Source organism: Gabonibacter massiliensis, assembly GCA_001487125.1.
GTDB lineage: Bacteria > Bacteroidota > Bacteroidia > Bacteroidales > Marinifilaceae > Gabonibacter > Gabonibacter massiliensis.
Window position 1 is genome coordinate 1 of the sequence record LN913012.1, and the last position, 461373, is coordinate 461373.

Annotated in this window: 362 protein-coding genes, 8 tRNA genes, 10 pseudogenes and 1 riboswitch (1 of these 381 only partly in view); of the genes and pseudogenes, 239 read left to right on the top strand and 141 right to left on the bottom strand. The window is 41.4% G+C overall.

What is annotated here, in order from left to right; translation table 11 throughout:
- Positions 1-359: pseudogene (locus tag BN3283_RS14610) on the top strand (Gldg family protein); the annotation flags it as partial.
- Between the two features lie 200 nt (positions 360-559).
- On the opposite strand, the gene crcB reads toward BN3283_RS14610, so the two are convergent.
- The gene (crcB, locus tag BN3283_RS14235) at positions 560-937 is read right to left on the bottom strand and encodes a fluoride efflux transporter CrcB (RefSeq protein ID WP_082667048.1); all 378 of its coding nucleotides are present in this window, start codon (positions 935-937) and stop codon (positions 560-562) included.
- A gap of 163 nt (positions 938-1100) precedes the next feature.
- On the opposite strand from crcB, the gene BN3283_RS02365 reads away from it, so the two are divergent.
- The 11 genes from BN3283_RS02365 to BN3283_RS02420 all read left to right on the top strand — a co-directional run bounded on the left by BN3283_RS02365 (position 1101) and on the right by BN3283_RS02420 (position 17458).
- A complete protein-coding gene (locus tag BN3283_RS02365) occupies positions 1101-3206 on the top strand; it encodes a M3 family metallopeptidase (protein ID WP_059025525.1) in 2106 nt (701 codons plus the stop codon).
- A gap of 64 nt (positions 3207-3270) precedes the next feature.
- Positions 3271-6384 (top strand): SusC/RagA family TonB-linked outer membrane protein, encoded by a 3114-nt coding sequence (locus tag BN3283_RS02370; RefSeq protein ID WP_082667049.1) that lies wholly within the window; start codon positions 3271-3273, stop codon positions 6382-6384.
- 4 nt (positions 6385-6388) lie between these two features.
- On the top strand, positions 6389-7999 hold the full coding sequence (locus tag BN3283_RS02375) for a SusD/RagB family nutrient-binding outer membrane lipoprotein (RefSeq protein ID WP_059025526.1): 1611 nt from the start codon (positions 6389-6391) through the stop codon (positions 7997-7999).
- A gap of 128 nt (positions 8000-8127) precedes the next feature.
- Entirely contained in the window at positions 8128-8610 is a 483-nt protein-coding gene (locus BN3283_RS02380; RefSeq protein ID WP_041502524.1) for a Dps family protein, read from the top strand.
- Between the two features lie 132 nt (positions 8611-8742).
- On the top strand, positions 8743-9801 hold the full coding sequence (gene mutY, locus BN3283_RS02385; RefSeq protein ID WP_059025527.1) for an A/G-specific adenine glycosylase: 1059 nt from the start codon (positions 8743-8745) through the stop codon (positions 9799-9801).
- A 470-nt stretch (positions 9802-10271) separates the two neighbouring features.
- Positions 10272-11192: an ABC transporter ATP-binding protein gene (locus BN3283_RS02395; protein ID WP_041502526.1), complete on the top strand. Its 921-nt coding sequence runs from the start codon at positions 10272-10274 to the stop codon at positions 11190-11192.
- 13 nt (positions 11193-11205) lie between these two features.
- Positions 11206-13503 (top strand): Gldg family protein, encoded by a 2298-nt coding sequence (locus BN3283_RS02400; RefSeq protein ID WP_041502527.1) that lies wholly within the window; start codon positions 11206-11208, stop codon positions 13501-13503.
- Positions 13504-13579: 76 nt separating this feature from the next.
- Positions 13580-14938 (top strand): MutS-related protein, encoded by a 1359-nt coding sequence (locus BN3283_RS02405; RefSeq protein ID WP_059025528.1) that lies wholly within the window; start codon positions 13580-13582, stop codon positions 14936-14938.
- Between the two features lie 2 nt (positions 14939-14940).
- Complete coding sequence (locus BN3283_RS02410) at positions 14941-16293, top strand: MutS-related protein (protein ID WP_041502529.1); 1353 nt, start codon at positions 14941-14943, stop codon at positions 16291-16293.
- Between the two features lie 110 nt (positions 16294-16403).
- Positions 16404-16784, top strand: a complete 381-nt coding sequence (locus BN3283_RS02415; RefSeq protein ID WP_059025529.1) for a hypothetical protein — start codon at positions 16404-16406, stop codon at positions 16782-16784.
- 146 nt (positions 16785-16930) lie between these two features.
- The gene (locus tag BN3283_RS02420) at positions 16931-17458 is read left to right on the top strand and encodes a hypothetical protein (protein WP_041502531.1); all 528 of its coding nucleotides are present in this window, start codon (positions 16931-16933) and stop codon (positions 17456-17458) included.
- Here BN3283_RS02420 and BN3283_RS02425 read toward each other — a convergent pair.
- Positions 17443-18849, bottom strand: a complete 1407-nt coding sequence (locus BN3283_RS02425; protein ID WP_059025530.1) for a CCA tRNA nucleotidyltransferase — start codon at positions 18847-18849, stop codon at positions 17443-17445. The genes BN3283_RS02420 and BN3283_RS02425 overlap by 16 nt on opposite strands.
- 155 nt (positions 18850-19004) lie before the next feature.
- On the opposite strand from BN3283_RS02425, the gene BN3283_RS02430 reads away from it, so the two are divergent.
- A complete protein-coding gene (locus tag BN3283_RS02430) occupies positions 19005-19646 on the top strand; it encodes an HAD family hydrolase (RefSeq protein ID WP_059025531.1) in 642 nt (213 codons plus the stop codon).
- Between the two features lie 160 nt (positions 19647-19806).
- Complete coding sequence (locus tag BN3283_RS02435) at positions 19807-20367, top strand: AAA family ATPase (RefSeq protein WP_059025532.1); 561 nt, start codon at positions 19807-19809, stop codon at positions 20365-20367.
- A gap of 48 nt (positions 20368-20415) precedes the next feature.
- Here the strand turns inward: BN3283_RS02435 and BN3283_RS02440 are convergent, their stop codons facing one another.
- From BN3283_RS02440 to era, 9 genes are all read right to left on the bottom strand, one after another.
- Positions 20416-20988 (bottom strand): electron transport complex protein RnfA, encoded by a 573-nt coding sequence (locus BN3283_RS02440; RefSeq protein ID WP_059025533.1) that lies wholly within the window; start codon positions 20986-20988, stop codon positions 20416-20418.
- A gap of 37 nt (positions 20989-21025) precedes the next feature.
- Entirely contained in the window at positions 21026-21613 is a 588-nt protein-coding gene (locus BN3283_RS02445; protein WP_041502536.1) for an RnfABCDGE type electron transport complex subunit E, read from the bottom strand.
- A 50-nt stretch (positions 21614-21663) separates the two neighbouring features.
- Positions 21664-22284 (bottom strand): RnfABCDGE type electron transport complex subunit G, encoded by a 621-nt coding sequence (locus tag BN3283_RS02450; RefSeq protein ID WP_041502537.1) that lies wholly within the window; start codon positions 22282-22284, stop codon positions 21664-21666.
- A 65-nt stretch (positions 22285-22349) separates the two neighbouring features.
- Positions 22350-23327 carry an RnfABCDGE type electron transport complex subunit D gene (locus tag BN3283_RS02455; protein ID WP_059025534.1) on the bottom strand — a complete coding sequence of 326 codons (978 nt, stop codon included), beginning with the start codon at positions 23325-23327 and terminating at the stop codon, positions 22350-22352.
- A 21-nt stretch (positions 23328-23348) separates the two neighbouring features.
- Positions 23349-24680, bottom strand: a complete 1332-nt coding sequence (gene rsxC, locus BN3283_RS02460; RefSeq protein WP_041502539.1) for an electron transport complex subunit RsxC — start codon at positions 24678-24680, stop codon at positions 23349-23351.
- 45 nt (positions 24681-24725) lie between these two features.
- Positions 24726-25595, bottom strand: a complete 870-nt coding sequence (locus tag BN3283_RS02465) for a Fe-S cluster domain-containing protein (protein ID WP_041502540.1) — start codon at positions 25593-25595, stop codon at positions 24726-24728.
- A gap of 65 nt (positions 25596-25660) precedes the next feature.
- On the bottom strand, positions 25661-26074 hold the full coding sequence (locus BN3283_RS02470; protein WP_041505580.1) for a SoxR reducing system RseC family protein: 414 nt from the start codon (positions 26072-26074) through the stop codon (positions 25661-25663).
- A gap of 145 nt (positions 26075-26219) precedes the next feature.
- A complete protein-coding gene (der, locus tag BN3283_RS02475; RefSeq protein ID WP_059025535.1) occupies positions 26220-27527 on the bottom strand; it encodes a ribosome biogenesis GTPase Der in 1308 nt (435 codons plus the stop codon).
- A 91-nt stretch (positions 27528-27618) separates the two neighbouring features.
- Complete coding sequence (era, locus tag BN3283_RS02480) at positions 27619-28503, bottom strand: GTPase Era (protein WP_059025536.1); 885 nt, start codon at positions 28501-28503, stop codon at positions 27619-27621.
- 128 nt (positions 28504-28631) lie between these two features.
- Here era and BN3283_RS02485 point away from each other — a divergent pair, with 128 nt between their 5' ends.
- Together BN3283_RS02485 and BN3283_RS02490 are read left to right on the top strand one after the other, a co-directional pair.
- The gene (locus BN3283_RS02485) at positions 28632-29084 is read left to right on the top strand and encodes a NanQ anomerase/TabA/YiaL family protein (RefSeq protein WP_041502544.1); all 453 of its coding nucleotides are present in this window, start codon (positions 28632-28634) and stop codon (positions 29082-29084) included.
- Between the two features lie 81 nt (positions 29085-29165).
- Positions 29166-30314, top strand: coding sequence for a serine hydrolase domain-containing protein (locus BN3283_RS02490; RefSeq protein WP_059025537.1), 1149 nt, complete (start codon positions 29166-29168; stop codon positions 30312-30314).
- A gap of 59 nt (positions 30315-30373) precedes the next feature.
- Here BN3283_RS02490 and BN3283_RS02495 read toward each other — a convergent pair whose 3' ends face one another.
- From BN3283_RS02495 to BN3283_RS02520, 6 genes are all read right to left on the bottom strand, one after another.
- On the bottom strand, positions 30374-30853 hold the full coding sequence (locus BN3283_RS02495; protein ID WP_059025538.1) for a DUF4890 domain-containing protein: 480 nt from the start codon (positions 30851-30853) through the stop codon (positions 30374-30376).
- A 203-nt stretch (positions 30854-31056) separates the two neighbouring features.
- Positions 31057-32544: a glycoside hydrolase family 10-like protein gene (locus BN3283_RS02500; RefSeq protein WP_082667050.1), complete on the bottom strand. Its 1488-nt coding sequence runs from the start codon at positions 32542-32544 to the stop codon at positions 31057-31059.
- A gap of 156 nt (positions 32545-32700) precedes the next feature.
- Positions 32701-34602, bottom strand: a complete 1902-nt coding sequence (locus BN3283_RS02505; RefSeq protein ID WP_059025539.1) for an O-antigen ligase family protein — start codon at positions 34600-34602, stop codon at positions 32701-32703.
- Positions 34583-35146, bottom strand: coding sequence for a peroxiredoxin family protein (locus BN3283_RS02510; RefSeq protein WP_041502549.1), 564 nt, complete (start codon positions 35144-35146; stop codon positions 34583-34585). The genes BN3283_RS02505 and BN3283_RS02510 overlap by 20 nt, the downstream gene beginning before the upstream one ends.
- Complete coding sequence (locus BN3283_RS02515) at positions 35133-36188, bottom strand: BF3164 family lipoprotein (protein ID WP_147625528.1); 1056 nt, start codon at positions 36186-36188, stop codon at positions 35133-35135. The genes BN3283_RS02510 and BN3283_RS02515 overlap by 14 nt, the downstream gene beginning before the upstream one ends.
- Before the next feature lie 28 nt (positions 36189-36216).
- Positions 36217-36513 (bottom strand): NVEALA domain-containing protein, encoded by a 297-nt coding sequence (locus BN3283_RS02520; protein ID WP_059025541.1) that lies wholly within the window; start codon positions 36511-36513, stop codon positions 36217-36219.
- Between the two features lie 109 nt (positions 36514-36622).
- Here BN3283_RS02520 and BN3283_RS02525 point away from each other — a divergent pair, with 109 nt between their 5' ends.
- Positions 36623-37990: a sensor histidine kinase gene (locus BN3283_RS02525; protein WP_059025542.1), complete on the top strand. Its 1368-nt coding sequence runs from the start codon at positions 36623-36625 to the stop codon at positions 37988-37990.
- A gap of 27 nt (positions 37991-38017) precedes the next feature.
- The gene (locus BN3283_RS02530; protein WP_041502552.1) at positions 38018-38716 is read left to right on the top strand and encodes a response regulator transcription factor; all 699 of its coding nucleotides are present in this window, start codon (positions 38018-38020) and stop codon (positions 38714-38716) included.
- Between the two features lie 18 nt (positions 38717-38734).
- On the opposite strand, the gene lepB (BN3283_RS02535) is transcribed toward BN3283_RS02530, so the two are convergent.
- Positions 38735-39589, bottom strand: a complete 855-nt coding sequence (gene lepB / locus BN3283_RS02535) for a signal peptidase I (RefSeq protein ID WP_041502553.1) — start codon at positions 39587-39589, stop codon at positions 38735-38737.
- 365 nt (positions 39590-39954) lie between these two features.
- On the opposite strand from lepB (BN3283_RS02535), the gene BN3283_RS02540 reads away from it, so the two are divergent.
- The 3 genes from BN3283_RS02540 (at position 39955) to BN3283_RS02550 (ending at position 41867) form a co-directional block, all read left to right on the top strand.
- Positions 39955-40644 (top strand): response regulator transcription factor, encoded by a 690-nt coding sequence (locus tag BN3283_RS02540; protein ID WP_041505577.1) that lies wholly within the window; start codon positions 39955-39957, stop codon positions 40642-40644.
- Between the two features lie 129 nt (positions 40645-40773).
- A complete protein-coding gene (locus BN3283_RS02545) occupies positions 40774-41478 on the top strand; it encodes an MBL fold metallo-hydrolase (protein ID WP_059025543.1) in 705 nt (234 codons plus the stop codon).
- Positions 41479-41489: 11 nt separating this feature from the next.
- A complete protein-coding gene (locus BN3283_RS02550; RefSeq protein ID WP_041502556.1) occupies positions 41490-41867 on the top strand; it encodes a VOC family protein in 378 nt (125 codons plus the stop codon).
- 147 nt (positions 41868-42014) lie between these two features.
- Here the strand turns inward: BN3283_RS02550 and BN3283_RS02555 are convergent, their stop codons facing one another.
- Positions 42015-43073 carry a class I fructose-bisphosphate aldolase gene (locus BN3283_RS02555; protein WP_041502557.1) on the bottom strand — a complete coding sequence of 353 codons (1059 nt, stop codon included), beginning with the start codon at positions 43071-43073 and terminating at the stop codon, positions 42015-42017.
- 136 nt (positions 43074-43209) lie between these two features.
- On the opposite strand from BN3283_RS02555, the gene BN3283_RS02560 reads away from it, so the two are divergent.
- From BN3283_RS02560 to BN3283_RS02570, 3 genes are all read left to right on the top strand, one after another.
- Positions 43210-44949 (top strand): thiamine pyrophosphate-dependent enzyme, encoded by a 1740-nt coding sequence (locus BN3283_RS02560; protein ID WP_041505575.1) that lies wholly within the window; start codon positions 43210-43212, stop codon positions 44947-44949.
- Positions 44950-45036: 87 nt separating this feature from the next.
- Entirely contained in the window at positions 45037-45930 is an 894-nt protein-coding gene (locus BN3283_RS02565; protein WP_041502558.1) for a DUF2156 domain-containing protein, read from the top strand.
- Between the two features lie 23 nt (positions 45931-45953).
- Positions 45954-47093: a GNAT family N-acetyltransferase gene (locus tag BN3283_RS02570; protein WP_059025544.1), complete on the top strand. Its 1140-nt coding sequence runs from the start codon at positions 45954-45956 to the stop codon at positions 47091-47093.
- Here the strand turns inward: BN3283_RS02570 and BN3283_RS02575 are convergent.
- Complete coding sequence (locus BN3283_RS02575; RefSeq protein WP_286137470.1) at positions 47090-47821, bottom strand: hypothetical protein; 732 nt, start codon at positions 47819-47821, stop codon at positions 47090-47092. The genes BN3283_RS02570 and BN3283_RS02575 overlap by 4 nt on opposite strands.
- 332 nt (positions 47822-48153) lie before the next feature.
- Between BN3283_RS02575 and feoB the strand changes: the two genes are divergently transcribed.
- Positions 48154-50616, top strand: coding sequence for a ferrous iron transport protein B (gene feoB, locus BN3283_RS02580; RefSeq protein WP_059025760.1), 2463 nt, complete (start codon positions 48154-48156; stop codon positions 50614-50616).
- Between the two features lie 44 nt (positions 50617-50660).
- Positions 50661-50801, top strand: a complete 141-nt coding sequence (locus BN3283_RS14240; RefSeq protein ID WP_082032877.1) for a FeoB-associated Cys-rich membrane protein — start codon at positions 50661-50663, stop codon at positions 50799-50801.
- 14 nt (positions 50802-50815) lie between these two features.
- Here the strand turns inward: BN3283_RS14240 and rpmH are convergent, their stop codons facing one another.
- On the bottom strand, positions 50816-50974 hold the full coding sequence (rpmH, locus tag BN3283_RS14245; RefSeq protein ID WP_082027580.1) for a 50S ribosomal protein L34: 159 nt from the start codon (positions 50972-50974) through the stop codon (positions 50816-50818).
- Positions 50975-51297: 323 nt separating this feature from the next.
- Between rpmH and BN3283_RS02585 the strand changes: the two genes are divergently transcribed.
- The 3 genes from BN3283_RS02585 to pdxT all read left to right on the top strand — a co-directional run bounded on the left by BN3283_RS02585 (position 51298) and on the right by pdxT (position 53962).
- Positions 51298-52167, top strand: coding sequence for a sigma-70 family RNA polymerase sigma factor (locus tag BN3283_RS02585; RefSeq protein ID WP_041502561.1), 870 nt, complete (start codon positions 51298-51300; stop codon positions 52165-52167).
- Positions 52168-52405: 238 nt separating this feature from the next.
- Positions 52406-53275: a pyridoxal 5'-phosphate synthase lyase subunit PdxS gene (pdxS, locus tag BN3283_RS02590; protein WP_041502562.1), complete on the top strand. Its 870-nt coding sequence runs from the start codon at positions 52406-52408 to the stop codon at positions 53273-53275.
- A gap of 114 nt (positions 53276-53389) precedes the next feature.
- A complete protein-coding gene (gene pdxT, locus BN3283_RS02595) occupies positions 53390-53962 on the top strand; it encodes a pyridoxal 5'-phosphate synthase glutaminase subunit PdxT (RefSeq protein WP_059025545.1) in 573 nt (190 codons plus the stop codon).
- A 57-nt stretch (positions 53963-54019) separates the two neighbouring features.
- Here pdxT and rfaE1 read toward each other — a convergent pair whose 3' ends face one another.
- The 3 genes from rfaE1 to BN3283_RS02610 form a co-directional block, all read right to left on the bottom strand.
- The gene (gene rfaE1 / locus BN3283_RS02600) at positions 54020-54967 is read right to left on the bottom strand and encodes a D-glycero-beta-D-manno-heptose-7-phosphate kinase (protein ID WP_059025546.1); all 948 of its coding nucleotides are present in this window, start codon (positions 54965-54967) and stop codon (positions 54020-54022) included.
- A gap of 56 nt (positions 54968-55023) precedes the next feature.
- A protein-coding gene (prfB, locus tag BN3283_RS02605; RefSeq protein WP_110688856.1) for a peptide chain release factor 2 occupies positions 55024-56137 on the bottom strand; the annotation gives its coding sequence in 2 pieces (ribosomal slippage) (positions 55024-56073 and positions 56075-56137; 1113 coding nt in all).
- An 86-nt stretch (positions 56138-56223) separates the two neighbouring features.
- Complete coding sequence (locus BN3283_RS02610; protein WP_286137475.1) at positions 56224-59370, bottom strand: glycosyltransferase family 117 protein; 3147 nt, start codon at positions 59368-59370, stop codon at positions 56224-56226.
- A 216-nt stretch (positions 59371-59586) separates the two neighbouring features.
- Between BN3283_RS02610 and BN3283_RS02615 the strand changes: the two genes are divergently transcribed.
- From BN3283_RS02615 to BN3283_RS02650, 8 genes are all read left to right on the top strand, one after another.
- Positions 59587-59657: transfer RNA gene (locus BN3283_RS02615), tRNA-Gln, on the top strand.
- Between the two features lie 68 nt (positions 59658-59725).
- Positions 59726-59809, top strand: a tRNA-Leu gene (locus BN3283_RS02620).
- Positions 59810-60173: 364 nt separating this feature from the next.
- Complete coding sequence (locus BN3283_RS02625; protein WP_059025548.1) at positions 60174-60692, top strand: RNA polymerase sigma factor; 519 nt, start codon at positions 60174-60176, stop codon at positions 60690-60692.
- A gap of 80 nt (positions 60693-60772) precedes the next feature.
- On the top strand, positions 60773-61825 hold the full coding sequence (locus BN3283_RS02630) for a FecR family protein (RefSeq protein WP_059025549.1): 1053 nt from the start codon (positions 60773-60775) through the stop codon (positions 61823-61825).
- Between the two features lie 218 nt (positions 61826-62043).
- Positions 62044-65421 (top strand): SusC/RagA family TonB-linked outer membrane protein, encoded by a 3378-nt coding sequence (locus tag BN3283_RS02635; protein ID WP_059025550.1) that lies wholly within the window; start codon positions 62044-62046, stop codon positions 65419-65421.
- 18 nt (positions 65422-65439) lie between these two features.
- A complete protein-coding gene (locus tag BN3283_RS02640) occupies positions 65440-66903 on the top strand; it encodes a RagB/SusD family nutrient uptake outer membrane protein (RefSeq protein WP_041502568.1) in 1464 nt (487 codons plus the stop codon).
- 12 nt (positions 66904-66915) lie between these two features.
- Positions 66916-67608, top strand: a complete 693-nt coding sequence (locus BN3283_RS02645) for a DUF4843 domain-containing protein (protein WP_059025551.1) — start codon at positions 66916-66918, stop codon at positions 67606-67608.
- An 18-nt stretch (positions 67609-67626) separates the two neighbouring features.
- The gene (locus tag BN3283_RS02650) at positions 67627-69126 is read left to right on the top strand and encodes a PKD-like family lipoprotein (protein ID WP_059025552.1); all 1500 of its coding nucleotides are present in this window, start codon (positions 67627-67629) and stop codon (positions 69124-69126) included.
- Positions 69127-69208: 82 nt separating this feature from the next.
- Here BN3283_RS02650 and BN3283_RS14615 read toward each other — a convergent pair whose 3' ends face one another.
- The gene (locus tag BN3283_RS14615) at positions 69209-69340 is read right to left on the bottom strand and encodes a hypothetical protein (RefSeq protein ID WP_286137477.1); all 132 of its coding nucleotides are present in this window, start codon (positions 69338-69340) and stop codon (positions 69209-69211) included.
- Positions 69340-69519 (bottom strand): annotated as a pseudogene (locus BN3283_RS14250) (DUF1848 family protein); the annotation flags it as partial. The pseudogene BN3283_RS14250 and the gene BN3283_RS14615, both read right to left, overlap by 1 nt.
- A gap of 241 nt (positions 69520-69760) precedes the next feature.
- Here BN3283_RS14250 and BN3283_RS02655 point away from each other — a divergent pair.
- On the top strand, positions 69761-70537 hold the full coding sequence (locus tag BN3283_RS02655; protein ID WP_147625529.1) for a hypothetical protein: 777 nt from the start codon (positions 69761-69763) through the stop codon (positions 70535-70537).
- Positions 70538-70559: 22 nt separating this feature from the next.
- Here the strand turns inward: BN3283_RS02655 and BN3283_RS02660 are convergent, their stop codons facing one another.
- A complete protein-coding gene (locus tag BN3283_RS02660; protein WP_059025554.1) occupies positions 70560-71525 on the bottom strand; it encodes a hypothetical protein in 966 nt (321 codons plus the stop codon).
- A 374-nt stretch (positions 71526-71899) separates the two neighbouring features.
- Between BN3283_RS02660 and BN3283_RS02665 the strand changes: the two genes are divergently transcribed.
- The 3 genes from BN3283_RS02665 to BN3283_RS02675 all read left to right on the top strand — a co-directional run bounded on the left by BN3283_RS02665 (position 71900) and on the right by BN3283_RS02675 (position 76867).
- Positions 71900-72286 (top strand): hypothetical protein, encoded by a 387-nt coding sequence (locus BN3283_RS02665; protein ID WP_059025555.1) that lies wholly within the window; start codon positions 71900-71902, stop codon positions 72284-72286.
- A 172-nt stretch (positions 72287-72458) separates the two neighbouring features.
- Entirely contained in the window at positions 72459-75806 is a 3348-nt protein-coding gene (locus BN3283_RS02670; protein ID WP_286137478.1) for a golvesin C-terminal-like domain-containing protein, read from the top strand.
- 206 nt (positions 75807-76012) lie between these two features.
- Positions 76013-76867, top strand: a complete 855-nt coding sequence (locus BN3283_RS02675) for a GNAT family N-acetyltransferase (RefSeq protein ID WP_059025557.1) — start codon at positions 76013-76015, stop codon at positions 76865-76867.
- A gap of 178 nt (positions 76868-77045) precedes the next feature.
- On the opposite strand, the pseudogene BN3283_RS02680 reads toward BN3283_RS02675, so the two are convergent.
- Positions 77046-77889, bottom strand: a pseudogene (locus BN3283_RS02680) (aldo/keto reductase); the annotation flags it as partial.
- Positions 77890-78574: 685 nt separating this feature from the next.
- Between BN3283_RS02680 and bla (BN3283_RS02685) the strand changes: the two are divergent.
- Positions 78575-79468, top strand: coding sequence for a class A beta-lactamase, subclass A2 (bla, locus tag BN3283_RS02685; RefSeq protein WP_059025558.1), 894 nt, complete (start codon positions 78575-78577; stop codon positions 79466-79468).
- Positions 79469-79546: 78 nt separating this feature from the next.
- Here bla (BN3283_RS02685) and BN3283_RS02690 read toward each other — a convergent pair whose 3' ends face one another.
- The 3 genes from BN3283_RS02690 to BN3283_RS02700 are packed head-to-tail and all read right to left on the bottom strand — an operon-like array spanning position 79547 to position 81664.
- Entirely contained in the window at positions 79547-79912 is a 366-nt protein-coding gene (locus BN3283_RS02690; RefSeq protein ID WP_059025559.1) for a GntR family transcriptional regulator, read from the bottom strand.
- Positions 79909-80808, bottom strand: coding sequence for a hypothetical protein (locus BN3283_RS02695; RefSeq protein WP_059025560.1), 900 nt, complete (start codon positions 80806-80808; stop codon positions 79909-79911). Before BN3283_RS02695 ends, BN3283_RS02690 begins: the two co-directional genes overlap by 4 nt.
- A gap of 13 nt (positions 80809-80821) precedes the next feature.
- On the bottom strand, positions 80822-81664 hold the full coding sequence (locus BN3283_RS02700) for an ABC transporter ATP-binding protein (RefSeq protein ID WP_082667053.1): 843 nt from the start codon (positions 81662-81664) through the stop codon (positions 80822-80824).
- Positions 81665-82076: 412 nt separating this feature from the next.
- Here BN3283_RS02700 and BN3283_RS02705 point away from each other — a divergent pair, with 412 nt between their 5' ends.
- Entirely contained in the window at positions 82077-82649 is a 573-nt protein-coding gene (locus BN3283_RS02705; protein WP_059025561.1) for a DNA-3-methyladenine glycosylase I, read from the top strand.
- A 287-nt stretch (positions 82650-82936) separates the two neighbouring features.
- The gene (locus tag BN3283_RS02710) at positions 82937-86038 is read left to right on the top strand and encodes a response regulator (RefSeq protein WP_059025562.1); all 3102 of its coding nucleotides are present in this window, start codon (positions 82937-82939) and stop codon (positions 86036-86038) included.
- Here BN3283_RS02710 and BN3283_RS14460 read toward each other — a convergent pair whose 3' ends face one another.
- The gene (locus tag BN3283_RS14460; RefSeq protein ID WP_147625530.1) at positions 86039-86257 is read right to left on the bottom strand and encodes a hypothetical protein; all 219 of its coding nucleotides are present in this window, start codon (positions 86255-86257) and stop codon (positions 86039-86041) included. It lies immediately after the preceding gene.
- A gap of 845 nt (positions 86258-87102) precedes the next feature.
- Between BN3283_RS14460 and BN3283_RS02715 the strand changes: the two genes are divergently transcribed.
- The 7 genes and pseudogenes from BN3283_RS02715 to BN3283_RS02740 all read left to right on the top strand — a co-directional run bounded on the left by BN3283_RS02715 (position 87103) and on the right by BN3283_RS02740 (position 93316).
- The gene (locus BN3283_RS02715; protein ID WP_059025563.1) at positions 87103-87672 is read left to right on the top strand and encodes a Crp/Fnr family transcriptional regulator; all 570 of its coding nucleotides are present in this window, start codon (positions 87103-87105) and stop codon (positions 87670-87672) included.
- A 122-nt stretch (positions 87673-87794) separates the two neighbouring features.
- A complete protein-coding gene (locus BN3283_RS02720) occupies positions 87795-88556 on the top strand; it encodes a class I SAM-dependent methyltransferase (protein WP_059025762.1) in 762 nt (253 codons plus the stop codon).
- Between the two features lie 15 nt (positions 88557-88571).
- Positions 88572-89003, top strand: a pseudogene (locus tag BN3283_RS14625) (GNAT family N-acetyltransferase); the annotation flags it as partial.
- 6 nt (positions 89004-89009) lie between these two features.
- On the top strand, positions 89010-89489 hold the full coding sequence (locus BN3283_RS14630; RefSeq protein WP_059025763.1) for a GNAT family N-acetyltransferase: 480 nt from the start codon (positions 89010-89012) through the stop codon (positions 89487-89489).
- Between the two features lie 13 nt (positions 89490-89502).
- Positions 89503-90390: a subclass B1 metallo-beta-lactamase gene (gene bla, locus BN3283_RS02730; RefSeq protein WP_059025564.1), complete on the top strand. Its 888-nt coding sequence runs from the start codon at positions 89503-89505 to the stop codon at positions 90388-90390.
- A gap of 111 nt (positions 90391-90501) precedes the next feature.
- A complete protein-coding gene (locus tag BN3283_RS02735; protein WP_052634417.1) occupies positions 90502-91023 on the top strand; it encodes a GNAT family N-acetyltransferase in 522 nt (173 codons plus the stop codon).
- A 4-nt stretch (positions 91024-91027) separates the two neighbouring features.
- Positions 91028-93316, top strand: coding sequence for an outer membrane beta-barrel family protein (locus tag BN3283_RS02740; protein WP_059025565.1), 2289 nt, complete (start codon positions 91028-91030; stop codon positions 93314-93316).
- A gap of 229 nt (positions 93317-93545) precedes the next feature.
- Here BN3283_RS02740 and BN3283_RS02745 read toward each other — a convergent pair whose 3' ends face one another.
- The gene (locus BN3283_RS02745; RefSeq protein ID WP_059025566.1) at positions 93546-93881 is read right to left on the bottom strand and encodes a toll/interleukin-1 receptor domain-containing protein; all 336 of its coding nucleotides are present in this window, start codon (positions 93879-93881) and stop codon (positions 93546-93548) included.
- 300 nt (positions 93882-94181) lie between these two features.
- Here BN3283_RS02745 and BN3283_RS02750 point away from each other — a divergent pair, with 300 nt between their 5' ends.
- Positions 94182-95120 (top strand): hypothetical protein, encoded by a 939-nt coding sequence (locus BN3283_RS02750; RefSeq protein ID WP_059025567.1) that lies wholly within the window; start codon positions 94182-94184, stop codon positions 95118-95120.
- 22 nt (positions 95121-95142) lie between these two features.
- Here the strand turns inward: BN3283_RS02750 and BN3283_RS02755 are convergent, their stop codons facing one another.
- From BN3283_RS02755 to BN3283_RS02790, 8 genes and pseudogenes are all read right to left on the bottom strand, one after another.
- On the bottom strand, positions 95143-96078 hold the full coding sequence (locus BN3283_RS02755) for a DUF5712 family protein (RefSeq protein WP_059025568.1): 936 nt from the start codon (positions 96076-96078) through the stop codon (positions 95143-95145).
- Between the two features lie 4 nt (positions 96079-96082).
- Positions 96083-96667, bottom strand: a pseudogene (locus BN3283_RS02760) (BfmA/BtgA family mobilization protein).
- Between the two features lie 254 nt (positions 96668-96921).
- Positions 96922-97272, bottom strand: a pseudogene (locus tag BN3283_RS02765) (helix-turn-helix domain-containing protein).
- A gap of 130 nt (positions 97273-97402) precedes the next feature.
- A complete protein-coding gene (locus tag BN3283_RS02770) occupies positions 97403-97813 on the bottom strand; it encodes an RteC domain-containing protein (protein ID WP_286137510.1) in 411 nt (136 codons plus the stop codon).
- Positions 97776-98015: a hypothetical protein gene (locus tag BN3283_RS02775; protein WP_059025570.1), complete on the bottom strand. Its 240-nt coding sequence runs from the start codon at positions 98013-98015 to the stop codon at positions 97776-97778. Before BN3283_RS02775 ends, BN3283_RS02770 begins: the two co-directional genes overlap by 38 nt.
- A gap of 11 nt (positions 98016-98026) precedes the next feature.
- Complete coding sequence (locus BN3283_RS02780; RefSeq protein WP_059025571.1) at positions 98027-98908, bottom strand: 23S rRNA (adenine(2030)-N(6))-methyltransferase RlmJ; 882 nt, start codon at positions 98906-98908, stop codon at positions 98027-98029.
- A 75-nt stretch (positions 98909-98983) separates the two neighbouring features.
- Positions 98984-99550: a Crp/Fnr family transcriptional regulator gene (locus BN3283_RS02785; RefSeq protein WP_059025572.1), complete on the bottom strand. Its 567-nt coding sequence runs from the start codon at positions 99548-99550 to the stop codon at positions 98984-98986.
- Between the two features lie 701 nt (positions 99551-100251).
- A tRNA-Ser gene (locus BN3283_RS02790) sits at positions 100252-100336 on the bottom strand.
- 166 nt (positions 100337-100502) lie between these two features.
- Here BN3283_RS02790 and BN3283_RS02795 point away from each other — a divergent pair.
- The 8 genes from BN3283_RS02795 to BN3283_RS02835 all read left to right on the top strand — a co-directional run bounded on the left by BN3283_RS02795 (position 100503) and on the right by BN3283_RS02835 (position 112330).
- Complete coding sequence (locus BN3283_RS02795; RefSeq protein WP_059025573.1) at positions 100503-101855, top strand: radical SAM/SPASM domain-containing protein; 1353 nt, start codon at positions 100503-100505, stop codon at positions 101853-101855.
- A 158-nt stretch (positions 101856-102013) separates the two neighbouring features.
- The gene (locus BN3283_RS02800; protein ID WP_059025574.1) at positions 102014-103366 is read left to right on the top strand and encodes a sigma-54-dependent transcriptional regulator; all 1353 of its coding nucleotides are present in this window, start codon (positions 102014-102016) and stop codon (positions 103364-103366) included.
- Positions 103367-103827: 461 nt separating this feature from the next.
- A complete protein-coding gene (gene kdpA / locus BN3283_RS02810) occupies positions 103828-105525 on the top strand; it encodes a potassium-transporting ATPase subunit KdpA (protein ID WP_059025575.1) in 1698 nt (565 codons plus the stop codon).
- A gap of 76 nt (positions 105526-105601) precedes the next feature.
- Positions 105602-107641 carry a potassium-transporting ATPase subunit KdpB gene (gene kdpB / locus BN3283_RS02815; protein ID WP_059025576.1) on the top strand — a complete coding sequence of 680 codons (2040 nt, stop codon included), beginning with the start codon at positions 105602-105604 and terminating at the stop codon, positions 107639-107641.
- Positions 107642-107721: 80 nt separating this feature from the next.
- Positions 107722-108291 carry a K(+)-transporting ATPase subunit C gene (locus tag BN3283_RS02820; RefSeq protein WP_041502636.1) on the top strand — a complete coding sequence of 190 codons (570 nt, stop codon included), beginning with the start codon at positions 107722-107724 and terminating at the stop codon, positions 108289-108291.
- A 238-nt stretch (positions 108292-108529) separates the two neighbouring features.
- Positions 108530-109267 (top strand): hypothetical protein, encoded by a 738-nt coding sequence (locus tag BN3283_RS02825; RefSeq protein WP_059025577.1) that lies wholly within the window; start codon positions 108530-108532, stop codon positions 109265-109267.
- A 213-nt stretch (positions 109268-109480) separates the two neighbouring features.
- Positions 109481-110602 (top strand): histidine kinase, encoded by a 1122-nt coding sequence (locus BN3283_RS02830; RefSeq protein ID WP_041502594.1) that lies wholly within the window; start codon positions 109481-109483, stop codon positions 110600-110602.
- Between the two features lie 12 nt (positions 110603-110614).
- Positions 110615-112330, top strand: a complete 1716-nt coding sequence (locus BN3283_RS02835) for a sensor histidine kinase (protein ID WP_059025578.1) — start codon at positions 110615-110617, stop codon at positions 112328-112330.
- Between the two features lie 42 nt (positions 112331-112372).
- On the opposite strand, the gene BN3283_RS02840 is transcribed toward BN3283_RS02835, so the two are convergent.
- From BN3283_RS02840 to BN3283_RS02850, 3 genes are all read right to left on the bottom strand, one after another.
- Positions 112373-114673 carry a TonB-dependent receptor gene (locus tag BN3283_RS02840; RefSeq protein ID WP_059025579.1) on the bottom strand — a complete coding sequence of 767 codons (2301 nt, stop codon included), beginning with the start codon at positions 114671-114673 and terminating at the stop codon, positions 112373-112375.
- A gap of 139 nt (positions 114674-114812) precedes the next feature.
- Positions 114813-115169 carry a DUF8478 family putative metalloprotein gene (locus BN3283_RS14820; protein WP_059025580.1) on the bottom strand — a complete coding sequence of 119 codons (357 nt, stop codon included), beginning with the start codon at positions 115167-115169 and terminating at the stop codon, positions 114813-114815.
- A gap of 125 nt (positions 115170-115294) precedes the next feature.
- Positions 115295-120733 (bottom strand): alpha-2-macroglobulin family protein, encoded by a 5439-nt coding sequence (locus BN3283_RS02850; protein ID WP_070807441.1) that lies wholly within the window; start codon positions 120731-120733, stop codon positions 115295-115297.
- A gap of 311 nt (positions 120734-121044) precedes the next feature.
- Here BN3283_RS02850 and BN3283_RS02855 point away from each other — a divergent pair, with 311 nt between their 5' ends.
- Both BN3283_RS02855 and BN3283_RS02860 read left to right on the top strand, forming a co-directional pair.
- On the top strand, positions 121045-122364 hold the full coding sequence (locus tag BN3283_RS02855; RefSeq protein ID WP_059025582.1) for a UDP-glucose dehydrogenase family protein: 1320 nt from the start codon (positions 121045-121047) through the stop codon (positions 122362-122364).
- Between the two features lie 66 nt (positions 122365-122430).
- On the top strand, positions 122431-123342 hold the full coding sequence (locus BN3283_RS02860) for a diacylglycerol/lipid kinase family protein (protein ID WP_059025583.1): 912 nt from the start codon (positions 122431-122433) through the stop codon (positions 123340-123342).
- Positions 123343-123387: 45 nt separating this feature from the next.
- Here BN3283_RS02860 and BN3283_RS02865 read toward each other — a convergent pair whose 3' ends face one another.
- Positions 123388-123873: an Lrp/AsnC family transcriptional regulator gene (locus BN3283_RS02865; protein ID WP_041502599.1), complete on the bottom strand. Its 486-nt coding sequence runs from the start codon at positions 123871-123873 to the stop codon at positions 123388-123390.
- An 11-nt stretch (positions 123874-123884) separates the two neighbouring features.
- Positions 123885-124508 carry a hypothetical protein gene (locus BN3283_RS02870; protein WP_041502600.1) on the bottom strand — a complete coding sequence of 208 codons (624 nt, stop codon included), beginning with the start codon at positions 124506-124508 and terminating at the stop codon, positions 123885-123887.
- Between the two features lie 129 nt (positions 124509-124637).
- Between BN3283_RS02870 and BN3283_RS02875 the strand changes: the two genes are divergently transcribed.
- A complete protein-coding gene (locus BN3283_RS02875) occupies positions 124638-126218 on the top strand; it encodes an alkaline phosphatase family protein (protein ID WP_059025584.1) in 1581 nt (526 codons plus the stop codon).
- A 33-nt stretch (positions 126219-126251) separates the two neighbouring features.
- On the opposite strand, the gene gldE is transcribed toward BN3283_RS02875, so the two are convergent.
- Complete coding sequence (gldE, locus tag BN3283_RS02880) at positions 126252-127568, bottom strand: gliding motility-associated protein GldE (RefSeq protein ID WP_059025585.1); 1317 nt, start codon at positions 127566-127568, stop codon at positions 126252-126254.
- Positions 127569-127697: 129 nt separating this feature from the next.
- Positions 127698-128117: a single-stranded DNA-binding protein gene (locus BN3283_RS02885; protein WP_286137511.1), complete on the bottom strand. Its 420-nt coding sequence runs from the start codon at positions 128115-128117 to the stop codon at positions 127698-127700.
- Positions 128118-128398: 281 nt separating this feature from the next.
- On the opposite strand from BN3283_RS02885, the gene BN3283_RS02890 reads away from it, so the two are divergent.
- The 4 genes from BN3283_RS02890 to BN3283_RS02905 all read left to right on the top strand — a co-directional run bounded on the left by BN3283_RS02890 (position 128399) and on the right by BN3283_RS02905 (position 134860).
- Positions 128399-128701 (top strand): HU family DNA-binding protein, encoded by a 303-nt coding sequence (locus BN3283_RS02890; RefSeq protein WP_449415972.1) that lies wholly within the window; start codon positions 128399-128401, stop codon positions 128699-128701.
- Positions 128702-128889: 188 nt separating this feature from the next.
- Positions 128890-130437 carry an Rne/Rng family ribonuclease gene (locus BN3283_RS02895; RefSeq protein ID WP_041502605.1) on the top strand — a complete coding sequence of 516 codons (1548 nt, stop codon included), beginning with the start codon at positions 128890-128892 and terminating at the stop codon, positions 130435-130437.
- 153 nt (positions 130438-130590) lie between these two features.
- Complete coding sequence (locus BN3283_RS02900; protein ID WP_059025764.1) at positions 130591-132606, top strand: protein-disulfide reductase DsbD family protein; 2016 nt, start codon at positions 130591-130593, stop codon at positions 132604-132606.
- Positions 132607-132733: 127 nt separating this feature from the next.
- Positions 132734-134860 (top strand): HRDC domain-containing protein, encoded by a 2127-nt coding sequence (locus BN3283_RS02905; protein ID WP_059025587.1) that lies wholly within the window; start codon positions 132734-132736, stop codon positions 134858-134860.
- Positions 134861-134905: 45 nt separating this feature from the next.
- Here the strand turns inward: BN3283_RS02905 and BN3283_RS02910 are convergent, their stop codons facing one another.
- Positions 134906-137722 carry a M16 family metallopeptidase gene (locus BN3283_RS02910; protein WP_041502608.1) on the bottom strand — a complete coding sequence of 939 codons (2817 nt, stop codon included), beginning with the start codon at positions 137720-137722 and terminating at the stop codon, positions 134906-134908.
- Positions 137723-137981: 259 nt separating this feature from the next.
- On the opposite strand from BN3283_RS02910, the gene BN3283_RS02915 reads away from it, so the two are divergent.
- From BN3283_RS02915 to BN3283_RS02960, 10 genes are all read left to right on the top strand, one after another.
- Positions 137982-139235 (top strand): mechanosensitive ion channel family protein, encoded by a 1254-nt coding sequence (locus BN3283_RS02915; protein WP_041502609.1) that lies wholly within the window; start codon positions 137982-137984, stop codon positions 139233-139235.
- A gap of 58 nt (positions 139236-139293) precedes the next feature.
- A complete protein-coding gene (locus BN3283_RS02920) occupies positions 139294-140154 on the top strand; it encodes a M23 family metallopeptidase (RefSeq protein WP_041502610.1) in 861 nt (286 codons plus the stop codon).
- Positions 140155-140206: 52 nt separating this feature from the next.
- On the top strand, positions 140207-141358 hold the full coding sequence (locus tag BN3283_RS02925) for a 1-deoxy-D-xylulose-5-phosphate reductoisomerase (RefSeq protein WP_059025765.1): 1152 nt from the start codon (positions 140207-140209) through the stop codon (positions 141356-141358).
- A gap of 80 nt (positions 141359-141438) precedes the next feature.
- Positions 141439-142773, top strand: a complete 1335-nt coding sequence (gene rseP, locus BN3283_RS02930) for an RIP metalloprotease RseP (protein ID WP_041502612.1) — start codon at positions 141439-141441, stop codon at positions 142771-142773.
- A gap of 11 nt (positions 142774-142784) precedes the next feature.
- Positions 142785-143153, top strand: a complete 369-nt coding sequence (locus tag BN3283_RS02935) for a carboxymuconolactone decarboxylase family protein (protein ID WP_059025588.1) — start codon at positions 142785-142787, stop codon at positions 143151-143153.
- 42 nt (positions 143154-143195) lie between these two features.
- Complete coding sequence (locus tag BN3283_RS02940) at positions 143196-144212, top strand: endonuclease/exonuclease/phosphatase family protein (protein WP_059025589.1); 1017 nt, start codon at positions 143196-143198, stop codon at positions 144210-144212.
- Between the two features lie 136 nt (positions 144213-144348).
- Positions 144349-145272, top strand: a complete 924-nt coding sequence (locus BN3283_RS02945) for a magnesium transporter CorA family protein (protein ID WP_041502614.1) — start codon at positions 144349-144351, stop codon at positions 145270-145272.
- A 184-nt stretch (positions 145273-145456) separates the two neighbouring features.
- On the top strand, positions 145457-146545 hold the full coding sequence (locus BN3283_RS02950; RefSeq protein WP_059025590.1) for an efflux RND transporter periplasmic adaptor subunit: 1089 nt from the start codon (positions 145457-145459) through the stop codon (positions 146543-146545).
- Between the two features lie 76 nt (positions 146546-146621).
- Positions 146622-149672 carry an efflux RND transporter permease subunit gene (locus tag BN3283_RS02955; protein ID WP_041502616.1) on the top strand — a complete coding sequence of 1017 codons (3051 nt, stop codon included), beginning with the start codon at positions 146622-146624 and terminating at the stop codon, positions 149670-149672.
- A gap of 23 nt (positions 149673-149695) precedes the next feature.
- Positions 149696-151018 carry a TolC family protein gene (locus tag BN3283_RS02960; RefSeq protein ID WP_059025591.1) on the top strand — a complete coding sequence of 441 codons (1323 nt, stop codon included), beginning with the start codon at positions 149696-149698 and terminating at the stop codon, positions 151016-151018.
- A gap of 100 nt (positions 151019-151118) precedes the next feature.
- Here BN3283_RS02960 and BN3283_RS02965 read toward each other — a convergent pair whose 3' ends face one another.
- The 4 genes from BN3283_RS02965 to BN3283_RS02980 all read right to left on the bottom strand — a co-directional run bounded on the left by BN3283_RS02965 (position 151119) and on the right by BN3283_RS02980 (position 157226).
- A complete protein-coding gene (locus BN3283_RS02965) occupies positions 151119-152315 on the bottom strand; it encodes an FprA family A-type flavoprotein (RefSeq protein ID WP_041502618.1) in 1197 nt (398 codons plus the stop codon).
- 121 nt (positions 152316-152436) lie between these two features.
- Positions 152437-153651 carry a C1 family peptidase gene (locus BN3283_RS02970; RefSeq protein WP_059025592.1) on the bottom strand — a complete coding sequence of 405 codons (1215 nt, stop codon included), beginning with the start codon at positions 153649-153651 and terminating at the stop codon, positions 152437-152439.
- Positions 153652-153786: 135 nt separating this feature from the next.
- On the bottom strand, positions 153787-154683 hold the full coding sequence (locus BN3283_RS02975) for a CPBP family intramembrane glutamic endopeptidase (RefSeq protein WP_059025593.1): 897 nt from the start codon (positions 154681-154683) through the stop codon (positions 153787-153789).
- Positions 154684-154703: 20 nt separating this feature from the next.
- Positions 154704-157226: an FtsK/SpoIIIE family DNA translocase gene (locus BN3283_RS02980; RefSeq protein ID WP_059025594.1), complete on the bottom strand. Its 2523-nt coding sequence runs from the start codon at positions 157224-157226 to the stop codon at positions 154704-154706.
- 271 nt (positions 157227-157497) lie between these two features.
- Here BN3283_RS02980 and BN3283_RS02985 point away from each other — a divergent pair, with 271 nt between their 5' ends.
- Complete coding sequence (locus BN3283_RS02985) at positions 157498-158967, top strand: Do family serine endopeptidase (protein WP_059025595.1); 1470 nt, start codon at positions 157498-157500, stop codon at positions 158965-158967.
- A 99-nt stretch (positions 158968-159066) separates the two neighbouring features.
- Positions 159067-159927: a sigma-70 family RNA polymerase sigma factor gene (locus BN3283_RS02990; RefSeq protein ID WP_041502623.1), complete on the top strand. Its 861-nt coding sequence runs from the start codon at positions 159067-159069 to the stop codon at positions 159925-159927.
- Between the two features lie 48 nt (positions 159928-159975).
- Here the strand turns inward: BN3283_RS02990 and BN3283_RS02995 are convergent, their stop codons facing one another.
- On the bottom strand, positions 159976-160485 hold the full coding sequence (locus tag BN3283_RS02995) for a sigma-70 family RNA polymerase sigma factor (protein WP_059025596.1): 510 nt from the start codon (positions 160483-160485) through the stop codon (positions 159976-159978).
- Positions 160486-161144: 659 nt separating this feature from the next.
- On the opposite strand from BN3283_RS02995, the gene BN3283_RS14470 reads away from it, so the two are divergent.
- The 16 genes from BN3283_RS14470 to BN3283_RS03070 all read left to right on the top strand — a co-directional run bounded on the left by BN3283_RS14470 (position 161145) and on the right by BN3283_RS03070 (position 186927).
- Positions 161145-161318 carry a carbohydrate-binding protein gene (locus BN3283_RS14470; RefSeq protein ID WP_154665522.1) on the top strand — a complete coding sequence of 58 codons (174 nt, stop codon included), beginning with the start codon at positions 161145-161147 and terminating at the stop codon, positions 161316-161318.
- A 63-nt stretch (positions 161319-161381) separates the two neighbouring features.
- Positions 161382-164675, top strand: a complete 3294-nt coding sequence (locus tag BN3283_RS03000; RefSeq protein ID WP_059025597.1) for a golvesin C-terminal-like domain-containing protein — start codon at positions 161382-161384, stop codon at positions 164673-164675.
- 107 nt (positions 164676-164782) lie between these two features.
- Positions 164783-165208, top strand: coding sequence for a carboxypeptidase-like regulatory domain-containing protein (locus BN3283_RS03005; protein ID WP_059025598.1), 426 nt, complete (start codon positions 164783-164785; stop codon positions 165206-165208).
- Between the two features lie 441 nt (positions 165209-165649).
- The gene (locus BN3283_RS03010) at positions 165650-166855 is read left to right on the top strand and encodes a FecR family protein (protein WP_059025599.1); all 1206 of its coding nucleotides are present in this window, start codon (positions 165650-165652) and stop codon (positions 166853-166855) included.
- A gap of 87 nt (positions 166856-166942) precedes the next feature.
- Positions 166943-170335, top strand: a complete 3393-nt coding sequence (locus tag BN3283_RS03015; RefSeq protein ID WP_052634361.1) for a SusC/RagA family TonB-linked outer membrane protein — start codon at positions 166943-166945, stop codon at positions 170333-170335.
- A gap of 11 nt (positions 170336-170346) precedes the next feature.
- Entirely contained in the window at positions 170347-171831 is a 1485-nt protein-coding gene (locus BN3283_RS03020) for a RagB/SusD family nutrient uptake outer membrane protein (protein WP_041502176.1), read from the top strand.
- Positions 171832-171855: 24 nt separating this feature from the next.
- The gene (locus tag BN3283_RS03025) at positions 171856-172698 is read left to right on the top strand and encodes a DUF4843 domain-containing protein (protein WP_041502175.1); all 843 of its coding nucleotides are present in this window, start codon (positions 171856-171858) and stop codon (positions 172696-172698) included.
- 24 nt (positions 172699-172722) lie between these two features.
- On the top strand, positions 172723-174327 hold the full coding sequence (locus BN3283_RS03030) for a PKD-like family lipoprotein (protein WP_059025600.1): 1605 nt from the start codon (positions 172723-172725) through the stop codon (positions 174325-174327).
- Positions 174328-174805: 478 nt separating this feature from the next.
- Positions 174806-175750 carry an ABC transporter ATP-binding protein gene (locus tag BN3283_RS03035; RefSeq protein WP_041502173.1) on the top strand — a complete coding sequence of 315 codons (945 nt, stop codon included), beginning with the start codon at positions 174806-174808 and terminating at the stop codon, positions 175748-175750.
- A complete protein-coding gene (locus BN3283_RS03040) occupies positions 175747-178035 on the top strand; it encodes a Gldg family protein (protein WP_041502172.1) in 2289 nt (762 codons plus the stop codon). Before BN3283_RS03035 ends, BN3283_RS03040 begins: the two co-directional genes overlap by 4 nt.
- Before the next feature lie 12 nt (positions 178036-178047).
- Positions 178048-180351 carry a Gldg family protein gene (locus BN3283_RS03045; protein ID WP_059025601.1) on the top strand — a complete coding sequence of 768 codons (2304 nt, stop codon included), beginning with the start codon at positions 178048-178050 and terminating at the stop codon, positions 180349-180351.
- A gap of 25 nt (positions 180352-180376) precedes the next feature.
- The gene (locus tag BN3283_RS03050) at positions 180377-180772 is read left to right on the top strand and encodes a carboxypeptidase-like regulatory domain-containing protein (RefSeq protein ID WP_041502170.1); all 396 of its coding nucleotides are present in this window, start codon (positions 180377-180379) and stop codon (positions 180770-180772) included.
- Positions 180773-181204: 432 nt separating this feature from the next.
- Positions 181205-181564: a hypothetical protein gene (locus BN3283_RS03055; protein WP_041502169.1), complete on the top strand. Its 360-nt coding sequence runs from the start codon at positions 181205-181207 to the stop codon at positions 181562-181564.
- Between the two features lie 89 nt (positions 181565-181653).
- Positions 181654-184992 carry a golvesin C-terminal-like domain-containing protein gene (locus BN3283_RS03060; RefSeq protein WP_059025602.1) on the top strand — a complete coding sequence of 1113 codons (3339 nt, stop codon included), beginning with the start codon at positions 181654-181656 and terminating at the stop codon, positions 184990-184992.
- Positions 184993-185239: 247 nt separating this feature from the next.
- Positions 185240-186574, top strand: coding sequence for an NADP-specific glutamate dehydrogenase (gdhA, locus tag BN3283_RS03065; protein WP_059025766.1), 1335 nt, complete (start codon positions 185240-185242; stop codon positions 186572-186574).
- A 140-nt stretch (positions 186575-186714) separates the two neighbouring features.
- The gene (locus BN3283_RS03070; RefSeq protein ID WP_059025603.1) at positions 186715-186927 is read left to right on the top strand and encodes a hypothetical protein; all 213 of its coding nucleotides are present in this window, start codon (positions 186715-186717) and stop codon (positions 186925-186927) included.
- Positions 186928-186930: 3 nt separating this feature from the next.
- Here BN3283_RS03070 and BN3283_RS03075 read toward each other — a convergent pair whose 3' ends face one another.
- The 8 genes from BN3283_RS03075 to mce form a co-directional block, all read right to left on the bottom strand.
- Positions 186931-187686 (bottom strand): TIGR02757 family protein, encoded by a 756-nt coding sequence (locus BN3283_RS03075; protein WP_059025604.1) that lies wholly within the window; start codon positions 187684-187686, stop codon positions 186931-186933.
- 120 nt (positions 187687-187806) lie between these two features.
- Positions 187807-188466, bottom strand: a complete 660-nt coding sequence (mnmC2, locus tag BN3283_RS03080) for a tRNA (5-methylaminomethyl-2-thiouridine)(34)-methyltransferase MnmC2 (RefSeq protein WP_041502165.1) — start codon at positions 188464-188466, stop codon at positions 187807-187809.
- Positions 188467-188469: 3 nt separating this feature from the next.
- A complete protein-coding gene (locus tag BN3283_RS03085; protein ID WP_041505387.1) occupies positions 188470-189498 on the bottom strand; it encodes a threonine aldolase family protein in 1029 nt (342 codons plus the stop codon).
- Positions 189499-189598: 100 nt separating this feature from the next.
- Entirely contained in the window at positions 189599-190864 is a 1266-nt protein-coding gene (locus BN3283_RS03090; RefSeq protein ID WP_041502163.1) for a sodium ion-translocating decarboxylase subunit beta, read from the bottom strand.
- A 20-nt stretch (positions 190865-190884) separates the two neighbouring features.
- The gene (locus BN3283_RS03095; protein WP_041502162.1) at positions 190885-191316 is read right to left on the bottom strand and encodes an acyl-CoA carboxylase biotin carboxyl carrier protein subunit; all 432 of its coding nucleotides are present in this window, start codon (positions 191314-191316) and stop codon (positions 190885-190887) included.
- Positions 191317-191328: 12 nt separating this feature from the next.
- Positions 191329-191676, bottom strand: a complete 348-nt coding sequence (locus BN3283_RS03100) for an OadG family transporter subunit (protein ID WP_041502161.1) — start codon at positions 191674-191676, stop codon at positions 191329-191331.
- Between the two features lie 5 nt (positions 191677-191681).
- On the bottom strand, positions 191682-193241 hold the full coding sequence (locus tag BN3283_RS03105) for an acyl-CoA carboxylase subunit beta (protein WP_059025605.1): 1560 nt from the start codon (positions 193239-193241) through the stop codon (positions 191682-191684).
- A gap of 37 nt (positions 193242-193278) precedes the next feature.
- The gene (gene mce / locus BN3283_RS03110; RefSeq protein WP_041502159.1) at positions 193279-193683 is read right to left on the bottom strand and encodes a methylmalonyl-CoA epimerase; all 405 of its coding nucleotides are present in this window, start codon (positions 193681-193683) and stop codon (positions 193279-193281) included.
- A gap of 266 nt (positions 193684-193949) precedes the next feature.
- On the opposite strand from mce, the gene BN3283_RS03115 reads away from it, so the two are divergent.
- From BN3283_RS03115 to BN3283_RS03145, 7 genes are all read left to right on the top strand, one after another.
- Positions 193950-194357, top strand: coding sequence for a hypothetical protein (locus tag BN3283_RS03115; RefSeq protein WP_041502158.1), 408 nt, complete (start codon positions 193950-193952; stop codon positions 194355-194357).
- A 197-nt stretch (positions 194358-194554) separates the two neighbouring features.
- A complete protein-coding gene (locus BN3283_RS03120; protein ID WP_059025606.1) occupies positions 194555-195946 on the top strand; it encodes an aminopeptidase P family protein in 1392 nt (463 codons plus the stop codon).
- A gap of 17 nt (positions 195947-195963) precedes the next feature.
- The gene (dnaN, locus tag BN3283_RS03125; RefSeq protein WP_059025607.1) at positions 195964-197088 is read left to right on the top strand and encodes a DNA polymerase III subunit beta; all 1125 of its coding nucleotides are present in this window, start codon (positions 195964-195966) and stop codon (positions 197086-197088) included.
- A 30-nt stretch (positions 197089-197118) separates the two neighbouring features.
- Positions 197119-197895, top strand: coding sequence for a 3'-5' exonuclease (locus BN3283_RS03130; protein WP_059025608.1), 777 nt, complete (start codon positions 197119-197121; stop codon positions 197893-197895).
- 244 nt (positions 197896-198139) lie between these two features.
- Positions 198140-199189, top strand: a complete 1050-nt coding sequence (locus tag BN3283_RS03135) for an efflux RND transporter periplasmic adaptor subunit (RefSeq protein WP_059025609.1) — start codon at positions 198140-198142, stop codon at positions 199187-199189.
- Between the two features lie 12 nt (positions 199190-199201).
- Entirely contained in the window at positions 199202-202237 is a 3036-nt protein-coding gene (locus BN3283_RS03140) for an efflux RND transporter permease subunit (RefSeq protein ID WP_041502153.1), read from the top strand.
- A gap of 68 nt (positions 202238-202305) precedes the next feature.
- A complete protein-coding gene (locus BN3283_RS03145) occupies positions 202306-203577 on the top strand; it encodes a TolC family protein (protein ID WP_041502152.1) in 1272 nt (423 codons plus the stop codon).
- A gap of 68 nt (positions 203578-203645) precedes the next feature.
- Here BN3283_RS03145 and BN3283_RS03150 read toward each other — a convergent pair whose 3' ends face one another.
- Positions 203646-204794: an alpha/beta hydrolase family protein gene (locus BN3283_RS03150; RefSeq protein ID WP_059025610.1), complete on the bottom strand. Its 1149-nt coding sequence runs from the start codon at positions 204792-204794 to the stop codon at positions 203646-203648.
- Between the two features lie 223 nt (positions 204795-205017).
- On the opposite strand from BN3283_RS03150, the gene argS reads away from it, so the two are divergent.
- From argS to BN3283_RS03180, 6 genes are read left to right on the top strand one after another with little or no spacing between them, the layout of a single operon-like run.
- Entirely contained in the window at positions 205018-206805 is a 1788-nt protein-coding gene (gene argS, locus BN3283_RS03155; protein ID WP_059025767.1) for an arginine--tRNA ligase, read from the top strand.
- An 11-nt stretch (positions 206806-206816) separates the two neighbouring features.
- On the top strand, positions 206817-207329 hold the full coding sequence (locus BN3283_RS03160) for a flavin reductase family protein (protein ID WP_059025611.1): 513 nt from the start codon (positions 206817-206819) through the stop codon (positions 207327-207329).
- 2 nt (positions 207330-207331) lie between these two features.
- Entirely contained in the window at positions 207332-208174 is an 843-nt protein-coding gene (locus BN3283_RS03165) for a histidinol-phosphatase (RefSeq protein ID WP_059025612.1), read from the top strand.
- Between the two features lie 11 nt (positions 208175-208185).
- Positions 208186-209202, top strand: a complete 1017-nt coding sequence (locus tag BN3283_RS03170; protein ID WP_059025613.1) for an FKBP-type peptidyl-prolyl cis-trans isomerase — start codon at positions 208186-208188, stop codon at positions 209200-209202.
- 36 nt (positions 209203-209238) lie between these two features.
- Complete coding sequence (locus BN3283_RS03175) at positions 209239-210201, top strand: FKBP-type peptidyl-prolyl cis-trans isomerase (RefSeq protein WP_041502147.1); 963 nt, start codon at positions 209239-209241, stop codon at positions 210199-210201.
- Between the two features lie 12 nt (positions 210202-210213).
- Positions 210214-210987, top strand: coding sequence for an inositol monophosphatase family protein (locus BN3283_RS03180; RefSeq protein ID WP_059025614.1), 774 nt, complete (start codon positions 210214-210216; stop codon positions 210985-210987).
- Between the two features lie 31 nt (positions 210988-211018).
- Here BN3283_RS03180 and BN3283_RS03185 read toward each other — a convergent pair whose 3' ends face one another.
- The 5 genes from BN3283_RS03185 to BN3283_RS03205 form a co-directional block, all read right to left on the bottom strand.
- Positions 211019-212341, bottom strand: coding sequence for a DEAD/DEAH box helicase (locus BN3283_RS03185; protein ID WP_059025615.1), 1323 nt, complete (start codon positions 212339-212341; stop codon positions 211019-211021).
- A 72-nt stretch (positions 212342-212413) separates the two neighbouring features.
- Positions 212414-213211: a patatin-like phospholipase family protein gene (locus BN3283_RS03190; protein WP_052634359.1), complete on the bottom strand. Its 798-nt coding sequence runs from the start codon at positions 213209-213211 to the stop codon at positions 212414-212416.
- 88 nt (positions 213212-213299) lie between these two features.
- Positions 213300-214304, bottom strand: coding sequence for a type I glyceraldehyde-3-phosphate dehydrogenase (gene gap, locus BN3283_RS03195; protein ID WP_059025616.1), 1005 nt, complete (start codon positions 214302-214304; stop codon positions 213300-213302).
- A 256-nt stretch (positions 214305-214560) separates the two neighbouring features.
- Positions 214561-215916, bottom strand: coding sequence for a tRNA lysidine(34) synthetase TilS (gene tilS, locus BN3283_RS03200; RefSeq protein WP_059025617.1), 1356 nt, complete (start codon positions 215914-215916; stop codon positions 214561-214563).
- 117 nt (positions 215917-216033) lie between these two features.
- Entirely contained in the window at positions 216034-217902 is a 1869-nt protein-coding gene (locus tag BN3283_RS03205) for a hypothetical protein (RefSeq protein ID WP_059025618.1), read from the bottom strand.
- A gap of 393 nt (positions 217903-218295) precedes the next feature.
- Between BN3283_RS03205 and ettA the strand changes: the two genes are divergently transcribed.
- Together ettA and BN3283_RS03215 are read left to right on the top strand one after the other, a co-directional pair.
- Positions 218296-219972: an energy-dependent translational throttle protein EttA gene (gene ettA / locus BN3283_RS03210; protein WP_059025619.1), complete on the top strand. Its 1677-nt coding sequence runs from the start codon at positions 218296-218298 to the stop codon at positions 219970-219972.
- Between the two features lie 38 nt (positions 219973-220010).
- Positions 220011-220787 (top strand): hypothetical protein, encoded by a 777-nt coding sequence (locus BN3283_RS03215; RefSeq protein ID WP_147625531.1) that lies wholly within the window; start codon positions 220011-220013, stop codon positions 220785-220787.
- Positions 220788-220830: 43 nt separating this feature from the next.
- Here the strand turns inward: BN3283_RS03215 and BN3283_RS03220 are convergent, their stop codons facing one another.
- A complete protein-coding gene (locus BN3283_RS03220) occupies positions 220831-223320 on the bottom strand; it encodes an AsmA-like C-terminal region-containing protein (protein WP_059025621.1) in 2490 nt (829 codons plus the stop codon).
- 54 nt (positions 223321-223374) lie between these two features.
- Positions 223375-223935 carry a ComEA family DNA-binding protein gene (locus BN3283_RS03225; RefSeq protein WP_041502139.1) on the bottom strand — a complete coding sequence of 187 codons (561 nt, stop codon included), beginning with the start codon at positions 223933-223935 and terminating at the stop codon, positions 223375-223377.
- A 211-nt stretch (positions 223936-224146) separates the two neighbouring features.
- Between BN3283_RS03225 and BN3283_RS03230 the strand changes: the two genes are divergently transcribed.
- Positions 224147-224219: transfer RNA gene (locus BN3283_RS03230), tRNA-Lys, on the top strand.
- A gap of 188 nt (positions 224220-224407) precedes the next feature.
- Here the strand turns inward: BN3283_RS03230 and BN3283_RS03240 are convergent.
- The gene (locus tag BN3283_RS03240; protein WP_059025623.1) at positions 224408-224983 is read right to left on the bottom strand and encodes a hypothetical protein; all 576 of its coding nucleotides are present in this window, start codon (positions 224981-224983) and stop codon (positions 224408-224410) included.
- 405 nt (positions 224984-225388) lie between these two features.
- Between BN3283_RS03240 and BN3283_RS03245 the strand changes: the two genes are divergently transcribed.
- The 8 genes from BN3283_RS03245 to BN3283_RS03280 all read left to right on the top strand — a co-directional run bounded on the left by BN3283_RS03245 (position 225389) and on the right by BN3283_RS03280 (position 236810).
- On the top strand, positions 225389-225967 hold the full coding sequence (locus BN3283_RS03245; RefSeq protein ID WP_059025624.1) for an RNA polymerase sigma-70 factor: 579 nt from the start codon (positions 225389-225391) through the stop codon (positions 225965-225967).
- 30 nt (positions 225968-225997) lie between these two features.
- Entirely contained in the window at positions 225998-227164 is a 1167-nt protein-coding gene (locus BN3283_RS03250) for a FecR family protein (protein ID WP_059025625.1), read from the top strand.
- 105 nt (positions 227165-227269) lie between these two features.
- Entirely contained in the window at positions 227270-230737 is a 3468-nt protein-coding gene (locus BN3283_RS03255; RefSeq protein WP_070807442.1) for a SusC/RagA family TonB-linked outer membrane protein, read from the top strand.
- A gap of 5 nt (positions 230738-230742) precedes the next feature.
- Entirely contained in the window at positions 230743-232323 is a 1581-nt protein-coding gene (locus BN3283_RS03260) for a RagB/SusD family nutrient uptake outer membrane protein (RefSeq protein WP_082667055.1), read from the top strand.
- A gap of 1 nt (position 232324) precedes the next feature.
- Positions 232325-232963: a hypothetical protein gene (locus tag BN3283_RS03265; protein WP_070807443.1), complete on the top strand. Its 639-nt coding sequence runs from the start codon at positions 232325-232327 to the stop codon at positions 232961-232963.
- Between the two features lie 21 nt (positions 232964-232984).
- On the top strand, positions 232985-233407 hold the full coding sequence (locus BN3283_RS03270) for a hypothetical protein (protein ID WP_286137485.1): 423 nt from the start codon (positions 232985-232987) through the stop codon (positions 233405-233407).
- A 5-nt stretch (positions 233408-233412) separates the two neighbouring features.
- The gene (locus BN3283_RS03275) at positions 233413-235119 is read left to right on the top strand and encodes a TldD/PmbA family protein (protein ID WP_059025628.1); all 1707 of its coding nucleotides are present in this window, start codon (positions 233413-233415) and stop codon (positions 235117-235119) included.
- Positions 235120-235139: 20 nt separating this feature from the next.
- The gene (locus tag BN3283_RS03280) at positions 235140-236810 is read left to right on the top strand and encodes a metallopeptidase TldD-related protein (protein WP_059025629.1); all 1671 of its coding nucleotides are present in this window, start codon (positions 235140-235142) and stop codon (positions 236808-236810) included.
- Between the two features lie 123 nt (positions 236811-236933).
- On the opposite strand, the gene BN3283_RS03285 is transcribed toward BN3283_RS03280, so the two are convergent.
- Positions 236934-237653 (bottom strand): head GIN domain-containing protein, encoded by a 720-nt coding sequence (locus BN3283_RS03285; protein WP_059025630.1) that lies wholly within the window; start codon positions 237651-237653, stop codon positions 236934-236936.
- A gap of 377 nt (positions 237654-238030) precedes the next feature.
- On the opposite strand from BN3283_RS03285, the gene BN3283_RS03290 reads away from it, so the two are divergent.
- The gene (locus tag BN3283_RS03290; protein WP_059025631.1) at positions 238031-240073 is read left to right on the top strand and encodes a heavy metal translocating P-type ATPase; all 2043 of its coding nucleotides are present in this window, start codon (positions 238031-238033) and stop codon (positions 240071-240073) included.
- Between the two features lie 115 nt (positions 240074-240188).
- On the opposite strand, the gene BN3283_RS03295 is transcribed toward BN3283_RS03290, so the two are convergent.
- The 5 genes from BN3283_RS03295 to pgl (BN3283_RS03315) form a co-directional block, all read right to left on the bottom strand.
- On the bottom strand, positions 240189-240893 hold the full coding sequence (locus tag BN3283_RS03295; protein ID WP_059025632.1) for a hypothetical protein: 705 nt from the start codon (positions 240891-240893) through the stop codon (positions 240189-240191).
- A gap of 554 nt (positions 240894-241447) precedes the next feature.
- The gene (locus BN3283_RS03300) at positions 241448-244711 is read right to left on the bottom strand and encodes a golvesin C-terminal-like domain-containing protein (RefSeq protein ID WP_059025633.1); all 3264 of its coding nucleotides are present in this window, start codon (positions 244709-244711) and stop codon (positions 241448-241450) included.
- Positions 244712-244874: 163 nt separating this feature from the next.
- Positions 244875-245285 (bottom strand): immunoglobulin domain-containing protein, encoded by a 411-nt coding sequence (locus BN3283_RS03305; RefSeq protein ID WP_082667057.1) that lies wholly within the window; start codon positions 245283-245285, stop codon positions 244875-244877.
- A 302-nt stretch (positions 245286-245587) separates the two neighbouring features.
- A complete protein-coding gene (mscL, locus tag BN3283_RS03310) occupies positions 245588-246016 on the bottom strand; it encodes a large-conductance mechanosensitive channel protein MscL (protein ID WP_041502130.1) in 429 nt (142 codons plus the stop codon).
- 154 nt (positions 246017-246170) lie between these two features.
- Entirely contained in the window at positions 246171-246866 is a 696-nt protein-coding gene (gene pgl / locus BN3283_RS03315) for a 6-phosphogluconolactonase (protein ID WP_059025635.1), read from the bottom strand.
- A 291-nt stretch (positions 246867-247157) separates the two neighbouring features.
- Between pgl (BN3283_RS03315) and BN3283_RS03320 the strand changes: the two genes are divergently transcribed.
- The 17 genes and pseudogenes from BN3283_RS03320 (at position 247158) to atpG (ending at position 261045) form a co-directional block, all read left to right on the top strand.
- Complete coding sequence (locus BN3283_RS03320) at positions 247158-247550, top strand: hypothetical protein (RefSeq protein WP_059025636.1); 393 nt, start codon at positions 247158-247160, stop codon at positions 247548-247550.
- Positions 247551-247613: 63 nt separating this feature from the next.
- Complete coding sequence (locus BN3283_RS03325; protein ID WP_059025637.1) at positions 247614-247919, top strand: hypothetical protein; 306 nt, start codon at positions 247614-247616, stop codon at positions 247917-247919.
- A gap of 18 nt (positions 247920-247937) precedes the next feature.
- Positions 247938-248738 (top strand): annotated as a pseudogene (locus BN3283_RS03330) (MotA/TolQ/ExbB proton channel family protein); the annotation flags it as partial.
- Between the two features lie 110 nt (positions 248739-248848).
- A complete protein-coding gene (locus tag BN3283_RS03335; RefSeq protein WP_059025638.1) occupies positions 248849-249451 on the top strand; it encodes an ExbD/TolR family protein in 603 nt (200 codons plus the stop codon).
- 21 nt (positions 249452-249472) lie between these two features.
- Positions 249473-250144 (top strand): ExbD/TolR family protein, encoded by a 672-nt coding sequence (locus tag BN3283_RS03340; RefSeq protein ID WP_041502125.1) that lies wholly within the window; start codon positions 249473-249475, stop codon positions 250142-250144.
- Between the two features lie 3 nt (positions 250145-250147).
- Positions 250148-250972, top strand: a complete 825-nt coding sequence (locus tag BN3283_RS03345) for an energy transducer TonB (RefSeq protein ID WP_059025639.1) — start codon at positions 250148-250150, stop codon at positions 250970-250972.
- Positions 250973-250975: 3 nt separating this feature from the next.
- Positions 250976-251920, top strand: a complete 945-nt coding sequence (locus BN3283_RS03350) for a PstS family phosphate ABC transporter substrate-binding protein (RefSeq protein ID WP_059025640.1) — start codon at positions 250976-250978, stop codon at positions 251918-251920.
- Positions 251921-251947: 27 nt separating this feature from the next.
- Positions 251948-253600 carry a tetratricopeptide repeat protein gene (locus tag BN3283_RS03355; RefSeq protein WP_059025641.1) on the top strand — a complete coding sequence of 551 codons (1653 nt, stop codon included), beginning with the start codon at positions 251948-251950 and terminating at the stop codon, positions 253598-253600.
- Between the two features lie 179 nt (positions 253601-253779).
- The gene (locus tag BN3283_RS03360; RefSeq protein ID WP_059025642.1) at positions 253780-254172 is read left to right on the top strand and encodes a hypothetical protein; all 393 of its coding nucleotides are present in this window, start codon (positions 253780-253782) and stop codon (positions 254170-254172) included.
- A gap of 127 nt (positions 254173-254299) precedes the next feature.
- A complete protein-coding gene (gene atpD / locus BN3283_RS03365) occupies positions 254300-255805 on the top strand; it encodes a F0F1 ATP synthase subunit beta (protein WP_041502120.1) in 1506 nt (501 codons plus the stop codon).
- Positions 255806-255831: 26 nt separating this feature from the next.
- Complete coding sequence (gene atpC / locus BN3283_RS03370) at positions 255832-256068, top strand: ATP synthase F1 subunit epsilon (protein ID WP_041502223.1); 237 nt, start codon at positions 255832-255834, stop codon at positions 256066-256068.
- Positions 256069-256072: 4 nt separating this feature from the next.
- Positions 256073-257188 carry a F0F1 ATP synthase subunit A gene (gene atpB / locus BN3283_RS03375; protein WP_082667059.1) on the top strand — a complete coding sequence of 372 codons (1116 nt, stop codon included), beginning with the start codon at positions 256073-256075 and terminating at the stop codon, positions 257186-257188.
- A gap of 81 nt (positions 257189-257269) precedes the next feature.
- The gene (gene atpE / locus BN3283_RS03380) at positions 257270-257524 is read left to right on the top strand and encodes an ATP synthase F0 subunit C (RefSeq protein ID WP_041502119.1); all 255 of its coding nucleotides are present in this window, start codon (positions 257270-257272) and stop codon (positions 257522-257524) included.
- Between the two features lie 10 nt (positions 257525-257534).
- Positions 257535-258032 (top strand): F0F1 ATP synthase subunit B, encoded by a 498-nt coding sequence (gene atpF, locus BN3283_RS03385; protein ID WP_041502118.1) that lies wholly within the window; start codon positions 257535-257537, stop codon positions 258030-258032.
- 5 nt (positions 258033-258037) lie between these two features.
- Positions 258038-258574 (top strand): F0F1 ATP synthase subunit delta, encoded by a 537-nt coding sequence (locus BN3283_RS03390; RefSeq protein ID WP_041502117.1) that lies wholly within the window; start codon positions 258038-258040, stop codon positions 258572-258574.
- A gap of 24 nt (positions 258575-258598) precedes the next feature.
- Complete coding sequence (gene atpA / locus BN3283_RS03395) at positions 258599-260176, top strand: F0F1 ATP synthase subunit alpha (RefSeq protein ID WP_059025643.1); 1578 nt, start codon at positions 258599-258601, stop codon at positions 260174-260176.
- 5 nt (positions 260177-260181) lie between these two features.
- Positions 260182-261045: an ATP synthase F1 subunit gamma gene (gene atpG / locus BN3283_RS03400; RefSeq protein WP_059025644.1), complete on the top strand. Its 864-nt coding sequence runs from the start codon at positions 260182-260184 to the stop codon at positions 261043-261045.
- Here the strand turns inward: atpG and pgl (BN3283_RS03405) are convergent.
- Together pgl (BN3283_RS03405) and BN3283_RS03410 are read right to left on the bottom strand one after the other, a co-directional pair.
- Positions 261013-261816, bottom strand: coding sequence for a 6-phosphogluconolactonase (gene pgl / locus BN3283_RS03405; RefSeq protein ID WP_059025645.1), 804 nt, complete (start codon positions 261814-261816; stop codon positions 261013-261015). The genes atpG and pgl (BN3283_RS03405) overlap by 33 nt on opposite strands.
- A 64-nt stretch (positions 261817-261880) precedes the next feature.
- Positions 261881-263041, bottom strand: coding sequence for a DUF6051 family protein (locus tag BN3283_RS03410; protein ID WP_059025646.1), 1161 nt, complete (start codon positions 263039-263041; stop codon positions 261881-261883).
- Between the two features lie 171 nt (positions 263042-263212).
- On the opposite strand from BN3283_RS03410, the gene BN3283_RS03415 reads away from it, so the two are divergent.
- A complete protein-coding gene (locus BN3283_RS03415; protein WP_286137490.1) occupies positions 263213-264061 on the top strand; it encodes a LytTR family transcriptional regulator DNA-binding domain-containing protein in 849 nt (282 codons plus the stop codon).
- Positions 264062-264133: 72 nt separating this feature from the next.
- Here the strand turns inward: BN3283_RS03415 and BN3283_RS03420 are convergent.
- Positions 264134-264207: transfer RNA gene (locus tag BN3283_RS03420), tRNA-Asp, on the bottom strand.
- Positions 264208-264224: 17 nt separating this feature from the next.
- Positions 264225-264298, bottom strand: a tRNA-Asp gene (locus BN3283_RS03425).
- 299 nt (positions 264299-264597) lie between these two features.
- Between BN3283_RS03425 and gcvH the strand changes: the two genes are divergently transcribed.
- Together gcvH and glmM are read left to right on the top strand one after the other, a co-directional pair.
- Positions 264598-264972, top strand: a complete 375-nt coding sequence (gene gcvH, locus BN3283_RS03430; protein WP_059025772.1) for a glycine cleavage system protein GcvH — start codon at positions 264598-264600, stop codon at positions 264970-264972.
- Between the two features lie 73 nt (positions 264973-265045).
- Positions 265046-266431: a phosphoglucosamine mutase gene (gene glmM, locus BN3283_RS03435; protein ID WP_059025647.1), complete on the top strand. Its 1386-nt coding sequence runs from the start codon at positions 265046-265048 to the stop codon at positions 266429-266431.
- A 28-nt stretch (positions 266432-266459) separates the two neighbouring features.
- On the opposite strand, the gene BN3283_RS03440 is transcribed toward glmM, so the two are convergent.
- Both BN3283_RS03440 and BN3283_RS03445 read right to left on the bottom strand, forming a co-directional pair.
- A complete protein-coding gene (locus BN3283_RS03440; RefSeq protein ID WP_059025648.1) occupies positions 266460-267638 on the bottom strand; it encodes a class I SAM-dependent rRNA methyltransferase in 1179 nt (392 codons plus the stop codon).
- Between the two features lie 118 nt (positions 267639-267756).
- Positions 267757-268002, bottom strand: a complete 246-nt coding sequence (locus BN3283_RS03445) for a DNA-binding protein (RefSeq protein ID WP_041502111.1) — start codon at positions 268000-268002, stop codon at positions 267757-267759.
- A gap of 420 nt (positions 268003-268422) precedes the next feature.
- Here BN3283_RS03445 and BN3283_RS03450 point away from each other — a divergent pair, with 420 nt between their 5' ends.
- Positions 268423-269727: a DEAD/DEAH box helicase gene (locus BN3283_RS03450; RefSeq protein WP_041502110.1), complete on the top strand. Its 1305-nt coding sequence runs from the start codon at positions 268423-268425 to the stop codon at positions 269725-269727.
- A 247-nt stretch (positions 269728-269974) separates the two neighbouring features.
- Entirely contained in the window at positions 269975-271354 is a 1380-nt protein-coding gene (tnaA, locus tag BN3283_RS03455; RefSeq protein ID WP_041502109.1) for a tryptophanase TnaA, read from the top strand.
- 111 nt (positions 271355-271465) lie between these two features.
- Here tnaA and BN3283_RS03460 read toward each other — a convergent pair whose 3' ends face one another.
- Positions 271466-272062, bottom strand: coding sequence for a DUF4251 domain-containing protein (locus BN3283_RS03460; protein WP_041502108.1), 597 nt, complete (start codon positions 272060-272062; stop codon positions 271466-271468).
- Between the two features lie 391 nt (positions 272063-272453).
- On the opposite strand from BN3283_RS03460, the gene BN3283_RS03465 reads away from it, so the two are divergent.
- From BN3283_RS03465 to BN3283_RS03490, 6 genes are all read left to right on the top strand, one after another.
- Entirely contained in the window at positions 272454-272807 is a 354-nt protein-coding gene (locus BN3283_RS03465) for an arsenate reductase family protein (RefSeq protein ID WP_059025649.1), read from the top strand.
- A gap of 1 nt (position 272808) precedes the next feature.
- Positions 272809-273219 (top strand): secondary thiamine-phosphate synthase enzyme YjbQ, encoded by a 411-nt coding sequence (locus BN3283_RS03470; protein ID WP_059025650.1) that lies wholly within the window; start codon positions 272809-272811, stop codon positions 273217-273219.
- 1429 nt (positions 273220-274648) lie between these two features.
- A complete protein-coding gene (locus BN3283_RS03475) occupies positions 274649-275254 on the top strand; it encodes a uracil-DNA glycosylase family protein (RefSeq protein WP_059025651.1) in 606 nt (201 codons plus the stop codon).
- A gap of 5 nt (positions 275255-275259) precedes the next feature.
- Entirely contained in the window at positions 275260-276417 is a 1158-nt protein-coding gene (gene pncB / locus BN3283_RS03480; RefSeq protein ID WP_059025652.1) for a nicotinate phosphoribosyltransferase, read from the top strand.
- A gap of 27 nt (positions 276418-276444) precedes the next feature.
- A complete protein-coding gene (locus BN3283_RS03485; protein WP_059025653.1) occupies positions 276445-277107 on the top strand; it encodes an HD domain-containing protein in 663 nt (220 codons plus the stop codon).
- 21 nt (positions 277108-277128) lie between these two features.
- Positions 277129-277680 carry a flavodoxin family protein gene (locus BN3283_RS03490; protein WP_059025654.1) on the top strand — a complete coding sequence of 184 codons (552 nt, stop codon included), beginning with the start codon at positions 277129-277131 and terminating at the stop codon, positions 277678-277680.
- Between the two features lie 2 nt (positions 277681-277682).
- Here BN3283_RS03490 and BN3283_RS03495 read toward each other — a convergent pair whose 3' ends face one another.
- Positions 277683-278222: a phosphatase PAP2 family protein gene (locus tag BN3283_RS03495; protein ID WP_059025655.1), complete on the bottom strand. Its 540-nt coding sequence runs from the start codon at positions 278220-278222 to the stop codon at positions 277683-277685.
- Between the two features lie 5 nt (positions 278223-278227).
- On the bottom strand, positions 278228-278608 hold the full coding sequence (locus BN3283_RS03500; protein ID WP_059025656.1) for a diacylglycerol kinase family protein: 381 nt from the start codon (positions 278606-278608) through the stop codon (positions 278228-278230).
- Positions 278609-278725: 117 nt separating this feature from the next.
- Between BN3283_RS03500 and BN3283_RS03505 the strand changes: the two genes are divergently transcribed.
- A tRNA-Thr gene (locus BN3283_RS03505) sits at positions 278726-278798 on the top strand.
- Positions 278799-278952: 154 nt separating this feature from the next.
- The gene (locus BN3283_RS03510) at positions 278953-280059 is read left to right on the top strand and encodes an SIR2 family protein (protein ID WP_286137491.1); all 1107 of its coding nucleotides are present in this window, start codon (positions 278953-278955) and stop codon (positions 280057-280059) included.
- Positions 280060-280372: 313 nt separating this feature from the next.
- On the opposite strand, the gene BN3283_RS03515 is transcribed toward BN3283_RS03510, so the two are convergent.
- Positions 280373-281584 carry an MFS transporter gene (locus BN3283_RS03515; protein WP_147625532.1) on the bottom strand — a complete coding sequence of 404 codons (1212 nt, stop codon included), beginning with the start codon at positions 281582-281584 and terminating at the stop codon, positions 280373-280375.
- Positions 281585-281777: 193 nt separating this feature from the next.
- On the opposite strand from BN3283_RS03515, the gene BN3283_RS03520 reads away from it, so the two are divergent.
- The 6 genes from BN3283_RS03520 to BN3283_RS03545 all read left to right on the top strand — a co-directional run bounded on the left by BN3283_RS03520 (position 281778) and on the right by BN3283_RS03545 (position 289092).
- Complete coding sequence (locus BN3283_RS03520) at positions 281778-283856, top strand: cation:proton antiporter (protein ID WP_059025659.1); 2079 nt, start codon at positions 281778-281780, stop codon at positions 283854-283856.
- Positions 283857-284107: 251 nt separating this feature from the next.
- On the top strand, positions 284108-284941 hold the full coding sequence (locus BN3283_RS03525) for a PepSY-like domain-containing protein (RefSeq protein WP_286137492.1): 834 nt from the start codon (positions 284108-284110) through the stop codon (positions 284939-284941).
- 165 nt (positions 284942-285106) lie between these two features.
- A complete protein-coding gene (locus tag BN3283_RS03530) occupies positions 285107-285886 on the top strand; it encodes a metallophosphoesterase (protein ID WP_059025661.1) in 780 nt (259 codons plus the stop codon).
- Positions 285887-285970: 84 nt separating this feature from the next.
- Positions 285971-286264, top strand: a complete 294-nt coding sequence (locus BN3283_RS03535) for an ArsR/SmtB family transcription factor (protein WP_041502097.1) — start codon at positions 285971-285973, stop codon at positions 286262-286264.
- A 66-nt stretch (positions 286265-286330) separates the two neighbouring features.
- Positions 286331-286633 (top strand): thioredoxin, encoded by a 303-nt coding sequence (gene trxA, locus BN3283_RS03540; RefSeq protein ID WP_059025662.1) that lies wholly within the window; start codon positions 286331-286333, stop codon positions 286631-286633.
- 26 nt (positions 286634-286659) lie between these two features.
- Positions 286660-289092 (top strand): FAD-dependent oxidoreductase, encoded by a 2433-nt coding sequence (locus tag BN3283_RS03545; RefSeq protein ID WP_059025663.1) that lies wholly within the window; start codon positions 286660-286662, stop codon positions 289090-289092.
- A 37-nt stretch (positions 289093-289129) separates the two neighbouring features.
- Here BN3283_RS03545 and BN3283_RS03550 read toward each other — a convergent pair whose 3' ends face one another.
- Complete coding sequence (locus tag BN3283_RS03550; RefSeq protein ID WP_059025664.1) at positions 289130-289990, bottom strand: PfkB family carbohydrate kinase; 861 nt, start codon at positions 289988-289990, stop codon at positions 289130-289132.
- A gap of 46 nt (positions 289991-290036) precedes the next feature.
- Between BN3283_RS03550 and BN3283_RS14635 the strand changes: the two genes are divergently transcribed.
- Complete coding sequence (locus tag BN3283_RS14635) at positions 290037-290228, top strand: hypothetical protein (protein WP_059025665.1); 192 nt, start codon at positions 290037-290039, stop codon at positions 290226-290228.
- A 1-nt stretch (position 290229) separates the two neighbouring features.
- On the opposite strand, the gene BN3283_RS03560 is transcribed toward BN3283_RS14635, so the two are convergent.
- Positions 290230-290745, bottom strand: coding sequence for a C40 family peptidase (locus BN3283_RS03560; protein WP_041502094.1), 516 nt, complete (start codon positions 290743-290745; stop codon positions 290230-290232).
- 102 nt (positions 290746-290847) lie between these two features.
- On the opposite strand from BN3283_RS03560, the gene BN3283_RS03565 reads away from it, so the two are divergent.
- From BN3283_RS03565 to BN3283_RS03580, 4 genes are all read left to right on the top strand, one after another.
- The gene (locus BN3283_RS03565) at positions 290848-291747 is read left to right on the top strand and encodes an NAD(P)-dependent oxidoreductase (protein ID WP_059025666.1); all 900 of its coding nucleotides are present in this window, start codon (positions 290848-290850) and stop codon (positions 291745-291747) included.
- A complete protein-coding gene (locus BN3283_RS03570) occupies positions 291748-292326 on the top strand; it encodes an acyl carrier protein phosphodiesterase (RefSeq protein ID WP_059025667.1) in 579 nt (192 codons plus the stop codon).
- Between the two features lie 76 nt (positions 292327-292402).
- Positions 292403-293248, top strand: coding sequence for a mechanosensitive ion channel family protein (locus BN3283_RS03575; RefSeq protein WP_052634336.1), 846 nt, complete (start codon positions 292403-292405; stop codon positions 293246-293248).
- A gap of 141 nt (positions 293249-293389) precedes the next feature.
- A complete protein-coding gene (locus BN3283_RS03580; RefSeq protein WP_059025668.1) occupies positions 293390-295021 on the top strand; it encodes a B12-binding domain-containing radical SAM protein in 1632 nt (543 codons plus the stop codon).
- Positions 295022-295023: 2 nt separating this feature from the next.
- On the opposite strand, the gene BN3283_RS03585 is transcribed toward BN3283_RS03580, so the two are convergent.
- Positions 295024-295638: an anthranilate synthase component II gene (locus BN3283_RS03585; RefSeq protein ID WP_052634334.1), complete on the bottom strand. Its 615-nt coding sequence runs from the start codon at positions 295636-295638 to the stop codon at positions 295024-295026.
- Between the two features lie 144 nt (positions 295639-295782).
- Here BN3283_RS03585 and BN3283_RS03590 point away from each other — a divergent pair, with 144 nt between their 5' ends.
- Genes BN3283_RS03590 through BN3283_RS03605 form a run of 4 tightly spaced genes read left to right on the top strand, consistent with a single transcriptional unit; the run spans position 295783 to position 299377 of the window.
- Positions 295783-297009, top strand: coding sequence for an MFS transporter (locus BN3283_RS03590; protein WP_041502091.1), 1227 nt, complete (start codon positions 295783-295785; stop codon positions 297007-297009).
- Positions 297009-297815 (top strand): lysophospholipid acyltransferase family protein, encoded by an 807-nt coding sequence (locus tag BN3283_RS03595; protein ID WP_059025669.1) that lies wholly within the window; start codon positions 297009-297011, stop codon positions 297813-297815. The genes BN3283_RS03590 and BN3283_RS03595 overlap by 1 nt, the downstream gene beginning before the upstream one ends.
- Complete coding sequence (locus BN3283_RS03600) at positions 297796-298767, top strand: aminodeoxychorismate synthase component I (protein ID WP_434059164.1); 972 nt, start codon at positions 297796-297798, stop codon at positions 298765-298767. The genes BN3283_RS03595 and BN3283_RS03600 overlap by 20 nt, the downstream gene beginning before the upstream one ends.
- Before the next feature lie 10 nt (positions 298768-298777).
- Positions 298778-299377, top strand: a complete 600-nt coding sequence (locus BN3283_RS03605) for an aminotransferase class IV (protein WP_059025670.1) — start codon at positions 298778-298780, stop codon at positions 299375-299377.
- Here the strand turns inward: BN3283_RS03605 and BN3283_RS03610 are convergent.
- From BN3283_RS03610 to BN3283_RS03630, 5 genes are all read right to left on the bottom strand, one after another.
- Complete coding sequence (locus BN3283_RS03610) at positions 299365-300054, bottom strand: hypothetical protein (protein WP_059025671.1); 690 nt, start codon at positions 300052-300054, stop codon at positions 299365-299367. The two genes, BN3283_RS03605 and BN3283_RS03610, sit on opposite strands and share 13 nt — an antisense overlap.
- A gap of 42 nt (positions 300055-300096) precedes the next feature.
- Positions 300097-301878, bottom strand: a complete 1782-nt coding sequence (locus BN3283_RS03615; RefSeq protein WP_059025672.1) for a MutS-related protein — start codon at positions 301876-301878, stop codon at positions 300097-300099.
- 48 nt (positions 301879-301926) lie between these two features.
- Positions 301927-302448, bottom strand: a complete 522-nt coding sequence (locus BN3283_RS03620) for an FUSC family protein (RefSeq protein WP_059025673.1) — start codon at positions 302446-302448, stop codon at positions 301927-301929.
- A 141-nt stretch (positions 302449-302589) separates the two neighbouring features.
- Positions 302590-303498, bottom strand: coding sequence for an RluA family pseudouridine synthase (locus tag BN3283_RS03625; RefSeq protein ID WP_041502084.1), 909 nt, complete (start codon positions 303496-303498; stop codon positions 302590-302592).
- Between the two features lie 87 nt (positions 303499-303585).
- Positions 303586-305430, bottom strand: a complete 1845-nt coding sequence (locus tag BN3283_RS03630) for a biotin/lipoyl-containing protein (protein WP_059025674.1) — start codon at positions 305428-305430, stop codon at positions 303586-303588.
- A 236-nt stretch (positions 305431-305666) separates the two neighbouring features.
- On the opposite strand from BN3283_RS03630, the gene coaD reads away from it, so the two are divergent.
- The gene (gene coaD / locus BN3283_RS03635; RefSeq protein WP_041502082.1) at positions 305667-306146 is read left to right on the top strand and encodes a pantetheine-phosphate adenylyltransferase; all 480 of its coding nucleotides are present in this window, start codon (positions 305667-305669) and stop codon (positions 306144-306146) included.
- Positions 306147-306232: 86 nt separating this feature from the next.
- Positions 306233-307072, top strand: coding sequence for a formamidopyrimidine-DNA glycosylase (locus BN3283_RS03640; protein WP_059025675.1), 840 nt, complete (start codon positions 306233-306235; stop codon positions 307070-307072).
- A 45-nt stretch (positions 307073-307117) separates the two neighbouring features.
- Here BN3283_RS03640 and glyA read toward each other — a convergent pair whose 3' ends face one another.
- Positions 307118-308398: a serine hydroxymethyltransferase gene (gene glyA / locus BN3283_RS03645; protein ID WP_041502081.1), complete on the bottom strand. Its 1281-nt coding sequence runs from the start codon at positions 308396-308398 to the stop codon at positions 307118-307120.
- Positions 308399-308556: 158 nt separating this feature from the next.
- Between glyA and BN3283_RS03650 the strand changes: the two genes are divergently transcribed.
- A complete protein-coding gene (locus BN3283_RS03650; RefSeq protein ID WP_059025676.1) occupies positions 308557-309039 on the top strand; it encodes a hypothetical protein in 483 nt (160 codons plus the stop codon).
- Positions 309040-309084: 45 nt separating this feature from the next.
- Positions 309085-309573: a hypothetical protein gene (locus BN3283_RS03655; RefSeq protein ID WP_059025677.1), complete on the top strand. Its 489-nt coding sequence runs from the start codon at positions 309085-309087 to the stop codon at positions 309571-309573.
- Positions 309574-309673: 100 nt separating this feature from the next.
- Here BN3283_RS03655 and nqrF read toward each other — a convergent pair whose 3' ends face one another.
- From nqrF to BN3283_RS03685, 6 genes are all read right to left on the bottom strand, one after another.
- Positions 309674-310942, bottom strand: coding sequence for an NADH:ubiquinone reductase (Na(+)-transporting) subunit F (gene nqrF / locus BN3283_RS03660; RefSeq protein ID WP_041502078.1), 1269 nt, complete (start codon positions 310940-310942; stop codon positions 309674-309676).
- Positions 310943-311039: 97 nt separating this feature from the next.
- On the bottom strand, positions 311040-311660 hold the full coding sequence (gene nqrE, locus BN3283_RS03665; protein WP_041502077.1) for an NADH:ubiquinone reductase (Na(+)-transporting) subunit E: 621 nt from the start codon (positions 311658-311660) through the stop codon (positions 311040-311042).
- Positions 311661-311684: 24 nt separating this feature from the next.
- Entirely contained in the window at positions 311685-312329 is a 645-nt protein-coding gene (locus tag BN3283_RS03670; RefSeq protein ID WP_041502076.1) for an NADH:ubiquinone reductase (Na(+)-transporting) subunit D, read from the bottom strand.
- 5 nt (positions 312330-312334) lie between these two features.
- Positions 312335-313018: an NADH:ubiquinone reductase (Na(+)-transporting) subunit C gene (nqrC, locus tag BN3283_RS03675; protein ID WP_041502075.1), complete on the bottom strand. Its 684-nt coding sequence runs from the start codon at positions 313016-313018 to the stop codon at positions 312335-312337.
- A gap of 22 nt (positions 313019-313040) precedes the next feature.
- Positions 313041-314195: an NADH:ubiquinone reductase (Na(+)-transporting) subunit B gene (locus BN3283_RS03680; RefSeq protein ID WP_041502074.1), complete on the bottom strand. Its 1155-nt coding sequence runs from the start codon at positions 314193-314195 to the stop codon at positions 313041-313043.
- A gap of 67 nt (positions 314196-314262) precedes the next feature.
- Positions 314263-315618, bottom strand: a complete 1356-nt coding sequence (locus tag BN3283_RS03685; protein ID WP_059025678.1) for a Na(+)-translocating NADH-quinone reductase subunit A — start codon at positions 315616-315618, stop codon at positions 314263-314265.
- 284 nt (positions 315619-315902) lie between these two features.
- Between BN3283_RS03685 and BN3283_RS03690 the strand changes: the two genes are divergently transcribed.
- Complete coding sequence (locus BN3283_RS03690) at positions 315903-316325, top strand: META domain-containing protein (RefSeq protein WP_041502072.1); 423 nt, start codon at positions 315903-315905, stop codon at positions 316323-316325.
- 69 nt (positions 316326-316394) lie between these two features.
- Here the strand turns inward: BN3283_RS03690 and BN3283_RS03695 are convergent, their stop codons facing one another.
- Complete coding sequence (locus BN3283_RS03695; RefSeq protein WP_059025679.1) at positions 316395-317669, bottom strand: bifunctional folylpolyglutamate synthase/dihydrofolate synthase; 1275 nt, start codon at positions 317667-317669, stop codon at positions 316395-316397.
- A gap of 263 nt (positions 317670-317932) precedes the next feature.
- Between BN3283_RS03695 and BN3283_RS03700 the strand changes: the two genes are divergently transcribed.
- Positions 317933-318568, top strand: coding sequence for a redox-sensing transcriptional repressor Rex (locus BN3283_RS03700; protein ID WP_041502070.1), 636 nt, complete (start codon positions 317933-317935; stop codon positions 318566-318568).
- A gap of 252 nt (positions 318569-318820) precedes the next feature.
- Here the strand turns inward: BN3283_RS03700 and BN3283_RS03705 are convergent, their stop codons facing one another.
- Positions 318821-319177 carry a hypothetical protein gene (locus tag BN3283_RS03705; RefSeq protein WP_059025680.1) on the bottom strand — a complete coding sequence of 119 codons (357 nt, stop codon included), beginning with the start codon at positions 319175-319177 and terminating at the stop codon, positions 318821-318823.
- A 61-nt stretch (positions 319178-319238) separates the two neighbouring features.
- A complete protein-coding gene (locus BN3283_RS03710) occupies positions 319239-322637 on the bottom strand; it encodes a hypothetical protein (RefSeq protein ID WP_059025681.1) in 3399 nt (1132 codons plus the stop codon).
- A 297-nt stretch (positions 322638-322934) separates the two neighbouring features.
- Here BN3283_RS03710 and thrS point away from each other — a divergent pair, with 297 nt between their 5' ends.
- From thrS to BN3283_RS03745, 7 genes and pseudogenes are all read left to right on the top strand, one after another.
- Complete coding sequence (gene thrS, locus BN3283_RS03715; protein WP_041502067.1) at positions 322935-324887, top strand: threonine--tRNA ligase; 1953 nt, start codon at positions 322935-322937, stop codon at positions 324885-324887.
- A 28-nt stretch (positions 324888-324915) separates the two neighbouring features.
- A pseudogene (infC, locus tag BN3283_RS03720) lies at positions 324916-325449 on the top strand (translation initiation factor IF-3); the annotation flags it as partial.
- Positions 325450-325508: 59 nt separating this feature from the next.
- The gene (gene rpmI, locus BN3283_RS03725) at positions 325509-325703 is read left to right on the top strand and encodes a 50S ribosomal protein L35 (RefSeq protein WP_041502066.1); all 195 of its coding nucleotides are present in this window, start codon (positions 325509-325511) and stop codon (positions 325701-325703) included.
- Positions 325704-325793: 90 nt separating this feature from the next.
- Complete coding sequence (rplT, locus tag BN3283_RS03730) at positions 325794-326147, top strand: 50S ribosomal protein L20 (protein ID WP_041502065.1); 354 nt, start codon at positions 325794-325796, stop codon at positions 326145-326147.
- Between the two features lie 144 nt (positions 326148-326291).
- Complete coding sequence (gene dapB, locus BN3283_RS03735) at positions 326292-327023, top strand: 4-hydroxy-tetrahydrodipicolinate reductase (protein ID WP_059025774.1); 732 nt, start codon at positions 326292-326294, stop codon at positions 327021-327023.
- A gap of 67 nt (positions 327024-327090) precedes the next feature.
- Positions 327091-328464: a signal peptidase I gene (gene lepB / locus BN3283_RS03740; protein ID WP_059025682.1), complete on the top strand. Its 1374-nt coding sequence runs from the start codon at positions 327091-327093 to the stop codon at positions 328462-328464.
- Between the two features lie 70 nt (positions 328465-328534).
- Positions 328535-329872, top strand: a complete 1338-nt coding sequence (locus BN3283_RS03745) for a PhoH family protein (protein WP_059025683.1) — start codon at positions 328535-328537, stop codon at positions 329870-329872.
- 76 nt (positions 329873-329948) lie between these two features.
- Here BN3283_RS03745 and BN3283_RS03750 read toward each other — a convergent pair whose 3' ends face one another.
- Positions 329949-331640 (bottom strand): tetratricopeptide repeat protein, encoded by a 1692-nt coding sequence (locus BN3283_RS03750; RefSeq protein ID WP_059025684.1) that lies wholly within the window; start codon positions 331638-331640, stop codon positions 329949-329951.
- 146 nt (positions 331641-331786) lie between these two features.
- Between BN3283_RS03750 and glsA the strand changes: the two genes are divergently transcribed.
- A complete protein-coding gene (gene glsA, locus BN3283_RS03755) occupies positions 331787-332602 on the top strand; it encodes a lyso-glycine lipid O-acyltransferase GlsA (protein WP_082667067.1) in 816 nt (271 codons plus the stop codon).
- 90 nt (positions 332603-332692) lie between these two features.
- A complete protein-coding gene (gene glsB / locus BN3283_RS03760) occupies positions 332693-333646 on the top strand; it encodes a glycine N(alpha)-acyltransferase GlsB (protein ID WP_059025686.1) in 954 nt (317 codons plus the stop codon).
- Here glsB and BN3283_RS03765 read toward each other — a convergent pair.
- The 6 genes from BN3283_RS03765 to rplU all read right to left on the bottom strand — a co-directional run bounded on the left by BN3283_RS03765 (position 333643) and on the right by rplU (position 337242).
- Positions 333643-334263 carry a LysE family translocator gene (locus BN3283_RS03765; protein ID WP_041505408.1) on the bottom strand — a complete coding sequence of 207 codons (621 nt, stop codon included), beginning with the start codon at positions 334261-334263 and terminating at the stop codon, positions 333643-333645. The genes glsB and BN3283_RS03765 overlap by 4 nt on opposite strands.
- A gap of 31 nt (positions 334264-334294) precedes the next feature.
- Positions 334295-334849: a crossover junction endodeoxyribonuclease RuvC gene (ruvC, locus tag BN3283_RS03770; RefSeq protein WP_059025687.1), complete on the bottom strand. Its 555-nt coding sequence runs from the start codon at positions 334847-334849 to the stop codon at positions 334295-334297.
- Position 334850: 1 nt separating this feature from the next.
- Complete coding sequence (locus BN3283_RS03775) at positions 334851-335153, bottom strand: DUF4286 family protein (protein ID WP_059025688.1); 303 nt, start codon at positions 335151-335153, stop codon at positions 334851-334853.
- A 74-nt stretch (positions 335154-335227) separates the two neighbouring features.
- Positions 335228-336502: a serine--tRNA ligase gene (serS, locus tag BN3283_RS03780; RefSeq protein WP_059025689.1), complete on the bottom strand. Its 1275-nt coding sequence runs from the start codon at positions 336500-336502 to the stop codon at positions 335228-335230.
- A gap of 134 nt (positions 336503-336636) precedes the next feature.
- Positions 336637-336897, bottom strand: coding sequence for a 50S ribosomal protein L27 (rpmA, locus tag BN3283_RS03785; RefSeq protein ID WP_041502055.1), 261 nt, complete (start codon positions 336895-336897; stop codon positions 336637-336639).
- Between the two features lie 33 nt (positions 336898-336930).
- Positions 336931-337242 (bottom strand): 50S ribosomal protein L21, encoded by a 312-nt coding sequence (gene rplU / locus BN3283_RS03790; RefSeq protein ID WP_041502054.1) that lies wholly within the window; start codon positions 337240-337242, stop codon positions 336931-336933.
- 302 nt (positions 337243-337544) lie between these two features.
- On the opposite strand from rplU, the gene BN3283_RS03795 reads away from it, so the two are divergent.
- The 23 genes from BN3283_RS03795 to BN3283_RS03905 all read left to right on the top strand — a co-directional run bounded on the left by BN3283_RS03795 (position 337545) and on the right by BN3283_RS03905 (position 379866).
- Complete coding sequence (locus BN3283_RS03795; RefSeq protein ID WP_059025690.1) at positions 337545-338093, top strand: 1-acyl-sn-glycerol-3-phosphate acyltransferase; 549 nt, start codon at positions 337545-337547, stop codon at positions 338091-338093.
- A 2-nt stretch (positions 338094-338095) separates the two neighbouring features.
- Positions 338096-338875: an amidohydrolase gene (locus tag BN3283_RS03800; protein ID WP_070807444.1), complete on the top strand. Its 780-nt coding sequence runs from the start codon at positions 338096-338098 to the stop codon at positions 338873-338875.
- Between the two features lie 89 nt (positions 338876-338964).
- Entirely contained in the window at positions 338965-341085 is a 2121-nt protein-coding gene (locus tag BN3283_RS03805; RefSeq protein ID WP_059025691.1) for a S9 family peptidase, read from the top strand.
- A 369-nt stretch (positions 341086-341454) separates the two neighbouring features.
- Positions 341455-342150 carry a tRNA (guanosine(37)-N1)-methyltransferase TrmD gene (gene trmD, locus BN3283_RS03810; RefSeq protein ID WP_059025692.1) on the top strand — a complete coding sequence of 232 codons (696 nt, stop codon included), beginning with the start codon at positions 341455-341457 and terminating at the stop codon, positions 342148-342150.
- Positions 342151-342405: 255 nt separating this feature from the next.
- Positions 342406-344307, top strand: a complete 1902-nt coding sequence (gene rpsA, locus BN3283_RS03815) for a 30S ribosomal protein S1 (protein ID WP_286137497.1) — start codon at positions 342406-342408, stop codon at positions 344305-344307.
- A 7-nt stretch (positions 344308-344314) separates the two neighbouring features.
- Positions 344315-345253, top strand: a complete 939-nt coding sequence (locus BN3283_RS03820) for a ribonuclease Z (RefSeq protein WP_059025693.1) — start codon at positions 344315-344317, stop codon at positions 345251-345253.
- 206 nt (positions 345254-345459) lie between these two features.
- Complete coding sequence (locus BN3283_RS03825; RefSeq protein ID WP_059025694.1) at positions 345460-346389, top strand: ABC transporter ATP-binding protein; 930 nt, start codon at positions 345460-345462, stop codon at positions 346387-346389.
- 11 nt (positions 346390-346400) lie between these two features.
- Positions 346401-348689: a Gldg family protein gene (locus BN3283_RS03830; protein WP_059025695.1), complete on the top strand. Its 2289-nt coding sequence runs from the start codon at positions 346401-346403 to the stop codon at positions 348687-348689.
- Between the two features lie 27 nt (positions 348690-348716).
- Positions 348717-351002 (top strand): Gldg family protein, encoded by a 2286-nt coding sequence (locus BN3283_RS03835; protein ID WP_059025696.1) that lies wholly within the window; start codon positions 348717-348719, stop codon positions 351000-351002.
- Between the two features lie 475 nt (positions 351003-351477).
- Entirely contained in the window at positions 351478-352032 is a 555-nt protein-coding gene (locus BN3283_RS03840; protein ID WP_059025697.1) for an RNA polymerase sigma-70 factor, read from the top strand.
- Positions 352033-352086: 54 nt separating this feature from the next.
- Positions 352087-353277 (top strand): FecR family protein, encoded by a 1191-nt coding sequence (locus tag BN3283_RS03845; RefSeq protein ID WP_041502044.1) that lies wholly within the window; start codon positions 352087-352089, stop codon positions 353275-353277.
- 249 nt (positions 353278-353526) lie between these two features.
- A complete protein-coding gene (locus BN3283_RS03850) occupies positions 353527-356883 on the top strand; it encodes a SusC/RagA family TonB-linked outer membrane protein (protein WP_059025698.1) in 3357 nt (1118 codons plus the stop codon).
- A gap of 24 nt (positions 356884-356907) precedes the next feature.
- Positions 356908-358389 carry a RagB/SusD family nutrient uptake outer membrane protein gene (locus BN3283_RS03855; RefSeq protein WP_059025699.1) on the top strand — a complete coding sequence of 494 codons (1482 nt, stop codon included), beginning with the start codon at positions 356908-356910 and terminating at the stop codon, positions 358387-358389.
- A gap of 29 nt (positions 358390-358418) precedes the next feature.
- Entirely contained in the window at positions 358419-359111 is a 693-nt protein-coding gene (locus BN3283_RS03860; RefSeq protein WP_286137501.1) for a DUF4843 domain-containing protein, read from the top strand.
- Between the two features lie 17 nt (positions 359112-359128).
- A complete protein-coding gene (locus BN3283_RS03865) occupies positions 359129-360769 on the top strand; it encodes a PKD-like family lipoprotein (RefSeq protein WP_059025701.1) in 1641 nt (546 codons plus the stop codon).
- A 123-nt stretch (positions 360770-360892) separates the two neighbouring features.
- Positions 360893-363523: a zinc-dependent metalloprotease gene (locus BN3283_RS03870; RefSeq protein WP_082667061.1), complete on the top strand. Its 2631-nt coding sequence runs from the start codon at positions 360893-360895 to the stop codon at positions 363521-363523.
- Between the two features lie 75 nt (positions 363524-363598).
- The gene (locus tag BN3283_RS03875; protein WP_059025702.1) at positions 363599-366244 is read left to right on the top strand and encodes a zinc-dependent metalloprotease; all 2646 of its coding nucleotides are present in this window, start codon (positions 363599-363601) and stop codon (positions 366242-366244) included.
- 32 nt (positions 366245-366276) lie between these two features.
- Positions 366277-368904: a zinc-dependent metalloprotease gene (locus BN3283_RS03880; RefSeq protein ID WP_059025703.1), complete on the top strand. Its 2628-nt coding sequence runs from the start codon at positions 366277-366279 to the stop codon at positions 368902-368904.
- 18 nt (positions 368905-368922) lie between these two features.
- Entirely contained in the window at positions 368923-371529 is a 2607-nt protein-coding gene (locus tag BN3283_RS03885; protein WP_059025704.1) for a zinc-dependent metalloprotease, read from the top strand.
- 32 nt (positions 371530-371561) lie between these two features.
- Positions 371562-374153: a zinc-dependent metalloprotease gene (locus tag BN3283_RS03890; RefSeq protein ID WP_082667062.1), complete on the top strand. Its 2592-nt coding sequence runs from the start codon at positions 371562-371564 to the stop codon at positions 374151-374153.
- A gap of 102 nt (positions 374154-374255) precedes the next feature.
- Positions 374256-375176 carry an ABC transporter ATP-binding protein gene (locus tag BN3283_RS03895; RefSeq protein WP_059025705.1) on the top strand — a complete coding sequence of 307 codons (921 nt, stop codon included), beginning with the start codon at positions 374256-374258 and terminating at the stop codon, positions 375174-375176.
- A gap of 6 nt (positions 375177-375182) precedes the next feature.
- Positions 375183-377468: a Gldg family protein gene (locus tag BN3283_RS03900; RefSeq protein WP_041505419.1), complete on the top strand. Its 2286-nt coding sequence runs from the start codon at positions 375183-375185 to the stop codon at positions 377466-377468.
- A gap of 112 nt (positions 377469-377580) precedes the next feature.
- Positions 377581-379866, top strand: a complete 2286-nt coding sequence (locus BN3283_RS03905; protein ID WP_059025706.1) for a Gldg family protein — start codon at positions 377581-377583, stop codon at positions 379864-379866.
- 150 nt (positions 379867-380016) lie between these two features.
- Here BN3283_RS03905 and thiH read toward each other — a convergent pair whose 3' ends face one another.
- The 5 genes from thiH to thiS are packed head-to-tail and all read right to left on the bottom strand — an operon-like array spanning position 380017 to position 385981.
- Positions 380017-381123 carry a 2-iminoacetate synthase ThiH gene (gene thiH / locus BN3283_RS03910; RefSeq protein WP_059025707.1) on the bottom strand — a complete coding sequence of 369 codons (1107 nt, stop codon included), beginning with the start codon at positions 381121-381123 and terminating at the stop codon, positions 380017-380019.
- 35 nt (positions 381124-381158) lie between these two features.
- On the bottom strand, positions 381159-381929 hold the full coding sequence (locus tag BN3283_RS03915) for a thiazole synthase (protein WP_059025708.1): 771 nt from the start codon (positions 381927-381929) through the stop codon (positions 381159-381161).
- A 4-nt stretch (positions 381930-381933) separates the two neighbouring features.
- Positions 381934-383919 (bottom strand): thiamine phosphate synthase, encoded by a 1986-nt coding sequence (locus BN3283_RS14260; RefSeq protein ID WP_082667063.1) that lies wholly within the window; start codon positions 383917-383919, stop codon positions 381934-381936.
- Positions 383920-383976: 57 nt separating this feature from the next.
- Positions 383977-385728, bottom strand: a complete 1752-nt coding sequence (gene thiC / locus BN3283_RS03925; RefSeq protein ID WP_147625533.1) for a phosphomethylpyrimidine synthase ThiC — start codon at positions 385726-385728, stop codon at positions 383977-383979.
- A 52-nt stretch (positions 385729-385780) separates the two neighbouring features.
- A complete protein-coding gene (gene thiS, locus BN3283_RS03930) occupies positions 385781-385981 on the bottom strand; it encodes a sulfur carrier protein ThiS (RefSeq protein ID WP_041502030.1) in 201 nt (66 codons plus the stop codon).
- Positions 385982-386043: 62 nt separating this feature from the next.
- Positions 386044-386179, bottom strand: a riboswitch (TPP riboswitch).
- 143 nt (positions 386180-386322) lie between these two features.
- Here thiS and BN3283_RS03935 point away from each other — a divergent pair.
- Positions 386323-386913: a lipocalin-like domain-containing protein gene (locus BN3283_RS03935; RefSeq protein ID WP_059025709.1), complete on the top strand. Its 591-nt coding sequence runs from the start codon at positions 386323-386325 to the stop codon at positions 386911-386913.
- A gap of 81 nt (positions 386914-386994) precedes the next feature.
- On the top strand, positions 386995-388173 hold the full coding sequence (locus BN3283_RS03940) for a DUF4468 domain-containing protein (RefSeq protein WP_059025710.1): 1179 nt from the start codon (positions 386995-386997) through the stop codon (positions 388171-388173).
- On the opposite strand, the gene BN3283_RS03945 is transcribed toward BN3283_RS03940, so the two are convergent.
- Positions 388174-389181, bottom strand: a complete 1008-nt coding sequence (locus BN3283_RS03945; RefSeq protein WP_041502027.1) for an AI-2E family transporter — start codon at positions 389179-389181, stop codon at positions 388174-388176.
- Positions 389182-389350: 169 nt separating this feature from the next.
- Between BN3283_RS03945 and htpG the strand changes: the two genes are divergently transcribed.
- The 7 genes from htpG to BN3283_RS03980 all read left to right on the top strand — a co-directional run bounded on the left by htpG (position 389351) and on the right by BN3283_RS03980 (position 398152).
- Positions 389351-391402, top strand: coding sequence for a molecular chaperone HtpG (htpG, locus tag BN3283_RS03950; RefSeq protein ID WP_041502026.1), 2052 nt, complete (start codon positions 389351-389353; stop codon positions 391400-391402).
- Positions 391403-391511: 109 nt separating this feature from the next.
- Positions 391512-392135 carry an HdeD family acid-resistance protein gene (locus tag BN3283_RS03955; RefSeq protein WP_059025711.1) on the top strand — a complete coding sequence of 208 codons (624 nt, stop codon included), beginning with the start codon at positions 391512-391514 and terminating at the stop codon, positions 392133-392135.
- Between the two features lie 65 nt (positions 392136-392200).
- The gene (upp, locus tag BN3283_RS03960; RefSeq protein WP_082027558.1) at positions 392201-392854 is read left to right on the top strand and encodes a uracil phosphoribosyltransferase; all 654 of its coding nucleotides are present in this window, start codon (positions 392201-392203) and stop codon (positions 392852-392854) included.
- Between the two features lie 74 nt (positions 392855-392928).
- Complete coding sequence (locus BN3283_RS03965) at positions 392929-393267, top strand: hypothetical protein (RefSeq protein WP_147625534.1); 339 nt, start codon at positions 392929-392931, stop codon at positions 393265-393267.
- A gap of 90 nt (positions 393268-393357) precedes the next feature.
- Positions 393358-396642, top strand: coding sequence for a preprotein translocase subunit SecA (gene secA, locus BN3283_RS03970; RefSeq protein ID WP_059025713.1), 3285 nt, complete (start codon positions 393358-393360; stop codon positions 396640-396642).
- 77 nt (positions 396643-396719) lie between these two features.
- Positions 396720-397640 carry a prolipoprotein diacylglyceryl transferase gene (gene lgt / locus BN3283_RS03975; protein ID WP_052634326.1) on the top strand — a complete coding sequence of 307 codons (921 nt, stop codon included), beginning with the start codon at positions 396720-396722 and terminating at the stop codon, positions 397638-397640.
- Positions 397641-397675: 35 nt separating this feature from the next.
- A complete protein-coding gene (locus BN3283_RS03980; RefSeq protein ID WP_059025714.1) occupies positions 397676-398152 on the top strand; it encodes a nucleoside deaminase in 477 nt (158 codons plus the stop codon).
- A 25-nt stretch (positions 398153-398177) separates the two neighbouring features.
- On the opposite strand, the gene BN3283_RS03985 is transcribed toward BN3283_RS03980, so the two are convergent.
- From BN3283_RS03985 to rsfS, 8 genes are all read right to left on the bottom strand, one after another.
- The gene (locus BN3283_RS03985) at positions 398178-398354 is read right to left on the bottom strand and encodes a (2Fe-2S)-binding protein (protein ID WP_059025715.1); all 177 of its coding nucleotides are present in this window, start codon (positions 398352-398354) and stop codon (positions 398178-398180) included.
- Positions 398355-398522: 168 nt separating this feature from the next.
- Positions 398523-399209 (bottom strand): RluA family pseudouridine synthase, encoded by a 687-nt coding sequence (locus tag BN3283_RS03990; protein ID WP_041502199.1) that lies wholly within the window; start codon positions 399207-399209, stop codon positions 398523-398525.
- A 25-nt stretch (positions 399210-399234) separates the two neighbouring features.
- The gene (gene panB / locus BN3283_RS03995; RefSeq protein ID WP_041502021.1) at positions 399235-400050 is read right to left on the bottom strand and encodes a 3-methyl-2-oxobutanoate hydroxymethyltransferase; all 816 of its coding nucleotides are present in this window, start codon (positions 400048-400050) and stop codon (positions 399235-399237) included.
- Positions 400051-400080: 30 nt separating this feature from the next.
- Positions 400081-400752: a phosphatidylserine decarboxylase family protein gene (locus BN3283_RS04000; protein ID WP_059025716.1), complete on the bottom strand. Its 672-nt coding sequence runs from the start codon at positions 400750-400752 to the stop codon at positions 400081-400083.
- A 79-nt stretch (positions 400753-400831) separates the two neighbouring features.
- Positions 400832-401641 carry a phosphatidate cytidylyltransferase gene (locus BN3283_RS04005; RefSeq protein WP_059025717.1) on the bottom strand — a complete coding sequence of 270 codons (810 nt, stop codon included), beginning with the start codon at positions 401639-401641 and terminating at the stop codon, positions 400832-400834.
- Positions 401634-401843, bottom strand: a complete 210-nt coding sequence (locus tag BN3283_RS04010; RefSeq protein ID WP_041502018.1) for a putative signal transducing protein — start codon at positions 401841-401843, stop codon at positions 401634-401636. Before BN3283_RS04010 ends, BN3283_RS04005 begins: the two co-directional genes overlap by 8 nt.
- 17 nt (positions 401844-401860) lie before the next feature.
- A complete protein-coding gene (ftsH, locus tag BN3283_RS04015) occupies positions 401861-403852 on the bottom strand; it encodes an ATP-dependent zinc metalloprotease FtsH (protein ID WP_041502017.1) in 1992 nt (663 codons plus the stop codon).
- Entirely contained in the window at positions 403836-404219 is a 384-nt protein-coding gene (rsfS, locus tag BN3283_RS04020; protein ID WP_059025718.1) for a ribosome silencing factor, read from the bottom strand. The genes ftsH and rsfS overlap by 17 nt, the downstream gene beginning before the upstream one ends.
- Before the next feature lie 326 nt (positions 404220-404545).
- Here rsfS and BN3283_RS04025 point away from each other — a divergent pair, with 326 nt between their 5' ends.
- Genes BN3283_RS04025 through miaA form a run of 5 tightly spaced genes read left to right on the top strand, consistent with a single transcriptional unit; the run spans position 404546 to position 407832 of the window.
- A complete protein-coding gene (locus BN3283_RS04025; RefSeq protein WP_059025719.1) occupies positions 404546-405637 on the top strand; it encodes a pyridoxal-phosphate-dependent aminotransferase family protein in 1092 nt (363 codons plus the stop codon).
- Between the two features lie 25 nt (positions 405638-405662).
- Complete coding sequence (locus tag BN3283_RS04030) at positions 405663-405953, top strand: DUF2752 domain-containing protein (protein ID WP_041502013.1); 291 nt, start codon at positions 405663-405665, stop codon at positions 405951-405953.
- A gap of 11 nt (positions 405954-405964) precedes the next feature.
- Positions 405965-406291, top strand: a complete 327-nt coding sequence (locus BN3283_RS04035; RefSeq protein ID WP_052634323.1) for a CCC motif membrane protein — start codon at positions 405965-405967, stop codon at positions 406289-406291.
- A gap of 17 nt (positions 406292-406308) precedes the next feature.
- A complete protein-coding gene (locus tag BN3283_RS04040) occupies positions 406309-406914 on the top strand; it encodes an IS1096 element passenger TnpR family protein (RefSeq protein ID WP_041502012.1) in 606 nt (201 codons plus the stop codon).
- A 12-nt stretch (positions 406915-406926) separates the two neighbouring features.
- Positions 406927-407832 (top strand): tRNA (adenosine(37)-N6)-dimethylallyltransferase MiaA, encoded by a 906-nt coding sequence (gene miaA, locus BN3283_RS04045; RefSeq protein ID WP_041502011.1) that lies wholly within the window; start codon positions 406927-406929, stop codon positions 407830-407832.
- A gap of 130 nt (positions 407833-407962) precedes the next feature.
- On the opposite strand, the gene BN3283_RS04050 is transcribed toward miaA, so the two are convergent.
- Positions 407963-408943 (bottom strand): DMT family transporter, encoded by a 981-nt coding sequence (locus BN3283_RS04050; RefSeq protein ID WP_059025720.1) that lies wholly within the window; start codon positions 408941-408943, stop codon positions 407963-407965.
- Between the two features lie 197 nt (positions 408944-409140).
- On the opposite strand from BN3283_RS04050, the gene BN3283_RS04055 reads away from it, so the two are divergent.
- Positions 409141-410508, top strand: coding sequence for an aldehyde dehydrogenase (locus BN3283_RS04055; protein ID WP_286137502.1), 1368 nt, complete (start codon positions 409141-409143; stop codon positions 410506-410508).
- Between the two features lie 51 nt (positions 410509-410559).
- Entirely contained in the window at positions 410560-410724 is a 165-nt protein-coding gene (rd, locus tag BN3283_RS14180) for a rubredoxin (RefSeq protein WP_070807446.1), read from the top strand.
- Between the two features lie 186 nt (positions 410725-410910).
- Here rd and BN3283_RS04060 read toward each other — a convergent pair whose 3' ends face one another.
- A complete protein-coding gene (locus BN3283_RS04060) occupies positions 410911-412521 on the bottom strand; it encodes a fumarate hydratase (RefSeq protein WP_059025722.1) in 1611 nt (536 codons plus the stop codon).
- A gap of 244 nt (positions 412522-412765) precedes the next feature.
- Between BN3283_RS04060 and BN3283_RS04065 the strand changes: the two genes are divergently transcribed.
- Together BN3283_RS04065 and BN3283_RS04070 are read left to right on the top strand one after the other, a co-directional pair.
- Positions 412766-414013: a M48 family metallopeptidase gene (locus tag BN3283_RS04065; protein ID WP_059025723.1), complete on the top strand. Its 1248-nt coding sequence runs from the start codon at positions 412766-412768 to the stop codon at positions 414011-414013.
- 48 nt (positions 414014-414061) lie between these two features.
- Entirely contained in the window at positions 414062-415294 is a 1233-nt protein-coding gene (locus BN3283_RS04070; RefSeq protein WP_059025724.1) for a competence/damage-inducible protein A, read from the top strand.
- 50 nt (positions 415295-415344) lie between these two features.
- On the opposite strand, the gene BN3283_RS04075 is transcribed toward BN3283_RS04070, so the two are convergent.
- Positions 415345-415887, bottom strand: coding sequence for a Crp/Fnr family transcriptional regulator (locus tag BN3283_RS04075; protein WP_059025725.1), 543 nt, complete (start codon positions 415885-415887; stop codon positions 415345-415347).
- A 109-nt stretch (positions 415888-415996) separates the two neighbouring features.
- On the opposite strand from BN3283_RS04075, the gene BN3283_RS04080 reads away from it, so the two are divergent.
- Positions 415997-416317: a DMT family transporter gene (locus tag BN3283_RS04080; RefSeq protein ID WP_041502005.1), complete on the top strand. Its 321-nt coding sequence runs from the start codon at positions 415997-415999 to the stop codon at positions 416315-416317.
- 110 nt (positions 416318-416427) lie between these two features.
- Here the strand turns inward: BN3283_RS04080 and tpx are convergent, their stop codons facing one another.
- Positions 416428-416928 (bottom strand): thiol peroxidase, encoded by a 501-nt coding sequence (gene tpx / locus BN3283_RS04085; RefSeq protein WP_059025726.1) that lies wholly within the window; start codon positions 416926-416928, stop codon positions 416428-416430.
- Positions 416929-417150: 222 nt separating this feature from the next.
- On the opposite strand from tpx, the gene BN3283_RS04090 reads away from it, so the two are divergent.
- Positions 417151-417224, top strand: a tRNA-Arg gene (locus BN3283_RS04090).
- A gap of 57 nt (positions 417225-417281) precedes the next feature.
- On the opposite strand, the gene BN3283_RS04095 is transcribed toward BN3283_RS04090, so the two are convergent.
- Positions 417282-417896, bottom strand: coding sequence for a flavodoxin family protein (locus BN3283_RS04095; RefSeq protein WP_041505425.1), 615 nt, complete (start codon positions 417894-417896; stop codon positions 417282-417284).
- Between the two features lie 382 nt (positions 417897-418278).
- On the opposite strand from BN3283_RS04095, the gene BN3283_RS04100 reads away from it, so the two are divergent.
- Entirely contained in the window at positions 418279-419625 is a 1347-nt protein-coding gene (locus tag BN3283_RS04100) for an MATE family efflux transporter (RefSeq protein WP_059025727.1), read from the top strand.
- 38 nt (positions 419626-419663) lie between these two features.
- On the opposite strand, the gene BN3283_RS04105 is transcribed toward BN3283_RS04100, so the two are convergent.
- Positions 419664-419894, bottom strand: a complete 231-nt coding sequence (locus BN3283_RS04105) for a hypothetical protein (RefSeq protein ID WP_041502001.1) — start codon at positions 419892-419894, stop codon at positions 419664-419666.
- A gap of 41 nt (positions 419895-419935) precedes the next feature.
- A complete protein-coding gene (locus BN3283_RS04110) occupies positions 419936-423082 on the bottom strand; it encodes a response regulator (protein WP_082667064.1) in 3147 nt (1048 codons plus the stop codon).
- A gap of 286 nt (positions 423083-423368) precedes the next feature.
- Here BN3283_RS04110 and BN3283_RS04115 point away from each other — a divergent pair, with 286 nt between their 5' ends.
- The 15 genes and pseudogenes from BN3283_RS04115 to BN3283_RS04185 all read left to right on the top strand — a co-directional run.
- Positions 423369-424568, top strand: a complete 1200-nt coding sequence (locus BN3283_RS04115; protein WP_059025728.1) for an MFS transporter — start codon at positions 423369-423371, stop codon at positions 424566-424568.
- A gap of 46 nt (positions 424569-424614) precedes the next feature.
- Complete coding sequence (locus BN3283_RS04120) at positions 424615-425394, top strand: DUF1573 domain-containing protein (RefSeq protein ID WP_059025729.1); 780 nt, start codon at positions 424615-424617, stop codon at positions 425392-425394.
- Positions 425395-425502: 108 nt separating this feature from the next.
- Positions 425503-426099: an RNA polymerase sigma factor gene (locus tag BN3283_RS04125; protein WP_059025730.1), complete on the top strand. Its 597-nt coding sequence runs from the start codon at positions 425503-425505 to the stop codon at positions 426097-426099.
- A gap of 88 nt (positions 426100-426187) precedes the next feature.
- Complete coding sequence (locus BN3283_RS04130) at positions 426188-427351, top strand: FecR family protein (protein ID WP_059025731.1); 1164 nt, start codon at positions 426188-426190, stop codon at positions 427349-427351.
- Between the two features lie 92 nt (positions 427352-427443).
- Positions 427444-430935: a SusC/RagA family TonB-linked outer membrane protein gene (locus BN3283_RS04135; protein ID WP_059025782.1), complete on the top strand. Its 3492-nt coding sequence runs from the start codon at positions 427444-427446 to the stop codon at positions 430933-430935.
- A gap of 3 nt (positions 430936-430938) precedes the next feature.
- Positions 430939-432684, top strand: coding sequence for a RagB/SusD family nutrient uptake outer membrane protein (locus BN3283_RS04140; RefSeq protein ID WP_059025732.1), 1746 nt, complete (start codon positions 430939-430941; stop codon positions 432682-432684).
- Positions 432685-432690: 6 nt separating this feature from the next.
- The gene (locus BN3283_RS04145) at positions 432691-433329 is read left to right on the top strand and encodes a hypothetical protein (protein ID WP_059025733.1); all 639 of its coding nucleotides are present in this window, start codon (positions 432691-432693) and stop codon (positions 433327-433329) included.
- Between the two features lie 24 nt (positions 433330-433353).
- Entirely contained in the window at positions 433354-433782 is a 429-nt protein-coding gene (locus tag BN3283_RS04150) for a hypothetical protein (RefSeq protein WP_059025734.1), read from the top strand.
- Positions 433783-433856: 74 nt separating this feature from the next.
- On the top strand, positions 433857-435128 hold the full coding sequence (locus BN3283_RS04155) for a thioredoxin family protein (protein ID WP_059025735.1): 1272 nt from the start codon (positions 433857-433859) through the stop codon (positions 435126-435128).
- Between the two features lie 301 nt (positions 435129-435429).
- Positions 435430-436656, top strand: a complete 1227-nt coding sequence (locus BN3283_RS04160) for a glycerophosphodiester phosphodiesterase family protein (RefSeq protein WP_147625535.1) — start codon at positions 435430-435432, stop codon at positions 436654-436656.
- 226 nt (positions 436657-436882) lie between these two features.
- Positions 436883-440281 (top strand): carbohydrate-binding protein, encoded by a 3399-nt coding sequence (locus tag BN3283_RS04165; RefSeq protein WP_147625536.1) that lies wholly within the window; start codon positions 436883-436885, stop codon positions 440279-440281.
- Positions 440282-440786: 505 nt separating this feature from the next.
- On the top strand, positions 440787-444206 hold the full coding sequence (locus BN3283_RS04170) for a golvesin C-terminal-like domain-containing protein (RefSeq protein ID WP_059025738.1): 3420 nt from the start codon (positions 440787-440789) through the stop codon (positions 444204-444206).
- A gap of 47 nt (positions 444207-444253) precedes the next feature.
- Positions 444254-447703 (top strand): golvesin C-terminal-like domain-containing protein, encoded by a 3450-nt coding sequence (locus BN3283_RS04175; protein ID WP_059025739.1) that lies wholly within the window; start codon positions 444254-444256, stop codon positions 447701-447703.
- A 168-nt stretch (positions 447704-447871) separates the two neighbouring features.
- Entirely contained in the window at positions 447872-449260 is a 1389-nt protein-coding gene (gene mnmE, locus BN3283_RS04180) for a tRNA uridine-5-carboxymethylaminomethyl(34) synthesis GTPase MnmE (protein ID WP_059025740.1), read from the top strand.
- A gap of 270 nt (positions 449261-449530) precedes the next feature.
- A pseudogene (locus tag BN3283_RS04185) lies at positions 449531-449755 on the top strand (helix-turn-helix domain-containing protein); the annotation flags it as partial.
- A gap of 5 nt (positions 449756-449760) precedes the next feature.
- On the opposite strand, the pseudogene BN3283_RS04190 reads toward BN3283_RS04185, so the two are convergent.
- The 8 genes and pseudogenes from BN3283_RS04190 to BN3283_RS04225 all read right to left on the bottom strand — a co-directional run.
- Positions 449761-450243 (bottom strand): annotated as a pseudogene (locus BN3283_RS04190) (virulence RhuM family protein); the annotation flags it as partial.
- Between the two features lie 65 nt (positions 450244-450308).
- A complete protein-coding gene (locus tag BN3283_RS04195; RefSeq protein WP_059025742.1) occupies positions 450309-451583 on the bottom strand; it encodes a DNA sulfur modification protein DndB in 1275 nt (424 codons plus the stop codon).
- A 3-nt stretch (positions 451584-451586) separates the two neighbouring features.
- Positions 451587-452117 carry a hypothetical protein gene (locus tag BN3283_RS04200; protein ID WP_059025743.1) on the bottom strand — a complete coding sequence of 177 codons (531 nt, stop codon included), beginning with the start codon at positions 452115-452117 and terminating at the stop codon, positions 451587-451589.
- A gap of 20 nt (positions 452118-452137) precedes the next feature.
- Positions 452138-453571 carry a BREX system Lon protease-like protein BrxL gene (gene brxL, locus BN3283_RS04205; protein ID WP_059025744.1) on the bottom strand — a complete coding sequence of 478 codons (1434 nt, stop codon included), beginning with the start codon at positions 453569-453571 and terminating at the stop codon, positions 452138-452140.
- A gap of 2 nt (positions 453572-453573) precedes the next feature.
- Entirely contained in the window at positions 453574-455994 is a 2421-nt protein-coding gene (pglZ, locus tag BN3283_RS04210; RefSeq protein ID WP_059025745.1) for a BREX-4 system phosphatase PglZ, read from the bottom strand.
- 5 nt (positions 455995-455999) lie between these two features.
- A complete protein-coding gene (locus BN3283_RS04215) occupies positions 456000-459443 on the bottom strand; it encodes a DUF6079 family protein (protein WP_147625537.1) in 3444 nt (1147 codons plus the stop codon).
- A gap of 6 nt (positions 459444-459449) precedes the next feature.
- Positions 459450-459899 (bottom strand): hypothetical protein, encoded by a 450-nt coding sequence (locus BN3283_RS04220; protein WP_059025747.1) that lies wholly within the window; start codon positions 459897-459899, stop codon positions 459450-459452.
- Positions 459899-461373: the 3' portion of a phosphoadenosine phosphosulfate reductase domain-containing protein gene (locus BN3283_RS04225; RefSeq protein ID WP_059025748.1), read on the bottom strand. 1039 nt of this gene lie beyond the right edge of the window; only the last 1475 of its 2514 coding nucleotides appear in the window; its start codon lies off the right edge, out of view; the stop codon is at positions 459899-459901. Before BN3283_RS04225 ends, BN3283_RS04220 begins: the two co-directional genes overlap by 1 nt.

The following is a 461373-nucleotide window of genomic DNA, read 5'->3' on the forward strand; positions in this document are numbered from 1 at the left end:
ACCCGTCGAGTGGGGAGATGCAGAAAACGTTCGTGACGGCCTTGGCTTTATCGCGGAAGATAGGGGGTAAGGAGCAACGCGTCATGATATTTGGCGATGCCGATTGTATCAGTAATGGCGAATTGAGTAGAGGAAGGAAAGATATCAGGGCTTCTAACTACTCGATTATACAAGGGGCCTTTTTCTGGTTATCGAACGAGGAAGTGCCTATCGATGTACGTCGTCCGACACCGCCGGATAATAAAGTTTACCCGAGCGAGACCGGTATGTACATCACGAAGATCATGTTTATGGGAGTATTTCCTCTCTTATTGCTGTTTATCGCGATATTCATATGGATTAGAAGAAGAGGGAGATAAAATGTATGACATGATGATTTAAAAATTCACCGTTCGTTTTAAATCCTGTGTTTGCAGGATTTAGACGTCGGTGTCTCTTAACGTTGATATTTTGTTGGAATTAGAATAAACCAGGGGAAATTCGTAGTGTGCATTATTGACAGAAATTAAATTCGAAGAAAGGGACCATTATCTCCAATGGTCCCTTTTAGTTTTTAAAATTACCTGAAAAGAGTTTGAATAAGATAATAACCTAACCAAGTGGCTAATAGGCCTAAGATGACACTAAGACCGATATTCAATGAAAACAACAAGTAGGCTTTTGCTGTTAATAATTTCAAATTGTCTGCCGAAAAGCTGGAAAAGGTAGTGAAACTCCCACAAAATCCAATAATTAGAAATAGACGATGATTTTGGGTGAGTAAATTGGAATGTGCTGATAAGCCAGTCAGCAAACCAATAATAAAACATCCGATTATGTTTACTGTAAATATTCCTAAAGGGAAAAGAGTAGGGACATTTTTTTGTATGATACCCGTTAACCAGTATCGGGAGACTCCCCCGAGCATAGAACCGATTGCGACAAAAAGTAAATTCATAAAAAATATTATTAAACTTTGCAGGGTAAAAATAGTGGAAATAAGGGAATTAGATATCTTTTAACGTTAAAAATGATATCAATTAACATTTTATTATTTTTAATCTGTATCTTTATCTCGTTTTATGGATAAGCTGCGAATACTATATTTAATTTACATATATATGAAAAGAACGGTAATTTTATTTTTGAGTGTGGTGACATTGATAACTTCTTGTAAAGAGGAAAAACGTCAAACTAATAATCCGTTGTTAAAGCCTTTTACAGCTCCTTTTCATACGCCTCCTTTTGACCAGATTAAATTATCCGATTATAAACCTGCTTTTGACGAGGGGATAAAACAGCATAAAAAAGAGATTGAAGTAATTGTCAATAATACGGAAGAACCGACTTTCGAGAATACGATAATGGCTTTGGATCGATCCGGAGAGTTATTGGATAGGGTGTCATCTATTTTCTTCAACTTATATGCAGCCGTTACGAGTGACGAAATGCAGGAAATCGCCATGGAAGTCAGTCCTATGGTAACGGCTCATAGCGATGAAATCAGTATGAATCCCCAATTGTTTGCCCGTATTAAGTCATTGTATGATAGAAAAGAGAGCTTGGGATTGGATTCGTTAGCACTTCGGACGTTGGAGTTGTATTATAATGATTTTGTTCGGGGTGGAGCGAATTTAAGTGCGGAGGATCAATCTAAACTGAAACAGGTGAATGCCGAATTGGCGAAACTCAGTTTACAATATGGAGATCGTTTGCTAAAAGAGACAAACGCGTTTGTTTTAGAGATTGACAAAGAAGAAGATTTGGCCGGACTGCCGGAGACGGCAATTATCGCCGCTGCCGCCGAGGCCAAAAAACGGGGTTTAGAGGGTAAGTGGGTATTTACCGTTCATAAACCAAGCCTGATTCCTTTTTTACAATATGCCAAGAATCGTCAATTACGCGAGAAATTGTACAAGGGATATTATATGCGTGGAGATAATAACAACGAGAATGACAACAAGGGAATTGTTGCCCAAATGGTCAATTTGCGGTTGGAAAAAGCGAAGTTGTTGGGTTTTGATACTTATGCCTCGTATGTGATTGATAAAAACATGGCCAAAACGCCTCAAAATGTGTATGATTTTATGGGCCGGGTATGGGGGCCTGCTTTAAAGGTTGCGAAACAGGAATTAGCCGAAATGCAGGCTATCGCCAATAAAGAGGGGATGAAAGAAAAGTTGGAGAGTTGGGATTGGTGGTATTATGCTGAAAAATTGCGGAAGCAGAGATACGATTTGGACGAATCCGAGATGAAACCTTATTTAAAGTTGGAAAATGTGCGTGACGGAATGTTTGAAGTCGCTCGTAAGTTATACGGGATTACTTTGGAAAAAAGGACGGACATACCGGTGTATTATCCGGATGTAGAGACTTATGAGGTAAAAGATGCAGACGGATCGCATTTAGCTATTCTTTATCTGGATTATTTTACTCGATCCAGCAAATCGGCAGGGGCTTGGATGACAGAATTCCGTCATTACACGAAAGTGGACGGAAAAGAAGAGTTCCCGCTGGTTTCTGTCGTTTATAATTTTTCTCCTGCGGTCGGTGATGAGCCGGTATTATTGAGTTGGGACGATACGGAAACCATGTTTCATGAATTCGGACATGCTCTTCACGGATTTTTTATCCGGGGGGATTATAAGCGGATAGCCGGCACCATACCTCACGATATGGTAGAGATGCCTTCCCAGATCATGGAGAATTGGGCTGGTGAACCTGAGGTATTGAAGATGTATGCCAGACATTATAAGACGGGTGAACCTATGCCTGATGCATTGATTCAAAAGATACAGGAGAGCGGTCATTTTAATCAGGGATTCGCTACGGTGGAATATGTAGCTGCGGCTTTATTGGATATGGATTGGTATTCTCAAACAACTTCGCGGGAGTACGATGTGAATGCCTTTGAAAAAGCTTCGATGGATAAGCATGGGTTGATAAAAGAGATTTTACCTCGTTACCGGACTACTTATTTCTCTCATATTTTCGATGGAGGGTATTCGGCCGGTTATTATGTCTATCTTTGGGCAGAAGTATTGGATGCGGATGCTTTCCAAGCTTTTAAAGATTCCGGAGATATATATAATCCGGAGTTGGCTGCACGTTTGAGAAAATATATTCTTTCCGAGGGAGGATACGATGATCCTATGAAACAATATATTAAGTTTCGTGGACAAACTCCGTCGGAAATTCCTCTGCTGAAGAAGAGAGGATTGGAATAAATGTGGGAAAAAGCCTCTGGAAGGGGAGAGGCCTGTTAAAATAAACTGAGAGGGTATTTGTGTGATGAAGTGTATTTATGCGTTATTTTTGTTTTTAACCGTATCTTCTTGTCTGTACGGTAAAACTAATTTTGGCCGTTTCGGTATACGGGAGAGAGATGCGGTGCCGGATTCCCTTCGATTGGCAACCAACATCATCCGGGTTAATGGTATTGTCGAGGATGAAAAAGGAGTTCCTATACCGGGAGCCCATATCGTTGAAAAAGGAACTTACCATGGGGTCGTCTCCGATAAAGAGGGACAATTTTCGCTTTCTGTTCCGGCTGACGGAGAGTTAGTTATTTCTTTTGTCGGTTATAAAACCTTGTTTATCCCTATTCAGGGGAAAGCTTTTTTAAGGGTTCATCTGGAGGAGGATATGGTCTTTTTGAAGGATGTGGTTGTTACGGCTTTAGGTATTGAAAAAAGTGGCGTTTCCTTGCCTTACTCTGTTACGCAAATCGGACAGGATGAATTGATAAGGATAAAAGATCCCAATTTATTCGTGGCCTTAATGGGAAAAGTTGCGGGATTGCAGATTCATAAAAGTGCTTCCGGTACAGGTGGATCGGTAAGAGTTTTACTTCGGGGAATTCGTTCCGTGGCCGGGAATAATCAACCTCTATTTGTGATTGACGGTATACCGATTTTAAATGAAAGTAGTGAACAGGCTTATACGGCTATCGGGGGAACGGCAGATGCCGGGAACCGGGATGGAGGAGACGGTATCTCTAACTTGAATCCGGAAGATATAGAAAGTATCAGTGTATTGAAAGGGGCCTCAGCTTCTGCTTTATATGGGACACAAGCTGCCAATGGGGTAATTTTGATTAAGACGAAAAAAGGATTGAGAGGAAAGCAAGAAGTGCAGTTCTCTTCAAGTATGATTTTTGAGAAGGCGATTAATTTACCCGAGTTTCAGAATCACTACGGGGTAAGTGACGGAATTGAGAGTTGGGGGGAGCGGGATAACTTGAAAAAGTACAATGCAGCAAAGGATTTTTTTAGGACAGGCATTTCAGCGATCCATTCTCTTTCATTTTCCACGGGAAATGAGATTATGCAGACCTATTTTTCTTACGCGAATACGGCAGTGAGAGGAATCGTTCCTCAGCATCGCTTTATGAAACATAATATCAATTTGAAAGAAACAGCTTCTTTTTTTGAAGGGCGATTGAAATTGGATGGTAATTTGAATCTAATGAGACAAAAAATGAAGAATCGTCCTACTCCGGGAGGCTTTTATATGAATCCTCTCGTGGGATTGTATCGTTTTCCGCGTGGGGAAGATATTTCAAAGTATAAAAAACATTTTGAGCTATTGGATGAAAAACGGAATCTGATGGTGCAGAATTGGCATAGCTCGGTGGAAGATTTCGAACAGAATCCTTATTGGGTGACAAATCGTATTTTAAGCGAAGACATTCGGAGCAGGGCCATTGTCTCTTTGACGGCGGATGTGAAAATAACGACAGATTTGTCTGTACAGGGAAGAGTCAGTATAGATGATGTTTCGGATAAGTTCAGACAGCGTTTTTATGCCTCAACCGCTCCGGCACTTGCGGGCGAAAATGGGCGTTATATAGATTATACTTACCAGCAAACGTTATTGTACGGGGATTTGCTGGCCACATACCGGCGGTTATTTGGAAAGTTTACGTTTCATATGACACTCGGAACCAGTATAAATAATAATACGATCAGCAGACTTCGGTATGATTCGAAAACGGCTTCTTTGAAATACGCTAATGTATTTACGGTTGCCAATATCAATATGAATACCTCTGCTTATATTGAGGAGCAGAATAGGGCGACCCGGCAGATGCAATCACTTTTTACAACGATTCAGATCGGATACGGTGATTTTCTGTTTTTGGATGTGTCGGCACGGAATGACTGGTCTTCTACATTGGCTTTTACCTCCCATGAATCGACAGGATTCTTTTATCCGTCATTAGGTATAGCATGGGCTTTGAATAAAACTTTAAATTTACCGAAATGGGTCGATTTGGCTAAATTACGTGTATCTTGGAGTCGGGTAGGTAACGATATACCATTATACATTACCAATCCGATGTCCTATGTGTTGGCCGGAGGTGGCGTACAATCTGCCGATGCGGCTCCCTTTGAGGAGATGAAGCCGGAGATGAATAATTCTATCGAATTAGGAACGGAATGGAGATGCTGGCTCGATCGTTTATATGTAGATTTTACTTATTATAGAACGAATACAAGGAATCAGTTTTTTAAATTGCCCGCACAGGATGGAGATGAATATGCTTATCGTTACGTGAATGCCGGAAATATTCAGAATGTCGGGGTTGAATTTTCCGTGGGAGGTATTCCTGTTATTTTCAAAGAGGGAAAATGGGAATCGAAGATCAATTTTGCCACGAATAAGAATAAGGTCTTACGCCTGCATGAGGAGCTTCCGGTATTTATATACGGTCCGCGTGGCTTCTCTTCCAGTTACGCGATGAAGTTAAGAGAGGGAGGATCATTTGGGGATATATACGGAAAAGCCTTTAAACGGGACGAACATGGAGAGATCGTTTACGAGGCGGAGGGAGAAAAAAGCGGTCTTCCCCAGATTGTGGGAGAAGGCAATACGGTGAAAGTGGGAAATGCTAATCCGAATTTTACTTTGAGTTGGAGTAATAATTTGAGGTATAGGGGGTTCTCTTTCCATCTTTTGTTGGACGGGCGCTTCGGTGGGGATGTCCTCTCGCAAACGCAGGCGGATCTGGACATGTTCGGGGTAACTAAAGCTACGGGAAAGGCAAGGGATAAAGGATTTGTCGAATTGGAGGGAAAACGTATTACGGACGTGGAAGGTTTTTATAAAGGTCTTGTCGGGGGACGTGCGGGAGTAACGGAGTATTATATTTACGATGCAACGAATATTCGTCTTCGGGAGTTGTCCATCGGTTACACGCTTCCCGACGGTTGGATGAAAAAAAGTGGTATTTTCAAGAGCGTACAAGTGAATTTTGTAGCTCGTAACCTGTGTTTCCTGTACAAAAAAGCTCCCTTTGATCCCGATTTGGTACTTTCCACGGGTAGTGATAATCAGGCTATTGAAGTATACGGGATGCCGACGACCCGAAATATCGGCTTTAATATCTATTTTACATTTTAATGAGATGAGGAAATATAGTTTCGTTTTTATTGCTTTTGTATGGGGATGGGTGGCTTGTACGGGTCATTTCAAATCCTTAAACACGGATAAAACCGGAATGACGGATGAGGAGATGGAAATAGATCTGAATCACCTGGGGATACCTTTGGGTATTATCCAGCAAGGTATTTATTTTAATTATGATTTCGGAAAAGGAAAGAACTGGCCATACCAGATCATGCAAAATCTGAGTGCAGATATGTTTAGCGGGTATATGCATGATTATAAGCCGTTGAACGGTGGGTCTCATAATTCGGATTATAATATGCAGGATGGTTGGAATGGTACATTCTGGGAGAATACCTACGCTTATGTAATGCCTCAGATTAAACGTTTGGAAGATCTGACTCGATTGGATTATCCGGCTTTTTTTGCCATAACTAAGATTCTGAAGGTGGAGGTGATGCATCGGGTGTCGGATTATTATGGTCCTATCATCTATTCTCAGTTCGGAAATTTGAGGGAGAGCTATGCCCCGGATAACCAGGAAGAGGCATACAGGATGTTTTTTGAGGATCTCGATGAAGCTGTGAATATATTGGATCAGGCTATAAAGGAAGGAGAAGATGCTTCTGCTTTTGCTAAATTCGATATTATAATGGACGGAACCTATGAGTCCTGGGTTAAATTTGCCAATTCTCTTCGTCTCCGTCTGGCTATACGTCTGGCAGTGGTAAATCCGGAAGAGGCAAGAAGAGAGTTTAGAAAAGGGATGGTTAACTCTTACGGTATTTTCACGACTTCACCTGAAAAGGCGGTAGTTTCAACCAAGAATGGTTACACTAATCCGCTTGGGGTGATTAATCAGGTATGGGGAGAAGCCTACATGAATGCCTCTATGGAGTCAATTTTAAATGGTTATGAAGATCCAAGAAGAGCCCATTTTTTTGAAGTTTGTCCGAATGATGTTCAGGGAGAAAACGGGAATATCATTTCTATAAAGGGAGAGTACCGGGGAATTCGGCAAGGAACTGTTTTTGCTCATACGCGGTATAGTGCGCTATCCAGGATATACGTGGAAGGGAGCAGTGAGGCTATTCTGATGACGGCCGCCGAGGTTTGGTTTTTGAGAGCTGAGGCTGCTTTGCGCGGTTGGACTTCAGAGGTTCCTGGGGATTGTTATCGGGAGGGGGTGCGTTGTTCTTTCAATCAATGGGGAGCTGCCGGGGTGGAGGCATATTTGCAGAGCGATCGGGTTGGGGCCGATTACGTGGATGTTTTTGAGCCTGTTAATAATATTAAAGCTCGTTGTTTGGTCTCTCCTCGGTGGGACGAGAGTGCTTCCAGGGAGGTGAAGTTAGAGAAAATCATTACTCAGAAATGGTTAGCTGTTTTTCCTGAAGGGTGTGAAGCTTGGGCGGAACAAAGGCGTACGGGTTATCCTCGTTTGTTTCCGGTACGGGTTAATAACAGTAAAGACGGTTGTATCGATACGGAATTGATGATCAGAAGACTAAACTTTCCGGCTTCCATGATCGATGTGGATCCTGAACAATATGAGAAATTGAAAAAAGCTTTACAGGGGGATGATACTCCGGGAACTCGTTTATGGTGGGATACCGGGAAAAACTTCTAATCTCGTTTTCTTTGCGTAGTTCCTTTTCCTTTTAAGGCTAATATTTCAGTTCGGCCCGAAACTTTCCTGAATTAACTTCGTTATAAATGAAGAAACAGAAGTTAATTAACCTTTTAAATAACATTACTATGGAAGGAAATATTGGTTTAGATGCGAAAATGATCAAATCAAGTAAGACCATTTTAAATAATTTACTTGCAGACCATTTTGTCTTATTAGCAAAAACATGGAATTTTCACTGGAATATGAAGGGGCCGAGTTTTAGATCCTATCATACTTTTCTCGAAGATCTTTACAATGGATTGATTGAAGATATCGACGCTATTGCGGAGAGAGTACGTGATTTGGATGAACGGCCGTTAGGATCTTTGAGGGGATGTTTAGAGCATAACCGCATAAAAGAGTACGATGAGCAGCAACCGCTTCCGGATGCCAAGCATATGTTGGCCCTGTTAAGAGATGATAATGCTGAAATCATTCGTCAGATTCGGACGGATCTTGAAACTATGGATAAAGAAGAATCCAAAGATTTCGGTACTTCGAATTTCTTGGAAGATATGATAGAGAAAAAAGAGAAGGTAGCTTGGATGATTCGGGCTCACTTGGAGTAAAATAGGTTTTTTTGTTATTAGTGGAAACGGGTACCTCACGGATTGAGGCATCCGTTTTTTTTATTGGATAGATGACGGAGGAAAGGATTTTAAATTTTTATCTTTGCCGGTATATTTTAGCTATTAGTGAGTATGAACGAGTGGTCGATAGGAGACGTAATAATCCCTTGGTATGAGCGGAATCGCCGGAATCTTCCTTGGCGGAATACAGATGATCCCTATTTGATATGGATATCGGAAGTTATTCTCCAGCAAACAAGGGTCGTACAAGGTCTGGATTATTTTATTCGGTTTGTGGAACGTTTTCCGAATGTCGTTTCTTTGGCCGAAGCGGAGGAAGATGAAGTGATGACCTATTGGCAAGGTTTGGGGTATTATAGTCGTGCCCGTAATTTACATCGGGCGGCTCGAGAAGTGGTTTCGCTGTATGGAGGAGAGTTCCCTCGGAGCTACAAGGAGGTGCTTTCATTGAAAGGAATCGGGGAGTATACGGCTGCCGCTATTTGTTCGTTTGCCTATCGTTTGCCGTATGCAGCGATAGACGGAAATGTGTACCGCGTATTATCCCGGTTGTTCGATATTGATATCCCGATAGATTCAGGACGGGGAAGGACCTATTTTGCGGAGCTTTCCCGGAGATTACTCGATCGTTTCCGTCCCGATCTTTATAATCAGGCTATGATGGAGTTTGGAGCTTTGCAGTGTATACCGAAATCTCCTGATTGCGAACATTGTCCGTTGAATACCCGTTGTATGGCAAGGGCAAAAGGCAAGGTAGAACAATTGCCTGTGAAAGTAGGGAAGGTACAGGTGAAACCCCGTTATTTTAATTATTTGCACGTTCATGACGAAACCCGTTTTTTATTGAAAAAAAGGGAGGATAAAGATATTTGGCGTAATCTGTACGAATTTCCTTTAATTGAATCGGATAAACCTTTGACTTTTCAGGAACTTCAACAGACTGAAGAGTGGAACCAATTACTGGATGGGGCAGATCGACCGGAAATACGGAGGGTATTTGAACCTCCCAAACATGTATTATCCCATCGGGTGGTTTATGCCGTTTTTTATGAAATAAAGGTCGGTCGTTTTTCTCCCGCTATGACAAAATTTATGCAGGTATCGAAGGAACGATCGGGGGATTATGCTTTTTCCCGGTTAATGCAATTGTATTGGGAAACCGGAAGATAATTTCATATGTTACCGGTATGGGGGGGTAATTGTAAATGTATTTTTTCTTGTTAAAAGAAACAAAATGTCGTTGGTTACCGGGATAATTTTGAATTTTCGAGTTATAAAAGTTATTTTTAAGAGGTATCGAGGGTTAATATCGGCTCATAAAAGTGTGAAATCTGTTAAAATATGGAATGAAATTAAACCGCTTCTTGTTAAAAAAATATTAATCCTTTTTTTGAGACGTGAAATCTTGTTCGAATAAAAACACCTTCCTTTGTTGATAAAGGGCTTTCGGGAGATGGAGAATCGATTGAATGTAAAAGTTAAGTTTTTTATAAAGTATTTTTTACCTGAAAAACATGGGTAAATAATGTCTATTTTTAGTGGTGAGAATTGTGTCATATTTTTAATGAAATGATGTAATTTTTAGACTAACTATGATACGACGTGTGTAACTAAGAATCTATAAAACTTAACAAAAATCTATGGAAGAATCAATCGTTAAAGTCGAAAATTTATCTCATCGCTATAGCGTTCAGTGGGCGATACGAGATATTAATTTTGAGATTACTAAAAATGGGATCTATGGATTGTTAGGCTCTAATGGTGCCGGCAAATCTACGACCATGAACATCATGTGTGGAGTGTTAAAGCAAACGGAGGGAAGTGTATTTATTAAAGGAATCGATTTACGGGAGCATCCGGTAGAAGCCAAACGGCATATCGGATTTTTGCCTCAAAAACCGCCCTTGCATATGGATTTGACAGTAGAAGAGTATCTGATCCATTGTGCTCGTTTACGCCATATTCCGGCTAAAGAGGTCTCTAAGGCGGTTATGGAGGTCATGGGCCGTTGTGGTATTACCCATTTTCAAAAACGATTGATCCGTAATTTGTCAGGAGGATATCAACAACGTTTGGGGATAGCGCAGGCTATCGTTCATAATCCGGATTTCGTGGTGTTTGATGAACCGACGAACGGGTTGGATCCGAACCAGATCGTTGAAATCCGTCATTTGATAAAAGAGATTGCTGAAGATCGTACGGTTGTGCTTTCGACCCATATCTTGCCGGAAGTGCAAGCAACATGCGATTACATTCGCATGATCGAACAGGGACGACTTGTTTTTGCCGGAACCGTAGATGAATTCGATAACTATATTATACCGAATACCTTGGTCGTTTCAATGGTAGCTATGCCTTCTGCTGAAGAATTACGCGGTATTCAAGGTGTATTGGGGGTAGAAGAGCTGGGCGGAACGAAATATCGCTTGCAATTTTCCGATGTACAGGAGGTCACGGAAAGAATAGTTGAAATGAGTGTTGCTCGCGGCTGGCGTTTGACCGAAATTTATTTAGAAAAGAGTTCATTAGATACGATTTTTGCAGAATTATCCAAAAAATAAAAAGAAATAGACAATGAAGACGATATATAATATAGCCAGAACTGAATTACAAACTTTATTTTTCTCACCGATTGCCTGGCTGATTCTTATAATTTTTACTTTTCAATCGAGTATGGCATTTGCCGATGTGATGGGAGGCATGGTGAGAAATCAAGCTTTAGGATACGGTTTAAGAGGTGTGACTTTGGGCGTATACGCTTCGCCTTGGGGTGGATTATTTCCTATCGTACAGCAATATCTTTATCTTTATATCCCTCTGTTGACCATGAGCTTAATGAGCCGGGAGCTGGGCAGCGGTTCTATAAAATTACTCTATTCTTCTCCGGTGACCAACATTCAGATCATTTTAGGAAAATACCTTTCCATGATGATTTATGCTTTGGTTTTGATCGGAGTGTTGATGGTTTATGTTCTTTTCACTGCTTTTACGGTTAAGATGTTGGATTTTCCGGCTATCCTTTCCGGATTGCTCGGACTCTATCTATTGATCTGCGCTTATGCGGCAGTCGGACTTTTCATGTCCAGTTTGACTTCTTATCAAGTGGTTGCCGCCATGGGTACTTTGGCTGTATTGGCCGTATTGAATTTCGTGGGAGGAATGTGGCAGGATATTGCTTTTGTCCGTGACATTACGTATTGGTTATCTATTTCCGGGCGTTGTGATGAATTTATTAGCGGTTTGATTTGCAGTGAGGATTTATTGTATTTTATCATCGTGATCGCCTTGTTCCTTTCGTTGGCGATTATTCGTTTGCAAGCTTGTCGTCAGAAAACGCCGTGGGCTGTCAGTATGGGAAAATACGTGGGGGTTGTCTGCATCGCTATGATTTTGGGGTATCTGACATCTCGTCCTACGTTGATGGCATTTTATGACGCAACCCGGACCAAGGTGAGAACCTTAACCGAGAACAGCCAGGATGTGGTAAAACGTTTGGAAGGCGGCTTGACTATTACGACTTACACGAATGCTTTAGAGGACGGAACGTTGTGGTACGCGACTCCTCGCTACGTGAATCAGGATTTGGAGCGGTTTAAGCAATATACCCGATTCAAACCGGAAATTAAAATGAAGTACGTATACTATTACGATACGGTAAATAATCCTGATTTGGAAAAACGTTATCCGGGGCTTTCGGATCGGGAGCGGATGGTGAAAATCTGTAATTCTTGGGGATTGGATTCCAATCTGTTTATCACCCCGGAACAGATTCGTCAACAGATTGACTTGTTCCCGGAAGGGAATAGATTTGTTCGCTTGATAGAACGGGAAAACGGACAAAAGACCTTCCTTCGGGTTTACGATGATATGATGCGTTTCCCGAGCGAATCTGAAATTACAGCAGCTTTAAAACGCTTGGTGATGAAATTGCCGAAAGTCGGCTTTTTGACCGGTCATGGAGAACGAGACAATAAACGTGAGGGGGATCGGGATTATAACCGCTTTGCTCAGGATAAACCTTTCCGCTATTCGTTGATCAATCAAGGATTTGATTTTTGTGACGTGGCCTTGGATAAGGAAATTCCGGAAGATGTATCTATCTTGGTTATCGCCGAGATGAGAAGCCCGATGACGGCAGAGGAAAAAGTGTATTTGGATAAGTATATTGCCAAAGGCGGAAACCTGTTGATTTTGGGAGAGCCGAAGCGTCGGGATGTCATGAATCCGTTGGTAGAACAGTTCGGTGTACAGTTTGTGCCGGGTACGTTAGTAAAACCGAGTGAGAACTTCCTTGCTGATTTTATAATCACGGATCCGACGAAGGAAGCGGGAGAACTCTCTTACGCCTTTGATATCATGCGCAGATACGAATATAAAGCGACCATGCCTAATGTTTCCGGATTGGAATACACGGAGGGAAAAGGGTTTACTATGACACCTTTGTTTAAAACGGATTCATTGGTATGGAACGAGTTACAAGTCACGAATTTTGTTGATGATACGGTAAAATATAATCCGGAAAAGGGAGAAGTTCAAAAATCGTACGTGACAGGTTTGGCTTTATCCCGGAAAGTTGGAGAAAAAGAACAAAAAATTATTATATTTGGAGATGCTGATTGTATCAGTAACGGAGAGATCAGTATCGGAAGGAAGAACGTGGATGCTTCAAACTATACGATTATTACAGGAGGTTTCTTCTGGATGTCGGATAATGAGGTGCCTATCGACGTGCGTCGTCCGACTATGCCGGATAACAAGGTATACCTGGGTGAGACAGGAATGTACGTTTCTAAGATCGGATTTATGGGTGTATTCCCGGGAATATTGGCTATATTTGCAATATTGATCTGGATTCGTAGAAGAGGAAGATAAAAAGATTACAGTGTATCCTGAATCGTCTTGACGATTCAGGATACTGACCTAAAATAAACGATGAAAAAAACAAATTATGAGTTTTACAATTGACAAGCAAACCCTGGATGACCTCAACATTTTTGGAAAACAGCACAGAGGGAATTCGATTTACAGTTTGTTCAACACCACTCGAACGAGAGGTGGGGCTTTGGTGTTGGAGGAAATGTTTCTTTATCCGCTGTCTGACGTGGATAAAATCAATAAAAGGAGTACGATCATCAAATATTTTCAGGAAAAGAACGTGGAATTTCCGTTTCGAAGCGAACTGTTCGATACGGTAGAGCACTACCTGAGCAATACGGATAGTCGTACGAAGATTGTGGCCGAGAACAATACTTTACAACGGAAATTCCGTAGCTATATGGGGACAGATACTGAATATGAATTATTGCATAAAGGTATTTTAGCCTCTGTTGAGATTATTAATTGCTTGCATGACTTTTTTATTCAGATCGATGCGATAAATGCTGTCGATTCTTATAAAGAAGAGGTGGAGGAGATGAATAAGATCATTCTTGATGAAGAATTTGCTTGGGCTTATAAAGAGAAGGGTTTGAAAAAAATAGCTTACGCGAAAACGGCCGATTACGACCATATTTTGCGTTATGCCGCCAGGGATAAAATGAAGAAGTTGCTCTATTACATCTATAATATGGATGTATATATTTCTATCGCTCAGGTGGCTATTAAGCGAGGTTTCGTTTTTGCGAAAGCTCTACCATCGGATCAAAATGTATTGAAAATTGACGGGATGTATCATCCTCAATTAAAAAATCCGACACCGAATACCCTGCATGTCGATCACAATAGTAATGTGATTTTCTTGACGGGAGCTAACATGGCCGGAAAGTCTACATTCATGAAGACTTTCGGCGTATGTATATTCTTAGCCCATATGGGATTCCCTATTCCGGCCGAAAGCATGGAATTTTCCGTCCAGAACGGAATGTATACGACGATCAATTTGCCGGATAATTTGAATATGGGATACAGCCATTTCTATGCGGAGGTTCTCCGGGTAAAAAAAGTGGCCGAAAGTGTGAGTCGTTCTCAGAACCTGATTGTTGTTTTCGACGAGCTGTTCCGCGGTACTAACGTGAAAGATGCTTATGATGCGACCGTTGCCGTAACGGAGGCTTTTGCGGCCAACCGGAACTGTACTTTTATTATTTCTACCCATATTATTGAGGCTGGAGAGACATTACGCGGGCTTTGCGACAATATTAATTTCGCTTATCTTCCCACGATTATGCAAGGAAGTATGCCGGTATACACCTATAAGTTAGCTTCAGGTATTACCAACGACCGGCATGGTATGATGATTATCAACAATGAACGTATCATTGAGATAATAAAGAGTAGAAAGAAAACCAACAACGCTAAATCTAATTGATCATGAGCTTTACCGTAGATAAACAGACTTTGGATGACCTTAACATGCTCGGTAAATATAAGAATAATTCTATATTTAACGTGTTTAATCATACTTGTACCCGGGGCGGGGGACAACTCTTGGAATACATGTTCCAAAACCCTTTAAGTGATGCTGAGGCTATCAATAAGCGGAGTAGTGTATTCCGTTATTTTCAGGAACAAAATGTAGAGTTTCCTATCGAAAACGAATTGTTTGATGTGGTTGACCATTACCTGAGTAATTTAGGACACGCGAATCCCATTGTGGCAGCCATGAATACCTGCCGTAGGAAATTATTGAATTATATAGGATCGGATAAGGAATTCGAAATGATATATAATGGAATCATCGCTTCCATCGAGTTTTTGAACCTGATAAACGATTTTAATCAGAAACTGGCTAAAGGGGGAGCTTCTTCTCCTTATTGGAAGACGATCGAAGAGATGGATGCTATTCTTCATGATAAAAAAATGGCTTGGGCGCTTAACGAACGGGGAGTGGCCCGTCTCTCTTTAGCGAAGGTGGCCAGATTCGATCATCTTTTGCGATATACTTGTCGAGAGAAAATCAAAAGGATGATGCAGATTATTTATGAATACGATGTGTATATCACGGTTTCCCGGATTGCCAGAGAGAAAAAATTCGTTTATGCGAAAGCCAATCAAATGGTAGAGGATAAAAACGATATAACGATAACGAAGGTATATCATCCTCAGTTGACGGGGGCTGTTGCCAATTCCGTGCATGTCGATCACGAGCACAATGTGATTTTCCTGACCGGTGCTAATATGGCCGGAAAATCTACATTCATGAAATCTTTCAGTATCGCTATTTATTTGGCCCATATGGGATTCCCCGTTGCGGCCGAACGTATGGAGTTTTCGGTTCAGGACGGTATGTATACTTCCATAAATGTAGCTGATAACTTGAATATGGGATATAGTCATTTCTATGCTGAGGTACTTCGTGTAAAGCATGTGGCAGAAGAGGTGAGTTTAGGTAAAAATCTGGTCATTATATTCGACGAGTTGTTTAAAGGAACCAACGTGAAGGATGCTTACGATGCTACTGTTGCCGTAACGGAAGCGTTTGCAGAGAATCGGAATTGTTCTTTTATTATATCAACCCACATTATAGAGGCCGGACAAACATTGCGGGAACATTGTTCTAACTTGAAATTTGTATTCTTCCCGACAATTATGAAGGGCTCTATTCCGACTTATACCTATACGTTACAAGAGGGTATTACCAATGACCGTCACGGTATGATGATTATCAATAATGAACATATTGTGGAAATTATAAAAGGTCGAGAGGTCGAACCGGCTAAATAAGTGAGCGTAAGTGAAAAAATTAGGCTGATATAAATATCAGCCTAATTTTTTTTTGTTTATTGTATGGAATATCGTAGCGATTTGCTAATTTTGTAATACGAAACATAACGATGAAGGCCTTTTTGAAATATAGTGTTTTACTGTTTGTAGTAATCATTTATCTGATTCAACAGATAGATTCTTCTACTCGTGTCGTTACGGCCGATAAGCAGGAAAAGATTGTTTCGAACGAAGAGGAGGCTTTTCATCAGTTGGCTTTTTTGACTGCTCTGAATGCGAATGCGGTACCTGTAAATTCGGTACATGAGGTGCTGACTTCTTTTCCGACTTTTCGTTATCTTCCCAAGAGTAATCTTTTTTGCGGGATAGAAGAACGTAAATGTGTGTTTCCTTCCTATTTTAAAAATGTCGAACATTTTTATAGAGATTCTTTTGCACTGAAGCAAGACGCGGGATATTATGTCTTTGCTTTACGTGAAATCATTGTATGATTCTGAACCCTGGAGGCATCTTGGTGCCTGTTAGAGTTTTCGTGATATGTATTTCTGCTTTCACGGAATGCTTGATAGAGTTATTGTGGCGGGATAATTGTGTTTAATTTCCCGGAAAAAAAGAGTCATTATTTAATGTTTATACTATGGAAAAGTTTGATTATATTGGAGATATTATATTGAAAGTCGATGAAGGTAAAATTGTAAAGAAAAAGAAATCACCGGTAAAACCTTTGGGCTTATTGTTGGTCGGAGCCGCTGTTTTGTATTTCGGTTCCACTCATATCAATGCCGCGGAAAATGACATCCTTTCTTCGGTGGCGATCATGATCGGTTTGGGGATCATCGGATGGGGGATCGTGGCTTTTCTCGTGAAAAAAGAGAATTATATTTATAGTCCGACAGGAAAAGTCTTGAAAAAACACAAGGTTTATCTGTCACCCAACCAGTCTTCCAGGTTATATCAGATTTTAGAGGAAGATAAGTTCGATGATTTGCAAGCGCTTAACCGTACCAATCAGTCTAATTTGAGTTTGGAAATTTTTAGTACGGACGATGATGAGTATGCTTTGCTACAAGCATTGGAATTTATTCCTTATAACGATGTGCCTACTTCCCCGGTAAAAATATGCTCGGGAACGAAAGCGAAACAGATAGCTTATTTTTTAAAATAAATTCCTAAATTCTCAGCCACTTTAAACATATACTCTCTGGCTTCTTGGGAATTGTTTCCAATAATGCCATCAAGGATCGCTTCTTTGATGGCATTCTTGATATCCCCGACCAGACGACAGGGTGGTAAATTGAAGGTGGCGATAATCTCTTCTCCGCTGATAGGGGGTTGAAAATTCCGGATGGCATCTTTTTCTTCCACCTCTTTCAGTTTTTGGCGAACGATCTGGAAATTGTCTAAAAAACGCCTTACCTTTTCTTCGTTTTTGGAGGTAATGTCCGCTTCTGCCAAACACATCAGGTCGTCGATGTCATCTCCCGCGTCGAATAGCAGGCGTCTGACAGCCGAATCTGTTACGATATCTTCGGAAAGGACAATGGGACGCATATGTAAGAAAACTAATTTTTGAACGTATTTCATCTTTTCATTCTGGGGTAATTTTAGTCGATTGAATATTTTGGCTACCATACGTTCTCCGATATGATTATGGCCATAGAATGTCCAGCCTTGTCCGGTAATAAATTTTTTAGTAACCGGTTTGGCTATATCATGCAATAGAGCGGCCCATCTTAGCCAAAGATTGTCCGAATTTCTGGCAACGGAATCCAAGACGGTCAGTGTATGATAAAAGTTGTCTTTGTGTCCGATTCCTTCGACGATTTCAACACCTTTTAATGCGGTCAATTCGGGAAAAAAAAGATTCAATAACCCGGCTTCCTCCAGTAGTCGAATTCCTACGGAGGGTTTAGGGGAAAGCATGATCTTGTTAAATTCGTCTATGATTCTTTCCTTTGAAACGATTTTTAATCGTTCGTTATTGGCTCTTATTCCCTCGAAAGTTTCCGGAGCGATAGAAAATCCTAACTGGGAGGCGAATCTCACGGCCCGCATCATTCGCAACGGATCATCGGAAAAGGTGATGAGCGGATCAAGGGGTGTCTTTATGGTCTGTTCTTTTATATGTTGTAGACCGCCGAAGGGATCAATCAATTCTCCGTAGTTAAAAGTATTCAGAGAGATGGCGAGTGCGTTGATCGTAAAATCACGGCGTTTCTGATCATCCTCGAGAGAACCTTGTTCTACAACGGGTTTTCGCGAATCAAAGTGGTAGGACTCTTTCCGGGCTCCGACAAACTCGATTTCTACGCCCTTATAGCGGAACATCGCGGTTCCAAAGTTTTTGAATATGGAGATGTGCAGGTTACCGAGTTGCCGTGCCGCTGTTTCGGCTAATTCAATGCCATTTCCTAACACAACAATATCGATATCTTTGGAGGGCCTTTGCAGGATCAGGTCCCGTACGTATCCGCCAATAACATATATTTCACATCCTTTTTGGGCTGCAATTTCCGATAGTAAGTGAAAAATAGGATGTTTCAAATGCTTCTGCATATTATTTCTATTGAATGATAGACTCTCTGGTAAAACGGCATACAAAAATAGGAAGTTATACGTTACCGACCAAAATTCTTTTCGGTTTGTTTCCGCTCGGGAGAAATTGTCCGTTCGGAGTTTTTTCCTATTTTTGAAATGTAATTGAAGGAGATATGAATAGAACAAGGAAATGGGCTGTGTTATTTGATTTGGATGGTGTCGTTTTAGATACGGAAAAGGCATACGATGGTTTTTGGGAGGAGGAGGGAAAGCGTTATCGGCCCGATATACAGGCTTTTCACCGAAAAGTCAAAGGCTTCACTCTGCAAAAGATCGTAGCGGAGTTTTTGGAAAATGATCCTCAAAAGGAGCAGTCGATTCTACGACGGCTGGACGCATTGGAGTCTCGTATGGACTATCCCTATATTCCGGGGGTATTGGATTTTATAGAAGATCTTAAAAGTCGGGGAGTCCCAATCGCTTTAGTGACCAGTTCCAATGAGAAAAAGATGGAATACGTGTATCATGCCCGTCCGGAGTTAGCCGCATATTTTCAAGTAAAGATTACTGCCGATAAGATTACTCGCTCTAAGCCCGATCCTGAATGTTATCTGTTGGGAGCTGAAGCGTTGGGAGTAAAACCGGAGTTTTGTTTCGTATTCGAAGATTCTTTTGCGGGCTTGGAAGCCGGGGAGAGGGCAGGAATGAAGGTAATAGGATTGGCAACGACAAACCCCCGGGAGGAAATGGAGAGACGGACTAACCGGGTCATATCCGATTTTGTAGGGTTTGCTTATGAAAAAATGATAGAGTGATTCTATGATTATTCGAATCGTTTGCTCCTCTGATCCCGGAATCCCTCTTGTTTTATAGTGTTAGCGGAAATAAATTCCGCGGGGGTAAAGAATTCCATCAATTATGTAAACGTTTTTTATTTATTTTAATCGTCGAATCTTTCAATCGCATAATAGAAGAATGTATAAACCTAATTTCTTTGTTGTAACGGGAGGTCCCGGTGCGGGAAAAACGACTGTCATGGAGGAACTCCGGCTCAGGGGAGCGGTTACTGTAGCGGAGAGCGGAAGGTGTATTATCCGTGAACAGCTTGCTTCCGGAGGAGATGCTTTGCCCTGGAGAAATACCCGAAAGTATTCGGAATTGATGTTACAATATGCAATTCGGGATTTTGAGAACCACAAGGAGGCGGAAGAGCTTTGTTTTTTCGATAGAGGAATCCCGGATGTATTGGGTTACAGTCGCTTAATAGGATTGAATGAGTGGGATGAATTGAGGAGTGCAGCCTCTTGTTATCGATACAATAAAAGGGTATTCTTATTTCCTCCGTGGAGAGAGATATATTGCACGGACGAGGAGCGAAAACAGGATTTTGAATTGGCGGTAGAAACCTGCGAGGAGATGAAACGAACTTATGGAGCGTTAGGATATACCGTTACGCCGGTTCCTTTATTGTCTGTTCGGGAGAGAGCGGATTATATGCTTGATTTTTTACGAAAAGAGAAGGAATGTGGTCGATAAAAATAGTCCGGAATTATTTCCGGACTATTTTTATCGTATGATTTCGAATTACACGATGCCGGAAAATCCCATAAAAGCCATGGCTAACAATCCGGCTGTCAGGATTGCTATAGCGGGTCCCTGCATCCCTTTGGGAATATTTACCAGCTCCAGCTGTTCCCGGATACCGGCGAATATGGTTAGGGCCAAACCGAAACCCAGAGCTGTCGAGGCGGCGAATACGACCGATTGCAGCAGGTTATAGTCTTTTTGAATAACCATGATGGCTACACCGAGAACGGCACAGTTTGTCGTAATTAAGGGTAGGAAGACCCCTAACGCCTGATAGAGTGCGGGACTTACTTTCTTCAGAATAATTTCTACCATTTGTACGAGGGCTGCAATGATCAGGATAAAGGTGATTGTTTGCATAAATCCGATCTGAAGCGGATCAAGTACTGTTTTTTGTACGATAAACGTAACTAATGTGGCCAAAATCATTACGAAAGTAACGGCTCCGGTCATGCCGAGTGCGGTAGGTACGCTTTTGGAAACCCCTAAAAAAGGACATATTCCCAGGAACTGGGCCAATACGATATTGTTAACGAATACTGCCGCAATAAATATAAATATATATTCCATTATAGTTTTAGATTTTAGGTTCTTATCATAATCATCTTCAATTCGTCTTCCTGATCCTGTTAATCAGAGCAATTAAATAGCCTAAAGCGATGAACGCTCCCGGGGCTAAGACGAAAATAAGCATTCCGTAGTGTTCACTATACAATGTTATGTTGAATAACTTACCGCTTCCTAAAATTTCTCGAATTCCCCCCAAGATGGTTAATGCCATAGCGAATCCCAGTCCAATGCCTAACCCGTCTAAAATGGAAGGAATGGCCTTGTTTTTTGAGGCAAAGGATTCGGCTCGTCCTAATACGATACAGTTCACTACGATCAGGGGAATAAATAATCCCAATGATTCATGAAGTCCCGGTGTGTAAGCAGCCATACACATGTCCACCACGGTAACGAATGCCGCTATGATCACGATGAAGCCCGGTATACGGATTTTATCGGGGATCAGGTTTGATACTAATGAGATCACAAGGTTTGACAGAGTCAACACAAATGCCGTAGCCAATCCCATTCCCAACCCGTTGACAGCCGATGTCGTTACTCCCAGCGTGGGACACATTCCGAGCAATAGAACGAAGGTCGGATTTTCTTTGAAGAAACCTTTGGTGAAATTTTGCCAATTGTTCATAGGTCCAGTTTAATTTTATATTGGCGACTGTATCGCAGTCGTTAAATTTGTTAATTCTCAGTTTTTATTTGTTGGGTTGCTCCCGATTGGGTATCCGCCCCGTTTAAAGCGGCTGCAGCCCGATTTATTGCATCCAAAAATGCCCGTGAAGAGATCGTGGCTGCCGTAATCGCATCCACGTCTCCACCGTCTTTAGTAACTTTTAATCCGGTTTTTCCCGGTTTTTTTCCTGTCACGTTTCCTTTCCCTCCCCGTGTAAACCAGCTATCCATCTTGGAACCTAATCCAGGTGTCTCTTTATGTTCGAGTACGGAATAATTGTGAATGGTTCCGTCCGGGTTAAAACCGACCATCAGCCATACTTTTCCGCTGAAACCGTTGTTGCTATACGTCTTTATGGCCGTGCCGACAAGCTCGCCCGCTTTTTTGGCCGGATAAAATATCAATTCGCCTCCGTCGGGAGTCTTTTCTGTCCATGCTTCAGCCATCGGGTCGTTGTCGAAAGCGGCTACGACATTCCGGATTGCTGTCACCTGTTTTTCCAATTTGGCTTTATCGATTAGCCCCGAAGTAAATTCGTTGACAAATCCAACGGCAGCCGACGAGATTAGGGTTATGGCGGATAAAACTAATACCATATTTTTAAAGGTTGACTCTAATTTCTTTCCCATAGTTTTAAAATTTATGATTTAGCGATTGGTTACGGTCATCGTAAATCCAAATCAGTAATCCTTCATTATGCAAATCTTACCGGTTTACAGTATCTGTTGATCAACGGGGTAAAACCGTTCATAATCAAAATGGCGAACGACATCCCTTCCGGATAGGCTCCGAAATTTCGGATGAGAACGGTCAATAATCCGATGCCTGCGCCATAAATAAACATTCCTTTATAGGACATGGGGGAGGTGACGTAATCTGTTGCCATAAAAATGGCTCCTAACATCATACCTCCGGTAAAGAGGTGGAATACCGGACCGGCAAACTGGTCCGGACTTGCTAAATGTAAAATACCCGAAAAAATAATGACGGTAGCAAAGATCGTTACGGGAATATGCCAAGTGATAATTCTGCGAATAAGCATATAGGCGAAGCCTAAAAGCAAGGCAAGTGCAGCTACTTCTCCGAGGCTACCTCCTATGTTTCCTAAAACTAAATCTTCATTTGAAAATCCGGCTGCAGATAAAGCATCGGAGATGGGCTGCCCGGTCTTAAAAGCTCCCTTGGCAATAGCTAACGGAGTTGCACCCGTTAAAGCATCCGTGGTGGAGAATCCGTGAGGAATAGGCCATGTCGTCATTTGAACCGGGAAAGAGATCAACAAAAATACCCGTCCCACGAGGGCGGGATTAAAAATGTTGTTTCCTAAACCACCGAAGCTCATTTTTCCGACTCCGATGGCGACCAAGGCGCCGATGATCACAATCCATACCGGAAGTGATGAAGGCAGGTTGAATGCTAACAAAACACCGGTGATAATAGCCGACCCGTCCCAAATGGTAGGCTGTTGTTTCAATATGTATTTTTGAATTAAATATTCAAAGACGAGGCAGGCTATCACGGAAGCCAGGGTTACGGTGATTGCTCCCAAGCCGAAAAATACGATGGCACAGATAAATGCCGGAATAAGGGCAATGAGTACGCCATACATGTTTTTTTCTATCGAATCCCTACTGTGTATGTGAGGTGAAGGAGATATGATTAAATTACTCATAAGTGAATTTTAATTTAAGATTTATGATTTACGTGATCGAATCATTTGGCCTGTTCTTGCCTTTCCCAGGCGTATAACATCCAAAAGAGGCCTGTTGGCTGGACAGGTAAAACTGCATGAGCCACATTCTATGCAGTCCATGATTTTTTCTGTTTCCAAATCCTCCGTTCTGTTTCGCTCACTTAGGGACATCAATAGATAAGGTTCTAATCCCATCGGACAGACACTAACGCATTTAGCACACCGGATGCAATTACGGGAAGATGTTCGGCTGGCTTCTTTTTGATTCAGCAGTAAGACACCGCTGGAACCTTTAGTGATAGGTAGGTCTGTTGTCGTCAGAGCTTTGCCCATCATAGGACCACCGCCGATAATTTTTCCCGTGTCTTCGGGAAGGCCTCCGGCAGCTTCGATCAATTTCGTGATCGGCGTGCCGATCCGGCATAGATAATTTCCCGGTTCTTTTAAAGACTTTCCGGTTACCGTAACAACTCTTTCAAACAGAGGTTTATGTTTCATTACAGCTTCATATACGGCGTATACAGTTCCCACGTTTTGTACGACAGCCCCGACGGCAATCGGAAGCGCTCCCGAAGGAACATGTTTACCCGTGGTAGCTTGGATCAATTGTTTTTCTCCACCTTGCGGGTATTTTATTTGCAACGGATATACTTCAATCCCTTTTACTTTACGGGCTTCTTGCCGGAGGAGCTGGATAGCGTCCGATTTGTTGTTTTCGACGCCTATGATTGCCTTTTGAACATGAAGGGCTTTCATCAACAATTCTATTCCGACGATCAGTTCGGCTCCGTGTTCCAGCATCAGTCGATGATCGGCTGTCAGGTACGGTTCGCATTCTACACCGTTAATAATTAAAACTTCTGCCGTATTTCCCGGTGGAGGTGATAATTTTACCTGAGTGGGGAATGTTGCTCCTCCCATTCCGACAACACCTGCACTTTGAATGGCCGATATGATCTCTTCTTTGGTAAATTCGTCCGGCCTTTTGTTTACTGCTTCACGTAATATTCCCTCTTCCCATTCGTCGCCTTCGACCTTTATAATAATGGCCGGTTTGGGGTATCCGCTACTATCTATTACCGGTTCTATGTTGGCGACAGTCCCGGAAACGGAACTGTGGATGTTAGCGGAAATAAATCCGGTAGCTTGGGCAATGAGTTGTCCGACTTTCACCTGATCGCCTTTTTTTACGACCGGGGTAGCGGGAGCTCCAATATGTTGTGAAAGCGGGATGATCACTTGTTCGGGGATTGGCAAAGTAATGATTTCCCCTTGTGATGATAATTTATTTTCGGGTGGATGTACACCTCCTAATTTAAATGTCTTCAACACGGTTTTCAATTTTAGGTTTTAGGATTCAGTAGATATATCTAAACTCTACGCTTCTTGATTCGTGGCGGTAGTCTCAGCAGGTTCGGTTATTTTCCGGGGTGGAAAATTCACTTCATGGATGGCCCCCGTGGGACAAACACTAACGCACTTCCGGCATAATTTGCATTTCCGGAAATCGATGTAAGCAAGATTGTTTTCTAACGTGATCGCTTCAAAAGGACACTCTTTCACGCATTTTCCACAACCGATACAAGCAACCGTACAAGCTTTACGGGCTATCCCGCCTTTATCTTTGTTCACGCAACACACGAATACCCTGCGGTCTTTCGGCCCCTTGTTTCGTAATTCAATAATGTTGCGGGGACAAGCTTTCACACAAGCTCCGCAGGCGACACATTTTTCATCTGAGACTACGGGCAATTCGTTGGCATCCATGTGGATGGCATCGAAGGGACAGGCTTTTACGCAATCGCCACATCCTAAACAACCGTACGTGCAATCCGTTTCTCCCCGATAGAGAGAGTGTTCTATGGCACAGGATGAGTAGCCGTCATACCGGCTTGTACGTTTCCGATTTTCACAAGTACCGTTACATCTCACAACGGCAATTTGCGGAGTTTGTGCACTTGCTTCCATGCCTAAGGCTGCGGCTACTTTTGCCATCGTTTCTGTACCCCCTACCGGACAAAAAAGTCCGTCCAAGGAGGTCGCTTTTACGGTCGCCTCGGCAAATCCCCTACATCCCGGTTTGCCACAACCTCCGCAATTTGCTCCCGGTAGTATACTTTCCACGATATCGATTCTGGGGTCCTCTTCGACTTTGAATTTTTGTGCGACCAGATAAAGGATTACAGCTGCTGCAATTCCGATGGCGCATAAAGAGATAATAGTGTAAATAATAGTAGTAGTAATCATAAGATTTTTCGTTTTGTCTCTTCTTTACAGTTATAGCGCTCGTAAAGTTATTAATTTTTTCATGTTTATTCTATTTTAACCTTGAATTTTATCTTTTGGGCAAACCGATTTCTAAAGAAGTATATGATTATAAAATAGATGGTAATTGTTAAAAGTGAATATAAGGCAGCCCAAGTTTCTTCTATCCCGGAGGAGACGAGTAGAGCTAAAATGGCGATCAGAACAACGGAAGGGAGAAAGTAGGCGAATAAAACGGAATATAAAGCGTTTCCGACACTTGCCATAACAATCACTTTATCTCCGACTTCTACGGGAGTATTGGGCTTTTCGGCCGTGATGTTTTTATGAGTCACTTCCGATAGCCCGCAAGCACCTTTGGCATGACAGGCGGCGCAGGCAGATTGACTTTGGATGGAAACCGTAATATGGGAATCGTTGATTGCAATGACGATTCCCTCGTGTGTGATCGTATCGGCCATTTTCTTCTTTTTAAACGCCCTAAAGATAATAATAATTTTAGTTCGGCGATTTAAAATTAAAGGATCGGGGCATTAAGGGAGGGGGAATTTTTTAATTTACAAATTGCCATTAAAAAAGTCAGAATATGTATTCTGACTTTTTAATCTATTTTTTGCGCATGAAAATTTGAATGGGTACTCCTGTAAATTTCCAATGCTCGCGAATTTTATTTTCCAAAAATCTTTTGTACGGGTCTTTCACGTATTGCGGAAGATTGCAGTAGAAAGCAAATGCGGGCGTAGCCGTCGGTAATTGCGTGATGTATTTTATACGAACGTATTTGCCTTTCATGCTCGGTGGAGGAAAGTTCTCAATCTCTTCTAACATCACGTTATTCAATTCCGATGTTTTTATTTTTTGAGAACGGTTTTTATACGTTTCAATTGCTGCCTCCAAAGCCTTTAATAAACGTTGTTTGGTCAATGCCGAGGTGAAAATAATTTGTACGTCATCGAAAGGGGCTATTTTCATTCTTAGCTCTTTTTCGAAGTTGATAAGGGTTTTGTTATCCTTTTCTATAAGGTCCCATTTGTTGACGAGAATGACTACTCCTTTCTGGTTTCGTTCGATCAAATGAAATATATTTAGATCTTGGGATTCCATGCCTCTGGTGGCGTCAATGAGTAGCATACAGATATCCGAATCCTCTATTGCTCTTACGGAACGCATGACGGAATAGAATTCAACATCTTCGTTCACTTTGGTTCTTTTTCGTAATCCGGCCGTATCGATCAATAGAAAATCATGCCCGAAACGATTGTAACGGGTGGCTAACGTATCTCTTGTCGTTCCGGCTACATCGGTTACGATATTGCGTTCTTCGCCTATTAAGGCGTTGATCGTGGAAGATTTTCCCACGTTCGGTCGTCCTACGATCGCAATCTTGGGAAGATGTTCCGTTTCTTCAATGGTATTATTGGAAAAGTGTGAAACCACTTTGTCCAACAAGTCTCCCGTACCTGAACCGCTGGCGGAAGAAATAGGAAATAACTCTTCCCCTATTCCCAGTTTATAGAATTCGTGAGCATCGTATAGGCGTTCTCCGTTATCTACTTTATTGACTACAAGGTAGATGGGTTTGTCCACTTTCCTTAAGAGTTTGGCGAAACTTTGATCCAAGTCGGTAATTCCCAGTTCCACATCACATACGAAAAGAATAACGTCCGCTTCATCTAAAGCCAGCATCACCTGTTTGTTAATCTCTTCTTCAAATATATCGGAACTGTTAGATACATAACCACCGGTATCGATAATGGAAAATTCTTTACCGGTCCAGTCGGATTTCCCGTAATTCCTGTCGCGGGTTACACCGCTCTCTTCATTTACAATGGCTTTTCTTTTTCCAATCAACCGATTGAAAAGAGTTGATTTTCCTACATTCGGTCGTCCTACGATTGCTACTATATTACTCATATATATTAATTGTACGTTTTAAATTGACGGTTGACGATTATGGTTTTCTCTGTTATAATCACTCAATCGTTCCATCGAATTACATTTGTTTTTAGGCTTGTTTGTACCCGAAATTCCTCAAATCTTTTTCTTTGTTTCTCCAATCTTTCAATACTTTTACATAAAGATTGAGGAATACTTTTTTGCCGAAAAAAGCTTCTATATCCAGACGGGCTTCCGTTCCTACTTTTTTTAGAGAGGCTCCCTGATGTCCGATGATTATTCCTTTTTGCGAATCGCGTTCCACGTGAATGACAGCCATGATATGGATTCTTTTCGCTTCTTCTTTAAACTCTTCCACGACGACCTCAACGGAATAAGGAACTTCTTTCTCATAATTTAAAAGGATCTTTTCCCGTATAATCTCCGTCACGAAAAAGCGGGCGGGCATATCGGTTAAATCTTCTTTATCGAAATAAGGCTCTCCGACGGGCAAGAGTTCCAGTATTCGTTTGTATAGATTATCCACATTGAAATTTTCCGTGGCCGAAAGCGGAAATATTTCAGCTTGCGGCAAAATTTGCTTCCATCTGTCGAATAAAACATCTAATTTATCCGCCGTGGTTAGGTCTATTTTATTAATAACCAGCAGAATGGGTGCTTTGCTTTGTTTCACCTTCTCAATAAAGTCCGCATTTTTTTCAAAATCTTCAACAACATCAGTAACATAAAGGATGATGTCTGCATCTATGATCGCCGATTTGGAAAAATCGAGCATGTACTCTTGCATTTTATAGCTGGGTTTGACAACCCCGGGCGTATCGGAAAATACGATTTGATAATCATCTCCGTTTACGATTCCTTTGATCCTATGTCTGGTTGTTTGTGATTTGGAGGTGATAATAGATAATTTTTCTCCGACCAACCGGTTCATTAAGGTTGATTTTCCTACGTTGGGATTACCCAAAATGTTGACGAAACCTGCTCTATGCTCCATTTATTTAATCATTTAATTGGGCACAAAGGTACGATAACTAATTGAAAGTTGGAAATCGGAAGTTGAAATTTCTTTCGGGACAAGAATGAAAACAATTTGTTATCTTTGTCCGGGATAAATGAAATGCAATGATTATAGATAAGCTTTTGAATAGTAGTCGTGTAGAAAATCTGAACCCGTATTTTAAAGCCGTGTTCGATTATATAAAAACACATGATATGACCGTTATGCCGTTGGGCCGTATCGATATAGCAGGAGAGGATGCTTACATAAAAGTGGATGAGGTGGATGGAAAGGAGGAGGAAGAGGCTTTTTTGGAACGTCACGAGTCTTACATCGATATACAACTTCCCTTGTTAGGCGAAGAAATTTATGGGTGGAAAGCTAAAGAAGATCTGCGTGACATAAAAAAGGCTTACGATGTTGAGGGTGATTTTATGTTTTATCAAGATAGACCTTCTTTCTATTTTCCTTTACAAGCCGGGGAGTTTGTAATTTTCTTCCCGGAAGATGCTCATGCCCCTTGTATAGGTAGTGGAAAGATAAAAAAGATAGTGGCTAAAATTAAAACGAAGGTATAATCGGATGATTTAGTGATTATGTGATTGCATTGGATTAATCTACAATCGTCGATCTACGATTTAAAATTGTCAATCTACAATATGAAACGAATATATAAGATTAGCATAGGAATAATAGTTATTTTGACCGTGGTTTATTTTTGTCTGCCCTATTATGCGCAACAGGCTTTGATTCATTGGTTTCCGGATATTGACGACCTGACTTTATTTGAGAAACATACCGTGGTGAAGTCGGATAGTTGTTGGGAGTGGACGACGGCTCATGATTATAACGACTATCAATTGGAGAAAGAGGATGATGTTTATTTGGATGAATATAAAACGGTTTCGTTTCTCGTCATTCAGAACGATAGTATCGTGTATGAGGAGTATAGGGATGGTTGGAACGATACGTTGACGTCTAATATTTTCTCTTCCACTAAAAGTATCGTGGGACTTTTAATCGGGGCTGCTTTGGACGAAGGAAAGATAGGAAGCCTGGATGATCCGGTTGCGAAATATATACCTGAATTCGGTAAGGATAAAAGGGAGAAAATTACAATTCGTAATTTATTGACCATGAGTGGAGGATTGAGTTGGGATGAATCGTATAGTTCCCTTTTTTCCGTTACGACTCACGGGTATTACGGAGACGATTTATATAAACTGGTCACCTGTTTGGAAGCGGTCGATGAACCTGGAAAGCAGTTTTCTTATCGTAGTGGCGATACCCAGATATTGGCTTTTGTCGTAGAAAAAGCAACGGGAAAGACCATTAGTGCATACGCGGAAGAAAAACTATGGAAACCGATGCAGGCTTGTAGAGACGCTTATTGGTTGTTGGATAAGAAGGGGGGGGATGAGAAGGCGTTTTGTTGTTTCCACGCTACAGCCCGGGAGATGGCTCGTTTTGCCCGCCTGATGATGCATAATGGAAATTGGAATGGGAAGCAATTGATTTCCGAGGCCTATATGCGGGAGGCAATTACTCCGGCTTCTTATTTGAAAGATGAATGGGGGAAAGATTCATTGGATTATTACGGTTTTCAGATTTGGATTATGAACTATAAGGGAATGCGTAACCCTTATTTCAGAGGAATGTTGGGTCAATATGTAATTGCCATTCCTGAAAAGAATGCCATTGTCGTTCGATTAGGGCATAAGAAGGATGAGCAACGCATAAGAGAGACGACGAAGGACGTTTACCGGTATATGGATATAGCTACGAAGATTTTGGATCGTCGGAAATAAAATATATGGGAGTGCGATTAGAATGAAACGGATGATCTTTTCGATCATCCGTTTTTATATTAGTTGCATTTACCGCAGCATTGTGATTCTTCCCCGCGTATCTCGGGTGTACCCTCTCTATTATTATTGCGCCTGTCCATCATCTCTTTGCGACGCTTCTCCATTTTTTCCAGGTTGGTTATATAAGTTTTATATTGCTCTTCGGTCAATATCTTTTTCAGGGATGCATTTTGTTCTTTTTCCACTTTTTGGTGGTAGAACATTAAAGAATCCTGGTTGTTCCGATATTTTTGGAAGATTTCACCTCTTTTTTTGAAATTGGCGGTTAATAATTCTGAAACTTGTTTTTCTTGTTTTTCATCTAATTTAAGTTCGCTTTTCAATTGAGCGACCATTCTTTGAATCATCTGTTCGGGATTCATCCTTTCTCTCGGGCCGCGTTGGTGTTGTCCGTGATGCTCTTCATGATGGTTTTGTGCTTCGATACTGAAACTAAAAAACATCAAAAGGGCGGAAATAACAAATGTTACTGTTTTCATACTTGTTCCGTTTTAAGTTAAACATTTATGTTTACTGAATATAAGACAATATTAAATGTAAAAAGTTTATTCTCGTATTTAGATACGTGATAATTTCCAACAAGCTATGATTACCGTGTTGTTACGAATATATACGGAAAAAGCAGGAACAGGTTGGTTCTTAGGTAAAATTAGACAGAAAAAAAGCCGTGGTAAAGATCCGTTTAATGTTTGAGCGTAATCTTTTTTCCTTTTGATTCGTTGTGGAAACGATCAACGGAAGTGATGACAAAACGGTATTTCATATCTTTCGCATTCATCGGTAGATAGCATTCGGTATAACGGGTGAAGGCCATGATCTTCGACGGATCGTCCAAATCTATTTTTTCTCCTCGTTTGAAGCGGTAGATCACGAAATATTGGGCATCTTGCGGATTCTCCCGTTCTCCTTTTACTTTCCATCTTAGCGTATAACCTTGTGCGTTTTTTTCAGCTTTCAGATTGCCTATTTTTTTAGGGCGATGATTGTACATATGCGTGTAGGCCGGGATAAGAGCCGGATAATGGTGATAATTTTGTTGCAAGCTATCGGCAATTCCGTTATTGTTCCATAGTATTTCGTTAGCTGGCCAGAAACAATGCCCTTTGACATGGGGTAGGGAGTGTTCGATTTCCATTTTGCGGGTTAGATCTCCGGCTTTCATAGAACGAGCCACGTCCTGACCGATATAGAGATGAACGTTGTGTGCATGCTTATCCCACCAGCGAGCTAACGTAATGTAATCGGCTGCCGGATGTCCTATTTCCCAATAGATTTGAGGAATATTGTAATCGATCCACTTCTTTTTAACCCAAAGGGTGATGTCAGCGTACAGGTTATCGTAGTTTTGCAGGCCATTTGTATTGCTTCCGCTACCGTCCGGCGTATTTTTTTTATTTCTGTAAATACCAAAAGGACTGATACCGAAACGTACCCAAGGTTTCGTAGAAGCGATGGTGTGTTTTAATGCTTGTATGAGCCTGTTTACGTTTTCCCTCCTCCAGTCATCTTTATTCTCCGGTGCATATCCTTTAGGAATTCCATAAGTTTGGAAACTGTTTTCATCTGGGAAAGGCAGACCGTTTACCGGATAGGGATAGAAATAATCATCCATATGAATGGCATCTATATCGTAGCGTTGTACGATGTCTTTTACTACCTCGCAGATGAATTTCCGGCACGCCGGTATGCCCGGATCGAAGAGAGTCTGTTTATTGTAGGTTACAAACCATTCCGGGTGTTGATGGTAGACGTGAGATTCCGCGAAAGTCGTGTTTCCCGATGTACTGGCCCGGAAAGGGTTTAACCAGGCATGGAATTCCATATTTCTTTTGTGACACTCTTTGATAAGAAAAGCTGTGGGGTCGAAAAAGGGCTCGGGTGCTTTACCTTGTACTCCTGTACAAAAACGACTCCATGGTTCCAACTCGGAAGGATACCAGGCATCTGCTTCCGGCCTTATTTGAAAAATGATAGCATTGAAACCGCATTTTTGAAGGAGATTGAGCTTCCGAATAAAGTCAGCTTTCATTTCATCGATACTCATTCGACTGTATTCGCTTTGGTGTACGGTTTGTATCCAGGCTCCCCGGAATTCTCGTTTGACTTGTGCGGAAACTCCCACGCAAATAGAAACGAGTGCGGTAAAAATCAGCAGACGAACGTATTTCATATAAGCGGTTTTTAGTATCAGATTTATCGCGAATATAGAGAATAATCACGACGATGCAAATCATCCCGAAAAAAGGAGAGAGGGAAAGAGCGCCCTCTGGCTGCTCTTTCCCTGAAATTCAAAGGTGTGTGTTGGTGTACGAGCAAGAATTGCTCATTACTGGTGTGAAACACCAGTTAAAAAAGAAGATTCTTGTATATTTTTTGCTAATTGTTTCATTTTAAACTTTATCTCCTTTGTTGCCGTGGAGTTTATTTTTACGTCCGCATTGATGACTTGCTGAGCTGTTTGGAATGCTTTTTCCGGCAACTCCATTTCCTGGTATAAATGGGCCAATAGAAAGAGCGGATACAACCTGTTTGGGACCAAATAGTGTGCCTTAAGAAAGTAGTATTCCGCCCGATGAAATTGTTTTTTGGCCTGGTAGTTTTTACCAATCAGGTTATAAATCATAGGATCGGCCATCCCTCGCGCAGCTTCCGATAAAATTCGGTTACCTTTATCCAAATGTCCTGTCTTTGATAACGCATCCCCGTATTCAAATAAAAAGTCGGGATAAACCTTTAAAATCGGATAGAGAGCCTCGTAAGATTCTGCTGCCGTGGCAAAAATTTTCATGTCGTAATATTTTTGAGCTTGCGCCCATTGGGCATAAGCCTGACGCGTCTGATACTTCGGATAGATAATTCCGATATTTACTCCTAAAAATAGAAGATAGATAAAGACGGGATGGAGCTTTCTGCGGGATGAAACCTGAACCTGTGACGTGTTACAGAGAGCGAGAAGGAGAGTAAAAAGTATTGCAAGTGCCAATGTGCTTAACGGATAAGAAAAAAACGACACAAAACCAAAGGCTGTAAAAGCAGCGATCGGGGCTACCGTATGCGGATTGTGCCGGATGTTACGCAGTCCGTACCATAACGTGGAACAGAGCAAAATTAAAAAGAGAACAATACCTATGATACCTCCTTCTACGGCAATCTGTAAAAATTCGTTAAACCCATATTCAGGAATGTCTGCAAGCCATTTTTCCCTTGGAGAGGAATTTCCCTGCATGAAATAATTTGCCTGAGCTTCCCCGTATGCGGCAGGAAAGTTTCCAATGCCGACACCGGTTAACGGGTGCTCTTTTAATGAAGAGAGTGATATCTTCCACACCAGTAACCGACCGTCGGCGGAATCTTTTTTTAACCTGTAGATTCCATAACAGGCAATAGAAAGCATCAGGATGAAACTTATGAATACGATTAGATAACCTTTGGGATGTTGTTTATGTAACTTTTGTAGTTTTTCTTTTATTTTGAAAAGGTAAAAGAGGACGATACATGAACCTGCCATGCCGGCAAGCCATGCGCTCCGGGCCATTGTGGCAGGGAGAATAGTTATGGTTCCGATAAGCGTGGAACCCGATAGGAAAAGTAAAAGAACAATGGTTGCTATTTCATTGTCCGCCTCCGTCTTTCCTTTTCTGCCTTTTTGTCGAACGATGGCTCCCAATTTTTGGATTAATTGAATTGTCCAATACAGGCTGAACGGCATGATAATAGCCAGAAAAGCCGCGTATGGCCCCGGATTATCGAAGGATCCGGTAAGGCCGAACCGAGAATTCTGACTGGGTAGGTAAGCGTATAATTGACAATATCCCCAAATGACCTCGATAAAAGCCAAAGCGATTAACGTAAAATGAAAGGTTATGTCGGTCGTTTTATTTAATTGGAAAAGAGCAAGAAAATAAAAGTAAGAAGTGATTACTAACAGGAGGGTTCCTGTTTTCATCACTTCGTGTGTGTTGGTTGAAAGATATATGCCTGTAATCACTACAGTCATCACAATCATATTTAAGTTGGTGATATGATTCCATGCAAAATAGAAAGATTTACGTAACGTGAGCATACAAGCGATTATTCCTGTGACCGGCAAAAAGGTGAAAAACCAGAATTGCTTGGCCACGGAAACACCATGAATGATTTTGGTATCAATGATCAGCACGGTAGCTGTCAATAGAAAGAAAATCATAAAAATGGCATATGTACTCCACTTATGAATCACTTTTATCATAAATTTCCATTTGTTTCTTATATAGTTTCCATAAAGACTTATTCTTTACCGGATTACCTACCAATATAACCTTACCTTCATTGTCCAATAAAAAAGATTGAAATTCAGGTTGTGCCGGTAAATTTTTGTTCGCTTTGGCAAATGAATTGTCATAATCGTAAAACAACGGGTAATTGAATTTATTCTTAACCGCAAAGGCAGAGATCTCATCGAAATTGGATGAATGGATCACAAATATAAAGTTGATCTCTTTGCTGTATTGTTTTACCTCTTCTATGAGCAAACGCCAGTCATACAGTCGCATATTGCATTCCGTACATCCGGTCGTATCAACAAAAGTAAGAACGTTATAGTCTTTATCTAATATTTCGCTCGCGGAGATCGTGGTATCTCTTCCTGCCACCTTAGGTTTCAGGGAAGAGGGAATGACGACGGTTTTCCCGTACCATTCCTGTACCACTTTCTTGTTCTGATCCTCTTTCGAATAACAACCGGAGAGGATCAGTGCGATTGAAATCAGTATAAACGATCTATTCCAATGCATACTTTACGAGTAAAGATTGGGGCGTATTGGTTAAACCGTATATGGCATGTTCCTCTTTATTGTAAGAGATACTGGTGAAGGGTACGGATAACTGATAGGTTTTCACGTGGTTCCCTTCCCAATCGAACACGATAATTTTTTCTCCGTAACCCACCAGGTTTTTAAAGTTACGATAACTTCTCCCGGAATATAAAGCGTATATGTAGTCATCCGAAACCTCTATATCACAAAATCCGAACAAATTGTCGATAGAGTACACGACAGGTTTGGTTTTTGCTAATGAGGTAGAGGCTTTGGGTGCATATAAATTCTGTTCGGAAATCCGGGTAATAGTCGAATTATCATGGATCGCACCGATATCAATGATGCCGCTTTGCATGTTCGCACACACGAATCTGGAACCGTCTGGTTTTAATTTGGTTACATTGCTGGCATATAACATACTTTTTAAAGAGTCGCTCATGTTTTCCTTGCCCGGTGTTTCCGGATAGCTTAAAAAGTAGCCGGAATGATTATCGAGGGTGAGGCAATAACGCCCTTCTAAAAATGTACCCGTGGATAACATAAGCGAACCTTTTTTGGCGACGCTCAAGTGTTTCGGAGTAGGAGAAAGCAATGTAAAGGTCGGGCCGAACCCGGGCTCATTCCGCTGGTTGATATCCAGTTCCACTAATTTGTCGTTTCCAAAATCATAAGCCGTTAAGATCCCGTCGGGAGCCATGTTCATGGTTAGGAAATAGAGTCCTTCCGCGGTTCCAGTGCCCGTCGGTAAAAAGGAGAATAACTTTGTTCCGTCTAATTTATAGATGGATAATTTATTCACTCCGTTTTGATTTAACACGATAAGCAAGGAGTCTTTTCGAATTACCTTGGTGGGGTTGAAGATCCCGATGGATTCCAAATCAATTATCCCCGTTGCTTTTTGCATGGAGACGTTTCCTTCTTCACTAAACAGAGGATTCTCCTTTTTTATTTCACGAATCTCGTTTGCACATCCCCAAACAAGAATCATCACCGATATGATATAACTAATCTTTTTCAAAATTCGATAATTAAATAATGAAACTGAATTAAGGTTCAGCCGCTAACCCCGGATAATAAACAACATTTCCTTTTCCGTCTGTAGTTAAGCATAATGTACCTACAGCTTTACAATGGCCAGTATTACCTCCTTCTCCGCTACCTAAAGCTTCAATGTTTTCCAGACATATATCTATTGATGCGTTGTCTTTTGATACAGACAGGTTAACGGAGATAAGTCCAATAAGTACTAAAATGACGGTAAAAATGAGAATTCTAATTTTCATAACTTTTTTTTTAATTTGATGAGACAAAATTAGGAGACTTAAATGAATAAAATGTTCCATATTTGTACCGATTTTGTGTTCTATATGTAGCTTTTCTTTTTAATGAAATATAGTAGGGGCAGGAAAATAAATTGTTACTTTTGATGTGGCTAAAAATAAATAATATTTTATGAACAAGCGTATTGAAATTACGTGGACGATTTCGATAATCGCAATGGTGTGTATTGTTGTTTTTCAGGTATTCTGGCTATATAACCTCTTTCAGTTTCAAAGGTCGGAATACGAGAGAGATGTAAATAAAATTTTGACAGAAGCTGTAGAACAGGGTAGTAATTTATTTGTAAATGATCAGATATTGTCTTCAAAATTGTCAGCGATTAGCGTTTCTCATGATAGAAAAGAAGTATGGATGGTTAGAGATGGAATGAGAGATACCATAAAATATAGTGTGGATGGCGATTATAATTATGTAACTTTAATCAACAGATGTTGTTATGATATCGTTAGCGTAAATTCTGCTGAAAATATAAGACGTTTGGATAGCATATGCACGGGGAATCTTCGGGAAAAGGGTATAGATGAGAAATATATTTTGGAGTTGATTGATATGGATGGGGGAGTGGTGTTGGAGACAACTGAAAATGAACATTCCCGTGTAAATAAGTATATCGAATCTTCAATATTGACATTGGGGCTAACCTGTAACCACGGATTGATCGCTTATTTTGATATTCCTTATAAATATTTCTTTGTCCAGATGGGCGGGGTTTTGTTTGCTTCTATTGTCATCATGCTGATTTTGACTTGGTGTTTTGTCTACCAGATCAGAACGATACTGATGCAGAAACAATTGAGCGAGATGCGTGAAGATTTTGTTTATAGTATGGTACATGAAATTAAAGGGCCGTTGGCGTTTGTGCTAAACGCGTTGAAAATGTTTCATATGTGGAATGTTGACGGTTTGTCGGATAATCAAAAGAAATTATTGGACGGTATTGGCATAAAGGTCAAATCATTATCCAACTTATCCGAGAAAATGTTGGTTTCCGGTAAGAACGGGAAGAGTTTGATGCTGATACCGGAGGAGTTGAACTTAAAAAACGAATTGGAGCAGATCGTGTATGAATATTCCATGGATCACCGTTCTCCGGATATTCATTTGGATTATGCTTGTGAGCGGGAAATAATCCGGGCAGACCGGGTACATTTTCCCAATGTAATTCGTAATCTGGTAGACAATGCCATAAAATATTCGTCGGACAAACCTGATATTACTATTCGTTGCAGATTGGTGAACGGAACTTTTGAGATTTCAGTTGCGGACAAGGGACGAGGTATTCCCAAAGAGTATTTGAATAAGATTTTCGAATCTTTCTATCGTATTCCTAATCCGAAAGGAAATGAGGTTCATGGTTTCGGCGTCGGGCTGAGTTACGTGAAGCAAGTGGTAAAATCTCACGGAGGTAAGGTGCTTGTTGAAAGTGAAGTCGGAAAAGGAAGTACGTTTACTATTGTTATGCCTGATATAGGGAAATAAATATAGTGTTGGTTAATTGATAAAAAAATGGTTAAGGTTTTATACGCGGAAGATGACGCTTTGTATGCGGACATGTGTCGGAATTATTTAAAAAATCTGGGATATGACGTGTATTACGCGAGTACAGGAACGGAGGCTTGGCGCCTATACCAGGAGGTGGGGCCGGATATCGTATTGTTGGATGTGATGATGCCGGAAATGAGCGGTTATGAGGTTGCTAAGTTGATACGGAAAAAGGATGAGCAAGTACCTATTTTGTTTGTGAGTTCTTTAACTTCTTCCCGGTCCGTTGTGGAGGGGTTGCAGTTGGGTGCGAACGATTACATTCGGAAAGAGTATTTGATAGATGAGGTAGGAGCCCGTATGCAGTCCATATTGCGCATATCCGGATTGAATCGTAAAAAAGAGGATTCTCTTATTTATATCAGTGAATACACCAAGCTCAATTATGTCGAGAGTGAACTGATTGTAAAAGGAGAAGTGATTCATCTAACTCCTTTGGAGTTGCGTTTGATTCGTTTCTTGGAAAAGCATGCGAATGAGGTCGTAAAGAAACAGGATGTGATGGAAGCCTGTTGGGGAAATGATTTTGTCGCAACGTCCCGTTATTTGGATAAGTTTATTTCGAGGATACGAAAACTTTTGGTTAATGATCCGACGCTGAAAATATCGACTACCTGGAGGGTGGGATATTGTTTGGTTAAGAAAGGAGAAGCCAACGGTTAGTTTCTGGCTTATCTGATTTTATCGGATAAGGTTAAGGGTTCGCTTCCAAGAGATTTGTCGGGTTTCCGGATCTTTAGAATAAAGAACGAGTACGGCTTTTCCGATGAGGAAGTCCTCCGGTATCAATCCGATATAACGGGAATCCCGAGAGTTAAAGATTTTGTCCCCTGCCATGAAATACCAGTTCTTTTGAAAAGTGTAGCGGGTAATGATGGAATCTTTCAGGTAAACTTTCCCGTGGCGGGTATGGAGGGAGGTATGGGTTTCATAATAGATGAGTCTGCGAAAAAGAGAGAGATTGACGGTATCTAAAAGAATGGTTTGCCCTGTAGCCGGAATAAACAGGGGACCAAAACAGCGCATGGTCCACGCGTAGGTCGTATCGAAGGGGAATGTATGGTATGTTCCAGGAAGGTACTCTCCCTGGTAATGGGAGAGAAGATACTGTTCTCGCAAGTTTCCGTATCCGGTTTGTCCGTTTACCGTGTATATCCCGTTGGATATGGAAAGTGTATCGCCGGGTAAGCCGATACAACGTTTCACATAAAAATGGGATAGGTCCATTTCCATTTGATCCGAAAAAAGGGGAGTGGGAAGATTAAAAACAACAATATCGTTCCGGCGAATGGATGAATATCCCGGAATACGAAAGGTTTCCGGAGTCTTTCCCGATTCGAATTTCAATTGTTTATAAAATCGAGCTCCTTTATAAAGTTTATTTACCATAATATAATCTCCCGGTTCGATAGCGGGAGTCATGGAATCGGTCGGGATCATGTAAAAATCCACGACAAAAAGGCGAAGTAAAAGCGTAATGAAAAAGGCAATAACGATCGCTTTCAAGTAGGGGGTAAAATGTTTTCTTCGTCTCATGTTTATGGATAAATAGAAATTTCAAATTTATAATAAATTTTGAATGGAATGAAAAAGGTGAGTTTTATTGTACTGAAAAGATAGTTATTTATGACTCTTTTCAAGAAAATAGACCTATTTTACATGTATGAGATGTGTAGCAAATTTGTAGTGAATATGTAGGATTTTTCGGTTCTTCAGTGGGTCATAAGACAGGGGAATGGTGAATCGTTGTCTGATATAAGAATTTGTCGGGTAAGGTTTTAAGGAAAGGGATTAGTTGGGGGAGGCTTGGAATGCCTGTTGGAGGAGGATGAAAAAAGTCTTTTAAAGGATGTATCTTTAAGCCGTTAAAGTGCTGAGTATGTACACGAACTAAGTAAATAATGGAAAGGGAAAGGATTAGTGTTTTATATGCCGAAGATGATGTTTTGTCGGCGATGTTGTGTAAAGATTTTTTAGAATTTCAGGGTTACAGGGTATTCTATGTCAGGGATGGTGAAATGGCCTGGCGACTTTACCGTAAAATCAATCCGGATGTGGTGCTTTTGGATATTATGATGCCTAAAAAGAACGGTTACGAGGTGGCCCGTTTGATTCGGGCCGAAAATCAGAATGTTCCGATATTGTTTATTAGTGCATTGGCAAGCTCTGTCGATGTGGTAACCGGATTGGATATTGGTGCCGACGATTATATTCGAAAAGAATTTTTGTTGGAAGAGGTAGATGCACGCATTCGTGCGGCATTGAGGCGTCAACAACGCTGGACAAAGAGCAGCCAAGTGTTTCGGATAGGAGAATATTGCTTGTTCAGTTACGTGGAGCAACATCTTGTCATTGCGAATGAAAAGATTCATTTAACGCCTATGGAAGCTAAAATCCTATATCTCTTGTGTGAACATATGAATGAAGTCGTATTGAAAGAAGACATGATCAAAGAGTTGTGGAAAAACGATTTTTCCGGGAATACTCGTTATTTGGATAAGTACATGATGAGTATCCGAAAGATTTTGGAAAAAGATCCCTCTGTTCGTATTACTACTATTCCCCGAAAAGGATATTGTTTGGTTTGGTAAATTTTTCGTGACTGTTTTTATTGACTTGTGTTTCCGGAACTTATTGCTTAGTTTGTCGTATTAATTGTCGAATGCGATTATAAAATAGGTATATTTGTCTACTTGTTTCGGGATTATAAATCATGAACGATGGAATTAATTTATATCGGACATAGCGGTTTTGCTGTTTTAGGGGAAGGATTTACGATTGTTATTGATTATTATCGGGATCCGGCAGATGTTCATTCATTTTTATTAACTCGTCCGGGGGCGTTTTATGTGCTCAGTTCTCATGTGCATGCGGATCATTTTAACCCGGAAGTGTTGAGTTGGAAAACGATACGTCCTGATATTCTTTACCTGTTTTCAAAAGATATTTTAGAAGCAAGAAGGGCCGCAGAACGAGAAGCTGTATTTTTGGAGAAGGGGGACGTGTATCAAGATGATTTGATACGGGTAAAGGCATTTGGTTCGACAGATGCCGGTATCTCTTTTTTGATAAACATGGCAGAGAAGCGTATTTTTCATGCGGGAGATTTGAATAATTGGCATTGGAAAGAGGAGTCTACGTTGGCGGAATCCAGGCAGGCGGAGGCTGATTTTAAAGCGGAATTGGAGGAGGTGGTGCTGGAAGCTTCTTCGGTCGATTTAGCGATGTTTCCGGTGGATCCGCGTTTAGGCAAGGAGTATATGTTGGGAGCGGAACAATTTGTAGACCGGATAAAAACGGATGTGTTTGTACCTATGCATTTTGATCAGGCTTATGGTCGTGCCGCTGCTTTCGGGACTTACGCGAAAGTACGGGGCATACGTTTTGTCGCCTGGACTAAAGAGGGTGAACGTATAGATTTTTAATATAAGGAATTATGGAAATAAAAGGTAGATTTGATCATTTTAATATAAACGTGTCGGATCTGGAACGGAGCATTCGTTTCTATGAACAGGCTCTTGGCTTGAAAGAAGCTCGTAGAAAAACGGCTAAGGATAATTCTTTTATTCTGGTTTATCTCACAGATGATAAAACCCGTTTTTTGTTGGAATTGACCTGGTTGAGAGACCGAAAAGAACCTTACGATCTGGGAGAAGGGGAGTTTCACCTTTGTTTGCGGGTGGAGGGAGACTATGAAGAGGTAAGGGCTTTTCATAAAAAATTAGGTTGTGTTTGTTATGAAAACACGGAAATGGGACTCTATTTTATCAGTGATCCGGACGGGTATTGGATCGAGATATTACCGATTTCATGATTCTGTGATTTAGTGATTCCGTGATTTAGTGATTAGGAGATTGGAGGATTCGTTGCGGATTACAGGGGTAATTGGGCTTGTAGATTGTGGACTATAAATTCACAATCCAGTAGTCTCTTAATCTACAATCCTCAATCTACAATTATTTCAGGCTATCGTGATGTTTTTGTTTAAATAGACGTCTTGAATCGCGTGTAATAATTTGACACCTTCACTCATGGGTTTCTGGAATGCTTTCCGGCCGCTGATGAGTCCCATTCCTCCTGCTCGTTTATTTACGACGGCCGTGATTACGGCCTCCTTTAAGTCGGATTCTCCTTTGGACTCCCCTCCGGAATTGATCAGACCGATACGACCCATATAACAATTGGCGACCTGGTAACGACAAAGATCAATCGGGTGCTTTGTCGTGAGTTGGGAATAGACTCTGGCATCGGTTTTACCGAAATTGAGAGCTGTGAATCCTCCGTTGTTGGCAGGAAGTTTTTGTTTGATGATGTCGGCTTCGATGGTCACGCCCAGGTGGTTCGCTTGTCCGGTCAAATCGGCTGAAAGATGGTAGTCCGTTCCTTCCTTTTTGAAATTGCTGTTTCGTAGATAGCACCACAGTACGGTTGCCATTCCCAGCTCATGCGCGTAAGCGAAGGCTTCGGCTATTTCGATCAATTGGCGATGGCTTTCGGGCGATCCGAAATAGATCGTGGCCCCTATGGCCGTGGCTCCCATGTTCCAGGCCTCTTTGACAGTTCCGAACAAAATTTGATCGTACGTGTTGGGATAGTTTAAAAATTCGTTGTGATTTATTTTTACGATAAAAGGAATTTTATGGGCGTATTTTCGAGCTACGCTTCCCAGGACTCCGAAAGTCGAGGCTACGGCATTGCAATGGCCTTCTATGGCTAATTTTATAATGTTTTCCGGATCGAAATAGAGCGGGTTGGGAGCAAAAGAGGCTCCCGCGGAGTGTTCTATTCCCTGGTCGACAGGAAGGATGGAAACATACCCCGTGTTTGCCAGACGTCCGTGTGAGAATATCGATTGCAGGCTATTTAATGTCTTTGGATTTCGGTCGGATGTTACCCATAAATCTTCAATTACGGAAGGTGAGGGTACGTGTATTAATGATTTTTCGATGGTCTTGCAAGTATGTTCTAAATAATACTCGCTCTGATCACCTAACAGATTACTTATTTCATTCGTGTTCATGGTGTTTATATTTTTTGATTTGTTTTTGTTGTTTAAACGTTGTTTTCCATTGAAAGGTTTTCTTGAAATATGTGAACATTCTTGGTGAAGAATACGTTTTATCGGGAAGAAAAATATGAATTTAAATTACAGAAGTATGTCAAAAAAAATCGCTGAACAATTAGTAGAAACGTTGGTTGAGGCGGGAGTACAAAGGATATATGCCGTTACGGGGGATAGTTTGAACGAGATCAATGATGCTGTCAGACGTAACGGAAAGATACAATGGATACAGGTAAGACATGAAGAAACAGGAGCCTATGCCGCGGGAGCGGAAGCTCAATTGAACGGGCAATTGGCTTGTTGTGCCGGAAGTAGCGGTCCCGGACACGTACATTTAATCAACGGGCTGTACGATGCCCATCGATCGGGAACTCCCGTGTTGGCTATTGCTTCGACTATGGCAACCTCGGAATTTGGGATGAAATATTTTCAGGAAACGGATACCATGAAATTATTTGAGGATTGCAGTTATTATAATCAGATTGCCGTGACAGCCGGACAATTTCCCAGAATGTTGCAATCTGCTATACAGACTGCAATATCCCGTAAAGGAGTGGCCGTTTTAGGGCTTCCCGGCGATCTTTCGGCCGCAGGGTCGGAAGTGGTGCTCTCTTCCGTTCGTTCTTTTCCCACTTTTTCGAAAGTTTTTCCCTCGGATAGTGAATTGGAACCTTTGGTGGCTTTGTTGAATACCTCTTCAAAAGTGACCATCTTTTGTGGTATGGGAGCAAAGGAGGCCCATGACGAAGTGGTTCGATTATCGAAATTGCTGCATGCTCCTGTTGCCTATACGTTTAAAAGCAAGATGGAAATACAATACGATAATCCCAATGAAGTCGGTATGACCGGGTTATTAGGTATGCCTTCCGGATACCATAGTATGCATGAAGCTGAAGTCTTGTTGTTGTTGGGAACTGATTTCCCGTATGCCGCTTTTATGCCTAAAAAAAATAAGATTGTACAAGTCGACATAGATCCTGTTCGTTTGGGACGTCGTGCCCAATTGACCATGGGATTTTGTGGGGATGTAAAGGATACGTTACAAGCTATATTACCTTTTATAACTCAAAAAGAGGATGATTCGTTTTTGAAAAAACAATTGGATAGGTATTCCGAAGTTAAGGAGGATTTGGCTGCTTATGTCAAAAATAAAGGAAATTTGAATGAAATTCATCCCGAATACGTGATGTCGGTGATCAATGAATTAGCCACCGAAAATGCCATATTTACAGTCGATACGGGAATGACTTGTGTTTGGGGGGCACGTTATTTGCAGGCAACAGGAGGGAGGAAGATGTTAGGTTCTTTTAATCACGGTTCGATGGCTAACGCTATGCCACAGGCTATCGGGGCTGCATTGGCTTATCCGGGGCGTCAGGTGTTGGCTTTGTGTGGGGATGGAGGACTTTCCATGTTATTGGGTGATTTGGCAACGATCGTCCAATATAAGTTACCCGTAAAAGTGGTCGTTTTTAATAACAGAGCACTGGGAATGGTGAAGTTAGAGATGGAAGTCGCGGGGTTACCGGATTGGCAGACGGATTTGTTGAATCCTGATTTTGCGACGGTGGCGAAGGCAATGGGGATGGCTGCGTATACCGTAGGAAATCCAGAAGAGGTTAAAGAGACATTCGAGCAGGCATTTCGGTTTGACGGACCGGCTTTGATTAACGTAATGACCGACCCTAATGCTTTGGCTATGCCGCCTAAAATAGAGATTGGACAGATGATAGGGTTTGCTCAATCCATGTACAAGTTGATGATAAACGGCAGGACAGAGGAAGTTTTTGATACGATTCAGTCCAATATTCATCACGTGAAGGGATTGTTGTGATAGAAAGTATGATATTTGGAATAAAAAGAAAATTGTATCGAAAAGCATATTATATTCGTGTTTGGAAATAGAATAGTAAATAGATTTATGATACAATTTAAGCCGATAAAAATAGAAGACAAAGAGGTAATTACCTCCTATTTATTACCTGATAACAACAGAGATTGTAATTTGTCGTTTGTAAATTTGTGCAGTTGGCAATTTTTGACCGACAGCTGTTTTGCTATCGTGGACGATTGTTTGGTGATACGCTTTACTCTCGACGAAGAGCGGGTTGTCTATCTGATGCCGGTAGGCAGAGGGGATATTAAAGCTGTAATAGGGCTATTGAAGGAACAGGCGAAGGTGGAAGGACATCCCTTACGAATACATGGTGTATTTCCTCGCATGGAGGAGTGGTTGAACAGGGAATTTCCGGGGCGCTTCGAGTATATATTGGACAGGGATTATTTTGATTATATCTATTGGAGAAAAGATTTGGCCGAGTTAAGAGGAAAAAATTTCCAGGCCAAACGAAATCATGTCAATAAATTCAAGCGGATGTATTCATACGAATATACTCCGTTAACTCCGGATTTAGTGCCGCATTGCTTGGAGTTGGAGGAAAAATGGTGCGAGGAGCATGATTGTGATGAATCCGAGAGCTTGGAAAATGAAAGGAAAGCCCTGAATTTTGCTTTACGTCATTTTGAAGAACTGGAACTCACGGGAGGAGCTCTTTGGGTGGATGGAGAGATTGTTGCTTTCACTTATGGCGTTCCGGTCACCCATGATACTTTTGCTGTTCACATAGAAAAAGCGGATACGCGGATTGAAGGTGCTTATAATATGATTAACCAGGAATTTGCATCCCATTTGCCGGAACAGTATATCTATTTGAACCGGGAAGAGGATTTGGGAATACCCGGGTTGCGGAAGGCAAAACTCTCTTACCGTCCGGTGATGTTGCTTGAAAAGGGGTTTGCCGAGTTAGTTAAATAGAAAGTAAAAACAAGGAGGAAGATATGCAGCAGGATTCGGAAAATATCGTCAATCGGAAATACCGGGAGGGGATGATCTCTTTGGCAAAAGATAAATTATCGAGGTTGGAGGTCATCCGCTTGTGGAAGGATTGTTTCGAGGATACGGAAGAATTTATTCAATTGTATTTTGAGAGGAAGTACAAGGGGGAAAATACGCTGCTGTATCGTATTGTGGAAGGTGAAGCTTTGGGCGCTTTGCAGATGTTGCCTTACCCTATGACTTACGCCGGTAGCTGTATAGATATTTCTTATATCTCGGGTGCATGTACGATAGCGAAAGCTCGGAACGAAGGAATTATGAAACGGCTTCTTTTGAGGGCTTTCGAGGAGATGGGAAAGCGAAATGTCGTGATGAGTACCTTAATTCCTCAAGAGGCATGGCTGTTTGATTATTATCGTCGTTTGGGATATGCTCCTGTTTTTGATTATACTTGGGGTATTTACGGGGAAGAGGCGGGAGTGTTGCCGGACAATATTGATTTTGAGTTCCCGGAAAAATTACTTGAAGGAGACACGGATCTGTACGATTATTTTGCTTCTCGCATGAGGGCTCGGGCTTGTTGCGTGCAACATACCAGGGAGGATTTTGAGTGTATACTCGAGGACCTCTGCCTGAGTGGAGGTGAATTGTTGGTTGCCCGGGATGCGATTCGTCGGATTGTGGGGATGGCTTTTGTTTTACAGGAGAAAGAACAGATCCGGGTGAATGATTGGTTTTACGACTCGGAGATAATAAAAAATGGTTTATTGGCAAAAATACGACAAATTTGGGGAGTGAAACGTATCGAATGTAAAGAGTTGCCTCATGGAAAACAGCAGGTACATTATGGGATGGCTCGGATTATAGATGTTCCTCAAATGCTTGAATTGTATGCTGTTTGTTATCCGGAGAAATCTTTCGTGGTAGAGGTGGCCGATGAACAGATTGCCCAGAACACAGGAATATATACCGTGAGAAAGGGAAGCTGCGAAGAAGGTTACGGGCTTCAGAATTTTGTTCCTATAAAAGTAGATGTGGCCGAATTGACCTCTCTTTTATTGGGATATCATCCGGACCGCATTGCTGGAGAAACTTCTGTTTTTGAACATCGTCGTCCTTATATGAGTTTAATGCTCGATTAGAGCGGTTGTGCCGGATTTTGTTTCTGTGCTTGCGTATCGAGAAAGTGATCAATCTCTTGGGGAGTTAATTTCTTCACGTTTGTGATGATTATATTCTCTTTTAGAAAATGCCCGTAAGTATTGCATTCATCAATGATGGATTCGAATATCTCTTTTAATTCGGCTTCTATCGGTAATAATAGAGTGAAGGTAATGTATTTGTCGAAAAATGCATATTCTTCTATTTTTCCTTGTGCTTTCGTAATGACCAATTCCGTCTCTTTTCTGGCAATGTCGTACTGGAATGATTTTAATAAAGTATTGTCATTGGCTAAATAGACGCAGAAATAGCGCAGGAGGGAACCTTGGCCTCCTAAGCCGGTGGACACGTATACGGTCGATTCATCCATTAATGTCGATTGAATTAACATCCGGGATTGTTGGAGAGCCACGGTGGCCCATTTTTTAAGCTTGGAATCCTGTTTCTGAAAAGTTTCAATAGTTCGATAAATGGCAATGTCGTCTATTGTGGCCAAAGCAATCAACATCTGTTGTTTTTCTTTTTCATCTACCGTTTCGTCAAATAGACGATCCGTTTTTTCTTGTGCCCGCTTGCATAAGCTTTTAAAACTCTTTTCGTTTTTAAGCAATTTTTCCAGCATTCCCATATAAGTATGTTGTATATCCACATCGATTTCCTCTTCTAAGATGTTTAGCTGGGAGCCTATTTTAGAAAGTAGGTCATTCATGCTGTTCCACTGTTTTTCCTCTTGATTCTCCATTACAACAATTGCTATTCTTTCGCAAAAGTAACGTATTTATATGAATAGTGAACGGCTTCTTGTCGATTTTATTTGTTTCCTTTCTATGATTTCTGGTTTAGGATGAGTTTTTTACCTGGAAAGAGATAACGAAAAAATATTATTCCGTTTCGATTATTGATAATCAGATTGTAAATTGTCAATATTACGGGGAGCCTGTAATTTTTATATTTATTTAGAAAGAATAAAAATAAAATAATTATCTTTGCCCGATTGGAAAGATGAGAGTTGGGGAGTGCGTACTATTTTTATATGTGACTATGTTGTTATCGGAATTAAAAACAGGAGAAAGTGCAGTTATTGTAAAAGTGAAAGGATATGGTGCTTTCCGGAAACGTTTAAACGAGATGGGGTTTATTCGGGGCAAAGTGGTTAAAGCGATAAAGAATGCTCCGCTGAATGACCCGATCGAATATTCTATTATGGGGTACAAAGTCTCTCTACGTAGGAAAGAGGCAGCCTTTATTGAGATCGTATCCATTGATGAAGCTGTAGATATCGTCGGCATATCCGGAGAGATAACGGAGGTCGAGGATGCGTTGGCAAAACATTGGACGGGTAGGGATAAAAATATTAATGTGGCTTTTGTCGGAAATCCCAACGCGGGAAAAACAACTTTGTACAACTATATCAGCGGTTCTTCCGAACATGTGGGAAATTATAGTGGGGTTACGGTAGAGGCTAAAGAGGCCAGCTTACGTTTTGAAGGATATCATTTTAATGTAGTTGATCTTCCCGGTACTTATTCTCTTTCTGCTTATTCCAACGAGGAGAAGTTTGTTCGTGAATACATTATGGATAAGGCTCCGGATGTAGTTATTAACGTGGTAGACGCTTCTAATCTGGAACGTAATCTTTATTTGTCGACTCAATTGATCGATATGGATGTAAAAAGCGTAATTGCTTTAAATATGTATGATGAATTGGAGCGTTCCGGGGCAATCTTTAATTACCGGGAGTTGGGAGAAATGATAGGAATGCCTATCGTTCCGACGGTGGGGGCGAAAGGACGGGGGATTAAGGAGTTGTTACGGGAAGTGATTGAGGTATACGAAGGGAGAAGTAAAACGGTACGTCATATTCATATCAATTACGGGGAAGAGATAGAGAAGGGAATTGTGGCTATTCGAACGGAGTTGGAACAGGAAAAGGATCTGATTTATAAAGCCTCTCCCCGTTTTATGGCGTTGATGCTGTTGGAAAGGGACGAGGAAGCTCTACAATTTGTGACCCGGGATGGGCCCAGGGAGTCTTTGCTGGGGATTATCCGGGAACAATCCGCTCGTATCGAGGCCGTGTACGGGGAAAATGTGGAGGCGGTCGTGACGGATGCCAAGTACGGTTTTATTTCCGGGGCTTTGAAAGAAACTTATAAGGAGAGCCCTGTCAATCGTCGGCGGAAGACCGAGTATATTGATGCGATTGTGACACATAAGCTGTTTGGTTTCCCGATTTTTCTATTATTTCTTTTTCTGACTTTCTTTGCCACGTTTAGTCTCGGGGAATACCCGATGTCGTGGATCGAGTCCGGAGTGGGGGCTTTAGGGGATTTTGTCGGAGACACGATGTCGCACGGTCCTTTGAAGGATTTGCTGATAGACGGAATTATCGGAGGTGTCGGAGGTGTAATTGTTTTTTTGCCGAATATATTGATTCTTTTCCTTTTCATTTCTTTTATGGAAGATACGGGATATATGGCCCGGGCGGCTTTTATCATGGATAAGCTCATGCACAAGATCGGATTGCATGGAAAAAGTTTTATCCCTTTGATTATGGGTTTCGGATGTAATGTACCGGCAATAATGGCTACGCGTACCTTGGAAAATAGAAATGACCGGATATTAACCATATTGATAAATCCGCTTATGTCTTGTAGCGCAAGATTACCGGTTTATATTCTGTTGGTCGGAGCATTTTTTGAGGAATATGCCGCTATTGTACTTTTCGGTATTTATCTTTTCGGCATAGTGATGGCGGTATTGATGGCCAAATTGTTTAAACGGTTGTTTTTTTATAAGGAAGAAGCTCCTTTTGTCATGGAGTTACCGCCTTACCGGATGCCGACCTTACGGACCACCTTGATTCACATGTGGAATAAAGGAGAGCAATATTTAAAAAAGATGGGGGGAATTATCATGTTCGCCTCTATTTTGATTTGGGCGTTGGGCTATTTTCCTATCGATAAAAAAATTCAGCAGGAATATGAAATCCAGAAGGCCGAAGTCGAGGCCGCGTATGATAGAAACGTGTTGGTAGAGGTAGGAGATGCGGAACGGTTGGAAAAAGAGAAGACAGCTAAACTGGAGAGTTTGCATCGTCAGGAGATTCGTGAGCGTCAGGAAAATTCGTATATCAGTCGGATGGGACGTGCCATGGAACCGATATGGTCTCCGTTAGGATTTGATTGGAAGGCCGGAGTAAGTTTGCTTACCGGTGTAGCGGCGAAAGAGGTTGTCGTGAGCACGATGGCTGTTCTATACCAAAGCGATGATAATACCTCGGCTTCCTCTTTAGAAGTAAAATTGAAGGAAGAGGGATTTACCACAATGGAAGCTATTATATTTATGGTTTTCGTTTTACTGTATTTGCCTTGTTTTGCCTCCTTGATAGCAATTGATAAGGAAATCGGTTATAAATGGGCTATTTTTGTGATGGGTTACACGATTGTGTTGGCTTGGGTGGTTTGTTTCGTGTTGAAACAGATGCTGGATCTATTTATGTAATGATGTAATTTTTTTACGTATAAAGAGATAAAATGAAATAAGGTATGCAACTGATATTTACGTATATTATTATTGCCGTGGCAATCTTTGCGTTGGGAAGAGGTATATATCGTTTGATAAAGAAAAGCAGAAAAGGCGAAGGGGGCTGTTGCGGATGTAGTAAACATAAAAAAAGCTGCTTGTAAAAGCAGCTTTTATATTAAGCTTTGTGTCTGTGTTCGTCAGATACAGTAAGTTTTTTTCTTCCTTTAGCTCTTCTTCGGGCTAATACAGCTCTACCGTTAGCGGTAGACATTCTTTCTCTGAAACCGTGTTTGTTTCTTCTTTTTCTGTTGGATGGTTGAAATGTCCGTTTCATTGCGAATTATCTTATGTTATTATTTTCTCACTTCGGACTGCAAAAGTAGCGAATTTTTTGATAGCTCCAAAGATTTCCAGTAAAATTTGAAATGTGCAAATGTAATAATTCAGCCCCATTTTAAGATATGAAGAAAAATGTATGTTCATCAATGGGAAGAATTAATGGAATCAGAAAATAGCATCCGTAGACCTGATAAAGATTTCCGATTGTTATAACAAAGTTGCCATTCCGCCGTATACCGTATAGATGGAGAAAAAAATAGACATATATTTTTTTATTAAAATTAGATTGTTAACTTTAAAGCAATAATCGATTGTGCTATGAGACAGTTAAAGATTAGTAAGCAGATTACGGGCCGAGAATCTTTTTCGATTGAGAAGTATTTGCAAGAGATCGGAAAGATAGAAATGCTTGCACCCGATGAAGAGGCTATGTTAGCCAAGAAAATTCGTTCAGGTGATAAAGAAGCTCGTGAAATTCTGGTGATGAGTAATTTGCGTTTCGTTGTCTCTGTGGCGAAGCAATACCAAAATCATGGATTGGCATTGGATGATTTGATAAATGAAGGAAACCTGGGCTTGATCAAAGCGGCAGAGTGTTTTGATGAGACTAAAGGTTTTAAATTTATCTCTTACGCTGTATGGTGGATCCGTCAATCTATATTGCAGGCTATCGCTGAAAATGCCAGATTAGTACGTTTGCCTCTTAATAAAATCAGTAGCATCAACAAGGTCAATCGCTATTTCTTTCGTTTGGAACAGGAGTATCAACGTGAACCGACGGTAGAAGAGATTGCTGCCCAGATGGATGTAGCCCCGGAAGAGGTGAGGGAAAGTTTCAAAATATCCGGCAAACCTATTTCCATGGATGCACCCCTCTCTTCGGAAAGTGATGCCGTGACCATGTATGATGTATTTGTTCCTGGTGATAATGTAATTCCGGAAGCCGAGCAGAAACTGAATGCCGATTCTTTAAAAACGGAGATAGACAGGTCTCTTGCCATTCTTCAAGATCGGGATGCCTTGATTATTCGGATGTATTATGGATTGGGAGGATTTCAATCCATGTCTTTAGAGGAGATCGGAAACCATCTCGGGCTTACGAGTGAGAGAGTACGGCAGATTAAATCAAAGGCCATCAAACGACTAAAAACGACCTGTAGGAACAAACGATTGAAAACCTTCCTGTAATGCATACGAGTATCTGAATTACAAGTGAATACTTTCTTATTTCATGCTGTTTTCTTATCTATTTGATAGTTACGGACCTTTTGTAGTTTGAGATTGATAATAAAATAAAGAGAAATTACTTTATTATAAACTAAAGTCCGTATATTTGCTCGCCATTATGAATCCTTTTTAAAGAAATATTGAAAGGGAAAACAAAGGCGATATGTAATTTTTTAGTAATTTATAAAACGCGTACCTTATGGGAAAGTATGAACTAAACAAGAACCTTGCACAGATGTTAAAAGGTGGGGTAATCATGGATGTTACCAATGTAGAACAGGCAAAGATTGCTGAAGCTGCCGGTGCATGTGCCGTGATGGCATTGGAAAGAGTGCCTTCGGATATTCGTAGAGATGGTGGTGTTGCCAGAATGTCGGATCCGCATATGATAAAAGCAATAAAGCAAGCCGTATCTATTCCTGTAATGGCAAAAGTAAGAATCGGACATTTCGTGGAAGCTCAAATATTAGAAGCTATCGGTATTGATTTCATTGACGAGAGTGAAGTGTTGACTCCTGCTGATGACTTATACCATGTGGATAAAACTGCTTTTAAAGTTCCGTTTGTATGCGGATGTCGTAATTTGGGAGAGGCTTTGAGACGTATAGGTGAGGGAGCGGCTATGATGCGTACCAAAGGAGAGGCTGGTACGGGTAATGTAGTGGAGGCTGTGAAACATATGCGTCAGTTGAACAATGATATAAAGATGGTACAAGGTGCGCCGGTAGAGGCTTTGATGTCTATCGCTAAAGAGTTGGGAGCACCGTACGATCTTGTGAAATATGTACATGAAAACGGGAAATTGCCTGTAGTAAATTTTGCAGCCGGTGGTATCGCTACTCCTGCTGATGCCGCTTTGATGATGCAATTGGGATGTGAAGGGGTATTTGTAGGTTCCGGTATTTTTAAATCGGGAGATCCTGCTAAACGGGCAAAGGCAATCGTGTTGGCTACTACGTATTATAACGATCCGGTTAAATTGGCCGAACTATCGGAGAATTTGGGTGAACCTATGTCTGGCTTGGAGATTAATACGTTGGAAAATAAATATGCCGATCGCGGCTGGTAAGTTGCAAGAATGGAAATGGAAAAGGATTTCGGGGAAACGAGTTTTCAGATCCCTGAAATTCTTCTTTGTTTCTGGCTGAATAGACACAATAGGGGAGGCTAAAAGTTAGGGAAGATGAAAAAAATTGGAATATTAGGGTTTCAGGGGGCTATCATAGAACATGAACAGCATATCCGAAAAATCGGACAAGAACCTGTAATTATAAAATACCCCGAACAATTGAATGAAATCGATGCCATTATATTACCGGGCGGGGAGAGTACGACAATGGGGAAAATATTGAATCGGACTGGTTTAATGGAGCCTTTACGGGAAAAAATAAAAGAGGGCTTGCCCACGTGGGGAACTTGTGCGGGAATGATATTGTTGGCTAAGGAGTTGGTTAACGATTCGGTTACTCATTTAGCTACTATGGATATCAGTGTACGACGTAATGCTTATGGTAGTCAAATCGATAGTTTTTCTACTAACACGATAATTCCTAAAGTCGGAAAGGAGGAGATCCCCTTGGTATTTATTCGGGCTCCTTATATTACGAAGGTCGGAAAAGGGGTTGAGATCCTTTGTGAAATAGACGGGCATATGGTGGCAGCTCAGGAAAAGAATATGTTGGTGACCTCTTTTCATCCGGAACTGACCGATCATTCGGAATTTCATAAGTATTTAGTATCTATGATTCAAGCGTAATAAAAAAGAGGTTATTCTTTATCGGATAACCTCTTTTTATTTATATTTAATTGTCGTTCAGCAACTTTTTCCAAGATGTTTGTTTAACTCTTCTTGTGTCACGGTTGCCGTACCCAATTTGGTAACTACGATCCCTGCGGCCACATTGGCAATATACATGGCTTCTTTTATATCTTTTCCTGCAGAGAGGGCTAAGGCAAGAGTGGCAACAACCGTGTCGCCCGCTCCACTGACATCGAAAACTTCCTGTGAATAAGTCGGGATATGAATGGTCTCTTGCCTGCTGATTAGACTCATGCCCTTTTCACTTCTTGTCACGAGTAGCGCGGAAAGGCCATAACGGGCAAGAATCGTTTTTCCGGCGATTTCGATCTCTCTGTCGTCGTTATTTATCGTTTTGCCTGTGATGTCACCCAATTCCTTTACATTGGGAGTTATCAAATCGGCCCCGGCGTATTTTTCCCACTCTTGTCCTTTGGGGTCTACGATCACATGAATGTGGTGTTCTTGTGCCGTTTGAATAAGAAAAGAACAGATCTCTTGAGAAATAAATCCTTTCCCGTAATCGGAGATAACCAGCAAGTGGACTTCTTTTATTAATTTTGAAATTAGTTCCTTTAGCTGATGGTATCCTCTTTCATTCAGTCGTAATTTTTGTTCGTAATCAATGCGGACAATTTGTTGGAGTCCTCCGATTACCCGGGCCTTGGCGATCGTGGGTTGTTCGGTTTTGATAAATGAAGTCCGGATATTTTTTTGTCTACCCATCCGTTCAATTTCTTTTCCGAAGAGATCATGTCCGATAGCACCGCAAAGAAAAGCATTTCCTCCCAAACTACTGATGTTGTTCGCCACATTGGAAGCTCCTCCTAAACGGGATTCTTCTGAGACAATGTTTACGATGGGAACCGGGGCTTCGGGGGAGATCCTCTCGACCTTCCCGAAATAGTATTTATCAAGCATAATATCCCCGACGATCAGTATGTTACATTTTGAAAAATCCACGATAATTCGATTTACGGTTATGGTTAAAATGGATGTTGTTTCAATTCTTCTATTTTTCAATTCTCCCCTCCAAACATCATCAGATAGGCTTTGATAAACTCACTGATATCTCCGTCCATGACTGCTTGTACGTTTGAAGTTTGATAATTGGTACGATGATCCTTGACCCGACGGTCGTCGAACACGTAACTTCGGATTTGAGATCCCCATTCTATTTTCTTTTTACTACTCTCTATTTTTTCTTGTGCGGCCATTCGTTTTTTCAATTCCATATCATACAACATGGAACGTAACAAACGCATCGCATTTTCTCTGTTGTCCAATTGAGAGCGAGTTTCCGTGTTCTCGATCAGGATCTCCTGGGTTTCTCCGGTATCCGGGTCTTTGTAGTTGTAACGCAATCGAACGCCCGTCTCCACTTTGTTGACATTCTGCCCACCGGCACCTCCCGAACGGAAGGTATCCCACGTGATGTCCGCCGGATTAATTGCGATTTCTATCGTGTTATCTACTAAAGGCGTGACAAAGACAGAGGCGAACGATGTCATTCGTTTACCCTGGGCATTGTAAGGTGAAACTCTAACTAAACGATGTACGCCATTCTCACTTTTTAGATAACCGTAGGCAAAGTCTCCCTCTACTTGCATGGTTACGGTTTTAATGCCGGCTTCATCGCCATCCTGCAAATTACTAATCGTAACTTTGTATTTGTTGTCTTCTGCCCAACGAATGTACATACGCATTAACATGGAAGCCCAATCCTGACTCTCCGTACCTCCGGCTCCGGAATTTATTTTCAAAACGGCTCCGAAATGGTCTTCCTCTTTTCTTAGCATATTGCGGAGTTCGATATCTTCGATGATCTTAACCGTCTCTTCGTATTGTTTATCTACCTCCTCTTCAGTCGCTTCCCCTTCCTTCGCAAAATCGTAAAGAACCGTCAAATCTTCTATGGAAGCTTTTGTTTTTTCATAACCCTCGATCCAAGATTTTAATTCCCGGACCCGCTTCATTAACGCTTCGGCTTCTTTCGGTTTTCCCCATAAGGCGGGGTCTTGTGTTCTTAATTCTTCTTCTGAGAGTTGTACCCTTTTCTGATCGATGTCAAAGATACCTCCTCAATGCTTCACCTCTTTCGGCCAGTGCTTTGATATGGTCAATCGTGATCATTGTTTATCGTTTATAGTTGATACAAAAATACTGCCCGAAAAGACGGCATCGATTGCCTTGTCTTTCCGGACAATATATATTTTTATTTAGTTATTTTCATTTACGGAATCCAAAGAAGGTTTTGGCCGTCGTTGAGGAACGGCGGGAGCAAACATATCTTCCGCTAAACGTTGGATTTCTTCCACGTACTCTCTTTGTCCCGCCCTCGTTGCCATATCCAGCAATACCTGAACGACCTGAATACTTCTTCTCTCGTCGTCTTGAACGGCGGCTCTTCGGGCTGGAGAAAGAGAAGAGATGTACCTAAGGTTTTGAATGTTATCTAACACTAAAGCCTTGGATAATTCGTTTCCTTTCTCTTCTTCTCCTGCCATATAATAAACAGAGATATAATTGATTAGGAAATTGTCGGCGGGGACCTGGTACAATGGAATCTCCTCCAAGGATTTATCCAATACTCTCACGGCTGCATTTACTTTTGCCGTATCCAGTACAATTTGGTTCGAATCACTCGATATTTGTGCTTCTTCCATCAGTTTGTCAGCCAGTCTTAAAAATGTATTTCGATACTTCATCACGGCAATCGTGTTGTCGTGGAAGTGGTCGATGTTCACTTTCGGATCTTTGATGTTTCCCCATACGAATTTATTCATTAAGTTGTCGTACAGAACCGTACTGTTCACTCGTCCGAAGTCATAAGAATAATCGTTTGTCTGGGTTTTGATGGGCACTACCCGGTAAGCTGCACCTTCCAGCTGGAAGTAGTCTTCAAATCCCAGATAGCTGTCTTTACCCATTCCTACTCCGAAATAGACCGGACGTTCCCAATTATTCGTGGCTAATATATCCAGTACCATTAATTGGGATTTATTCAACGAACTGGTGTTCGGGAGTTGAATTTCAACCCTGTCGACAATCTTGTCGGCATCTTCCGGACGAACGGTACCGTTGGCTAAAACTTTCTCTTTGTCCACCGGGATATAAACGTTCCGTGTAGGAATATAGTTTACGGCTTCTCCCGTGTATACGTTTATTTTAGCTTCCGGTTTGTCTATGCCTACAAAGGCCATGACATCCCTTAGGTCGAAGGGTTTTTGTATTTTGTCCATGAGAAGGACGAAATCCCTTACTCCGGCATGATATTGATCTTTCGTGAAAGAGATCGGAACTCCGGGAGTTTCGTAAGTTTTCCGCTTGATTTGGTCGATATACCAATCTCCGGCTAACAGACTCAGGTTAACAATACGCACGTCCCTCCGGAATCCTTCCACTTCCTGAGCATACCATAGCGGGAACGTATCGTTATCGCCGAAGGTAAACAAAATGGCATTAGGAGCGCATGTACTCAGGTAATTTTTAGCGTGAGCGATGGTAGCGTAACGTCCGCTTCGGTCGTGATCGTCCCAGTTCTCTGCCGCCATGTTTACCGGAACGGCAAAAAAGCAAACGAGTGTGGCCGCAATGGCTGCATTGCGGGAGTTCATCTTTCGTTGAAGCAAGTCCCATAGATAGAGTACTCCGAAACCGATCCAAATAGCAAAAGCATAGAACGATCCGGCGTAAGCATAGTCCCGTTCCCGCGGTTGTCCGGGGTATTGATTCAAGTAGAGAACGATGGCTATACCCGTGAAAAAGAAAAGCAACATGACCACCCAGAAATCTTTTTTTCCTTGTTTATTCTTTTGGTATTGGTAAAACATACCCAAAAGACCGAGAATAAAGGGCAAAAGATAATAGGTATTACGCGCTTTGTCGTTTTTCAACGAATCCGGCATCAGGCTTTGGTCTCCGACCAAAATATTGTCTATGAACGGAATACCGGTAATCCAGTTTCCGTAACGGAAATCCCCGTGCCCCTGGATGTCATTCTGGCGTCCGGAAAAATTCCACATGAAATAACGAAGGTACATATGTCCTAACTGATAACGGAACATGAATTTCAAATTGTTCCAGAAACTCGGTATTCGGACGGCTTTGTTGTCGACCATATAGGTAGGACCGGCTAATGGTCCGGACCACTGGGTATAGGCTCCTTCCGGTCGTGAAGCACTCCACATGCGCGGTAAAATGGTACAGAAGCGTTCATCGTATACCATTTCGGAGGAGTGGCCCACCACATCGTATTTTCCCGTGTGCTTATTCTGGTAATAAACGGCACTACCTTCTTTCATCTCTTTGGGCACGGCATTGAAATAAGGACCGTACAGTAGCGGTTCGTGTCCGTATTGATCACGGTTCAGATAAGATTGCAAGGCAAATACATTGTCCGGGCTGTTTTCATCGATAGGAGGATCGCTTACGGAACGGATAACAACCATCGCATAAGACGAATATCCGATCAACATGACGATCACACAAGTTAATGCCGTGTTGAATACGGTATGATTGTGTTTTAATGTATAATAGGTCCCGTAAGTCAATCCGGCAACCAATAATAGGGCATAAACGGCCACACCCGTGTTAAACGGTAATCCCATTCCGTTGACAAACAGGAGCTCGAACCATCCGGCTACGACGATAACTCCCGGGATAATTCCCCACATGATTACTCCTAATAATAGGATGGAAATCGCTGCCGATTTGATGATTCCGGCTCTTGTCGGTTCGTATTTTTTAAAATAGTAGATAAACACAATGGCCGGAATAACCAGTAAGTTTAACAAGTGCACGCCGATGGATAGTCCGATCATGTATGCTATGAAGACCAGCCAACGATTGGCATAGGGCTGAAACGCCACATTCTCCCATTTTAAAATTGCCCAGAACACAACGGCCGTAAATAAAGAGGAAAGAGCGTATACTTCTCCCTCGACGGCAGAGAACCAGAATGTATCCGTATAAGTGTAAGTCAAAGCTCCCACGAATGCTGCCCCCATAATACCAAGCATTTGTCCTAAAGTACACTCTTCCGACTTCCCGACAATCAACTTTTTGGCTAAATGTGAAATGGTCCAGAACAAAAATAGTATTGTAAATCCGGATGCCAGGGCCGACATGCTATTGATCATAATCGCCTGTGTTTCCGGACTCGGAGCAAAAATGGCAAATAACCTCGATATAATCATGAATAAAGGCGCTCCGGGAGGGTGACCTACCTGTAAACCGACAGAGGTCGTGATGAACTCCCCGCAGTCCCAAAGGCTGGCTGTCGGCTCTATCGTAAGCAAGTAAGTTATGCTGGCAATTAAGAACGCTACCCAACCGGTCACATTATTAATTACCTTATAACTCAATGTAGGGTGATTTTTAATTTTGCACATGCTTTTTTCGTGTTATGAATTTATTATTACGCGTTAATATTCAATCAGGTGACCAAAAATGTATCCATTTGGCAGCACGAAAATAACTATTTTGTTTGAATTTTTCCGCATTTTCTTTGTGGGAAATAGAAAAATGTTCTACATTTGCAGCGTCAAAAACGGAAAATAACGTTGCGATAAGAAAAAGATTGTCCAATTGTGTAACGGTAGCACAGCAGATTTTGGTTCTGTCAGTCCAGGTTCGAATCCTGGTTGGACAACATGAACGGAAGGCCTTGCAGCAGGTGAGTTGCAAGGTTTTTTTTCCTAAACGAGTTCTTCGTTTTATGCCCAGATGGTGGAATTGGTAGACACGCTAGTTTCAGGGACTAGTGGCCGTACGGCTGTGCAGGTTCGAGTCCTGTTCTGGGTACTAAATAGCCTGATAGACCATATGCTATCAGGCTATTTTTTTTTGATTTATCTATCCGGATTCCTCTTTTGTTTTATGTATTAAGCCAATAACGATCCCGTTCGACTGTAGGCAGAGGATACTCAAAACTTAATTTTCGGGGGAGTTTTTGTTCGTCTCAGAAGAAATTATACATTTGCTTAGTCTTGTGTTATGGATGGTGATAACTGAAAATAAAAGGGCGTTTAATTTAATTCAGAAGGTGAAAACTATTTTTTTAATTTAGATGTGAAGAATATCCTTGTGAGTGAGTTAATAGTTCCACGTCCGTGTATAAATTGAATTTTGATCAGGAACGATCAAAGAGAGAGTAATACCCAAACCGGTGGAAAAGGATCAAATATTAGTATTGGAAGAGCTGTTTAAACGTTATTTTAGTCACTTGGTGCTCTATTCCAGAAACTTGATAAAAAATTCCGAGTCTGCAGAGGATATCGTTCAGGATGTGTTTTTGCGTTTGTTTGAATCCGGACGTTTAGAACAGGCTTCTCCTTCTTTTTTATTTACATGTGTGAAAAATGCCTCCTTAAATTACCTTCACTCTTCTTTAAATAAACATATCCCGATATCTTTCGAGCAAAATCAAATATCCGATAAAGAAATTCAGGAAGAGATCAGTCACATGGAGCAATTGGAAGAGCTTGATAAGGCCATAGAGGCTTTACCGGACAAATGTAAGGATATATTTATCCGCGTTTATTTACAACAACAACGTTATGAGGATGTTGCCGTGCAATTAAATATATCTTATCATACGGTTAAAGCTCATATGTCTTCCGCTTTTAAGCATTTGCGCAAGCGATTGTTACTCCTATTTATTTTATTTCGAAATGTTAAATTTTAACGTGCTGCAAAAAAAGTTGAAAATAGACTAGGTAGATTTTAAACCTTACTTGTTCTTATTATAGAAAACCGGATCGAATTATGATGAATGAACAGAAAAATATAAACGAACAGCTTCTTCGAGATTGGGCCGAGATGAAAAAATTGCAAAGACCGGAATACTGGGCGAAAATGAATCGAAAAGTTCAGGAGGTTGTCCGACGAAGACGACGGATTCGTTTTATAACCTATGCAGCCCTATTTATACTGCCTGTATTGGGATGTTGCCTCTATTTTCTACACGTAGATTCGAATCGTGTTTCTAAAAATTCAATTCCGGCTTTAACGTCAATCTCTCCCGGAGAGAAAAAAGCGATCCTTTACACGTCTGACGGAACACCTGTCGTTCTCACTCAAGATACGCTTGATATAACGGAAAGTAACGGAACTCGCATTTTTACCCAAAATAACAATGGAATTGCTTATGTTTCCCAAGTGGGGGATAGTGTGGAGAAAATCTATAATACATTGGTGGTTCCCGTCCGGGGAGAATACGATGTTACGCTTTCTGACGGGACCCGGGTTTGGTTAAACTCTTCTTCTTCTTTAAAATATCCTGTATTTTTTTCCGATTCGATCCGGGAAGTATACTTAGATGGAGAGGCTTTTTTCGATGTTGCTGAAAATAAAGAAAAGCCTTTTATCGTAAAAACAAAAGATTATATGATCCGGGTATTGGGAACGGCTTTTAATATAATGGATTATAGCGAAGACAATTATTCCCATACCACGTTGGTTAGGGGGAAGATCGAAATGCGACATGAGGAGGTGCGGCGCATACTGATTCCCGGGGAGCAGGCTCTCGTGAAGGAGGGAAAGGTCTCGGTCAGAAAGGTCGATGTGAATTATTACGCGACATGGATGAAGGACCGTTTTTATTTTGACGGGGAGAGTTTGGAAAATATCATGAAGAAGTTATCCAGGTGGTATGGCGTAGGAGCGAAATTCCGAGATGAGAAAGCAAAGAGCTATCATTTTGTCGGAAGTGTGCCTAAGTATGGGAATATTAAAGACGTATGTAACGTGATAGAGCTAACGACTCATGTAAGATTTGAACTTGAAAATGATGAAATAATTGTGATAGCAAAAGAATGATACGCGTATAAAGTGCTGTTTTTGTATCCTGATATCAATCTGAAGCGGCACGTAAATGACTCAATAATTTTTAATCCAAATCATTTATTATCGGATGATAAATCCGGTAAGAGGGGAAGTTATGTGTTTATGTTTAACCGTTTAAAAGAATAGTATGTAAAAATTTTCACGTGTTAATTTTTAGAACTAATATCTAAAACATTGTCAAACTGTAATTTATGAAACAAAACGTTTACAACAAATTGCGATGGTATCTGTTATTTACATTTACCTTATGCTATATGCCGCTTGCTTTCGCGGGATCAGGAAAGCAGACTCCGGATAAAATTATCAGCGTTGACTTTAAGAATGAGACGCTTGTTAATGTGATTAAGGATTTGAAAAGCAAAACGGGATATGAATTCCTCTATAATCTGGAGCTTGTCGACAAGGCTCCCCGTATAACCGTAAAGGCGGATAATAAACCTTTTAAACAAGTACTTGAACTTTGTTTGGAGAAGACCGATTTTGCCTATCAATTTGTAGATAGTACCGTGGTCATCAAAGTGAAAGAAAAGAATAAGACTTTGATCGAACGGAAGATTACCGGAATTGTTATGGATGAGGCGGGAATCCCGTTGCCGGGTACCACTATTGTTATCAAAGGGACTCGGGTAGGGATCGCTGCGGATACGAAGGGAAAATTTGAATTGAAAATTCCCGATGTCAAAGAATTAGTGTTGGTTGTCAGCTTCTTGGGTTACGAGACGCGGGAGGTGAAGATTACCGATCAGAAAGAGATAAAAGTGATCCTGAACGAGAAAAAAGAAAATTTGCAGGACGTGGTGGTTACCGGTTATTCCAATGTTAAAAAGTCCAGTTTTACGGGAGCTTCGACCCGGGTGGAGAAAGATGATATATTAAAAGTATCTCCTACGAATGTAATCGACGTATTACAGGTATATGATCCCTCTCTACGTATCGTAAGGAATAACGAGATGGGGTCCGATCCCAACACGTTACCGGAGTTTTACGTGCGCGGTCGTTCGGGGATCGGTGTGAAAGAATTGGACAAGGGAGATGTTTCCCGAACTTCGCTGGAGAATAATCCGAATAACCCGGTTTTTATTTTAGACGGATATGAGGTCAAAATAGAGAAAATTTACGATCTGGACCCGAATCGGATACAGAGTATCAATATTTTGAAAGATGCGGCAGCCACGGCGATCTATGGATCAAGAGCGGCTAACGGTGTAATTGTTATCGAGTCGGTAGCGCCTAAACCGGGTGAGTTACAGGTATCCTATACTTTTACGGGAGCCATCACAACACCCGATCTGTCCGATTATAATTTAATGAATGCCCGGGAGAAGTTGGAGACGGAAGTTTTAGCCGGGTTATTTGAAGGGAAAGATGATAAAGAGCAGGCGGAAAAAAATGCCGAGTATCACGCCAAATTGAATAATATCATCAAGGGAGTGGATACGTATTGGCTCTCTTTGCCGTTGACCACTCAATTCAACCATAAGCACTCTCTTTACGTGGAAGGAGGAACTAACGAGATCCGTTACGGAATATCCCTTCGTTATAACGGTCAAAACGGAGTAATGAAAAAGTCGTATCGAAATACTTATGGCGGTGATTTTTATTTGGATTATCGTTTCAAAAAGATCCAGATACGAAACATGGTTACTTACGATAAGATGAGTTCCCGCGAATCTCCTTACGGCAGTTTTTCCGATTACACGAAGAAAAATCCTTACGACTATTATAAAAATGAAGATGGCAGTTATATGCAGACTACCCAGAGCTGGAATAGTTCCATCGGAACGTTGCAACGGTTGAATCCTATGTATGAAGCACATTTGCATAATTACGATAAGAGTAATTATAACGAATTGACGGATAATTTGAATATTAATTGGTACGTCATGGATCAGTTGCTTGTCAAAGGTCAGCTCAGTTTATCTCAATATTATAGTGAACACGAGAAGTTTACGGACCCGCTTTCCAGTACTTACATGTCTTACTCTTCTTCCGATTACGGGAAAAGAGGAGATCTGTACATAGATGATACGAAAACGACTAAGATGGACGGTAACGTGTTGATCAGCTATAATAATATGATCGGAAAACACAATATGAATTTTTCTGCCGGTGTTAATTTTATCGAGACTAAAACCAAAAGTGGATCGGAGCATTACCGGGGCTTCCCTTCCGGCCAGCTTCATTCGGTTAATTATGCGGCGGAAGAAGCGAATAAAAAGATGATTTCAGAAAGTCATACCCGCCTGTTCGGCGCCTTTATCTCGTTGAATTACACGTATGACGATATCTACCTTTTCGATCTTTCCGGAAGGCTCGACGGTTCTTCGGAGTTCGGAAACGATAACCGGACGGCTCCTTTTTGGTCCGGTGGATTCGGAATCAATTTCCACAATTACGATTTTTTGAAAGGGAACAGTATTTTCAGTCAATTGAAAGTCCGGGCTACCTACGGACAGACCGGAAAGGTTAATTTTGCTCCCTATGCTGCCAAGCATACCTATAAGACGATCAACGATAAATGGTATTCAACCGGATTCGGCGTATACATGAAATACATGGGTAACGAAAAACTCGGTTGGGAAACGACAAATACGTTGAATATCGGTGCCGATATCGGACTCTTGAACGATCGCATTAAGCTTGTAGGATCATGGTATAACAAAAAAACGGTTGATATGGTGAATTCCATTACAATTCCCGCTTCTTCCGGTTTTACGACCTATACCGATAATATGGGAGAGGTACAGAACAGGGGGATCGAGCTGGATCTTAAAGGGGATATCATTAACGAAAGGGACATATACCTTTCTGCTTTTGTCAATCTGGCACATAATAAAAATAAAATATTGAAGATTTCCAACTCGTTGAAAGAGTATAATGACCGGGTTGACGAATACTTTGATGAGTATAACAAGAATGCCAATACGGCTAAAGATGCCAAGTACGCCAAACCGTTTATGAAATACACGGAAGGAGGGTCGTTGACGTCCATCTGGGGGATGAAGTCTTTAGGTATAAATCCGGCCGACGGTAATGAGATTCTCGTGAACAGGGATGGGGCGGTGACCTACGATTGGAACTCTTCGGAACAGGTGATTATCGGGGATAGTGAACCGGATGTACAAGGAGCTTTCGGTATTAACGCCCGATATAAAGGTTTCACCTTATCGGCTACTTTCATGTATGAACTGGGAGGACAGGCTTATAACCAAACTCTTGTAGATAACGTGGAGAATGTGGATTTTCGCAATAACGCGGATAAACGCGTATTGACCGATCGTTGGAAGCAACCGGGTGATATTGCCAAGTTCAAAACGATAAAAGATGCGGATAAAAAGGTAACTCGCCCGACCTCTCGTTTCTGTCAAAATAACAATACATTGGACTTTAATTCGTTGACCATAGGATACGATTTTAATCCTGAATTGTTGAAAAAGATAGGATTCAGTATGCTACGTTTGCAATTTAATATGAAGGATATAGCTCATTTCTCCAGTATTAAGCGGGAACGGGGGCTTTCCTATCCTTTTGCCCGGACGTTTAATTTTACTTTGAATGCAAGTTTCTAATTTAATGATTAATAGGCCATGAAACGATATACTATTTTATATTTACTTACGATCCTTTTTTGGGCAAACTCTTGTAACAGTTGGCTCTCGTTGGATGCGGAAGACGAGATCGATTCGGATTATCTTTTGAGTGAGGCGCAAGGATTTCGAAATGCATTGAACGGGATTTATCTTAATCTGGCGGAGGGGAAACTTTACGGACGTGAACTTAGCTGGGGATTTCTGAGTGCTATTTCACAATATTACGATCCTATTATTTCTACCGAGTATAAGGCAGCAATGGAATATGATTATGAAAACGCCTCGGTCAATACTATTATCTCGGATATATGGTTAAATACGTATAACGCGATAGCCAACTGTAATAATATCATTGCCAATATCAATAATATAGAACCGGGTAAATTTGAATTGGGGGAAGAGGAGAGGGACTTAATTTTAGGCGAGGCTCTGGGGGTAAGGGCTATGCTTCATTTTGACATGCTCCGGTTATTTGCTCCCGCTCCGGCAACGAACCCTTCGGGGAATTACATTCCCTATTTCACGATTTATCCTTCGACGTCTGAACCTTATCTGACAATAGACGATTTTCTCGGGCATGTGATTGATGATTTGGTGAAAGCCCGGAGACTGGTTGCTCCCCACGACAGTTTGAATATGGATCTCGAGAGGCTTGCCGGGCGGCTTACCGGCAATTTGATGACGGATAAAGATATGTTTTTTCGGTTGAGAGGGACCCGCTTTAATTTGTATGCAGCCGATGCGCTATTGGCAAGGGTATACCTGTATGCAGGGGATAAGACGAATGCTTATAAGCATGCCCGTTACATATATGACTCCTATGTGCAGAAATATAATTATTACGACCATTTGAGGCTGACTCCGGCTAATGATATCACAAGTTCTATCCTGAAACGTTCCAGAAAATTGTATGACGGGATTATTTTAGGATTGTATAATTCAAAATTGTTGGATCTGTATGAGGAGTATTACAACAAACGAGGAGAGATGCCTTTGAAAAATGTAGAGGAGATGTTCGAGGGGAACGAAGACGACTATCGGTTGGTTTATTTGATCACACCTAATAACAAAGGGCATCAGGAAGCTTTGAAATACATGCGGGCGGACGAAAAAATAAATAACGTGAACAGTTACCAGGGACCGATTATTCCTTATATCCGATTGAGTGAGATCTATTATATCATGTGTGAATGTTTGGTGGATACGGATAAAAAGCAAGCCGTCGATTTGTTGAATGAGTTACGTTTGGCCCGGGGATGTAAGACGGATATTCCATATACCGTGACGGAGTCTACTTTTATGGATGAACTTGTGTATGATGCTCGAAAGGATTTTATAGGGGAAGGGCAGTTGTTTTTTATGTATAAACGTCTGAATCGTCCTGTTTTGGATGGTAAAAAACAGATTCAGATGGGGAACAAGTTTATACTTCCTTTACCGGATATCGAAACTATTCACTAAAACATAGACATTATGAGAAAATATATTTTTTATATCATCGGAATATTATTGATCGGAGCTTGCTCGAAGGATGAGATAGAGGCTTTTAATACTACTCGGCAATACCTTTTCTTTGAAAAGAGTTATGCGGATTCGATAACTTACTCTTTTTTCTATTATCCGGATTCAACCTCTTTGACTGTTCCCGTCGGAATTAAGTTGATAGGAAATACAACGAATTATGACCGGGAATTTAAGTTATCGGTAGACACGAAAAACAGTACGGTTGAAACCAAGCATTACTCTTTTCCGGAGAAATTTCTTCTCCGGGCAAATCGAGTTGTCGATACGGTGTATTTTAAAATCAATAATGCTCCTGATTTAAGGGAAAAGAGTGTACGACTCGTGTTGAGAATCGAAAAGAATGCTCTGTTTTCTCCCGGACAGTATGAGTACACGCAAAATATCATTCGCTTTAGTGACATTATCGCTCCACCGGAATGGTGGAGTCAGGAAATCGTAGACAGTTATCTTGGTGTCTATACCGAAAAGAAATTCCGGTTATTTATGAAAGTGACCGGGGTAGGGGATTTGAGTGATCTATCGTCTGACGATATATGGTACTTGTCCCGTTCATTCAAATACTATTTGCTGGAGATGGAGGAAGCCGGAACTCCTGTCGTCGATGAAGATGGGAATAACATGAGCGTACCTGTTATTGGTTAAATTTAAAAATGTTGATCTATGAAAATCAAATTTATGTTCTATTGGATTATAGGAGTTTTATTTCTACAATCCTGTTACGATGATAAGGGAAATTATGATTATAAAAATATCAACGAGGTGACGGTTAAGTTACCTAAGAAATATTTTCCCAACCTGATCATGGGGGATCCTATCGTGATAGAACCCGAGATAACGTTTAAAAATCCCAAGGATACCGCTTACTTTAAGTATGAATGGTATCTGGCATCGGAGCTGATTTCCACTTCTCGGAATTGTAATGCTTCCTGGCCTGAATTAGGAGAAACTTACGGTGAGTTTCGTGTTGTCGATACCCTGACGAATTGCCAATATATTGTTAATTTTAGTGTCGATCAGGTTACTCCTTACGAGACGGGGTGGATGGTGTTATATGACAGGAACGGGAAATCGGAGTATTGCTATATCCAAGAAAAAGGCGGAGTATACACCGATTATGTCGATTTTTATCAGAAGTTGAATGGAGAGGGGTTAGGTTCTACTCCCTTAAGAATGGTGGAACATTATACCACGAGTAGCGGTATTTCTGAAGTCCTCGTTATTCAGCGCGGAGGGTTGGGATGTGTAGAGATAGATGGAAGAAGTTTACTGAAAAAGGTGACAACCCAACAGGAATTTATCGGGGAGAGCTTGCCGGAAAATTTTGCTCCGGTGGATGCTTCTTATGCCGGATATATTAATTATATACTGAACGAAGACGGCCGGGTATTTAGCCGTAAAGCCAATCCTAACAGTTTGCATACCAATCGTTACAGTACTCTTCCTTTAGCGGATAACGGTAAAGAGTTGAAAATCGGAGCTTTGGTTTCCGTGGCAGAGTCGAGGGCCGAATTTACCGTTTTGTTTGATGAGACGAACAATCGACTTGTCGGTTCGCTTACGCGAAATAACAGTCTCGCGGGTAAACTAACGGATCTGTATTGTAAAAACTATCCGGAAGGAGCAATCCCACTGAATAATATCGGAGAATATAAAATGGTTTATACGGGAGCTTATTTGGAGGGCCAACAGTCTTGCGAGTTTGTCTCTATTTTTAAAGACCCTCAAAATCAATACAAGCTCCAGCAATATATGATCCAGTATATAGTGGGGGGAGGGCTCGAAGTTATGAAGATAGAGGAACCGAAAATCACGGGGAATGGATTATTTAACGAACAAAGTCTTTATTTTTTACTCAGGAGACGTCCTTATATTTTCTTTACAACCGGGGCTAATTCCGACCAACTTTATTATCTCGATCTGGCAACGAATAAGACCAATCTTTATAAAGATTTTGAAGGGGAACGAATTGTTTCTCTGTGTGCCGATAAGACATGCCAGCATTTAGGTGTTGCTCTTGAAAACGGTAGATTCGTTATTTTTGATGTGGCCGACCAGCTACTTGGCCGGGAAGTGAAAGTATTGCATAGTGTGGATAATTTAGGTAAGGTAGTCCATGCTATTTACAAGTATGGCAATTTAGCCAATTTTACTTATAATTGATTCTTTTAATGTTTGTATTTAGGTTTTAATAGAGTTGTCCGGAAAGTAAATTTCCGGACTCTTTTTTATACTAATAGCAACTTTATTGTTTATTGAAATAGAGATAGTCGATCCTTTGGAGGCTTTTTATTTTTCGCTCTTTGATCGTGTATGCTTCATCCGATATTCCGGTAAACAGGAGTGAGTTTTTCGAAAGGGCAAGTTTATCGGGCATGGAGCCGGATTTTTTGTCCGAAAGACGATACAATCTACTCCGGCGGGGTGCAGGTTTACCCTACTTATCATTTTAGGGTTATACGGATCGGGAACAAGTGCGTGTCTTTCTTTTATCCGGTTGAAAAACCAAGATGTATAAAAGGCTGATAGGTCCGTTCTGCGACTGGCACGAATGATCTACGGCGAAGTTGGTAAAAAAGAGAAGAACCTTAAAAAAGGCGGTTTACTTTGAATGTAAAAGATACAAAACGGAAAAGACGATTTTACGTTTAATGCGATTTTATATATAAAAAAATAAGGATTTTAATATAAAAAAGTGTCGTTTCGATGTATAACTTCTATATTTGTCAAACTTATCGGAAGTACGTATTTTAACATTGAAATGAAACTTGGTTGGCTGTTTTTAGAAGGTTTTATTATGAAACGGATTGGTTTGATAAATGTATTTTTAATGCTTTTGTTGGCGGGTTGTTTTTGGGGGTGTAGCGGAAATAAAGAAACGGAAGAGATTTATCCCATAAGATTCCCCGATCTTTTTTATGAAGTCCGGATGGGGATGAGAGAAAGTATTTCTTTTGTGGACGGTAGCGGAGATTATACGATCGATGTGGAAAATCCGCAATTACTGGATGCTTCTATCGGTTTAAATACGGATAATCTTTTAATTCAAGCGAAAAAAAAGGGTGAAACGATTCTATCTATAAGGGATAATGGAGCGGGAGAGACGGTAAAATTGAAAATAAAAGTAACGGATATTTATTTAGGGTTTGTGTTGGTTAAAAGTGATCTCCCGGTTTTTAAATCCGAGACGAATTTATTCCTTGTAAAGAATGATAAAAATGAATTTTATCTGTTTGATAAGGCAGAGAGTTTTAACGGACCTGCAGGGGAACCGGTCTTAAAAGGTAGTTATGAAATTACAGTGGAGAACAATGCGCCTTATTTAACGCTTACTTATAAAGACGAGACGGAAACGGCGGTCGTTCGCAAGTTTGGTTTGTCAGGAAGTGACGGGGGCGTTTTCGACGTGATGAATACCGTATTTGAATTAGGATGGGAAAAGTCTTTGGAGAAATCTTCCCGTAGTATCGGACCCCGGATTTATTTCTTGCATCTGACAGAAACGAGTACCTTTTACAAAGCCAGGGGAATGATGGACTACTCCATGCATATGCCTGAAGGTATTTTGGAATAAATTAGGAAAGCCCGTGAGGAATTTATTGTTTAAATGCCTTTAGCGGATACCTGATCACTTCATCCATGAAATTTTTTAATAGTTCCCGTTGTTCTTGCAACGGGAGCGTTTCGAATTCCTCGTGTTTTTTTGCCGATAGTTCGAACCAGTAGGAGTTACCCTCCTTGTAGGGAGAAGCGGCATAAATACCGTTTTCTTTTACCGATTCGGATAGGATATCGTAAACAGGTTTTCCCCACCCTTCATCTTTTGAGAATGAGATACAGATTAACGGTTTTTCCCTGTTGTAATAGACTCCGATCCAGGCCCAAGTCGGGGCGATCTTTTCGGTGGTATAATCTATCCTGAAATAAAGTCCCTGGACTCCATTCCTGTTCCCGTTTTTATCGGAATAAAGGTCTAATATAAAATCTTCTTCCGATCGGTTGATTAATTTATTCAATTCAACCATCAACTGGTATAGCGAATACATACCGTCTAATTTCATAGCTTTATTGAATTTTATTATGCCGCAAACATTCTGAAGATAGGAAGAGTAGCCGTTAATAAGTTTGAGGGAATCATCCTCCTGAATATATTTTATCTGTTCGGCCAGCTCATCGAAAAACATCTCCCATGTTTTGGTCATATACCCACTCATATATAACGAGTAATTGGTGATGTACCCGAGTCTCTCTTTACCCACATGATATGCTTTTTCATATTGGCCGAAATGATGATTCCGGTCTCCAATCTTAACCTCGATTAAGAAGGGTTTGTCGTCCCCTTTTATTCTGATTAAAAAATCGACCCGACTATCACCCTCGTCGTCATCCCTTGTCTCCCTCTCGAAGTATTCGATCAGGTCTGTCTCCAAATCGGGAAAAAAGAAATGAATGAAGATCCGTTTAAAATCCGGACAGGCATTACATAACGCCCACGTAATGTCCGACAAATCATTCTCTTTGTATCGCCTGGTCGCCAGATACTCGAAAAACAGCTTTAGCATTATTATTCTAAATTATTCCTTACACGTGAGGTTTGCACCCGAACAAATCTCGGAAATAATCTTGGGAATAACAAATGGAAATGATTGTAGATTGTAAATTAAGAGATGGTATAATTGATTTTTGATATGACTATTCTATTAGATATTGTACATTAATCGTCAATTAAAAATTCGTAAGTGGCCATAAAATTGCTGATTTTAAAAGTTGTTCTTAAAAAATTGCATTATTGTTGTTTTTATATATATTTGCTAAAATTAGCATTGTGATAATAAAAATTATTGTTGATTTTTTAAATAACAGAATAATTTTATGGATCAAATTAGGATTAAAATAAACTCCACAACTAATATTACTAACATTAAAATCTATCATTATGAAAAATAAAATTGTTCTAATAGTTATTAGTTTGTTTTTGTTGTGTTTTGGTGCTAAAGCGCAAGCTCCACTACCTCCTGATGCTACAGCTTCCCCAACAGCTTTTAGTTTATATGAAGGTGAAATGAAAGAAGTGGTAATTTGTTTTACTCCTGTTTCTGGTTTTTCTTTAAAGGATCTTATTTTTACGATAGAAGCGAATAATGAAGGTGTAGAAGTTACAGAAGGAATTTTTGATAATAATACAAAGCATTTGACTGTTAAAGGTCTAAAACCAGGAAGGTATGAAATAGTTGTTACAATTGTGGGATTCCAGCAAGATAAAAGGACTGGATGGTCTTTCTTTTTTACTATGGAATTAAAATTATCAGTAATTGTAATCTGATAATAAAAATAATCGGTTTCGTGGAGTTTCCGATTATTTAACTATTTTAATGCAATAGGAGAAAATGAAATTATATATATCGTTATAATTTATATCAAAACGTATAAATTGCAATTTTAAAGAATTTATTATTATGACATTCGCTAACCTTATAATAGTCTCCCGTTACCAGATGAAATTATTATTTCGTAATTGGATCGTGTGGTTTTTGTTTTTGATAGTACTTGGATTAATCTTGTTTTACCAAATTGATAACCAGCGTATTTTTGGCGAAACGAGGAATGATTTTTATTCGATGCTTTCTTCTTTAATTCCTGCGACCAACGCTTATTTTTTTAATCTATTACAGGTTTTGCCGTTTTTGTACCTTGCGGGAGATTATATTTACGGGAACCGCAAACTGGATACTCTTGCCGTTATCGATTCCCGGCCACAGGGTAACGCTTCTTGTACGGGTGGGATGAGTTTAGGTATAGTCATTGTTTTTTTGTTTTTCGGTGCGATAAGTTTGTTTTTGGGGATACTCGTTAATTTATTTGCCAGTAAACTGGCTTTTAACGGGTGGTATTCCTTGTTTTATCTTTTTACTTATGTATTGCCGACCACGATCTTTTTGACGGGTTTTTCTTTTTTCGTGGTCTATTTAACCCGTAACCGTCTTTTTTCTTTTATTCTCTTAATCGGGTACTTGTTGTTGACCGTCGTTCTCTTGCCGGATACATGCCAGGGCTTGTTTGATCCTTTTGCCCTTCATGTACCCAATATTTTTTCCGATATGGTCGGTTTCCCCGACCCGTGGGGTTATTTTTTGCACCGTTTTTGCTGGTTGCTGTGTGGTATAGGTTTTTTTAGCGCCGCAGTGGTGTTGTCCCGCCGTCTCCCGAATAGTACACGGGACGAGCGTTTATGGAAATTTATCTGCGTGATATGTTTTGTCCTTGGTGCCGGCAACGGTACGACTTTTTATTTAAGATATCAAGGTTCCGTAGAGGCTCGTCGTCTCTACCGTGATGTATACGTCCAGTACAATTCCTACCCCAAAGTTACCTTGCTCGATTTGGATATGGATTACGAGTCGCGTGGAAGTCGATTGTCGGTCGATTGTCGTTTACGGGTTCGGAATCAAAACAAGGAACGCGTGGAGAATCTTCTTCTTTACCTGAATCCTTCTTTAGAATTAGAATCGGCACGTGTAGACGGGAAGGATATCCCGTGGAAGCGAGATGAACAGGTGCTCCTGCTCTATAGCGGTTTGGCAGCGGGAGAGGTGTGTGAGGTGGAGATACGTTACAGGGGTAAGATCGATGAACGTATATGTTATGTGGACATCCCGGATAAAACGTTTTTCGATCTTTCGGACCGGGGAGATTTCACGTGTCGTTTCGGGAAGCGTTTCGCTTATTTGGGAGAGGATTACACTCTGCTCACCCCTGAATGCTTGTGGTACCCGGTATGTACTCCCCCGGTTAACCCGGGGAATGTATACGCTGTTGATAAACATTTTTTCAATTCGACGCTAAAGATAAGGGGCACGGGAGATAAGGCTGTTTTTTCACAAGGAGCGTCGTTCAAGGAAAGAGAGGTTACTTTATTCCGTTCGACAAAGCCTCTTGTCGGGTTATCGCTTGTAGTGGGTCGTTACACCGGCGATATGTTGCCGGTAGATTCGGTGCAGTACGGTTATTATGTTTACCCGGGACACGGTGATTACTTTAACGGTTTGGAGGTCGTATCGGATTCACTCCCGGGGGTGATTTCTTCTTTTTCGAAAGCGGGGCATGGAAAGCCTTACCCTTTCGATCGTTATCTTTTTGTGGAGACCCCGCTCTCGTTTTGTAGTTTCTATCGGGTCTCTCGGAACGGAAGCGGGTACGTGCAGCCGGAGATGTACTTTTTCCCTGAGCAGATGATCGGTATACCTCTCCCGAATTTTAAAGAAGAAATTGTCCGGATGGAGGAAGAGGATCGAGTAAACAGAAGAGGGGTACTTACACCATTCAGGTATGAAATGAGGGTATTAGAAAGAACCATTCGTCAAGTGATGTTCTATACTAAAATTGTTAAAGGACAACCTATTAATGTATTGAATAAGTTTGATGAAAACAAAATCCTTGTAAATAATTTATATGTGGATTTTCCACTTTATAATGACTACACGATTAGTTTTAACTCGAAGGAATATCCCGTACTTAATACCCTATTAAATCAAATGACCGATAAGGCTAATTTTGAGGAGTACTTGAGAACAGTGTATCCCCAAGCAAGTTCAGGAATAATTGATAACTCTCACGTGAGGTATTATCTTTCTAAAAATAGTTTTTCTGATGCTCTTTCGGATGCATCATTTCTCCCCGTATTGTTAAATGATTTGTTAAGAATAAAAGTCGATCAGCTTAAGGATATACTCTTGTTGTATTCTTCTTCAGAGGAGTTGAACAAGTTTTTGGTTGGTTTTGTTCAACAGTATACATTTAAACAAGTGGATTTTGAAACATTTAATACTGCCTATAAACAAGAGTTTGGCATTGACTGGATGGAATTTTTACCGCAATGGTATTCGGAGAATAGAGTTCCAGCGTATATCATAAGAGATTTTAAAATGGCGGAGATATTGGAATCTGGAATGACAGAAAATCTTACTGGTAAAAAACGTTATAAAGTGCAGGCAAGTATATATAACACGGGAGAGGTTGACGGTATTATTTCATTTAGTTTCTATACAGACAAGGGACCTCAACAGAAGAATTTTCTGGTAAAAAGGCATGAGGGGCAAAGGATCGAATGGATTGGGGAAGAGATAGGTTTTGGTGTAATTTTACTTACTAATATAGCCCGGAATAACCCGGGAACAAAGTATGCTCAAAAAGGTGTAACAACTAATGACACTACACAACGGATAGAGCAATTACCCTTTAGTTATTTTCAACCTCCGGCCAACGAGATTATTGTCAACGAGGATGACGAGGGCTTTCGAATCATTCAACCGAAATCTCGTTTGTTGCTCGGTCGTTTACTCGGTCAACGGGAAGAAGGATATATCACGATTAATGGTAGTTCTCCGTATACCGGAGAGCTTCCAGAGTGGACTTATTTTGCCGCACCTTCTTACGCTTACGGTGATATCACGGAGGGTTTTGTTTCCAAGAAGGCCGGTAGGGGAGATTTTAGCGTGGAGTGGCATGCTCGAATAGAAAAATCAGGAATGTATGAAATTTTTGTTTATATGACTCCCATCCCTTGTTTAACGTGTAAGCGCTATATATATAACTTGAGAAATTCAATTCCTACTAATACCATTCAGTTGTTTCAGTATTACACGGTCACGTGTGACGAGGGTGTGAAAGAGATTCCCTTGGACGTTAATATCGGTTGGAAAGCGGAAAAAGGGAAATGGATATCGTTGGGACATTTTAAATTGACGCCCGGAGAACACGTGATTACTTTAAGTGATAAATCCAACACCTCGGATTTTAATATCTATGCCGATGCCGTAAAATGGGTCTATATAGAAGATGAATAGCACATGGGGACGGGGGTAAAGTGCTATGTATTTTAATTTATGATTGAAGAAGAATAAAATGATATAGTAATGGAGCGTGATTAAAAAGTTTTGAATATGCACGGGGAAAGACGTTGTACCGGCGGACTTGCGTAAAATAGTTTTGCAAATGTAAAAAATTAAAGGTATTTTGAAGACGGTTTCAAAATATAATTAATTGTAATGCTATGGAAATAAAATCCCTCGGGAAAACGGACTTCGATATTGTGTTTGAGGCATTTAATCGGGCTTTTGCCGATTATGAGATTCAATTGAATAAAGAACAGCTTCAGATGATGTTGAAGAGGCGTGGTTTTGATCCTGAATTGTCTTTTGCCGCATTTGAGAAGGGTGGAATCGTGGCTTTTACGTTTAACGGCATCGGAAATTTCGGAGGGATGCCAACGGCTTACGATACGGGTACCGGGACATTAAAAGAGTATAGGGGAAAAGGGTTGGCTACGGAGGTCTTTAAATATTCTATCCCTTATTTGAAGGAAACAGGGATTAAGCAGTATTTGTTAGAAGTTTTGCAGCACAATACAAAGGCTGTTTCCGTTTATCGAAATCTCGGATTTGAGGTAATTCGTGAGTTCAATTATTTTATGGCCGAGAATGAGGAGGTTCGGAATACAATCAACCGTCCTTTTGTTGCCTGTATAATCAAACAAATTAATAATATCGGCGAATATGATTCGATTCCTGAATTTTGGGATTTTACCCCATCCTGGCAGAATAGTTTTGAATCCATCCAAAGAGCTGCCGAGGGGTTCGTTTGTTTGGGTGCATTTATTGAAGATAAGCTTGTCGGGTATTGTGTTTTTGAACCCGCTTCCGGAGATATTACCCAAATAGCGGTTGATAAACGATACAGAAGGAGAGGAATTGCTTCCGTGTTACTTCATGAAATGATTAAATCAAATCAAAATGATACAGTTAAAATCATAAATACGGATATTTTATCACCTTCGATCACCGATTTCCTAAAGGCGAGAAATATAGATATACAAGGAAAGCAATTTGAAATGATAAAACAGTTATAGCGTGATTTTATAGTAAAATTACAGTTTTATGTTTTTTTGACTGTTTGATTTTTATCCGATAAGTTTTGGAGAAAGAATGAAATGTTTTGAAAGAGTGCCGCTTTACTAACGGCACTTTTTCAATTTATAATATATTGATAGCTTGTTGTTTTTTCAGAGTCGTATTATTTTATTCATCTTAGAATGCACGTCCTTGTTTCAGATCCTCGACAAATTTATCGATACGTCGCAATTGTGCGGGGGTAGCGATATTTTGCGGACAATGGGTATTGCATTGATCGCAGCCGATACAATGGTTAGCCTGTCGCAGGTACGGAACAGAACGGTCGTAACCAATAAGAAATGCTCGGCGGGCTTTGCGATAGTTCGTATACCGTGACGAAGAGGGCATATTGCCTTCGTTGATGCATTTGTTGAAATGGAGTAAGATACCCGGAATATTCTACCGTAAGGACATGGCATACAGTATTTGCAATCGTTACAGGGAATGGTCGGGTAGCGGAGCAATTGTCGTGCCGTTTCTTCCAAAAATTCCTTTTCTTCAGAGGTCAGTTCTTCAAAGGGGGAGTAAGTGCTTAAGTTGTCCTGAAGGTGTTCCATATAGGCCATGCCGCTTAGTACGGTTAGAACATCCGGAAAAGAGCCGGCAAAGCGGAAAGCCCAGGATGCGACGCTCGATCCGGGACGTCGTTGTTTCAATTGGGCGGCAATATGGTCGTGTACATTAGAGAGACGTCTTCCCAAAAGCGGTTCCATGATTATGGCCGGAATACCCCGTTTCTCTAACTCTCCGTAAAGATATTCGGCATCCGTATTGCGGGTATTTACCTCTTTGGCATGTTCCAGTCCACATAGTTGAGCTAAATTTGTACGAAATCCCATTTGATTTTGCCGTGTCGAGAGAGTAGGTAATCGAATATGCGAATATCCCCGTGGTAAGAGAATCCGAGGTTCCGAATACGTCCGATTTCCCGTTCATCAAGTAAAAAATCCAATAGGCCGTTATCTAATGCTTTATTCTTGGCTCAATTCGCCAAAGAGTTATGGATATAATACTCTGAAACGGACAACGATTGGTATAGTAAACGACCAACTCTTTTAATCGGCACTTTCTCCACTTATTACACACTTTTTAAAAGAAGGAACAGAAGGAGCTATTTTAAGGCGAGAAGCGAAAAGCCGTTTGATCGTTTTTCAACGGTTTCTAAACCCTGTCTCGGGAACCATTCGGTATTGCTCATAAAGTGATATTTTTTTGTTTCGATAACTGTAACCAAACCATTTGTGCCTTGCTATTTGGCATCGTCGACGACAGTTTTTAATAAGGCTTTGGCATACCCTTTTCCTTTGTATATTCCTGTTATTCAAAAATAATTGATTATTAGATGGTTATGGTCTCTACGGGAGTCCATGCTTTTTGTGCGGGAACATATTCGATAAAAACTTTTGCTTTTTCATCCAATCTTTTTTAATTCGTAACCTTCGCTACATTGCTTGTCGGAGAAAACGCAACAGAGATGTTGTGTATCAATATTCTCTTTTGTCAGGGATGTATATTTTAGGTTTAGTTTTTATATTTTATAAAAATAGATAATTGTTGTTTGTGTGTTAATCAAGCTTTTTCGCTTGTCGATGGGCAATAGAATCTTTGTATATGATAAAAAATGATTGTAGTTTTGAGCATTGCTGAATAGATAAAATGATGATATGAAATTAAAAGGCTTATGGTTGGTTTTCAGTTTACTCGTGTTGCCGGTTATAGTAAAATCGGAACATGAAAATTTACAAAAGCAATTACGGGAAACGATCGCCGGAAAGAATGCTCAAGTCGGTATAGCCGTTATTCTTAACGGCAAAGATACGATCACTGTGAACAATGATTGTCAATATCCTATGATGAGTGTTTTTAAGTTGTACCAAGCCTTGGCTGTTGCAGATTATTGTCAAAAAGAGAAGTTGTCTTTCGAAACGTCTGTTTATATTCGACGATCCGATTTGAAATCGAATACATATAGTCCCCTTCGCGACAGATATCCTCAAGGTGAAATTTTTCTTCCGATTAAAGAGTTGCTGAAATATACCTTGCATTTAAGCGATAATAACGCGTGTGATATTCTTTTTGCTCGAACCGGTGGGACGGAGGCAACTGACAAGTATATACGAAGTTTGGGTATCCGGGATTTTTCCGTTGAATTTACGGAGGATGAAATGCATAAGGACATAAATACCTGTTATAGGAATTGGAGTACTCCTCTTGAAGCGGTTAAAGTCATGGAATTACTGCTTACTCGGCCGTTATTCGATAAAGATTATCAGGATTTTATTAAACAGGCGATGGTTACCTGTGAGACTGGAAAAGATCGCTTGCCTTTTCCGTTAGAGGGGACAGAAGCAATCATCGGTCATAAAACGGGAACAGGAGATCTCAATGATAAAGGCCAGATCATCGGAATAAATGATGTGGGTTTTGTATATCTGCCGAACGGGAAAAGATACACGATAGCCGTTTTTATAAAAGACTCCGCGGAAAATATGCAGGAATCTTCTCGAATCATAGCTGATATTTCTCGTGTCGTATATCAATATGTGAGCGAAATATAGACAATACTACCGGTAAGAGGTATTTCTCTTCCGGTAGCGGGAAGTTTTGTAAGGAGATGGTTCGCTTTATCTGGCATGTTAATTTTGAGCTATGTATTCTTTATACATTTTCTCTATCTCCTTTATTGAAATATCCAATGTCTTTATTTGTTTGAAAAATTCCGGTAATTCTTCGTGCAGGAATACATCCTTGCGAAGAGTCATAATCCGGTCTTTGGCCCCTGCCGATACGAAATAACCGATACCGCGTTTATTGTATATTATTTCTTGCCCCTGAAGGTAATCGTAAGTACGAACGACCGTGTTCGCGTTTACCTCCACGGTGGCAGCGTATTCCCTGACGGATGGAATACGCTGCTCTTCTTTATATTGTTCTTGCAGGATTTCGTCGCATATCCGGTCGGCTATCTGCAAGTATATGGATTTATTTTCTTTAAATCTCATAATAAATGAAATTTCGGTTTAATAATTTGTGAACGGGTAAAGAGTTTATAACTCAACCACCAGTTGAAAATAGTAAATAAACTAAAGAAAGTCACACCTGCTGTCAATATATTCTTCACTGTTGCCCAAGTGGCCTCTCCGGAATACAACAGGGCAGACGTGTTTTCGGGGTCCTGTCGTCCTATGGCGATTGATGCGATAAAGCCTAATAGAAACATTATACCCCAAAGGGTTCCCAATGTTTTTAAAAAAGGTTTTTTATACCAATAATTGCCGCCTAATATGAACAAGGAATGATGCCAGATAACCGAAGTCCAGATACAAGCCGAAACCAATCCCCAATTAGAAATTCCGCTTCCGTAAATAACGGAACTATTTTTACCACTCATACAAATCATATCTATAAACATAGAAAACATCTTAGGTAATACGGTCTGATGCAAAGTGGCAGGTACGTTGAATAAAGGAAGCAGAAGAAGACGGGTAATCTCAGCCAAGGATACGGTTAACAGGATAGCCACGAAAAGACCTACCGTAACGTATAAGAATCTTACAATAAACTTTTCAAACATAGTAGCCGGAAGCATAAGGAATGATATGCGTTTCTCTTTCGTTTTCATATTTTCCATAATATTGGCCGCGTAAATAAAAGATGCAATTCCTGCAATTATCATAAAGGCAATCATTCTGCTTAGACAAAAATGTTCTACCGCCCACTCGGGATTATCCAACCAACGCGGCTCGTTATTTGCCTTGATCATGGCAAATATTAACGTCAATGCAAATGCCGCGTAAAGACCGATTAATCGGTATACATTCGTTTTCCAGTTTTCAATGATCTCGCGTTTCATTACCATGACTATGCGCGATAAGCTAAAAAAGTTGTTCGCATCCATAATGTGCCTGTTTTTACTTGTTAAATATTGATTGCATTTTTTCCCTTTCTGTCAGCATAGCGTTGAATAATACTTCCAGATTCAAATTTGTTTCTTCATTTTCAAAATTCGGGAAGATTACGCTATTTCCTTGGATTGATGATTGAATATATAGTGCATTATCTGTCGGTTCATTTATCCCTTGATCTGCAAAATATAATTTATTACAGATGTTTTTTACCGATGTATTTAGTAATACGCTGGTACCGTCGATAATAATTACATGATCCAACAAGCTGTCGATATCTCTTACCTGATGGGTCGAGATAATTACCGATTTATCATCTGTCATGCCCGAAGCGATCACTTTACGGAACTGGCTCTTTGAGGGAATATCCAATCCATTGCTGGGTTCATCCATTAACAGCAGAGGGGTGTTGGTTGCCAATGCGAAACACATAAATGCTTTCTTCTTTTGTCCCATCGATAGTTCGCCCAAATGGATATCCTCATTCATATCGAAATCGCGAAGGCAGGCTCTTAGCTGTTCATGGCTGAAATTCGGATAAAACGGGGTGTTCAGTTTCAAATATTGTTTCAAGCTGACCGGTGGTAGTGTGAATTCTTCCGGTACAAGGAACATATCTTTTAATATTTGCGGATGGCGCATTGAAACATTCATTCCCTTGTAAAATATTTGTCCTGCTCGAGGACGAAGTAAGCCTGTCATTAAATAAAGCAAAGTCGATTTACCTGTACCGTTCTTCCCTAAAAGACCGTAAACTGAGCCTTTGCCTAATGTCAGCGAAAAGTCGTCAAAGATTTTTTGTTTTCTCTTTCCATAACTGAAAGATAAGTTTTTTACTTCGATCATCATGGTGGTTATAGATTAATTGGTTTATGTGTGTATTAGTTTAATAGTACACTGCAAATGTGTATAATTTATTTGATTAGACAAGCGGAAACCTTAATATTTAACTATAATTAACCAATATGTCGTGTTATGTTGTTGATTTTCAGTTAGTGTTTGATTTGCCAGATTCTAATTTCCCGAATAGCATTTTACGGTACAGAGGTGGACTGTTGATAAAGGTTTCCAAACGGTAAATCGGAAAGAGAGTTTGAAGAGTGACAGGTGATGCTTGATCTGCTTGCAATATAATGATAATAATCGGAATTGTTTATACGAATTGTGGATATGATTAAAATAAGTATTTTTGTGTTCAATCATGATAGCGAGCATCTTATAAAAAATACTTACATGTATTGAAATATAAAACGAAAAAATTATGCAGGATATCGTAAATGGCCGATGCGGTTGGTGTGGAACCGATGAATTATATGTTAAATATCACGATCTGGAGTGGGGAAAGTTAGTGACGGATGATAAGATCCTTTTTGAGTTTTTGGTATTGGAGAGTGCTCAGGCGGGCTTGAGCTGGATAACTGTTCTTAGGAAACGCGAAGGTTATCGTAAGGCTTTTCATGACTTTGATGTTGAGAAAGTTGCTCGAATGACCGATGAAGACGTTGACCGATTGATGCAATTCGATGGTATCGTGCGGAATCGGTTGAAAATCAAATCGGTCATTACGAATGCAAAACTGTTTATTGCCATTCAAAAGGAGTTTGGTAGTTTTTATACCTATACCCTTTCGTTTTTTCCGAACAGAGCGCCGATTGTAAATCATGTTCGGTCAATGAGTGAAATCCCGGCATCTTCTCCCGAATCCGATGCAATGAGTAAAGATATGAAAAAGAGAGGATTCAAATTTTTCGGGACGACAATTTGTTATGCTCATTTGCAGGCTTCTGGGTTTATTAACGATCACCTGACGGATTGCATTTGTCGAAAATCGTAAAAGTACCGTCTCGTTACGGAGTCTTTTCGAGGTATAGGCTCTATATTAATTGATCTGCCGGGAGTCGAAAGTAAGAATGTGCTGTAAATTTATGATATATATTGATTTGACGGTAGTCTTTGAACTCCTTATGAGGGTAGAGAGATAATTCGGAATTTTGTTCTATATATACATTTTGATCTTTAGTGTGACATGATTATTTTTGTCTTTCCGAAAATAGTGCATACAGTTATGGTGCCGTGCAAAATGAACTGCATGTATCGTGTAATAAAAAAGTAATCGAAATAATGAGAAAGAGGTTGTTTTTGTTTGTCGGGCATATTGTTTTCATATTTGTAAGTCTGAGTTTTTCTTCTTTCACTTCTCGAGCGGCCGATGTCAGGGAGCACCGCTTGCTTATCATCAACTCCTATAACGAGGCGGCTCCGTGGAGCCAGGAGTTGATCACCCCGATTGCGTTGTTAACCGCCCGGACGGATGGCGTACGTGCCGATATCATCCATATGAACGGTACGTTCATTCGTAATGCATCGATGTACCGCCAGGTGGAAAATGGTATATTTCAGCGTTTTGAGGATCAAAAACCGGACTACTTGGTACTGATCGGCAACATGTCCTTTACCTTAAGGGAACGTATCGTGAAGGAATGGGGCGATATTCCGATAGTGTTGATTTCCAAAACTAAAATATACGGGCCTCAGGAATTTTATATGACAGGCGAAACGTCCGATGTATCGGACGATATGCTTAAACCGTTGATCGACCTGCAAGGCAAATACAATTTCACAATGGTCGAAGTGCCCGATTTGTATAAGGGGACGATCGACATGATGGTGGGGATGCTACACGGAATGCGCAAGGTGGTGTTCCTGGCCGATGAATTCTACCTGAACCGCTACCTAAACGGGCTTATCCGCCGATATATAAAGGAAACCTATCCTGATTTGGAGTACGAATGGCTCGTGGGTAATGAGCGCAACAGTGATCTTATGCAACAATATTTGAACGACCAAGATCCTTCGGTCGGGCTGTTGCTCTCCACTTGGTTTTACGAACGTGTCAATGTGCACGGGTTTCCGATGCTGATCTCGGGTGATGCCCGGATGATCTCTGCCGCGAAACGTCCTGTTTTCGCCCTACGGAGCGCTTATCTGAGCAACGGTATCGACGGGGGGTATTTCCCCGATCCTCGGCGGACTCAGGCTGCCGTCATGCATGCCGTCAATCAAATGTTGGACGGCGTACCTATGCGTGCGGTTCCTTTCGCGTACGCAACAGAGGCATTCCCTATCGTCAATTATCCCAGGCTCGTTCAGGATGGGATCCCAGTAGACAGATGCCCCGAGAATACGGTGTATCTCGATAAACCCAAAACATTCTGGCAACAGTACAGTTGGTACATCATCGTGGGATTCGTCATTTTTACAGCAACGATCGTGATCGCTATCCTTAATGCGGTATTCCAGCGTAAGAAGATGGCTCTTTTCAGGAAACACGCCGAGCTGGTCGAGCGTATGCCCATCGCCTATACGCAGGCGACCGTGCGGTACGGTGCCGACAGCCATGTTGCCGACATCGATTGTCACTCGGGAAACGAGGCGTTCGCGTGTCTGATCCGGCAAAATGCCCTCCAGGACACTCCCGGCAAACTGTTTGCTCCCGAATATATCTCCAACTTGATCGAGACCGTATTAAGGAAAGGACTCCCCGTTACTTTTTCGCACTATTTCAAACAGACCGATACGTATTACGAGTTTCTGATGTACCAGTCTGAGCAGGGAAAGGAGCTGGATATCTTCGCCATCGACATTACGGCAAAAAGCAAAGCGACCAATGAGCTGAGGGAATTTGCGGAGAAACTGGACATCACTCTGAGCGTGGCGCATATCATTCCGTGGCGCTGGGATCTGGAGAGCCATAAGATCGCTTGTGAGGCTCAGCGCATATTGAGGCACATGAATTTCACCAAGCAGCGAGGATCAACCCATCTGGTCCATATTATTGAGGAAGCCGAATATTTCGAGCGCATCCATCCCGATGATGTAGTGCACGTAAAGCAGGCCCATCAAGGTTTTCTGGAAGGAAAGCTCCAGTACATCAAGACCGAATTCCGGATAGTTACCGACAAGAACGGACAGTTGCATACCGACTGGCTGGAGGTCCATGCTGCCGTAGTTGAAAGTGACGACCGGGGGCGGGCGAAAGCGCTTATCGGTTCGTTGCTCCTGATCACCGAACGTAAGAAGCAGGAACAGGCTCTTATTGCAGCCAAAGAGAAGGCCAGGGAGTCCGACCGCCTGAAGTCGGCGTTCCTTGCCAATATGAGTCACGAGATCCGTACGCCGCTCAACGCCATCGTCGGGTTCTCGAACCTGTTGCTCACCACCGAGAATGAGCAGGAGAAACAGGAGTTCGTAAACATTATCGAAACCAACAACCAGTTGCTACTGCAATTGATCGGCGATGTACTCGATTTGGCTAAGGTCGAGTCCAATACGTTGGACTTCATTTATAAAGCCGTGGATCTTAACGATCTGATCCGTACGATAGACAGCACGGAGCGTCTACGCCTGCCACCCGGGGTAGTGCTCAACTTCATGCTCGGTGCGACCGATTGTGTTGTTCACACCGAACCCAATCGTTTGTCACAGGTATTGATCAACCTGATCTCCAATGCTCGTAAGTTTACGAAGAGCGGAAGCATCGTTTTCGGATACGAGTTGCGTGGAGACAAGATTTACTTTTTCGTGAAAGACACCGGTATGGGGATCTCCCCTGAGGGCCAAAGCCGACTTTTTCAGCGTTTCGTCAAACTGAACGATTTCATGCCGGGCAATGGACTTGGACTCTCTATCTGCAAAGGAATCGTCGAGAAGATGAACGGTTCAATAGGCGTCGAATCTGCAGGTGAAGGCAAGGGTTCTACGTTCTGGTTTAAAATTCCGTATTTGCCCGCCGAGATCGTAAAGGCGGAACAAGTCGTTGCGGAGCCCCCGAAAGTTCCGCTGGGACGGAAGAACATCACGATTCTCGTTGCCGAGGATAATGAAAGCAACTTCCTGCTGTTCCAGTCCATCCTGAAGACGGAATACAAACTCATCCACGCTTGGGACGGATGCGAAGCAGTGGCACTCTGCCGGGAGCATAATCCCCAGTTGATCATCATGGATATCAATATGCCGAACATGGACGGTTACGAAGCTACCCGGGAGATCCGTAAATTTTCCAAGACGCTCCCCATCATAGCCGTGACGGCCTATGCATTCGCGTCGGATAAGGAAAAGATCCTCAAAAACGGTTTCAACGGTTATGTCTCTAAACCGATCAATCCGACAAAATTGGGTGTTGAAATACGAACTATACTCAACAAGAACTTTACGTTAGTCTGATCACGGGAACATATCGACCGCCGGGTGTTGAAGACTATATACGGCATCCGTTTCCAGAACGATCCCGATGGAAGCGTTTAACCGTATATGTCGGTCAGCACCATGCTGGTGGATAAATAGCATCCCAGACTGCAGGAGTTCTTCGAAAAATGGTTTAAAAGCCCCGAAGGCAATGTACGGGGAAGAGGCTTTCGTTAGATAACAAGGTCGTATCTTCAATTTTTAAAATGTATTTATTTGTTTTCGACACATCTCTATTTGTTTTTATTTCTGTCAAGATGTCTTTGGCAACTGCACTCCCGTTACGTACGGCACAAGCCAGGCGAGTCTGTAACTCTCTTTTATAATCGCTTTCGTGATTTATTGTTTTTAATTAATCCGGCTTTATAGGGTGGAGGTTTTAGCGGGATTTGTCTTTTTATATCTTTCTTTTCTATTTAACACCAGTGATATGAAGTTGTGCGATATTTCACGTCGGCCATATTGTACAATCTATTTCTTTTTCTATTTCGTGTTTCTCCAGAAAAGCCCGGTCCACCGGTTCGAGGTGAAAGCGTATTTCTGCGATGCGGATAAAAAGAAAAATCTTGTAAGTGTGCAACTTACAGGCTTTATCTTCCATGATACTTGGCGGAGAGAGAAGACTGTGAACCCGTTCTCCTATGCCTTATTTTTTCTGTATTTTATATCTTTTCTTATGTCTTAGCGGCAACAATGACACTTTGTTGCCCGTTGTCGTACCAATGTTTCTCTAAAACTCAGATTTAAAGATACAGTAAGTTTTTGAATTTAATAAACATTTTATTCACGATGTTTTAGAATTAGTGCAAGGTGTGAACTATATATAGATATAATTTGCATTTTGTACGCAACTATGATTTTCATACAAAGAGCAGTTCATTATAGGATTGTTTGGAAAGTAATATCATTCGCATTATATTTGTAATAATAATCGTGTATTACAAATCATTAGTAATAGTATTTTTCATTAGAAAATTCAAGTGTTGCAGGGGATATAGTGTCTTTTGCAAGGTAATTGTCGGGTATTTAATGACTGAAATTGTATGATGAATTTTAATGAATATATGAATGAGATTGATTTTTCAGGATTTAAAAAGCTCTTTTTAGAAAAAGGAAAGTCAAGTGAATTTAAAAAGAAGGATTATTTTGTTCGGCAAAATGAACCATGTAAGCACGTTGGATTGGTTCAACGTGGTATTTTTAGATATACTGGCATTGACAATGTGGGAAACGAACATATTGTCGGTTATAGTTTCACCGAGGATTTTGTATGTGATTATCCATCTTTCATTAAACATTCAGGAGCATTAACCAATATTCAGGCTGTTACGGATTGCTCTGTATCTATGCTATCCGTGAAAGATTTGAATGATTATTGGGAAACTAATATGGAAACTCAACGCTTTGGCAGATTTGTAGCAGAAGAACATTTTATAGAAATATATGGAAGGTTACTTGATTTTTATTGTAATTCAGCAGAGAAGCGTTATATCTCATTGTTGGAACGTTGTCCAGACTTACCCCAATATATTACTCTAAAAGAGATAGCCTCGTTTCTTGGAGTTACCCCCGAAACAGTAAGCCATATACGAAGAAGATTACGTCAAAGATAAAACTCTTGAAATAGTTCAAGGATTTTTTCGCCCACCGAGATTAATTTTGTTCGTTATTGCTAAAGCGTTTAAATCAAAGAACGCTATAAACAGATTAAACAAAAATAATATTGAAGAATACAATTAATACAGATTATAAGGTTGGCGATTTGATTTATGACGCAAATATTTATGATGGATTAAACACTTTTCTATCGGATTTACAATTCTATAAAAAGTGGTTGCCGAAAAATAAGGATGCTAAAATACTCGAACTTTGTTGTGGCACCGGCAGACTTACGATTCCAATTGCAAAGGAGGGATACAATATTTGTGGAGTAGATTATACTTCATCAATGCTTGAACAAGCAAAAGCGAAAGCTAATCAAGTAGGGGTAGGGATTGATTTTATTGAGGCAGATATTAGAGCACTCGACTTGCAAGGGCAATTCGACCTTATCTTTATTCCGTTTAACTCCATCCACCATTTATACGGAAACGAAGATCTGTTTAAAGCATTGGAATGTGTTAAAAAACATCTTAAAGATGGAGGCTTGTTTCTGTTGGATTGCTTTAATCCCAACATCCAGTATATTGTTGAGAACGAAAAAGAGCAAGCCATAATTGCTGAATATACAACGGATGATGGACGGAACGTGTTGATAAAACAAACGATGCATTACGAGAGTGCAACCCAAATAAACCGCATAGAGTGGCACTATTTTATAAACGGAAAGTTTCATTCTATCCAAAATTTGGATATGAGATTGTTTTTTCCACAAGAGTTAGATTCATATTTGAAACAGACCGGATTTAATATTATCCACAAATATGGAGGCCTTGAGGGAGAGATGTTTAGCGATGAATCGGAGAAGAAGATATATGTTTTAGCATTAAATAAGTGATATTAGTTATTTAAGATGAATATTATTCCAATAACAGAAAATAAGAAACAATACATAGACCTATTATTGCTTGCTGACGAGTCGGAATCCATGATAGACCGTTATTTAGAGCGTGGCGAAATGTTTACACTCGAAGATAATGGCGTAAAGGCTGTATGTGTAGTTACTGATGAGGGTAACGGGATTTGTGAACTTAAGAATATAGCCGTTATACAGAACACGCGACGACAAGGATATGGACGTAAATTGATACAATATCTAATCGCTTGTTATTCTGAATGTTGTCACACAATGATTGTCGGAACTGGTGATGTGCCAAATACGATTGGTTTTTATCAGAGTTGTGGTTTTGTCTATTCTCACAGGATTGAGAACTTCTTTACAGATAATTATGATCACCCTATTATTGAAGATGGCATACAACTCGAAGATATGGTTTATTTGAAGTATAATCTGAAAGCCAATTTTACAATCAGAATAGCCCGACAATCAGATGTTGTAGAACTAAAAGAACTTTTTCAGCAGACTGTTCTTTCGGTAAATAGTCGTGATTATTCGCGGGAGGAAGTAGAAGACTGGGCATCGTGCGGAAACGACCTCTCAAAAATAGAAGAGATGATAAAGACCCACTATTTTGTAGTGGCTATTAATCAACTGTTTCAGATTGTTGGCTTTGCATCAATTACATCGCAAGGCTATTTACACTCTATGTTTGTTCACAGGGATTTTCAGGGCAAAGGCATTGCCTCTTTGCTTTTAAAAGAAATAGAACGGTATGCAATGGAAAGTGAGATTGTGCGGATTACGTCAGAAGTGAGTGTAACTGCTCGCCCTTTCTTTGAAAAATGGGGTTATACGGTAGAGGTAGAACAAAAGCGTAAAGCTAATCAGCTTTGTTTGACTAACTACTGGATGGCAAAAGGGCTGATTTAACTGTTTTTATATTATGAAAATAATAACAACTATCTATCTAAGCGTGGTGTTGACATTTCTAACAGGATGCACAACCATGAAAAAATTATCAAGTGGAACAACTGTTTATCGCTATGCTAACGGATTTGTTACTGATAGCGATAATAAAATAGTAGCTCATTACGCCAATGGCTTCGTAACAAAATACTCGGATGTCGTTAACCAAAAGCATATTAAGATAAACAATGATTTAGAATTATTTAGGTTGACACCTGTTTGTTACCTATATACAGCTTGGGCGAATATGGGGCGTTGGGGACGTGTCGGTTCGAATGGACTTGTTGTGATTAGTAAAGGGAAAGCTCTTTTGATTGATTCGCCTACCCTTGAATCGCAAATAGTAGAATTAGCTTGGTGGTTTGACAAAAATTTGAATGTAACCTTTGAATCGTTTATTCCCGGGCATTGGCACGGCGACGGTGTGGGTGGATTGGCTTGGCTCAATCGCAACGGCATCAAGAGTTATGCCAATCGCCTAACAAATAATATATTAGCATCAAAAGGGCTTGAACAATCAAATGTAAGTTTTTCAGACTCGTTATTGTTAAAAGTAGGGAATATCAAAATTGAAGCATATTATTTAGGTGGCGGACACACTGTCGACAATATCGTGGTATGGATTCCCTCTCAAAAGATTCTGTTTGGCGGATGTATGCTTAAAGATATAGAAACCTTAAATATTGGCAATATTTCGGATGCTGCTCCGCTTGAAGAATGGCTACAAACTGTCGACCGAGTAGAACGGCAATTTCCCAACGTGGAATATGTTATTCCCGGACACGGCAAATATGGAGGGAAAGAGTTGTTTAAACATACTAAAACGATTATTGAAAATGAACGGCAGTCTAAAATGAACAAATAATTTAGATTATAAGCACGAATAACGCTACCCTAAACAAAGGTCTTGAACTGTTTCAAGACTTCTGTTGTATCATCCGACTAACTTTACCAACAACAATTAATTCCTATATATATGATAAAAGAATTAAAACATAGATCCATTGAAAAACATGATTTTGGACAAATATGCCAATTTCCGCAAAATGCAGAAGAACTATTTTTTATGTTTCCAAAAGCAGAATATCCATTGACTGAAAGTCAATTGGAATCTGCCATCAATAGCCGCTTCGATTCCACGGTTATATTGTTTAATGATATTATTGTCGGGTTTGCGAATTTCTACGAGGTGAAGAACAGTCAATATGCTTCGATAGGAAATGTAGTGGTAGATGCTAACTATCGAAATCTTGGAATCGGCAAATACCTGATTCAAACAATGGAGCAAATCGCCATAGAAAAATACAGTGTCTCAGAATTTCATCTTTCGTGTTTTAATACGAACACAAAAGGTATTTTATTGTATTCGAAATTAGGCTATATACCATACGAGACAGAGAAATGGTTGAATCCTCAAAACGAATCATTAGCATTAATAAAAATGAAAAAGAGAATGTCATCCAACTCACTTTGCCAGCAAAAATTAATTCAAATATGATAGAATGAAGTTGCACAAAATAATCATATCAACCATTTGCTGTATAATATTAAGTAGCTATTATTCTGTTGCTTGGGGGCAAACAATAAGTGGAAAAGTAATAGATAATGAACAACAACCCATAGTAGGAGCAACTATCGTTCTACAAAATATTGATTCCACATATGTCTGTGCATCCGTTTCTGATATTAACGGGGAGTTCATTTTGAATAACGAACCCGAAGAGTATCGTTTGGTTATACAACACCTTTGCTATCAGACGAAACAAATAACAGGCAAGGGAAAGAATGCCGGAATCATTCAACTTCAACCGAATGAACATACCTTAGACGAAGTTGTGGTAAAAGGGGAACGTCCACTTGTTAAGGTAGAAAACGGGAGATTGGGATATAATCTTAAAGCCCTTGCAGAAAAGAAAGTCGTAAATAATGCCTACGAAGCATTGACAAAACTACCCGGCATACAGGAAAGAAGAGGTGTGTTAAGTTTGGCCGGAGCGGGGAAATTAACTGTCGTTTTGAATGGTAAGCCTACATCCATGAGTGCCGAACAGCTTGAAGCACTCTTGCGCAACACTCCGGTAAGCCTAGTTGAAAAGGTAGAGGTGATGTATAGTGCGCCTCCTGAATATCATACACGAGGTGCGGTGGTAAATGTTATTCTGAAACGCTCGAACGACTACTCTTTTCAGGGAGAAGTCAGCACTCACTATAAAAATCAATATTTTAATAGTGGTGGGGTAAATGGAAATTTCCGATTATCAACTTCCAAAACGACATTTGATGTAATGTATGGAGCAGACAATGTTAAACAAATGGAGTATATCGACCTCTATTCCAAGCATACAGTAAAAGATAAAGTGTATGATATTCGACAAAACGAACAATTACGCGGTAAATACTGGAATCACAATTTTAGAACTGCTCTTGAATATAATTTCAATGTAAAAAACAATATCAGTTTAGCTTATACAGGGAGTTTTACCTCTAATCAGCATAACAACAGCCTTACAACCGGTAACTTCCAAACCAGCAATATAGATAAATACATTGATATTCGTATGCACAACGTTGCGTTACAATATAATTCCGGATTTGGTTTTATTGTTGGCGGAGATTATACGCACTATGTTTCTGATAATGATCAGAATATGTCTGCCAAGTATCAGGAAGGCGGGCAAAGTAGTTTCGCAATGATTGGAGGACAAAAAATAGACCGTTATTCTATCTATGCCGACCAAAAACACAGCCTGTCAAAAGGTTGGAGTTTAGGGTATGGTGCATCATATCGGCTTGTGAAAGAACGTGATTTTCAAACATTCAGCGATGTAACCGGAAGTATCACTCCACAGAATCTTTATTCTAATCTGCAAGAGCAAACAACCGATTTCTATGCCTCATTATGCAAGAGTTTTGCAGTCGGATTGTCTATAACTATTTCTGCCACAGTAGAGTATTATACTATTAGAGATTATCACAAATGGGCAATCTATCCGCAAGTATCATTGACTTACAGTAAAACGCCCAAACACACGTTTCAACTCTCGTTGTCTATGGATAAAACCTATCCGAGCTATTGGGATATGCAATCATCGGTTAGTTACCTCAATGGATATACCGAATTATGGGGAACTCCCGGATTGAAACCATCCACTTCTTATAATCTGAACACAAGTTATATCTTGAAGCAGAAATACATCTTTAATCTGTTTTTTACTTACGCTTTGGATTATTTTGCACAAACTCCATATCAATCCACGGAAAGGCTGGCATTAATCTACAAAAATACAAATTGGAACTATATGCAATCGTGGGGTGCAAATGTAATAGTGCCTTTCAATGTAGGAAGTTGGCTCGACTCTCGATTGACTTTGACAGGAATGCAGGTTCGTCAGCGTTGTGATAACTTCTTTGACGTCCCTTTCAATCGGGAGAAACGGGTATTTAATGCCGCATTGGATAATACGTTCAAAGTAAATAAGAATTTAGCATTTGAGTTAATGGGATTTGTACAAACCCCAACAATACAGGGAACATTCAATATCGAATCAATCTTCAACTTTACCGCGGGTGTGAAATGGAATTTTGCCAGCGACAAATTCAGTTTGTCCGCTCGTTGTAATGATATTTTCAACACGGGTATGCCTAAAACAAATGTTCGCTTCAAGGGACAATACTTAGATATGAACAGTGCTTTCTACTCCCGGTCATTCACCATAAATTTCACGTACCGTTTTGGCGGATATAATCGAAAAGAGGTAAAAGGGATAGATACATCACGCTTTGGAATGTAATTAAAACTAACAAAATTGAACGGATCTTAAGTAAGAAATATTTTGTAGTGATAATACAACATTTCAGGAGTTTAATTATAGGACATCTTAATAACATTGACATAAGAGAATACATCGAAAACATATTGCAGAGAATATATTCGGGGATTGCAACTTCGACTTCTACGATTGTGATATTGTCGAAAATTCTTTTCCTATGATTACCCGGTTAGAAAACATACTCACCGAACTATGCGAGCGGATAGCGGATTATACATTTGTTTCCAAAGAAGAAGATATTCTCATCTATTATCACAGGCAAGAACTGTTTGATTTTCCCATTTTTTATATATTCTTCTGCTTTCAAAATCTCTTTTTTTACCCAATCACTATTTAATGATTCCTGTGATATAAAAAAAACAAATAAACCTGTAACATCAATTCCTTTATAGATTTCATCTAAAGTTTTGTTCCCTTCTTCAAATGTCCATGCATCATAAACAACTTTTTGTTTACCCAAATTACGGGCAACAACTTCTACATATCCTTTTTGTTTACTACTATGTGATAAAAAAATGCGTCCCATATATGATTTATGTTTATATTTTAATTGTAAATATACTCATTAGGAATGATTTATGAAATTATTTGTAAGTCTTTTTTGTATTCGCACAATATCGTTCACAGTTAATAGTTTTGTTCAGGAAGCCATTGATTTAGGGGATTACACATGTAATGGGCTGCCATTGGCGTTTCAGGCTCGGAATATACCTTTGTGTTCAGAGAAAGAAAAGAACTATACTACTTTCTTCTTTTGTTATTTGATTCGTGCATTTTAGCTTTAAGATGTATATCTTTGCTTAGAAATTCAATAATTAGAATTAGTATGAAGGTATACATCGACTTAAATATATTTGACCGACTTGAAAAGTTGGATAGATTAGACCCAACAGAAAAATCTTCATATCAATATTTGTCTGATTTATTAACAAGTAAGCAGATTATTACAGCATATTCAAATGCACACTTAAATGATTTATTTCGTGGATTCCAAAAGAATCCTACTTATATAGATGGTCATTTGCTGAATATCCAGCACTTCACAAACAACCTTTGCATCTGCCAATATTGGGGTGAAAAAAATGCGACTTGGCATTATCGAAATATTTTTGATTTTTTTGAAGAGAAGAAAAAAGACTGGGAGCATGAACCAATCTCTTATGAAACATTGTTTGAAGATTTTCCTTTAATGCAAGCGATTATGGAATTATATAAAAACGTCCCCTTGCCTTCTGAGTTCAGAAAAGGATATGAAAATCCAATATTTGGAATAATGTTTCCTTTATCTAAATTACAACCCAATATGTATGCATTGCAAACTGATATTTTTAATTTTCAAACTCGCCTTAAATCAGACTATGGACTCTATAAATCTTTTAAAAGTCATCTCATAACAAGTTTAAATAAAATAAAAAATAATAAAGAACTTATTAAGTCTTTCAATTCAAATTTCAAGAGTTTACCTCAACATTTGGAATTAACAGATTTCTTCGATTTATATACCCCAAACAACAAATGTAGTGAAAATTTGATGTATCAAAAAGTTATTGAAATGTTTTTCAAATTTGATATTGCTGGATATAAAAGTGATGGACATTTTAATAATATGTTTGATGATGCATTGCATACATTCTACGCAGCTCATTTTGATTACTTCTTAACAAATGATGATAGGTGTAAATATAAAGCGGAAAAAACATATAGTAAGTTGAGTATCAAAACAAAAGTATTAAAAATGGATGAAATACATTTTTTGGAACAGTAGTTACAATTATTGTTGACAATAATTACAACTTACGACTTTTTTTCTTTTTGAGTTTCTTAGCCTGTGATTCCTCTGCCAATGTTGCATCGTAATTACTGCCATCTCCCAATGAGAAGATAGATAAGAGAGAAACACCACCACTGTTATTTTGCTGATTGTAAGACAGCTTGTGTTCTTGCTTGCTATCAAGATTGCAAGAAATCTTGTTTTCTTTTTCACTGGATTGATGAACCTCTTTTTTATTTTCGCTAGTAAAATATTGTTTTGGCTCTTTTAATTCCTGTTCCTGCATTTTCAGTTTCTCATCAATGCTTCCGTTCTTCATCGTGTTGGCATATTCAAAGGATTCAGATAATTGGCGGTTGTAGTCGAATAGCTTATCAAAGCCCTGTTCCGCTCGTTGGAATAGGTTTACACGGTCAAAACCACCCGTAACCGTTCCTTTTTTGGTGTTCTTATGATTGGTAAGCGGTGATAGCTTCTTTTTGTTTGATTGATCTTTCCGGCTAACAATCAAATGACAGTGCGTATTCAGTTCATTATCGGAACTGCTGCGGTCGGAATGTATCTTTCCGTAGAACTTTATATCCGCTTCGGATAATCCTTTGTTGAAGTTCTTGGCATATTCGGGAATAAATACTTCTCGAATATACCGCTTCATGGCTTCGGCTTTCTCCTGTTCGGTGTTCCCCATTGCCCGAAGTTCGCTTTCCGATGGGCTGACATGGATAGCGAAAAACTTTGCATCTGTTTTTAAGAGTTGCCCGATATTGCTATCTATATCTTTTATAACCTTTGATTTATAGATATTCTCATCCGTCAGGTTGAAAAAGCCATCGGTATAGATACCCTGCTGCATCCGTTCCAAATCTTCATGCTCCATGTACGACGCTAATTGCCGGCTACTTCCTGCATTGTTATATGTTCCTGCCGATGGTGGGGCAAAATCTATGTGCATGGTTCTATGTGTTTATCAGATTGATAATTTCCGCCTTTAGGTTCTCTTTCCGTTTGCCGTCCATCACACCGCAAGCGGATAACTCCGAATAGAGTTGTATCAGTTAGAGCAACTTCTTATAGTTCCGTTGGTGTATCTGATAAAGGGCGGTAAGTTGCTTCCCCTGCTGGTTGATTACATCGGCGTGCTTCCCAAACTGTTCACTTACTTTCTGCAATACGGTTGTCTGCTTCTCTCGACTGGATTCCAGTTGTGAGAGGATTAGTGTTTCCAATAACTTGCCAATGGCATCAAACCGAACTGCAATAGAATTGGCAGTTCGTATCATTGGATTTAGTTGTTCTTCCTCGTAGTGGCGGATGAAGCGGATTATATCGTCCTGTCGTTTGTTTATCTTCGCCAATTCCGATTTTACTGATTCGGGGGCTTCGGATGGATTGATATGTGCCTTATCAATATACCCGAAAGCCAACTTTACAACTTCGCTCTTTTTCAGTGAATGGCGTTTGCATATCTTCTCTACCAAAGCTGCCGTTTCCTTGTCTACGGAAATGGTGGTGAATATTGTTTTTCGAGTGCTGTTTGGCATGGTAATTACTTTTTTATAGAAATATGAATAGATAAATGCTTGATAATAAGCATTACAACGGAAATGATTATTACAGGTGTCATTACAGCGTGTTTTCATAACACGCTAACGCCGAAGGCGTTGCCCCGCAGGGCAAGAGGGAAGAACAGGACTTGTCCAGTTCCCTCTTGCTTCATTTAGCGAAATGAGCCGAGCCACAGGGCGAGGCAATTTCTGCTAAATGTGCGGCGGTGGTACTTCATCAGGCGGTAACATTACCCATCTTGATTTGCTTCGGTTTGCTTATCAAGCTGATTTTCCTTTTTGAACCGCTCATAGGTCTTACAATCGGCATTTTCCTGAACAAATGACCGAATGTCCGATACCCGATAATAGGTCTTATGGCTTATCGTAAAGTAAGGGAGTTTGCCACTTGCCCGATACCGTTGCAGGGTTCGGAAAGATACTTTCAGCAGAAACGCTAAATCCTGATTGTCTAACAACTTGTCGTTGGGATCTTATACGTTGTCGGTATTGATTAGCGATTTCAGGTCTTGCTCGATTTCGGTGAGTTTCTTTGATAGTCGTTCCATCCACTTGTCGAAGTTTTCATTGTCTATATACATTTTGCTTCGTTTTTTTAGTTCAACATTATTGTTTTCAACCGATTGATGAAGCAAAGGTCGGCAAATGGGTGCAAATAAGTTAGGGGAGTAGATATACTACACCCCTAACATTTGTTGATAAATTACTGATTTACAGATAGCCTTTCTTTTGACTTTCTTCGATAATAGCTTTGCGAAGTATATCCAAAAACTCAATTCGTTTATTGGTTTGCCGACAAATTACACTCTCGTGCTTTTTATGGATGTCTCCAAATTTGATATTAAAGAGGTGTTCAAACGCTCTTCCGATTTCAGTTAGTGGGGCTTCTGTTCCTGTACGGGTAACAATTCTTTGAGATAGGGATAATCCGCTAACCAGTTCCATAATTGCAACAAGATTAGTTTCATCGGTAAGATAGAGCGGAGAGGGCGGAAAGCTGTTTTTTCGATTTTGGAACTGAATCGGGTATTTGATACGCATATTGAGTATGCGGATTTCGGTGTTTATAACTTCTATCGCTTCATCAACAAGCAATAGCAAGGCATTTTTCCCCCGCCTCAAATTGTACACGATGCGATTTGAGCCTGTTTAGTCCAAAAGAGAGATAGCGTAACAATACAGCGAAGTCCTGTTCATCTATGGCAACGCTTACCAAATGGTTGGCAAGTTCTTGCAGTGCTGTTGTAAGGTCGTTTACAACAAACTTTTTCTGTGAGTATTCCGACAATAGTCGGAAAAATCTCAGGTCGGATAATTCTTTCATAATTCACACAATTAAAGATGTCTTTTGATTCTGATATTCTGTTTCTTACTAATGGTATCATTGTATAAACTCCCGTCAAGCCCTTTATATCGAGCGTCTCTGTAAATTTCAACCAGTTTTTTGCTATAATCCTGAATCATCGAATTTGATTTTTGGGATAGGTTGGTCGCTAAAATTCTGCTTCCCAATATGCCCGGATTGCAGACTATTGTATCTTTCTTTATGGCGTTCATAATCAGTTCTGAACACACATAATCCTTAATGCCTGCCTTGTCTAGCTTCTTCGACACGGATTTATTGAGTGCCAGTTTATCGCTAATGGTCATAAATCCGTACCACAACAAACACTTCATCCCCAATTTGGTAGCACCAATTAATACATCAAGATAAGTATGCCCGTTGCTATTGGGTTTATCTATTTCGTAAGGGTCAATATGTAGAAACGTGGATTTGGGTAATGACGGTAATAGCTTTAGTACTCCATCAATCGAATCACAATTGAATGTTCTAATTGGTGGCGAAATTGCTTGGTTTCTTGCGAATAATTCTACATTATCCAATGCCCCTTTTTCTAAATCAAAGAATAGACACCTCTTAACGTCATTATTCAATACTTTCATGGCTAATGCTGGAGAACCTAAATAGTTTCCGCTTGCCATACTTTCATTCTCCAGTTGATAATAAAAGGAATTTTTCAATGTAACATCTTCATTCGCTTTGTTCAAGAAATGATAAATACCATATTCCTGTTCGGGGGTATGTGTCATTGTGTAGATGGCACACGCTGAATTGGTTTCTACATATATCTGCGGTTTTTCTATTTGAAGAACCTCGCAGAGAACAAGATGTTTGAGAACATCGGGTTGTTTGCCGAAGTGAGTGTAAGTTACCATAATAATTCAGTTTATCATTATGGTGGCAATATTAGGCAGGAAAAAACGAAAAAGCCTTGACGAAAGTCAAAGCCTCTATTTTTGCAGTTGTTTTTTGCGGATTCTACTTAAAGTTTCAGGAGTTACACCGAGAAAAAGTGCTATTTCCTTTAAGGATATTCGTTCTTGTAAATCGGGACAGCGTTTCATTAATGCCTGATAGCGTTGTTCGGGCGTATCGCAATAGAACCCTAATAAGCGTTGGTATATCTCTGCAAACATAGTTTCGGCAATACGCTTGCCTAAACGCTGTGTTTCCATATCTGTTTCCCAAAATTGATTGAGTTCGCTTAATGGGAGTAAATAAACCTCGCAATCAGTTGTTGCCTGTATGCTAACCGTTGCTCCTGTTCTATTAATTAAAGAGGGATAATCACATACGAAATCATTCTCAAAACTGTAACCTACAATCCATTCGTTACCGTTCGTATCTATGCGAGTAAGGCGAAATGTACCTGACGTAACAAAGCCTATATGATTCGTCTTATCATTTTGACGAACCATATATTCATTCTTTTTAAGTATTTTCGGTGTGCCACTTTCAAGAAATAGTTTTTCTAATCTCGTGGCATCTACACTCTCATTCGCATTGAATTTATCCATGTTAAATGCTTTATAATTGCAAAGATACGAGAATGATAGCTATGTTGGATAATAATTTAGATAAAATGATTATCTTTGTGGGAGAGTTATTTGAAGCGATGGAAATACACGGCAGACTAAAGAAATTCGCTCGTTTCTACATCGTTACCCATTGTTCTTTTTCTTTCGCCCAAATATCTATTAATCAATAGATAAAATTAAAATCTTTTACTGTGACACGGACGAAAATAGGGTAGCTGCCATTGATTTTTTGCTTGTCCTTTTTCACAAAGAAAAGAACGGAAAATGTACTCTTCATAAACTCACTTTTTTGGGTTACAAAATTACGTTAATTAGCTCAAAGTGAAGTTTATACATACTCGCCAAATAGCGACAGAAGTTCGCCAATTTCGGACTAAGTGTACCCCTTTTGAGCTTTCAGTTGTCGGGGGTACGAGTTAGGTTACTAATTTTGTCTTTTAGGGTCTAAATGATGTCCGGTAGGGCAGATATAAGGGGATAAAAAAAGTCCCACAAATCGTTGAATTTGTAGGACTTGTCTGTTCTTTGTCCGGTTAGTTCTGCGGAGAGAGAGGGATGACTCGGAACTTCGTTCCTCATGAACTCGTTACGAACCGTATCCGACGCTTCGGTCGAATCCCTGATGGGTATTTATGTACAAAAAAAGAGTTAACTGTTTGGGGTTAACTCTTTATGTTTAGCGGAGAGAGAGGGATTCGAACCCCCGGTACCTCTCAGTACAACGGTTTTCAAGACCGCCGCAATCGACCACTCTGCCATCTCTCCTGTGCGGTTGCAAAGATAAGGGAAAATTTCGAACGACAAAATAAGATTTTGCTTTTTTACGGGAGTACGTTAAAATGGAGTGTGAAAGAAACCAATTTTTATTTCGTACGTTATAGAAAATTAAATTCTAAACTAAACTAATTATATCTATCAAAACAAGAGAAAGATGGGGAGTTTTAAGAACAAAATGCAAGCTTACGGAATTCGGCAAATATTGAATTATGTGGAGAAAGATCCGGAAGCCAATGCACCGAAAGCATTGAAATGGATAAGAAAAGTGGACGTGGATGGAACGTATGATTCTGCATGGAGTAGTCTGGAGACTTGTTTATCCGATCCCGATAATAATTGGAACCTTTTGATTAAAAAGGCTTACAATGAATGGGATCCTTTCGTGAGGAGGAAGTTATTCGAATCGTTGATCTGTAATTCCGCCATTATCGGCAACAGTATGGTGAAAGTGACCGGAAAGAAGCACGGGGTAAATGTACCCTGGACGATTTTGATGGACCCGACTTCTGCCTGTAATTTGAAATGTAAGGGATGTTGGGCAGCGGAGTACGGTCACCAGATGTCGCTGGATTTCGATACCATGGACCGGATTATTAAGGAAGGGAAAGAGTTGGGTATATTTATGTATATCTATTCGGGAGGAGAACCTTTGGTAAGAAAAAGAGATATCATCCGTCTCTGTGAAAAACACCCGGAATGTTATTTCTTAGCTTTCACGAATGGAACATTGATTGATGAGGATTTTGCGGATGAGATGCTCCGGGTCGGTAATTTTGCCCCGGCCATTAGTGTTGAGGGGTTTGAAAAAGAGACGGATATGCGTCGAGGAGAAGGGACTTATCAGGCGGTCATTAAGGCGATGGAACTTCTCAAACGTAAACGATTGATTTTCGGATATTCGACCTGTTATCATAGTCAAAACGTGGATGTTGTCGGTTCGGACGAATACGTTGATTTCATGATAGAAAAAGGAGCCGCTTTTGCTTGGTATTTTACCTATATGCCTGTTGGTGAAGACGCTATTCCTGATTTGTTGGCTACGCCAGAACAACGGAAATACATGTATTATCAAGTTAGAAAGTTTCGGCGTACCAAACCGATTTTTGCCATGGATTTCTGGAATGACGGGGAGTATGTCGACGGATGCATAGCCGGGGGAAGATATTATTTCCATATTAATGCCAACGGCGATGTAGAGCCTTGTGCTTTTATTCATTATTCAACGGCTAATATAAAGAATATGAGCTTGTTGGATGCGCTTAGAACACCGCTTTTTCAAGAATACCAGAAACGTCAGCCTTTTAATAAAAATCATTTGCGGCCTTGTCCCTTATTGGATAATCCCGATCGATTGAAAGAGGTCGTGAATGCGGCTCATGCTCATTCTACCGATATGTTGAAGCCCGAAAGCGTGGAAGATTTGACCGGAAAATGCCAGGGATGCGCTCATAAGTGGGCCGTCGTTGCAGATCAAATATGGACGGAAAGGGGAAAAACACTGAATTAAATTGTTCTGTATCAAATAGCTGACAATGGTATCGGCAACCGATGGAGGCTGGAGAGGGAGTGACTTTTAAAAGTTCACTCTCTTTTTATTTTCACTTTCTTGGGGGATAAATTTTTTATTGTATTTTCGTTTATATTTTTCAGTGTAAATATAATCTTATGAACAAAGTATTGATTATTGACGACGAGAATCAATTGAGGAGATTGTTGTCCCGTATCATCGGGTTGGAGGGATATGAAGTTTTTCAGGCTGATAGTTGTACGGCCGGGCTGAAACAAGCTAAACAATGTATGCCGGATGTCGTTTTATGTGACGTGCGTTTACCGGACGGGAATGGGGTGGAGATTATTGAAAGATTAAAACAGCTGTCTCCTCGTGCGGAGATTATCATGCTTACGGCACATGGGAATATTCAGGATGGAGTGCAGGCGATAAAAAACGGAGCTTTTGATTATATTACCAAGGGGGATGACAATAACCGGATTATCCCGTTGATCAGTCGTGCTATGGAGAAAGTAGCTCGTGAGGTGGATGAAAAAACGGAAAATAGAGGCGGGGAGAGGAGATATACTTTTGACACGATACTGGGGCGATCGGGGGTAATGCTGGAAGCTATCCATTTGGCCCGGAAGGTCGCGGTCACGGATGTCCCGGTTTTACTAACAGGTGAAACGGGTACCGGAAAAGAGGTGTTTGCTCAGGCTATTCATCAGGGAAGTAATAGAAATAAGAAGTCTTTTGTGGCGATCAATTGCTCTGCTTTTAGTAAAGAGTTGTTGGAGAGTGAGATGTTCGGTCATAAAGCAGGTGCGTTTACCGGGGCCTTAAAAGATAAGAAAGGATTATTCGAAGAGGCACATCAGGGAACCTTGTTTTTAGACGAGATCGGAGAGATGGCATTTGATCTACAGGCAAAGTTACTTCGGATTCTGGAATCCGGAGAGTTTATAAAGATCGGAGATACTAAACCGACGAAAGTAGATGTGAGAGTGATTGCCGCGACCAACCGGGATCTGCCTAAGGAGATCGCTGCCGGACATTTTAGAGAAGATCTGTTTTACAGGCTTTCGGTTTTTCAAATTCACCTGCCTCCGCTAAGGGAACGTATCCGGGATATTGAAGTGTATGTTCATGCTTTTGTGAACCAGTTTTCGGCAAAGATGAGGAAAAAAATCACTTTTATTCAACCTGATTACATGGCTCTGCTTAAACAGCATGCCTGGAATGGGAATGTGCGGGAACTGAGAAATGTCGTTGAACGTAGTATTGTTATTGCCGACGGGGAACAGCTTTCCTCGGGAGATTTGCCTATTGATTTACAGCATGGAAATTTCGGGCCTGGAGAAGACCGACGTTTTTCTGAATTCGAATTAGCCAACATAGAAAAGAATCATATTCAAAAAGTGCTTCAATACACGGGAGGGAATAAGACCGAAGCAGCTCGTTTAATGCATATCGGTTTGACTACTTTATACCGTAAGATAGAGGAGTACGGGTTAGGTGAAAAATAGCGGCTGGTCTGTTTTTTTTGATTGCAGATCGATATGCTATTATGATATGGTACCTTTTCAAAATGAAAAGGTGATAGACGGATAGAATATTCCATTCTGTCCGTCTATTTATTTTATATACACTTAGTTATCTTTTGTGGTAATTCCGATGGCATGGCTTTGGCATAGGGAGAAACGAAAACTTAAATTAAAAAGTCATGGAAGAAGTATTATCATTTATTTTTTTAGGTATGGTTGGTGTTATTTGTTACTGGTTCTTTTTCAAGTGTATTTATTGGTTTGAAAAAATCTGAAAAGGAGGGAGGTTATGTTTACGGTATTGTTTATACTAAGTGTGATGATGTTCGGGTATATGATGTACGTGTTGGTAAAACCCGAAAAATTTTAGAAAGAGTATCAAGCGAATGTAGAAACGAGATAGAAATCCCGGATAACGGGAAATCGTAGTAATGTTTTAAAAGATGAATACGGAAATATTAGGAAGTATTTTGCAGGTCGTGATGATGGTAGTATTGAGCTATCCATTGGGCCGTTATATCGCAAGAATATATAAGGGAGAAAGGACTTGGTCTGATTTTATGGCCCCCGTTGAAAAGTGGATGTATAGGATGAGCGGGATTAATCCCGCGGAGGAGATGAACTGGAAGAAATTTTTGGTCGCGTTGTTGACCGTAAATGTTTTCTGGTTCTTTTGGGGAATGGTGTTGTTGGTTTCCCAGGGGTATTTGCCGTTGAATCCTGACGGAAATGCGGGACAAAGTCCGGACCTGGCTTTTAATACCTGTATCAGTTTTATGGTAAACTGTAATTTGCAGCATTATAGCGGAGAGAGCGGATTGACTTATTTTACACAACTTTTCGTGATCATGTTGTTTCAGTTTATTACGGCGGCTACCGGAATGGCGGCTTTGGCCGGAATATTTAAGGCCATGGCGACTAAAACGACCCGGAATTTCGGTAATTTCTGGGTACTTTTAATAAAGAGTTGTACGCGTATTTTATTACCGTTGTCTTTAGTTGTCGGATGTATTCTGATTATCGAGGGTACACCTATGGGATTCGAAGGAAAGGAACGGATCACGACTTTAGAAGGTGTGGAGCAAGCCGTATCCCAAGGCCCTACGGCGGCCATTGTGCCTATAAAACAATTGGGTACGAATGGAGGAGGTTATTTCGGCCCTAATTCTTCTCATCCCTTGGAGAATCCGACTTTTTTATCGAACATGATAGAGTGTTGGTCTATTTTGATTATCCCTATGTCTATGGTTTTCGCTTTGGGATTCTATCTGAGACGTAAAAAATTAGCTTATACGATCTACGGTGTTATGTTGTTTGCCTTTTTGGTCGGTGTCGTGGGTGCTCATTATTTCGAGCTGAAAGGTAGTCCGCAAATGGATGCCATGGGAATTGCCCAGGAGCGGGGAAGCATGGAAGGAAAGGAGATCCGTTTAGGTACTGCAGCCACGGCTTTGTGGAGTCAGGTGACAACCGTAACTTCCAACGGTTCGGTTAACGGTATGCATGATAGTTTGACTCCGCTCACGGGAATGCTATCGATGTTGAATATGCAGATAAATTGTTGGTTCGGGGGAGTGGGAGTCGGATTGATGAACTATTATGTATTTATTATTATTGCGGTATTCATCAGCGGATTGATGGTAGGACGGACACCTGAATTTTTAGGAAAGAAGATCGAGGCGAGAGAGATGAAGATAGCTGTTATCGTAGCTTTGGCTCATCCGTTCTTTATATTGGTATTTACGGCGATCTCCAGCTTTTTGGCCACTCGTAATCCGGAGCTGGCGGAGGCTTGGTTAAATAATCCTTCTTTTCATGGATTGAGTGAGATGCTGTACGAGTATACCTCGTCGGCTGCCAATAACGGTTCCGGTTTTGAAGGGCTGAGGGATAATACCTATTTCTGGAATTTTACTTGTGGTATCGTTTTGATCATGGGACGTTACTTGCCGATAGTAGGTCAGGTGGCCATAGCCGGATTGTTGGCGAAAAAGAAATTTATTCCGGAGAGTGCCGGAACTTTAAAGACGGATACGGGGACTTTTGCGGTTATGACCTTTACGGTAATCTTTATTATTGCTGCCTTGTCGTTTTTCCCGGTATTGACGTTAGGGCCGATTGCGGAATATCTAAGTTTTTGATTGATGGTTTCCGGTGAGAAAAAATCGGGATGGTAAATTGTAAAACCGAGAATTTTTAGGATAAAATAGTATAGAGATGAAAAATAATAGGTCTGCTTCTTTGTTTCCAAAGGAGTTAGTTGTAGAAAGTTTAAAACAGTCGTTCGTGAAATTGCATCCGCGTACGATGTTTCGTAACCCAATCATGTTCACGGTAGAGGTTTGTACTGTCATGATGTTCCTTGTATCCGTATACATTGCGATCACGGGGACGGCAGGGCAAGGTTCGTTCGGGTATAATATGATCGTGTCCCTCGTGTTGTTAGTTACTTTGTTATTTGCCAATTTTGCGGAAGCCATAGCCGAAGCGAGGGGAAAAGCGCAAGCCGACAGTCTGAGGAGGACCCGCGAAGAGACTCCGGCCAAGGTGATCGTGAACGGGAAAATAGAGATAGTAAGCAGTTCCAAATTAAAAAAAGGTGATCTGTTCGAGTGCGAAGCGGGGGATATTATTCCTTCCGACGGGGAGATTGTCGAGGGATTAGCCTCTATCGACGAGAGCGCCATTACCGGGGAGAGTGCTCCGGTTATCCGGGAGGCCGGGGGAGATAAGAGTTCTGTCACCGGCGGAACGAAAGTACTTTCCGATCGTATCAGAGTATTGGTAACCACACAACCGGGAGAAAGCTTTTTGGATAAGATGATTGCGCTTGTGGAGGGGGCATCCCGTCAGAAAACTCCGAACGAGATCGCATTGACGATTTTATTGGCCGGTTTTACTTTGGTGTTTGTTATCGTATGTGCTACTTTAAAACCTTTCGGGGATTACGTGGGAACCCATATTACCGTGGCGGCTTTTATCTCTTTGTTTGTATGTTTGATTCCGACGACGATAGGAGGATTATTATCAGCCATTGGAATTGCAGGTATGGATCGGGCTCTACGAGCCAATGTCATCACGAAATCGGGAAAGGCTGTTGAAACGGCGGGTGATATCGATACCTTGCTTTTGGATAAAACCGGGACGATTACGATCGGTAATCGTAAAGCTACCCGATTTTATCCTGCCAATGGCGTGGACGAAAAGCATTTTATCCGGGCCTGTTTGTTATCCTCTCTATCGGATGAGACACCCGAGGGAAAATCCATCGTCGAGTTGGGACGGGAGAGAGGTATTCGTATTCGTGATTTGAACGCGGTGGGGGCTTCGATGATTCGATTTACGGCTGAGACCCGTTGTTCGGGTGTTAATTTAGAGAACGGAGTGAGAATACGGAAAGGAGCAGCCGATGCGATTCGTCGAATAGTGGAAAAAGCGAATAACATTATAAGTCGGGAGACGGAAGAGACCATACGGGCTATTTCGGAAAACGGAGGGACTCCCTTAGTGGTTTCGGAGAACGAGAAGGCAATAGGAGTTATCGAATTGCAGGATATTATTAAACCGGGTATACAGGAGCGTTTCAAACGGTTGCGTAAAATGGGTGTGAAAACGGTTATGGTGACAGGAGATAATCCTCTGACGGCAAAATATATAGCTGAAAAAGCAGGTGTGGATGATTTTATAGCGGAAGCCAAGCCGGAAGATAAGATGGAATATATCCGTAAAGAGCAGCAGAACGGGAAATTGGTCGCGATGATGGGGGATGGAACAAATGACGCACCTGCTTTGGCTCAGGCCGATGTCGGGGTAGCTATGAATAGCGGGACTCAGGCGGCAAAGGAAGCCGGTAATATGGTAGATTTGGACAATGATCCGACCAAATTAATCGAGATCGTAGAAATTGGCAAGCAATTGTTGATGACACGGGGAACCTTGACTACTTTCAGTATCGCCAATGATGTTGCCAAGTATTTCGCCATTGTTCCGGCTTTATTTATGTTAACGATTCCCTCTTTGGGGGCTTTGAATATTATGCATCTTCATAGTCCGGAAACAGCCATCCTTTCTGCTGTCATTTTTAATGCGATCATTATACCTGTATTGATTCCCTTGGCCTTGAAAGGTGTAAGTTACAAACCTATTGGTGCTTCCGCTTTATTGCGGCGTAATCTATTGATTTACGGTGTAGGAGGGATTATAGCACCCTTTATAGGGATTAAATTGATAGATCTTTTAGTTGGGTTATTTTTCTAAGTCAGGAAAGGGCCCGCGAGGACGACGTGCAGCGGGTCCTCCTGACATTTGGATGACGTTTAAATTAAAATGTAAAGATGATGAAGTCTAATTTATTGAAATCTTTAAGGTTGACACTTGTTTTTTGCGTATTCTTTAGTGTGTTTTATATTTTCATCCTATGGATATTTGCTTTGATTGCGGGTCCTAATCATGGACGGGCAGAGTTAGTTACTCTAAATGGAAAAGTGGTCGGAGTTGCGAATGTAGGCCAGGCTTTTACGAAAGGTATTTATTTTTGGGGGCGCCCTTCGGCAGTTGATTATGCCGGAGACGGGGCTGGAGGTAGTAATAAAGGTATTTCCAATCCGGAATATTTGCGGGAGGTAGAGGCACGAATTGATACTTTCTTAGTAAAGCATCCCTATTTAAAACGTTCGGAGGTTCCTTCAGAGATGGTAACGGCCAGTGGTAGTGGTTTGGATCCGCATATTTCTCCGGAAGGGGCTTACGTGCAGGTAAGACGGGTGGCTCGGGCCAGGGGTATATCGGAAGAAAAAGTTAGAGAGATCGTGGATGAACAGATCGAAAGACCTTTGTTGGGTTTATTCGGTACTTCAAGAGTCAATGTATTGAAACTCAATGTCGCATTGGAAAAAAGTGCGAATTAAGTTTATATTAGTTGGGGTTATTTAGAGAAATGTATAAATCTTTAAGTGATGTTATTGCATTTCGGGGAAGTTCGAAGGTAAAGGAGTGTTGAGATAACTGATCCGTAACGAGAGGACTTCCCATTTTTATCTATTTTTTAATCTTTCTTTTGAAGCCTGTTTTATCATGTTGATAGGCAGGAAGGATTATGCTAGAAGATTTGATTGTAAATTATTGTTTGTTTTAATTTTTAATAAAATGAATTTTTTAGGAAAGACGATTTTGGTACTCCTATTGATAGGAGTTGTCGTAGAAGTAAAGGCGAGGAATAGCCTAAAAAGTGTGGTGTTTAAGGTGAGCGGAGATATTGTAAGTTCTTATATTTGGCGCGGAGCTTATAACGCGGGAGCCAGTATCCAGCCTACCTTATCGATGGGTATAGGAGCTTTTTCTTTAACGGCTTGGGGATCTAAAGAGATAAGCGGTACACATAAAGAGATCGATTTGACAGCAGCTTATCGTTGGGGAAAATTTAATTTATTCGTGGCGGATTATTGGTGGGAGGGAGAGAAATTGGGAGATAGGGTTTCCTGGAAAAATAACAACTATTTTCATTTCGATAATCGTAACACCGCTCATCATGTGGAGGTCGGTATAGGGTATGTCGTTTCGGATAAATTTCCGTTATGTATCTCTTGGAGCACGATGGTTTGGGGGGCTGATAAAAAAGATAATGAAAAGCAAAATTACTCTTCTTACGCGGAGATGACCTGTCCTTTTTCAGTAAAAAATGTGGATTTGAATTTCACCTTGGGTTTTTCTCCGTATGAAAGCGAACTATATGCCGTTCGCGGTTTTAGTATAACGAATATCGGATTGGGAGCTTCGAAGGAGATACAATTCACCAAGGCTTTTTCGTTACCTGTTTTTACGAGAATTGTTTTCGATCCCGCTCATGAAGATGCCCATTTTGTTTTGGGATTTACTTTAAGGTAGTACAAGTGATTTATTTTACGTTTTAGCCCGGGAAGATATCCTTGCCGGGCTTTGGCAAATCGAGCGGTAGTATTTTTTCATTTTGAAAAAAGCATTTTCAAAATGAAAAAGCAGAATCAACGATATTATATGACTTCCGGTATGTAAATTGTTGATAGAAAGTAAACTATATATTCTTTATCTTTGTAGTATATTTTTTGCTGAAAAACGATTATGGACAAGGAACAAAATGTACAGCATTTTTTAAATCTGATTCGGAAAAGCCGGAGAGGACATTTTAAGGTATATATCGGTATGATAGCGGGGGTGGGGAAGACCTACCGGATGTTGCAGGAGGCACACGAACTATTGCGAAACCGGATAGATGTGCAAATCGGCTATATCGAGACACACGGACGAGTGGATACGGAAGTTCTTTTGAAAGGATTGCCTGTTATCCCCCGGCGGAAAATATATTATAAGGGGAAAGAAATCGAAGAGATGGATTTGCAGTCTATCCTGCAAATTCGTCCGGAAGCGGTTATTGTGGATGAATTAGCTCACACGAATGCAGAAGGAAGTGTGAACGAGAAAAGATGGCAAGATGTTTTTGACTTGTTAGATGCCGGAATAAATGTTATTAGTGCGATCAATATTCAGCATATAGAGAGCTTAAACGAAGAGATACAGGATATTGCCGGCATAGAGGTGAAGGAGAGAGTGCCTGATCGTGTATTTGAAGAGGCGGATGAGGTTGTAAACATCGATTTGACGGCGGAGGAGTTGGTTGCCCGTTTAAAAGCCGGGAAGATTTATAAACCCGAAAAGATAGATATAGCTTTGAACCATTTTTTTAAAGTGGAAAATATCTTGCAGCTCCGGGAGTTGGCATTGAAGGAGGTCGCGTTGCGGGTTGAAAAAAAGGTGGAGAACGAAGTCGTGGAAAACGTGGGACTTAGGCACGAGCGTTTTATGGCCTGTATCAGTAGCCATGAAAAAACGCCTCGAAAATTGATTCGCAAAGTGGCACGGTTAGCCACAAGGTACAATTCCAGATTTTCTGTCCTGTACGTACAGACTCGTCGTGAAAGTCCTGACCGGATACCATTGGCCAATCAGCGTTATTTGATCAATCATTTTAAACTTGCTTCCGAGTTGGGAGGAGAAGTGATTCAGATACAGTCCGATGATATTATCGGGAGCATCATTCGGGTTTGCCGGGAACGTCAGATCAGTACCTTGTGTGTGGGCAAGCCGGATATTCGACTGTTTTCATTTGTGAGAACCGCCTTACGGTATAAGAAATTATTGAATAATTTAGCGGCATTGAATGTGGATTTGATCGTTTTAGCATGAAAATGTAAGATTATGAAGATAAAGACGAAATTGACCTCGGGAATAGGAATCTTGTTTTTGATTATCGTTCTGATGGGAACACTGTCAGTAGGTTATATTTATAAATTATCGGCGGATACCCAGAATATTTTGGCTGATAATTACAATTCGTTGGATTATGCGAAACGGATGTTACAGGCTGTCGAACAGATTGAGACGGATCAGTCGGCTATTCAAGTATTTATCGAAAACTTGGAGAGGCAGCGGAAAAATATAACGGAAATAGATGAATCGGAAGTCACGGAACGCCTGATCGGGCATTTTAGATTGTTGCAGGAGAGCCGGAATGAGGAATCTCTTCAACAGGTCCGCATGGATTTGATCCAGATAATGAATCTGAATATGGCTTCCATCCAACGTAAAAGCGAAGTCGCCACGCGGACGGCTCATGAGGCTATGCTATGGCTTTCGATCATGGGGATGGGAAGTATAACCGTTGCTTTTTTATTGTTGCTCGTTTTTCCGGCTCAGATAACTCGTCCCATAAAAGAGTTGACTAACGGTATCATAGAGATTGCCAAACGAAATTATGATCAGCGTTTATATTTTCATAAAACGAAAGAGTTCGGAGATGTTGCGGCTTCGTTCAATACGATGGCGGAAAAATTGGCGGAATATCAGCAGAGTTCTTTGGAGGATCTGCTATCCAGTAAGAAATATATAGAAGCGATCGTGAATAGTATTCGCGAGCCGATTATCGGTTTAAACGAGGAGAGAAAAATCATATTTGTTAATGACGATGCGTTGTCTGTTTTGAATTTGAAGCGGGAAGAGATTATCCGGCAATCGGCGGCGGAGCTTTCTTTAAGAAATGATTTATTGCGCCGTCTTATACGGGAGTTAGTACATCCGAATGAAAAGCATGAACCTTTGAAGATATACGCGGATGATAAGGAGAGTTTTTTTCAGGCTTATTATGTTCCGGTTCGTCTCACCAAAACGGGGGAGAAGGAGCAAAAATACGTGGGCGATCTGATTATATTGAAAAATATTACGGAATTCAAGGAGTTGGATTCAGCTAAGACTACCTTTATTTCGACGATTTCCCATGAGTTGAAGACTCCAATTGCCGCTATTATGATGAGTTTGAAATTATTGGAAGACCAACGGGTCGGACAATTGAACGAAGAACAGTTCTCTTTAACGGAAAGTATTAAGGAGAATAGCGATCGCTTGCTGAATATTACCGGTGAGTTATTGAAGTTAACACAGGTTGAGACGGGGAAATTAACATTGAGCCCCAAGGTAACGAAGCCGATAGAATTGATTCATTATGCCCTTTCGGCAACCCGGGTATTGGCAGAACGGTTCGGATGTAATATCGAAGTCGAATACCCTGAGAAGATCTCTAAATTGTTTGTGGATAGCGAAAAGATCGCTTGGGTGATTACGAATCTGTTGTCCAATGCCATCCATTATTCCAAAGAGAATTCAAGGATTATTATAGGAGCTTATGAAGAAGACAAACGAGTCGAAATTTTTGTACAGGATTTCGGAAAAGGTATAGACCCGCGTTACCATCAAAGTATATTTGATCGTTATTTTAGAGTGCCTGGAACCAAAGTTCAGGGGAGCGGCTTAGGACTGGCTATTTCCAAAGATTTTGTTGAAGCTCACAACGGAAAGATCCGGGTGGACAGCGAAGTAGGCAAGGGGAGTCGGTTTACGATTTCCTTTCCTGTTCGGTAACTTTATCCCTCGAAAAAAAAATTTCGAGGGATAATTGATCAATTAGAATATACCGAATTTAACGCCGGCAAAATAGGTACGAGGGAGTCCCGGTCCGTAAATGTATTTGGAATCCCGATTGGCTCCCTTGTCGAAGTCGTTCTGATAACTGTCAAACAGGTTTTGTACGCCTCCGCTTACCTGTACCGTGTAATTATTGAATTTGATATCATAATTCAATTTGAGTGTGGCATCGTAAAAAGAAGAGGTTTTTTTCAATATGCTCTTTTCGATGTATCCTTTTTCATGTCCTATATACATCGGTCCGGTGTAAGTTCCCGAAAGAGAGAATGAGAAGTTTTTAAAAGGGATGAAATTGGTTGTAAGATACCCGTATGTATCGGGAGAGCGTAATAATTTACGCGTTTTCTCTGCTTCCGGGTCATCCGTCCAGGCCCGAGGCCGGTCGTATTTACTGCTTTGCAAAGTAGCTCCGAATTGAATTTGCGCTTTATAATGAGGAACGATTTTCCCTTCCACGTTTATTCCTTTTACGATCGCCTCGTTACCGTTTCTACGTTCATAGATGATGTTTCCGTCTGTATCCGGTCCGAGAGGTTCCAATACGAAAATATGTCTTAAATTGGTATAAAATCCTTCGACTAACAAGTTCAGTTGTGTGCTTCCGTAGGTAGCATAATAGTCGATGGAAGCACTATAGCTTTTGGAGCGTTCCGTTTTCAGGTCTTTAGCCACTTGAATGATGGCTACCTCGTTGTTTACGGCGGCTACATGCAGGTCTTCATCATAGGTTTGGGGAGCCCGAAAGCCTTCGGAATAGCTGGCTCGCAGGTTGATGGCATCGATCGGGCTATATCGAATATTCAATCTCGGACTAAATATAGGGTTATCTACGGCACTATTTTTATCCATGCGTCCCCCGATTAAAAAACTTAAGTGTCCTGTTTTCCATTCGTTCTGTAAATATAAGCTGTAAACATATATCTCTTGGTTAAGGTCTCTATTGTACCCCAGCATGATATCGGTCAGTTTGTCGTAAGAATATTCGAAACCGGTAGTCAACTCCGAGGGGAAGAATAAAAAATGGTCAAAGTCATAAGAGTATTGGACTCCACCTACGAATGTAATATCCGTCGTCTTTCCGTATGCCGCCGTATCCCTGTCTGCACCGTAATATGATTTTCGTCCTATATTTTGCAGAGAGGTATACACATTTAGATGGTGTTTGTAATCTGAAGAATTGAACGTGTAGTTTACACCTCCACCGTGTATGTTGTGTTCTGCCTGCTCCGTAATATCCGTTTCGTGAGGAGGTTTGTCAAGTAAATTTCCTCCCCTGCGGAATTCTTTAATATGATGGTATTCCAATGTGATTTTACTGTAGTTGGTCGGTTTGTAATACGTTCTAAAACCCAATGAGGTATTATTTAGTTTACCTAATTCCGTGAAACCGTCTTTGTCGTGATCGTAACCTTGGCGGTCTCTTACCATGCCGAAAAGGTACGCGCCTGTTGTCTTTTGTTCGTTAGTAATAGCCCCGTTAAAGTTAGTTACGTTATCGAAACTTTCACCGTCAATAGCCGATAGGTTGTGACTGATTTGGAAGAAATTATATAGCGGTTCTTTGGTGATGATGTTGATTGTTCCCGCGATGGCATTTGAACCGAATAGAGCGGAACCTCCTCCTCTCATGATTTCGACACGTTCGATCATATTGACGGGAATTTGTTCCAGTCCGTATACTCCCGATAGAGAACTGAATGAAGGACGACTGTCGATTAATATTTGGGTATAGGGACCGTCTAAGCCGTTGATACGGACTTGTTGGAATCCACAGTTCTGGCAATTGTTTTCCACTCGTAAACCCGGTTGAAAATTTAGTCCTTGTGCCAGACAAAACGAATTGGTGTTTTCAAATATTTTAGGTGTTAATACGTTGATGACCACCGGAGCTTCTTTACGGCTGGTTTCGTTTCGGTTAGCCGTGACAACAGATCCCTCCAGCATGATATTGTCTTCGCTAATCTCAAAATTAATTTCCAGGGTTTTTCCTTTTTCCAAAAATACGTCTTTTTCAACGCTTTTATAACCGATGCCTTGTACGCGTAAAGTATGTTTTCCTGCCGGTAAGTTTTTAAGGAAATAATGACCTGTTTCATCCGTATAAGTACCTATATGTGTGTCTTTAAGAAAAACGGATAAAAAGGGTATATGTTCTTTTGTCTCTTTGTTGATAACGTGTCCCATGATGTTGGCATCGCTTTTGGGTTTGCTGTTTTCTTCGTCAGCGAAACCGGGTAAAACGAATGTTAAAAAGAGGGTTAGTATATATATGTGTTTCATATGTTATTGATAATTAAATAGTTTTTGATTTTTGGATATGCCTGTTATCCCGAATGGACTATTCTTCCTGTTAGTTATTAACAAGAAAAGACAGTTATCCCGAGTAATAAAAATAACTTAGAATAGATTGACAAAAATGTCAGATACAGACCGGGGGGGCCCTTAATTTTTTATGAAAGAAGAAATGCGAAGCGGGTACTTCCGCTTTCCGTGTAATATATAAAACGAGTTTCCGTGTCAATGGGGCGGTAGATACGGAAGGTGCTAATAACAAAAGGGTGAAGAAATAATTGAGATGTGCGATTAATTTTATCTCGTTGCCGGAATGAGAGTGTTGGGGCTGATGATTGGTTGTTGTTTTATGAAAATGCGAGTGAACAATCCTTATCCCGTCCACGATATGGTAGTGAGGGAAAAAAGTGATATTTCCATAGTAACTCAGAAATAGAGCTAACAGGAATATCCTTAGGGTGATATACGTTTTCTTTTTTTGCATTAGTTTTGTACCGATGCAAATGTAGAATGTTTCTAAATAAAAGATTAATTTTTCTTCTTAAAATATTGTTAAAAACGGAAGACGTTATTCCAATCTCATTACGGGATAACATCTTCCGTTGTTTATTATTTCTCTATTATGATTCGATTTCCGGCAAGAGTTGCCGTAATTGAATCGTCATACATGGCAGAACAAGTAATTGCCGGCAGTAGGTATGTTCCGGGGTACGAGGCGTTGAAACGGAGAGTGAATTTTTTGGTTTCTCCTTGCTTTAATGAAAAATACAGGTAGATCCGGTCGTCTCGGATATCTACGTTCTCAGTTCCTTTAAAAGGATTTATCCCGGAAATCAGACGTTCATTGATAAATTCGAATCCGGAAGGAAACATGCACGTTAAAGCCAGCTCATCGTATTGACCGATCTTACCGGTATTCTGTACGGATATTTCCGCTGTTATATCTTCACCTTGTCGGTATGTAGGCCGATCGATCCGTTTATTGTTACTATAATAAGTAATTTGCATTTTCAATCCGGACATTTCATTCTGTGTTATGACTCCTAACGGGACGGAACTATTGATGGTCCTAACGTGTAATGTTCCGTCGGTATTGTTTTTAACGGTCACGTTAGAGCGTTGTCGTTTAACGGTTAAGGGTTTAAGAATAACTGTTTTTTCGGTTTGGATTTTTTCTTTTCCGATCTCAACCTTTATACCGTTTCCTTCTTTGAAATACCGTTTAACGTATTGAGCCGCGGCACATAGTCCAAAGGCATTTTCCTGGGTACTCATCCAGTCGTTAGAAGCAAAGCGCAAGGCTATTTTTCGCAATAGGGTATAGGCTTCTTCTTGCATGTCCATATCCACCATACTCCGGAGAAGAATGGCATTGTCACGCAATCCGGAACCGTAGCATCTGCCTAATTGCCTGTAAGATTCCGCTTCCGTTGGCAGATTGGCAATCAACGACCGGGCGACTTTATCGTATTTACCTATTGCGTAGGCTCCGGCCAGTTGCCAACGTGCAACGGGATTTTTATAGATTATATCTTTCATCCGGTTCATGGCTGCCAGATTTGGCTTGTCGGCAGAAGCTAAAACGTATAGACGGTAAGCTTGCTCCAGTTCGGCATAATAATCGGAAGGTTTCCAGGTGTTTGCCTGTTGATTCAAATAATTGACGGCATTATTCTTCATGGATGCAGGAACCTGGTATCCTTGTTTTTCGGCTTGGATGAGGAAGTCGGTAATATAACTGCTTACCCAATCCGAGATAAATTCGCTACCGGCCCAGTAGCTAAAACCTCCGTTGTTCCGTTGGTAATTGCGTAACCGGGAGATTACCTCTTTCACGTTGAGTTCTGCGGTTACCCGTTGGGCTTCCGTGAGGTCCATCAAAGTGTGGAGCATAAGCTGTGGAAATACCGCAGAGGTAATTTGTTCTCCGCATCCGTGCGGATACTGAATGAGATCATTTAATCGTTTTTCTAAGTTTAGAGGAGGGATAGAAGTAATTTCCAACATGGAGGTCGGATTGATTCCCTCGATTGGGTTATCGAACGTTAATGTCTCTCCGGCTTTTAGCTCTTTCGCGTCCACCCGTGTAATTCGGGGGTTGGGTATGCGGATATCGATATCGCAACTGAAATATGCTTTTTCCTGACCACTTTGTGCCGAGAAGGAGAGTGTCGATTTCCCGGTCGTCTCTTTGATCTTAACTTTAAAGAATATAATTTGTTCTCCTGTTTTGTCGAAATGTACCTTTTGTTGAGCGGAGGCGAGATTTTCTATCTTATCGTCTGTTCGGATACTTACGTTTACCTCCTTAATCCGGTCTTTCATGGCGAAGAGGGTAACCGGAATTTCGATTACATCACCCGGGGTGAAGATACGCGGCATCGTAACGTTAAGCATCAGGGGCTGATTGACACTTGTATTTTTGGAGGCCGAACCGTATTGCCCCTTATGTTCGGCTATAACCATGGTACGTACTTCTCCGATATATTCCGGCATACGTAGGGTATGACTCTTTTTTTCACCCTTTTTTAAGGTAAACGGTCCCTGGAATAGTACTACCGGAGTGAACCGATTGCTCTTGTGGTTCTCTTCCGTTTTTAGTGCTTCGTCTCCGCCGATAGCAAAGGCTTTTTCCAATCTTCCGCCGAAAGCTCCGCATACGTCGTCGTAAAAATCCCACGTTTTCACGCCTAAAGCTTCCCGTGCGTAAAATGCGGGGAAGGGGTCCGGAGTTTTGAAAGAGGTCAGCGAGAGAAGACCTTCGTCCACTACGGCTAAGGTATAGGTCATCGGGTGGCCGTCGGCTTCGCTTACCGTAATCGTAAAATCTTCGGATGGACGCAACTCCTTGGCCATGTTGATCTGAGGATGTAAATGGAGGCTCGGATCTTCCACGTCGATATTCATCACTCCGTATAGTCTTATCGGTTTATCGTTGTCCCGGCCTTTGTGCGGTTGTATTAAGGATACGTTCACGTATATGTTGGGACACATATCCTGTTTTGCCTCTATCTCGAATATCGTAAAGTCGTTTGTTGTCGGAATACGGAAAATATCTTTCACCGTTTTGCCATTTTCGATGCTGATAAGGGCGATGCTACCCGATGAGGAGGGAAATTTGATTTTTATTTTTTCGCCGACACGGTATGCTTTTTTATCGCTGGTCAAAGTCAAGAGATTGGCCATTCCGGGCATGTTCAAGTCGTTGCGCCAAGAACTGATATAAAAGGTCGAACCGCAAGAATGACCGGAAACTTTATCTTTAGCAATGAGGTAATAGCGTCCCCACTCGTTACAGGTAATATCGACGTTAAATTTTCCGTCCGTACTTTTTACCATTTTATGTAATATGGGTTTTCGGTAAGACCGGTTAACGTATGAACCAAGATTATCGTCGTTGGAGTCCCACCACCAGCGCCAATCCAAAGCATAAACTTCAATCTCTATTTCATTGGATGCAACGGGTTGTCCCAGGGTGTTTACGACAACGCCTTTTACGGGTATCGGTTTACCAGCCGGATACCAATTGTCATCTGTTTCCGGTAAGGCTATTCCGACGTATTGTGTGTAGGGGGAATATTTAAAAGAGGAGGTGACGATACTGAAATCTCCGCTATTTTCAAAAACCCGAATGGTCAGGAGGGCATTCAACATTCCCGGGGTATTTTCTGTCGTGATATTTTGCGTGGACAAAGTAAAATTGCCGTCTGGATCGGTTGTTCCGTCGAACAGGGTTGTCGTAGTTGTTTTATAGAATCTGGAACGGTCGTCGAAATTGTAATTTTTGTATTTCTCGAATACGGTTTTCCCCTGAGTTAATTTTAATTCGGTAATGGTTTTCAATAAACTGGTTTTAGCCCCGTGTAACCAGCGGGTCGTAACCGGAATCTTATTTTCATGGATTCCTTTCCCCAGTATATTTCCCGGCAAAATAGCATTTATATTTAGGCGGTTAGGCTTTATACTTTCAATCCGTATGGTTTTGGAAAAAGAGGTCCCACCGATTTTGACGATCGTTCGCCAGTATCCCGTTACCGCGTTATCATCCGTTTTGAAGGTAAAACAATACATGCCGTTGTCGTTTCGTCCCTCTTTCCGGGTTTGTACGACATGTCCGTTGGGATCGTATAATTCGGCAATGATGGGATGGCCTGCCGGAATTACGTTTTCTTTGTCTTCCAGGATAAAAGATAAATGGATTTCATTGCCGGGACGCCATACTCCCCTCTCCCCGTACAAGAATCCTTTGAGCCCTTTTTGAACGACGGTTCCCGTTACGTCGAAATTGCTGTAAGATAAAGAACCGGCATCATTGACTTTTAAATAGGCCTGATCATTACCTTTCCGAGCGACGACGGTAAATGCTTTTCCCCGTATCCGGGCTATTGCGATACCTCGATCATCGGTCCGGGTCGAATCTATTTTTTGGTTTTGATAATTGTAGAAGAATAATTCGCAATGGCTTACCGGAGTGGCGTCAGACAAATCATTTACAGCCACTATGTATTTTCCGTCAGTGCCTGCTTTAGCCGTGATGCCTAAGGAGGTTACCACTATATTTTTTTGAGGGAAACGACTGGATACGTAATAATAAGAGTTTGAACAGGGATTATCCCTCTCTTCCCAAGAGTAATCTTCGGGATACCCGTAATAATACTCGTCGTAGTTATCGTAACCTTGCCAGAACTGATCGTCCGAATCATCCCGATCTGGATTTTGTTTTTCGTTACAGGCGAGAGTGGTATAAGATCGTTTGAACCGAAGTTCGACTTTATAAACGACACCTTTTTCCAGTTGAATGTGGTCCGCGAGGTTGATCGTGTAGTCTTGCCATTTATCAGAATGAATCGTTTGTTCTTCTTTTGCCAATATAATTTTTTTATTTAGAATAGGACGGCCTACTCTTCGTAATTCGTAGTCGCCGGCGTATTCGTAAGAATTTTGTTGTAAATAAAAATTCATATTTTGCGGTAGAACTTTAACAACACGTAATTGTATCGCCTTCAGGCCAACCGCGGAAAAAGGGATTAAGATATTCCCATCTGCCGGAGTTATCGTACCTTCTCCAATAAACCGTATTTCTGGCTTCGCTGAAGGGAAGCTTACGGATTGAGTTACTTCTTTGGTTAATTTGTCCCCAGTGGCATTCATGATACCCCGGTAAACGTTTACTTGTACGATACCCCTCATTTTGCTCGTTTCGTTGGTATACAGGCGAACGATATTGCCTTGCACGTTATAGTTCAGCCGGTTTATGCCGTCAATAGTGATTAATCCTTGTAAATCTTGGGTCGGACTTACATTATCAGAGAAAATAACGTCTATACTTTGGGAATAGTCGTCGGTAACTTTGATATCCAGGACGGAGAAGTTGTTTTCACCGGGGATTTCAACGAGTAAATCGTTTCCGTTTTTTATCTTCTTGTCGAAGGTGAGTTTTAAGGTCTGGGAGTGTTTTTCCCGTTTCAGATCGGGAATTGTAAAGTTATGTATATAAGGAGAATGATCCCATACAAGAGAGAGAATCCGATCGTCTAATTTCGCCGTAATCAACTGCTCGATTTGTTCGGGGGGCGTTAGATCCGCGTTTGCGATAGCTCCTTTGTAGAAGAATTGATCGTTATTCTCCGGATAGATGCCTAAATTCCCTTCCTGAAAAGAGTATGCCTGGGGAAGTATCTTAACTGTGAAATTAAATTTCTTCAATGCAGCGGGGACATCGAACAATTGGTCTAATTGTACAGAGATTTGGTAAATTTGCTCGTTTTTAAATCTTTCGCTTGGAATAAATTTCAACGTATTTTGATGGAATTGAAATGTTCCTTTTACTCGGGGAGATATTTTAAAAATATCATCAGCCGAAACAGGAAGAGAATCCAAGTTCGCGTTAAAAAGAATACAAATAGGATCCGTTGACCGTATCATTCCCTGTGTGAATTCGCTGACGTATTTGCTGTATTCTAATTTGTTTTGACTCTGTCTTTCTTTACATGAAGAAAATGCAAAGAGCATGATCAAGAATGAGATAAAGAGAAAACACCTATTCATGGCCTTTGTTTTTGTGATTAATATTAGATTAGGCAAATTTATGTAAATAAAACCAATTCGTTTGGGTTTGTATTTAAATTTTATTCGAAAAAACGAGGATTATTCAGGTAGTATAAGATCCGGATTGTATGAAATTGTTCGTTACTCCTTTGGACAGGTTCTCTTTTAGGGGTTCGTTAAAATTAATGAGGTTAGGACCCGATTGTTTATATTAAATTTGTATTTTTGCAAAATTGAAAAATGATCGGTGGCGGGTGTAAGGTAGAGTTGTCGGTCATGAAATGAGAATCATTCACGTAAAAAGGATAAAGATGAGAATAGCTGTCGTTGGAACCGGTTATGTAGGATTAGTATCCGGTACATGTTTAGCGGAAACCGGAATTACGGTGACGTGTGTCGATGTAGACCGGGCTAAGATAGAGTTGTTGAACAATGGAGGTATTCCTATTTTTGAGCCAGGATTGGCAGAGTTGGTGGTTCGTAACCAGAGTGACGGACGTCTTTTTTTTACGACCTCATTGAGAGAGGCATTGAAAGATGCCGATGCTGTATTTATCGCTGTCGGTACTCCGCCGGACGAGGATGGAAGTGCTGATTTGAAATATGTATTGGGAGTAGCGCGGGAGATAGGTGAAATTATCGATGATTATATTGTGGTTGTTACGAAATCAACGGTTCCTGTGGGGACGAACATGAAGGTAAAGGCCACGATAAAAGAGGCTTTGCAAAAACGAAAGGTATCCGTACCTTTCGATGTGGCTTCCAATCCCGAGTTTTTGAAAGAGGGTGATGCTGTTAATGATTTCATTTCTCCTGACCGGGTGGTGATCGGCGTTGAGAGCGAAAGGGCCAAACGGGTGATGGAGCGTTTGTACCACGTGTTTATCTTAAATAATACGCCGATCTATTTTATGGATATTCCTTCGGCGGAGATGACTAAATATGCTGCCAACTCCATGTTGGCGACCCGAATTTCATTTATGAATGATATTGCGAATTTGTGTGAGATCGTGGGGGCGGATGTCGAGGCTGTAAAGAAAGGGATAGGTAGTGACAGCCGTATCGGTAAAAAGTTTTTGAATGCGGGTTGCGGTTATGGAGGTTCTTGTTTCCCTAAAGATGTGAAGGCGTTGATTAAGACGGGAGATGAAAACGGACATAGTTTAGAATTATTGAAGGCTGTGGAGAGAGTGAACGAGAGGCAAAAAGAGGTGTTGTTTAAAAAAGTAATAGCTCATTTCGGTCCGGATTTGAAAGGTAAACGTTTTGCCGTGTGGGGATTGTCTTTTAAGCCTGCTACTGATGATATGCGGGAGGCTCCTTCGCTGGTTCTGATCGAACGTCTGGTGGAAGCCGGAGCTGTAATACGAGCTTATGATCCGGTGGCAATGGAAGAGTGTGAGAGACGCATAGGGGCGAAGATCGAGTATGCAAGTAATATGTACGATGCGTTATCGGATGCGGATGCTTTAATTGTTGTCACGGAGTGGCCTGAGTTTAAGATTCCTAAGTTTACTTTTATTGAAAAGGCTTTAAAGCATAAGATTATATTTGATGGTCGTAATATATATAGTCCGGAACAGATGAAAGAGTTCGGTTATATTTATTATGGGGTAGGACGGCAAAAGTGATTCGTCGTCACAGGATGATTTGTTCGGGAGTATGAATGAGGCATCTTTGCTTCAAAGTTATGATTTATGGATAAATTGCGGATTTTATTTATTATAAATCCTATATCGGGTTTTGGCTTGGGTTGGGAAGTCCCTTATCGACTGAAGCGTATTGCGGCTTATCGTCAGGTCGACTATATGATACGTTTTACAGAATATGCCGGACACGCCAAAGAGTTGGTCGAGAATGCAAAACATGAAAATTATACGCATATTGTGGCTGTCGGAGGTGATGGTACGGTAAATGAGGTAGGAACGGCTTTATGTGGTACGGATATTGCTTTTGGGGTTATTTCTTTGGGGAGTGGGAATGGTTTTGCTCGTCATCTCGGATTCTCCTTGATGATGTCGAAGGCTTTAAAGCAATTGCTTCAAAGCGAGATCACCCGAATTGATGTGGTTGAAATCAATGGTTATTATTCTTTGAACGTAAGTGGGTTAGGGTTTGATGCAGAGGTGGCTCATTTTTTTAATAAAATGAAGATGCGGGGAATATTTTCCTATATTTATTCGATCGTCCGCATGTGGTTTCGTTACCCGAGTAAACGTTATCGTTTTAAAATCGGGGATAAGGTATGGGAGGAGGATTGTTTTATTTTAAGTATTGCGAACAGTTCGCAATATGGAAATAATGCGCGGATTGCTCCCAAAGCTTCTTTACGGGACGGGTTGTTTGACATATGTATTTTAAAACGGCCAAAATATTACCAGATACCCCGTTTTATATATTGTTTTATGAATTCTCGGATATCCAAACTGTCTTATTTTAGTGAAATACAATGTGCAGAGGCGGAGATCGAGGGAGATATATCTAAAGCCCATATCGATGGGGATCCCTATGTTTTAAATGTACCGGTAAAGGTGAGGATCCATCCGGGGGTACTGAACGTAGTTGTTCCTAAACTATCCAAAAAGAAGAAGATTAAAAGGAATGTTTGATTCATACTGTCGCCGGAATAATCCGGTAGACAGCATCTAATCAAATTATTTTGTCGGTGCGGGGTCCACGTTCAGGTTAATCTGTTTCTCGATGAGTTGGTCCAAAGAGATAAAAGTTTCTGTTTTTGCTATTCCCGGAATATTTTGTAAGGTGTTGATTAATATATCCATAAGATGTTGGTGGTCGTTGCATCTCAGTTTTATTAAGAAGGTAAAACCTCCGGTGATGAAATGACATTCGATGACTTCGGGAATATTTTCAATCTCTTTGACTACTGTTTTATAAGTATGAGCGTGGTCTAAGATTACTCCGATGAAGGCGCATACGCCGAATCCGAGGGCATCCGGTTTTACGATAAATCTGGATCCTTCAATAATACCGGAATCTTCCATTTTTTTCACTCTTTGGTGAATGGCAGCTCCTGATATTCCGCACTCTCGCGCTATTTCCAGAAAAGGGACTCTTGCATTTTTCACGAGATGCGATAATATTTTCCGGTCGATTTCGTCAATTTGATATTTTGCATTCATTTTATTGTGTATTATCTGTTGAAATTCAATACATTATATAGTTGCTTCCGTTGTTTGTAATATTGCCATCCTTCTTCATTGGTAATGGTCTTTATTACGCTGTCGATCATGTTATTGAAAATAGTTGCAAAGTCGTATCCTTCCGGCGGATAGATTTCCGGATTGTGTATGTCGTTTAACTTGGCGATATACATGCGTGCGACCATTTCACTGGAAACATCATTTTTGTACATACCTTGTTGCATTCCTTTTTCAATATTGATTTTTATTTTTTCAAAGATAAAATCGGAACGTCTGAGCCGATGTTTTTCGTATATCTCCGGGTAGGCTTTTGCCAGTTTGAAAGTGACAGAAGGCGATACGTTGAAGAAGCGATCGTTGATTTCATTACCGACCAGCAATAAGATGTCGATGGCATTCCATCCTTCGAAATTGTATTTGTCGAAAATCTCTTCAAAACAAATTCTTTCCCGCTCAAATATTGAATTTACGATATCCTCCATATCAGAGAAGTTTTCGTCGATTTCTTCCCGCGTAATATTTACTTTTCGCAAATTCTCATCAGATAAATCAGTGCCGTACCGAAAGACGTAAGTTCTTAATTTCTCTGTAAGCAAACATTTCTTTTCAGTCATAAATGAAATCTGTTTTATGTTTTATGCTGTAAATATACGAAACAATTAAGAATTGAAATAATTATAGGTTGTAAATTATCATATTCTGACTACTTTTGTAGAATTAGTAAGAGTTTGTAAGTATATCCTATGAAGAAGATTATTTTATTCGTGTTGATGTTCAGTAGTTTTGTTTCTTTTGCTGCGGAGAATAAAACAAAGCTGGTTGTTGGTGTCGTGATAAGCCATTTTTATCCGGAGTGGCTTGAGTGGTATAGGCAGGATCTTTCTGCAGGAGGCTTTAAAAGACTCATGCAGCAGGGGGGTGAATTGAATATGAATTATAATTACGTTTATACTCAAACGGGAGTAGACCACGTCACCCTATATACCGGAATGCTTCCGGCAGAACATGGGATCGTATCCAAAATTTGGTATGACCGACTCCGTAGGGGAAGACAAAGTGCCGTAATGACGGGGGATTATTATGAGGTCGGATCTCAACAAGGGGATAGTATAAAAAGTTTAAGTCCTGACTTTATCCGAACCCTTAACTTAGGGAGTGCTTTAAAGATGAATAATGGTTTCTCGAAGGTTTATAGTGTGGCCATGAACGGGGATGAGGCGGTATTGAGCGGAGGGAGTAGTGCCGATCAGGCTTTTTGGTTTAGTGAAAAGACTGGAAAATGGGTTTCATCGACTTTTTATAAAGAACGGTTACCGGAGTGGTTGATTCGTTACAACGATCGTATTGAGAGTGATTCTTTGGTAAACAGAGGGTGGATGCCATTGTCGGATGAAAGAGGGAGTGCTGCCAAAATCAAAAGTAAATTCGGATTGGCAAATTTGTTTTATTACGACCTTGTTCGGGCAAAAAGGGAATACAAGACCTATCGAGTTTTGAAGGCGACCCCGCATGCTAATACTTTAGTCTGCGCTTTGGCGAAACGATTGATTGCCGAAGAGAGATTGGGAAAAGATAACGATCCGGATTTGCTGGCCGTCAATTTTTCATGTTTGGATTACATGCACAGGGATTTTACCGTAGACTCGGAAGAAGAGAAAGATGCTTTCTTGCGTTTGGATAGGAATATGGAGGATTTGTTGACTTTTCTTGATCTTAAGGTGGGGAAAGGAAATTATACCTTATTCGTAACTTTCTCCGAAATGCGGGAATTGATGCCCGAAGACTTGATAAAGGTGAAACTGAATTCGAGTTATTTTAGTATATATAAGGCCGTAGCTTTATTAAAATCTTATTTGGGGTTGATCTACGGACCGGGAGATTGGATCGCCGACTATGATCAGGGACAGATATATTTGAATCGGGATTTAATCGAAAGGAAAAAATTGAACTTAAAAGAGATGGAAGACCGTATAGCGGATTTCTTGATCGATTTTGAGGGAATTGCAAAGGTTATTACTGCTTATTCACTAACACATACGGCTTTTACTTCGGGCGTGGATCAATTGATACAAAACGCTTTCTCTCATAAGCGAAGCGGAGACGTGTTGTTCTGCCTGTATCCGACCTGGATTTCAGAATTGAAAGAGATGGAAGATATTTATTTCCGGCATAGTAAGCGTCCGTTTGTCCCTCTGTATTTGTATGGAGCCGGGGTAAAAACCGGTTTGAAAGGAAATTTCGATATGGTGGATTTATTGCCTACTTTATGTGATATAATGGGAATACCTGTTCCTTATACCGTACGGGGGAAAAAGATAGAATAAACGGTTCCGTTTTTAGGTCTCTCGGAGGGGGAGTTATTTCTCTTTGGGGGACGATTGTATTTTTTGGTATTGTATCTTCTTGATTCTCCGGTTATCCACTTCTTCTATCGTAAACTGATGATTTTTATAGGTGATGACATCTCCTTTTTGAGGTAATTCGCCTTTAATCTCCAGAATAAGTCCGGCTAACGTATCCGCGTCTCCTTCTATATCTTCAAAACTCTCTTCTTCAATATCGGTTATTTTAAAGAAATCGTTGAGTAAGGTAGAAGCTTCGAATACGTAAGCGCCGTTTTTACTCCGCGTGTAAAAAATCTCCTGTTCGTCGTATTCGTCGTTAATGTCTCCCACGATCTCTTCTATGATGTCTTCCATCGTCACAATTCCGGAAGTTCCCCCGTACTCGTCGACCACGATGGCCAAATGGACTTTTTTACTTTGAAACTCTTCCAGTAAATCGTTGATTTTTTTGGTTTCCGGAACGAAATAGGCGGGGCGAAGCAAACTTTGCCATTTGAAATCGTTTTTTTCATCCAGGTGTTGCAACAGGTCTTTGACGTAAAGTATCCCGTTGATATTATCCAGGTTTTCTTCATAGACAGGCATTCGCGAGTAACCGTGTTCCGTAATGATCTCTTTTACCTGTTGGTAAGAAGATTCTATATCTATGGCAACTACGTTGATTCTGGCTCGGATAATATCGATTACGGCTATGTTTCCGAAACGGACTATACCTTCCAGAATGTCTTTCTCTTCATTAATTTCCGAGTCTTTCGTTAATTCCAACGCTTTCGAGAGTTGATCGATGGATATGGCATCTTTTTTTTCGATGCGGTTACTGATGATTGAAGTTGACTTGATTAATAAATACGAGAGCGGTCGAAATAAATGAGACAAAAACAGGAGCGGGCCGGTCATTAGAATAACCACCTTTTCTTGTGAACGATTCGCGTATAATTTGGGTATGATTTCTCCAACCAAAAGGATGATAAACGTAACTGCAATCACTTGGATAATGAAGCCCAGTACGGGATTTGCGGATAAATTGAATAAAGAATTAACCAGATAAGTCGAGAGTATGACGATTCCGACATTGACAAAATTGTTGGAGATAAGGATGGTGGCTAACAAAAGATTGGGCTTTTTTTGAAGATGGCATGCCTTATCGTATCCTTTTTCTTCCAAATGTTTTAGTTGAGTGGGCGATAGTGAGAAAAAAGCAACTTCCGAGCCAGAAATAAGAGCTGAACATATCAGCAGGAATAGTAAAATAATAATGAAAATAAGATCAAGCGTTCCAAATGAACCGGTAAAAATCTGCTCCGCCGGGGGAAAATAATCTGTATCCAAGGTTACTTTAATTGGTTAAACATAAAATCGTCCAAAATTATAAAAAAAACCGGAGGTTTAGCGCTTATCCCGTTAAAAATTCGGTTGTGCGGACGAATTTGTCCCAAGGTAAGCGTAAACCTGGATAAATTAGAAGGGAAGATCGTCGCTATCGTCCGAATTGCTTAAACTGCTTGGAGCTTCTGGCATAGGAGGTTCCGGCGTTTTTTCATAGTTGTCCTGTTTGCGGGATAGCATTTGCATGGTATCTCCGTAGATTTCCGTCGTGTAACGTTTATTCCCGTTTTGGTCGTCCCAGGTACGTGTTCTAAGGCGTCCTTCAATATAAAGGGTCATCCCTTTTTTCACGTACTTTTCGGCAATTTGCGCTAAATTTCTCCAAAGTACAATATTATGCCATTCCGTTTGGCTGACACGTTCTCCGTTTTTATTATTGTATGTTTCCGTTGTAGCCAAGCTAAATCGAGTGACCGCAACCCCTCCTTCCAAGTACCTGACCTCCGGGTCGGCACCGACGTTTCCTATAAGAATAACTTTATTTACCATAATTATTTAAGATTAAATTTGACACAAATTACAAAAAATAGTTGATTAAAAAAAGTTTTTGACTTTGAGAAACGAAGATAATATTTTATCGTTAAAAATGAAAAACGGCTCGATGGATAAGATTGCGTTACGTGGAGCGGGAGACAGGCGGGTTGCAAAATTCACTATTTCAATCTGTGGAGTGAAAAAATATTGACAAAAAAGTCTAAGTTTGTTTCATTGTTTGTGGAAAAGATATATATTTGCAGACTGAAAACAGAGATTAAAGAAATATATTATTGAATATTAAATATTTAAAGAAAATGACAAAGGCGGATATTGTGAATGAAATTTCGAGAACGACCGGAATCGAAAAAGTAGCTGTTCAAGCGACGGTAGAAGCATTTATGGAAGCGATTAAAGGTTCTGTTGTTGAAGGCAAGAACGTGTATTTGAGAGGTTTTGGAAGTTTTGTTGTGAAAAAAAGAGCAGAAAAAACAGCTCGTAACATTTCAAAAAACGTAACGATTAAAATTCCTGAACACTTCATTCCTTCATTTAAACCTTCAAAGAGTTTCGTTGTTCAAGTAAAGGAAAAAGTTAAATAAGAAAGGAGTGTAAGTTATGCCAAGCGGAAAAAAGAGGAAAAGACATAAGATGGCTACTCACAAACGTAAAAAAAGACTGAGAAAGAATAGACATAAGAAGAAGTAGTCGTTTGTGAGTTAAGAGATATAAACCTAAAGGCTATAGCCTTTAGGTTTATTTAGTATAATACGATTAATTGTTTTAGGTAGTGAGTACGGAGTTAGTCATAGATGTAAGAGCAGAAGAAATAGTGATCGCTCTATTAAAAGATAAGCGATTGGTAGAGTTGACGACAGAGAAGACTAGCATGAAGTTTGCCGTAGGAGACATCTATTACGGGAAGGTAAAAAAGATTATGCCGGGGCTTAATGCTGCTTTTGTTAATGTCGGGTATGAAAAAGACGCTTTTCTTCATTACCTTGATTTAAGTCCCCAATTCCATTCACTGGATAATTATATTAAACAATGTATTGCCAGAAGGGGGATGCCGGTTTCCAAATTGAAGCTGGAGCCGGAAATCAACAAGAACGGTAAGATATCGGATGTGCTTAGCGTGGGACAGTATGTTGCTGTTCAAGTCGCCAAGGAACCTATTTCGACTAAAGGTCCGCGTTTAACTTCCGAGTTGAGTATTGCCGGACGTCATTTGGTTTTGATGCCTTTTTCCGAGAAGGTGTCTGTTTCGCAAAAAATAAAATCTGTCGAAGAACGGAAACGTTTAAAACGACTGATAGAGAGTATACGCCCTAAGAATTACGGGGTGATTGTTCGAACGGTAGCAGAAGGAAAGAATGCGGAGTTGTTCGACAGTGAATTATGCGAACTCGTGGAGCGGTTTGAGACTGCTTTCAAACATATACGGGACATAGAACCTCCCAAGTTGATTTTGGGGGAGATCGACCGGACGAGTGCCATGCTTCGCGATATTTTGAACTCTTCTTTTGAAAATATTTATATTAATGATATTACGTTGAGTAAAGAGATAAAAGGTTATATCAGTACAATAGCCCCGGAAAAAGAGGATATCGTGAAGTATGTTTCGACGGATGTACCTATTTTGGATCATTTTGGCGTTGATAAACAGATAAAGTCTTCTTTGGGACGTACCGTCTCTTTTAAAAATGGAGCCTATTTGATTATTGAGCATACGGAAGCTTTCCACGTGATTGATGTGAATAGTGGTAACCGCACTAAACTTGGCGATGATCAGGAGACGAATGCCTTGGAAGTGAATTTAGCTGCGGCTGACGAGGTGGCTCGTCAATTGCAATTGAGGGATATGGGAGGGATCATCGTCATTGATTTTATTGATATGCAATTGGCTGAAAATCGACAGAAATTGTACGATAAGATGAAATCGGCCATGGAGATAGACCGTGCCAAACATACGATTCTGCCTTTAAGTAAATTCGGTTTAATGCAGATCACGCGTCAGCGTGTACGTCCTGAAATGACGGTGACAACGACGGAGACTTGCCCCGTGTGTCACGGTACGGGAAAGGCTGAAGCCGCGGTATTGTTGATCGATAAAATAGAAGATCAGCTGGAATATTTGATTGTTGAAAAAAAATACAAGATATTGAAGATCAAAGCGCATCCTTTCGTGGAAGCTTATTTGAAGAAAGGTTTTTGGTCTATTTTGAGAAGGTGGCGATTCAAATATTTTGTATCTATCCAAGTGATAGGCGTGCCTTCGTTTTATATTTATGAATATAAATTTTATAACCGTTTTAACCGGGAAATCGAAGAGTCGTGATTTGTTCAAATTTGGATCATAAAATATAAATAATTGTCAATATTTGACTTGTATGGTGTATGATAAGTGAATTTTTGCTAAGTTTGCAAGGTTCACTTATTTTATTTGTGATCGAGACATATGAAAATGGATGTTTTATATAAATGGATGTTTATGAAAAAAGGACTATTGGCACTATTTTTTGCTCTATGTGTAGGAAATATAGCGGCTTTTGCCCAAATGACCGAAGACCCTACTTCCTGGTCTTTCTCTAAAGAGAAAACCGGAGAAAATGAGTACGATTTAATTTTAGAGGCCACTTTACAACCGGGTTGGTCTATCTATTCCATGTATACTCCGGCTGGAGGCCCCATGCCGGTATCTCTGACTGTTGATGGAGTTGGAAAGGGCATTGAATTGGCAGGGGATGCGGTTGAAGGAGAACCGAAAAAGAAATATAGCGATATTTTTAAGGTAGACGAATGGTATTTCACGGATAATTATCGATTGGTTCAAAAAATTAAAATAACAGACCCTGCCATAAAGGAGGTAAGGGGAACGATCGAGTATCAGACTTGTCAGGATGGGGCTTGCGTACCGGGGGAGAAGGAATTTTCTATTCAGTTGGAGGAAAAGAAGGCTACGAATACTGCCGGTGCTCCATTAACGACTGATCCGGCGAAGGATGATTCTTTGTGGTTGTTTTTTTGGCTGGCTTTCGTCGGTGGTTTAGCTGCTGTGGTCATGCCTTGTGTCTTTCCGATGATTCCGATGACCGTCTCTTTTTTTATGCATGGGGATGCTAATAAGGCGAAAGCGAAGGCAAAGGCGTTGTTTTTTGCCCTGTCGATTGTTGCGATTTATACGGCATTAGGGTTGATTATTTCAATCTTTTTGGGACCTGACTTTATCAATTGGTTGAGTACGAATTGGATTCCCAATATCTTTTTCTTTATCATTTTTATGGTTTTCGCCGCTTCTTTCTTTGGGGCTTTCGAGATCGTATTGCCCTCCTGGTTGGTAAATAAATCCGATAAACAGGCGGATAAGGGCGGATATATCGGCGCTTTCTTTATGGCCTTTACCCTGGTATTGGTCTCCTTCTCCTGTACGGCTCCCATTGTCGGTACCGTTTTAGTGGAAGCCGCGAGAGGTTCAATCCTCCGTCCGATTATCGGTATGTTGGGTTTCTCGATAGCGGTTGCCTTACCTTTCGGTTTCTTCGCTTTTTTCCCGTCGAAATTGAGTAATTTACCCAAATCCGGCGGTTGGCTGAATTCGGTAAAAGTGGTGTTAGGATTTATAGAGGTTGCTTTGGGATTCAAATTTTTGATGGTAGCGGATCAGGTTTATCATTGGGGATTATTGGATCGGGAAGTTTATATTGCGATCTGGATAACCATATTTACCTTGCAGGGACTCTATCTTATGGGTAAAATAAAATTCGCTCACGATAGCGATTTACCTTATATCGGAGTGCCTCGTCTCGCTTTTATTATCTTGACGTTCTCTTTTGTCGTCTATCTGATCCCGGGTATGTTCGGGGCTCCTTTAAAGGCTTTAGCCGGTTATTTCCCTCCTCAGGAGAGTATCGATTTCGATATCAACCGGATTGTCAGGGAGAATGCGAAAGAGATAATGAAGAGTGGAATCAAGGTCGGGAATGCTGCTGATGTTTCAACAGAAAGTGTAAAATATTCGGACTTTTTGCATTTACCTCATGGACTGGAAGGGTATTTTGATTATGATCAGGCATTAAAAGCCGCTCGAAGTCAGAATAAGCCTTTGTTTATTGATTTTACGGGACACGGTTGCGTGAATTGTCGGGAGATGGAACAAAGTGTATGGTCGGATCCGAGGGTTTTAGAGATGTTGAAGAACGATTACGTGGTGGTTGCCTTGTATGTGGATGATAAGGCGAAGTTACCCGAAGAGGAATGGTATATTTCCGAATACGACGGAAAAAAGAAAAAGACGTTGGGAAAAAAGAATGCGGATTTCCAGATAAAGAAATTCGATTCCAATGCTCAGCCGAACTATATATTATTGGACAGCCGGGGAGGAAACGATACGGATTTGAAACCTCATATCCTTGCTCCACCGCGGGGACATAATTTGGATCGGGATGCCTTTGTCGCTTTCCTGAGAAAAGGATTGGAAGAGTATAAAGCCCGGCAAACGGAAAATTAGACGATCCCCCCTCCAAAGATGCTCTTTGGAGGGGGGATCGATTCTCGTGTCAGAAGTAGAGAGAATAAAATCCGTGGTTATTGAATATTCGCTATCTTTGCTCCCGTAATATATCACCGTAGGATCGATGGAAACAAATCCTGAATTGGAATTGGCGTATGACTTTTTGGAAAACACGGGCTTGAACGTATTCCTTACCGGAAAAGCCGGTACCGGCAAGACCACTTTTTTGCGTCGGTTGAAAGAGCGGACCCCCAAAAGGATGATCGTGGTCGCCCCGACGGGTGTGGCGGCAATTAATGCGGGAGGAGTAACGATTCACTCATTTTTCCAGTTGCCTTTTGGACCTTATATACCTGGGCTTTCGGAAGCGGTAGGCGGAGAAGGTAAAAAATCAAAAATCAATAAATTTAGTCGGGAAAAGATTAACGTTATCAAGAGCATAGATCTGTTGGTCATTGATGAGATCAGTATGGTAAGGGCAGATCTATTGGATGCCGTAGATGATGTGTTGCGTCGTTACCGGGACCGGTCCCGGCCTTTCGGGGGTGTACAGTTATTGATGATTGGAGACTTGCAACAGTTGGCTCCTGTCGTGAAAGAAGACGAATGGGCTTTACTGAAAGAACATTACCCGTCGATATTCTTTTTTTCGAGCAAGGCTTTGGCTGATACCCGGTTTGTGCCTATCGAATTGAAACGGGTGTATCGTCAGCAGGAATCCTTTTTTTTGGAATTGCTGAATCAAATACGGGAAAATAAGATAACGGCAAATGTATTGAATAAATTAAATGAACGTTATGTTGCGGGGTTTGATTCGGGAAGCGAGGAGTATATCGTTTTGACCACTCATAATTTTCAGGCAAAACAGATTAACGAGAGTAAGCTGTACGCTTTGGAAACGGAAACTTATTCATTCAAAGCCGAGATTAAAGGGGAATTTCCGGTTTACGCTTACCCGACGGATGAGAATCTTGCTTTAAAAAAGGGGGCTCAGGTGATGTTTGTGAGAAACGATGCTTCCCCGGAAAAACGTTATTATAACGGAAAGATTGCAATTGTAACGGAGATCAATCGTAATTTGATCCGGGTGAAGGGAAAAGAGGACGGGGCATTTATCGATGTAGAGAGGGTAGAATGGTGTAACACGAAATATAGCGTGGATCCCGATACAAAGGAGATCACGGAAATTGTTGAAGGCAGTTTTTCGCAGTTTCCCTTAAAAGCGGCTTGGGCTATTACCATTCATAAAAGTCAGGGACTAACATTTGATAAAGTGATCATTGATTCCGGTGCGGCTTTCGCCCACGGACAGGTTTACGTGGCTTTAAGCCGTTGTAAAACCTTCGAGGGGCTGATTCTGAGAACGCCGGTAAATGTTCGTTCTTTAGTAAACGATACGACGATCGATCGCTTTATGACGGAGTTGAAAGAGCATCAACCCGGATCACAATTGTTGAAAGAGGCTCGTCGGGAGTATTATAAAGAGTTGCTGTTGGAACAGTTTGATTACGGTACATTGCAGCGTCGTTTACGTTATCTTTTTTTTCTTTTAGATGATAATTTAGGTCGTTTCTATCCGGATTTTGTTGCTAAATACCGGGACGCCAATGAACGATTTGCGGTTGAACTCTACCAGGTAGCCGAGCGGTTTAAAGGTCAATTGAAACGGTTATTGGAAGGGGAGACAGGGGCGGAGTCTCGCAAAATACTCGAGGAACGGATCGTAAAAGGAAAAATATATTTTGAAGAGAGTACGGAGAAAATTTTGGGAACCCTATTGCTTCTGCCTCTACCGGAAATCGATAATAAAGAGGTACGGAAATCGATAGATAAAGCTTTGAAAAACCTGCAGGAGGAATTGAATATAAAGACAGATACATTAAGATCGATCTCTGACGGGTTTGATATAAAGTGTTATTTGATCGCTAAAGCCAAGGCTCGTATCGAGGTCCCTCAACGAAAACAGAAATCGAAGAAGGCGGATGAGAAGCAGGAAGTTACTCGGGATATTTTGCATCCGACGTTATACGAGGAGATTCGGATTTGGAGAAAGGGGGAGGCCGACCGGTTGAAGCTGCCGGTTTATACGGTGCTTCATCAAAAAGCATTATTGGGAATCGCTAATGTACTTCCTACCAATTCGAAAGAGCTTTTGTCCATTCCGGGCATAGGGAAAAAGGTCATCGAACGTTATGGGGCCGTTTTATTGGACTTAGTCGATCGATATCGTTTTCAAGGGGATAAAAAATAGCGTTAAGATTTTACTTAACGCTATTTTTTTATCTGTAAGAATCTTTTATTCTTGAGCCTTGGGTACGAACATGAGGTCTACCACGTCAGCGCCTTTAAACAATTTTTTGGCGAAGTTCTGGATATCTTTCGGTTTTACACTATCGACGATTTTATCGAAATTCTTCGGATCGTTGATGTTGATACCGGAGATGAAGTAGGTTGTCAATGCGTTTAACCAATAAGAATTATGTTCTTTACCTTGTTCGCGGTTTTTCTTCATTGTAGTAACCACTTTATCCAATTCTTCCTGAGTGGGTCCTTCTTTCATTAATTTGTCGATTTCCACGTAAAGAAGTGATTTCAGATGCTCTGCTTTATCCGGGTCGCAATCGAAATTCATGGTCATGCTGTAACTTTGATAAGGTTCTCTGGAAGAACCGGCATTTACACCTACGCCATAGGTTCCTCCTTCTTTTTCACGGATATTTTCAGTATAGCGAAGATCTAAAATTCCTTTCAGAATATTGTTATAGATGTTGTTTGCAACGCTATATTTCATCTCTTTGGAGTGGTGGGTAATCACCGTTGTTTTCGGTGTTGTCAAGGCTATTTCGATTACTTTTTCCGTTTTGCCTTTCGGACCTCTAACCTTGTTATCTCTCCAAGTCTCTTTTCTGTTATAAGATTTAATGGAACCGATGTATTTTTCAGCCATCGTTTTTGCAATCTCCGCATCGATGTTACCCACGATGAAGAAAATGAAATCGCTGGCATCTTTGATACGATCGCGGTAGATCTCTTCAATCTGTTCGATACTTACTCTGTCGAAGAACTCTTTGTTGACAAGTAAAGTTCTCGGATTGTAATTGCTCGTAATCAAATCTATTGAATCCTGCATTATTTTTTGCGGGTTCTTTTGCATATTGGCGATAGCCGCGTATTGTCTTTGCATAAGGGTATTGTGTACCTCTTTGTCGAAACGGGGTTTTTCAAAGCGCAGATAAATCAATTGCATCAGCGTTTCGAAATCTTTTGGAATAGAGCTACCTCCGACTGACTCGGAAAGGCTTCCTATGCTTACTTTTGAACCGGCTCGTTTTCCCGTGAGCAGCTTGCCTAAGGTAATATTGTCATAATCTCCCAGACCGTACGCTCCTACTAAGTCGGCCGTAACTTGTGCGGAAGCTAATTTATCCAAATCATACAAAGAGGTTCCTCCTTTACTATAAGAAGTGACTACAACCTGATCTTTTTCATAATCGGCTTTGCGATAAACTACTTTCGCTCCGTTGGCTAAAGTCCACTCTTCTGCATCGAATTGCGGAAGTTTTTTAACGGAAACGATTTTGGCTCCCGGTAACTCTTCGTTAATCAAGGAGGACTCTGCTATTTGGTCTTTATACGGTTCGATATCGGATTTGTCTACTTTATCCATAACGGCTAAAGCTTCTTCTTTTGTGATATGAGTAGCTCCTTCCGACGGTCCTTGTACTACGATAACCATGTTTTGAGGTTTGATGTATTCCTGGGCAAGGGCGGAAATCTCCTCTACGGTAACGGTAGGAATAATCGTTTTCATGAAATTGTAGTAGTAGTCGAAATCTACCATAGGTTCACCTTCCAAGAAGTTTTGTTTGATTTCTTCTATATAGGATTCAGAAGAAATTTTATCCTTTTGTTTAAGAGCGGATTCCAAGCTTACCAACGTGTTGGTTTTTACTCTTTCCAACTCGCCTTCTGTAAAGCCGAATCTTTTTACTCTTTCATTTTCACGATAGATGGCTTCCAAAGCTAAGGCTTCTTCATTGGGTTTGGCTGTTGCAGACATGATATAGATGCCCGTTCCTCTGACCATTCCGCTAAAACCGCTACTACCGTTGATGAAAGGAGGATTCCCTTTTTGCAGTAATTCACGGATCCGTTGGCTCAACATAGCATTATAGAAAGATTTCAACAATTCATTTCTCATGTATTGGTGATTTTTTTCTTCTTTAGGAGAGGTCGGAAATTTAATGTAAACGGCTACGGAAGATTGGGTAACTTCTTTATCGGTAGCGCATACGTAACGAATATCCTCGTGTGCGGGGACCGTGTATACTTCTCTAACAGCTGCATCTTTTACCGGCGGAATTTGAGAGAAAAGTTCGATGATTTTTTTCTCCATTCGATCCACGTCGAAATCTCCGACGACAGCTATTGCTTGTAAATCGGGTCTGTACCATTTGTGATAATAATCCCGTAACGTTTGGTATTTGAAATTTTTGATGATATCTAAATTTCCGATCACATCTCTTTCTGCGTATTTGGAACCTTCCAACAAAACAGGCATAACCTGAGCTCTGATCCGGAAACCGGGGGTTCTTCTGGTCCTCCACTCTTCGGTAATCACACCTCTTTCGCTATCGATTTCATCTCCTTCCAAAATAAGGTAGTGGGACCAGTCGTGTAATACCAGCAGACAAGTATCCATTAAGCCTTCATTGGTGGTAGGAACATCGCTGATGTTGTAAACCGTTTCATCTTGAGCCGTATAGGCGTTAATGTTACGTCCAAACTCAACACCGTGTTTTTCCAACATATTTACGATCCCTTTTCTGCCGGGGAAGTGTTTGGTTCCGTTGAATGCCATGTGTTCCAGAAAGTGGGCCAAACCATCCTGATCGTCATTTTCCAAGATCGCCCCCACGTTTTGGATGATATAAAAACTTGCTCTCTCTTTGGGTTCTGCGTTATGACGCACGTAATAAGTTAAGCCATTGGCTAATTTCCCTGTTCTGACCTGTGGGTCTAAGGGAAGCGGTGCTTTCATATCATATTGTGCGAATAAGTTTGCACTGATTAGTGATATGATGGCACACACGATTAAAAGTCTTTTTACCATACGAGTTTTTTTAATGTTTTAATGTTTGTGTTTGCAAATATAGTAAACACTGCTTCAATTGATATGAAAAGTTAACGGTTTAACGTTAATTTAGGGGGTAATTGTAAAAATAGGGAAAAATGAACCTGTTTTTCTTTATATAGCAAGATTTCTTGTTAATTATTTTTAATGTTCAACTCTGATTTTGCTAAAAGATAAGGGGATTATGTGACATTTCTTTGGAATTTCCGTATAAAGAAAAATAGATCGGAGAAAAATTATGGAATTAAAAATGGATTGGCATCGTTGGTTTTCCTGGCTTGATTTGGGAATTACGGATCCGGAGACAGCTCCTACGCTTGAAATCGTCATTCAGTTAATCGTTATCGTGATTATTGCGTGGCTTTTAACTTTTATTGCCCGGAAATGGATCGTTAAACTGATCGCCCAAATGGTTCATCGTACGAAAACGAAATGGGACGACATATTATTTCAAGAGCGTTTTTTTGAAAAATTGTTTAATTTGATTCCGCCTATTTTTATCGATTTCGCCATCCGGTTCGTATACGGGGATTGGGAAAAAATCGATACTTTCCATCATTTGATCGTTGTCTGGATATTGATTGTGACGGGATTTATCATGATAACCGCAATGGATGCGGCCAATAAAATTTATGAATCTTATCCGATTGCCAGAGACCGTCCGATTAAGGTATTTATACAGGTGGCTAAGATCTTTGTTTTCTCTGCCATTTTTATTACAATTATCAGTATTTTCATAGGAGAATCTCCCCGTAATCTCTTGGTCGGATTGGGTGCTTTTGCCGCGGTACTTATGTTAATTTTCAAAGACTCCATTTTAGGGTTTGTAGCCGGGGTGCAATTATTGGCGAATCAGATGATAAGGATCGGGGATTGGATCGTGATGCCCAGTAATAATGCTGACGGAACGGTGTTGGAAATCAATCTCTATACCGTGAAAGTGCAAAACTGGGATATGACGATAACAACCATACCGACTTACCAAATGGTTTCGGCTTCTTTTACCAATTGGCGGGGAATGCAGGAGTCTGACGGTCGGCGGATTATGAGATGGGTTAATATTGACATGCATTCTGTCCATTTTTTATCGGATGATGAGATTGCCGTCTTGAGAAAATCCGAGTTTTTGAAAGGATATATAGAGAGCATTTTACCTGAAATAGACAAAGCAAATGAGGGAAAGGAGGATATACTTGACGAAAGGCGTTTAACGAATTTAGGAGTGTTTCGACATTATGCCGTATTGCGTTTGAAAGCTAATCCGGATATTAATTTGAACATGACCTATATGGTACGTCAGCTTCAGCCGACTCCGACGGGAATTCCTTTGGAGATTTATTGTTTTTCCAAGAATAAGGAATGGGTTGCTTACGAGAAGATACAATCCGATATTTTCGACCACTTGTTGGCTGTGATTCCCTATTTTAATTTGCAAGTATTCCAGTATCCGAATCGAATTTTGGTAAATGAACCGGGTGAAATGAAAAGTTAGGTTGACAAGCTGGTATAATTAGATTTTTGTACTATTTTTGGAGGCTAAAAATAGTCGAATGAAGCGTAAAAAGAATTTTTGGAATAAGCTAAAAAACAGATATAAGCTGACCATCTTCAACGAATCTACTTACGAAGAGGTTATGCATTTCCGTTTGTCCCCATTGCATGTATTCATGGCATTGAGTACGTTAGCGGTGGTTTTGATTACGTTGACGATCATATTGATTGCTTTTACTAATTTGCGGGAATTTATTCCGGGATATCCGGATCGGGCCATGAGGCGTCAGATTACTTTGAATGCTTTACGAGTTGACTCGTTGATGGTCGAGTTAAATAAAAAAGACCAATTTTTTCAATCCATCCGTATGGTTATGACGGGGGAGGACGGAGATACCACAGCCAGGGTTACAACGTCTGTAGAGAAGATTAATCATGATACCATTGTTATGGGAACTACTCCCGAAGAGAATGGTTTTAGGGAGATGATAGAGGAGAAAGAACGTTTTAATCTTTCGTTGGGACAGATCTCTTCTTCTCCAGATGATTTTTATCATTTCTTTCCGCCGTTGCAAGGGATTGTGACCAATCACTTTGATGAGGCGAAGCGTCATTTCGGTATCGATCTGGTAACGAAACAGAATACCAATGTCGCGAGTGTGTTGGACGGAGTGGTCGTTTTTGCGGATTGGACGGTGGAGACGGGTTTTGTCCTGGCTATTCAACACAGTAGTAATTTGATCTCTATTTATAAACATAATTCCGTTCTATTGAAGAGACAGGGTGATTTTGTCCGGGCCGGAGAAGTTATTTCGATTGTCGGGAACACGGGAGAAGAGACAACGGGTTTGCATTTGCATTTGGAGTTGTGGAAGGCTGGAAAGCCGATTAATCCGGAGAATTATATTAAGTTTAAATAGATAAAAGAGAACGTTCGGGATAGAGTATGTTTCCGGCGTATGATAGATAATGATGAAAAATATTGCAGTATTAGGTTCGACAGGTTCGATTGGAACTCAGACGTTGCAGGTGATAGAGGCAAATCCCGAACGTTTTCGTGTTGAGGTGCTGACTGCCAATAATCAGGTCGAATTGTTAGCTCAACAAGCCGTTCGTTTTAAACCGAATATGGTAGTTATTGCTAACGAGGAGAAATACGGACAATTAAAGGAGTTATTGGCGGATGAAGATATAAAAGTATACGCGGGGAGCGAGGCGATAGCGCAAGTCGTGGAGAGTTCCACTATCGATACCGTTGTCTCGGCTATGGTGGGGTACAGCGGTTTATTGCCTACGATCCGGGCGATAAAAGCAGGCAAGACGATAGCATTGGCCAATAAAGAGACGTTAGTCGTTGCCGGTGATTTGATTCATGACCTGGTAACGGAATATAAGGTAGCCCTATTACCCGTGGATTCGGAGCATTCTGCTATATTTCAATGTTTAACGGGCGAAATGAATAATCCTGTCGAGAAAATTTTGTTAACGGCTTCCGGGGGGCCGTTTCGGGGTAAGGATTATGAATTTTTGAAGCAGGTCACTCCGGAGCAAGCTTTGAAGCATCCGAATTGGAAAATGGGGGCTAAAGTGACGATCGACTCCGCTTCCATGATGAACAAGGGATTTGAAGCTATCGAGGCCAAGTGGTTATTTGGTTTGAAACCTTCCCAAATAGAAGTGTTGGTTCATCCGCAATCGATCGTACATTCGATGGTTCAATTTACGGACGGATGTATCAAAGCCCAATTGGGAGTGCCCGATATGCGTTTGCCTATTCAATATGCCCTAACCTATCCTGACAGGATCGTTTCTTCATTTGAACGTGTCGATTTTAGCCGGTATTCCAATTTGACATTCGAGAAACCGGATCCGGTCACTTTTCGTAATTTGGGATTGGCTTTTGAAGCCATGGAAAAAGGGGGAAACATCCCTTGTATATTGAATGCGGCGAATGAGATTGCGGTCGATGCCTTTTTGAAAGAGAAAGTCTCGTTTACTCGTATGCCCGAAATCATAGAAGAGACCATCTCCAGGGTTTGTTTTATACAGAAGCCCGATTTGCAAGATTATATAGAAACGGATAGGGAAGGACGTAAAATAGCTGTGGATATTATTGAAAAATAGAGTTATACGGAGGATTTGTCGGGAAAATGTAGGAAATTAGACAGATGAAATTATTGAAGCTAAAATTTTAAAATTGAAATATGGAGATAGTTGTAAAGGTAGTACAGTTTATATTGAGTCTTTCCATTTTAGTCTTGTTACATGAATTCGGACATTTTACGATGGCGAAGATCTTTAAAACCAGAGTCGAAAAATTTTATATCTTTTTTAATCCGTGGTTTTCGCTGTTTAAATTTAAGAAGGGAGATACTGAATACGGAATGGGGTGGTTGCCTTTAGGCGGATATGTGAAAATTTCCGGAATGATAGATGAATCCATGGATATTGCCCAGATGAAAGAACCTCCTAAGCCTTATGAATTTAGGGCTAAACCGGCATGGCAGCGTTTGTTGATTATGCTGGGAGGAGTTTTGGTTAATTTTATTTTGGCCTTCTTTATTTATATCATGATTTTATTTGCTTGGGGAGAGAAATATTTGCCGGCAGAGAATGTGAAATACGGGGTTGTTTGTGATAGCTTGTTCACGAATGTGGGAGTGCAAACCGGCGACATTGTTATCTCCTTGGATAATCAGAAATTAGAACGTTTTTCCGATATTATTCCGACCATCTTATTGGAGAGTCCCCAAACGATGCAGGTGCTTCGAAACGGACAATTAGTAAATATTGATTTGCCTTCATCGTTAGTGAAAAATTTACTGACATATTCCTCCAAGGGATTCGCGCATAAAATGCTGATAGAACCCCGTTATCCTTATTCGGGGGAGATTGTTGGTTTTGCTAAAGAATCTCCTGCAAAAAACGCGGGTATTACAGAGAGTGACCGTTTTTTGAAACTAAATGGAAAAACGTTTGCTTTTTACGACGAATATACGAAAATCATCCGTTCACATAAAAATGACACCTTACGGGCAGAAATTTTAAGGGGTGCGGATACATTAACCGTGGCTATACCTGTGGGAGCCGACGGGATAATAGGAGTTGGAGTTAAAATAGATCCGGCTTTTGATTATGCCGTGAAGTATTACTCTTTTTTTGAAGCTATTCCGGCGGGCATCCATATGGGGATCGATCAAATCAGTTCCTATTTGAAGCAGTTTAAATTGTTTAAAAATCCGGAGGCGTTGAAATCCGTAGGAGGCTTCTTATCTATCGGTAATATATTCCCGGGATATTGGGATTGGCAAGCTTTTTGGAGCTTAACGGCTTTATTATCTATAATTTTAGGGGTGATGAACTTATTGCCGATTCCGGCATTGGACGGTGGCCACGTGGTGTTCTTGTTGTATGAGGTTATTACCCGGAGAAAACCGAATGAGAAATTTTTGGAGAATGCGCAAATAGCAGGAATGATTTTTTTATTGTTACTGCTTGTATTGGCCAATACGAATGATATACTCAAGTTATTTCATTAAGACATGCTTTTATGGGTAAAACGGTTGAGCAGTTCAGGGAATACAGGGCAAAAATGAATGAAAAGATTTTAGCCGCCGACAACAAAGTGATTAAACGGATTTACAATCTGGATACGAATACTTATAGGGATGGGGCTCTTTCTGCCACGGTGAAAGAGATGTTGGGTCTGGCCACTTCTATGGTATTGCGTTGTGATGATTGTATTAAATATCATCTGGAGCGTTGTCATGAATTAAAGGTAACCACGGAACAATTGTTCGAGATTTTTGCCGTGGCGGATCTTGTAGGAGGTACTATTGTTATTCCTCATATGAGACGTGCGCTTGAATATTGGGAAGAATTGGGAGAATACGCTTCCGAGAACTCCGGGGAAAGGTAGAGGTTCGGTGCAGGTAGATATTTTCGGATAAAACGATAAAAGATGCATAAAATAGTAGCAGGAGTTTTGATATTGCTGTCCGTTCTTAAAACGGGTTACGGACAGGTAAAGGAAGAACGTTGTCGAATTGTATTTTATAATGTTGAAAATTTGTTTGACGTTAAGGACGACCCTAATACATCAGATGATGATTTTACTCCCCATGGAAAACGACATTGGGGAAAGGAGCGTTACCATTCAAAGATACGGCATATTTCGGAAGTTTTGAGTGCGACCGGAGAGGGGGAATTGCCTGTTTTTATCGGGTTGGCGGAAGTAGAAAATCGGGAAGTGCTGGAAGATTTGATTGGTAAAACGGTTCTGGCTGATGGCGGGTATGGTATTGTACATGCGGATTCTCCTGATCCGAGAGGGATAGATGTGGCTTTTTTATATCGTAAGCCGTATTGTCAATTGTTGAAAGCCTGTTTTTTTCCGGTATTTTTGGAGGGAGTGGGTCATACGAGAGATGTTTTATACTGCAAAGGAGTGATCGGAAAAATAGATACGCTTCATTTTTTTGTGGCTCATTTTCCTTCGATGAGAGGGGGTGAGAGTCAGAGTGAATGGAAACGTGTTCGTGCCGCTAAGGTCATTCGTCAACGAGTAGATTCCATTCAGGCCGAAAACCCGAGAGCCGCGATCGTTATAATGGGAGATCTTAACGGTAAGGCCAATACTATTGCACAGAAAGCTATGAAAACGAAAAATTCCGATGCCCGTAAAATAAAGGATAAAGGATTGTATAATACCGGGTATTATTTGTTGAGGGAGAATCACGGGAGTTATCGGTACAAGGGCGTATGGCAGACCATCGATCATTTGATCCTGTCCGGGGTTTTACTCAATGGCAAGTTCCCTTTGCAAGCTTCTCGACATTTGACGGTGGGAACATTCGGTTTTTTGTTTGAAGAAGATAAAAAATATTACGGGGTGAAGCCGAAACCTACCTATAGGGGCCCCTATTACGTGGGTGGATATAGCGATCATTTACCGATTTATATCGATTTGAAAAAATAAATTTTTATATTCAATACTTTCGTTTATTTTTGCAGCGTAAAAATTCATAAACAAGATATGGACGATTATCATCAACAGTATTAATCAGGACGGGGGTTCCGTTAACCTCTGTTCATAAATTGAAGGAGGATTAACTATGAGAACATTCCTAATGGGTAATGTTGGGTTCGAAGAAAAGAAAGCGTGGGAACCTAAGTGTTGGATTAATGTTGTTTCACCGACGGAAGAAGACATTCGTTTTCTTACCGATAAAATGGGGGTTCCCCAGTCATTTTTCGGAGATATAGAAGATATCGATGAGCGTTCTCGTTTGGAGATAGAAGATGAGTGGATACTCATGATTCTACGTATTCCGTATAAGGTGGACGAAAGTATTCCTTTTATTACAGTTCCTTTGGGTTTTATTATAAAGGATGATGTCATTATTACGGTATGTCATTATAAAACGGAGATGATACCTGATTTTATTCAATATGCCGACCGTAAGGGGGTTGAGGTAAAACAACCTTGGGATTTGGTATTTCGTTTGTTTTTATCTTCTTCCGTTTGGTATTTGAAATACCTGAAGCAAATAAACAATCAAATGCACGCGGCTGAGATCGAGTTGGAAAAATCAATTCGTAACGAAGAGTTACAACGCTTGTTAAAAATTGAAAAATCATTAGTCTTTTTTATAACTTCTTTAAGAGGAAACGATAACCTGTTGATCAAAGTGAAAAATTTAAGAAGCCAGCGTAAATATTTTGATGAAGATTTGGTTGAGGATGTTGAAATCGAGCAGCGGCAGGCACAGGATTCAGCCCGTATATATAGTGATATTCTGAGCGGTACGATGGATGCGTATGCTTCCGTTATCTCTAATAATTTGAATATCGTAATGAAACGATTGACCTCTATTTCTATTATTTTAATGCTTCCGACGTTAATAGCCAGTTTATACGGTATGAATGTACCTAATTCTCTGGAGAATAACCCGTATGGTTTTTTGATCGTGCTTGTCGTATCTCTCCTGTTTTCGGCGATTGGATTTATTGTATTTAAATGGAGGAATTGGTTTTGATACGGGAGAGTTAAAATATAAAAGGGGTTTAACAAGAAAACCCCTTTTATATTTTAACATACTCTTAACGGATTGTAAATAAACTTTTGGCCATTTTTGATGTCCATAAGGTGAATCAAGGGATGGTGTAGGAAGTGTGAAAGCGGAGAAACTATATACATGCAGACATAATGGAAAACTAAATATGAATAAAAGGGTAAAAAGAGTTTTGCAGATAGGAATACCGGTTGTAATAGTACTCCTTATTTTAGTTCCTCGTTTAAATGATTCTTTCACTAAACGGCAAAGAAGCGGACAGGGCCGACGGGGGATGTCACAGGGTATTTTGCCTGTAAGCGGATGTGTCGCCGGATTGTCGATGTCTAATAATGGAATCATGGCTAACGGGACTTTATTACCTAACGAGGAGGTTGAATTGGTTTCTGAAACGGCCGGGAAGGTAGACAAAATTTATTTTAATGACGGGGACCATGTAAAGAAGGGAAAACTTCTTTTAAAAGTGGATGATTCGGATTTGAAGGCTCAGTTGGAGCGTGCCGAATTTGAAAAGAAGTTATTGGAAGACAAGCTGGAACGTCAGCGTATATTACTGAAGCGGGAATCTGTCAGTTATGAATCGTTTCAACAAATGGAAACCGAATACAATATGCTTTTGGCCGATATCGAGTTGTTGAAAGTAAAAATTGCCAGAACGGAGATTCGTGCTCCTTTTGACGGAAAGATGGGATTTCGTTACGTGAGTGAAGGGAGTTATGTACAGCCGAGTACGAGGGTTTCCAGTCTGGTGGATAATTCTGTATTGAAAATCGAATTTTCAATTCCCGAAAAGTATATAAATGTTCCTTTAATCGGGAAAAAGATCAAGTTTAGGACCGAAGGGATAGAAAAAGATATTATAGCGGAAATATATGCTGTCGATCCTCAGGCCGATATCCAGACTCATATGATTACCCTGAGAGCTCGCTATCGGAATACGGCGAATTTGGTGGCCGGAATGTTTGTAAAAGGGGAGTTGATGACGGAAAGCAATCGGACATTTATGATGATTCCCAGTGAGGCCGTTGTTCCGGAGATGAATGGAAAACGCCTGTGGGTGGTGAAAGAAGGGAAAGCCCTGAGTGTACCGGTGGAAACAGAGAGTCGGGATTCCCGTTATGTAGAGGTTATTTCCGGTATTCAACCCGGAGATACGGTACTTACGGGCGGACTGATGCAATTACAGAATGGTATGCGAGTAAGTGTTTCTCTTGCCAAAGAGGCAAGTGGGGAATAAGATGGAGGATAGCAATTTATATCTGGTGATGGAATTTTGATATTATTAGGGTTAAAAATCTAAAAATAAAAATGGAATGAGTCTTTCTTCGACCTGTATAAAACGTCCGGTATTTGCCACGGTGATGAATCTGATTTTAGTAATTGTGGGGGGAATCGGACTTTCTTATTTAGGTGTACGTGACTATCCCAGTGTCGATCCCCCGGTTATTTCGGTATCGACTTCTTTCGTGGGTGCTAATGCCGATGTTATCGAAACGCAGATTACGGAGCCTTTGGAAGCGGCTATCAACGGTATTCAGGGAATTCGTTCTTTGAGTAGTACGAGTCGTGACGGTCAGAGCCGGATTACGATAGAGTTTGAGTTGGAGGTAGATTTGGAAACGGCTGCTAATGATGTACGGGATAAGGTATCCGGAACCTTAAGACGTTTACCGCAAGATATAGATCCCCCGACGGTTTATAAGGCAGATGCTGACGCACAGCCTATATTCGGAGTTTCTTTACGTAGCGATAAACGCTCTTTGATTGATTTGAGCGGATACGCCGAGCGTTATTATAAAGAGCGTTTGCAGACCATTCCGGGGGTAAGTAGTGTGGAAATATGGGGAGAGAAACGTTATTCGGTTCGTTTGCGAATGAATCCTTCTTTGTTGGCAGCCCGCAAACTGACTCCGATGGATGTGAAAGCGGCTATTGAAAATGAAAATATAGAGTTGCCCTCCGGTCGGGTGGAGGGTGATAATACGGAATTAACCATCCGGACGTTAGGACGGTTGATGTCTATCGAAGATTTTAATAATTTGGTGATTTCCAGGGATGGGGATAAATTGGTCCGTTTCCGGGATATCGGTGTGGCCGAAGTGGATGCCGAGAATGTGCGTAGTATATTGAAGCGCAACAGGGTTCCGATGGTTATCTGTGCGTTGATTCCTCAACCGGGAGCGAATTACATCGATATTGCGGATAGGGCATACCAAGTTATGGATGATTTGCAGCGGGATTTACCTGAGGATATTGAAGCCGGAATAGCCTATGATAATACTGTTTTTATTCGTGATTCCATTAATGAGGTAGAGGATACGATTCTTGAAGCTTTTGTTTTGGTCGTGTTGATTATTTTTCTGTTCCTGCGTAACTGGAGAACGACCTTGATCCCGGTATTGGCAATTCCCATTTCGCTGATTGCGGCTTTTTTCATTATGTATATGGCCGGTTTTTCCATTAATATATTGACGTTATTAGCCGTGGTTTTGGCCATTGGTTTGGTTGTGGATGATGCGATTGTTGTGATGGAGAATATCTTTACGAAAATAGAGCAGGGAATGACACCTTTAGAGGCCGGTTTTAAAGGATCCAACGAGATTTTCTTTGCTGTTATAGCGACAACGGTCGTGTTGGTAGCCGTATTTTTCCCTATTGTCTTTTTGGAGGGAACTACCGGAAGATTGTTCCGGGAATTTAGCGTGGTTATCGCAGGTGCGGTAATCGTCTCTTCTTTTGTCGCCTTGACCTTTACTCCGATGATTTCGACGAAGTTATTGACGAAGGATGCGACTAAAAATTGGTTTTATCGAAAAACGGAGCCCTTCTTTGAAGGGATGAATCGTGTGTATCGCCGTTGGTTAGAGCGTTTTCTTCAGGTACGTTATTGGGCATTGATTATCATCGGTATCTCCGGAATTGCTATTTATCTTTTATGGTTGGCCATTCCATCGGAAATGGCTCCTTTGGAGGATCGTTCCAATATTCGTATTTCATCGACGGCGCCGGAAGGGGCTACTTTTGAATATACGAATCGTTATTCTCAAGAACTTTCAGCTTTTATCGAAGAGACTGTACCCGAGCAGGATAAGTTGATAGAGTTCGTGGGGGGAGGACAGACCAATCGCTCCAGTTTGAATTTATGGTTAGTGAGTCCGGATGATCGAACCCGGACGCAACAAGAAATCGCTGATGAATTGGCTGTAAGCGTGCGTCAATTTACTGGAGCCCGTACATTGGTTTCCCAACAACAGACTTTTGGAGGACGCCGAGGAGGACTTCCGATTGAGTATGTCATTCAGGCTAAGAATCTGGATGATCTGAAATCGATCTTGCCGAAATTCATGGAGGAGGTAAATAAAAGCCCTCTGTTTTCCGCATCAGACTTAAACTTGAAGTTTACTAAACCGGAGTTGACTATTAACATCGATAGGGATAAGGCTGCGGCCATGGGGGTGACCGTGCAAAATATCGCTCAGACATTGCAGTTGACGATGAGTGAACAACGGGTAGGGTACTATATTATGAACGGAAAACAATACCAGATATTAAGCCAGCTGGAGCGGGAGGACCGAAATAAACCTTCCGATCTGAAAGGAATTTATGTCCGGAATCAGGAAGGAAATTTGATTTCTATGGATAATTTGATCTCTATGCGGGAGAGTTCTATGCCCCCTCAGCTATATCGTTACGATCGTTTTGTTTCCGCGACGGTTTCCGCGGGTTTGTCCAAAGGCGTAACTATTTCGCAAGGATTGAAGGAGATGGATCGGATTGCTGACGAGGTATTGAATGATGATTTTAAAACGACTCTTTCCGGTAATTCAAAAGATTTTGTGGAAAGTTCTTCCAGTTTAATGTTCGCCTTTTTGTTGGCCTTATTGTTTATATATCTGGTCTTATCCGCTCAGTTTGAAAGTTTCAGGGATCCCTTGATTATTATGTTGACCGTTCCTTTGGCATTGATCGGAGCTATGGTTTCCTTATGGTATTTCGGACAGACCATGAATATTTTTAGTCAGATCGGAATTATTATGTTAGTCGGATTGGTTTCGAAGAACGGTATTTTGATCGTGGAGTTTGCCAATCAACGGAAAGCTGCCGGATTGTCTATGTCAGAGGCTATTCGAGAGGCATCGGTTTCCCGGCTGCGTCCGATCCTGATGACGAGTCTGTCTACTGTTTTGGGTATTTTGCCAATGGCTATCGCAACGGGAGCCGGATCGGAGAGTCGTGTTGCTATGGGAATCGCTGTCGTCGGCGGGATGGTTTGTTCCACTTTACTGACGTTGTTTGTTATTCCCGCTATCTATACCTATTTTTCTTCTCAAAGAGTAAGAATTATAGAGGAGATAAAGGAGTAAAAAGGACTTAAAAAGAGAAAACTATGAGAAGAGAGGTGTTATATCAATCCGCATTATGGAAAACATTCGGTATGCTTATTTTTTTTCTGGGTTTTGAATTTAACGGATTTGCCCAACAGAGAATAACTCTCCCGGAATGTATTAATCAAGCGTTGGAGTCAAATTATGCTATAAAGATAATTCGCAACGAGGCCTCCATGGCTAAGAATAGTGTGGATTATTCTTATTTTTTACCCAGCTTGGCTATTGATGCCAGACAGAATCAGACGCGCAACGATGTGAAGACGGAGAGTAATGCGGGAGAGATCAGTAAATTATCTGACGTGAAAACCGATAATTATTCGGCCGGAGTGGCCTTGAACTGGCGTTTGTTCGATGGATTGGAAATGTTTACTACTCATGAACGTTATAAAGAGTTGGAGTCCAGAGGGGAATTATCCGTAAAAATGGCGGTGGAGAATTTGATCGTGGAGGTAAGTGCCGCTTATTACGATGTGTTGGTACAGCAACATCGATTAAAAGCGGCTAAGCATTCGTTGAATCTGTCAAAAGAACGTTACGATGAAGCGCGTGTTCGCCATCAGATCGGTAATATGGCTGGTTTAGAGTCTCAACAAGCAAAAATCGATTTGAATTCGGATAGTTCTGCTTTCGTGCAACAGAAAGAGATGGTGAAAAGTGCTTATATCAATTTAAATAAATTGATGAATGTCGATTTACAGAAAGTGGCCTATGTGCAGGATACGATATTATTGGACCTGCCATTGGAAATGGCGACTTTGGAGAAAAACACGTTGGTGCGCAATACGGCTTTGTTAATCGCTAAAAAGGAACAGAAAATATCCGCGTTGGATTTGAAAAATGCAAGAGCCGTTCTATTCCCGACATTGGATTTTAGTTCCGGATATAATTATAACAAAACGGATGCTCCGGCTTCCAATACGAAACTGAACCGGACAAACGGGTTTTATTGGGGATTTTCCGTGAATATTCCGGTATTCAGTCGCATGCAAAATCGGACAAAAATCAGAAATGCCCGTTTGGAACAAGAGAATAGTGAGTTATCCTATAAAGAGGTAGAAAAAGAGACATTAGGTGATTTGGCGTTACTGTATAACACCTATGAAAATAATTTGCTGATGGTTGGCTTTGAACGGGAGAGTGCGGATGTTGCCGAAAAAAATTTGGATGCCGCGTTGGAGAAGTATAAATTAGGATCCCTCTCCGGTATTGAATTTCGTGAATTTCAGCGAAGTTATTTGGATGCGGTGGATAGAATGTTGTTAGCTCTTTATCAAGCTAAAGTTTCGGAACTGTCCCTATTATTGATTAGTGGAGGTATTTGAAATGGTGGATTGAGAGAAGACAGGAGAGTTACTGTAAAAAACAAAAGACGGTTTGCGAAACTTATTCACAAACCGTCTTTTGAATGTATATAATCAATTTTTAGCAAATCTCATTCAATTTATCTGCCATCGCGTAGGCGATTTGACGACATTGTTCGAAATCTTCTTCTTTGGGTGCACCACAAGCTTCAACGGAAGGTGCTACCACTTCCCATTTGATTTTTTCGGCAAATTGATTGAAACGAGGCATGGCTCCTCCCGCCCAAGCTTTACCTCCGAAAAAGGCTACAACATGATTTTTAACACCCATATGTTCCAATTCGTTTAAAAAGGTCTCCATGGTGGGGAAAATGCCTCCGTTGTAGGCGCAGCTACCCAAGATCACACCTTTGTAACGGAAAATATCATTAATCATATAAGAAGGATGGGTTTTGGACGTATCGTGAATTCGTATTTTTTTAATACCTTTTTCAGTCAAAAAGCGGGCTATCATATCGGCCATCTTTTCCGTATTTCCATACATGGAGCTAAAAGCGATGACTACTCCTTTGTCTGTTTCGTATTTACTCCATTTATCGTATTTCGCGACGATATCGGCGATATGGGAACGTCGGATGGGGCCATGTGTGGCACAAATCATCCGTATGGGAAGTCCTCCTAATTTCTTTAGTGCCTGTTGTGCCGGTTGTCCGTATTTTCCCACGATATTCGAATAGTAACGGCTGATCTCTTCTTCCAAATAATCCAGATCCACTTCATCGTCGAAAACTCCTCCGTCCAATGTGCCGAAAGCACCGAAAATATCACCGCTGAACAGAATGCCTTCCGTGGATTCGAAGGTGACCATGGTTTCCGGCCAGTGAAGCATGGGAGCCATATAAAAATTCAATTTATGTTTTCCCAGATCCAACGAATCTCCTTCTTTTACTTCCAGCAGGTTATCGTATACACCGTAAAAATTTTTCAACATGGGAAAAGTTTTCGAGTTGCCGATCACTGTTACGTCGGGATAATGACATAGTAAAGCTTTGATTGCTCCCGTGTGATCGGGTTCCATGTGATTTACAATCAGATAATCGACTTTACGTCCGTTCAACAGTTGTTCGATGTTCTCCACGTAATCCTCCATTTTGCTTCTTTCAATGGTATCGATCAGGGCTACTTTTTCATCGATAATGAGATAAGAGTTATAGGCTACACCTTTGGGAAGAGGCCAATAATTTTCAAATATATGAGTTCTTCTGTCGTTAACACCTACCCAATAAATGTCCTTTTTTATTTCTACTGCTTGATTCATATCGATTAAGTTTTTAATTAAACGTTTCAATTCTTCGCAAAATTATAAAAAAAAGACTGTCTTCTCGGAGGAAGGACAGCCTTTTTTTAATTTAGTTTCTCTATCAGGAAATAGAGAAAATTTATTTAAGACCTAATTTCTTTTTGATCTCTTTAGGTATTGCATTCTTGTGAATGAGGATATTCATCGTTTTTAATTGCATGAAAGGATAAGAAACATAGAAATAACCTCCGAATTTGTTATATTTATTCCATGAGTTTTTCACGATGAAATAGGGAGTTCCGTTTTGGTCTTTAGCTTTTCCGATAATTTGCATGCCGTGATCGTCGGTTGTTTGGTAGTTATCGAACTCGCGTTGTCTCATTTCCTGGGTAATCTGTTTCTCGGGAGCCGGACCACTTTTGAAAGCGTCCGGATTTTGTTGTTTTTTCGGCATAGCCTCCCATTTGGCGATTTCAGCCCCGCTCATCTCTTTGGTATCAGTTGTCGGAACCACGGCAACACCCGGATTTACAGTAGCAAATCCTTTTTCGCTAACATCGGCGCCCCAGGCAAAAGTATAACCTTTATCGATGGCTTTGTCCATTACTTCCATGAACTCATCGAGAGGTAAGTTGTATGATTCTCCCCATAACCAGTTATCCGGAACCTCAATTGCAAACGAGGTGTAGAAAGGGTGATGCGTGAAAGAGGTTAAACTGACGTAGTCGTCCATATTTAGACCTACAACTTCGTCTGCGAATGTCCTGGGGGTGTATTCTTTTCCTTTGTATTGGAATTTTTCAGGTTCGGCTCCTAAATAAGCGTCTAAAATGCCTTCATATCCTTTTTTCCAAGCCGTACTTAGTTTCTTATTTTGGTTTGTGATAACCGCTTCCACGTAAGCTTTTAAAACGGCGTCGATTTCACCGAAAGCATGATTGGATTCTCCGTACTCCAAACCTTCGTATACTTCTAAAGGAACAATACCGTAATTTTTAATCGTATGCACAACATCTCCGAATGAACCGCCTACACCGAAATTCAAAAAACCATGAAGGCGTACGTATTTGTCTGCTTTATCGCTATAGGCATGTCTTACCGAATACATGGCGGAAAGATTAACCGAATCTTTGCCCATACGCATCATTTCCGATTCGAAAAATGCAGTTGCTGACCAGGACCAGCAGGTTCCTGCACGACTTTGATCTTTCACCGAGAGTGTCGGTAATCTGACAATTTCCGTGAAAATATAACCTTCCGGTTTTTGCTCTTCTTCTTTTTCTTTTACTTGGGCGTTGGCAAATAGAGAGAGCCCAAAGATACAAATAAACAGTAACGAACTGATCTTCTTCATTTTAATGTGATTTGTGTGAATAATGATATGTTATTAATTCTATTTCCGTTCAGACTGTCGCCAAAGATAAAAAATTGCTTGTTCAAAACGGAAGATCAAAATTAAATTCAGTGTTTTTTAAGAAAAAAATAACATTTAAATTTTTTTCCATATATTGATTTTCGGGAAAAAACGATACTTGTTGTCGCAAATCCAGATGAAGAGTATACCGCCTATTAAAATAATGATCGGATCCCAATAGGAGGAAGCCGGATTTAAATCTTTAAATAGAGCATGTGTTTGTAGAGCTGCCGAATCATGCGTTACGAGTATGGATGCGAGAGCGTTGTTGGCAAAATGAAGGCCAAGTGCCAATTCGATACCGTCGTCTTTTACGGCAATATAACCTAAAATAAGTCCCATGAGGATATATTGTGACATGGCGTTGAAGTAGCCGAAGCGTTCGACTTCCGGATTGCTCGAATGTAATAAACCGAAAATAATGCCGGTCATCAGAATGGCGATCCACCTGTACTTGAAGAGTAAGGCAAAACCTTGCATGAGATATCCTCTGAATATAAACTCTTCAAAAGCAACTTGAAAAGGAATTAAGGTGATGACAATTACACACATGATGATAAAAGGAAGCGGTTCGAACTGGAAAAGCAGTTCAGACTTGTCACTCAGGAGGTATTGCGAAAGCAGGGAGAGAAGTGTTATGATCCCCCAAATCCCGGCTCCAAACAGAAAGCGATGGATATCGAAACGGTTTCGGCCCGTGAGAATATCTACGGACTTTTTTTGATGGATGAATCTTATACAGATCAATAAGGTGATTACTCCCACGGCGAAAGGAAATAATACTAAGGCTAAGCCCGGGTTCGTGTTAGGGACAAGGAAGCTACTGCTTTGCAGGATAGAACCCGTATTCATATAAGCGCTGTAAAGCAGGACGGGAATGGAGGCTATTTGTATGGCTATAAACGTAATGGCCAGGGTGAGGACGTATCTGTACCATTGGTTTTCTCCTTTAGTCGCTTTTTCTAAAAACATAACTGATGTTTGAATGGTTACTAAAATCGTTCTCCTACAGAACGGAGTAATTGTTCCAAGCTGTACTCGTCGGCAATCAGTACTTGTCTGGCCTTGCTTCCTTCGTATGGTCCCACGATACCTGCCGCTTCCAACTGGTCTATGATTCTTCCGGCCCGGTTATAGCCTATCGAGAAACGTCTTTGAATGGAGGAAGTTGAACCTTGTTGAGTATTTACGACCATTCGCGCCGCCTCTTCGAATAGCGGATCTTTGATACCGAGATCGGTTTCTGAACTAAATCCGTTTTCTGTATCCGATTGGTATTCAGGCAACATATAGGCAGACGGGTAGGCCTGTTGGTCCGCAATGAAATGGGTAACGGCATCGACTTCGGGAGTATCCACAAATGCACATTGTACGCGGACCATATCTCCGTCGGCAGAGATGAGCATATCGCCTCTTCCTATCAGTTGGTTGGCTCCCGGGGAATCTAATATGGTACGGGAGTCGATCATGGAGGCGACTTTGAAAGCGATCCGAGCCGGGAAATTGGCTTTGATGACGCCGGTGATGATGTTGGTGGACGGTCGTTGAGTGGCGATAATCATATGAATTCCAACGGCACGGGCAAGTTGTGCGATTCGGGCAATGGGTTGTTCAACCTCTTTGCCGGCAGTCATGATAAGATCCGCAAACTCATCTACAACCACTACGATATATGGAAGATACCTATGGCCGTTGTTCGGGTTTAACTGACGTTTGATGAATTTCTCGTTGTATTCTTTGATGTTTCGCACCTGCGCCATTTTCAATAAATCATAACGGCTATCCATTTCGATACAGAGTGAATTCAAGGTAGCGACCACTTTACTTGTCTCCGTAATAATCGCCTCTTCTTCTTCCGGTAATTTGGCTAAAAAATGTTTTTCTATAATGGAATAGATACTTAATTCTACTTTCTTAGGGTCAACCATCACGAATTTCAACTGGGACGGATGCTTTTTGTATAATAGAGAGGTAATGATCGCGTTTAGACCTACGGATTTTCCTTGTCCTGTTGCTCCGGCTACTAATAGATGAGGCATTTTGGCCAGATCAAAGGTATAAGGTTCATTGGAGATCGTTCTGCCCAGTGCAATCGGAAGGGCGTATTTGGATTCCTGGAATGCTTTGGAGGCGATAATTCCTCGCATGGAGACGATTTCCGGATTCTGGTTCGGTACTTCAATGCCAATGGTGCCGGCTCCCGGAATAGGGGCGATGATACGGATACCCAAGGCTGCCAAGCTTAATGCGATGTCGTCTTCCAGGTTCTTAATCCGGGCTATCTTAACTCCCGGGGCTGGGACTATTTCATATAGAGTAACAGTCGGACCGATTGTCGCTTTTATTTTGGTGATTTCAATCTTATAATATCGTAATGTTTCGACGATGGTGTTTTTATTTGCTTCTAACTCTTCTGCCGTTACCTTGGGATTTCCTGACGAATGTTCTGCCAATAACTCTAACGTGGGATAGCGATAATTAGAGAGATCCAATGTGGGGTCGTAGTCTTCGTCGGGTCGTAAGTTCCTGTTTAACTGCTCTTCCAGCTTATCTGCGATTATAGTGAGCTCAATGTCTTTACCTGAATCTCCTGTTATAGTTTGTTCGTCGGATTCTGCTTCGATCCTTTTCTCAAAAGGTTCATCCTCTTTTTTTATGTTTATCTCAAAATCGGGTTGGTCTAAATCCTGAAAAGTAGGGGTATCAGGAGTATCGAATTGATGTTCGAATATACTGTTTTCTTCCTCTTCTTCCTGAGGAAATGTTTCCCCGCGAACAGATTCTTTCTCCCTTTCTTCCTCCTCTATCCTCATTGCCTCTGTTTCGGCTTCTTCTCGAATTTTTTCTTCTCTTTCGGCTTGTAGATGCGCTTGTTTTTCCTTACGCTCTCGTCTGCGTATAAAATAATTTTTTACTATGGCGACACATTTATTAAAGGCGTTTTCGAATCCGAAAAAGAGAATAACGGAAAAAGAGATTAACAGTAAAAATAAAGTTCCCACTTTTCCGACCAGTGAGTTTAACCAATTGCTGATAAAATAGCCGTGTGTCCCTCCGGGAAAAACATAACCTGTTGGGATAAAATTAAAAAGATATCCGAAGAACAGAGAACACCAGATGATAAGAATAAACCCGATCAATAGTTTTCTCGAGAACCTATAAATAGAGCGTCCCATTACCTGCAGACCTCCGATAAAGAATAGATAACAGAATATAAAAGAGGATATTCCAAACCATTGGTTGATGAAAATATCAGAGAGTATAGCACCTACTTTGCCAGCAGGATTGCCTGCTTCTATTTCGGAATTAGTGATTAATTCCATCGAATTCTTGTCGACTAAACTCTGGTCAATTCCTCCTGTGAAAAAGAACCCGACAAATGAAAGCAGAAGATATACAGATAATAAAATCAGGATTAATCCCATAATTACACGTGTTCTTGGGTCTTGTAGTATATGTGGTTTGTGCCAACTGCTTGATTTCGTACTCTTTTTCTGATTGATTCTTGTTATCATGTGCTTGAAATTTATAGCAGGCAAAGTTACAATTTATATGGGAGAGTTACAAAGTAAGGATAAATTTCCGATAAAATTTTAAAGGAAGATTTTTTTATAATATACTGACATTACGTCCCGATATAGGGGGGATTGTATATGGTTTTGTGAAACTACAAAATCATAGGTTAAGTTATATTAATTAAGAAATTCTTAATAAACGATTGGCAGGGATATTGTTAATATTGTGAGAAGTAAAATGAAAAGTTGAGTTAAATCAAAAGATAAGGATATGGCAATTACAAAATCATTACTAAACCTCGGATTAGGTATGGCAGGAGGATGTATTGCATTCTTCGTTACAGGTACTTTACAAAAGGAACCGGTAAAATCCGCTCAGCCCTTGGAGGTCGTTTCTCCGGCTGCGGCTCGTCCGGTAACCATGGTAAACGGTAGTGCGATTAATGATGTACCTGCCGGAAATGTGGACTTAAGGGATGCTGCCAAAAAGACAGTTCCTGCCGTAGTCCATGTCAAAACGATACAGATGGGAAGGGAGATAGTGGGGAATCCTTTGTTGGAATTTTTTTACGGTAGAGCACCTCAGGTGAGGGAAGTTCCGCAACGTATGGGATTTGGCTCGGGGGTTATAGTTTCAGAGGACGGATATATCGTAACTAATAATCATGTGATCGACGGGAGTGATGATATTACGGTCGTTTTGAACAATAAGAAAGAGTATAAGGCAAAAGTTATCGGGAAAGATGCAAATACGGATATTGCTTTATTGAAGATAGAAGAACATGGATTATCCTATTTGGAATATGGTAATTCAGATGATGTCGAATTGGGTGAATGGGTGTTGGCTGTCGGAAATCCGTATAATTTGACTTCGACCGTGACGGCCGGAATTATTAGTGCGAAAGCGCGTGATTTGGGCATGGATAGAAGAAAAATGAATTTAAGTTCTTTTCTGCAAACGGATGCGGCAGTGAATCCCGGTAATAGTGGGGGGGCTTTGGTAAATGCCAAAGGGGAGCTGATAGGAATCAATACGGCTATAGAATCGCCTACGGGATCTTATTCCGGTTATGCTTTTGCGGTTCCGGCGAATATTGCTCGTAAGGTAGTCGGAGACTTGAAAAATTTTGGAACCGTGCAACGGGCCGTTTTAGGTATTCGTATGAACGAGGTAACGGCAGAATTAGCTAAAGAATTAAATCTAAAAGATGTAGGAGGGATATATGTCATAGAGGTACTTGCTAATGGAGCAGCAGCAAAGGCTGGTATAAAGGAAGGGGATATTATTAAAGAGATCAATGGTATAGAGGTTAATACTGTTTCTGCATTCCATGGCCAACTGGGGAAATACCATCCGGGAACAACGGTAAATGTAAGTGTTGAACGGAATGGAAAGAGAAGAAATATGGATGTACTTTTGCAAAATATGTATGGAGACACGGCATTGGTGGATATGAAGGATGACGGCATTTTAGGTGCGGTGGTTGAGCCCTTGTCCAAAGAGGAGAGGTATCGTTATGGAATCAATAAAGGGGTGAAAATTACCGAATTGAAAAACGGACATTTTAAAGGTATCGGTTTGCAAAAAGGGTATATTATTGTAAAGATTAATAACCATTGGATATATGATAAAGACGATCTGGTGAAGGCATTGAAGATAGCAGAGAATGAAGGGGTTTTGATTACCGCTATTTCTCCGAGGGGACGGATCGAATATTTTGCATTGTCGTTACAGGATTAAAAAAAGTTAATAAACCAAAGGTGGCGATTTTAACATATTGGTATATGGATAAAATGTTCTACCTTTGCCACATATTTCGGGGAGAATATAAAAACAATTATGAGACAGCTAAAGATAACAAAATCTATAACAAACAGGGAGAGTGCATCTCTCGATAAGTATTTGCAGGAGATTGGTAAGGAGGATTTGATTACCGTGGAGGAGGAGGTCGAGTTAGCTCAGCGAATTCGGAAAGGAGATCAAAGGGCTTTGGAGAAGTTGACGAGGGCAAATTTACGTTTTGTTGTTTCTGTAGCGAAGCAATACCAGAATCAAGGATTAAGTTTACCGGACTTAATCAACGAGGGGAATTTGGGGTTGATTAAAGCTGCTGAAAAGTTTGACGAAACCAGGGGATTTAAATTTATTTCTTATGCCGTATGGTGGATTCGTCAATCTATTTTGCAAGCTTTAGCTGAACAGTCGCGTATCGTGCGATTGCCTTTGAACCAAGTCGGTTCATTAAATAAGATCAACAAAGCTTTTTCTCGTTTCGAGCAAGAACACGAACGTCGTCCTTCTCCTGAAGAGTTGGCGGATACGTTAGATTTGCCGGCCGAGAAAGTGGCGGATACGTTAAGAGTATCCGGACGTCATATCTCGGTAGATGCACCTTTTGTGGAAGGTGAGGATAATAGTCTGCTGGATGTATTGATCAACGATGATTCGCCAGTAGCGGATAAGACTTTAATCAACGAATCTTTGTCTACGGAGGTCGAGCGTGCTTTGTCTACCTTGACTGAAAGGGAACGGGATATTATTCGCCTCTTCTTCGGGATCAATTGTCAGGAGATGACCTTGGAGGAGATCGGTGAGAAATTTGGCTTAACACGCGAACGGGTTCGTCAAATCAAAGAAAAAGCGATAAGACGTTTGCGTCATTCGTCGCGAAGTAAATTGTTAAAAACATATTTAGGATAATAGAATAAAGCGCCTCGAAGAGGCGCTTTATTCTTTACGGGAGAGTCGCTATCTGATGTTATATTGATGTTTTTCAAAGTATTCCCGTAACTTTCGTAAAGCCGCGTATTTAAGTGTTTTAATGGTATTAACGGAAGCCCCAAGAAGTTCTGCAATCTCTTTATTTTCATAGCCGGATAATACCAGACGCATGATTCTTGCCATTTGTCGGGGAAGTTGGTTGATAGCATGAAGTAAAATCTGATTGGTCTCTTCCTCGATCAGCATATTTAGAATATGCGGGTCCTCGCTTTCTTCATTGATGATTTTATCGTATCGTTTTGCTTCCCTTTGACAGCTTCGAAGATAATTTAGTGATTCATTCCGGATCATGATAAAAAGAAAATTTTCAATCGAGTTTAAGTTTTGATGTTCTTTTCTATTTTCCCAGAATTTAATGATCACTTCTTGTGCGATATCTTGTGCGATATCAGGAGAGTTGACATAGTGGAGTGCTGATGCACAGAGTGTTGTATAGTATTTGCGGATAAAAACTTCAAGTTTTAAAACTTCTCCCATATCTCATTAAACCTTCGTTTGTTGATAGTACACAATATCCCCTCTGATATGATTAACTTTTTTACATATCTCTCATTATCAGTTTATTCTGAATACACATTATCGATTATTCCCCCTCGTTTTTCCCTTTCAACAAACGAAGGTTAATTTATATCGAATATGCAAGTATAGAAATAATTTTCGAGAAAAGCCATTATACATTCATCCAAAAATGATTTTAATGGCGTATTTTATAAGAAAATAAGATTATTTGTGTTGTCATCTGTTTTTAATATTAAAATTATTTTTATTGCAGGAAGATGTTTTGTTTCATGATTTTGTATGACGAGTCTTTTTTAATTGGATGGTGAATCGTTTCTTTTCATTTTTTTTTGTCTTCCTGATAGGCTTTGTATAAGGAATCTTTTGAAGTATTGCTTACTAAGGATAGACGGTATAAATGTTAATTGTTTGTAATTTTTATAGTCGTACTAATCCTTTTATACTTTTAGTGGTGTCTTAGTTGCATAATACATTATCAAATTGTTGACCGATGAATCAAAAGGTGTGTTCTGTCGCCCGTTTTGGGGGTATTATGCTGAGGCGAAACTGGGGATTTAGGGTATTTGCCGTAATTTCAGTGTTATTGATCATTTTTTTGCCATATCTTTTGCAAGGAGGTGTCGGGATGGGGGGAGAGTGCGTATCGCTTATATGCTGAAGCGGGGTGGGTGTTTTTAGATGAATGTGAACTTCCGGAAGGAGAAAACAGAGTAGCTCTTTTACATAAAGGAACGGAAGGGCAACGCCTCATGGCCGATGCGGTAAAGTGGGTTCGGGTGAGAAGGGATTAAATCTGTCTGAGAATCTCGATGTGAATTGAATTTATAAAAAACTAACGTACTAAAATAAGACTTATGAAATTTCGAATGATAAAAACAATCGCTTGTTACGAGGCTAAGTTACTGAGACGGAATTGGGGATTCCGGATATTTGTTGTGATCGCTCTATTGGGAACATGGGGATTCCAATATATTGAACAAATTCAATTTTCATCTTGGTTTAAAATTGCAATGCCTGCCTCTTTGCCTTGGTTCAATACCTATGTTTATAATATCTTACAGTCATTGATGGTTCTATTTGTCGTGACGGATGTAATAAAAAGAGATCGGAAATGCGATTCAGGAATTGTGTTTACACTGTATCCGGTTTCTAACAGCGAACTTATTTTGGGAAAGATGTGGGGTATCTCCCGCATCTTTATCGGATTGAATTTTATTTCGCTATTATTAGCGGCTTCGATGAATGTTTTTTTCAGTTTGTCCCCTTTTGATCTTTGGTTGTACTTTTTTTATTTTTTGACCTTATCGTTCCCCTCCCTGATTTTTATGATCGGTTTTTCTTTTTTCATTTCTCGTTTGATAAGAGAACATATTTTTTCTTTGTTGCTATTGTTGTTGTTTTGGGGTGTAGCCTACTGGTATTTGCCTGAGATTTGTGGAGGAGCTTTTGATTTTTTTGCGATTGGAATTCCCAATCTTTTTTCTGATGTCACCGGACATCCGGCACTTTTTCTTTATCTGCTTCAACGCGTTTCGTTCATCGGAATTGGTTTGGGGATGCTGATGTTTTCTGTTCTATGGTTCAACCGGTTAACGGACGGGAAGGAGTTAAAGAGGCTAAGGATTCTGTCTTGCACACTGTTGACTGTCGGGATTATTTGTATGTTGGGGTGTTGTTACTCTTTTCTGCATGATAAGAGTATCAGAAAGAGGTATGCGGATACTTATGTAAAGTATGCGGATAAACTTGATTTGCGGGTGGAGAAATCCTCTATCGTTTACCGTCAGGAAGGGAATCGTATTTTTGTTTCCGCTCAATTGCAAGTAAGAAATACCGGTGTAAGCCGAATGCCGGAACTTATTTTTTACCTGAATCCGGGATTGTCGGTACGTCAATTATGGGACAAGGGAAAAAATTTGTTTTTTCATAGGGAAAATCAGGTTATAGTGGTGCAAAAAGAACTTCAGCCAGGGGAGAATATAACGCTGAGGATAGAGTATGACGGCAAAATTGACGAGCGAATTTGTTATTTGGATATTTCGGATAAAGAATATGACCATGCGTATTGGCTGGATAAAAAATGGAGGTTCGGAAAGCGAAGCGTCTTTGTTGAGAATGGATATACCTTGTTACTTCCGGAGTGTTTGTGGTATCCGGTAGCTGTTCCTCCGGTAAACCTAAAGTCTTTGTATGCCACGGAGAAGAATTTTACGACCTATGATCTTCGCGTGTTTAATCCGGATCGTCGAACGGTGATTTCTCAGGGAAAAGCAGAGGAGGTGGGAGATACCGTTAAATTTACGCCGGAAAATAAATTGATGGGAATCACGTTGACTATGGGAGCTTACGGTAAGAAATCCGTAAAGGTGGATAACGTTCTGTTGGAATGGTACTATTTTAAAGGGAGCGATCTTCTGATAAAGGAGGTTGAGAATCTTTCGGATTTTCTAATGCCGTTTTTGCAAAAACACTTGAAAGGATATCCGTTTCAGTATTTGAGAGTAGTTGAAACACCCGTTACGTTGACGTCTTACATGAGAAATTGGAAAGGAGGGAGTGAAAATGCCCAACCGGAATTGCTGTTTTATCCCGAGCGGGGGAGTAAAATTTTAGCGATGTCGGATTATATTCAATTTCAAGAAGGTGTTGCGATGAGCTTCGTGGGCGGAAATGAAATGATTCAAGAACCTAATGTGGATTTTATGCGATTGAGTATATTTTTAGAGTCCTCTTTTCTACGGGAACGGGCTGTACTGAGAGAGCTTGATTTGAATCGGCGCTTAAAATTATATTTGAGACAAGAAACAATAGGTGTTTTACAATCCACGACTATTCCTAATGATTATTCAATTTTGCCTTTGTTTTCTGATTATCTGGGATTTATGAGTTCTGTCGATTATCCGGTGATGGATCGTATCATACAAACAATGTTAAAATTTCAGGAAGATAACGTTTCTTCAAGTATCATGAAAATGCCTCTTTTTTTAGGGATAGACGATTATCAACGGGCAATGGCTTACCTGACTTCGCATAGTTTGGAAGATGCATTGAATGATGAGACCCTACCTGTAGGGGTTATGACGGAAATAATCAATATAAAGGCCAGGGATTTGAAAAATAGAATCTCTACCTCTGTACCTTATACGGATCTGCATCGATTCTTAAATGATTTTAGAAGTTCTTATTTTTTTAGAGAGACTGATTTAAAACAATTCAAGCAAGCTTTTACAGATCGGTTTAAGGTAGATATTTCACAATGGTTGCCCGAATGGTATAAAAGTCGGCAAGCAGCTGGTTTAGTAATAAAGGATATAGGGGTCGATAAGGTAGAGAACGGAGAGGTGAAGGGATATCGTGGGCGAATGCGGGTGTATAATCCTTCAGAAGCAGATGGCGTTTTTTCTGTTATGGTCCGGGGTGGATATATAAATCATTTTATGATTAACAGGGGAGAAGCAAAAGAGATTCGATTTTTTGCCGAGAAGATGCCGAGGTTGATCTATGTAAATACCAATTTATCGCAAAACATTCCTCAGACCATTCGTTGGGTTTTCAATCCCACGATAAAAACGGCTGTTGTTTCGGATACGTCGCAAGGAATCTTTGATATCGATAAAAGATACTTTTTACCTGTTCCCGATGAAATTATAGTGGATAACGAAGATCCCGGATTTAACGTAAAGACGGCGGCTTCTAATCGACTTTTGGGGAATATGTCGAGTAGGAAAGAATACCAGTTGCCGATGAAAATTGTCTCTACGAGCTGGGCTCCCGGAATAGATGAAGGGTGTTATGGGGATATTGTGCGTAGTGCTTATGTGAAATTGGGAGGAGGAGAGAATAATCATGCTGTATGGACAGCAGAAATTCAGCAAGAGGGTGTGTATGAGTTATGGATACATGTGCCTGCTCTTCCTGCTTATGTTTATAACGGCTCGTTGGATGGGGATTGTTTACAATATTATACGGTCCAGAATGGAGAAAAGAATGACGAGTTTAATATTAATGTAACGAAGGAACAAGGTTGGGTTTATGCCGGAGAGTATCGGCTTCCACAAGGAGAAAACCGTGTTGTATTGTTAGATAGGGCTCGGCAGCAGATGCGTCTTGTAGCCGATGCCATCAAATGGAAATATGTTAAAAAATAGCCTTTCCTGATTTATAAGTAATCTTTGAGGAGAAAGGGTATCTTTGATTATGTTGATATTGAATACACTACTGCAGTAATAATAAATGTTTTACTAAAATTAATGTTATGAAAACAAAAATTTTTTTTCAGAAGATGATAATGCTTCTTTTTGTTATTTGTTCTTTTCATATGGTGTCTTACGGGCAATCTTCCAGAATAACGGGTGTTGTGACGGATATGGCGGGCGAACCGTTAATAGGGGTTAATGTGCAAATAAAGCGGACTAATATAGGTACTATTACGGATTTTGATGGCAACTTTACAATCGTTGGCGTTATGCCGGGGGATACGTTGGTATTTTCTTATATAGGGATGAAGAAAGTCGAAGTAGGAGTTAGAGGGCTTAGTGTGATTCATGTTGTTATGCGTGATGATTTTATGGTTTTGTCGACTGATACGTTTCAAAAAGGATTGCTGACTTTTTATAAAGATTGCGTCTTTTTTGATTATGACCGGTTTTTAAGGACGAGGATACAACCTCAGGTGTGTTAATTTTTAGGTGAATGTGTTGGGTACAAAAAGAAGAATGGTTATACTGTAGTATTGTATTCTGTTGATATATATTTGTTTCGAGGGTTGTCTTTAAATGAAAATTTGGACAACCTTCATTTTGTCGGGTAAGATGAGCCTGATACGGTGTTTTTTGTGCTTTTGTAATAGGATAGAATATCGGATTGTTCGCCCAGGTGGTTTCTGCGAAATTTATAACGGGGACTGAAATTGATGCTGAATTCGATGAACCAATGATCGGAGTTTTCATATCGATTGTCGGTTCGACAATAAGGAGAGTTCCTGAGTTGGACGGTATTGATCCAATAGTCCGTTAATTATTAGATATATGGCGAAAAGATGATTTTTTTATTATTTTTTTCGTGTTTCATTCATCCCGTATTGTGCTTTGCGGTGTCTTAAGATAAAATTAGAAGATAAGTTATGGTAGTAGATAGAGCCAGGCTGTTGGCCGAAATTATTATACGGGTTAAATTGCGGAGAGCTTCTTTGGAGGAGAGGGAAGAGTTGGGAAAGTGGTTGGACGAAAGCGATGAGAATCGTCAATTGTATAAAAGTATTATTCGGGGAGAGAGTATCGCAAAGCGATTGAAGTTAGAAGATGAAATCAATCGGACCACGAGTTTCGATGAGGTTCACAAAGAAATCTCCGGAAAACTTCTCGCCGGGAAAAGACAGAAGAGATATTTTGTAATAGGGGGAAGCGTTGTTGCGGCCAGTGTTGTCGTTGCGTGTATGCTGTTGATTTTTGGATTGGAAAAACAACAAAAGGAATCTTCTCCGGTTATGGCCGGACAAGAAAAGGTTGAAATCAATCCGGCAAAAGGGAAAGTAATGTTAGTGCTGGAGAACGGGAAGCAGATTAATTTGAGTAATTCTTTACCGGATACTTTGCACCTCTCTTCTGTCGCTATGATCGGGGAAAAGGGCAAACTATCTTATAGAATGACAGCTGATTCTTTGCCTGTCGAGGAAGTTATACATAAAATTGTCACAACTGTTGGCGGAGATTATCAATTAGTGTTGAGTGATGGTACGAAAGTGTGGCTTAATGCAGAGTCTGAAATTGATTATCCGATTGAGTTTTTGGGAGATAAGAGAGAAGTGTTTTTAAAAGGGGAGGCTTATTTTGAGGTTGCACCTGATCCGGAAAAACCTTTTATTGTAAAAACGACTTCCATGCAGACTAGAGTGTTGGGTACTTCTTTTAATATTAATGCTTATGAAAATGAGCCTAATGTTTATACCACTTTGTTGACGGGAAAGGTAGAGGTGATGTTGAACAAGAGGGGAAATGCCTCTCCGGTTGTATTAAAACCAGCCATGCAACTGAAATTAGATAAGGAGAGTGGAGATTTTTCCGTGGAAAAGGTACGGGTGGAAGAGATTACCGCTTGGCGTTATGGCGTATTCATGTTTGCTGAAGATGATATAGAGGTGGTTACTCGGATGCTGAGTCGCTGGTACGATGTGAAGTTTGTCTTTGACGGTGAACGGAAAGGTCCCCATACTTTTAGCGGACGAATGAGTAAAGATGACAAATTGAACGAAATATTGAAAATGCTTACCTTAACGGGAGGGCCGGAATTTAAGATCGAAGGAAATACAGTGCATATCATAGAGAAATAGAATACCGGAAATGCTTTGGCGAGCATTTCCGGCTTAAAAAACCTTGTTGATAGCAAGGTGTGTGTTTAATTAAAACGTAACAAAAGTATGAAAAAAAACTACAAACCAAAAAGGTTCTGTAGACTTTTGGTGACTTGTAGAGTATTGTTTTGCAGTATTTTGCTGTTAGGTATTACTGCGGCGCTTACAAGTTCACCGGTCTACGGACAACAAAACTCCAAACGATTTTCTTTAAAGCTTGCTCAAGTTAGTGTATTGGATGCACTACGGGAAATCAACCGATTGAGCGATAATTCTGTTGTATTTAAGAAGGAGGAAGTGGAGAAGGAAACGGTAAAAGTAACAGTAGATTTAAACAATGTTACTACTCTTCAGGCTGTTCAAGCTTGTATCAAAAACACAAATTTGGAATGCAGAGAATTGAACGGTAAGGTTGTGGTGGGACCTAAAAAAGCACCGGTTTCCATTACAATTACTGGTACGGTGAAAGATAAAGAAGGGCAACCGTTACCGGGAGCTACAGTTGTTGTTGCGGGAGATTCTTTGCATTTGGGAACAAGTACGACGATTGACGGGACTTATACTTTAACCGTTCCGAGCGCAGTAAAATCTTTGATTTATTCATTTATCGGTTATAAGTCGCAAAGCGTAGTGATCGGTAACCGTACCGTGATTAACGTTGTACTGGAAGAAGATGTTAAAGAGGTAGAGGAGGTGGTTGTAACCGGTATGTTTACTCGTAAAGCAAATACTTATGCCGGGTCTGCCGTTACGCTAACGTCAAAAGACATCGTTCGTACCGGTAGTTCGAATCTGTTTCAAAGTTTGAAGAACCTGGACCCGGCTTTGTTTATTATGGATAACCTGGATATGGGATCGAATCCGAATAGTTTACCGCAAATGCAAATGCGTGGTGTATCCAGTTTTCCGATAGAAGAGACTGGAATTCAGCTTAAAGGTAACTACCAGAACAATCCCAATCAACCGTTATTTATATTGGACGGATTTAATACCACGGTAGAACGTGTAATGGATATGGACATGAACCGGATCGAGAGTGTTACTTTATTGAAGGATGCTGCGGCGAAAGCAATTTACGGTTCTAAAGCTGCTAATGGGGTAGTGGTTATAACGACTAAACGCGTAACGGGAACTCAGCAATTGGTAACCTATACGGGAAGTGTCGATATTGAGATGCCGGACTTGACCAGTTATAATTTATGTAATGCTGCGGAAAAATTAGAAGCCGAGAGGATAGACGGTATGTACGATTATAAAAATATGGACGAGGAGATCAGGTATTCTCAACTGTATGAGGAGAGAAAGCAACTCATTGCCGCCGGTTTGGATACTTATTGGCTCTCCAAACCTTTACGCACGGGCGTCGGACATAAACACAATCTTTCGGTCCAATTGGGAGACCAGAACTTGCAGGCATTGTTCAGTTTGACATACAATCAGGTGAAGGGAGTTATGAAAGGATCCGATCGTAGAAATATTATCGGAGAGATCGATCTTTCTTATCGCAAGGATAATTTGTTATTCAGAAATAATGCTTCCATAACGAGCAATAAGAGTAATGATTCTCCTTATGGGGCATTCAGTAAATATGCACAAATGAATCCTTATTGGAGAGCCAAGGATCCGGACACGGGAGAAGTGGCCCGTTGGGCTTATACCGGGCAAGGAGCTTCGGTTGCCAACCCTATGTACGATGCTGAAATCGGAACGCTTTACCAGCAATCCTATGTTGAGTTTGTCAATAATTTTGAAATCGAGTGGAGACCTATACAAGCTTTGATTTTAAGAGGAGGAATTACGTTAGGCCTAAAGAGAAATGACGGAGATGAATTTTTACCCGCGACTCACTCTTCATTTGCCGATATTAATAAGTACTCTTCTACCGAAGATCAATTGCGTAAAGGTTCTTACCGGATCGATGAGGGTAAAAGTAGTACCATTTCTGCTAATATAAATGCGACTTATTCTGCGACATTTGCGGATCGTCATAATATCTTCTTGAACTTTAGAACGGAGATAGGAGAAGATAAAAGCCAGGCTTATGTATTTCAGGCAGAGGGATTCCCTAATAATCAGATTGCCGATATCACTTTCGCGCGTCAATATGCAAAAGATTCCCGTCCTTACGGTAGTTCTTCCTGGAATAGGAATTTAAGTTTCGTACTTGCCGGCGGGTATAACTTCGATAATCGTTATTTATTGGACTTCAGTGCCAGAGAGGATGCTTCTTCTTTATACGGTAATGACAATCGCTGGGCTTTAGGTTGGTCTTTGGCTTTAGGTTGGAACCTGCATAACGAGAAATTTTTCAAAAACGATATTGTTCAACAGTTTAAGTTACGGGCGTCTATCGGAGTAACCGGAAACCAGAATTTCTATAACAATGAAGCAGTTGCAACCTATGAGTATTACACGACGGATAATTATTTGGGAATGACGGGAGCCCAGGTTGCACGTATGGCTAATCCTCAGTTGAAGGGTGAACAGAAGAAAGACTATAACGTGGGATTTGATGCCATTATTTACAAGGCTAATATTCGTTTTGACTATTACTGGGCGGATACCAAGAATATGTTGACGGATGTTTCTGTCTCTACATCGACCGGTTTCTCTACCGTGAAAGATAATTTGGGTTTGGTCCGGAATCAGGGTATCGAGGCCTATTTGACTTATAGCGTATTTCAGACTAATAAGGGTTTCTTGCAGTTGTTCGGTTCTTTGACGACCACGACGAACAAGATTATCCGCCTGTCGGAAAGTATGAAAACGTATAATGCATTGCGGGATAAGATGGCAGCCGATAAGGGAAATAATAAACCGGTAACAAAATACGTGGACGGTGAATCCATGAATACGATATGGGCTGTTCGTTCTTTGGGTATCGATCCTCAAACGGGAAACGAGGTTTATGTGAAACGCAACGGGGAATTGACCTATACGTATGACGAGAACGATCAGGTACCGGCCGGAAACTCTTTGGAAAAATACAGGGGGACTTTCGGTTTTAATGCCGAATACAAAGGATTCGGATTAAGTACGACTTTCCGTTATGCTACCGGCTACCAGAAATACAATTCGACCTTAGTAGAACGGGTAGAAAACGTGGATATGAACTATAACGTGGATAAGCGGGCTTTATACGGTCGTTGGAAAGAACCGGGACAGGTCGCACAGTTCAAACGTTTGGGAACATTCCAATATGACGGCGATGCGCAGGCATATCAGGAAAAGACACGTCCCACGACACGCTTTGTACAAGATGAAAGTTTACTTACCTGGGGAGCTTTGAATGTTTATTATGAATTCCAGCCTGATGTTCTTAAATCTCTTAGAATGAGTAGATTGAAAATTTCTTTTAACATGAATGATATTGCTACCTTCTCTTCTGTCAAGGTAGAGCGGGGATATAGTTATCCGTTTGCCAGAACCATGTCATTCTCTCTTATAGGATCATTTTAAATAAATAGGATATGAAACGAATAACACAATATATAACTTTGTTTATCCTCTTCTTTTCTGTTACGTCATGTAACGATTGGTTGGATGTAACGCCTGCCTCACAGGTCCCAGAAGAGGATCAGTTTAAAGATGAGCCCGGATTTCGACAAGCGTTGATCGGTTGCTATATCGGAATGGCCAGTGAAACCTTGTACGGTAAAAACCTGAGTTGGTACGTACTGGATGTACAGGACGGAAAATATGATTTGTATCCTTCGGCTCAGGTTTATCCGATGGCTGCTTATCAATATAAACATGTGAGAGCCACTCCTATTATTGATGCGGTTTGGTTGAACGCGTATAACATCATTGCTAATGCGAATAACGCCCTGAAATTTATTGAAAAGAGATCGAATGTTTTAGATCCGGTTTCTTATAAGGTGATAAAAGGAGAGTTATTGGCTATTCGGGCGATGTTACACTTCGACCTGATGCGTATTTACGGTTACGGGGATTTGGCCTCCCGTACGGATAAAGAGACAAAGCTCACCATTCCTTATGTGAAAGAGTACAAGAAAGAGACAACGGAACAATTGTCTTATAAAAAGACCATAGATTTGATCGTGGCCGATTTAAAAGAGGCTTTGGATTTGTTGGAAGAGGAAGATCCGATCACGAAAAAGCATACGGATGACTATTATGATAATTTGAATGACGACGGATTTTATAGTGATCGTACTTATCGTTTGAATTATTTTGCCGTAAAAGCGTTGTTAGCCAGGGTATACATGTGGGAAGGTAGCGATGCCTCTTTGTTGTTGGCCCGGGAGGAAGCTAAAAAGGTGATTGAAGAGGGAGAAAAGGTCAATCTTTACACGTGGGTGACGAATGATAACATTTCCTCGAATTTGATTCTTTCTACGGAACATATCGCTTCTTTGAACGTGTTGACCCTGTCGGACAAGATTTCCGGGTATTTCAAATTGAATTTTACGGATACGGATTATGAGCAGATCAAATTGTCAGAGGAGGGAGTACAGAGTATTTTTGATGAAAGCGGAGCGGGTAGTAATGCCGATTTCCGGGGATCATCCAAAATGTTGTTCCCTGCTTCCAATGGCTATTATGTGCCTTTGAAATTAGCTCAGGACCGGGCTATCAGCGGTACCGATTGTTTGAACAGAATCCCGCTGGTACGTATTTCGGAGATGTACCTGATCGTGGCGGAAACTTATTTGAAGGGAACGGATATTAACACAACCGAAGCGGCCAAATATTTAACGACGTTGCGTGAGAATCGTTCTAATTTCATTGATATCTCAGGTTATACCCGGGACCAGTTGTTGACTTGTTTGACGAACGAATACAGGCGTGAGTTCCTGTGTGAAGGTGTGACCTTCCTTTATTACAAGCGTATCGGAGAAGTGAATATTCCGAATTTGTCTACTCCGATGAGTGATGAGACTTATGTATGGCCCTATCCGGAGGCAGAAAGTGGAATGGGTCTTGTTCAATAAGTTTAATAGCATAAATTCAAAGTTATGAATAAATTAAGATTTATATATACGATGTGTATATTCGCTTTGGGATTGCTTGTTGCAGGATGTTCCAAAGAGGAAATACCTACTTATAACGAGGAGTTTCCTTCGGTTACTTTTCCGTGGACGGGAATAGGAATAAAAACCTATCCGGGATATAATACTACTACAAAGAAATTTGAGAAAGTATACTCTTTCTGGTCGGACCCGAACGAGGAGAAAGTCATTGTCGATATTCCGTTGGAAGTGATAGGGGACGTACGGAGTTACGACCGGAAAGTGAATTGTACGCTTGATCTGGACAGTTGTACGTTAATAGAGGGTTCTTATAAAATTCTGGAGGCGGTGGTTCCGGCAGGAGAGGCATTCGGTAAGATCTCGATCGAGGTTACCAAATTGCCGGCTTTGGAGACGGAAACTTGTGTACTGGAACTGGTGTTGACAACTTCGGATGATTTTGCAAAAGGACCGAAAGAGTATATTCGGGCAAAGTTTATGTTTGATAACCAGTTGCCGATGCCGAGATCCGGAACATTCTATTGCCGTACTTACAACTATTTGATTGCTGCAGGTCAGAGTATGAATTTAGCTAATTATAACTATTATAGTAAAAATGCTCATAAGGCGATATTGGAAGCTTTGGACTGGCCTTGGGAATCCGATAAATGGCCGGCGTATAATAACCGTGATCCGCTCGGACTGACCTTCTACACTACCGCTCAAACCAACGCCTATTACGATTTGCTGAATGCTTATTTGGAGGCTTACGAGGAAGTACACGGAGAGCCTTTGTTGCATGACGGAGGATTGGCGAAAGGACAACCGGTTAAGGCAAGAAAGTTTTAATTTAACAGATCAAAGATTATTCATATGAAAAATATATTTTATCTATTGGTACTTTTATTGAGTAGTGGCCTTTGGTCATGTTATGACGATAAAAGTACTTACGATACAGAAAAACTTCCGGAAATAAAGATTGACTTGGAAAATATTTCCGAGGTCCAGAATGTTAATTATTTGGGGAATCTTAAATTAGATATACCCATTACAAAAAACGGGCAGGCAAATCATCCGGATTTGGGATATTTGTGGAAGATCCAGTTAGGAACCTCCTCTTTGGATTACGTGACGGAAGAGTTGTCTCATGAAAGAATATTGGATGTTACGGCTACAATGCCGATCAATGCGGGGGGATATAAACTTTTGTTAACGGTAACGGATTCTGCAACTACTTTGCAGTATTTTGCTTCCTTTACGGTGGTGGTGACGAGTGAGTTCGGAGAAGGACTTGTGGTTGCTCACTCTCGCGACGGACAAACTTCCGATCTCTCTTTGGTGATGGACGAGAATCTGACGAAGGATTTTACCGGAGAGAGGAAGGTGATTTCCGATATTTACGCCTCCAAAGGAGAGGTATTCCCGGATAAAATCAAAAATATGATGTATACCGTTTCCGGATCCACCTATGGAAATTATCGGAATATTTTATGGGTAGCGGGAGAAAAAGGAGTTTACCGGATTGACGTGGAGGATTACTCCTACACGGATACCAAGAGTATTGTACCCATGGCGGATGCCTCTTTTGAAGCAGATGCTTTTTATCCTTCCATACAAGCTACTCTTATGGTTGCCAATCATCAAGTTTATCAACATAATCGTCAAAACGACAATATGTTCGTTAAACCGGAAAAGGTTACTAACGTATTAGGCCTTGAGTCCAATCATGTAGATAATGCGATTCTTGCGGCTGTTGCCGGAGACTTTGCCGGACATCGGGCCGGCGCCGTGTGGTATGATTCTCAAATGGGGTGTTTTGCTCGTTTTAACTCTTTGTTTGCGGCTCCGAAATGTCAATTATTCAGTTCTTCGGAATATAACCAAACTTTCCCGTTCGATCCTTCCAATATCCGGGGTAAAGAAGCCGTAGCGGGAGGCGTGATGGAAAGAGACGGTTTGGCTATGGTATTGCGGGATAAAACGACTCAGGAGTACGAAATATATATTTTTAAAACGCAGAATTCGAACTATGATCTGGTAGCTCCGACTCCTTACGCTCTGTATCAGGTGCCGGCCGGATTGAAAAGCATCATGGATGCGGCGGTTTCTTATACTTTCAGCTCGGTTGACCCGATTATGTACGTGGCAACGGAAACGGATGTTTATGCCGTTAGGATGTCATTGGGTTCGTTGACTTATGAATCCAAATATACGGTTGCCGACGGAGAGAAGATCACTATCGTCCAATTCTATCAGCAAGGACGTTACACGATGAGTCCGTCTGATTTTGATGGAGATGTTTCCTCTTTGGTTCCCTTGAATGCGAAAGCCGTGTTGATCGCCACGCAAGCAGGAGAGGCCGGAAAGGTTTATTTAGTTCCGCAAAAGGATTTGGGAACGGGTAATCTGGATAAAGGAAAACAAATAGCTTATGACGGATTCGGTATAATCTCAAATATCGTTGTCCAAGGAAAATAATTTTTATAAGTAGGTAAGCAATAGCTGCTTACCTACTAATTCATTTCGTATATAATTGCTGTGTATTAAAGATTTTGTTCCGTTTGGGCCTGCTTTTTCATAAAAGGCGGAAAGGGGAGGGTATAGCCTGAAATAACGGCACAATCAGGTTTGAAATATATTTTTTTCCGGTTGGCAGTAGGAGTAAAGAAGTTTACGATAATTGTCGGAAAGGTGTGTCGGGGATATGATTTGTATTGTAATCGTACATGATAGTATGATCGGGGTGTGTATGTAATCAAAAGTATTTGTGGAAGAAACCATTGTAAAAGTGGAGAATCTATTCCCGTCGAAGAGTTGCGTGCCGTTCAAGGCGTGTCGGCCGTGGAAGTTAAATTGATAATTATGTGGCGGTCCCTTTTGAAGAGCTCCTCATGTAGTTGCTAATCGAAATAAAGAGAATATTCGATGTAATATATAATGTAATTCAAATAAATTTATGGAAGAATCAGTAGTAAGAGTAGAGCATTTGTCTCATCGTTACAGCGTTCAATGGGCGATCCGGGACATTAATTTCGAGATATACCAGAAGGGTATTCTCGGTTTGTTAGGTTCGAACGGTGCCGGCAAGTCGACAACGATGAACATTATGTGCGGTGTTTTGAACCAGACAGAGGGTGAGGTTTACATCAATGGAATCAATTTCCGGGATAATCCGATAGCGGCAAAGATGAACATCGGTTTTTTACCGCAGAAACCGCCATTGTATACTGATTTGACGGTTCGGGAGTACCTTGCTTATTGTGCGGAGTTACGTTCCGTTGAACCGAGAAAGATAAAAGCAGCCGTAGACACGGCTATGGCCAAATGTGGTATCACTCATTTCAATAAACGTTTGTTGAAGAACCTGTCGGGCGGTTATCAACAACGCGTAGGCATTGCTCAGGCGATCATCCACAACCCTAAATTCGTGGTTCTCGACGAACCTACCAACGGTTTGGACCCGAATCAGATCCTCGAAATCCGAGAACTGATTAAAGAGATCGCTTACGATCGTTCGGTATTGCTGTCGACTCACATATTGTCGGAGGTACAGGCTACCTGCGATCATATCAAGATGATAGAGAAGGGTAACCTCGTCTTTTCAGGGACGATGGAAGAGTTTAACAATTATGTTCAACCCAACACTTTCGTCGTGGTAATGAAAAACCCTCCGGCAATCGAGATGTTGCGGGAAATACCGGGAATCGATCGGGTTGAAGAAGTCAGTCAAAACAGTTACCGTATGTGGTTTACCCGTGATAGCGACGTGACTCGCGAGGTGGTAGAGTTGAGTGTTTCCCGCGGTTGGGAGTTAAGCGAGATCACGGTAGAACGTAGCTCGTTGGATGAAGTATTCGCCCGCCTGTCCGGGAAAGTAAAGATGAATAGTCGTTTGTCATGAGAAAGATATACAAGATAGCGATAACAGAGTTACGTACTCTGTTTTATTCCCCGGTGGCGTGGTTGATCCTGGTGATTTTCACCGTTCAGGCAGCTATGTCTTACACGGGTTTAATCGATACCATGTTGACACAACAGTTTTCCCGTCCGTTATGGTACAGTATCGTACGTGAGCTTTTTACACGAAGTTTCAGTCTTTACCCGACGATGCTTGGCAACCTTTACCTCTACATTCCTTTATTGACGATGGGGTTGATGAGTCGGGAGTACAGCAGCGGTTCCATAAAATTATTATATTCGTCACCGGTTTCGACGACTCAAATCGTTTTGGGGAAATACTTGTCGATGATGCTTTATAATTTGATTCTTGGAGGAATTTTGCTGGTATTTGTGTTCTTAACGGGTTTTAATGTTCCTAATTTTGACTACACGTTGGCTTTGAGTGGTGTTTTAGGGCTTTACCTTGTTGTTTGCGCTTACGCGGCGATCGGTCTTTTCATGTCCTGTCTCACCTCTTATCAGGTGGTGGCGGCAGTTTCAACACTTGCGGTCTTGGCTTTTTTAAATTACGTCGGCCGGTTGGGGCAGGATATCCCCCTCGTTCGGGATATCACTTACTGGTTGTCCATCCAGGGGCGTTCCTCGCAGATGATCGAGGGGCTAATCACGAGCGAGGACGTCTTGTATTTTCTGATCGTTATCGGTTTGTTCCTTTCTTTATCCGTGATTAAGATTCTCTCGGGTAAGAAACGTAATAAAGGTTTGATCGTGACCAGATACTTCGTTGTGACTTTTCTGGCTTTATTTTTGGGCTACCTGAGTTCCCGTCCCGTCTTCAAGTTTTATTATGACGCCTCGGCGACCAAGTTAAACACGCTGGCCCAGGCAAGCCGGGAGGTGATGGAGAAGATGGACGGAGGTTTGACGGTCACTACTTACGTTAACCTCCTGGAGAGTCATTACCATTACGGTATCCCCTCGGGAGTGAACGGAGATAAAGATCGTTTTAAAGAGTACACTCGTTTCAAGCCCAGGATGAAGATGAAATACGTTTATTATTATAAGGACGTGAAGGACTCGAATAATTACCTGACCGAGCGTTTCTCTGGATTGACGGAGCGCCAGAAAGCGGAGAAGGTGGCGGTGGCTAATGACTTGAATATGAAAATGTTCTTAACACCTGAAGAACTTTCGCACCAGATCGATCTATCGGGAGAGAATTATCGTTTCGTTCGCGTGATCGAGCGAGACAACGGTCGGAAGACTTTCTTGCGTGTTTATGATGACGGTTACGTTTTTCCTAATGAGGCGGAGATTTCGACGGCAATGAAACGACTGGTGACAGATGTCCCGGTGGTGGCTTTCGTCGTGGGGCATGGCGAGCGTGATATACGCAAAGCCGGAGACCGGGATTATTATACCTTTGCGCAGAGCCCTACTTTCCGTCACTCGTTGATCAACAAGGGTTTTGATACGGAAGTGCTCGATTTATCGAAAGTCGGAGAGGTGTCGCCGGAGGTGGACGTTTTGGTTATTCCCGATCCATATACGGCTTTCTCGAGTGATGATATCGATAAATTGAACCGTTATATCGATCGCGGGGGTAATTTGGTCATAGCAGGAGAACCTGGCAAGCAGTCGATTATGAACCCGATTACGCGTATGCTGGGGGTAGAATTCATACCCGGAGAGCTTGTCCAACCGACGGGAGTTTATAATGATAATCTGCTGATTTGTCGATTCAATGAAGAGGGCGTGAACGTGATGACCTCTTATAAAAATTTGTTAAACCGTTACGGTATCGTGATGCCCGGTGCTTCAGCACTCTCTTTTGACACGACACGCGGTTTCCGGGTAGCACCTGTTTTGACGACCTCCGGGGAGGGGAGTTGGAACGAGCTCGAAGGTGGCGATAAGGCGGTCTTCAACCCCCGGGTTGGCGAGGTCCAGGGTGCTTACCCGACGATGCTTGCTTTAACGCGACAGGTCGGCGATCGAGAACAACGGATCGTGGTGTTGGGTGATGCCGATTGTATCAGTAACTCGGAGTTGTTGATGAATCGCATCGGTGTTCAGACGTCTAATTTCTCCTTGATTACGGGTATGTTCCGGTGGTTGAGTTACGGTGAGTTTCCGTTATCGATCACTCGTCCGGCGTTTAAAGACACGGTTCTGGAGTTGACACGCGAAGGAATGCCGCTGACGAGTTTATTATTGACATGGATATTCCCTGCCTTGTTCGTTTTGGGAGGAGTGGGTGTTTGGATGAAAAGAAGGTTGGGTTAAATAATATAGAATATGAGAAAAGTATTAAAAATAGCTGGAAATGAGTTAGGTGCTCTTTTTTACTCGCCTGTTGCTTGGTTTATATTGGTGATCTTCACAATCCAGACGGGTCTTACCTATATGGACCTTTTCAAATCTTGCGTGACGTCACAGTTTTTGAATGATGCTCCCGGCGAGGGTAGTTTGACGGGTGTGATCCTGGTCTCTTTAAGCGGTCTTTTTATCGTGGTGCAACAATATTTGTACCTTTACATACCCTTGTTGACGATGAGCCTGATGAGCCGGGAGTACAGCAGCGGTTCCATAAAATTGTTATACTCGTCACCGGTAACGGCAACCCAGATTATCACGGGTAAGTTTCTTTCGATGATGTTTTACGGTTTACTTCTGGTAGGTATTTTGTTCGTTTACATCTTGTTTTCCTGCCTGACGATTCCTCATTTCGATCTTTCGATGGCGTTTTCGGGTTTGTTGGGGTTGTATTTGTTGATCTGCGCTTACGCGGCAATCGGTCTTTATATGTCGAGTTTGACTTCTTATCAGATTGTAGCCGCAATGGGAACCTTAGCGGTACTGATCGTTTTGAATTTTATCGGTAGTGTCGGTCAGGATATCGGTTTCGTTAGAGAGATTACCTACTGGCTGTCGATTAAAGGGCGGGCTATGGTTTTTGTTAACGGTTTGATCTGTAGTGAAGACTTGTTCTATTTTCTTTTGGTCATTCTTTTTTTCTTGGCTTTGTCCATCATGAAGGTCGAATCTCATCGGGCCAAACGAAGTTTGGTCGTGTCTGTCGGGAGATACGTGGCGGTGGTTGCGGTGGTTGTCGGTTTGGGGTATTTGACTTCGCGCCCGACACTGCAATTGTATAAGGACATGACGGCTTGCCAGACGGAGACGGTGACGGAATCCACCCAGAAAATTCTGGAGCAGATCGACGGCGAAATTAAAATTACGACTTATGTAAATCTCTTGGGAACAAATTACATTTACGGTTTGCCGAGAGCGGAGAAAGGAGACATGGACCGTTTTAAACCTTACGTTCGTTTCAAACCGGATATAGAGATGTCTTATGTGCGTTACTATTTGCAGACAGCCCCCCTTCATGGTAAGCGATTCGCCGGTTTGGACGAACGCGGTGTAGCGGAGGAGTATGCGAAGATGGCGAAGGTTTCGTTAAAAGGTTTTATCTCTTCCGAAGAGATAAATAAACAGATCGATTTGCGTCCGGAGGGCTATCGTTTTGTTCGTTTGCTGGAGGCAGCAAACGGACGGAAAACGTTCCTGCGCATGTACAACGACCAGCTACAATTCCCGACGGAGACGGAGGTGGCGGCAGCGTTGAAACGTTTGGCCGTTGATGCGCCTAAAGTGGCTTGTTTGACAGGTCACGGAGAGCGTAGCACGAGCGGTTTCGGTGATCCTGATTATTACTCTTTTGCCAGTAACCTGACATTTCGTTATGCGTTAGTAAATCAGGGTTTTGACGTTTATGTTTACCAGATGAAAGAGGGTGAAGATATTCCTATCGAGTACGATATTCTTGTAATTGCCGATATGAAAAGTCCTTTTACCCCGGACGAGTTGTCCAAGGTTAGCCGTTACATCGAAAGAGGAGGTAACCTTTTGATCGCGGTAGAACCGGATCGTGTGGATTTGGCCCGTCCTTTGCTTTCGTTGTTTGGCGTAAGCTCGGTGCCCGGTGTATTGGTGCAACCGACATCAGATTTTAGTGCCGATTTGTTACAATGTCAGGTGACGGAAGAGGCAGCTCATATTTCTCGTGAATATGCCCGAATGTTAAAGAAAGGAGAACGAGTGACAATGCCTGGAGCTGTGGGGCTCGAGTATGACAATACCGCAGGTTATGCCTTTTTTCCCATCTTACGAACAATCGAAAAAGGTAGTTGGAACGAGTTGGAAACGAGTGATCTGATAAACGATCAAGTGGTGTTGAATCCTGCTGCCGGTGAGTTCGAGGGATCTCATGTCACGGCTTTGGGTTTAAGCCGGAAGACGAAAGGCAAGGAGCAACGGGTAATAATTCTCGGGGATGCGGATTGTGCCAGTAACGCGGAGTTGATGATGATGCGCAAGGGAATCAATGCCTCGAACTACTCGTTGATTACGGAGAGTTTCCGTTGGTTGACAAATGGTGAATTCCCGGTAGAGATCGTTCGTGCGGATCCGAAAGATACAACGGTCGTTTTTCCTATCACGGACATCTTTTGGGTGAAGTTCTTTCTTCTGGGGGTATTCCCGTTATTGTTAATCGCTTGCGGGATCATTATTAATTATTTGAGAAAAAGAGGCTAAATTGCTTAACTATAAATGAATTGTTATGAAACAAAAAATACTTTTTAAAGGCCTATCGTTAGCCGTCATGTTTTTTATGGGTTTCACTTCTGTCGTGATAGCTCAGAATCGCCAGGTAAAAGTAAAAGGCGAAGTTTGTGATCCGGAAATGAATGTCATTTTAGGTGTTCAGATCGTCGAGAAAGGAACGACGAACAGTACGATCACGGATTTGAGCGGGTATTTCGAGTTGATTGTTTCAGAGGAAGGAACACTTTTGATTATCTGTAATGGTTATGTTACTCGTGAGATAAAAGTAAAGGATTTTTTAGCTGCACAGGGACATTATTTATTCATTACCCTTGTGGAAGAAGAGTTACCTGAAGAGCCGCTGATTCATTTTTATAATCGACTTGTTTGTTGTTTAGAAACAAAACGCTAAAGAATATTGTGTAGTGTGTATACTGAGGCAGGCCTTAACCTTACAAAAAAACCAAAGGGGAAAAACGTTTTGTAGGGGAGAGGGTCTGCCTTTTGTATATAATTTCGAATAGAAAACGAATGAGTGAATACGTATCGGTTATTGTATTGCGAATGAATTATTACGGTACGATGAAGCAAATTTATTGGGAATCAATTAAAAATGGGTATTTCGTGCATATTTATAATAAAAATAAAATATTTACAGAAAATTTATTTTTTGTTTTTAAGTGAATTTAGTATGTAAAAATGTTGTTATATACTGAGTTAACAATAAAGAGATGGGAGGTTTCAGAATAAATAGGGTAGTTGAGCAAAATTAACTATGATTTTTAGTTTGGATTTCAAATGAAGATACTTTATATTTGAAAAGTGTGTAACTAAAAATAAAATCATGAAATTACGTCTCATCTCTACATTCATCCGGCATAAAATCAAAGCTTTAAGGAAGCGTTGGTTGTCTCGGGTGTTTGTCTCATTTTGGTTGATAGGAATTTTTTGTATTCCGTTTTTATTTCAGGAGGCCGGGCATGATAGGATGGGGTTATCTGTAAGTATTCTATTCTCTGATGCATTGTGTGGCCTTTTCTTGTATTTTATCGTGTGGGATTATTTTAGGGTAAGAGGGAAGGTAAACGTGTCGAATTCTTTTCGAACGTATCCGATTAATGATGCAGATCCTTTTGGGGAGGGTTTGTCCGTTATTCTTTTACAGGTTGAAAAGAGAGCTAAGGTAATTGGAAGGATGGAGTAAAGCCGGGATGGATATGTTTGTAAGAATGCTATCCGATGTTTTGTGTTGAAAAAGGATAGGTAATATGACTGAAATTTAAATTGGAAATTATGAAATTGAATCTTATATTGACCGTAGCTTGCTATGAAGCGAAAGTGTTAAAAAGAAGTTGGTTATTGCGTTTATTCGCTTTATTGGCATTTGTCGGAATAACCGTTTTACAGATTATGACTCAGAGTTCGTGGAGTATAACGGAACACTATATGGTGGCCCTGCCTTCTTCCATGCCTTTCTTTAATGCATACTGGTTTAATTTGTTACAGGTTTTTTTGTTGGTCTTTATTGTGGCGGACCGCTTTAAAAGTGGAAAACACGTGGATACGACCGAATCTCTGCGTGTGCGTCCGGTGAGCAATACGGATTACTTGATAGGAATGGCAGGCGGGATTTTCTCCGTATTGGTAGTATTGAATGTCATCTCCATATTGATATCGTTGTCCCTTAATATTTTTGCCAGTGAGGCACCGGTAAACGTTTGGCTCTATTTCTTTTATTTGTTTACCCTAACCATTCCTTCTTGCCTGTTTATCTTGGGAGTGTCTATTTTGATCTACTCATGGATAAAAAATGCCATGCTTGCTTTGTTGGTATTGTTGGTAGCGGTTGGATTGGTTTATGTTTTTATTCCTTCTGCCGGATATGGTATATTTGATCTTTTTGCCCGGGAAATGCCCAATATGTTTTCGGAACTGACCGGGCATCCCGAAATAGGATCTTATCTTTTACAACGTTTGACCTATGTCGTTTGGGGTGTGGGATTACTGGGATTTGCCATTGTATCGTATCCTCGAATTCCAAATGGAAAAAAAGGAAAATTGAAATTATGCAGCGGACTTATTCTGTTATCGGGTATATTAATCGGAGGGATCTTCGTCGGGGCGAAAGAGGCCGACAGGCGTTTTCGGAAGCATATGGTGGAAACTTTTGAAAAGTACAGCGCGCGAGACCGGCTCTATTTATCCGATGCAGAGATTACTTTCGAGCAATCGGGTACTACCATGTCGGTGAAGAGTAAATTAACCGTCCAAAATAAGGAGAATCATCCGGTATCGGAGATCGTTTTATTCTTAAACCCGGCCTTGCGCATCAAAGAAATTCGGGGAGAGAGCGGTGAAGCTATTTCTTATCGTCGGGATGGTCAAGTCGTTATTTTGGAAAAAAACTTGGCACCGGAAGAAGAGTTTTCTCTCCAAGTGGATTACACGGGAAAGATAGATGACCGGGTATGTTATCTGGATATTTCCGATGAGGAATATTACGATAACCGTTGGATTACGAATATTTTTTGCTTCGGTAAACGATACGCTTTTTTAGAGAAGGATTATACGTTGCTGGAGCCTGAAGTGTTGTGGTATCCGGTAACAGAACCTCCTGTTCATTGGGTGCATCCTTATTCTACGGGGAAAAATTATACGAATTATGTTTTAAATGTAATTCATAGGGATAAACGTACCGTGATTTCGCAAGGAAATCGAAAGGTATCCGGTGATACTATCCGTTTCGAAAATTGCGATAAATTGACAGGAATCAGCTTATGTATGGGAGATTATACCCACAAATCATTGACCGTGGATTCAGTAAGCTTAGATCTCTATTTTTATCGCGGGGAAAACTATTTTAGAGCTCCTTTTGTCAGCATTAAGGATTCGCTTCCCTCTTTGGTCAAGCAAACGAGTGAGTTGATGGCAACTAAATGGGGGCATCCTTATCTATATGATAGACTCTCTCTTTTGGAAGCTCCCGTGTCGTTCGCTACTTACATACGGGGATGGAGTAAAAAGAGCAATTACGTGCAGCCGGCTATGGTATTCGTTCCCGAACGAGGGATAACTATACCTGAAATCGCAAATCAAATGGCGAAGATGTATGAAAGAATAAAAAGAGTAAAAAAGAATTTGAATAATACAGGACAAGCTCCTTATGATGAAGAATGGACAATGCGTAGTTTTATCGATTGTGCACAAAGTGTGTTTGTATTTCCCGGTTCTGAATTTGTGAAGGTCGATTTCGATTTGTTAAGAGGAAAACAGGATTATAGCGGAACGCCCGTAACGACGAAGGTGGGAGTCGGAAATAAGCATATTCTCTCCTCTTTATTTCAGGATAACAGGTGTGTCGTTCTTTCTAAGGAGATCCCTATAGCCGGACAAATATTCGATGAGTTTCAGATACTGTTATCTCCGGCTTACAAGACGGCGAATACCGCTAACCACTCGCCACAAAACGAGATGCGCGTACTCGATTATCTTTCTGAACATAGTTTGGAGGATGCCGCAACAGATCCGTCCCTCTCTTCGGATATGTTTAAACTACTGTTGCTGAAGAAATGCAATTACTTGTATGAATTGATTATGGTGGATATTCCTGAGCGTTCATTGCAGGCTTTTATGGAAGAATTTATGACTAAATATCGTTATCAACAAGTTACCTTCGAACAGTTTATGAAAGAGTTCGAAGAGCGGTTCGATTATAAGTTGGGCGAGGTATTTGATGAATGGTACAGGAATAAAGGATGTTCTTATCTGGAAACTAAAGATATCGGGGGGTATAAAGTAGAACAAGGGGAGTACGAAGGTTATGCGGTTCATTTTAAGTTGTATAATCCTGGAAAGTCCGATATTTTGATCTCGGCTACGGCGAGTGCGAATTGGCTCAAAAATGCTCGCGGGTATTGGGAGAAAAGATTCGTTTTGCCGGCGGGAGAGGCTTTGGAGGTACATATACCGTGTGACGACGTTCCTGGACTGGTTTCGATAACTCCGAGTATAGTATTGAATCAGCCGGCAGCGGTCACGATTATGTTGCCGGACGAATTAGAGGTAATTCGTGATTCTACGCGGGGACTATTTCCGATCAGTCCGGAGCTTTTCCAGCCCGATCCGAATGTCATTGTCGTAGATAATGAAGACGAGGGCTTTTCTTTATTTGATTCGAGCGGGAAACGGATAGCGGAGAAAAGAGATAGGAGGGATACCGGTTACGAGGAGTTGAAGGGTGGTCATCGTTGGACTTATATTATAAGACAGGGATTTTACGGGAAATATATCGCGAGTGCTTATTATAAAAAAGCCGGAGATGGAAAGGCCATGGTCGAATGGAAAGCGAACCTTCCTAAACGGGGAAAGTATGAACTGTTTATTTATAATGTAAGCGGAGGGAGTAATATAATAAGTGTTAATAAGGGAATAACACAATATTATACATTGTATTTCGGGGATAAGAAGGAGGAGATAGAATTTAATGCACGGAGAGAGATAAGTACTCCATGGGTTTCCGCCGGCACATTCTTTTTCGATAAAGGAGAGGTAAGACTGGTGATGAATGATAAATGCGATGTGGACCTCGTGTATGCCGACGCAGTGAAATGGGTATATGTAGGGGAGGAATAAAGTTCGGATTTTATAAACGGATAACCGGTTGCCTGAAAAGGGAACCGGTTATTTGTTTTCAAGAATCTTCTTGTTGAGAACCGAAATTTTATAAGGTGTTGTATATAAATATGATGAATCGTTATACCGTATGAGAAAAGACCATAGAGGAATAGTTGGGAGAGTGCGAATAAGTGTCTACTTTAGTCAAAAATTTAATAACGTATTAAAAGATGGATTATCTTTTAATTGATTAATCGGAATGAAAATGAAAACAGAAATGCAAGAATTCATGGATGCCTTAAAGGCAAGGACTCCGGGAGAACCCGAATTCCATCAAGCGGTAGAAGAGGTTATTGAAACCGTATGGGATACCTATCAGGCTAATCCTAAATACAAGGCTAATAAAATATTGGAGAAAATGGTAGAACCCGAAAGAGTGATTATGTTCCGGGTGCCCTGGATCGACGATAAAGGAGAGGTACAGATCAACCGGGGCTATCGGGTTCAATTCAATAGTGCAATCGGACCTTATAAAGGGGGAATTCGTTTTCACCCGGCAGTAACGCTCGGTACGTTAAAATTTCTGGGTTTCGAGCAGACTTTTAAAAACTCTTTGACAACTCTTCCCATGGGGGGAGGTAAGGGGGGATCGGACTTTAACCCGAAAGGAAAATCTGATAACGAAGTGATGCGGTTTTGTCAAAGTTTTATGACAGAACTCTGTAAATACATCGGCCCTGATACGGATGTTCCGGCAGGGGATCTTGGCGTAGGCGGACGCGAAGTCGGGTATATGTTCGGGCAATACAAGAGAATCCGTAACGAATTTACCGGAGTTTTGACCGGAAAACCCTTTGAGTTCGGTGGCTCTCGGGTACGTCCGGAGTCTACGGGATACGGTACGGTTTATCTCGCGCAACATGTGTTGGCTTCCAAGGGAGAGAAGATTGCCGGTAAGGTTGTTGCTCTTTCCGGTTTCGGTAATGTTGCCTGGGGGGCAGCTCAGAAATTGGTTCAGTTGGGGGCTAAGGTTATTACGGTCTCAGGCCCTGACGGATATATCTACGATGAAAAGGGATTGGACCAGGAGAAAATTAACTATTTGCTTGAACTGCGGGCAAGTAATAACGATGTCGTAGAGCCGTATGCGAAAAAATTTGGAGCTCGGTTCAAAGCCGGTAAAAAACCTTGGGAGGTTAAATGTGATATCGCTTTTCCTTGTGCGATCCAGAATGAGCTTAATGGAGAGGATGCCAGACAGTTGGTTGCTAACGGTTGTCGACTAATTGTAGAAACCTCAAATATGGGATGTACTCCGGAGGCCATACATTATGCTAATGAACATATTACTTTTGTTCCCGGAAAGGCGGCTAATGCCGGCGGTGTGGCAACTTCCTGTTTAGAAATGAGCCAGAATGCCATGCATTACAGCTGGCCCGCCGAGGAGGTAGATGCCAAATTATCACAGATCATGAAAGATATTCATGATACCTGTCTCAAATACGGCAGGGAAGGAGATAAGGTGAATTATGTGAAAGGAGCTAATATCGGAGGTTTTATCAAGGTCGCAGAAGCCATGTGTGCCCAGGGACACGTATAATTTGTAGATTGAAGAATCGTTTATATTGAATATTGTTGGGAACAAGCGGTCGTATCGACCGCTTGTTTTGTTTCGATGGAAAATTTTAAACCTTTTATTTCATTCTACGTTTGATAAGGTATGAATTTGATAAGATAATAATGAAAAGAGATAAGAAAAAATATTCGTTACCCGAAGAGGAACGAGACAATCGTTATTCGAAAAGCGATGATGCCCTGAATGCCGAATACAATGAGATTCTGGAATCTATTTTGGAGAACAATGATGAAGATGCGAAGGATAACATGTCTGATTATATGGATGAATTGAGGGAAGAATCTGCTGCTCTGGATGATTTTGAGAAGCAATCGTAGAGGTTATTTTGCGAATGCTCCCAAACCGAAGAGGGCAAAATCATAACGGATCGGATCGACGGGGTCGAACTCCCGAAGACGGCAAGTTAATTCAAGTACCGCTTGTCGATCGTTTTGCGATCGAGTTAAAAGTCCTAATTGTCTGCTGACATTTCCGGTATGCAAGTCCAATGGAATAAGAAGGGCGGAAGTAGGGATCTCCTTCCATAATCCGAAATCAATTTCATCCCGACGGACCATCCAGCGCAGGAACATATTAATCCGCTTGGCTGCAGATCCCTTTTCTACGTTGGCAATATGACGCAGAACTCTGGGATCCGCCGGAGAAGACGTAAATATCGCATGCCATTCCGCCAATACGTCGAACATATCCGGATGTTGTCGGTAAGCTCGGGAAAACAGACCCTCTAATCCACCGTAATATTTATAAATGCGGGATAGTGATTTGAAAAAGTAGATACAATCGTAATCATTGAAAGTGCGGTGCTTAAAACCGGATAAACAGGAGTAATCGGCATCCGTCGCGTGGAGGACAAAGTCGTAGGGAGCGTAATCCACTCGTTTCATCAACTCTTTGCATTTTTTGATAATAGTCGGTCGTTGACCCCAGGCTAATGTGGCTGCCATGAATCCGGCAATTTCAATGTCTTCCTTTTCCTCAAAAAGTTTAGGGATTTGGATGGGATCCGTTTCGATAAAAAAATCGGATCTGCAATACTCAATGTATTTCTCGTCAAGAAGTTGTTTAAGTGCAGACATAGTTGAAATTATTTTCAGTTTTTATTAATCGCTCAATCACCTAATCACTCAATCACTCAATCACTCAATCACTCAATCACTCAATCACTCAATCACTCAATCACTCAATCACTCAATCACTTAAATCTTCTCCCCTCTCAGCATCTCCCGTTTTCCCGGGGGACCGGGAAGGCGTTTCAGTTTAAATCCGAGATTGCGGAGGGCTCTTTTCACGGTTCCTTTCACACAATAGGTTGTAAGAATTCCTTCCGGTTTTAATGCTTTGTAAAACTTGGCGAACATATCTTCCGTCCACAAACGGGGCTGTACGTCGGGGGCAAAGGCGTCAAAAAAGACAATATCGAAATATTCTTGGAAGTTGACTTCTTCAAAATCTGCCTTGTGTTTATGGAGCGTGAAATAGGGCGTGACGACAACATCCTCGTTCCAGGGGGCATTATGTAATCGTGCGAATAAAGATGCGTTTTCCGGAGCGAAATGATCCGGATAATTAAGTTGTTCCACTTCGTCAGGGGTCAGCGGATATTTTTCAAAGGTATGGAATACCACGTTCCTTTGATTTTCACGGGCCTCCATAAGTGTCAGAAAAGCGTTTAACCCGGTTCCGAATCCGGCTTCCAGGATACGGATATTCTTTTGACCGTAATGGACTATTCCGGCTTTAATAAATACGTGAATCGATTCCTGTATCGCACCGTGAATAGAATGATAGGGCTCATTCAAATCAGGTATATACAGGGTATTGCTGCCGTCTTCCGTCGTGATGATTGCTCTATCCATCCTTTAGCACAACTCTTGACGCAGAAGATTTGCGAATTCGATGACATCATTTTCCGTGGTGTCGAACGAACAAACCCATCTCACTTCGGCGGCGTCTTCATCCCATACGTAAAAAAAGCATTCATTTTGAAGTTTGGAGATTTTTTCTCTCGGAATAATGGCGAAAATTTCATTCGCTTCCACTTTTTGCGTGATGTTTACGGAGGGTATCTGTTCTGCGGCATTGGCCAGTTTTTGTGCCATGGCATTGGCATGAGCCGCTGATTTCAACCATAAATTATCTTTTAACATGGCGGAGAACTGGGCGGCAATAAAGCGGGATTTAGAGTGTAATTGCATCAATTGCTTCCGGATATACTTAACCTCTTTCGACATTCGTGTATTGAAAAAAATGACGGCTTCCCCGAACATCATACCGTTTTTGGTTCCACCGAAACTTAACACGTCAATCCCCACTTCTTTGGTTATACTGGCCGCGGTGCATCCCAGATAGGCTACGGCATTGGCTAATCGGGCTCCGTCCATGTGGACATACATATCGTGGGCATGGGCGAAATCGCAAATTTCTTTCAACTCCTCATGCGTGTAGACGGTTCCGAGTTCCGTGCATTGGGTTAAAGAGATTATTTTCGGTTGGGAGTGATGTTGATCGTCGAATCCATGCATATGGTTATGAATCAGTCCCAAGGTGAGTTTCCCGTCATACGTCGGAACGGTTAACAGTTTACTTCCGGTCTGTTTTTCGATAGCCCCGCACTCGTCCACGTTGATATGGGCTGTTTCTGCACAAATGATGGCATTATACGAATGTGCGAATGCCGAGAGGCTCAAAATATTGGCTCCCGTTCCGTTGTAAACGAAATAGACGTCTATATCGTCTCCGAACAATTGTTTGAAATCTTTAACGGCTTTCTCCGTGTATTTGTCTTCCCCGTAGGAGTGTTGATGTCCGAAAGCCGATTCTTCCAGTGCTTTGAAAACTTCCGGTAATACTCCGGAGAAGTTGTCACTACCGAAACCTCTAAGTCCCATGAATAGAAATTGAATTAAATGGTTAAAGGAAAATGATCCGAACGAACGGAATATAAAAAGACTACCTCAAAACAGATTTGAGGTAGTCTCTGATATTGAATTATCCCAAGAAAGACAATAATATACCGGCGGCTACGGCAGAACCGATAACTCCGGCGACGTTGGGTCCCATGGCATGCATCAGCAGGAAGTTACCCGGGTTGGCTTCCTGGCCTACGTTTTGTGATACGCGGGCAGCCATCGGAACGGCGGAAACTCCGGCGGAACCGATCAACGGATTGATCTTGTTTTTGGTAAACAAGTTCATGAATTTTGCAAGTAAAACTCCACCGGCACTACCGATACTGAAAGCCAGAATACCGATAACCAGAATAGCCAGTGTCTGGAAATTCAGGAAAGCGGCGGCAGTCGTAGTCGCTCCGACGGAAATTCCTAAAAATATCGTACAGATATTCATCAATTCGTTTTGAACCGTTTTGCTCAAGCGTTCGACCACACCGCATTCGCGCATCAGGTTACCCAGCATCAGACATCCGATTAGAGGAGCAGCAGAGGGTAAGAGTAACGATACGAAGATGGTTACGACGATCGGGAATACGATTTTCTCTTTTTTGGAGACTTTACGCAATTGTTGCATTACAATTTCCCGTTCTTTCTGGGTTGTCAGAGCTTTCATGATCGGCGGTTGGATCACGGGAACCAAGGCCATATAGGAATAAGCCGCTACCGCGATAGGGCCAAGTAACCCCGGAGCCAGCTTAGACGTCAGGTAGATGGCCGTAGGGCCGTCGGCTCCCCCGATAATACCTATGGAGCCTGCTTCCGCGTAAGTGAATCCGAGTGCAAGGGCTCCCAAGAATGTTGCGAAGATTCCGAGTTGGGCTGCCGCACCTAACAGAAAACTTTTAGGATTCGCCAATAGCGGACCGAAATCCGTCATTGCCCCGACACCGATAAAAATGATACAGGGATAAATCCCTAATTTTACTCCTAAATAAATGTAATCCAGCAAACCTACATTATTGTAGTTTGCGAAATTGCCCCAATGTACGTGTCCTCCTTCAAAGAGTTCCGGATGGTATAGTCCTGCCCCGGGCAAGTTCGTCAGCAACATCCCGAAAGCGATGGGTAACAACAACAAGGGCTCGAATTTTTTAACAATGGCTAAATAAAATAGTACGCAAGCTACGACTATCATGACCAGACATAACCAGTTCCCGGAATAGAGATGTGCAAATCCTGTGTCATTTAAGAATTTGGTCACTTTTTCTCCCATATCGATCTCTTCTGCTCCGGCAGCAAAGGGTATGATAAATATTCCGAGTAATAAGGCTATCTTTAACAGGTATTTTTTTACTTGTTTCATTTTCAAATGTTTTACGGTAATTAAGCCAATTCAACAAGTGGGTCGTCCTGTGAAACACTCTGACCTACGGTAACATGAATTGTTTTCACTTGGCCGTCGCTACTTGCCACGATGTTATTTTCCATTTTCATGGCTTCCATCACAAGCAGGCAATCTCCGCGTTTCACCTGACTGCCGACTTTAACACTGATTGCGGATATCGTACCGGGAAGCGGTGCTTTAATCGTGTTGGTTTTGTTGGACGCCGTATTTTGCGCCGGACTCTTGTACGTGGTCGATGTCGGTATTGCCGCGGGCTTGCGGGGTACGGCGGTAGGAGCAACCGTATTCCTACTTTCGTAAGTTACGTCATAAGATATCCCGTTCACCTCAACCGTGGCCTTGTTATGGTCCGTTATATTGACAGTTACGTCGAAGTTATTTTCGTCTATGGTGATTTTGAATTTATTCATAATCTGTTTATTTTACTTATTAAGATTTCTCATGCCATAAATTTTAGAGCTCCACGGAGAATAACGTTTTTCAACCTCTTCGATCGTGATTACATGAGGCTCTTCGTCATGAGAGTTAAAATATAGATGCATAGCCATGGCAACGGCAGCTTGTTCGTGTGGGGTCGGATGGGTATCCGTCGTCACAACTGTTTTTTCCGGTTCTTGAACCGCTTTGGTGGCATGATCTTTCACTTGATTCGCGATCCTGGTCTGTAAATTAATGATCCAGATCAAAAGAACCAATAATAGAAACACTGTCAGCATTCCCACACCTGTAATGAGGAGAGCATAACCCCAGTTTATTGCTAATGTGATCATATGGCTTACAACGGTATATTTGAATGTTTCTTCATCGGGTTAACGACGCGCTTGGTCTGTAAAGACTGGAAAGCGCGGATAATGCGGAAACGCGTATTACGCGGGTCGATGACATCGTCGATGTATCCGTATGAAGCGGCTTTGTACGGGTTTGCGAAGGCCGTGTTGTATTCCTCTTCTTTTGTGGCGACGAACTTAGCTTTTTCCTCCGGATCGGAGATGGCGGCTAACTCCTTGCCATACAACACTTCAATGGCACCCTTGGCTCCCATAACGGCGATTTGTGCCGTCGGCCAGGCGTAATTGAAATCTCCCCGCAATTGTTTACACGACATCACGTCGTGAGCACCACCGTAGGATTTCCGTAAAGTAATGGTTACTTTCGGTACGGTTGCCTCGCCGTAAGCAAACATGAGTTTTGCCCCGTGGGTGATGATACCGCCGTATTCTTGCATGCGTCCCGGTAAAAATCCCGGTACGTCAACCAAGGTTAACACGGGAATGTTGAAACAGTCGCAGAAACGCACGAAGCGGGCTGCTTTGCGGGAGGCTTCGATGTCAAGTACTCCGGCGTAGAAATTCGGCTGGTTAGCGATTACACCGACGGAACGTCCTCCCATGCGGCAGAATCCGACAATGATATTCCGTGCATAACGTTTGTGAACTTCCAGGAATTTTCCGTTGTCCACGATGGCTTCGATAACATCCATCATGTTATACGGTAAATTCGGGTTATCGGGTATCAACTCGTTTAACTGGTCTTCCAAACGATCGATCGGATCATTGCATGGAACGATCGGGGTTTCTTCCAAGTTGTTAGAAGGCAGGTAAGAGAGCAAATCGCGGATAATAGCGATTCCCTCTTCCTCGTTTTCTGCCAGGAAATGAGAAACACCGGATTTCGTTGAATGAACTTCCGCACCTCCTAATTCTTCGGTCGTGATGTCTTCTCCTGTTACGGTTTTTACTACCTTCGGACCGGTTACGAACATATAAGATGATTGGTCGGTCATCAGAATGAAGTCCGTCAACGCGGGAGAATACACGGCTCCTCCGGCACAAGGACCGAATATGGCGGAGATTTGCGGAATTACTCCCGACGCCAGGATGTTCCGTTCGAAAATTTCGGCGTATCCGGCTAAAGAGTTAACACCTTCTTGAATACGGGCACCGCCTGAGTCGTTCAATCCGATAATAGGAGCTCCCACGGTCATGGCTTTATCCATCACCTTGCAGATTTTTTGAGCTAACGTTTCGGAAAGTGCTCCACCGAAAACCGTGAAGTCTTGAGCGAAAACAAATACGAGACGTCCGTCAATTGTTCCCTGACCGGTCACCACGCCGTCTCCCAAAAACTTGGTTTTTTCCATGCCGAAATTATAGCAACGGTGTGTTATGAACATATCGAACTCTTCGAAACTGTTTTCATCCAGCAACATGGCGATTCTTTCTCGGGCGGTATATTTCCCTTTCTTGTGCTGGGATTCTATTCGCTTTTCCCCTCCGCCAAGTCTCGCCTGGGCTCGTAATTCGATTAACTCTTTGACTTTATCTTGATTGGTCATAGTATCAAAATTTATATAGGCTGATTATCTGAAAAAATTATTTTGTCCCGCAAAGTTCCGTCAATACTCTGAACGTTGATTTCGGGTGAAGGAATCCGATTCTTAGTCCTTCTGCACCTCCGCGGGGTGCTTTGTCGATTAGCTGACAACCTGCAGCTTGTGCATCGTTCAATGCGGTTTGAACATCTTCAACGGCGAAAGCTATGTGGTGCATACCGCCTCCGTTTTTTTCCACGAATTTACCGATAGGGCCTTCCGGATCAGTCGACTCCAGTAATTCAATTTTTGTCTGTCCCACTTTGAAGAAGGCCGTTTTTACTTTTTGATCTTTTACTTCTTCAATTGCATAGCATTCTAATCCCAATACTTTTTCATAAAATGGAATGGCTTCATCCAAACTGGCAACGGCAATGCCAATGTGCTCGATATGAGTTGGTTTCATCGTGATAAAATTTAATTAATTAGATATTATGTTTAATCTTAATTTGTTTTCCACACATATTTTTAGAACTTTTTGTCTGCTAAAAATACAAGGTGCGAAATTACTGATTGTTATTGCGATTTTCAAACAATTTGATGTTGATTATTCTTAAAAAACGATGTTTAGAATCGTTTTAAATAAACTGCAAAAAATCAATGGTTTCCTTCTGTAACTCTTTACTTGATAAATACGTAAATCTTAAAAAATGAAATAAAAAATAAGAGATCATGAGTAGACAGAAATTAGTTGTTTTTATTATGGCGATCATCGGAATGATAGCTACTTTTTTACCTTGGTACGAAGTAAACCTTTATGGTTCGATTATGGGATATCAGTCGGCGGGTTGGTTCACGTTCATTATGTTTGCCGTCGCTTTTTTATTGGGGCTGAGGGGAAAATTGAGAGAAGATATGGGTGTGGGTTGGGTATACATCGGTTCGGGTTTCAGTTTGGCCGCGGCTTTTGTGGTGTTATGGCGCATTATCGTTATTTATTTGGATAAGGAGGGGGCTGCGACGACATTGACCGGGGAGATGATGGCGGAGGAAGTACGGGTTTTGTATGGCGCTTATCAGGTAGTCATTGCCGGAATATGTCTTCCTTTCGGGGCATTTCTTTTTCAGCGGAAAAAATGAAGAAAATAAATAAATTCCGGGATCGGGGGACTTGGAGAGTTAAAGAAGAACTCAATTCCCTGATCCCGGAATGGTTGTGTTTAAAAAGAGAGGAATTTGTGATTTTGGAAATAAATTTTTTCATCTATTAAAAAAAATCAGTACCTTGTCGTCTCATTTCTGACGTTGAAAATTATTCATTAAAATAACAATAAGATATGTTTGATAAAAGCGTGTATGTTAGTAGAAGAAAGCGACTTATCGAGAAAATGAGTAGCGGTTTGATACTTATTCTCGGTAATGGAGAAGCCCCTGCGAATTATACGGATAACACCTATAAGTTCAGACAGGATAGCTCGTTTCTTTATTTTTTCGGGTTGAATTTGCCCGGTTTTGCCGGGGTGCTGGATGTAGATTCCGGTAAAGAGTATATTTTCGGGAACGATGTGGATATGGACGATATTATCTGGATGGGCCCCCAACCGACCGTGAAAGATATGGCCGCTGGTGTCGGAGTCGCTGATACGGCACCTTTTACCAAATTAGCTGATTGTTTGAAGGAGGCGATAGCTGCCGGACGCAAAATTCATTTCTTACCTCCTTATCGGTATCGAAATAGGATTATTTTGGAGGATTTGCTGGGCATTCATCACTCTTTGGTGAAGAGTTATGCTTCGTTAGAGTTGGTTAAGGCTGTTATCTCCTTGCGTTCCGTGAAAGAACCGTGTGAGATTGATGAAATTAACCGGGCTTGTAACATCGGATACGAAATGCACGTGACAGCGATGAAACACGCTCAACCGGGAGTGAAAGAACAGTACATTGCCGGCTTGATCGAAGGTATTGCCGCTTCTTACGGTAGTATGGTCTCTTTCCCTGTTATTTTATCTCAAAATGGAGAGACCTTGCATAATCATGACCACAGTAAGATATTGACGGAAGGACGCATGATGCTGACGGATGCCGGGGCCGAATCGGTTATGAATTATTGTTCGGATTTTACGCGTACCGTACCTGTCGGAGGAAAATTTAACCAGAGGCAAAAAGAGATTTATAATATAGTACTGGCTTGTAATAATAAGGCCATGGAAATTGCCCGTCCGGGAGTGACTTATCAATATGTACACCTGGAGGCCTGCAAGGTATTGGCCCAGGGGTTGAAGGATCTCGGATTGATGAAAGGAGATGTGAATGAGGCGGTTGCTGCCGGTGCGCATGCCTTGTTCATGCCTCACGGTTTAGGTCATATGATGGGGTTGGACGTGCATGATATGGAAGATTTGGGGCAGATATACGTGGGATACGATGAGGTTACCCGTCCGATTAACCAGTTCGGTGCTTCTTCTTTACGGATGGGAAGAATGTTACAACCGGGTTTTGTTATTACGGATGAACCGGGTTGTTATTTTATTCCGGCTTTGATTGATCAGTGGAGAGCACAAGGCATGCATGAAGATTATTTAGTGTATGATAAGATCGAAGCTTATAAAGATTTCGGGGGTATTCGTTTGGAGGACGATATCCTAATCACGGAAAACGGTTGTGAATGCATGGGAGATCGTCGTGCTCCGATTACCGTTGAAGAAGTCGAAAATACTATGCAAATGTAAATTTAAAATCGTATAATATGAAGTTTGTTATATCAAGTAGCACTTTTCTTTCTCGGTTGCAAGCGGTGAGTCGCGTCATTAGCGGAAAGCCTGCTCAGCCGATTCTGGATAATATTTTATTGGTGGCTAAAGACAATAGGTTGTATGTTACCGCATCCGATAAAGAAACTACCATGGAAGCCCGTGTAGAGTTGGAACAATTGGAGATTCCCGGTAGTATTACCATTCCTGCTAAATTATTGTTGGATATATTGAAGGAGTTTCCGGAACAACCCTTGACTTTTGATATCAATGAGGCGACTCATAAAGTAACAATTATTTCCGACAAGGGCGAGTTTTCCGTGATGGGAGAGAGTGCGGAGGATTATCCGGTACAATCCGGTTTGGATGAAAATTCGGTCGCGTTAGTAACCAATTGCGGCATGTTGTTAGAAGGGATCTCCAAGACCGTTTTTGCAACGGCGAACGACGATCTCCGTCCGGTGATGAACTGCATCCTGATTGAGATGAACGCCGAAAATTTCACTTTTGTCGCTTCTGACGCTCATAAATTGGTACGATACAAGCGTTTCGATGCTCGCACGGATGGAGAGCAACGGGCTTTGATCCTGCCGAAAAAACCCTCTTTATTATTGAAGAATATTCTACCGAAAGATGATAGCGAATTGAAAATGCAATTCAATGAAAAAATGGCCTGTTTCATTTTCGGAGATTACAAGATGATATGTACTCTTGTGGAGGGACGTTTCCCTAATTATAATTCGGTTATTCCTCAAAATAATCCCAAGAAAATTATTATTGAGAAGAAAGAGTTGTATAATACCCTGAGAAGGGTCTCCGTGATGGCTAATCAAGCCAGTAATTTGGTGAAATTCGATTTGACAAGAGGTTCGATGGTTATCTCGGCTCAGGATGTGGATTATGCTATGTCCGGACACGAAACGATCTCGTGCCAATATGACGGAGAGGAGATGGCAATCGGGTTTAAATCTCCTTTCGTGTTGGAAATCTTAGCTAATTTGAATACGGAATATTTTGTATTGGAGTTATCGGATCCGAGTCGTCCCGGTCTCTTCCTGCCTTATGAAAGCGATAATCAGGATGAGGATTTATTGATGCTATTGATGCCGATGATGGTATAATAGCTTATTTGAAATTTAAATTGGAAGTTTGTGAAGTTAAAACTGACCTGCCCGATCGTTTTCTTTGATTTGGAAACGACGGGTATTAACATCGCCAAGGACAAGATTGTTGAAATATCTGTTTTGAAAATTCACCCTAATGGGAAAGAGGAACAGAGGACCCTCCGGATTAATCCGGAGATGCATATACCAGAACAAGCGACAGCGATTCACGGTATTAAGGACGAAGATGTAAAGGATTGTCCTGTTTTTAAGGAAGTAGCCAAAGAGTTGGCCCGTTTTATTGAAGGATGTGATCTGGGAGGATATAATTCGAATCGTTTTGATATTCCTCTGCTTGCAGAAGAGTTTTTGAGGGTGGGAGTGGATTTTGATATGCGCAGACGCAGATTTGTGGATGTACAAACTATTTTTCATAAGATGGAACAACGTACGTTGAGTGCGGCTTATCGTTTTTATTGTGATAAGAATTTGGAAGATGCACATACCGCTGCGGCGGATACCTTGGCTACTTATGAAGTATTGCAATCTCAATTGGAACGTTATGAGGGGCAGTTGGAAAATGATATTAATTTTTTGAGTAAATTTTCGTCGCAAAGTAATAATGCGGATTTCGCCGGTTTTATCGTGTATGATGAGAATGGGGTTGAGGTATTTAATTTTGGAAAAAATAAGGGAGTTCCCGTACTTCAGGTGTTGAAAGAGCAACCGGGGTATTTTGCCTGGATGCTGAATAGTGAATTTCCATTGTATACGAAAAAAATATTGACTGAAATTAAATTAAGAAGTGCCGGATTAATGAAGTGATTCGTATGAATAGTATAGAATACGTATAATTAGTAAAAAACGTTCGATGGCACTATCGAACGTTTTTTATTTCAAAATGTGTATAGATGAACTTTTTATGGTTTATTTCGTATTGTATATATTTGGGTGAAATCTTTATCTGAATTTTTGCTTTATTTCGTTAATTGGGATTCTGGCATGGAAGTTGTAAAGACGTAGCCCTTGTAGTAAAGAAATGGATTAATAACTAATAATAATTTGTTTTATGAGGTGTAAATGGGCAATTGTAGGTTTATACGTACTTCTGGGCATCTCTTGTAAAGGGAAAAAGGATAATGCGGCTCCCGATATTATCCGTCCAGTGAAGGTTGTAAAAGTAGAATCGTTAGATGCTATCAATAAGGTGTATACGGGGATCGTTGAGGCGGAAGAATATAGCAATCTGGCTTTTAAAGTATCGGGTCCGTTAATTGAAATGAACGTGGAAGAGGGACAGAAAGTAAAGAAGAATCAAATCATCGCACGGGTAGATCCCTTGGATTATCGGTTACAATACGAAGCGAATAAGGCTGCCTATTTGACGGCCAAATCTCAATTGGAGCGAAATAAGAAATTATTGGCTATGCAAGCCATTTCCAAACAAGATTATGAGATAGCTGAGGCGAATTACATTAAAGGAAAATCGGCTTATGAAACTTCACAAAATACATTGGAGGATACGAAATTGAGAGCTCCTTTCGACGGGTTCGTGGAAAAAAAATTCGTGGAGAATTATCAGAAAGTGATGCCGGGAGAGTCTATTATAAAATTGGTGAATCCCCGCAAATTAGCTGTCAGTTTTACCTTACCGGAGACAAGTGTGGATTTGACTCGGGTACCGATGACGGTAACGGTTGAGTTTGATACTTATAAAGGGATTTGGTTTAAAGCCCGAGTAAAAGAGTTTATCGATGCTTCTCCTGACGGGACGGGTATTCCTGTAAAATTGTCCATTGATGATTCTCGTTTTTCCAGGGATATACATACTATTTATCCCGGGTTCTCCTGTAAAGTTAACTTGAAGATCGAAACGGCAGTAGCAGGTAGTTATATCGTGCCGATGAGTGCTCTTTTTAAGGATTTGAACACGGGTAAAACATGCGTGTGGTTATACAACGCGACTTCGGAGACGGTAAAGAGTCAGGCGGTGGAAATCGGACAATTGATCGGTAATGACAAGGTGATCGTGGAGAAAGGATTAAATAGCGATAATATCATTGTAGTAGCGGGTGCTAACTATATCACGGAAGGTCAGAAAGTAAAAATATTAAAATAATAAGGAAAAATTATGAATATAGCAAAATATTCGCTGGATAACACGAAGGTAATCTATTTTTTCCTGGCCATATTGATGATCGGAGGCGTTTTGTCGTTTGATTTATTAGGGAAAAAAGAGGATTCTCCTTTTGTAATTAAAACGGCAGTGATTATTACGCAGTATCCGGGAGCGACACCCGCTGAAGTGGAACAATTGATCACGGAACCTATAGAACGGGAAATTCAGTCTATGCGGCGTGTGCATAAAATAAATTCGGAGTCTTTTTATGGAATGTCTAAAATTAAAATTGAGTTGAGTCCTGCGACCCCTCCGGATGAAATGCCTCAGATGTGGGATGAATTGAGGCGTAAAGTATTGAACATCCAACCGAGTCTGCCTCAGGGAGCTTCTCAAATTAGCGTATCGGATGATTTTGGAGATGTATTCGGCATATATTACGGTTTGACGGCTGACGAGGGATTTAGCTATCACGATTTGAGAGAGTGGGGACAAAAATTGAAAACTCAATTGGTGACGATAGACGGTGTGCAAAAAGTGGCGCTGTTCGGGGAACAAACGGAAGTTGTAAACGTTTTTATAACGATGTCTAAATTAGCTAATTCCGGGTTAAATCTAAACACGTTGATCAATACTATAAAATCCCAGAATTCACTTATCAACACGGGGGTAAAGAGGGCTGGGAATATTGAATTGAAAATCCTTGCCGATGGAACTTATAAGACTTTGGACGATATCCGGAATCAATTAATTGTGACAGAAACCGGACAGCAAGTTCGCTTGGGGGATATCACGATCGTGGAAAAGGGGTATCTGGATCCGCCCTCCAGTTTGATTCGGGTGAATGGTAAACGGGCTATAGGAATCGGTATCTCTACGGTACCCGATATGGATGTGGTAAAGGCCGGAGAGAAGGTGAAGGCTAAATTGAGCCAGTTGGTGGAGATGATGCCGGTAGGTATCGAATTGGTAACTCTTTATCCGGAGAATGAAATTGCAAGAGAAGCAAACAACGGATTTATTTTAAATCTGATAGAGTCCGTCGTGATCGTTATTCTGATTATCCTGCTCGTTATGGGAACTCGAGCAGGGGTGTTGATCGGTTCTTCCTTGTTATTTTCCATCGGCGGAACCATGTTAATCATGCAATTCATGGGTGTAGGATTAAACAGGACCTCTTTGGCGGCTTTTATTATTGCCATGGGTATGTTGGTCGATAATGCCATTGTCGTCACCGATAATGCCCAGATATTGATAAAAAAGGGAATGAGACGGCGAGATGCTCTGATAAAAGGAGCGACCTCTCCTCAGTGGGGATTGTTGGGGGCGACCTTGATAGCAATCTTCTCCTTTTTACCCCTCTATCTCGCTCCTTCGGCAGTAGCGGAGATGGTAAAGCCTTTGTTTATCGTGTTGGCTGTTTCTCTGGCATTGAGTTGGATATTGGCATTGACGCAGACGACTGTATTCGGTAATTTTATCTTGAAAGAAGGAAGCGGTGAGGCGGTGAAGGATCCTTATGATACGAAATTTTATAATAAATTCACCTCTGTATTGCGAGAATTGATACATCATAAGGTATTAACGCTTGTTACCGTGATTATATTGTTTTTCGTTTCGCTTTATATTATGGGGGCCATGCCTCAAAACTTTTTTCCGAATATGGATAAACCCTATTTCCGTGCAGATTGTTTCTTGCCGGAAGGGTATAGTATTCGGGAATCGGAAAAAATATTGATGGAGATAGAGGGATATTTGATGAAACAGAAGGAGGTGAAAAATGTCTCCTTAACAGTGGGCAGTTCTCCGTTACGTTATTATTTGGCCAGTACCTCTTTCGGTCCGAAATCGAATTTCGGTAATTTGTTAATAGAAGTGGACGATAAGTCTGATTCTCCTATTTTAGAGGAGAGATTGAATGCTTATGTCCGGGAAAATTATCCGGATGTATTGATCCGTTCTTCTCTGTTTAAACTTTCTCCGGCCGTAGAAGCCTCTATTGAAATCGGTTTTATCGGGGACAATATAGATACCCTGGTCGCTTTGACCAATCGCACCATGAAAATCATGCGGGAAACCGGAATGGTCACTGATGTGCGGAACAGTTGGGGAAATAAGGTGCCGGTTTGGGAGCCTGCTTACTCTCAGGAGAGGGGACAACGGGTGGGAATTACTCGACAATCCGTTGCTTACGCGTTGAAGATTGCAACCAATGGGTTAGCGCTTGGGGATTATCGGGAAAAAGACCTGTTTATGCCGATTTTATTGAAAGAGGATGGATTGGATACCAAGAATCTCGATAATATGAAAACCTTACCGGTATTTACTTCGAAAGGTTTGACCGTCCCGTTGGCTCAGGTTGTGGATAGTTTTGCTTATGATTATAATTTTAATGTTATCAAGCGTTATAATCGGGATAGGGTAATGATGGCCCAATGCGATGCGAAAAGAGGAGTAAATACGAAAGCTGCTTTTGCCAAGGTCTTAAGCAAGGTGAAGCAGATGGATCTGCCGGAAGGCTATGCGATGAAGGTTTTTGGAGAGGAGGAGACGCAAGAAGAATCAAATCAGGCTTTGGCTGCTAACATGCCACTGACCTTGATACTGATGTTTATCGTGCTTTTGTTGCTGTTCCGTACTTATCGAAAACCGACGGTCATTTTACTGATGGTTCCGCTAATCTTTATAGGTGTCGTTTTTGGATTGTTAGTGATGGGGAAAATGTTTGACTTTTTTGCCCTGTTAGGCGTGTTGGGATTGGTTGGAATGAATATAAAAAATGCTATTGTGCTGGTGGATCAGATAGGAATAGAACAGGAAAACGGTTTGGCTCCTTTGGATGCTGTTTTGCAGGCTACAAAATCCAGGATCGTACCGGTGACGATGGCTTCAGGAACGACTATCTTGGGAATGCTGCCCTTGTTGTTCGATGCCATGTTCGGGGGAATGGCCGCTTGTATCATGGGCGGATTATTGATAGCCAGTTTATTGACCATAGTCGTATTGCCGGTGACTTATTGTTTGATTTTTAGAATAAAAGTAAGATAGGGCGTGGTATCCCGATTTTTGAGGTTTCAGGGTCGGGAGTCACCGTCTAAATTCATAAACAAAAAAATATGAAACAATTTATTTTGAGTATATCGATCCTGTTGACTGCTATTACGGTGAACGGACAAGCGTTGACGCTGACCTTGGAACAATATCGCCAAAAGGTATTGGAGTATAATCAAGATGTAAAGCAGTCGAGGGAAGCTGTAAAAGCTGCCGTTTCCGCTTTGAAAGCGATCAAGACAGGTTTTTTTCCCAAGGTCCAGATAGGAGGAGATTATTCTTATCAATTCGAGGATGTGGAGTTTATGCAGGGGATTGATATGAAGCATAATAATTATTCCGCCACCGCAACGGCTTCCCAGAATATATATTCCGGAAGCGGAGTGAAAAAGCAACGGGATGCAGCGAGATTGCAGGAAGCTATTGCGCGGTTGAGTGAGGATTTGACAAGGGATAATATTGTTTATGCCGCAGATTTGAGCTATTGGTCGGTTGCTGCTAACGAAACCCTTTATCTGATATCGGAAGAGTTTGTATTGATTGTACGTGAGTTATACGATATCGTGAATAAACGTTTCGATGAGGGTGCGATAAGTAAAACAGATGTATTAATGGTAAAGACACGGTTAAAGGAGGCCGAATTACAGTTGTCCACGGCTGGCATGAACTTTAAAACAGCCATGCAATCGCTAAAGATTATGATGGGAGTTACTTTGGAGGAGACGGTTGTTGTCATTGATTCTATTCAGAAACCGATGGTTGTTCCCGCGTTACAGCCTGTTGAGACGGCCTTGAAACGTCGCCCTGATTTTCTGATCGCCATGGAAAACCTGAATCTGGCGAAACAACAAACAAAAATAGTGCGGGCAAAATATCTTCCTCAGTTCAGTATCGGCTTAAAAGAGGCATGGGGAACACCGATGATTAATGTAGACGGCAAAGAGCGTTTTACCACGGTAGCTTTTGCTAAATTGAGTATGCCTGTATTCAATTGGGGGGAGAAACGTCACTATGTACAGCAGAATCGAGCCATGGAGGTTTATAAGGAATTGGAGATCAGTAAAGTGGAAGATCAGATTAAAGAGGAGTTAGCTAATGCCTGGGTGAAGTTGAATGAATCGGCCAAACGAGTGGAGATAGCACAGTCCACCTTGGATATTTCCCGGGAAAACTTAATGTTAAATACATTTAGTTATAACGAAGGAAAGTTACCGATATTGGATGTGCTTTCATCCCAGGCGACCTGGTTGCAAGCATATACGAGTGTGGTTTCCGCGAATTATCAGTACAAGGTGGCCTTGGCGGAATATGTCAAAATATTGGGAGGGTACGAGTGACTTAGGGAGCGGAGATTCACGGTTTCGGATTTGAGGGTATTACGATTAGAAAGATAGGGATAAGGTTTTTATAGTTTGAGTACTACCTGTAAATAGAATTGAATTCCGGCATCGCCGTGATCTCCTTGAAGGGAGACAAAATTAACCTTACATCCGTGTCGTCGGAACGATTGAAAGGCATGTTCGGCATTTAGGTAGGGTACGTACGTATCATCGGGAGAGTGCATCAGCGTGATGGAAGAGTTCGGAGTCCAGTCAACAAGAGAATTTTGTTTTAAAGCTCTTTCCAGTTTCTTTATGGAGTTGTTTTTCTCCGGCAAAAAGAAAGCAGGCGATAAAATGTTTTCCAACCGATGACCTAATCGGGAGTTTATTTCCGGTAAATCTTGTTTTCCGTCAAAGAGGGAAATGACCTGATCGGGAGAGATGAAAATCTCGTTCCAAGCTAACTGCAAATGGTTACCCGTGTTTAAACCGAGGAGGAGATAGGGTATAAAAGCGGGTTGGGAGATATAATTTTGGTTCAAAAAACAGTTGTAGGTAGCTTCCAAATCATAAGCACCTCCTCCTGCAAAAGTTTGTTTGACTTTTAGGTCGGTAGCGGGTATTTCTTCGATTTTCTTCAATAAAGCGAGAGTGGCGTTTCCTCCTTGTGAATATCCCATCAGGGAGATCTCTTCAGGGACGGGAAAACGAATGGATTGCAGGTACTCTTTGCCGGCCCTGATCATATCTATGCAGGACTGGGCAGTACTGTTGCTGTGAAAGAAAGGATGGAATAGATGTTCCGTTTCTCCGAATCCGATGTAGTCCGACATAAAAACGACTTGCTTAAAGAGAACGGGAGCAAGCTCGAAATGGAGAAGTTGGCGGGAAGGAGCTTGTGATTTTAAAAACAGAGAAGAGTGTTGTACGCTGGTAACTCCCGTTATTTTTTTGTTGGAAGGATAAGCGATAACACCGGACGCAATAATGTCCTGATTCTTGGAGTCCTTTGTCCGGTAACGTATGGCCGTGACATGAATATTCTGTAAAAGAACGGATAAGGACGAATAACGAATGAAAATTTCAGGATATCTGTTTTTTATCTCGTCAACGGAAAATTCTTTTTCCTGGATGACCGATACAAAGTAGTGGGGAGAGACAGATTCTTCATCTTTGGAGCAGGAATAGAGTAATATGAGTCCGATAACCGAAAAGAGGAAGAATTCTTTCATAATGTATATTTTTCATATGGATGCTCAAATATAATAAATTATATAAATTCAGCATCGGATAAATTATCGGGTGAAGGGTAAGATTTTTATTTTTCGTTCGGATCATTCGTTCAAAAATGGAAATAATCGCGGGAAAAAGTGTTTTTTCCGATTAATTGCGGATATTATCTTGATAAATTGTATTTTTGCGGATGTTAGTGAATGGTTTAAAAGTTTGAACGATATGACGATAGAAAAAATGCTTACTCGGCAAGTATTGGAGGCCGTAAAGGCGTGTTACGGGGTTGAATTGACAGCTAAGGATATTCAGTTGCAGGAAACGAGAAAAGAGTTTGCCGGAGATTTGACGGTAGTGGTTTTTCCGTTTACCCGATATTCTCGAAAATCTCCTGAAGAGACAGCGAAAGAATTGGGAGAGTATTTGAAACAGAATATAGAAGAGGTCAAGGAATACAATGTTATTAAAGGTTTCCTTAATGTTACGATCTCTTCTGCTTATTGGCTCGAGGTGCTGAATGAAGTTGCGGAAGAAAAGAGGTTCGGCTACTTAAAAGAGAAGAGCGGGAAGACGATTATGATAGAGTATTCTTCTCCTAATACGAATAAACCGTTGCATTTGGGTCATATACGGAATAATTTGTTGGGGTGGTCTGTGTCTGAAATCCAAAAGGCGAACGGCCATGAGGTGATTATGGCTAATTTGGTAAACGATAGGGGAATACATATTTGTAAAAGTATGATAGCCTGGAAGAAATTCGCGAATGGAGCAACACCGGAATCCACCGGAACCAAAGGAGATCATTTCGTGGGTGATTATTATGTACGTTTCGATAAAGAGTACAAAGCTCAAATAAAAGAGCTGGTGGGAAAAGGAATGCCGGAAGAGGAGGCAAAGAAAAATGCTCCGATTTTGTTGGAAGCTCAGGAGATGTTGCGAAGATGGGAGGCTGGAGACGATGAGACTGTGGCTTTGTGGCGGATGATGAATGATTGGGTATTGAAGGGATTTGATGAAACCTATCAATTGATGGGGATCTCTTTCGATAAGATCTATTTCGAATCGGAAACTTATAAAAAGGGGCGTGATCTTGTGTTGAAAGGGTTGGCTGACGGAGTTTTGTATCAGAAAGAGACGGGAAGCATTTGGGCGGATTTGACAGGAGACGGGTTGGATCACAAATTGTTGTTGCGGGATGACGGCACGTCCGTTTACATGACCCAAGATATTGGAACGGCTTACGATCGTTTTAATGAATTTAATATCGATCAGGAGATCTATGTCGTGGGTAATGAGCAGAACTACCATTTCCAAGTATTATCACTGATTTGTAAAAAATTAGGTTTCGAGTGGGCGGATAAAATCAAACACCTCTCTTATGGAATGGTGGAATTGCCCGAGGGAAAAATGAAATCAAGGGAAGGTACCGTGGTCGATGCCGATGATCTTATTGCGGAGATGATTCATACCGCACGGGTAACTTCGGAGGAGTTGGGGAAGTTGGAAGGTTATTCCAGAGAGGAGGCAGAAGAGGTGTATCGTAAAGTTGCTTTAGGTGCTTTAAAATATTTTATTTTAAAGGTGGATCCCAAGAAGACGATGATGTTCAATCCGAAAGAATCGATTGATTTTAACGGGAATACGGGACCTTTTATTCAATATACCTATACGAGGATTAAGTCGGTATTGCGTAAAGCGGCGGAAGCAGGAATTACGGTTGAACCGGGAGATATCCATACTCCGTTGACGGAAAAGGAACAGAATCTGATTAAGTTAATAGCTAAATTGCCTTCGGTTGTAAAAGAGGCCGGAGACAATTATAGTCCTGCCGTATTGGGAAATTACGCGTACGAGCTGGCCAAGGAGTTTAATCAGTTTTATCACGATTACTCTATTTTGAAGGAGGATAACGTGGCTGTTCGGAATATCCGATTGTTGTTGGCCCGGCAATGCAGTGAGGCTATAAAAAGCGCTATGGGTATGTTGGGTATCGAAATGCCGGAAAGAATGTAAACGGAAGGGAAATGAATATGCTTCAAAAAATAGATCCTAAGGTCATTCAGGAGAATGCCATAAAATTAATCGGTGAGGAGTGGATGCTGATTGCTGCCGGTAATGCCGATCGTTTTAATATGATGACGGCAAGTTGGGGTATGATGGGTTTTTTGTGGAACAAGCCCGTCGTGACCGTTTTCGTGCGTCCGCAGCGATACACGTTTGAATTTATGGAAAATAATGCCTATTTTACGCTTGACTTTTTGGGAAAAGAGAATCGGAAAGCATTGAATGTATGCGGTTCGATTTCGGGTAGGTGTGCGAATAAGATAGAGAAGAGTGGATTGACTCCCGGATTTACGCTATTGGGGAATCCTTTTTTTGAAGAGGCCCGATTGGTTTTGGAATGTAAAAAAATATACGCGGATTGGTTAAAGGAAGATGCTTTTTGGGAGAAAACGCCGATAACGGAAAGCTATCCTGAAAAAGATTTTCATAAAATATACGTGGGTGAAATTGTTAACGCCTGGATGAAAAAGTAAGAATGGATTTATGTAATTATCATAGTCATTGTACTTTTTGTGACGGAAGAGCACCTGCGGAAGATTTTGTAAAAGCGGCGATAGAAGCAGGATTTCATAGTTACGGAATCTCTTCCCATTCCCCGTTGCCGTTTGAGACCGACTGGTCTTTGAAACGGAGTGAGGTGGGGAATTATTTACGGGAAATGCAAAGGCTTAAACGAATATATGCCTCAATGCTTGAGGTATATGTAGGGTTGGAAATTGATTATTTGAATGATGAATACGGACCTTCTTCCCTTTATTTTCAACAATTGCCGTTGGATTATCGTATCGGTTCCGTTCATTATGTGGTAAATCCGGAAAGAGGAGAAATGATGGACATGGATGGAAGAGTCGAGGATTTCCGGAGGAATTTGGATAAGGTGTTCGCTGGAGATTTGAAGCTGTTGATAAAGAATTATTTTCAGGCTTCGATGCGGATGGTTGAGTTGGGCGGCTTCGATTTCGTTGCCCACGCGGATAAGGTGGCGATGAACGGTTCGCTTTGCGATCCGGAAATAGTGGACAGCAACTGGTTTCGAAACATGATGATGGATTATTTGAGGGTGATTGCAGAGAAGGGAGTGATGATGGAGATCAACACGAAAGCCTATGGGCGGAGAGGAATGTTATTTCCGGACGTGCGTTATTTTAAAGAATTGAGGGAGTTGAAGATACCCTTGATGGTTAATTCCGATGCTCATGAGCCTGAAAAAATCAATCAGGGCAGGGCGGAAGTATTTGGGTTGTTGCGGGAGGCCGGGATTCGGAGTACGGTACATTTACGAAAAGGATTTTGGGAAGAAACAGAGATAACGGTTTAATAAAAACAAGTATGGGAAAGTATTGTATTTTATCGGTATGCGTGCTGATGCTGAGCTTTTGGAGTTGTTCCGAAGAAAAAGAGGATGACCTGATTGATGTTCTGGAGAAAGAATCCGTTGATATTCGGGAGTATTTGAGGGAAAATGTTACGACTCCCGTTACTACGGTGTGTTTTTATTCCGTAAAAGGTTTGCCTATAGATTCTATCTATATTTTTAATAATGATAAGACGGGAACTTTGGTAAAAGAGGATGAATACGCCCTGATCGATTATGACGTATTGGACTTGAACGGGAAATACATGGACTCTACCGATCCGCAACAAAAACTGGATTCAACTTATGTCAGGACCTATGCGATGGGGGGACCGGTATATAATGTGCTCGATACGGCGAATAAGTTCAATTATATCGGGGAGGCGTTGAAGTACATCGGAGAGGGTAAAACGGGAGAGATGATCGTTCCCTCTAAATTAGGTAGTCAGAACGGAAAGTCGCTATTGTATAAGCTTCAGATAAAACGGGTTATTCCGGATTTCAAAGGGTATGAAGATGCTTTAATTCAATCTTATATAGACAATCACATCCAAGACAAGATCGGCGAGCCTGTCGAGATAAGGCGAAACGATTCGATTGCCTATTTGGTGATGACACACCAGGGAAGTGGCGTCTCTGTGATCAAGGAGGGAGATACGGTTTCGATTTCGCATGAGGCATACGTTTTGACCGAGGGATTATTAAAGCAGTATGAAGTCTGGGACAGCGTGACGATGATTCATCCTTTGGCCCCGAGAAACGGGACGATATTGGAGGTTTACGCGAAGGCTTTGACTTATTTGCACGAAGGCGATGAAGCTACGATAATCGTACCTCATGTGCTGGGGTACGGGCGTGCAGGGGTGAAGAGTGCGAGCGGACAAATTTTAATACCTTCTTTTTCAACTTTGGTATACACGTTGAAGGTAAAGAGGGTAGGTATATTTACTCCTCCGGAAAATCCGGAGACAGGGAGAGGTAATGAACCATGACAGATGGTATTTTAATAACAACTAAAAAAAACGGAAATGAAAAAAAACAATTTAATCTGGGGTTTAGGCTTGCTGATGGGTATATTCGCAGGTTGTTCGGATGGTGTAGATACGATCGATATTAAAAAGGTTCTTGCTCAAGAACAAAAGAATATCGAAGCTTATCTTGATAAAAACGCCAAAACAGAGATAATAAAAATACCTGTATCGGAACAAAGTCAGCATATCGCGGATATGTATGTGTTCAATAACGATCGGACCGGAACGGTTGCGGAAGATAAAGAGTGGGTATTGGTCAATTATGATCTGACGAACTTGAACGGGTATATATTCGATACGACGGATCCGGCTAAAGCCGCGGGTAGCGGATTTACCGCTACTTTTCCTTACGGGGGGCCGGTATATTGCCGGGTGGGAGACGGTAGTTTCGTGGGATTGTTAGCCGGATATGTCGGTGAAGGTAAAAAAGGAAATTTACTTGTACCCTCTCCGGTGATGTACAGTAACGGAATTACCCATCTGTATGATATGAAGGTGGAGAAAGTCGTGGGAAAAGACCTGTTCTCCTATGAGAAAGAGATGATTAAACGGTATATGGATGAGGTCTATTCGAATATTCCTCGGGAAAACATTTTGGATGTGAAAAGTGGCGATACGACAACCTATATTGTGCGGACGACATTGGATTCGGAGGGAGAAAACATTGGGGCGAAAGACAGTGTGCGCGTTGTGTGTGCTGCCTATCTTTTGGATGAAGTGAGAGATCGGGATAACTTAAGACAAATTATAAAGCTCGAGGGAAATAAGTCGGTGAAGTGGTTGGTAAGCGATTTAATAGATGGTTTGAGATTAAGTTTTCCGTTATTGAAAGTCGGTGATAAAGCCGATATTATCGTGCCTTACGGTATGGCTTATGAAGATAAACTTTTTAGAGGGATTCCTCCTTATTCAACTATTATTTATCAGTTGGAAATTAAAGAAAAAATTGCCAAAAAATAAAGAAGTAAAGAGATGGACCTGGATTTGAAAAGTACACTGGAACTTGTTGTCGGCTGGGCGAAAGAGGTCGGAGGTATGCAACGCTCCTATTTTAGAGGTGATAATTTGGGAATTGAGACCAAATCGAATGTTTTCGATGTGGTGACTAAGGTGGATAAGTTATGTGAAACCTTTTTGTTGGAGCGAATAAATGCCTCTTTTCCGGCTCATGGCGTGTTGGGGGAGGAGAGCGGAGCGCATGATGTTCATAGTGATTACTTGTGGATTGTGGATCCATTGGATGGAACAAATAATTACAGTCAGGGGCTTCCTGTTTTTTGCGTGTCTATCGGATTGACCTACAAGGGAGAATCCCTTTTAGGTGTGGTATACGCTCCCTATCTGGATGAAATGTATACGGCGATCCGGGGGAAAGGCGCTTTTAGGAACGGAATCTCTATTCGTGTATCGGGCAAGAAGGATTTGGCCCATAGTGTATTGGGAACAGGTTTTCCATACGATAAGGATGTAAATCCGGATAATAATGCCGCTAATTTAGCTCGTATTCTTCCGCGTATCCGTGGAATCCGGCGATTGGGATCGGCTGCTTACGACCTGTGTTGTGTGGCTGCCGGATTTTTGGATGCTTATTGGGAATTGGGACTGCATCCTTGGGATGTGTGTGCCGGAGAGCTTATCGTACGGGAGGCCGGGGGAGAAATCCGCTCTTTTCGGGAAAACAGGGGGATTGCCATAATGGCCGGAAACATTCATCTGATTACAAAAATGCAAGAATATGTAAAATGAAAAAACGAGGAGGCCTGCCTCCTCGTTTTTCTTAGAAGGAGATGGCGAATTTTGTTTTCATGTTTTTGATTTTTTCATTCCGAATAAGGGAGAGGGTTTTTCGTATCCTGTTTCGTTTAATGGCCGCAAAAGCATGAAAATCTTTTATTTCGATACGTCCGATCTCCTCTTTATGTAAATTCCCTTTTTGACAGAGGAAACCGACGATATCCATTTTGCTCAGTTTATCTTTTTTTCCTTTTCCGATGTATAAGGTATTCCATTCCGGTTTCGGGGGAATCTTATTTTTGCCGGATAAACGATATACCTCCGGAATTTCCGGGAGATAGGCAGGAAATATTTCCGATTCTCCTATGAGAACAAAAGCAGTTCCCGAAGCTTTCATCCTGGCTGTACGTCCGTTACGGTGGATAAAGGCCTCTTCCGTATCCGGGAAATGATAATGGATGATGTATTCTATTTCAGGTATATCTAATCCTCTGGCAGCTAAATCGGTAGAGATTAGGATGGTCGTGCTGCCGTTCCGGAATTTGCATAGAACTCTTTCCCTTTCCGCTTGTTCCAGTCCGCCGTGAAAAAACTCGTTTTCCACCGCCTGTTTCCGAAGATAGGTGCTAATCCGTTCGGCATGTTCTCTGTAATTACAAAAAATAAGGGTCGGGGACCCGTTTAACTCGCCTAACAATCGGTATAGGGTAGTAAGTTTGTCCGGATCTCCTGAATAGACGGTTTTTATTTCTAATTTACCCAAAGGTGTTTTTTCTAAAAAATTAATCGCGTGAGGCGATTTTATCCCGACAAATACGGGGATCTCAACGGCCGAAGTAGCAGAAGTGAGAATCCGCTGCCGAATTCCGTGTAAGCAGGCAAATATTTCTCTCATATCTTCAATAAATCCGAATTCAAGCGATTTATCGAATTCATCCAGGATAATCGTGTGTACCTCTTTTAAATCGATAGTTTGCCGATCGATATGGTCTAATAGCCGTCCGGGAGTACCTATGAGTAAAGCCGGAGGGTAAACGAGACTTCTCTCTTCAACTTGAATATCGTGTCCGCCGTAACAACATACCACCCGATAGGAACTTCTTAGAGAGCGAAATACGGATTCGATTTGGAGTGCCAACTCTCGGGAGGGGGTGAGAATCAATGCTTGTATCTCCTTTTTGTCGCTTGATAATTTTTCTAAAAGAGGAAGTAAAAAAGCTAACGTTTTTCCGGAGCCGGTCGGGGATAACAGAAGGATATCCCTGTTATTTCGTTGAGCTTCGATGGCTTGGATTTGCATCTCGTTTAAGGTTGCAATTCCGAGCGATTGCAATATATCCCGAAAAGTGTCGTCTATAGGTGGCATTAGTATGATATAAATTTTCGACAAAAGTAATATTTACTTTTCGGTTTAAAACAGATACGACTGATTATTCGGTCAGTTTAGTCCCAAAGTGGCCATTGTTTTGGGGCGTTTAAACATAATCATGGCTTCCTTATAGCCTTCGTCGAAAATTTTTTCCGTATTGTTCAGATCGAACATACTGTATTGACTGATATGTTTGGGCATGATCAGAATATCGCAACTTTTAGCATCGATATTCATGTTGGAAAGGATTCCCATGTGGAAGGAGCGCTCTGCGAGATGTACTAAATTTTTAATGTGATCACTGGGTTCAACCGGATCGATATGGACTCCGATAATGATATCGCATAAATCGCGAATCGGACGTACCGGTAAATTCATAAAAACACCGCCGTCCACGTATTGTTGATTGTCGATAACCGTAGGTACGAATACGATAGGGACGGATGAAGATGCCACGACCGATGGAATGACCTTGCCGCTATTGAAGTGAGCGGGAACACCTAAATTCATGTTAGTCGCCGTGACGACTAAAGGAATTTGGAGTTGGTCGAAAGTTTCTACTTGAATGAATTCGGACAATCGTTTTTCCATGCCGCCCATCATCATAACGCCCATCTTGGAGACAACAGGACGAGCGAAGTCTAACATCTTGGTTCCTATAAAGAACGAAAGCGATTCTTCTGCCGTATGTCCGGAGGCGATCATGACTCCGGCAATAGCTCCGGCACTGGTACCGGAAATAATATCGGGTTTGATCCCTAATTCTTGCATGGCCTTGTATACTCCCAAGTGTGCAAAACCTCTTGCCCCTCCTCCACTTAAGACTAACCCCAAATGATAGGGTCTTTTTTCCTTGATTATATCCATAGAATATATAATGTTGCTTATTTACTATACGGGAATGAAAGAGAATGGTTGAAAAAAAGAGCCGGTTTATAACCGGCTCTTTTCGTATTTATTTTACGGTCGCCATATGAGCGATTAATTCGATTACTTTGTTTGAATACCCCCATTCGTTGTCATACCAAGAGACCAGTTTTACGAAGTTGGGATTCAATGCGATACCTGCTTTTGCGTCGAATATGGAAGTACGGGCGTCACCTAAGAAATCGGATGAAACAACATCTTCTTCCGTGTATCCTAAGATTCCTTTTAATTCGTTTTCAGAAGCTTCTTTCATGGCAGCCTTAATTTCATCGTAAGTTGCCGGTTTCTCCAAACGACAAGTTAAATCAACCACGGAAACATCAAGCGTCGGAACCCGAAATGACATACCTGTCAACTTGCCGTTTAATTCGGGAATTACTTTGCCCACGGCTTTAGCTGCTCCTGTAGAGGAAGGTATGATATTACCGGCAGCAGCACGTCCGCCTCTCCAATCCTTGGCAGAGGGACCGTCAACTGTCTTTTGAGTTGCGGTAGTGGCGTGTACAGTAGTCATCAAACCTTCAACAATGCCGAATTTGTCGTGGATTACTTTTGCTAACGGAGCCAGACAGTTGGTCGTACAAGAAGCGTTGGATACGATAGTCTGCCCGGAGTAAGATTTATGATTTACACCCATAACGAACATGGGGGTATCGTCTTTTGAAGGTGCTGACATTACAACACGTTTTGCTCCGGCCTTTAAATGAGCTTCGGCTTTTTCTTTTGTCAAGAATAATCCGGTAGATTCTACAACATATTCAGCTCCTACCTCGTTCCATTTTAAATTGGCTGGGTCTTTTTCAGCCGTAACGCGAATAGCTTGCCCGTTTACAACTAATTTGCCGTCTTTCACTTCGATCGTTCCATTAAAACGTCCGTGCATGGTATCGTATCTAAGCATATACGCCATGTACTCCACGTCGATAAGGTCATTAATCCCTACGATTTCAATATCGTTTCTACCCATAGCTGCACGGAAAACCAAACGACCAATACGTCCGAATCCGTTAATACCAACTTTAATCTTTGACATTTCTAATTATATTAATCGGTTAATAATGATGTTATTATTCTTATCATTCTCTTATTTTCATACAAAAGTATGGATAAAAAAATGAAAAACAAAGAAGTTTTGGAATTGTTATACGCGAACGTTTTTTTTCTTAAAAAAATTTGCGCAAACGTTTTAAATTACTATCTTTGCCCACGCAATCTAAGAAATGTTTTTTGCTTTTATAAGTGTAGTAAATTTATTGTTAGTGTGTTAAAAAGAGGCTGAGGCCTCTTTTTTAATTTTTTGCCTGTTTTTCTCCTTGAGGTTTGGCTGAGACTTTTATTATTAAAGCTTTTTTGGTGCCGGGAGTAATTTTATAACGATCGTCCAAACGATGTCCCACGACCCAAACGATGTCTTTTCCGGATTGGATGATAAGGCATTCTTTTTTTTGCTTTGCGCTGAACTTTAAATCGGTAAATAAATCACTCAATTTCTTTTTGCTTCTTTTCATTCCTAATGGACAAAACCAGTCTCCTGTAGCCCAATGACGTACGATAAGAGGATAATTGATTTTATCTAAATCGAAACAGGCGATATGGCTTTCTTTGGGTATTTCAAACTCGGGAGTGACCTCCGTTTCATCCAACGTAAAAGTGACGTTATTTAAATAATAAGTACCGTTGTCGGCCATTAGAGTATGTTCGTCTTCTTTTTCAAGGATATTAAATAATCTCCAGTACGTGCGTCCTTTGGTCAATAAGTACTCTTCCGCTTGAAATTGTTTCCCGGGGATGGAATCGTTACTTTCTAATATATCTTTTACCTGAGTGGTATTAAATCCGTAAGGTTTTAATATCTCGTATAATAAAGTATAAGGTGCAGGTGAATCTAACGTCTGTTGGATATGGATTAGTATCTCTCCGTTTTCTTCGGACATGATTTGTCGTTTCAACTGTTTTATACCGTGTAGATAGATTTGTTCGACTTCACGCATCGCCTGACAATTTTCCTGTACGGTTTTTAAAAAGGAGGGATTGATGTCTTTGCATACGGGAATAATAAGGTGGCGGATTTTGTTTCGTACGTAATCTAACGTGTTGTTCGTTGAGTCAACACGGTACCCTAACTTATTGAGAGTAATATAATCGATGATTTCATTTTTAGAGCGGTTTAATAGAGGACGTAATATCCGTCCGTTTATCGGACGGATTCCGGAGAGTCCTTTAATGCCGGTTCCCCGGCAGAAATTGATAAAAATAGTTTCAGCCAGGTCATCGGCATGATGTCCCACCACGATATAGTCCATGTTTTTTTTCTGACGGACTTCTTCAAACCAATTGTATCGCAATTCTCTGGCAGCCATTTCAATACTTATTCCTTTGCTTTTGGCGTAAGCGAGCGTATCGAATTTTTTGACGCTATGAGGGATTCCGTAAGTGTCACAAAATCGCTTGACGAATTGTTCGTCCATATTGGATTCTCTTCCACGCAAATTAAAGTTGCAGTGTAGTGCCAATATTTTGATATTTAAGTATTTAAATGCATGTAGTAAGGCTATTGAATCAGCTCCTCCGCTTACCGCAATGATAAAACCGGCGTTTTTGTCGATGGAATGCTCTTCCAGAAAATGATTAATTGTCTCTATCATGATTTTCTCGTTCTAATGATAGACTAAAATAGCGATTTTTATCGAGATTATGAAAATTAGCATATCGAAAGTTCTGTAAAAAGATGATCGGCCTCCGGCTATCTCGTAAAGAGGAGATTACCAGAAATGTACTTCTCCGTTCTTGTAGGTAAAAGGACGTTCTTCCCGTCCCGTCGTATGATTTCTTAACCAGTATAAGGCTCCGGCCGGGACGGATTCGTATTCGATATAATGATCGTCCGCTGTTTTCCGTCCCAGAGAGTGCCAACCGTTACGGTCGTAAAAGAATAGTTCGTACTCGTTGCCGGGGTATATACCGTTACCGTCGTTTTGAGAAAGATAACCTACGGAAGAGATTTGTACCGGTTCCCCGAAATCCAGAAGGAGATTCCTGTAAATGTAAGTATAGGTTAACGGATCGTTGTCGCCTAAATATTCTTCCTGGCGGTTTCTATCCTGAGGAATGGTTTTCCAGGATAAATAATTCCCTTTTGCATCACGGAAAACAAGTTCTGCTATATGTGAGTAATGCGTATTGCTTATTTTCCAATACCGGTATTTTAAATTCGTATCCACTTTGAATGTCGTGTAATGCATGTATGGGTTTTCGGTAATTTTGTGGATGATTGTCGAGTCTTTAAACGAAAGGGTATTGGAGGCACTGAAACAGTTCCCTTTTAATAGTTCTCCGTATACGGTTTTGTAACCGATAACGGGAAATTTCCGGGTAATCCTGATGGTTTGATGTCGGGTGGTATCCGGAATCAAAAATTCGGTTTCGCCATTCATTTTTAAAATAAACGGGAAGTTTCCGTTCATCAGCTGATTGCCTGAGAAGTAGACCGGAAAATAAACAATACCTCTTCCTAATTTTGGGAATGTTACTTGATCGCGTGTTATTTTGCCCCAACCCACGATTTTTAGGGTCAAATCGTTAAACATGGCTATATAGGCGTATTTGACACCGCGGGAAGGAGGGAATAAAAGGTTTACCTTTACATCGGAAGTGTTGAGGTATATATCAGTCACGTCTTTATTAAAAGGATCTTTGAAAAATTCTGGAATAAAATTTTCCCCTTTCGGATCACGCGGGATTTCGTTGATGGAAAAAGTTCTCCGGTACACCTTCGGGGCTGTTTTCCCTTCGATCTGATAGGAGGAAAGGGTTTTGTATTTTGGATCGACAACGACCATCCAATAATGATATCCGTTCATGTCTGCCCAAGCCGGGACGAAATCGATAGTACAGGGAATGCCTACCTTGCGCGTTGCTATCACGCGTAACCGACTGTCGTTGATACACTCGTATTTTTGGTAAGGAATACCGGCAATCATATCGGAAGAGGCTTGTTCGCTGCTATAAAACTCAATAGATGTTTCTTTTGCCAATTGGAACGCAGAATATCTTTGATCGTCACAATAAGTCGTCTTTTCTGTAATTTTATTTTCGTAAATGGGAATAATCGAATCCTTCCAATTGTCGAGTAACTCGTTATCGATACGGTAGGGTAATAGATATTCACAAAAATCCTCGAATGGTAAAGATTCCAACCAAGGTTTGGTTTCCAGCATCTTAAAAGCTGCGTCTATGTTATGGATCAAATAGTCGGCTTTGATATGTTTGATATCCTCCTCTTCTTGTAGTTGTTCTCTGTACTCTTTATAACGGTAGGGTTGCATTAAGATGATTTTTTTTAGCCAATAGGAATCCGGCAACGTATCGACAATATTTTTAAACTCTCTCAGGTAGGGGCCGTTGTAGGAAAAATGACCGGGCATATTTTCAATGAGGAAAATAGCCGCTTTCCGTTTCAAGCTATCGGCCCGGTCTTGTGAATAATGCTTTAATACTTTTTCTAATTCTTGTCGATTTTTTCCGCTTAATTTTAAGGCATCGTTTAACTTTTCGGAATGTGTACGACAAGAAAAGCATAACGTGGTGCAGAAGATCCACGATAAATAGATAAACTGTTTTATTTTTATCATAGCGGCTATTCGTTTTATTTTGGCAAAAGTAATGAAATTTATCTCGGTTGTAACGTGTTCTATTTTTCATTTGATATCGATCAATAATAGATAAATCTCTTCTTTTATGACTTTTGTAATTCATAAAATATGTGAAATATGCACGAGTCTCTTGTATTATTGAAATAAAAAAAGATAAAAGGTGGATGAGAGAAATAGTCATGAAATTTTTAATAGGCCGATAAATTGTTTTTTTGTTTGAAGCTCTTTGAGGGGGATAAAATGATTTTTACTTAGTGTTATTAAGTATTGCGATTTTTTTTATTGATGGATATGGTTTATCTTTGTATCCGTTTTGAGTGGAAATCAGTCGTAGATATAATTTAAACATAATAATAGAACAAGTTAAAGCATATGGCAGACGATAAAAAAATTATTTTTTCAATGATGAGGGTAAGTAAAACTATCCCTCCGCAACGAAAGATAATAAAAGATATATCCCTTTCTTTCTTTTATGGTGCGAAGATTGGAGTAATTGGATTGAATGGGTCGGGTAAATCCACTTTATTAAAAATTATCGCCGGCTTGGATTCTAATTATGAGGGGAAAGTTGTCTGGTCCAAAGAACATTCGATAGGTTATCTTCCCCAGGAGCCTTTGTTGGATGATACGAAAACAGTGAAAGAGGTCGTTGAAGAAGGAGTTAAGGAAGTGATGGATTTATTGAAAGAGTACGAGGAGGTGAACCTGAAGTTCTGTGAACCGATGAGTGATGAGGAGATGGATAAATTGATGGTCCGTCAGGGAGAATTGACCGAATTGATAGAACATAACGGAGGATGGGAAATCGATCAGAAATTGGAGCGGGCTATGGATGCTCTTCGTTGTCCGGAACCGGATGCTTTGGTTAAGAATTTGTCAGGGGGAGAACGTCGTCGGGTTGCTCTATGCAGATTGCTGTTAAAGGAACCCGATATTTTATTACTGGATGAGCCTACGAACCATTTGGATGCCGAGTCGGTCGAATGGCTGGAACAACATTTGCATCAATATCCCGGAACGGTAATATGTGTGACTCACGACCGTTATTTTCTGGATAACGTGGCAGGATGGATTTTAGAGTTGGATCGGGGAGAAGGAATTCCTTGGGAGGGAAATTATTCCTCCTGGTTGGAGCAAAAAGCGAAACGTTTGGAGCAGGAAGAGAAACAGGCAAGTAAGCGAAGAAAGACGCTGGAAAGAGAATTGGAATGGGTGAGGATGTCTCCGAAAGCCCGTCAGGCGAAAAGTAAGGCTCGTTTAAAGGCTTACGATCGAATGATGGAGGAAGACGTAAAGGAGAAAGAAGAGCAATTGGAGATTTTTATACCGAATGGTCCTCGTCTCGGGAATAAGGTTATTGAAGCGGAGCATGTGTCGAAAGGATTTGGCGAGAAATTGCTTTTCGAGGATTTGGAGTTCCAGTTGCCTCCGGCCGGAATTGTCGGGGTGATCGGACCGAATGGAGCGGGAAAAACGACTCTTTTCAGGATGATAATGGGATTGGAAAAGGCTGATGCCGGGACGTTTGAAGTCGGTCCAACGGTGAAGATTGGTTATGTCGATCAACAACATGCTTCCATTGATCCGGAAAAGACCGTGTATCAAATTATTTCGGGAGGGAGTGACCTGATAACCGTGGGAGGGCGTGAAATAAACGCCCGGGCGTATGTTTCTAAATTTAATTTTTCAGGTTCCGACCAGGAAAAAAAGTGTGGAGTCCTGTCCGGAGGAGAGAGAAATCGCCTGCATTTGGCTTTGGCGTTAAAGGAGGAGGCAAACGTTCTGTTATTGGATGAGCCTACAAACGATATCGATGTGAATACGTTGCGGGCATTGGAAGAAGGTTTGGAAAATTTTGCCGGTTGTGCGGTTGTGGTTTCCCATGACCGTTGGTTTTTGGATCGTATCGCGACTCATATTCTGGCATTCGAGGGTGATTCTAAGGTGGTGTATTTTGAAGGGAGTTACTCCGAATACGAGGAAAATAAAAAGAAACGTTTGGGGGATGTTACTCCTAAACGTATACGTTATAAAAAATTAATCGGCTAAGGTTAGAAAGCGTGCCTAAGAAAAAAGAAAATAATATCGTGAATACTGGTTTTGTTCCCGGTATATATAATTATTGCGATCGTTGGTGTGAACGCTGTAAATTTCAATCCCGTTGCATGAGCTTCACGATGGGGAAAAAATTGAAAGAAAGAGCAAAGGTCGATTTCGATGAGGAGTTGCCGGATGATGATGATGTAGCTCTTTCTCGTTTGAAAAGTATCTTCGATTCAACCTATGAGGTATTACGGGAGTTGGCTGAGGAGAAGGGAATCGCGATTGAAGACATATATCGGGCAGAAAATATCGATAAGGGTTTCTGGGGCGAAGATTATGAGGATTTGGACGATGATGACGAAGAGCTGGCCAGAAAAGTGGAGAGGGAAGATATGATCTGCTGTAATCGGATATATGAGACTCTGGCTGATAAGTGTCAGGAGAGTATATATCAGAAATTGGATGAAGAGGAGGAGAAGGGTAATGGAATAAAGACGAAGGAGGTCGATGAAGCATTGGTGGAAATCAGCTGGTATTTGGATCTGATTCACGCAAAAATGAAACGGGCTCTGTACGGCTTTCATATTTACGCGGATAAAATCAATGCCAAACAGGAAGAAAATGATTATAACGGCTCGGCGAAGGTAGCCTTGTTGGCTATTGAAATTTCTTATCAAGCCTGGTCCGTGTTGAAAAACAAGGTGGTTTATTTTCAACAGGATATAGAACGTATTTTGGTCGTTTTGGAGCAAATGCTGCGGGACCTGGAACATCGCTTTCCGGATGCCCGAAATTTTTGTCGTCCGGGTTTCGATCAATAAAATAAGGCTGCTTTTAAAAGCAGCCTTATTTTATTCAGAAGGGTTATTTCTTTTTGAACAGCTTGTCAAGTCCTTTCAGTATATTCTTTTTAACTTCTTTGCCCGCTTCTTTCTCTACGGCTTTTATCGCTTTTGTTAAATCTGGTTTCACGATAGGTTTATCAAGGGTCCCTTCTATCTTTACGTCTACATCCAACGCTTTAATATTGCTTGCTCCCGGGAGTGCGGAGAGTACGTTGTTGATATCTTTTCCGAAATATTTCCGGTCGATGTTCATGGAGAGGGTATAGTCCATCTCCCCGTTTACAGTTTGGGAACCGTAGATTGTCGTCGGGTTTCCTGCTAAATGGGTGGTAAAGGGTTCTATGATAATATTTCCGTGATCCAGTTTAAAGTCTATTTTTAACTTGCTGATACTGATTCGGCTTAATTCGTCATTTTTTAATAAAGTGGCTAATTTCGCCATAGCCGGGTTGTCTTTTATTAAGAATCCGGCCGTGGAAAGACTTCCTCCTCCGTTTACCGTGTTCATGATCGGACTCATCTCCTGATCCAAATTAGCGGAAAATTTCATTACGGTAGAGATTTTTCCGGAACAATTCATCGCCATGGGAATACTTTGTCTGATAAAGCTAAACGCGTGGTAGGCGGCATCGATATCGAAATCGTCTATCCGGAGATTGAAGTCCACGAATGGTTTAGCCGGATGGGTCGTGTTATAGGATCCGTTCATGAGTATTTTTCCCTCCAGCATATCCATGCTGAGATTTTTAAGGGTAGCCACGCCTCCTGCTGTTTGTACATTCCCGTTAATGTTCTTGACGGTCAGTTGATCGAACAATAAGGTTTTAACGTTGGTATTTAAACCCAGTTGGATATTTTGGGGAACTTCAAATACTCCGTTAGGCGATGAAGAAGCGTTATCCTTTTGTGTTTGTGTGGTATCCGTGGCTATATTTGCCATCAATTCATTCAGGTTCAATAATTTTGAATTTAAATTAAAATTCCCTTTTAATGTTTGGTTCTTAAATATATAGGGCAGATAGTCGGCCACGTATCCCTCCAAGGTGAGATCGGATGAATTGATTTGAATCGATAGATTCTTCAAATTCAAACGAGCCGGGGTTACGGTTAAATCTCCGGAGGGGATGACGATGCCTTTGGGAAAATCACTGTTTTTGAACAGAACATCTTTCAATGAAATTTTTCCGTTAGCGGAAAATTTTTCGTATTGTTCTTTTTCGATGTATTGGTATTTTCCGTTGAACGCCATATCTACGGAAAGTATTCCGTTGAGGGTGATGTCTTGCAAGGGAAGAGCTTTTTTAAGACTTTCGAAATTGATGACGCCTTTGGCTTCTCCTTTTAGCGTGGGATCTTCCGGGTTGGAAACCAATAAGCTCATGTCGAACGGATTATCTGCCACGGAAAAGGATAGGGTACGTAAATCTGCAACCGTTAGGGAGGGAGTTCCTCCCGGATTAGTAATACTTAACTTAAGATTGATCTTTTCGATGGATTCAGGAAGCTCCGGATATTTTAAACTGGCATCCAATATATTGAATTGGATATCGAATTGCGGGAGATGATTTTCATAATATTCTCCTTTCGCCGTGGCATTAAGCTGAAAACCTCCGGAAGTTTTTACTCCTTCAATCTCTTTTTGGAATTCTTTCGGAACCATAGCCAAAAGACTTTCGAATTGGGTATCGGGAGCGTTTAGCTTCAGATCCATATCGTATTTTTCTTTTCCTATACCAACATTGCCTGTCAAATCTAATTTCAGGTCGTTCAACGACATGTCGTTTTTCTTAATATGGAACAGCATCTCCTTCAGATTGGCTTCGATATCGGCTTGCCAGTTGAAATTCGTGTTGTTGACCCATACGCTGTTGCCTTGACGGAAACAGATATTTTCCAAATGGAGTAAAATTTGTAGAAGCGTATTTGTTTCGGAAAGATTTCCTTGCAATTCCAGGTTGATTTTATCGATGCTGAAATAGGTGGAAGATTGAAAATCTTTGTAATCTAAATAAAGGTCCCGGATCTCGATGTGATTGAATCTGACCGATTTTCCGGAGGCGTCTGTTTTTGTCTGAATACTATCTTGTGGAGTGGCGGTTCCCGTACTGTCCGATGCGATCATAATGTCCCAGTTCTCCCGACCGGAGGCCGTTACTTGCGGCATCAAACGGCAATCTTTTAATAAAATACGGTTGATGATGATCTCGTTTCCCGAAATAAGAGATTTTAGATTAACGGATGCTTCAAATTCAGGAATACGAATGAAGGTGTCTTTTACCGTTTCCCGGTTCTCGGATAACATGACATCCGTTAATGTAACGCTTAAATCCGGAAAATTTTTGAACATGCTTAAGTTTACGTCTCCGATTTTTAAGTCGGCTTTCATATACTTTGAGGACTGTTCTTCTATAAGCCGGAGAATGTCGCTTTTAAAGAATACAGGAATCGTTATCAGTGCGATAATGAACAGTATAAAAATACCGAGGATAATAATGAATACTTTCTTCATATTTAGTTGTTTTATGTTTCTAATCAATAATGAGTCCCTACAAAGTTATGTAAATTATTTGAAGTAAGGTTTTATCTTTTTGAGTTTGTGGGGTGCCAATATTTTTTTCTGCTCCAATAGGGAGTAGGTGATTGTTCCCCACTCTTTCTTCGCTTTAAAGATCAGTTGCACTTCCCCGTATTCCAAATAAGGATGGCTCAATATGCTTTTAAAGCTCATGGTATCCATCTCTTTTTTTGTAATGTGTTTGGGATCGGCATAAAAATGATCCAGCAAAGAGTCTACGGAGAGGTATTTGAAGGAGATTTCTTTCAATTGTAAGGGAGTATGAAAACCACCGAGGCGTTTTCTGTATTTTAGTATCTTGGAAGCGTAGTAGGGACCGATGCCTTTTATCTTGGTTAAAGAAACACTGTCGACCGAGTTCAATTCAAACCGTTTTACCGGGGAGGCCGGATGAGTCGAGAGCTGTACCATGGAATCGGGAATCTCGGCTTGCGTGAGCAGGAAAAAAGGGGTGTCGTCTTCCTCGATTAGAAGAGGAAATACGAAGAAGCCTGTTAGCAGAAAAGATAGTACGATAATTCCTTTTTTCTCTGACGATCTAAGCGGCATATTTATTGTGATTTTATAAATGGTTATAAGTTATGATATTTTTTTGAAATATCAAAGGGAAGGGCTATGCACTATGGAGATTTTGTTTATCAACTATTTAATGTTTTTCCAAGAAAGAAGTGTAAAAAAGTCCGGAAAATAAACGAAAATAAATTTGTGTGGGATGCAAAAATATATACCTTTGCACCGCAATTGTAAAAAAACAATTGACGATTCAGTAGCTCAGCCGGTAGAGCACAACACTTTTAATGTTGGGGTCCTGGGTTCGAATCCCAGCTGGATCACAATACTTTAGAGACCAAATCGATCATAAACGATTTGGTTTTTTTGATGACTGATTTTAATTAAATTATCGATACTTGTTATGTTATAATTCGATTTTACGATTTTTTTTCTCTCTCTTATCTGATATGGATTTTGTAAATTCTTTGATTTTTCTGTTTTTATACCTACTTCTCGCGTGTACATCTCGTTAGTTGTCATCTAACAATTCGATTCCAAACCCTTGGATTTTTTTTCCGTTTCTTACGATATAAATTTTATACACCGGTTTTTGTTGGCCGGGATAATTACCGGAATAACCGATTTCTCTAAAGTGGGTAATATCTCCGGACCATAAGTATCGTAAGTCTTGTAAATCTCTCGATTTTCTTTCAAGCGGGTTATAGAAAAGAGATCTTTTATCCAGCATGGGTTTGGGGGAATAATCCCATAACGAGATATAAAACAAGGGTTTTGCAGGTAATTTGTGTTTGAAATCAACGTCGGATAATCCATCCCTCTTTGCATTCGGTTCTTTAAGAGGTAGTTTTTTGAAATAGATCGAATCGTTTCTGGTCAAAATCTTTTTTTTCGGATCTGGTTGGAATGGATTTCTTAAGGTAAATGCGTTATCGAAATTTGTTTTTTTTAGGGTATCTGAAAATAATCTGCCAAATGGTCTTTTTTCAAACAAAAAATCATATTCCGAAAATTCTGTTATCCTTTGTGCCGACAAGGAACCCCAGAATAATAGCTGAACCGCAAGCAAGGCGATAAGGTGTTTCATAAGCTGTAATTTTTAATCGTTCTACACAAATATAGGGATATTTTTTACATATGCAATTATATTTGTCATATAACAGGCTGAATAATAATTATGTATAGAATGGTTTATTTATGTCTGAGAAATCTACGGTTGGTAGTAAGCAGGGTTGTTATCATGAGAACAGTGAATTGATCATACACCCTATTTGTCAAATGACAAGAAGTCTTAAACCCGTATTGTTTACAGTTTTCGCTTTTTATCTCTTCCTTCGGTAATACCTTTAATGCTAAAGTATTATATTTATAATGAATGGATATTGGAAGTGTTGGTAAAATAATGATATTGTTTTAATGTCATTAAATATCTATTTTTATTTTATTAATCTAATTTTGATATTGTATATTTGTACCGGATACAGGGTATTATATGATTAAATTTATTGACCATAAAGAGGTTTTTGAACAGTTGTTCCGGGAGAATTATGTCCGTTTGTATTATCATGCCCTTAGCTTTTTGAATGATGAGGAGACGGCGAAAGATACGGTCAATGACGTGTTTGAAAAGGTTTGGATGAATTTTGAAAAGATCGAACGATCCCAATCTCTTCTACCGTTATTGTATACTTTGGTACGTAATCATTGCGTGAGTCAGCTTCGGCGTCGGAAGGCAAAGGAGCGTTTTGCCTTCGAATGGTCGTTAAAGAAGGAGACAATTAACGAGGACTGCATGGAATATGAACTTTTAATCGAGCGTTTACGCGATTCCGTCGGAAATTTACCAGGACAAACAAAGACCGTATTCAGGAAATGTTTTCTCGAGGGAAGAAAATATCAAGAAGCAGCAGATGAATTGGCTATCTCTATCAATACGGTTAAGACGCATATAAGTAAGGCTTTACGTATCCTCCGGGAAGAGTATTCGAATGATGCACTTTGGTTGCTGGTATTTTTTTTACGAAAAACAAATAAAAAAGTATTCCAAGACATCACCCTTTTTGAAACGTAGTGCGTGTTCTTAAAAACAGGAGACGAAAACATGCAAAACGATTTTAATTACGAGGATATAGAATTCGCATTATATATTTTACATCATCAGAAATTATTAGCTGAGCCGAAGGTTCGAGCTTGGTTGGAGGTGAAGGAGCATCGGGATCTGTTGGAAGGATTACGGCGTTACCGGGAAGCCGGTATGCGTGAAAAGGGAGGGATGGAGGTGGACGAGGAGTATCAATGGTTGTTGTTGGACGAGAGAATAACTTTACGGGCGAGTAAAATACGGATCCGTCGTAGGATGATGAAGTTCGTGGCTTCGGTTTTAGTGTTGATTTCCGTGACGATGGCTGTTTTCTATAAACAGAGGGAAAGACAATTTGTCCAACCGATGGAGTTAACCCGGAATACGGAGAAGAATACGGTAACGTTGATCACCGAAGGCGGAAAAAAGTACTTTTTGGCTTCCGGTACGGGTGCTGAAGATTCTTTAAACATACGAGGGGTGGTTATCGATTCGGTGGGAGGAATGAAATACATGAGAGTATTGCGGGATGATTGTCGGCCGGAAGAGTTTCACACGATAAAAGTACCTCGCGGGGGCGAGTATATCCTGATTTTGGATGACGGGACCCGGGTATGGATCAATTCCGATTCCGAATTGAGATATCCTTTGGCGTTCAGCGGGGCGAAGCGGGAGGTTTTTTTGAAAGGAGAGGCTTATTTCGACGTGAAACGGGAGGTAGATCGTCCTTTTGTCGTGGCGACAATCCGAACCGAGGTCAACGTATTAGGTACGGAATTTAACGTGCAGTCATACGAGAACGGGGTGGAGAATATCACACTTGTAAAGGGAGTTGTCTCCGTGAAGGAAGAGGGAACGGGTGCGGATCATGTGGTCGTGTTGAAACCGGGAGAGAATGTCTCGTTGCGTGACGGTTTATTACGCATAGAGGAGGTAGACGTGTTAAAGTATACTTCTTGGAAAGAGGGATTTTTCTATTATAATAACATACGTTTAGAAGAGATACTCGACGAGTTGGGCAGGTGGTTCGATTTTACCGTGTTTTACCGGAATCCGGAAGCCAAGGATTTTCGCTTTAAGTTTTGGGCTAACCGGAAAGATACGGTGGAACAGGTGATCGGGCGCTTGAAAGAGACGGGTAAATTGCGGATTGAGGTAACGGGAAAAACGGTAATCGTTTTTATATAAAAGTGAACGAGAACCAAATAAGAAAGGGATAGTTGCGACCTATCCCCTTAACATGAATTTGGTTCATCGGACGGATGAACATGTTTAATTCTTAACTACAAATCTATGGAAAAAAAATCGATTTCACCTCATTTTGAGGAGCGAAAAACGAAGAATCGGGTGCAAAACATCACGTGTATTCGCTTGTTTTTGTTTTTAAGCTTCTTTTGTATGGCCTCGGTTGTTTTCGGTCAGCAAAAGAAACTGAGTTTCAAATGGGAAAATGTGCCTTTGTCGGATGTATTCAATGCTTTGGAAAAAGCGGATGTCTACAAATTCGTGTTTAATTACGAAGATACGAAACCGTATAAGGTAACATTCGACGTGAAAGAAAAAACGGTATTCCAGATTTTGGATACGGTTTTTCGGGATAAGCCTTTTTCCTATAAACAGGAGGGTATCTATATCATGATCCGACGTAAGGAAGCGGATGTAAAACGGTTTGTCGTGAAAGGAAAGGTGACGGATGAAAAGGGTGTGCCTTTGCCGGGGGTTACCGTGTTGCTGGAAGGTACGAATATCGGAACGGCTACCGACTCGGAGGGTAAATTCGAGATGTCGGTAACCCGGGAAAAGGGGAGCTTGCTACTCTCGTTTGTCGGGTATAAATCTCAAAAAGTGGCTTATGAAGCGGATAAACCGGTGTCGGTAAAGATGGAGGAAGAAGTGACGGATTTAGACGAGGTGGTGATTCGGGCTTACGGTACGCAAAACAAAAAAGAGATGGTCAGTTCGATCACTTCGATAAAGGCCGATGAGATGAAAGAGCTTCCTTCGCACAGTATTCTGAGTATGTTACAGGGGCGTTTGGCCGGCGTGGATATCGTGAACCAGTCGGGAGCTCCGGGGTCCGGGGGAAACCGGGTTGCCGTTCGGGGTTACAACTCCTTGCTGCAGGAGGGTGCGACCGACGGACAACCTTTGTACGTGGTCGACGGGGTTCCCATGTTTTCCTTTACTTCTCCGGTGACGGGTACGAATACCTTATCGGATCTCGATCCTTCTATGATTGCTTCCGTGGAGATATTGAAAGATGCCGCCGCCGCCGCAATCTACGGTTCCCGGGCAGGAAACGGGGTTGTCTTGATTACAACTAAGAAAGGACAGGCCGGGAAAACCAAATTTTCCGTGAATTTCTCCTATACGGCTTCTTTTTTACCCGTTACTCCCGAACAGACGGGAGGACGTTTGGAGAGAATGACCAAGATATACCGTATGCGGAATAGCCTGAAAACGGGATACGATCAGATGAGCGGACTCTATTTTTACCCGACATCCTATGAAGATGCTTTTAACCGAGGTAACGGGGGATTTGATGCGTGGTGGGGAAACGGGTTTCCCGATTCTGCGGGAGAAAATAAAATTCTTCAGGATAGTCTGAATCCTTTCTATAACAACCAGACAAACTGGTATAAATATAGCTTTCGGACGGGTAAGGTGATCAATGCCAATATTCAGGCATCCGGAGGGACCGATAAGATACAATATATGATCGGGGCCGGGTATTATGACGAGAAAGGTATTATGTTGAGCAGTAATTACTCCCGGGCAAACCTGATGGTGAATCTCTCGGCCAAACCCGCTCCTATTTTAACGGCAACGACCCAACTTTATTTGGGGTATATGGATAAAAGCCGGAATCTGAATAATGGAGATGGTCGTCGCGGAATCGAGGGAATGACGGTCGATCCAGCCTCGCAGACTACGCTGTTTCCCGGACATGGAAAAATAGAGGATAAGTTTTTGGAAAAGATCAATCAGACGGTTACCCGTAATGACAATTACCGTTTGATCGCGAGTTTGGGGTTGGAACTTCAATTAGCGAAAGGATTGACTCTCTCGGGGCTTGGATCGGTCGATTATGCTCAGTTCAACGTGAACGAGTTTATCCCGAGCAACTTGGATGCGGCACAAGGTCTGAATCTTTCCATGGGGCAGGTATCCCGGGATATTTCGTTGATGAATGAAAATTTGTTGAAATATAGAATAGAGGGTAATAGACACACGTTGGAGGCTTTATTGGGAATGAGTATTTCCAAAGAACAGGGATTCGATAATTGGGGAACCGGAAACGGGGGTGCAAGCGATAATGTGTATTATTATCAGGGACCGGGAGGTGTCTACTATACGGAATCGGATAAATTAACACCGAGGCCCAGGACGGATTACCGGTCGAACTTTAATGAAAAGGCCATGTTGAGTTTTTTCGGCCGCTTAAGCTATAATTTCAAGAAACTCTATATCGTGGAATTTGCTTATCGTCGGGATGGTTCCTCTACTTTCGGAAAAAATGTACGTTGGGCTAACTTCCCGTCGATTGCCGTGGGATGGAATTTTGCGGACGAAGCTTTTTTGAAAAATGTGACGTGGTTAAACAGCGGAAAAGTGCGTATGAGCTGGGGAAAGTCCGGTCAGGTATTTCGTGACCCGTACATGGCTTACGGGTTGATGTCCAAAAACGGTATATTTCACGGGAATCCGGGGATGACGAGCTATAATGCCGTCGCACCCGATTTGACCTGGGAGAAGACCAAGCAGTATAATGCCGGTTTGGATCTGGAATTGTTCGATTACCGTTTGAACGTGAAATTCGATTACTATAATAAACTGACCTACTCATTGATTACGGACGTGCCTACTTTCGGGGATGTACAGGTGATGGACTCTTACAAGAAAAATGCGGGAGAAATTTCGAACGAGGGAGTCGAGCTGGAATTGAAAGCCGATATTTTCCGGGATACCCGCGTGAAATGGAGAAGCCGACTGAATATATCCCGGAACTGGAACAAATTGGAAAAAACCTTTAACGGTAAGGATATGATGGGTAACGTGTTGAAACGGGGGTTGTTCGGTATTTACGTATTCAATGATAACGGGTATTACCAAAACGAGAAAGAGGTCCCCGTCTATTACAATAACGAGGGTTTCCCGATCTATATCAATAAGGTGTACGGGGAGATGAGCGGAATGGTAGGGGAGGTGAAGATAGAAGACGTGGACGGCAACGGAGAGATCGGTAACGGGGATTTGTACTACATCGGTAGTGCTTTGCCTTTGGCTTACGGAGGATGGGCAAGCGAGATTACCTGGAATAATTTTGACTTGAATATCCTCTTCAATTACTCTTTGGGGCGAAAGATGATAAATGCCGCACGATACGGGACCCCGATGAATATTGACGGTCCGATATTCCGGGATTTGAGAGAAACGACTTTCTGGGAGAAAGAGGGTGATATGACGGATTTACCCCGGATGGGGGCTTCGTTTATTTTTCCCGAATTACGTTCGAACGTGGAACGGGTCAATATGGTCCGGCTGAAACAATTGACATTGGGATATAACCTGCCGGAAAAATTTACCAAGAAATTTTATTTCAGCGGTATCCGTTTGTTTATCACGGGAGAGAATATTTGGACCTGGACCAATTATTCCGGTACGGACCCCGAGGTGGTAAATATGGATAGCGGTATTGACGGGGGGAAGGCATATCCCTTACCCGAAAAATGGACTTTTGGTATAACCCTTAATTTTTAATAGCGATGAAAAGGTTTTATATATATATGATCATGGGAATTCTGTCTGTTTCATGTACCGATTTTTTGGATGTGAGACCGGAGAATTCAACGACGTTCAATAACTATTTTCGTTCGGGAAAAGATGCGGAAGCTTTGCTCAACTCCATGATGTCGAATCTGCGTTTGGCGGAGAATCAGGATCAGGTACACGCGTGGGCCGGGATGAAGGTGGATAACGTGGCTCAGGATTACCGGGGAAACAGTATAAGGCGTGCCCGGCAATTGGCCCCGCGAACCTATTTCACGGCTACCTGGCAATTGTATTACGCTGCCATTCATGATGCCGATCTGTTTTTGGATAACGCTTATCGTTTCCCGATGTCGAAAGAGATCGTGGATATCTATCGTTTACAGGCTTATTTCGTGAAAGGGCTCTGTTATTTTTGGCTCGGACGGGCCTGGGGTGAGGTGCCGATCGTTCCCAACAGCGAATCCGTTACGGAGAAATTAGGAAAGAGCAGTGTCAAACAGGTCTTGGAAGAGGCAACGAAGTGGGCTTTGTTGGCTATCGATTTGCCGAATTACGAAGATTTAAAGGATTATGCCGGAAAGCCCAGAACGACGAAGCAATACGCGGGCAAGGGAGCCGCAGCGGCCCTGTTGGCTAACATCTATGCCTGGCGGGCTAATTTGGAAAATAAAAAAGAGTATTGGGAGGAGGCGGAGAAGTACTGCACGATGATCATCGGGAACAAGGCCGGAACCTATGGTTTGGCTGCCGATCCGGAAGAGGTGTGTACCCGGGTGTTAAAGGGAGGAAGCGAGGAGAGTATATGGGAAATTTACAGGACATGGACGAGGCCGGGAGAGTTTACGGAACGTGCTTTTGTCAGCGAGGAGTTTATCGGCTGGCCGGTCAGAACGGATATGGAGGTGAGCTTTGCTTATCCGGATGTATTGGAGTTTACGAAAGAGACGGTCAATGAACTTTATCCGCCGGATGACCTGAGAAGGAAGAGTTATTTCTACGGTATCGATTCGACCGAATTTCACGTGAAGGTTATGAAATACGATTGGCAGACGGGACAGATGGTGGAGGTGATAAAGGTTTACGATTACACGGAAATGGAAAAAGCTTTTGCTAATGTATTCCGTTTTCCATTTTACAATATTAAGGATAATGAAAGTTCGAAACGGTATTTGGGAATGGAGATGAATAAGGTGGTTTGGCGCTTGCCGGATATCCTGTTATTGAGAGCCGAGTGTCGTTTCCGTGCCGGATTGCCCGATCCCATGGAAGATGTGATTGCCGTACGGCAACGTGCCGGCTTGACCGGGGCGGATTTGACGGATGACTTCGGCGGTGATGTGCAGCTGGCGATATTCAGGGAGCGGGAACGGGAGTTGTTGTTCGAGGATACCCGCTATTATGATGCCGTGCGAAACGGGTTAGAGTATGTACGACGAGAATTGCCGGAGGCTTTCGGACGTTTGACCGACGCTGATATCCGAAACGGAGCCTTGTATTATCCCGTGAACGCGGGGGCGATGGAAAACAACGATTTGGTTTTACAAAATGTTTACTGGAACACAAAAGTACAATAAGATGATGAAACATATATTTATAGTGGCCCTTGTAGGTTTTGTTGTAGCTACGGGAGCCTGTACGAAGGATAATTTTGTCAAAACGGGGCTGCATAACGGCCGTTTTGACGGTAGTTTGCTGGAGTATTTAAAAGCTTCAGGACACTCTTACGATTGGGATTCGACAGCCAGATTAGTGGAACAGGCCGGCCCGCAAATGGTTCGCTTGTTCGAAGGGAAGGATCCCGAACACCCTGAAATTACTTTTTTGGGACCGACGAATCATTCCATTCGCAGGTATATGCTGTTTGAAGGTTATGAGCGCATAGCGGATATGGATCCGGGGGAGTGTGAAATGCTGTTGCTCAATTGCATCATCGATGGAAAGATTTATCGGGACGATGTGCCGAGAGGGAAGTACGACGAGGAAGAGGCCTTGCCGGATGAAGGCGGGGGGTGGTATGTCACCTTGGGAGGGAATTCGATCTGGTTGTATACCCATCAGGAAACCTTGCAGGGAATTCCCGATGTGGGTGCGGTTTCCTTGAATGTATACTCCCAGAATGCATTTCGCGAGTTTTCGATCGCCTCTTCGAACATCGAGCCGGATCATTGCGTGGTACACTCTTTGAGTTATCAATTTACTTTGGGTGATTTTTAAATGTATTTAAAACAGAATGTTATGAAATGGATCCTATTTATATTGCCTGTTATTTGCCTCTGCTTTATGGCATGTGAAGAAAAGGAGGGGTATTTGAGAACCGAAAATGCCGTTTATGAGCCCGACACGATGGTGGTCCGGCTTGTTCCCGATCCGGAATTGGATGCCGTGCGAATAGAGAATAAATCTCCTTGGCAATCTTTGGCGATGCAGGGATACGAGGGAACGGAACGAATCGATTTTACCGTGGAAGCCGTCTTTTCTACTGCCGGTGAGGCTGCTGCCGATTCTTTTATGAACGAGTTGACTGTTTCGGGAGGAGGTGTTTTACATTATCCTTTCCAAGGAAAATCTCCGGCCGGCCGCTATACGGTATCGGTGCGTTTGACGGGTCCGGGGTATAGTCAAATAGTGAAAGATGCTTTTACATTTATCTTAAAATGAAATAGATGAAAAGAGTAAAGTTTATTTATTTATGTTGTGTCCTTGGAATAATAGGTATTCCCGGAGCATTCGCGCAATCGGAAGATAAATTGTTGACGATACTTTCCGGTGAATTGAATGAACATTACCGGGAATTGCAGGGGGAAAAATTTCCCCCCTATTATATGAATTACAGGATTATCGATACTTGGAGTACGACGATTGCGGCCTCGTTCGGGGTATTGAGGGACAATCAGTCCAGGCATACCCGGATCATGATTCCGCATATCCGGATCGGGGATTCTCTTCTGGATAATTTCAGCTATTACCCGATGGGAGCGGAAGTCTCCGAGAGAGGAATTTCATATGCGGCATTGCCTATCGATGACGAAAATAACGAGAAAGCCATCCGTCAGGCGATCTGGATGGAGTCCTCTTCCCGGTATGCGTTTGCCTCGGATATATACGAGCGTTCGAAGGCACAAAGTAAGGTGAACGTCAAGAACGAGGACAAAGCTCCTTATTTCTCTTTCGCTCCCGTGGAGTCTTATTACGAACCTCCTTTCCCGGCTGACCGGTTGAAGGTCGATACGCACGCCTGGATTGTCCGGTTGAAAAAAATATCCGATTTATTCAACGAGAACATGTATATGACGCGGGGGGAAGCGATCTTGACGTTTGAGGTCGAGCGCCGTTATTTCGTCGATACGGAAGGTCGGAACGTGGCGGAGAATCTGCCCTATGCCCGGATTATGATTCAGGGGAGTGTTACGGCTTTGGACGGTATGGAACTTCCTTTGTTGCTTTCCTATTTTGCTTACGATCCGGCGGATTTGCCCACGGATGAGCAAATGATTGCGGATACCCGTGAGATGGTAAAAATGTTAGCTGCCTTACGGGAGGCTCCGGTTGCCGAACCTTATACCGGACCGGCTTTGTTATCGGGAGCTGCCAGCGGGGTGTTTTTTCACGAGATATTCGGACATCGGCTGGAAGGACAACGCATGAAAACGGATGAAGACGGGCAGACATTTAAACAGATGGTGGGGGAGAGTGTATTGGCTCCCGATTTTCAGGTGTTCGACGATCCGACCTTGTCCCGTTATTCCGGGAAGGCTTTGAATGGTTATTATAAATTTGATGATCAGGGGATCCGTTCCAAACGGGTTGACGTAGTTGTCGACGGTAAATTACGCGATTTTTTGATGACCCGGGTACCGATAGACGGATTTCCCATGACTAACGGGCATGCTCGTGCCAGTGATGGATTCGATCCGGTATCCCGGCAATCCAATCTCTGTATCGAAACGAAATCCCCGAAGACGAAAGAAGAGCTGCGACGCATGTTAGTCGAAGAGGTGAAAAAGCAGAAAAAGGAGTACGGTTATTTCTTTAAGGAGGTGACGAGCGGTCTGACTTACACGGGTAAGGGCAGTACCAATTCGTTTAACGTGACCCCCTTGGTAGTCTATCGGATTTACACGGATGGTCGTCCGGATGAATTGGTTCGGGGAGTGATATTGATCGGGACCCCCTTGTCGATGTTTTCGAATATCGTGTGTGCGGGAGACGATCCCGACGTGTTTGTAGGGGTCTGTGGGGCGGAATCCGGAAATGTTCAGGTTACGGCCGTATCTCCGACTATTTTGGTTAGCAAAATAGAGACGCAGCGCACGGCTAAGTCCAGCATTCTGCCTCCTATTCTCCCGAGAGTGTATTTACCTCAAAAATAGTTGAATGAAAAAATGGAGTTATGGATAAAAATGGAAAAATAATGAAATATGGAGTGCTGTTAGCGTCGATTTTACTCTCGGGTGTCTTGCATGCCCAGACCCCGGAAGAGATGACTATCTTTACGGCGCTGGGCGATGAACAGATGAGAACGAAAGAGCAGTTAGCACTTCCGATGATGAGCAGGCCGTTCTATGTTTCCTACACGGTTTCTCTTTCCCGTCAATATTCGGTAGAAGCTACCTTGGGGTCCGTGTTGAACTCGGTTCATTTGCCCCTTCACCTGATGGGAACGGCACAGGTATTAATCGGCGACTACAATCGCACGAATGATTTACGCCACGTGGGACAATTTTTAAGAGTGGATTTAGGAGGAGAAATCGATTATAATGCGATTCGTTTCGGTTTTTGGTTAGCTTCCGATCAGGCGTACAAGATCGCATTACAGGAATTTTCAGCCAAGAAAGCTTACCTGGAAGCTAATCCTTACGAGGTTCCTCAGGGGCTTCCCGATCTGTTGCCGACCCCTTCGGTAGAGAAGATGGTTCAGGCAAAACAACCTTATATTTCCGATATTTCGGAGGTGGAAACCGTGGCACGGGAATTATCTGCCGCGTTCGATCATTACAAGGAGATTATCGGATCGAAAGTGGTATTGCAGGGAAACGAGATGACTTTTTATAAGCTGACTACGGAGCAGGTAGCAATCAAACAACCGTTGGATTTCGTGGAGTTGTATATGGAGGCAGCCGTTATGACGGCAACCGGGGAATATATCCGCGATTCCTATATTTTACTTGCCCCCTCGTTTGCTGCCTTACCTGCGGTCGATGATCTCAAACAAGTCGTGGCTGGTTTTGCCCGGCGTCTGATGGATCTGAGAAACGCAGAGGTGTTCCGGGAGGAGTACAATGGGCCGATTCTTTTTGAAAACGAAGCCGTACGGCAGATTTTTACAGAGAATCTGTTGGGGAATAACGGTGGTCTATGTACTTATCGTATGCCGTTGGGGGAGAGGGAGGCGACGACCTCTTTCGAAGACAGGATCGGGAAAAAATTGCTCGATTCCCGGTTGAGTGTAGTGAATTACAGTTCCATGACGGAATATATGAGTGTACCCCTATTGGGAAGCTATGTCGTGGATGCCGAGGGGGTGGTTCCTGAAGAAGAGATGCTGCTCGTGGATAAAGGCGTTTTGAAAAAGGAGTTGAACGGGAAGATTCCGACGAATAAAGTGCGTTATTCCACCGGAAGTGCCCGATTTATTCCCGCCCGCGGTGACGTGATCTACGTGACTGCTCCCGGAACGCTCCATGTGAAAGCGAACGACGGCTTAAAACCCGAAGCCATGAAAAAAGCCTTACTTAAAGCGGCAAAAGAAGAGAAACTGGATTACGCTTATATCGTGCGTCGCTTGTCCGGTAACGCTTCCTTGTTGTATCGGGTGGATGTGAAAACAGGAAAAGAGACCCAGGTCCGATTCGGGAAGGTTTCTCCCGTGAACATGGCTAAGTTGAAAAATATCAGGGCGATTTGCTCCTCGGAGAGGGTAAATAATTTTATACTCGATAAGGGAGCCGTCGTATCGATGATCTACCCCGCATCCTTTCTTTTGGATAACGCGGATATAACTGTCATGGATGTCCGGAAAAGAAAACTTCCGGCTCTGAAGAATCCATTACAGGAATACTAATTTTTTAATTTCGGCTATCGGAAGATGTCTAACTTTAATCCGGTAGCCGAAACTTTCAGCTAAAAATCCGATCTTACTTTATTAGGAAATACAATGATTTATAATTTATAATCTACAATTACCTCATTGTATTCGTTTGATTTCACCTCCGGTGCTTACCCTGCCGTTTAACAGGGGAGAACCTTTGTAATGAACCTCACCTCCGGTAGATGCCGTGTATTCCAGATGATTTACCGCGTGTATTCTTATTTCGGCGGAAGTACTCGCTTGTGCTGAAACTTCTTTTGCTATAAGCTCTATTGCATCGATGTCTCCTGAAGTGCTTGCCCGAGCGTTAAGTACGTTTGTCGTCCCTTTTAATGAAATTTCGCCCGAGGTGCTGGCTTTTATATCTATTTGATTGGCATCGACGGCTATCTCGATTTCTCCTGACGTGGATGCGTTCAGATCCAGATTGTCTACTTGCCAAGTCGCGGTACTTTTGATTTTGCCCGAGGTTGAAGCATGTAATGCTGTAATCTTGGGTAGGGTCACGTGTACTTTTATATCTTCACGTGATTTTACATTAATACCCTCCTGTAGGGTGAGATGTAATAAATGATTTAAAACATTCGTTTCTATATAAGGGAGTATGTTGTCCTCTGCCTCCACTTTGACGGTGAAGTTTTCTCCTTGAGTCAAAAATACATGTATTGACCGCGAAGCTTTGATCTTATCAAACAAGGCGACGTTTCTCTCTTCTGTTACAATATTTCCGGAACCTTTTATTGCTTTCTGCTGGGCATTGACACAACCGATTAAGCTTGCGTATGCTAATGTAAGTGCTATAACAAATGCTTTCATTGTTTTTGACATTAAGGTTTACAATAACGAACTTGATGTAAAGTTAGTAAAATTATATGTCACAAAGAACAGTTATTGATTAAGGACGACAGAATTTTGCGATTCAGGGATTATATGATTCTATAATTCAAAGATTGAGTAATTCATATCAGATCGTGTATTATTGTAGATTTTAGATTGACGATTTCAGATTTAAGGACAATGGGATTGCGTGATCCGACGATTGAGTGATAAAAAATTTACGATCCTAATAATCTTATGAATATTATAGACTTTAAGAACCTTATGGACCTGGATGATTCTGTGAATGTTTTAGTTTAAAATGTCACATATGAGGTAATTCTTTCGTACATCTGTAGTCATTAAATTGAAAATATATGGAACAGAATCATACGATGAAAATGGATATGAAAGGTGATATGACTGGAAATGAGAAAGGGAGTGATATGGGAGGTCATATGATGAGTATGGGTAATTTGAAGCAAAAGTTTTGGGTTTCACTTGTTGTGGCCATACCGGTTTTGTTGTTTTCCCCGATGATGGGGATACATGCTTCGGGGCTTCTGTCGTTTCCGGGGGCTTCTTGGGTTGTACTCGTTTTGGCTACTTTTCTCTTTTTTTACGGAGGGAGACCTTTTTTATCCGGGGCGAAAATGGAATTGAAGATGAAAAGTCCGGCCATGATGACATTGATTGCCATGGGAATCATTGTGTCTTATGGCTATAGTATATACGCTTTTATTGCGAATAATATTTTGCGTACTATTGATCATAAGATGGAATTCTTTTGGGAGTTAGCCACGCTAATCGTGATTATGCTATTGGGACATTGGGTTGAAATGAGGGCCGTGGGACGTGCAGGTAATGCTTTGCAAAAGATGGCGGAATTACTTCCCGGAAGTGCACACCTTATCCAGCAGGATGGAAGTACTAAAGATGTTCCTCTGCAAGAAGTGAGAGTCGGACAGCAGGTGACGGTAAAATTGAATGAACGAATTCCGACGGACGGAAAAATCGTTTCGGGAGAAACGACAGTGAATGAATCTATGGTCACAGGGGAATCAAGAGCAATAAAAAAAGGAGTCGGGGCGACAGTTATCGGAGGCTCGCTCAATGGAAACGGAACCCTGGTGATTGAGGTGACCGGAACGGGGGAGTCCGGTTATCTTGCCCAAGTTATGAAATTAGTTCGCGATGCACAACAGGATAAATCCAGGGTGGAGTCGATTTCCGATAAGGTGGCAAAGGCTCTTTTCTATGTGGCGTTGTTTGTGGGAATACTTGCTTTTATTCTTTGGCTGATCATCGATCAGGATTTAAATACGGCATTGACCCGTATGGTGACTGTATTCATTATTGCCTGTCCGCATGCGTTAGGATTGGCTATTCCTTTGGTGATCGCTCGTTCCACCTCTTTAGGTGCTACTCATGGACTTTTGATACGGAATAGAAATGCACTCGAGATAGCCAGAAAAATTAACGTGGTCACCATGGATAAAACAGGAACCTTGACGGAAGGAAATTTTCGGATAAATGAACTGAAAACTCTTTCTGATAAATGGAATGAAGGACAGGTTATAAGCATGATGGCCGCATTGGAAATCCATTCGGATCATCCGTTGGCTCAGGGTATTGTAGAAGAGGTTCAAAAAAGAAATAGTACGATGGCCGTGGCCCAGCATGTTACGCTTATAGACGGAACGGGATTGATGGGGGAGATCGACAATGCACCCGTGAAGCTTGTTGCGGTTACCTATTTAAATCGGAATCGTATACCCTACGATTCTGCTGAATTTGATCGATTGGCGCGACAAGGAAATTCAATCAGTTATCTCTTGTGGAAAGAAGAAGCGATCGGTTTGGTAGCCCAAGGTGACCAGGTGAAACCGGAAGCCGGTGAAACGATCGAGGCTTTGCGAAAAGAGCATATCGTTTCAGTTATGTTAACGGGAGATAATCCTACATCTGCAATGACTATTGCCAAAACGTTGGGAATAGACAACGTGCATGCTTCTTTACTTCCCGGGGATAAAGAAAAAGTGATTGAAGAATATCAACAAAAAGGAGAAAAAGTCATGATGGTCGGAGATGGGGTAAACGATGCTCCTGCATTGGCTCGTGCGGATATCGGTGTCGCCATCGGTGCGGGTACGGATGTCGCTATCGATTCTGCAGATGTGGTTTTGGTACAGAGTAATCCCTACGATATCATTCACTTCTTATCATTGGCTAAAAGAACTTCCTCCAAAATGGTACAGAATCTATGGTGGGCTGCTGGATACAACATCATAGCCATCCCGTTGGCTGCCGGAATCCTTGCCCCGGTCGGCATCGTTTTAAGCCCCGCCATGGGAGCCATCTTTATGTCATTGAGTACAGTCATCGTGGCTGTCAATGCTTTATCGCTTAAAATGAAATAACGCATCCCAGTATGTTATATTAATATCAATTAAATGTCCGTCCCCGTGGGTGATTAAGAAACCATCTCTTTTTTAGGGAGACGGCTTCATCGTATTTATTTATGTAATAAATTATTTAGTGTGTTTTGTCGTTTTGAGGAGGTGGATCACCAAATAATTCGGGATGTTCTTCTATGTATTTCAGCTGTTCTTGAGCTCGTTTATATTGTTCTACGAAGTATTCACACAAACGTTCAGCAGAAACTGGTTCTCCGGTAACTCTGAAATACAAGGGTTTGCCTTTTTTCTCATAAGTTACAAATTCTCGTGTACTTCCATGTACGAATATTTTGCAATGTTTTGTTCCGGCTTTGTATAAAGAATCGCATAGCCATGAAATTGTTTTTCCATACGTGGGAGTTAGTTGATTGAGTACCCATACCCCGTGTACTTTCTCGATAAGTATTCGGGCTTTAGCAATTCCGTCCCGTTCGGTTATGATGTTCAGTTTGTTTAATGGGATCATACATTTTAATAAATTTTCTTCAGAAGGGTTATCGTAAAATTGCTTCGTGTCGAATTTGTAGTACGAGAGGGCAGAGAGCTTGTATTGCTCAAGTTCACTCATGAATTTTCTGGTAGGACTACTTTTAATAATCTCTGAAGATTTTGAAAGTTCTTCCGGTGCGTAATACGATTTTAAGTCTCTTACAATATCCTTGTAGTCATCGCCAAGATCTTTACTGATTTCTTGGAAAACGTAACGTTCTACTATTTTCTGTTTCTCTTCGGAACAAGATAAAAACGCGAATACGACATATACTAATATATATTTTTTCATAATTATTTAAGTTAGATATTAATAATAAATAATAACTTGTTAATCCTTTGAAGTATACAAATAATCTGGTGGAGTATCCATAATATAAAAATTTAATAGTAATGTAAATCAATAGTTGAAAATCACCTGTTTTCTTGTATGTATATCATCAGTCGTCATCTAATGACTCAAATTCGAATCCTTTAATTTTTTCTCGTCTCTTATGATATGAATGGATTGTTTAAGGTAAACATGCTATCAAAATTTATTTTTTTAATGTCCGGAAATAAGCTACCTGATGTTTTTTCCCAAACAAAAAATGATATTCCGAAAATTCTGTTATCCTCTGTGACGATAAGGGATCTTAGAATAATAGTTGAATCATAAATGAGATAATAAGACGTTTTATGACTTGTAATATTAATTTATTATATGCAAATATAGGGATATTATTTCCAATATACGATTATATTTTCTGAATAAACTGAATGATACTAATTCTGTATACGGATTAACTCGCGGAGACGGTTCTTTTGAACTAAGAATCACCCACGAGAACCGTCCCCGTGGGTGATTTATTCCATTACTTTCACCCATTTTACGGCGTCAGCCACGAGTCCTTGCCGGTAGTCTTTATTTAAGGTCTTATCGCTTAGGGTTACCCGGGCGTTTTTCGAAAAATCGAACGTTCCTAAGGATATCCAGCTCCCTTCTTCCTTTTTGCTCAAAGAGACGATAACTTCCTGCTTTTTTTCACCGTCGAAAACGGTATAGGAACGTAATATCTTTAGATTTTCGGGTACATCCATGGTAAAAGAATCTGAGTCATTGAATTCCGTGTAGTAAAAGAATACCTCGTATTTTCCCTTTTGCGATAAGGTGACGTTCCACTCCACTTTTTGTTTTCCGGAACCCACACTTTTAAAGTATGCACTTTTCACGGGGAAGCCATAAAAATGGTTTTGAATAGTAGGCAACCAAGTATCTTCCGTGAAAAATTCATGATATTTTTCCCGTTTTTTTTCTTTTCGGAATAAAGAGGTGATAAAACTCTCCGGTTTTACCACCTTGAACCCTGGATCTTCGTTATCCACGATAATTTCATTCTCGTTCTTGTCAACGGGGAACATCGATGCGTCTAATTTAAAGACCCCGGTAGTCGTGTCCACGTTGGCGTTTCCCATGTCTTTTGTTTTGAAACGTACAATAGCGGGAATGTTTTGAGCCAAAGGTGTTTGCAAGATATTTCCATAATATTGCTGTCCCCGGGCCCGTATTTCCCTTCCCTCGTGTGGTGGGATAATCCACCCTTTGTGTTCTCCCGTTTTGATTAGTCCGGGCACGTCACTCCAGTTAAATACCTTGAAGCTATACAAACTATAGGGTGTGTCTGTTTCTGTGATCTTCATGATCCGTACATCCCGCACATCGAGCAGGGGCAATCGATTAGCGTTATAGCAATTCTCCACGAGGGAATCTAACCGGAATCCGAACGTATCGTTAAACCGCCGAAAAAACTTACCCGAGGTGATTTCCTGAAAAAGGTTATTCTTGGCAAAGTCCAAATAAAATTCTTGAAATTGTTCTTCTTTCATCTGTAACATGATGTAGGCCCATAGTTCTTCACTTTTTTTACGAATAATACTTCCTAACCTGCCCGAGGATAACTCTTTATCGAGTAAGGCATCTTTTAAACTCTTGCCGTTTAGGTACTCTGTGGCCAGGTAATCGTCCGTCGGGGATGAATTATTGTCTTTGAAATCTCCACGTGCCACGTTGGTTAAAATATCGTGAATGATCGGGTATTTCCGGGAGGAAATAAACATTGTTTTTCCGCTGAACATAGGTTTCACGTCATAACTGCTGTTTTGCTTGATAAATTCAATATCCAGGTTTAACCAGAAAATTGCTATATCTCTTTCTGTCATTTCTTTAGTAGGTTCTAAAGAACGAATTTCTAACGAATATTTTTTTTCCGGTATAAACACTATTCCTCCCTGTACCCGCTCTCCGGTCAATCGCGTTATCCCGGGAAAGCAATGAAAGTTACAGGGTACCTCCACGAGCGAGAACCAGCGGTAGGGGTATTTTTGTGTCGGGTCATAGTTATTCTTTTGCCCCAAGTAAGATCTTTTTTTAGATTCGGCAGTTCGTATACATTCGCTTTCAAAAGTTACCTCCTTTATGCCTTTTAATTTCTCTCTTAAGTCTTCTACCGGAAAATCATCGTGTTTCTCTATAAGATATTCGTGTCTGGGTAAGTAATATAGTGTCATACGGGTTGAATCTACCGTGATTTCCCGTTTCTTGTAGTTCCCGATACACAAGCTGATACCCGGCATGTCATGGTCGAAGGTGAATGTGGTTTCTCCTTTCTTTTCCTTTATGGTACTTCCTTGAGAAATGGCTGTCAACCGGGGATCGTGTTCCACCCGTAACGAGTAGCGTGAAAAATTGACATCCCTGATCCCGGTTTCCCCGTACGGTGGCACGCACACCGGGTACCAGATACACTCCGGAGTAAGCAGCTTGTACTCCTTCCCGCAAAAAGCGGGCGTGTAACCGAAGCGGTATATACCGATGTTATTTATTGTTGAGGAATGGTATTTTTCCGAGTCTGTATCTAAAAAGCAGATATCGTTCTCGATGTTTCCCTCGTAATCGATAGTTACCTCGACCTTTTCCCCAGGTTTTAATTTTTTCTCCGAGACAATAGCTTGCTGTTCCCTTTTGAAAGGGACCATTTTCCCGTCTATCTCGAGGGAGTTGACTTTGAGTCCCGGGTTGAGATAGATGACGAGAGGTATTGCTTTTGCGTTTCTGTTCTCGATTTCTATCCTGCTGTTTACCGCGATGTTGCCGTTTTTTTTCTCTTTCACGTGCAGGTCGTTCCGAACGATTCTCGCGGCCGGGAGCTTCCCGTGTTCCTCGTACACTCGCTTGTAGGCTTCCCGGTGATCGGTAATAGTCTCGTGGCGGGAAGTAAATGCAATAGCCAACCCGCAAGCTAATGTAAACATACCGACGGCGATGTTCAGGCTCTTTTTGAAAGCTTGCCGGTAATTGCGAATTCTGGGATAGGGAATAACCGATAAGGCGAGTAATCCGATACCCGTTAACAGAATAAAGCCTCGTTGCAACAGGTAGTTTTCCAGGTTTACATGGCCCGTGAAATCGGAAAACATATTGGGGATATAGCGGGCGCACGGGTCGAACAGGCCGTTTAACCAACCGGCTCCGTAATAAACGATGGTACCAAGCGAGATAAGTAATAGCAGAATACTTAATCCTTGTTGACGAATCAATCGGATCACGAGGTAAGAGAGACCGAGGAAGTAAACTGATGCCGGAAAGTTAAGCGATACCCAGTAAAAGAGATAGAGCGACAAATCAAAAGAGCGGGGGTAAAAAGTGACGTTGACCAGTATGGAAATGGCGAATACGGTAAAGTTCATCAGGGTAAAGAGAAGCAGTTTTCCCAAGAAATTGCCGATTGCGATCTCGCTATTGCCGAGCGGTCTGGCGTATAAAACTTCCTTGGCCTTGAGTTTGACTACTCTCGAGTCGTTGGCGATAGAACCGACGACGAAGAGTAATTGGATCAGGTTGAAATAATAAGCTGTTTTGTAGGGGATGGAGGAGGGTAAGGCTTGTGATACCCAGGTTACGGGTGAATGGAACAAATCTTCTATCGAGCCGATACTTCTTTCTGACAAAGGAGTGAACTGATAAACGACGAGTCCTGTTATAGCAAGAATTGCAAAAATACCGAAAAGGATATTCCTGCGGGAACATTTAAACTCGTATGCGGCCTCGATAAAGATATTGTTTTTGTTCATGATGCTTATTTTGTTTTTATTAAAAAAAGATAAATTTTTAATTGTGAATAGGAAGATAAGGAGGCCTTAGTATTGAGTCGTAAAAGAATTGTTCCGATTTCTTTAGGTTCGGAACAACCTTTTTTAAATGATATTGTATAAAATAAGGTTCGGTCATTCCAAACTAATTTTTTATGACGTTTACTTCACATGTCGCTGAATTTGATCCTACTATATTAGTTGCTACGATCTTATATTTTCCTGCATGTTTTGCTTTTGTGATTTTGATGACTATACTTAAAATATTTTGATTCGTGGTTATTGTAAATTCCGGATTGTCGTTAATATATACGTCATTATGAAAAATGTCGACATATATAGGGGAGGTTCCGTTGATTTGAGTTGTAATGGTAGTAACAGAATCTTCTTTAACTGTAATGTCTTTGGGGAAAATAATAAAAACCGGAGGTCCAGATTCTGAGGTATAAAGGGATTCCGTAAGTACATCAGGGTTATCGACCGCTTTTGCTTCCTCTTTATAACTTCCGCTAAGAGTTATAAGGAGCATCATAATCAGTAGCATTTTCTTTTTCATGGCTGAGTATTTGGATTGTTAAATTTCTTCTATAAATTAAAAACAAAATATTTGCATATGCAAATATTTTCCGACTTTTATTATAATATTGTTTGCTTTTATTTCCGATATAACTTATTGTTGTTTTGATATTGTGTCGTCTGTTTCCGGTACAATCGTGTGGATCCTGTATGGAAAGGGAGGTTTGTCGCTATCAGGGGGGAGGTGTGTTGGACCGTAAAGAGGAAAGGCAATGGATACCTAAAAAAATACTGATCTTGTTTATAAAGATCAGTATTTTATTGTAATGGTAGGACGGAAAGTTATTTTATCTCTTTTTCTTTTAAAAGGTCCCGAATTTCTGTTAATAACTGGATATCGGCAGGAGGAGCGGGAGGTGTTGCGGGAGCTTCTTCTTTCTTTTGAGATAGCTTGCTGATTACCTTTATAAGGATAAATATAGAAAAGGCAATGATTATAAAGTCTATGACTACCTGTATAAAATTGCCGTAAGTTAAGGCTACTTCCGGGGAGATCATTTGACCGTTATCGATGACAGCTTGTTTTAAGACTATTTTCAAATGGGAAAAGTTGACCCCTCCCAATGCCAATCCGATGGCAGGCATTAAAATATCGCCGACCAACGAGGATACTATTTTGCCAAAGGCACCTCCGATGATGATACCGACAGCCATATCCACCACATTTCCACGCATGGCAAAAGCTTTGAATTCTTGTAATACTTTTTTCATTTCGTTTTGTTTTTAGATGTTATTCATGTATATCGTATGTATGTTTTATTTTGTTCTACTTAAATGATGCGGGATTACTGAAAACAGCATGATTTTTAACCGACAAATTATTTTTCCGGTTCATATGATTTTCCCAAATTCTTCCTGTCGTATATTATATGATTTGATCCGTGTATATACAAGCATTATGAGCTTTTGAAAGGAGGTAAAGAGCCGGAAAATCTCCTTCTCCACGGACAATATGTTCCATGATCTCCTTTTTTTCGGGGTCGAGGATAGGAACTAAAATATGTTTTCCTTGCAAAATGAGAGGACCGGTCATGCTAATTCGTTTTTGTCCGGTGGCAGGATGCTGGGATACCGCATAACAACGGCGGTCCGTCAACAAGTTGGACGACTCCGGGAAGATGGAAGCCGTATGGCCGTCCGTACCGACACCGAGAATGATACAGTTGAAACGGGGAAGATCGGAATATCCGGGGAGTTCCCACTTAACCATTTCCGAGTAACGTTCCGCCTCGATATTGGGATCTTGTTCTCCCCAAATACGGTGAATGTGGTCTATGGGAATTTGCAAAGGATGGAAAAGAAGTTGCTCGGCGTGCTTGAAGTTACTTTCATCATCATCCGGGGCCACGCATCTCTCGTCTACCCAATAGAAACGAAGAATATCCCAGGGAATACGTTCTTTGTATTCTTTTGTCCATATTTTGAATAATGTTTGTGCCGTTTTGCCGCCGGATAACGCGATATGAAACGGATTTACCCGGCTTTGTCCGATGATAGAGATGAGTTTTTCACTCAGTGAACGTAAGGCCTCTTCAGCTGTAGTTAAAGTTTCTATTTTCATGTTCAATACGATTTATTTACATGATTTGAGTAATGCAAGTTATGTTTTATTCGTGATTAAAACAAGGGTTGTTACATCTTTATGCATTAAAATGACCTGTTGCCGGATGGAAATAGTAGGTTGGTAACGTTAACTTTTTGATTTATCAATCGTATAAGAAAATTAAAATATGATAGATAAACAAAAGAACATCGATTAATGTGAATCATTGTCAAATTCAAAATTTATTTGTCAAAAAGATTTTTTTTGAGAATAATATTTCTTAATTTTGAATGTAATTAATATGAAAAAATGAGAAAGATATTGTTGAAATATGTCTCGCTGTTCATGCTTCTCTTCCTGTTTGGCACGGAACTATTCGGTTTGGAGTCCGATAGTCGGGGAGTCGGGGGGAATGAAGTATGTGTAGAAGGGGAGAAGGATGATTCAACGCTTTCGACCGCAGAAATAGACCATGGTTGGGCCATAGAGCGATCTCTCGTTTTTTCTCAACAAGAAATTTCTTTTAGTGGTAATCGGGAACATATATCTCTATTGTACTATCGGAATATTCAACTTTCTTCTTTAAAAATAGATGTAGCTTTATCGGAGAAAATTCTTTCACAAGAGAATTTTAATACTCTTCTTGAACTACGACACCAAGAAGGTTTCTATGTCTATCAACTCTGTAAAATAATAATTTAGCCTACCGTTATTTCTCTGTTCTGACCGATTTGCATTTGCAGGGTCAGGTGTAAAGGGTAATGAATGAATGGGTTGATAAGGTTCATTCCGGAACAGGTTTCCCCGGGCATTGATACCTCATCCGGGTATCAAATTGTATCCCCTATGCTTGTGGGTAATTGTAATTGGCATTTCGTGTATTGGAGAGAAAACGGAGGGTCCCGTTTCTGTATTTCACGAAGGGTAACTGTTTTATGTTTTTTAATAAGTAATTATACCATGGAAAAGAAGAAGTTACGCGGGGAATTGGTCCTGCAAAAGTTATATCCGTTTCTCGTGATGGGAGTTGTCTTTGGGTTGGTTTTTTTAGCGTTATATCTGGCATTGTAATATATAAAATTTGAAATTATGAAAAAGAGTGAAAATATAAATAAAGGAAAAAGGAATTTTGGAATATCTGCGTTTCCGATTATTGTTCTTTGTTTTGCTTTGGCTTTGGTCATCTATCATTTCGTGTTCGGTAATCCTGCAAATTTTGTGAACAATGATCCGAATAATCATCCCTTACCTGGAAATTTGTTAGGAACTGTTTATAAAGGAGGTATAATCGTTCCTGTGATTCAGACTCTATTATTTACCGTATTGACATTAAGTGTGGAACGTTTTTTTGCTTTGCGCAAGGCAAGGGGTAAAAATGATTTGAAACAGTTTGTAATAAGAGTGAAGCAATCTCTGGCGGATGGAGATATCGAGGGGGTAAAAGCATTGTGTGATGAACAGAAAGGAGCCGTTGCTAACGTAATACGGTCATCCTTGGTCACTTATGCCGATGTGAAGGCGAACGATAAAATGCTTAAGGAGGAGAAACAGTTGGCCGTGAGAAAAGACCTGGAAGAGGCGACGATGCTGGAGTTACCTACCATGGAACAGAATTTACCCGTTATCGCGACGATAACCACGTTAGGGACCTTGATGGGGTTGTTGGGAACCGTCATCGGCATGATCAAATCGTTTGCGGCTTTATCGTCTGCCGGGGGAACGGATTCCATTGCGCTTTCAACAGGTATTTCGGAAGCTTTGGTAAATACGGCTTTTGGTATAGCCACGGGAGCTTGTGCGGTTATCGCTTATAACTTTTACACGAGTAAAATAGATGGCATTACGCATAGTATTGATGAAATAGGGGCTTATATCGTGCAAACTTTTGCCGTTCGCGAATCGCAAGTGAACGTTTTGAAAAAGACGGGAAATCGGGTCGCTCCGACGACCGATCCGCTTTTAGCATAAATGAATACGAAAACCGTTAAAATGAATAGGTGATGAGTCAGAAAATAAAAAAGAAATCGACACTTATCGATATGACGGCCATGAGCGATGTGACGGTCTTATTGTTGACATTCTTTATGCTGACATCCACTTTTATCCAGAAGGAGCCCGTGAAGGTTGCTCCTCCGCAGTCCGTGTCGGAAATAAAGATACCGGAAAACAATATTGTATCCATATTGATCGAATCGAATGGAAAGGTATTTATGGGTTTGGATAAACCTCAGGATCGGATGGAAGTTTTAAAGAAAATGGGAGAGAATTATCATATCGCTTTTACTGATCAGGAGTTGAAAAAATTTAGTTTGAATACTTCTTTTGGGGTTCCTATTCAAGGAATGAAACAATTTCTTGCGTTATCTCCGGAAGAGCAGGATAAGCTGATCATGAATTACGGCATACCGTGTGACAGTACGGATAATCAATTTAAGACCTGGATGCAATGCGCACGGGAAGTAAATAAAGAGTTAGTCATTGCGATTAAGGCGGATCAAAGTACTCCTTATCCTTTGATTAAAGATATCATGAATACCCTTCAGGATCTAAGAGAGAATCGGTATAATTTGATTACCAATTTGAAGAATGCACCTGAAGTATGAGCAATTTTAAAATAAAAAATTATGGCAGAGATTCAACAAAAAGAGGAGGGTGGCAGAAAAAAGGGTAAACAGAAAAAGTTCAACATTCATGTGGATTTTACACCCATGGTGGATATGAATATGTTACTGATTACTTTTTTCATGCTATGTACCTCCATGAGTAAACCTCAGACAATGGAAATCAGTATGCCTCGGAAGGATTTATTGAATGAACAGGAGCAAAATAAAGTGAAAGCTTCTAAGGCCATAACGATTTTATTAGGGAAAGAGGGTAAGGTATATTATTACGTGGGGGAGCCGAATTATGATGATCCCGATTTGTTGAAAGAGACGGATTTTTCTTCCAACGGATTACGTGCTTTATTGTTGGGACGTAATCGGTTCGTGGTTCAAAAGATTCGGGAGCTGAAACAGAAAAGAGCCAACCTGGAGATTACGAATGAAGAGTATATGAAGCAGTCTTCAGAGATCCGGAAAGATAAAGATTCTCCCGTGGTATTGATTAAAGCGACAGATTTTGCCAGTTATAAGAATCTGATAGATGCTTTGGACGAGATGCAGATTTGCAATATAGGGCGTTACGCTATTATGGATATTACTCCCGGCGATTTGCGTTTATTGCAGGATTTGACGCATGATGGGTATGCGGAAGATCTGAAAGAAGTTGTTCGTTATGTAGAATTAAAACAATAGGTTATGGCGAAAGATTTGGATGTAACCTGCGGAGAATGGTGTGATCTGGTCTTCGAAGGAAAAAATAAAGAGTACGGGGCTTACGTGCTTCGTAAGAGTTCTTCCAGACGCCATATTACGGCATACCTGATTATTATCGGGTTGATCGTGTTGTTTATGGTATTGCCGATTTTTATTCGTTTTTTAACACCGGTGAAGGCTCAGGAGAAAATGGTTACGGTAACTGAGTTGTCGAATTTGAAGATGGAATTACCGGAGGTAAAGGAAGAAAATAAGGTGGTTGCGGTAAATGTCCCGCCTCCTCCCACGTTGAAGAGCACGATAAAATTTACGGCTCCGGTAATTAAAAAAGATGAAGAGGTGAGGGAGGAAGACGAGTTGAAAACTCAGGAGGAAGTAACTCAGGCGAAGATGGCGATCTCGATAGCGGACGTAAAGGGAAACGATGAGGAGTCCGGAAAGGATATTGCCGATTTGGAGGATCATAAATTAGTCGTGAATGATGAAGATGCTGTTTTCCAGGTGGTCGAACAGAGTCCGACATTTCCCGGTGGGATGAAAGCTTTGTTGAAATGGCTCGGTAAAGAGATTCATTATCCGCCGGTAGCAGAAGAGATGGGAATTTCCGGTAAGGTAATCGTTCAGTTCGTGATCGGAAAGGACGGGAGTGTCAGGGATGTCGAGGTGTTGCGATCCGTGGATGCAGATTTGGATAAGGAAGCCATACGGGTAGTTAAGAAAATGCCGAAATGGATTCCCGGAAAACAACAAGGTGTGCCTGTTTCTGTACGATTCACGTTGCCGATCACGTTTAAAATTCAACGGTGATTTATGAAAAAATGGAGTAACTATACCGGGTTCGTTTTTGTTTTGCTGCTGATGGTTGCCTGTAAAGGCAACTCGTCGGCGGGACAGGAAACCTTGTTTGGCGGCGTAATGTCCATAGCTGTCGACCAAACTCTTGCTCCGCTTGCGGAGGAGGAGATAGCTGTTTTCGAATCGCGATACCAATACGCGGGAATACTACCTGAATATACGAATGAAGTAGAAGCGATCAATCTTTTATTGAAGGATAGCGTGCGTTTTGTTATAGCAACCCGTCCTTTATCGGGGGAGGAAACGGAATCGTTTCATAGCCGTAAATTTTTCCCGCGATCGATAAAAATCGCCACGGACGGGATTGCCTTGATCGTACATAGACAAAATGCTGATTCGATTGTCAATTTGGATATGTTACAACAGATCTTTTCAGGAAAAGTGACGGATTGGAAAGAGCTCCCTTCCCGTTCCGCATCGGGAGAGATCCAGGTCGTATTTGATCACCCGAATTCCAGTACGGTTCGATACGTGATCGATTCCATATGCCGGGGAGAACCGTTGTCCGGTCGTTGCCGGGCAGCCGGGACGAATCAGCGAGTCATAGATTATGTCGCACGTACACCGGGTGCTTTAGGGGTAATCGGGGTTAATTGGATTAGCGAAGACCAGGACTCTCTTTGCAAAGATTTTAGGAAGGATATTCAGGTTATGCGTGTCAGTCGTTCTCGACAACCTTCTTGTCAAAACAGTTATCAACCTTACCAGTATTATCTCTATACCGGTCAATATCCGTTGAGAAGAGATATCTATATTTTGTTGAATGATCCCAAGGGGGTTTTACCGACCGGATTGACCTCCTTCATTACGGGAGCTCAGGGCCAGAGAATTATTTTGAAGGCCGGATTGTTACCGGCCACGATGCCTGTGAATATCGTGGATATAAGAAGTGAATTGTGAAATTGATGGATAAAAAAATGTAAAGTCATGGACTCGATAAAATTGATAGGATGTATAGGTTTGTTATTTGCCGGATTATGCGGAAAGGCGGCGGACAATAAAGAGGGTATTGAGTTATATCAATCAGGGATGTATGATGTCTCTAAAATCTATTTTTTGAAAAATTTGGAAACCATAGTTCCGGAACAAAAGATGGAGGCGTATTATTATTTGGGTGAAAATTACGTGATGTTAGGGCAAATCGATTCCGCACGAATTTATTACGAAAAGGGGATGGAAATTCAACCGGAATATCCTTATAATCGTATAGGGATTGGCATGTTAAAATTGAAAGAGGCGGAGGAAGAGGCGGAGGATATTTTTAAAGAAGTTCTTAAAACCAAAGGATATAAAAAAGATGTCCGTTTACAGGTGGCGTTGGCCCGGGCTTATTATTATGCCGGTAATAGGGAAAAAGCGATGGAATATATACAACAAGCCAAGGAGTATGATGCTGAAAGCGGATTACCCTATTTATTGGAGGGAGATATTTTGACAAAAGAGGGCCGTATCGGAGAGGCTTGTGCAAAATACGACATGGTTCTTTATTTTTCTCCGGATTGCATAGGAGCTTACCTCAAATTGGCTCGGTTATATATGACGGCCAATTCATCGCTTTCAAAGGAAAACTTGAATCACGTGAAGGAGATGGCTCCTGACTTTTGCGGAACGTATGGTATGCTTGGCGAGCTGTATGAGATGTCCGGCGACTATAGTAATGCGGCGAAGTATTATGGAGAATTTATTCGTTGCGGGTATAGCGATTCGGGTCATAGGTTACGTTATGCGGGAATCCTTTATTTTAACAAACAATACGAAGAGATGTTTCCGGTAATCAATTCGGTCTTAAAAGAGTTGCCGGATAGTAAAGTGGCCAAAAGGTTGTATGCTTATTGTCTATCGAAACTGGAGACGGGGACCAACGGGATAGATGCTATCCGGCATTTTATGGAAACGACTTCCGAAAATGAATGCATCGCGCAGGATTTTTTGTGCTATGCCGAGCAATTAGCATCGGTAGAACGTTATGATGATGCTCTCTCTTATTACGAAAAAGCATTGCTTAAGGATGAGACGAAAAGAGAGCTTTACCGGGAGATGATGGATATATGTATAAAAACAAGGCAACCGGATCGGGCCATTCGTTATTACCGAAAATATACGGAAACGACGGATAACTGCGAACCCGGGGATGTGTTGCGATTGGGAAAATGTTTTTATGACGTGGCATGTCGGGACTCCGTTGCGGAATCTCGAAATAGAGAGTTGATGGTAGCTGATTCTTTATTCCATATCGTGAGCGAAGAGGTGCCGCAAAGTTATGTCGGTTATTTTTGGTGTGCCCGGACGAATTCCATGTTAGATCCGGAGACGGCAAAAGGTTTGGCCCGTCCTTATTATGAAAAAGTAATTGAAATTGCTTTGGGACAGCCGGAACGTAATAAGAAAGAGCTGATAGAGAGTTATAAATATTTGGGGTACTATTATTATTTGCAAGCGGATGCCGTTACGGCTAAGAATAATGGCAATCCTTTACCGGCTAAAACGGAATATGATACTGCAAAATCCTATTTTTATAAAGTGATCGGGCTTGATCCTTCGGATGAGGTTGCCAAGCAAGCATTGGAACAGATCAAGTAGAATCCTGCCAGGAAAACGTTAGGCAATAAAAGATGTCTTTTTCTCTTGATCTAAAGCTTGCCTCCGTTTTCCGATTCTATGCGACCTGTGGTGGGTTGCGTTGGAAGATATGGTTTTTTATTTGAAATATGTTGTAATAATTCAAAATTGGCATTATCTTTGATAGTGTATGAGTAGTTATGCAAAGATTGATTTGGATTATATTGATTTTATCGGTGTCCCTGAGTGTCGGGGCAAAACCTTTCCAGAAAGCTATTTATGAGGGAGAGGAGGAAATTTCAATTGTTTCCGAGGATTGTCAGACGAGTTTTTCTTTGCCTGTAACAGTTGATAAATTAATGAATGTTTACGATTGGATAGGAAATTCGTTTGTTTTGACGCCTACTGTTGATTTGCCTGCTGAATCCGAGTTTCAAAAGGGCAAACGGTCTGATCCTTTTGCGAGGAGTAACCGTCAAACGATGATCGCTTTATTGATATGTACCGACAGTTACCGGAAGATAGGGGGGTATTTATTCGAGCGGCATATACAAGGATTTTATATCTATATGTTGAGTAAAATGATTATTTAGTTCTATTTGAGCCTATTAAATAGAGGATATTCCTGCCTTGTAATGTTAACGGTATTAGAATAATAACTTTTTTAGTTGAAATACGTTAACATATTGTTCTGAAGTTTAGAGATTTTAAATTGATGTTATGATACAGAAAATTGGGTATGTTACACAGGTAATCGGACCTGTTGTCGATGTTATCTTCGAAAATAAAGAAGGCGAATTACCACCGATTTATGAAGCGTTGGAGATTGAAAGAGATAACGGGCATAAGTTGATCGTGGAGGTTGAACAACACGTCGGAGAAAATACCGTACGTTGTGTTGCTATGGATACGACGGACGGTTTGTACCGGGGAATGAAAGCTATTGATTTGGGTAGGACTTTAACGATGCCTGTAGGGCGACAAATAAAAGGACGATTGCTGAATGTCACGGGTGATGCCATTGATTACTTGGCTCCTTTAGACTATTCGGAAACGCTTTCTATCCATAGAGAGGCTCCTAAATTTGAAGATTTATCGATTAAGGAAGAATTTTTGTTTACGGGCATTAAGGTTATTGATTTGTTGGAACCTTACGCTAAAGGGGGAAAGATCGGATTGTTCGGCGGAGCGGGTGTGGGAAAAACGGTATTAATCATGGAGATGATCAATAATATAGCGAAGGGACATAATGGTTATTCTGTTTTTGCGGGAGTTGGGGAACGAACGCGGGAGGGAAACGATCTGTTACGGGAAATGATAGCATCGGGAGTTATTGACTATGGCGAAAAGTTTAAGAATGAGATGGAGGAGGGGAAATGGGATCTGAAGAGTGTGGATATGGAAAAAGTGAATCATTCTCAGGCGACTTTGGTTTTCGGACAAATGAACGAACCTCCCGGAGCTCGTTTAAGGGTAGCTCTCTCCGGATTGACGGTAGCGGAAATGTTTAGGGATTCAAACGAGGGAGGACGTGAAATCTTATTTTTCATTGACAATATATTTCGTTTTACTCAAGCAGGGTCCGAGGTTTCGGCTTTGTTGGGGCGGATGCCCTCTGCCGTAGGGTATCAGCCGACGTTGGCTTCCGAGATGGGTAAATTGCAAGAGCGGATTACATCTACAAAAAACGGATCGATCACTTCCATTCAGGCTATTTACGTTCCCGCGGACGATTTAACGGATCCGGCCCCGGCAACTACGTTTAATTTTTTGGATGCCACGACCGTATTAAGTCGTAAGATTACGGAATTGGGTATTTACCCTGCTGTTGATCCCTTGGAGTCCAGTTCTCGTATTTTGGACCCGAATATTGTAGGTGAAGAACATTATAATGTGGCTCAGCGGGTAATAGAGTTGTTGCAGCATTACAATGAATTACAGGATATTATTGCTATTTTGGGCGTGGACGAACTTTCGGATTCGGATAAAATTGTTGTCAACCGGGCGAGGCGGGCACAAAGGTTTCTTTCTCAGCCATTCCACGTTGCGGAACAATTTACGGGAATACCGGGAGTGATGGTTCCCCTGGAGGAAACCATTCGAGGCTTTAAGATGATTCTGGACGGTGATATGGATGAATATCCGGAACAAGCATTTATGAATGTGGGAACTATCGATGATGTGATAAAGAAAGGAAAAGAGATGATGGCAGCGGCCGAGAAGTAGAGGTTTTGTCGAGTAGAAAGGAGGGTATTATGAAATTGAAAATTATTTCTCCGGAAAAAGTAGTATATAAAGGCGAGGTGGAACGGGTCTCTTTGCCGGGAAGTCTGGGATTTTTTACCGTTTTAAAGGATCATGCTCCCTTGGTCTCCTCGTTGGTTGAAGGAAAAATTGTTTATTTAGAAGCAGAAGGAGAGAAAGAGATGGAGATCGAAAGCGGAGTGGTGGAAGTGCGAGATAACGAAGTGATTATTTGTATCGGTTAAGGTTATGAAAAAATGGATTACATATTTCGTGATGCTGTTTTTGTTTGCAGGGGGTATGAAGGTATATGCCCGCGAGAATCCGGAAGTACCGAACGATACTTTGGGAATCGCATCGAGAATGAGTACGGGCGATGAGATCGATCAGGAAGGAAAGAAAGATGTTTTCCAGCCTAAAAAGGTTATTTTTGAGCATTTGGGAGATACGTACGGGTGGGAAATTGCCAGCAATCTGAAATTACCTTTGCCTGTTATTGTAAGAGATGATACAGGTAAATGGCATCTATTCAGTTCAAAGCATATTGAGAAGGGAAAAAAACACGAGGGCTTTTATGTTGCCGGAGAAGGAAAATACGAGAATAAGGTAGTAGGCGAGGACGTTTCGGGTAATTTGTATCGGCCGATGGATTTTTCTATCACGAGAAATGTGATGTCGATTATTCTGACAGCCCTTTTAACCCTGTGGATGGCTTTTGCTTTGGTTCGTTTTTATAAACGAAAGAGATGGAAGGCTCCTCGTAAGATATTAGGATTCATTGAGATGATTATTGAGATGCTGTATCGGGAAGTTATTGTCGGGATACTGGGAGAAGAAGCTAAGCGTTATGCCTCTTATTTGTTGACCGTATTTTTCTTTATTTTCATAGCCAATATAGTGGGGATGATTGCCGTTTTTCCCGGGGGAGCTAATGTGACCGGAAATCTCTCGATTACGTTGGTATTGGCTTTGTGTACTTTTGTTATCGTGAATGTATCGGGAACGAGGAGGTATTGGAAAGACGTTTTTTGGCCGGATGTACCGACTTGGCTGAAGTTTCCTCTTCCGATCATGCCTTTGATTGAAATATTCGGGGTATTCACGAAACCGGCCGCTCTGATGATCCGGCTTTTCGCCAATATGCTGGGAGGGCATTTGATTATCATTATTTTGATATCGTTGATATTCCTGTTCGGGGCCATGGGAAGCCTTGTGGTGGGTACGACGACAGTTTTATCCGTTTTTTTTGCCGTGTTTATGGATTTGATTCACGTGTTGATCTCTTTTATTCAGGCTTATGTGTTTATGATGCTTTCAGCCTTGTTTATAGGATTAGCCCGGGTAAAAAAGAGCAGTGACGAATGATCGAATAAAAAATGAATGAAAACAGTTATGGGGTTGTGAAACGATAGATGAAATTAAGAATAAATTAAAAATGAAAAGGTTATGTTAAGTATGATTTTATTAGAAGCAGTAGCCAGCGTTGGTTTGGCAAAGATCGGAGCAGCAATTGGAGCGGGTATTGCGGCAATTGGGGCCGGTATAGGAATTGGAAAAATAGGTTCTTCTGCCATGGATGCCATCGCTCGTCAACCGGAATCAACCAATAAGATCAGAACCAATATGATTGTTATTGCCGCTTTGGTGGAGGGAGTTGCCCTGTTTGCGATTATTGTTTGTTTATTGGCTTTATTTGTATAAACGTTAGATTATGTCGTTATTTACACCGGAATTCGGGTTGGCGTTTTGGATGCTGGTTGTTTTTTTGATCCTGTTGGGTATTCTCGGAAAGTTCGCTTGGCCGGTGATCATAAAAAACATGGAGGAACGGGCTGCTTTTATTGATAAAGGCGTGGAGTTCACCCGGGAAGCTCAAAAGGACAGGGAACAGGCGAAAGTCGATGCCCAAAAGTTGCTTGCCGAAGCGCAAAAGCAGCAATTGGAGGTGTTACAGCAAACAGAACGACTGAAACGGGAAAAAATAGAAGAGGCTCGTCAAGAAGCGGATAAGGAGGCTCGTCGGGTGGTGGAGGCGGCAAAATTGGCTGTAGAACAATCGAAGCGGGAAGCTGAATTGCAAATGCGAAGGCAAGTGGGGATACTTTCTCTTCAGATTGCGGAAAAGTTGGTACGAAGAGATTTGTCTACCGATAAGGCTCAGATGGAAATCATCGATAAGTTATTGAACGAGTTAGAGAATAAAGAGTAAAAAGCATGGATGAAGGATTGATTGCACGTAGATACGCGAAGGCCCTATTCCGGTACGCGCAAAGTTTAGGAGTGGAAGAGTTGGTCTATGATAAGATGAAATTATTTCAGGCAAACTATATCTCTCATCCGGATTTGCAAAAGGCTTTGCTGAATCCGATGTTATCGGTTGATGATAAGATACAACTTTTGTCGACAGCGATCGGGATAGAGCCGGGACAAGCTTATTTGAGGGCCATTCGGTTGCTGATCAAAAATCACCGGGAGATGTATATGAGATCGATTTGTCTGATGTATCAGAAACTTTATAGAGAGGCTTACGGTATAATACGGGTAAAAGTGGTTACTGCAACCGATCTGAAGGAAGAAGGATTGGAGAGAATCAAGGCATTTGTGAGAAAACATACGGATAAGACGATCGAGTTCGTGCATAAAATAGATCCGGCCATTATAGGGGGATTTATATTAGTAATCGGAACCCGTCAGTTGGATGCTTCATTGCTCAGGGAATTAAAGGATATTCGTTTGGGACTTTTGAAATAGGAATTAATTTTTAAGTGAAAAGTTATGATTAAAGCGGATGAAATTTCAGATATATTAGAGATGCAACTTAAGGAGGTGGACACCAAAATGGCTTTTGAAGAGGTGGGGACGGTAATGGAGGTCGGTGACGGAGTTGCTCACGTGTTCGGATTGGATAACGTGCGTTCCAACGAGTTGATCGAGTTTGAAAACGGGGTACTGGGAGTGGCTATGAATCTGGAAGAGGATAATGTCGGGGTCATACTGATGAATGCGGGAGATAAGGTAAAAGAGAATTTCACGGTAAAGCGTACCGGTAATATAGCCTCTATCAAGGTAGGAGAGGGATTGTTAGGGCGAGTGGTGAATACGTTAGGCGAACCGATCGACGGGGCCGGCCCAATTCAGGGTGATTTGGTCCAACTGCCTTTGGAGCGGAAAGCCCCGGGGGTTATTTATCGTCAGCCGGTGAAGGAACCTCTGCAAACCGGGATTAAAGCGGTCGACTCCATGGTTCCCATCGGTCGAGGACAACGGGAGTTGATAATAGGCGATAGGCAGACAGGAAAGACAACGATAGCAATAGATACCATATTGAATCAACGAAAGAATTTCGATAAGGGAGATCCTGTCTATTGTATCTATGTGGCGGTCGGACAGAAGGCTTCTTCTGTTGCCATGTTGGTAAATACGTTACGGGAACGCGGAGCCTTGGAGTATACGATCGTATTAGCTGCCAATGCATCGGATTCGGCGGCGATGCGTTATTACGCTCCTTTTGCGGGGGCGACTATCGGAGAGTTTTTCCGGGATAGTGGCCGTCATGCTCTTGTCGTGTATGATGATCTTTCCAAACAAGCTGTGGCTTATCGTGAGATCTCGTTGATTTTACGCCGTCCTTCCGGACGGGAGGCTTATCCTGGTGATATTTTTTATTTGCATTCCAGGCTATTGGAGCGGGCCGCACGAATTATTTCGAATGATGAGGTGGCTGCCACTATGAATGATTTGCCGGATGCGTTGAAACCTCATATTAAGGGAGGTGGGTCTTTGACGGCCTTGCCCATTATCGAAACTCAGGCCGGTGATGTCTCCGCTTATATTCCTACGAATGTGATTTCGATAACGGACGGACAAATATTTTTAGAGTCCGGTTTATTTAATGAAGGAGTGCGACCAGCTATCAATGTGGGGGTTTCTGTTTCCCGCGTGGGGGGTAATGCACAAATAAAATCTATGAAAAAAATAGCGGGGACATTGAAAATCGATCAGGCCCAGTACCGGGAGTTAGAGGCTTTTGCTAAATTTGGCGGGGATATGGATTCGGTGACGGCTATGGTTATCGACAAGGGACGTAAAAATGCACAACTGTTGATACAGCCTGCTTATTCTCCTATGCCCGTGGAGGAAGAAGTGGCTGTCATATTTTGTGGTACGCAAGCTTTGTTGAAGGGGGTTCCCTTGAAGAATATAGCTGAGTTCGAGAAATTCTTTTTGGAAATTTTGCGATCCAGATACCGGAGAGAAGTACTGGATAAATTACGAGACGGTATTTTGGACGATTCTGTTACTGTTTTGCTGAAAGAGGTTGCAACGGATGTAGCTCAAAAATTTAAGGAATAAACGACATGGCGACGACGCGAGAATTAAAAGGAAGAATTAATTCTGTACATTCTTCTCAAAAAATAACGGGGGCGATGAAAATGATCTCATCGGCGAGGTTGCGGAAAGCAGAAAATGCTTTGTATAATACTCGCCCCTATTTAGAGCAATTGCAACGTCTTTTGGATCGCATTGCGGGTACGTGCGGTTACATTTCTCCATGGAGTATTGAACGGTCCGTGGAAAAAGTTGCCGTTGTCGTTTTCGGGTCGGACGAGGGACTTTGTGGTTCCTTTAACCTCATGTTGTATAAAAAATTGCAGGAAGAATTATTGGATAGGGAGAAGGGAAAAAAGGTAGAGGTGTACCCTGTCGGGAAAAAGATTTTGACGGAAGTGAAACGTACGGCAGGTATCGAAATAAAAGAGATTCCCGAATTGAAAGTGCAGAAAGAGCATTCGAACGTTATGTTGTCTTTAGCCGATGAACTGATGTATCGTTTCCTGAAGAAAGAAGTTGATCGGGTGGATATCATATACGCTCATTACAAGAGTATCGGTTCCCAGGAAATGACTTGCTTTCAGCTTTTACCCTGGAAAGGGAAAGAGCTTGAAAAACTTTCGGTCACGGAACAAAATAGAATATATATTTATGAGCCGGATTGCGTTTCCATTTTGGATACGGTCTACCCGTTGACGATTCGATCCGCTTTGTATCGGGCTTTTTTGGAGAACCAGACGTCCGAGCAGGCGGCCCGAATTCTTTCCATGCAAATGGCTAATGATAATGCGATTAAGTTACTGGGAAATTTGCAGTTGGAATACAACAAACTTCGACAACAAGGGATAACGACAGAACTATTGGATATTGCCGGAGGCGTCGTAGAGTGATTTTGGGATATGTTCCGGATAATCCGCATCGATCAAGGTTGATATCTGCCAGTCTTTGGTTAACGAAAGAGCCGAGCGATCTAAAAAGAGATCCAAGTGAGCGTTATCTTCCTGTAGAATGAATTTGGCCGCGTAATCATCGACTAAATTGGAATCGATTAATATTTCTTTTACGATGGGGGCTTTTTCCGCTCCGGTGATATATAGGTTGATATCACGGGCATGAAGTGTGGGGTTACCGGTTAAGGCTATTCGTTTTTGTCCGGTTTCCGGTTGAAAAGCTACGGCGTAATTTTCTTGACAATGGAGAACGGGTTCTTCTCCCGGAAAGATGGAGGAAGTATGTCCGTCATTACCAACACCGACTATAACCATATCGAAAACGGGGATACCGTCTTTGGACGGTAATTGGTCTTTTACCAATTGCGAATAGCGGCAGGCTTCTTCTTCCGGGTCGGCTTCCCTGCGGATACGGAAGATTTGAGATGCGGATAGAGGAATACGGTCTAAAAGCAGCCGTTTTACCAATCCGTAATTACTTGCCGGATGGGTCGGTGGTACGCAGATTTCGTCTACCCAGTAGAGGCAGACACGCTCCCATGGAATATCTTTTCTGTATTTTCCCGCTAAGGCATTATAAAACGGGATGGGGGTATTGCCGCCCGGTATGGCTAAATGGAAAGTCCCCTCTTTTTCTTTCATCTTTTCCATCAGTTTCCCACATAACGCGTGAGCCGTTTTTCGAGGCGAAGAATATACGTGCAATTTCATTTTCCTGTCAATTGGTTTATTCGTTGTACGTTTACGGCTTTATTTTGTTTACGGGAAGATAGAGTTAAAGAAAAGAAGCTGCTTTATTAAAGAGACCCTCGAATGATTGGTAAAGTAATTCGGGGGCGATGTGCGTATGGGAAGGGAACGGATTCTGATGGTTGTAATCATACGGGAAATCCCATTCCTTTAACATCGTGGTGGCGTTAGATTCACCCAGGGCTTCGATGACGCCGGACGTCGGCATAACGACATCTTTCTTCAACGTGAGGATTCTGATCCGTTCTCTGTTCTTTTCAAAGAAAGCTTCCCTGTATTCTTTGCAGGTTTCGGGAACAAGCATGGCCTTAAAAGCTTTTTCCAGGAAATCTTCTTTACATACCGCGGGTAGCAGCCGGTGATGCTCGTTGTTCTCTAAAAAGTTATGGAGAAAATACTGACGTACGCGTTCATAGGCTTCCTGGTCCATGATATCCCTTGCGTTTCCGTTCATTCGACTGAATATGGAACCGCCGCAGAACATGAATAAGCGGCTGTTTTGAACCAAGTGATCCGGATTGGCTAACAATAAAATCTGAGCGAGAAACGCACCTATCGAGTAAGCGAATATGTTTACAGACGAATCTTCTTTGAAAAGCGGATGTTCGCCGTGTTTGATTTCAGATAATAGTTGCCATAGATTGAAAACGGATTCCCTTCCTGAAGTATAAAAACGGATGGGGCTTTCGGATAGTCGACTGCTCAGAGCCACGTTAACAAAGGTCGAATTTTGAAGGTCGTTGATCTGTTGTTTGCGTCTGGTTACCCAAGGCAGGATAGCTCTTGGGTTGTACCAGTTACTGGGAGTCCTGTTCATGTGAAAGGCAATGGGAAAAAGGATAACGGCTTTTCCGGTTGCCAATGAGAGAAATTCTGCCCATGTCAGGTATTTTTCCCAGCTTCGTTCGTTTAATCCGTGTAAAAACAGAATCGCCTGGTCGGTTTTCCGTGTTCCTTTGGGAACGAAAATCGTGTATTTGAAATTTTTATTTTCTTCGATACCGTTATCGCGTATCGGGCAAAATTCCGTGGTGGGGATAGACTCTTGGAAACAATTGATTTCGTTTTCCCCGATGCGTTGTATAAAACGATAGGGACGAATTTCCAAAGGTCTGTCTTCGATAGTCGTATTTTTTTCGTAAGAAAAAATAGTTTTCAGTTGTTGGGTGCGTAACGAAATTTTCATGACTTAGCGTGTTTTTATATACAAACAAAAAAGAGAATACTCTATTTTCCAAAAAAAAGTTTCAGTGCTTTCCGGAAAGGGATAAAAACCGATATAATGGGGTAAAATTCATTTATGCGTGGTGAAAATTCTGAAAAAAAATAACGTATCTTTGTTTAAAAACATGGAAAAATGGGATTGTTGAATCGTAAAATACCGGTTTACATGTACGAGAAATCGAACTTGGTTCGTTTGGTCTTGTTTACAGCTCTTTTTGCTCTTGTATTTATTAATATATATAAACCTTTCAGTTCTTCTTACTGGTATCCTGTTTCCGAATTCAAATTTTTTCTCTTTTCGAGTTTGATCATTTTGACGGGGGTATTGGTGGTGGTCATCAGTCGTATCATAATGTATCATTATGTAAAGTCTCATTTTATTTCATACGGTCAATACGGGCTTTGGATTTCGGGAGAAATATTTTTGATGGCTCTTTTTTACACGATATATACGCTCTCGTTAAAAGAAGAAAAGGAGGTGTTGGATGTTTTTAAAGATTCCATGAAGAACACGAGTTTGGTATTGCTCCTTCCTTACGCTATTCTTATGCTTTATTTTTCCAAACAGGAAAAAGAACGTCAATTAAGGAGACTGGAAGAGGGAAGGGCGGATGTCGGCGGGAAGGGAACCGTTCTTTCGTTTTATGACGAGAAAGAAGAGCTGCGTTTATCCGTAAAGCGGAATAATCTGTTATACATGGAGTCGGCAGACAATTATGTTTTTATCTGGTACTTGAACAAGGGGATCGTGACCCGGTTTATGTTGCGTAATACGTTGAAGAACATAGAAAAACATTTTATCAATACGACCGTATTGCGTTGTCATCGTTCCTATATGGTGAACTTCGAGCAGGTCAAAGTCATTCGACGCGGAAAAGACGGGATATATTTAGAATTGGGAGTGGATAAGGTTCCGGATATTCCGATTTCAAAAACCTATAGTGAGAAAGTTACCCGGTGGTTTATGAGCTACTCCTCCTGAGCGAAGTTGTGGCGAGATTATTTTTAAATGAAAAAGCCCTGAAAGATTTGTTTTCAGAGCTTTATATCTTAGCGGTGCGGACGGGACTCGAACCCGCGACCCCATGCGTGACAGGCATGTATTCTAACCAGCTGAACTACCACACCAAAATATTTCAAAAAAGCGGTTCGGACGGGACTCGAACCCGCGACCCCATGCGTGACAGGCATGTATTCTAACCAGCTGAACTACCGAACCTTTTTGTATAGAATAACCGCTGTTATTCCCAATTGCGGTGCAAAGATATAGACTTTTTCTTATTCTGCAATACCCGTAGGAAGAAAAATGAAAAAAAGTTATTTAAAAAAGGGGAGACAAGTAAGAAAAAAATGATTCCCGTTATTCTCTTCTGAAAAGATACCTTTTGAGTATTAAAATGTTAAATATGCGGAGAATAAAATAGAGATGTAAAATATTTGATTACTGTTTTGGAGTTTAATTTTTTGAGTATATTTGTGGCATTAATATACGTCAAATTTAATTTAATTAATAAGATAATGAACGTACCAGCAGAATTAAAGTACACTAAAGAACACGAATGGATTCGTGTTGAGAGTGAAGAAGCATTTATCGGTATAACGGATTATGCGCAAAGTCAATTAGGTGATATCGTATTCGTAGAGGTCGAAACCGAAGGAGATAGTTTGGAGGCTGGAGATACTTTCGGAACGGTTGAAGCCGTGAAGACCGTATCGGATCTTTATATGCCGGTTGCCGGTGAGGTGATTGAATTCAATGCTGCATTGGAAGATCAACCGGATTTGGTAAACAAGGATCCTTATGGAGAAGGTTGGATCATCAAGGTCAAAATAGACGATGAAGCTCAATTGGACGGATTGCTTAGTGCTGATGCCTATAAAGCGTTGATTTAAACATATTATGGATGGTAGAGACTGTACCTTTATTCTTGAGTGGAGGTACAGTCTTTTTTTTGTATAAACAATTATGACACTAATAAAATCTATTTCAGGAATTCGTGGAACGGTCGGAGGGAGGCCGGGTGAAAATCTTACTCCTTTGGATATTGTTAAGTTTGTTTCTGCTTACGCGACTTGGCTGAAAGAGAAAGCTGGAAAGCAAAAGGCAAAGATTGTATTGGGACGGGATGCAAGAGTATCCGGTGATATGTATGCCAAATTGGTAGAAGCGACGCTTTCCGCTTTGGGGCATGATGTCGTGAATATCGGGTTAGCGACGACTCCGACAACCGAGGTTGCGGTTACGGCGGAGAAGGCCGATGGCGGTATTATTCTGACGGCGAGTCATAATCCCAAGCAATGGAATGCTTTAAAACTGCTGAATGCTGAAGGAGAATTCCTTTCTGCCGAAGAAGGGGGTAAAGTGTTGGAAATGGCAGAAAAGGAGTGTTTCGAATATGCTGATGTGGATGGATTAGGGATGATCACGTATAAGGATTATACCGATTATCATATTCAGCAAGTTTTGGATTTAAAATTGGTAAATCGGGAGGCTATAGCCAAGGCCAATCTAAAGGTTGTCGTGGATGCCGTGAATTCCGTGGGTGGAGTTGTCATTCCTGCTCTATTGAAGGCTTTGGGAGTAAAAGAGATCATTCCATTGAATTGTGAGCCGACCGGACATTTCAGTCATAATCCGGAACCTATTCCTGAAAATTTAACGCAAATATCAGAAAAAATAAAAGCATGCGGTGCCGATTTGGGAATTGTGGTAGATCCGGATGTCGATCGTTTGGCGTTGGTTTGTGAGAATGGCGACATGTTCGTGGAGGAGTATACCTTAGTTGCTGTTGCCGATTACGTCTTAAAACATACTCCGGGAAACACGGTTTCTAATCTCTCTTCTTCCAGGGCCTTGAGGGATATAACCCTCGGATACGGACACTCTTATTATGCAGCGGCAGTCGGAGAAGTCAATGTCGTTGCCAAAATGAAAGAGACGCGGACCGTAATCGGGGGAGAAGGAAACGGGGGAGTTATTTACCCGGAGAGTCATTACGGTCGGGATGCTTTAGTCGGAGTAGGGCTTTTCCTTTCCCATTATGTTGCAGAAGGGAAAAAAATGACGGAGTTGAAAGCAGTCTATCCGCGGTATTTTATTTCAAAAAATAAATTGACCCTGTCCCCGAGTACGGATGTGGATAAGATCCTGACCGGATTAAAACAAAAATATGCCTCGGAGGAGATAACGGATATAGATGGAGTGAAAATTGATTTTGCAGAGGGGTGGGTACATTTGAGAAAATCAAATACGGAGCCCATTATCCGGATCTATTCGGAAGCAAAAGACGAGAATTCCGCCAATCGATTAGCTGATGAAGTTATACAAGTAGCCCGGAGTTTAATCGGATAAAAAAAATCGGCAAGTGCCGATTTTTTTATTATTCCACGTATAAAACCAGTCCTTTTAAGTACTCTCCTTCCGGGTGGTAGATGTTGATCGGATGATCGGCCGGTTGTGTCAGCTGATGTAAAATCTTTACTTTTCTTCCCGTGTTGGCTGCTGCCGTGAAAACGGTTTGCCTGAAAAGTTCTTTGGTCATCACCTGGGAACAAGAGAAAGTGAAAATGAGACCACCGGGTTTTACGACTTCGATTCCTTTGCGATTGAGTTTCTTGTAGCCTTGAATGGCGTTTTCCAGTACATTCTGGTGTTTGGCGAAAGCTGGGGGATCGAGGATGATGAGGTCGTATGTGTATTTGGATTTTTCCAAGAACTTGAAGGCGTCTTCCACGAAAGCTTCGTGTCTTGAATCTCCCGGGAAATTTAAATCTACATTTCGGTTCGTGAGCTCGATGGCCCGGGCCGAAGCGTCAACGGAGTGTACCAGGCGTGCTCCTCCACGCATAGCGTAAAAGGAGAAACCTCCCGTGTAGCAAAACATGTTCAATACGTTTTTATCTTTCGCGTATTTTTCTAACAGACTGCGATTCTCCCTTTGGTCAACAAAAAATCCGGTTTTTTGTCCTTCGAGCCAATCGACGTTGAATTTTAAACCGTTTTCTATGGCAATGAAGTTTTCAGATGCTCCGTATAAATATTCGTTACGGGGATTTAATCCCGCTTTAAAAGGGAGGGTTCCTTCCGATTTATCGTATATGGCTGATAACTGATCTCCCATAACCTCTACGATTGCTTTGGCTATTTCCTGACGAACTTTATACATACCGACCGAATGGAATTGAACGACGGCGACACCGGCATAAAAATCGACGATTAAACCGGGAAGATCATCCCCTTCTCCGTGTATTAAACGATATACATTGGAGTCGTGGGATTGTGCCAGTCCGATCGTTATCCTGGTATCGTATGCTTGTTGGATACGTTCTTTCCAAAACGCATAATCGATCTCTCTTTGTTCAAAGCAGAGAACCCGAACGGCGATGCTTCCGATCTGGTAATGTCCGATACACATAAATTCTTCATCGTAGTTGTATACTTCGACCACATCGCCTTCCTGGAGATCACGCGGCATTTTAGCTATGGCACCGGAAAATATCCATGGATGCAAACGGAAAAGAGAGCGTTCTTTACCGGCTTTTAATATTATTTTGTTCATAATTTTATTTGTCTATCACCTGTGCGATATCGATTTTTCCGGCGCAAAAGTAGCTAAAAAACGGATAAAAAAATACCGGGAACTGTTTTCATCGTTTCCCGGCATTCAATTTCTTTGTTTACACTTCCAGCATTTCTTTTGCTTTTTCAAGGATTGTCGTGTCGTCTAAAACAACAATTCCACCGTTTGGACCTTGTTCTAAATGAATACCGGCAGAACTACCCTCTTCATAATTATCCCCTCCGAAGTAGTTTCTTACGGTATCGGTACTGATTCCCAATTCATCCGCAATTTTTTGCATGCTACCGTGTGGCAACATATCTTTAATTCTTCTTAATTCGTTGAATGTAATAGTATAAGTCATAACGTAGTAGTTTTAGAATTATTACCTGCAATAAATGTAGAACTTTATTTTGAAAAAAGCAAATAAAATATTCTGTTCTCCGACTCTAATTTGTAGCCGGTCTGAAACATGGATTTGGATAACTCTTTTATTATGAGAGAATATATTTATTGTATTTAGATGCATTATATTTTATGGCGGTTGCCTCGTATCGCCTTTGTTATGGAGAATCAACGCGTACGACCGATATCTTTCTTGTAGACAGCCGGAAGGACGGAGAAGCGAAAGAGTTTTCTTGTAATTAAATAGGTTTTTTATTTTTCAGGAGAGATGCTTTTTATACCTTTGTACACTCGATTATTGAGTATTAAGATGAATAGTCCGGTTGTTAGATGAGACTATTTATGAAAGAAGATCTAAATTATAAATCTATTTTAAAGCATGAGTTTTCAGGATTTAAATATAAGTAAGCAGATATTGATGGCTTTGGAAGAAGCCGGATTCGAGACGCCTACACCTATTCAAAGAGAGGTATTTCCTGTCGTTCGTTCCGGAATGGATGTGATTGGAATAGCACAGACGGGAACAGGGAAGACATTGGCTTACCTGATACCGATATTGATGAAATTGCATTACGCTCAGGATGTTTATCCGCGGGCCTTGGTTGTCGTTCCGACCCGGGAATTGGTGGTTCAAGTATGTGAAAGTGTAGAGCTTTTGGCAGAGTATATGGATATTCGCTGTGTCGGAATATACGGAGGAACTAATATTCGTACGCAACAGGATAAGGTGTATGAAGGCGTGGACTTGCTGGTGGCGACTCCCGGGCGATTTATGGATATTTATTATAATGGTATTATTCGGACCAAATTGATCAAAACGGTTGTTATAGATGAAGCGGACCGGTTGATGGATTTGGGATTTTTACCTCAATTGAAAAGTATTCTGGAGGTTATTCCCGAGAAACACCAAACCTTGTTGTTTTCCGCCACTTTTTCGGAGGCCGTGAATATGCTGGCAAGTGATTTTTTGCGTGATCCGGTAAGAGTGGAGGTCGATCGGCAGGCGACCCCGGTGGAACATATCGAACAGATACGGTATGACGTACCCAATATCATGACGAAGATTAATTTGTTGAAGTCGTTATTAGCTGATAAAGAAAGTTTTAAAAAGGTTATGATATTTACGGAAACCAAAAAGAACGCGGATCGTATCGTGGAGCGATTGGCGGACTATTGGAGAAATGAATTAAGTGTAATTCATTCGAATAAGGCACAGAATACCCGCTTGAAAGCCTTAAACGCTTTTAAAGAGGGAACGACTCGAATCATGGTTGCCTCCGATGTGGCGGCACGCGGTATCGACGTACAGGATATTACGCATGTTATAAATTTTGATATTCCTTCTCTTGCGGAAGAGTATGTACACCGTATCGGGAGAACGGCCCGAGCCGGGAAAACGGGAACGGCTATAAGCTTTGTTTCCGAGAAAGAGGAAGAGCGTTTTGACGATATAGAAAAACTGATCTCGCAAAAAGTGAAATTGGCGGATTTACCTGAAGATTTGGAAGTGTCTCAACTTTTATTGGATGAAGAGCGGATACAGACCAATAATATCGTTTACCAGAGAGGAAAACCGCAAGGGGGAGGGGCTTTTCATACACGGAAGCAAAAGAACAGTTATACGACGGATGACAATCGTAGAAACGTAAAGGCCAAAAGGATGGCACATCGTAAGAAAAGATAGAGATATAAAAAAGATCAAAATTATTTTGATCTTTTTTTTTATTTTCTCAAATTTGCCTGCATGAAAGTAAGAAACGTCATATTGATCAATCAGCTTTTTCTGAATATTAAGAAGCGGGATGCGTTTCTTGTCGTGGCGTGAAGTTATTTCACGGACTTTCCTATGTAAAAGACCGCTGGGTCTGATTATTTGTGAAAAGAATCAAATAAAATAACTTATATTATTTACCAATTTAAATTTTAGGATTATGGAATTGCCATTTTCAGAATCGTATAGAATTAAGATGGTGGAAACCATCCGTAAAAGTACGCGTGAAGAACGCGAACAATGGATTAAAGAGGCGAAGTATAACCTGTTTAACCTGAAGAGCGATTATGTGTTCATCGACTTGTTAACGGATTCCGGAACCGGAGCCATGAGTGATAAGCAATGGTCGGAATTGATGTTGGGTGATGAGAGTTACGCCGGGGCCCGTTCTTACTATAACATGAAGAACGCGATTAAAAATATTTTAGGTTTTGATTATTTCTTGCCTACCCACCAAGGACGTGCTGCCGAAAATGTTCTTTACTCAACCATTATTAAAGAAGGAGATGTACTTCCAGGTAATTCTCATTTCGATACGACAAAAGGACATATTGAATTTCGTAAGGCTTTGGCCATTGATTGTACGATAGACGAAGCTGCCGATACGCAATTGGAAATTCCGTTCAAAGGGAATATGGATCCGGCTAAGCTGGAAGCCGTATTAAAGAAATACCCGAAGGAGAAAATTCCGGCAGTCGTTTTGACGGTCACCAATAACACGGCCGGAGGACAACCGGTTTCTATGGCTAATATACGTGAGGTTTCCGCTATCTGTAAGAAATACGGTGTTAATCTGCAAATTGATTCCGCTCGTTTTGCTGAAAATGCGTACTTTATCAAAACCCGGGAGAAGGGTTATGAGAATAAAACTATCAAGGAGATCGTAAAAGAGATGTTCTCCTATGCCGATATTATGACGATGTCCTCTAAAAAAGACGCTATCGTGAATATGGGCGGATTTGTAGCGTTCAAAAATGAGGAACTATGGAAGAAATGCCAGATGTTCTGTATCATGAACGAAGGGTTTATCACTTACGGAGGTATGTCCGGTCGTGATATGAACGCTTTGGCTCAAGGTTTGGATGAGGGGACTGAGTTCGATTACCTGGAAACCCGTATCAAACAAGTTGAATATCTGGGGGCTAAATTGGATGAATACGGTATTCCGTATCAACGTCCTGCCGGTGGACACGCTATTTTTGTGGATGCCAAAAAGATCCTGACTCATGTTCCGAAAGAAGAATTCATTGCTCAAACTTTAGGTATTGAGCTTTATTTGGAAGCCGGTATCCGCGGTGTAGAGATCGGTTCGATCTTAGCTGACCGTGATCCGGTTACCCGCGAAAATCGTTATCCGAAATTGGAGTTGTTACGTTTGGCTATCCCGCGTAGAACATACACCAACAATCATATGGATGTGATTGCAGCAGCGTTGAAGAATGTATATGACCGGAGAGAATCTATTAATCGCGGTTACGTGATTACCAAAGAGTTCCCGATTATGCGTCACTTTACCGTGGAGTTGGAACCTGCCAAGTAAATTTTGGGGAGTAGAATATGAAAACCGGGTTGGTGTGAGCCAACCCGGTTTTTTCATGTGCGAAAATTGAGTAATTGAATATTAAATGAGTTGTGTCGTAAAGTTTTTCACTTAAAAACTGAACCCACTTTCAAAAATATTAGATTGACTGTAAGGTAGCAGTATACCGGAGAAAGTCAATTGTCTTCCGTTCGTGTTGCCGGTTACCGTTGCCGTCGCGTAGTTACTTCCGTACGAGAGTTGTACCGTAACTTGTGCAAAAATAGCAGCACCCATGACATTGAACGTGTAAGTAACATTCCCTTTCTTGTCTATTCTTTGATGTATACTGGATGGCCAACCGGTAACCGTGATCCCTCCGAGTCCGTTAGGACCGGGATTGAAGCCGTTGAAGGCTAATTGTAAGGAAACCCGATTACGATCCATCGCGATAAAGTTCGTGTTGTTCGTTACGGACATCGGCATGCCGTAATTATTATACAAGGTATTTGCCTGTAATGCCCAACTATTGTTCTTTAACGCTTGTAGTGCATTTTGGTAAGCGATTTCGTTTTGTAACTGGCGAACCATTTTATTATGTGCCCTCATCGCTTGTCTGTGTGCTTTTCTCTCCGCTTTTATCTCTTGTTTTGTTTTGGTTTGTGCTTGAAGACTGAAATCGTAAAACAAGAATGTAGCCATTGCCAATAAAAAAAGTAATCTTTTCATAGCGTCTCTTTTTTATTTTTTTATGTAGTTTAGTTTAACGAATTTATCCCATTCGATACTCCTCTTGTGATGCTAGTCTCTATCCATAAGGAGTAGAATATTGAAATTCTATGGCATATACGTGAGGGATGGAAAGAGGGTTAGCCTTCTTTCTTTAAAAAAGATTAATTTTCTCCTTTTCCGTTAGAATAAATTAGAAAACTTTGAATAAAAACAGATGTGGTATAAGAGATAAGTTGAAGTGTATTGTTTTGATATATAGTGATATAGTTGTATGATAGATCTTTTGTAAAGACAATCTTTCCTGTTTGTTTCGTTTTTCAAACCGGTGATATTTGTATACTTTTGTAAGCGTTCGAAAACGGAAGTGTATACATGAAATGGAAATATTATGAGCTATTTATTTTTAGAATACCCCAAATGCAGTACTTGCCGGAATGCCAGAAAGTGGTTGGATCAACATCGTGTTTTATATGAGGACAGAGATATCGTTGTGAATAAGCCGACATTTAATGAGTTAAAAGAGTGGGTAATCCGGAGCGGATTGCCTGTCAGGAGTTTTTTTAATACAAGCGGGCAATTATACCGGGCACTTCAATTGAAAGATAAGTTACCCGTGTTGAGTGAAGAGGAGCAGTTGAAGCTCTTGGCTTCTGACGGAAAACTGGTAAAACGTCCTTTGCTGATAGGAAAAGACCGGGTGTGGGTAGGTTTTCATGTGGAGGATTGGGAAAATATAGGCTGACATGGTCGTACAAATAGAATTTGCACTTCGGGAAAAACCGAGAGGTGTTCATGTGATAACGGATGAAGTTATCTGCCATTTACCTCTTTTGCCGGAAACGGGTATATTGAATTTGTTTATAAAACATACTTCTGCGGCTCTGACGTTGAATGAGAATGCAGATCCCGAAGTCCGGGGGGATCTCGAACGTATTTTTAATCGTTTGGTAAAAGAACGGGAACCCTATTACCGCCATGTGTTGGAGGGGGATGACGATATGCCGGCTCATGCTAAAGCAGTCATTGCCGGGGTAACGCTTACGATCCCGATCTCGGGCGGAAAATTGAATCTGGGTACCTGGCAGGGAATATACCTTTGCGAGTTTAGGGAACAGGGGGGAGCACGTCGGCTTGTGGCAACCGTAATTGCTTAGAGATCGTATCTTGGGAAATAAAAAACAGTAGATTGAAAACTTACATTTACTTCAATCTGCTGTTTCGATTTTGCTATTATTCCTTTTTTGGGTGTATTATTTTTAGTTATAGCGTAAGACGGAATCTCACCATTTTGATCCAATGTAAAAATCTGTACTTTTGATGTGGTGCGGGAGTGCACGAATGAATGGATTTATTTTTTACGGATCCCTTTGATTATGTAATATAAAGCGTAAATGACAGCGAAAAAGAATCCGGCAATTATTAACATGGTGACTATGTCTGCGGCATATCCGCCTAATTTATACGCTAAGCTGTCTTCCATCAAGAGGGATTTGAATTACGGAACAAATGTATCTAAATAAACAATAAGAAGCAAATTGAAAACAGCATTCCGTATTCAATAGGCAGAAATACAATTTACAATGGTTAGGTCAAGTACCAGCCGGCAAAATGTAGAAGTGTCGAAAAAAGGGCTGTCCATTATTATCGAGACAGCCCTTGGTGGTCGTTTCGAGAACTATTCCCGTGTGTTGTGTTAAATGAACTTGTAACAAATATAGACAAATTAATTATAAACGAACTATTCTATTTACTTCTCCAAAAATTGTTTGGGGTGCTGCTTGGAATGGAATTAGCTTGTTATTAGGTGATTATTGTATGGGCGATCAATGTAAGTATGAGAATAATAACTACAAATAAGATACGAAAGAACTACAATTGCAGTACATAAAATAAGTTTTGAGAGATTATTTTCGTAAATACTCACAGAAACGAAAAAGTCAAAAAGGAGTGAATTGATATACCTAATTACTTTAAACCGGTAAATAGCTAATTAAATTGGGCAAATAGTGTTTTGGGGAAAAATGTTGAGGGGGAACTTTTTTCACGTGAATACTTGTTTATCGACGATTCGAACGAGTTTTTTCCGTTTTTCCGGATGAATATTCTGACCCGTTTGTTTTTCCGTTGAAAATATGAATTTCTCCCCGGGTTGAGGAATACACGTCTGACCATCGGAGTCCGGTCATGCAGTTGGGAAAAACATCCTTTTGAGCATTTTGTTTTGCATTCAGTTTTGGCAGATAACTTTACTTCATCGAAGGTTAAATATTCCCGTTGGTTCTTTTTTTTCAAATATTGTACGCCAAAGCGGGATCCCCGGGTAAGACGTGATCTTTGCCAATAGCTTCGGGAATAACGGTTCTAAATTTTTATAAATAAGGAGTTTTCGTGTTCTGAGACAGGAGATTGCCAAATTTAGTTTTTGTATTCGTGTCAAGAATAACGAAATTGTAATAAACAAGAGAATAAATACACCTTAAATTGCAATATAGAAGGAGTTCAAATACCCGCTATTTTTAGCGGCATGGAATCTATATTTTTCTTATATTTGTATTTAGAGAATATAAATATTTTGAACTGTAAATGATTGATAATAAAAAGCTAATAGAGAGTCATCCTTTAGAACCCTTTTTTCCGGAGGGGGCGAGATTGTTGATGTTGGGGAGTTTTCCCCCGCCCCGGTCCCGTTGGTCCATGGACTTTTACTACCCGAATTTTCAGAATGATATGTGGAGGATTCTGGGGATTGTCTTTTTTCAGGATAAAAACTATTTTCTGACGGAGGATGGAAAACATTTTTACGAGGAGAAGATACGGGCATTTTTGATTGAAAAGGGGATAGCCTTAAGCGATACGGCCACCAAAATTATCCGCCATAAAGATAATGCTTCGGATAAGTTTTTAGAAGTGGTGGAGTCTTTGGACTTGCAAGTCGTTTTACAACGACTTGCTGCATGTAAAGCGATTGTAACCACAGGACAAAAGGCGACGGATACGCTGATCGCGTTAACTGGAACGGAGCAGCCGCCGGTAGGAGGATTTTCTGAATTTTGTTTTCAGGGGCGGGTGATAAGATTGTATCGGATGCCTTCCTCTTCGAGGGCCTATCCCAAACCGGTGGAGGAGAAAGCCTTGTATTACCGGAAAATGATGGAGGAGATCGGATTGTTGAAAAAAGAAAACGAATAGGGGATATGGTTATAAAAAGTTTTATAGATAACGACTTGTATAAATTCACGACGATGAATGCTATTCAAAAGAAGTTTCCGGATGCGGAAGTGGTTTATCGTTTCGTGAATCGGGGAAAAACCTCATTTCCGCCGGGATTCGCAACTGTTTTGCGGGAAGAGGTCGATCGAATGGAAAGTTTGGTGTTGACGGAAGAGGACGAACGTTTTATGCGTGCAAAGTGTTATTATTTTGATTCCGTATTTTTTGATTTGTTAAAAGGTTTTCGGTTTGATCCTAAGGAGGTTGAAATTTCACAGGAGGGGGGAGAGTTAAACGTGGAAATTCGCGGGTTGTGGTATCGTACGGTACTTTGGGAGGTTCCTTTAATGGCTATTATCTCTGAATTGTACTTTAAAATGATGGGATTAGAGGCTCGGGATGAGGAGAAAAATGCCGTCTGTAAAGCTAAAGAGTTTGTGCGCTTAAAAGCAGAGATTTCGGAATTTGGAACCCGGAGGCGTTACTCTTACGAAGTGCAGGATCGGGTGGTCGGTATATTGAAAGAGCATATGGGACGTTTTCTTAACGGAAGCAGTAACGTGTATCTTGCCATGAAGTATGATTTGACTCCTATGGGAACACATCCGCACGAGTGGTTTATGTATCATGGGGCTCACTACGGCTATCGTTCGGCCAACGAGATCGCTATGGCTAACTGGGTGGATGTATATGACGGGTACTTGGGAATAGCACTTGCGGATACTTATACGTCGGCAGATTTTTTTCGAAATTTCAATACCAAATACGCCAAATTGTTTGACGGTCTGCGATGGGATAGCGGTGATCCGTATGAGTTTACGGAGAGAGCGTTGAAACATTACCGGGAGCATCGGATTGATCCGACGACCAAAACAATTGTTTATAGCGATGCCTTGGATCTGGAAGGGGTAAAGAAGATCAAAGCGTTTGTAAACGGCCGGATTCATGATGTATACGGGATCGGTACTTATTTGACGAATGACGTGGGTGTAAAACCTTTAAACATGGTGATAAAATTGTTTGAGTGCAGGCCCAAAGGAGGGGCGGATTTTTTGCCAGTGGTAAAGCTTTCCGATGTGGAGGGTAAACATACCGGAGATCCTCGGGAGATTGATTTGTGTTTGGGTATATTGCGATTATGAAGATATAGAATAACAGAAGGGAAAAATATGTTGGTGACTTATGAAGATATAAGAAAAGACGAGGGAATAAAAAGTTATATAGCTCAAGCGGATAACGTGTTGATAACGTTGGGCTATACGGAACATTCGTTTCCTCATGTGGTGAAAGCGGCCAATACGGCGGAGATGATATTACGGACTTTGGGTTATCCGGAGAGGATAGCCGAATTGGCCAAAATAGCCGGATATATGCATGATATCGGCAACATTGTGAATCGGGTGGATCATGCCCAGAGCGGAGCAGTAATGGCTTTTCGATTGTTAGATAGAATGGGGATGGAAGCGGATGAGATTGCCCAGGTGATAAGTGCTATCGGCAATCATGATGAAAGTACGGCCGCTCCGGTAAATCCGATTGCAGCGGCATTGATTTTGGGAGATAAGACGGATGTGAGGCGTAGTCGTGTCCGGAACCGGGATTTCGCTAATTTTGATATTCACGATCGGGTAAATTATGCCGTAGAAGAATCCGAAATCTATTTTAACGAAGATAGAAGTGCTGTTATTCTCGATTTGACAATTGATACCAAAATTTCTGCCGTTATGGATTATTTTGAGATCTTTTTGGGCAGAATGTTGTTGAGCAGAAAAGCGGCAGAGTTTTTGAATATTCGTTTTGAACTGGTCATAAACGGTCAGCGATTGCTATAGGAGTGGATTTAATTTGCGGTTATGGGAAAAAATATTTTAGTGTTGGAAGGAAGTCCCAGGATGGATGGGAATAGCGATATGTTAGCGGAAGCTTTTGCCGAGGGAGCCGGAGGCCAGGGACACGAGGTCAGCATTATAAAGGTTTCCTGTTACCGGGTAAACGGCTGTTTTGCCTGCAGTATGTGTTGGAATATGGGAAAACCTTGCGTACAATCGGATGACATGGAAAAAATATATCCGGAGATAGAACAGGCTGATGCCGTTGTTTGGGTGTCTCCTCTCTATTTCTTTACCTGGTCAACCCAATTGAAAGCCATTATAGATCGTTTGTATCCTTATTATCTCGATCGTTCTCCTGTTAAGTTGAAGGGAAAAGAGAGTGCTTTGATATTGGCGGCTGCTACCGATCAGATGGCGGAATTGAAAGGTATTCAGGAAACTTACCGGATTATGACGGAGTACCTGGGGTGGAAGAATCGGGGAGAGATGTATGCCTGTGACGTTTGGGAAAAAGGTGAGGTCCGACATACGGATTATTTGGAAAGGGCCCGGAGTTTCGGTGCGAGTTTTTAAATTTAGAAGACAATAGATGCGTGAATACCGGGGTAGTTGTCCAGGACGGCGGGAGTGATGCTAATGGCCGTTCTGCCGAAAGGTTTGGTGAAGATATAGGTACTGCCTACACCTATGGCCGTTCCTGCTAGTACATCCCACCAATCGTGTTTTTTCCCGTATACACGACTCCAGGCCACGTAGGTAGAGAGTAGATAGGCGGGTATCCCGAATTTCCATCCGTAACGCCGTTGCAGGAAAGAGGCTCCCGTGAAAGAGATGGAGCTATGGGCGGACGGAAAGGAGTGATCGTCGCTTTTATCGGGACGTTCCTTGCTGATACTGTATTTAAGAATATAGGTCAATCCGACAGCCGTGGCACCCGAAAGTACTAATTGTTTGGTTCCCTCGTAATCTTTCTTGAATAGGGTCATGGTAAAGGCCGTTACGGGAGCGACGAAGAAAAGGGCGTCTCCCGTTGTACGGATAGCTTTGCGCTGGGCTTGTAGGGGGTGTATAAAAAAGAGTCCCAATAGGGTTATCGATATGAAAAGATAGCGCATCATTTTTATTGAAATAAAGTGATTAATCGAGGGATGAAAACAAGTAATCCGATAATAGCGGCGACGATAGCGGTAAATAATACGCCTCCGGCGGCTACATCTTTGGATTTACGGATTAGTTCGTTATAGTCAGGCGATACCAGATCTGCTAAATATTCGATAGCCGAATTAAAAGCTTCCGCGGAGAAAACCAATCCGATGGCGAAAATGATTGCGATCCATTCGTTATTTGAAATATCAAGTAAGAATCCGGCAATAGAGACACATACCGCTGCAAAGAGGTGAATACGGGCGTTATGTTCATGGGTAATTAGTATTTTAATTCCTTGAAAGGCGTATTTGAAACTGCGTATTCTGGCTTTTATTGAAAATTTGCGGTCATTCATCTTTCTGATAATTAAAAAGTCGGGACAAACATACGAAAAAATGAGAAATGATACGGGAATTTTTTTGATTTATCGTTTTTATGTTTGAAAATTTGTACTACATTTGCAGCCGTAATTGCCAATTTAGCTCAGCTGGTAGAGCAACGCATTCGTAATGCGTAGGTCTGGGGTTCGAGTCCCCAAATTGGCTCGGAAGGATCGGAATATTTTATTCCGATCCTTATTTTTTTGTTCTGAGAGAAATCTAATTCTCCATGGAGGGATAAAATGTACGGTTAGATTGTTTAATAAGAGATGGATATGTAACAATTAAACATTACTTTTGTCTAAATTCAAATGGGGAAATGATGGAAAAGACGGTGTATTTTTTAGGTTCAGGATTTTCGAAAGAAGCGGGAGGGTTGGTTCAGAATGAGATAATCCGGACGATTTTGGACGAGAAGTTTACCGGTGATAATAAAAAGTTGATCCGGGCGAGAGATCATTTTATCGACTTTTTGAAAGAGGAGTTGCATATATACGAGGATCATTATTGTAATGTAGCTCTTGAGGATGTATTTACCCCCATAGATCGTTGCATTTGGGATGGACTTTCTATCGGTCGTTACAGTGCAAGGGGTTTGGTCGAATTGAGGGAGGAGTTTCATGCCCTGATGGCAGCGGCGGTGAATTATAGTTTTAAAAAGAATAGAAGTTGCAGGGATTACGTGGATCAATTTGCCGAGTATATTAACGGGATGGCCAAGAAAAGGATGGAGGACGGGGAGGATCGGGTCGCATTGATTACCACGAATTGGGACGTCCTTTTCGATCATGCTTTGAAGCGGGCCATTGATAACGGGCATCCGGAAAAATTGAGTGTTGTGGACTATTGTTGTTACGTGAGTTCCTGGGAAGCCAATGACGATACGGTGAAGCCCGGTTTGCTGGCGATTGGTTACGGCGGTTACAATATCAAGTATTTGAAATTGCACGGTTCGATGAATTGGTTTCATTGTCCCATGTGTCAACGGATGTACGTGAGATTCGGGGAGGAGATAGAGATGATGGAAGCGGCTTATTGCCGTCATTGTCGCAAGAATTACGGGATGGGGGAGATCAGTTCGATTAAATTAAGGAGTAATTTATTATTGCCTACTTACCTGAAGAATTTGAGTAACATACAGATTAAGTTGGTATGGCAGAATGCAGCCATCGAACTTTCTGAAGCGACAAGAATTGTTTTTATCGGTTACTCTCTTCCCTCTGCCGATTTTGAGATCCGTCAGCTTTTGGCTCGTATGATTCGTCCGGATGCAAAAATCGAGGTCGTCATATACCCGTATGGAAATAGGGTGAAGGCCGAAGTCGACCGTTATAAAAATTTCTTCGGTAGCCGGATAGCAGGTCGGGATATTATTTTGAAGAGCGTGCCCGATTATGTAACGGGTTTAAGAAACGAAATGAAATAGTACTATATCTACTTGATAATAGAGATAGTATGTCTGTATTATGATGCGAGAATGACATAGATACGAGTGCGGGTAGGCTCTTGGCTGTCGTACCGGATTTGGCACATAAGTTGAATTATCTTTTCATGCATTTGAGCTCGAGGTAAAACCCCATTCAGAAGAATATGAATGTTTGACTTAATAATGGGAGGATAGGGTTATGATGCCTATTAGAAGATCTCAAAATGGGTTATCGGGTATTGTTTGCTTCCCTCTTTTTGATCGTGAATGGGAGCAGCTACAAACAGGGTGTAATAGCGTCTGATTCGAAAGTTTATTTTAAGATAGCCTCTTTTTTTCGCGTGACTTTTTCTCCCTGTTTGGCGAAAAGATAAAGAATAAGCAGTAAAACGATAAGTCCTGCTAAAAAGTATTGCCATCCCCATTTGTCTAATACGATACCCGTGGCCGATCCCCAGAAACTGGAACCGAGGTAGTAGGCTAAAAGGTAAATGGAGATCGTGACGGAACGTTTCATCACGTTGTATTCGCTGACGATACGGTTGCAGATGACGTGTATGACGAAAAAATCGAAGGTAAGGATGGCTAATCCTAACGTGACAATCCAAAAATCAGTGATATACATTAACCCGATGCCGGGAATGGAGATGAGAATGGTCGTTTTCAACACCTGTACGGGATTGAAATAGTAAGTTAGTTTTGCCGTGGCGACGGAACCGAAAATACCGAACAAATACATCAGATAGATGTAATGGATCAGGTTGGGAGAAAAGTTAAAAGGTTCTTTTACCAAATAAAATCCCAGGTAGTTATATAAACTTACGAATATGCCTAACATGAGGGAACCGATGATATAGAACGGAACCAACTCTTTGACCGTGATAAATTTTATATTTTCCGTGATCAAAGATTTGAAATTCTCTTTTTTAGGTATAAAATTGGTCGACATAGGACTGAAAAAGAGAAATAACAGAGCGAAAAATGCACATAGTATTCCGATGGATACGGAGGCTATTCTCCAGGAGTATTCTTCACTGATATAAGAAGAGATGACCCGTCCCGCCATACCTCCTAAAGCATTCCCGGCAATATATAATCCGGTGATTTTTCCCTTGTTTTGCGGTAAGACTTCTTCCGAAATATAGGCTAAGGAGACGGAAGTGGCTCCGGAAAGCAGGAAACCTTTAGCGGCACTTAACAGTACAAGGAAAATAAAGGATGTTGAAAAGGATGAAATGACGGAAAAAATGGAAGAAGAGAGCAAAGCCCAACTGATTAATTGTTTTCTTGGAATACGATCAGCGATAAACATGGCGGTAAATAACCCTATAACCATACCTAACGTGGAGAAAGATATGGTCAGACTGCTATGGCTGGCGGTTAAGGAAAACTCTTTGGCCAGATCGGGAAGAAGCGGTTGAAAATAATAGAGTTGGGCGAAGCAGGAAAATCCCGATAGGAATACACATACTGAAATAACAATGTCTTTTGTCATTTTTTGTTGCAGATAATCTTTGGATTTCATGTACATGTCAGTTTGATCAAAACGCGGGTACAAATATACGTAGTTTCTCTGCTCGATGTCCCTTTTCCGGTGCCTTTTTCCGCTTGAAAAATTGATCGGGTAAAAGTCTGCTATAAAGCTGGTTTTTATTACTTTTGTGTTGTTCGGTTCCGAGGAAAGTAAATGTTTGTAAGAATTTAATATTTAGGTTAAAATGATGAATGTATTATTATTGGCAATTACGGATTTTTCGCTCCCTCTGGAAGACCCTGTTCTGAAGTTCTTGTTGATTTTGATTATTATTCTGGCGGCACCGCTGCTGTTGAACAAATTGAGAATACCTCATCTCTTGGGGTTAATTATCGCGGGGGCGATTATCGGTCCGAACGGTTTTAATTTGGTTCTGCGGGATAGCAGCATTATTCTTTCCGGTACGGCGGGACTACTCTATATTATGTTTTTAGCGGGTTTGGAGATTGACTTGGAAGATTTTAAAAAGAATAGCGGGAAAAGTTTGATTTTCGGAATGTATACTTTTCTTATTCCGATGGTCTTGGGAACCGTTGTCGGTCTTTACGTGTTGAATTTTTCCTGGCTGACTTCCATTTTATTGGCCAGTATGTTTGCTTCGCATACGTTAATAGCCTATCCTATTATCAGTAAATTAGGTGTCAGCAAGAATCTGGCAGTTAATCTGACCGTGGGTGGGACCATGATCACGGATACTTTGGCTTTACTTGTATTGACGGTCGTCGTCGGAATGTCGACGGGTAGTGTGGACGATATGTTCTGGTATCGTTTGGCGATAGCCGTGATGGTGTTCGGTTTGTTCGTCATGTTGGTGTTTCCATGGATCGGACGTTGGTTTTTTAAGCGCTGTGAGGATAGCGTGTCCCAGTATATTTTTGTATTGGTCATGGTATTTTTGGGAGCCTTTTTGGCGGAGGTAGCGGGCATCGAGTCTATTATAGGTGCTTTCTTGGCCGGAATGGCATTGAACCGTTTGATTCCCAGAACCTCTCCATTGATGAATCGGGTCGTATTTGTCGGTAATGCTATTTTCATTCCCTTTTTCCTGATCGGAGTCGGGATGTTGATTAATTATCGTGCTTTTTTTAATAGTTGGGAAACGATAGAGGTCGGTGTCGTGATGATAGTCGTGGCTACTGTCGCTAAATATGCGGCGGCATGGCTTACTCAGAAAACATTTCAAATGTCGGTAGACCAACGACGGGTTATTTTCGGCTTGAGTAATGCACAGGCGGCGGCAACCCTGGCGGCGGTGATGGTCGGGTATAATGTGATATTGGGGCATACCGATACGGGAGAACCGGTACGATTGTTAAATGAAAGCGTACTGAACGGTACGATTTTAATGATATTGGTAACCTGTACGATGGCCTCTTTTTCTGCTCAGAAAGGAGCTCAGAATCTGGCTTTGGCCGATATGTCCGATACGGATTCGGATAATAGCGTTGAGGTTGAACGAATATTGATTCCGGTAAGCTATGAACATAACGTGGATGAATTGGTTAATTTGAGTACGGTCATAAAATCAAAAAAGAATAAAAGCGGTTTGTATGCTTTGAATGTAGTGGATAGTCGGGAAACAGACGAAAAGGTACTTAAGCGGGCGAAGAAGATTTTGAATCAAGCCGTTGTGACGGCTTCTGCGGCAGATAATCATGTACAGGATTTGATTCGTTATGACTTGAGTATTGTAAATGCCATCATCGGGGTGATTAAGGAGAGGAACATCACCGACCTGGTACTTGGATTGCATAAAGAGAAGGGTATTTCGACTTCGTTTTTAGGTAAAATAACGGAAGGTTTATTGAGTCAAAGTCATACCACGACCTTGATTTATAAACCGGCTCAACCTTTGGCAACCATAAAACGGCATTTGGTTGTCGTCCCGGATAAAGCGGAAAAAGAGGTCGGTTTTACTTTATGGGTGGCAAAGATCTGGCAGGTGGCCAACAATACGGGAGCTAAGATCGTATTTTACGCTTCCGGACAGACCTTGTCGGCATTGAAGGAGATTTATGCCAAACGTCCTATTGCGGCCGAATTCGTAGAATTCGGAGATTGGGAAGATTTTTTAATTGTGTTCCGGGATATCCGTAAGGATGATGATTTATGGATCGTGTTAAGTCGCAGGGAAGGGCCTTCTTATCATGCTAATATGGGGCGTGTTCCGGGATACCTGAATAAATATTTCCAGGAAAACAGTTTTGTACTTATCTATCCTTCGCAAGCAATGGAGATCTCTCATAACCGATATTTTATTTGATACCACTCTTTTTTCGAAATCTCATCGTGAGGCGCCCTCGTGACGGATGATAGTGAATATTGGTCGCAGGAATGATGCGTATGAAGAAACTTTTTTCAGACCGTTTCGTTATACCTTATGGCTGTCGTAATGATATGGAGCTGTAGAAAAAGAGGATCAAAACAGTATTACGACAGGCAAAAGAGGAGCTGTTTGTATTTTTCAGACAGCTTTATCTTTCGTCGGACAGAAAATTAATAAACTATATGAAGATGATGAAAAATGGAATTTTGGCGGTCGTTATCGGTTTTTTCGCTTTTTTTGCGGCTTGTAGCGATGACGATCATAACGGGGGGAAAAATACTCCCGGAAAGCAGGTTATTGAAGCGTTTCAGGCAAAATACGCGACGGCCTCGAATGTGGAATGGAAGATGGATAACGGGTATGCCCGGGCGGATTTTACGTTTGAAGGAAAAAGTTGTGAAGCATGGTTCTCTCAATCCGGTAAATGGTTATTGACGGAAACGGATTTGTCGTATAATCAATTGCCTTCAGCCGTTAAGACAGGATTTGAAGCCGGAGCTTACTCCACCTGGAAAGTAGAAGATGTCGAGATGCTGGAACGGTTGAATATGCCTTTATCCTATCGGATAGAGGTGGAACAGGGACAACAGGAAAGAACGCTTTATTATGATGAGGAGGGAAATTTGAGGCGGGAGGCCGATGACAACAGTACTACGGATTTACCGACGGCAATGGTCAGTTTTATTCAGAAGGATTATCCACAGTCCGTCATCGTTGATTCCGATTTCCTGATCGATGGGCGTAAGATTGTCACTATTTTGGATGAGGGACGGGTAAAAGAGGTTTTATTCGCATCGGACAACTCGTGGATTCAGACTCAATGGAAAGTACTGTTAACGGAGTTACCTCAGCCTGTCCTTAATACTTTGAAAGGAAATGCTTTTGTAGGGTATACTCCGATCGGAGCCGAATTCAGGGAATACGCATCGGGGGATGACGTATACCGGATAGAGTTACAAAAAACCGGAAGTCTGAATATGTTTGTCGAGATTTATGCAGACGGATCTTTATCTCTTGATTGATTTAACAAATAGATAAAAAGCTGCTTCAAAATGATTTTTGGAGCAGTTTTTTATTGAGATAAATTTCCGGTTCGCTCCGTGTATAAACTAACGTTGATGATTGAAACAAGCCTTATAAAAGGGATGAAAAGTTCTCCATACGGATAATTTTCATATCTTTAAAGTATGAAAGAAGAGGGTATAAAAATTCAATACGCGTCTGATTTACATTTGGAATTCAGTCAGAATACAAAGTTTCTGGAGGAGATCCCTTTGATCGTTAGAGGAGATATGCTTGTTTTAGCCGGGGATGTTAGTTACATCAAAGATCGGCGTTTGAATCGTCATCCTTTTTGGGATTGGGCTTCCGAGCATTATGAACAGGTGTATGTCGTACCGGGGAATCATGAATTTTACGGGGGATACGACTTGGCGAATGTATTGGAAGGTTTTGTCATGGAAGTTCGTTCGAATGTAAAGTGGATTAATAATCGGAGTGTACGGATCGGGAAGGCGGAACTTTTTTTTACCACCTTATGGTCACCCGTTCCGGAAGAGATGTTGTGGGATGTTGGATACGGTATGATGGACTGTCAACGGATCTGTTATTCCGGTCGCCCCTTTGCTGCTGTCGATTATGATAAAGTACACGAGAAGTGTTTATGTTTTTTAAACAAAGCGTTAGAGAAAAGTACGGCGAATAAAAGAGTCGTAGTTTCTCATCATGTACCGACCTATTATTGTAATCCTCCCCAGTTTAAAGATGGCGTTTTAACTTCGGCTTTTGTCGTGGAGTTGAAGGATTTTATAAAAAAATATCCGATTGATTATTGGATATACGGGCACTCCCATGCCAATATGCCGGAAGTCGATATAGAGGGAACGAAATTATTATGTAATCAATTGGGCTACGTGAAATACGATGAGCATCTTAATTTTCAATTGGATGCTTTCGTTGAGGTATAATCGCGTAAATTTTTTTTTGTGCGTTTACTTGTATATTCAAATATATGTTTATATATTTGTATTACTAAATGAAAGAATATACAGATGGAACATTGTTTAACGAGGGAAGAATTAGAGAAGATGGCTTATGTATTGAAAGCTGTCGCTCATCCGAATCGATTGAATATCATATGCCTGCTTTCGAGAAATGCCGAGTTGAGTGTTTCTGAAATTTGTGAAAAGATGGAGTGTAGTCAGGCATTGGTTTCGCATCATTTGACGGATATGCTGGCTAAAGGGATATTGTTAATTCGTCGGGAAGGACGGAATGCCTACTATCGATTGGCAGATGACCGTATCACGAACGCCATGCGGTGTATGATGAAATGTTCGGAATAATTTTTACCTTATTATATAAATGTATGTTTATATATTTGATTTTATAAATTTAAATTAGATAAGATTATGGAAAAGTTTAACGAGTTGATTCAAGGAGATAAATTGGTATTGGTTGATTTTTATGCGACCTGGTGCGGTCCTTGCAAAATGATGCATCCTGTTTTGGAGGATTTAAAAAAGCGCTTGGGCGACAAGATAACAATTGTAAAGGTGGATGTTGACGTTCCTGCCAATCGTCAGCCTGTTTATACTTATCATATACAATCGGTGCCGACACTAATGCTTTTTAAGCAAGGACGGGTACTATGGAATAATAGCGGTGTAGTTCCGGCCAACCAGTTACAGCAGATTATCGAGAAGCACTTGTAAGAAAATTATAAATAGGGAAGAGAGTTATGAAATATATTATTATCGGGGGTGTTGCCGGTGGAGCGTCGACTGCGGCTCGGTTGCGTCGATTGGATGAAGAGGCGGAAATTATTCTATTGGAAAAGGGGGAATATATCTCCTATGCTAATTGTGGCTTGCCCTATTACATCGGGGATGTGATAGACGAGCGTTCGAAGTTATTCGTGCAAACACCTCGGAGTTTTGCTGCCCGTTTTCGGGTAGGTGTACGGGTGAAGTCGGAGGTTACGGATGTCTTGCCGGATGCTAAGAAGGTGGTTGTAAAGGATATTGAAACAGGAAGAGAATATGAAGAGACTTATGATAAACTGGTTCTTTCTCCGGGAGCGGAGCCGGTTCTTCCTCCGTTGGATGGTATTCAGCATCCGGGTATATTTACCCTTCGTAACGTAGCCGACACGGACCGGATAAAAACGTTTATAGGGGAACATCGCGTGAAACGGGCCTTGATTGTCGGGGCTGGCTTTATCGGTTTGGAAATGGCCGAGAATCTTAAGAGACAGGGGATCGAGGTGACTGTCGTAGAGATGGCAAATCAGGTTATGACGCCTGTAGATTACGAAGTGGCTACGTTTGTTCATCAGGAGTTGAAGGATCAGGGAGTAAATTTGCGGTTGGAAGAGGCTGTGGTCTCTTTCGAGAAAGAGGGAGAAACTATTTTGGTCGCGTTGCGTAGCGGGGATAGATTAAAAACGGAGTTGGTTTTGCTTTCCATTGGTGTGCGTCCCGATCATCGGTTGGCCTCGATGGCGGGTTTGAGGGTTGGAGAGACCGGCGGGATATGGGTAAACGAGTATTTACAAACTTCTGATCCGGATATTTATGCTGTCGGAGATGCCATTGAGTTTCCGAATCCCGTTACTGGGCGTCCTTCGTTGTCTTTTTTAGCCGGTCCGACGAATAAACAGGGGAGGATATGCGCTGACAATATGGTATACGGGAATCGGTATTCCTATAAAGGTGCTATTAATACGGCTATTGCCAAGGTGTTCGATATGACGGTCGGCAGTACCGGGGTTGCGGCTAAATTGTTGGAGAAAAATAGTATTCCTTATCAGAATGTGATCATCCATGCTTCTTCCCATGCCGGGTATTATCCGGGAGCTATGCCCTTGATGATCAAAATTAACTTCTCTCCGGAGGGAGGACGTTTGCTGGGAGGACAGGTAGTGGGATATGAGGGAGTGGATAAACGATTGGAGATGTTGGCTTCGGTCATACGTGGTGGAGGTAGCGTGTTCGATTTGGCGGAATTGGAGCAGGCTTATGCACCGCCGTTTTCTTCCGCTAAAGATCCGGTAAACATGGCTGGATTTGCGGCAGATAATTTATGGAGCGGTAAGGTACAAACCATAGAGTGGCGTAACTTAAAAGAGGTCCGGAAAGGGGAGTTTATTTTGCTCGATGTTCGCACGCCGGATGAATATGTATTAGGAAGTATTCCCGGAGCTATAAATATTCCATTGGATCGTTTGAGGCAGGAGATCGATTCTATTACCCCCGATCGGCCGATTGTCGTTTTTTGTGCCGTCGGACTCAGGGGTTACATTGCCGCCCGGATTCTTTCACAAAGAGGTTTTCGGGTTATGAATTTGAACGGAGGTTTGAAAATCTACAGGATGGCTATACAGGAACAAGGTAGTAGTGTTCGGGCGAAGCCAGAAACAAATACGGAAGAGAAAAAAGAAGCGAAAGAGCCTCAAACGGTATCGATTGATGCTTGCGGATTGCAGTGTCCGGGGCCTGTGATGAAATTGAAGGGAGAAATTGAGCATCTCAAGGTTGGAGAGCGGATGAAGATAACCGCAACGGATAATGGTTTTTATCGGGATGTGGTTTCGTGGGCCAAGATGACCGGAAACCAGGTGGTAAGTTTGCAACGGGAAAAAGGTATTATTACGGCTGTTGTTGAGAAAGGCGATTCTTTCCGGCAGAAAGAGAGGTTGCTGGCTGATAATAAAACATTGATTGTTTTTAGTGACGATTTGGACAAGGCCATTGCATCGTTCGTCATTGCTAACGGAGCGGTATCGACGGGACGTAAAGTGACGATGTTCTTTACTTTTTGGGGATTGAACGTGATCAAAAAAGAGCATCCGGGAAGGACGGAAAAGGATTGGGTCGGAAAGTTGTTCGGTTGGATGCTTCCCTCGAATAGTAAGAAGCTGTCTTTGTCTAAAATGAATATGGGCGGTATGGGAAGTTGGATGATGAGAAGGATCATGAAGAGTAAAAAGATCGATTCTCTGGAGAGTTTAATTCAACAGGCCCGACAAAGTGGAGTGGAATTCATTGCTTGTCAGATGTCGATGGAGGTCATGGGAATAGGGCCGGAAGAGTTGTTGGAGGGAGTGAATGTGGGAGGTGTGGCGGCTTATTTAGAGAGGGCGGAGGAGGCGAACGTGAATTTATTCATTTAATGAGGGAACAGGTCAAAACGATCTCGTCTTGACCTGTTTATTTGTTTAACTGATCGATCCAAGCTTTGGTCCCTTTATATTTACAAGAGAGACTGGCTATTTCGGAGGCTTGTTTTAAAGCTTTTAAAAAGTTGAAATGCTCTATATAGTAATGACAAAAGGCTCCATGGAAAATATCTCCTGCACCCAAGGTATCGACAACGGGAAAGTCGGGAACGGTAATCTCTGTTTGCAGATCGTTCTCGAAAGCCAGAACGGAGTTTGCTCCACGTGTAAAAGCTACTTTTTGGGGGCCAGTATGAAACAAATAAGCCTTTTTTTCCAAATAGTTATCTGCAACGGAAGGAATACGAAACGTATCGGAACAGATGATGACGTTGATCCATGGTAATAATTTTTCCATTCCTTTTTTCCAGCTTCCCCCGTCTAAAATGGTAGGAATTTTTTGCTGATAAGCTATTTTGGAAAAATGTATGGCCGATTCTAAATAATGTCCGTCAGTCAACAAGATACGGGTATCGGGAGGGATATCTCCGGGTAGTTGTTCCGGCTGTAAAGAACGCGGACCGGAATTGGTTAATACGGCACGTTCTCCGTCAGGAGTGATTTGTATGGAGGATACGGGGAGTGTCTGGGAAGAATCTTTAAAACCATCGATACAAGAGATGTGGAAATCTTTTAGTTCTTTATGAATAATAGTTGAAAGAGAAGAAGGGCCTATTCCACTAATCAAGAGACTTTTGTTTCCTAATGCCGAAAATGTGACGGCGGCATTATAGGCTGGTCCGCCGCCGGATAATACAATCTCTTTTGCGTTTATCTTTTCGTTAGCATATACGGTTCTTTCAACGTAATAAATCAGATCTATGGTTGATAAGCCTATAAATAATCCGTTCATGAAGTAATTTTTGTTTTTATATATCCAAAGGTAGTGAAAGTTTTGGTTGGAGAATATATTAAAAGAGAAAACCATAACGGAACCGACTGCTATGGTTAACACGGAATATTCCGGAGGTCGATGGGAGATGAATTTGGTGTTTGATCTTTTAGTGGAAGCGGAATGGAATGAATACCGGGAGTCACCGCTCATTAGTAGATTTGTTTTCTATTCGTATCGACAGGAAAACGAGGGATAAATTACCATACCCGTCCGGATTTTTTCCAACCTTTTTTGTAATAAGGGTCACTCAGGTGACTGATGATGACTCCTTTGGATACGCTGGCATGGGCAAAATAACCGTTTTTTAGGAAGATACCCATATGTGTCAGTCTTTTTTTCTTTTTCTTCGAAAGGGTAAAGAAAAGCAGATCTCCGGATTTTAGTTTGTGTTTTCCGATACGCCTACAGTCTTTTTGGAAAATATGCGCAACGGTCCTTTCTAATTTTTTGTGATATACATTTTTATAAACGGCCCCGACAAAACCGGAACAATCAACTCCGGTCCGAGTAGTTCCCCCGTATCGATAAGGTACTCTTAACCAGGTGGTAACCTCTTCGAGTAGAGGTAGGTCATCTTTCCGATTCACGGTGAATCCGAGTTTCCGGGACAGTTGTGCCGTTTGTTGCTTATTGAAGGCTAATTGCCGGTTTGTACCGCAAGAAGAAAAAGTGGCCCATATGAATAGAAATCCAATAAATAGTATGTATCTCATGATTTGATCGCAGCTTTAGGACAAATGTAATAAATTTCATTCTTAAAAACGATCCTCTTTCAGCAAGGATTTTTGTAATTTTGCCTTGTTAATGTAAAAAGTATGTTTGAGAAGATCGTGATAGTAGATTCTACCGGATTGAGACCCTGGGCTATACAGGGTTTGAGAAAGTTTGCCCGTCAGGTCGATGTATACGGGGATATACCGGAGAATAATAAGGTTCTCGTAAAGCGTATTGCTGATGCCGAGGGGGTATTGGTATCCTACAATACCCGGATTGACAGGGAGGTGATAGAAGCATGTCCTTCTATTCGATATATAGGGATGTGTTGTACTTTATATAGTGAACAGAGTGCGAATGTCGATGTGGTGGCGGCCCGGGAGCATGGAATTATGGTGACCGGAATTTGCGATTATGGGGATGAAGGGGTTGTCGAATACGTGATTAGCGAATTGGTTCGGCTGTTGCATGGTTTCGGAAAACAACGGTGGAGAGACGAGGCTTACGAGCTGACCGGGTTGAAAGTCGGGATAATTGGTTTGGGACGAACGGGAAGTATGATTGCCAAAGGATTGAAGTTTTTAGGAGCGGAGGTGTATTACAATAATCGTCGTCGTAAACAGGAGGCAGAACGGGAAGGGATAATGTATTTGCCATTGAACGAGTTGTTGCGACAGGTGGATATTTTGGGGACTTGTTTGCCGAGAAATACTTTTGTTTTGGGAAGAGATGAGTTTGCTGCTCTTGGAGAAGGAAAGATATTTTTTAATACATCGGTGGGCCCCACTTTCGATGGAGAGGCTCTGGTCGAGTGGTTGGCAGGGACAGGTAATTTTTACGTGTGCGATCAAGTAGGAATGGGAAATTTAAAAAATTCTCTATTGCCTTTGGAAAATGTATTATTTACCGATCGGGTTTCCGGACACTCTGCTCAATGCATGGAACGGCTTTCCCGGAAAGTGTTGGAGAATTGTTGTCGTTACATGGAAATCGACGAGTAGATGAATTATTTGGCCCATATACTTTTTTCCGGGGAAGATGAAGACATTCAGCTTGGAAATTTTATCGGAGATGCGGTGAAAGGAAGTTACGATCACTATCCGGAACGTATACGCGAAGGTATCGCCTTGCATCGTAGAATGGATCAATACGCGGATGGGCATCCTGCGGTTCGGGAAGCAGTTTTATTATTGAGACCTGATTTCGGACGTTATTCCGGAGTGTTGACGGATATCTTTTTTGACCATTTCTTGGCTGTTAATTTTGAGAGATATACCTCTAAGTCTCTGCAACGTTTTGCATGGGGATTTTATTGGAATTTAATAAGGCATTACGCGATACTTCCTCCCCGGATAAAAGGATTCTTATGGCATTTTGTAATCACGAATCGATTGTGTCGTTACGGGTCTTTAAACGGAATACGGGAATCGTTGTCTATTATGACAAAATACAGAAACTTCGTTGTGGATCCGGATAAAGCCGTTATTTTTGTAAAGGATCGGTATACGGTATTCAATGATTCGGCTGTTACTTTTTTTGATAGTTATAAGGATTGTATATTAAACAATGCGACAAGATAATCTTATTTTGTTGTTTTAAATAAAGGTTTATATATTTGTGAAATATTGAAAAGTTTAATGAAGTAAAAATTAAATTATGAATGAGTTTTTGGGTTCGACATCAGCTATGTCATGGGATGTTTTTTTAACTAAAGTGATTGATTTGGGAGTGTCCTTAGGATCAAAGTTATTGATTGCATTGGTCGTTTTTCTTGTAGGACGTTGGATTGTAAAAAAATTGAATCGATTACTGGTTACTATTCTAGAGAAAAGAAAGGTAGAAGCTTCTTTATCTTCTTTTGTGAAAAGTTTGGTAAGTATCACGTTAAATTTATTGTTGATCATTATCGTGATCGGGGTGTTGGGAATAGAAACCAGTTCATTCATAGCCTTGTTTGCATCTGCCGGTGTCGCTATCGGTATGGCATTGAGCGGTACATTGCAAAATTTTGCGGGCGGAGTAATGATTTTGTTATTTAAACCTTTTAAGGTAGGAGATTTTATCGAAGCTCAGGGACAAAGCGGTACGGTAAAGGAGATTCAGATATTCAATACCATTGTAACGACTGCAGATAATAAGATCATTATTATTCCCAACGGGGGACTTTCTACCGGTATCATGAAAAACTATTCTAAAGAGGAGACCCGGCGTGTGGATTGGCAGTTCGGTATTGCATACGGGGATAATTACGACAAGGCCAAAGAGGTTATAGGCAGATTGTTGGATGAGGACTCTCGGGTATTGAAGACCCCTGCTTATTTTATAGCTCTTACCTCTTTGGGTGACAGTTCCGTCAATATCGTTGTACGGGCGTGGGTAAATGCCGCCGATTATTGGGGGGTATTTTTTGATATGAATGAGAAAGTTTATAAAACGTTCGCTCGGGAGAACCTGAATATTCCGTTCCCGCAGATGGATGTTCACGTGCATGGAACGAAATAAAACGACTTGCAGGTTGAGAGGTTATTAATTTACAATTTATAATCAAAAAGCCATTCGTTTTGACGAATGGCTTTTTTGTGAGGCAATAGATCGTGTTTTTTCTTTAGATCGTCTATCTTTGTGAAAGAATAAAACAGGATTATGCGATTACTCTGGTTGGATTTAAACTCTTCGTATGCTCATTCTTCGTTGGCTTTACCGGCGATTCACGCTCAGCAACAGGGGACGGAGATTGATGTGGAGTGGTGTCGGGTTTCGGCTACGATCAATTCGAACGTGGGGAGTGTTGTGACGGAAATCGTCGGGTATGCTCCGCAAGTTTTAGCGGCCACGGCTTGGCTATTTACTCACGAAGTATTGCGTAAAATTATTATTCGGGTAAAGGCTTTGTTGCCGGATTGTATTGTTATATTGGGAGGACCGGAGATGTTGGGTGATAACGAGGCTTATTTGCGAACCTATCCGTTTATCGATTGCGTGTTTCGGGGGGAGGGAGAAGTAGGGTTTCACGAATGGTTAGCCGTGTATAAGCGACCGGATAGATGGGAGGAGATTATCGGATTGTGTTGGTTGAATGAAGCAGGGGTGTATCGGGATAATGGTATCGCTAAGATTAAGGCTTTTGACAGTTTGGCTTTGCCGGAGCAAAGTACTTTTTTTGATTGGACTAAACCTTTCGTGCAGTTGGAAACGACCAGAGGGTGTTTTAATACCTGTACTTTTTGCGTGAGCGGAGGAGAGAAGCCGGTACGTACCTTACCTGTCGAGCGTATCCGGGAGAGGTTGGATCTTATTCGGAAAAGGGGTATCCGGGACATCCGGTTGCTGGACCGTACTTTTAACGGGAGTTCCCGACGTGCCGTAGAACTTCTGTCTTTGTTCCGGGAATATGCCGGAAAAATGCATTTTCATCTGGAAATTCATCCGGCATTGCTTTCCGAAGAGGTCATGAACTTGCTCCGGGAGATGCCGGAAGATTTGTTGCATTTGGAAGCCGGAATACAGAGTTTACGGGAAAAGGTATTGAAGACGTGTCAGAGGATTGGGAATATAGAAGCCGCTTTGGAAGGTTTGCGTTATTTGTCCTCTCTTTCTAATCTCGTGGTACATGCGGATTTGATAGCGGGTTTACCTTTGTATTCCCTTAGGGAAATAGTTGAAGACGTGAGAACCTTGGTCTCTTTCGGGACAAGCGAGATCCAGTTGGAATTATTGAAATTGTTACCGGGAACGGTGATGCGAGAACGAGCTGAAGAGTGGGGAATAATCTATTCGCCGGATCCTCCTTATGAAGTTTTACAAACGCCGGTCATGTCTGTTGGCGACTTGAGACGAGCTCGCCTGCTTTCCCGTTTGATAGACGGTTTTTATAACGCTCTGGCTTGGCAAAAAGTGATTCGTCAGCTTGTCACCGATCATCCTTGTTTTTTGGAAGAGTTCCTTTCTTGGCTTGAAGATCAGGAACTTTTAGAACAACCTTTAAGTCTGGAAAAACGGGGTGTGTTGTTGTATCGATTTTGTAGTGGGGCATATCCCTCTTATTTACCGAAGATAGCAGTGGCATGGATTGCGGCCGGAATACCTTTTACCAAAGAGCCGAGCAGACGTTTAGAAGCATGGGATAGCCGTTTGCCGGAAAACCTGGAGGTGTTGGAAGGGGAGTGGACGGAGGTCATGCGTCTTTATCGTCTCCCCTTTGAAACCGAAACGTACTGGTTCGGATTTGACAGGAGCAAGTCACAATCCAAACCGCTCTTTATAGCCAGAAATTAGTTTTAGAAAGAAAGGTATCTTTGTGTAGGATTACATTGGATTTTTATTCTGTTTATCCAATTGTTAATAAGGAGAGAGCCGATGTTGGTAATGATGGATTCGGGATGAAATTGCAAACCATGAATGGGGAGGACCGGGTGATAAAAGGACATGATATGTCCCTCTTCATCGATAGCGCTGACTTTAAGAGGAGGAGGGAGGGTAGAAGGGGTTACCGTCCAAGAGTGATAGCGCCCGATAACAGCCTGGGGCGGAAGATTACGATAAATCGGATCTTCGGTATCTTGAATGATTAAAGGGCTTTCGTGTCCGTGTTTGGGGAAGGGCAATCGTTCTAATTTTGCACCGAAACTTTCCGCAATGGCCTGGTGTCCCAGGCAGATTCCTAAAATCGAATGAGTCGTTTTGCACTGATTGACGACACGAAGCAGATCCCCGGCTTCAGCGGGTATTCCCGGGCCGGGAGAAAGTAGTAAGCCGTCGTATCGGCTTAGTCGAGTGAAATCAATGCGATCGTTTCGAACGATATCGAATCTGCATTTCCCGTTTTCTTTCAGGAGTTGGACCAGATTATACACGAATGAGTCGTAATTGTCGATTACCAATATATTTTTCATGCTTGAAGCTCCCTTTTACGGGAGACAAAAATAGAGAAAACAGGGCTATTTTTAGTTTTTTTCATCGGTTTAAATGATAAAATTAAATACCTTTGGCCCGAAACGCGGGGGTGATAAAGGTAAATGATGCGATAAATTCGGATTATGAGTAAAAATAAAAATTGGTTACCTCTCTTTTTTACAAACTATTTGGGGGTATTGAATGATAATTTCCTGAAGACTTTGGCGTGTTTTATATGTATTGCTTGGGTCGGAAAGGAGCATGAGTCGATGGTCGTTACTTCAGCATCCGCCGCCTTGGTGATTCCCTATTTGCTGTTTTCCCCTTTGGCCGGTCGGTTGGCCAAGATTTATAGGAAGCGCAAAATTGTCGTGTGGGCGAAATTTGCCGAATTATGGATTATGGCTGTGGCAAGTCTGGGGTTATTGATGACATCTACTTCTGTTGTATTGATTGCTATTTTGCTGATGGGGTTGCAGAGTGCGCTATTTTCTCCTTCCAAGTACGGGTTGATTCGGGATATCGGAGGTGAAAAAGGTATATCTTTCGGATCGGGGGCTATGGAGATGTTTGCTTTTGTCGGAATACTATCGGGGACTCTCTTGGCTGCTTTTCTTTCCGAGAATGTGAGTATTTTAGGGTTATGCGGGTTGTTGTTTGTGATTGCCTTTTTGGGATGGGGCTGTAGTTTAACGATTCGGGTCCGGGAGAGCGAACCGTTGAAAGAGAGTCATGAAACATTGAATCCGGTTAAATTCGTTCGGGATATGTATATCCGTGCGAGTGATTTTAAAGGGTTGAATCTGATTGTCGTGGGATTGGCTGTATTCTGGTTTATCGGTTCGATGATTCAGATGACCTTGATCGTTTATTGTCGGGGAGAGTTGGGAATGAGCGATTCAGAAACCGGTATGGTCATGTCGTTGGCTGCTATCGGGATCGGAGCAGGGTGTTATCTGGCGGGAGTGTTTTCTCACGGGGAGGTAGAATTGGGATTGGTTCCGTGGGGTGGGATGATGACAGGAATTGCTTTTGCCATTATTTTCTTGTTTGATCTGCAAGGAATTGCTTTTGCCTTGTTGGTATTTTCAGCTGCTTTTTGCAGCGGGATGTATAAAGTGCCTTTGGATGCCTGGATACAAGCGAATGTGAAAGGAAGGGAGTTGGGAGACATGTTGGCTTATTCCAATCTGATCACCTTTTTATTCATGCTTGTTGCCTCCGGTTGTTTCGGGACGATGGAGATGTTATGGGATACCAAATATATATTTTTGTTTTTAGCTACGTTGACATTTTTCATGACTTTTGTTTTGTATAAGCAGGTGAAAGAGATGAGAGGGAGATTTAAGAATTTAAAAATACGGAAATAATGGTAAGAGTGTTTGCTGCTATATATCGTTATCTGCTGGCATTGAGGTATAGAGTGAAATTGGAGGGAACCGAACTTTTAACTTCTTCTTCAACGAAATTGTTTTTGCCAAATCATCAGGCAACGGTTGATCCTCAATTGATTTTTGCTCATTTATATAAATACACGAAAGCTTCCCCTTTGGTGACGGAAGCTTATTGTAAAGTTTGGATATTGAAGCCGATATTTCGTTTGATGGGCGTCGTATCCGTTCCGGATCTGGAAAAAAGCCGGAAAGGGATAGAGGTGGTTGCCAATCTTTATAAAAACGTACTTGAGGCTCTCGCCCATGGTCATAGTATGTTGATTTATCCGGCGGGCCAATTGGCTGGTCAAGGGTATGAACGGATTTATAATAAACAGAGTGCCTGGCAAGTATGCCGGCAATTGCCGGAGGATACCCGTATCATCGGCGTACGAATTCGGGGATTATGGGGTAGCATGTGGTCCAAGGCTTGGAACGGGGAATCTCCTAACTTTTTATGGACTTATTTGAAGGGAATTTTTTATGTTTTGGCTAATGGTTTGTTTTTTTTGCCGCGAAGGGATGTTACGATCAGTTTTTATGATATTACCAATGCAGGGTGCGATAGAGCGGCAGTGAGTCGTCGGGAGTTCAATCGTTATTTGGAAAGTTTTTATAATGCGGAAGGGCCGGAGCCGGTCCTGTTTTTGAAGCATTTTTTTTATTCTCCCGCTTTAAAACGTAAATTACCGGAACATATAAAGGGAGCAGACCCCCAAAAATATGATGGAATCAGCGAATAAAGTCAAAGAATTAATGAATCGGGCCGGAGCATCCGGATCCTCTTTTCTTTTCGGGGTTGATTTTGAATTGACTCGTGGTTTTTTTATCGAGAGTCCCTTGGAACAACAAAATATTCTTTTTGATGTACGGGGAGTTTCTAACGTGGAGCGTGCTAAAATAAACGGTGAGCAAAAAGCATTAGTGAAAAATCCGATTGCTTTCGAGGAGTACGAACGTAAATTCAGGGAGGTAAGGAAAGGATTGTTGCGGGGGGATTCCTTTTTATCGAACCTGACGGTGGCAACAGAGGTCGAGACCTGTTGGTCTTTGGTGGAGATATTTCATCAAAGTCACGGTTTGTACCGGTTATGTATACCGGAGAATTTTGTTTGTTTCTCCCCGGAACGTTTCGTGTTGATAGAGGAGGGCAGGATCTCTTCCAACCCGATGAAAGGGACTATCGATGCTTCTGTTCCTTTTGCCGAAGAGGTGATATTATCCGACTATAAAGAGCGTTCGGAACACAATACGATAGTGGATTTGATCCGTAATGATTTGAATCGGGTGTCGGAACAAGTAAGACTGGAACGTTTTCGATACGTGGATCGCTTACATACCAGTAATGGGGATATCCTGCAAGTCAGTTCGGAGATTACGGGCCGTTTGCCGGAACATTATGAAACTTTCTTGGGAGATATCGTGTTTGACTTATTACCGGCCGGTTCCATATCGGGAGCACCCAAACCTGCTACGTTACGTATTATATCTCGTGCCGAGGGAGAAAAGCGGGGATTTTATACGGGAGTTTTTGGCTTGTACGACGGGAAGCGTTTGGATACGGCCGTGATGATTCGTTTTATAGAGGAGAAGGGAAGGAAACGTTATTTTCGTAGCGGAGGAGGAATAACGATCAATAGTTCTTGCCGGAGTGAATACGAGGAGGTATTGGAAAAAGTGTATTTACCTTTTTAACGGGAAACGGATGTCTGCATTTATTGAGACCATACAAGTGATTGACGGTGAATTTTGTAATCTTTCATTCCATGTGGCTCGAATGAAAGAGACCTCTGTTGTTTTTTTCAGACGGGAAATCGTTTTCATACCGGATGAATTGATAGTTCCCGAAGATTTACGGGAGGGGGTTGTAAAGTGCCGGATTATTTACGATTATGTTATTCGGGAAGTGGAATTTATTCCTTATCATATTCGGAAAATTGCCAGTTTGAAATTAGTGGAGGACAACGAGATTGTTTACCCTTTTAAGTCTACGGACCGGGATGCTTTAAAGAGATTGTCTGATCGTCGGGGAGATCGTGATGAGGTTTTGATCGTGAAACAAGGGCAGATAACAGACACTTCATTTTCAAATGTTGTCTTTCGAGCCTGCGACGGTCTCTATACTCCTTCCGCTTTCTTGTTGAACGGAACCCGGCGTCAGCGTCTGTTGCGGGAAGGGATTGTCCGTGAAAGGGAGATTCGTGTTGCGGATCTCACCCGTTATCAAGGGGTATTTTTGATCAATGCCATGATCGATTTGTCGGATCGAGTATATGTTCCCGTGGAGCGGATCTACTCTTCTTGATGGTGATATACTCGTTTGCTGTTGATAAAGGTAAGCTCTTTTGTACTGTAATTGATATACGCTTTGTTCCGGTAATTGGTAAGGGGTGTTATTTCTAAAGCGATCATATCTTCGGATAACTGATACCAATACCCTTTTGCTTTCCGGGTAGAGTTAGACAACATGTTGAAAATGGTGAAGGTATAAGTATAATCCGGATGAAGGTTCAGGGTAAATTTATCTGTCGGTTGTTGTCGATTAGGAATTAATGCCACGTATTCACCGGTAATCTTTTTTTGCGGATCGCAATCGTTTACCGTATCGAAACGAATAAAATCGGTCAGTGTCAATTGGAGTGTTTGATTCTTTTCGATATCATTCGAGAAAGAGAGTGAACCTTCGAACACCCCTAATAGACTTGTGTTTGTACCCTTTTGAGTTTTTCGGTATTTTTCGATAACCTCTTTCGCGATGCTGTCCATGGTGATTGTTAATCGGTTTCCTGTGGCACAGTCCGTGAGAACCGGATGTTCCCGTGTGAGCGAAAACTCTCCGTTAAAATAATGTGGTATGGATAATTCTGTTTGTGCCGGAAAAGTAGTATGTTTCGGCTGTTCTTCTTCTTTCGTTTTCTGTGGTTTGCAACCCGACAAAAAAAGGGTGATGAAGCAGATGCTTACGATTTGTATTGTATTCATATCATTTCGTTTTCTGGGTATAACGGAATGACAAAAATAAAGTTATACCAGTCCCATTTTCTTTAAAAGAATGGAGGCATTCATTGTTTGGCTGATTCCCGGCTTTAATTTGTAATCGTAACTTATTTCCGTTCCGGAATGCGTGATCTCAAAGCAGTTATTGATAAAGTGCCGAGGATATACATCCGCCAACTTTCCTAATTCTAAATCGTGGGTTGCAATTAAGCCGGAAACAGGAAGAGTAAGCAATTTTTGTAGGAAAAGGCGCGAGCCGTTCAATTTGTCGACCGAGTTAGTTCCTTTTAAAATTTCGTCTAAAATAATAAAGAGTTTATCTTCTTTTTCGGCTGTTTCGACCAATTGCTTCAGACGCAATAGCTCTGCGTGGAAATAGGAGGTTCCTTTAGCCAGATTATCGGCAGTTCTCATGCTTGAAAAGATAGCTATGGGCTGAAAACGGAAGGTTTTGGCACATACGACGCAACCGCAATTAGCCAAAATCAGGTTAGTGCCTATTGTGCGTAAAAACGTGCTCTTTCCTGCCATGTTGGCTCCCGTGACGATATAGAATTCATGCAAACGTGCTACCTGGAAATCGTTGGCAATCCGTTGCGATGCCGGGAGCATCGGATGACCTATTGCTTCTCCGCGTAAGATAACCTCGTCGTCGGGAATGGGAAAGATGTAATCGGGATGGTTGAAGCGGTAATTGGCGAGACTCACGAATACATCCAATTCTCCTATTGATTCTAACCATTCCGGGATGAAGGAGGCATATTTTTCCTTCCATTTAGTTAATCGGCGGATAAGATGAACATCTTTCATGAAAAGTCCGTTCAACAGTATGGCGGCTAATATATTGCCCCGCTGGTCAAAACTTTCCGATGTTTTGTGAAGCGAACGGAATGCTTCTTCTGCGTTGTATTTTTGCTCGTATAGTTTATAATATATCTCTTTCAGTCGCTCCGAATCAACCTGTTTGGATCGAACGTGTTGCATCAATCGGTGAAGATTGCTGAACGAATGGATAAATTGATCCAGTTGGTGTTGGACCCGGTTTATTTTTTTCGCGGAAGAGAGAACGATCGTTAATTGAATAAACGATAATAAAAGCGGTAAAGAAAAGGGTATGATTGAAAACAGACATAAGCTCCAGCCTGCTATTGTCACTATCGGAAGATAGTAGGATAGTTGGAGCATGGCGGTAGGGAGTCGTAATTGTTCTTCGGACCATTCCCGAATCTCTTTTATGGCGATACCGGATAATTTATGGCTGACACCGATAGCTCTGAAACTGTGACACCAGTCCGGATCTTCGCTTAACTCCTGAACGGCTTGTTGTCTTTGTAGCAGTCTTTCTTTAGATTTTAGAGGGGAACACAGCCACTCGGAGAGTTTTTGAGTCCCGTTAGGGGTAACCGTCCGGTTGACGGATTGAAAAAGCGAGTTTTCTCCGAATAGATCCAAATCGTGAGAGTAGGCATGCGATAGATCTTTGAATTTGTCTCCCTTGGGCAGGTGCGTCGAATCTCCCGCCAAGTACTCTACCTCTATTTTTGCACCATGACGTAATTCGGTATAGTAGGTTATTTTTTGTAACAATTTGGTTTCCGTATAATTGATATAGACGAAGAGTATTATGGAAAGAATTCCGGTGTATAATGCAAAAAGGTTTCCCGTCGTAAGCAGGGAATATAAAAAGTAGATGATCAGTAAAAAGAGTATGATCTTGGTAAATGTAATGTAGTTACGCGTTGCTTTCAATTTCTTTACCTGTGAGGTCGCTTCTGCTATTTTATCTTGATAATACAATTCTGCATGCATGGATATGGGATTTTTACAAAGATAATTCAAAATGAGTAATAAATGAGATCAGGAGCCTTTTTTAGCAGGGATACGTTGCAATATCCAGGCCAGGGTAATTCCAATCAGGGCCCCGACGGTCGCTTCCGTAAATCTCAACAGACCGTTTAGCAGGGGAGAAATATCCGGTGACATGATAGAGACAATCATGATTACTACTAAGGTAATAGCGGCCATTTTGCTGCCGTCAGGAAGTCCGATCGCCATACATAACAAATCGAGAATGAGTACGGAGATCACCATTCCTGTAATGGTAAAAGGAAACCAGGTAAGATAGGCGTAAGCGATGCAGCTTCCGATAAACGTGCCTGCAACTCGCAACCATCCCTGGTGGATGGATGTCTTGAAATCATCTTGAAGCACCACAATTCCGGAAATGGCGGCAAGCATTGCTCCCATATATTTGGAACCTTCATGGATCCTTCCCGTGATGTATGCTCCCAGCAGACAAGAGAGTAGTACCACGATGCCTTTTGCGATGGCCGAACCCGGTTTAATACGGGTTAAGATAGTTTTTACCCGAAGTTTCATACTCTCTTGTATCGTCAGACTTAATGAAAAGTTGCACTTTTTGATCTTTAATCTTCCTGGAGACCGAGAGGATTCGGAATATCAGCGGGTAGAGTGTTCAAAGCGGATTTAACCGTAGATACGAATTGAACAGGTACTTCGTTAATTACCTGTTCGGTTCTTTACGAGCAGACTAAAACGTTTCGGAACATCTGTTCTAAAATTCATAACCTGACCGGTTGAGGGGTGAATGAATTTCAATTGACGGGCATGTAAGGCTAAACGGTTAATCGGGTTATTGCGTGCGCCGTATTTGGTGTCTCCGGTTACGGGATGTCCTATTTCTGCCATGTGAATGCGGATCTGATTCTTGCGTCCGGTTTCCAATTCCAGTTCGACCAATGAGTACTGACGATTGGATTTAATTACTTTATAGTGGGTAACGGCCCATTTTCCCCGGTCGGAGGTATAAACATTCATGGCTTCATTTTCTTGAAGATAGGTCGATACCTGATCTTCCGCTTTTTCCGGTTCCCCCTCAATAATGGCCACGTATTTCCTTTCAAGAAGCATTTCGTTCCAGTGTTGTTGCATTCTTTCCTGAGTTTGCTGATTTTTGGCGAACATCATTAAACCGGAGGTTTCCCTGTCTAATCTGTGGATGATAAATATACGATTCTGTGGATCAATGGATTTGACGTAGTCACTTAAAATATGATAGGCTGTTTTCTTTTTTTCATTTTGGGTAGCCATGGAGAGTAGACCGCTCTTTTTATTGATAACAATAAGGTCGGAGTCTTCATACACCATGTCCATATGCGGACTGGAAAATTCAACGTTTCCTTTTTCCATGTTTATGGAAATATAATCCCCCGGTTTTAACGGCTCGTTGAATTGTGTCGTAACTTGGCCGTTCACGTTGACCTGTCGGTTGCTCAATATGGATTTTACGGTTGTTCTGCTCTTTTCCGGGAATTGTTTGAATAGATAGGACAAAAGTTCAATTTCCTCTCCGACCGTAAATTGACGTATCTGAGGTTTGTGTCTTCGGGGATGGTTGGTTTTATTCATGGTGCCTTGTTATTTGCGGCAAAAGTAATAATAAAAAGTGACTTCCCTTAAAGGAAGCCACTCTTTTCAAAATTATTTAATGAAGGCTTACACCTCGATCTCGATTAGTTTACTGCCTGCTGCAACGGTTGTTCCCTCTTTTGTTAAGATTCGTTTAACCTTGCCGGCATAATCCGTGGCAATGCTGTTTTCCATTTTCATTGCCTCGAGTATGAGTACGTTTTGTCCTTTAGCCACGATATCTCCCGGTTTTACCAAAATCTTGAAAATGCTTCCTGGCATGGGAGCTTCAACTACTTTTCCTGTAATCGGTTCCTCTTTTTTCTCCTCGACTGCGGATTGGGTCTCCTCTTGTTTATGAGTAGCCATATAACGAGCCTCTTTTTGTTTGGTTAGGAACGTTTTAGCGACAGCCGGGAAGAGTTCGAGCAGAAGTACTTCTTTTTCGTTTTCCGCTAATTTAACACCTCCGAATGCCGTCAACACGGGATTCTCCTGCATTTGGTATTTTGAAGTATCATACGGTGTTTCTTCCCGTGTTCCGGCAATTTTCAGACGAAAAGCGGGATCGACGGGAACCGGAGTTTTTCCGTATTCACCTTTGACAAGAGCAACGAATTGATTGGATACATTAGAATACATGGGTTTGCCGTTTTTGATATCCAAAGCACAGTTTACGGCTTGTGCTCCGACAATTTGGCTCGTTGGCGTAACCAAAGGGGGAAGACCGGCAGCTAAACGAACCGTCGGGATCAACTTCATGGCATCTTCCAATATATCCATGGCATTCAATTGCTTCAATTGAGCGACCATGTTGGTGTACATACCTCCGGGAACTTCAGCTTTCTTAACCAATTCGTTCGGTTTCGGGAAATTGAAATAAGCCTCGATGGCATGACAGGCATTCAACAATGCCTCTTCGTTATTCTGTTTTGCGGCTTCGATGGCTTTGTCAAACTCTTTATCCACTTCCGCCGGTAATTTGTCCGTGAGCGGATTGAACGGTTTCGGGAATTGTTTAACAGCGTCGAAAGCTTCCAGTTCTTTACGGATCGTGTAAAGTTCTTTATTGATTTTAGCTACAGCCTCCATGTTTACATCCATTTCTATACCTAACTTCTGACAGAAGATGTAAATCAATTCGATAGCGGGAGCGGCAGGACCGCCTGCGAAGTTCCATATATTGGTATCTACGATATCGGTTCCTTTGACGATAGCCATCAATACAGCTCCCAACCCGTATCCGGGAGTGCAGTGCGTATGGAAATCGACGGGAATTTTCAGATTTTGTTTAAATAACGGAATTAACTCTGCAATCCGGGCCGGGTTGATCAGACCACTCATATCCTTAATAGTGATCATATCAGCCCCGAGAGCTTCCATCTCTTTGGCTTTGTTTAAAAAATAAGCGTTGGTGAACACCGGTTCCGGGTTTTTCTTTCCCTTCAATTTATCCATTAAACTGAGTTTCGGATACTTCGGATCAATGGTGTAGCAAACTGCACAGTCAGCTATACCGCCGTATTTCTTCACGTATTTAATGGTCGATTTTACGTTATTGACATCATTCAACGCATCGAATATACGCATGATCCCAAGTCCGGATTCGATAGCATTTTTACAGAAACCTTCGATGATTTCATCCGTGTATGGAGCATATCCGAAAAGATTACGACCTCTCGATAAAGCGGTTAATTTTGAAACGCCTCCGATACCGGCTTTGATTTTTTCCAAACGATCCCAGGGATTTTCATTCAAGTAACGCATTACAGAGTCGGGAACGGCACCACCCCAAACTTCCATTGCATAGAAGTTTGCATCCTTGTAGTAAGGTAATACCCGGTCTACCTGTTCTTGTTTCATTCGTGTCGCAAAAGCAGATTGTTGACCATCTCTAAGAGTTAAGTCTCTGATTAGTAATTTTTGTGCCATGTTTTATAAGAATTAATTGTTATGTGTTGTATTTTACTATTTCACAAATATATCTAAAGTTATTTTTTTATCCTAATAATTTTCAATGAAATCGAGGAGAAATAATAACAATTCCTTTGTTAATTCAGAAAAATAGTTTTAATTTGTAATATGTGGGGGAAGTTGCTCGTGTGTTGTATTCTATGTGTGTGCAAATGAGAAAATTAGGGTTTGTTTTTAATCATAAATGAATTGTAATGGAAAAAATTGCCGTATTTCCGGGTTCATTCGATCCTTTTACCGTGGGACACGAGGAGATCGTCAAAAGAGGATTGAAGATATTCGACCGTATTATTGTGGCTGTAGGTATCAATGCCGTCAAAAGGGAATTTTTGGATATAGATACTCGTATTGCCATTATACAGAAAGTATTTAAGGGTATAGAACGGGTTCGGGTGGAGAGTTATTCCGGCTTAACGGTTGATTATTGTAACCGGATAGAAGCCGGTTTTATCATTCGGGGCTTGAGAACGGCTGCTGATTTTGAATATGAAAGAGCTGTGGGGCAGATAAATAAAGCTATGGATTCTTCCGTTGAAACCGTATTTTTGTTAACTTCCCCGGAACATACCTTTATCAGTTCGACCATCGTGCGGGATATTGTTATGAACGGAGGAGATGCTACCAAATTTTTGCCCACGAATATTACGACTGAAGATCTGATTTGTTTTCAATAGGCACTTAAAGCTGAAACAGAAGAAGGGTATTACGGGGAAGTAGTTCCTTTCGATGTTTTAAATTGCAATTCAAAATAAAAAATAGGATGATAGAGGCACCGGAAGCTTTATGTTTGGCCGAACAATTAAACCGGACGATCAAAGGAAAGCGTGTTACGGATTTAATTGTGAAGAATACGCCGCATCGGTTTACTTTTTTTTATGGGGATACGGACGAATATGAAAAGCGTTTGTCCGGGAAGACCGTGAGAAGAGCGTGTGCTTTCGGGGGTATGGTTGAGATATGTGCCGAAGATATTCGTTTAGTCTATACTGATGGGGTAAATCTTCGTTATTATGGGCCGGGGGAGAGACTTCCTTCCAAACATCAATTGTTAGTTGGTTTTGAAGATCAAAGTTGTATAATTGCTTCTGTCCGGATGTACGGTGGAATCTGGTGCTTTCCGGCCGGAGATTTTGAAGGCTCTTTAAAACCTTATTACGAGAGTGCGAAATATAAACCTCAAGTAATGACGGCTACTTTCGATATATCTTATTTTATGGAGTTGTTTAAAGGAGAGGAGCAGGGAAAAAAGAGTATTAAGGCTTTCTTGGCAACGGGGCAAACGATTCCCGGTTTGGGGAATGGGGTATTGCAGGATATCCTTTATCACGCGAGGATCCATCCGAGGAGTAAGGTCTCTTCCTTATCTTTTACGCAAAAGGAGGGGTTGTTTGAAGCTATTAAGGTGGTATTAAGTGAGATGTATTGTTTCGGGGGTAGAAGCACCGAAACCGATTTGTTCGGAAAACCGGGAGGATATATTTCTCATTTGTCGAAGGCTACGTTGGGAAGCAATTGTTTACGCTGTGGCGAAATGATATTGAAAGAAAATTATATGGGAGGTAGTATATATTACTGTCCCGGTTGCCAAAAATACGAATAAAAAAAGCTGCTTCAAAAGCAGCTTTTTTATTCGTATTCGATAATATTACCAAGCGAACATCGGCCTGTCGCTCATCATGGCGTTTACCTCTTTTCTTACTTGTGCGATTACATCGGCGTTATCGACGTTGCTTAATACCCGGTCGATCATATCCACGATGACAGGCATATGTTCTTCTTTCAAGCCGCGGGTCGTAATGGCAGGAGTACCTACCCGCAAACCGGATGTGGAGAACGGGGTACGCGTATCGAACGGTACCATATTTTTATTGATCGTGATGTCTGCCAATACCAATGTATTTTCGGCTTTTTTACCGGTTAAATCCGGGAATTTGGTTCTCAAATCGATTAACATGGAGTGATTGTCAGTACCTCCGGAGATTACTTTGTATCCTTTGTCCATGAACGCTTTTGCCATGGCTTTGGAGTTTGCTAACATCTGTTTGGCATAATTGGTATACTCTTCGGATAACGCTTCACCGAAAGCGACGGCTTTAGCGGCAATCACGTGTTCGAGCGGTCCTCCTTGCTGTCCGGGGAAAACGGCGAAATTAATTACCTGCGACATCATTTTGATCTCTCCTTTCGGTGTTTTCAAACCCCATGGATTTGGGAAATCTTTGGGGAGAAGGATCATACCGCCGCGGGGACCGCGAAGTGTCTTGTGGGTCGTGGTAGTTACGATATGACAATATTCCATCGGGTTATTCAGTAATCCTTTGGCAATCAAACCGGCCGGATGAGACATGTCACACATCAGTAAAGCTCCTACTTTATCGGCAATCTCACGCATACGTTTGTAGTCCCAGTCGCGAGAGTAAGCGGATGCTCCGGATACGATCATTTTGGGTTTGTGTTCGATGGCTAATCGCTCCATCTCATCATAATCCACCATACCGGTCTCTTCCTTCACGTGGTAAGCTACCGGATGGTAGTTGATACCTGAAAGATTCACGGGTGAACCGTGGGAAAGATGGCCTCCGTGTGCCAAGTCTAACCCTAAGAACGTATCTCCCGGTTTCATGCAAGCGAAGAACACGGCAGCGTTGGCTTGTGCTCCCGAGTGGGGTTGTACGTTGGCGAATTCGGCTCCGAAAAGTTGGCATGCGCGATCAATAGCCAGCTGTTCCGTTTGGTCGACAATTTGACATCCTCCGTAATAACGCGCTCCGGGGTAGCCTTCGGCGTATTTGTTGGTTAAACAGGAACCCATGGCTTGCATTACTTGATCGCTTACGAAGTTCTCAGAGGCAATCAACTCCAGCCCCTGTTTTTGACGTTGACACTCCTTATCAATGAGGTCAAAAATTTGTGTATCTCTTTTCATTATTTAAATTTTTAATATATAGACATTCTAAAATCTTTGCCAAAATTATATTAATACTCGTTGTAAACAAAGTATTTCAAGTTTTTTTTTAATCCTAAAAACCCTTTATCCCGTAGATTCGTAAGGAATAAGGAAATTGAAATATAAAAGGTAAAATAATGAAGATAGGAGAAAAAGAATTATCCGGCGGCGCTTCTTCCGAAGAAGTGTATGAATTGATGGAAACGGGGCGAAGTTATGTATCGGATAAGCGGGAAGGAGGCCGGGAACCGGAAAGACCTGCTTTTTTAACCGTACTTTGTATTCTGACCTTTATCGGTAGCGGATCCACTCTTTTAGTCAGCTTCGTGAGTCTATTGATATCCGGTTACATAGAGCAATTGTTTTGGATGAATGGAATGGTTCCCCAGGAGTATCTTTCCGGGCAAACTGTAATGATGGCTTCTTTTATTTCACTCGTGTTGAGCGGAGCTTCTCTTTATGGAGCACATCGGATGTGGCGATTGGATAAATTCGGTTTTTTTGTATACACGACCGTGCAATTCGTATCGATATTTCTTATTTATAATGTATTGGGTTTATTGGTCAATGCGGCTTTTGTTTTGATGTATTATGCAAATTATAAATATATGGTAAAATAGTTCTAATATTTTATATATTTGATTTCAAATTTAATTTTGAATACTATGGAAAATCCTTTTGAAACGAGTAAACCGAAACGTTCGGCCTTTTTAACGGTACTTTGTATCCTGACTTTTATCGGGAGTGGCTGGGGAATTTTAAGTAATTTAATGGGATTGTTTACAGCGGGGCTTCAGAATTCTGCAATGGAAATACAGCAGTTTTATCAAAGTAGCGGAAGTTCGGGTTCCGGTTTTCTTAAAGCATGGATGAATTCGAGCATGGATCTTATGCAAGTGACAGCCCTGCATGCAACAGCGATTAATTTATCCGGTTTGTTTTTGTCTTTGTTTAGTTTGATCGGGGCTATTTTTATGTTTAATTTGAGAAAGGTCGGGTTTTATATTTATTCGGCAGCTCAGATTTTGGCTTTGTTCGTACTTCCTTATTATGCAGGTTTTTCGATGATCGTCTGGGTCTCATTCCTTACTTCCGGCTTTTTTGTCTTGCTGTTTATTGTCCTTTATGCGGTCAATTACAGGCAAATGAAATAAAAGCGGCGATAAAATCTCCCCGGAGACCGTACAATGTTTTGTTTGCCTACATGGTAAATAAATAAAAAAGCCCTTGGAAACAAGGGCTTTTTTATTCATGTTATCCTCCGAAATTGTCGTACATAACGTTTTCGTCGGGAACACCTAAATCGTATAACATTTTCGTGACGGCCTGAATCATCATAGGAGGTCCGCACAAATAGTATTCAATATCTTCCGGATTTTCGTGATTCTTGAGGTATTGTTCGTAGATTACCTGATGTACGAATCCCGGCTTATAAGCTACTCCAGCCGCATCAGCCACCGGATCCGGTTTATCAAGAGCCAAGGTCCACCTGAAGTTCGGGTTTTCTTCTTGTATCTTATTGAATTGATCCACATAAGGGGCTTCCTGCAATGCTCGGGCACCGTACCAGAAGGTCACTTTCCGTTTCGTGTGCATGGTTTTAAATAAATTGAAGATGTGCGAACGCATCGGGGCCATACCGGCACCTCCACCGATAAACATCATCTCGTTATTGGTATCCCGTAGAAAAAATTCTCCATAAGGTCCGGAAATGGTCACCTTATCACCCGGTTTGCGAGTGAAAATATAAGATGAACAGATGCCCGGGTTTACATGGGCGAATCCACCTATTGCTTTGTCGAACGGGGGAGTGGCAATACGGATATTCAACATGATGATATTCCCTTCTGCCGGGTGGTTGGCCATGGAGTAGGCTCTGTAAGTGGCTTCCGGATTATGCATTTTCAAATCGAACATCTTCATGCGCTCCCAGTCTGCCCGGTATTTCTCGTTTACCTCAATATCTTTGAAATCAACATCGATGGCCGGTACATCTATTTGAATATAACCTCCCGATTTGAATTTCAAAGTTTCCCCTTCCGGCAATTTCACGACGAACTCCTTCAAGAAAGTTGAAATGTTGTTATTGGAAACGACTTCACATTCCCATTTTTTGATACCCAATACGGATTCGGGAATTTCCATCTCGATGTTTTCTTTCACTTTTACCTGGCAGGCCAGACGCCAGTTATCGTGTTGCTGTTTATAGGAGAAGAAGCCCGTTTCGGTGGGAAGAATGGATCCCGCACCCGATTCTACCTGACAACGGCACATGCCGCAGGAGCCTTTTCCTCCGCAAGCCGAAGGAAGAAATATTTTATTATTTCCGAGGGTGGCCAATAAGGTTGACCCGGGTTCCGTTGTTATCTCTTTTTCGCCATGGTTGATGCTGACCTTCACTTCCCCCTTGGGAGTTAGTTTTGCTTTGGCAAACAGGAGCATGCCCACGAGAATGAGTGTTACGATAAGGAACACGATTACTCCTGCCGTGACGATCGCTGTATTTATTACTAATAATGTCATCTTATTAATTTTAGATTTACTGATAAAGTGATCCCGTGATTTTAGATTCTGTGATTAATCGTCACTGAATCGGCAATCTCTAAATCACTGAATTGTTTTACAGATTGATACCCAAAAAACTCATGAATGAAATAGCCATTAATCCTGTCACGATAAACGTAATCCCTATACCTCGCAGGGGAGCGGGGATATTCGAGTATTTTAGTTTTTCACGGATAGCAGCGATTCCCACGATGGCAAGTAACCAGCCGATACCGGACCCTAATCCGAATGCAGTGGCTTCCGCTACGTTTGCGTAGCCTCTTTCTTGCATGAATAATGATGCTCCCATGATGGCACAGTTAACGGCAATCAACGGTAAAAATATTCCCAATTGATTGTATAAAGTCGGTGCGAATTTCTCAACGACCATCTCCACTAATTGTACCATCGCGGCGATAACGGCGATAAACATAATAAAACTTAAAAAGCTGAGATCGATGTTGGCCGCACTCTCTCCCAGCAACCAGGTCAATGCTCCGGCTTTTAGCACGTAGTTGTCCAACAAATAGTTTACCGGAACGGTAATCAGTAACACGAAAACGACAGCTATACCCAAACCGAAAGAAGTTTTAACGGTTTTCGACACGGCCAGATAAGAACACATACCCAAGAAGTATGCGAAAATCATGTTGTCGATGAATATAGAGCGAATGAATATATTTAAAAGGTTTTCCATATCTTCATTTTATCTTTTGGTTAACTACTTCTGTTCGATTAAGTCTTTATTCCTGGAACGGTGTATCCAAATAATGATTCCTACAATGATCAGGGCCATCGGAGGAAGAATCATCAAACCGTTATTCATGTATCCCATATCGTAAAAAGCCTGTGGTACCACTTTGATACCGAAGAGTGTTCCTGAACCGAGTAACTCCCGGAAAAAAGCCACGATAACCAGGATGATTCCGTATCCCAAACCATTGCCGATACCGTCGAGAAGGGAAGGCCACGGTTTGTTTCCTAAAGCGAAAGCCTCGATTCGGCCCATGATGATACAGTTTGTAATAATCAAACCGACGAATACGGATAGTTGTTTACTTACATCGTAAGCATAGGCTTTTAATATTTGATCCACGATGATTACTAAAGCTGCGACCACAACCAACTGCACGATAATACGGATACGGGTCGGGATGGTATTTCTCAACAGCGAAAGGATCACGTTAGAGAAGGCGGTTACGGCAGTAACAGATAGTGCCATAACGATGGCCGGTTCTAATTTTGCCGTAACAGCAAGAGCAGAACATATTCCCAAAACCTGTACGAGGATCGGGTTATTCTTGCTCAAAGGACCTAACAATAGTTGTAGGTTCTTAGCTGAAAATAATGCTTCTTTTTCGCTCATCAGAATTATTTTTTTAAGAATTGTTCGTAACAGGTTAAGTAATTTTTAAGCATGCTTTCTACTCCTTTGGAGGTGATGGTTCCCCCGGAGATGGCATCCACTTCATGCGGGCCGGTAGCTCCTCCGCCTTTTTTCACGAATATGGAGACCAGATTACCGTTATCAAAGATTGTTTTTCCGTCAAATTGACGACGGAATTGATCTTGAGTAATTTCTGCTCCAAGGCCGGGAGTTTCACCTTTGTGATCGAAAACGGTTCCGTAAACGGTATTTTTATCCTCGTTTAGCGAAATATATCCCCAGATGGGTCCCCATAGACCGGTTCCTTGTAACGGCAAGATGTATTTGATCACGCCATCGATATTGGCCACGTAGACCGGAAGCTGTCTATCTTCGCACGATTTTTTCACTTCCTTGCTGAGATCAACCGCGAAAGCGTTCCCCGCCACTTCTTCTCCTTTCGAATTGACAATAAATTGTTTGGTAATGTATTTGTCGAATAGTTCTTTGGAGTTTTCCGGGGTGGAGGTAATATTCACAGAACGCAGTATGTTCTGTCTTTTTTCATTCTCTATATTTTCATTTTGGGTAGGCTGTAACCACAGGGCTATCACGGACAGCAGAACGGCAACGATGACTACCAGTATAATGGAATATATAAAGGTGTATGTATTTCCTTGTTTATTCATCTCTCTTTGATTTAGAATTAGATCAATCTACCATGACTTTTGCCCTTTTCAACCGGCGTTTAATGTTGCCTTGCACAACAAACCAGTCGATAAGCGGAGCGAACGTGTTCATTAACAAAATGGCTAACATCATTCCTTCCGGATACCCCGGATTCAAGGTCCTGATTAAAATTGCCATTACTCCGAGAATAAATCCGTAAATCCATTTTCCCTTTTCGGTTTGAGCTGAAGTTACCGGATCTGTCGCCATGAATACGGCGCCGAAGGCAAACCCTCCCATCACCAAATGATCGATAGCATCTACGGCTGCATACGGGTTTGTTTCGGGTAAGGTTAGGTTTAACAAGTAAGCCATGCAGAATCCTCCGATAAAAGTGGATAGCATGATTTTCCAACTTCCAATTCCTGTTGCAATCAATAGAATAGCACCCAGTAAAATACAGAAGGTAGAGGTCTCTCCAATGGATCCCGGAATCAATCCCCAAAACATGGTGCTGAAGTCTGCGGTTAGAGGTGTGCCTTGGGCGGCCTGAGCCAACGGCGTAGCCTGTGAAAAACCGTCAGGCATTCCTGCGATCCATACTTTATCGCCGGAGATCATAGAAGGGTAGGAGAAAAAGAAAAATGCCCGAGCCAATAGAGCCGGATTCCAAATGTTCATCCCGGTTCCTCCGAATATTTCCTTTCCGATGATGACCGCAAAGGCTGTAGACACGGCAATCATCCATAACGGTGCGTTTACCGGCATGATTAACGGAATCAACAAGCCGGATACAAGAAAGCCTTCGTTAATTTCATGCCCTCTGATTTGTGCCACGGCGAATTCTATACCTAACCCGACCACGTAAGAGACGATGATCATGGGAAGAACTCTCCATAGACCGTAAAAGAATAGTTCGAAGAATCCGGTTTCCGCTAATGAACCGATAGCTTTGAAATGCTGATAACCTACATTGTAAATACCGAACAGTAAAGCCGGGATCAGGGCTATGACCACGATGATCATGGTTCTTTTTAAATCAACGGCATCCCTGATATTGCAACCTGAAGTCGTTGTGCGATTGGGCACAAAAAGAAAAGACTCGAAACCCGTGAAAACGGAGTGCAACTTGTGCAGTTTACCTCCCTCTTCGAATTTAGGCTTTTGCTTATCTAAATAATTTCGTAAAAAGTTCATTTTCTATTGTTTTGAATTTATGATTTATGATTTTTGATTTCCGAAATCTAAAATCTAAAATCGTCAATTAACTCAGTTCTTTCATCATCAGTTCAATACCTTGCTCTACGATTTGTTGTACCGGAGTTTTAGAGGTGCAAACAAATTCACAAAGAGCCAAGTCTTCCGGTGCAATTTCATACATACCCAATTGCTCCATCTTATCCAGGTCTTCGGCTAAAACGGCTTTTAGCAGGTAAACCGGCAGAATGTCCATGGGTAATACTTTCTCGTATTGTCCGGTGACGACAAACGCTCTCTCTTCTCCATGATAATTTGCGTTCAACGCGTATTTCTTGTTGGGAAATAAGAAAGAGGGGAAGGTTTTGGACATGGAGAATTTGTTGAATCCGGGGGTGGCCCAACCTAAAAATTCGTATTCGTCTCCCTCCGGAATGACGGTTACCATATTGTTGTAATAACCCAAGAACGACTCCGGGGATACTTTATAACCCGTGAGAACATTTCCGGAAATGATCCGTTGGTGTACTTGGTTCTTCAACTTGTTTTTAACGATACAACCGATATTTGCGCCGAGGATTGTTTTATAATATGCTGGTTTTTTCACCTCGGAACCTACTAAGGCAATAATTTTACGCGCATCGAAATGGCCTGTTAAAAATAACCGACCTATGATGGCAACATCCATGATATTGACAACCCATACGATATCTCCTTTATTGATCGGATCCAAATGATGGATTTGTATGCCTACGTTCCCGGCTGGGTGGGGACCGCTGAAATAGTTGATCTCAACGTTTTTTAGTTTTGCAAAAATGGAATGGGAAGGAGTTCCTTCTCGGAGATTTAAATATACCTTTTTATTGCAAAGCTTTTTCAGGCAATCGATACCCGTCTGTAATGCCTCTTCTTCTCCTTGTAAGGCGAACTCGAAATCAGGAGCTAACGGAGCCGAGTCAAAGCCTGAAATGAAAATGGCTTTCGGTGTGGTTTCCGGGTTTGCAATTACGTCGTAAGGACGTTGTTTGATCATGGGCCATATTCCGCTTTCAAGTAATTTGGAAATGATCTCCTCCCGGTTTAATTTGTTCACATCAGCCTTACCGAAATCTTTGTAGCTGATTTCTGCATCCGCTTTTATGACAATCTCTAATAATTTTCTTCTTTCACCTCTGTTTACCGTATCCACGATACCGCTAACCGGGGCCGTAAACTGGACTTCAGGTCTGTATTTATCCGAGAATAATACGTCGCCTGCTTTAACTTCATTGCCTGCTTTTACCATTAGTTTAGGAGTAAGCGCTCGGAAATCGGTAGGCTTTACCGCGTATAGGTTACATCCCTCCACGGAGGCCACGGTTTTTTCCGCCTCTCCTTTTAACTTGATATCAAGGCCTTTTTTCAGTTTTATTACCTTGGACATTGTTCTTTTATATTTTTGATATGTAGATAATTATTTATTAATCTATCGTAAAACAAACGTTTTCAAAATACCTGCAAATATATAACCTATTATTGAATTTTATCCGTAATTGTCAGGTTAATTCTTACGATGACTTACTTTTTTTTTCGTGAGCTTTTTTTTGTCGTTTTTTTGACGAAATGTACCTTTAAACGGGTTATCGATTGTTTTGGCATGTAATTTGTATAAATACAAGAACTAATCAAAGGTTAATCAAGAGTATCCAAACAATAGAGAAAAGAAATATGAAACAAATCTTGTTTTTTTGTCTGGCGGTATTAGGGGCTGTCTCGTGTAAATCGGCTAAGGAAAATTTGCCGTTGACGGGAGTGAATTGGGTTGCCGAAAGTTTGAACGGTAAAGAGTTAAAAATGAAAAATAGCAACCAACAAGTCAGTATCACTTTTGAGAAGGCGGGGAAAAAGGTGGCGGGACAAGCCGGATGTAACCGTTTTTTCGGGACCTATGCCACGGAGGAGGATAAATTGACCTTTAGTCAGATGGGAGCGACCAAGATGGCCTGTCCTAATATGGATATCGAGGTAACCTTTTTTAAGATGCTGGACGAAACGAATCGTTTTGTAATTAAAAACGATAAATTGAGTTTGAAAAACGACGGGAATGTGATTGCTGTTTTTAAAGCGGAAAAAATAGAAAAGAAAAAGTGATTGAAATAAATATTTACAATTGATTCTTCAGTACATAGAAAAAACATCCGGCAAATACCGGATGTTTTTTTATACGATTTCGGCAACGACAAAAGTGCTTCCGCCGATGTAAATCATGTCCCGGGGTGATGCTGCTTTTTGTGCGGCTCGATATGCGGCATCTACCGTGGGAAAGGTTTCTCCCGTTAATCCGACAGACCGGGCTTTTTCAGCTAAAATTTTTTCGTTCATGGCTCTTGGAATGGAAGCTTTACAGAAGTAGTACGCGGCATCTTTAGGCAGGATATGCAAAACGCTGTCGACATCTTTATCGTTTACCATACCGATGACAAAATGTAGTTTTTCGTATCGACAAGCATTTATTTGAGCGACAACCTCGGTCAATCCGTCTATATTATGTCCGGTATCGCATACCGTGTACGGATGTTTCTTTAATTCCTGCCAACGTCCTAAAAGACCGGTATTTTGTATCGTACGGGCGATCCCGGCGTAGACGGCATGATCCGGGAGAGACAACCCTTGTTCTTTCAGTGTTAGAACGGTTTCTAATACGGTCGGAATATTTTTTCGTTGGTAGAACCCTTTTAGATCCGGTTGGATATTGTCGAATAGGATCCCGTTTCGACGGTGAAGGGTATAGGTGTTTGTAGAATTCCGGTTTACTTCCCAGTTGTCGGAAGCAAATTCAAGAAGCGATTGGCATTCGTCCGCTTTATCCTCGAAAACGAAATCCGTTGCGGTATCCCGCGTACCGATAATTACCGGGACTTGAGGTTTTATGATACCGGCTTTTTCGCGTGCTATTTTCTCGAGCGTGTCTCCAAGAAGAGCCATGTGATCGAAAGAGATGTTCGTAATGATAGAAGCCAAAGGCTTAATGATATTGGTGGAATCGAGCCGGCCGCCTAACCCGACCTCGATGACGGCTATATCTACTTGTTGATCCGCGAAGTATTTGAACGCCATGGCAACGGTCATTTCAAAAAACGAGGGTTTTATCTCGGCAAAAAGATCCCGGTTGTCTTTTACAAAATTCACGACGTATTCTTCACTGACCATTTCTCCATTGATTTTGATCCGCTCGCGGAAATCTTTCAAATGGGGAGATGTGTATAGTCCCGTTTTATATCCGGCTTCCTGAAGGATGGAGGCCAGCATATGCGAGACGGAACCTTTACCGTTCGTGCCTGCCACGTGTATGGTTTTGAATTGACGATGAGGGGAGTCAAAATGTTGATCCAACTTTAAAGTATTATCTAAATTAGCTTTATAAGCAGCTTTTCCTTCTCTTTGGTACATCGGTAGTTGAGCGAAAAGCCATTCTAATGTTTCTTTGTAATTCATGATAGATACAAAATCTTTTTATTGAGCGTGCAAAAGTAACAATAATCACGGTAAGGAAGAATACGAAATCGGAAATTTCAGCGTGCGGCTGGTGCTATTTTCGCTTCCTGCAAATTTTAAAGATGGGGTTATTTACAGGAGAAACATGCTGTAAGTGATGGGAGGGAGAGGGAATGGGCATGGAATGTTAAAAAAGAAATAGTATGATTTTTTGCAGATGATTCGCGAAAAGATGTACCTTTGCAGAAATTATTGAACGCTTTATGAGTAGTGATAATAAAATAGTTCCAGTGCCCGTATTGAGGCGAATGCCGGCTTATCTTTCTTTTGTGAAGACTTTACAAAAACAGGGGGAGAAATATGTTTCCTCAACGCGCATTGCTGAATACATGGAGATTGATGCGACGCAAGTGACAAAGGATTTGTCTCATACGGGAATATCGGGCAAGACGAGAGTAGGATACGAGGTGGATAATTTTGTCTGTATTTTGGAAGATTTCTTAGGGTTCAATAAAATCAATAACGCTTTTCTTGTCGGGGTAGGTTCTCTGGGTAGTGCGTTACTTCATGATAAAGGTCTGCGTAATTTCGGGTTGAATATAGAGAAGGCATTTGATGTGGATCGTTCCAAAATCGGAACGAAGATTAATGACATTGAAATTTATCATATCGATCAATTTCGCGGAATGCCTGCCGAATGTAACGTGGCCATAGGAATTATTACGGTTCCCGCCGAATGTGCCCAGGGAGTAGCCGATCTGATGGTTGCTTGGGGAATAAAAGCCATATGGAACTTTACTCCGGCCCGTATAAAAGTTCCTTCCCATATTGCCGTGCAGAACACAACCATTTACACAAATTTGGCCATATTGTTTAATAAGCTCCATGCTCAAGAGTGACCAATGTCTTTTCATTGCCGTTTTTTTATCTTTGCCTTAATTAAGATTTAGTTTACAGAGAGTTTGGTGTGTTTGTTTTAATGAGTTTGCTATAAGTATCTGGACTGTTTTTATCATGGTAAGACATACTAAGTGTATTATTTGAAGATCAATTTTTTACCATACTGAAAAGTTATTTAAAAATTTTTCCTCATGGTTGATGAATTCTTAAAATTAGTATTAATGGTGAAAATTGTATTGAATTTTCGGGCCTTACTTTTTCTTTTGCTCTATTTTTACTTTGGCTTTATACTCGTAAATTTTACCGCCTGATTCCACTTTTATTGTATAATCTCCAGCGCTTTTCGGTGCCGCATTTCGCCGTACGATACAACCGTTATCTATTTCCCACAACACTTCTCCTTCCTTGTTTATAAGTTCTTTCTTCTCCTTAAAAACTCGGATTTCGGTTCGTTTTTCCCATACGCTATCCGGTAAATTTTCAGCAACCTTAAACACGATATCCTTGCCTTCCTTTACCGTGATCACGTCTTCTTTCGAAGCCGAAAGCAACAAACCTCCCGTGCAGCAGAGTATTAGGATTACAACTGTTTTAATTATTCTTTCCATAAGGATATAGTTTTGAAATTAATACTCTAAAGATATAAATATTATTCCAATAAACAAGCTATTATTCGTCCAGCTTCATCCATTTTACCGCATCCGCAAAGATGACCATATTCTTACGTCCCTTTTTGTCTTTATCCGATAATGTCACGCTTACTTCTCCTGCCGGGAGATCGAATACGCCGAGTTCTAACCATTCGAGTTGTAGGGAAACCTCTTTCAGGGTAACTTCTGGCCAAAGCTCTACTTCTTTCAGCCAATCCTTGCAACGTACCGTATAATAAAATATGATTTCGGAATAAAAATCATCGTCCACTATTCTTGAATTATTAATTTTACGAGAGTGAACCATGACCATTATCCGGTATTTGCCCGCTTCTTTTATATTTGTTTTCCAGGTTGCAGTACATTTCCCGCTGCCAAAACTTTTGTAATAAGCATGACGAATGGAATCTCCGTAAAAATTTTTATTGACAAGAGGATTCCAAAATCGTTCTTCCATGTTTTTAGTGTATAAATCCCCTGTCCGTTTTACCCCGAACCATTTTTGAAATAATGTCTGATTGGCTCGGTCGTCATACGAGAAATTGGGGTCTAAATTGTCCACGATGATTTCTTTGTGAGACGGTTGAAAAACGGAGGTGTCCATTTCGATCCACCCGGCTGGGGTTTCGACTTTACTACCGGAATAGGGTAACTCGTTATATATGAAAGAGAATTCATTGGGACGGTTAATGGCCATGCCTGTATTTAAAACAGCCGACGGGTAATACAATCCTTCTGCTGTTGAGATCGACCTGAAGGCTTTAGCCTCTCCCGGTTTAATATAACAACCGTAATTTTCTTTGCCCCGGCCCGTGATTAGCTTCATGAAAACAAAGCCGCCTTCTTTGCCCCGATTCATTACTTTCCCTTTTATTTCAACCCATCCGTTTGGATGGTCTTCGTCTCCGGGGTAAAAATTGCGTGTTAAATCTCTTACAGCGAAATATTGATTATGTCCACTTCTTAACCATTTGTCAAACACATCCCGTATGTTTCCTTCTATCTTCAGCTCTTTTGCCAATTGCTCGAGGCTGATAATGCCTTGTTGCTTGTGATAGACCTCTTCCAATCTCATGAAAAGAGAGTCCAAAGAAATCTTTGGACCCAAGTAATTGGTTAGTTCAAACAGGTTCTCGCGAACGGTATGGTATAAAATGTTGGGAGCGACTTCCCGGTCCTGCAAAGCGTTTTCTAAACAGTGATACCGTATGTAAGCCTGCAATTGTTTCTCGTCTCTACCTGAAAAATTGTAAATAAAGGGTTTTGCAAGACGGCCGGATACAAAATGCGACTTGTCGGAATATAAAGTTCTAAACAGAAAATCTGCAAAGGGGTACTTTGCGGAATATACATTTGAACGAGTGTCGTAAAACATCGCCATGGCATTCCAGAGAGTGTATTTCCACTTTCCTGTTTTTTTTCTCCATTTCAATAACGGATGACTGATCTGTGCATCGGCTCCTACTGTTTCTACTGCCATTTTTAAGGCGATGGATTGTCCGATCTCGTGGAAATATTCACTTTCCGTGTCGTATGAACCGATGTATCTGATTCTTCTATTGTCTTTTTCTCCTTTTGAGGAAATGGGAATGTTCAGTATTCCCATCAAATCCATGCCGAACCCTTTTTCCGGTAAAAATGTCATTCCTGGTTCCACTTGTCCACTCATGAATTTTCCTTCATTAAACTCCAATAAAAAAGATACCGGGGTTTCGATAAAACGGACATGAGCTACTCCATGCTCAGCCCAGCTTAAATCGGATAATTTTAAATCCGGATTAAAATAAAAATCACTTTGGAAATACGCTTTAATTCCTTCCGGTCTGGCCTGGGCAAAGTGTTCTAAAAATACATCCGGTTCTTGAAACGTGTTCAATGAAAACTTCAAACTGTCTATATCTAATATTCGACTCGTAAAATTACCACCGCATAAAGAGATTCCGGATAAGTAACTCGATGGTTCAAAAACGACAGAATCTTTACCGCGAAACTTTACTCCCTGCGAAAAAAGAACTCGTTGATTCGGACGGATAACCACCGTACGAAATTTAGTCACATCACGCCCGCTATACATCGGGCGAACGGGATTTACAGGAGGTAGGCCTGCCGGATACCATGCCGTAGCCGGAGTCAATAATAAATAATTATCTTTTACGAAGGCGCTTCGTCTACCCGTCGGAAAGAAAAAATCTCCCCGGAAACTGTTCTCGTGTCGATTGTCCGGGAGTTGTAAATCCGTGTAGCTTTCATCGATATTTCCTTCGTAACATATTCTGATACATAAAGAATCCCCCGCGGGTAGTTTTCGGTCAATAATAATCACCTGATTGTCGCGATCAAATGGTATTGTTTGGCCGTTTTCTTTCAATGATTTCACTTGCAGGCCGGGATTCAGGAAGAGTAACGGTTTATTCACCGTGGATTCGTTTAAGTTCAATAATGTTAAATTACTCTCCATCGTTAATCGGTCTCCCTGCTGTTTTGTGCGAATCTCGTGACGTTCCACATGACAAGGAGTTCCCATCCAGTGGTGGCTAAAACTTTCCCGGTAATTTTCTCGGATTTTTTGAGTCGGGAAATAACTGCCTTCGAGTAATAGACCACAAAATATACCCGTTACAATGAATGTCAACCCTCTGATAGCGTATAATTTAATTTGTCGAGGGTGTCCGGTCAGTCGGTTCATTTTCCTTACACTATATGATACGAGTCCTAATCCAACTAATAAAAAAATAAAACGATGCGACAAGTAATACCCTAATCCGACGTGTCCCAACAAGCCCGAAAACAGGTTGGGAATCCCCGTTGCTAAAAAATCGAGAGTTCCGTGTAAATGATAGGGTAACCACGATACGGACAGCACGAGCCAACTTACCAATAACACCCGTGCCAGGTATCGGTTCTTTACTATTCGTGCCAACCACAAACTCGAGCCTGTCATGAATAACAGTGACGGAATATTCAAAGTTAGAAAATAAAACAGATAATATCTGAAATCAATTGATGCCAAGCTTTCCAAATTCACAAGCAGCACGCAAGCCAATATAACGAAAATGTTCACGACAGCGCAAAGTAACATGCATCCTAATACCCGTCCCCAAGTATACTCGTTATTTTCCATCGGGCGGACATAAATAGATTCTAAACTGCCGCCCGTATTTTCCCGACGAGGGAAATCTGTTATTACGATGATAATGAATAACGACTGAACGACACAGAAAAGATACGCGTTTACAAGTGGTACGGAACAAGGCAATGCTACTAATTTCCAATTCTCACCATATCCTTGTCCTTGTAAAAGGACTTGCCATGAGATAATGCCCGCTGTAGAAAAAAGGGTAAATAACCAAAATACCCAATCGCGAACCTGTTGCTTGGCTTCGTAACAAGCCACATGCAATACATAACGTGTATTCATAACCCATAATCTTTGCAGTATATATAAAGCGGATTTAAAACATTTTAAATATAATGATATTTTGTAGTTAAAACAAAAAATCCATTTAAAATATTGTCGTATTGTTTTAATAAGAAATCATTTTTGGATTATTGATTCGGGCGCAGAAAAAAACAGGAGAGAATTCTGAGGATCGTTTCGGATTGATTTTGTTGATATAGATCGTTTATTGGAAGGCTTTTTCTTTTGTTATTCCGATGGTTTTTGCTACCTTTGCAAATTGTAAATTACATTAGTAGTAACTAAAAGAAAGCGTAAATGGTAAAGATTAAATTTCCTGACGGGAATGTAAAAGAGTTTGAATCCGGGATTACCGGTTTGGACATAGCGAAGTCGATTAGTCCTAAGTTGGCTAAGGAGGTATTGTCAATATCCGTAAATGGAGTCACGTGGGACTTGACGCGGGGAATTACGACAGATGCCGAGATTAAGCTAAACACGTGGGATGATGAGGAAGGACGCCATGCTTTCTGGCACTCGTCTGCACATCTTATGGCAGAAGCTTTGCAAGAACTCTATCCGGGAATAAAATTCGGGATAGGCCCTTCGATCGAAAACGGTTTTTATTATGATGTAGATCCGGGTGAGGGGGTATCCATCCAGGAAAAAGATCTTGTGGCAATCGAGAAAAAGATGTTGGAGTTAGCGAGAAAGAACGAAGAATATTGCAGGATAGATGTTAGTAAGCGGGAGGCGTTGGATCATTTTTCATCTTTGGATGAAACCTATAAGGTCGAATTGATCAATGATCTGGAGGATGGAACGATCACCTATTATCGACAGGGGGATTTTACGGATTTGTGTCGCGGACCGCATCTGCCCAATACCTCCTATATAAAGGCTATTAAGTTAACCAGCGTTGCCGGCGCCTACTGGAGAGGGAACGAACACAACAAGATGTTGACCCGCGTATACGGGATCACTTTCCCGAAACAGAAGATGTTGGAGGAGTGGGTGCAGATGATGGAGGAGGCTAAATTGCGGGATCACCGGAAAATAGGTAAAGAGATGGAGTTGTTTACTTTTTCTCAGGCCGTGGGTTCCGGTTTACCCATGTGGTTGCCGAAAGGGGCGATGCTCAGGGATCGTTTGGAAGCGTTCTTGCGGAAAGTACAGAAAAAGTATGGATACGAGCAAGTCATTACGCCTCATATCGGTAATGTAAATTTGTATAAGACTTCCGGGCATTTTCAGAAGTACGGAAAAGATAGTTTTCAAGTAATCACAACTCCGCAGGAGGGAGAGGAGTTCATGTTGAAACCGATGAACTGTCCTCATCATTGTGAGATATATAAATTTAAACCTCGTTCCTATAAAGATCTCCCGGTGCGTTTTGCCGAGTTCGGTACGGTATATCGTTACGAGCAAAGCGGGGAGTTGCACGGGTTGACGAGGGTACGCGGATTTACGCAGGATGATGCGCATCTTTTCTGTACTCCGGATCAGTTGAAAGAGGAGTTTAAAAAGGTAATCGATATTATTTTCATTATATTTAAGGCTCTTGATTTTAAAGATTATACGGCTCAGATCTCTTTACGGGATCCGAACAATAAAGAGAAATATATCGGTACGGATGAGAATTGGGAGAAGGCCGAACGAGCTATTATAGAGGCTGCCGAGGAGAAAGGGTTGAATACCACCGTAGAGTTGGGAGAAGCTGCTTTTTACGGCCCGAAGTTGGACTTTATGGTAAAGGATGCCATCGGCCGGAAATGGCAGTTAGGAACGATTCAGGTGGATTACAACTTGCCGGAGCGTTTCGAATTGGAATATACCGGAGCCGATAATCAAAAACATCGTCCCGTTATGATTCATCGGGCGCCTTTCGGAAGTATGGAGCGTTTTGTTGCTGTTTTGATCGAACACACGATGGGGAAATTCCCCTTGTGGTTGACTCCGGAGCAGGTTGTTATTCTTCCGATCAGTGAAAAATACAACGAATATGCTCAAAATGTTTTGAATTTGTTAAATAATTACGATATTCGCACCGTCTTAGACGATCGTAACGAAAAGATTGGTCGGAAGATACGTGATAACGAGTTGAAAAAGATCCCGTATATGTTGATTGTCGGAGAACAGGAGATGAACGAGCATAGGGTTTCCGTGAGACGTCAGGGAGAGGGAGATAAAGGATCTATGACACCGGAAGAATTTGCGACGATGATAAATAAAGAGGTAGAATCCCAGCTGGATTCTATCTATAATTACTAATAAAGGAGGATTAATTATAGCACGAACAATGGAAAGTAGGGGCTTTAGAGGTCAAAATGACAAGCCACAGCACAGAATAAACGAGCAGATCAGAGCTGCCTCTGTGAGAGTCGTTGGAGAAAATGTAGAACCGGGGGTTTATTCTTTGAAAGAGGCCTTAGCGATAGCGGAGGCTGCGGGAGCCGATCTGGTAGAGATTTCTCCTAACGCGGATCCACCTGTTTGCCGGGTGATTGATTACAGCAAATTTCTGTATCAGTTAAAAAAGAAGCAGAAAGAGATCAAGGCGAAAAGTGTTAAAGTGGTAATAAAAGAGATTCGGTTCGGACCGCAAACGGATGAGCATGATTTTAACTTTAAATTGAAGCACGCCAGAGGTTTTTTGGAAGAGGGGGCGAAAGTGAGGGCATACGTGTTTTTTAAAGGACGTTCTATATTGTTTAAGGATCAGGGATCCGATCTTTTAGAGCGTTTTATCAGTGAATTGGATGATTACGGGAAGGTAGAGTCAGCTCCGAAATTGGAAGGGAAAAAGATGATTGTGGTTATTGCTCCTAAAAAGTAATTTTGATCGATATTTTATAATTATATTTTTCTGAAACACAATTAAAATTAGAACAGATGCCAAAGATGAAGAGCGTAAGTAGCGCGAAAAAAAGGTTTACCTTGACCGCTACGGGGAAGATTAAAAGAAAACATGCTTTTAAGAGTCATATTTTGACGAAAAAGAGCACAAAAAGAAAGAGAAATCTTACTCATTCGACAATTGTAGATCAAGCGAATGTAAAGGGCGTGAAAGAGATGCTTTGCATGTAAGATTATTTTAAATTAAACAGTTATTAACCAGAATGTTAAGCCTAAATAGAAGTTTCCATCGGAACGCTAACATTCAAAAAACAAAAGAGTATGCCAAGAGCTAAAAATGCCGTTGCTTCGAGAGCACGCAGAAAAAAGATTTTAAAACAGACCAGAGGAAACTTTGGAGCAAGAAAGAACGTCTGGACGGTTGCCAAAAACACGTATGAGAAAGGTTTATTATACGCGTACCGTGACAGAAAGAAGAAAAAATCAGAATTTAGAGCATTGTGGATTCAGAGAATTAATGCTGCTGTCAGAATGGAAGGTTTGTCTTATTCCAAATTTATGGGCTTAGTTCATAAAGCAGAGATTAATATGAACCGTAAAGTTTTGGCTGATTTAGCGATGAATCAACCGGAAGCTTTCAAAGCTGTTGTTGCGAAAGTGAAAGAGTTAGCATAGTGATTATGAAATATCGATTAAAAAGGCTGCCGTAAGGTGGCCTTTTTTTATTTTTAAATGTTAACTTTGTAGCGTAGAGTTCCGAATAAAGCAATGGTACTATGGAAGGGGAGAATCCGGGGGACAGGTAAAATTTTTAACATGATGAAAATAGCATTATTGGGTTACGGTAAAATGGGAAAGGCGATCGAGCGTATGGCTTGTGAGAGAGGGCATGAAGTGGTTTTTATCGCGGATGACCGTGACCGTTCTGTCGAACAGGACGAGCGGTTACGCGAAGCGGATGTGGCGATTGAGTTTACGATGCCGGCTGCAGCCGTGGATAACTACGCCTGGTGTTTTCGTAACCGAATTCCAGTGGTTTCCGGTACGACCGGTTGGTTGAATCGTTGGGAGGAAGTGATTGGCATGTGTAAGGAATTGCAGGGTAGTTTTTTTTATGCTTCTAATTTCAGTATCGGTGTCAATATATTTTTCCATTTGAATCGTTGGTTAGCCAAGACGATGTCCCGCTTCGAAGGTTATAAAGTATTCGTGGAAGAGACGCACCATATTCATAAGTTAGATGCTCCGAGCGGAACGGCCATTGCCTTGGCAGAAGGGATCATGGAACAGCACGGGAAATATTCTTCGTGGAAGTTGGACGGAGAACCGATAAGAGAGGGGGAAATCCCTATTACGGCAAAGCGGGAGGGGGAGGTGCCTGGTATACATTCGGTAACGTATCAATCCGATGCGGATGAGATCAAGATTTATCATTCGGCTCTTTCAAGAGAGGGTTTTGCGTTGGGGGCCATAATGGCCGCGGAGTTCTTGGTCGGCAGAAAGGGTGTCTACGGAATGGAAGATTTATTGCATTTGGACAATAATAAATAATGGGCGGTTTGTATGTACTTTTCGTCTGGACGGAGAAGGAATAGATCGTAAATCTAAATAGAAAAATATGAGAGATATCTTAATAAACAAATGGTTTAAATTCGGGATCGTTTTATTGGTATATTTATTGTGGACTTGTTGGGTAAGTTCCTGGTGGCTATTATTAGGCGTACCTGTTATTTTTGATATTTATATTACGAAAAAAATACATTGGGCGTTTTGGAAGAAGAGAGGGGTAGAAAAACAAACAAAGGTGGTGGAGTGGATCGATGCCTTGATTTTTGCTATTGTTGCGGCTACTTTGATTCGTATGTTTTTCTTTGAAGCCTATACCATACCCACTTCCTCCATGGAGAAATCGATGATGGTCGGAGATTATCTTTTCGTGAGCAAATTGGCTTATGGTCCTAAATTGCCGAATACCCCGTTATCGGTACCTTTTACTCATCATACGTTACCTTTTACAACATCTGCCAAGGCGTATTCCGAAGCCATACAATGGCCTTATAAACGAATTGCCGGTACGGGAAAAGTTAAACGGAACGATATTGTCGTCTTTAATTTTCCGGCCGGAGATACCGTGGTACTCGGCATGGAGAATCCGGATTATTATTCTCAGGTAAGAGACGAAGCCATAAAGGTTAAAAATGCAGGAGCGGGGTTAGGATACATGTTGTCCGACGAGGAAGCCGCTTTGTACGCGGGAAATGCTTTGAAGAAAAAATACCGGGTTATAACTCGTCCCGTGGACAAGAGAGAGAATTATATTAAACGGGCGGTCGGAATGCCGGGAGATGTGTTGGAGATGAGAGATGCTCAACTTTACGTGAATGGAGAGAAAGCGGAGGACAGCAAAGGGATGCAATACAAGTACATCATAAAAACAAGTCGTCCATTGGATTTGGCTAAATTGCATGACATGGGGGTTTCTTACGAGGATTTGAGGATGAATTACGGAGATGTTTACATTGTACCTTTGACCGTGGAGATGTTGGAAAAGGTAAAGGCTCTTCCGAATGTGATTTCTGTGACGAGGGAGCGGAGTAGCGAGCAGGTATTTCCGTATAGTTCCGATTATCCGTGGACAAGAGATGATTTCGGCCCTCTTCCCATACCTAAGAAGGGAGAGACTGTAACTTTAACTTTGGAAAATCTACCTCTTTACAGACGAGTGATCGGAACATACGAGGAGAATAAATTGGAGGTGAAGGATTCTGTCATTTATATCAATGGTCGGCCGACTGACCAATATACATTTAAGATGGATTATTACTGGATGATGGGAGATAACCGGCATAATTCGGCGGATTCCCGTTATTGGGGATTTGTTCCGGAAGATCATATCGTCGGAAAGGCGTATTTTATCTGGCTGTCTTTAGATCCTGATAAATCATTTTTGAGTAAGATACGATGGAATAGGATGTTCCGGTTTATTCATTAAAAAACGGCTCAGCCGTTTTTTTATACGATTTAATTTATTATTTTGTCGGTGTAAAAAAAATACATATACAATGACTGCTAAAAATAATAAAAAGACATTTGTATTAGATACGAATGTTATTCTTCATGATTACAAGTCAATTTATAATTTCGAGAATAATGATATCGTTATTCCTATTGTCGTGTTGGAGGAGTTAGATAAATTTAAACGGGGAAACGATCAGATCAATTTCCATGCCCGCGAATTTGTTCGCGAATTGGATCAGATTGCGGGGCAGGATTTTTTCGTTAAGGGAGCTTCTTTAGGAAAAGGGATGGGAAGATTGTTTATCCAACCGGGAGTCCCTTTTTCTGACGAGATGAAAACTTCTTTTAGCGATGATATTCCTGATCACCGAATATTGGCCGTGGCTGAATATTTAAGTAAAAAGAAAGAGGGCGAGAAGGTAATCTTGGTCACGAAAGACATGAACCTTAGGATGAAGGCTAAATCTTTAGGTGTACAGGCTGAAGACTATAAGACCGATCAGGTAAAGAACTTAGACACGTTCTTGAATAAAAGCGTCGTTACAATAGAGGATTTTTCACCGGAATTGATCGCTAAACTGTATGAAAATAACGGGGGAATTCCCGTTGCTACTTTTTTCCCGGGACAGGAAATTAAAGGAAACCGGTACTATATTCTGAAGAACGGCAGTAATTCGGTGCTTGCCTGTTATGATCCCGTGAAACAGGTAGTTCGTAAAGTGGAAAAATTGAACGCTTTCGGAATATACCCGAAAAATTCGGAACAGGCTTTTGCCATGGATGCTTTACTCAATCCGGATATATCCTTGGTCGCCCTTAGCGGAAAAGCCGGTACCGGAAAGACTTTGCTTGCCTTAGCTGCCGCTTTGCAACAGAATAAGAATTTCGAACAAATATATTTGGCACGTCCTATCGTGGCTCTCTCCAATAAGGATTTGGGGTATTTGCCCGGAGATGCGACCGAAAAAGTCAGTCCTTATATGCAACCTCTGTTCGATAATCTGGGGGTGATAAAACACCGCTACAATATGCATAGTCAGGAAAGCCGCATGATAGACGATATGCTGAAAGACGAGAGGTTGGTGATTTCTGCCTTGGCTTTTATACGGGGCAGGAGTTTGTCCGATGTCTTTTTTATCGTGGACGAGGCTCAAAACCTGACCCCCCATGAGGTCAAAACGATTATCACCCGTGCCGGAGAAGGGGTAAAAATGGTATTTACCGGAGACCTTGATCAAATCGATTCTCCGTACTTGGACCGGCAATCCAATGGCTTGTCCCATCTGTTTGACCGGATGGAGGGACAGGATATTTTCGCCCATGTGCATTTGGAGAAAGGGGAGAGAAGCTACTTGGCCGAGGTGGCAAGTAATTTGTTGTAACTTGTCGTCACGTGATCGATAAATAAAAGAGGTGACCGGGATTCCGGTCACCTCTTTTATTGTATAAAAGCTGTTGTTACTCTACAATGTCCATAAAGACAGTCTCTTGAGCGTACGGATAGAACTCTCTGTCGGTGGTAGCTTTTTCCTTTAATTGAGGCTCCATTTGAATGGCTTTTTGTAATGCCATGGCCATAGCAGAGGTATCCTTTACTCTGGCGGCAGCGATGGCCATCAAATAATATTCATAACCGTTATTCAAATTTAATTTTTTGAACGTATCTAAAGCGGCACGATTATCTCCGGCCATTAATTGGGAATAAGCTAAGTTGATATCCGGCATCTCTTTCAAATAGGGGATGGCTTGTTTATAATTACCTTCCTGCATGAGGATTAATCCCATATTGTATTTAGCTTCTTTTTTGACGGAGGCCTTACCGAACATCTCTTTTGCTTTTGCTTTGTTGCCTTCTTTCATATAGGTTATACCCAAATTATTGTATGTTTCCGGTTGTTGTTTCATAACAAGGGCAGATTCCAATAATTTTTTGGCTTTACCGTATTCTTTATTCTGGATGGCCATTGCAGCTAAATCGTTTAATAAGTTTGCATCCGTTTGTGAAGAGAGTACGGAATTTTCCTGCAATTGTGGTAAATAATAAGCCGTTACCTGATTTTCAACCTGAATGGTTGCGGGTACCGTGTAGAATACGAAAAAGTCAGCTCTGCGGAGTACGGGAAGAATGACATCTTTCAGTTGCGGAACTTTTTTGATGTACGATTCCAATAGAGCTTCGCGTTGGGCATTGGTCGTGGCATTTTTCATCTCTCTTACCATCATCTCCTTATCCTTGATGTTAGAGTCGTTGAGTAATAAGTAAAGACCTTCCCAGTTTTCGTTTACCGTATTAGCCACGATGAATTTGGAATTTTTAGCCATGGGGGTATTGGTAAAGCCTAAGTCCTTTTCGAAGAAGGCTTTTGACGTTTTAAACCGGTTGGTCGTCAGGTTCTTGTTTAATCTTTCGGCTCCTTCCGGTGAACTGGAAACGAACATGATCATATTGGTAATTCGAGCGTTTTTATCTGCCAAAACTGCTTTCATCTGTTTGCTTGCCTGCATCATGATGTTTGATTTTTTCTGTGCATCAGGAATAACGGATTGTGCTAAGGGGAAAAGTACGTAACCGCTTACCACTCCGACACCCGTAGCCGGGACATCTTTTACGAATGTTTCCGTGAATAGGGGGATTGCGTTAGGATCGGAAGGAATGGAATAGGCATATGTTTTCCATACTTTTACTCCATTGGAGTTTAAAATAGCGGGAGTCAGGGTTACCGACTTGTCGCCCATCATCGCTTCGATGTCTGCCATCAATACGCCTTTTTGCATCCCTTCTTTAAACGGGAAGGACAGGTTGTGCGTGGAGAATGTGTTCCCTTTGTATTCTATCACCGGATAGTTCGTACCTTTTACTTTTTCTCCCTGGAAGTAAAGGGGAGATAAAACTTCTTCACCGCCGGGATATTGCATTTTGGGAGTCACTTTTAATGTCAATTTTTTATAAAATTGTTTCGGTGCGAAAGCAATATTGTAGTTGAAGTTTACAGTCCCGTCCACCGAAATGAGTTGTTCCGGACTTACCTGTCCTATAACGGCCGTTTCGATGGCTTCTCTTTCCAATTTTTTCATGGAATTACAGCTTCCCATTAGGAATGAGAGTGCAAGAATGAATGCGCTACTAGTTATTAAGGTTAGTTTTTTCATAATACTCTTTTTTTAGTTTAACTTATTTTCTTCATTTAATTCTTCTGTTCACTATTTCATAATCACTCTAACGAATTTAAATGAATAAGGTTTGTAAAATTTATTTTTATCTTTGTCCGAAATTTTGATTTTTGAATAGATTGATGATGGAAGATAGAGTTAAGCCTGTCTATATAGAAAAACTTTTTGAAAGTAAGAATCCTAAATTGGCCAGATGGATTCCCGGTTTTGTGTATTCTTTTTTAAAGAGAGTTATTTGCCAGGATCAAATAAATGATTTTATCTCTAAATACGGGGATCGGAAGGGACTGGATTTTTCCGACGGTATATTAGAATATTTGGATATATCCTTTCAGGTAGAGGGTGCGGAGAATCTGCCGGATCCTGACGGGAGATATATTTTTGCCTCCAATCACCCTTTAGGAGGACCTGACGGAATCATTTTGATCTCTTTTTTGGGTCAGAAATATCCGAATTTAAAGTTTCCGGTCAATGATTTGTTGATGAACCTGAAAAATTTGAACAATATCTTTTTGCCGGTTAACAAGCACGGAGGGTTGGCGAAGGAGGCTGCTGCGGCTATCGATGAGGCGTATGCTTCCGATTGTCAGGTGATCATGTTTCCTGCCGGTATGGTAAGTCGTAAGTATTATGGTGTGATACAAGATCCTGAATGGCAAAAGAGTTTCGTCAGTAAAGCGGTCAAACATCATCGGGATATCGTGCCGATACGGGTTGTCGGAAGAAATTCGAACTTTTTTTATAATCTGGCGAATTTTCGAACCAGGATCGGTTTAAAAATAAATATAGAGATGATGTTTTTACCGAAAGAGACCTTTAAAAAAAGAGGAGCCTCCTTTACGATAAAGATAGGAAAGCCCATACCGTGGCAGACTTTAGACAATAGCAAGACCTCCAAAGAGTGGGCAAAGATTATCCGGGATATGGTTTATCGGATGTAGAGGTTCGTTTTGACAGGCAATTAAAAGTCTGGAATGAAAGGTAAAACTCTATATTTTTTTTATTTTTGTGCGTAGATAAATCGTGATACCATGCAACCGGTTATATATCCTGTGGAAAAGGCGAAACTGATCGCCGAGTTGACGGAAGACAAGTTTGTTCGCAAGACGAATAAGGGAGGGAATGAGATTTACTCTTTGAATGCTCATAACGCTCCTTGTGTCATGCAAGAGATAGGTCGCTTACGCGAGTTGACCTTTCGTACGGCAGGAGGAGGAACCGGTAAGGCTGTCGATATCGATGAGTTTGATACGGACGAGGGCACACCTTACCAGCAATTGATTGTTTGGGACCCGAAGGAGTGTGAGATATTGGGAGGGTATCGCTACATATTGTGCGATAATCTTTCTTTGAACGCGGAAGGAGAACCGAATTTAGCTACCACTGAACTTTTTAGATTGTCGGAGAAATTTAAGAAAGAGTACCTGACGAAGATGATCGAGTTAGGGCGTTCTTTCGTGCAACCGCTTTATCAATCTACGAAAATGGGACGCAAGTCGTTGTTTGCTTTGGATAATTTGTGGGATGGATTGGGAGCTTTAACCGTTGAAAATCCCGAGATGAAATATTTTTTCGGCAAAGTGACGATGTACACGAGTTTTAACCGGGAGGCCCGGGATCTTATACTTTACTTTATGAGGAAATATTTTAGAGACCGGGAAAGACTTGTAGAACCGATTCGTCCTTTAGAGATTCATATTGACGAGAAAAAATTCAGCCGGATTCTGATCGGTGCCAATTACGAGGAGGATTATAAGATCTTATCCAAATGCGTTCGGGAGCACGGAGAGAATATCCCGCCTTTGGTGAACGCTTACATGAGTCTCTCTCCTTCCATGAGGACTTTCGGTACGGCCATTAACCCGACATTCGGAGGGGTGGAAGAGACGGCGATTATCATTAAAATCGAGGATGTTTACGAAACGAAAAAGGCTCGCCATATTTCAACCTACATTCCGAGAATATTGCGTTTAAGACGTTTTTAGTATGAGATGCCGACGAATATGAGACTGATGCCGATGGTTAAATAGACGAGAGATTCGATGTAATGCATGGCTAAGGAGAAGTGTTTCTGTTGCATCAGGCGACGGGATAGTCTGTCTGAGAGGATAGCCACAAACGAGAATACGAACCAGGCCTGGAGCATGAATAGGACTCCGAGGAGGAGAAGTTCCCCCGAGACGTTCGTTTTTGTCGGATTTACGAATTGAGGAAAGAAGGCTATAAAGAAAAGGAGCACTTTCGGATTCAAAATATTCATTAATATCCCTTTCTTGTATAATTTTTGTTCTGCCTGCTGATGCCGGGACATGGCAAGTGTGTCCGAATTCCTGTGAAGGAAAGATTGGACGCTCAGGTAAATCAGGTAGGCGGCTCCCATGAATTTCAATATGATGAATGCTATCGGAGATTGGTATAACAAGAGGGAGAGTCCTAAACTTACGGCTGCCGTGTGGACGATCAATCCGGTACACAATCCCGTGGCGAATATGATTCCCGCTTTTTTTCCCCGGAGGATACTTTGCGTGATCACGAACAATATATCCGGTCCCGGCATTAAGGTCAATAGAATGGAAGCACTTAAAAATCCGATTATGTTCATGTTTCCCTCTTTTACGTTCGTTTAAATGCTGTCAAATCAGTTTATCCGGATTCTGCTTGATGAAATCACCCCAATCCTTGCATTTGGAACCTCCGGTTGTGGGCAGGGAGCCTTGCAAATGGTGACAATAGGCGATGGCAATAGCGTCCGTTTCATCCAACGTGGAGATCGTATCCGGCATGACCATGAATTTGCCTAAAAGCAAGGCGATTTGTTCTTTAGAAGCTTCTCCGGTTCCCGTGATGCTCATTTTAATTTTTTTAGGAGCGTACTCGAATATGGGAATATTACGTTGTAGGGCTGCAGCAATGGCAACCCCTTGCGCGCGACCCAATTTTAGCATGGATTGAATATTTTTCCCGTAGAATTGGGATTCAATGGCTAATTCATCCGGGTGATAACTATCGATGACTTGTAGGGTACGTTGAAAAATACGTTGTAGTTTAAGATAAGGATCTTCTACTTTTTTCATATCGACGACTCCGGAAACGACAAGTTCCGGCCTGCAATTTTTCCCGGTAGTCCGAATGATGGCATACCCCATAAAATTAGTGCCCGGGTCGATTCCCATTATGAGTTTTTCCATGTTATATTTCCTCCAATAAGGTGCTGAAATAGAGAACTTGTTGATCAAATTGATCGAGTAGCTTTTTCAATAACTCCTCCTGATGTTTTTCGAGGAAAGCCTGATAATCTTTTTCTGCCGGAAAGATCAATTGCAAGGAGAACGATTTGCCTTGAGGTTCTTGTGTTTTTATCCGGGTGAACAGTATATCGCTACATAATCCTTTCTCCCGAATAGCGGGAAGATGATGATTTTGCATCCAGTTGATCAAGGAAGCTTCTGTGTCGTTTTCCACGTGGAAGGTGGTGTTGTAAACGTAGCGCATGGATAATATCGGAATGAACTGTTTACCTCTAAAAGCCCGATTATAAACAATTCGGCTTTCAGAGGTAATGGTTATTATTTTATCAAATCGGTTTTCATAAACGGCTGCAATACTTCCGGCACGCGAATGCCTTCGGGACTTTGGTTGTTTTCCAACAAAGCGGCCACGATACGGGGAAGGGCTAACGAACTGCCGTTCAGAGTATGCGCCAGCGTTGTTTTTTTGTCTCCTTTGTTTTTAAACCGTAATTTCAAACGGTTGGCTTGGAACTCTTCGAAGTTGGATACGGAGCTTACCTCTAACCAACGGTCTTGTGCTTTCGAATAAACTTCGAAGTCATAGGTTAAAGCAGAGGTAAAGCTCATATCTCCGCCACAAAGACGAACGATCCGATAGGGAAGGCCTAATTGGATCAATAAACTTTCCACGTGTTTAACCATACCGTCCAAGGCTTCGTAGGATACTTCCGGACGGGTAATCTGGACGATTTCCACCTTATCGAATTGGTGCAGGCGGTTCAGACCGCGCACGTCCTTTCCGTAAGAACCGGCTTCCCGCCGGAAACAAGCCGTATAGGCGGTATTTTTAATCGGCAATTGTTCCGCATCCAGAATCACGTCACGGTACAGGTTGGTAACGGGAACCTCCGCAGTCGGGATAAGATAGAGTCGGTCCTCGTTAACGTAATACATCTGTCCCTCTTTGTCCGGCAATTGTCCGGTTCCGAAGCCGGAATCTTCATTGACGACCAAAGGAGGCATGACCTCTTCGTATCCTGCTTTTGTATTTTCTTCGAGAAAGAAATAGATTAATGCTCTTTGTAAACGGGCCCCTAATCCCTTGTATACAGGAAATCCGGCTCCCGTGATTTTTACGCCCACCTCGAAATCTATCAATTGATATTTTTTTGCCAGATCCCAATGGGCTAATTGGCCTTCCTCGTGGGTCGGGATATTATTGCTGATCTTCACGATGACGTTATCGTCCGCGTTTTTACCGGGAGGAACACAATCGTGCGGAAGATTCGGGAGTCTGACGATTAGTTCGTTCAATTCTGCTAAGGTGTCGCTGTGTCTCGTCGTTAAAGCGGCAATCTCTTCCTTTAAGCGGGTGGTTTGTGCTTTAGCCGTCTCGGCTTCGGCTTTTTTCCCCTCTTTCATGAATAACCCGATCTGTTTGGAGATCGTGTTCATTTCTGCCAGCTTGTCGTCCGATTCTTTTTGAAGATTTTTTCTCGCATCATCGAGATATATGATTTTTTCCACCAATTCCTTTGCATCAAAGTTCTTGACGGCTAATTTTCGAATAACCGTCTCTTTGTTCTCTTGAATAAATTTTAAATTCAACATATCGATTCGATTTATAATTTACGTTGGATTCCGATCATTAAGTTATTGATCTGAAACTCCTGTTTGCGGTTGTAAAAATAAAAAAAACTCCTGTCTTTAAGAGGCAGGAGTTTAAATATTTTGCATTTTTCTATTTATTCTGCAATAGGTTCTATGGAGACGTAAGATTTATCTCCTTGTTTTCTGGTGAAAACAACGTTTCCGTCAATCAAAGCGAATAAAGTATGATCTCTACCCATGCCCACGTTTAATCCCGGGTGATGTTGGGTTCCTCTTTGACGAACGATAATATTACCGGCTTTGGCAAATTGTCCGCCAAAAACCTTCACTCCTAATCGTTTACTTTCAGATTCACGACCGTTCTTAGAGCTACCTACTCCTTTTTTATGTGCCATATCGTATTAAAATTTTAGAAGTTACAAAATAAATTAAGCGTTGATCTCTTCAATTTGAAGCTGAGTCAAATATTGACGATGACCTTGTTTCTTAGCGTAACCTTTTCTTCTTTTCTTTTTGAAAACGATTACCTTGTCCCCTTTTAAGTGGGATAGTACTTTGGCCGTAACCTTTGCTCCCTCTACAATAGGAGTTCCGACTTTTACCTGACCTTCGTTTTCCACCAAGTATACTTTGTCAAATTCTACTTGTGAGCCTTCTTCTGCTTCCAGTCTGTGTACATAGACTTTACGGTCTTTTTCTACTTTGAACTGCTGTCCTGCGATTTCTACAATAGCGTACATTGTTTTTTATTATTAAAGTTAATACCATGGGGTGGGATGATTCCGCTTTTCATACCCCTGAGGTTAAATTTTCGCTCGGCAAAGGTAATAATAGTTTTTTGAATAACAACCTTTACAATGAAAAAATCAAAACTGACATGACTCTTTGTTTTTACCGGGAGAAGTGTCGGCCGTTGATGCGGTGAAACGGGTTAGGGTAGAGTGGGATTTGTCTCGAAAATGATTATATCCCGGAGAAATCGATTTTATCTCCGGGATTTGTTTTATTTTTGCATGGAATTAGTTTTATAAATGATAATGGTATGAAATATATTGCTCGTTTTATCATGATGCTTTTCGGTTGGAAAATGGTCGGAGAGTTACCGAAGGATAAGAAAGCCGTGGTTATTTCCGTTCCTCATACTTCTATTATGGATTTTATTTGGGGAAAGTTGACTTTTATGAGTAAGGGGATACCCACGTTTATATTGATGAAGAAGGAGTTTTTCTTTTTTCCATTGGGAATGATATTGCGTGCGATGCATGTAATACCCGTAGACCGGGGAAATAAAGACAACCATTTGGTGGAGCAGATGGTGGAGGAGTTTAAGAAACGAGACTCCATGTATTTGACGATTACTCCGGAAGGAAGTCGAAAAAAAAGGAAAAAATGGAAAAAGGGTTTTTTGGTGATAGCCAAACAAGCCGGGGTGCCGGTTTATTTAGGACGTATCGATTACAAATACAAGTATTGTACATGGGGAACCCGTTTTGAGCCGTCGGACGACCCGGATGCCGATTTGCGTTATATCATGTCGACCTATAAGGATGCTCACCCTCGTCATCCTGAGAATTTTTCTACTGGCGATTGATTATGAGAGAAAAGGTGAATATTGCTGTTATACAAGCCCGGTTGGCATGGGAGGATGTTCCTGAAAATTTGAGCTGTTTTGAGGAGCGGTTAGAGCGTGTATCGGGGGCGCAGATCATTGTTTTGCCGGAGATGTTTTCCTCCGGTTTTACCATGCAGGGCAAGGAGAAGATAGCTCCTTTCTACGAAGAGACTTTCTCGAAATTATTGGAATGGGCTTTCCGGAAGAAGTCTTTAATTATGGGATCGGTTATCTTTCGCCAGGAGGAGCGTTTTTATAATCGCTTATTGGCTGTTTTTCCGGATGGGAAGGTTGAGTGGTATGATAAGCGTCATTGTTTCACCATGGGGGGAGAAGACAAACATTTTACGTCCGGAAATAAAAAATTGCTCATTGAATACGAAGGGGTGAAAATAGCACCTTTCATATGTTATGATTTGCGTTTTCCGGTGTGGAGCCGCAATACGGAAATGTACGATATGGCTGTTTACGTGGCCAATTGGCCTGCCGTCCGGCGGGAAGCGTGGCAAATACTGTTGCGGGCGAGAGCGATAGAGAATCAATGTTATGCAATAGGTGTAAATTGTGTCGGGAAAGACGGGAACGGATTGGAGTATTCCGGTGATTCTGCGATTGTTTCTCCCAAGGGAGAGGTGCTGGTGCGATGTAAGGCTTACGAAGATGATATTCGTCAGATGGATATCGATTTGGTCGGTTTACGGGAATTTCGGAAGAGATTTCCCGTACTGGAAGACCGAGATAGGTTTATTATTCAGAAATAGTAGTAATTTCGCGTGTATTGTAGATCATAAGTAGTAATAACAGTTGACGGCAACGGATTTTGTATTCGAAGCTATTAAAAATGTAAGAAATGAAAAAAATTGGGTTAACCTTAATGGGATTGTGTATGATGTTAAGTTTGGCTGCGCAGGAGAAAATTTTGACAATGGAAGAGGCTATCGTGGGGTATCACCTCTATCCGCAGTCGAAATATATCGCGTGGCAGGGAGAGAGTAATAATTTTACTTATCTTTCCGATAAAAATTTGATAAGTGAAAATGCGGCCACGGGAGAAAAAAGGGTCGTATTGACAACGGAAGAGTTGAATCGGATTTTAGGAACGGAATTGAAGGGATTTCCTCAGTTCTCCTGGTTGGATGAACAGACATTGGCTGTTCGGCGTCAAGGTAAAGAGTTCCAAATCGATGCGGTCGGTAAAAGGTTGAAAAATACCATCGTGTTTCCCAAGGGTGCTGCTAATATAACTTATTGTGCTCCGGCTGAGGCTTATGCCTACACGGTGGATAATAATCTTTATTATGTCGATAAGAGAGGAAATAGTTTTGCCGTGACGGAGGATGAGGATAAGAATATCGTGAACGGGCAGTTCGTGAGCAGAAATGAATTTAATATTAACGAGGGGATATTTTGGGCTCCTGACGGAAAAAAAATGGCTTTTTACCGTAAAGACGAGAGTGAAGTAACCTCTTTTCCCTTGTTGGATATCGAGAGCCGTACGGGTACGTTACGTGAGATTAAATACCCGATGGCCGGAATGAAATCGGAGCAGGTAAGTTTAGGTATATACGATATGGCTTCCCAACGTATCGTGTTTTTGAATGCGGATGATTTTGGCAGGGAACAATACCTGACTAATATTACATGGAGCCCCCGAGGGGATGCCATTTACGTGCAGGTCTTGAATCGGGGACAGAATCATATGCGCTTGAATAAATACGATGCGTCAACAGGTAAATTGATAGCGACTCTGTTCGAGGAAAAATCGGATACTTACGTGGAACCGCAGGATAAATTGCATTTTGTCAACGGTTCGGATCGTTTTATTTTCCGGACGAATAACCGGGACGGTTATTTTAATCTTTATCTGCATGACGGGAACGGAAAATTACTTAAACGTTTGACTCCGGTGGAAGCTGATGTAGAGTTTGTCGCTATGGATAAGGCGGGCAAATATGCATACTATCTTTCGTCCGAGATCTCCCCGGTTGAGAAACAGCTTTTCCGGGTGGATTTGAAAAGCGGAAAAAGAAGTCGTTTGACTTCCGCCGAAGGATGGCACATGATTAACATGAGTAGCGACTGCTCCTATTTCGTGGATAATTACAGCAGCCAATATGTTCCCCGGGTCATTGATTTGGTAGCTAATAACGGGAAACAGGTGCGTCGTATTTTGACGGCCGAAAATCCGGTGAAGGACTATAAATTCGGAGATATTACTTTGGGCAAGATAAAAGCGGCTGACGGAAGTGATCTGTACTATCGTTTGATCAAACCGATCGATTTCGATCCGAATAAGAGATATCCGGTGATCCATTATGTGTATGGAGGGCCGCATCTGCAGCTGGTTAAGAATTCCTGGAATGCCTCTTTGAGTATGTGGGAGATGTATATGGCCCAGCGGGGATACGTGGTGTTTATATTGGATAATCACGGAACACCTAACCGGGGAAAAGCGTTTGAGGATATCATCCATCGGCAATGCGGACAACAAGAGATGGCCGATCAGATAGAGGGAATTAAATTCCTGGCTTCTCAGCCGTGGGTGGATACGGATCGTATCGGTGTTCACGGATGGAGTTACGGAGGATTTATGACCATATCGTTGATTACCAATTATCCGGATATCTATAAGGTAGCCGTGGCCGGAGGTCCCGTTATCGATTGGAAGTGGTATGAAGTGATGTACGGAGAACGTTATATGGATAGCCCTCAAGAGAATCCGGAAGGATATGAGAAAGTAAGCCTTATTCATAAAGCGAAAGATTTAAAGGGAAAATTATTGATTTGCCAAGGAGCGGTCGATCCGGTAGTTGTGTGGGAGCATAGTTTGAGCTTTATCCGGGAGTGTATTAAAAATAACGTACAAGTGGATTATTTTCCTTACCCGTGTGCCGAGCACAATGTACGGGGTCGGGACCGGATTCATTTGATGCAAAAAGTGACGAATTATTTTGAAGATTATTTGAAATAAAATACGGAACAGGAGCCCGGATGGCGGCTCCTGTTTTTTTTATCAAGAAATCGGTCCGCGTGGAAAGTCCCGTTATAGGAAATTGACGGTATGTGATATTTTGACGCAGGTGGTATCTCGAAGGTATGTAATTACATTTAGTAGTTTATTTTTTCTGTTTCTTCGGGTACTAATGGCTTCGAGGTCGGAATTGAAATTTTTGTAGGGAGTAGTTTCCTGTCAATATTCAGGGGGAGAACGATGGTAACTTATGGAGCGATTTTTTTTTGAAGAGGCTATTTGTTGGAATAGGTTCATTAGAGTCTATGACTTTATCCGTATATTTGCCTCGGAATGGAAAGCTGTTTTCAACGTTCAATATTTTAATGTATGCGTATAGATATTTTAAGTGTAGTACCGGAATTATTGGATAGTCCGTTAAATCATTCCATTATTAAGCGGGCGAAAGAGAAGGGAATTGTGGAAATTTTTATCCATAATATCCGGGATTGGTCGAGAGACAAACATCGGAAGGTGGATGATTATTCGTTCGGGGGAGATGCGGGATTGGTTATGATGATTCAACCGGTTTTTGATTGCATTCGGGAGTTGACTTCCCAACGTCGGTATGACGAAATTATCTATACGGCTCCCGATGCTCCGACATTTAATCAACGAATGGCTAATGAATTGTCGTTGAAGGAGAATATTATGATTCTTTGCGGACATTATAAAGGGGTGGATCAACGAATCCGGGATTATTTGATTACCAGGGAAATATCTGTCGGGGACTATGTGTTGACGGGTGGAGAGTTACCTGCCTGTATCATGACCGATGCCATTGTTCGTTTGATTCCCGGGGCTATGAATGACGAGAGTTCGGCATTGAGCGATTCGTTTCAGGACAATTTATTGGCACCTCCTGTTTATACCCGTCCGGCGGATTTTAACGGATGGAAGGTTCCGGAGGTCTTGCTTTCCGGTAATCATGCGTTAATCGACGAATGGCAGGAAGAGCAGGCATACGAGAGAACCAGGTTATTGCGTCCGGATTTACTGGAGGAAGATGAGTCTTTCCTGTTTTGACATCTATCAATTCAACGGGGGCTCCTTCAATTGCTTCTTCGTTTGGGGCTTTAATTACGGCTTTAACACTACCGGCTAAATTTGCAAGATGGATAAATACAATTAAAAGATCACTAAAATTGTTTTCATGGTGGTTTATTTGAAACAGTACGGATGAGAACGGATAAAATCGTCTTTTTGAGTACCACTTTTTTGTAAAATTCATTGTAAGCTAAAGATTTATTTGTATTTTTGCGCCCGTTATTAGGAAATATAATGTCTAATTTATTAGCAGAGAAAGAATTAATCATGACAGAAGAACAAAAAGAAATGCAAGTAGAACTTGCAAAAGAAGAAGTAAACAAAACGGCGCCGGCAGTGGCAACTGCTGAGGCTGACGAGGATTTTGATTGGGAGGCTTATGCGAATGATGATGTGATTTCTGCATCAGAAAAAGAAGAATTAGCAAAAAAATACGCCGACACTCTTTCTTCCGTGGTAGAAAAAGAGGTAGTCGAGGGTACGGTTATCTCTATGAACAAGAGAGAGGTTGTAGTAAACATCGGTTACAAGTCGGACGGTATTATTTCGTTGAATGAATTCCGTTACAATCCGGAATTGAAGGTGGGTGACAAAGTAGAGGTATACGTTGAAACTCAGGAAGATAAAAGAGGCCAATTGACATTGTCTCATAAAAAAGCGAGAGCTTTACGTAGCTGGGATCGGGTGAACTCGGCATTGGATAACGATGAGGTGATTAAGGGCTTTGTAAAATGTCGTACGAAGGGTGGTATGATCGTGGATGTATTCGGTATCGAGGCTTTCTTGCCGGGATCTCAGATCGACGTGAAACCGATTCGCGATTACGATGTATACGTTGGTAAGACCATGGAATTCAAAGTGGTTAAAATCAATCAGGAATTCAAAAACGTTGTTGTTTCTCATAAAGCTCTTATTGAGGCTGAGTTGGAACAACAGAAGAAGGATATTATTTCTAAATTGGAAAAAGGACAGGTACTTGAAGGTACTGTTAAGAATATTACCTCTTACGGAGTATTCATTGACTTGGGCGGTGTAGACGGACTGATCCATATTACGGACCTTTCTTGGGGTCGCGTAAACCATCCGAATGAAATCGTTCAATTGGATCAGAAGTTGAATGTGGTTATCCTTGACTTCGATGATGAGAAGAAACGTATTGCCTTAGGTTTGAAACAATTGACTCCTCATCCGTGGGATGCTTTGAGTGCGGACTTGAAGGTCGGTGACCGCGTGAAGGGTAAGGTCGTTGTTATGGCGGATTACGGAGCTTTCGTAGAGATTGCCGCGGGTGTAGAAGGTTTGATTCACGTATCGGAAATGTCTTGGTCTCAACATCTGCGTTCTGCTCAAGATTTCATGAAAGTGGGTGACGAGGTAGAAGCTGTTATTCTTACCTTGGATCGTGATGAGAGAAAGATGTCTTTGGGTATCAAACAGTTGAAAAACGATCCTTGGCAAAATATCGAAGAGAAGTATGCCGTGGGAACGAAACATAAAGCTATTGTTCGTAACTTCACTAACTTCGGGGTATTCGTAGAAATCGAAGAGGGTGTTGACGGATTAATCCATATCTCTGATCTTTCTTGGACGAAGAAAGTGAAACATCCGGCAGAATTTACTCAGATCGGAGCTGAAATCGATGTGGTTGTTCTTGAAATAGACAAGGAGAACAGAAGATTGAGTTTGGGACACAAACAATTGGAAGAGAATCCTTGGGATGTATTCGAGACTATCTTTACCGTTGATTCCATTCATGAAGGAACGATTACTGAAATTTTCGATAAGGGAGCGGTTATCGCATTGCCTTACGGTGTGGAAGGTTTCGCCACTCCACGTCATTTAGTAAAAGAAGACGGATCTCAGGCTCAGGTAGATGAAAAATTGCCGTTCAAAGTAATTGAGTTCAACAAGGGTGCCAAACGGATTATTCTCTCTCATTCCCGTATTTTTGAGGATGAGCAAAAAGCCGTAGAATCAGCCAAGAGAAAAGACGAAGCTCAAACCACGAAAAAAGCCGTTAAGAAAGTGAAAGAGAAGTTGGAAAAAACGACTTTGGGAGATATCACCGAGTTGGCTGCTTTGAAAGATCAAATGGAGGCGCAAGCTGAAGAAGAAGCTAAAAACGAAGAGGCGTAATTGATTCGTGAAATTTGAATTAACCATATTGGGGTGCGGTTCTGCCGTGCCCACTCTTCAAAGAAATGCTGCCGCTCAAGTACTTAATGTGCTTGAGCGGTACTTTCTTATAGATTGCGGTGAGGGTACCCAACACCAGCTCCGGCGTTTTAAGGTGCCTTACAATAAGATCAATCGTATTTTTATTTCTCATTTGCACGGGGATCATTTTTTCGGTCTGATTGGGCTGTTATCTACTTTTTCCATGCAAAACCGCAGGGGCGAGTTACATGTCTATGCCGACAAGCGATTACAGGAGATAATTGAATTTCAATTGAAACTCATGAACTCCCGCTTAAATTATCCCTTGATCTTTCATCATTTGGGACGGGAGCCGGAATTGATATACGAGGACAAGTTGGTTACCGTTCGTTCTTTTCCATTAAAACATCGGTATGAAGCTCCGGCAAACGGTTTTCTGTTTGCAGAGAAAGAGAGGCCGAGAAGTATCTGCCGGGAGATGGCAGAGGCTTTTCAGGTTCCGGTGGCTTTTATGCATCGGTTAAAAGAGGGAGAGGATTTTATAACTTCTGAAGGAGAGATTATTCCTAACGAACGGCTTACGGCGTCTCCGCCGGCACCTCGTTCGTATGCCTATATGACGGATACTCTTTTCCGGGAATCTTTTGCCGAATACGTGCGAGGTGTCGATCTTCTCTATCACGATGCCACGTATGGAGACGAGTTCGCAGACTTGGCGAAGGCGACTTACCACAGTACGGCAACCCAGGCAGCTCGAATGGCCTTGTTGGCCGGGGCCAAACGACTTTTGTTAGGACATTTTTCATCCCGTTACATTGATCCTTCTCCTTTATTGGAACAAGCCCGTATCGTTTTTCCTGATACCGAACTTTCCAAGGATGGAGCTGTTTTTGAAATACCTTTGATAAAACGGTCTCGCCTTTAATTTTTATAACAATTCGTTTATACCTGTACAGGCTACGGGAAATTTTTATCGCGACTAAATTCAGCTTAGGAACCTCGATGTTTAGGGAGAGCGAATCTTTGTAGCTTATTTTAAAAATTATTTAGGAACAATAGTACCAACGACGATTTTGAGTATTCTATATACGTGGTTAAAAGATAAAGTCATTTATTCAAAACTATGTTTATATGGAAGAATCAATTGTGAAGGTGGAACATTTGTCCCATCGTTATAGTGTGCAATGGGCTATTCGAGACATTAATTTCGAGATAACCCGTAATGGTATTTACGGTTTGTTGGGTTCTAACGGAGCCGGAAAGTCTACCACGATGAATATTATGTGTGGGGTTTTGAAACAGACGGAGGGAGAGATCTACATTAAAGGAATAAGTATGCGGGAAAATCCGGTAGAGGCGAAGAGATATATCGGATTCCTACCTCAGAAACCTCCGTTATATAATGATTTGACAGTAGAGGAGTTTTTGACGTTTACGGCTAATATCCGAAGAATTCCGGCCAGTGAAGTGGCTGCGGCGGTGAAGAGTGTAATGGGGCGTTGCGGATTGACTCATTTCAGTAAGCGTTTGATCCGTAATCTTTCCGGCGGTTATCAACAGAGAATAGGTATTGCACAAGCTATCATTCATGATCCTGCATTTGTCGTATTGGATGAGCCTACCAACGGGTTGGATCCGAATCAAATCGTGGAGATTCGCCATTTGATAAAAGAGATAGCGGAAGACAGAACGATTATTCTTTCTACTCATATTCTACCCGAGGTACAGGCTACCTGTGACTATATACGGATGATAGAGGAGGGGCAAGTGGTCTTTGCCGGAACCGTGGAAGAGTTTGATAATTATATCGTTCCAAGCAGTATATTTGCTTCTTTGGCTTCTGCGCCCGACGTGGAGGATTTGAAGTCTCTTCCGGGAGTGATCGGTGCGGAGCATTTGGGAGGTATCAATTATCGTATTCAATTTACGGATGCGAGAGAGGCCATTTCCCATGTCGTCCAAGCCAGTGTGGCTAATGATTGGCAATTATTGGAAATTCGAATGGAAAAGAGTTCGTTGGATAATATTTTTGCCGAATTATCTACCAAAAGTAAAAAATAAAGAGATTGCGTATGAAGATGATATTTAAAATAGCCAAGACGGAGTTGCAGTCTTTGTTTTATTCTCCTGTGGCTTGGTTGATACTGGTTATTTTTACTTTTCAGGTCGGTATGATCGCTTCCGCTTTGTTTGAGGAGACGGTCCGTTATCAAGCCATGGGCTATACCGGCGGGGGTAAAACTTTTTTATTCGGGAAAATATTCACTGTCGTGCAAAGTTATCTTTATCTCTACATCCCTTTGTTGACGATGGGAGTCGTAAGCCGGGATTTGGGGGGCGGCACGATTAAATTGTTACACTCATCTCCATTGCGTAACAGTCAGATTATATTGGGTAAATACTTGGGAGTAATGGTCTTTGGTCTGGCTATGATGGGAGTGTTGGTGTTTTATACCGTTTTGGGACTTTGTACGATCCATTTGATGGATCTTCCTTACGTGTTGTCCGGATTATTGGGGTTGTTCTTGTTGTTGGGAGCTTACGCGGCTATCGGTGTTTTCATGTCCAGTATTACTTCCTATCAGGTCGTGGCGGCTTTGGGCACGTTAGGCGTTTTATCCGTGTTGAATTATGTGGGTATGGTATGGCAGGATATGGAATTTATACGGGATCTTACTTACTGGTTATCTATTAGGGGACGGACGGAGGAATTTATACGGGGATTGATATGCAGTGAGGATGTGATTTACTTTTTAGTCGTTATCGCTTTATTCCTCACTTGGGCTACCCTTCATATACGTTACCGGGTACAAAGGAGTCGTTGGTCCGTACGTTGGGGAGCCTATGTCGGGGCGTTGGTTTTTGTCATGCTGGTAGGTTACCTCAGTTCCCGGCCGAAATTAATGTCTTATTACGATGCTACCCGGACTAAACGAAATTCGTTATCGGTTGCCAGTCAGGATATCGTTGCCAGAGCGGAAGGCGGACTCACGATTACGACTTATACGAATATTTTGGATAAGGATTTCTGGTCGACTTTACCCGGAAGAATAAATAGCGACAAACGGGAGTTCCGCGAGTTTGTTCGTTTCAAGCCGGAAATGAAGTTGAAATACGTTTATTTCTATGCTGATGCGAATAATGAGGAGTTGGATCAGCGTTTTCCGGATTTGAATGATAAAGAGAGAGCGGAAAGGTTGTGTGATCAGTTGGAGTTGAATTTTTCGAAATTCCGTTCACCTGAAGAGATGCAGGATATAGAGGATTTGAGCGAAGAGGGGAATCGGACCGTACGGGTCGTGGAACGGGAAAACGGACAAAAAACTTTTTTGCGTTTTTACGATTTCGGCGGTTTCAGGATGGGACCCGGGGAAGCTGAGATTTCTGCTGCTATCAAACGCTTGGTCATGAGATTGCCTCATGTCGGATTTCTGAAAGGACACGGGGAGCGAAGTATATATAAGGAGGGAGACAGGGAGTACAAGCGTTTCTCAAGTGATAAGAGTTTTATGTCGGCTTTGATAAATCAAGGATTTGACGTAGAAGAGGTAACGTTGGAAAAAGAGATTCCGGCCGAAATAGATATTTTGGTTATTTCAGAGTTGAGGTCGGCTTTGACTTCGGCGGAAAGGGCCTATCTGGATCGTTATATCGAAAGAGGGGGAAATTTATTGATTTTGGGAGAGCCGACAGCACAAGATCGGATGAATCCTGTTGCGGAATCTTTTGGAGTTCAGTTTATGTCCGGAAGATTGGTACGACCGTCAGAGGTTTATCAAGCGGATTTAATTCAAAGTATTCCTACGGATGCCGGAGTCGCTTTGTGGGATGGGTTGGCGTACATGAGAGAGAGGGAGGGGTGTGTGGCGATGCCCGGGAGTGCCGGGTTGACTTATACGCCGGATAAGGGGTACTCCATGACTCCTATTTTGGTCAGCGATACGGTCGGGTGTTGGAATGAAGTCGGAACGAAAAATTTTATGGAAGGGACGATTACTTATGATTCCTTATCCGGGGATAGGATGGGACCCTTTATTACGGCAATGGCTTTAACCCGCCAGGTGAACGATAAAGAGCAGCGGGTGGTTATCGTGGGTGATTCCGATTGTATCAGCAACGGAGAGTTCGCTTCGGGGCGAAAAGGCGTACCCGCCATGAATTATACTTTAGTGCGGTCAGCTTTTTATTGGCTTTCCTATGAAGAGGTGCCGGTGAGAATAACTTATCCGGAGTTGATCGATGATTACCTTTTCGTGAGTGAAGACGGCATGGAGTTTTTGAGCGTTCTATTCATGGGAATATTACCGGCATTGTTGGCTATGGCCGGTATGATTATTTGGATACGCCGGAAAGGCCGGTAATTTGTTAATTATTTATGTTTTGATGTGATGAAAATGATAATGAAAATCGCGAAAACCGAGTTGCAGATGTTATTTTACTCGCCTGTAGCCTGGTTGATTCTTATAATTTTTACCTTTCAATCGGGTTTGGTCTTTTCCGAGGGAGTTTCGCGGATGGTTCTGGAAAAGACGATGGGGTGGAAATTAATGGGCGTCAGTACGAATATTTTCGTTCGGGTACTTTATTCGATGCAGGAATATCTTTTCCTTTATATTCCTATTTTGACCATGGGATTGGTGAGTCGTGATCTGGCTGGCGGAACAATGAAATTATTGCACTCTTCTCCCATGACCAACGCTCAGATTATTTTAGGAAAATATCTTTCTATGATGATATTTGCTTTGGTATTGGTTGGTATTTTTTTAGTCTACCTGCTTTTTCTTTTGTGTTTTGTCGAGAATGTCGATGTGTTGACCATTCTCTCGGGAATTTTTGGCCTTTATTTGTTGATATGTACTTATGCGGCTATCGGACTTTTTATGTCGTCCGTCTCTTCCTACCAGATTATCGCTGCTATCGGTACGCTGACCATCTTGTCTTTCCTGAATTATATCAACCAGATGTGGCAAGAGATTGCATTTGTGCGGGATGTAGCTTTCTGGTTGTCTATTCGCGGTCGGACAGGGGGGCTTATCGGGGGATTAATTTGTAGCGAGGATCTTATCTACTTTATAATGGTTCCTGCCATGTTCGTCACTTTTGCGATCATACATCTCTCTTCCCGGGTTAAACACGTGTCGTGGGGAAAAAATGCCATGAAATACGCGGGAGTATTTTTAATTATTGCTTGCGTGGGGTATTTAAGTTCCCGTCCCCGTTTGATGGGGTTCGTGGATGTTTCCCGGGAGAAGGGCAATACGCTGACTCCCCATAGTCAGGAGATCGTGAAACTTTTGAAAGGGGGATTGACGATTACCACTTATAATAATCTGATGGACCGGGATTACATGAAGGCATTGCCCCAGTACGTGAATTCCGATAAATACTCTTTCTGGAGATACATACGTTTCAAGCCGGAGATTAAATTGAAATACGTCTATTATTATGATACGGTTGTAAATAAACAGATGGAAAACTTTTACCCGGAACTCTCTTTTGAAGATCGTGCCAGAAGGTTTGCAGGAATTCATAAGTTGAAATTCTCCCGGTATTTATCGCCCGAACAGATCAGAAGCGTGATCGATTTACGTCCTGAAGGTAACTATTTTGTTCGGCAAATAGAGCGGGAGAGCGGAGAAAAAATGTTTTTACGCCTTTACAATGATATGTTCCGGGATCCAGGCGAAGCGGAGATTTCTGCCGCATTCAAACGTATGGTAATGGAGTTGCCTACCGTGGGATTTTTAACGGGACATGGGGAACGGAATATTAATCGGGAAGGAGACCGGGATTATATTCGTTTCGCTCAGGATAAATGGTTCCGTCAGGCCTTGGTTAATCAGGGATTCGATGTGCAAGAGGTCGAACTTACCGGAGAAATACCTGCCGTTATTAAGATCTTAGTGATTGCCGATATGAGGAAAGAGTTGACGGATGAGGAGAAAGAAAAGTTGGACCGTTATATCGAGAGGGGTGGAAATCTGGTACTTATCGGGGAGAACGGGTATCAAAAGTATATGAATTCGTTGGTCGAACCTCTGGGAGTTTCTTTCGTGAACGGAGTATTGGTACAACCCTCGGAAAATTATTCTCCGGATATGGTGTTGAGCAGACCGACTCCGGAATCATGGGAGTTGTCTTATTATTTTAAAGGGATGGCCAAATGGAATTCCTGTGCCACGATGCCGGGATGTATGGGACTGGAATATGTGACCGATAAAGGGTTTACGGTAACACCTCTTTTAGTGACCGATTCAACAGGCGTATGGAATGAATTGGAAACGACTAATTTTATAGATGATACGGTAAAATTGAATCCGGCGGTCGGGGAGAGAGAGCAACGTTATGTAACGGCTTTAGCCCTATCCCGGAAGATCGGGGAAAAGGAACAAAAGATTGTCGTGTTGGGAGATGCTGATTGTATCAGTAACATAGAGTTATTTAAGAGAAGAGAGGAGATACGTGCTGAGAATTATTATATTATTTTAGGATCTTTCCACTGGTTATCGGATGGGGAAGCTCCGGTTGATGTTCGCCGTCCTCTTCCCATAGATAACGATATCTTTTTGGGAAAGGAAGGTGCTAAGATTACTAAAGTTGCTTTCACCTGGGTGATCCCCGGATTGATATTACTGTTAGCTCTTTTGGTCTGGATCAGGAGAAGGAGCCGGTAGGTTTAGTTTCTTATATTTTCATGGTGTCGTTTTGCGACACCATGTTTTTTTGATTAATATAAAAAAATATAATAATTAAGAAGAGGGAAATGTGGTTCATAACTTTATAATTATTATTGTCTTTCGGAATCGTTTAAAGTGGAGGTGAATGTATGCGTGATAAGTTTTAACAAAAAGATTTGTTAAATCGATAATACCAAAAGGATACATACGTATTATTTAATTAGTAAGGGGTAAGTGAGTGCTTGTAGGTGTTTTTTTTCGTTACAAAAAACGATCGATTTTTAATGATACGGGACAGATTGTTATAAAAATTCTAAACTATTGATTCTTAGAATCAAAAACTTTCAAAACAAGAGTATTAAAGGCTTTTTAAGGATCATAATTAATCGATGGTTTTTTGATAGGGGTAGGGAAATGTACGTTGATTTTAAATTTAAAGTGTGCTATAATAATTAAAGGGGGGATTCCAACAATGATAAGATTAGAAAGCATTTTGGAAGGGATTAACAGGAAGGATGAGCGTAGCTGGGAACAATTGTATGCAGCCTGTTATGCGGCTTTGTGTACCTATACGGAATCCTTCGTGTCCGATATGGATACGGCTAAAGATATTGTGCAGGAGTTGATGGTGGGCATATGGAATTCGGATGCTCATTTCTCAACCTCGGCAGAGTTATTAAGCTATTTGTATAAGTCTCTACACAATAATTCTTTGATCTACATAAGGAATAAAAAAACGCGGGAACGGATTTTAGATAAATTGACAAAGAACGAAGAAGAGGAGGAGGATCATGATTTTTCAATCAGAGTCGTGCGGGAGGAAGTTACGAGATTGTTGTATATGCATATAAGAACTTTACCGCGGATGCGAAGAAAGATTGTTGAGTTGAGTATAAATGGTTTTTCGGGAAAAGAGATCGCGAGTAAGTTGGGTATTAGTATTAATACGGTGAAGGTCCAGAAAAATAGAAGTATAAAGTATTTACGTGATTGTTTAATAAATGTGAAAACGGAATACGAACTCTGATTTTTTTTAAAAAAAAGTAATACCGAGTGAAGGTTTAGGTATTTTATAATCGATATGAAGGAAGAAAAGCGATATATTGAATTAATTATTAAGTCCTGGGCAGGAACACTAACGTTAGCGGAAAAACGAGAAGTGGAGAAGTTGTTGGAAAAGGAAGAGTGGGCGGAATTGAAGAGGGAGTTGGAGAATGACCGCGTTTTAATGGGGCGTTTCAAAGAGTATGAAAAATACGATACGGCAGGAGATTTTTTGTTGTTTTTGGAGCGGGTACGCAAGAATAAAAAAACGACGAAAAAACAGAGGTCTATGTCCCGAATGTTTGCTTGTGCGGCTTGTTTCGCGTGTTTGATCATGGCTTCGTGGATATTTATTCATCAAGAATTATTACCGGTTGACGAAAGCATCGCAAAAGTTTCGCCGATGGAACCCATAGACCGGAATAGTATCCGTTTGATTTTAGACAATGATTCCATGATTGCTTTATCGGGAGAAGCAGAAGCTAAAAAATTGGATACGTTAGGAGTTTCTTTCATGACGGGTATACAGACTTTAGATTATACGCGGGTGAAGCGGGATACGTTGGTCGATTCTATGACCTATCATACTTTAATCGTTCCGAAGGGGTGTGTATTCAACATCGTTTTGGAGGACAGTACGAAAGTGTATCTGAACGCGGAAACCGTGATAAAATACCCGAGGTTTTTTGCTGGAAATAGGCGGGAAGTCTATATAGAGGGGGAAGCCTATTTCGAGGTTAGCAGAGATGAGGAGAGACCTTTTATCGTAAAAGGAAATAATTTCTTCGTGGAGGTGTTGGGAACTTCATTCGATGTAATGAATTATGAGAATGAACACGAATCGCGGGTAACCTTACTGTCCGGTAAAGTAAGGATGTGTACCGAAGATACCGTTTGGCAATTAACACCCGGGGAACAGCTCTCTCTTTCTGTTGCCAACGAGATTAATGTACGTCGTGTAAATACAAAAAATGTGATATCATGGATGGATCGTAAGTTCAATTTCGAAGGAGAGACCTTGGAAATGATTATGAGAAAGATTTGTCGATGGTATGACGTGGAAGTACTGTTTGAGAAGCCTTCTTTACGGGAATCGCGGTTTACGGGGACTCCTCCGAATAATATTTCGTTACAGGAGTTATTGGATGAATTTTTAAATTATACTACGGATATAGAATTTACATTACATAACGGTGTGATTAGTGTAAAAGAGTTAAAGCATATTTAAATATTTTAATAATTAGTTAATTGATAGAGTCGGAAGATATCTAAAAGGGGAATTTACATTCTAAATTGTAGTTTATTTAATTAAAATTTATATTGTAAAATAAATATATATAATATTTCATTAAAAATAGTCTAATATCAATTTTCGGCAAATTCTACAACCAATCTACAAACAGCGGTGAAACCCGCGTAAAAGGAGGCAAACGAATGGAATGCGGGTTTCATTTTTAGTAATTTAAAACTAATCTACATGAAAAAAAAGAAGTCAAACTTATTGATGATGGGGAAAAAGATAAGTAGGATCTTATCTCTTTTTATCTTGCTTCAAGTGTTCGGGTTCGCAATTTGTCGGGCACAGTCTCCGACAGAGCCTAAGTTAACCGTGGAATTCGAGAAGTCAACATTTATGCAGGTGTTGGATTACATTAAAGAAAACACCAATTACGATTACATGTGTAATAATGAGGAGATGAAAAAGATTCCTTTGATTACGCATTCTTTTGAGAATGCCCCGGTTTCTGAAATTCTCGAAGTGTGTTTAAAGGATACGGAATACACTTTCGTTATTACTCGAAACGTGATTGTTATTCAAAAAAGACAGTCGAAAGCTGCCGTTTTGGAACAGGTTACTATTCGTGGAAAGATTTTCGACGAGAAAGATCTGCCTCTGCCCGGAGCCGCGATTGTTGTCAAAGGAACCCATTTGGGGGTAACCTCCGATGTAGATGGAAATTTTAGTTTATCTCTTCCCCGGAAGGATACGGTTCGTCTGTCGGTAAGTTTCGTGGGAATGATTACCAAAGAGGTAACCGTTACGGATTTTCAAAAAGAGGTTATAGTTAAGATGGAGCTCGAGGTAAAACAGGTGGAAGAAGTTATTGTTACCGGGTACGGTAATATTCGGAGATCCGCTTTTACGGGAAATGCGGTGAGTGTGACTCGCGAGGAGCTTTTGAAGGTTTCCAAGACGAATGCCGTTGCTGCTTTGCAGGTTTTCGATCCCTCTTTCCGTATCATAGACAATAATTTGTGGGGTTCGGATCCGAATGCCTTGCCCGAAGTACGGCTCCGCGGCCAGGCCAGTATCGGTGTGAAAGATTTGGATCGGAGTAGCGTATCTAAATCGGTATTGCGTAATAACCCGAATCTGCCTCTTTTCATCATGGATGGATTTAAGGTATCGATCGAGCGCGTATACGACATGGATCCGAACCGTATCGAAAGTATGACTATTTTGAAAGATGCGGCAGCCACGGCGCGATACGGAGCTGAAGCCGCTAACGGTGTTGTCGTTATCACGACGGTAGCTCCTAAAGCCGGAGAAGTTCAATTTACCTATAATATGACGGGTATTTTGGAAATGCCTAATTTGCACGGTTATAATCTGATGAACGCCGAGGAAAAAGTGGAGGCTGAAAAAGCGGCTGGTTTGTATGACTTTACGGATCCCGTTTCTCGAACTTTGTATAACGAGAAAATGAAACTTTTAGCCCGCGGCGTTGATACCTATTGGTTGAGTAAGCCTTTAAGAAACAATTTCAATCATACTCATAGTTTGACGGTGGAAGGCGGTTCCAAAGAGATGAGATATGGACTTAATTTTGCTTTTGATGATCAGAAAGGGGCAATGAAGGGTTCTTACAGACAAGGGCTCGACGTCTCTTTTGATTTCCGCTATTTGACGGAAAAGGTACAGGTCTCCAATTTAATCAGGTATGGTGTCGTGAAGAGTCATGAATCTCCTTATGGAAATTTTTCCGAATATACAACCTTACTACCCTATCTTGAATATAAAGATGCTGACGGAAAGTATGTGAAGTCATTGAAGGATTTTGACTTACATTCAGATCGTTTTAATCCGAATCCTTTGTATGAAGCGAATATAGGAAACTATGACAAGTCTAAATACAACGAGTTGACCGAACAATTCAGTATCAGATGGTATATCTATCCTACACTTCAATTGGAAGGAAGATTGCAGATAAATCAGAGGAGAGACAGGGGAGATAAATTTACCCATCCGGAGTCTTTGTACAGCGAAAGAGAAGCGGGTGACGATATGTCTTTGCAAGGGCAATTAAGTCGCACCGACGGCGATGATGTTTCATGGCAGGGGCGTGTTTCTTTAACTTATAATGAGTTGGTAGGTAAACATAATATGAATCTTTCCGCCGCAATGGACGTTTCAACTTCCAAAAGGGAGAACAATGCAGCCGTTTACAGGGGATTCCCTTCCGGGGAATTTACCTCTATCAGTTTTGCTAAAGAGGTGGTGGATAAGCCGACTTCAAGCGATGAAAAGAGAAGAACGCTCGGTTTTACCTTGATGTTTAATTATTCTTATAATGATATCTATCTGGGGGATGTCTCTGTTAAGATGGACGGTTCTTCCGAATACGGTTCCGATCGTCGTTTTGCGCCTTTCTGGGCATTCGGTGCCGGTATCAATATTCACAATTATCCGTTTATGAAAAATTCCGTTATTTCTAAGTTGAAACTTCGCGGATCTTACGGAACCGAGGGATCCTTGAACTTCCCTTCATATGCAGCGATTCCGATGCACGAGATCGATATTTCTCGTTGGTATGCAACCGGTCCTGGAGCGTCTTTGATGAGCACGAGAGGTAACACGGACTTGGAGTGGCAAAAAACAAAATTGTTTGATGTCGGTCTCGAATTGGGAATTTTAAATGATCTTATTTACATCCATCCTTCTTACTATATAAAGATTACCAACGGATTGGTGGATAATGTTACGCTACCTTCTTCAACCGGTTTCAGTACTTACACCAGTAATGTGGGTAAAACCGAGAATAAAGGTTTCGAGATAGAATTGAGAAGTAACATCATTAATCGTCAAGATCTCTATTTGGCCGTATTTGCCAATTTGGCTCATGTGACGAATAAGATTAAGAAGATCTCGGATGCTTTGAAAGCTTATAATGATAAGGTAAACGAATACTATTCGGATCAGGAGAACGATGTAACGCGTGTATTGACCAAATACGAAGAGGGACAATCCACGACGGCCGTTTACGGAATGAAATCATTGGGTATCGATCCGGCGACGGGTAAAGAACTTTATGTTTACAAAGACGGAACTGTGGGGTACGAGTGGAAAGCCACGGAGATGAGTGTTATCGGAGACAAAACGCCGAAAGCGGACGGTTCGTTCGGTCTTAACTTCAGGTATAAAGGCTTCTCTTTGTTTACGGCCTTTACTTATAAGTTCGGAGGGGATTTTTACAATACTACTTTGATATCGAAAGTCGAAAATGCCGATTTCAGAAAGAATGTGGATAAGCGAGCCATGGAATTGCGTTGGCAAAATCCCGGTGATATCACCATGTATAAGGATATAAAAGATCGTGAAGTCGATACGAAACCTACTTCTCGTTTTATGCAGCGTGATAATGAATTGAAATGGAATTCCTTGACATTGGAGTATGATTTCTCGGGAGAAAAATTGCAGAAATATGGTATCAATATGTTGCGGTTCTCTGTGGGAACGACAGATATTTGGAGACTCTCTACGGTGAAGACAGAGCGGGGAACGAATTATCCTTATGCGAATTCAGTGAACTTCACTTTAAATATTGGTTTCTGATCGATGGATTAAAAGTTACAAAATATGAAAAGAATAAAATATATATTATTTTTTATAAATATCATCACCTTCATGTCATGTGAAGATTGGTTCGATGTAAAACCTGACAATCAGGTGAGTAGTGATGATCTGTATTCAACGGGCAGCGGTTATCGGATGCAGTTGAATGGTATCTATATGGGGTTGTCAGAAACTTCTTTGTATGGCGAAAACCTGAGCTGGGGGTTTATGGATATTTTAGGACAATACTATACGGAAGAGTGTCTGACGGATGATCAGAAAGATATCAATAATTTCCTTTACAAAGGAAATGTCGTAAAAGGACTCGCCAGTACGATATGGAGTAAAATGTATCACGTGATAGCCGATTGTAATGACTTGATCGACCATGTATCCAAAGAGAGTGCGAGTGCTTTTGAATTCGGAGAGATAGAGAAGGCAAAAATTTACGGGGAAGCTTTAGCCATGAGGGCGTTCGTGCATTTCGATTTGTTGCGTTTGTTTGCTCCCGCTAAAGATGACGGTAAGAGATACATTCCTTATGTGACGGATATTAACGGTACGATAAATATACCGTTAACCGTGAATCAAACGTTGGAAAGAATCGTGAACGATTTGAAGGAGGCCCAGCCTTTGTTGGTACAATGGGATTCATCCTATGTTATAGAAGATGATCGGTCTGTTATACGTATAGCTAAAGTTTTAAGAGATACCAGGTTTACGTTATTTTGGAACGAATACGAGACGAAGGTTGTTTCTTACTTTGAGAAACGCCCGGGATATCGTATGCATTATGCTGCTGCAAGAGCTATTTTAGCCCGGGTTTATTCCTATATGGGATTGCAAAAAGAGGCCTATGACGAAGCCTATGCCGTGTGTAACCTGAAAGAGAGTCGCTGGTCGAACCCCTTTGACTTTAATTACGAATGGGATATAGATGGAACAAGTGAAAATGGAAATAAAAAATTATTAGGTGATGTTATCATGGCATTTTATAATGAGAAAAATGCGGATAATTTTAAACCTTACCTGAGTACGTCCCCTCTTTATTATAGAAACCTGAAAGGATTGTTCAGCGGAGATGCATTGGGAAGTGACGTGCGTTATCTCTACCTGACCATGAATTATCGGGACGGCGGCCGTGTTTCCGTAAAAAACAGACAAGGAACTACCGATGTGGAAGCTATTCCGGTGATTCGTAAAGCCGAATTGTATTACATCATGGGCGAGTATTTGGCATCGCACGGAGATGTTGAAGGTGCTTGTGAATTGCTTCAAGAGATTAAAGAACGGCGGAATGATATCACTCTTTGGCCGAATATCAATAACGCCACGGAGTTCATGGACTTTATGTTGATCGATGCCCGGAGAGAGTTTATGGGTGAGGGACAGTCTTTCTTTATGTACAAGCGATTAAATCGTTCCTTGTGGGACGGTGCCAGTTCGATAGATCTGACAGGACGGAGCTATTTACCGATACCTGATAGTGAAAACGTATTATTATGACGTTAATTAATAAATTAAAATATAGTATTATGAGATATATATTCATATTTACAATACTGTTTTCCGTTTTTTATTCCTGTAGTGAAGATAAATTGGATACATACGATGCGGAACGGTACGTTTATTTTTCCAATACTTCCACCGATAGTATTGTGGAATCGTTTTTCTTTTATCCCGGGGCAAACAGTCGAGAGGTAAAGATAGAGATCGGTTATGCCGGGAAAGAGATTACGGGTAATTGCAAGTATCGGATAGAAGTAGATCAGGATTTGACGACTGCGGCTGCAAATGACTATAGTTTCAGCAATGATCAAGTCTGGGAGGCCGGGAAGGATAAGGATACCCTCGTACTTACGTTAAACAAGACTCCTAATTTGGACAATAAACGCGTACGTTTGGTTTTGAAGATTGTTGCAAGTGATGATTTTAATGTCGGTCCTCTCGCGAATACGAGGTTGATCGTTAATTTTACCTCGATGGCCATTACACCTACCTGGTGGGATGAGCGTATCAGTTCTTCTTATTTGGGCAGATATACGGAGACTAAATATGCCGAGTTTATCAAGGCGACAGGTATAAGCAGCATGGAGAACATGAGTGCAAGTGACAAGAGGTATTATTCATTGAAGTTCAAATATTATTTGATTAATATCAAGAATGAGACGGGTAAGCCGGTTATGGATGAAGGAAATGTAGAGATGACAGTTCCTGTTTTGGGTTAATTATAAATTGATATGATATGAAAATAAGAATATTATTAGCCTTATTCCTTTTTGTTTCTCTTTATAGCTGTTATGAAGATAAAGGGAATTATAATTACAAGGCCATCAATGAAGTTCAAATAACGAGTTTTATAACGAATGAATCGGATTACGATTCCGAAGGGGGATACTCGATCGGTTCTACGGTAAAAGTCTCTCCCGAATTGACATTTGCATTGGATGAAGAGAATGTGCGTTTGGGCTTTCAATGGGTTTTGTTCGGTGAAGTGGTTAGCAGGGAGAGAGAGTTGGTGTGGATTGCCGATACGGCCGGATGGTTTTCTGGGAGAGACTGTTATCTTATTATCCAGGATAGCGTGAGCGGTTTGGAATTCGTGTCCGGTATATATTCCAATGATGCAAATGCAGGATTGCAGTTGTACATTCGGTCGGATGATTTGACGGGCGGGTGGATGATTGTAACTAAACGGAACGGCGACTATGTGATCGACTATGCCAATATCGAACATCGTCGTGATCCGGTAACAGGTGAGTATGTTGCCGTACCTTATACCATCGAAAATGTTTTTGCGGAACGAAATATGGGATTGGAATTGGGCGGAGAGATAAAGGATCTCGAGTGTTTCTTCGTGGAGCGAGGTTTTATGACGCCTTGCCAGGTTTTGATCTTGCAGGAGGGGGGAATCGGACCGGTTTATGTTGACGGTGCGACTTTCCAAAAGAGTATATCCTTGGCAGATGAATTTGTGGGAGGAAGTTTACCGCAGGGTGTGAATTTTGTCAAGGCTTACGATAAACCGAAAGGAACTATTCTGCTTACCGATGACGGACAAGTGTATTTGAGAAGAAAAGATGATCCGGATGCTTATTTCACCGGAAAATTCCCGGATTTTTCTGTAGCTATCGAAAAAGGAATGGATGCCGGCCCGTTTGCCTCTTATCGCTATGATGAGTTGGTTGGTTTGACATTCGATAAGAAAAACAATCGTTTCCTGATGTTACAGGATCGTTTCGAATATTATGACGGAGCTGTTGAGGGCGGTGTGATTTCTCAGGTGTATCAGGCACCGTCCGAGGAGTTTACCATGATGAATAATATGGGTGATGTGGAGATGCTTTATTACGGTAGTTATAAAGATGGGGACGACTTGCGATATTTCGTTATGTATAAAAATAACAATCCGGGAAAGGATGGAAAATATTACTATATGATATTCAAGTATCATAGAGATTGGGAAACCGGATTGTGGGAAGTAGTTCCGTTGATAGAAAAAGTTTTCCCGAGTAGCGAGTTGTTAGATGGAAAGAATGTATTCGCAATTTCTCCTCGAGAGAAACAGTATTTCCTGTTTTCGGGAGGTGATCAGCATGATAAGTTGTATGGTTATATGTTTGCGGGAGACGAGGGTGGTGTAGCCAACGCGAGATTGCTTTATGACTTTAAAGGAGCCACGATTAAAAGTATTGAGGTAACTGACCTATCGGGTCGGGCCGTGTACATGGGAATTGGTTTGTCGAACGGGAAATTGTGTGAAATGGGCATTGTGGCCGGTGCTTTTATCGATGGTGTTACAGAGGATGACATTGATTTTTATCCTCAAGATTTCGGAGATATTCAGTTTATAAGGAAATTAAGAACAGGTAGTAATCAGTGGTAAAAATAGAAGGGAGAGAGCTTTATGCTCTTTCCCTATTTCAATATCGGGTGTGCGTATGTTATGTGAATCGATTTTCTGGTAATAGAACCGGAATTAACTGTTAAAATTATTAAACAAAAAAGTATGAGGAACAAGGCGATTTTTTTTCTGATCGTTGCATTTTTATTGCCCTGTATCGGTATGGCAGGTACTAAAAAAGACAAAAAGACTAAAAAAGAGACTCCTTACCAACGGCTATTTAAGGATAAAAAGTGCAAGACGGTAAAGGGAGTGATTACTATTCACAAAATGGACGATAAGGTCTATTTTGAAATTCCTTTACAGGTATTGGGGAGAGAGATGTTACTGGGATCCACGATCACGGAGATCACCAGTAATTTATTCGGTAGTGTGGGAGAGAAACCTTTCGATCCGCTTCACGTGGTGTTTGTAAAGGATGATTCGGCCACCGTCAGTTTACGGGAGGTTAATTCTATTCAGACTACGAGTACCGAGCGGTACAAAAAGTTGATGAGCGAAGGAAGTATGCCGGCAACCATGGAAAGTTTTGAAGTTAAAGCTTATACTCCTGACAGTTCTGCCGTCATCATAGATATGACGCGATTCCTGCTTAGCGATAAGGGGGAGTTGAGTCCTTTTACTCCGTGGAGTCCGATCTTGATGATGAATCGGGATATGAAGATGGAAAAACAGTATAAAAATCAACTATCCTGTGTCGGTGAGGTTAAATCTTTTGAAGATAATTTTAGTGTTCAGTCTTTGTTGACTTACGAGATGAGTGTGCTGGACAGATGGTTTTATTATTTATACAAGATGCCTTTTTCAGTCGTTATGACCCGTAGTTTTTTGCTTTTACCGGAGACTCCGATGCGTCCTCGCCCGGCTGATCCTCGTATCGGTATTTTCGTGGGAGGGAAATATGCTTTTAACGAGGGAGAACAGACCCAAATTGATTATTATGCTACTCGTTGGAGATTAGAGCCTAAGGACAGGGAGGCTTACGAGAGGGGAGAGTTGGTAGAACCGATAAAACCCATTGTTTTTTATGTGGATAACGCTTTCCCTGAAAACTGGAAAAAGTACGTGAAAAAAGGAGTGGAAGAGTGGCAGGCTGCTTTCGAGAAGATCGGTTTTAAAAACGCTATTGTAGCCAAAGATTTTCCGACGGACGATCCGAATTTCGATCCGGACAATCTGAAGTATTCCTGCGTGCGTTATTCTCCTTCGCCGATAGCTAATGCTATGGGACCTTCTTGGACAGACCCGAGAAGTGGCGAGATCATCCAGGCTAACATTTCGGTTTACCATAATTTGATCCAGTTAGTTCAGGATTGGCGTTTTTTGCAGACGGCCGCAGCTGATCCTTCGGTCAGAAAGGTGGATATGGATGAAGAGACATTGGGAGATTGCATCCGTTATGTTATCTCTCACGAAGTGGGGCATACCTTGGGATTTATGCATAACATGGCTGCTTCGGCTGCCATCCCGACGGACTCTTTGCGTTCTCCGTCATTCACGCAAAAATACGGTACGACTTATTCTATTATGGACTACGCCCGTAACAATTACGTGGCTCAACCGGGCGATGCCGCCCGCGGCGTACGGATGACACCTCCCGTATTGGGACTTTACGATTATTACCTGATCCATTGGTTGTATACACCTATATATTCAGCTCGATCTTCAAAAGAAGAGGTTCCTGTACTGGACAGATGGATTTCTGAAAAATCGGGAGATCCTGTTTATCGTTACGGGAAACAACAGATTTTAGCGCATTATGATCCGAGTTCCTTCGAAGAAGACTTGGGTGAGGATCCGGTTAAATCGGCTACTTATGGTGTGCAAAATTTGAAGTATATCCTAAAACATTTGAATGAATGGACGGCTGCCGACGATAAGGATTTCAGTTTCCGGCAAAATATGTACAACGAGTTGTTGTATCAATATATCCGTTACATGAATCATGTATTGGCCAATATCGGTGGAGTATATTTGAACGAACGTTATGACGGAGACCTGCGTCCGAGTTTTGCTATCGTGGCGAAGGAGAGACAAAGACAAGCCCTTCGTTTCATGCTCGAACAAGTAAGGGATATGGAATGGATTGACGATAAGGATTTTCAGGCAGAGATGCCGATTATGGGGACTTTTGCGCAGACCATTCAGGATATCGTATTGCCTGCCGTTTTGAATCGTACTGGAATCGTGGCTTTCGGGACGAAGTATACGAAAGAGATTGAACCCTATACTCCTGAAGAGTATTTCAATGATATTTATGAATTTGTTTTTGCCCCGACGAAAGCAGGTAAAGATTTGACCGGGGCGGAACGGAAACTTCAAATGGCATTGTTGTCGGAATTGATCAAGGGATCCGGAGCAACAAGCACTCAATTAGGATCCGGTGGAGGTATAGGATTCCGGGATCAGAATCTGATCACCGTTCCGGAAACTATACTTGCGAAGAGCAGAGATACCTATGGATTTACAGGGGAGTACGATTCGGGATTGCTGCGGAATCGTTTCATGGTAAAAAATGAGTTGCAGAATCGGTTCGATACTCCTCAGGTGGGAATAAATGGATTCAGTTTTTGGGTACAACTGCCTATCGAGAACTATTCAATGGAACCTCTTTATTTGTCGACTTTGCAACAAACGTTAAGTTTATTGAAAGACAGAGCGAATACAGGTTCAAAAGAGACCCGGCAACATTACGAGTTACTGATTCATAAAGTAGAACAAGCTTTAGGCAGATAATCATCGAATAGATTCAGCAGAGTTTGATTTTTCGGATGAATGCGAAAAATAAAGTGAATAAAATAAGTAGAAATTATGAGAAAAGTTATATATGTCATATCTCTTTTTGCTCTTCTTTTTGCGTTTTCAATGGAAGTCGACGCGAGTAACCGTAAAAAGAAAAAAGAGAAGAAAAATAAAGAGCAGGTAGAGGAATTGACTCCATACCAGAAATTATTTAAAGATAAGAAAGTAACTACCGTGAAAGGATTGATGACCGTACACCAGGTTGATAAAAAGGTGTACGTGGAATTTCCTCTTCGCTTGTTGGAGAAAGATATGTTATTGGCTTCCACTATAGACAAGATTACCGATAACGGCGAAGGTTCCGTGGGAGAATTTGTCGGAGGAGGTTTTACCCTGCGTTTTATCCGTCGGGATTCCGTTATTCAGGCACGGATGGCTGTTGAAACGGATTTTTTACCGGTAGCTCCTTCCAATAGCAGTAAAGATCCGGCTATAGAGAAAGCCTTGGAGCAATCCTCCTTACCGGGAGTCTTTGGTACGTATAAAATTGAGGCCTGGACTCCGGATAGTTCGGCCGTGGTTATCGAATTGACCCCTTTGTTTACGAAACATTCCATTTATACCAATCCGTTTCCTCCCTATGCACCGAATGCGATGTTCGGTTTTATCGGGCGGAGACATAAGTTGCAGGAGAACCGTACGCATTTGAAAGGGATTAAAGCCTATGACAGCAACATCGTGGTAAAATGCGAACAGGGATACGATGTGGATTATTTGGGATTTTTCGGTGGTTATCTGGCACAGGACGTGAAGATTTCGGTAATTAGTAACAAAATATTGATGTTATTGCCGGAAGAACCCATGATGCCTCGCCTTTCGGACTCCCGTATCGGTGTGAATTACGTGATGAGTAATGATTTTACCAGTCCTATGAAGGGATTGGAAAGGGTGTATTATACCAGTCGTTGGCGGATTCAGCCTTCCGATCCGGAGGCTTACAAAAGAGGCGAATTGGTGGAACCTACGAAACCGATTGTATTTTATATGGATACGATTATGCCTCAGGCATGGAAAAAATACATCAAAGCGGGATTGGAAGAGTGGAACGGAGCTTTTGAAAAAATCGGGTTTAAAAACGTAATAGAGGTTCGGGACTTCCCGAAAGACGATCCGGATTTTGATCCGCTTAATATTGAATATTCTGTGATTCGTTATGTTCCCGTCAATTGGTTTATGGCAATGAACCATAGGGTGGTGGATCCCCGTACGGGAGAAATTTTAAGTATGTCTATTTGTATTCCTGATAATTTTATCGGTGGTTTGTACGGAGAACGGGTTCTTTCCACGATGAATGCGGATCCTTCCGTGCGTCGGGCGAAGCTGACCGAAGAGCAGTTGGGGGAGATGATTCGTTTGGAGATGGCTTCTACCATGGGATTTAATCTCGGTTTAATATACAATTGTGCGGCCTCTGCCGTCTATCCTGTCGACTCTTTACGTTCGGCTTCGTTTACGCAAAAGTACGGGTTGAGTCCCTCCGTTATGGATATCGTTCCGAGTAATTATATCGCTCAACCGGGAGATGTCGAGAAGGGGGTAAGGATGACGAATAAAGGTATCGGCGAATACGATGAATATGCTATTAAATGGTTGTATAAACCGATAGAAGGAGCCCGGACCCCTCAAGACGAAAAGGTTACTTTGGACCGTTGGATCAAAGAGTCCAGGAATAATCCGAATTGCCGTTATCGTTTGTTTGAATATTACGGTGCTTTTGATCCTTCCGTGTTCCTTTCCGATTTGGGAGACGACCAGATTAAGGCCTTCGAGTATTTTCTTCAGAATATGAAAGGGGCGCTGGCTCATTTTTACGAGTGGTATAAAGAAGATGACAGAGATATGTCGAAACGGGCAGGTATTTATGAAGGTTTGTGTTCGAATTTAGGTGGAAATCAGCTGGTTCAATTATCCAGTTTTATAGGTGGAATCCGGATGATCGAGGCCAATGCGGATGAAGAGGTGAAGAAATACGAAATGCTTCCGAAAGAAGAACAACGGAAGATGGTTCACTATTTATTGAATTTCTCTAAAGATCTTTCCTGGCTGGAGGACCTGGATCTGATCCGTCAAATGGGACCGGGGCGCGGTTCTATGGTAGATGCTATGCATAGTACCGTTTTTGGTCTTCTCTATTCTAAAATGGGACGTTTGAAACTATGTGAAGCCAAGTTTGCGAATGCGTATACCTCGAATGAACTTTTAAGGGATATTTATCAATTCGTTTGGGAAGGGACTTTAAAGAATCGTACTTTGACAAAAGAGGAGATGAAATTACAAACTTCTTATTTGGCGATGGCATTGAAGAATTCGACTTTGGGCGAATCGGCTGCAACCTTGAAAACTTCAGGCGATAGGTTATTTACAACAAACCGGTTGGCCTGGAATACCAGTTTGAAAAACGAGATAAGGATGAAAGGAAATAGTCCTATTCATAAAAATAGATTCGAAATGGAAAATCCGGTCCGTGAAGTAGGGGCTTATTGGCTGCCTTGGTGGATTCGTGTTTCGGATTACCCGACTTCTCATGAATTTTATGCTATGGTTTTGCAGGTACAAGATTTATTGAAAAAGGCGAGCGTAAAAAGTTCGGGAGAGACAAGACAGCATTATGATTACTTACTCTATAAGATTAAGAAATCTTTAGAGAAGAAATAGTTAACGGGTAAAATGTTTAAATAAATGAACAAATGAGAAGCAGAATAATATATTTATTGGTAATTGTTTTGTTACTGCCTTGTATGGCGCATGCTCGGAAGAAAAAGGAGAATCCGAAAGAGGCAGTAACGGAAAGAAAAGACAACCGTTACGAGGAACTATTCAGAGATAAGGCCTGCGAAACGGTGAAAGGCTTGCTTACCTTGCATAAGGTAGACGGCAAGATCTATTTTGAAATTCCCACGAAATTGATGAATCGGGAAATGTTATTGGGATCCACGATTTCGGGAACCACGGACAATATGTTCGGTAGTATAGGAGAACGCCCTTCAGATCCTTTGTTGGTAACCTTTACTCAGAAAGATTCGACTTTGGTCAGCTTGGGGTTGATTCAGACGACTTACATGACCCAGAATGAAACATTGAAGGAGCGTATGAACCGGGGAAATATTCCGGCAGTCATTAAAAATTTCGAAATTAAGGCTTATACTCCGGATAGTACGGCAGTTGTTGTCGATATGACGGATTTTTTATTGAGCGATAACGAGACGTTACCCTCTTTTTCTCCTTGGTCTCCGATCTTGTCCATGATGTGGGGGAGCCCTCTGAATAAGAATTTTATGCGGGAAGAGTCTCAGGTATTGAAGATGAAAGCTTTCGAGGATAATGTAACGGTTCAATCCCAATTGGCATTCCGTTTATCTGCTGAAACTTCGTATTTCCGTTATTGTTCGGACAAACCGGTGACGCAGATCATGACCCGTAATTTTATTCTTTTGCCGGAGATACCCGCACGTCCCCGTTATGCAGATCCGCGTATAGGCGTATTCTACCAGGGAATGTATGAAATGGGAGATCCGAAAAAAGGGATAGATGTTTTGTATTATGCCACCCGTTGGAGATTGGAGCCTACCGATGAGGAAGCTTACCGGAGGGGCGAGTTGGTGGAACCTAAGAAGCCGATTGTTTTTTACGTGGATAATGCCTTTCCCGATCAGTGGAAAAAATACATCAAAGAAGGTATATGCGAATGGAATGCCGCTTTTGAGAAAATAGGGTTTAAGAATGTAATGCGTGCGGAAGATTTTCCGACAAACGATCCTGATTTTGATCCGGATAACCTGAAATATTCATGTATCCGTTACTCTCCTTCCATTGTTGCGAATGCCATGGGACCCTCCTGGACGGACCCTCGTACGGGAGAGATTTTAAATGCTTCCGTGTACGTGTATCATAATTTGGTGGAGCTGGTTCAGGATTGGCGTTTTTTACAGACTGCCGCCGCAGATCCCTCCGTCAGAAAAATCCGGTTGGATGACAAGGATTTCGGTGACTGTTTGCGTTATGTATTGGCTCACGAGGTCGGACATACGTTGGGTTTGATGCATAATATGTCTGCTTCGGCGGCTATTCCGACGGACTCTTTGCGTTCTCCGTCGTTCACGCGGAAATACGGAACAACCTATTCCATTATGGATTATGCCCGTAATAACTATGTGGCCCAGCCTGGAGATGCCGCTCGCGGCGTGAAAATGACACCCCCTCGTTTGGGATTGTATGATTATTATGTTATCGAATGGTTGTATAAGCCCCTGCTGGATATAGGGTCTGCCAGAGAAGAGATTCCCGTTTTGGATCAGTTTATTACGGAGAGGTCTGACAATCCTGTTTATCGTTACGGAAAACAACAATTCAGAGAGTATTACGATCCCCGTGCCATGGAAGAAGATTTAGGGGATGATCCCGTGAAGTCCGCCACTTATGGAGTGAAAAACTTAAAATATGTGTTGGAACATATGGATGAATGGGTAAAGGATGAGGATAAGGATTATAAGTTCCGTAAGAATATGTTGAATGAAGCACGTTATCAGTTTGCCCGTTATTTGAACCATGTGATGTGTAATTTGGGCGGTCTTTATTTGAACGAAAGATATGAAAACGATAAGGTCCCGGCTTACGGTGTGGTATCCCGGGAAAGACAAAAGAATGCCTTGCGTTTTGTATTGGAGCAGACCCGGGATCTTTCCTGGTTGGATGATATGAAGGGATTGCCTTTGGGACGGGAAGTTGCGGAAGAGTTTCAAAAAGACATACTTCGCGGTCTTCTTATGATTATCCATAAGGTTGCGATGACACAAACCTTTTCCGACGAAAAGAAACCTTTCAGTAGAGAAGAGTATTTGAGCGATCTGTATGATTTTGTAATGACTCCGACCTTGCAAGGGAAGAAACTCACGAAGGGTGAACAGAGTCTGCAAAAAGGTTTGTTAGCGGCATTGCTGGAGGCATCCGGTGCGCAGAAAAAAGACATGGGGATGAAACCTTTCGAGTGGAATCTGAAAACGCCGTTTGTACGGGTGCCGGAAAGCGTGAGAGCTTTGAGCCGGGAGAAATACGGGGAGATCGGTGAGGATGTGATGGGACGTTTCACGAACAGAAGAACATGGGGTGAACAACGGAATATGCAGCACCCGGCAGAGGTTTCCGGATTTGGAGATCCTTTCTTCCTCTTTAAAACTTTTCCGATGGAACCGGATAATTACACTTTGTTACGGAAAATGTATTCCGCTTTTAAGGGTAAACAAAACGTAGGGACGCCTGAGATGCAACAATACTATAAATTAATGGTTCGTCAGATGGATAATATTTTCAATGATTGAGATATAAAATAGAAAATTATGAAAAAGATCATATACATATTGTTTCTTTTTACTCTTGTGTTTGGCGTGTGTGATGCCTCTGCCGGGGAACGAAGGAAGAAGAAAGAAGATAAAAAGAAGAAAGAGTTGACTGCCTATCAAAAATTGTTCGATGGTAAGCAGGTTCAAACGGCTCGCGGTTTAATGACCCTTCATAAGGTCGGCGATAAGGTTTACGTGGAATTTCCGGTGCGCCTGTTGAATAAGGAGATGTTGTTTACCTCTTCCGTGGAAAGAATCAGCGATTGCGGAGAGAGTGCCGTGGGAGAGTTTTCCGGTCCCGGAGTACCTTTGAAATTTACCCGTATGGATTCTGTCCTTCAGGCCAGGTTACTGCTTATGAATCCTTTAAGAAACATGACGGACGATTTAGGTGTCAACGAAGCCTTTAATCGCTCGGCCATGCCCGGAGTATACGGGAGTTACAAGATCGAAGCGTGGACTCCGGATAGCAGTGCCGTAGTGGTGGATATGACCTCATTGTTTATGTCTCACAGTATTTATACGACACCCTTTACCGACTATGCCGGAAATTCATTTTTTGGTCTTTCCGTACGGGATCATAAATTTCAGGAAGATCGTAATTTTTTGAAAGGGGTAAAGGCTTATCCGACAAATGTTGCGGTGACTTGCGAGATGGGATACGATGTGGATATTTACTTCTTCGGTATGTTCCTTATAGAAAAAGATATGAAGGTATCTATCGAGGCCAATCGGATATTGATGCTTTTACCGGAAGAGAAGATGTTGCCTCGTCTGGCGGATTACCGCGTAAATGTGGAATATAACCGGGAAAGCGGTTTCGAATCTCCCCTGAAGGGTGTGAAATCGGTATATTTCACGAATCGATGGCGTTTGGAACCTTCCGATCCGGAAGCTTACCGGGAAGGAAAAACGGTGGAACCTAAAAAACCCATTGTTTTTTATATCGATACGTTAATACCGGAGTCGATAAAGCCCTACGTGATAGCCGGTGTTAAGGAGTGGAATGCTGCATTCGAGAAAATCGGTTTTAAAAATGCGATTCAAGTGAAAGATTGTCCGAAGGGTGATCCTGATTTCGATATGGCAGACGTGAGTCATTCTACCATTTTGTATGCTCCGATTAAGATGTATGATGTAAAATCTCAGAGGTATTGCGATCCGCGTACGGGAGAGATTATATCGGCTTCTATTCTTATCCCGGTGGGATATGATCCTACTTATGAATTGAAAATGAATACGATGGCTGTTAACCCTCAAATCCGTAACAATCATATTCCGGTGGAAGTTTATGGAGATGTGATTAAATCGGATGTGGCCAGAGAGATGGGTGTCTGTTTAGGATTTACTGATAATTTCATGGCCTCTTCTGTCTATCCGGTAGATTCTTTACGTTCCGCAACATTTACCCGGGCCCACGGATTGACGCCTTCCGTTATGGATCTCGTGGCTTGTAACTATATCGCACAACCCGGAGATATGGAAAAGGGCGTCCGTATGTTTTCCAAGGGGATTGGCGAGTTTGATTATTTTACCGTTAAATGGTTGTACCAACCAATAGAAGGGACAGTGAAACCGCAGGATGAAACAGAGGTTTTAAACCGGTGGATTATCGAAGCTAAAAAAGAACTCAATTATAGGTACAGTCCCATGATATGGAGTTTCTACCGTTTGTTGGGAGATCCTCGCCGGAACAGGGGCGATTTGGGAGACGATCCGATGAAATCTCTCGAATACAAGATCAACAATATTAAATATGCCATGAAACATTTCAGAGAGTGGTTCAAAGAAGATGATAAGGATTTGCGTATAAGGACTTCCCTTCATTCCTCTTTTTCCAATCTGTTATCGAATGAAATGAATAACTTATTGGGATACGTGGGTGGAATATACCTGAATGAGGTTACTGCGGACGAGGATATGCCGACTTTTACCGTTGTACCCAAGGAGCGTCAACAAGAGATCGTACGTTATGTTTTGGATATGTCTAAAACGTTCGGATGGATGGATGATAAAGAGTATACAAAAGAGACCGGATTGGGGTACGCGAGAGTTCCTTCTCGGGAGATGCAGTTAGCCGTTATCGGTAGCTTACTCGGTAAGGTCGGCGATCTGAAATTATGTGCTGAAAAATCGGGCGATGCTTATACTCCGGATGAATTTTTGGATGACCTGTATGCCTATATTTGGGAGGGGACGTTGAAAAAACGTGCGTTGACGGAGGATGAACGATTTTTGCAAAGGAGTTTTGTAGGTGTGGTTATGGCTTCTTCCGCCGTTGCTGAATCTCCGGCTTCTTTTGAAAAGGAACAACAGAGATTCCCTTTTGTGGCCGGGAAGAACTTGGTTTACTGGAAACCGGATATGAGAGAATTCAATCGAATGGAGCAAAAGTGGAGGAACGATTATTTGCCGTCGCAACGTAGCGGTTATCAAGGATATGTCGCAACAGCGAAAGGATACAATGCGGCTCCGGAATATTATTCCATGTTGGTAAGGATCCAAAAATTATTGCAAGGGGCTGTTCTTTCCAGTAGCGGCGATACGAAAGCCCATTACGAGTACTTGTTGTATCGGATTCGTAAAGCCATGTCTAAGAAATAAACAATAAGTAATAAAGTTAAAAAAGATATATCATGAAAAACAACACGATTATTATACTGTTAGTTGTTTTGTTGATGCCATTCCTTGCAGAGGCTCAGAAAAAGAAAGGGAAGAAGGGGAAAGGGGAAGTAGAGCAAGAGGTAAAAGCACCTGAGAAGGAATCGGCTTATGACAAACTTTTTAAAGATAAAGCTCACGAGAGTGCGAAAGGGTTGATGACGGTTCATAAAATAGACGGTAAAGTTTATTTTGAGATACCTTTGAATTTGTTGGGTAAAGAGATGCTGATCGGATCTGCGATTGCCGAGAATTCGAGCAGTTTGTTCGGGGCGGTGGGAGAAAAACCGCATGAGCCTCTTCACGTTGTGTTTACTCGTACGGATTCTTTATTGAACTTACGTGAGGCAAACTCCTTGCATACGACGGATAACGAACGGATGCGTCAAAACGTGGAGTTGAGTGCTATTCAGGCTGTTATTAAGAATTTTGAAATAAAAGCCTATTCTCCGGATAGTACGGCCGTGGTCATCGATATGACGGATTTTTTGACTAACGAAAATGAGAAGTTGGATCCTTTTTCTCCATGGATGCCGATTTTAATGGAGTATTGGAGAGATGCCAGATTGGAAAAAGAGTTTCAGCAGGCACATACCCAGATCGGAAAAATCAGTGCGTTTGAAAATAACGTGAACGTGCAGACCTCTTTTACTTATACCGTGAGTATTAATGCCGATAACTGGTACTGGCTTTATAAAATGCCCTACACGGCAACCATGAGCCGGACGTTCCTTTTATTGCCGGAAAAGCCGATGCGTTCCCGGATAGCCGATCCCCGGATTGGAATATTCTTCGGAGGTAAGTATTTGTATAGTGATAAGGAGAGAGGAGTAGAGGTGGTTTATGATGCCAATCGTTGGCGTTTGGAACCGAAAGATGTGGAGGCTTATAAACGGGGTGAGCTGGTTGAACCGATAAAGCCCATTGTTTTCTATGTGGACGATAATTTCCCTGCGGCGTGGAAGGAATATGTAAAGGCTGGTGTCGAGGTGTGGCAGGCGGCTTTCGAAAAGATCGGTTTTAAAAATGCGATTATTGCCAAGGATTTTCCTAAAGACGATCCCGATTTCGATCCGGAGAATCTGAATTACTCTTGTGTACGTTATTCTCCTTCCTCTGTTGCCAACGCCATGGGGCCTTCTTGGACAGATCCGAGAAGCGGAGAGATCCTGCAAGCTAACGTATCGGTGTATCATAACCTCATCCAATTGGTACAGGATTGGCGTTTCTTGCAGACGTCTCCGGCGGATCCTTCTGTTCGTAAGATACAATTGGACGACGCTACAGTTGGAGATTGTATTCGTTACGTGATTGCTCATGAGATAGGCCATTGTTTAGGATTAATGCATAACATGGCAGCTTCGGCGGCTATCCCGACGGATTCTTTGCGTTCCCCGTCATTCACGCGGAAGTACGGCACGACTTATTCTATTATGGATTATGCCCGTAACAATTACGTGGCTCAACCGGGAGATGCTGCTCGTGGTGTGAAGATGACACCCCCTAATTTGGGATTATATGATTATTATGCCATCAAATGGTTGTATACGTTTCTTCCGGATGCCCAAACGTCTAAGGATGAGCTTCCGACATTGGAACGTTGGATTTCCGATAAATCGGGAGACCCGATTTATCGTTATGGAAAACAACAAATTTGGGCACACTATGATCCGAGTTCGTTCGAGGAGGATTTGGGAGACGACGCAATCAAATCAGCGACTTACGGTGTGAAAAATCTTAAATATGTACTGGCTCATTTAAACGAGTGGACGGCCGGGGAGGATTTGGATTACTCTTTCCGTGAAAGGATGTATAACGAGATCGTATACCAGTATGTACGTTACCTGAATCATGTGGCAGCCAATATCGGAGGAATTTATTTGAATGAAAGTTATCAGGGAGATAAACGTCCGAATTACGCTTTTGTTCCGCGCGAGAAACAAAAACGGGCATTGAGATTTTTGTTAAATCAGATAAAGGATGCCGGATGGTTGGAGAATCCTGATTTTCAAAAAGAGATGCCTTTGATGGGAAATATTTCCAGGGAGTTGGAAGATAAAATTATGAGCGGGATTTTAGGACGATTGGGGGCTGTCTCTTATTGTGCGGAGAAGGCTCCTGCCAATCAGGTATACACGTCTTCAGACTATTTAAACGATTTGTATGATTTTATTTTTACGCCTACCAAACAAGGAAAAACCTTGTCTAACGTCGAAAAGAAAATGCAATTGGCTCTTTTGAGTCAGGTGATCGGCGGTGCCAACGTGGAAAAAGATGCCAAGGGAGGAAAAGGCCGGGTACGTATGATCGTGGAAGTTCCCGAGAGCGTTAGGGCCAAAAGTCTGAAATATTACGGGCAGGTGATGGGAAATAGGGGGCCGGCGGATAAGCAGGGATTCAGCTATTACGTGGATATTCAGATGGGTAACGCAGATATGGCTCCTTACTATTACGATTTAATGAAAAAGACGTTGAATCTGTTGAAAAACCAGGCGATGACCGGTTCTTCAGACACTCGGCTTCATTATAAATTACTGATCCATAAATTGGAACAGGCTCTAAATTAATGTTTCTTCTCCGGTTTCTCTTTGTCGTCATTCTGTTCTCCATGAATGACGACAAAGGAAACCCGATGAAAGGATGTTCAATAACTAAAATTTAATAATTGTATGGAAGAATCGATCGTAAAAGTTGAAAATCTATCCCATCGCTACACGGTTCAGTGGGCTATCCGGGATATTAATTTTGAAATCAACACTAATGGTATATATGGTCTTCTCGGATCCAACGGGGCCGGGAAGTCGACCACGATGAATATCATGTGTGGCGTTTTAAAACAGACGGAGGGAGATGTTTATATAAAGGGGGTCAGTATGCGAGAAAATCCCGTAGAGGCTAAGAAACATTTGGGTTTTTTACCGCAAAAACCGCCTTTGCATATGGATATGACGGTAGAGGAGTACTTAACCCATTGTGCCAATATGCGTTTAATGCCATCTAAGGAAGTGAAAGACGCTGTAAAAGATGCTATGGGACGTTGCGGTATTTCTCATTTTAATAAGCGTTTGGTACGTAACCTTTCCGGGGGATACCAACAACGATTGGGAATAGCGCAGGCTATCATTCATAATCCGGAATTTGTAGTGTTGGACGAACCGACGAACGGGTTGGATCCGAACCAGATCGTGGAAGTGCGTCATTTGATCAAAGAGATTGCAGAGGAACGTACTGTCATCCTTTCGACACATATCTTGCCGGAGGTTCAGGCTACCTGTGATTATATCCGTATGATTGAGGAGGGTAGATTGGTTTTTGCCGGGACGGTAGACGAGTTCGATAATTATATCATACCGAATACCATATTTGTTTCGTTGATCGCTCCGCCTGCCGTGGATGAATTGGCTAAGGTTCCGGGAGTAGTTAACGTGGAGGAGTTGGGAGGAACGAAATTCAGGTTACAATTTTCCGATAACCAGGATGTTATCGAACGTGTGGTAGAGACAAGTGTGGCCAGAGGATGGAGGTTGAATGATATACATCTGGAAAAGAGCTCATTAGATGCCGTATTTGCCGAATTATCCAAAAAGTAAGAGACGATGAAGACCATATATAAATTGGCGTTGGCAGAATTACAAACGTTATTCTACTCACCGGTAGCCTGGTTGATTCTGATTATTTTTACTTTTCAGGCAGGAATGGTCTATACCAATCTTTTCGGAGGCTTGGTACGTGCCCAATCATTAGGTTATCCTGTGTACAATGTTACTGCGGAAACTTATTTTCCATTTTTCAGAGCCATGCAACAATATCTCTATTTTTACATTCCCTTGTTGACCATGGGGATCATGAGTAGAGAGTTGGGGAGCGGTTCGATTAAATTATTGTATTCTTCACCGGTTACCAATACTCAGATCATATTGGGAAAATATCTTTCCCTTATGCTTTACTGTTTCGTGTTGATAGGTGTTTTGATCGTATTTGTCTTTTTTGGCGTATGTACGATTAAAATGGTGGATATTCCATATATGCTCAGCGGTCTTTTAGGACTCTATCTGTTGTTGTGCGCTTACGCGGCTATCGGGCTTTTTATGTCCAGTATAACTTCGTATCAAGTGGTTGCCGCTATGGGAACTTTGGCAGTTCTTGCCGTATTGAGCTATGTAAAAGGAATGTGGCAAGGCATAGAGTTTGTAAAAGATATTACATTTTGGTTATCCATAGACGGACGGGCGGATGAATTTATCGGCGGGTTGATATGTAGTGAGGATTTTCTCTATTTTGTCATTGTGATCGCAATGTTTTTAATGTTGTGTATCCTGCGTTTGCAAGCCAGAAGACAAAGGATATCTTGGATCGTCCGTTGGGGGAAATACCTGGGTGTTGTCGGTATTGCCATGTTGTTGGGATACCTCTCTTCCCGTCCCGTGTTTATGAGTTATTACGATGCTTCCCGGACAAAATTCAATACACTGACGCCCAATAGTCAGGAAATTGTCAAAAAATTGGACGGGGGATTGACGATTACTACTTTTACCAATATTTTGGATAATGATTTTTACAGTACTTTACCCGAAAATGTTAATTGGGATAAGGAGGTTTTCAAACAATACGTGCGTTTTAAGCCGGAGATAAAGATGAAGTATGTTTATTTCTATGCCGATGCTCAAAACAAAGAGTTGGATAAGATGTACCCGAATATGACGGATAAGGAGAGAGCCCGGAAAATGATAGAGTGTTGGGGTATCGATTCCACGATCGTACTTCCTCCGGAAGAGATAAAGAAAATTATCGACTTGGAAGCGGAGAAAAACCACTCTGTTCGTTTGGTGGAACGGGAGAACGGACAACGGATCTTCTTGCGTTTTTACGAGGGATTTGATCGGAACCCGCGTGAAGGGGAGATTTCGGCTGCCTTCAAACGTCTGATCATGAAATTGCCCATTGTCGGTTTTTTGCAAGGACACGGGGAACGTGATCCGAAAAAGGAGGGAGATAGGGATTATAATCGTTTTTCTCAGGATAAGTGGTTCCGTTATGCTTTGATCAATCAAGGTTTTGATGTTGCGGAGGTAACTTTGGATAAAGATATTGCTCCGGATATAGAGATACTGGTGATAGCCGAGATGAAATCAGCGCTGACTCCGGAGGAGAGAATGAGATTGGACGCTTATATCGAAAGGGGAGGAAATTTATTGATTTTAGGGGAGCCGAGACGTAGGGATATTATGAATCAGATTGTGGAACCCCTGGGAGTAAAATTTTTACCTGGGGTTTTGGTGAAGCCTACGGAGAATTTTCAGGCGGATTTGATCATTACGACTCCGACAAAAGAGGCGGGAGAACTCTCTTATCCTTTCCAGACGATCATCGATTATGAAGGGTGTGTAACGTTTCCGGGAAGTTCGGCCTTGGCTTACGCGGCGGATAAGGGATATAGCGTGACTCCTCTTTTCATGAGCGATACGGCGGGGAGCTGGAATGAATTGCAGACGACCGATTTTATCGATGACGTCGCTACCTTGAATCTTTTGGAAGGAGAGAAAGAGGAGAGCTTGCCGATAGCCTTGGCTTTGTCTCGAAAAGTGGGAGAAAAGGAGCAAAGAATTATCATTTTCGGTGATGCCGATTGTATCAGTAACGGCGAGTTGGGTATGCAACGGAAAGATGTTTGGGCGATGAATTTCAATATCCTTACGGGTTCTTTCTTCTGGTTATCGCATGAGGAAGTTCCTATTGATATGCGACGCCCGACTCCTCCCGATAATGCCGTTTATGTCGGTGAAATCGGGATGTCAGTTGCGAAAATCGGATTTTTGGGAGTTTTTCCTGCCATTTTAATATTCTTCGCTCTGTTTATTTGGATACGTAGACGGGGAAGATGATACCGTAGGTGTTTTTGTATAAAAGTTTCCGGGAAAGTGCGTGATCCCGGAACTTATTAGAGCTTCGGTTGTTGTGAGATATAAAATAAAATTATTAATTAAAACAAAGTTGATGAAGACAATCTATAAATTAGCGATAGCAGAATTGCAGACCCTCTTCTATTCGCCTGTGGCTTGGTTGATTCTGATTATATACACGTTTCAGGCAAGCATGATGTTTACTGAAAGTATATCCGATATGGTACAAAGTGTCTCTTTGGGTTATCCTTTGAGATCTGTAACAGGAAGAGCTTTCGGGTATATGTTATGGCAAATGACGGAGTACCTTTATCTTTATATTCCGTTGTTAACCATGGGATTGATGAGTCGTGAATTGGGGAGCGGCTCTATTAAATTATTGTATTCTTCGCCCGTGACCAACGCTCAAATTATTTTGGGAAAATTTCTTTCCATGATGATTTACGCCTTGGTTTTAATCGGTGTTTTATTCTTGTTCTTCCTTTATGGTGTGTTTACCATTAAGGATATGGAGATCGGAACCCTTTTGACCCAGTTCCTGGGAATTTATCTGTTAATCTGTGCTTACGCGGCTATCGGACTCTTTATGTCCAGTATAACTTCCTATCAGGTCGTTGCGGCAATGGGAACCTTGGCTATATTGGCTGTTTTGAACATGGTGGGAAATTTATGGCAGGATATTGATTTTGTAAGGGATATTACCTATTGGTTGTCCATGAGAGGACGCGTCGGTACTTTCCTGAGGGGAATGATATGCAGTGAAGATTTTCTCTATTTCGTCATTGTAATAGCCATGTTCTTAATGCTCTGTATTTTGCGTTTGCAAGCACGGAGACAAAAGATTTCTTTCTGCGTTCGTTGGGGCAAATATGTAGGAGTGGTTTGTATCGCTATGTTACTGGGGTATTTTTCTTCTCGTCCGGTATTGATGGGGTATTATGATGCTACCTCCACCAAAAGTAATACCTTGACACCCAATAGTCAGGATATCGTGAAGCGTTTGAATGGCGGTTTGACGATCACGACTTACGTCAATCTGTTGGATGAGGATTACCGTTTCGGTCTGCCTCGAATGATGAATATGAACCGGGGACATTTTGAGGATTACGTGCGTTTTAAACCGGAGATCAAAATCAAATACGTCTATTATTACGATAAAGCGGAAAACAAACATCTGGACGAGCGTTATCCGAATTTGAGCGATAAGGAACGGGCAAAGAAATTATGTGAGATCTGGGATTTGGATTCCAATATGTTTTTACCGCCGGAAAAGATTCGGGAAATGGTGGATTTGCAACCGGAAGGGAATCGGTTCGTGCGTTTGATAGAGCGTGAAAGCGGAGAAAAGACGTTTTTGCGTGTTTATGACGATATGCGGAAATTCCCGGGAGAGAGTGAAATTACGGCGGCGTTGAAGCGACTGGTAATGGACCTTCCGACAGTCGGCTTTTTGACAGGACACGGGGAGAGGGATATCAATAAGGAGGGAGACCGGGACTATAAACGTTTTGCCCAAGATAAAAAATTCCGTTATGCTTTGATCAATCAAGGTTTTGATGCCAAAGAGGTTACGTTGGATCAGGATATTCCGGACGATGTACGTATTTTGGTTATAGCCGAAATGAAACAGGCGCTTACTCCGGAAGAAAAGGCCAGGTTGGATGCGTACGTCGCGAGAGGAGGAGATTTGTTGATCATCTCCGAACCCAAACGTCGGGAGTTTATGAATCCGATAGTTGAACCGTTTGGCGTTCAGATTTTACCGGGAGTATTGGTGAAAAAAAGCGAGAATTTCCAGCCCGATTTGATTATGGTAACTCCGACACAGGCAGCTTGTGAGCTATGTTATCATTTCGACGGGATTCGGAGATGGGAAGGGTGTGTGACCATGCCCAGTAGTAGTGCTTTGGCGTACACGGGAGATAAAGGATACACGGTTACGCCTCTTTTCATGAGCGATACCGTGGGAAGCTGGAATGAGTTGCAGACCACCGATTTTATCGATGATATTCCTACGATAGATGAAAAAACGGGAGAGACGGAACAAGCTTATCCTACGGCTCTTGCTCTTTCAAGAAAAATAGGAGACAAAGAGCAGCGTATTATCATTCTGGGAGATGCCGATTGTATCAGTAACGGAGAGGTTAGTATGAGCAGGAAAGACGTGAGAGCCATGAATTACTCTGTCATCATCGGTTCTTTCTATTGGTTGTCTCATGAAGAGGTGCCGATCGACATTCGCCGTCCGAGCACGACGGATACCGAATTGTACGTGAGTGAGGCCGGTGCTATTGCCACGAAGATCGGTTTTATGGGTGTGTTGACCGCCTTCCTGATCTTTATGGCCCTCTTTATCTGGATCCGTAGGAGGGGAAGATAAAAGTTAAATCGTGCCGAAGATAATTTCGGTTTTGAGGAAATGATGAAAAATGGAATAGAACCGGAGTTCATTTTTCGGCACGTTTTGTTTTATAGATAATTTAGTGTTGGATAGGATGATTTGTTGTTTTCAAATCATCCTATTTTTTATTTACATCCATTTATCCCAATCTTTCCATACCGGTTCGTAGCCTTGTGCTTTGATGGCTTCCACCATCTCCTGAGGCGTACGGTTGTCGTTGATGGCAAATTGTTCCAACTCCTTATGGGGGACGACATACCCTCCCGGTTCGGTACTCGATCCGGCACTCATGGAGGTCGCACCGAGGTGCATGACATGGTCTCTGAATGCTCTGCTTTCTCGGGTAGATATGGATATTTCCGCTTCTTGATCCAACAGGCGATAGGCACATATTAATTGGACCATCTCCCTGTCATTGATCGGATCGTTGGGTGTAAAAGCTCCTGCATGTGGGCGCAGGCGGGGAAGAGAGATGGAATACTTGGTTCGCCAATAGGTTTTTTCCAAGTATTTCAAGTGTAATGCCGTGAAAAACGAATCGGTTCGCCAGTCTTCCAATCCGAGTAAAGCTCCTATTCCCATTTTTTGAACTCCGGCTCTACATACCCGATCGGGAGTTTCCAGACGATACCGATAATTGGCTTTTCGACCCTTAGGATGATACAGAGGGTATTGTTTCTCGTTGTAAGTTTCTTGGTATACGCATACGAAACTGAGTCCGGCTTCGGCTAAACGGGCGTATTCAGCTTCTTCTAAAGGTTGTACTTCCAAGGCTATCTGTGAAAACTTATCCCGGATGGAACGGATTACTTGTTCGTAATAATCCGCATCGGTTTTGGCGGGAGCTTCTCCCGATACGAGTAAGATATGTTTAAATCCCCATCGGGTGATTACTTGAGTTTCTGCTTCCACCTCTTCTAATGTTAACATCTTACGATGAAGTTCGTTATCGTGATTGAATCCGCAATAAACACAGAAATTGGTACAGTAGTTGGAAACATAAAGGGGAATATAGAGTTGGATCGTATTTCCGAAACGGGCCAATGTCAGTCGATTGGCTTCCTGTGCCATATCTTCCAGTAACGGAGCGGCTGCAGGAGAGATGAGAGCCATAAAATCGTCCAAGGTTCGGTGCGGGTTGTTGATGGCGTCAATGGCATCGTTTTTCGACTTGTCCATGATGTTTTTTTTCACATCTTCCCAGTCGTAGGTTTGTAGGGTATCATAAAAAGACATAATTGATGCTGTAATTTAGTGATTCTGGCAAACGTTTATAGATTCAGGAATTCGGTCAGCGGGGAACTGGCTTGTGCGTGTCGGTATTGTTTGGCTAACTTGGCTTCGAATGCCATCCGACCGGCTTCCACCGCTAATTTAAAAGCCCGACCCATCCCTACCGGGTCGGGAGAGACGGCAATCGCCGTATTTACCAATACGGCCGCTGCACCCATCTCCATGGCTGCCGCCGCGTGGGAAGGAGCTCCGATTCCGGCATCCACGATCACCGGAATATTACTTTGTTCGATGATAATCTCCAACAGATCTTTCGTGACTAATCCTTTGTTCGTACCGATAGGAGCGCCCAAAGGCATAACAGTGGCTGCTCCGGCCTCCTCTAAGTGTTTGCAGAGTACAGGATCGGCTTGAATGTAAGGAAGAACGACAAAGCCTAATTTTGCCAGTTCTTCGGTTGCTTTTAAGGTTTCGATGGGGTCCGGTAACAGGTATTTGGGATCCGGATGGATCTCTAATTTCAACCAGTTCGTTCCCAAAGCCTCCCGGGCAAGTCGGGCGGCGAAAACAGCTTCTTTGGCCGTTCGAACCCCTGATGTGTTCGGTAAAAGTGTGATATGGGGAGCTTTTAAATGAATTAAGATATCGTCCTCTTTTTCTGACATATCCACTCTTTTAAGAGCAACCGTTACCAATTGGGACTCGGATGCTTTAATGGCCTCTTCCATTAAAGCATTGGACGAGAATTTACCGGTGCCGGTAAATAATCGTGAAGTAAACACTTTATCAGCTATTTTAAGTGGTTCCATGCTGCTAAATTTTATTGATTATAAGATTTATGATTTCTTCTGTTTTACTTGTTAGATTCTCACTGTTTTTGATGAGAGAGGAGAGAGCTATTCCGGATATACCCGTGGAAAATAAAGGAGAAATATCTTTTTCTTTGATTCCTCCGATAGCGTATACCGGAATGTTTATTCCTGTTTTTCGACAAGATTCCATGATGTTTCGATACCCCTCCAATCCCAGAACAGGACTTAATTTTTTCTTGGTTGTAGTATAGGTAAACGGCCCTAAACCGATGTAATCAATCCGTTGAACGGAGCGGGTCATTATATCTTTCAACGTGTTGCACGTGGCACCGATTATTTTATCGTTTCCCAGTAACTTGCGGGCCTCGAGTGGGTTCATATCTTCCTTGCCCAGATGTACCCCGTCCGCATCTAATTCCAAAGCTATATCGACCCGGTCGTTGATAATGAAAAGGGCGTTGTATTTCTGGCAAATGGCCTTTACTTCTGCCCCGGTTTTTAGGCATTCGGATCGATCGGTTTCTTTCATCCGCAATTGTATCCAGCGTATTCCTCCTTTACATGCGGCTTCGACCTGCTCCGGGATACTCATCCCCTCTTTGAAGTCGGTGATGTATTGTAACGGAAGTCGGTGTAGGTCGGTTTTAAACAGGGGAGAATACCGTGAAGGGTGTACTCCTAAACGGGTATCGTTGGATTGAATGAAATCGGAGACATATAGTTGTCCTTCCCGGCAGGCTACCGGTAAGGAGTAGCCTTGTGCCAATCGGGAAGCGATAACGGCCGAAAGAACACATCCCGTACCGTGCTTATCGTGTTTGTTACGGGAAACGGAACCCGAGTATTCATGCGTCGCCGTTATCAACCGATCGGTAGGGTATTCTTCCCGGTTATGACCGCCTTTCCATAAGATGTTTGTCCGTAAGGAGTGACAAACAGTTTGCAATCGGGTGATATTCTCGTTATAGTTTTCAGCCGGAAGAGAGAATAATTTACTTAATTCTTCCGCATTGGGGGTAATTAAGTAAATTTTTCGCAAAATACTCATCAATTTTTTGCGGTCGTCATGTCGGTGGAATTCGAATCCGGCGCTGGCTTTTAGTATGGGATCCCAAATTATTTTTGTCCGGGGAAGTTTTTGCTTCAAGTAAGCGACGATCTGATCCAAAAGAGTAAAATCTTTAATCAGTCCGATTTTGATAACCCGGGGTGAGAATTCTTGCAGAATGATATCGCATTGTCGGGTAATCTCCTCGAATGTCAACCATCGGGTTTCAAGGTATTCGTTTTGATTCTGAAATGTTATAGCTGTACAGATTCCCAGTCCGTATACCCCGCAATTTTCAAACGTTTTGATATCGGAACTGATTCCGGCTCCGGAACTGGGATCGAATCCTGCTATACTTAGTACCGGAGTGGGGAATAATTTCAGGAAGCGAGAAATGGCTTCTTCGGGTTTATTCCATATATAGCCCAATAGGGCTACGCCTGCGAAACCCATTTTGCGGCAGGATGAAACGCGATCCGCATCGACTCCTCCTAAAGCTATGATCTGTTTGTCCGTGGAGTTTAGGAAGCTTTTTAAAGTATCCGGATCAAACTTTGACCGATAACCGTATTTCGAAATACTGTCGAATATGGGACTTAAGAAGAGGTAGTCGGTGTGAAACGGTATGCGGTCTATTTCTTCCACGGTATGGCAGGAAACACTAACGTGGTGATACGCGTTTTTCTCTTTCCATTGAGCGACTTGTTCGTATTTTAAGTGAACACCTTTTAGCCCGTATGTTTTTACCAGGCCGAAATGGTCATGAATGACGATTCTGTTCCGAAACGCGGGAATAATTTTTTGGATGAAATTTTCGTAATCCTTGCGGCTTCCTCCCGGTTTTCTCAGGTGTAACAGATGTAATCCGTTTTCAAAGAGTCTGTTTATTATCGATTCTTCGTGGGGAATAAATTCGGGAGGAGTTATAACAATAATCATAGAGTTTTCCTTAGGGAAGGAGAGATACACATGATTGATATCTCTCCTTCGTTCATGTTATTGATTTATTTTCTTTCTTAATTTTTCGCTTGCCCTCATGGAACAAAAATGTTCTCCGCACATGGAGCAGAAATGAGCCTCTTTATGACCTTCGGCCGGTAATGTTTCGTCGTGAAAACGTAAAGCTTTCTCCGAATCTAAGGCTAAATGAAACTGGTCTTTCCAACGGAATTCGAAACGAGCCTTGCTCATGGCATAATCCCGCCAGTAAGCGGCGGGATGTCCTTTGGCTAAGTCAGCCGCGTGAGCGGCTAATTTGAACGTGATAACACCTTCCTTGACATCGTCCCGATTGGGTAAACCGAGGTGTTCTTTTTGTGTCACGTAACAGAGCATGGAAGTTCCGTACCAGCCGATCATGGCTCCGCCGATAGCGGACGTAATATGATCGTATCCCGGGGCAATATCCGTCACGAGGGGACCGAGAGTGTAAAAAGGAGCTTCGTTGCAATAGTCCAGCTCTAATTCCATGTTTTCTCGAATTTTTTGCATAGGAACGTGTCCCGGGCCTTCGATAAGTACTTGTACGTCGTGCTTCCAGGCAATTTTTGCCAGTTCACCGAGTGTTTTTAATTCGGCAATCTGTGCCTCGTCGTTGGAATCCGCTATACATCCCGGACGGAGTCCGTCTCCGATGGATATACCCACATCGTATTTAGCCAGAATCTCGCATATATCTTCGAAATGGTCATATAGGAAACTTTCTTGTTTGTGGGTGGTACACCAATGTGCCATAATCGCTCCTCCCCGGGAAACGATTCCCGTAAGACGCTTTAGGGTAAGCGGTACATGATGCCACCTTAAGCCGGCATGGATTGTAAAGTAATCGACTCCCTGTTCGGCTTGTTCTATCAGGGTATCGCGGTATATTTCCCAATTTAGCTCTTCCACTTTTCCCCGTACTTTTTCCAAAGCTTGATACAAGGGTACGGTCCCCACGGGAACCGGGGAGTTCCGGATGATCCATTCCCTGGTTTCATGAATGTTTTTGCCGGTGGAGAGATCCATGATCGTGTCGGCCCCCCAACGGAAAGCCCATACGGCTTTTTCAACCTCTTCCGAAATGGTCGATGTGATCGGAGAATTTCCAATATTGGCATTGATCTTGACAAGGAAATTGCGACCGATGATCATCGGTTCGCTCTCCGGGTGATTGATGTTGGCCGGGATGACGGCTCTGCCTGCCGCTACTTCCTGCCGAACAAATTCCGGCGTGATGTATGCCGGAACGTGAGCCCCTAAAGGTTCTCCTTTCTCTCTTTTATAGTTTTCCCGGATTTGGTCTACCTGTTGATTTTCCCGGATGGCAATAAACTCCATTTCCGGAGTGATGATTCCTTTCTTGGCATAATACATTTGCGTTACGCCCTGACCGGGCTTAGCTACTCGCGGATGCGTATTCACGTGTTCGAAACGAAGGTGATTCAGCGAGGGGTCGTTTTGCCTCATTTGTCCGTATTCGGAGCTTAATCCTTCTAATTGTACGGTATCGTTTCTTTCTCTGAGCCATCGTTCCCTGATTTTGGGGAGACCTTTATTCAGGTCGACCTTGTAGGCGGGGTCCGTATAGGGTCCGGAGGTATCGTACACGACAACCGGTTCGTTTTCTACTTTTTGGCCATCCAAATCTATGGTCGGGGAGAGATTGATTCTGCGCATGGGTACTTCAATATCGAATATCTCTCCTTTCACGTAAAATTTTTCAGATCCTGGCAGCGGACCGCAGGAAACTTCCATTTCTTTTTCCATAATATGATTTTGATTTGATGATTTTTCTGTTTTGGTCGATCCAAGGATATTCTCAGCCGCCTTGTACGGCTTTGATGATGATGATCTTATTTCCGTCTTGTAGTTTCGTATTTTCCCATTCGGTTTTGGGAATAACGGTAAAGTCAATGGCAACGGCAATATTTTCGAAGGGAATACCGTTGTTGCTCAATACCTCTTTTAAGGTGTTTTCCGGAGAACAATGTGTTGCTTTGTCGTTGATGAAAATTTGCATAACCTCGTTGTTTTTGTTCGGTTGAACGTGAGTTCCGACCGGTTTTTTATTAATCAAAATTCAAAAAGGGAATGCACTCTACCTACGCCGGCATTACCCGGATCAGGTTATAGGGTATGATCTCAGCCCGTTGTATTGATCTGTGTTTACAGATAGAAATGAAATTATCTCATTTCTTAGGCACCCCTTGTTGAAAAATGTCAAGACAAAGCTAAGCATAATTTTATTAAAAAAGCAAGGAAAGGAATATTTAACGAAAGAATTATTCAGAGAGGATACCTCCGGATAATTTTCGTATTTTTGTATATCTGAAAAACGAGAAAGATGGAAATAATTTGAATATGAAAAAAGTGATTTACCTGGCTTTGTTTTGGTCTCTGTTGATCGTGTTTGGAGCGGGCGGCTGCCAATCTCCCGGTAAGATTCAAACGCTTAGCGGCGTCGTTTTTGATGCTTCGATGAATAATATTATCGTGATTACGACGAAAGGCGATACGGTCGATATCAGTACGATGGATACAGATCCTGCCAAAGTTCCCGGCGTACTGATTGATGATTCCGTCAAGATCTCTTACCGGAAAGAACGAATGGGTAACGGGACTGTTTTAAAAGCTCGGCAACTTATCGTGACCGTACATTCGCCTTACTATTACATTCAGGGAACCTGGCTCGAACCGAATCCGATAGATGCTGATGATCAACAGGGGTTTACGTTGAATCAGGACGGGACCGCATCCACTGTCGGTATGGCTACCTTAGAAATAAGGAATTGGGAGCTGAACGATGGAGTGTTGATATTGGGATACAAGAGTGTAGGTAACGGACAGACAATCGAAGGACAAGATACGTTGAATATTGTAAAACTAAATGCAGATTCGTTGGTTTTGTCAAGGGATAACGCAATATGCTGGCGTTTAGCTCGTCGAAAATAAAATGATCAATTTTAACGCTTCTAAACCGGAAATGTCGTTAACTCCTGTTATCTTTGCTACATATCATTAAGTAATAAATCTATGAAACAGCTTTTATTTTTACTTTTGTTTGTGCCGACAATACTTTTCGCACAGGAAAAAACCGATAAAAAATACTTGGCCGGAGCGGTTCCGGTAGTAGATGGTATGGTTACTTTTACCAAAGTAATTGAAGCGCCCGGACTTACTCGAGATCAGATTTATGAGAAATTAAGTCAGTGGGCGGAAAAACGATTCGTAGCCGATAAAGAGTTGGAGAGTCGGGTTTTATATATGGATCCTCAGGGTGGGACTATCGTTTGTCAAGGACAGGAGTATTTGATATTTGCCGATAAATTGTTAGCGTTAGACCGTGCGGTAATAACTTATCAGGTATCATTGACGAGTTTCTCCGGAAATTGTTACATGAAGATCAGCTCTATTATCTATTCGTATAATACGGGACGTACGAACGGTATGGAGCTGTTGCGGGCCGAGAGTACGATCACGGACGAGCATACCTTGACCAAAAAGAGAGATAAATTAATTCGGGCGACCGGTAAATTTAGAATTCATACGATCGATTTGGTAGATCGTATGTACGACGATATCGTCAAGGTATTGGGAGGTAACGTCGGTGAGACGAAAACAAATGCCAATACTTCGTTGAAGGCGGTTGCCCCGGTCGAGATCGCCAGGGAGATGGCGGCAGACATGACCCACTCGTCCAGTCAATTGGAGGGGTATAAACAAATTGCTCCGGATAAAATTCCCGGAAATATAATCAAAATGCTTTCAGAAGGTTGGTCTTTGATTACAGCCGGCAATGACGAAAAATTCAATATGATGACAGCCAGTTGGGGCGGTTTGGGGTATCTGTATAATAAACCTGTCGCCTTTAGTTTTATATATCCTACTCGTTATACCTATCAACTGATGGAAAAAGGAGACACCTACACGATCTCTTTTTTCACGGAGACTTATAGGGAAGTTTTGGAATATTGTGGGAATCATTCGGGAAAAGATGCCGATAAGGTTAAGGAAAGCGGATTAACACCGATTACAACTCCTTCCGGGAGTAAGGCATTTTCCGAGGCGTGGATGATTATCGAATGCCGTAAGATGATTTCTCAGTCTATAACTCCGGAAGCTATATTCGACGAGCAATTGAAAGAAAAATGGGCGGGTAAGCAACTGCATAAAGTCTATATCGGCGAAATCGTAAACGTATGGGTGAAATAATCAGTTGTCTAAATACTCTTCTTTGAATATGTTTACGCAAAGAATAAAGATAGATAAGAGAAGAGGACCGAAGATTACGCCCATAAAGCCGAATAGAGAAAGGCCGATAACTACTCCGAATATGGTAATCAACGGATGGGTATCGGCCATTTTCTTTTGTAATACAAAACGGATTAGATTGTCCACGTTAGCAATGACGATGATGGCGTAAACGGTTAAACCGATCGCGTGTCCCCAGTCTCCGCTTAATCCCATGTATAGGACTAACGGAATCCAGATCAATGCTGTACCTATGACGGGAATAATCGTTGCGAAGCAACTCAGTATGCCGAATATCAACGGGCTGGGGGTTCCGAAGATATAATATCCTAACATGGCGATAGCTCCCTGAATGATGGCTAATAGAGGAATTCCGATTGCGTTTGATTTTACGATCATGTTGATTTCATGCAATATATTCCGGGAATTCTTTTTGTTGAAAGGAAGAATGTCATTGATATAGGCTTCCATTTTGGTTCCGCCGATTAACATGAAGTAGAGTATGAAAAGCAAAACCAATACGTTCATGGTAAAACTGCTGATACTTCCCATGAGAAATTGTCCTATTTTGGGTAAAATAGAGACCATAGAGGCAATATTGTCTTTACTTAAGGCGTAATAGCCCGTGTGTTGCTGGATGAGATCCGCCAGCCGTTCAATGGGGGCGATAAGCGTTTGGGGAGCGAGATTTATGGCGTGCAATTGATTTACAAGTAGCCAAATAACCAGAAATAGCGGAATTAAAAAACAAAGGATGGTTTCGCATAGCATCAGAAACGCCATTAGCCCTCGTTTCATATGTTTTTTTTCTGTCAGGTACAACATTTGTTGTCTGAGAAGAATATATATGGTTATCGCACCTAAAATACCGCCTAAAAAGGGAATGAATTTGATAAACAAGATGATTCCTAACACGAAGATAATGATGATAAGCGAATATTTCCAGTATTGTTCTTTTATGTTACTCATAAGTGTTTCTGTTTATTTTAATGAATATCGACTAATTAACGATAAACGAAAGAAAAAAGTTATACGGATGTATTAAGAACTGTCAAATCGTCATTTGTTTGGATTTGGCATAACAATTGCCGGAAAGATTGCGTAAATTCAAAAATAACTAAATTAAAAATATAGAACTATGTCAACAGGAAAGATTGGTGTTTCAACGGGGGATTTGTTCCCGATTATCAAGAAATTTTTATATTCTGATCATGATATTTTCTTGAGAGAGATTGTCTCTAATGCGGTGGATGCTTCCCAAAAATTGAAAGTGTTAGCCACAAGCGGAGAGTTCAAGGGGGAAATGGGAGAGTTGAAAGTAAGAGTGAAGGCTGACAAAGCGGCAGGAACATTGACGGTTTCCGATAATGGTATCGGAATGACGGGGGAAGAGGTCGAAAAGTATATTAATCAGATCGCTTTTTCCGGAGCGGAGGAGTTTATGGCAAAATACAAGGATAACGGGGCGGCAATTATCGGTCATTTCGGATTAGGCTTTTATTCATCTTTCATGGTGAGCGATAAGGTGGAGATTATCACCAAATCTTATAAAGAAGGGGCAAAAGCCGTGAAATGGTCTTGTAACGGAACTCCCGAATACACGATGGAGGAGACGGAGAAGGCAGAGCGGGGAACGGATATTGTCATGCATATCAATGAAGAGGAGAAAGATTTTCTCGAGGATAATAAAATCAACGAATTGCTGACCAAATATTGTAGGTTCCTGCCTGTCGAAATTATCTTCGGAAAGAAAAAAGAGTGGAAAGACGGAGAGTACAAAGATACGGAAGAGGATAATGTAATCAATGATATAAATCCGGCCTGGACACGTAAACCTTCGGATTTGCAAGAGGAGGATTACTTGAAATTTTATCATCAACTGTATCCGATGGCCCAGGATCCGTTGTTCCATATCCATTTGAACGTGGATTATCCGTTTAATCTGACGGGTATCCTTTATTTTCCTAAAATCGATAACAAATTCGAAATACAGAAAAACAAGATCCAACTCTATTCGAATCAGGTTTATGTAACCGATTCGGTCGAGGGCATCGTTCCCGAGTATTTGACTTTGCTACACGGGGTAATCGATTCTCCGGATATTCCTTTGAATGTTTCCCGTTCTTATCTGCAAAGCGATCGTAACGTGAAAAAAATTTCCAATCATATCACGAAGAAAGTTGCGGATAGCCTGAGCGATATTTTTTCGAGCAACAGGGAAGAGTACGAGAAAAAATGGGATGATTTGAAGATTTTTATCCAATATGGAATGTTGACGGATGAAAAATTCGATGAGAGAGCCAAGGCAATTTTTCTTTTCAGGGATACCGACGGAAAATATTTCACGCTTGAAGAGTACGAAAACTTGATCAAACCGGACCAGACGGATAAGGATAATAAGATCGTTTATTTGTATGCTACGGACGTACATGAGCAATATACTTATATTGAAAAAGCCAAGAATAGAGGATACAGTGTGCTTTTGATGAACGGTCAGCTGGATACCCATTTTATCAATCACCTGGAGCAAAAAAATCCGGATCATCGTTTTGTACGGGTAGATGCGGATGTCATAGATAAATTGATTCAAAAATCCGAAACGAAAGAGACGACTTGGAGTGCTGTCGAACAAGAGGAACTTCGTACCGTTTTCTCTTCGCAACTTCCCAAGGATAACGGTATGTTCATGGTCTCTTTCGAAGCTATGGGAGAGGATAATGAACCGGTTGTCGTTACCCGTGCCGAATTTATGCGCCGAATGAAGGAGATGGCTGCCATGAATCCGGGAATGAGCTTTTACGGGTCGATGGGAGACCAGTATACTTTGGTTGTAAATACGGACCATAAGTTGGTCAACGAGGTTTTAGAGGAAGAGAAAAAGGCGATGAATGCTAAACTGGAACCCTTGGACTTCGAGATCAAAGAGACCGAAAGTAAGAAAACGGAGTTGGATGAATTGAACAAAGGAAAAAAAGAGGAAGAAATTCCTCAGGTGGATAAAGACCGGAAAACCGAATACGATAAGACCATTGCCGATTTAAGGAAACAAAAAACGACTTTGTTGGAAGAGTACGGACGCGGGAATAAGATCGTGGGGCAGTTGATCGATTTGGCTCTTCTTGCTAATGGCCTGTTGAAGGGTGAAGCGTTGAATAAGTTTGTAAAAAGAAGCATAGAATTGATTAAATGATCTGCATAAAGAAAGAGCCGGATAAAAATCCGGCTTCTTTTTTGTCATGGGAAAACAAAAAAGAATTATCTTCGTTAAACATAATTGATGTCATTTTATACATAACTCTATGCAGATTATTTATTCTTCAACAAGCTACAAAAGATCGGTAATAAAGTCAATTATCGCGATCGTTTTAGGACTTATTTTAGTATTATGGCCTACGGAGGTGTTGAATTATACGGTGAAAATTATCGGGGCCGTATTTTTTATAACCGGATTGGTGTCACTGATTGTCTCATATAGAGACAAGGGTGAAGATTCTCCAGGCGAATTATCATCCTTTAATGGAATCGGAAGTATTATTCTGGGCCTTTTATTATGGTTTATGGCGGATTTCTTTACCAATATGTTGATGTATTTGTTGGGATTTATTCTGCTTGTTGCCGGTATCGGACAGTTGGTATTGTTGACGTCCGCACGGAAATTCGGTCCGATTTCTGCTGTAAATTATTTGTTTCCCGTGTTGATTCTGTTGGCTGGATTTATTGTATTTGCCAATCCTTTCTCGGCCAAAGAAGGGATCATCACTTTCTTCGGGATTACCACTGTCTTTTACGGAGTGACCGATTTGATCAATCAGTATAATATTAATAAACTACGTAAGCAGAGACAAGAGGAAGAACAACGCCAGAAGATGGGTGGCGGGGAGATCGAAGATGCGGATTACGAAGAGATCAAAGAGGATAACTGAATTTTTCACGTTCTCGAATTTTATTGTTTTCTTTGTGGCAGAATAAAAAAGATCTACAAAGTATCATGGTAAAGGTAATCAATGAAGAAAATTCTGTTTATAACCGTTTTTTGGCAGAGTTACGGGATATAAACATTCAGAAGGATTCCTTGCGTTTTCGTCGGAATTTGGAACGGGTGGGGGAGATTATGGCTTACGAGATCAGTAAGACCTTTCGTTACGATACGTGTAAGGTACGTACTCCGATTGATGTGGCTGAGGTTATGTTACCGACGGATAAGGTTGTTGTTGCCTCTGTCATGAGGGCGGGACTTCCTTTTCATCAAGGCTTTTTAAACTATTTCGACAGTGCAGAGAATGCTTTTATTTCGGCCCGACGTGCTTACCGAGATGATCACGGCTTTGAGATCCGTTTTGATTCGATATATACGCCGGATCTGAGAAAGAAACAACTGTTGTTGGTTGATCCTATGTTGGCCACGGGAGCCTCCCTTGTGGTTGCTTATCGTGAGTTGTTGAAACAAGGCGGAAAACCCGATCATACCCATATTGCGGCAATTATAACCAGTAGACAAGGGTTGTATCATGTGACCGAAGCATTAAAAGAGGAACCGGTTACTTTGTGGACTGGAGCTATTGATGAGCGGTTGACCGATAAATCATATATCGATCCGGGAATCGGAGACGCGGGGGATTTGGCTTTTGGAGAAAAGTTATAAGAAGGTAAAGCGATTTTTCTCTATCTTTTTTTGTTAACGTTTAGTTTTTAACTTTATTGTATTATCTTTGGCTTGTGGAAATGAATAAATACCTGTTAGCAGCACTTTATGTCGTGGCCGGATGTGTCGTGACAATGCCTTCCGGCGGACGTAATGAAAGTGTACCTGTCGGAAGGGATAGTTACAGGTTATTGATATCTTCTACTCAAAAGATTATTACCGTTGCATTGGAGAAAAAGTCAGTTGATGAACTGGCTTTTGATGTGTTTGGAGCCCAAAGCTTAACGACAATATCCGATTTGATTGCAGATCGTTTTTCTTGTTCGTGGGTTGCGCTTCCCGGGTTTAAGTCTCCTGACGTGGCGGCCAATCCCATCCGGGCGCCCGGAAAGGCACTGCAATTCAAAGTTTGAGTCTATATGGTTTTTGATCGCGATAGGTGATGCGATCGTGTAGAACCATCTTAAATATAAATAATCAGTTTTCATAAATACAAAAGAAATATGGGTTTTAATGATATATTAAAACAACTCTTCGGTAATAAATCGGATCGGGATTTAAAAGAGTTGTTGCCTATTGTGGCTAAGGTAAATGCCGAGTGGGAAAAGGTAAAAAAATTAAGCGATGATGAGCTTCGTGCACTTTCGGCAGATTTGAAGGCCAAGGTACACGCCTACGTGAAGGAGGAAGAAGACGAGATTGCAACGTTAAAAGCAAAGATCGAAAATGAGAAACCTTCCATAGAAGAACGGGAGGATATCTATACGAAGATTGATAAGTTAGAGGAGCAGATCGATAAAAAGATAGAAGAGGTTTTAAACGAGATTATGCCGACGGCTTTTGCCGTCATGAAAGATACGGCCCGACGCTTTACCGAGAATAAAGAGATTGTGGTCAAAGCGAATGATTTCGATCGTCAGTTAGCCGTTACGAAAGATTTTGTGGAGATTGACGGCGACGAGGCTATCTATTTCAATTCTTGGATAGCAGGAGGAAACGAGGTTACCTGGGATATGGTACATTACGATGTGCAGTTGATCGGTGGTGCCGTGTTGCATCAGGGAAAAATTGCGGAGATGGCTACCGGCGAGGGTAAAACTTTAGTGGCAACCCTGCCTGTTTTCCTGAATGCTTTGACCGGACGAGGGGTGCATGTCGTGACCGTGAATGACTATTTGGCTAAACGTGACTCGGAATGGATGGGGCCGCTCTATATGTTCCATGGGTTATCCGTGGACTGTATTGACAAAACGGAACCTAACTCTCCGGAACGTAGAAAGGCGTATCAGGCAGATATAACTTTCGGAACGAATAATGAATTCGGTTTCGATTATTTGAGGGATAATATGTCTATTCATCCCGAAGATCTGGTACAAAGAAAACACAATTATGCCATTGTCGATGAGGTAGACTCCGTGTTGATCGATGACGCCCGTACCCCGTTGATTATTTCGGGTCCGGTTCCCAAAGGGGATGATCAGATGTTCGACGAGTATAAGCCTCGCGTGGAGAAGTTGGTTAAAATGCAGAGGGATTTGGTAACCCGCATTTTCAATGAGGCAAAAGTGCTTTTGGCCAGTGATGATAAAAAGAAAGTGGATGAAGGAGCCATTCTTTTGTTGAGGGCTTTTAAAGGATTGCCTAAGTATAAGCCGTTGATCAAGTTTTTGAGTGAACAGGGAAATAAGGCGATTTTGGTTAGGACGGAGAATATCTATATGCAGGAGAATAATCGCCGGATGCCGGAGATCACCGATGATCTTTATTTTGTGATCGATGAAAAACAGAATTCCATCGACCTGACCGATAAAGGACATGATACGATTACGGCTGCGGGTGAGGATCCTGATTTCTTTATTTTGCCGGATATCGGGTCGGAATTAGCGGAGATTGATAAGATGGGATTGTCGGACGAGGACAAGATTGCTAAAAAGGATGAGCTTATCCAAGGATATGCAGCCAAATCGGAACGAGTGCATACGGTAAATCAATTATTGAAGGCCTATACCTTATTTGAACTTGACGTGGAATACGTGGTGATCGATAATAAAGTGAAGATCGTGGACGAACAGACGGGACGTATTATGGAAGGACGCCGTTATTCAGACGGTCTGCATCAAGCTATCGAAGCAAAGGAAAATGTAAAGGTTGAAGCTGCCACTCAGACATTTGCTACCATTACGTTACAGAACTATTTCAGGATGTACCATAAGTTGGCCGGTATGACCGGTACGGCAGAAACGGAAGCGGGAGAGTTCTGGGATATATATAAATTGGATGTAGTGGTTATTCCGACCAACCGTCCGGTGGTACGTAAGGACGCCAACGATTATGTGTATAAGACCAAACGCGAAAAATACAATGCCGTTATCGATGAAATTACCCGTTTGGTAGGAGAAGGACGTCCTGTATTGGTCGGTACGACCTCGGTAGAGGTTTCCGAATTACTAAGCCGTATGTTGAAACTGAGGGGTATCAAGCATAATGTATTGAATGCCAAGTTGCATCAACGAGAGGCTGAGATTGTAGCGGTTGCAGGTCAGTCGCAAGTGGTTACCATTGCAACCAATATGGCGGGTCGTGGTACCGATATCAAATTGAGCCCGGAAGTGAGGGCTGCCGGCGGTTTGGCTATTGTGGGGACGGAACGTCATGATTCTCGTCGCGTCGACCGGCAGTTACGCGGTCGTGCGGGACGTCAGGGTGATCCGGGGTCTTCTCAGTTCTTCGTTTCCCTGGAAGACGATTTGATGCGTTTGTTCAGTTCCGAGCGGATTATTCGGGTGATGGATCGTCTGGGACATGAGGAGGGGGATGTGATTCAACACTCCATGATTACAAAATCTATCGAGAGAGCTCAACGAAAGGTGGAAGAGAATAACTTCGGTATCCGTAAGCGTTTGTTGGAGTACGACGACGTGATGAACTCGCAACGGGAAGTTATTTATAAAAAGAGACGTCATGCGTTGTTGGGCGAACGGATTGGAGTGGATATCGCCAATACGATGTATGATGTTTGCGAGGGATTGGTTGAGGAATATAAAGAGGCAAACGATTTGGAAGGGTTCCGTTTAGCCGTGTTGAAGAATCTTTCCGTCAACTACGAGATCACTCCTGAAGTTTTCCAGAAAAAATCGGTAGCTGATATTACGGAAGATTTGTATCGGCAGATGCGGGAAACATACACCCGAAAAGTGGAAAGTATCTCCCGTCAGGCTTTCCCGGTGATTAAGAATGTATTCGAACAGCGGGGAGAGTTGTTTAAGAATATTATAGTGCCTTTCACGGACGGAATGAAGATGTATAATGTCGTTACCAATTTGGAAAAAGCCTATCATTCGGGTGGAGAAGAGTTGGTTCGGGCATACGAGAAATCAATCATGCTTGCCCATATCGATGACGCATGGAAGGAGCATTTGAGAGAGATGGACGATTTGAAACAATCCGTGCAGAATGCTACTTATGAACAAAAAGATCCGTTGCTGATCTATAAATTCGAGTCGTTCAACCTGTTTAAATCCATGGTCGACAAAATCAACAAAAGCGTGGTTTCCACGCTGATGAAGGGACAGATTCCTTTCGAAGCACCGGAAGAGGTACGTCAGGCCGAAGAGAGACGTACGGATTTGAGTAAAATGAAAACCGGGCGTTCGGATATGGCTCCTCAAGCCAACCGGGAACAACGCAAACAGGAACCGGTACACGTGGGACCGAAGGTCGGACGTAACGATCCTTGTCCTTGCGGAAGCGGCAAAAAATACAAAAATTGTCACGGGAAAGAAGAGTAATAAACGAATGAGGAAATCCGGAGGTTGGTTTATTGATCTCCGGATTTCATTCTCTATATAATCTTTAAATCAAAAACATGATTTCGCTTTATATTGATTGGAACGTAAGTCCGGAGATATTTAATTTGGGAGGCATTTCTGTCCGTTATTACGGATTATTGTTTGCGTTGGCCTTTATATTTGGCTATAAGGTTGAAGAAAAGATGTTCCAATCGGAAGGTCTGAGTCAGAAATGGCTGGATAAGCTATGGATATATGTTGCCATAGCCACGGTGATAGGTGCTCGTTTAGGGCATTGTTTTTTCTATGATTGGGATTATTACAGCAGTCATCCACTTGAGATCATTTTACCGGTACGTTTTGAAGGTGGATTCCATTTTACGGGATACCAAGGACTGGCAAGTCACGGGGCTGCTATCGGAATTATTGTCGGATTATGGTATTACTCTAAAAAGGTAAGTAAAAAATCCATATTCTGGATATTGGACCGGGCTGTCGTGCCGATTGCGTTAGCGGGATTCTTTATTCGGATGGGAAATTTTATGAATTCGGAGATTATCGGGGCTCCGACAGCCGTACCCTGGGGATTTCATTTTTTGCGGGTGGACGATAGCGAGTGGATAAAGGCCGTTTTTTCCACGGAACAGATTACACAATACCTGAAGGACGGGATTATTGCCAAGACCCGTACGGGTCTTCATTTCCTCAGGCATCCGGCCCAGTTGTACGAAGCGATCTGTTATTTGATTAGTTTTGCCGTACTTATGCATCTCTATTGGAAAACGAAGGTGAAAGAGAGAGAGGGGTATCTTTTCGGGATGTTTCTCGTATTGATCTTTACGGCTCGTTTCATCATCGAATTCTTTAAGGAGGTGCAGGAACCCTGGGAGGCAGAAATGGCGTTGAAGATGGGACAATGGTTAAGTATTCCTTTCGTCCTGTTCGGGGCATTTATGATATGGTACAGTAGCCGGAAAAAAGTTAAGGCAAAAAATTGAATTAGTTCGTTTTTATATATAAATTATTCAATCATATGGCTGCATACAATAAGGAGTTTATGAAAGAGGCGATTCGTATTGCCTTGGATAACGTGAAAAACGGAACGGGTGGACCTTTCGGGGCGGTTGTCGTACGTGACGGAAAAATTATCGCTACATCCGGTAACACGGTTGTGCCGGATAACGATCCGACCGCTCATGCCGAGGTGAATGCCATACGAAAGGCTTGTAAGCAGTTGGATTCTTTTCAATTGAAAGGGTGTGATATTTACTCCAGTTGCGAACCTTGTCCGATGTGCTTAGGGGCCATCTATTGGGCACGTCCCGATCATCTTTATTATGCTTCTACCAAAGAAGATGCGGCCGATGGCGGATTCGACGACTCTTTCATCTATAAGGAGATTGCCTTGGACGGTCCCGATCGTTTCATTCCCTTTATCAATAAACGGGAGGAGGGAAGCGGAGAGGAGTTCCGATTATGGAAAGAGAATGAAAATAAAACAGTCTATTGAAAAAGGTGCTTTTTAAAAGCACCTTTTATTGGTTGATTTCATCCAGAATAGCCTGGATTTCATCTTGACAGCCACCGCACCCACATCCTGCATTTGTAGCGTCACCGACTTCTTCTACTGTTTTTAAACCTTGTTCCCGAATCGCTTTTACGATATCGGCCTTTGATACTTGAAAACAGTTACAGATTATTTCCTCACTCATAGATTATATTATTCTACTGTTATGTGTGCGTTTCAAAGATAAAGTATTTTTTTTTAAGAATCATATAAGATTCGATATTATCTATTTATGAGGGGATAGAGAAAATCTATTTACAGCGAAAACGGGATCGCTTGTAGGATCCCGTTAAGTTATGTCGAAGAATTCGGATTATTTTAAGTTATTATAGAAGAAGCTCCAAAGGTTGTCTTCCAATGGCGGGGTAGCCGTGATGGTGATCATCTCCTGTTTTACAGGGTGCATAAAACTAATGCTGCGAGCATGTAAACTGATACCTCCTCCGGGATTGGAACGAGGCGAACCGTATTTCAGGTCGCCCTTGATAGGACATCCTATTTTGGCTAACTGGCAACGGATTTGATGGTGTCTGCCCGTGCAGAGTTTTACTTCTAACAGGAAATAGTTTTGGCTTCCGTTGATTAACTTGTATTCCAAGATAGCCTCTTTAGCACCCGGACGAGGGCGGGTGTAAACGGAAGATTTATTTTTTTCCGTATCGCGTACTAAATAATGAACTAAACGTGCTTCGTCCTCTTGCGGCAGTTCGCTTACGATCGCCCAATAAATCTTGGTTATCTCGTTGTCATGTTCCTGGAACATTTTATTTAACCGGGTAAGAGCTTTGCTTGTTTTGGCGAAGAGGACGACACCGCTTACAGGTCTATCTACCCGGTGGGGAATTCCGAGAAATACATCTCCCGGTTTGTTGTATTTCTTTTTGATGTATGCTTTTACCTGCTCGCTAAGAGGTTCGTCTCCGGTTTTGTCCGCCTGTACAATATCGGAATTTTTTTTATTGACGGCAATGATATGATTATCCTCGTATAAAATTTCCAAACTCATTTTTTCTATTTTTTCAAATTTAATATTGCTCCCTTTCGTTCGGGAAGTTTCTGCTTTTTACATCGTTGATGTAATTGCTTACAGCTCCGCTGATCTCCGCGTACAGATTGTGATAGCGGCGTAAGAAACGAGGGGAGAATTCCTGATTGATACCTAACATGTCGTGTATAACCAATACCTGACCGTCAACACCACCGCCAGCACCGATGCCGATTACCGGTATCGTTAACTCTTTAGCGACGCGGGCGGCTAATTGGGCCGGGATTTTCTCCAAAACAAGTGCGAAGCATCCTGCCTCCTCCAACAAGTGGGCATCTGCTACCAATTTTTCAGCCTCGTCATTTTCTTGAGCCCGAACTACATAGGTTCCGAACTTGTGAATACTTTGTGGGGTTAGTCCCAAATGTCCCATGATAGGTATTCCAGCAGAAAGAATGCGGGCAATGGATTCCAGTATCTCTTCACCTCCTTCTAATTTTACGGCATCGGCACTGGTCTCTTTCATGATTCGTATGGCGGAACACAAGGCCTCTTTACTGTTTCCCTGGTAGCTGCCGAAAGGCATATCGACAACGACCAGAGCGCGGTCTACCCCTCTGACCACGGAGGCCCCGTGGTAGATCATTTGATCGAGAGTGATCGGTAAAGTCGTTTCGTGTCCTGCCATGACGTTCGAAGCCGAGTCTCCAACAAGGATAACGTCTATTCCTGCATGATCAATGATTTGGGCCATAGAGAAGTCGTAGGCCGTCAACATGCTTATTTTTTCGCCCTTTAGTTTCATCTCCGATAAAACATGGGTAGTAACTCTTTTTACTTTCCTTTGAACTGACATTGCATTCTGATTTGTAAATCCGCTGACGTATCACTTGGATTCAGGGTTCTGAAATGTTCCGATAAGTGTTTGTGAACCGGTCACTTTCTGACCTAATTTTACATTGATTTGGGTTCCGAGAGGTAAAAAAAGATCCACTCTTGAACCGAATTTAATAAATCCTGCATGTTCGTCTTGGCGAGCTTCTCCTCCCACGGGGGCATAAGAAACAATTCGCTTAGCCATGGCTCCCGCGATCTGTCGCATAACGATCTCTTGACCGTTTCGAGCCTCGATGGCAATGGTTGTTCTCTCGTTTTCCGTGGAAGATTTCGGCAGGTAGGCGGCCATGTATCTTCCTTGATGGTATTTAAAATATTTGATGATGCCGTTTATGGCAAACCAATTGATATGCACGTTAAAAATATTCATAAAGATAGATACTTGAATACATCGACTTTTCAGGTATTCAGGCTCGTATGTCTCTTCTACGACCACGATTTTTCCGTCTGCGGGGGCTAAGATCGTGTTATCGTTTACTTGAATATGCCGATGGGGAAATCGAAAGAAGTTTACGATCAGCAGGTATATGACGGCGCTTAATACAAGTATGATCCGAAAAATAAGATCGCTTGGAATGAAGACATAGATCAATACGTTTATAAAAGCAATAAACACGAAAACTTTGAATAGTAACGGATAGCCAGCCTTATGTATTTTCATCGGGTAATATTTTAGTTCGCAAAGAGCGATTGGTCTTTATTAGTCTTATTATGATTTTATTTCAAAACAAGTCGCAAAGTTAATACATGAATTCCATATAAACAAAAATAGCGGGGATTGCGAAGATAATTGCATCGAATCTGTCCAAAATCCCCCCGTGTCCCGGTAATATATTGCCCGAATCTTTTATCTCGATGCTTCGCTTAAAGAGGGATTCCAATAAGTCCCCGTATATTCCGAATACGACTACGATACAGGCTATGATGGCCGTATCTATGATGGTATATCCTTCGATGTGTGGGGCTATACAAAGAGCGGCAAGAATGGTAGTGACTCCTCCGCCGATAGCTCCTTCCCAGGATTTTTTAGGTGATATTCTGGGGAATAATTTATGTTTCCCGAATTGAGAACCGAATAGGTAGGCGAATGTATCGTTGATCCACACGAGCAGGAATGGGAAAAAGATAATTTCCGGCATCCATTGACCGGAAGTCATGTAAGGAAGGTAGATCAATAGAGTGAAAGGCAAACTTATATACAATAAGGCGTAATAAGAAAAGGCTATGTTCTGAAAACCGTTTCCTTGTTTTCGGTATAATTCCCGGATGGCCATCAGAAAAGTCAACAGGAAAAAGAATAGATATCCGTCTTTGTAATCAATGTAGTTATGCAGAAATCCTACCGTGAAGAGTACGCTGCCGCACAGGATGCAGAACGGAAAATTAATGTGGATGTTCATTTTTTTTGCCATTCTTCCGAATTCGATAATCCCCAATATATTGATGATAAAAAAGAGTATATAAAAGCAAATGGGGTGTATGAAAATACACCCTGTTAAAATGAATACGAACAGCAATCCGCTGATGGCTCTTTTCCAGAAATTACTCACGATCGTTCTTGTTTTTAATTACTTTTTCAGCCTCTTCTTTATGCTCTTTATTCACCATTACATTTACCTCTCCGAGCATGATATAAGAAGAATCCTTTTGGTTTAAAATCACGGCGGGAATGTTCGAATCGCTTAATAGTTCTTTGATCCTTTCCGCCTCAAATTCTTCATTTGTCGTAAAAACAGATACCCAATTGTCCATGGATTTACATGTAAAATTTAGTCTATGTTGTCATTAGGGTCTTCTTGCGGCTTCACCTCTTCCTCCTCGTCAGACCAAGGACGTTTTCCTAAAATATTTTCCAAATCATCGCTGAAAATTACTTCCCTTTCGATTAATAGTTCCGCTACTTGTTTATGTTGCTCCTGATGTTGCTTAAGTAACTGTTTTGCGCGTTCGTAGGCAGCACTGACCATCTCCTTCACTTCGGCATCGATAAGTTCTGCCGTCTTTTCCGAATAGGGTTTTGTAAAGCTGAAATCGCTTTGTCCCGTGGAGTCGTAAAAACTTAAAGTCCCGATCTTGTCGCTCATACCGTAGATGGATACCATCGCGTATGCTTGTTTGGTAGCCCTTTCTAAGTCATTTTGAGCTCCTGTCGAAACTTGCCCGAAAACGAGTTCTTCCGCAGCCCTTCCTCCCAGTACGGAACACATTTGATCTAACAACTGCTCTTTCGTGGTAATTTGTCTTTCCTGGGGTAAATACCAGGCAGCTCCTAAGGCCTTGCCCCTCGGGACAATGGTCACTTTTAAAAGGGGATGAGCATGCTGTAATAGCCAAGAAACGGTAGCATGACCGGCTTCATGGTAAGCAATCGCTTTCTTTTCGCTGACTTTTATTACTTTGCTCCGGTTCTCAAGGCCACCTACGATTCGGTCGATGGCATCCAGGAAATCTTGTTTTTCCACGGCGGATTTATCTTTTCTGGCTGCGATAAGAGCGGCTTCATTAGCCACATTGGCGATATCTGCGCCTGAGAATCCCGGGGTTTGTTTAGCCAAAAAAGAGTAGTCCACATTATCAGCCAATTTCAAAGGTTTCAAATGAACTTTAAATATCTCTTCCCGGTCTTTTAGTTCCGGTAGGTCAACGTATATCTGACGATCGAAACGTCCGGCTCTCAAAAGGGCACTGTCCAAAATATCGGCTCGGTTTGTTGCGGCGATGATGATGACTCCCGAGTTGGTTTCGAAACCGTCCATTTCCGTCAACAGTTGGTTCAGTGTATTTTCTCGTTCGTCGTTTGAACCCATGTTGGGATTTTTACCCCGGGCACGTCCGATAGCGTCGATCTCGTCGATAAAGACAATACAAGGAGCTTTTTCTTTAGCTTGTTTAAACAAATCCCGAACGCGGGAAGCTCCGACGCCGACAAACATCTCTACGAAATCGGAACCCGACATGGAGAAGAAAGGTACGTTTGCTTCTCCGGCCATAGCTTTTGCCATCAACGTTTTACCTGTTCCCGGAGGACCGACCAACAAAGCTCCCTTGGGTATTTTCCCTCCTAATTTCGTGTATTTGTCCGGACTCTTCAAAAACGAGACGATCTCTTCAACCTCCTGTTTAGCTTCCGCTAATCCGGCCACGTCCTTAAAAGTTACTTTCACGTTGGATTCTTTGTCGAAAAGTTTCGCCTTTGATTTTCCCACGTTGAAAATTCCTCCGCCTCCTCCGCCTCCGGCGTTTTTGCTCATCCTCCGGAAGAAGAAAATCCAAATAAAGATTAGGATAGCCAGAGGGAAAATGATGGATATGACATCACTCCACCAGTTGTATTCTTGTTTATAGTCAATGGTAACATCCGTGGCTCCGGGGATCTCTTTGCGAGCTTCCTCCATGTTTTTTTCAAAGGTTTCAGTCGAACCTATTGAAAAATAAAATTGAGGACCGTTTTCATTGTTTTTGAATCCTTTGGAAACTAATTTACTGTAATTTTCAATCTTGTCAGGTTGTAAGTATACGTTTACCCGTCCCGTGTTGGTGATCACCACGAATTCCTTGACATCCCCTTTTTCCAACATTTGAGTTTTGACCTCTTGCCAAGTCGTCCTTTCCGGGCTGGTAGGCATGCTGAGGAAGTTGAAACCGATAATGATGGCGGCGATTATAATATACATCCAATATCCGCTGAATTTGGATCCTTTATTGTTTTTTCCTCCTACGGGAGGAAAGTTGAAGCCTTCATTTTTATTGTTTTCTGCCATAATTTATTGTTAAATTCTCTTCTAATCTTGTTATTTTTGCGTCCACCCAAAAGTCCTCCAGTTGGTAATAGTCCCGTTGCTCTTTTTGAAAAATATGCACCACGACATCCCCGTAATCCAGTACGATCCATTGGGCTTGATCTTCTCCTTCTTTATGTATGGGTTTTTCTTTCAGTTCCTCTCGAACCGAATCGTGAACATAGTCCGCTAAACTCGCGACATGAGAGTTTGACGTTCCATGACATATTACGAAGAAACTACAAAAACAGTTTTCTATTTTTCTCAGATCAATTTTAACGATATCGACACCCTTATGATCATCCAGTGTTTTTATTACATTCTCCACAATTTTTTCTGCTCCACTCATTCTAAAAATAGTTTTAAAATCCAGTACAAATATACATTTTTATTTAAACTTAAAAGGTTTTGGAAGGACTCTTCTTGATTTCTATCAAAAAATGTACCTAAAATTATTTCCTTATTTATTCTGACGATTTGACAGTAAAATAAGTTATAGAAAATGGGGTTGAAAATAATATACAAATTGTTAAAGTTTTTGGAGAGAAGCCGTGTATTTAACAAATCTTATTTATAGTTTTGCAAACCTGAATAGAGAAAATAGGTGAACTTATTTTCTCACATTCTTTAAGAATGACTCGAAATATTGTTCGTTTTAAGTTTAAATGAAAAGAAATGGAGAAATATCTTATACCATTAGTGCCGGGGCCGGTTTCAGTTCCTAAAGAAGTTTTGAATGTTGCGACCTTTAATTACGGTTCAGCCGATTTGGAACCGGAATTCTTGACCATGTACCGGGAAACGGAAAGATTACTGCAGAAAATGATGAATACGAAAAATCATGTCGTCATTCAAACGGGAGAAGGTATGCTGGCTTTGTGGACAGCATTGAAAAGTACTTTAGTGTCAGGAGATCGGGTATTGGTTATTTCTACGGGTATCTTTGGTTATGGTTTTGGAGAAATGGCGGAATCCATTGGTTGTGAAGTAAAAACATTGGCTTTCGGATTCGATGAAACGATAACGGATTTTGATTTGATTGAAAAGGCAATAAAAGATTTTCAGCCTAAGATGATCACTTTGGTGCAAAATGAAACTCCGAGCGGAACGATGAATCCGGTCAAAGAGATTGGTGATTTGAAGGTGAAATACGATGTCCCGTTGTTGTGTGTTGATATCGTATCCGGATTGGGGGGATCTTGTATTGACGTTGACGGTTGGAACGTGGACTTGGCGTTGGGCGGTTCACAGAAATGCTTATCTGCACCGGCGAACATGTCATTTCTCTCCGTGAGCGAAAAAGCGTGGGAAATTGTCAAAGAAGTCGCTTATCCCGGATACGAGGCCTTATTGCCTTTTCTGAAGGCAGTTGAAACGGGGTATTTTCCTTATACGCCTTATTGGCATGGTATTGCACAGTTGCGTAAGGCATGCGAACTAATATTTGAGGAGGGGCTGGAAAATTGTATTAATCGTCATCATACGGTGGCGGAATATTGTCGGGGACGGATTAAGGAGATGGGGTTGAAGCTTTATCCGCTCGAGGATGCGATTTGTTCTCCTACGGTTACGGCCGTTTATGTTCCTGAACATATGACGTGGGAAAAATTGGATAGCGAATTGCGTTTACAGAATATGGTCGTGGGAGGAAATTACAGTTGTTTGGCCGGCAAAGTATTTCGTATAGGACATATGGGATCTCAGGCTAATATGAATTTGGTGAAAGAGGCTATGGACATATTGGAGACGGTTATCCACAATATATAATATCGGCCTTTGAAGCGAGTTTGTAATGACGGAGTGGTTTGAAGTACATCAATTGTCATGCTGGATAAAGACATTATGCGGCATAGATTGTCCCGGATGTGGTTTTCAGACGGCTATGTTGTTACTGATGAAAGGAGAGGTATCGGAGTCGGTCGTAACCTATCCGGCGTTACTTCCGTTTATGTGGTTTATCTTGCTGATTATAGGAAGAATAGTAGGAATAAAGAAAATTGAGACAAGCATATTAAAAATTAGCGGGTTTGCTTGTTTGATTATAATTTTAATATCATATTTGTTTAAATTAATGTCTATCTAAAATACAAACGAATGGAAGTAGAAGAATTGAAAAAAATGAATTTGCCTAACGCGACGGCAATATTGGTTTTGGGGATTTTATCACTTATATTCTGTTGGATGTGCTACGGGAGTATAATCGGGGTCATACTGGGTATTATTGCTATCGTTTTGGCTTCAGAACCTCGTAAGATGTATCTGCAAAACCCGCAACTTTATACGGAAAGTTCTTATAAAAATTTGAATGCAGGAAGAGTATGTGCTATCATAGGGCTTTGTATCTCTCTTGCTATGGTTGTGTTAATAATTCTAATGGTGTTGGGAATAGCCGCAATAGGCTTGGGTTCTTCAATGATGTAGGATAAATGAAATAGAATATGGATTACAGATTTGAAATCAGCTTACCGAATAGTTCGGATTTTAGATGTGAAATCGCAATTGGTGGAGACCAAACGTTTCAACAGTTTCATGATAAAATCGTGGATGTATTGAATTACGACAATTCACAAATGGCTTCTTTTTTTACGATTGACAAAATGGGGAATCGGGGGAAAGAGATAGCGCTAATGGATATGGCGACGGATGAAGAAGAGAGTGATACCTTAGTGATGGATAGTACGAAAATCAGTGATATTATAAAGCCGGGTTGTTTAGAGTTGGAGTATGTTTTTGATTTTTTTACGAATCGTTATTTCAGGGTGGAGTATGCCGGGGAATATGTTCGTGATTCTTCCGATGTTATGCCCGTGTGCGTGTTCTGTGACGGGGATATTCCGGAACAATTTTCTTTTGATGAAGGTAATGATAATTGGGAGTTCGATAAGCCGGAGGAGGAGTTTGACGATGAATATGACGATAGCTTCATGGAAGAGTTCGGGAACGATAGTTACGGGGATGAGGACCGGGAAGATCGGGGATACGACGAGGAGGATTTTCGGGAAGATCGTTACGAGAGTCTGGATGATTATATTGACAGGCTTTAATTATTTCATCGGATGAAGAAAACGTTGTTAGTGTTACTCGGACCGACCGGGGTGGGAAAAACCGATCTGAGTATAGAGCTGGCGACTTATTTTCAAACGGCTATTATTTCGTGTGATTCCCGGCAATTATTTAGGGAGATGCATATTGGAACTGCCGTGCCCGATCAAGAGCAATTGGCGGCGGTTCCTCATTTTTTTGTCCAGTCTGTTTCTGTAAAAGATTATTTTAATTGTTGGGAATTCGAACAACAGGCTTTGTGCCGGATAAAAGAGCTTTTCTTGGAGAGAGATGTTGTTGTTATGACAGGGGGCTCTATGATGTATATCGATGCTGTGTGCCAGGGAATAGATGAGATTCCTGATGTGGACCCGGAGGTGCGGCAATCGGTTATGCAGATGTATCAGGAAAAGGGGTTGGAATTTATGCGACTCTTGTTGAAAAGATTGGATCCCGTTTTTTACGGTATGGTCGATCTGAAAAATGCAAAGCGGGTGATGCATGCCGTCGAGATCTGTTTGACGACGGGCAAGTCTTATTCTTCGTTACGTACCGGAATTCGGAAAGAACGGGATTTCTCCATTATAAAGATAGGGCTAAATAGGGATAAGGATGAGTTATATGCCCGCATTAATGCCCGGGTCGACGAAATGTTTAGACAGGGCTTGGAAGAGGAGGCTCGCTCGTTGTATCCTTTAAGGCATTTAAATGCGTTGAATACGGTAGGATACAAAGAGTTATTTGATTTTTTCGATGGAAAAACCGATCGGGGAGAAGCCGTTCGTCTGATCAAACGGAATACTCGTCGTTATGCCAAAAAACAATTGTCTTGGTTTCGCCGGGATACAAGCATCACTTGGTTTCATCCCTCCCAAAAACAGGAGATACTTGATTTTATTGTAAATCACTTCATCACGTAATCTCAGAATCTTTTATTTGTAAATTGATTCGTATTTAAGGTCTGATCTTGTCGTTTTTAAATTGGAAATTAAAAATTCGAGATCGTCGATGAGCACTTCTTTTATTTTGCTATCGTCGTTATACAGTTTTTCAATTTGTCATATATTGCTTTTGATCCCGTTTGGGGGGCATGATCAGGATTAAAAATGATCCGAAAATAATGACCCCGGCCAAAATAAAATCCTTTGTGTTTAAATCCGGACGCATGGCGAAATAATAAGTAGTGGCCCAAACTTCTAAACCATAGGTGAGCATGGGCTGAAAAGCTCTGAAAGTCATAAAGGTTTCGGCCGTTGCGGTTTGTAGGGTTGCATAGTATAAGTAAGTGGAAAGTGATGTGATTAGAAGGCCGGTGAGACATGCGCTTATGAGGCCTGCCGGATTAACGATATCTTTTATTTTGGGCAGGTAAAGAGTAGATAAGGGGAGGTCTATTAAATCTTTCGCGAAGAAATGCTCGAATAAAGCGATTCCGCTTAATATGCAAATAACCGAAAATCCGCCCCAAAACATCGTATAACCGGATATACCGCATTTTTGACGTGTGGTCGTGTTGGGACTCATGATGGTCGTCTTTTCTACGATAACAGCCCGGATACAACTGGCAAAAGCTGCCAAAACAACAAGTATTGCTATTTTTCCTCGAATGGCTTCGGGAAGAGACAGGAGAAAAAGAACGATTCCGGTGAGGATAACCAGCATGCCGATGATATCGCAGCCATGAGGTTTGCGTTTGAATAAAAGATAGGTCAAAATGGTCGTGATAATTACTTCCAAATTGATCAGCAGACTGGTTTCGGTACTGCTGATATATAGATAAATGGCTGCTAAAAAGAAATTCCGGAAAATTTGTAGCCAAGTGTACAACCAAGAGTATTTGACTCCGGATTTCCAATTTTGCGTGGTGACCGGTTCCCGGATAATAAGTAATGCTACTCCCCCGGAAAATATTTGTAGTGATGTGAACACAAGTATGTTAATATCATAGTTTAGCAGGCAATACCGGGTGATGACACTATTGACGGACCAGGTAATTACGCTTAGTAAAGCGAACAAAGCTCCTATTTTCATGGATTATTCATTAATTCTCAATTAAGTGTAAAGGGCTTTTACATTCAAAACTCTTTATCTATTTTTAACTGTAACGATAACGCGTGGAAAAAGTTTTTTGTTGTCAAAGTAAAAAAACAGGGTATTTTATGTAAAAAAACTTTTGAAATCATATCTTTGTTAAATAAGATCCGTATAATTTAAAGACGAAATCAGCTATGATGACAGAAGAACGGATTCAAATAGAGAGTAAGAGGGCATATTATGCAAGCGGTGTCACGCGTGATCTTAATTTCAGGGTAGAGGCGTTACGACGCTTGAAGAAAATGATCATAGAAAATGAGCATGAGATAAGCCGCGCCTTGTGGAACGATTTACATAAATCGGAAGGAGAGGGTTATCTTACGGAAACCGGAATTGTTTTAAATGAAATCCGAGATTGTATAAGGAATTTACGTCGATGGAGCAGAGAGCGGAAGGTAAGCACTCCATTGTTTTTATTTCCTTCGCGGGGTAGAATACTGTTTGAACCTTACGGAATCGTATTGATTATTGCCCCATGGAATTATCCGTTTCAGTTGTTGATGATGCCTTTGATCGGGGCTATTGCTGCCGGAAATGTGGCGGTATTAAAACCTTCGCCTTATGCTCCTGCCGTTTCGAAAGTGATCTCTCGGATTCTAAACGGGGTATTTCGACAGGAATACGTTTCTGTATTTAATGGAGGGGAGGAAGAGGTGGAAGCTTTGTTGAAAGAACGTTTCGACTATATTTTTTTTACGGGTGGGATTCGTTTTGGACAAAAAGTGATGGAAGCTGCTGCAAAGCAATTAATTCCTGTTACGCTGGAGTTAGGGGGAAAGAGTCCTTGTATTGTAGGAGAAGGATGTAATATGAGATTAACGGCTCGCCGGATTGCCTGGGGAAAATTTTTGAATGCGGGACAAACCTGTGTTGCTCCGGATTATGTGTTGATCCCCAGTCATTTGAAAAATGAGTTTATAACACAAATGAAATCGGCTGTTTTCTCTTTTTGGGGAGAAGAACCGAAAAATAGTCCGGACTACGGTAGAATAGTACATGAAGCCGGGACAAAGAGATTGATTAATTTGATGCACTCTTCGGGAAAAGTTATACACGGAGGAGAATATAGTATAGTTGATAGGTATATTGCCCCTACATTATTAGATGAGATAGAGCCGGATAGTCCGATTATGCAGGAAGAGATATTCGGTCCTTTATTGCCGATTATCGGATACGAACATATAAGAGAGGCCATTGAATTTGTCAATAAGCGGGATAAGCCTTTGGCTTTGTATTATTTTGGTAATGTAAAGGAAGGAAAACAGGTAGTGGGTTCGACATCTTCCGGGGGTGGATGTATTAACGATACGATTATGCATTTAGCTAATGCTCGTTTACCTTTCGGTGGAGTCGGGAGAAGCGGAATGGGAAAATATCACGGGAAAGCCAGTTTTGAATTATTCAGTAATCGTCGGGCAATCCTACGTTCTTTTTCCTGGATGGATATCCCTTTACGCTATCCGCCGTATAAAGTGAATTGGATAAAAAAATTTTTAAATTAGCAAACGGATAGTTAACTATCCATAGTAGAAACCTTATAAAAGAAAAGCGTTATGAAAAAGTACATTTGCACTGTATGCAGTTACATTTACGATCCTGCGGAAGGGGATCCGGATAGTGGTATAGCACCCGGAACGGCATTTGAAGATCTTCCCGATGATTGGGTTTGTCCTTTATGCGGGGTAGGCAAGGAAGATTTTGAGCCTGTGGAAGAATAAAGAGATTTTTATCTTGTGTAATTCTCACCTTAGCTTTCAAAAGCTTTGGTGAGATTTTTTTAAGAACAACTGAAAACAAAAGAAGGTAAGCGAAATAATAAAAATGCTGTTCTATCACCGAACAGCATTTTTATCTATAAGCTTTAGATTGTAAGTGGTATTCTCTAATCACCTAATCTACAATTGTCAATGTGACCACTCTGCGAAAAAATCATTTCCTTTGTCGTCTACAATGATGAAGGCAGGGAAGTTTTCCACCCGGATTTTGCGAACGGCTTCCATGCCGAGTTCTTCAAAATCGACGATTTCGACGGATTTGATGCTCTCTTTTGCTAAAATGGCCGCCGGGCCGCCGATGGAACCGAGGTAGAAACCTCCGTGCTTCTTGCAGGCGTCAGTGACGGCTTGTGAACGATTTCCTTTGGCAACCATGATCATAGAGGCTCCATGGTCTTGGAACAGATCCACATAAGGGTCCATGCGGCCTGCCGTGGTAGGTCCGAAACTACCGGAAGCCATTCCTTTGGGAGTTTTAGCCGGTCCCGCGTAGTAGATCGGGTGTTTTTTGAAATATTCGGGCATGGGTTTGCCCTCATCGATCATTGCTTTGATACGGGCATGGGCGATATCGCGTGCCACGATCAGGGTTCCGGATAGGTTTAGACGGGTTTTAATCGGGTATTTGCTGAGCTCTTTTAAAATATTTTCCATCGGCTGATCCAAGTCGATGTTTACTGCGGGGGCCAGATGGGGAGCTTCAGCCGGTAAGAAACGGGCTGGATTTTTTTCCAGTTGTTCCAGGAAAATACCCTCTTCCGTAATTTTAGCCTTGATATTCCGGTCTGCACTGCAACTTACTCCGATACCCACGGGACAGGATGCGGCATGGCGGGGAAGACGGATTACCCGTACGTCGTGTACCCAATATTTTCCGCCGAATTGAGCACCGATACCCATATCCTGGCATATTTTCTGGATTTTGGCTTCCCATTCCAAATCTCGGAAGGCCTGACCTCCCTCGTTTCCTTGTGTCGGAAGATTATCGTAATATCCGGCAGATGCTTTTTTCACCGTGGTAAGGCAAGCTTCGGCAGAAGTTCCGCCGATGACAACAGCGAGGTGGTAAGGAGGACATGCCGATGTTCCCAAGTCTTTTACCTTTTCCTTGATGAACTTGGTCAGTGTCTCTTCATTCAATAGAGCTTTCGTCTGTTGGTACAGGAACGTTTTGTTGGCAGATCCCCCTCCTTTGGTTATAAACAGAAATTCGTATTTATTGCCTTGCGTGGAGTAGATGTCGATTTGTGCCGGTAAATTAGTACCGGTATTTTTTTCTTCGGTCATCGTGAAGGGAACCACTTGAGAATAGCGTAGGTTCCTGTCCCTGTATGTTTCAAATACCCCTTTGCTGATAGCTTCGGCATCGTTACACCCGGTCCATACGTTTTCTCCTTTTTTACCGATAGCGATGGCTGTTCCCGTATCTTGACAAGTCGGTAGTTCTCCTTCCGCCGAAACGACCTGATTCAATAGCATCGTGTGGGCCACGAATTTATCATTGTCGGTAGCTTCCGGGTCTTTTAGGATATCGGCTAATTTTTGTAAATGAGCAGCACGTAAGTAAAAAGAGACGTCGGCATAGGCTTCGCGGGCCAACAGTTCCAAGCCCTCTTTTTCAATTTTTAATATTTTTCGTCCTTCTACCTCTACGGTTTTTACGTAATTTTTGGTTAACAGACGGTATTCCGTGCAATCTTTTTGTATTGGAAACGGTTCTTGATACTTGAAATCTGCCATGATCGTTTATGGTTTAAAGTGTTTTTGTATTTTAGATTTCCATAACGGAAAAATTTCTCTAATTCGGCAACGAAATTAAAATTAATAAACGAGAAGTCCAACTGCTTCCCGGATAAAATGAACGAAAAAGAGTTTTCGTCCGATGGTTTAAATAAGATCTCGTAAGGGAGGGGTAAAACTGAAATCCCGGATAATAAATCGGGTTATTTTGTATACCTTTGTCTATCGATTAAAATACAAGGATATGACGTCTGATTTGATATTTTTAATAATTGTACTTTTTCTTTGTTTTGATTTTGTGTGGGAGAGAGGGTTGGAATACCTGAATCTGAAACATATGTCTCCTTGTTTGCCAAAAGCTTTGATCGGAATATACAACGAAACGGAATACCGTTCTTTTCAGGATTATAAACGGCAGAACGGCCGGCTGGATTTCTGGAGTTCGGTATTCGATTTTGTAGTTATGATCTCTTTTTTGGTATTAGGCGGTTTCGGGTGGTATAACGGTTGGGTAGTATCCCTGACGGAGAGCGTCATAGGACAGACGGCTATATTTATATTGGGAGTGTCTTTGGTAGCCTCGGTATTGGATATTCCTTTTGATTATTATGCAACCTTCAAGATCGAAGAGAAATATGGTTTTAATACTTCTACAAAAACTCTTTTTTGGACGGATAAATTAAAAGGAATATGTATTTCACTGTTAATGGGAGGAGTCGTGTTGGTTTTGATTACCTGGTTCTACACGTGGGCCGGAGTATATTTCTGGTTGTATGCCTGGGGGGGTATTACTCTCTTCTCTTTATTTATGTCTTTGTTTTATTCTCAGTTAATTGTTCCGTTGTTTAATAAACAAACTCCGTTGGAAGAGGGAGGCTTGCGGGATAAGATCCAATCGTATGCTGAAAGGGTAGGGTTTAAATTGGATAATATTTACGTGATCGACGGATCGAAACGTTCCACGAAAGCCAATGCTTATTTTACAGGTGTCGGTCCCAAAAAAAGGGTCGTTTTGTATGATACGTTGATCAAAGAATTGACAGAAGAAGAGATCGTGGCCGTGTTGGCTCATGAGATAGGACATTATAAAAAGAGACATACCTTAAAGGGTATGTTCGTATCCGTTTTGGAGATGGGAGTTATGCTGGGACTTTTTTCTTTTTTCGTGAATAATACTTCTTTGTCCCTGGCCCTTGGGGGAGACCGGGCTTATTTTCAATTAGGGTTAGTCGCATTTGCTATTCTCTATTCTCCGATCAGCACGGTTTTAGGGATTGCCATGAATAGCTGGTCGCGTAAGAACGAGTACGAGGCGGATGCTTATGCTGCCCTAAGTTATAATGGAAATGAATTGATTTCCGGTTTAAAGAAAATATCGGTGAAAGCGTTGAGTAATTTGACACCTCATCCGTTATACGAATTTGTCTATTATTCGCATCCCTCGCTTTTAAAAAGGATTGATGCGATTTCAAAAACAAACGATAATGTATAATATAAACAGAACGGATAAGGTCCGATTTGTTTTCAAATTTCAAATCATATGGATGCAATTGTTATTACTATCGGGGATGAGATTTTGTTGGGACAGATATTAGATACCAATTCGCAATATATTGCGAAACAGTTGACCCGTCTTGGAGCGGAGGTGGTGGATATATTGTCTGTTCCCGATCAGGGAGATAAGATCAGGGAATGGATCGATTACGCGATGCGGCATGCAGAGTTAGTCGTCGTTACAGGCGGACTGGGGCCGACGAAAGATGATGTTACCAAAAAGGTGTTGGCAGAGTATTTCGATACGCGTCTGGTGTTGAATGAAGAGGTTTACTCCTGGATCGAGAAATTATTGCGAAACGGGGGGATGAGGATGAATGAAAATAATAGAGGGCAGGCTTTTTTGCCTGAAAATTGTAAAATATTGCTTAATCATAAGGGGACCGCTTCCGGGATGTGGTTTGAGCGGGACCGCAAAGTTTTGATCTCGTTGCCTGGAGTTCCTTTTGAAATGGAGGACCTGATGACCCGTACTGTTATTCCGGAATTGAGGAAAAGGTATCCTCATTTAATGCTGGAATACAGAATGCTGAAGGTGTACGATATTCCGGAATCGGAGCTGGCGATTCGTTTGGAAAGCTGGGAGGAAAAGTTGCCGAAAGGGCTGGGATTAGCTTATTTACCCTCTCCCGGCTTTATTAAATTGCGTTTGACGGCCAAGGGAGAGGGAGTATATAATCTGGATCTTTTTTTTGAGACTTTAAAAGAGGTGTTACAAGGATTACGCTTTACGATCGGAGAAGAAGATTGTATGGAGAGAGAGTTGGGAGAATTACTGTTAATAAAGGGAAAGACTATTGCTACCGCGGAAAGTTGTACGGGAGGAAATATAGCTCAACAGATTACGTCAGTTGCCGGAGCGTCGGCTTATTTTAAAGGGTGCGTTGTAGCTTATGCCAACGAGGTAAAGGAGCGGGTGTTAGGAGTCGATCCTCATACTATTGATGCTTACGGGGCTGTTAGCGAACAGGTCGTGGTGCAGATGGCGGAAGGCGTACGTCGTCTTATGGAAACGGATTATGCCGTTTCTACTTCGGGAATAGCCGGTCCGACCGGAGGAACTCCGGAAAAACCGGTAGGTACGGTCTGGATCGGATTAGCGACTCCGGAAAAAACGATTGCACGGAAGTATACCTTTTCCTTTACCCGTGAACGGAATATCGGAAAAGCGACGATGAAAGCGATAGAAATGGTTATTGAAGAGATAAGGAACAGATAAGAAAAGCGGTGAATAAATCACCGCTTTTTTAAGGCTTCAGGTTGATTGAATCAGAATTTCTTAGCGCGTATTCGGCTTAGATGTTCGGATGTTATTCCTAAATAAGAGGCAATATGTCGTAATTGTACCCGTTGTAATATTTCAGGTTTTTCATGTAAAAGTTGCGAGTAGCGATCTGATGCGGGTTGAGATAAAATGGAAATGAGATGGTGTTCTGTACGAACAAACTCTTTTTCGATCAACTGGCGTGCCCAGTTACACATTTCAATATCTGATTGATACAGCTTAGCTAACGAAATCAGATTTATTTTAAATAAAACGGAATCTTCTAATAGTTCCATTGTCTCGTATCCGCTTTTTCCGTCCACGTACCCGTTGGCAGACAGAATTATATCGTGTTCTTGCCCGAACCAGATCGTAATTTCTTTCCCGTCAGCTTCAATAAAAGCTCTTGCAATACCTTGTCGTATGATGTATATGTTGCGTTCTACCCTGTTGCTATTGAATAGGATATATCCTTTGGGGTGGAAAATCTCTTCTCCTATAAGCTTGAGCTTATCTTCTATAGCCTTGGAAAATGAGTTTATGTTCATGTACGACCGTTTTGTATTGCAAATATAACTGTTTTATATTTAATTGATTTTTATCAATTCCTTTCCTCCGTTAATCCCGTAACTTTGCTGAAATATTAATGGGTCGGATATGGCATGGATGTTATTATTAGTAGCCGGACTATTAGAAATAGGATGGCCTTTGGGATTTAAATTAGCGAGTACGTATGAAAAATATTTCTGTTTTTTCATCGCTTTCTCTGTTATTTCGATGGGAGCGAGCGGATTTTTTCTCTATCTGGCACAAAAGACAATTCCTATAGGTACTGCTTATGTGATCTGGACGGGGATTGGTGCTGTGGGGACCATCGTTATGGGGATCCTCTTTTTTCAGGATGCCGTAAATTTACTCAGGCTTCTGTTTGTATCATTGATACTGATAGGGGTTATAGGATTAAAAACAGTGCATTGATTATACATATGCTTCCGTTTGCTCGTTTTATTTTGTTTCGATATGTCGAAAATGAATGCGGGACATGTGAATGATTCGCAGGTCCCGCATGTCAGTATTTTTTTCGAAATTTATTCTAAACTTGCCAATGCCTTATCGTAATTGGGTTCCTGAGCGATTTCGGGTACTAACTCTTCGTATATGATTTTTCCGTTTTCATCGATGATTACTACTGCGCGGGCTAAGAGACCGGCCAAAGGGCCATCGGTCATTTCAACTCCGTATTTGTCACCGAAGCAACAATTTCTGAATGCAGAAAGCGGAATAACCTTATCGATACCTTCCGTCGTGCAGAAACGGGCGTGAGCGAACGGAAGGTCTTTAGAAATCGCCAAAACAACGGTGTTGTTCATTTCGGCTGCCAATTTGTTAAAGGTGCGGACAGAGGTGGCGCATACGCTTGTATCCAAACTGGGGAATATATTCAATACGATCCGTTTGCCTTTTAAACTATCTGAAGAAAGTTCCGATAGATCCGTTTTAACCAATGAAAATTCAGGAGCGACCGTACCTACTGCGGGTAGGTTTCCTTTCGTGTTGATACTGTGTCCTTGTAATGTTATTTTTGCCATTGTTTTTGATTTTAATATGTCATTAATATGTATTCAAATGTACTGCTTTTATTTCTTTTTTGCAAAATCACAATTATTTCTAATATTACGTTTCGAACCATTAATAGGTTAGTAAATAAAGGATTATTTTGCATCTATTATTTTTTATGAAAAAGCATTCGGCAAAATTTGTATTTATCTTGAAAACCCCTATATTTGCACCGTCAAAATAGAAACGATAACGGTTCGGTAGCTCAGCTGGATAGAGCAACGGCCTTCTAAGCCGTAGGTCTTGGGTTCGAATCCCAACCGGATCACATTATACGATCGACCCCTTGTAAACTTTTTGTTTACAAGGGGTCGATCGTATTGTTTTATCGTATAAAATTGGTCATTATCGCGGGTTCTTTTTTCGGTATCTCCTGTTTCCCGTTTTCAATACTTTTAAGTAGCCAGGCCATGTTATTTCCCAGTGTCCTCATGGTTTGCAGACCTTCCGCATCCAGGGAGGCTTCTCCGGGCAACATACCATGAACGCTATTCCAATATTGAGAAGAGACTACAGGCATATTGTTTATAGTGAAGTATTTATTTAAACGGTCATAGGTGGCGCTTGCTCCTCCGCGACGGCAGACTGCGACGGAGGCAGAGGGTTTGTATTGCAACAGATCGCCGCAAGAATAGAACAAGCGGTCTAATAGGGCGCATAAAGAACCGTTAGGGCCGGCATAGTAGGTTGGAGATCCGATAACGATTCCGTCTGCTTCTCCGAGTTTTGCCCTAATACTGTTATACAGTTCATCTTTGAATACACATCTGCCTAATTCCTTACATTTATTGCAGGCAATGCAACCTTGTACGGCTTTGGTTCCGATGGAAACGATTTCCGTTTCGATGTCAGCCGCTTTTAAGGCGGAAGCGACCTCGGATAATGCGATAAAGGTATTCCCGCTCTTTTTTGGACTACCGTTAATCAATAATACTTTCATGTTATTTCTATATTTTGTTTTTTGTTTCTTATTACGCTAATTGATACCTGTTGGTTCCTTGTCTTTTGTTGTAAAGATAGAGTGTGGCAGGTAATATTACAAGTACGATTTACTTTTATATGCTTACCTGCTTATTGAGGCTCTCTTTTTACGGGTATAAGATAACTTTTTCTGTATGGAAGTGGATGGAAATATTTCAAAATATTGGACAATCGGAGAAAACCCTTACCTTTGCATCCGATATAAAACCAAAGAGAGTTTTGTAATCCTCATCGGAGGGCATAATAGAATGCCGGATAAGGTGACTGGGTAAAACCAATCGACTTATCCGGTATTTTTATGTGCTCCGGGCGGGTAGACAGTAACTATAGCCAATAGAAGTATGGAAAGAGATGCTATGAATTTGGAGACATTGAAAATTTCGACATTATTCGGCAGGTTGTTTATACCCACCTTATTGGGGATGCTCAGTATGTCGGCGGTTACTGTTGCAGATGGAATTTTTGTTGGGCAAGGCGTGGGGAGTGACGGAATCGCTGCTGTCAATATTTGTATACCTATGTTGATGCTTTTTACGGGGGTAGGTCTTATGGCAGGGGTCGGAAGTTCGGTTGTTGCTTCCATTCATTTGTCGAAAGGCAAAGTGAAGGCAGCCCGTTTGAATGTAACTCAAGCCCTGTTATTCGTAACGATCGCTACCTTGGTGCCTTCCGTGCTGATCCTGATTTTTCCGCGACAAACAGCTTATTTGCTCGGTTCGTCCGACCATTTGCTGCCGATGGTGACGGATTATTTGTTATGGTTCGTCCCGTCGTTGGTTTTTCAAATGTGGATAGCTGTTTCTTTGTTTGTTATCCGGCTGGACGGAGCTCCTGAATTAGCCATGTGGTGTAGTGTCATCTCGGCTTTGGTTAATGTCGTTTTGGACTGGTTATTCATCTTTCCTTTGGGATGGGGAGTAATGGGAGCCGCTTTTGCCACGGCAATAAGCATCACGGTAGGCGGTCTTATAGCGGTCTTTTATCTACTGTTTTTTGCACGTCATTTACGGTTATATCCTGTCAAACGAAGTCGTAAAAGTTTACGGCTCTCTTTGCGGAACATCGGTTATCAATGCCGTATCGGTTTTTCCTCTTTATTGGGAGAAGCAACCTTGGCAATGCTTATGTTTACGGGGAATCAGGTGTTTATGCATTATTTGGGGGACGATGGAGTAGGGGCATTCGGCATTGCCTGTTATTATGCTCCTTTCGTGTTTATGGTTGGTAATGCTATTGCCCAATCGGCGCAACCTATCATCAGTTATAATTTTGGTATGGGGAATGTGGGACGGGTTGTATTGGCCGGGAAAATTTCTCTTGTCACGGCGGTTGTCTGTGGCTTGATAGTTATGTGCGTGTTTATATTTTACCCGCACGTGTTGGTCGGATTTTTTCTTAATTCCGATAATGCGGCTGCCCGTATTGCCATGGAAGGGTTTCCGTATTTCGCCATGGGGTTTATATGTTTTATTGTCAATTTGGCTTCGATCGGTTATTATCAGAGTCTCGAGAGAGTGAAACCCGCAACCTTGTTCGCTTTGTTACGCGGTTTTGTATTTCTTGTCCTGAGTTTTATATTTTTGCCGGAGTGGATGGGTATTGTCGGAATCTGGTTATCTATGCCGTTGTCGGAGGCGTTAACGACTGTTATTATTATAGGGTATTACTTGTTTCGTAAACCTGATTGAATGGATCGTTTGTAAGGAATAGACTTAACGTGGATGTATTATTTTTTGGGTAAATATCTTCTGGAGATTTGATTTGCCCAACTGACAGCCAGTATATAAGCGATGCCTGTCCCGACGATAAATTCGATAATGAATAAAAAAAGGTATGACCAGGATAGTTTCATTTCTCCGTATTCATTCCACAGGAGTAATATACACATCATCGGTAGCGTATATTGGAAAAATATTTGCCGGGTGAGTTTCTGCGGTATTTTGTTTTTCTTTTTCATTCAGTTCGTTTTAGGATACGGTGTTAAAAAATATCGGGTATCTATAAAAATATGATTCTCTCCTGTAAAATGCTTGTTAATTGTGATTTCAACTGTTTGGCATTAATCGGTTTTGCCATATAGCCGTCGAAACCGTTCGACATGATCTTTTGTTCGTCGGAAGCGTAAGCAAAAGCGGTTACCGCAATGATCGGAACTTGTGTGGATAATTTACGGATTTCGCGTGTCGCATCGTAACCGTTCATTTCAGGCATGTTAATGTCCATGAGTATGATGTTAGGATGGTGTTTTTTGAATAGTTCCACTGCTTCTTTGCCGTTCCAAGCATGGACGATATGGTATTCGGAGCGGAGGATCGATTCGAAAAGCTTGTAATTGCTCGGATCATCCTCCGCAACCATGATTGTCAATTTACTCTTTTCTATTTTTACAGGCTCTACTGTTTGTTCCTGTTTCTTATTTATCGTTACCGGATGGTAGGGAACGGTAAACCAAAACTTGGAGCCTTTTCCTTCTTCCGATTCAACACCGATAGTCCCTCCCATATGCTGAACGATGACCTGACAAATGGACAGTCCGAGTCCCGTTCCCTGGGCAAAGGTGTTGAGTTTTACGAAACGGTCGAATATTTTTTCTTTTTGTTCCTTGGCGATTCCGCAGCCCGTGTCCGATACATAAAAATAGAGAAACTTATCCTGAATTTCGTAGCCGAATCGAATACTTCCCGCAGTGGTAAATTTGATGGCATTTGCGAGTAAATTCGTCAATACTTGGGTGAGCCTGTTTTTTTCCGTGTTGATTTCACACGCGGGCAATCCCGGCTCGAACTGCAATTTAACGGCTTCCGGGTTTATTTTGGAAAATTGAGTTTGTTCCAAGGTGCCCATGAGTTTGTTTAACTCGATATCCGAATAGATAAAATCTAATGTCCCGGCCTCGATCTTGGAAAGATCGAGAATGTCACTGATCAGTTGCAGTAACAGTTCATTGTTGTTTTCTATGATATTGACGTATTCCTGTTTCTCCTTTTCTTCTTCAAGGGTTGCCAATATACCGGAAAAACCGACGATAGCATTCAGAGGTGTACGGATTTCGTGGCTCATGTTTGCCAGAAATGCAGACTTCAGACGATTGGATTCTTCGGCCCGGTCTTTTGCGGATATCAGCTCTTGCTCCATTTTTTTGCGTTCTGTGATCACGAGTGAAGAGCCTACTAATGTTAAGGGTGCTCCTTTTTCATCCCTGGAATCCACGGTCGCTTGTGCTTCGACCCAGTCGATTCGATGCCCGTTATGGTCGGAAGTTACCACCCGGTACTCTTCTTTGATCTTGTCAATTTTCCCTTCAATCAGAGATTGATAGGTTTTTTTGACTCTTTCGCGGTCTTCTTTAATGATTTTGGAAAAATATTGAGAATCCGGTACGGATAGATGATCTTCGTTGATATTATGCTTTACGTTGCTTAACTCTATGGGACGATTCACATCGCAGAGTATGGTTTTTTTACGTAGGTTCCATTTCCATGGAACGATATTGGCTACTTCCAAAGCCATTGCCAGCTTATGGTTCGTTGATCTGATTTTTTCTTGAGCCTGATGGAGTTCCGTGCTGTCCAGGCAAAAAATATCGATGGTATCCGGCTTGTTGGAGTAACTTATAACCACGTCATAGAAAATGCCGATTCCCTCGAAATAATAGGGGAACGTGATGGTTCTTCTTTCTGTTATCGCTATTTTAAAGAACGGTATAAACGTGGCGAGGGACTCGGGGAACAGTTCGCTGACTTTTTTGCCGATAATGCTTTTTTTATCTCCGAAACTTTTTTCGAAAAATCGATTTACTTCAACAAAGACGGAATCGACCGGGTTGTTTTCCTCGTCTAAAATGATCTTCTCTTTCATGTAAAGAATTGGCATGTTATTGAAGAGATTCAGATAATCGGAGGCGTATTCGATCTCTTTTTGCTGCATCTCTTTTAATCTGTTCAGTACGATAATACGACCTTGTTGGATTAAAAACAATAAAATAATAACGAGGAATACGATTATTCCGATCAGGAGGTATTTGTATTGTTCCCAGAAAGTTACCGGTTTGTTATAGAACACGCTGTCGGGAGGACAAATGTCGGGAGATATGCCTTTCAGGAGTAACGTGTTGTAATTGAACGTAGGGGCTGCTTTTACCGGGTAATAAAAGGGAATGTCTTTCGGTTGTGTACCCGTTAGGACTTCGGATATCGTTTTTATCAATTTGTTTTCAAAATCAGTGTCGTCATACATATACCCTCCGATCATTCCCCCGTGTTTCATGAAGGCGTTTCTCAAAGTAAAAATGGGAACGGAGGAGTTGGATATGATTTGAAAGGAGTTAATCATTAAGAGAGTTCTTCTGTTAAATTGCTGAGCATGGAACCAGGAAGAAAATAAGACTCCCGTGGTCGCTTTGTCTACCAGTTTTAAGGTGTCGAGAAGTTGATTTATGCTTGTTTCTTCGGCATATATGGTTTTGTATTCTACGCGGGGATAATGTTTTTTTAATATTTCGGATATTTCCCATTGAATTTGTTGATTGACATACCTTTTGTCCATGAGAATCAATAGCTTCTGCATATCTGGAAGCATTTCATTCATTAAATCAATATTTTCTTTGGGATATAGTCTTGAATAGAGTAACGTGAGGTTATATTCGCCGGCTAATGAGGCGAGAGAAACTCTGTCTTCGGGTTTAATGATGGTCTTGTTCAAATAATTTTCCGGTGTTCCAAGGTAGTCCTGTTCCGCACAAACGATAAGGGGGATATCTCTCCATCTATTTCGGATTTCGTCTTTCAGGAGTAAAGCAAAATTCCCTACCACGACTAAAAGTTTGGGACGTTTTTCCGAATATTCGGAAAAAAGAAATTCTGTAAATTCGTTTAATTCTTCCTGCTTGTTGACAACAAACATATTCATATGTTCGATGTATATATCCAACTTTTGATTCTTGGATGCCATTTGTATGATGGGATCAATGATAGAGGAACTCCATGGGGTCGTTTCCGTGTAACTGTTAATAATCAGAATATAATCGTTTTTGGATGGAGCGTTTTTTTGAGCAAAAGAAGTAGAGATATGCATACAAAGTATGAAAATGCAGAAAAACGGTTTATTTATAAATACGCTCCGTAAAATAGAATTGATTTTAGACATACCACACACAAATAAATAAGTATTGATTTTGTAGTTTTATAACACAAAAATACTGATTTATATTGAAAAAGAAACTATTTAATTAATTTGTTATCTATTTTTAAACTCTCTTTTCAATGGGGATGAGTATGAGGTGTAAATAATTGTTTTATAGATAGATGTATTTCGTGTGATTTGTTTTTATATTTTTAGAATATTCTTGTAAAACTACCCGTTACCCGTCTCTTTTTTTATAATTTTGTAGATAAAAATGTTGAAGATATTGGTTTGTAATTAAAGGGTTTTTATGGTAAGAGATAAGCTTTTTTCAGCAGGGTTCTGTCATATCCTTGCTGCTAATTTTTTGCTGTTTTTTGCATTCTATTTGCTATTGCCCGTGTTGCCGTTCTATCTGAGGGAGGAGTTTATGGCTGGCAAATCCATGATCGGTTTTATTTTATCCTGTTACACGATAGCCTGTTTGACTATTCGTCCTTTTTCAGGGTATATGCTGGATACGTTTAGTCGTAAACCTTTATATCTGTTGTCATATTTTATTTTTACCTTGATTTTCGGGGGATATATGATAGCGACCGCTCTTTTTCTTTTCATTTTACTCCGGATTATTCACGGTCTGGCTTTCGGCATGGTTTCGGTGGCGGGTAATACGATCGTTATTGATATTCTTCCTTCTTCCCGGAGGGGGGAGGGATTAGGTTATTACGGTCTGGCCAATAATATCGCCATGAGTTTTGGGCCTATGGTCGGGTTATTTATGCATGGTCATTGTCCTTATGAGGTTATTTTTGCCTGCTCTCTGATTTCCGGAGGATTAGGTTTTGTGATGGCGGGTTTGGTTAAAACTCCCTATAAACAGCCGGTTAAACGGGAGCCTCTTTCTCTCGATCGTTTCTTTTTAGTAAAAGGACTGCCTGCCGGGATTTCACTTCTGTTGCTTTCTATTCCTTATGGTATGACAACCAGTTACGTGGCCATGTATGCCGAAGAGATCGGCATTCAAGGTAATTCGGGACTCTATTTTACTTTTATGGCGGTCGGTTTGGCTGTTTCCCGGATTTTTTCAGGAAAACAGGTAGACAAGGGTCGGATTACACAGGTTATTTTATTAGGAATGTACTTGGCCGGTATAAGTCTTTTTGCCTTGGCTGCCTGCGAAGAGATGATGAAATGGAATGCCCGGGCGACTTCTGGACTGTTTTTCTTTATTGCTTTTATGCAAGGGGTGTCGTTTGGGACGATGTTTCCGGCCTTCAATACCCTGTTCGTTAATTTGGCACCTAATAATCAACGGGGCACGGCTACTTCCACCTATTTGACCAGTTGGGATGTGGGTATTGGAGTCGGGTTAATGTGTGGTGGTTCTATCGCTCAGGCTTTTAGAGGTTTTAGTCATGCCTATTTCTTCGGTGCCTGTCTGACGGTTCTTTCCCTTTTATTTTTCCAATTTAAAGCCGGACCGCATTTTAATCGCCATAAATTACGTTGAGTGTTAGGGTAAAAATCTTATATTTGTCGGATAACGTTATTTCGGTATGAGAAATTTTGTTTTTGTTTTAGTGGTAATATTTGCCGGATTAACGGCTTGTTCTTCGGGGAAACGTCCTGCCTGTGTAAGTCCGGTCGGCAAATTGTGTTTCAGTACGGATAAACTGGAACTGGGAGATATCTATTGGAACGAGGAGTACCGGGATACGATTATTGTCCGTAATCCCACGGAGAAGACGATCCGTTTGGGGGGATGGGGATATACCGCGGGAGTGCAATGTAGGATGTCGGGAGGAACTCTTCAGGAATGGCAGTCGGGTGATGCGGAAATTGCGGCACGGGGGCAGGATACCTTGCTTGTCGTTGTACAAATGACAAAAGATAGTCAATTGGGGTATTTTTTTACCTTTTTACGTTTTTCAATCGATGGGGTGCTGGTAGATCCGAATCAGGGAGTTTCGCTTGAGGCGAATGTGATCGAACATTTTGATACGGTGTCGACAGGGAAATTGTCACTACCTAAAATTGTAGCGGATAAAAAGGAGGTCGATTTTGATACTATCGTTCAAGGCGAAAAGGTTGAGGCGGCCTTCGTGTTGAGAAACGAAGGAGATAAAGATTTGATTATACGTAAAATAGAAACGACTTGCGGGTGTACGGCAGCTGTTCCGGAAAAAAGGATAATCTCTCCGGGTGAAAACGTAAGAATGAATGTTGTTTTTGATTCAGAAGGCAGACGCGGAATGCAGCATAAAACCATCACCGTGATCTGTAACGATCCCCGGCATGCTTCATTAAAATTGGTTTTGAAGGGATATGTAAAATAATCTTTTTTATTGGATTGTTCTAATATTCGACTTGTTTGGTGTTTTATTCGTCTATTTTTATAAATAGCATTCGATTTTTTTTTATTTTTGCCCTATAGCGGTAAAACAATGATCGATAACCTTCAATTTTTGCATGGAGTAAATCATAAGGAGGATGCGGCTTGGGAAGAGTTGTATCGTTATTATTATGCTCCTTTATGCAGTTATGCCGCTAAACTTACCGGAGATTCGGTTGCGGCCGAGGATATTGTTCAAAACGGTTTTATCAAATTGTGGAATTCCTCTTTTGGTTTTTCGAATATAAAGGCGATTACTACTTATATGTATCGTTTCACTTATAACGGGGCGTTAAATTATATCCGGGATAAAAAGTCGTCTGATGCGATTCATAGAATATGGGTCGACCGACAGATCGTCGATGAGGAAAAAGGGAAGGAGATGGCGTTGGAGGAAGAGACTATTTCCCGTTTTTATGAGGTGTTGTCTCTGCTTTCGGGCCAACAAAAGGAAATTTTGTTCGGTGCTTTGGAGGGAGCTACCGTGAGAGAAATTGCGGAGAGATTATCTATTAGCGAAAATACGGTGAAAACACAAAAGAAGAGGGCTTACCAGGTCATTCGGGAGCATATGGGAAAAGTTTTTACATCCGTTCTCCTTTTGTTATTTGTAAGATTAAGAAACGTTACGAACAATTATCTCTTCTGATTCTAAAATAATAAATTACTTTTTTTGATTTTTTGTCACCCGTTTTTGCGTTCGGCGTGTTTGTTAGTATAATTTAAGTCATTTTGAGATGAAATGGGAAGATATACATGCCAATTCTATACGAATCGTCGGTTGCTTGATAGACCGATTGAGAGAGCATAAAGCAGAGGAAAACTATCCTGATAATGTTCGGGATGTTGCGGAACATTTGAAGGTTCGGAAATTTTTTGAAAGAGAATATGCGGCAAGACAACGGTATGATTACAGGAAAGCCTGTCGTAATTTAAAAGTCCGGTCGAAAAAAAGGTATATGAAACGTGTAATTGTCGGAAGTGTTGCTGCTGCTTGTTTTATTGTTTTAGGTGTACTGGCGTTGGTTTCCGTGCCCGAAAAAAAGAGGTCTGCGTTGAGACGGGCGGAACAGCGGTTCTATTCTCCGGTAAAACCTGGGGAGAGAAAGGCCGTTTTAACTCTGTCCGGAGGGGATTGCGTAGAGTTGGGTAAGAGTTTTTATCAATTTAGGGAAAAAGGAGGGGTCTCCGTCGTCGTTGATTCGACAGGGGTCGTTTACGGGGAACTCCCTCGTTTGACGGAAATAGATGCCCATTCTTATAATAGCTTGTATGTTCCCCGGGGAGGAGAGTATTATGTTACCTTGGTTGATGGAACACAAGTATGGATGAATGCGGATACCCGTCTTCGCTATCCTGTTGTTTTTACCGGGAATCAGCGGGTGGTTGAGTTAACAGGAGAGGCTTTTTTCGAAGTGGTTTCCGATTCGACTTCACCGTTTATCGTGAAAACGGGTATCGGGGAGGTGCGAGTGTATGGGACTCGGTTCAATTTGAAGTGTTACGGGGAAGAGCACCGGATTGCCGCTACCTTGGTCGAGGGAGCCATCTCTTTTTCAAACGAACGGATCGGGGAGGTAAAGCTTGTTCCTGCCGAACAGTTGAGTTATAGGGAGGGAGAAAGTGTAGCGGACATTCGTAAAGTAAAGGTTCAAAACTATGTGTCGTGGAGGCAGAATTTGCTCTCTTTTGAAAATGAAACTTTGGAGGAGATAGTGAAAACCTTGTCTCGCTGGTATGATGTTGACATTGTGTTTGAGGATGAGCAATTGAAACAGCTGGTGTTTAGTGGAAATTTGGATAAATACAGTCGCATCGAAATCTTTTTTCAGTTTTTCGAGGCCGGAGCGAACGTGCGTTTCGAATGGGTCGGAAATAGGATAAAGGTCGGGAAAAAATAAAAAACAGAGGATACGAATCCCAAGCTACCAACTTTGTTTCGCATCCTCCTTTATTACATATCTTAAAAACATGTAACATGAATGACAAATTTATGAAAAAAAATTTACCGGATCGATGGAAATTGCCGGCTAAATGGAAAAAAACAATTTTAGTGATGAAATTGAGTCTTATTCTGATGGTATGGTTGACGATTTCGACATCGGCTGCCGTCTATTCCCAACACGAGACCGTAACCCTCGATGTAAAGTCTTCCACGTTGATCGAAGTATTGACCCGGATTAAGGATCAAACGGGAGTAAGGATTCTCTATAACGTGAGCGGTCTTCGCGGAATTACCTGTAAGGATATCGTTTTGAAAGATGTACCTGTTGAAGATGCGTTGCGACGAGTTTTGTCGGGTACGGCCTTCGATTACGAGCAAATTGAAGGAGTATTTGTTATCAAGGCTGTTGCAAAAGATGAAAAAAAGTCGGTTACGATCCGGGGGTGGGTACGGGATAAAAAGGAGGAATTTTTGCCGGGAGTGACGGTAAGACTCCTCGGTACGAGTTTGGGAACGTCGACGGATACGAAGGGGTGGTTTGCCATCACCTTACCCGTTTTGAAAGGAACGTTGGAGTTCTCTTTTATCGGTTATAAGAAACAGAAAGTCGATTTCACTGAAAAAACCGATACGCTTCGCGTTGTTATGGAAGAGGATGTGGCAGCCTTGGAAGAAGTGGTGGTTCGGGCTTACGGAACGCAGAATAAAAGGGAGGTCATAGGGGCGATCTCTTCCGTGAAGGCTGAGGAGATGAAGGAATTACCGACGGCCAGTATCGTGAATATGTTGCAGGGACGTTTGGCGGGAGTCAATATCATTCAACAATCTGGAGCACCGGGCAGTGCTTCGGTTATTGCCGTGCGGGGGTTTAATTCTTTGTTGGTCGACGGGGCCAGTGACGGACAACCTTTGTGGGTCGTCGATGGGGTCCCGATGCACTCCTTTGTTTCACCCGTTACGGGAACGAATACGTTGGCCGATTTGGATCCGGCCATGATTGAATCCGTGGAGGTGTTGAAAGATGCTGCTGCCGCCTCTATTTACGGTTCCCGGGCCGGCAACGGGGTCATCTTGATCACGACTAAAAAAGGGAAGGCCGGTACGACCAAATTTGCGGCGAATATCTCTTATTCTGTTTCTCAGGTACAGGAGTATCCGTTACAGATAGGCGGTCGTATGGAGCGATGGTTTCGTAATCAGGTAATGCGAAATAGGCTGGCAACCGGTTATGATTGGAATAAACAATTGACGTATTATCCTTCTTCTTACGAATCGGTGTATTTAAGCGGAGGAACTTATGACGGATGGTGGGTAGACGGTAGACCGGATCTTTTGGGTAACCCCGTATTGCAGGATAGTTTGAATCCGTTTTATAATAATTCGACCAATTGGTGGAAACATATTTTCCGTACCGCAAAAGTAGTCAATGCCAATTTACAGGTTTCCGGCGGATCGGAACGGTTTCAGTATATGATCGGGGCCGGATGGTACGACGAAAAAGGAATCATGCTGAATTCCGACTATGCGCGGGCCAATATGTTGATCAATCTGCAAACCCAACCGACGAAAAAAATACGGGTGGATGCCCGGGTGATGCTTTCCTACGTGGATCGTAGTATCAGCAGGGATGACGGGATGGGAGGAACGAGACGGTACGAGGGGATTACCGTAGATCCGTCGAAACAGAGTACGACTCTTCCGAACGATGGGTTGGCGGAGGATGAACTATTGAAAAATATCAATCTACAGAGAGACAGAACAGATGATTACCGGGCTATGGCCAGCATGTTGGTACAGTATAACGTTTGGAAAGGGATAACCTTATCGGCTTCTGGGAGTGTGGATTATGCCCAAGGAAATAAAAATCAGTTTAAACCTTCCGTATTGAATCCGGGTGAGAAAGAGAACATATCGGATGGCTCGATCGGGAGAGCGGTCCGGTTGGAAACGGAAGAGTTGCTGCATTGGAGAGAGAGCATCAACGAGACACATAATTTCGATCTTTTAATAGGTTTGAACGTAAACAAAGAGCAACAATTTCTGATCGCCGGGTTCGGGAAGCGGGGTTCAAGTGATAAGATCTATTATTATTCGCCTCCTTATAATCCTATATTCAATTATGGAACCGAAACAAATCCCGACTGGAGAGCAACGACTTCCTATAATTCGGATTTCAGGGAAAAGACCATGGTCAGTTATTTCGGGCGTTTAGGGTATCATTACAAACAACGTTACTTGGTCGAGATCGGTTTCCGCCGGGATGGATCTTCCACTTTTGGCGAGAATCACCGTTGGGCCAATTTCCCCTCTTTTGCTCTGGGATGGGCCTTTTCGGAAGAACCTTTTATGCGGTGGGCCTATTGGTTAAACTGGGGAAAACTGCGCGGCAGCTACGGGACTTCCGGACAAATATTCACCAGTGAGTATATGGCTTACGGTTTATTTGTGGCAGGTGCTTCATTTAACGGTAATCCTTCCGTAATTCAAAGTAAGCCCGTTAGTCCTAATTTGACTTGGGAAAAATCCAGTCAGTACAATATCGGTTTGGATTTGGATATGTTCGATTACCGGTTGAGCGTGAAAATGGATTACTATTTTAAGTATACCAGCTCCCTTTTATACAAAGTAATCCTTCCCGGTACTTTATGGGGTGCGGAAGATCGGGATGAGAATGCGATGGAGGTCTCTAACGAGGGAATCGAATTGGAGTTGTTAGCGCATATTTTGCGATCCAGCAAATTGGGATGGCGTATGAAGCTGAATGTTTCCAGGGATTGGAGTCGTTTGGAAAAGACCTATACCGGTAAAGATATCGGGGGAGGATTTAACGGTTTTGTAATCGGACGTCCTTTGGGATCTATTTACGCTTTTAACGATACGGGGTATTACCAGAACGAGGGAGAGGTACCCGTTTATACCGATATTAAAGGAAATAAATTGTTTTTAGGTGGCGTCGGAGCTTATACGGGAGTCAGCGGTTTGCTCGGTACCCAACGGATCTCTGATGCGAGCGGAGATTATGATATACAGCCGAAGGATATGTATTATTTGGGATCGGCTTTGCCCTTAGTGTATGGTGGGTGGGTAAACGAGTTGACCTATAAAGATTTCGATCTGAATATTTTATTCAATTATTCCTTGGGGCGCAAGATGATCAATATGCGAAATGTTTCTTTGTCTGGTACGGATGGACCCGTGTTTGCGGATGTAAGGAAACTGACTTTCTGGCAGAAAGAAGGAGATCAAACGGATATGCCGGCGATAGGTCGTCCGTATTATCCCCAGGTACGTTCTAAAATAGAGCAGGTAAATTTGTTTAGTTTGAAACAGTTGACCATAGGATATAATATGCCTAAAAAAGTGATGAAAAAGATCGGTTTTTCCGGGGCCCGCTTTTTTGCTACCGGCGAAAATCTGTTCTATTGGAGTAATTACTCCGGGGGGAATCCGGAAGTGGTGGATATTTATAGCGGATTGGATGGCGGGACGGCTTATCCTTTACCTCGAAAATGGACTTTAGGTTTAACGCTTAATTTTTAATACATGATGAAAAAATACATAGGGATCGGATTGATCGTGCTCTCTTGCTGTTGGGGGTGCACGGGGATGTTAGACGTGAGACCGGAAAATTCCGTCACCTTCAACAATTATTTTGATTCGGAACAGGATGCTGAATTTTTGTTAAATGCCCTGATGGATCAGGTAAGAACCTGTTTGCTAGGTGGTCCCGGATTTCATGCGGTTGCGGGAGCTATTATGGATACTACCAGTTTCCCGGATTATTACAATGCTTTGAATTTGCGTCCGGATACTTATAAAAATTCTGTATGGACTCCTTTTTACTACGCGATTGATAAGGCGGATTTAATACTGAATAACGCACATCGTTTCCCGTTTTCTCAAGATAAATTAAAACCTTATTTGTTACAATGCTATTTTGCGAAAGCACTCTGTTATTTTTTTCTGGCACGGGATTGGGGTGAGGTGCCTATTATCATGGGAGAAAAATATACTCCGTTGGCTAAAAGTTCTGTTGCGGAGGTACTGAAGGAAGCCGAAGAGTTAGCGTTGAAAGCCATGGATTTACCGATTTTTGAAGAGTTGAAGGATTATGCCGGAAATTCCCGTACTTTGAAACAATATGGATCGAAAGGAGCTGTCGCCGCTTTATTGGCTCATATTTGTGCCTGGCGGGCAGGAGTTTTAAACGAACCTGAATATTGGGAAAAAGCGGAAGAGTATTGTTCCATGATCATTGACGGAAAGGTTGGTTTTTATGACTTGGAGTCGAATCCCGAACTCGTGGCGGAGAGAACGATGTATCGCAACAGCAAAGAGAGTATTTTTGAGATATTCCGTTCCGTACAGGAAGGAATCAACCGTGCTCCTTATTTCGGTACGCAGTATGTCGGTTGGCCGGTTCGTTTGGATCGGGAGACTGAACCGAATTGGGTTTTTTATGCGGAAATTTTTAAAACGACCGTGAACGATATGTATGATTGGGAAGATTTACGCCGTGATAGTTGGTTTTGGGCATTGGATGCGGATACGATTTATTTGAAACGTGTTGACGGCAAAATCGAAGCACATTATTCCGGGGAAGGAGACGTGAACGAAAAACCTTTCTTTAAAATTAACTTGGCTTCGTTAGGAGGGAAATACCGGGTGCTTGCCCGGGCTTCGGATACGATTGGAGGTTCGCAAGATTCAACGGATTGGCCGGATTGGCCCCAGGATTCGATACCGAACGATACCTCTTCCACGGATACCTTGCCGTCCGATATCATTCGATTATATGACAACAGAATGATCGAAAAGGCATTCGTAAACAAATTTCGTACTCCCTATTACAAACAGAATGATTATGAGGCCGAACCAATATTCAGCGGGTTAGATATGAATAAGGTAATCTGGAGATTGGCTGATATCATATTGTTAAGGGCTGAATGTAGGGCTCGGCAGGGAAAATCCGGTGCGGTCGAGGATTTGAACCGGATACGAGAACGGGCATACGGAAATCGAAATCACGACTATTCGCTTGCGGAAGGAGATTTGCAATATGCTGTTTTCAAAGAGCGGGAAAAAGAGCTGATTTTTGAGGATCATCGCTATTATGATGCGGTGCGAAACGGTTGGGATTACGTTCGGCGGGAGTTATCAGGAACGTATAGAAGGTTGACGGATGAAGAGTTGAAAGACGGCGCACTTTATTATCCCGTGTTTGGCGGAGCTTTCGTGAACAATAATTTGATGCGACAGAATACGTACTGGAATAAATTGATACAGTAATAAATTATGAAAAAGATATATCGTTTGTTAGGATTAATAAGTGTTGTTATATTGATGGCCTCCTGCCTGAAGGATAATTATATCGACACGGGATTGAGTAACGGGCGTTTTAACGGAAGCCTGTTGGAGTATATGGAAGCGAATGCTTATGATTGGGATTCCACAGTACTTTTAGTTCGTCGTGCAGGACCTCGTGTGGTTCGTATTTTCGAGGGAAAAGACCCTGAGTTTCCGGAGATTACTTTTTTAGGTCCGACCAATCACTCCGTTCGCCGGTATTTAATACAAAATGGGTATGAGCAGATATCCGATTTGGATCCGCAATGGTGTGAAGACGTGTTATTAAAGCATTTGCTTAAGGGAAAGATCTATTTGGACGATATTCCGGCGGGACGTCCCACGGAGCGGGGAGAACCTATAGGAGTTGGAACCGGAGGAGAGGATTACACAACGCTAAGCGGCCAGACCGTGTGGTTGTTTACGATCCGTGGTACGTATGGCGGTTTGCCGGAAAAAGGAGCGAAGCAGATACAGGGATTCACGATTTACAGTTGGAAACGTATTTTTATAGCCTCCAGCAATATAGAACCGGATCATTGCGTGGTGCACTCTCTTTATTACGGTTTTACTTTAGGAGATATGTAATTTTAATTTAAATGGAAAAGAGATATGAAGATGAAGTTAATCATAGGGAGTGCCTTGTTGCTCCTGGCATGCAGTTGTCACCAGAAAACAATCGGCTACCTTCTAACGGAAGATGCCGGATATCTTCCGGATACCATGGTGATCCGCAAAACATTGGACCCGAAATTGGATTCTATTCGTATTGAAAGTCGGGCTCCTTGGGTTAGTTTGGCTATGCAGGGGTACGAGGGTACCGAGTTGATCGTTTTTTCGATCGAGAACATCACTTCGACAACTGGAGAGGAAGCTATCCGTTATTTTAAAGAAAATTTGTCGATCCGGGGAGCCGGTACGATGCTATTTCCTATCGATAATGATGCTGTTCCGGGGCGTTACGTGATTTCCATACGGTTGACCAATCCCGGTTATACTCAGGTGGTAAATAATGCTTTTACCTTTGTCGTCGAGCCTTAATGTTTTGAATACTAATCGTATGATGCTGTCTGTAAAATCGACGGACAGCATCATATACGCTAAAAAACAAAAGAATGAAATGGATAAGATGTTATTTGACAGCGGTAGTTGTTTTTCTGGCCGTATCAACCTTCGGGCAAGGTATTGAATTTATAGATGGAGGATTGGATGCTGCTTTAATAAAGGCCCAAAAAGAAAATAAGGCCATTTTTGTCGATTTTATGGCAACCTGGTGTGGCCCGTGTAAGCAGTTGTCTGTCGAGGTGTTCCCGGATAAGAAATTGGGTGATTATTTCAATACCCGTTTCGTTTCCTGTAAAGTAGATGTAGATAAAGAGGAAGAGTTGGCTAAAAAATACAAGATCACGGGGATGCCGACTATGGTTTTTCTGGATAAAGAAGGTAACGAGTTAAAACGGGTGATGGGATTGATACCGGCAACTCGTTTGTTGCATGATGCAAAGGTGACCCTGGGAGAAGCTCCTGTTTTTGAAGCCTTGTGGGAACAGTATAAAAAGAACAAAAGCGATCTGACCGTTCAACAATCCATTTTGTTGGAAGCTCCGGATTTTGTAAGGGGGAAGCAAGGAAAAGAGGCCGAATTATGGAAAAGTCGGGTGGAAAAGTTGTTTTATTCCTATGTAAAAGTTAAAGATCCTGTTGATTTGATTAATACCGAAGATTTCAGGATTATGACCGCCTACAATCAAAAGATCGAAAAAAATAATACCGTTTTCAAGCTTATCGTAAAACATATGGAGGAGTTTAAGGCTGTAATCCCCTTGGAGATATTGGCTAACTATATCGTGACTTACGAAAGTTCTTTAATCAATGAACTGGCCATGAAAGGAGATTTGGGGTATAAAGAGGAGATTGATCGGGTAAACGGAGATCTGAAATCGGTTTTTGATCTGGTAAAAACTCGTAAGATTCCGGTATATGACGTATTGACGAGCGAGGCCGATGCCCTCTACCAGATTTATGCTAAAAAAGACCCGGATGCTTACGTGAAAATTAAAGATGCTTTTTTGGAACGTATGGGGGAGGATGCCGGTCCGAACGAATACTACGGAACGGTGATGAATCTGATGGGGCCTACGCGAGGGAGAATTACCAAAAATGCAGCCGGACAATGTATCCAATGGTTACAAAAATTGTTAGGTTATAAACTTGCGCCGGATAACCAGGGACAGGTGATTACCACTATGGGGGATTGTTACCTTATACTGAAAGATAAAGAAAAGGCGAAAGAGTGTTACAAGCAAGCCTATCTTTTAGCCATTCAATTGAAGAGCCCTCAGATGCAAGCGTTTATAAAGAATAAATTGGCAGCGATTGACGATTAAAGAATGAAGAGATGTTGTGATTAAAGGATTTAGTGATAAGAGATTAGATTATATATCTGATTGATTTTTAATTATTTGTAAATAAAAGAGTTATGGTGTGTTTTTGTTGGTTAGTGTCTTCTCTTTACGAGAAGGCACTTTCTTATTAGCACTTGGGGACGGGGTAAAAGTGCTATTTTGATGTTTCGATTATACAATAATGATTGTAAGTTCTGAATCATAAATTATACGATGATTGAACTTGACGTGAGTGAGATTCGTAAAAATAAAATATCTTTGTTCGGAACAAATTCGGATAAAGATGAATTTATTTCTAATGTTATCGGTTATGCTTGTTTTATTTACTCCCGTTGTTTCCTGTTCTTCCGCATCGAAAGGTTTTACTTCCTTATCAGAAGAACAGAAAGAGGTATTGGCATATCTGCCCCGTGATATTGTTATTTCACATCGTGGTACGACCTATTGGGCCCCGGAAGAGACGGAGGCAGCCATGCGTTGGGCCCGGAATACGGGAGGTGACTATTTGGAGTGTGATATACAACGGACAAAAGACGGGTATTTGTTAGCCTTGCACGATGAAGATTTGCAACGGACAACGGATGTAGCCGAAAAATTCCCGGAGCGGAAAGATGCTCCGGTGTCTGAATTTACCTTAGAGGAGTTATTGACGCTGGATGCGGGGAGCTGGTTTAATAAGGCCTGTCCGGAACGGGCAAGAAAAGGTTTTTCCGGATTGGATATCTTAACCTTGGAAGATGTAATCCGTATTGCGGAGGGGAATCGAATTTTGCGGGATTCGACCGGGAAGCGTCTTTACCGGAAAGAAAATGGAAAAATTATCATGCAGTACGAGAAAGATCCGGCAGATAACGGGAATCGTCCCGGAATCTATCCGGAGACCAAAGAACCTCGCTTGTTTCCCGGAATAGAACGGGATTTGCGAAATGAATTGGAGCGGTTGGGATGGTATGCCGTCGATAGGGATTCATTAAAATCCGTTCCGACAACGGAAGGGAAGGTCGGGATCGCCAATACCCCGGCACGGGTGATTTTACAGACTTTTTCTCGGGAATCCTTGAGAAAACTGCGGGAGGCTTTTCCCCGCTTGATTCCGACCTGCCAACTGTTATGGTTAGGTGAAAATGATATGAAAAATGATGCCCCCGAAACGTATGCGAAGTGGGTCGATTACGCGATCGAGCAGGGAGCCGTGATCATGGGGCCCAGCATCGGGGGAGAGCCGAACAGGTATGATGATTTGTTGAAGCCGTGGATGGCGGCTCTTGTTTTTAACTCGGGGATGCAAATACATGCTTACTCTTTTGACACGGAAGAACAGATGAAGAAGTATTTGGGGAGCACTTATGTTTTGGAAGGAGTAGGCAAAAGAAATTTAGTGGATGGACTTTTCACCAATTTAACAGATGAAACGATTCTTTTTTATAGAGAACATATAAATTTTGAGAACCGACAGAAAAATAAGCCGTTAGAGTCTTCCGAAGAAATCCTTGAGCGTTTAGGATACTGACCTTACTCAATCCCTCGGGAGATAGTGGGTTATTATATACGCTAACATTCAAGGTTTACGTGATGGAGAATGTCCGTGATTGAATTGTAATAATTGAAAATGGATTAATAAATATTAGTCATTTTAAAATGAGATCACGTGTGGATAATAATATTAACTTTATTCTGGTGTGATATTTGTGATTTAAACGTTATTTTTGACAAATTCACAAATATAGTGCATGAATATGAACTTTTTTAACATCAAAAGAGTCGCTCATTATGAAGCAAAAATAGTAAGGCGTAATTGGTTGTTCAGGACATTTGCCTTGTTTTCTTTAGTCGGGATTCTAATTCTTCAGATACTGGTACAAAGTAATATAATGCAATGGACTTCATGGAATACGATCGCATTATCTTCCTATGTTCCTTATTTCAATGTTTATTTATTCGGTATCGTTCAGGCTGTACTTGTTGTTTTTTTTACTGTTATTCAGTGGGATAAGGATCGGAATAGGGTAGAGACCACGTGTGTCCGTTCATTGAGTAATGCGGAATATGTGATCGGTAAAGCTTGTGGGATGATTCAGGTCTTTATGGCTTTATCTTTGTTATCCCTTTTATCGGGAGCTATTATAAACATTTTTTTTACAAATGCTCCTTTTAACGGATGGATGTATTTGTTTTACTGGATCGTGTTTTTGTTCCCTTCCTTGGTGTTTATTATTGGTCTTACTTTTTTATGTACAGGTCTGGTTTCAGATAAACCGTTACTTGTTTTAGAGTTATTGTTATATATCTTTGTTACTTTATATTATTCGGACGACTACTACCAAGGGCTTTTCAATTTTTTAGGAGGAGGGGAGCCTGTCACGTTATCGGATATTTCGGGTTATTCGGATTTAGGTGGTGTTATGTTACAACGTCTGAGTTGGTTGTTTTTGGGTATGGGGTTTATCGGTTATTCCGGCGTTTGTTTTAAGTGCATTCCGATTCGAACGGGCCGTGTTGCTGGCCTCGGTGTGTCGACATTTATGGTTGTGCTGGGGCTTATTTGCGGTTTTTCGTTATGCATGCGGCAATATCGAAATGTCACTCTCCGGGATGACTACAGGGCGACTTACGAGAAATACCGTTCGAATCGTAAATTGACACAGTGTAATCAAGTTCTTACTTATCGACAGGAGAAGGACCAGTTGACGGTAAAGACACGACTACGTTTAAAAAATGAATACAAAGAAACGGTGAATCCGGTGCTTCTATACTTGAATCCCGGTTTGCGGGTTAACCGGATATGCATAAATGGTGAGAGAGTTGATTTCTACAGGGATAATCAAGTGATCGTGCTTAATGAGGCGGTGGAAGGAAAAGGTTTATTGGATTTGGAAGTAGAATATTCCGGAAGAATAGATGAATCTATTTGTTATCTTCAGCTATGTGACAATCACGTGGCGAATACATGGAATGTCGGCTCTGAGCTTTTCCGTTCTGGTAAGAGATATGCGATATTAGAAAAAGAGTATACTTTACTCACTCCGGAGTGTATTTGGTATCCGGTTTCAGTTCCCCCGGTAAATCCGTCCGATGTTTATGCAGTAGAAAAAAACTTCACGAAATACGGTTTGAAGGTAGTCGGGGAGACCGATCGCACGGTTTTGTCGCAAGGAGAACGGATCGAGTCGAACGACACATTAATTTTTAGGAATGAGCATCGGTTGTCCGGAATATCTTTGTGTATCGGCGATTACAAGTGTTATCAAATGCAGGTGGACTCTGTTTTCTATGAATTATTTGTCGTGGAGGGACATGATGATTTTATGGAACATTTTAATCGGATAAAGGATTCTATGACCGGTATTATACGTGAGTTTAGAGATAAAATTGAAAAGAAAAATAATAGAAAGTATCCTTATGAACGTTTCATGGTTGTGGAGACTCCAGTTGCTTTTGCTGCTTATTTCCAAAGCGAGAGGGGAGGTGGTGGGAAGGTACAACCCGAGATGGTCTTTTTACCAGAAAGGGGGGTCGGTTTCAAAAACATGGATTTGGCGAGAAATAAGCAGACATACCGGAAAATAACGAATGAGGAAAAGATGGAAAATGTAGAGAGGAGTATATTAACACAATTATTAAATCATATATTTATATCAGAATACGGTAGTTTTATGGAGAAAAACCCGTTGATGAGACTTTTCGTACCCTATTCTTACAGTAGTTATACGTTAAGTGGCAGTCCGTTTACTCTTACTCCGTTGTTTTATAATCATGTGAATCAATTGTATTCACGGGAATACCCGATCTTAGATGCCGTATTAAATAATTTGTTGAACGGGGCGGATACGGTGCAATTTAGTTGGATGGATAATTTCGAAGTCGGTAGTCGTTCACATCAATTGGCCGTGAATTATCTTAAAAGTCATAGTTTAAAGGAAGCTTTAAGAGATCCGGGAGTCACATCCGATGTTTTATATCAACTTATAAAATTAAAATCTGTTGCTTTGAGAGAAAGTTATTTGGGGCTGACAGTCTCTTATTTTGATTTTAATGCGTTTATAAGACAATATTGGGAGGATCATAAATTTCAAAAAATTGATTTTACCTCGTTTGACAAGGAATTTACGGAACGATTCGGGATAAGCTGGTGTAGAGTACTACCGGAATGGTACACGGTAAAGCAGATACCCTCTTTCGTGATCCAAGATGCATGCGTGGAAGAGATTGCAGAAAAGGGAGATGGGAGTTCGGTGGATCGGCGTTACCGAATCCACGTGAATGTCTATAACGAAAGTGAAGTGGAGGGGGTGGTTGTATTGACTTACGCTAAATTGCCGGAAATAGGGAGTAACAGTAAAATAATGTCGTTGTATACGAAAAACGTTTTAATAGAAGCTAAAAAGGCGAAAGAAATAGTTATCGTAACGGAAGGCAAGCCTACATCGGTTTTTTTGAACACGATTCTTTCTGGGAATATACCGGCGTTAATCCCTATCGAATATTCAGGGAAGGTGACATATGAAGCGAACCCAGGGGTACGAGATATTGATGTCTCCCGTTTTTTCCCACAGGAGGGAGAATGGATTGTCGATAACGAATCGGGAGGGTTCAGCATATGGCAGGCAGCGACGGGAGATCGTACGCCTGGATGGTTGAAACCTGTTTCTTTTGCGGATACTTATGACACGTATAATGTTATGATGGCGTCGGGGGTGTGGTCGCTAGTGACACATTATGGTTTCTACGGGAGACGGGTAAGGAGCGGTTGGATAAAAAATTGCGGGGGTGGGGCATCTAAAGCAAAATGGTCGGTGAAAATAGAGAAATCCGGATATTATGAGGTTTTAGTCCATATACCAAAATACGTTAATTTGCAACGAGTGAAGAGATTGCCGGGAGGTTTTTTTGTTCCCTCGTCAATTTCGGATAGAGAGTTGAAACAAAATTACATTGTACGGCATGATGGACAGGAAACGGAAGTTTCGGCGGCGATCGTATCGTTGGAGGACTGGGTTTCTTTGGGACGTTTTTATTTCTCATCGGGAGAAGCCTCTGTCGTGCTGACGGATCAAGGTAGTGTCGATGACCAGATTATATACGCGGATGCCGTGAAGTGGGTTTTTAACGGAGAAAATGAGGTTCCCGAGAGGTAAAATATTTTAACGCAATTTTGAATGTTATTTGGATTGAAACCAGTATTATCTATATTGGTAGGATGTTGACATTGTAATTGCGTAAAATATGGAGAGGATCGAATATATGAAAAGGTTGGGGTATGATTATGTACTCGATTTCGGATACATTTTATGAGTATGATAATTTGTTAAATCGCAAATACAAGTCTTATTTTTGGCTCAGGGATATAGAGGCATGGTGAACCTTGCGTTACGAAAGTGCAGATAAGAAAATAACTGGAAGATGACGATATTTTAAAAAGAGTTGGTGAACGAAATGTGGTAGATGTTATTTCTGTAAATTTAACAAATGAAATAATTCTTTTTTTATTATAACTATATTTTTTTTGATAATAAATTGAATAACATAATATTATGATATTTTGTGGTATTCGTCGGTAATTTTCGATATTAACTTTTCTTTATCAATGTATTAATAATTAAAACCTTATTTTTGGTGAAATCCTAAAAATAATGCACGATTATGAACCTTCTAAACATTAACACGGTTGCCCGTTACGAGGCAAAAATATTGAAACGTTCCTGGTTGTTCAGAATATTGGCTGTACTTTCTCTTGTAGGTGTCATTGCTTTTCAAATCATGGTGCAAGGAGAGATAAATTTTTGGACTTCGTGGAATCTGATAGCTATGTCTTCTTATATTCCATACATGAACCTATATCTGTTTGGTATGGCAATGGCCGTGACGGTGGTATTTTTAGGTGGAGAGCTTTTGAACAGGGACCGTAAATTGGACACTATGGAAATTATATACGCCCGGTCTATGAGTAATGCCGATTATGTCGTCGGCAAGAGTTGGGGAATTGTTCGTTTATTTATGGGCTTAGCCTTGATATCCATGTTGTTGGGAGGAGTTGTCAACCTTTTTCTCAGTGATGCCCCTTTTAACGGATTTATTTATCTTTTTTACTGGATTGTTTTTTTATTTCCTTCGTTAGTGTTTATCATGGGATTGACCTTTTTTGTTTCGAGTGTTGTTCGTAATAAGGCATTGACGATATTGTTTTTATTGGGGTACGTGTTTTTGACGATCTTTTACCTGAATGAAAGAGAGCGAGGGCTTTATGACTTTTTAGGTTCGACGATACCCAATACTTTTTCGGATCTGACAGGCTATCCGAATCTTGGATCGGTTTTGTTGCAGCGTTTGGTTTGGTTATCACTCGGGATGGGACTAATAGGCTATTCGGTTACTTTATTACGACGAATTCCGAATCGTCCGGGGCGCAGATTGATACAACACGGTCTTTCGACTTTGTTCGTATTCGTGAGTGTCGCATGCGGTTTTATGTTGTATTTTTCTAATTATCAGGAGAGAGAGAGACGTTCTGCCTATCGGTCGAGTTACGATCGGTATCAAGCAGGTGATAAATTGACACTTGATAGGGAAACGATAACCTATCGCCAGGAAGGGGACGGAATAGAGGTACGAGCTTTCTTGAAACTCGTAAATCTACATGACAGGGAGGTTCATTCGGTCGTACTGTATTTAAATCCCGGTTTGGAGGTAAAACGTTTGACAAAGGGAAGTCAGGAGTTATCTTATTTAAGGGATAATCAGGTAATTGAAATAAAGGAGAGGGTTGCTCCCGGTGATTCTCTTTTACTTGCTTTGGAATACGCGGGACAAATCGACGGTTCGATATGTTATTTGGATGTGGATGATAAATATATCTTCGATACCCGTACGACGGGTTCTTCTATATTTCGTTCAGGAAAGAAATACGCTCTCGTGGGAAAAGATTACACCTTATTGACTCCGGAATGTCTTTGGTATCCGGTATCTGTTCCTCCGGTAAACCTGAAAAACGGGTACGATATTCAGAAAAATTTTGCGGACTATCGCTTGAACGTGGTGGGAATGGGAGATAAGACGGTATTGTCCCAAGGTGTGCGGGAAACTTCGGGTGATACATTGATTTTCCAGGATGAATATCGTTTGCCCGGAATATCCCTGTGTATAGGTTCTTATAAAAAGTATGCGGTGACGGCGGATTCGGTTTCTTTTGAGCTTTATATAGCTGAGGGACACGATGATTTTATGTCCAGTTTTAACGAAATACAAGATTCGATGGCGTCTGTTTTGTCGGATTTGAAATATAAAACGGAAGAGAAAATGAGTCGTAAATATCCCTATCATCGTTTTATCGTAATAGAAAGTCCCTCTTCTTTCGCTTCGTATTATCGGAATGAACGGGGAGGGAGTGAGCGAATACAACCGGAAATGGCTTTTTTGCCGGAGCGGGGTGTCGGATTCTGGGGGATGAATTTTAAGAAAACATTGGAAGGGTATGCCTGGATGCAAAAAGTGAATAAGACGATGGGGTCGATGTTAGATGGCGAACGTCAGGCGTTCAAACAATTTGTCCAAAGTACATTTATGAGCGAATACGGTAGTTCAATGGAAGGGAATCCCCTTAAAAGACGTTTTATGCTAAGAAAGATGAGTTTTGACTACGAGTTGAATAGAAATCAATATGATATTTCTCCATTGTTCTCCAATTATGTAACTTATATCTATTCTTCAGAATATCCGATTATGAATATCATATTGAACGGTCAGTTGATACGGGGAAAATCACAGGGGACGGCTTATTCAACATATAGTACTTCCTATAAGAAAGCGATGCATTATCTGAAGAATCATAGTATAAAAGATGCTCTGGGGAATCCCGAACTTACTTCCGATGTTTTATATCAGATTGTTAACTTAAAAGCTTTTATTTTACAGCTACAATATTTTGGGTTGACGATAGATCAGAAAGAATTCAATGATTTTATCAAGCAATATTTTGATGAGCATAAATACAAACAGGTCGAGTTTGTCCGTTTTAACGAAGATTTTATTAAACGTTTCGGGATTGACTGGCTGAAAGTATTACCGGAATGGTATATGGTCAATCGGGTTCCTTCATATATAATCAGAGAGTGTTTTATTGAAACGGTTGAAGGGGATATGAAAGAACCGGACTATAGCAAGAGGCGTTATCGTATTCGAGCGAGTATATATAATAATAGTGATGTGGATGGAGTAGTTTCGCTCAATTATTCCTTAATGCCCAAAATGGAGGCCGGAACGGCTATGATGAAGTATACCAGTGAAGATATGAATAACCGGAGCCAAAACGTTTTGATAGAGGCCGGGAAGGCTAAAGAGATTATTATTCTGTGCAAAGCCCAATTGGCTCAAGTTTCATTGAATATGAATATTTCCGGGAATCTTCCTTCTGTTATTTCTCTTTCTCCTTATGGTTCTGGTAGAGAAACACGGGAAACCTCCTCGGGCATTAAAGATATAGATCTTTCCCGTTTTTTCCCGAAAGAGGGGGAATTAATCGTCGATAACGAGTCGAGCGGCTTTCGTCTTTTAAACGTACCTTCCGGTAATCAATTGCGCAGATGGTTTAAAACGAGCGATACAACGAAATACAAAGATTTTTATAAAGTGACTTTCGCTGAAGAGTGGACCCTTAGCGTTCATGACGGTTTTTACGGGGGACATATACGAAGTGGTTGGAGGAAAGAAGGGGGGAACGGTAGTTCCAGAGTGGAGTGGTCTACGCGGATAGAAAAGGCCGGATACTATGAAGTTTTTGCCTATATTCCCAGTCAGTTGTCTTTGGTCCAAATCAAAGCATCGCATAGTGTTGTTTTCGGGATTCAGAAACAAACGCCGATAAAGCAGTTGTATCTTGTTCGTCATGACGGAAGCGAGTCGGAGGTGGAGTTGGAAATTCCTTTTGCTCAACGGGAGTGGTTATCATTAGGACGTTTTTACTTTTCTCCCGGAGAGGCGTCGGTTATTCTGACGGATAAGAAGTGTACTGCGGATCAGGTGATATATGCTGATGCGGTGAAATGGGTTTATGAAGGAGAAAAATAGATATCGAATTTTACTTTGGGATAAACATCTAAACTATACATACAAATATGAATATTCGTAATATAAATACAGTAGCCCGTTATGAGGCAAAGATACTGAGACGCTCCTGGTTGTTCAGGATGCTGGCCATTCTTTCTTTGGTAGGGATCACCTTTTTTCAGCTGTTGGTACAGGGGAATATGGTACGATGGACATCATGGAATCAAATCGCATTGTCTTCTTATGTTCCTTATATGAATGTCTATCTTTTCGGTATCGCGTTGTCGATAACAGTTATCTTTTTGGCGGGAGAGCTTTTGAATAAAACCCGTAAAGTGGACACGATGGAGATTCTCCATGCTCGTCCGATGAGTAATGCGGATTATGTGATAGGGAAAGTTTGGGGAAGTGTTAGAATATTCATGGGATTAGCAATTGTCTCTCTGCTTTTGGGAGTCATGGTAAACCTCTTTTTCAGTGATGCTCCTTTTAATGCTTTCTTGTATCCTTTATATTGGGTATTGTTTCTGTTCCCTTCCTTGGTGTTTATTTTAGGATTTACTTTCTTAACGGTAAGCATCTTGCGTAATAAAGCATTGACGATTCTGTTTATGCTTGGGTTTGTTTTTCTGACGTTGTTTTATTTAAGCAATATTCATCGGGGATTTTATGATTTTTTAGGTACGACCATTCCGAATGCCTATTCCGATATAGCGGGGTATCCGGAGTCGGGGTTTGTAGTTTGGCAACGTTTGACGTGGTTATTCTTGGGAATGGGCTTTATCGGTTATTCGATAGCTTTTTTACAGCGCATCCCCAATCGTCCGGGACTCAGAATAAAGCAGCGGTTGATTGCGACAATACTGGTTTTGCTCGGTGTATGTTGTTGGTTTGTCCTGTTTTCTTCTACACGGAGATCCATGCATGACCGGGAAGAGTACCGGATGAGTTATAACCGGTACGAAGCACGCCCCAAGCTGACTCGAAAGTCTCAGGCTTTGGTTTATAAACAAAAAGGGGATCGGATAGAGGTGACAACGGAGATTCAATTGGTAAACCCTCATGATCGGGAGGTGCGTACTGTCGTGTTGTACCTGAATCCCGGATTGAAGGTGGATAAGATATTAAAAGAGGGAAAAGAGGTCTCTTTTTCCAGGGATCATCAGGTGTTAATCTTGGACGACAAATTAGAAAGTGGGGATAGCGTGAGGTATGTTTTGGATTACGGAGGACGGATAGACGAGTCGATTTGCTATGTCGACCAGCCGGATGAACTGGTATTCGACAGCAGAACCATAGGCTCCTCTCTTTTTCGCTCCGGGAAAAGGTATGCTATGGTCGGACCGGATTACACGCTTCTGACACCGGAATGTTTGTGGTATCCGGTTAGTATTCCTCCCTTGAACCTGACGAATATGTATGACATTCAGAAAGATTTCACCTCTTATGTTTTGAAGGTTGTCGGTTTGGGAGAGAAAACGATATTGTCTCAGGGAGATCCGGAACCATCCGGAGATACGCTTGTTTTTCGAAACGAAAACCCTTTGCCGGGATTATCTTTGTGTATCGGTTCGTATAAGAGATACTCGGTAACAGCGGATTCGGTCTCTTTTGAACTTTACGTGGCGGAAGGACATGATGATTTTATGGCTTATATAAGTCATGTGCAGGACTCAATGAAATCGATATTATCCGATATGAAAGTCAAGATAGAAGATGCAAAGGGCCGTAGGTATCCTTATCGTCGTTTCATGGCCATAGAAGCCCCGGCTTCTTTTGCCTCTTATTATCGGGATGAAAGAGGAGAGAGCGAACAAGTTCAACCGGAAATGGTTTTTTTGCCCGAACGTGGCGTGGGATTTTTCAGTATGAATTTTAAAGGGTCCAGCAGATCTTATGCTAATAATGTACGGTTGATGAAAGGGACGGAATTGGATTGGGGCGCCATGGAACGCTTGTGGGTTGAACAATTTATTCGAAATACGTTTATGGGTGAATACGGATGGTTCGGAGAAGGAAATCCTTTGATGAGGCGTCTTCCCCGGAAAGGTGGCATAAAAGGTTATAGGTTAAACGGTAATCTGTTTGATATTTCTCCCATGTTTTTTAGTTATTCGGGTTATTTATACTCCTCCGATTATCCGGTGATGAATTTGATATTGAATGGTTTGATGAAGCCGGAAGAGGGACAGCAGCAATTTACCCCGTTATATAGCAGTTCGTACTGGAGAGCCGTTCGTTATCTTGAGAATCATAGCGTGAAAGAGGCCCTTGAAGATCCGGAGATCCCATCGGATGTGTTGCGTCAGGTGTTAAGTATGAAAGCGACGGTTTTGCAAAAACAATATTTGGGTATGATCGTGCCTTCTGCAGATTTGATAAGGTTTATCAACGGGTATATGGAGCAACATAAATACCGGCAAGTGGATTTTTCCGATTTTAACCGGGAATTTGTAAAGCGTTTTAAGATGGATTGGTTTGAAATATTACCCGAATGGTATACGGTGGATCGAATACCCGCTTTCTTGATCCGGGATTGCCTTATTGAAGAGATCGAAACAAAAGATAAAGATCGCAGTTACAGGAGTTATCGTATTCAGGCAAGTGTATATAACGATAGTGATGTGGACGGAGTGGTTACCCTTAACTATGTTGTTATGCCCTCGCGGTTGAAAAACGTGGGAGGAGTAGTTATAATGAATTCCGGTCAAACGAATGACAATAGTAAGAGTAAAAATGTATTGGTAAAATCCAAGGAGGCTAAAGAAATTGTTGTTATATGTGAAGGCAATATCATGTCGGCTACATTGAATACCAATATTTCCAGAAATGTTCCCGCTATAATAACCATTCCTCGGAATTATCGGCAAAAAACGAAAGCGTCCTCGGAAGGAGAAAAAAGGATAGATACTGCCCGTTTTATGCCCGAAGCAGGGGAGTTGATAGTGGATAATGATTCGAAAGGATTCCGGATATCGGATTCTTCTTCCGATAGTTCAATACGTAAATGGTTTAAAAACGCCGATACATCCGAAGTCAGATACAATAATTTTATGGCTACCAATAAGTGGACGCTCGTCACTCATTCGGATCTATACGGGGGATACGTGCGTAGCGGTTGGATGAAGAAGAGCGGGGAGGGGAACAGTAAGGCCGAGTGGTCCGTGCAAATAGATAAAGCGGGATACTATGAAGTTTTTGCCTATATTCCTGACAATATGCAGTTAACTCAATATCAATACAAAGGAAGTGGTGCCTCTATTATATCTGCTTCGATGGTTACAAGAACGGGAAAGGCAGAATCTATAAAGCAATACTATACCGTTAGTCACGAGGGTAAAGAGTCCGAAGTGGAAATAGAGATACCTTTCTCCGGGAGAGGATGGTTGTCTTTGGGGCGGTTCCATTTCTCCTCCGGCGAATCCTCTGTTGTGCTTAGTGATAAGGGAAGTTCGGACAATCAGGTAGTGTATGCCGATGCGATAAAATGGGTTTGGGATGAGGGAAAAGAGGATTAAATGTCCGCATGAGTGAGATGATGATTTTGTGATTTTGTTGCAATGATTTAGTCTCGGTAATTTTGTAATTACGGACTCCATATATGTTTTTTTGATTGGAAACCGGAAACTGTACTTTCGCTATTTCTCTTCCGGTGAAAAAACGTATCTTTGCGGAAAAGAGAGATTATGACTGATAAGAGTGTAATATGTGCCGTTGCAACGGCACCGGGAAGCGGTGCTATTGCGGTTATACGGTTGTCGGGAGAAGGGTCTATCGCTTTATGTGACCGAATTTTTCTATCGCCTTCCGCTAAGAAATTGACAGACGTACAGCCTAACACCGTACATTTCGGGCGTGTTATGGAAGGGACAGAGTTGGTGGATGAAGTTTTACTCTCTGTTTTTCACGCACCTCACTCGTTTACCGGTGAAGATTCGGTGGAGATATCCTGTCATGGTTCCGTGTATATTCAACAGCGAATATTGCAGTTGCTTGTTTCCCGTGGAGCTCGTTTGGCTCGTCCCGGCGAGTTCACGCAACGGGCTTTTTTGAACGGAAAAATGGATTTGTCGCAGGCGGAAGCGGTGGCCGATCTGATCGCTTCCTCTTCTGCTGCAGCTCATAAAATGGCGTTGAATCAGATGCGGGGCGGGTTTTCAAAGGAGTTGATAAAATTGCGTGCGGAATTGCTTCACATCACCTCTCTTTTGGAGTTAGAGCTTGATTTTTCGGAGGAAGACGTGGAGTTTGCCAATCGGGTGGAACTTCGTGCTATTGCCCTAAAAATAGAAAATATGATTGCCGAGTTGTGCAACTCCTTTTCACTCGGGAATGTCATTAAAAACGGTATTCCGGTGGCTATTGTAGGGAATACCAATGTCGGGAAGAGTACGCTTTTGAATGCTTTGCTGAAAGAAGACCGGGCCATCGTTTCTGATATAGAAGGGACGACTCGCGATGTAATAGAAGATACCATAAGTTTAAACGGTATGCTATTCCGTTTTATCGATACGGCCGGTATACGTCATACTTCCGACACGGTCGAAAATCTCGGTATCGAACGTACCTTTGCTAAAATTGCCCAGGCGAAAGTCGTATTGCTTTTGCAGGATGTAAACCGGAGCAGCGACCAGTTTATTCTTTACTACCGGCAGGTGAAAGAACGTCTCTCTCCCGATGCTAAATTATTGATTCTGTTAAATAAAATGGATCGGACGGAGGTCCTGGATGCCGTTAAGGAGGAGATAGAGACTCAGATTTCCGGCGAACCGATCCTTCCCGTTTCTGCTAAGAAAGGTTATAATATGGATACCCTTATCCGTTGGTTGACCTCCTCCGTCAACACGGAAGCTTTTAGCAATGTCATTGTCAGTAATGTCCGGCATTACGAAGCCCTTACACACGCTCTCGAAGCTATTCGCCGAGTTGTCACCGCTCTCGATACCACCTTAAGCGGCGAATTCATTTCCCAGGATATCCGGGAATGCCTCCACTACCTCGGCGAAATCACCGGTGAAATCACCACCGACGAAGTTTTGGGCAATATCTTTAAGAATTTTTGCATCGGTAAATGATAGCTTGTAAACAGACGTAACCAATTATAACTATTTAGAATAAAGTCGCTGATATTCAGTAACTTTTCTATTTTAACACTTTCCAATCCGTATTTGGAAGTAACGGTTTTTATCCATATTTTTCCTACATATTTCTACCGCGACGGAAATTCACGGTTAGCCCGAATGTCACAGTGACGCATTAGTTGACGTGTGTTGACAATGGTTTACATGTGTTGACAAAAAGGGAAATTAAAATTCATGGAAAATGGCAGAAAATAGACCGAAAATATGGAAGTAAAAAGGATTTGTCAATGGTGCGGAAAACCGTTCATCGCACAGAAAACAACGACCTGCTATTGTAGCCCTCAATGCTCGAAGCGAGGTTACAAATATCGTATCAAGGAGCGCAAAATGGAATTGCGCCATATTCAGGAAATGCAGGAGTTGCGCTCCAGTCTGGAGAAGCAGGAGTATTTCACCTTCTCGCAAGCTGCCCGATTGATGGGAGTAAGCTGCTAATCCGTAATCTTTTGCCAAATCCGACGTTCACTGGCACGGATGGAACGTATCCGTTCAAGCAACTCCTGAAAATAATCCTGCCCAAATACAGTCTCTCCCTGCTTCAAACGGTCATCATTAAGAACAAATTCTTATTTAATGTATTCATTCAGGATTTTCGTAGCCCATTGACGGAAGCGAGTAGCTTGTAGTGAATTTACACGATAACCAACCGAAATAACAGCATCAAGGTTATAAAATTGGGTGTTATATATCTTGCCATCCTCAGCAGTATGTGCGAATTTTACACATACTGAATCCTGCAGCAACTCAGACGACTCAAATATATTTTTGAGATGCTTGGAAACAACTGTCCTATCCACGCCAAAAAGTTGAGCCATCGCCTTTTGGGTACACCAAAAGGTTTCATCCCTGATGATTACCTGCACCTTGCCTTCCTTTTCTGGAAGATTGTATAATATGAATTGAATTTCTTGCGACATCTTATTAACATTAAACGTGGAATAGTGGCTTGTAATTTCTCTATATTTTACTCGTCTATTGGCAACTATAGTATTGAATGCATCTTGTCTAGTTTCTGTTTCGCAATGTCGTCATCACAATCATTAGCTTCTGCATAATTTTTCACTAAAGTCTCTACTTCCTTTTGTGTTAAAAGATTCTTTTTAACTAAAAAGATAAGCATATGGAAAATATTTGTTTTATATTTCATGACCATAGTTTGCGTCCTGACATCCCATAAAATATTTGTCCATGGCTCTTTAGATATACAAAATTCAATTTCAGAAAATTTCTTTATAGTTTCATTCAGTTCAATTCGTAATCTTGTTTTAGTTTCAAATATAGCTTTTATTAACTTCGGTAATGCAACCGGTCTAAAATATAATAACCCTCCAATTTCTTTATTGCGATAATCTGATGCAGCTTTTTCATTGTTGCAATTATCAACGTAGTGTTTTACGCCTGGGAATGTTTCAATAAACATATTCCAAAAGCTCAATAGATAATCATAAAAATTATCTATTTCCTGTTGATTAGGGCGAAATTTAAGAAATTCTGCAATTTTCTTAGTATTATAGATTTTCCTTTGATTATCGTAATTAGATTTATAGTAAGTATAAATAATCTTATTCGTTTCGTATAAAGTAATCAATGACGTAAATGACTTATCGTCATTATCAGCGAGTGCTTTAGAACTTTTCTTGTCAATTTTTACATTCTCGTTCATAAAGAGTGGACAATTTTCTAATAGTTCTCTTGTAGAAATAGCAACTATATCATCCTCATCGAGTGCGATAATATCTCCAGGACTTACAGGTTTTGCATATCTATTTAATGTTGAAAATATTCTTCTCGTTTTTTCTTTCCCTTCTCGTGTATTGTGATGTCCAATAAAGATAACAGTAATAGTTTCATCCTCAAGTTTAGGATTTGCTTTTAGTGCACTTTTTATTCCTTCAACTCGATGTTGTCCATCAACAGGAAATATACGTTCGTCACCATTTAAATGAAGAAATCCCATAGAATAGTATCTGATGTTGTTATATTCAAATTCTAGCTCATTCCAAGTAGGATCTCCATCATATACTGCAAGAACCAAAGCATTAAAGAAGTGCTCTTTTTGAGTTAAAATATATTCAGTAATACTTTTATGATTATCAGTTAAAGCACGTTGTAATTGTTCTCGTAAAGATTTTGATGTATGTAGCTCTTCGTCAGCAGGTTTAACCCTTTCTGCAATTTGCTTAAAAGTAAAGGTTGCAGTATAATATATTAATTTACCAAGTGTTCCGCGAATAGCCGGTATGTCAATTGCACTCATATGTTAAAAGGCCTTTCTAGGTTTTTTAATTTTATATTCAGTTAAATCAGTATTGAATGGAGGTAGAATTGCATGAATGAGAGCGCTTTCGCTTTGCTTTATAAATTCGTTGTCTTGCGACTTGTAATAACGAATATACAAATGTTCTTTCCAATACTTAAACAATCTAACAATTCTTGTTCTACCATTTGCTTTTTTACTTTCTGGCAAATATGATTTTACTCGTGATTGCAAACTTTCTGATTCTGTACATTGGGCTCGTCCAATATATGCTAAATATCGTTCACAGAAAGGTAAACTAATTCCCTGTATAAAGAATACATATATTCCTCCATAATTTTTGGGCAAATTTTTAACTTCATCTGAAACCTCGTTCCTATCATTTAGATATTTTATGTATCCCGACCAGCTATCTTGAGAGTGAAGCTTAGAAGTACTATGGGCGTTTTCTAACCAAAGATTAGGATGGAGATAATAGCGACAATCATATTTCTTTATCTCATCATTCTTTTCAACAAATGCACTTATATTCATATAATCCCAATTTTAAGCTATCAATTTTTAACCCAAAACTCCGGCATTGTTGTCTTGAACTCTGCATCAATATAATGACATTGTTCCTTTATAATACTGCGCCTACGAATAGCCGGCTGCAAACAATACATATCAAAATCATCCTTATTGATTTCTGATACACTAACCCAATGTGGGAATAATAGTTTCATATAGGCTACAGCAATACGCTTCACCGCATTATAATCACGCGTGTCTGCATTTTTATCATATCCAACTAGCTCCTCAAACAATAATCCATATATGTTTTGTGTGCGCAGTGAATGAAGAATCTCTGAAAAATATTCAACATTAATAGTCCAACCCTTATAGATAATACCCTTATTAATACGAGGTAAGTACCAACCTTCAATAAAACAATGAAAACGATCTAACAGAGCTGATTCACGAAATGATTGAGGTAATGAATCAAAATACCTATAATTTAAAGGTCTTCTTTGGTCACTTAAAGGAATATTTCCCATAAGCATCAAGCCACATTCCGAACTAAATTCATTGTTGTCAATTGTGGTTTTTCCAGACTCAAGATATGATTTTAATGCAGCCTGAATTTCCGCAGGTTCTTGAAATATAATTGTTTGTATTTCGTCAAATGCAGCAAAATCATGATTCTTAATTATTCCATTTTGCTGTTTTGCTTTATCATAAAATAGCTTTGCTCTAGTAACTTTTCCCCCACTAACTAACCAACCATACTTGGACAAATTACCAAAGACAAAAGATTTACCTGTCCCTTTTGGTGCAAGTTCAATAACATTTAGTCTAGGTTCAATAAATATAAGTAATCGCGTTAAGAACTCTAGTTTTTCAGTCATAGTACTAAAACCATCAGCCTCATATTCCATTGCTGATAGCAAGATATCAATCCACTCCTGAGTGGAAAACGTCTTTCTGGCATTTCTCAGATAATCTAAATCGACTGAACGATATGGTTTAAAAGGTTTATAATCTACCATTTCCACATGGTTTTTCTTACCGTCTTCATCTGGTAGAACAGACAGCTTTATGATTCCCCATTTTTCACCATCCACAAGTTCTCCTATATGGTTTTTATATACATATTCCGGAATTTGTCCCTCATTAACTTTAATACCTAAATCTGGAATTCCAAACCGACGAATCCCTTTAACCAAATCAATGTATATAATAAATCTTGTTAATAGAGTTAACTCCTCACCGGCAGATAATCTATCTTTAACATCAGTTTGCTTTTGTGGGATAACCATGTCAAGAAAGTTTGTAAGTCCATCTTTATTAACTACTCCATCATTGTTAATGTATCGTTTAAGGATAAAATCTTTTACGAACGAAGGCAAATTTCTTCCAGCAAACAAACTATTAGTTGATGCAGGATCTTTATATATTGCCATAGAGGCAAATTGCTCTCTTATTTTTTGACTGGTTATTTCATTCATAATTAAAACCCTCCAAATAAATCATCTTCATCAACACCTGTCTTTATAATCAAAGAATCGGATTGAGAATAATCGTTTATTTTTAATTCTACTTTAGTTGATGTCTCAACAAGATTTAAGCGTTCGCTCTCGTATATATTATTATCAATTTTGAATAGAGAATAATTTACTCCATTGTATACAATATAAGGTATATCAACTGTAGAAAGACCTTTAATTTTATATTTTATCTTCGGTAATGAAGCCGATATTTCATTGTCTACTAATGCAGCGGAATATGTGCTTGCATTTTTCTTATTTGAAACAATAATGATAGGTACAAGAACCTCCTCTGGCGTACATCCTCCATGTGCACCAATTCCATTAGGGGTCTTTGTGGTTAATGAATCATAAGTCAATGAACATATAGTCTTATTATCTTCTAATAGCAGGTAAGAGGAGTCTTTTACTATATTACCATTTTGCCATACAGCACATCTGCCAGAATGATTGGCATTAATACCTGCAATGTTTAACCCCTTGCCGAATTGAGCTAAATAACTGATTCCATGATCTGATACAAATGCGATCTTTTTGCCATTATATTGTGCCAAAACGGATGATATTGCCTTATCTATAATCTCAAACTCATTAATTAGATATTCGGGATATGATTTATGAGAATGAGCATATGTATCCAAGTCCCCAATCTTCTTTAATTCATTAGGAAAAGATATTTCATCTAATTTTTCCTTATTAATATTAGTTGTAGATGGTAAATCTGCCACACCAATATGAACCTCATTTAAATACACTCCATCTACTTGATGTTGGTTAATTGAATTAACTATATAAGGAATCCAATCTATACCTAAACCGTCAATCCAATAATATACATCAATGTCTTCTCTATTATGCAATATTGTCTTAACCGTTTTAAAATTGTTATACCATAACTCGAATGATACATTAGAATCATTCTTTTTACAAATTAAATCGGTAACAGAAGCCGTTAATTCGTTTGCAATTTTAGATTTGCGGTATTCATCAAAATACAGATTAATCCACATATTTTCAGTATCCACATTGAAGTTTGACTGTGTAGTATATGAATATAACTCTGAATATAAAGGCTGTATTTGTACCCTTGATATTCCACCTTTTCCTAACCATTCAACCATCAATTTACGCTCGGAAACAGTTAGAGGTGTCATATATTTCAATGCAATATGATAGCCACATTCTGGATCTACGGCAATTGCCTTTAATTTAGCACAGACCTTATGTTCGCTCTGTTCGGTTATCCTAACACCGAACTTGATGGCTTCCATAAGAATCATTTTGCGTTCATAAAGAAAAACTTCATTAAAGGGTTCATCATATATATATGTCGCTAACAAAGAAAACAAATCTGTTGTACTTTGAGAACCACATAATTTAAGAGTCCTATTTAGATATGTCTCATTACTATATTTAAAGAGATAGTAGTTCTTTAATAGCCATCGAGAAAATTCAGCTGGATATTCAAACCATGTATGAATAAAATCTATTTCATTATTAAGAGCAAATGAGTTGAATTTCTTATGAATATATGTTTCAAAAGTAAAAGTTGATATATCAATATTAGATGACAGTTGCTCCCAATATATGGTATCCTCAACACTATATTGTAAATCCCCAAAGTCTAAACCTAATCCACAGATAAGAAATTCAAAAACATTATTACATATTACATAATCAAATGCATTATCAGGATGTGCGTTGTTCGCATTATCAAATATTGTTTTAGAAGTACAAATAATTTTATTCTTTACATTGTTCCCCACTTTCCACAATGCAATCCATTCTCTCATATTACAACATATTGTAAACTCTTCATTTAATGACTCTACGCCATAAGTGTTACCTCGTGTTAATATGAGTTTATATTTGGGCGTATCTTTCCCAGAATGGTATTCCCAAATATGAATATTAGGATCATCTTTGAATTTATTCATTTTGCTTTGCATTCCAATAATCGGAATGTATACTCTTTGATGATCTAACTGCGCTTCTTCTGGTGAAGAGATTAATCTAATAGTCTTGACTAATGAATTGAATTCTTTAAATTTCTCATTGTCATAAAAACGTGTAATTTCTGAAAATGGGGCTATAACAAAGTCATTAGAAGGCAAATGCTCAATGTACTCCTTAAATCTATCGGCTAATTGTGAATATGTCATTAATTCATCATCATTATCTTCGTCCATCCATTTATCCATACCTTGAACAAAAACACAATGATTGCTGCATTCTTGTACAAATGCATTAAAGTCATGGAAGTTTTCAAATAAAATAAAGCGTAGAGGATATCGGTTACGAAGAGAACACTCCGCACCTGTCCAATTTTTATCTATCTCAATTTCTTGATATAGTTCTTCTACAGAATCAATGACCTTGTACATAATACTTATGAATTTATTTTATCTAATACCCATTCACTGCTTGTTTCGCAAAGTTTTAACAATATATCCTTTGCTTCATCCAGTGAAGATATCTTTGATATTCTCTCTTTAGCTTTCATGCGTTTGTCAGCGATAATGTCCGAATTAACAATAGGAGACTCGGAGTTTCCTTGATTTGCAGGTTGAACAGGAACTGAATCTACTGACATAGTTTGTTCTAGTCTCCAGTTCTTTGCAGATGTTATGACTTCATCTTCAGTCCAATAGCCAACTGTTGATTCAAGATGGCTTGTAATATATTTTCTAACTTCATCTATTTCATTTTCTTGAATATTTACATACTCAATTTGCATCAAGAAATTCTCAAATCCATCATTAAATGCTGCATCAACATTAAGGATATTCTTGATCTCAATCCTCTGCTCTTCAATTAATGCCAATGTTTGGTTTACAAGAGCTGGATTGCGTAACTCTCGTTCCATACATATTTGCACGATATTATCAACTAATGTCTTTATGCCTTCACTTATAGTCACAGTAATAGGTAGACTGGCAAAAGCAGAAAGAGATGCATATTTTATTGTCCATAACGGATTATTCTTCTTAGCAAGAAAATCACCTGTTATGGCAAAACGAGCATCTTTCAAACTAGTAACATCTGAATAAGTATTACCTTTGTTGTTAAGCTTAAATAAGGATATCAATTCCTTGCATAATTTACCTTCTTCTGGAGTTTGGAACTTAAAATTTAGTTTGCTATTAGACTTATTATCATCCCAAACCTTAAATAATAGTACAATATCATCTATTAACGCATTTGCATCACGCGGTTTTCCCTGAGGATCAAATATTTTATTCACCCAAGGTCTTAAGGCAAAAGCCATAATGCCCATAGCTGCAAAACTGCTATAAAAACCGAATGGCGGCTGTGTCAATACAGAGAACTTTTCATCAAAGTTAAATGGCAGACTCTTATCTGCATATTTGATAATTTTATTTACTTTATCACATGCAGCTTTGAATGGGTGCTCATCAGATACATCTGACTTCCAATTCAGATTCTCGTCCAGGCAGTCTTGTATCAAATATTGAACAGGGCGCATTTGCTGATTGATACCAACAAACTCACTTTTTGTTATAGCAAAAAGGAAAGTTCTAACCATTTCTTTCGAGTTCTGCTGTTTCCAGAATGTCGATGGAGCTTTTTGCCTTAACACTTCATGAGCATCTGGCCCATATGGGAATATAATGGGGGCTATAGCAGAATTAACAATAGAGGACAGATGCTTAACTGAAATAGGCTGCTTATCTTCACCATTAATATATACAATGGCATTACTTCTTTGAACAGACTCCATCCACTCTTTTACCATAGCCATTGCATGATCCTTATGAACTTTCTGCTGATCTAAGAAGCCATGACTACTGGCACAAGCATAATTTGCTTGGAATTCAATAAACTGCTCATACTTGATGTCTGTCATAACCTCATCAAACACGATAAATACTATATTTTTTAAATTTTTATCGTCCTCATCAACAGAACATTTTTCAGCAAAAGTACGTAGCATAGCCAGCTCGGTATTATTTCGAGCTAAAAGTAAAGCAAAGAAAAGGCTACTACTTTTATTCTCTTTCTTACCATTTTTAATTTGACTACGCAATTGAGACTCATTTTGCACATCAGAATAGAATTTGAATGCAAATGGTCTAATGACTTTTTGCATAAATTTCTTTTCAAAAATCGTTTTTGCAACATCCGAGAAGTTAAGAATCTGATGTGTAAAACGATACTGCACGTTTCGCATTTCTGTTTTCTTCTCCTCGATTTCACCGGAAGGCAATGCAGTGAATTGGACAGAATATAAACCACCTGGTGCTCTTTGAATTATTCCATCTTCATTAAACCAATTGAGGATTTCATCAATATTATCACCATACGCAGTACCTGCAAATAATGACCGAATATTCTCTTCAGAAGGCGTTACAAGCCCGTTATTATTCTCACCTGAAACATTGTTAAAGGCATTCAGCAAAAGAATTCCCTTAAACACAGCAAAGTAATCACTTCCCATGCCACTTACTCGTTGCATGTATGAATTGTAGCGTTCTGTTACTGCACCATAGTTGGTAACATCGTCTTGGAATACTTTTAAGACATAATCCCAAAGATAATCAGCCGTAATAGTTTCTCCATTAAAGAAGAAGTCCTCATTATTTAGGAATGCTCTAATTGCATCATTTTGACCAAGGAATTCAAAAACACTTCTACTTGATGAGCCAACAACCGTGGCATAATGAGTCGCCAAATTTGCTGTTCCAGGATGCAATGGAAACAGATTATAGAGATCCTCTTTTGTTGATAAAGTATCATTACTTGTTGCTGTAAAGATCTCCAACAAATCAGGATTCATATTATAAAATGATTGACTCATTTTTGTATGGCGTTCCTTGTCTACAATCTCGAATTTACGAGACATAATTTTAAATGCAGACACAGACTCCATATTGTATTTCATGCGATGGTATCTACCATCAGTCTGTTTCAATTGCTCGGAGTCTATTCCATTGAATGCAGAAGGGTGAGAAATCAAGAACATATATGAATTGTTGTCCTCATTCATAAACTTCTCAGCCACATCTTGCAATTCCTTAAGTACAGGAACGCCAATAGGATCCGTCATTACATCAGTAAACTCATCCCATACAATTAGTAGTCCTTTATATTCTCCGAGTTCTACTAATTTGTTCTGTACTTCAATTAACCATTGCTTTAGATTCTCATTATTCATACGGACATCCAATCCTGCTGCTCGCAAAGTATCAGTCACGCGATGAAATGTTCCAAGATCGCTATCTGCGAGTTTGGAAATGAGTTGGTCTGTAGTTGTTGCAATTGAGGATAGAAGCGTATTAGTTTCTATTCTATGTTTCCAAATTTCTGGCTCTTTATTAATTTGATCTATATAATTCTCAAAATCGGTTGGCACACAAATATTGATACCCTTACTTCTCAATGTAGAAGTAACTGCCTTTTGAAGGACTAATGCAAGATCTGAAGTATGAGTCATAACGCCTAAACCATAAACCTTAACAGTTAATAGCCTCTTTTCTTCACGAAGTTTGTATATAGCTTGACGGATTGATTCAAATTTACTATCGCTATATTCATAGTCCACCCATCCACGAATATCATCTACAGAATCAGATAATAAATGGCTTATTACAGCGACTGCATGACTTTTTCCTGTTCCATAAGTACCGTTGATCCAAAACGACTTATGATTATCAATATCATTTCCCCGGACAGACTTTAATACAGTTCTTAAAACACTATTAAACTGTTCGTTAGGAATGAACGAAGTCCATTCTCCATCTTTTTCATCCGCAATGACATAGGCGGCTTTTCCGCCACGTAATTTTACTATATCGTCATATTTAGTAGCCATAGCCAACTATTGTTTTGTTAAAAATCGGGTTATGATGTTTTTCCTTATATATTCTCTGCTTTCAGCATCTTGCAATAGTTCCCAAAGTTCATCATCTAATTTTGCATACAATAAATTCTCTTTTAGATATTTCTCTGAAGGTGTTTTCACATTATATGGTGGACGATTTTCCTTTCGCCAAATTAAATGGTAAAAATCAGAAGAACTTAGATGGAAATATGGTAATATTATAGGTGTTAAACTTGTTTCATTATAATATCTAGCAAAGGCATTGTATATGTCTTTTAGATTATTGTCATTAAACATTATTTTATTCTCGCCCAAATACTCCAATGCAATACATTCGAGTATCGACAATATAAATAATGGCTTTGCAGCTGATCTGCCGGCAATGCTATTACCTCTTTTAATACTAAGTATTAAATCATTATATAAATTAACGTCAAAAGAATTCATTAGTCTAATAGGGCTTTTAACACAGTGATTGGAGTCAAATCTTCTCTTAATGTAATATGATCTAAGCCCATATTTAGTTCTGCGATTAATACTCGATTTTTTTCTGCAGATAAATATCTCAAACTTTTCATCAACTCGTTCTTTCCAATACCAAATTCTTTGTATGTACCGTATAACTCATCTGTGCGATACATATCAGAAACTCTAAACATTTTCAAGTCATTAAAATGAGCGTATTTATACAACGAATAAGCGATAGCCTCAGGACTCAAATCAACATATACTTCGCGCTTATATGCATTACCTTTTTCATCTTGAATAACACACTGTGAAAATTCCTCTCCTATAGGAGAGTATTTGAATGTTTGCATAAGAGCTTGAACTGCATAAGTGATAGTAGTTTCTTTAAATGTTTGCTGGAAATAATCAACGGCAAATTTATCTAAACTTTTGCGGGAGAATTCTGTCATATGAGTAATAGCCGTAATATACCACCTTACAAGCGGACTATTATATGCTAAGTTTATATATATAAGCTCCCACAAAAGTGTAGTTGAGTTTTTATTGATTTCAACACACATTGAACCAAACGGAGTTAAGTTGTTTTTATCATCAATAATTTCTGCATCTTTCAGCCAAGCTTTAAAGCTTGGGATTTGCTTTACTCCTAACAAATTATCTGTCCAGAAATCAGATGGTGAAGACAAATATTGATCGACCCATTCTTGATGGATTCCAAATGTTCCGTATTTCGAGATTTTCATATTTGATATATTGGTGTCTGTTGGTTTTAACATTGAATCAGCCACAATGCATCCGACATTATGGTACTCTAAACATTTATGGCAATGCGTACATAGATTCTTATCTATCTGAACTTCTGGATAGACTGATAATGCACCAGTAGGGCACTCTAACTCGCACGCTTCGCAATTTATACAATACGCCGTTTTGTTAATCATACGACGAAGGTAATATCGCAACTGAACATTATTGTTGTCATACAATATAAATGAATAATCATATTTGCTTTGTCCATAGCGAATTTCAAATTGAAAAATTTCTTTTTCAAACAACAACTCACCTGTCGTAATAGAATTTTTATCACTTATACTGTATTTACCAAGAGTGTAAAACCATGTTAATGCTTCCTTTTGAGAACTCTTAACTTTTACTTCCCATCTATTGGCTGATACTACATATTGAATAGATGTCTTAGATTGAGAAAATTTACCACTACCTCTCAATCTCCATCTTCTATCAGAAATATATTCTTCTTTATTGGGGATTTTTCTTTCATCTACAATTTTTTCTATTCTAGATAAAAATGGATGTAAATTTTCTGGATAACATTTATTTACAACCATATCATCCCAAGGAGAACCAAAAGGACATAAAATACATCCAACTCGAGGTTTTCCACATCTATATGCGTCATTAATGGGTAATTGATACCTGAATAAATATAAAAAAA

Coding starts and splice junctions, on each gene's coding strand:
- crcB (WP_082667048.1), bottom strand. CDS start 937: ATGAATTTACTTTTTGTCGCAATCGGTTCTATGCTCGGGGGAGTCTCC.
- BN3283_RS02365 (WP_059025525.1), top strand. CDS start 1,101: ATGAAAAGAACGGTAATTTTATTTTTGAGTGTGGTGACATTGATAACT.
- BN3283_RS02370 (WP_082667049.1), top strand. CDS start 3,271: ATGAAGTGTATTTATGCGTTATTTTTGTTTTTAACCGTATCTTCTTGT.
- BN3283_RS02375 (WP_059025526.1), top strand. CDS start 6,389: ATGAGGAAATATAGTTTCGTTTTTATTGCTTTTGTATGGGGATGGGTG.
- BN3283_RS02380 (WP_041502524.1), top strand. CDS start 8,128: ATGGAAGGAAATATTGGTTTAGATGCGAAAATGATCAAATCAAGTAAG.
- mutY (WP_059025527.1), top strand. CDS start 8,743: ATGAACGAGTGGTCGATAGGAGACGTAATAATCCCTTGGTATGAGCGG.
- BN3283_RS02395 (WP_041502526.1), top strand. CDS start 10,272: ATGGAAGAATCAATCGTTAAAGTCGAAAATTTATCTCATCGCTATAGC.
- BN3283_RS02400 (WP_041502527.1), top strand. CDS start 11,206: ATGAAGACGATATATAATATAGCCAGAACTGAATTACAAACTTTATTT.
- BN3283_RS02405 (WP_059025528.1), top strand. CDS start 13,580: ATGAGTTTTACAATTGACAAGCAAACCCTGGATGACCTCAACATTTTT.
- BN3283_RS02410 (WP_041502529.1), top strand. CDS start 14,941: ATGAGCTTTACCGTAGATAAACAGACTTTGGATGACCTTAACATGCTC.
- BN3283_RS02415 (WP_059025529.1), top strand. CDS start 16,404: ATGAAGGCCTTTTTGAAATATAGTGTTTTACTGTTTGTAGTAATCATT.
- BN3283_RS02420 (WP_041502531.1), top strand. CDS start 16,931: ATGGAAAAGTTTGATTATATTGGAGATATTATATTGAAAGTCGATGAA.
- BN3283_RS02425 (WP_059025530.1), bottom strand. CDS start 18,849: ATGCAGAAGCATTTGAAACATCCTATTTTTCACTTACTATCGGAAATT.
- BN3283_RS02430 (WP_059025531.1), top strand. CDS start 19,005: ATGAATAGAACAAGGAAATGGGCTGTGTTATTTGATTTGGATGGTGTC.
- BN3283_RS02435 (WP_059025532.1), top strand. CDS start 19,807: ATGTATAAACCTAATTTCTTTGTTGTAACGGGAGGTCCCGGTGCGGGA.
- BN3283_RS02440 (WP_059025533.1), bottom strand. CDS start 20,988: ATGGAATATATATTTATATTTATTGCGGCAGTATTCGTTAACAATATC.
- BN3283_RS02445 (WP_041502536.1), bottom strand. CDS start 21,613: ATGAACAATTGGCAAAATTTCACCAAAGGTTTCTTCAAAGAAAATCCG.
- BN3283_RS02450 (WP_041502537.1), bottom strand. CDS start 22,284: ATGGGAAAGAAATTAGAGTCAACCTTTAAAAATATGGTATTAGTTTTA.
- BN3283_RS02455 (WP_059025534.1), bottom strand. CDS start 23,327: ATGAGTAATTTAATCATATCTCCTTCACCTCACATACACAGTAGGGAT.
- BN3283_RS02465 (WP_041502540.1), bottom strand. CDS start 25,595: ATGATTACTACTACTATTATTTACACTATTATCTCTTTATGCGCCATC.
- BN3283_RS02470 (WP_041505580.1), bottom strand. CDS start 26,074: ATGGCCGATACGATCACACACGAGGGAATCGTCATTGCAATCAACGAT.
- der (WP_059025535.1), bottom strand. CDS start 27,527: ATGAGTAATATAGTAGCAATCGTAGGACGACCGAATGTAGGAAAATCA.
- era (WP_059025536.1), bottom strand. CDS start 28,503: ATGGAGCATAGAGCAGGTTTCGTCAACATTTTGGGTAATCCCAACGTA.
- BN3283_RS02485 (WP_041502544.1), top strand. CDS start 28,632: ATGATTATAGATAAGCTTTTGAATAGTAGTCGTGTAGAAAATCTGAAC.
- BN3283_RS02490 (WP_059025537.1), top strand. CDS start 29,166: ATGAAACGAATATATAAGATTAGCATAGGAATAATAGTTATTTTGACC.
- BN3283_RS02495 (WP_059025538.1), bottom strand. CDS start 30,853: ATGAAAACAGTAACATTTGTTATTTCCGCCCTTTTGATGTTTTTTAGT.
- BN3283_RS02500 (WP_082667050.1), bottom strand. CDS start 32,544: ATGAAATACGTTCGTCTGCTGATTTTTACCGCACTCGTTTCTATTTGC.
- BN3283_RS02505 (WP_059025539.1), bottom strand. CDS start 34,602: ATGATAAAAGTGATTCATAAGTGGAGTACATATGCCATTTTTATGATT.
- BN3283_RS02510 (WP_041502549.1), bottom strand. CDS start 35,146: ATGCATTGGAATAGATCGTTTATACTGATTTCAATCGCACTGATCCTC.
- BN3283_RS02520 (WP_059025541.1), bottom strand. CDS start 36,513: ATGGAACATTTTATTCATTTAAGTCTCCTAATTTTGTCTCATCAAATT.
- BN3283_RS02525 (WP_059025542.1), top strand. CDS start 36,623: ATGAACAAGCGTATTGAAATTACGTGGACGATTTCGATAATCGCAATG.
- BN3283_RS02530 (WP_041502552.1), top strand. CDS start 38,018: ATGGTTAAGGTTTTATACGCGGAAGATGACGCTTTGTATGCGGACATG.
- lepB (WP_041502553.1), bottom strand. CDS start 39,589: ATGAGACGAAGAAAACATTTTACCCCCTACTTGAAAGCGATCGTTATT.
- BN3283_RS02540 (WP_041505577.1), top strand. CDS start 39,955: ATGGAAAGGGAAAGGATTAGTGTTTTATATGCCGAAGATGATGTTTTG.
- BN3283_RS02545 (WP_059025543.1), top strand. CDS start 40,774: ATGGAATTAATTTATATCGGACATAGCGGTTTTGCTGTTTTAGGGGAA.
- BN3283_RS02550 (WP_041502556.1), top strand. CDS start 41,490: ATGGAAATAAAAGGTAGATTTGATCATTTTAATATAAACGTGTCGGAT.
- BN3283_RS02555 (WP_041502557.1), bottom strand. CDS start 43,073: ATGAACACGAATGAAATAAGTAATCTGTTAGGTGATCAGAGCGAGTAT.
- BN3283_RS02560 (WP_041505575.1), top strand. CDS start 43,210: ATGTCAAAAAAAATCGCTGAACAATTAGTAGAAACGTTGGTTGAGGCG.
- BN3283_RS02565 (WP_041502558.1), top strand. CDS start 45,037: ATGATACAATTTAAGCCGATAAAAATAGAAGACAAAGAGGTAATTACC.
- BN3283_RS02570 (WP_059025544.1), top strand. CDS start 45,954: ATGCAGCAGGATTCGGAAAATATCGTCAATCGGAAATACCGGGAGGGG.
- BN3283_RS02575 (WP_286137470.1), bottom strand. CDS start 47,821: ATGAATGACCTACTTTCTAAAATAGGCTCCCAGCTAAACATCTTAGAA.
- feoB (WP_059025760.1), top strand. CDS start 48,154: ATGTTGTTATCGGAATTAAAAACAGGAGAAAGTGCAGTTATTGTAAAA.
- BN3283_RS14240 (WP_082032877.1), top strand. CDS start 50,661: ATGCAACTGATATTTACGTATATTATTATTGCCGTGGCAATCTTTGCG.
- rpmH (WP_082027580.1), bottom strand. CDS start 50,974: ATGAAACGGACATTTCAACCATCCAACAGAAAAAGAAGAAACAAACAC.
- BN3283_RS02585 (WP_041502561.1), top strand. CDS start 51,298: ATGAGACAGTTAAAGATTAGTAAGCAGATTACGGGCCGAGAATCTTTT.
- pdxS (WP_041502562.1), top strand. CDS start 52,406: ATGGGAAAGTATGAACTAAACAAGAACCTTGCACAGATGTTAAAAGGT.
- pdxT (WP_059025545.1), top strand. CDS start 53,390: ATGAAAAAAATTGGAATATTAGGGTTTCAGGGGGCTATCATAGAACAT.
- BN3283_RS02630 (WP_059025549.1), top strand. CDS start 60,773: ATGATGAATGAACAGAAAAATATAAACGAACAGCTTCTTCGAGATTGG.
- BN3283_RS02635 (WP_059025550.1), top strand. CDS start 62,044: ATGAAACAAAACGTTTACAACAAATTGCGATGGTATCTGTTATTTACA.
- BN3283_RS02640 (WP_041502568.1), top strand. CDS start 65,440: ATGAAACGATATACTATTTTATATTTACTTACGATCCTTTTTTGGGCA.
- BN3283_RS02645 (WP_059025551.1), top strand. CDS start 66,916: ATGAGAAAATATATTTTTTATATCATCGGAATATTATTGATCGGAGCT.
- BN3283_RS02650 (WP_059025552.1), top strand. CDS start 67,627: ATGAAAATCAAATTTATGTTCTATTGGATTATAGGAGTTTTATTTCTA.
- BN3283_RS14615 (WP_286137477.1), bottom strand. CDS start 69,340: ATGCCCGATAAACTTGCCCTTTCGAAAAACTCACTCCTGTTTACCGGA.
- BN3283_RS02655 (WP_147625529.1), top strand. CDS start 69,761: ATGAAACGGATTGGTTTGATAAATGTATTTTTAATGCTTTTGTTGGCG.
- BN3283_RS02660 (WP_059025554.1), bottom strand. CDS start 71,525: ATGCTAAAGCTGTTTTTCGAGTATCTGGCGACCAGGCGATACAAAGAG.
- BN3283_RS02665 (WP_059025555.1), top strand. CDS start 71,900: ATGAAAAATAAAATTGTTCTAATAGTTATTAGTTTGTTTTTGTTGTGT.
- BN3283_RS02670 (WP_286137478.1), top strand. CDS start 72,459: ATGAAATTATTATTTCGTAATTGGATCGTGTGGTTTTTGTTTTTGATA.
- BN3283_RS02675 (WP_059025557.1), top strand. CDS start 76,013: ATGGAAATAAAATCCCTCGGGAAAACGGACTTCGATATTGTGTTTGAG.
- bla (WP_059025558.1), top strand. CDS start 78,575: ATGAAATTAAAAGGCTTATGGTTGGTTTTCAGTTTACTCGTGTTGCCG.
- BN3283_RS02690 (WP_059025559.1), bottom strand. CDS start 79,912: ATGAGATTTAAAGAAAATAAATCCATATACTTGCAGATAGCCGACCGG.
- BN3283_RS02695 (WP_059025560.1), bottom strand. CDS start 80,808: ATGGATGCGAACAACTTTTTTAGCTTATCGCGCATAGTCATGGTAATG.
- BN3283_RS02700 (WP_082667053.1), bottom strand. CDS start 81,664: ATGATGATCGAAGTAAAAAACTTATCTTTCAGTTATGGAAAGAGAAAA.
- BN3283_RS02705 (WP_059025561.1), top strand. CDS start 82,077: ATGCAGGATATCGTAAATGGCCGATGCGGTTGGTGTGGAACCGATGAA.
- BN3283_RS02710 (WP_059025562.1), top strand. CDS start 82,937: ATGAGAAAGAGGTTGTTTTTGTTTGTCGGGCATATTGTTTTCATATTT.
- BN3283_RS02715 (WP_059025563.1), top strand. CDS start 87,103: ATGATGAATTTTAATGAATATATGAATGAGATTGATTTTTCAGGATTT.
- bla (WP_059025564.1), top strand. CDS start 89,503: ATGAAAATAATAACAACTATCTATCTAAGCGTGGTGTTGACATTTCTA.
- BN3283_RS02735 (WP_052634417.1), top strand. CDS start 90,502: ATGATAAAAGAATTAAAACATAGATCCATTGAAAAACATGATTTTGGA.
- BN3283_RS02740 (WP_059025565.1), top strand. CDS start 91,028: ATGAAGTTGCACAAAATAATCATATCAACCATTTGCTGTATAATATTA.
- BN3283_RS02745 (WP_059025566.1), bottom strand. CDS start 93,881: ATGGGACGCATTTTTTTATCACATAGTAGTAAACAAAAAGGATATGTA.
- BN3283_RS02750 (WP_059025567.1), top strand. CDS start 94,182: ATGAAGGTATACATCGACTTAAATATATTTGACCGACTTGAAAAGTTG.
- BN3283_RS02755 (WP_059025568.1), bottom strand. CDS start 96,078: ATGCACATAGATTTTGCCCCACCATCGGCAGGAACATATAACAATGCA.
- BN3283_RS02775 (WP_059025570.1), bottom strand. CDS start 98,015: ATGAAAGAATTATCCGACCTGAGATTTTTCCGACTATTGTCGGAATAC.
- BN3283_RS02780 (WP_059025571.1), bottom strand. CDS start 98,908: ATGGTAACTTACACTCACTTCGGCAAACAACCCGATGTTCTCAAACAT.
- BN3283_RS02785 (WP_059025572.1), bottom strand. CDS start 99,550: ATGGATAAATTCAATGCGAATGAGAGTGTAGATGCCACGAGATTAGAA.
- BN3283_RS02795 (WP_059025573.1), top strand. CDS start 100,503: ATGGGGAGTTTTAAGAACAAAATGCAAGCTTACGGAATTCGGCAAATA.
- BN3283_RS02800 (WP_059025574.1), top strand. CDS start 102,014: ATGAACAAAGTATTGATTATTGACGACGAGAATCAATTGAGGAGATTG.
- kdpA (WP_059025575.1), top strand. CDS start 103,828: ATGAATACGGAAATATTAGGAAGTATTTTGCAGGTCGTGATGATGGTA.
- kdpB (WP_059025576.1), top strand. CDS start 105,602: ATGAAAAATAATAGGTCTGCTTCTTTGTTTCCAAAGGAGTTAGTTGTA.
- BN3283_RS02820 (WP_041502636.1), top strand. CDS start 107,722: ATGAAGTCTAATTTATTGAAATCTTTAAGGTTGACACTTGTTTTTTGC.
- BN3283_RS02825 (WP_059025577.1), top strand. CDS start 108,530: ATGAATTTTTTAGGAAAGACGATTTTGGTACTCCTATTGATAGGAGTT.
- BN3283_RS02830 (WP_041502594.1), top strand. CDS start 109,481: ATGGACAAGGAACAAAATGTACAGCATTTTTTAAATCTGATTCGGAAA.
- BN3283_RS02835 (WP_059025578.1), top strand. CDS start 110,615: ATGAAGATAAAGACGAAATTGACCTCGGGAATAGGAATCTTGTTTTTG.
- BN3283_RS02840 (WP_059025579.1), bottom strand. CDS start 114,673: ATGAAACACATATATATACTAACCCTCTTTTTAACATTCGTTTTACCC.
- BN3283_RS14820 (WP_059025580.1), bottom strand. CDS start 115,169: ATGCAAAAAAAGAAAACGTATATCACCCTAAGGATATTCCTGTTAGCT.
- BN3283_RS02850 (WP_070807441.1), bottom strand. CDS start 120,733: ATGAATAGGTGTTTTCTCTTTATCTCATTCTTGATCATGCTCTTTGCA.
- BN3283_RS02855 (WP_059025582.1), top strand. CDS start 121,045: ATGAGAATAGCTGTCGTTGGAACCGGTTATGTAGGATTAGTATCCGGT.
- BN3283_RS02860 (WP_059025583.1), top strand. CDS start 122,431: ATGGATAAATTGCGGATTTTATTTATTATAAATCCTATATCGGGTTTT.
- BN3283_RS02865 (WP_041502599.1), bottom strand. CDS start 123,873: ATGAATGCAAAATATCAAATTGACGAAATCGACCGGAAAATATTATCG.
- BN3283_RS02870 (WP_041502600.1), bottom strand. CDS start 124,508: ATGACTGAAAAGAAATGTTTGCTTACAGAGAAATTAAGAACTTACGTC.
- BN3283_RS02875 (WP_059025584.1), top strand. CDS start 124,638: ATGAAGAAGATTATTTTATTCGTGTTGATGTTCAGTAGTTTTGTTTCT.
- BN3283_RS02900 (WP_059025764.1), top strand. CDS start 130,591: ATGAAAAAAGGACTATTGGCACTATTTTTTGCTCTATGTGTAGGAAAT.
- BN3283_RS02905 (WP_059025587.1), top strand. CDS start 132,734: ATGGAAACAAATCCTGAATTGGAATTGGCGTATGACTTTTTGGAAAAC.
- BN3283_RS02910 (WP_041502608.1), bottom strand. CDS start 137,722: ATGGTAAAAAGACTTTTAATCGTGTGTGCCATCATATCACTAATCAGT.
- BN3283_RS02915 (WP_041502609.1), top strand. CDS start 137,982: ATGGAATTAAAAATGGATTGGCATCGTTGGTTTTCCTGGCTTGATTTG.
- BN3283_RS02920 (WP_041502610.1), top strand. CDS start 139,294: ATGAAGCGTAAAAAGAATTTTTGGAATAAGCTAAAAAACAGATATAAG.
- BN3283_RS02925 (WP_059025765.1), top strand. CDS start 140,207: ATGAAAAATATTGCAGTATTAGGTTCGACAGGTTCGATTGGAACTCAG.
- rseP (WP_041502612.1), top strand. CDS start 141,439: ATGGAGATAGTTGTAAAGGTAGTACAGTTTATATTGAGTCTTTCCATT.
- BN3283_RS02935 (WP_059025588.1), top strand. CDS start 142,785: ATGGGTAAAACGGTTGAGCAGTTCAGGGAATACAGGGCAAAAATGAAT.
- BN3283_RS02940 (WP_059025589.1), top strand. CDS start 143,196: ATGCATAAAATAGTAGCAGGAGTTTTGATATTGCTGTCCGTTCTTAAA.
- BN3283_RS02945 (WP_041502614.1), top strand. CDS start 144,349: ATGAGAACATTCCTAATGGGTAATGTTGGGTTCGAAGAAAAGAAAGCG.
- BN3283_RS02950 (WP_059025590.1), top strand. CDS start 145,457: ATGAATAAAAGGGTAAAAAGAGTTTTGCAGATAGGAATACCGGTTGTA.
- BN3283_RS02955 (WP_041502616.1), top strand. CDS start 146,622: ATGAGTCTTTCTTCGACCTGTATAAAACGTCCGGTATTTGCCACGGTG.
- BN3283_RS02960 (WP_059025591.1), top strand. CDS start 149,696: ATGAGAAGAGAGGTGTTATATCAATCCGCATTATGGAAAACATTCGGT.
- BN3283_RS02965 (WP_041502618.1), bottom strand. CDS start 152,315: ATGAATCAAGCAGTAGAAATAAAAAAGGACATTTATTGGGTAGGTGTT.
- BN3283_RS02970 (WP_059025592.1), bottom strand. CDS start 153,651: ATGAAGAAGATCAGTTCGTTACTGTTTATTTGTATCTTTGGGCTCTCT.
- BN3283_RS02975 (WP_059025593.1), bottom strand. CDS start 154,683: ATGTTTTTAGAAAAAGCGACTAAAGGAGAAAACCAATGGTACAGATAC.
- BN3283_RS02980 (WP_059025594.1), bottom strand. CDS start 157,226: ATGATAACAAGAATCAATCAGAAAAAGAGTACGAAATCAAGCAGTTGG.
- BN3283_RS02985 (WP_059025595.1), top strand. CDS start 157,498: ATGGCAATTACAAAATCATTACTAAACCTCGGATTAGGTATGGCAGGA.
- BN3283_RS02990 (WP_041502623.1), top strand. CDS start 159,067: ATGAGACAGCTAAAGATAACAAAATCTATAACAAACAGGGAGAGTGCA.
- BN3283_RS02995 (WP_059025596.1), bottom strand. CDS start 160,485: ATGGGAGAAGTTTTAAAACTTGAAGTTTTTATCCGCAAATACTATACA.
- BN3283_RS03000 (WP_059025597.1), top strand. CDS start 161,382: ATGAAATTTCGAATGATAAAAACAATCGCTTGTTACGAGGCTAAGTTA.
- BN3283_RS03005 (WP_059025598.1), top strand. CDS start 164,783: ATGAAAACAAAAATTTTTTTTCAGAAGATGATAATGCTTCTTTTTGTT.
- BN3283_RS03010 (WP_059025599.1), top strand. CDS start 165,650: ATGGTAGTAGATAGAGCCAGGCTGTTGGCCGAAATTATTATACGGGTT.
- BN3283_RS03015 (WP_052634361.1), top strand. CDS start 166,943: ATGAAAAAAAACTACAAACCAAAAAGGTTCTGTAGACTTTTGGTGACT.
- BN3283_RS03020 (WP_041502176.1), top strand. CDS start 170,347: ATGAAACGAATAACACAATATATAACTTTGTTTATCCTCTTCTTTTCT.
- BN3283_RS03025 (WP_041502175.1), top strand. CDS start 171,856: ATGAATAAATTAAGATTTATATATACGATGTGTATATTCGCTTTGGGA.
- BN3283_RS03030 (WP_059025600.1), top strand. CDS start 172,723: ATGAAAAATATATTTTATCTATTGGTACTTTTATTGAGTAGTGGCCTT.
- BN3283_RS03035 (WP_041502173.1), top strand. CDS start 174,806: ATGGAAGAATCAGTAGTAAGAGTAGAGCATTTGTCTCATCGTTACAGC.
- BN3283_RS03040 (WP_041502172.1), top strand. CDS start 175,747: ATGAGAAAGATATACAAGATAGCGATAACAGAGTTACGTACTCTGTTT.
- BN3283_RS03045 (WP_059025601.1), top strand. CDS start 178,048: ATGAGAAAAGTATTAAAAATAGCTGGAAATGAGTTAGGTGCTCTTTTT.
- BN3283_RS03050 (WP_041502170.1), top strand. CDS start 180,377: ATGAAACAAAAAATACTTTTTAAAGGCCTATCGTTAGCCGTCATGTTT.
- BN3283_RS03055 (WP_041502169.1), top strand. CDS start 181,205: ATGAAATTACGTCTCATCTCTACATTCATCCGGCATAAAATCAAAGCT.
- BN3283_RS03060 (WP_059025602.1), top strand. CDS start 181,654: ATGAAATTGAATCTTATATTGACCGTAGCTTGCTATGAAGCGAAAGTG.
- gdhA (WP_059025766.1), top strand. CDS start 185,240: ATGAAAACAGAAATGCAAGAATTCATGGATGCCTTAAAGGCAAGGACT.
- BN3283_RS03070 (WP_059025603.1), top strand. CDS start 186,715: ATGAAAAGAGATAAGAAAAAATATTCGTTACCCGAAGAGGAACGAGAC.
- BN3283_RS03075 (WP_059025604.1), bottom strand. CDS start 187,686: ATGTCTGCACTTAAACAACTTCTTGACGAGAAATACATTGAGTATTGC.
- mnmC2 (WP_041502165.1), bottom strand. CDS start 188,466: ATGGATAGAGCAATCATCACGACGGAAGACGGCAGCAATACCCTGTAT.
- BN3283_RS03085 (WP_041505387.1), bottom strand. CDS start 189,498: ATGGGACTTAGAGGTTTCGGTAGTGACAACTTCTCCGGAGTATTACCG.
- BN3283_RS03090 (WP_041502163.1), bottom strand. CDS start 190,864: ATGAAACAAGTAAAAAAATACCTGTTAAAGATAGCCTTATTACTCGGA.
- BN3283_RS03095 (WP_041502162.1), bottom strand. CDS start 191,316: ATGAATAAATTCAAAATCACCATAGACGAAAATAACTTCGACGTAACT.
- BN3283_RS03100 (WP_041502161.1), bottom strand. CDS start 191,676: ATGATCACATTAGCAATAAACTGGGGTTATGCTCTCCTCATTACAGGT.
- BN3283_RS03105 (WP_059025605.1), bottom strand. CDS start 193,241: ATGACCAATCAAGATAAAGTCAAAGAGTTAATCGAATTACGAGCCCAG.
- mce (WP_041502159.1), bottom strand. CDS start 193,683: ATGAAACCAACTCATATCGAGCACATTGGCATTGCCGTTGCCAGTTTG.
- BN3283_RS03115 (WP_041502158.1), top strand. CDS start 193,950: ATGAGTAGACAGAAATTAGTTGTTTTTATTATGGCGATCATCGGAATG.
- BN3283_RS03120 (WP_059025606.1), top strand. CDS start 194,555: ATGTTTGATAAAAGCGTGTATGTTAGTAGAAGAAAGCGACTTATCGAG.
- dnaN (WP_059025607.1), top strand. CDS start 195,964: ATGAAGTTTGTTATATCAAGTAGCACTTTTCTTTCTCGGTTGCAAGCG.
- BN3283_RS03135 (WP_059025609.1), top strand. CDS start 198,140: ATGAGGTGTAAATGGGCAATTGTAGGTTTATACGTACTTCTGGGCATC.
- BN3283_RS03140 (WP_041502153.1), top strand. CDS start 199,202: ATGAATATAGCAAAATATTCGCTGGATAACACGAAGGTAATCTATTTT.
- BN3283_RS03145 (WP_041502152.1), top strand. CDS start 202,306: ATGAAACAATTTATTTTGAGTATATCGATCCTGTTGACTGCTATTACG.
- BN3283_RS03150 (WP_059025610.1), bottom strand. CDS start 204,794: ATGAAAGAATTCTTCCTCTTTTCGGTTATCGGACTCATATTACTCTAT.
- argS (WP_059025767.1), top strand. CDS start 205,018: ATGACGATAGAAAAAATGCTTACTCGGCAAGTATTGGAGGCCGTAAAG.
- BN3283_RS03160 (WP_059025611.1), top strand. CDS start 206,817: ATGAATATGCTTCAAAAAATAGATCCTAAGGTCATTCAGGAGAATGCC.
- BN3283_RS03165 (WP_059025612.1), top strand. CDS start 207,332: ATGGATTTATGTAATTATCATAGTCATTGTACTTTTTGTGACGGAAGA.
- BN3283_RS03170 (WP_059025613.1), top strand. CDS start 208,186: ATGGGAAAGTATTGTATTTTATCGGTATGCGTGCTGATGCTGAGCTTT.
- BN3283_RS03175 (WP_041502147.1), top strand. CDS start 209,239: ATGAAAAAAAACAATTTAATCTGGGGTTTAGGCTTGCTGATGGGTATA.
- BN3283_RS03180 (WP_059025614.1), top strand. CDS start 210,214: ATGGACCTGGATTTGAAAAGTACACTGGAACTTGTTGTCGGCTGGGCG.
- BN3283_RS03185 (WP_059025615.1), bottom strand. CDS start 212,341: ATGCCACCTATAGACGACACTTTTCGGGATATATTGCAATCGCTCGGA.
- BN3283_RS03190 (WP_052634359.1), bottom strand. CDS start 213,211: ATGGATATAATCAAGGAAAAAAGACCCTATCATTTGGGGTTAGTCTTA.
- gap (WP_059025616.1), bottom strand. CDS start 214,304: ATGTCAAAGATTAAAGTTGGTATTAACGGATTCGGACGTATTGGTCGT.
- tilS (WP_059025617.1), bottom strand. CDS start 215,916: ATGATAGAGACAATTAATCATTTTCTGGAAGAGCATTCCATCGACAAA.
- BN3283_RS03205 (WP_059025618.1), bottom strand. CDS start 217,902: ATGATAAAAATAAAACAGTTTATCTATTTATCGTGGATCTTCTGCACC.
- ettA (WP_059025619.1), top strand. CDS start 218,296: ATGGCAGACGATAAAAAAATTATTTTTTCAATGATGAGGGTAAGTAAA.
- BN3283_RS03220 (WP_059025621.1), bottom strand. CDS start 223,320: ATGAAGAAAGTATTCATTATTATCCTCGGTATTTTTATACTGTTCATT.
- BN3283_RS03225 (WP_041502139.1), bottom strand. CDS start 223,935: ATGCCGCTTAGATCGTCAGAGAAAAAAGGAATTATCGTACTATCTTTT.
- BN3283_RS03240 (WP_059025623.1), bottom strand. CDS start 224,983: ATGAAACACCTTATCGCCTTGCTTGCGGTTCAGCTATTATTCTGGGGT.
- BN3283_RS03245 (WP_059025624.1), top strand. CDS start 225,389: ATGATTAAATTTATTGACCATAAAGAGGTTTTTGAACAGTTGTTCCGG.
- BN3283_RS03250 (WP_059025625.1), top strand. CDS start 225,998: ATGCAAAACGATTTTAATTACGAGGATATAGAATTCGCATTATATATT.
- BN3283_RS03255 (WP_070807442.1), top strand. CDS start 227,270: ATGGAAAAAAAATCGATTTCACCTCATTTTGAGGAGCGAAAAACGAAG.
- BN3283_RS03260 (WP_082667055.1), top strand. CDS start 230,743: ATGAAAAGGTTTTATATATATATGATCATGGGAATTCTGTCTGTTTCA.
- BN3283_RS03265 (WP_070807443.1), top strand. CDS start 232,325: ATGATGAAACATATATTTATAGTGGCCCTTGTAGGTTTTGTTGTAGCT.
- BN3283_RS03270 (WP_286137485.1), top strand. CDS start 232,985: ATGAAATGGATCCTATTTATATTGCCTGTTATTTGCCTCTGCTTTATG.
- BN3283_RS03275 (WP_059025628.1), top strand. CDS start 233,413: ATGAAAAGAGTAAAGTTTATTTATTTATGTTGTGTCCTTGGAATAATA.
- BN3283_RS03280 (WP_059025629.1), top strand. CDS start 235,140: ATGGATAAAAATGGAAAAATAATGAAATATGGAGTGCTGTTAGCGTCG.
- BN3283_RS03285 (WP_059025630.1), bottom strand. CDS start 237,653: ATGAAAGCATTTGTTATAGCACTTACATTAGCATACGCAAGCTTAATC.
- BN3283_RS03290 (WP_059025631.1), top strand. CDS start 238,031: ATGGAACAGAATCATACGATGAAAATGGATATGAAAGGTGATATGACT.
- BN3283_RS03295 (WP_059025632.1), bottom strand. CDS start 240,893: ATGAAAAAATATATATTAGTATATGTCGTATTCGCGTTTTTATCTTGT.
- BN3283_RS03300 (WP_059025633.1), bottom strand. CDS start 244,711: ATGAACAAAAACAATATCTTTATCGAGGCCGCATACGAGTTTAAATGT.
- BN3283_RS03305 (WP_082667057.1), bottom strand. CDS start 245,285: ATGAAAAAGAAAATGCTACTGATTATGATGCTCCTTATAACTCTTAGC.
- mscL (WP_041502130.1), bottom strand. CDS start 246,016: ATGAAAAAAGTATTACAAGAATTCAAAGCTTTTGCCATGCGTGGAAAT.
- pgl (WP_059025635.1), bottom strand. CDS start 246,866: ATGAAAATAGAAACTTTAACTACAGCTGAAGAGGCCTTACGTTCACTG.
- BN3283_RS03320 (WP_059025636.1), top strand. CDS start 247,158: ATGAGAAAGATATTGTTGAAATATGTCTCGCTGTTCATGCTTCTCTTC.
- BN3283_RS03325 (WP_059025637.1), top strand. CDS start 247,614: ATGAATGGGTTGATAAGGTTCATTCCGGAACAGGTTTCCCCGGGCATT.
- BN3283_RS03335 (WP_059025638.1), top strand. CDS start 248,849: ATGAGTCAGAAAATAAAAAAGAAATCGACACTTATCGATATGACGGCC.
- BN3283_RS03340 (WP_041502125.1), top strand. CDS start 249,473: ATGGCAGAGATTCAACAAAAAGAGGAGGGTGGCAGAAAAAAGGGTAAA.
- BN3283_RS03345 (WP_059025639.1), top strand. CDS start 250,148: ATGGCGAAAGATTTGGATGTAACCTGCGGAGAATGGTGTGATCTGGTC.
- BN3283_RS03350 (WP_059025640.1), top strand. CDS start 250,976: ATGAAAAAATGGAGTAACTATACCGGGTTCGTTTTTGTTTTGCTGCTG.
- BN3283_RS03355 (WP_059025641.1), top strand. CDS start 251,948: ATGGACTCGATAAAATTGATAGGATGTATAGGTTTGTTATTTGCCGGA.
- BN3283_RS03360 (WP_059025642.1), top strand. CDS start 253,780: ATGCAAAGATTGATTTGGATTATATTGATTTTATCGGTGTCCCTGAGT.
- atpD (WP_041502120.1), top strand. CDS start 254,300: ATGATACAGAAAATTGGGTATGTTACACAGGTAATCGGACCTGTTGTC.
- atpB (WP_082667059.1), top strand. CDS start 256,073: ATGAAAAAATGGATTACATATTTCGTGATGCTGTTTTTGTTTGCAGGG.
- atpE (WP_041502119.1), top strand. CDS start 257,270: ATGTTAAGTATGATTTTATTAGAAGCAGTAGCCAGCGTTGGTTTGGCA.
- atpF (WP_041502118.1), top strand. CDS start 257,535: ATGTCGTTATTTACACCGGAATTCGGGTTGGCGTTTTGGATGCTGGTT.
- BN3283_RS03390 (WP_041502117.1), top strand. CDS start 258,038: ATGGATGAAGGATTGATTGCACGTAGATACGCGAAGGCCCTATTCCGG.
- atpA (WP_059025643.1), top strand. CDS start 258,599: ATGATTAAAGCGGATGAAATTTCAGATATATTAGAGATGCAACTTAAG.
- atpG (WP_059025644.1), top strand. CDS start 260,182: ATGGCGACGACGCGAGAATTAAAAGGAAGAATTAATTCTGTACATTCT.
- pgl (WP_059025645.1), bottom strand. CDS start 261,816: ATGAAATTGCACGTATATTCTTCGCCTCGAAAAACGGCTCACGCGTTA.
- BN3283_RS03410 (WP_059025646.1), bottom strand. CDS start 263,041: ATGAAAATTTCGTTACGCACCCAACAACTGAAAACTATTTTTTCTTAC.
- BN3283_RS03415 (WP_286137490.1), top strand. CDS start 263,213: ATGGGATTGTTGAATCGTAAAATACCGGTTTACATGTACGAGAAATCG.
- gcvH (WP_059025772.1), top strand. CDS start 264,598: ATGAACGTACCAGCAGAATTAAAGTACACTAAAGAACACGAATGGATT.
- glmM (WP_059025647.1), top strand. CDS start 265,046: ATGACACTAATAAAATCTATTTCAGGAATTCGTGGAACGGTCGGAGGG.
- BN3283_RS03440 (WP_059025648.1), bottom strand. CDS start 267,638: ATGAACAAAATAATATTAAAAGCCGGTAAAGAACGCTCTCTTTTCCGT.
- BN3283_RS03445 (WP_041502111.1), bottom strand. CDS start 268,002: ATGACTTATACTATTACATTCAACGAATTAAGAAGAATTAAAGATATG.
- BN3283_RS03450 (WP_041502110.1), top strand. CDS start 268,423: ATGAGTTTTCAGGATTTAAATATAAGTAAGCAGATATTGATGGCTTTG.
- tnaA (WP_041502109.1), top strand. CDS start 269,975: ATGGAATTGCCATTTTCAGAATCGTATAGAATTAAGATGGTGGAAACC.
- BN3283_RS03460 (WP_041502108.1), bottom strand. CDS start 272,062: ATGAAAAGATTACTTTTTTTATTGGCAATGGCTACATTCTTGTTTTAC.
- BN3283_RS03465 (WP_059025649.1), top strand. CDS start 272,454: ATGAGCTATTTATTTTTAGAATACCCCAAATGCAGTACTTGCCGGAAT.
- BN3283_RS03470 (WP_059025650.1), top strand. CDS start 272,809: ATGGTCGTACAAATAGAATTTGCACTTCGGGAAAAACCGAGAGGTGTT.
- BN3283_RS03475 (WP_059025651.1), top strand. CDS start 274,649: ATGATTGATAATAAAAAGCTAATAGAGAGTCATCCTTTAGAACCCTTT.
- pncB (WP_059025652.1), top strand. CDS start 275,260: ATGGTTATAAAAAGTTTTATAGATAACGACTTGTATAAATTCACGACG.
- BN3283_RS03485 (WP_059025653.1), top strand. CDS start 276,445: ATGTTGGTGACTTATGAAGATATAAGAAAAGACGAGGGAATAAAAAGT.
- BN3283_RS03490 (WP_059025654.1), top strand. CDS start 277,129: ATGGGAAAAAATATTTTAGTGTTGGAAGGAAGTCCCAGGATGGATGGG.
- BN3283_RS03495 (WP_059025655.1), bottom strand. CDS start 278,222: ATGCGCTATCTTTTCATATCGATAACCCTATTGGGACTCTTTTTTATA.
- BN3283_RS03500 (WP_059025656.1), bottom strand. CDS start 278,608: ATGAATGACCGCAAATTTTCAATAAAAGCCAGAATACGCAGTTTCAAA.
- BN3283_RS03510 (WP_286137491.1), top strand. CDS start 278,953: ATGATGGAAAAGACGGTGTATTTTTTAGGTTCAGGATTTTCGAAAGAA.
- BN3283_RS03515 (WP_147625532.1), bottom strand. CDS start 281,584: ATGAAATCCAAAGATTATCTGCAACAAAAAATGACAAAAGACATTGTT.
- BN3283_RS03520 (WP_059025659.1), top strand. CDS start 281,778: ATGATGAATGTATTATTATTGGCAATTACGGATTTTTCGCTCCCTCTG.
- BN3283_RS03525 (WP_286137492.1), top strand. CDS start 284,108: ATGATGAAAAATGGAATTTTGGCGGTCGTTATCGGTTTTTTCGCTTTT.
- BN3283_RS03530 (WP_059025661.1), top strand. CDS start 285,107: ATGAAAGAAGAGGGTATAAAAATTCAATACGCGTCTGATTTACATTTG.
- BN3283_RS03535 (WP_041502097.1), top strand. CDS start 285,971: ATGGAACATTGTTTAACGAGGGAAGAATTAGAGAAGATGGCTTATGTA.
- trxA (WP_059025662.1), top strand. CDS start 286,331: ATGGAAAAGTTTAACGAGTTGATTCAAGGAGATAAATTGGTATTGGTT.
- BN3283_RS03545 (WP_059025663.1), top strand. CDS start 286,660: ATGAAATATATTATTATCGGGGGTGTTGCCGGTGGAGCGTCGACTGCG.
- BN3283_RS03550 (WP_059025664.1), bottom strand. CDS start 289,990: ATGAACGGATTATTTATAGGCTTATCAACCATAGATCTGATTTATTAC.
- BN3283_RS03560 (WP_041502094.1), bottom strand. CDS start 290,745: ATGAGATACATACTATTTATTGGATTTCTATTCATATGGGCCACTTTT.
- BN3283_RS03565 (WP_059025666.1), top strand. CDS start 290,848: ATGTTTGAGAAGATCGTGATAGTAGATTCTACCGGATTGAGACCCTGG.
- BN3283_RS03570 (WP_059025667.1), top strand. CDS start 291,748: ATGAATTATTTGGCCCATATACTTTTTTCCGGGGAAGATGAAGACATT.
- BN3283_RS03575 (WP_052634336.1), top strand. CDS start 292,403: ATGAATGAGTTTTTGGGTTCGACATCAGCTATGTCATGGGATGTTTTT.
- BN3283_RS03580 (WP_059025668.1), top strand. CDS start 293,390: ATGCGATTACTCTGGTTGGATTTAAACTCTTCGTATGCTCATTCTTCG.
- BN3283_RS03585 (WP_052634334.1), bottom strand. CDS start 295,638: ATGAAAAATATATTGGTAATCGACAATTACGACTCATTCGTGTATAAT.
- BN3283_RS03590 (WP_041502091.1), top strand. CDS start 295,783: ATGAGTAAAAATAAAAATTGGTTACCTCTCTTTTTTACAAACTATTTG.
- BN3283_RS03595 (WP_059025669.1), top strand. CDS start 297,009: ATGGTAAGAGTGTTTGCTGCTATATATCGTTATCTGCTGGCATTGAGG.
- BN3283_RS03600 (WP_434059164.1), top strand. CDS start 297,796: ATGATGGAATCAGCGAATAAAGTCAAAGAATTAATGAATCGGGCCGGA.
- BN3283_RS03605 (WP_059025670.1), top strand. CDS start 298,778: ATGTCTGCATTTATTGAGACCATACAAGTGATTGACGGTGAATTTTGT.
- BN3283_RS03610 (WP_059025671.1), bottom strand. CDS start 300,054: ATGAATACAATACAAATCGTAAGCATCTGCTTCATCACCCTTTTTTTG.
- BN3283_RS03615 (WP_059025672.1), bottom strand. CDS start 301,878: ATGCATGCAGAATTGTATTATCAAGATAAAATAGCAGAAGCGACCTCA.
- BN3283_RS03620 (WP_059025673.1), bottom strand. CDS start 302,448: ATGAAACTTCGGGTAAAAACTATCTTAACCCGTATTAAACCGGGTTCG.
- BN3283_RS03625 (WP_041502084.1), bottom strand. CDS start 303,498: ATGAATAAAACCAACCATCCCCGAAGACACAAACCTCAGATACGTCAA.
- BN3283_RS03630 (WP_059025674.1), bottom strand. CDS start 305,430: ATGGCACAAAAATTACTAATCAGAGACTTAACTCTTAGAGATGGTCAA.
- coaD (WP_041502082.1), top strand. CDS start 305,667: ATGGAAAAAATTGCCGTATTTCCGGGTTCATTCGATCCTTTTACCGTG.
- BN3283_RS03640 (WP_059025675.1), top strand. CDS start 306,233: ATGATAGAGGCACCGGAAGCTTTATGTTTGGCCGAACAATTAAACCGG.
- glyA (WP_041502081.1), bottom strand. CDS start 308,398: ATGAAAAGAGATACACAAATTTTTGACCTCATTGATAAGGAGTGTCAA.
- BN3283_RS03650 (WP_059025676.1), top strand. CDS start 308,557: ATGAAGATAGGAGAAAAAGAATTATCCGGCGGCGCTTCTTCCGAAGAA.
- BN3283_RS03655 (WP_059025677.1), top strand. CDS start 309,085: ATGGAAAATCCTTTTGAAACGAGTAAACCGAAACGTTCGGCCTTTTTA.
- nqrF (WP_041502078.1), bottom strand. CDS start 310,942: ATGACATTATTAGTAATAAATACAGCGATCGTCACGGCAGGAGTAATC.
- nqrE (WP_041502077.1), bottom strand. CDS start 311,660: ATGGAAAACCTTTTAAATATATTCATTCGCTCTATATTCATCGACAAC.
- BN3283_RS03670 (WP_041502076.1), bottom strand. CDS start 312,329: ATGAGCGAAAAAGAAGCATTATTTTCAGCTAAGAACCTACAACTATTG.
- nqrC (WP_041502075.1), bottom strand. CDS start 313,018: ATGAATAAACAAGGAAATACATACACCTTTATATATTCCATTATACTG.
- BN3283_RS03680 (WP_041502074.1), bottom strand. CDS start 314,195: ATGAACTTTTTACGAAATTATTTAGATAAGCAAAAGCCTAAATTCGAA.
- BN3283_RS03685 (WP_059025678.1), bottom strand. CDS start 315,618: ATGTCCAAGGTAATAAAACTGAAAAAAGGCCTTGATATCAAGTTAAAA.
- BN3283_RS03690 (WP_041502072.1), top strand. CDS start 315,903: ATGAAACAAATCTTGTTTTTTTGTCTGGCGGTATTAGGGGCTGTCTCG.
- BN3283_RS03695 (WP_059025679.1), bottom strand. CDS start 317,669: ATGAATTACAAAGAAACATTAGAATGGCTTTTCGCTCAACTACCGATG.
- BN3283_RS03700 (WP_041502070.1), top strand. CDS start 317,933: ATGAGTAGTGATAATAAAATAGTTCCAGTGCCCGTATTGAGGCGAATG.
- BN3283_RS03705 (WP_059025680.1), bottom strand. CDS start 319,177: ATGGAAAGAATAATTAAAACAGTTGTAATCCTAATACTCTGCTGCACG.
- BN3283_RS03710 (WP_059025681.1), bottom strand. CDS start 322,637: ATGAATACACGTTATGTATTGCATGTGGCTTGTTACGAAGCCAAGCAA.
- thrS (WP_041502067.1), top strand. CDS start 322,935: ATGGTAAAGATTAAATTTCCTGACGGGAATGTAAAAGAGTTTGAATCC.
- rpmI (WP_041502066.1), top strand. CDS start 325,509: ATGCCAAAGATGAAGAGCGTAAGTAGCGCGAAAAAAAGGTTTACCTTG.
- rplT (WP_041502065.1), top strand. CDS start 325,794: ATGCCAAGAGCTAAAAATGCCGTTGCTTCGAGAGCACGCAGAAAAAAG.
- dapB (WP_059025774.1), top strand. CDS start 326,292: ATGAAAATAGCATTATTGGGTTACGGTAAAATGGGAAAGGCGATCGAG.
- lepB (WP_059025682.1), top strand. CDS start 327,091: ATGAGAGATATCTTAATAAACAAATGGTTTAAATTCGGGATCGTTTTA.
- BN3283_RS03745 (WP_059025683.1), top strand. CDS start 328,535: ATGACTGCTAAAAATAATAAAAAGACATTTGTATTAGATACGAATGTT.
- BN3283_RS03750 (WP_059025684.1), bottom strand. CDS start 331,640: ATGAAAAAACTAACCTTAATAACTAGTAGCGCATTCATTCTTGCACTC.
- glsA (WP_082667067.1), top strand. CDS start 331,787: ATGGAAGATAGAGTTAAGCCTGTCTATATAGAAAAACTTTTTGAAAGT.
- glsB (WP_059025686.1), top strand. CDS start 332,693: ATGCAACCGGTTATATATCCTGTGGAAAAGGCGAAACTGATCGCCGAG.
- BN3283_RS03765 (WP_041505408.1), bottom strand. CDS start 334,263: ATGAACATAATCGGATTTTTAAGTGCTTCCATTCTATTGACCTTAATG.
- ruvC (WP_059025687.1), bottom strand. CDS start 334,849: ATGGAAAAACTCATAATGGGAATCGACCCGGGCACTAATTTTATGGGG.
- BN3283_RS03775 (WP_059025688.1), bottom strand. CDS start 335,153: ATGCGCTACGTTTACAACACCACCTTCCACGTGGAAAACGACACAGAA.
- serS (WP_059025689.1), bottom strand. CDS start 336,502: ATGTTGAATTTAAAATTTATTCAAGAGAACAAAGAGACGGTTATTCGA.
- rpmA (WP_041502055.1), bottom strand. CDS start 336,897: ATGGCACATAAAAAAGGAGTAGGTAGCTCTAAGAACGGTCGTGAATCT.
- rplU (WP_041502054.1), bottom strand. CDS start 337,242: ATGTACGCTATTGTAGAAATCGCAGGACAGCAGTTCAAAGTAGAAAAA.
- BN3283_RS03795 (WP_059025690.1), top strand. CDS start 337,545: ATGAAATATATTGCTCGTTTTATCATGATGCTTTTCGGTTGGAAAATG.
- BN3283_RS03800 (WP_070807444.1), top strand. CDS start 338,096: ATGAGAGAAAAGGTGAATATTGCTGTTATACAAGCCCGGTTGGCATGG.
- BN3283_RS03805 (WP_059025691.1), top strand. CDS start 338,965: ATGAAAAAAATTGGGTTAACCTTAATGGGATTGTGTATGATGTTAAGT.
- trmD (WP_059025692.1), top strand. CDS start 341,455: ATGCGTATAGATATTTTAAGTGTAGTACCGGAATTATTGGATAGTCCG.
- rpsA (WP_286137497.1), top strand. CDS start 342,406: ATGTCTAATTTATTAGCAGAGAAAGAATTAATCATGACAGAAGAACAA.
- BN3283_RS03825 (WP_059025694.1), top strand. CDS start 345,460: ATGGAAGAATCAATTGTGAAGGTGGAACATTTGTCCCATCGTTATAGT.
- BN3283_RS03830 (WP_059025695.1), top strand. CDS start 346,401: ATGAAGATGATATTTAAAATAGCCAAGACGGAGTTGCAGTCTTTGTTT.
- BN3283_RS03835 (WP_059025696.1), top strand. CDS start 348,717: ATGAAAATGATAATGAAAATCGCGAAAACCGAGTTGCAGATGTTATTT.
- BN3283_RS03840 (WP_059025697.1), top strand. CDS start 351,478: ATGATAAGATTAGAAAGCATTTTGGAAGGGATTAACAGGAAGGATGAG.
- BN3283_RS03845 (WP_041502044.1), top strand. CDS start 352,087: ATGAAGGAAGAAAAGCGATATATTGAATTAATTATTAAGTCCTGGGCA.
- BN3283_RS03850 (WP_059025698.1), top strand. CDS start 353,527: ATGAAAAAAAAGAAGTCAAACTTATTGATGATGGGGAAAAAGATAAGT.
- BN3283_RS03855 (WP_059025699.1), top strand. CDS start 356,908: ATGAAAAGAATAAAATATATATTATTTTTTATAAATATCATCACCTTC.
- BN3283_RS03860 (WP_286137501.1), top strand. CDS start 358,419: ATGAGATATATATTCATATTTACAATACTGTTTTCCGTTTTTTATTCC.
- BN3283_RS03865 (WP_059025701.1), top strand. CDS start 359,129: ATGAAAATAAGAATATTATTAGCCTTATTCCTTTTTGTTTCTCTTTAT.
- BN3283_RS03870 (WP_082667061.1), top strand. CDS start 360,893: ATGAGGAACAAGGCGATTTTTTTTCTGATCGTTGCATTTTTATTGCCC.
- BN3283_RS03875 (WP_059025702.1), top strand. CDS start 363,599: ATGAGAAAAGTTATATATGTCATATCTCTTTTTGCTCTTCTTTTTGCG.
- BN3283_RS03880 (WP_059025703.1), top strand. CDS start 366,277: ATGAGAAGCAGAATAATATATTTATTGGTAATTGTTTTGTTACTGCCT.
- BN3283_RS03885 (WP_059025704.1), top strand. CDS start 368,923: ATGAAAAAGATCATATACATATTGTTTCTTTTTACTCTTGTGTTTGGC.
- BN3283_RS03890 (WP_082667062.1), top strand. CDS start 371,562: ATGAAAAACAACACGATTATTATACTGTTAGTTGTTTTGTTGATGCCA.
- BN3283_RS03895 (WP_059025705.1), top strand. CDS start 374,256: ATGGAAGAATCGATCGTAAAAGTTGAAAATCTATCCCATCGCTACACG.
- BN3283_RS03900 (WP_041505419.1), top strand. CDS start 375,183: ATGAAGACCATATATAAATTGGCGTTGGCAGAATTACAAACGTTATTC.
- BN3283_RS03905 (WP_059025706.1), top strand. CDS start 377,581: ATGAAGACAATCTATAAATTAGCGATAGCAGAATTGCAGACCCTCTTC.
- thiH (WP_059025707.1), bottom strand. CDS start 381,123: ATGTCTTTTTATGATACCCTACAAACCTACGACTGGGAAGATGTGAAA.
- BN3283_RS03915 (WP_059025708.1), bottom strand. CDS start 381,929: ATGGAACCACTTAAAATAGCTGATAAAGTGTTTACTTCACGATTATTT.
- BN3283_RS14260 (WP_082667063.1), bottom strand. CDS start 383,919: ATGATTATTGTTATAACTCCTCCCGAATTTATTCCCCACGAAGAATCG.
- thiC (WP_147625533.1), bottom strand. CDS start 385,728: ATGGAAAAAGAAATGGAAGTTTCCTGCGGTCCGCTGCCAGGATCTGAA.
- thiS (WP_041502030.1), bottom strand. CDS start 385,981: ATGCAAATTTTCATCAACGACAAAGCAACACATTGTTCTCCGGAAAAC.
- BN3283_RS03935 (WP_059025709.1), top strand. CDS start 386,323: ATGAAAAAAGTGATTTACCTGGCTTTGTTTTGGTCTCTGTTGATCGTG.
- BN3283_RS03940 (WP_059025710.1), top strand. CDS start 386,995: ATGAAACAGCTTTTATTTTTACTTTTGTTTGTGCCGACAATACTTTTC.
- BN3283_RS03945 (WP_041502027.1), bottom strand. CDS start 389,181: ATGAGTAACATAAAAGAACAATACTGGAAATATTCGCTTATCATCATT.
- htpG (WP_041502026.1), top strand. CDS start 389,351: ATGTCAACAGGAAAGATTGGTGTTTCAACGGGGGATTTGTTCCCGATT.
- BN3283_RS03955 (WP_059025711.1), top strand. CDS start 391,512: ATGCAGATTATTTATTCTTCAACAAGCTACAAAAGATCGGTAATAAAG.
- upp (WP_082027558.1), top strand. CDS start 392,201: ATGGTAAAGGTAATCAATGAAGAAAATTCTGTTTATAACCGTTTTTTG.
- secA (WP_059025713.1), top strand. CDS start 393,358: ATGGGTTTTAATGATATATTAAAACAACTCTTCGGTAATAAATCGGAT.
- lgt (WP_052634326.1), top strand. CDS start 396,720: ATGATTTCGCTTTATATTGATTGGAACGTAAGTCCGGAGATATTTAAT.
- BN3283_RS03980 (WP_059025714.1), top strand. CDS start 397,676: ATGGCTGCATACAATAAGGAGTTTATGAAAGAGGCGATTCGTATTGCC.
- BN3283_RS03985 (WP_059025715.1), bottom strand. CDS start 398,354: ATGAGTGAGGAAATAATCTGTAACTGTTTTCAAGTATCAAAGGCCGAT.
- panB (WP_041502021.1), bottom strand. CDS start 400,050: ATGTCAGTTCAAAGGAAAGTAAAAAGAGTTACTACCCATGTTTTATCG.
- BN3283_RS04000 (WP_059025716.1), bottom strand. CDS start 400,752: ATGAAAATACATAAGGCTGGCTATCCGTTACTATTCAAAGTTTTCGTG.
- BN3283_RS04010 (WP_041502018.1), bottom strand. CDS start 401,843: ATGGACAATTGGGTATCTGTTTTTACGACAAATGAAGAATTTGAGGCG.
- ftsH (WP_041502017.1), bottom strand. CDS start 403,852: ATGGCAGAAAACAATAAAAATGAAGGCTTCAACTTTCCTCCCGTAGGA.
- rsfS (WP_059025718.1), bottom strand. CDS start 404,219: ATGAGTGGAGCAGAAAAAATTGTGGAGAATGTAATAAAAACACTGGAT.
- BN3283_RS04025 (WP_059025719.1), top strand. CDS start 404,546: ATGGAGAAATATCTTATACCATTAGTGCCGGGGCCGGTTTCAGTTCCT.
- BN3283_RS04030 (WP_041502013.1), top strand. CDS start 405,663: ATGACGGAGTGGTTTGAAGTACATCAATTGTCATGCTGGATAAAGACA.
- BN3283_RS04035 (WP_052634323.1), top strand. CDS start 405,965: ATGGAAGTAGAAGAATTGAAAAAAATGAATTTGCCTAACGCGACGGCA.
- BN3283_RS04040 (WP_041502012.1), top strand. CDS start 406,309: ATGGATTACAGATTTGAAATCAGCTTACCGAATAGTTCGGATTTTAGA.
- miaA (WP_041502011.1), top strand. CDS start 406,927: ATGAAGAAAACGTTGTTAGTGTTACTCGGACCGACCGGGGTGGGAAAA.
- BN3283_RS04050 (WP_059025720.1), bottom strand. CDS start 408,943: ATGAAAATAGGAGCTTTGTTCGCTTTACTAAGCGTAATTACCTGGTCC.
- BN3283_RS04055 (WP_286137502.1), top strand. CDS start 409,141: ATGATGACAGAAGAACGGATTCAAATAGAGAGTAAGAGGGCATATTAT.
- rd (WP_070807446.1), top strand. CDS start 410,560: ATGAAAAAGTACATTTGCACTGTATGCAGTTACATTTACGATCCTGCG.
- BN3283_RS04060 (WP_059025722.1), bottom strand. CDS start 412,521: ATGGCAGATTTCAAGTATCAAGAACCGTTTCCAATACAAAAAGATTGC.
- BN3283_RS04065 (WP_059025723.1), top strand. CDS start 412,766: ATGACGTCTGATTTGATATTTTTAATAATTGTACTTTTTCTTTGTTTT.
- BN3283_RS04070 (WP_059025724.1), top strand. CDS start 414,062: ATGGATGCAATTGTTATTACTATCGGGGATGAGATTTTGTTGGGACAG.
- BN3283_RS04075 (WP_059025725.1), bottom strand. CDS start 415,887: ATGAACATAAACTCATTTTCCAAGGCTATAGAAGATAAGCTCAAGCTT.
- BN3283_RS04080 (WP_041502005.1), top strand. CDS start 415,997: ATGGCATGGATGTTATTATTAGTAGCCGGACTATTAGAAATAGGATGG.
- tpx (WP_059025726.1), bottom strand. CDS start 416,928: ATGGCAAAAATAACATTACAAGGACACAGTATCAACACGAAAGGAAAC.
- BN3283_RS04095 (WP_041505425.1), bottom strand. CDS start 417,896: ATGAAAGTATTATTGATTAACGGTAGTCCAAAAAAGAGCGGGAATACC.
- BN3283_RS04100 (WP_059025727.1), top strand. CDS start 418,279: ATGGAAAGAGATGCTATGAATTTGGAGACATTGAAAATTTCGACATTA.
- BN3283_RS04105 (WP_041502001.1), bottom strand. CDS start 419,894: ATGAAAAAGAAAAACAAAATACCGCAGAAACTCACCCGGCAAATATTT.
- BN3283_RS04110 (WP_082667064.1), bottom strand. CDS start 423,082: ATGTCTAAAATCAATTCTATTTTACGGAGCGTATTTATAAATAAACCG.
- BN3283_RS04115 (WP_059025728.1), top strand. CDS start 423,369: ATGGTAAGAGATAAGCTTTTTTCAGCAGGGTTCTGTCATATCCTTGCT.
- BN3283_RS04120 (WP_059025729.1), top strand. CDS start 424,615: ATGAGAAATTTTGTTTTTGTTTTAGTGGTAATATTTGCCGGATTAACG.
- BN3283_RS04125 (WP_059025730.1), top strand. CDS start 425,503: ATGATCGATAACCTTCAATTTTTGCATGGAGTAAATCATAAGGAGGAT.
- BN3283_RS04130 (WP_059025731.1), top strand. CDS start 426,188: ATGAAATGGGAAGATATACATGCCAATTCTATACGAATCGTCGGTTGC.
- BN3283_RS04135 (WP_059025782.1), top strand. CDS start 427,444: ATGAAAAAAAATTTACCGGATCGATGGAAATTGCCGGCTAAATGGAAA.
- BN3283_RS04140 (WP_059025732.1), top strand. CDS start 430,939: ATGATGAAAAAATACATAGGGATCGGATTGATCGTGCTCTCTTGCTGT.
- BN3283_RS04145 (WP_059025733.1), top strand. CDS start 432,691: ATGAAAAAGATATATCGTTTGTTAGGATTAATAAGTGTTGTTATATTG.
- BN3283_RS04150 (WP_059025734.1), top strand. CDS start 433,354: ATGAAGATGAAGTTAATCATAGGGAGTGCCTTGTTGCTCCTGGCATGC.
- BN3283_RS04155 (WP_059025735.1), top strand. CDS start 433,857: ATGAAATGGATAAGATGTTATTTGACAGCGGTAGTTGTTTTTCTGGCC.
- BN3283_RS04160 (WP_147625535.1), top strand. CDS start 435,430: ATGAATTTATTTCTAATGTTATCGGTTATGCTTGTTTTATTTACTCCC.
- BN3283_RS04165 (WP_147625536.1), top strand. CDS start 436,883: ATGAACTTTTTTAACATCAAAAGAGTCGCTCATTATGAAGCAAAAATA.
- BN3283_RS04170 (WP_059025738.1), top strand. CDS start 440,787: ATGAACCTTCTAAACATTAACACGGTTGCCCGTTACGAGGCAAAAATA.
- BN3283_RS04175 (WP_059025739.1), top strand. CDS start 444,254: ATGAATATTCGTAATATAAATACAGTAGCCCGTTATGAGGCAAAGATA.
- mnmE (WP_059025740.1), top strand. CDS start 447,872: ATGACTGATAAGAGTGTAATATGTGCCGTTGCAACGGCACCGGGAAGC.
- BN3283_RS04195 (WP_059025742.1), bottom strand. CDS start 451,583: ATGAGTGCAATTGACATACCGGCTATTCGCGGAACACTTGGTAAATTA.
- BN3283_RS04200 (WP_059025743.1), bottom strand. CDS start 452,117: ATGAATATAAGTGCATTTGTTGAAAAGAATGATGAGATAAAGAAATAT.
- brxL (WP_059025744.1), bottom strand. CDS start 453,571: ATGAATGAAATAACCAGTCAAAAAATAAGAGAGCAATTTGCCTCTATG.
- pglZ (WP_059025745.1), bottom strand. CDS start 455,994: ATGTACAAGGTCATTGATTCTGTAGAAGAACTATATCAAGAAATTGAG.
- BN3283_RS04215 (WP_147625537.1), bottom strand. CDS start 459,443: ATGGCTACTAAATATGACGATATAGTAAAATTACGTGGCGGAAAAGCC.
- BN3283_RS04220 (WP_059025747.1), bottom strand. CDS start 459,899: ATGAATTCTTTTGACGTTAATTTATATAATGATTTAATACTTAGTATT.